The organism is Corynebacterium genitalium ATCC 33030 (assembly GCF_000143825.1).
GTDB classification, from domain to species: domain Bacteria; phylum Actinomycetota; class Actinomycetes; order Mycobacteriales; family Mycobacteriaceae; genus Corynebacterium; species Corynebacterium genitalium.
In genome coordinates this window covers 678606-1021671 of record NZ_CM000961.1, presented here as the reverse complement: position 1 = coordinate 1021671, position 343066 = coordinate 678606, and the positions used below count along the sequence as shown (strand labels likewise).

Annotated in this window: 293 protein-coding genes, 7 tRNA genes, 4 rRNA genes and 5 pseudogenes; 118 read left to right on the top strand and 191 right to left on the bottom strand. The window is 62.7% G+C overall.

Annotation, left to right across the window (positions count from 1 at the left end; translation table 11 throughout):
• Nucleotides 1-394 precede the first annotated feature (394 nt).
• From HMPREF0291_RS04785 to ramA, 3 genes are all read right to left on the bottom strand, one after another.
• A 16S ribosomal RNA gene (locus HMPREF0291_RS04785) occupies nucleotides 395-1911 on the bottom strand.
• Between the two features lie 648 nt (nucleotides 1912-2559).
• Nucleotides 2560-3816: a UDP-N-acetylglucosamine 1-carboxyvinyltransferase gene (gene murA, locus HMPREF0291_RS04780; RefSeq protein ID WP_040423512.1), complete on the bottom strand. Its 1257-nt coding sequence runs from the start codon at nucleotides 3814-3816 to the stop codon at nucleotides 2560-2562.
• A 22-nt stretch (nucleotides 3817-3838) separates the two neighbouring features.
• On the bottom strand, nucleotides 3839-4681 hold the full coding sequence (gene ramA / locus HMPREF0291_RS04775; protein ID WP_005288762.1) for an acetate metabolism transcriptional regulator RamA: 843 nt from the start codon (nucleotides 4679-4681) through the stop codon (nucleotides 3839-3841).
• Nucleotides 4682-5054: 373 nt separating this feature from the next.
• Between ramA and cysK the strand changes: the two genes are divergently transcribed.
• Both cysK and epsC read left to right on the top strand, forming a co-directional pair.
• A complete protein-coding gene (gene cysK / locus HMPREF0291_RS04770) occupies nucleotides 5055-5999 on the top strand; it encodes a cysteine synthase A (RefSeq protein ID WP_005288760.1) in 945 nt (314 codons plus the stop codon).
• Between the two features lie 108 nt (nucleotides 6000-6107).
• Nucleotides 6108-6698 (top strand): serine O-acetyltransferase EpsC, encoded by a 591-nt coding sequence (epsC, locus tag HMPREF0291_RS04765; protein WP_005288757.1) that lies wholly within the window; start codon nucleotides 6108-6110, stop codon nucleotides 6696-6698.
• Between the two features lie 156 nt (nucleotides 6699-6854).
• Here the strand turns inward: epsC and HMPREF0291_RS04760 are convergent, their stop codons facing one another.
• The 4 genes from HMPREF0291_RS04760 to HMPREF0291_RS04745 all read right to left on the bottom strand — a co-directional run bounded on the left by HMPREF0291_RS04760 (nucleotide 6855) and on the right by HMPREF0291_RS04745 (nucleotide 8396).
• Complete coding sequence (locus HMPREF0291_RS04760) at nucleotides 6855-7151, bottom strand: GNAT family N-acetyltransferase (protein ID WP_005288754.1); 297 nt, start codon at nucleotides 7149-7151, stop codon at nucleotides 6855-6857.
• Nucleotides 7152-7206: 55 nt separating this feature from the next.
• Nucleotides 7207-7279, bottom strand: a tRNA-Phe gene (locus HMPREF0291_RS04755).
• 26 nt (nucleotides 7280-7305) lie between these two features.
• A tRNA-Asp gene (locus HMPREF0291_RS04750) sits at nucleotides 7306-7379 on the bottom strand.
• A 114-nt stretch (nucleotides 7380-7493) separates the two neighbouring features.
• Nucleotides 7494-8396, bottom strand: a complete 903-nt coding sequence (locus tag HMPREF0291_RS04745) for a DMT family transporter (RefSeq protein ID WP_005288751.1) — start codon at nucleotides 8394-8396, stop codon at nucleotides 7494-7496.
• A 62-nt stretch (nucleotides 8397-8458) separates the two neighbouring features.
• On the opposite strand from HMPREF0291_RS04745, the gene HMPREF0291_RS04740 reads away from it, so the two are divergent.
• Entirely contained in the window at nucleotides 8459-9034 is a 576-nt protein-coding gene (locus HMPREF0291_RS04740) for a TetR/AcrR family transcriptional regulator (protein ID WP_040423510.1), read from the top strand.
• A gap of 139 nt (nucleotides 9035-9173) precedes the next feature.
• Here the strand turns inward: HMPREF0291_RS04740 and HMPREF0291_RS04735 are convergent.
• From HMPREF0291_RS04735 to zupT, 5 genes are all read right to left on the bottom strand, one after another.
• Nucleotides 9174-9250 (bottom strand) — tRNA-Asp (locus tag HMPREF0291_RS04735).
• 4 nt (nucleotides 9251-9254) lie between these two features.
• Nucleotides 9255-9327: transfer RNA gene (locus HMPREF0291_RS04730), tRNA-Glu, on the bottom strand.
• A 93-nt stretch (nucleotides 9328-9420) separates the two neighbouring features.
• Nucleotides 9421-10140 carry a DUF1345 domain-containing protein gene (locus tag HMPREF0291_RS04725; RefSeq protein WP_005288747.1) on the bottom strand — a complete coding sequence of 240 codons (720 nt, stop codon included), beginning with the start codon at nucleotides 10138-10140 and terminating at the stop codon, nucleotides 9421-9423.
• Entirely contained in the window at nucleotides 10141-10557 is a 417-nt protein-coding gene (locus tag HMPREF0291_RS04720; protein WP_005288744.1) for a YccF domain-containing protein, read from the bottom strand.
• Nucleotides 10558-10641: 84 nt separating this feature from the next.
• Nucleotides 10642-11418, bottom strand: a complete 777-nt coding sequence (gene zupT, locus HMPREF0291_RS04715) for a zinc transporter ZupT (protein WP_005288741.1) — start codon at nucleotides 11416-11418, stop codon at nucleotides 10642-10644.
• Between the two features lie 23 nt (nucleotides 11419-11441).
• Between zupT and HMPREF0291_RS04710 the strand changes: the two genes are divergently transcribed.
• Entirely contained in the window at nucleotides 11442-12026 is a 585-nt protein-coding gene (locus HMPREF0291_RS04710) for a CG0192 family protein (protein WP_005288738.1), read from the top strand.
• Between the two features lie 5 nt (nucleotides 12027-12031).
• On the opposite strand, the gene HMPREF0291_RS04705 is transcribed toward HMPREF0291_RS04710, so the two are convergent.
• The 9 genes and pseudogenes from HMPREF0291_RS04705 to HMPREF0291_RS04665 form a co-directional block, all read right to left on the bottom strand.
• Complete coding sequence (locus HMPREF0291_RS04705) at nucleotides 12032-13816, bottom strand: long-chain-fatty-acid--CoA ligase (RefSeq protein WP_005288735.1); 1785 nt, start codon at nucleotides 13814-13816, stop codon at nucleotides 12032-12034.
• A 49-nt stretch (nucleotides 13817-13865) separates the two neighbouring features.
• Nucleotides 13866-14400: pseudogene (locus HMPREF0291_RS11520) on the bottom strand (UbiA prenyltransferase family protein).
• Nucleotides 14400-14666, bottom strand: a complete 267-nt coding sequence (locus tag HMPREF0291_RS04695; RefSeq protein WP_005288730.1) for a lycopene cyclase domain-containing protein — start codon at nucleotides 14664-14666, stop codon at nucleotides 14400-14402. Before HMPREF0291_RS04695 ends, HMPREF0291_RS11520 begins: the two are co-directional and overlap by 1 nt.
• On the bottom strand, nucleotides 14663-14962 hold the full coding sequence (locus tag HMPREF0291_RS04690; RefSeq protein WP_005288727.1) for a lycopene cyclase domain-containing protein: 300 nt from the start codon (nucleotides 14960-14962) through the stop codon (nucleotides 14663-14665). The genes HMPREF0291_RS04695 and HMPREF0291_RS04690 overlap by 4 nt, the downstream gene beginning before the upstream one ends.
• The gene (crtI, locus tag HMPREF0291_RS04685; RefSeq protein WP_005288723.1) at nucleotides 14962-16509 is read right to left on the bottom strand and encodes a phytoene desaturase family protein; all 1548 of its coding nucleotides are present in this window, start codon (nucleotides 16507-16509) and stop codon (nucleotides 14962-14964) included. The genes HMPREF0291_RS04690 and crtI overlap by 1 nt, the downstream gene beginning before the upstream one ends.
• Nucleotides 16506-17354, bottom strand: a complete 849-nt coding sequence (locus HMPREF0291_RS04680) for a phytoene/squalene synthase family protein (RefSeq protein WP_005288721.1) — start codon at nucleotides 17352-17354, stop codon at nucleotides 16506-16508. Before HMPREF0291_RS04680 ends, crtI begins: the two co-directional genes overlap by 4 nt.
• Before the next feature lie 40 nt (nucleotides 17355-17394).
• Nucleotides 17395-18153 carry a glycosyltransferase family 2 protein gene (locus HMPREF0291_RS04675; RefSeq protein WP_040423505.1) on the bottom strand — a complete coding sequence of 253 codons (759 nt, stop codon included), beginning with the start codon at nucleotides 18151-18153 and terminating at the stop codon, nucleotides 17395-17397.
• A 90-nt stretch (nucleotides 18154-18243) separates the two neighbouring features.
• Nucleotides 18244-18316: transfer RNA gene (locus HMPREF0291_RS04670), tRNA-Lys, on the bottom strand.
• Between the two features lie 81 nt (nucleotides 18317-18397).
• The gene (locus HMPREF0291_RS04665; RefSeq protein WP_040423503.1) at nucleotides 18398-19903 is read right to left on the bottom strand and encodes an acetyl-CoA hydrolase/transferase family protein; all 1506 of its coding nucleotides are present in this window, start codon (nucleotides 19901-19903) and stop codon (nucleotides 18398-18400) included.
• A 140-nt stretch (nucleotides 19904-20043) separates the two neighbouring features.
• On the opposite strand from HMPREF0291_RS04665, the gene dusB reads away from it, so the two are divergent.
• Entirely contained in the window at nucleotides 20044-21210 is a 1167-nt protein-coding gene (dusB, locus tag HMPREF0291_RS04660; RefSeq protein WP_005288709.1) for a tRNA dihydrouridine synthase DusB, read from the top strand.
• 11 nt (nucleotides 21211-21221) lie between these two features.
• On the top strand, nucleotides 21222-21968 hold the full coding sequence (locus tag HMPREF0291_RS04655; RefSeq protein WP_005288706.1) for a phosphate signaling complex PhoU family protein: 747 nt from the start codon (nucleotides 21222-21224) through the stop codon (nucleotides 21966-21968).
• 93 nt (nucleotides 21969-22061) lie between these two features.
• On the opposite strand, the gene pstB is transcribed toward HMPREF0291_RS04655, so the two are convergent.
• From pstB to mshD, 5 genes are all read right to left on the bottom strand, one after another.
• Nucleotides 22062-22835: a phosphate ABC transporter ATP-binding protein PstB gene (gene pstB, locus HMPREF0291_RS04650; RefSeq protein ID WP_005288704.1), complete on the bottom strand. Its 774-nt coding sequence runs from the start codon at nucleotides 22833-22835 to the stop codon at nucleotides 22062-22064.
• 37 nt (nucleotides 22836-22872) lie between these two features.
• Nucleotides 22873-23946, bottom strand: a complete 1074-nt coding sequence (gene pstA / locus HMPREF0291_RS04645) for a phosphate ABC transporter permease PstA (protein WP_005288702.1) — start codon at nucleotides 23944-23946, stop codon at nucleotides 22873-22875.
• 10 nt (nucleotides 23947-23956) lie between these two features.
• A complete protein-coding gene (gene pstC / locus HMPREF0291_RS04640; protein ID WP_005288699.1) occupies nucleotides 23957-25048 on the bottom strand; it encodes a phosphate ABC transporter permease subunit PstC in 1092 nt (363 codons plus the stop codon).
• A 190-nt stretch (nucleotides 25049-25238) separates the two neighbouring features.
• Nucleotides 25239-26414 carry a phosphate ABC transporter substrate-binding protein PstS gene (gene pstS / locus HMPREF0291_RS04635; RefSeq protein ID WP_005288696.1) on the bottom strand — a complete coding sequence of 392 codons (1176 nt, stop codon included), beginning with the start codon at nucleotides 26412-26414 and terminating at the stop codon, nucleotides 25239-25241.
• 167 nt (nucleotides 26415-26581) lie between these two features.
• Nucleotides 26582-27529 carry a mycothiol synthase gene (gene mshD / locus HMPREF0291_RS04630; protein WP_005288694.1) on the bottom strand — a complete coding sequence of 316 codons (948 nt, stop codon included), beginning with the start codon at nucleotides 27527-27529 and terminating at the stop codon, nucleotides 26582-26584.
• A gap of 23 nt (nucleotides 27530-27552) precedes the next feature.
• Here mshD and HMPREF0291_RS04625 point away from each other — a divergent pair, with 23 nt between their 5' ends.
• Nucleotides 27553-28347, top strand: a complete 795-nt coding sequence (locus HMPREF0291_RS04625) for an LmeA family phospholipid-binding protein (protein WP_005288691.1) — start codon at nucleotides 27553-27555, stop codon at nucleotides 28345-28347.
• A gap of 27 nt (nucleotides 28348-28374) precedes the next feature.
• The gene (locus tag HMPREF0291_RS04620; RefSeq protein WP_005288688.1) at nucleotides 28375-29064 is read left to right on the top strand and encodes a heme-binding beta-barrel domain-containing protein; all 690 of its coding nucleotides are present in this window, start codon (nucleotides 28375-28377) and stop codon (nucleotides 29062-29064) included.
• A 21-nt stretch (nucleotides 29065-29085) separates the two neighbouring features.
• On the opposite strand, the gene HMPREF0291_RS04615 is transcribed toward HMPREF0291_RS04620, so the two are convergent.
• A complete protein-coding gene (locus tag HMPREF0291_RS04615; RefSeq protein ID WP_005288684.1) occupies nucleotides 29086-30003 on the bottom strand; it encodes an aminodeoxychorismate lyase in 918 nt (305 codons plus the stop codon).
• Nucleotides 30004-30036: 33 nt separating this feature from the next.
• On the opposite strand from HMPREF0291_RS04615, the gene ygfZ reads away from it, so the two are divergent.
• Nucleotides 30037-31227 carry a CAF17-like 4Fe-4S cluster assembly/insertion protein YgfZ gene (gene ygfZ / locus HMPREF0291_RS04610; RefSeq protein ID WP_005288682.1) on the top strand — a complete coding sequence of 397 codons (1191 nt, stop codon included), beginning with the start codon at nucleotides 30037-30039 and terminating at the stop codon, nucleotides 31225-31227.
• Between the two features lie 23 nt (nucleotides 31228-31250).
• Here ygfZ and HMPREF0291_RS04605 read toward each other — a convergent pair whose 3' ends face one another.
• The 4 genes from HMPREF0291_RS04605 to HMPREF0291_RS04590 all read right to left on the bottom strand — a co-directional run bounded on the left by HMPREF0291_RS04605 (nucleotide 31251) and on the right by HMPREF0291_RS04590 (nucleotide 34611).
• Complete coding sequence (locus HMPREF0291_RS04605; RefSeq protein ID WP_005288680.1) at nucleotides 31251-31466, bottom strand: DUF3073 domain-containing protein; 216 nt, start codon at nucleotides 31464-31466, stop codon at nucleotides 31251-31253.
• Between the two features lie 164 nt (nucleotides 31467-31630).
• The gene (gene purM, locus HMPREF0291_RS04600; RefSeq protein WP_005288678.1) at nucleotides 31631-32698 is read right to left on the bottom strand and encodes a phosphoribosylformylglycinamidine cyclo-ligase; all 1068 of its coding nucleotides are present in this window, start codon (nucleotides 32696-32698) and stop codon (nucleotides 31631-31633) included.
• A 3-nt stretch (nucleotides 32699-32701) separates the two neighbouring features.
• Nucleotides 32702-34198, bottom strand: coding sequence for an amidophosphoribosyltransferase (gene purF / locus HMPREF0291_RS04595; RefSeq protein ID WP_005288675.1), 1497 nt, complete (start codon nucleotides 34196-34198; stop codon nucleotides 32702-32704).
• A 32-nt stretch (nucleotides 34199-34230) separates the two neighbouring features.
• Nucleotides 34231-34611 (bottom strand): sterol carrier family protein, encoded by a 381-nt coding sequence (locus tag HMPREF0291_RS04590; RefSeq protein WP_040424210.1) that lies wholly within the window; start codon nucleotides 34609-34611, stop codon nucleotides 34231-34233.
• A 57-nt stretch (nucleotides 34612-34668) separates the two neighbouring features.
• Here HMPREF0291_RS04590 and HMPREF0291_RS04585 point away from each other — a divergent pair, with 57 nt between their 5' ends.
• On the top strand, nucleotides 34669-35673 hold the full coding sequence (locus HMPREF0291_RS04585; RefSeq protein ID WP_005288668.1) for an acyl-CoA thioesterase: 1005 nt from the start codon (nucleotides 34669-34671) through the stop codon (nucleotides 35671-35673).
• A 94-nt stretch (nucleotides 35674-35767) separates the two neighbouring features.
• Here HMPREF0291_RS04585 and HMPREF0291_RS04580 read toward each other — a convergent pair whose 3' ends face one another.
• The 5 genes from HMPREF0291_RS04580 to purS all read right to left on the bottom strand — a co-directional run bounded on the left by HMPREF0291_RS04580 (nucleotide 35768) and on the right by purS (nucleotide 40344).
• The gene (locus HMPREF0291_RS04580) at nucleotides 35768-36004 is read right to left on the bottom strand and encodes a hypothetical protein (protein WP_005288664.1); all 237 of its coding nucleotides are present in this window, start codon (nucleotides 36002-36004) and stop codon (nucleotides 35768-35770) included.
• Nucleotides 36001-36849, bottom strand: a complete 849-nt coding sequence (locus tag HMPREF0291_RS04575) for a RelA/SpoT domain-containing protein (protein ID WP_050748788.1) — start codon at nucleotides 36847-36849, stop codon at nucleotides 36001-36003. Before HMPREF0291_RS04575 ends, HMPREF0291_RS04580 begins: the two co-directional genes overlap by 4 nt.
• Nucleotides 36850-37082: 233 nt before the next feature.
• Complete coding sequence (purL, locus tag HMPREF0291_RS04570; RefSeq protein WP_005288658.1) at nucleotides 37083-39422, bottom strand: phosphoribosylformylglycinamidine synthase subunit PurL; 2340 nt, start codon at nucleotides 39420-39422, stop codon at nucleotides 37083-37085.
• A gap of 2 nt (nucleotides 39423-39424) precedes the next feature.
• Nucleotides 39425-40105 carry a phosphoribosylformylglycinamidine synthase subunit PurQ gene (gene purQ, locus HMPREF0291_RS04565; RefSeq protein WP_005288656.1) on the bottom strand — a complete coding sequence of 227 codons (681 nt, stop codon included), beginning with the start codon at nucleotides 40103-40105 and terminating at the stop codon, nucleotides 39425-39427.
• Nucleotides 40102-40344 carry a phosphoribosylformylglycinamidine synthase subunit PurS gene (gene purS, locus HMPREF0291_RS04560; protein ID WP_005288654.1) on the bottom strand — a complete coding sequence of 81 codons (243 nt, stop codon included), beginning with the start codon at nucleotides 40342-40344 and terminating at the stop codon, nucleotides 40102-40104. The genes purQ and purS overlap by 4 nt, the downstream gene beginning before the upstream one ends.
• Nucleotides 40345-40490: 146 nt before the next feature.
• Between purS and HMPREF0291_RS04555 the strand changes: the two genes are divergently transcribed.
• From HMPREF0291_RS04555 to HMPREF0291_RS04545, 3 genes are read left to right on the top strand one after another with little or no spacing between them, the layout of a single operon-like run.
• Nucleotides 40491-41513, top strand: coding sequence for a metal ABC transporter solute-binding protein, Zn/Mn family (locus tag HMPREF0291_RS04555; protein ID WP_005288650.1), 1023 nt, complete (start codon nucleotides 40491-40493; stop codon nucleotides 41511-41513).
• Nucleotides 41514-41523: 10 nt separating this feature from the next.
• Complete coding sequence (locus HMPREF0291_RS04550) at nucleotides 41524-42201, top strand: metal ABC transporter ATP-binding protein (RefSeq protein WP_005288646.1); 678 nt, start codon at nucleotides 41524-41526, stop codon at nucleotides 42199-42201.
• Nucleotides 42201-43034 (top strand): metal ABC transporter permease, encoded by an 834-nt coding sequence (locus HMPREF0291_RS04545; RefSeq protein WP_005288642.1) that lies wholly within the window; start codon nucleotides 42201-42203, stop codon nucleotides 43032-43034. Before HMPREF0291_RS04550 ends, HMPREF0291_RS04545 begins: the two co-directional genes overlap by 1 nt.
• Here the strand turns inward: HMPREF0291_RS04545 and HMPREF0291_RS04540 are convergent.
• From HMPREF0291_RS04540 to HMPREF0291_RS04530, 3 genes are read right to left on the bottom strand one after another with little or no spacing between them, the layout of a single operon-like run.
• On the bottom strand, nucleotides 43024-43713 hold the full coding sequence (locus HMPREF0291_RS04540; protein WP_005288640.1) for a DUF2334 domain-containing protein: 690 nt from the start codon (nucleotides 43711-43713) through the stop codon (nucleotides 43024-43026). The two genes, HMPREF0291_RS04545 and HMPREF0291_RS04540, sit on opposite strands and share 11 nt — an antisense overlap.
• Before the next feature lie 9 nt (nucleotides 43714-43722).
• Nucleotides 43723-45903 carry a S9 family peptidase gene (locus HMPREF0291_RS04535; RefSeq protein ID WP_005288638.1) on the bottom strand — a complete coding sequence of 727 codons (2181 nt, stop codon included), beginning with the start codon at nucleotides 45901-45903 and terminating at the stop codon, nucleotides 43723-43725.
• Nucleotides 45904-46776, bottom strand: a complete 873-nt coding sequence (locus tag HMPREF0291_RS04530) for a phosphoribosylaminoimidazolesuccinocarboxamide synthase (protein ID WP_005288635.1) — start codon at nucleotides 46774-46776, stop codon at nucleotides 45904-45906.
• Nucleotides 46777-46942: 166 nt separating this feature from the next.
• Here HMPREF0291_RS04530 and HMPREF0291_RS04525 point away from each other — a divergent pair, with 166 nt between their 5' ends.
• Complete coding sequence (locus HMPREF0291_RS04525; protein ID WP_005288632.1) at nucleotides 46943-47716, top strand: hypothetical protein; 774 nt, start codon at nucleotides 46943-46945, stop codon at nucleotides 47714-47716.
• A gap of 53 nt (nucleotides 47717-47769) precedes the next feature.
• On the opposite strand, the gene purB is transcribed toward HMPREF0291_RS04525, so the two are convergent.
• Together purB and purD are read right to left on the bottom strand one after the other, a co-directional pair.
• The gene (gene purB / locus HMPREF0291_RS04520) at nucleotides 47770-49209 is read right to left on the bottom strand and encodes an adenylosuccinate lyase (RefSeq protein ID WP_005288628.1); all 1440 of its coding nucleotides are present in this window, start codon (nucleotides 49207-49209) and stop codon (nucleotides 47770-47772) included.
• Nucleotides 49210-49268: 59 nt separating this feature from the next.
• Nucleotides 49269-50540, bottom strand: coding sequence for a phosphoribosylamine--glycine ligase (gene purD, locus HMPREF0291_RS04515; RefSeq protein ID WP_005288625.1), 1272 nt, complete (start codon nucleotides 50538-50540; stop codon nucleotides 49269-49271).
• A gap of 31 nt (nucleotides 50541-50571) precedes the next feature.
• On the opposite strand from purD, the gene HMPREF0291_RS04510 reads away from it, so the two are divergent.
• Nucleotides 50572-50997, top strand: a complete 426-nt coding sequence (locus tag HMPREF0291_RS04510; RefSeq protein ID WP_005288622.1) for an HIT family protein — start codon at nucleotides 50572-50574, stop codon at nucleotides 50995-50997.
• Between the two features lie 6 nt (nucleotides 50998-51003).
• Here HMPREF0291_RS04510 and HMPREF0291_RS04505 read toward each other — a convergent pair whose 3' ends face one another.
• The gene (locus HMPREF0291_RS04505; protein WP_005288620.1) at nucleotides 51004-52443 is read right to left on the bottom strand and encodes a sensor histidine kinase; all 1440 of its coding nucleotides are present in this window, start codon (nucleotides 52441-52443) and stop codon (nucleotides 51004-51006) included.
• A 38-nt stretch (nucleotides 52444-52481) separates the two neighbouring features.
• Nucleotides 52482-53201 carry a response regulator transcription factor gene (locus tag HMPREF0291_RS04500; protein WP_005288616.1) on the bottom strand — a complete coding sequence of 240 codons (720 nt, stop codon included), beginning with the start codon at nucleotides 53199-53201 and terminating at the stop codon, nucleotides 52482-52484.
• 395 nt (nucleotides 53202-53596) lie between these two features.
• Between HMPREF0291_RS04500 and HMPREF0291_RS04495 the strand changes: the two genes are divergently transcribed.
• Nucleotides 53597-54715 (top strand): HNH endonuclease signature motif containing protein, encoded by a 1119-nt coding sequence (locus HMPREF0291_RS04495; RefSeq protein ID WP_005288613.1) that lies wholly within the window; start codon nucleotides 53597-53599, stop codon nucleotides 54713-54715.
• A gap of 20 nt (nucleotides 54716-54735) precedes the next feature.
• On the opposite strand, the gene HMPREF0291_RS04490 is transcribed toward HMPREF0291_RS04495, so the two are convergent.
• Nucleotides 54736-54808 (bottom strand) — tRNA-Thr (locus HMPREF0291_RS04490).
• Nucleotides 54809-54926: 118 nt separating this feature from the next.
• On the opposite strand from HMPREF0291_RS04490, the gene thrE reads away from it, so the two are divergent.
• The 5 genes from thrE (at nucleotide 54927) to otsB (ending at nucleotide 59770) form a co-directional block, all read left to right on the top strand.
• Nucleotides 54927-56576: a threonine/serine exporter ThrE gene (gene thrE / locus HMPREF0291_RS04485; protein ID WP_232210324.1), complete on the top strand. Its 1650-nt coding sequence runs from the start codon at nucleotides 54927-54929 to the stop codon at nucleotides 56574-56576.
• Nucleotides 56577-56694: 118 nt separating this feature from the next.
• The gene (locus tag HMPREF0291_RS04480) at nucleotides 56695-57153 is read left to right on the top strand and encodes a hypothetical protein (RefSeq protein ID WP_005288605.1); all 459 of its coding nucleotides are present in this window, start codon (nucleotides 56695-56697) and stop codon (nucleotides 57151-57153) included.
• Nucleotides 57154-57168: 15 nt separating this feature from the next.
• Nucleotides 57169-58497: an alpha,alpha-trehalose-phosphate synthase (UDP-forming) gene (locus HMPREF0291_RS04475; RefSeq protein WP_005288601.1), complete on the top strand. Its 1329-nt coding sequence runs from the start codon at nucleotides 57169-57171 to the stop codon at nucleotides 58495-58497.
• Nucleotides 58494-58946 carry a hypothetical protein gene (locus tag HMPREF0291_RS04470; RefSeq protein ID WP_005288596.1) on the top strand — a complete coding sequence of 151 codons (453 nt, stop codon included), beginning with the start codon at nucleotides 58494-58496 and terminating at the stop codon, nucleotides 58944-58946. Before HMPREF0291_RS04475 ends, HMPREF0291_RS04470 begins: the two co-directional genes overlap by 4 nt.
• Complete coding sequence (gene otsB / locus HMPREF0291_RS04465) at nucleotides 58943-59770, top strand: trehalose-phosphatase (protein WP_005288593.1); 828 nt, start codon at nucleotides 58943-58945, stop codon at nucleotides 59768-59770. The genes HMPREF0291_RS04470 and otsB overlap by 4 nt, the downstream gene beginning before the upstream one ends.
• Here the strand turns inward: otsB and HMPREF0291_RS04460 are convergent.
• On the bottom strand, nucleotides 59733-60842 hold the full coding sequence (locus tag HMPREF0291_RS04460) for a LacI family DNA-binding transcriptional regulator (RefSeq protein WP_005288590.1): 1110 nt from the start codon (nucleotides 60840-60842) through the stop codon (nucleotides 59733-59735). The genes otsB and HMPREF0291_RS04460 overlap by 38 nt on opposite strands.
• 18 nt (nucleotides 60843-60860) lie before the next feature.
• Between HMPREF0291_RS04460 and HMPREF0291_RS04455 the strand changes: the two genes are divergently transcribed.
• The gene (locus HMPREF0291_RS04455) at nucleotides 60861-61733 is read left to right on the top strand and encodes a CE1 family esterase (protein WP_005288587.1); all 873 of its coding nucleotides are present in this window, start codon (nucleotides 60861-60863) and stop codon (nucleotides 61731-61733) included.
• A 12-nt stretch (nucleotides 61734-61745) separates the two neighbouring features.
• Here the strand turns inward: HMPREF0291_RS04455 and rlmB are convergent, their stop codons facing one another.
• The 5 genes from rlmB to HMPREF0291_RS04430 are packed head-to-tail and all read right to left on the bottom strand — an operon-like array spanning nucleotide 61746 to nucleotide 65992.
• Nucleotides 61746-62684 (bottom strand): 23S rRNA (guanosine(2251)-2'-O)-methyltransferase RlmB, encoded by a 939-nt coding sequence (gene rlmB / locus HMPREF0291_RS04450; RefSeq protein WP_005288584.1) that lies wholly within the window; start codon nucleotides 62682-62684, stop codon nucleotides 61746-61748.
• The gene (cysS, locus tag HMPREF0291_RS04445; RefSeq protein WP_005288581.1) at nucleotides 62677-64098 is read right to left on the bottom strand and encodes a cysteine--tRNA ligase; all 1422 of its coding nucleotides are present in this window, start codon (nucleotides 64096-64098) and stop codon (nucleotides 62677-62679) included. The genes rlmB and cysS overlap by 8 nt, the downstream gene beginning before the upstream one ends.
• 56 nt (nucleotides 64099-64154) lie before the next feature.
• A complete protein-coding gene (gene ispF / locus HMPREF0291_RS04440; RefSeq protein ID WP_005288579.1) occupies nucleotides 64155-64634 on the bottom strand; it encodes a 2-C-methyl-D-erythritol 2,4-cyclodiphosphate synthase in 480 nt (159 codons plus the stop codon).
• Nucleotides 64635-64662: 28 nt separating this feature from the next.
• On the bottom strand, nucleotides 64663-65412 hold the full coding sequence (gene ispD / locus HMPREF0291_RS04435) for a 2-C-methyl-D-erythritol 4-phosphate cytidylyltransferase (protein WP_005288576.1): 750 nt from the start codon (nucleotides 65410-65412) through the stop codon (nucleotides 64663-64665).
• Nucleotides 65399-65992 (bottom strand): CarD family transcriptional regulator, encoded by a 594-nt coding sequence (locus HMPREF0291_RS04430; protein WP_005288573.1) that lies wholly within the window; start codon nucleotides 65990-65992, stop codon nucleotides 65399-65401. The genes ispD and HMPREF0291_RS04430 overlap by 14 nt, the downstream gene beginning before the upstream one ends.
• 283 nt (nucleotides 65993-66275) lie before the next feature.
• Between HMPREF0291_RS04430 and HMPREF0291_RS04425 the strand changes: the two genes are divergently transcribed.
• Genes HMPREF0291_RS04425 through disA form a run of 3 tightly spaced genes read left to right on the top strand, consistent with a single transcriptional unit; the run spans nucleotide 66276 to nucleotide 69338 of the window.
• On the top strand, nucleotides 66276-66878 hold the full coding sequence (locus tag HMPREF0291_RS04425; RefSeq protein ID WP_005288571.1) for a hypothetical protein: 603 nt from the start codon (nucleotides 66276-66278) through the stop codon (nucleotides 66876-66878).
• Between the two features lie 7 nt (nucleotides 66879-66885).
• Nucleotides 66886-68295 (top strand): DNA repair protein RadA, encoded by a 1410-nt coding sequence (radA, locus tag HMPREF0291_RS04420; protein ID WP_005288569.1) that lies wholly within the window; start codon nucleotides 66886-66888, stop codon nucleotides 68293-68295.
• Nucleotides 68296-68297: 2 nt separating this feature from the next.
• Nucleotides 68298-69338: a DNA integrity scanning diadenylate cyclase DisA gene (disA, locus tag HMPREF0291_RS04415; RefSeq protein ID WP_040424201.1), complete on the top strand. Its 1041-nt coding sequence runs from the start codon at nucleotides 68298-68300 to the stop codon at nucleotides 69336-69338.
• A gap of 25 nt (nucleotides 69339-69363) precedes the next feature.
• On the opposite strand, the gene HMPREF0291_RS04410 is transcribed toward disA, so the two are convergent.
• A complete protein-coding gene (locus tag HMPREF0291_RS04410; RefSeq protein ID WP_232210323.1) occupies nucleotides 69364-70188 on the bottom strand; it encodes a hypothetical protein in 825 nt (274 codons plus the stop codon).
• A gap of 11 nt (nucleotides 70189-70199) precedes the next feature.
• Complete coding sequence (locus tag HMPREF0291_RS11760; RefSeq protein ID WP_040423496.1) at nucleotides 70200-70814, bottom strand: carbonic anhydrase; 615 nt, start codon at nucleotides 70812-70814, stop codon at nucleotides 70200-70202.
• A 21-nt stretch (nucleotides 70815-70835) separates the two neighbouring features.
• Here HMPREF0291_RS11760 and HMPREF0291_RS11755 point away from each other — a divergent pair, with 21 nt between their 5' ends.
• Both HMPREF0291_RS11755 and HMPREF0291_RS04395 read left to right on the top strand, forming a co-directional pair.
• Nucleotides 70836-71693, top strand: a complete 858-nt coding sequence (locus HMPREF0291_RS11755; RefSeq protein ID WP_040424198.1) for an HhH-GPD family protein — start codon at nucleotides 70836-70838, stop codon at nucleotides 71691-71693.
• Between the two features lie 49 nt (nucleotides 71694-71742).
• Complete coding sequence (locus HMPREF0291_RS04395; protein ID WP_005288556.1) at nucleotides 71743-74295, top strand: hypothetical protein; 2553 nt, start codon at nucleotides 71743-71745, stop codon at nucleotides 74293-74295.
• A gap of 7 nt (nucleotides 74296-74302) precedes the next feature.
• Here HMPREF0291_RS04395 and HMPREF0291_RS11960 read toward each other — a convergent pair whose 3' ends face one another.
• The gene (locus HMPREF0291_RS11960) at nucleotides 74303-74476 is read right to left on the bottom strand and encodes a DUF4236 domain-containing protein (RefSeq protein WP_005288553.1); all 174 of its coding nucleotides are present in this window, start codon (nucleotides 74474-74476) and stop codon (nucleotides 74303-74305) included.
• Between the two features lie 103 nt (nucleotides 74477-74579).
• Here HMPREF0291_RS11960 and HMPREF0291_RS04390 point away from each other — a divergent pair, with 103 nt between their 5' ends.
• Nucleotides 74580-75938 (top strand): lipase family protein, encoded by a 1359-nt coding sequence (locus tag HMPREF0291_RS04390; protein ID WP_005288551.1) that lies wholly within the window; start codon nucleotides 74580-74582, stop codon nucleotides 75936-75938.
• A gap of 201 nt (nucleotides 75939-76139) precedes the next feature.
• On the opposite strand, the gene HMPREF0291_RS04385 is transcribed toward HMPREF0291_RS04390, so the two are convergent.
• From HMPREF0291_RS04385 to HMPREF0291_RS04270, 23 genes are all read right to left on the bottom strand, one after another.
• The gene (locus tag HMPREF0291_RS04385) at nucleotides 76140-79043 is read right to left on the bottom strand and encodes an ATP-dependent Clp protease ATP-binding subunit (RefSeq protein WP_005288548.1); all 2904 of its coding nucleotides are present in this window, start codon (nucleotides 79041-79043) and stop codon (nucleotides 76140-76142) included.
• Between the two features lie 192 nt (nucleotides 79044-79235).
• On the bottom strand, nucleotides 79236-79712 hold the full coding sequence (locus HMPREF0291_RS11260) for a TM2 domain-containing protein (RefSeq protein ID WP_005288546.1): 477 nt from the start codon (nucleotides 79710-79712) through the stop codon (nucleotides 79236-79238).
• An 86-nt stretch (nucleotides 79713-79798) separates the two neighbouring features.
• Nucleotides 79799-80692, bottom strand: a complete 894-nt coding sequence (locus HMPREF0291_RS04375) for a hypothetical protein (protein ID WP_005288544.1) — start codon at nucleotides 80690-80692, stop codon at nucleotides 79799-79801.
• A 63-nt stretch (nucleotides 80693-80755) separates the two neighbouring features.
• Nucleotides 80756-82282 carry a lysine--tRNA ligase gene (lysS, locus tag HMPREF0291_RS04370; RefSeq protein WP_005288541.1) on the bottom strand — a complete coding sequence of 509 codons (1527 nt, stop codon included), beginning with the start codon at nucleotides 82280-82282 and terminating at the stop codon, nucleotides 80756-80758.
• A gap of 67 nt (nucleotides 82283-82349) precedes the next feature.
• Entirely contained in the window at nucleotides 82350-83369 is a 1020-nt protein-coding gene (locus HMPREF0291_RS04365) for a hypothetical protein (protein ID WP_005288538.1), read from the bottom strand.
• Between the two features lie 22 nt (nucleotides 83370-83391).
• A complete protein-coding gene (locus tag HMPREF0291_RS04360) occupies nucleotides 83392-84183 on the bottom strand; it encodes a pantoate--beta-alanine ligase (protein WP_005288534.1) in 792 nt (263 codons plus the stop codon).
• Nucleotides 84184-84217: 34 nt separating this feature from the next.
• Nucleotides 84218-84910, bottom strand: coding sequence for a Rossmann-fold NAD(P)-binding domain-containing protein (locus HMPREF0291_RS04355; RefSeq protein ID WP_005288530.1), 693 nt, complete (start codon nucleotides 84908-84910; stop codon nucleotides 84218-84220).
• Nucleotides 84910-86121, bottom strand: a complete 1212-nt coding sequence (locus HMPREF0291_RS11255) for a DUF6779 domain-containing protein (RefSeq protein WP_050748785.1) — start codon at nucleotides 86119-86121, stop codon at nucleotides 84910-84912. The genes HMPREF0291_RS04355 and HMPREF0291_RS11255 overlap by 1 nt, the downstream gene beginning before the upstream one ends.
• Before the next feature lie 10 nt (nucleotides 86122-86131).
• A complete protein-coding gene (locus tag HMPREF0291_RS04340; protein ID WP_005288526.1) occupies nucleotides 86132-86599 on the bottom strand; it encodes a DUF3180 domain-containing protein in 468 nt (155 codons plus the stop codon).
• Nucleotides 86596-87063: a 2-amino-4-hydroxy-6-hydroxymethyldihydropteridine diphosphokinase gene (gene folK / locus HMPREF0291_RS04335; protein WP_005288525.1), complete on the bottom strand. Its 468-nt coding sequence runs from the start codon at nucleotides 87061-87063 to the stop codon at nucleotides 86596-86598. The genes HMPREF0291_RS04340 and folK overlap by 4 nt, the downstream gene beginning before the upstream one ends.
• Before the next feature lie 5 nt (nucleotides 87064-87068).
• Nucleotides 87069-87509, bottom strand: a complete 441-nt coding sequence (gene folB, locus HMPREF0291_RS04330) for a dihydroneopterin aldolase (RefSeq protein ID WP_005288524.1) — start codon at nucleotides 87507-87509, stop codon at nucleotides 87069-87071.
• Entirely contained in the window at nucleotides 87502-88398 is an 897-nt protein-coding gene (gene folP, locus HMPREF0291_RS04325) for a dihydropteroate synthase (RefSeq protein WP_005288522.1), read from the bottom strand. Before folP ends, folB begins: the two co-directional genes overlap by 8 nt.
• A gap of 5 nt (nucleotides 88399-88403) precedes the next feature.
• Nucleotides 88404-89006 (bottom strand): GTP cyclohydrolase I FolE, encoded by a 603-nt coding sequence (gene folE / locus HMPREF0291_RS04320; protein WP_050748861.1) that lies wholly within the window; start codon nucleotides 89004-89006, stop codon nucleotides 88404-88406.
• Nucleotides 89007-89092: 86 nt separating this feature from the next.
• On the bottom strand, nucleotides 89093-91690 hold the full coding sequence (gene ftsH, locus HMPREF0291_RS04315; protein WP_005288518.1) for an ATP-dependent zinc metalloprotease FtsH: 2598 nt from the start codon (nucleotides 91688-91690) through the stop codon (nucleotides 89093-89095).
• A 120-nt stretch (nucleotides 91691-91810) separates the two neighbouring features.
• Nucleotides 91811-92458: a hypoxanthine phosphoribosyltransferase gene (gene hpt / locus HMPREF0291_RS04310; protein ID WP_005288515.1), complete on the bottom strand. Its 648-nt coding sequence runs from the start codon at nucleotides 92456-92458 to the stop codon at nucleotides 91811-91813.
• Between the two features lie 63 nt (nucleotides 92459-92521).
• Nucleotides 92522-93391 (bottom strand): tRNA lysidine(34) synthetase TilS, encoded by an 870-nt coding sequence (tilS, locus tag HMPREF0291_RS04305; RefSeq protein WP_005288513.1) that lies wholly within the window; start codon nucleotides 93389-93391, stop codon nucleotides 92522-92524.
• Between the two features lie 310 nt (nucleotides 93392-93701).
• Complete coding sequence (gene dacB / locus HMPREF0291_RS04300) at nucleotides 93702-94967, bottom strand: D-alanyl-D-alanine carboxypeptidase/D-alanyl-D-alanine endopeptidase (protein WP_005288511.1); 1266 nt, start codon at nucleotides 94965-94967, stop codon at nucleotides 93702-93704.
• A gap of 34 nt (nucleotides 94968-95001) precedes the next feature.
• Nucleotides 95002-96033, bottom strand: a complete 1032-nt coding sequence (locus HMPREF0291_RS11955; RefSeq protein ID WP_005288508.1) for a hypothetical protein — start codon at nucleotides 96031-96033, stop codon at nucleotides 95002-95004.
• Nucleotides 96034-96297: 264 nt separating this feature from the next.
• Nucleotides 96298-98136, bottom strand: coding sequence for a VWA domain-containing protein (locus HMPREF0291_RS04290; RefSeq protein WP_005288506.1), 1839 nt, complete (start codon nucleotides 98134-98136; stop codon nucleotides 96298-96300).
• A gap of 59 nt (nucleotides 98137-98195) precedes the next feature.
• Complete coding sequence (locus HMPREF0291_RS04285) at nucleotides 98196-99455, bottom strand: hypothetical protein (RefSeq protein ID WP_040423488.1); 1260 nt, start codon at nucleotides 99453-99455, stop codon at nucleotides 98196-98198.
• A gap of 23 nt (nucleotides 99456-99478) precedes the next feature.
• A complete protein-coding gene (locus HMPREF0291_RS04280; protein WP_005288500.1) occupies nucleotides 99479-100285 on the bottom strand; it encodes an LPXTG cell wall anchor domain-containing protein in 807 nt (268 codons plus the stop codon).
• On the bottom strand, nucleotides 100275-101201 hold the full coding sequence (locus HMPREF0291_RS04275) for a class C sortase (protein WP_005288498.1): 927 nt from the start codon (nucleotides 101199-101201) through the stop codon (nucleotides 100275-100277). Before HMPREF0291_RS04275 ends, HMPREF0291_RS04280 begins: the two co-directional genes overlap by 11 nt.
• Nucleotides 101202-101351: 150 nt before the next feature.
• Nucleotides 101352-102992, bottom strand: a complete 1641-nt coding sequence (locus tag HMPREF0291_RS04270) for a SpaH/EbpB family LPXTG-anchored major pilin (RefSeq protein WP_005288497.1) — start codon at nucleotides 102990-102992, stop codon at nucleotides 101352-101354.
• Between the two features lie 407 nt (nucleotides 102993-103399).
• Here HMPREF0291_RS04270 and HMPREF0291_RS04265 point away from each other — a divergent pair, with 407 nt between their 5' ends.
• Nucleotides 103400-103873, top strand: a complete 474-nt coding sequence (locus HMPREF0291_RS04265; RefSeq protein WP_040423486.1) for an inorganic diphosphatase — start codon at nucleotides 103400-103402, stop codon at nucleotides 103871-103873.
• Nucleotides 103874-103938: 65 nt separating this feature from the next.
• Here the strand turns inward: HMPREF0291_RS04265 and HMPREF0291_RS04260 are convergent, their stop codons facing one another.
• Nucleotides 103939-104469: a hypothetical protein gene (locus HMPREF0291_RS04260; protein WP_005288492.1), complete on the bottom strand. Its 531-nt coding sequence runs from the start codon at nucleotides 104467-104469 to the stop codon at nucleotides 103939-103941.
• A 63-nt stretch (nucleotides 104470-104532) separates the two neighbouring features.
• Nucleotides 104533-105312 carry a sortase family protein gene (locus HMPREF0291_RS04255; protein ID WP_005288490.1) on the bottom strand — a complete coding sequence of 260 codons (780 nt, stop codon included), beginning with the start codon at nucleotides 105310-105312 and terminating at the stop codon, nucleotides 104533-104535.
• A 29-nt stretch (nucleotides 105313-105341) separates the two neighbouring features.
• Here HMPREF0291_RS04255 and HMPREF0291_RS04250 point away from each other — a divergent pair, with 29 nt between their 5' ends.
• Nucleotides 105342-105632, top strand: a complete 291-nt coding sequence (locus HMPREF0291_RS04250; RefSeq protein WP_005288488.1) for a rhodanese-like domain-containing protein — start codon at nucleotides 105342-105344, stop codon at nucleotides 105630-105632.
• 170 nt (nucleotides 105633-105802) lie between these two features.
• The gene (locus tag HMPREF0291_RS04245; RefSeq protein ID WP_005288487.1) at nucleotides 105803-106279 is read left to right on the top strand and encodes a MarR family winged helix-turn-helix transcriptional regulator; all 477 of its coding nucleotides are present in this window, start codon (nucleotides 105803-105805) and stop codon (nucleotides 106277-106279) included.
• A 19-nt stretch (nucleotides 106280-106298) separates the two neighbouring features.
• Here HMPREF0291_RS04245 and HMPREF0291_RS04240 read toward each other — a convergent pair whose 3' ends face one another.
• The 5 genes from HMPREF0291_RS04240 to groL form a co-directional block, all read right to left on the bottom strand.
• On the bottom strand, nucleotides 106299-107078 hold the full coding sequence (locus HMPREF0291_RS04240) for an enoyl-CoA hydratase-related protein (protein ID WP_005288453.1): 780 nt from the start codon (nucleotides 107076-107078) through the stop codon (nucleotides 106299-106301).
• A 42-nt stretch (nucleotides 107079-107120) separates the two neighbouring features.
• A complete protein-coding gene (gene ppk2 / locus HMPREF0291_RS04235) occupies nucleotides 107121-108014 on the bottom strand; it encodes a polyphosphate kinase 2 (RefSeq protein ID WP_040424180.1) in 894 nt (297 codons plus the stop codon).
• Nucleotides 108015-108341: 327 nt separating this feature from the next.
• On the bottom strand, nucleotides 108342-108473 hold the full coding sequence (locus HMPREF0291_RS12120) for a hypothetical protein (RefSeq protein ID WP_005288450.1): 132 nt from the start codon (nucleotides 108471-108473) through the stop codon (nucleotides 108342-108344).
• 39 nt (nucleotides 108474-108512) lie between these two features.
• A complete protein-coding gene (locus tag HMPREF0291_RS04230) occupies nucleotides 108513-108707 on the bottom strand; it encodes a hypothetical protein (RefSeq protein ID WP_005288449.1) in 195 nt (64 codons plus the stop codon).
• A 528-nt stretch (nucleotides 108708-109235) separates the two neighbouring features.
• Nucleotides 109236-110870: a chaperonin GroEL gene (gene groL, locus HMPREF0291_RS04225; RefSeq protein ID WP_005288447.1), complete on the bottom strand. Its 1635-nt coding sequence runs from the start codon at nucleotides 110868-110870 to the stop codon at nucleotides 109236-109238.
• 447 nt (nucleotides 110871-111317) lie between these two features.
• On the opposite strand from groL, the gene HMPREF0291_RS04220 reads away from it, so the two are divergent.
• The 9 genes from HMPREF0291_RS04220 (at nucleotide 111318) to HMPREF0291_RS04180 (ending at nucleotide 122215) form a co-directional block, all read left to right on the top strand.
• Complete coding sequence (locus HMPREF0291_RS04220; protein ID WP_005288445.1) at nucleotides 111318-112979, top strand: DUF222 domain-containing protein; 1662 nt, start codon at nucleotides 111318-111320, stop codon at nucleotides 112977-112979.
• A 160-nt stretch (nucleotides 112980-113139) separates the two neighbouring features.
• Nucleotides 113140-114513 carry a M20/M25/M40 family metallo-hydrolase gene (locus HMPREF0291_RS04215; RefSeq protein WP_005288443.1) on the top strand — a complete coding sequence of 458 codons (1374 nt, stop codon included), beginning with the start codon at nucleotides 113140-113142 and terminating at the stop codon, nucleotides 114511-114513.
• A 363-nt stretch (nucleotides 114514-114876) separates the two neighbouring features.
• Nucleotides 114877-115398, top strand: a complete 522-nt coding sequence (locus tag HMPREF0291_RS04210; RefSeq protein WP_005288441.1) for a hypothetical protein — start codon at nucleotides 114877-114879, stop codon at nucleotides 115396-115398.
• A gap of 239 nt (nucleotides 115399-115637) precedes the next feature.
• A complete protein-coding gene (locus tag HMPREF0291_RS04205; RefSeq protein ID WP_005288435.1) occupies nucleotides 115638-118688 on the top strand; it encodes a Na+/H+ antiporter subunit A in 3051 nt (1016 codons plus the stop codon).
• Nucleotides 118689-119183 (top strand): Na(+)/H(+) antiporter subunit C, encoded by a 495-nt coding sequence (locus HMPREF0291_RS04200; RefSeq protein WP_005288433.1) that lies wholly within the window; start codon nucleotides 118689-118691, stop codon nucleotides 119181-119183.
• Complete coding sequence (locus HMPREF0291_RS04195; protein ID WP_005288430.1) at nucleotides 119173-121050, top strand: Na+/H+ antiporter subunit D; 1878 nt, start codon at nucleotides 119173-119175, stop codon at nucleotides 121048-121050. Before HMPREF0291_RS04200 ends, HMPREF0291_RS04195 begins: the two co-directional genes overlap by 11 nt.
• The gene (locus HMPREF0291_RS04190; protein ID WP_005288425.1) at nucleotides 121047-121565 is read left to right on the top strand and encodes a Na+/H+ antiporter subunit E; all 519 of its coding nucleotides are present in this window, start codon (nucleotides 121047-121049) and stop codon (nucleotides 121563-121565) included. The genes HMPREF0291_RS04195 and HMPREF0291_RS04190 overlap by 4 nt, the downstream gene beginning before the upstream one ends.
• 6 nt (nucleotides 121566-121571) lie before the next feature.
• Nucleotides 121572-121850, top strand: a complete 279-nt coding sequence (locus HMPREF0291_RS04185; protein WP_005288422.1) for a monovalent cation/H+ antiporter complex subunit F — start codon at nucleotides 121572-121574, stop codon at nucleotides 121848-121850.
• Nucleotides 121850-122215 carry a monovalent cation/H(+) antiporter subunit G gene (locus HMPREF0291_RS04180; RefSeq protein WP_005288420.1) on the top strand — a complete coding sequence of 122 codons (366 nt, stop codon included), beginning with the start codon at nucleotides 121850-121852 and terminating at the stop codon, nucleotides 122213-122215. The genes HMPREF0291_RS04185 and HMPREF0291_RS04180 overlap by 1 nt, the downstream gene beginning before the upstream one ends.
• On the opposite strand, the gene HMPREF0291_RS04175 is transcribed toward HMPREF0291_RS04180, so the two are convergent.
• The 3 genes from HMPREF0291_RS04175 to HMPREF0291_RS04165 all read right to left on the bottom strand — a co-directional run bounded on the left by HMPREF0291_RS04175 (nucleotide 122212) and on the right by HMPREF0291_RS04165 (nucleotide 125406).
• Complete coding sequence (locus tag HMPREF0291_RS04175; protein WP_040424176.1) at nucleotides 122212-123333, bottom strand: glutamate--cysteine ligase; 1122 nt, start codon at nucleotides 123331-123333, stop codon at nucleotides 122212-122214. The genes HMPREF0291_RS04180 and HMPREF0291_RS04175 overlap by 4 nt on opposite strands.
• 248 nt (nucleotides 123334-123581) lie before the next feature.
• Nucleotides 123582-124751 (bottom strand): LytR C-terminal domain-containing protein, encoded by a 1170-nt coding sequence (locus HMPREF0291_RS11250; RefSeq protein WP_005288415.1) that lies wholly within the window; start codon nucleotides 124749-124751, stop codon nucleotides 123582-123584.
• Nucleotides 124752-125178: 427 nt separating this feature from the next.
• Nucleotides 125179-125406: a DUF3263 domain-containing protein gene (locus tag HMPREF0291_RS04165; protein ID WP_005288412.1), complete on the bottom strand. Its 228-nt coding sequence runs from the start codon at nucleotides 125404-125406 to the stop codon at nucleotides 125179-125181.
• A gap of 22 nt (nucleotides 125407-125428) precedes the next feature.
• On the opposite strand from HMPREF0291_RS04165, the gene HMPREF0291_RS04160 reads away from it, so the two are divergent.
• Genes HMPREF0291_RS04160 through HMPREF0291_RS04145 form a run of 4 tightly spaced genes read left to right on the top strand, consistent with a single transcriptional unit; the run spans nucleotide 125429 to nucleotide 129477 of the window.
• On the top strand, nucleotides 125429-125998 hold the full coding sequence (locus tag HMPREF0291_RS04160; protein WP_040423483.1) for a peptide deformylase: 570 nt from the start codon (nucleotides 125429-125431) through the stop codon (nucleotides 125996-125998).
• A gap of 10 nt (nucleotides 125999-126008) precedes the next feature.
• Nucleotides 126009-127013: an N-acetylglutamate synthase, CG3035 family gene (locus HMPREF0291_RS04155; protein WP_005288406.1), complete on the top strand. Its 1005-nt coding sequence runs from the start codon at nucleotides 126009-126011 to the stop codon at nucleotides 127011-127013.
• Nucleotides 127014-127018: 5 nt separating this feature from the next.
• Nucleotides 127019-127801: an exodeoxyribonuclease III gene (locus HMPREF0291_RS04150; RefSeq protein ID WP_005288403.1), complete on the top strand. Its 783-nt coding sequence runs from the start codon at nucleotides 127019-127021 to the stop codon at nucleotides 127799-127801.
• Nucleotides 127798-129477 carry a phospholipase D-like domain-containing protein gene (locus HMPREF0291_RS04145; protein WP_005288400.1) on the top strand — a complete coding sequence of 560 codons (1680 nt, stop codon included), beginning with the start codon at nucleotides 127798-127800 and terminating at the stop codon, nucleotides 129475-129477. Before HMPREF0291_RS04150 ends, HMPREF0291_RS04145 begins: the two co-directional genes overlap by 4 nt.
• 1328 nt (nucleotides 129478-130805) lie before the next feature.
• Here HMPREF0291_RS04145 and HMPREF0291_RS04135 read toward each other — a convergent pair.
• The 3 genes from HMPREF0291_RS04135 to HMPREF0291_RS04125 are packed head-to-tail and all read right to left on the bottom strand — an operon-like array spanning nucleotide 130806 to nucleotide 133048.
• Nucleotides 130806-131564: an ABC transporter permease gene (locus HMPREF0291_RS04135; protein ID WP_005288394.1), complete on the bottom strand. Its 759-nt coding sequence runs from the start codon at nucleotides 131562-131564 to the stop codon at nucleotides 130806-130808.
• Nucleotides 131557-132591 (bottom strand): ABC transporter ATP-binding protein, encoded by a 1035-nt coding sequence (locus HMPREF0291_RS04130; protein WP_005288391.1) that lies wholly within the window; start codon nucleotides 132589-132591, stop codon nucleotides 131557-131559. Before HMPREF0291_RS04130 ends, HMPREF0291_RS04135 begins: the two co-directional genes overlap by 8 nt.
• The gene (locus HMPREF0291_RS04125; RefSeq protein ID WP_005288388.1) at nucleotides 132584-133048 is read right to left on the bottom strand and encodes an NUDIX domain-containing protein; all 465 of its coding nucleotides are present in this window, start codon (nucleotides 133046-133048) and stop codon (nucleotides 132584-132586) included. The genes HMPREF0291_RS04130 and HMPREF0291_RS04125 overlap by 8 nt, the downstream gene beginning before the upstream one ends.
• Before the next feature lie 72 nt (nucleotides 133049-133120).
• On the opposite strand from HMPREF0291_RS04125, the gene HMPREF0291_RS04120 reads away from it, so the two are divergent.
• From HMPREF0291_RS04120 to HMPREF0291_RS04110, 3 genes are read left to right on the top strand one after another with little or no spacing between them, the layout of a single operon-like run.
• Entirely contained in the window at nucleotides 133121-134650 is a 1530-nt protein-coding gene (locus HMPREF0291_RS04120) for an MCP four helix bundle domain-containing protein (RefSeq protein ID WP_005288385.1), read from the top strand.
• On the top strand, nucleotides 134650-135669 hold the full coding sequence (locus HMPREF0291_RS04115) for a glutamate ABC transporter substrate-binding protein (RefSeq protein ID WP_005288382.1): 1020 nt from the start codon (nucleotides 134650-134652) through the stop codon (nucleotides 135667-135669). Before HMPREF0291_RS04120 ends, HMPREF0291_RS04115 begins: the two co-directional genes overlap by 1 nt.
• Nucleotides 135662-138295, top strand: coding sequence for a serine/threonine protein kinase (locus HMPREF0291_RS04110; protein WP_005288379.1), 2634 nt, complete (start codon nucleotides 135662-135664; stop codon nucleotides 138293-138295). Before HMPREF0291_RS04115 ends, HMPREF0291_RS04110 begins: the two co-directional genes overlap by 8 nt.
• 6 nt (nucleotides 138296-138301) lie before the next feature.
• Here the strand turns inward: HMPREF0291_RS04110 and HMPREF0291_RS04105 are convergent, their stop codons facing one another.
• Both HMPREF0291_RS04105 and HMPREF0291_RS11245 read right to left on the bottom strand, forming a co-directional pair.
• Entirely contained in the window at nucleotides 138302-138979 is a 678-nt protein-coding gene (locus tag HMPREF0291_RS04105) for a roadblock/LC7 domain-containing protein (protein ID WP_005288378.1), read from the bottom strand.
• A complete protein-coding gene (locus tag HMPREF0291_RS11245; RefSeq protein WP_156774804.1) occupies nucleotides 138976-139584 on the bottom strand; it encodes a hypothetical protein in 609 nt (202 codons plus the stop codon). The genes HMPREF0291_RS04105 and HMPREF0291_RS11245 overlap by 4 nt, the downstream gene beginning before the upstream one ends.
• A 298-nt stretch (nucleotides 139585-139882) precedes the next feature.
• Here HMPREF0291_RS11245 and HMPREF0291_RS04095 point away from each other — a divergent pair, with 298 nt between their 5' ends.
• Nucleotides 139883-140260, top strand: coding sequence for a hypothetical protein (locus HMPREF0291_RS04095; protein ID WP_005288372.1), 378 nt, complete (start codon nucleotides 139883-139885; stop codon nucleotides 140258-140260).
• A 270-nt stretch (nucleotides 140261-140530) separates the two neighbouring features.
• Here the strand turns inward: HMPREF0291_RS04095 and HMPREF0291_RS04090 are convergent, their stop codons facing one another.
• Both HMPREF0291_RS04090 and pta read right to left on the bottom strand, forming a co-directional pair.
• Entirely contained in the window at nucleotides 140531-141730 is a 1200-nt protein-coding gene (locus HMPREF0291_RS04090; RefSeq protein ID WP_005288369.1) for an acetate kinase, read from the bottom strand.
• A gap of 3 nt (nucleotides 141731-141733) precedes the next feature.
• Complete coding sequence (pta, locus tag HMPREF0291_RS04085) at nucleotides 141734-143095, bottom strand: phosphate acetyltransferase (protein WP_005288366.1); 1362 nt, start codon at nucleotides 143093-143095, stop codon at nucleotides 141734-141736.
• Nucleotides 143096-143433: 338 nt separating this feature from the next.
• Between pta and HMPREF0291_RS04080 the strand changes: the two genes are divergently transcribed.
• The 4 genes and pseudogenes from HMPREF0291_RS04080 to HMPREF0291_RS04065 all read left to right on the top strand — a co-directional run bounded on the left by HMPREF0291_RS04080 (nucleotide 143434) and on the right by HMPREF0291_RS04065 (nucleotide 146902).
• Nucleotides 143434-144825 (top strand): FAD-dependent oxidoreductase, encoded by a 1392-nt coding sequence (locus HMPREF0291_RS04080; RefSeq protein ID WP_005288363.1) that lies wholly within the window; start codon nucleotides 143434-143436, stop codon nucleotides 144823-144825.
• Between the two features lie 110 nt (nucleotides 144826-144935).
• The gene (locus HMPREF0291_RS04075) at nucleotides 144936-145262 is read left to right on the top strand and encodes a hypothetical protein (RefSeq protein ID WP_005288359.1); all 327 of its coding nucleotides are present in this window, start codon (nucleotides 144936-144938) and stop codon (nucleotides 145260-145262) included.
• 403 nt (nucleotides 145263-145665) lie between these two features.
• Nucleotides 145666-146037 (top strand): annotated as a pseudogene (locus HMPREF0291_RS04070) (pyridine nucleotide-disulfide oxidoreductase); the annotation flags it as partial.
• A gap of 118 nt (nucleotides 146038-146155) precedes the next feature.
• On the top strand, nucleotides 146156-146902 hold the full coding sequence (locus HMPREF0291_RS04065; RefSeq protein WP_005288353.1) for a DUF3800 domain-containing protein: 747 nt from the start codon (nucleotides 146156-146158) through the stop codon (nucleotides 146900-146902).
• 196 nt (nucleotides 146903-147098) lie between these two features.
• On the opposite strand, the gene HMPREF0291_RS04060 is transcribed toward HMPREF0291_RS04065, so the two are convergent.
• The gene (locus HMPREF0291_RS04060) at nucleotides 147099-148409 is read right to left on the bottom strand and encodes a hypothetical protein (RefSeq protein ID WP_156774803.1); all 1311 of its coding nucleotides are present in this window, start codon (nucleotides 148407-148409) and stop codon (nucleotides 147099-147101) included.
• 295 nt (nucleotides 148410-148704) lie between these two features.
• A complete protein-coding gene (locus HMPREF0291_RS04055; RefSeq protein ID WP_005288349.1) occupies nucleotides 148705-150783 on the bottom strand; it encodes an Ig-like domain-containing protein in 2079 nt (692 codons plus the stop codon).
• Between the two features lie 518 nt (nucleotides 150784-151301).
• Between HMPREF0291_RS04055 and HMPREF0291_RS04050 the strand changes: the two genes are divergently transcribed.
• A complete protein-coding gene (locus HMPREF0291_RS04050; RefSeq protein ID WP_005288339.1) occupies nucleotides 151302-152582 on the top strand; it encodes a hypothetical protein in 1281 nt (426 codons plus the stop codon).
• Between the two features lie 203 nt (nucleotides 152583-152785).
• On the opposite strand, the gene HMPREF0291_RS04045 is transcribed toward HMPREF0291_RS04050, so the two are convergent.
• The 4 genes from HMPREF0291_RS04045 to HMPREF0291_RS04030 all read right to left on the bottom strand — a co-directional run bounded on the left by HMPREF0291_RS04045 (nucleotide 152786) and on the right by HMPREF0291_RS04030 (nucleotide 159968).
• On the bottom strand, nucleotides 152786-154405 hold the full coding sequence (locus HMPREF0291_RS04045; protein WP_040423478.1) for a DUF5979 domain-containing protein: 1620 nt from the start codon (nucleotides 154403-154405) through the stop codon (nucleotides 152786-152788).
• A gap of 197 nt (nucleotides 154406-154602) precedes the next feature.
• Nucleotides 154603-155373 (bottom strand): class F sortase, encoded by a 771-nt coding sequence (locus HMPREF0291_RS04040; protein WP_050748783.1) that lies wholly within the window; start codon nucleotides 155371-155373, stop codon nucleotides 154603-154605.
• A 138-nt stretch (nucleotides 155374-155511) separates the two neighbouring features.
• The gene (locus tag HMPREF0291_RS11950) at nucleotides 155512-158379 is read right to left on the bottom strand and encodes a hypothetical protein (protein WP_198002216.1); all 2868 of its coding nucleotides are present in this window, start codon (nucleotides 158377-158379) and stop codon (nucleotides 155512-155514) included.
• A gap of 299 nt (nucleotides 158380-158678) precedes the next feature.
• Complete coding sequence (locus HMPREF0291_RS04030; RefSeq protein WP_005288329.1) at nucleotides 158679-159968, bottom strand: adenylosuccinate synthase; 1290 nt, start codon at nucleotides 159966-159968, stop codon at nucleotides 158679-158681.
• 58 nt (nucleotides 159969-160026) lie between these two features.
• Between HMPREF0291_RS04030 and HMPREF0291_RS04025 the strand changes: the two genes are divergently transcribed.
• Nucleotides 160027-160860, top strand: a complete 834-nt coding sequence (locus tag HMPREF0291_RS04025) for a hypothetical protein (RefSeq protein ID WP_040424155.1) — start codon at nucleotides 160027-160029, stop codon at nucleotides 160858-160860.
• A 336-nt stretch (nucleotides 160861-161196) separates the two neighbouring features.
• Nucleotides 161197-162051: a DUF2382 domain-containing protein gene (locus HMPREF0291_RS04020; protein ID WP_005288321.1), complete on the top strand. Its 855-nt coding sequence runs from the start codon at nucleotides 161197-161199 to the stop codon at nucleotides 162049-162051.
• 307 nt (nucleotides 162052-162358) lie between these two features.
• Here HMPREF0291_RS04020 and HMPREF0291_RS04015 read toward each other — a convergent pair whose 3' ends face one another.
• The 8 genes from HMPREF0291_RS04015 to HMPREF0291_RS03980 form a co-directional block, all read right to left on the bottom strand.
• Nucleotides 162359-163696, bottom strand: a complete 1338-nt coding sequence (locus tag HMPREF0291_RS04015) for an FUSC family protein (RefSeq protein WP_005288320.1) — start codon at nucleotides 163694-163696, stop codon at nucleotides 162359-162361.
• Nucleotides 163697-163763: 67 nt separating this feature from the next.
• Complete coding sequence (gene fbaA / locus HMPREF0291_RS04010) at nucleotides 163764-164798, bottom strand: class II fructose-bisphosphate aldolase (protein ID WP_005288317.1); 1035 nt, start codon at nucleotides 164796-164798, stop codon at nucleotides 163764-163766.
• A 72-nt stretch (nucleotides 164799-164870) separates the two neighbouring features.
• Nucleotides 164871-166019, bottom strand: a complete 1149-nt coding sequence (locus HMPREF0291_RS04005) for a glycoside hydrolase family 76 protein (RefSeq protein ID WP_156774884.1) — start codon at nucleotides 166017-166019, stop codon at nucleotides 164871-164873.
• 476 nt (nucleotides 166020-166495) lie between these two features.
• A complete protein-coding gene (locus HMPREF0291_RS04000; RefSeq protein WP_005288312.1) occupies nucleotides 166496-167167 on the bottom strand; it encodes a TrmH family RNA methyltransferase in 672 nt (223 codons plus the stop codon).
• Complete coding sequence (gene pyrE / locus HMPREF0291_RS03995) at nucleotides 167160-167798, bottom strand: orotate phosphoribosyltransferase (RefSeq protein WP_005288310.1); 639 nt, start codon at nucleotides 167796-167798, stop codon at nucleotides 167160-167162. Before pyrE ends, HMPREF0291_RS04000 begins: the two co-directional genes overlap by 8 nt.
• A gap of 18 nt (nucleotides 167799-167816) precedes the next feature.
• Nucleotides 167817-169163, bottom strand: a complete 1347-nt coding sequence (locus tag HMPREF0291_RS03990; protein WP_005288307.1) for a type III secretion system chaperone family protein — start codon at nucleotides 169161-169163, stop codon at nucleotides 167817-167819.
• Between the two features lie 110 nt (nucleotides 169164-169273).
• Complete coding sequence (locus HMPREF0291_RS03985; RefSeq protein WP_005288304.1) at nucleotides 169274-170113, bottom strand: sulfurtransferase; 840 nt, start codon at nucleotides 170111-170113, stop codon at nucleotides 169274-169276.
• Nucleotides 170114-170127: 14 nt separating this feature from the next.
• Nucleotides 170128-170529, bottom strand: a complete 402-nt coding sequence (locus tag HMPREF0291_RS03980) for a DUF4265 domain-containing protein (protein WP_005288301.1) — start codon at nucleotides 170527-170529, stop codon at nucleotides 170128-170130.
• 516 nt (nucleotides 170530-171045) lie between these two features.
• Here HMPREF0291_RS03980 and HMPREF0291_RS11750 point away from each other — a divergent pair.
• Nucleotides 171046-171963, top strand: a complete 918-nt coding sequence (locus HMPREF0291_RS11750; protein ID WP_156774802.1) for a PDDEXK family nuclease — start codon at nucleotides 171046-171048, stop codon at nucleotides 171961-171963.
• Nucleotides 171964-172093: 130 nt separating this feature from the next.
• On the opposite strand, the gene clpB is transcribed toward HMPREF0291_RS11750, so the two are convergent.
• Complete coding sequence (clpB, locus tag HMPREF0291_RS03970) at nucleotides 172094-174748, bottom strand: ATP-dependent chaperone ClpB (RefSeq protein WP_005288295.1); 2655 nt, start codon at nucleotides 174746-174748, stop codon at nucleotides 172094-172096.
• A gap of 456 nt (nucleotides 174749-175204) precedes the next feature.
• Between clpB and HMPREF0291_RS11235 the strand changes: the two genes are divergently transcribed.
• The gene (locus tag HMPREF0291_RS11235; RefSeq protein WP_050748782.1) at nucleotides 175205-175693 is read left to right on the top strand and encodes a helix-turn-helix transcriptional regulator; all 489 of its coding nucleotides are present in this window, start codon (nucleotides 175205-175207) and stop codon (nucleotides 175691-175693) included.
• Here HMPREF0291_RS11235 and HMPREF0291_RS03960 read toward each other — a convergent pair.
• Nucleotides 175690-177078: a sodium/glutamate symporter gene (locus HMPREF0291_RS03960; protein WP_005288290.1), complete on the bottom strand. Its 1389-nt coding sequence runs from the start codon at nucleotides 177076-177078 to the stop codon at nucleotides 175690-175692. The genes HMPREF0291_RS11235 and HMPREF0291_RS03960 overlap by 4 nt on opposite strands.
• 73 nt (nucleotides 177079-177151) lie before the next feature.
• On the opposite strand from HMPREF0291_RS03960, the gene HMPREF0291_RS03955 reads away from it, so the two are divergent.
• Complete coding sequence (locus HMPREF0291_RS03955) at nucleotides 177152-178072, top strand: hypothetical protein (RefSeq protein WP_005288287.1); 921 nt, start codon at nucleotides 177152-177154, stop codon at nucleotides 178070-178072.
• Here the strand turns inward: HMPREF0291_RS03955 and HMPREF0291_RS03950 are convergent.
• Nucleotides 178069-178860 carry a carbon-nitrogen hydrolase family protein gene (locus HMPREF0291_RS03950; RefSeq protein WP_005288284.1) on the bottom strand — a complete coding sequence of 264 codons (792 nt, stop codon included), beginning with the start codon at nucleotides 178858-178860 and terminating at the stop codon, nucleotides 178069-178071. The two genes, HMPREF0291_RS03955 and HMPREF0291_RS03950, sit on opposite strands and share 4 nt — an antisense overlap.
• 90 nt (nucleotides 178861-178950) lie before the next feature.
• Between HMPREF0291_RS03950 and HMPREF0291_RS03945 the strand changes: the two genes are divergently transcribed.
• The 3 genes from HMPREF0291_RS03945 to HMPREF0291_RS03935 are packed head-to-tail and all read left to right on the top strand — an operon-like array spanning nucleotide 178951 to nucleotide 182168.
• A complete protein-coding gene (locus HMPREF0291_RS03945; protein ID WP_040423475.1) occupies nucleotides 178951-179181 on the top strand; it encodes a hypothetical protein in 231 nt (76 codons plus the stop codon).
• Nucleotides 179182-180369 carry an alpha/beta hydrolase gene (locus HMPREF0291_RS11230; protein WP_005288278.1) on the top strand — a complete coding sequence of 396 codons (1188 nt, stop codon included), beginning with the start codon at nucleotides 179182-179184 and terminating at the stop codon, nucleotides 180367-180369.
• Nucleotides 180370-180416: 47 nt separating this feature from the next.
• Nucleotides 180417-182168 (top strand): pyruvate dehydrogenase, encoded by a 1752-nt coding sequence (locus HMPREF0291_RS03935; protein WP_005288276.1) that lies wholly within the window; start codon nucleotides 180417-180419, stop codon nucleotides 182166-182168.
• A gap of 605 nt (nucleotides 182169-182773) precedes the next feature.
• Here the strand turns inward: HMPREF0291_RS03935 and HMPREF0291_RS03930 are convergent.
• From HMPREF0291_RS03930 to dnaK, 4 genes are all read right to left on the bottom strand, one after another.
• On the bottom strand, nucleotides 182774-183175 hold the full coding sequence (locus tag HMPREF0291_RS03930; protein WP_005288272.1) for a heat shock protein transcriptional repressor HspR: 402 nt from the start codon (nucleotides 183173-183175) through the stop codon (nucleotides 182774-182776).
• 24 nt (nucleotides 183176-183199) lie between these two features.
• On the bottom strand, nucleotides 183200-184399 hold the full coding sequence (gene dnaJ / locus HMPREF0291_RS03925; protein WP_005288270.1) for a molecular chaperone DnaJ: 1200 nt from the start codon (nucleotides 184397-184399) through the stop codon (nucleotides 183200-183202).
• A gap of 136 nt (nucleotides 184400-184535) precedes the next feature.
• Entirely contained in the window at nucleotides 184536-185276 is a 741-nt protein-coding gene (gene grpE, locus HMPREF0291_RS03920) for a nucleotide exchange factor GrpE (protein ID WP_005288267.1), read from the bottom strand.
• Nucleotides 185277-185285: 9 nt separating this feature from the next.
• A complete protein-coding gene (dnaK, locus tag HMPREF0291_RS03915; RefSeq protein WP_005288264.1) occupies nucleotides 185286-187151 on the bottom strand; it encodes a molecular chaperone DnaK in 1866 nt (621 codons plus the stop codon).
• A gap of 294 nt (nucleotides 187152-187445) precedes the next feature.
• Between dnaK and HMPREF0291_RS03910 the strand changes: the two genes are divergently transcribed.
• The 3 genes from HMPREF0291_RS03910 (at nucleotide 187446) to HMPREF0291_RS03900 (ending at nucleotide 190617) form a co-directional block, all read left to right on the top strand.
• Nucleotides 187446-188966 (top strand): AI-2E family transporter, encoded by a 1521-nt coding sequence (locus tag HMPREF0291_RS03910; protein ID WP_005288260.1) that lies wholly within the window; start codon nucleotides 187446-187448, stop codon nucleotides 188964-188966.
• 68 nt (nucleotides 188967-189034) lie between these two features.
• A complete protein-coding gene (locus HMPREF0291_RS03905; RefSeq protein ID WP_005288257.1) occupies nucleotides 189035-189559 on the top strand; it encodes a type 1 glutamine amidotransferase domain-containing protein in 525 nt (174 codons plus the stop codon).
• The gene (locus HMPREF0291_RS03900) at nucleotides 189556-190617 is read left to right on the top strand and encodes a lipoate--protein ligase family protein (RefSeq protein WP_005288254.1); all 1062 of its coding nucleotides are present in this window, start codon (nucleotides 189556-189558) and stop codon (nucleotides 190615-190617) included. The genes HMPREF0291_RS03905 and HMPREF0291_RS03900 overlap by 4 nt, the downstream gene beginning before the upstream one ends.
• A 15-nt stretch (nucleotides 190618-190632) precedes the next feature.
• Here the strand turns inward: HMPREF0291_RS03900 and HMPREF0291_RS03895 are convergent, their stop codons facing one another.
• The 3 genes from HMPREF0291_RS03895 to HMPREF0291_RS03885 form a co-directional block, all read right to left on the bottom strand.
• Entirely contained in the window at nucleotides 190633-191310 is a 678-nt protein-coding gene (locus tag HMPREF0291_RS03895) for a GOLPH3/VPS74 family protein (RefSeq protein WP_005288251.1), read from the bottom strand.
• Nucleotides 191311-191393: 83 nt separating this feature from the next.
• Nucleotides 191394-191882: a MarR family winged helix-turn-helix transcriptional regulator gene (locus HMPREF0291_RS03890; protein ID WP_005288248.1), complete on the bottom strand. Its 489-nt coding sequence runs from the start codon at nucleotides 191880-191882 to the stop codon at nucleotides 191394-191396.
• Between the two features lie 21 nt (nucleotides 191883-191903).
• Nucleotides 191904-192323 (bottom strand): SRPBCC family protein, encoded by a 420-nt coding sequence (locus HMPREF0291_RS03885; RefSeq protein ID WP_005288245.1) that lies wholly within the window; start codon nucleotides 192321-192323, stop codon nucleotides 191904-191906.
• A 174-nt stretch (nucleotides 192324-192497) separates the two neighbouring features.
• On the opposite strand from HMPREF0291_RS03885, the gene ribB reads away from it, so the two are divergent.
• The 3 genes from ribB to HMPREF0291_RS03870 are packed head-to-tail and all read left to right on the top strand — an operon-like array spanning nucleotide 192498 to nucleotide 196593.
• Complete coding sequence (ribB, locus tag HMPREF0291_RS03880) at nucleotides 192498-193250, top strand: 3,4-dihydroxy-2-butanone-4-phosphate synthase (protein WP_005288240.1); 753 nt, start codon at nucleotides 192498-192500, stop codon at nucleotides 193248-193250.
• A complete protein-coding gene (locus tag HMPREF0291_RS03875) occupies nucleotides 193247-194488 on the top strand; it encodes a lysophospholipid acyltransferase family protein (RefSeq protein ID WP_005288238.1) in 1242 nt (413 codons plus the stop codon). Before ribB ends, HMPREF0291_RS03875 begins: the two co-directional genes overlap by 4 nt.
• A gap of 2 nt (nucleotides 194489-194490) precedes the next feature.
• Nucleotides 194491-196593 (top strand): MMPL family transporter, encoded by a 2103-nt coding sequence (locus HMPREF0291_RS03870; RefSeq protein ID WP_005288235.1) that lies wholly within the window; start codon nucleotides 194491-194493, stop codon nucleotides 196591-196593.
• A gap of 111 nt (nucleotides 196594-196704) precedes the next feature.
• Here the strand turns inward: HMPREF0291_RS03870 and HMPREF0291_RS03865 are convergent, their stop codons facing one another.
• From HMPREF0291_RS03865 to HMPREF0291_RS03825, 9 genes are all read right to left on the bottom strand, one after another.
• A complete protein-coding gene (locus HMPREF0291_RS03865) occupies nucleotides 196705-197385 on the bottom strand; it encodes a GOLPH3/VPS74 family protein (protein WP_005288232.1) in 681 nt (226 codons plus the stop codon).
• A gap of 279 nt (nucleotides 197386-197664) precedes the next feature.
• Entirely contained in the window at nucleotides 197665-198120 is a 456-nt protein-coding gene (locus tag HMPREF0291_RS11500) for a GPP34 family phosphoprotein (protein ID WP_005288227.1), read from the bottom strand.
• A 235-nt stretch (nucleotides 198121-198355) separates the two neighbouring features.
• Entirely contained in the window at nucleotides 198356-199309 is a 954-nt protein-coding gene (locus tag HMPREF0291_RS03855) for a sulfite exporter TauE/SafE family protein (protein ID WP_050748860.1), read from the bottom strand.
• Between the two features lie 31 nt (nucleotides 199310-199340).
• Nucleotides 199341-200057 (bottom strand): sirohydrochlorin chelatase, encoded by a 717-nt coding sequence (locus tag HMPREF0291_RS03850; RefSeq protein WP_005288222.1) that lies wholly within the window; start codon nucleotides 200055-200057, stop codon nucleotides 199341-199343.
• 16 nt (nucleotides 200058-200073) lie between these two features.
• The gene (locus tag HMPREF0291_RS03845; protein WP_005288218.1) at nucleotides 200074-201393 is read right to left on the bottom strand and encodes a sulfate adenylyltransferase subunit 1; all 1320 of its coding nucleotides are present in this window, start codon (nucleotides 201391-201393) and stop codon (nucleotides 200074-200076) included.
• Nucleotides 201393-202295 carry a sulfate adenylyltransferase subunit CysD gene (gene cysD, locus HMPREF0291_RS03840; RefSeq protein ID WP_005288216.1) on the bottom strand — a complete coding sequence of 301 codons (903 nt, stop codon included), beginning with the start codon at nucleotides 202293-202295 and terminating at the stop codon, nucleotides 201393-201395. The genes HMPREF0291_RS03845 and cysD overlap by 1 nt, the downstream gene beginning before the upstream one ends.
• Complete coding sequence (locus HMPREF0291_RS03835) at nucleotides 202288-203064, bottom strand: phosphoadenylyl-sulfate reductase (RefSeq protein ID WP_005288215.1); 777 nt, start codon at nucleotides 203062-203064, stop codon at nucleotides 202288-202290. The genes cysD and HMPREF0291_RS03835 overlap by 8 nt, the downstream gene beginning before the upstream one ends.
• A complete protein-coding gene (locus tag HMPREF0291_RS03830) occupies nucleotides 203064-203321 on the bottom strand; it encodes a hypothetical protein (RefSeq protein WP_005288214.1) in 258 nt (85 codons plus the stop codon). Before HMPREF0291_RS03830 ends, HMPREF0291_RS03835 begins: the two co-directional genes overlap by 1 nt.
• The gene (locus HMPREF0291_RS03825; RefSeq protein WP_005288212.1) at nucleotides 203318-205000 is read right to left on the bottom strand and encodes a nitrite/sulfite reductase; all 1683 of its coding nucleotides are present in this window, start codon (nucleotides 204998-205000) and stop codon (nucleotides 203318-203320) included. The genes HMPREF0291_RS03830 and HMPREF0291_RS03825 overlap by 4 nt, the downstream gene beginning before the upstream one ends.
• 223 nt (nucleotides 205001-205223) lie before the next feature.
• On the opposite strand from HMPREF0291_RS03825, the gene HMPREF0291_RS03820 reads away from it, so the two are divergent.
• Nucleotides 205224-205883 carry a hypothetical protein gene (locus tag HMPREF0291_RS03820; RefSeq protein ID WP_005288210.1) on the top strand — a complete coding sequence of 220 codons (660 nt, stop codon included), beginning with the start codon at nucleotides 205224-205226 and terminating at the stop codon, nucleotides 205881-205883.
• 210 nt (nucleotides 205884-206093) lie between these two features.
• On the opposite strand, the gene HMPREF0291_RS11495 is transcribed toward HMPREF0291_RS03820, so the two are convergent.
• Both HMPREF0291_RS11495 and HMPREF0291_RS03810 read right to left on the bottom strand, forming a co-directional pair.
• Nucleotides 206094-206492: a type II toxin-antitoxin system VapC family toxin gene (locus tag HMPREF0291_RS11495; protein WP_005288206.1), complete on the bottom strand. Its 399-nt coding sequence runs from the start codon at nucleotides 206490-206492 to the stop codon at nucleotides 206094-206096.
• Between the two features lie 6 nt (nucleotides 206493-206498).
• A complete protein-coding gene (locus tag HMPREF0291_RS03810; RefSeq protein WP_040423470.1) occupies nucleotides 206499-206765 on the bottom strand; it encodes an antitoxin in 267 nt (88 codons plus the stop codon).
• A gap of 110 nt (nucleotides 206766-206875) precedes the next feature.
• Here HMPREF0291_RS03810 and HMPREF0291_RS03805 point away from each other — a divergent pair, with 110 nt between their 5' ends.
• The 5 genes from HMPREF0291_RS03805 to HMPREF0291_RS03785 all read left to right on the top strand — a co-directional run bounded on the left by HMPREF0291_RS03805 (nucleotide 206876) and on the right by HMPREF0291_RS03785 (nucleotide 213256).
• Entirely contained in the window at nucleotides 206876-208600 is a 1725-nt protein-coding gene (locus tag HMPREF0291_RS03805; RefSeq protein ID WP_005288200.1) for an ABC transporter ATP-binding protein, read from the top strand.
• Complete coding sequence (locus HMPREF0291_RS03800; RefSeq protein WP_005288197.1) at nucleotides 208597-210411, top strand: ABC transporter ATP-binding protein; 1815 nt, start codon at nucleotides 208597-208599, stop codon at nucleotides 210409-210411. The genes HMPREF0291_RS03805 and HMPREF0291_RS03800 overlap by 4 nt, the downstream gene beginning before the upstream one ends.
• A gap of 95 nt (nucleotides 210412-210506) precedes the next feature.
• Nucleotides 210507-211868 carry a Na/Pi symporter gene (locus HMPREF0291_RS03795; protein ID WP_005288195.1) on the top strand — a complete coding sequence of 454 codons (1362 nt, stop codon included), beginning with the start codon at nucleotides 210507-210509 and terminating at the stop codon, nucleotides 211866-211868.
• Between the two features lie 10 nt (nucleotides 211869-211878).
• Nucleotides 211879-212256, top strand: coding sequence for a hypothetical protein (locus HMPREF0291_RS03790; RefSeq protein WP_005288192.1), 378 nt, complete (start codon nucleotides 211879-211881; stop codon nucleotides 212254-212256).
• Nucleotides 212249-213256, top strand: a complete 1008-nt coding sequence (locus HMPREF0291_RS03785) for a substrate-binding domain-containing protein (RefSeq protein WP_005288189.1) — start codon at nucleotides 212249-212251, stop codon at nucleotides 213254-213256. The genes HMPREF0291_RS03790 and HMPREF0291_RS03785 overlap by 8 nt, the downstream gene beginning before the upstream one ends.
• A 127-nt stretch (nucleotides 213257-213383) precedes the next feature.
• On the opposite strand, the gene HMPREF0291_RS03780 is transcribed toward HMPREF0291_RS03785, so the two are convergent.
• Together HMPREF0291_RS03780 and HMPREF0291_RS11220 are read right to left on the bottom strand one after the other, a co-directional pair.
• Entirely contained in the window at nucleotides 213384-214316 is a 933-nt protein-coding gene (locus HMPREF0291_RS03780) for a DUF3824 domain-containing protein (protein WP_005288185.1), read from the bottom strand.
• 98 nt (nucleotides 214317-214414) lie between these two features.
• Entirely contained in the window at nucleotides 214415-215731 is a 1317-nt protein-coding gene (locus tag HMPREF0291_RS11220; protein ID WP_050748780.1) for a hypothetical protein, read from the bottom strand.
• Between the two features lie 154 nt (nucleotides 215732-215885).
• Here HMPREF0291_RS11220 and HMPREF0291_RS03770 point away from each other — a divergent pair, with 154 nt between their 5' ends.
• Nucleotides 215886-216527, top strand: a complete 642-nt coding sequence (locus tag HMPREF0291_RS03770) for a DUF1707 SHOCT-like domain-containing protein (protein WP_198002214.1) — start codon at nucleotides 215886-215888, stop codon at nucleotides 216525-216527.
• Nucleotides 216528-216559: 32 nt separating this feature from the next.
• Nucleotides 216560-217828: a pyridoxal phosphate-dependent aminotransferase gene (locus HMPREF0291_RS03765; protein ID WP_005288176.1), complete on the top strand. Its 1269-nt coding sequence runs from the start codon at nucleotides 216560-216562 to the stop codon at nucleotides 217826-217828.
• Between the two features lie 60 nt (nucleotides 217829-217888).
• On the opposite strand, the gene HMPREF0291_RS03760 is transcribed toward HMPREF0291_RS03765, so the two are convergent.
• The 3 genes from HMPREF0291_RS03760 to HMPREF0291_RS03750 form a co-directional block, all read right to left on the bottom strand.
• Nucleotides 217889-221329, bottom strand: coding sequence for a hypothetical protein (locus HMPREF0291_RS03760; protein WP_005288172.1), 3441 nt, complete (start codon nucleotides 221327-221329; stop codon nucleotides 217889-217891).
• Nucleotides 221330-221443: 114 nt separating this feature from the next.
• Nucleotides 221444-222781, bottom strand: coding sequence for a UDP-glucose dehydrogenase family protein (locus HMPREF0291_RS03755; RefSeq protein WP_040424122.1), 1338 nt, complete (start codon nucleotides 222779-222781; stop codon nucleotides 221444-221446).
• A gap of 89 nt (nucleotides 222782-222870) precedes the next feature.
• A complete protein-coding gene (locus tag HMPREF0291_RS03750; RefSeq protein WP_005288164.1) occupies nucleotides 222871-223539 on the bottom strand; it encodes a hypothetical protein in 669 nt (222 codons plus the stop codon).
• Between the two features lie 318 nt (nucleotides 223540-223857).
• On the opposite strand from HMPREF0291_RS03750, the gene HMPREF0291_RS03745 reads away from it, so the two are divergent.
• Entirely contained in the window at nucleotides 223858-225036 is a 1179-nt protein-coding gene (locus HMPREF0291_RS03745) for an IS256-like element ISCge1 family transposase (protein WP_005288160.1), read from the top strand.
• A 901-nt stretch (nucleotides 225037-225937) separates the two neighbouring features.
• Here HMPREF0291_RS03745 and dcd read toward each other — a convergent pair.
• On the bottom strand, nucleotides 225938-226501 hold the full coding sequence (gene dcd, locus HMPREF0291_RS03740; protein ID WP_005288157.1) for a dCTP deaminase: 564 nt from the start codon (nucleotides 226499-226501) through the stop codon (nucleotides 225938-225940).
• Between the two features lie 99 nt (nucleotides 226502-226600).
• On the opposite strand from dcd, the gene HMPREF0291_RS03735 reads away from it, so the two are divergent.
• A tRNA-Gly gene (locus tag HMPREF0291_RS03735) sits at nucleotides 226601-226674 on the top strand.
• Between the two features lie 210 nt (nucleotides 226675-226884).
• Nucleotides 226885-227607, top strand: a complete 723-nt coding sequence (locus HMPREF0291_RS03730; RefSeq protein ID WP_005288154.1) for an esterase/lipase family protein — start codon at nucleotides 226885-226887, stop codon at nucleotides 227605-227607.
• A gap of 6 nt (nucleotides 227608-227613) precedes the next feature.
• On the opposite strand, the gene HMPREF0291_RS03725 is transcribed toward HMPREF0291_RS03730, so the two are convergent.
• Both HMPREF0291_RS03725 and HMPREF0291_RS03720 read right to left on the bottom strand, forming a co-directional pair.
• On the bottom strand, nucleotides 227614-229233 hold the full coding sequence (locus HMPREF0291_RS03725) for a VanW family protein (RefSeq protein ID WP_040424120.1): 1620 nt from the start codon (nucleotides 229231-229233) through the stop codon (nucleotides 227614-227616).
• A 111-nt stretch (nucleotides 229234-229344) separates the two neighbouring features.
• Complete coding sequence (locus HMPREF0291_RS03720; RefSeq protein ID WP_005288149.1) at nucleotides 229345-230511, bottom strand: glycoside hydrolase family 3 N-terminal domain-containing protein; 1167 nt, start codon at nucleotides 230509-230511, stop codon at nucleotides 229345-229347.
• Nucleotides 230512-230784: 273 nt separating this feature from the next.
• On the opposite strand from HMPREF0291_RS03720, the gene HMPREF0291_RS03715 reads away from it, so the two are divergent.
• Entirely contained in the window at nucleotides 230785-230988 is a 204-nt protein-coding gene (locus HMPREF0291_RS03715; RefSeq protein ID WP_005288147.1) for a DUF2613 domain-containing protein, read from the top strand.
• Between the two features lie 8 nt (nucleotides 230989-230996).
• Nucleotides 230997-234089, top strand: a complete 3093-nt coding sequence (locus tag HMPREF0291_RS03710) for an alpha-(1->3)-arabinofuranosyltransferase domain-containing protein (RefSeq protein ID WP_005288144.1) — start codon at nucleotides 230997-230999, stop codon at nucleotides 234087-234089.
• A 181-nt stretch (nucleotides 234090-234270) separates the two neighbouring features.
• Here HMPREF0291_RS03710 and HMPREF0291_RS03705 read toward each other — a convergent pair whose 3' ends face one another.
• Entirely contained in the window at nucleotides 234271-235401 is a 1131-nt protein-coding gene (locus tag HMPREF0291_RS03705) for an acyltransferase family protein (RefSeq protein WP_005288141.1), read from the bottom strand.
• Here HMPREF0291_RS03705 and HMPREF0291_RS03700 point away from each other — a divergent pair.
• Both HMPREF0291_RS03700 and HMPREF0291_RS03695 read left to right on the top strand, forming a co-directional pair.
• Entirely contained in the window at nucleotides 235400-235975 is a 576-nt protein-coding gene (locus HMPREF0291_RS03700) for a hypothetical protein (RefSeq protein WP_005288137.1), read from the top strand. The two genes, HMPREF0291_RS03705 and HMPREF0291_RS03700, sit on opposite strands and share 2 nt — an antisense overlap.
• Entirely contained in the window at nucleotides 235959-237530 is a 1572-nt protein-coding gene (locus tag HMPREF0291_RS03695; RefSeq protein ID WP_005288134.1) for a hypothetical protein, read from the top strand. Before HMPREF0291_RS03700 ends, HMPREF0291_RS03695 begins: the two co-directional genes overlap by 17 nt.
• 153 nt (nucleotides 237531-237683) lie before the next feature.
• Here the strand turns inward: HMPREF0291_RS03695 and HMPREF0291_RS03690 are convergent, their stop codons facing one another.
• Nucleotides 237684-238769: a glycosyltransferase family 4 protein gene (locus tag HMPREF0291_RS03690; protein ID WP_005288132.1), complete on the bottom strand. Its 1086-nt coding sequence runs from the start codon at nucleotides 238767-238769 to the stop codon at nucleotides 237684-237686.
• A 34-nt stretch (nucleotides 238770-238803) separates the two neighbouring features.
• On the opposite strand from HMPREF0291_RS03690, the gene HMPREF0291_RS03685 reads away from it, so the two are divergent.
• Complete coding sequence (locus HMPREF0291_RS03685) at nucleotides 238804-239574, top strand: class I SAM-dependent methyltransferase (RefSeq protein ID WP_005288130.1); 771 nt, start codon at nucleotides 238804-238806, stop codon at nucleotides 239572-239574.
• Between the two features lie 306 nt (nucleotides 239575-239880).
• On the opposite strand, the gene HMPREF0291_RS03680 is transcribed toward HMPREF0291_RS03685, so the two are convergent.
• Nucleotides 239881-241695 carry a phosphoenolpyruvate carboxykinase (GTP) gene (locus tag HMPREF0291_RS03680; protein WP_005288128.1) on the bottom strand — a complete coding sequence of 605 codons (1815 nt, stop codon included), beginning with the start codon at nucleotides 241693-241695 and terminating at the stop codon, nucleotides 239881-239883.
• A gap of 189 nt (nucleotides 241696-241884) precedes the next feature.
• Between HMPREF0291_RS03680 and trmB the strand changes: the two genes are divergently transcribed.
• The 7 genes from trmB to HMPREF0291_RS03645 all read left to right on the top strand — a co-directional run bounded on the left by trmB (nucleotide 241885) and on the right by HMPREF0291_RS03645 (nucleotide 250114).
• The gene (trmB, locus tag HMPREF0291_RS03675; RefSeq protein ID WP_005288126.1) at nucleotides 241885-242661 is read left to right on the top strand and encodes a tRNA (guanosine(46)-N7)-methyltransferase TrmB; all 777 of its coding nucleotides are present in this window, start codon (nucleotides 241885-241887) and stop codon (nucleotides 242659-242661) included.
• Nucleotides 242654-243325 carry an NYN domain-containing protein gene (locus HMPREF0291_RS03670; RefSeq protein ID WP_005288123.1) on the top strand — a complete coding sequence of 224 codons (672 nt, stop codon included), beginning with the start codon at nucleotides 242654-242656 and terminating at the stop codon, nucleotides 243323-243325. The genes trmB and HMPREF0291_RS03670 overlap by 8 nt, the downstream gene beginning before the upstream one ends.
• An 8-nt stretch (nucleotides 243326-243333) precedes the next feature.
• On the top strand, nucleotides 243334-245610 hold the full coding sequence (locus tag HMPREF0291_RS03665; RefSeq protein ID WP_005288120.1) for an MMPL family transporter: 2277 nt from the start codon (nucleotides 243334-243336) through the stop codon (nucleotides 245608-245610).
• Complete coding sequence (locus HMPREF0291_RS03660; protein WP_005288117.1) at nucleotides 245603-246625, top strand: lysylphosphatidylglycerol synthase transmembrane domain-containing protein; 1023 nt, start codon at nucleotides 245603-245605, stop codon at nucleotides 246623-246625. Before HMPREF0291_RS03665 ends, HMPREF0291_RS03660 begins: the two co-directional genes overlap by 8 nt.
• 100 nt (nucleotides 246626-246725) lie before the next feature.
• Nucleotides 246726-248252: an FAD-binding protein gene (locus HMPREF0291_RS03655; RefSeq protein WP_050748779.1), complete on the top strand. Its 1527-nt coding sequence runs from the start codon at nucleotides 246726-246728 to the stop codon at nucleotides 248250-248252.
• A gap of 9 nt (nucleotides 248253-248261) precedes the next feature.
• Nucleotides 248262-249584 carry an SAM-dependent methyltransferase gene (locus HMPREF0291_RS03650; protein WP_005288113.1) on the top strand — a complete coding sequence of 441 codons (1323 nt, stop codon included), beginning with the start codon at nucleotides 248262-248264 and terminating at the stop codon, nucleotides 249582-249584.
• 137 nt (nucleotides 249585-249721) lie between these two features.
• Nucleotides 249722-250114, top strand: coding sequence for a DUF3054 domain-containing protein (locus HMPREF0291_RS03645; RefSeq protein WP_005288110.1), 393 nt, complete (start codon nucleotides 249722-249724; stop codon nucleotides 250112-250114).
• Nucleotides 250115-250535: 421 nt separating this feature from the next.
• Here HMPREF0291_RS03645 and HMPREF0291_RS03640 read toward each other — a convergent pair whose 3' ends face one another.
• From HMPREF0291_RS03640 to HMPREF0291_RS03585, 12 genes are all read right to left on the bottom strand, one after another.
• Entirely contained in the window at nucleotides 250536-252077 is a 1542-nt protein-coding gene (locus HMPREF0291_RS03640) for an acyl-CoA carboxylase subunit beta (protein ID WP_005288108.1), read from the bottom strand.
• Complete coding sequence (gene pks13 / locus HMPREF0291_RS03635) at nucleotides 252064-256821, bottom strand: polyketide synthase Pks13 (RefSeq protein ID WP_005288105.1); 4758 nt, start codon at nucleotides 256819-256821, stop codon at nucleotides 252064-252066. The genes HMPREF0291_RS03640 and pks13 overlap by 14 nt, the downstream gene beginning before the upstream one ends.
• Before the next feature lie 26 nt (nucleotides 256822-256847).
• Nucleotides 256848-258668 (bottom strand): FadD32-like long-chain-fatty-acid--AMP ligase, encoded by a 1821-nt coding sequence (locus HMPREF0291_RS03630; RefSeq protein WP_005288100.1) that lies wholly within the window; start codon nucleotides 258666-258668, stop codon nucleotides 256848-256850.
• Between the two features lie 8 nt (nucleotides 258669-258676).
• Nucleotides 258677-259594: a cutinase family protein gene (locus HMPREF0291_RS03625; RefSeq protein WP_005288096.1), complete on the bottom strand. Its 918-nt coding sequence runs from the start codon at nucleotides 259592-259594 to the stop codon at nucleotides 258677-258679.
• Nucleotides 259594-260067: a DUF732 domain-containing protein gene (locus HMPREF0291_RS03620; RefSeq protein ID WP_005288093.1), complete on the bottom strand. Its 474-nt coding sequence runs from the start codon at nucleotides 260065-260067 to the stop codon at nucleotides 259594-259596. The genes HMPREF0291_RS03625 and HMPREF0291_RS03620 overlap by 1 nt, the downstream gene beginning before the upstream one ends.
• Before the next feature lie 3 nt (nucleotides 260068-260070).
• Nucleotides 260071-262005: an alpha/beta hydrolase-fold protein gene (locus HMPREF0291_RS03615; protein WP_005288090.1), complete on the bottom strand. Its 1935-nt coding sequence runs from the start codon at nucleotides 262003-262005 to the stop codon at nucleotides 260071-260073.
• Nucleotides 262006-262229: 224 nt separating this feature from the next.
• Nucleotides 262230-263237: an alpha/beta hydrolase gene (locus tag HMPREF0291_RS03610; protein ID WP_005288087.1), complete on the bottom strand. Its 1008-nt coding sequence runs from the start codon at nucleotides 263235-263237 to the stop codon at nucleotides 262230-262232.
• A 71-nt stretch (nucleotides 263238-263308) separates the two neighbouring features.
• Nucleotides 263309-265123: a hypothetical protein gene (locus HMPREF0291_RS03605; RefSeq protein WP_005288084.1), complete on the bottom strand. Its 1815-nt coding sequence runs from the start codon at nucleotides 265121-265123 to the stop codon at nucleotides 263309-263311.
• A gap of 27 nt (nucleotides 265124-265150) precedes the next feature.
• A complete protein-coding gene (locus tag HMPREF0291_RS03600) occupies nucleotides 265151-266134 on the bottom strand; it encodes a decaprenyl-phosphate phosphoribosyltransferase (RefSeq protein WP_005288080.1) in 984 nt (327 codons plus the stop codon).
• Complete coding sequence (locus tag HMPREF0291_RS03595) at nucleotides 266127-266651, bottom strand: phosphatase PAP2 family protein (protein WP_005288077.1); 525 nt, start codon at nucleotides 266649-266651, stop codon at nucleotides 266127-266129. The genes HMPREF0291_RS03600 and HMPREF0291_RS03595 overlap by 8 nt, the downstream gene beginning before the upstream one ends.
• On the bottom strand, nucleotides 266641-268602 hold the full coding sequence (locus HMPREF0291_RS03590; protein ID WP_005288074.1) for a glycosyltransferase: 1962 nt from the start codon (nucleotides 268600-268602) through the stop codon (nucleotides 266641-266643). Before HMPREF0291_RS03590 ends, HMPREF0291_RS03595 begins: the two co-directional genes overlap by 11 nt.
• A gap of 557 nt (nucleotides 268603-269159) precedes the next feature.
• Entirely contained in the window at nucleotides 269160-269393 is a 234-nt protein-coding gene (locus tag HMPREF0291_RS03585) for a three-helix bundle dimerization domain-containing protein (RefSeq protein WP_005288070.1), read from the bottom strand.
• Nucleotides 269394-269794: 401 nt separating this feature from the next.
• Between HMPREF0291_RS03585 and HMPREF0291_RS03580 the strand changes: the two genes are divergently transcribed.
• Nucleotides 269795-270949 carry a glycosyltransferase family 87 protein gene (locus tag HMPREF0291_RS03580; protein WP_156774799.1) on the top strand — a complete coding sequence of 385 codons (1155 nt, stop codon included), beginning with the start codon at nucleotides 269795-269797 and terminating at the stop codon, nucleotides 270947-270949.
• Here the strand turns inward: HMPREF0291_RS03580 and HMPREF0291_RS03575 are convergent.
• Both HMPREF0291_RS03575 and HMPREF0291_RS03570 read right to left on the bottom strand, forming a co-directional pair.
• Nucleotides 270885-272492 carry a cation:proton antiporter gene (locus HMPREF0291_RS03575; protein WP_005288063.1) on the bottom strand — a complete coding sequence of 536 codons (1608 nt, stop codon included), beginning with the start codon at nucleotides 272490-272492 and terminating at the stop codon, nucleotides 270885-270887. The two genes, HMPREF0291_RS03580 and HMPREF0291_RS03575, sit on opposite strands and share 65 nt — an antisense overlap.
• A 105-nt stretch (nucleotides 272493-272597) precedes the next feature.
• A complete protein-coding gene (locus tag HMPREF0291_RS03570) occupies nucleotides 272598-272855 on the bottom strand; it encodes a hypothetical protein (RefSeq protein WP_005288061.1) in 258 nt (85 codons plus the stop codon).
• A gap of 173 nt (nucleotides 272856-273028) precedes the next feature.
• Here HMPREF0291_RS03570 and HMPREF0291_RS03565 point away from each other — a divergent pair, with 173 nt between their 5' ends.
• Nucleotides 273029-274213 (top strand): ATP-binding protein, encoded by a 1185-nt coding sequence (locus tag HMPREF0291_RS03565; protein ID WP_040423469.1) that lies wholly within the window; start codon nucleotides 273029-273031, stop codon nucleotides 274211-274213.
• A 64-nt stretch (nucleotides 274214-274277) separates the two neighbouring features.
• Here the strand turns inward: HMPREF0291_RS03565 and HMPREF0291_RS03560 are convergent.
• A pseudogene (locus HMPREF0291_RS03560) lies at nucleotides 274278-274454 on the bottom strand (UDP-galactopyranose mutase); the annotation flags it as partial.
• A 168-nt stretch (nucleotides 274455-274622) separates the two neighbouring features.
• Here HMPREF0291_RS03560 and HMPREF0291_RS03555 point away from each other — a divergent pair.
• From HMPREF0291_RS03555 to HMPREF0291_RS03525, 7 genes and pseudogenes are all read left to right on the top strand, one after another.
• A pseudogene (locus HMPREF0291_RS03555) lies at nucleotides 274623-275804 on the top strand (type I restriction-modification system subunit M); the annotation flags it as partial.
• Between the two features lie 48 nt (nucleotides 275805-275852).
• Nucleotides 275853-277232 carry an IS3 family transposase gene (locus tag HMPREF0291_RS03550; protein WP_005287188.1) on the top strand — a complete coding sequence of 460 codons (1380 nt, stop codon included), beginning with the start codon at nucleotides 275853-275855 and terminating at the stop codon, nucleotides 277230-277232.
• A 182-nt stretch (nucleotides 277233-277414) separates the two neighbouring features.
• Complete coding sequence (locus tag HMPREF0291_RS03545) at nucleotides 277415-278593, top strand: IS256-like element ISCge1 family transposase (protein ID WP_005288048.1); 1179 nt, start codon at nucleotides 277415-277417, stop codon at nucleotides 278591-278593.
• Nucleotides 278594-278638: 45 nt separating this feature from the next.
• Nucleotides 278639-279052 (top strand): annotated as a pseudogene (locus HMPREF0291_RS03540) (N-6 DNA methylase); the annotation flags it as partial.
• A complete protein-coding gene (locus HMPREF0291_RS03535) occupies nucleotides 279052-280215 on the top strand; it encodes a restriction endonuclease subunit S (RefSeq protein ID WP_083770236.1) in 1164 nt (387 codons plus the stop codon). The pseudogene HMPREF0291_RS03540 and the gene HMPREF0291_RS03535, both read left to right, overlap by 1 nt.
• Before the next feature lie 4 nt (nucleotides 280216-280219).
• The gene (locus HMPREF0291_RS03530; protein WP_005288041.1) at nucleotides 280220-283396 is read left to right on the top strand and encodes a type I restriction endonuclease subunit R; all 3177 of its coding nucleotides are present in this window, start codon (nucleotides 280220-280222) and stop codon (nucleotides 283394-283396) included.
• Nucleotides 283396-284412 carry an abortive infection family protein gene (locus HMPREF0291_RS03525; protein WP_005288037.1) on the top strand — a complete coding sequence of 339 codons (1017 nt, stop codon included), beginning with the start codon at nucleotides 283396-283398 and terminating at the stop codon, nucleotides 284410-284412. The genes HMPREF0291_RS03530 and HMPREF0291_RS03525 overlap by 1 nt, the downstream gene beginning before the upstream one ends.
• Before the next feature lie 26 nt (nucleotides 284413-284438).
• Here the strand turns inward: HMPREF0291_RS03525 and HMPREF0291_RS03520 are convergent, their stop codons facing one another.
• From HMPREF0291_RS03520 to glf, 6 genes are all read right to left on the bottom strand, one after another.
• On the bottom strand, nucleotides 284439-285659 hold the full coding sequence (locus tag HMPREF0291_RS03520; RefSeq protein ID WP_005288034.1) for an ATP-binding protein: 1221 nt from the start codon (nucleotides 285657-285659) through the stop codon (nucleotides 284439-284441).
• Nucleotides 285660-285836: 177 nt separating this feature from the next.
• Complete coding sequence (locus HMPREF0291_RS12170) at nucleotides 285837-286625, bottom strand: cation:proton antiporter domain-containing protein (RefSeq protein WP_005288030.1); 789 nt, start codon at nucleotides 286623-286625, stop codon at nucleotides 285837-285839.
• A gap of 6 nt (nucleotides 286626-286631) precedes the next feature.
• Nucleotides 286632-286805, bottom strand: coding sequence for a hypothetical protein (locus tag HMPREF0291_RS12165; protein ID WP_332247655.1), 174 nt, complete (start codon nucleotides 286803-286805; stop codon nucleotides 286632-286634).
• Nucleotides 286798-287424 (bottom strand): cation:proton antiporter domain-containing protein, encoded by a 627-nt coding sequence (locus tag HMPREF0291_RS12160; RefSeq protein ID WP_005288026.1) that lies wholly within the window; start codon nucleotides 287422-287424, stop codon nucleotides 286798-286800. Before HMPREF0291_RS12160 ends, HMPREF0291_RS12165 begins: the two co-directional genes overlap by 8 nt.
• Nucleotides 287425-287479: 55 nt before the next feature.
• The gene (locus HMPREF0291_RS03505) at nucleotides 287480-288235 is read right to left on the bottom strand and encodes a hypothetical protein (protein ID WP_232210319.1); all 756 of its coding nucleotides are present in this window, start codon (nucleotides 288233-288235) and stop codon (nucleotides 287480-287482) included.
• Between the two features lie 9 nt (nucleotides 288236-288244).
• The gene (gene glf, locus HMPREF0291_RS03500; protein WP_040423464.1) at nucleotides 288245-289435 is read right to left on the bottom strand and encodes a UDP-galactopyranose mutase; all 1191 of its coding nucleotides are present in this window, start codon (nucleotides 289433-289435) and stop codon (nucleotides 288245-288247) included.
• A 152-nt stretch (nucleotides 289436-289587) separates the two neighbouring features.
• Here glf and HMPREF0291_RS03495 point away from each other — a divergent pair, with 152 nt between their 5' ends.
• Entirely contained in the window at nucleotides 289588-291699 is a 2112-nt protein-coding gene (locus HMPREF0291_RS03495) for an N-acetylmuramoyl-L-alanine amidase (protein ID WP_005288018.1), read from the top strand.
• 3 nt (nucleotides 291700-291702) lie between these two features.
• Here HMPREF0291_RS03495 and glpK read toward each other — a convergent pair whose 3' ends face one another.
• Nucleotides 291703-293199, bottom strand: coding sequence for a glycerol kinase GlpK (gene glpK / locus HMPREF0291_RS03490; RefSeq protein WP_005288015.1), 1497 nt, complete (start codon nucleotides 293197-293199; stop codon nucleotides 291703-291705).
• Between the two features lie 234 nt (nucleotides 293200-293433).
• Between glpK and HMPREF0291_RS03485 the strand changes: the two genes are divergently transcribed.
• Nucleotides 293434-294243 carry a hypothetical protein gene (locus HMPREF0291_RS03485; protein WP_198002213.1) on the top strand — a complete coding sequence of 270 codons (810 nt, stop codon included), beginning with the start codon at nucleotides 293434-293436 and terminating at the stop codon, nucleotides 294241-294243.
• A 175-nt stretch (nucleotides 294244-294418) separates the two neighbouring features.
• Here the strand turns inward: HMPREF0291_RS03485 and HMPREF0291_RS03480 are convergent, their stop codons facing one another.
• Genes HMPREF0291_RS03480 through serS form a run of 4 tightly spaced genes read right to left on the bottom strand, consistent with a single transcriptional unit; the run spans nucleotide 294419 to nucleotide 298168 of the window.
• Nucleotides 294419-295246, bottom strand: coding sequence for an HAD family hydrolase (locus tag HMPREF0291_RS03480; RefSeq protein WP_005288009.1), 828 nt, complete (start codon nucleotides 295244-295246; stop codon nucleotides 294419-294421).
• Nucleotides 295246-296094, bottom strand: coding sequence for a lysophospholipid acyltransferase family protein (locus tag HMPREF0291_RS03475; RefSeq protein ID WP_005288007.1), 849 nt, complete (start codon nucleotides 296092-296094; stop codon nucleotides 295246-295248). The genes HMPREF0291_RS03480 and HMPREF0291_RS03475 overlap by 1 nt, the downstream gene beginning before the upstream one ends.
• Nucleotides 296091-296918: a lysophospholipid acyltransferase family protein gene (locus tag HMPREF0291_RS03470; protein ID WP_005288004.1), complete on the bottom strand. Its 828-nt coding sequence runs from the start codon at nucleotides 296916-296918 to the stop codon at nucleotides 296091-296093. The genes HMPREF0291_RS03475 and HMPREF0291_RS03470 overlap by 4 nt, the downstream gene beginning before the upstream one ends.
• Nucleotides 296915-298168: a serine--tRNA ligase gene (gene serS, locus HMPREF0291_RS03465; RefSeq protein ID WP_040423463.1), complete on the bottom strand. Its 1254-nt coding sequence runs from the start codon at nucleotides 298166-298168 to the stop codon at nucleotides 296915-296917. Before serS ends, HMPREF0291_RS03470 begins: the two co-directional genes overlap by 4 nt.
• Nucleotides 298169-298202: 34 nt before the next feature.
• Here serS and HMPREF0291_RS03460 point away from each other — a divergent pair, with 34 nt between their 5' ends.
• Nucleotides 298203-299249, top strand: coding sequence for a septum formation family protein (locus HMPREF0291_RS03460; protein WP_050748775.1), 1047 nt, complete (start codon nucleotides 298203-298205; stop codon nucleotides 299247-299249).
• Nucleotides 299249-299596 carry a metallopeptidase family protein gene (locus HMPREF0291_RS03455; RefSeq protein ID WP_005287994.1) on the top strand — a complete coding sequence of 116 codons (348 nt, stop codon included), beginning with the start codon at nucleotides 299249-299251 and terminating at the stop codon, nucleotides 299594-299596. Before HMPREF0291_RS03460 ends, HMPREF0291_RS03455 begins: the two co-directional genes overlap by 1 nt.
• Here HMPREF0291_RS03455 and HMPREF0291_RS03450 read toward each other — a convergent pair.
• Both HMPREF0291_RS03450 and pheA read right to left on the bottom strand, forming a co-directional pair.
• A complete protein-coding gene (locus HMPREF0291_RS03450) occupies nucleotides 299593-300234 on the bottom strand; it encodes a histidine phosphatase family protein (protein WP_005287992.1) in 642 nt (213 codons plus the stop codon). The two genes, HMPREF0291_RS03455 and HMPREF0291_RS03450, sit on opposite strands and share 4 nt — an antisense overlap.
• Complete coding sequence (pheA, locus tag HMPREF0291_RS03445) at nucleotides 300235-301158, bottom strand: prephenate dehydratase (RefSeq protein WP_005287988.1); 924 nt, start codon at nucleotides 301156-301158, stop codon at nucleotides 300235-300237.
• A 25-nt stretch (nucleotides 301159-301183) separates the two neighbouring features.
• Here pheA and HMPREF0291_RS03440 point away from each other — a divergent pair, with 25 nt between their 5' ends.
• Both HMPREF0291_RS03440 and HMPREF0291_RS11485 read left to right on the top strand, forming a co-directional pair.
• The gene (locus tag HMPREF0291_RS03440) at nucleotides 301184-301948 is read left to right on the top strand and encodes a CPBP family intramembrane glutamic endopeptidase (RefSeq protein ID WP_005287986.1); all 765 of its coding nucleotides are present in this window, start codon (nucleotides 301184-301186) and stop codon (nucleotides 301946-301948) included.
• A gap of 365 nt (nucleotides 301949-302313) precedes the next feature.
• Nucleotides 302314-303762 carry an LCP family protein gene (locus HMPREF0291_RS11485; protein ID WP_083770234.1) on the top strand — a complete coding sequence of 483 codons (1449 nt, stop codon included), beginning with the start codon at nucleotides 302314-302316 and terminating at the stop codon, nucleotides 303760-303762.
• A gap of 12 nt (nucleotides 303763-303774) precedes the next feature.
• On the opposite strand, the gene HMPREF0291_RS03425 is transcribed toward HMPREF0291_RS11485, so the two are convergent.
• The 4 genes from HMPREF0291_RS03425 to HMPREF0291_RS03405 form a co-directional block, all read right to left on the bottom strand.
• Nucleotides 303775-305151 (bottom strand): amino acid permease, encoded by a 1377-nt coding sequence (locus tag HMPREF0291_RS03425; RefSeq protein WP_005287978.1) that lies wholly within the window; start codon nucleotides 305149-305151, stop codon nucleotides 303775-303777.
• A gap of 128 nt (nucleotides 305152-305279) precedes the next feature.
• Complete coding sequence (locus HMPREF0291_RS11730) at nucleotides 305280-305912, bottom strand: DUF2335 domain-containing protein (protein WP_156774795.1); 633 nt, start codon at nucleotides 305910-305912, stop codon at nucleotides 305280-305282.
• Nucleotides 305913-306076: 164 nt separating this feature from the next.
• Nucleotides 306077-306991 (bottom strand): DUF5926 family protein, encoded by a 915-nt coding sequence (locus HMPREF0291_RS03410; protein ID WP_005287969.1) that lies wholly within the window; start codon nucleotides 306989-306991, stop codon nucleotides 306077-306079.
• A 14-nt stretch (nucleotides 306992-307005) separates the two neighbouring features.
• Nucleotides 307006-307770: a glycerophosphodiester phosphodiesterase family protein gene (locus HMPREF0291_RS03405; RefSeq protein WP_040423461.1), complete on the bottom strand. Its 765-nt coding sequence runs from the start codon at nucleotides 307768-307770 to the stop codon at nucleotides 307006-307008.
• 169 nt (nucleotides 307771-307939) lie between these two features.
• On the opposite strand from HMPREF0291_RS03405, the gene HMPREF0291_RS03400 reads away from it, so the two are divergent.
• Nucleotides 307940-309883, top strand: coding sequence for an alpha/beta-hydrolase family protein (locus tag HMPREF0291_RS03400; RefSeq protein ID WP_232210318.1), 1944 nt, complete (start codon nucleotides 307940-307942; stop codon nucleotides 309881-309883).
• 9 nt (nucleotides 309884-309892) lie between these two features.
• On the opposite strand, the gene msrA is transcribed toward HMPREF0291_RS03400, so the two are convergent.
• Nucleotides 309893-310534: a peptide-methionine (S)-S-oxide reductase MsrA gene (gene msrA / locus HMPREF0291_RS03395; RefSeq protein ID WP_198002212.1), complete on the bottom strand. Its 642-nt coding sequence runs from the start codon at nucleotides 310532-310534 to the stop codon at nucleotides 309893-309895.
• A 123-nt stretch (nucleotides 310535-310657) separates the two neighbouring features.
• Here msrA and HMPREF0291_RS03390 point away from each other — a divergent pair, with 123 nt between their 5' ends.
• The gene (locus HMPREF0291_RS03390) at nucleotides 310658-311260 is read left to right on the top strand and encodes a superoxide dismutase (protein WP_005287955.1); all 603 of its coding nucleotides are present in this window, start codon (nucleotides 310658-310660) and stop codon (nucleotides 311258-311260) included.
• A gap of 284 nt (nucleotides 311261-311544) precedes the next feature.
• The gene (locus HMPREF0291_RS03385) at nucleotides 311545-312768 is read left to right on the top strand and encodes an MFS transporter (RefSeq protein ID WP_005287952.1); all 1224 of its coding nucleotides are present in this window, start codon (nucleotides 311545-311547) and stop codon (nucleotides 312766-312768) included.
• Here the strand turns inward: HMPREF0291_RS03385 and HMPREF0291_RS03380 are convergent.
• Nucleotides 312725-314242: a TM0106 family RecB-like putative nuclease gene (locus HMPREF0291_RS03380; RefSeq protein ID WP_005287949.1), complete on the bottom strand. Its 1518-nt coding sequence runs from the start codon at nucleotides 314240-314242 to the stop codon at nucleotides 312725-312727. The genes HMPREF0291_RS03385 and HMPREF0291_RS03380 overlap by 44 nt on opposite strands.
• A 57-nt stretch (nucleotides 314243-314299) precedes the next feature.
• On the opposite strand from HMPREF0291_RS03380, the gene HMPREF0291_RS03375 reads away from it, so the two are divergent.
• A complete protein-coding gene (locus HMPREF0291_RS03375; RefSeq protein ID WP_040423459.1) occupies nucleotides 314300-314935 on the top strand; it encodes a DUF6474 family protein in 636 nt (211 codons plus the stop codon).
• Between the two features lie 24 nt (nucleotides 314936-314959).
• On the opposite strand, the gene HMPREF0291_RS03370 is transcribed toward HMPREF0291_RS03375, so the two are convergent.
• Together HMPREF0291_RS03370 and HMPREF0291_RS03365 are read right to left on the bottom strand one after the other, a co-directional pair.
• Nucleotides 314960-315598, bottom strand: a complete 639-nt coding sequence (locus HMPREF0291_RS03370) for a LuxR C-terminal-related transcriptional regulator (RefSeq protein ID WP_005287943.1) — start codon at nucleotides 315596-315598, stop codon at nucleotides 314960-314962.
• A complete protein-coding gene (locus tag HMPREF0291_RS03365; RefSeq protein ID WP_005287939.1) occupies nucleotides 315595-316851 on the bottom strand; it encodes a sensor histidine kinase in 1257 nt (418 codons plus the stop codon). Before HMPREF0291_RS03365 ends, HMPREF0291_RS03370 begins: the two co-directional genes overlap by 4 nt.
• A gap of 51 nt (nucleotides 316852-316902) precedes the next feature.
• Between HMPREF0291_RS03365 and HMPREF0291_RS11215 the strand changes: the two genes are divergently transcribed.
• The gene (locus tag HMPREF0291_RS11215) at nucleotides 316903-317985 is read left to right on the top strand and encodes an SGNH/GDSL hydrolase family protein (protein WP_198002211.1); all 1083 of its coding nucleotides are present in this window, start codon (nucleotides 316903-316905) and stop codon (nucleotides 317983-317985) included.
• An 80-nt stretch (nucleotides 317986-318065) separates the two neighbouring features.
• Nucleotides 318066-319235, top strand: coding sequence for a membrane protein insertase YidC (yidC, locus tag HMPREF0291_RS03355; protein ID WP_005287934.1), 1170 nt, complete (start codon nucleotides 318066-318068; stop codon nucleotides 319233-319235).
• On the opposite strand, the gene HMPREF0291_RS03350 is transcribed toward yidC, so the two are convergent.
• From HMPREF0291_RS03350 to HMPREF0291_RS11940, 4 genes are all read right to left on the bottom strand, one after another.
• Nucleotides 319174-319791, bottom strand: a complete 618-nt coding sequence (locus HMPREF0291_RS03350) for a TetR/AcrR family transcriptional regulator (protein ID WP_269493017.1) — start codon at nucleotides 319789-319791, stop codon at nucleotides 319174-319176. The two genes, yidC and HMPREF0291_RS03350, sit on opposite strands and share 62 nt — an antisense overlap.
• 119 nt (nucleotides 319792-319910) lie before the next feature.
• Nucleotides 319911-320180 (bottom strand): GlsB/YeaQ/YmgE family stress response membrane protein, encoded by a 270-nt coding sequence (locus HMPREF0291_RS03345; RefSeq protein ID WP_005287926.1) that lies wholly within the window; start codon nucleotides 320178-320180, stop codon nucleotides 319911-319913.
• Between the two features lie 128 nt (nucleotides 320181-320308).
• Nucleotides 320309-321205, bottom strand: coding sequence for a universal stress protein (locus tag HMPREF0291_RS03340; RefSeq protein ID WP_005287924.1), 897 nt, complete (start codon nucleotides 321203-321205; stop codon nucleotides 320309-320311).
• 59 nt (nucleotides 321206-321264) lie between these two features.
• The gene (locus HMPREF0291_RS11940) at nucleotides 321265-321411 is read right to left on the bottom strand and encodes a hypothetical protein (protein WP_005287921.1); all 147 of its coding nucleotides are present in this window, start codon (nucleotides 321409-321411) and stop codon (nucleotides 321265-321267) included.
• On the opposite strand from HMPREF0291_RS11940, the gene HMPREF0291_RS03335 reads away from it, so the two are divergent.
• Nucleotides 321347-322429 (top strand): pseudouridine synthase, encoded by a 1083-nt coding sequence (locus tag HMPREF0291_RS03335; RefSeq protein WP_156774877.1) that lies wholly within the window; start codon nucleotides 321347-321349, stop codon nucleotides 322427-322429. The genes HMPREF0291_RS11940 and HMPREF0291_RS03335 overlap by 65 nt on opposite strands.
• A 635-nt stretch (nucleotides 322430-323064) precedes the next feature.
• On the opposite strand, the gene rrf is transcribed toward HMPREF0291_RS03335, so the two are convergent.
• The 6 genes from rrf to HMPREF0291_RS03305 form a co-directional block, all read right to left on the bottom strand.
• A 5S ribosomal RNA gene (gene rrf / locus HMPREF0291_RS03330) occupies nucleotides 323065-323182 on the bottom strand.
• Nucleotides 323183-323353: 171 nt separating this feature from the next.
• Nucleotides 323354-326429, bottom strand: a 23S ribosomal RNA gene (locus HMPREF0291_RS03325).
• A gap of 580 nt (nucleotides 326430-327009) precedes the next feature.
• Nucleotides 327010-328526, bottom strand: a 16S ribosomal RNA gene (locus HMPREF0291_RS03320).
• Together the 16S, 23S and 5S rRNA genes form the textbook arrangement of a ribosomal RNA operon.
• Before the next feature lie 622 nt (nucleotides 328527-329148).
• Nucleotides 329149-330213 (bottom strand): hypothetical protein, encoded by a 1065-nt coding sequence (locus tag HMPREF0291_RS03315; RefSeq protein WP_040423457.1) that lies wholly within the window; start codon nucleotides 330211-330213, stop codon nucleotides 329149-329151.
• A gap of 2 nt (nucleotides 330214-330215) precedes the next feature.
• Nucleotides 330216-331040: an ATP-binding cassette domain-containing protein gene (locus HMPREF0291_RS03310; RefSeq protein WP_005287910.1), complete on the bottom strand. Its 825-nt coding sequence runs from the start codon at nucleotides 331038-331040 to the stop codon at nucleotides 330216-330218.
• Entirely contained in the window at nucleotides 331037-331411 is a 375-nt protein-coding gene (locus HMPREF0291_RS03305) for a GntR family transcriptional regulator (RefSeq protein ID WP_005287908.1), read from the bottom strand. Before HMPREF0291_RS03305 ends, HMPREF0291_RS03310 begins: the two co-directional genes overlap by 4 nt.
• Before the next feature lie 206 nt (nucleotides 331412-331617).
• Between HMPREF0291_RS03305 and HMPREF0291_RS03300 the strand changes: the two genes are divergently transcribed.
• Nucleotides 331618-332826, top strand: a complete 1209-nt coding sequence (locus tag HMPREF0291_RS03300; protein ID WP_005287905.1) for an NYN domain-containing protein — start codon at nucleotides 331618-331620, stop codon at nucleotides 332824-332826.
• A 7-nt stretch (nucleotides 332827-332833) separates the two neighbouring features.
• Here HMPREF0291_RS03300 and HMPREF0291_RS03295 read toward each other — a convergent pair whose 3' ends face one another.
• Both HMPREF0291_RS03295 and trxA read right to left on the bottom strand, forming a co-directional pair.
• The gene (locus HMPREF0291_RS03295) at nucleotides 332834-333694 is read right to left on the bottom strand and encodes a PspA/IM30 family protein (protein ID WP_005287902.1); all 861 of its coding nucleotides are present in this window, start codon (nucleotides 333692-333694) and stop codon (nucleotides 332834-332836) included.
• A 132-nt stretch (nucleotides 333695-333826) separates the two neighbouring features.
• Entirely contained in the window at nucleotides 333827-334201 is a 375-nt protein-coding gene (gene trxA, locus HMPREF0291_RS03290) for a thioredoxin (protein ID WP_005287900.1), read from the bottom strand.
• A gap of 95 nt (nucleotides 334202-334296) precedes the next feature.
• Here trxA and HMPREF0291_RS03285 point away from each other — a divergent pair, with 95 nt between their 5' ends.
• The 4 genes from HMPREF0291_RS03285 to HMPREF0291_RS03270 all read left to right on the top strand — a co-directional run bounded on the left by HMPREF0291_RS03285 (nucleotide 334297) and on the right by HMPREF0291_RS03270 (nucleotide 338658).
• On the top strand, nucleotides 334297-334500 hold the full coding sequence (locus tag HMPREF0291_RS03285; RefSeq protein WP_005287897.1) for a hypothetical protein: 204 nt from the start codon (nucleotides 334297-334299) through the stop codon (nucleotides 334498-334500).
• Nucleotides 334501-334565: 65 nt separating this feature from the next.
• Entirely contained in the window at nucleotides 334566-334763 is a 198-nt protein-coding gene (locus HMPREF0291_RS03280; RefSeq protein ID WP_005287894.1) for a heavy-metal-associated domain-containing protein, read from the top strand.
• Between the two features lie 319 nt (nucleotides 334764-335082).
• Complete coding sequence (locus HMPREF0291_RS03275) at nucleotides 335083-337293, top strand: heavy metal translocating P-type ATPase (protein ID WP_083770344.1); 2211 nt, start codon at nucleotides 335083-335085, stop codon at nucleotides 337291-337293.
• Between the two features lie 54 nt (nucleotides 337294-337347).
• Entirely contained in the window at nucleotides 337348-338658 is a 1311-nt protein-coding gene (locus HMPREF0291_RS03270; RefSeq protein ID WP_005287889.1) for an MFS transporter, read from the top strand.
• A gap of 5 nt (nucleotides 338659-338663) precedes the next feature.
• Here HMPREF0291_RS03270 and dnaB read toward each other — a convergent pair whose 3' ends face one another.
• On the bottom strand, nucleotides 338664-340136 hold the full coding sequence (dnaB, locus tag HMPREF0291_RS03265; RefSeq protein ID WP_005287885.1) for a replicative DNA helicase: 1473 nt from the start codon (nucleotides 340134-340136) through the stop codon (nucleotides 338664-338666).
• 424 nt (nucleotides 340137-340560) lie between these two features.
• Here dnaB and HMPREF0291_RS03260 point away from each other — a divergent pair, with 424 nt between their 5' ends.
• On the top strand, nucleotides 340561-341337 hold the full coding sequence (locus HMPREF0291_RS03260; protein ID WP_005287883.1) for a chymotrypsin family serine protease: 777 nt from the start codon (nucleotides 340561-340563) through the stop codon (nucleotides 341335-341337).
• Between the two features lie 129 nt (nucleotides 341338-341466).
• On the opposite strand, the gene rplI is transcribed toward HMPREF0291_RS03260, so the two are convergent.
• The 3 genes from rplI to rpsF form a co-directional block, all read right to left on the bottom strand.
• Complete coding sequence (gene rplI / locus HMPREF0291_RS03255; protein WP_005287879.1) at nucleotides 341467-341919, bottom strand: 50S ribosomal protein L9; 453 nt, start codon at nucleotides 341917-341919, stop codon at nucleotides 341467-341469.
• 42 nt (nucleotides 341920-341961) lie between these two features.
• Nucleotides 341962-342555 carry a single-stranded DNA-binding protein gene (locus HMPREF0291_RS03250; RefSeq protein ID WP_005287876.1) on the bottom strand — a complete coding sequence of 198 codons (594 nt, stop codon included), beginning with the start codon at nucleotides 342553-342555 and terminating at the stop codon, nucleotides 341962-341964.
• Between the two features lie 125 nt (nucleotides 342556-342680).
• On the bottom strand, nucleotides 342681-342971 hold the full coding sequence (rpsF, locus tag HMPREF0291_RS03245) for a 30S ribosomal protein S6 (RefSeq protein ID WP_198002210.1): 291 nt from the start codon (nucleotides 342969-342971) through the stop codon (nucleotides 342681-342683).
• Nucleotides 342972-343066 lie beyond the last annotated feature (95 nt).

Below are 343066 nucleotides of genomic sequence, written 5' to 3'. Positions count from 1 at the left end.
TTCAAAGAAGAAAGATGCTCGCGTCCACTATACAGTTCTCACACACCACACCCAGCAGACACAAACACCACCACAGTGACATTCGTATCTATCCGGGCCACAAGGACAACCACCCACACACAAGTGTGCGGGCACCATGTGCTGCCCCAGACACCCAACAGCGCACCAATGCTTCTGACAAAAACCGGTTGATTGCTCAATCATGCGACACCCACACCATGAATCATGTGCTTCTCCTGGAGGCATCCATGCCCCCCGGGTGCGTGTCCACCTGGACATTTTCACAAAAATACGGGTCTGCAGCACCACACACGGACACTCAACAGCCCAACCCCACACCCAGTACAGGTAACTACCTGACCATGCGGGGCCAATAAAAAGTAATGCTCCTTAGAAAGGAGGTGATCCAGCCGCACCTTCCGGTACGGCTACCTTGTTACGACTTCGTCCCAATCGCCGATCCCACCTTCGACAGCTCCCTAACAAGTTTGGGCCACTGGCTTCGGGTGTTACCAACTTTCATGACGTGACGGGCGGTGTGTACAAGGCCCGGGAACGTATTCACCGCAGCGTTGCTGATCTACGATTACTAGCGACTCCGACTTCATGGGGTCGAGTTGCAGACCCCAATCCGAACTAAGACCGGCTTTCAGCGATTAGCGCCTCCTCACGAAGTAGCTGCGCGTTGTACCGACCATTGTAGCATGTGTGAAGCCCTGGACATAAGGGGCATGATGATTTGACGTCATCCCCACCTTCCTCCGAGTTAACCCCGGCAGTCTCTCATGAGTCCCCAACCAAATGCTGGCAACATAAGACAAGGGTTGCGCTCGTTGCGGGACTTAACCCAACATCTCACGACACGAGCTGACGACAACCATGCACCACCTGTACACCAGCCACAAGGGAAACTACATCTCTGCAGCGATCCGGTGCATGTCAAGCCCAGGTAAGGTTCTTCGCGTTGCATCGAATTAATCCACATGCTCCGCCGCTTGTGCGGGCCCCCGTCAATTCCTTTGAGTTTTAGCCTTGCGGCCGTACTCCCCAGGCGGGGCGCTTAATGCGTTAGCTACGGCACGAACCCCGTGGAAGGGACTCACACCTAGCGCCCACCGTTTACGGCATGGACTACCAGGGTATCTAATCCTGTTCGCTACCCATGCTTTCGCTCCTCAGCGTCAGTTACTGCCCAGAGACCTGCCTTCGCCATCGGTGTTCCTCCTGATATCTGCGCATTCCACCGCTACACCAGGAATTCCAGTCTCCCCTACAGCACTCAAGTTATGCCCGTATCGCCTGCAACCCCGCAGTTAAGCTGCGGTATTACACAAACGACGCGACAAACCACCTACGAGCTCTTTACGCCCAGTAATTCCGGACAACGCTCGCACCCTACGTATTACCGCGGCTGCTGGCACGTAGTTAGCCGGTGCTTCTTATCCAGGTACCGTCACTGACGCTTCGTCCCTGGCGAAAGGAGTTTACAACCCGAAGGCCGTCATCCCCCACGCGGCGTCGCTGCATCAGGCTTGCGCCCATTGTGCAATATTCCCCACTGCTGCCTCCCGTAGGAGTCTGGGCCGTATCTCAGTCCCAATGTGGCCGTACACCCTCTCAGGCCGGCTACCCGTCGACGCCTTGGTAGGCCATTACCCCACCAACAAGCTGATAGGCCGCGAGCTCATCCCACACCGAAAAAACTTTCCACCACACCATCCAAGACGTGGTCCTATCTGGTATTAGACCCAGTTTCCCAGGCTTATCCCAAAGTGCAGGGCAGATCACCCACGTGTTACTCACCCGTTCGCCACTCGAGTACCGAAGCAAGCTTCGGCCTTTCCGTTCGACTTGCATGTGTTAAGCACGCCGCCAGCGTTCATCCTGAGCCAGGATCAAACTCTCCACAAAAACAGTTTCAACAAAACACAGTGAAACAGGCCGTGAAAAGCCCAAAACCCAACCAAAACAAAACCACCCACACACAAACACCACAAACACAAACATCCGCAGCGCCAGTGCGTGAACTGGCAATCCTAAAATTACTAGACAAACCAAAAGGTTCATCCAAAACAGCCGCCCCCACATCCGACGAGGAAGAACAGGGACGACAAAAAATATATTTCCAATCAGTCACACACGACCAACCAGCACAGTGACACCCCATCAATAGGTTCAGGCACCACCGACCAGCACACACCACACACAAAACACGTGCAGGCATCAAAAAGGTCGCACACAACCAACCAAAAAACATTGGCACACTATCGAGTTCTCACACAACACACGCACACCCAAACACACCCGAAACCAATCGGACCTGCTTGAAGTAGCTCGGACGACCCTACACACCCACCACCACACCAAGCAAATCACTTGATACCCAGTGAAAATGTTTCAGATCCCTGCCAACGATTGTTTTCCTACCGCCATCTCACCAAACCACACTGTCCGGCGGGGCGTTGTCGGTCACGCTGACTCACATAAAGCTACACACCAACCACCAACAACACAAACCCCCAGCACAAACACGGTTTTTAGGTGCCGTCGATAAGCGTTTTAAACGCTAATTCGTTGCACGTTGGCGCCGAGCGCATTGAGGCTCTCGACAAAGTAGGGGTAACCGCGGTCGATGTGCTCGACATCGTGGACGACGGTCTGCCCATCGGCGACAAGACCAGCGAGAACAAGGCCGGCGCCTGCACGGATATCGGAGGACCACACGTCGGTGGAGGAGAGTTCGTTCACGCCGCGCAGGACAACGTGGTGGCCGTCAACGGTGGCGTCAGCACCCAGGCGGAGCATTTCGTCGACAAAGCGGAAACGCGATTCGAAGACGTTCTCCGTGATCACCGATGTGCCGTCGGCGATAGCGCTCAAGCCGATAGCCATGGGTTGAAGGTCAGTAGGAAAGCCGGGGAACGGCAACGTCTGGTAGTCCACCGCCTGAGGGCGGCGATTCATCCGGATGCGGAAGCCCTGGTCGTAGGTCTCCACGTCAGCGCCTGCAGTCCGCAGCTTTGACAAAGCGAGGTGGAGGTGACGCGGGGCGATGCCGCCGACTGTCACGTCACCCTGGGTCATCGCGGCCGCGTAGGCCCAGGTGCCTGCGACAATGCGGTCACCGACGACGGTGTGCTCCGTCGGGCGAAGCGACTCCACGCCGTCGATAGTGATGGTCGACGTGCCCGCACCCTGGATCCGCGCGCCCATCTCATTGAGCATCTCGCACAGATCCACAATCTCAGGCTCGCGGGCGGCGTTGTCCAGAATCGTCTGACCTTCCGCAAGAACCGAGGCCGTGAGAATGTTCTCTGTTGCGCCCACGGACGGGAAGTCGAGGCTGATCTTCGCACCGCGCAGTTTGTCCGCGCGGGCAACCACAGCGCCGTGCTCGATGTGCGTCGTCGCACCGAGCTTCTCCAAACCCGATTGGTGCATATCCAGGGGACGTGAACCGATCGCGTCTCCACCGGGCAGCGCAACGATGGCCTCGCCGCAGCGCGCAGTGAGCGGCCCGAGCACCGCTACCGACGCACGGAACTGCCGCACCGCGTCGAAGTCAGCACGAGATGAGATGAACGCTGGCGAGTGGATGCGCACGACTGTGCCGTCAATCTCCACTTGGCAGCCCAAGCCCTCGAGAACCTTCTTCATCAACGGGACGTCGAGAATCTCGGGGCAGTTGTTCAGGGTCGTTGTTCCCTCCGCGAGAAGGGCCGCTGCCATGAGCTTGAGCACACTGTTCTTCGCGCCTTCAACTCGCACCGAGCCCTGCAGACGGGTGCCACCTTGGACCAGAAATCGCTGTTTCACGGCACCCAGGGTAATGAAAGTTTTAGGGCAGTGCGCCAATCCGGCGTGCGGCGTTCACAGCCTCGTAGCGCGTGTGGGCTCCTAACTTGCGCATCACGCTGCGGAGGTAGGACTTCACCGTCTCTGCGCCGATGCCCATTTCTTCGGCGGCCTCCACGTTCGTATGCCCCAAAGCGACGCACGACAAAACGTCCAGCTCACGAGCAGACAGCTTCGTCGCCTGTTTGACACGCACCGGGGAGACCATCTGGTCACACAGCTGCTCCAGCTCCTTGCGGACCGGACCTTCCTCCACACGGTTCGCCAGCATGCGCAGCTTGGAGTGGGTCGCACGCACCTGTTCCCACTCGGCCCCGTTCATCACGCGGCCGGTCTTAGCGGTGGCAGTTTTGCCGCCCTCGGCTCGTCGTAAAGCGGAGTTGACCGCGAGGTCTTGCTCAAGCGTGCGCGCTGTCATCGTGACTTCCTCGATGACCTTCTCCCCCAGCCGCACGGGTGAATGCACACCTACGTACAGGACGCCGCGGATTTCGCGCTGCACGATGACAGGCACAGCGACCACAGAGTGCAAGCCTTCATCCTGGATCGATACGTCGTGCTCGTGGGAGATGACGTTCGCGCGGGTGTAATCGGACACGCCCACCGCGCGACGGGTAGCCACAACACGCCCGCCGACGCCCTGGTTCGGATCCAGAACCAAGTTATGCAGCGACGTTGTGCGCAGCCCCACCCACTGGGTGATCTGCAGCCGGTTGTCTGCAAGCAGTGTGCCGTACATGGCCACCGGGATTCCGGTCGCGGTCTTAAGGGACGTCAGCGAGGCGCGGATTGCGTCCTCATCGTCCTTGACCCGGTGCGGATCCATTCGTTCTCCTTCATCAGAGCGCCCCACTGCAAGTGATTCCCCGACTCAAGGCGACATCTGGTTCGGTGTGCGGATGAGGTCCATAATAACCCGGTTATGGGGGTAACCAAATTGCGACCCCTCCCCTAAGGCACGTCGTTGACATGTGCACTGACATGTCGGAATGCCCGAATCACCGGACGAAGCTACCATCCCTCTCCCCCGAGTGGGTGCCCCCGCGCACGTCACCGCCACAAAACAGGTCGGTTCAACATAGTTATACCGAGCGGTCTAGATTTCTGCGCGAATTGATGTACGATCAGTTTTCGTGAGCGGAGCACCCGCGCTACCGCCCAAAAAAGACACATGCGACCAACGCAAGGAGCGCTACCTCATGGCGAACATTTACAACAACATCCTGGACACCATCGGCGGCACCCCGCTGGTCCAGCTCAACGGCATTACCAAGGACACCGACGCCGCTAACGCACGTGTTCTGGGCAAGCTGGAGTTCTACAACCCGGCCAACTCCGTCAAGGACCGCATCGGCCGCGCAATCATCGACGCTGCTGAGGCTTCCGGCGAACTCAAGCCGGGCGGCACCATCGTCGAGGCAACCTCCGGCAACACCGGTATCGCCCTCGCGCTTGTCGGTGCAGCTCGCGGCTACAAGGTCATCCTGACCATGCCGGAAACCATGTCCGTCGAGCGTCGCGTTGTCCTGCGCGCATACGGTGCGCAGATCGAGCTCACCCCGGGCTCCGCAGGCATGAAGGGTGCTGTCGAAAAGGCAGACGAGATTGTCGCGCAGACCGAAAACGCCATCCTTGCCCGCCAGTTCGAGAACGAAGCCAACCCGAAGGTCCACTACGAGACGACCGGACCGGAGCTGTGGAACGACACCGACGGTGAGATCGACATTCTCGTCGCAGGCGTGGGCACCGGCGGCACCATCTCCGGTGCCGGCAAGTACCTCAAGGAGAAGAACCCGGACATCAAGCTCGTCGCTGTCGAGCCGTCCGCGTCCCCGCTCCTGTCTGAGGGCACCGCTGGCCCGCACAAGATCCAGGGCATGGGCGCGAACTTCGTCCCGGGCACCCTCGACCGCGAGATCATCGACGAAGTGATCGCCATCTCCAACGAGGACGCCGTGTCCACCTCCCGCGAGCTCGCAGCCAAGGACGGTATCCTGGGCGGCATCTCCACCGGCGCCAACATCAAGGCTGCGCTTGAGGTCGCGTCCCGCCCGGAGAACGCCGGCAAGACCATCGCCACCATCGTCTGCGACTTCGGCGAGCGCTACATCTCCACCATTCTGTACGAGGACATCCGCGACTAAGCATTGCTTATCGACGGCTCACCACCCCGTCACCGCCCCCGCCTCCTGTGAATCTAAACCCGCAGGGCCGCGGGGGCGTTCCTATTCGCGCTGCTAAACTCTGGCGACATGTTCAAGGTGATCAGCGCAATCCGTGAGGACCTGGAAAACGCCCGGCAGCATGACCCCGCCGCCCGGGGTGACGTGGAGAACGCCATTGTCTACTCCGGCCTTCACGCCATCTGGTCGCACCGAATCAGCCACAAACTGTGGATGAACGGTCACAAGGGTCCCGCGCGTGTGCTGGCGCAGTTCACCCGCTTCCTCACTGGTGTAGAGATCCACCCCGGCGCCACGATCGGCCGCCGCTTCTTCATCGATCACGGAATGGGCATCGTCATTGGCGAAACCGCAGAAATCGGCGACGGGGTCATGCTCTACCACGGGGTCACCTTGGGTGGGCAGGTGCTCACGCAGACCAAGCGCCACCCCACCATCGGCGACAACGTCACCATCGGTGCGGGCGCGAAGGTACTGGGCCCGATCACGATTGGCGAGGGCTCCGCTGTCGGCGCCAACGCTGTGGTGACAAAAGACGTCCCAGCCAACTGCATCGCCATCGGCATCCCCGCCAAATTCCGCCCGCGCATGCAAGACGAGCGTAAGCACTTGGTGGACCCGGACGCCTACGTGGCGAACGACTCGAACTACGTCATCTAGGTCACGAGTGCGGTGGTACAGCCGCCGCCCTTTTGCCGAAATCTCCGGTTAGCTAGAGCCAATCGACTAGAAGGCTACATTTCTCGCCAAGAAAGAAACGTTCTAGCTAGTTGTTTCTAGCTGCTCGTGTCCACGGCGTTATGTTGGCAAGGGCAACTACGACACGAGGTCGTTGTACTCCGGATTCTTCGCAATGAAGTTTTCCACGGCAGAGCACGACGGCGCGATCTGCTTGCCAGCGCTGCGGGTGTCGTCGAGCGCCTCCTTGATCAGCTTGCCGGACAGGCCTTGCCCGCGGAAAGCCGGGTCGATGACGGTGTGGTTGAAATCCCGCACGTCACCCGTCTCGTGGTAGTTGGCAAACCCTGCCTGCTGCCCGTCGACCTCGATGACGTAACGGTGCCCAGCTTCGTTGTGCTCGACCTTGTAGTCGTTGTTCTGGTTATCGCTCATGGCACGACCCTACAGACGAAAAAATCCCTTCGCTTTCGCGGAGGGATTCATTCCGTGGCCAGAGCCAGGATCGAACTGGCGACCCCACACTTTTCAGGCGTGTGCTCTACCAACTGAGCTATCTGGCCGGAACCGCTGAAACTAAGCAGTTCAGCGACCCTGACGGGACTTGAACCCGCGACCTCCGCCGTGACAGGGCGGCGCGCTAACCAACTGCGCCACAGGGCCTTATTCTTTTGTTTTCGCACTTCCGCGGCTACTTGATTTCCGCGTCTTGCACGAGTTAATAGCTTACACAGACGCTGACTAAGCTAACAAATCGCCAGAACAACTACGATTTTCTCAAGTGTTGCTCCGCTCACGGCGTTCTCCGTTCACGGTGAGCGCTACCGCTACAATCCCGAGAACCATGCCCGCGATCTGACCGGCGTTGACCGGCTGGTGAAACATCAACCATGTCCAGAAAGAAGTAACCGGCGGGGTCACGAACAGTAACAAGCTAGTCATGGTCGACCCCATGGTCCGCAAACATGCTGTATAAGCTGCGTAGCCACCGATGCCAGAAAGAAACACGAGCCAAACCATCGCCCAGACGAAGTCAGCGTTGACATGGACACCCATGTCCCCCATCGCCAACGCGACTCCCGTGAAGATCACAGCTGCGGTAGCCGTCTGTATGGCGAGGGCCTGCACGATGCTTGCTTGAGCATCCGATGCCCGCTCAAGGAGCGCGCTCGCGGACAATCCCAACAAAGCGACGAACGGTAACAACAACCCAAACACCGACGTGGAAGAAAAATCGATTGAACCGGCAGCCAATCCGACTGCGACTAGGCCTAGCACCAGGCCAGCCGCCATCCGGAAGTTGAAAGGATCGTCCCACAGACGCGCCCCCACAGCCGCGACGAGAATCGGCTGCAAGGCACACACAAGAGAGGTAATCCCGGGATCAATAGCTAGGTCTGAAGCCCAGAAAACGGCGCCAAGAAAGATCGCGTGAGAGAGAACCCCCATTAAGATTTGATGCTTCCAAGCGGATCTCGTCAGGTCTGGCAACAGGCGAGCTTTTGCCGGACGCTGAGCGCTTCGGAGAAACAAAATGACCCCGGCGAGTAGCACAGCCGTGGCAATGTATCGCCACGCTAACAACCCGATAGGCGAGGCATTTTCACCTACCAGAAGGGAACCCACGAACCCGGAGCTCCAGCAGATGATGAATGCGATTGAAATGAGAATTGGCTTCATGAAAGATAGGTAAATATACCGGTCGGTATACTGTCAATGTACCCTCCCCGAAGGAGCGAGAATTGGTTGATCTAGCGCACCTCAGTCCATTCCCAAAACCCAGCACCACCCCGGCTGGTGAACGAATTCTGCTGGCAGCTACGGATTTGTTTTATTCACAAGGTATTGCCGCAACCGGTTTGGACCTCGTCGTGGAGAACGCTGGCGTGACAAAGCGAACGCTTTATCAGCGCTTCGGGTCCAAGGACGGGCTGGTTTGCGCGTATCTCACTGCTCGAGCGAATCAGTGGCAACAACTAGTGCTGCACAGCGTCGATGAGGCAGAGAAAGCAGGATCGGACACTGTCGAATCAGTGTTCAATCTCACCCAAGAATGGATCGCCAACAACCCTCGAGGGTGCGGGTTCGTGAACGCATGGGTCGAGCTTGGCAACGACTGCGGCGCAGAACTGAAAGCAGTGATTCAGAGCGAGAAGCGGTGGATGCGCACTCTTTTCGTCGCGTTAACTGGCGACACACAAACTGGTGAACTCGTTCATGAGTTATACGAAGGCGCGTTGGTTTGCGCGGCCATATTCGGCGACTTCGGATCGCTTGACCGTGCCAAAGCGGGGGCACAACGACTTATCACGTCGTAGAAGAAGACGCTGGTCTCCTTCTTCATGGGCCCGGTTACCCCGTGCCCTCAGGCGAGGTACTGCAGCCGTACGGCGATTCACGGAGGTTGCAGGTTAATCGTCGATAAGCAAAAAGCCCCGAGGAAACCCTCGGGGCACATGGCGACCCTGACGGGACTTGAACCCGCGACCTCCGCCGTGACAGGGCGGCGCGCTAACCAACTGCGCCACAGGGCCTTCGTACCCCCAACGGGATTCGAACCCGTGTTGCCGCCGTGAAAGGGCGGAGTCCTAGGCCACTAGACGATGGGGGCAAAGCCGTATTGACTTGTTCGCCGTCCGCTGGACAGCTTGCCTATCATAAACCGGCCCGTCAACCCCCTCCAAATGCACAGGTGGTCAGCTATTTATGCGGCGAGAGTAGCACTCAAGACGGAGACCACCATGGCGATGACCATGGTGTTGAAGGTGAAGGCAATCAAAGTGTTGTAGCGGATCTCTTTCCAGGCGTGCCTGTTTGTCGGGGTGGCGGGAACACTTGCACCCATCGTGGACACCATCACTGCCTGGTTCAGGTAGTCGCCGAAGAGCGGCTCCCCATCCAAATAGGAGAAGTCGAACATAGGCTGCTCCCCTTCCGCCCGGTACCGATAGTCGAGCTCGAGGTACTCCGCCGCGTAGGTGACGATCATGAACACCCACGACCACACCACCGCGATACCACCGACTGCCAACCAGCGCCAATCCTCCCGGAAAACATCGAAGCGGCTCATCGCGATCGCCGCGGCCATCGCCACGATCGCGCCGAGGCCGGAAAGGTTCGCGGCCCCCTTGATTCCCCACCCCTTAACCCACTTACTCTCGGCGGAGGCACGCTCGGATCGCGCATATGCCCGCAGCTCAGCCGGGTTGAGGCGCGAGAGCAGGCGCACCGTCCACCAGCCGAAGATCGTGACGTAGACGACCCAGTAAGTCAGGTAGGTGCTGATGATCACCATCTCCGAATGCTGCGCGAGCATTTCCCGCGGGAGCAGCAACCGCAGCATGATGATCGCGCCGAATGCGAGGACGGTGCTCACCGCGTACCGGGTGACCTCCGAGGCGCCACGGAAATCTTTCTCACTCATCTAGCGGGTGACTGGCACCATGGTGGATCGGTTGTCGTGGGAGCCCACGACGGTCTTGCCGAAGGGGAAGCAGGTGACCGGGATGAGCTTCAGGTTCGCCCACGCCAACGGCAACCCGATGATTGTGATCGCCTGGGCCAGAGCAGTGGCGATGTGTCCGAGTGCCAACCACAGGCCAGCAACGATGAACCAGATGACGTTGCCGATCAGACTGAAGCCCCCGCCTTGGCCGGTGTCAACAACTTCGCGGCCGAACGGCCAGAGCACGTACCCGGCGATGCGGAAGGACGCCAGACCGAACGGGATGGTCACGATGAGCAGACAGGCCAACACGCCGGCGAGAACGTAGCCAAGGAACAACCAGATACCGGCGGTGATCAGCCAAATGATGTTGAGGATCAGTCGAAGGAGAGCCATACCCGTCACTTTAGCGAGCAAAAGCGAGTTACAGGTCGTGCTTTACGGATTCGAGGTTGAGCATGACCTGCTGAGGCTTTGAAACTAGGCGAGCAAAAGCAAGCTCACTGCCATCACAGCCATGCCGGCGACAAAACCGTATATGGCGGTGTGGTGTCGGCCGGTCTCAATGGCGGTGGGCAGCAGCTTGTCGATGCTCACAAACACCATTACTCCCGCGATTGCCGCGAACACGACACCGAGCGCCTCGGGACCAATGAACGGCCGCAGAAGCAGGTAGCCCACCACCGCGCCGAGTGGCTCCGCCAGACCCGACAGTGTTGCCCACCACGCCGCGCGCCACTTAGAACCCGTCGCTTCACGCATGGGCACCGCCACCGCGATGCCTTCGGGAATGTTGTGGATCGCAATGGCCACCGCGATGGGCAGCGCGAACGCCGGATCCTGCAGCGCGACAAAGAAGGTGGCGAAGCCTTCGGGGAAGTTGTGAATGGCGATTGCCAGCGCCGTCATCACCCCCACCCGGCGCATCCGGCCGGCGGCGCGCACGTCCGGCCCCTCATGCGGGTTGATCTCTTCCGGTACGAACCGGTCAATGACAGCGATGAGCGCAATACCGGCGAAGAAAGCGACCGCGGCCCACACGTCGGGGCGGCTGCGTCCCGCCTCGCTGAGCCCGTCCACCCCTTCCGGGAGCAGTTCCACCAGGGAGACGAACACCATAACCCCGGCGGACAAACCGAGAGCTCCCGCCAAGAAGCGCTGGCTGGGAGTGTTCTTGAGGGCGACGATGAGGCCGCCGAGGCCCGTCGATAAGCCTGCGAACAAGCTGAATCCGAAAGCAACGGCGAGCTCTGCCATGCGAAAAGCCTACAGTAGGGATTATGGCTACCGCAAACATCTACAGCGACGCAGAACTCCACCCCACCAAAGACGAATTCGCCAACCAATTCTCGAGGATCACCCAGGTCGACGGCTCCTACCGCGCGTACGACCGCGACGACAAAGTCGGCATCGAGGTGCTCGTCGGCCCCGACAACGAGGGCAACCTCACGCAGTGCGGCTTCAGCTACCGCGAGGAAGACATGGCGCTTGACGACGAGCTGACGCCCCTTACCCACTCCGTCCTCGGCCGCCGCTCCGTGGCACACCTGACAGCAGACCCTGTCGCAGTGCGCGAATTCGCGCAGGTGATCCTGACCGGCGACAACGGTGCAGACTTCTCTGAGACCTCGCCGATCTTCGCCGTCCGCGGCACGGGCAGTGAGGATGTCACAGTCGATAACGTGGTCGTTGAGAACCACGACATGCTCAACTCCGTGGGCACTCTCACCGTCGACGGCGAGGAAAAGCGCTACCAGCTGCGGATCCAGCGCCTCATCCGTGAGATCCCTCAAGCCGAGGAAGGCGACCTCGCGCTCGTGCGTGACGACGGCGCGATCCTCATGAACCTCGGCATCTGGGACTAGCGCGACTATTCGCCGTCGATGCGGGCGAGTAGCGCGTCACGCACCTCGCGGCGGCGGATCTTACCTAGCTGATCTTTCGGCAGATCCTCAAAGTGGTAGAAGGTGCGCGGCACCTTGTACCGGGTGAGGTTCTCACGCGCGAATTCTTTCAGGCCGTCCGGGTCGAGCTTCGTGCCCTCCGCCAGCACCACGCACGCGACGACGTCCTCGGAACCGTCCGTGCGGGGACGACCAACCACGGTGACCTCCTCGATGTCTGGGTGCGTGCGCAACGTCTCTTCCACTTCCGCCGGGTAGACGTTGAACCCGCCGGTGATGATCAGCTCTTTGATGCGGCTGACCAGTTTGATGAAGCCGTCTTCATCCATCACGCCCATGTCGCCGGTGCGGAACCAGCCGTCGTGGAAGACTGTGGCTGACGCCTCATCGTTGTTCAGGTACCCGCCGAAGACTTGCGGCCCCTTGGCCAGGATCTCGCCGGCCTCACCGTAGGGCATTTCCTCGTCGAGGTTATCGGGGTCGGCAATGCGGATTTCCGTGTCCGGGAACGGGATGCCGATGTACCCGGGCCGGCGATCATCCGTCGGCGGGTTACCGATGAGAATCGGCGACGTCTCTGTCAGCCCGTAGCCCTCCACGAGCCGGCCGCCGGTCGCCTTCTCCCAGCCCTCGATGACCTCCGCCGGCAGCGATGACGCGCCAGAGAAGCCCGTCTGTACTGCGGACATGTCCGAGCCTTCTTCCTCAGCCGTCGACACAATGCGCTCAAATACGGTAGGCACACCCGGCACGAACGTCGGCGGGTTCTTTTTCTTCATCGCGCCCATGATCAGGTCCATCGTCGGGGCGGGCAGCAAGATCAGTTCGCTGCCGATGAGGAACGTCAGCGTCAACGAGAACGTCAGACCGTAAGCATGGAAGAACGGCAGCGTGGCCAGCATGCGCTGGCCGGGTTCCTGCAGCTCCTTGACCCACGCGCGCCCCTGGATCGGGTTGGCCAGCAAGTTGCGGTGCGTCAGCGGCGCACCCTTGGGGCTTCCGGTGGTGCCGGAGGTGTAGAGGATGAGGGCGGGGTCGTCGCTAAGCATGCGCGGCGTGTCGATCGCGCGGGGTTCGCCGAGGAACCTCTCCCACGGCAGCGTGTCATTCGTCGGCGCTGTCAGCGACGCGCGCGCTTCCTTGAGCTTTCCGACGGGCACCCGCAACGCCACCCGCTGCACCAGGGGCATCGCCTTTGTCATGTCCACGCTGACGATCGTCTCCAGCGGGGTGTCTTTCGCGAGTTTTTTCGCCGTGTCGGCGGCCTTATCCCAGACCACAGCGACCTTGGCACCGTGATCGTTGAACTGGGGGCGCAGCTCATTCGCCGTGTAGAGCGGGTTGTGCTCCACCACGACCGCGCCGAGCTTCTGTACGGCGAAAAATGCCGCGACGTGCTGTGGGCAGTTCGGCAGCATGATGGCCACGCGGTCGCCCTGGGCCACCCCGACCTTGCGCAACCCGTCGGCAGCACGGCGGACCTGCTCGTCGAGCTGAGCATAGGTCATGGACCTGCCGAAGAACCGCGTCGCCGGCTTCCGCCCGTTCACCGCGAGATTCTTGTCGTAGAGGTCCGCCAGCGTGTCGTCGCCGTAGTCCAACGTGTGGTCGGTCCACTCCGGGTAGAAGCGCAGCCACGGCTTCTCGGCGGCGCTGCGGCGACTGCCCTCGGCCTTACTGAGGCTGATTCTGGTGCTGCCGGTGCTCGTGTTGTTCCTGCTGTCTTCGCTGTTTGCGCGATCTGCGACCATAGGCGCCACCCTACGCCCCTTCGACGGCCTCATGCTGGGGCGCCGACCCTTAGGTTGAGAATCCCAGAACGTTCGAAAGCACCGAGATGGTCACGACTGCGCCAGTCACGTAATTCAGCCAGAGGAAGACCCTCCACGCACGATTCACTGCCGCCGACGTGGCGTCAGTGACGTTCCAAAACTTCAGCGTATTGGCCACGTATCCCAGGCCGAGCAGTCCCACAACCCACCCCGGGGCCGGCAGCACGAAGCACAGCCCGGCCGCCAGACCGTACAGCACGCCCGCGAACCGCGTGGTCGTCCGGGCGCCGAGCTCTGTGGCCACGGAGCCGGTGCATGGTCTTCGGCAGCACAGCGCCTTCCACACCGCCTTTGCGTGGGTTGACGATGTCAGATTCGTAGTCGAAGACATCATTCATCCCGTACATCGCGACGTTGTACGGGATGAGGAAGAAGATGAAGCCCACTACCAGCAGCGCGGAAAACTCTCCCTGCGCCAGCAGGTAAGTCAGCGCGAACGGAACGGCTGTGTTCACCCAGCTCAGCGGCCGCGACGCCGCGAGAATGCCCCGTAGCACCCGCATCAGTCACGCCCCCAAAACGCGGTGACCACCAGGGCTGTGAACAGTGGGTAGAACAGATCCTCCACCGGAATCCGCCCGATGTTCAGCCCGAGGGTGGTGGCGTGACCGAATTCGTACAGGCCTGCTGCCACCATGAGGTTGTCAAAGACGATGGTGAGCACGAACAGGATGCCGGCCACCGCGGCGGTCAACTTCCAGGGCCGCCGCCTAGCCCACAATGCCGCGGCCGCGATCAAGAACGGGGCAGAAATCAGAAGGTAGGTCACGGGCGCAGCAGTCCTGTCAGGTTCATCGTCAGGTACGTGAGAAAGAACAGGAAAATCGGTTCTTCCAGCGGCAGCTGCGGCGCAAGATCGATGCCCACCATGTAGGGCGAATCGCCGCGCACGAACGTGCCAGTGGCAATGCCGAGTCCGTCCCAGCACAGCAGCGCCGCCACACACCCCAGAGAGAGCAGCCAGGCCCGGCGCGAGTCACGGAAGAACGCAGTCTTCCAGCGGTGATCGATGATCACCATGCCTGCCAGCGAGAACAGCAGCACCCCCAGGTACGCGAACGGCATTAGAGCGCCTCCGGCAGCGGGCCTGCGCTCGTGTCGCCGCGCAGCCGCTTGATCACGTTTTCGGCGGAGATCAGGCACATGGGCACACCCACACCAGGGGTTGTCGTTCCGCCGGCGTAGTACAGGTTGTCCAGCTTGCGGCTCTTGTTGGACCCACGCAAAAACGCCGACTGCCTCAACGTGTGCGCGGGCCCGATGGATCCGCCCGACCACGCGTGGTACCGCTCAGCGAAGTCCGCCGGTCCCAGCGTTTGCTTGACGACGATTCTTCCCTCCAACCCCTCAACCCCGCACCAATCAGCAATCTGCTGGGTGGCAGCGCTAGCAATCCTTTCGACCTGCTCGCTCGCCTGCTCCCGGTACATATTCCCGTGGCCGATGGCCTCCTCCGCTGCGACGGGGACGAGCACGAAGAGGTTCTCATGCCCCGCAGGGGCCACGCCAGGATCGGTCGCACTCGGTTTGGAGACGTAGATGGACCGGGAGGCACCAAGCGACCGCTGCGGCACCGGGCCATCGAAGACCGCCGCGAAATCGTCGTCCCACTCGTGGGAGAACAGCAGGTTGTGGTGCGCAAGCTGGGGAATCTTCCCCTCCACGCCCAGCATGACCAGCACCGTGCCCAGACCTGGATCGCGCGGGGCGAAGTAGCTCTCGTCGTAGGTGCGCTTCTTCTTCGGCAGCAGGCGGGTCTCCGTGTGGTGCAGGTCCGCGCAGGAGATGACGATGTCGGCGGGGAGGGTGCGGCCGTCGATAAGCGTGATGCCTGTGGCCGTGCGCCCGGAATAGTTGATCGCTGCGACTTCGGTATTGAAGGAAAAGCGCACGCCCTGCTCTACGGCGATGTCGTAGAGCGCGTCCATCACTGCGGCGAACCCACCTAGGGGGTATTGCACGCCCTGGGTGAGGTCGGTGTGGCTCATCAAGTGGTACATCGACGGCGTGCGCGCGGGGTGCGAGGAGAGGAACACTGCCGGGTACGTGAGCATCTGGCGCAGGCGGACGTCAGCGAAACGGCTAGCCACGAAGCGGTCGATCGGCTCGGTGAGATAGCGCGCCAACTTACTGTAATGGCCGGAGATCTGCGTGAACGGCGCGATAGAGCGGAACGTCGTGTACAGGAAGTTCTCCAGCGCAAGCTCGTAGGTCTCTTCAGCAGTGTCGAGGTAGGCGCGCAGCTTTGCGCCGGCACCGGGCTCGATGGACTCGAAAAGGTCGGCGGCGTTGTCACGGCCAGAGGTGACGTCTATGGGCGCATCGCCCTCGGGAAACAGCCGGTACGCGGGGGTGAGCGGTGTCAGATCCAGCACGTCGGCGGTGCGCTTGCCGAACAACGCGAAGAAGTGGTCGAACGCGTCCGGCATGAGGTACCAGCTGGGGCCGGTGTCAAAGCGGAAACCCTCGACAGATTCCGTACCGGCCCGGCCGCCATGGGTGGGCAACTTATCCACGACCGTGGTCTCGATGCCCTCTTTGGCCAGCAGTGCGGCTGTGGCCATGCCGGCCACGCCGGCACCGATCACGATCGCTGTTTCGGGGTGGGTCACTGGGTTCTCACTTTCCTGATTGCCCGCGCCGTGAGCAGCAGCTTGCGGTGGTTAGGCACGCTGATTCTCGTCGCGGCCACCTCATGCGCCGGTGTGGCCGCGATGCGCTCGTTCAGGTCGCGGAAGAGCGCTTCGGCCGCTGCCACTCCCCGTGCCGCTGCAGGAGGCAGGAGCGGGATGGCTGTGCGGGCGCGGTCGAGTTCGCGGTTGATGCCGCTGGTGAGGGTGCGCTTTACGGCGTCGTCAAGCTCCGTGCCCAGGTACGCGCGCCCCAGACCGTCGCGGTCTTCACCGAGGTCGCGGAGGAAGTTGACCTTCTGAAACGCGGATCCTAGCGCCCGGGCGCCCTCCTCCATCGTGCGGCGGTCATCGTCCGTGGGGTCGTGGCCGTGCAGGAAGACGTCCAAGCACATCAAACCAATCACCTCGGCGGAGCCATAAATGTAGTCCCCCAAGTCTTCCTCGGAGTAATCCGATTGCGTGATATCCCTGCGCATAGAGGCAAAGAACGCCCGCACGTGATCGTCGTTAATGCCGCAGCGACGGTGCGTGTTCGCCCACGCGTGCAACACCGGGTCGGTGTGAAAACGGTGCATCGGCGCGTGCAGCACCTGCTCTTCGTAGAGATCTAGCAGGGTTTCCGGGCACTCGTTTGCCTCAGCGGCGGTGCCGTCCACGATCTCGTCCGCGATCCGCACCACGGCGTACAGGTTGCGGATGTCGCGCTTGGTGTCGGCGTCGAGCACCTGCGTGGCTAGGGAGAAGCTGGTGGAGTACTGCCCGATCACCTGCGCCGCAGCTCTATCTGCCATGCGGTCGTAGCGGGCGAGATAGGAATCTGTCACAACGGGCCTTTGCAGCAGAGCAGTAGATACTCCACCGAGCCTACAGCGCTGAACCGGCTCCCGTTCGGGCCTGAGCCAGGCGCTGCGGCAAGCGCTGCCACGGAGGGGAGGAAGAAAATCCCCGCATCATCGAATGCCAGCCGCGGCCGAACCGCCGCCGAACCTGGCACCGGCCACGCAGGGCTCGGTCGTCCATTCCCACCACAAGCTCGGGCACGAAGCGGATCGTCTCCCCCGCCCGCACCGCAAAAGAGAGCTGAATGTCGTCGTGCGATTCAGTGTCGGCAAGATCCAGCGTGCTGCCGACGGCCTGCCACCACTCGGTGCGAAACGAGCTGTTGGTCCCGAACAACGGCGGGTGGCCCAGGGCAGAACCGACCGAGAGACGGTAGATGGATAGGTAGAGGCGGGAAATGAGGTGGGGTGTGCCGTCGAAAAGCGCGGGGCCGGTGATCCCTACGGTGTGGGCAGGAGCGTGACGCCACTGCTGCTCCACCGTTTCCAGATATGTTTCCGGCAGCCACGCGTCCGCGTCGGTGCGGACGATGTAGTCGGCGCCTAACCCGCATGCCGCGTGATAACCCGCTGCCGCTGCCCATGTGATTCCACGACGCGCTTCCGTGATGACAGTCGCACCGTGCGCCGTGGCAACCTGCACTGAATCATCGTCCGACCCGTTGTCGACGACGGCCGTGAAATCCGCCGCGCGACGTTGCCGGTTGATGCTGCGCAGACAACGCTCGAGCAACTCCGCGTCATTGAGACACGGGATCACCACGGCGATTGTCGGACTAGCCACGCAGCAAGTCTAAGCCAGGGACACAAGCGCGGCCTGGTGCACGCGCAACGAAGACCCTGGCCAATCATGACCAGGGGCTTCAACGGATCGTGGGCCCTCCGGGGCTCGAACCCGGGACCTGCGGATTAAAAGTCCGTAGCTCTACCAACTGAGCTAAAGGCCCGCAGGGTCCCATGGTAAACCCTTGGGACCCCTCGCAAGTAATCGGGCCTGAAGTTCAGCCGACCGGAGTGCGGGCAGGAACTTAGTCCTGCTTCATCGTGCCGGTCTCTTCCATGCGGAGGTGGAAGTCGAAGGCGTGACGCAGGTCGTGCGGGGTGGACTGGTACTTGGACTTCGCGGCGCGCGCGACGTACTCCTCCAACAGCGGGCGGTAGGTCGGGTGGGCAATCGAAATCATCTTGGCCACGCGGTCGCGCGGAGCCAGGCCGCGCAGGTCAGCGACACCGTACTCGGTGATGAAGACCATCGCGTCGTGCTCGGTGTGGTCCACATGCGACACGAACGGCACGATGGCGGAGATGGCGCCGCTCTTCGCCTCCGACGGGGAGATGAAGGAGGATATGAATGCGTTACGGGTGAAGTCGCCGGAACCGCCCAGGGCGTTCATCAGGCGGGAGCCGTTGATGTGGGTGGAGTTGGCGTTACCGTAAATGTCCGCCTCGATCATGCCGTTGGTGGCAATCAAGCCTGTGCGGCGGATGACCTCCGGGTGGTTGGAGATGGACTGCGGGCGCAGGATGATGGACTCGCGGTAGCGGGATGCCTCGTTGTTCATCTTCTCCGCGTACTCCGGGGACAGGGAGAAGGAGGTTGCGGAAGCCACGGTCATCTTGCCGGCGTCGATCAGGTCGACCATGCCGTCCTGGATCACCTCGGTGTAGGCCTGGATGTTCTCGAACTTGGACTCCATCAGGCCCGCCATCACAGCGTTCGGGACATTGCCCACGCCGGACTGCATGACGTAGCCGTCGTAGGCGAGACGGCCAGCCTTGACCTCGTTCTCCAGGAAGTCCAGGAAGTTGCCGGCGATCTGCTCGGAGGTCTCGTCCGGCGCCTTGAAGGGTGCGTTACGGTCCGGGTCGTTGGTCTCCACCACAGCGACGACCTTCTCCGGGTCGATCTCGATGTAGGTGGTGCCGATGCGGTCGCCGGCCTTGGTGATCGGGACCGGGATGCGGTTCGGCAGCGGCGGCACGAGCCAGATGTCGTGCATGCCCTCGAGCTCCTCAGACTGCCACTCGTTGACCTCAATGATGATCTTCTTGGCAGCGTTAAGGAACTCCACGGAGTTACCCACGGAGGAAGACGGGATGATGTTGCCGCTCTCATCGATCCGCACAGCCTCAACGATGGCGACATCGAGGTCGCCGAAGAAGCCCTGCTCAACCATCATGCCGGAGTGGGACAGGTGGATGTCCTGGAACTTCATCTCACCCGAGTTGATCTTGTTACGCATCGTCGGGTCGGACTGGTACGGCATGCGGTAACGCAGCGCGTTCGCCTCAGCCAGCACGCCGTCGCACTCCGGAGCAGTGGAAGCACCAGTGAACAGATCGATGCTGAAGTCCTGGCCCTTATCATGGGCGGCCTTCGCCTTCTCCGCGATGGCGGTCGGCAGCGCCTTCGGGTAGCCCGCGCCGGTGAAGCCGGACATGCCGACCTTGTCGCCGTGCTCGACGAACTGGGCAGCCTCGTCGGCGGACATGACCTTGTCCCGCAGCTGCGCGTGCGAAATGCGGTCGCTCATCTTGTACTCCTTGTATGTCGCGTGTGCTTCTTTCACACCATTGTGACGCACCTGGCATTTTTGCGCCACTACCTAGTAAGTAACGTGGCCTGCGTCTCGACCGTGTCCGGGTTTGTGTCCGGCGTGGCCGAGCGGGAACAATGAGCGTTGTGATTACCACTGCCCCCCAACTGCGCATCGGCGGCATCGAACTCGCCTCGCCGGTCATCCTCGCTCCGATGGCCGGCGTGACGGACATGCCGTTCCGTGTGCTGTGCCGCGAGATCGAGGAAGATCTCACGGGCACGGTATCGGGACTGTACGTGTGCGAGATGATCACGGCCCGCGCGCTTGTGGAAGGCAACGAGAAGACCCTGCACATGACCACATTCGCGCCGCAGGAGACACCGCGGTCGATGCAGCTGTACACCGTCGACCCGGAATACACCTACAAGGCTGTCCGAATGATCGTCGAGGGCGACATGGCGGACCACGTGGATATGAACTTCGGCTGCCCCGTGCCCAAGGTGACCCGCCGCGGCGGCGGTTCCGCGATTCCGTACAAGCGCGGGCTGTACCGCAACATCGTCTCCGCCGCGGTCAAAGCAGCTGACGGCCGCGTTCCGGTCACCGTGAAGTTCCGCGTGGGCATTGACGACGAGCACAAGACCCACCTGGATGCCGGCCGCATCGCCGCTGAAGAAGGCGCATCGGCCGTCACACTGCACGCCCGCACGGCCGCCCAGCGTTATTCCGGCACCGCAGACTGGGACGAAATCTCCCGGCTGGTCGAGCATATGGACGGCACGGGGATCCCCGTGCTGGGCAACGGCGACATCTTCGCCTCCACCGACGCAGAAGAGATGATGGAGCGCACCGCCTGCGACGGTGTCGTCGTCGGCCGCGGCTGCCTTGGCCGGCCGTGGCTCTTCGCCCAGCTCTCCGCCCAACTGCGCGGCGAAGTGGTTCCGGCAGAACCGACGCTTGGCCAAGTCGCCCGCATCATGGCCCGCCACGGTGAGCTGCTCGCCGCCCACAACGGCGAAGAGCGTGGGTGCCGCGAGCTACGCAAGCACGTCGGCTGGTACCTGCGCGGCTTCCCCGTCGGCGGCCAATTCCGCAGCGAGCTCGCCCGTGTGTCCACGCTCGAGGAGCTCCACTCCCACCTATCCGCTATTTTCGACTCCGACGCCATGGCCGAAGCCGCCGACGAAGCCCGCGGCCGCAAAGGCTCCAGCGCGAAGGTCGTTCTGCCCGAAGGGTGGCTGGACGATCCCGAGGATGACGCGGTGCCTGTTGGGGCGGAGATTGAGAACTCGGGCGGGTAACGTCATAAAGCATGCGAACCGCCTACCGCGACCACCTCGACGCCTTCTCGCGCGACCTGCAGAGGATGAGCGACACTGTGCGCGCGATCATGAAGCATGCGTCGACCGCGGTGCTCGAGGCATCGCTTGACGACGCTGAAGCGGCCCTGACCGCGGCCGACTCCCTCAAAGAGATCCGCGACCGGTGCGAACGCCGCTCCATGCAGCTGCTCGCGCTGGAGAACCCGGTCGCCTCCGAGCTACGGCAGATCTTCACGTCAATCTACATTGTCGAAGACTTCAACCGCATGGGCGCGTTGGCCAAGCACATCGCCAATACGGCTCGGCTGCGCCACCCGGACCCGGTGGTGCCGCTTGACGGGCCGGGGGCGTCGTTACGCGAAAGCATCGTGGAGTTCGCCGGACGCACGGGCACGATGGGGGAACTGATCCACGACCAGCTCATCAGCCCCGACGCGGACCTCGCGCTGGAGATGAATGAACTTGATGACGCTGTCGATGACACCCACAAGCAACTCCTAACCACACTGACCAGCCGGGAGTGGGAAGGCCCCAACCGCCTCGCCGTCGACCTAGCGCTCATCGCGCGTTTTTACGAACGCTACGCCGATCACTGCGTCAACGTCGCCGCACGCATCGTTTTCCTCGTCACTGGCTTGACCCCGGAAAACTACATTGAAAGCAAAGACTCCGACGGCCAAGACGTGGAAATGGACGAACGTTTCCAGGAGCTCGAGCGCTACTTCGCTGAAGATTAGGCCGACGACTGTTCCGCACGCCCCGTCAACAGGGCGAAAGCCCTCCGGCCCGAAGACCGAAGGGCTTTACGTGGTATCCCGAAGAAGAGCGATTTAACCGAAGCGACCGGAGATGTAGTCTTCGGTCTCCTTGCGCTCCGGGTTCTCGAAGATGGTGGTGGTGTCGTTGAACTCCACCAGGTGGCCCGGCTTACCGGTGGCCTCGAGGGAGAAGAAGCCGGTCTTGTCGGACACGCGGGCTGCCTGCTGCATGTTGTGGGTCACGATGACGATGGTGTACTCGTCCTTCAGCTCGTGAATGAGGTCCTCAACAGCGAGGGTGGAAATCGGGTCCAGAGCGGAGCAGGGCTCGTCCATGAGGAGGACCTCAGGACGGACAGCGATCGCGCGAGCGATGCACAGACGCTGCTGCTGACCACCGGAAAGGCCGCCGCCCGGCTTGTCCAGACGGTCCTTGACCTCGTCCCAGAGGTTCGCACCGCGCAGGGACTGCTCGGTGATCTCCTTGAGCTTCTTCTTGTCCTTTTCACCCTGGAGGGTCAGGCCAGCGACGACGTTCTCCTCGATGGACATGGTCGGGAACGGGTTCGCTTTCTGGAACACCATGCCGACGGTGTTGCGCACTGCAACCGGGTCAACGTTGTCGGCGTAGATGTCGTGGCCGTCGAGGAGGACCTCGCCGTCGACGGAGGCGTTCGGGATGACCTCGTGCATGCGGTTGAGGGTGCGCAGCACGGTGGACTTGCCGCAACCAGACGGACCGATGAATGCGGTCACGGCCTGGCCGGGGATCTTCATGTTGACGCTCTGCACGGCGTGGAAGTCGCCGTAGTAAATGTCGAGATCGTTGAGCTCGAGCTTAGACATTGTGTTTTCTCCTGGAGAGTGAAAGGGGGTTAGCGGCTTACTTCTTGACCGAGTACTTGGACGCGATGAGGCGAGCAAGCAGGTTCAGGGCGACGACGATGAGGACCAGGGTGAGGGCAGCACCCCACAGGCGGTCAGTAACGGCCTGAGCCGAACCAGACTTCCACATGTCGAGCATGAACAGCGGCAGCGACGACTGCGGTCCTTCGAAGATGTTGAACGCGTTCATCACCTTCGTCGAACCCACGAGGATCAACACCGGAGCGGACTCGCCCATGACGCGGGCGACAGCCAGCATGATGCCGGTGACGATGCCGGACAGGGCCGTCGGCAAAACGATGCGGACGATCGTCTTCCATTTCGGCACGCCCAGTGCGTACGTGGCTTCTCGTAGGTCCATTGGGACGACACGGAGCATCTCCTCCGTATTTCGCACCACGATGGGGACCATCAGCAGGATCAGAGACAGGGCGACGGCGAAACCGGAGCGCTCCTGGCCGAGGATGGTGATCCACAGGGCGTAGATGAACAGGGCGGACACGATCGACGGGACACCGGAGAGGATGTCCACCATGAAGGTGGTCAGTTTGCCCAGACGGTTGCCGCCGGAGTACTCCACCAGGTAAATCGCGGTGAAGACACCGATCGGGATGGAGAACAGGGACGCGATGAGGGTTTGGACGAGGGTACCGACGATGGCGTGCGCTGCACCGCCGCCTGGGGCACGGGTACGCGCGCCACCCATGTCCTCAGTCCACCAATCGACGTCCAAGATCGGGCCAATGCCGCGGCTGACAAGGGTGAACAGCAGCCAGCCGAGCGGGATCAGTGCGAGGATCATGGCCAGCCACATCAGGCCGCCCATGAAGCCGTTGGTGAATTTACGGCCACCAGAAATGTCGGTGAACGGGTTGTCCCCGTCAGAGTTGGTGCGAGCCGGCTCGCGGGTTTCGGTGGCGGTTTCGGTTGCGGTTGCGGTTGCCGCGGCCGAACCAGCGGAGGCGCCGGTGGAGTCCTTGTCGGTCTTTACAACCTTGTCTTCCTTCACAACCTTGTCGGCCTTGTCTGCCTTGTCAGGCTGGCCAGAGTTGCCGGAATATGCAGTGCTCATGGCTACTCTCCTACTTGTTGACGATCGCGCGGGCGATCGAGTTGACGATGAAGGTCAGCAAGAACAGCACCAGGCCGGCAGCGATGTAGGCACCTGCCGAGACCTCGTTGTTGAACTCTGCGGACGCGTTTGCAATCGCGGTAGCGAAGGTGGTGCCGCCGTCAAACAGCGACCCACGAAAGGCACCACTCGGGGACACGACCATGTAGAGCGCCATGGTCTCACCGAGAGCGCGGCCCAGGCCAAGCATCGAGCCGGCGATGTAGCCAGACAGGCCGAACGGCAGCACGGTCATGCGGATGACTTCCCAGCGGGTAGCACCGAGTGCCAGAGCGGACTCGATCTGGCCGGGAGGGGTCTGCACGAAGACCTCACGCGCAGTCGCGGCGATGACCGGGAGGATCATGATCGCCAGGACGATGCCACCGGTGAGGATGTTACGGCTGGTGGCGAAGGCCGGCGAGTTACCGTCCGCAGTGAACAGGAATGTGTTCCCGAGGAAGGTGCCGTGGACCCATTCGTAGAAACCGGACAGTGCTGGGCCGAGGACCTGCGCACCCCACAGACCGTAAACGATGGACGGCACGGCGGCGAGCATGTCCACCAGCGTTGCCAGCGGGCGAACCAGCTGCTTCGGCGCGTAGTTGGACAGGAAGATGGCGATGCCCAGGGCGATCGGCATAGCGATGATCAGGGCGATGATCGAGACCATCATGGTCACAAAGAACAGGTTCGGAATACCGAACTGCATGTTCTCCAGGTTCGAGGTCTGCCAGGGACCGGTGTAGGTGAAGAAGTTCTCCTTGTTCAGGCGCAGCGGCTTGATCGCCTGCAGCACGAGGAACAGACCGACGGCCGCGATGATCACAGTGATCAGCGCCGCGGAAATGGTGGAGAGAGCTTCGAAGATGCGGTCGCCCGGGCGCTTGACGCCAGCGCCTCCGCCGGAGGTGTGGCCAGTTGCGGGGGTGTCAGAAACTGCGGGGTCCTGGCCCTTCTCGCGCGGTGTGGCCTGGGAGGAGCTGACCACCGCATCTTCGCGAGTGGCAGGTCCGGCGCCGCGGTCGTCGTGCTCAGTTGCCGGCAATTCGTTGTCAGCCATAGTGACGAATCCTTTGTGTGAAAGTTCTGAATGCGGTGCTCCGCTCATGCGGGTCCGCAGAAGAAGACATGTGGTTTCTCAGTTAGAACTCAGAAACTCGTTGCCACAAAGACATACCCCCGGCTCACTTCGGTAGCAGGGGGTATGCCGGTCGGCTAGGACCGCAGTCCTAGGCGACCATCAAAAGCGCTTAGCTGATGGCTTCGACAGACTCACGCAGCTTGTCAGCGAACTCGCCGGAAACCGGGATGAAGCCAGCGTCCTCGAGCTCTTCGTCCTGGGACTCCAGAACGACGGTCAGGAAGTCCTTGACCTGGTTGCGGGTCTTCTCGTCGTCGTACTTGGAGCAGACGATCTCGTAGGTGGTCAGGATGAGCGGGTAGGAGTCAGCCTCCTGCTGGGCGAAGAGAGCGTCAGCGTCGACGACCATGTCGTTGCCCTCGGACTTGAACTCGACCTTATCCAGAGCAGCGTTGACGGTGTCGTTGTTCAGCTCGACCGGGCCATTGCCGAAGTCGACGTTAGCAACGCCGAGCTCGAGGTCGCGGGCGTAGCCAGCCTCAACGTAGGTGATGGCACCGTTGGTGGCGTTGACCTGCTCAGCAACAGCGGTGGAGCCGTTAGCACCAGCGCCGACCTTCTGCGGGAATGCCTTGCCTTCGCCTTCCCACTTGCCGTCGGAAGCAGCAGACAGGAACTTCTGGAAGTTGTCGGAGGTACCGGACTCGTCAGAGCGGTAGATCACGGAGATCTCCTGGTCCGGCAGGTCTGCGCCATCGTTGTTCTCAGCGATCTTCGGGTCGTTCCACTTGGTGATGGTGCCGTCGAAAATCTCAACGATGTTGTCGATGGACAGGTTCAGGTCCTCAACGCCCTCAAGGTTGTAGGCGACAGCGACCGGGCCGATGACCATCGGCAGGTGCCATGCGTCGTTGCCACCGCAACGCTCCTTGGCCTGCTCAACCTCGCCCTTGTCCTCCTTCAGCGGGGAGTCAGAGCCGGCGAAAGCAGCCTGGTTGCCCACGAAGTTCTTGATGCCGCTACCGGAACCGGTTGCGTTGTACGCGAGGTTGGCGCCGTCGACAGCCTCAGCGTAGCGGGAACCGAAGTAGTCCATGGCGTTTGCCTGAGAGGTAGCACCCTCAGCAACGAGCTGGCCGGACTCGCCGGACAGGCCCTCGATTTCACCGGTGTCGGTGCTCTCGTTTGCGGAGTCGTTGGAGTTGTCGCCGTTGTCTGCGGAGTCGCCGCAAGCGACCAGGGAAACGGAGGTCAGTGCTGCAAGGCCGGCGAGAGCGGCGGTGCGCTTGATGTTACGGATCACGGGATACCTTTCCGGTGCGAATTCAGATCTTCTTCTGAGCATCGGTCCCAAGCCGCCGTGGTCACGGATGCGCGTTTTCGCGCGCCAGTCACCGTGGCTGGGTGCTCACGTATGGGAAAGCTACGGGCTGCGCGTTAACCCAACAGGTTCTAAACGGTGAACAATGCGTTAACTTTGTGGTCTCCTGTGAATTAGTGGTGCGTTCTATGTCACAAAGTGCGCTGATTTGAGTAGACAACATGGCGTTCCGCGACGCTAAACCCCATGTCTACGTACCTTTTCACCGCTGGCTCGTTGTCTGACTCCACGTACAGGATGACGCGCTGCGCACCGCCATTCACCAAGTGCTCCAGCCCGGCGCGCATCAGCGGTTCGCCTAGCCCGGTGCCACGGTAATTGCTCGCCAATCCGACAACGTAGACCTCACCGAGAGTGCGGGAATGCCGCTTCGTCCAGTGGAATCCCGCTAACGCCGGCCCGCCGGAAACATCCCACAGCAGCCGCACGCCGTTCGGGTCGAACCAGTCCGTGTCCATTCCCTCTTTCAGCCGGTTCAGATCCCAGCCGCCTTGCTCGGGGTGCCACGAAAACGCGTCGTTGTTCACAGCGAGCCATTGCTTATCGACGTCTTCGCGCCCCCACTTGCCCACCGCCTCCGCGTAACTGATGTCCTCTATATGGGAGCCACCCGCCCACGATGCGATCTCGCCCAGCAATTCATCCGTGCCCCGCGCGACGGCCGCCAGCTTCTCTCCCGCGACATCCATGACAAGCAGCTCGCGCACAACATCGAGGTCAAGAGATGCTCCGAGCGCCTGCGCTGCAGGCAGGTTTCCGTGCGCCCACAAACCAGCGTCGTCACGGCGCTGCAGCACCTCCCGCGCCAACGCTGCGCCTACTCCAGCACCGCGCCGCGGCGGGTCGACTGCCAGCTCGGCCGATCCGTCGGGGGCGAGGGCGGCGAGGCCAGCAAGGGAGCCGTCGATAAGCGCCGCGATGTGCGTGTGCTCATCGCCGTTGAGACCGCGGACGAAGGCCTCGGAGAACACCTCCACGCCATCGTGCTCAGCAGCGCGGGCGAGGATATCGCGCGCCGCCCCGGCTGTGTCAGCGTCGCGGTCGCGGAAGGAAACAGTGGTAATGGAAACGTCCGTCATGCCCCCAGGCTACGGTAAAAGGCATGGCGGACGGCACGACATTGGCGCAGTGGCAGACAACGCCGCGCACGGGGCTCAAAGCCGGCGCAGTGGTCGCTGGAGTCCTTGCGGTTGTGCTCGGAATCGGGTTCGTGACAGACGCGGCGGGCACGGCGAGCATCGAGAAGCGCTTGGCGGCGAACGCACGCGCCGCAGACGATTTGGCGGCAGACCCGGAGACGTACGTCGGCGGTTTTCCGTTCGCACAGGTCCGCTTCACCGATGAGGTGCCACGCGTGAGTTTCCAGGCGCTCGATGTGCAGGTAGACGGCATTGGCATCGCCAATTCCCGCACCGACATCTACGAGATCACGATCCCCGCAGATAAGGCCTACGCCGCTGACTTCATTGGTGCGCGCGCCAAACGCGTGGAGAACACGCTGTCGCTCGATGGCGTCGCATTCGGCCAGTTACTGGGCATGACGGACCTGGACATCGCCAACCCGTACAACATCTCCCCGACCGGCGGCAGCGAGGCCGAAGCCCAGCTCTCCGGCACCGTCCCCGGCACAGAGGAGAAAACCACCGCGGTGGTCACCCTGCGTCTGACCGGCACAACCTTCCGCATGGAGCCGAAGCAGCTTATCGACGTCCCCGACGCGCTCACCGACACCGTCACCTCCGCCTACACCCTCGAACTAGACACCCGCGACCTACCGATCGGTGCGCAGGCAGACAAAGTCGACGTCTCCGGCGGCTCCATCCGCTTTTCTGCACAACGCCGGGATGTGGAGCTGACCCAAGACATGCTCTCGCCGGTAGCCGCCACTGCCCGTTAGGTCCCGCGGTGACTACTGTGGGTAGGCATGGACAACACCGACAACTGCACGACCCCTGAGCGCAACGCCCTGGACGGCAACGAGGCAGTCAACCTCGCCGCAGAGCAGTCGAAGAACACCGCGCACCGCAACATCCCGGCGCTAGGGCTCGATGAAATCCCGCTTCCGGACGACACCGCGAACCTGCGCGAAGGCCCCAGCCTGCACGACGGCCTCCTGGCACTGCTGCCACTGGTGGGCGTCTGGCAGGGCACCGGCCAAGCCGTCGACGACAGCGCTGCTGACGGCGACGCCGCCGAATACGCCTTCGGCCAGCAACTGATCATCTCCCACGACGGTGAGAACTACCTGCGCTTCGACTCCCGCACGTGGCGCATCGATGCTGACGGCAACCCCGTCGGCGCCGATCAGCGCGAGACCGGCTTCTGGCGCATCTCCCTCGACGACGCCATCGAGGTCACCCTGACCAACTCCCGCGGCCTGGTGGAGATCATGTACGGCGAGCCCGTCAACGAGCGCGCCTGGCAGCTGCAGTCGGCCTCGACCATCGCCACGGAGACCGGCCCCGCCACCCACGGCCCCGGCAAGCGCCTGTACGGTCTCATGCCGAACAACAACTTGGGCTGGGTCGACGAGCGGGTCGCCGCCGGCTCCACCCAGGACGACATCACCTTCATCCCCTACATGTCGGGCGAGCTCAAGCGCGTGGCTGGTTAACGGTCTCGCTGTGCTCGGCCGTTAAGAAGTGGCTGGGGTTGCCAAAGCTGCGTCGATAAGCTGGCGCAGCTTTTTCTCGTCCTTCTTGGACGGTGCAGGCAGCTCCTCCCCGTCGATCGTGGTGACGCGCACCCCGCCGCGGACGGAGCTGACTAACCATACCTGGTCGGCGCCGCGCAGGTCAGCGACGGTGAGGGCTTTCTCTTTGCACTTCCAGCCGTCACGCTCGGCGAGGGTGAACACGGCCGCCTGTGTCGTGCCGGGCAGCACGTCGCCGCCCGTGACCGGCGTACGCAGCTTGCCGCCGCTGACCACCAGCACAGACGATGTCGCTCCTTCCAGTACGCGGCCGGACGCGTCGACGTAGATGACATCGTCGTATCCGTTCTGCTTCGCCCACCGCAGCGCAGCCATTGCCGCGGCGTAGTTGAGCGACTTCGCGCCGACAGTCAGCCACGGCGCGGCCTCGGCGTCGCTGCCGCTGGCTAGGGTGTAGCCGCGCTGCGCCGTCATCACGCGCACACCATTTTCGCGCTGGTCCAGCTGCTCCTGCGGAATCGGCCGGACCGTCACCCAGGCGCTGGGCACGCCCGTCGACTCACGCCCACGGGTGTACGTCCACTGGCACTTCGCCTCCACCTCCGCCGCGTCGAGTCCGGATTCGCGCACGAAGTCCCCCACTGCCTCGGCTGTCGCCTTCTCCCACGTCGCCGCTTCCGGCGCGGGCAGGCCCAGCAGCTGCGCAGAACTTTGAAAGCGTTGCACATGTGCCGCCAGATTCACCGGTTCACCGTGGCGGATTAGGATGGTCTCAAAGCAGCCATCGCCGCGCGTGACGGCAGCATCGTCCCAGTACACGTGCGGAAGGTTGGCGTTTTGGCGTCGCAGGGAACCGCCGAACGGCTCCACGAGATAGATCACTGGCTGTTGGGCGCGCATACCGGCCCATTATGCCCGCGTAGGATCGGACAGGTGAGTTACCGTTCGCCTATCCTCGCCGTGCGCGGCGCCACAGAACTACCCGACGCGTCGCTTATCGACGCCGCCGGCGTCCCCTCCCACTACAGCGACCCCCTGCGCGAACAACGCGCAGTCGAACGCGGCGGGGTGGTCATCGACCGCAGCCACCGCCACGTCATCCGCGTCGCCGGGCCTGACGCGCCGGTGTTCCTGAACAACCTGCTCTCGCAGAAGCTTGACGATGTCTCCCCCGGCTTCACCGCCGCCGCCCTCGACCTGGACATGCAAGGCCGGATCCTCCACCACGCCGATGTCACCCGCACTGAGGACGCCTTCTACCTCGATGTCCCCTCCTACGCCTTCGAGACTTTCCTCGACTTCCTGACCAAGATGATCTTCTGGTCCGACGTCACCGTCGAAGAGGCGGACCTGGCCATCCTCACCGTGCTCGGTGCCCCGTCTTCCTTCGACCCAGGCGTGCTCGCCGCGACTCCCGCGTTCGTGCGCACCGTCGACTGGCGTGGCCCGCGGCGCGTTGACATCGCCGTCCCGCGCCAGGAGTTGATGAACGCTTTCCGCGCACTTACCGGTGCCGACGGCGCGGCACTGACGCCCGCCGGCATCATGACCTTCACAGCCGAGCGCATCAAGGCCCTCGAACCAGAGCAGCGTGCAGACCTCGACGCCAAATCCATCCCGCACGAAGTGCACACGCTCATCGCCCGGGGCGGCAACCTGGGCGCCGTGCACCTAGACAAGGGCTGCTACCGCGGCCAGGAGACCGTCGCGCGTGTGGAGAACCTCGGCCGTTCCCCACGCCTTCTGGTCATGCTGCATATCGACGGTTCTGCCCCCGTCGACCCCCAGCCCGGTGACACCATCACCATGGGCGGGCGCACCGTCGGACGCCTCGGCTCCGTCGCGCACGACTGCGACTACGGTCCGATCGGCCTAGCGCTGGTGAAGCGGTCTGCTCTCAACGCCCCAGCCACGTCGGGCCCCGCCGCGGCTGTCGGTGCGCAGCTGGAAATCCTCGCGGGCACCGGCGCAGACGACGCCGACGGCACAGAAAGCGCCGCCGATCCAATCGTCATTTCCGCGTCCGTCGACCCTGACTCTCTCCCTGCGGATGAGGGCCAGCGGGCGGGGCGGGTGGCCGTCGATAAGCTGCGCGGCAACGCGAAAACGCACCCCACCACATAAAAACGGGGTGCGCTTAAGCGAGCTTATCGACGCTGCGCGTCGTCCTCCGGATCCCAGTCCGCGTACTCAGCGTACTGCGGGTCTACCTCGTAGTCGTCGGAGTCATCCTCGTCCCACTCGGAACGGGTGGGCTCGCCTGCAAGCTCACGCTGGAGCGAATCCAGATCCATGTCAGGCGTGTTGTACTTCAGCTGGCGTGCAACCTTGGTCTGCTTTGCTTTGGCGCGTCCGCGGCCCATGGCGTGACCCCCTTGAGGTGTCCTAAAGGGCGGCTCGGGAATTCGGCGGCCCTTTTCATATCTTAAAAATTTGTCCTGCAAGCCATAATAGCGTGCGAGTCAAATTAACGCGCACACAGCCGCCGCCTGCGCAAACACGGCCACACGAGCAGCGCAGGAAAATTTTAGAAAGAGTGGGATCCCACAAGCACAGCGCGTGCACCCTCGTCTGCGTCGGTGGTGCCGCGGACTTCGCCAAGCTCCCAGCATTCGACGTGGCGGGCGGTGAGCATCGCCAGCGCGCGGTCGCGGTCCTCCGGCGCAACGATGGCGACCATGCCGACACCCTTGTTGAAGGTCTTCTCCATCTCGGTGTCCGGCACCTTGCCCACAGAGCGGATCGTGCGGAAGATCTCCGGCGGGCTCCATGTCGCGCGGTGCATTTCCGCGACCTTGCCTTCGGGGATGACGCGCTCCATGTTGCCCACCAGGCCGCCGCCGGTGACGTGGCAGAACGTGCGCACCTCGCACTCGTTGGCCAACGCCAAGCAATCCAGGGCGTAGATGCGGGTCGGCTCCAGCAGCTCCTCGCCGAGGGTGTGACCCAGCTCCTCGATGTGGCCGTCCAGCGGTAGGCCGGCCTTTTCCAGCAGGACGTGGCGGGCCAGCGAGTAGCCGTTGGAGTGCAGGCCAGAGGAGGCCATGCCGATGATGACGTCCCCCTCGCGCACGCGGTCCGGCCCGAGCACCTCTTCAGCTTCCACCACGCCGACAGCGGTGGCGGACACGTCGTACTCGTTCTCCCCCATCACGCCGGGGTGCTCCGCGGTCTCCCCGCCGAGCAGGGCGCATCCGGCCTGGACGCAGCCCTCGGCAATGCCGCCGACGATATCGGCAATCTTCTCCGGCACGACCTTGCCCACCGCGATGTAGTCCTGCAGGAACAGCGGCTCCGCGCCGCAGACCACAAGATCGTCGACGCACATGGCCACCAGGTCGATGCCGATGGTGTCGTGCTTGTCCATCGCCTGGGCGACGGCGAGCTTCGTGCCCACACCGTCCGAACCAGCCGCGAGCAGCGGCTGCTTGTAGTTACCCAGCGCGAAGAGACCGGCGAAGCCTCCCAGTCCACCACGGACCTCGGGGCGGGTGGCGCGCTTGGCGTGGTCCTTGATCAGCTCGACTGCGCGGTCGCCTTCCTCAATGTTGACGCCGGCAGCGGCGTAGGAGACTTCCGACTCGGGGGTGGTCATGGCTTAAAACATCCCTTCCTGAATGCGGCGCACGGCATCCGCGTTCACGTTGTTCTCCGGCAGGCCCAGCGGGTAGTGGCCGTCGAAGCAGGCCGCACACAGGCTTGCCGCGGGCCGCTCCGTGGAGGCGATCATGTCGTCGATCGAGACGAATGCCAGTGTATCCGCACCGATGACGCGGCAAATGTTCTCGGCGACAGCGGCATCATCCCCGCCGGCGTTGTTAGCAATCAGCTCGCCCGGGCTGGCGAAGTCAATGCCGTAGAAGCACGGCCACTTCACCGGCGGCGACGCAATGCGCACATGCACCTCGGCAGCGCCCGCTTCACGCAGCATTCGGATCAGTTTGCGCTGCGTGTTACCGCGGACGATGGAGTCGTCCACGACCACAAGCGATTTGCCCTCGATGATCTCGCGCACCGGGTTGAGCTTTAACCTCAAGCCCAGCTGGCGCAGCGTGTCCGACGGCTGGATGAACGTGCGCCCTACATACGCGTTCTTCATCAGGCCCTGCGCGAACGGAATACCGGACTCTTCGGCATATCCAATTGCAGCTGGAGTGCCCGACTCCGGCACAGGCATGACGACGTCCGCATCCACCGGCGCCACATGCGACAACCTACGGCCAATCTCCAGGCGGGCCGCGTTGACTGTCTTGCCCTCGATGACCGAATCGGGGCGGGCAATGTAGACGTACTCGAATACGCAGGTCTTCGGCGCCGGGTCGGCGTAACGTTCGGTGTGGATGCCGGAGGCGTCGATCGCAATGAGCTCGCCCGGCTCGATGTCGCGCACGAAAGAAGCGCCCGTGATGTCCAGCGCGGATGTTTCAGAGGCGATGACCCAGCCCTTCTCCAACCGGCCGAGCGACAGCGGGCGCACACCGTGCGGGTCACGGGCAGCGTACAAAGTGTGGCCGTCGGTGAACACCAGACAGAAAGCGCCCTTAATCTGCGGCAACAGTTCGCGGGCGGAATCGAGCAGGGTGCGATCGCCGGTCACTCCGTCGGCAAGCAAGGCGCTGACAACAGCCGTGTCGGACGAAGACCCCTGCCCGTCGACGCCGTCGCGCGGGACGAGCTTGCGCGCAACTGCCTCATCGCGCAGTGTCGCGTAGTTCGTCAGATTGCCGTTGTGCGCCAACGACACATCCGTGCCGTTCGGCGAGGTCCGGAACATCGGCTGGACGTTCTCCCAGCTCTGCGCACCAGCTGTGGAATAGCGGGTGTGGCCGATCGCCACATCGCCCTGCAACGCGTCGAGGATCGCCTCATCGAAAACCTGGGAGACCAGCCCGCTGTCCTTGAAGACCACGATGCGCCCCTGGTCGCCCACCGCGATGCCGGCACCCTCCTGGCCGCGGTGCTGGAGGGCGAACAGGCCGAAGTACGTCAGCTTCGACACGTCCTCCCCGGGCGCCCACACCCCGAACACACCGCATTCTTCGCGTGGCTCGGGCTCGTCTGCTTCCAGATTCAGCATCGGGTTCTGCACCTGCATAACTTTAGTGGATCACCCGCGTAGAGGGGCAATCAGAACCGCACCACGGGCAGGCCAGCAGCCACATCCCCGGCGCGCGAACCGGAGGCGCTCACCCGGCCGTCAGCGACCGCTTCCGCAAACTCAGCCTGCCCCGTCGCCAGCTGCAGCCACACCTCCGGAGCCATCTCCACCACATTCGGCGGCGTCCCGCGGGTGTGCCTCGGCCCTTCCACGCACTGCACCGCCACGAACGGCGGGACCCGAAGTTCCACAGTGTGACCGGGGAGTTCGTTGGCGAGGGCGCGGGCGGTGCGTCGACAAGCATCTGCGAGCTGGGCGCGCGGAGGACGCGGCTGCGACGGATCCTCGATCCACCCGCGCACCGCCTCAACAGCCGCACGCGTCGCAACAGGATCATTCTTCGGAGCCATGGCGCCCATCCTAGGCCGACTCAGCCTGCTTACCCAGCAAGGACTAAAGTCAGAGCAATGACCGAGAAGGTAACGCCGACCAAAGACCCCTCCATCACCCTGCGCTTCATGGCCGCCCCCACCGACGTTGTGCTCGCCGGATCCCAAGGAGTCTCCGGCGGCCGCGTGCTCGAATGGATCGATAAAGCCGCCTACGCCTGCGCCGTCCAGTGGTCTGCGACCTACTGCGTCACCGCCTACGTCGGCCACATCCACTTCACCCGCCCCATCCCGTCCGGCCACATCGTCGAGGTGCGCTCCCGCATCGCCATGACTGGGCGTTCCTCCATGCACATCGTCAACGAAGTGCTCTCCGCCGACCCGCGCGAAGGCGTGTTCACCCGTGCTTGCGACTGCCTAGTCATCTTCGTGGCCAAGAACCCCGAGACCGGCAAATCCATGCCCGTGCCCGCCTTCGTGCCCACCACCGACGAGGAACGCCGCGTCCAAGAAGCCGCGAAATCCCGCATCCAGCTGCGCGACGAGATCGAAACCGAAATGCTCAAGCAGTCCTACGACGGCGACTCCGGCGCCCCGCGCATCATCCACCGCTTCATGGCAAAACCCACCGACATCAACTGGGGCGGCAAAGTCCACGGCGGCACCGCCATGGAATGGATCGACTCCGTGGGCACCTCCTGCACCATGGAATGGTCCGGCGAACGCACCTTCGCCGTTTACGCCGGCGGCATCCGCTTCTACAAACCCATTTCCATCGGTGACCTCATCGAAGTCGACGCGCGCATGACACGCACCGGCAACAAATCCATGAACGTGACCACGCACGTGCGCGCCGGCGACCCCCGCGGCGGCCGCGACAATCTGGTCACCGCCATCCATGCCACTTTCACCTACATGGCCGTCGACATCGACGGTACCCCCCTGCCCGCCCGCCAGTTCACCCCCGTCACCGACGAGGACAAGGCCCTCTGGGAGCACACGCAGATCCTGCAGGACCTGCGCCAGAAGTACGCGCCGATGCCCCTGGTCGAGCCGAACCCGGCCCGCCAGACCGTCGACTAGACGGCCTGCCCGTACGTTTCTGGCAGCAGGAAGACCGGGGCCTGAACGCTGGTTCGCAGCGCTCCAGCCCCGGCCTGTTTGATTGGTTTGGCCGTTAGGCGTTCGCGGGGACGAGATCGTGGATGATTGCATCTTCACCCATGAAGAACCGGGCGTGCGTACTGCGCAAAGTCTCAATGTTGTCCGAACGAATCACGACCAGTTCAAGATCGGGGTCAGTCCGCTCTGTTTCCAAACGGATGCACTCGCGCGATGCTTCATGAGCATCCTCATACGGGGTCAGATTGAGCCGTCCCGTTGGACGGTGGTACTCGATCAGATAGGCGATCATGAGTCATCCCCCTCCTTCATCTGTGAGGCAGGTTTCGCTTCTAAGTAGGCAATTTCGGAACTGGTTACGGCCATCAATTCTAGTATCTCTGCCGTCTCTTGGTCAGATCGCTGCAGGTTGCGCAGAACGAGAGCATCCGCGATATCTGCTTGCACACTCAGATCCCGCAGCAACATCTCGCGCCTTTCCTCGATGGACCGGATTGCTTCAGAGAAGAAACGCACCCTTTCAATGATCACGAACAATTCAGGGAAGTCACTCTCCTGAGGCTCCTCATAACGGATCGAGCGCCCGACTTTGTCTCCAAGAAACTCGTTCAGGCTGGCCCAGCGTGATTGCAATGACGTCCGGAGTTGAATCTCCACTCGGCCAGCTGGCATACGCAACCAAAGATGAATGGCGCGATACCCCTGCTGGGTATCCTGACGGTAATCACGCACATTCACAGAGGCACCCATGTCAGAGAATGCAGATTCAAAACGGCCAGCTAGATAAGTTTGCGCGGTCAAACCCGCCTCGATATCGTATCTGACACCTGCAAAATCCTGTATCGAATCAAGACTCATTCCGATACGTCCCAGCTTTGCGGTGAGCGTGTCTTTGCTCTTCGTGCGATCGCTGCCAAACACACGTGAAATTGAATGAAGATGGTCGCTATCACCATATTCTTCCTGGTAGCGAGCGATCACACGCTCACACGTTTCACGTATAAGCACGATTAGGTCCTGGTGCCAGGCCACGATCTCCGCGTACTTCTCTACATCCAGACCCTCGCCCACCATGAGCGCTTTTCCGGCTCGCTTCATATCGCCCTTCGAGAAAGGCGGCTTACTGTTCAGATCCACTTCAAGCCCCTCCTTAGCTACGTTCAAGTGGATTGGTTTTGCACTTTAAAACGTCTGACCGACACGACTTGCCCTATCGTCGAACGTGCGTTCGATTCGCACTGCGGCTAACCGCCCTGTCGCTCCTAGTCACATGCAGCCAGGACTTCCCGTTGCGTGAAAAGGAAACTCCCCGGCCACCGCTCAGACGAAGTGAGGCGGGTGCCGGGGAGTATGCGGTTAAAGCCCTGCGTTTACACCGCAGAGTTCGGGGCGTCGGCGTGCGCGAACAGGCCAGGCAGTGTCGCCGACCACGCGGCACGCAGCGCCGCGACAGATACGCTCTGACCGGCGGCTGCCGTGCCGTCGGCGAACGTGATGTCACCGGAAAGGTTCGTCGAGCCGACAATGGCCACCGGAATGCCCAGCTCGGTGGCGTCGGCGACAACGCGGTCGACGCGGTCCGGGCTGCACGCGACGAGCACGCGGGAAGCGGACTCGGAGAACAGCGCGGTGAATGCATCCTCGTGCACGCCGGACAGATCCAGCTCCGCGCCCTTCTCGGTCTCCTTGATCATCTCGAAGACAGCCTGCGCCAGCCCGCCTTCGGACAAATCGTGGGCGGCGGTGAGGCCGCGGGCGGGTGAACCGTCTGGGCGATCCGAATCTTCGGCGGCTGGGGATTCGGGCGCGAAGAATTCGGCCAGGCGCGCCTCGTTGGCCAGGTCGACCTGCGGCGGCAGGCCGCGCAGCGGCGCACCAGAGATCTCCTGCCACACGGAGCCGCCGAACTCGTCGCGGGTCTCGCCCAGCAGCACGAGAATCTCGGATTCACCGTTGTTGACCACGCGCGGGCTGACGGATGCAGCCACGTCGTCCATCACACCGAGCACGCCGACGACCGGCGTCGGCAGGATCGGGGTGTCTCCAGTCTGGTTGTAGAAGGACACGTTGCCGCCGGAGACAGGGATGCTCAGTTCGACTGCGCCGTCGGCAAGCCCGTGGACTGCCTCGCGGAACTGCCACATCACGTCGGGGTTCTCCGGCGAGCCGAAGTTGAGGCAGTTGGTCACAGCGACTGGCCGCGCGCCGGTCACGACGACATTGCGGTACGCCTCAGCCAGCGCCAGCCGCGCACCCATGTTGGGGTCGAGGTAGGTGTAGCGTCCGGATGCATCGGCGGAGACGGAGACACCGCGGCGGGTGGATTCGTCGATACGCAAAACGCCGGAGTCCGCGTGGCGCGCTTGCACCGTGTTGCCGCGCACGTAGCGGTCGTACTGCTCGGTGATCCAATCGCGCGAGCACAATGCCGGCGATGCGACCATCTTCAGCCATGCGTCCGCCAGGTCTTCCTGCTTATCGACGTCACCAGCCACCTGCACCTCATCCATCCACTCCGGACGAGCCCAGGGACGGTCATACACCGGAGCTTCGTCGGCGATCGTGGACGGCGGAGCGTCGAGAACGACCTCACCGTTGTGCTCAATGACTAGGCGGTCGCCCTCGCCGGTGACCTCACCAATCTCAGCGCAGTTGACGTCCCACTTGGCGCAGATCTCCTTGAAACGCTCGACGTTCTCCGGCGCGACGACAGCGCACATGCGCTCCTGCGACTCGGAGGCGAGGATTTCTGCGGCAGTCATGTTCTCTGCGCGCAGCGGGACAGCGTCGAGGTTGACGCGCATACCGCCGTCGCCGGCAGCAGCCAGCTCGGAGGTCGCGCAGGCTAGGCCCGCGCCGCCAAGGTCCTGGATGCCCACGACCACGTCAGCGGCGTAGAGCTCGAGGCAGCACTCGATCAACACCTTCTCCGCGAAGGGGTCACCGACCTGCACGGCGGGCAGCTTGCGCTCCGCACCATCTTCGAAGCTCTCAGAGGCGAGGACGGACACGCCGCCAATGCCGTCGAGGCCGGTGCGCGAGCCGAACAGCATGACCTTGTTGCCTTTACCGGACGCGAAGGCGAGCTTGAGGTCCTCGACCTTGAGGGTGCCCACGCACAGTGCGTTGACCAGCGGATTACCTGCGTAGGTTTCGTCGAAGCAGGTCTCACCACCGATGTTGGGCAGGCCCAGCGAGTTGCCGTAGCCGCCGATGCCGGACACCACACCCGGCAGAACTCGCTTCGTGTCTTCCGCGTCAGCCGGACCGAAGCGCAGTTGGTCCATGACCGCGATCGGGCGGGCACCCATCGCCATAATGTCGCGCACGATGCCGCCAACACCGGTCGCCGCACCCTGGTAGGGCTCCACGTAGCTGGGGTGGTTGTGGGACTCAACGCGGAAGGTCACCGCGTTGCCGTCACCAATGTCGACCACACCGGCGTTCTCACCGATGCCGGCGAGCAACTTCGCGCCCATCTCTTCGGTCATCGTCTCGCCGAAGTAGCGCAGGTGCACTTTCGACGACTTGTAGGAGCAGTGTTCCGACCACATCACGGAGTACACGGTCAGCTCCGCATCGGTGGGGCGGCGGCCGAGAATCTCGCGGATGCGAGCGTATTCGTCATCTTTCAGGCCCAGCGCGGCGTACGGTTGCTCCTGCTCAGGCGATGCCTTCGCGGCCTCGACGGTGTCATTGTGTACGGCCACAGTTACGCTCCAATCTTGGAAATCTCGTTGAGCGCCGAGCGGATCAGCCCCAGGCCATCGGTCGACGGGCCCGTGAGCGTATCGACGGCATGTTCCGGGTGCGGCATAACCCCCACCACACGACGATTCTTACTGGTGACACCCGCAATGGAATTGATCGAGCCGTTGAAGTTGTCCGTGTAGCGGAACACGACGCGACCTTCTGCCTCGAGCTCGTCAATGGTGGCCTGGTCGGCCTGGAAGCGACCCTCGCCGTGCTTCGCCGGGACAAGAATCTTGGAGCCGGAGGTGAACTCGTTCGTCCACGCGGTCTCGGTGTTGGCCACCTCGAGGTAGGTGTCCACGCAGTGGAAGTGCAGCCCCTCGTTGCGCGTCAGCGCGCCCGGCAGCAGGCCCGCTTCAGTGAGGATTTGGAAACCGTTGCAGATGCCCAGCACCGGCATGCCTTTATTCGCAGCGTCCACGACAGTACGCATCATCGGCGCCATTGCCGCGATCGCGCCCGAACGCAGGTAGTCGCCGTAGGAAAAACCGCCGGGCACGATCACCGCGTCGACACCGGTCAAGTCCTCGTCGGCGTGCCACAACGGTTTCGGTTCGGCGCCGCCGTTGCGGACGGCGCGGATCGCATCAACGTCGTCAAGCGTGCCCGGGAACGTGATCACTCCGATCGTGGCGGTCACTTGACTTCCTCCCGCACAATGAAAAAGTCCTCGATAACCGTGTTGGCTAGCAGCGTTTCCGCCACGCGCTGAAGCTCCTCGTCCGTCACGGAGTCCTCCACCTCAAGCTCGAAACGCTTGCCCTGGCGGACATCCGTAACACCATCGACGCAGATGCGCCCCAGCGCACGGTGCACCGCCTGGCCTTGCGGGTCCAGAATTTCAGCCTTGGGCATGACATTGACTACGACACGTGCCATGAGAATCCTTCGCGAGAGATCGTTTCCGAAGCTGCCAAAGAACAGCAGAAATACTCGGCCAGTATATCCGACAGGGCCCACACTCCATAGACGACAGAACACTGTTCGTATTGAAATCTGTTTTCAACAATGGTTTGATGAGTCCTATGAAACAACCGCGATTCAGCCCCCTCACACGAGCCCTCTCCGCCACCTCCGCCGCAGTCCTGGCCGGCGCCGCTCTCGTCGGCTGCTCCACCGACTCTGCCTCCGGTGGCGACGGTGTTGAAGGGGCCGGCGGGGCTGACCCGGCCAGCGTCGTGGCCACCACGAAGGTGTGGGCCGATGTCGCCTCCGCCGTCACCGGCACCGACGTCAACGCCATTATTAGCGACGCCTCCCTCGACCCCCACTACTTCGAACCCAACGCCAAAGACCTCGCCCGCCTCAAGCAGGCCGGCACCGTCGTCGCTAACGGCGGGCATTACGACGCCGCCCTCTACACCGTCGCCGAGCAAGACCGCGTCATTCACGCTGTCCCGCTGCAGAACCACGGCGCGGAAGAGGAGCACGATCACAGCCACAGCGATCACGAGCACGATCACGAGCACGATCACGACGGTCATGACCACGGCGACCACTCCACCGCCGGACTGCCCCAGGACATCGACCAGCTCGAGCACGTCTGGATGGCGCCGAGCAAGGTCAAAGACGTTGCTGCCCAGGTTGAAGAGAGGGTTGGGGGTGACGCTGGGAGCGTCGAAAAGCGAATGGGCGCGATCGAAGACCGCCTGGCCGCGTTGCCCCACGTGCACGTGGCTATGACGGAGACGATCGGCGCGCCGCTGATTTGGGGCACGGAGCTGCACGATCTCACCCCGGAGGAGTACTCGCGTGCGGCCCTCAACCACTCCGAGCCGTCAGTGTCAGCAGTGGCGGACTTCATCGAGCAGATTGAAAGCGGCGATCTTGACCTGCTCATTGTCAATCCGCAAAGCAGCAACAACGCCACCGACCGCCTGGTGAAGGCGGCGGAGGAGAACAACGTGCCCATCGTCGAAATTCGCGAGACCCCGCCGGAGGGCACGAACTTCCTCGATTATTTCGAGCAGGTCGTGGGCGACATCGCCGCGATTGCCGAGAAGGCCGAGCCGCAGCCCGAGACCGAAATCGACAGCCGCGTCGGCTAAGCTCCCCCACGTGATTGCGCAGTTCACCGGCGCCGCTGTCGCGCCATTGTGGTCGGGGGTGGACCTGACCGTCGAGCGTGGCGAATTCATCGCCGTCCTCGGCCCCAACGGCGTGGGCAAATCGACGTTGCTGCACACAATTTTGGGCACGCGCCGCCTCACCGCCGGAGAAGTCGACGTCCGCGGCCGCGTCGGGTTCATCCCGCAGCAGCAGATGTTCCCGCAGGATCTGCCGGTGCGCGGGCGCGACCTTGTTTCGCTCGCCCTCTCGCATGGGCGTCGGCCGTCGCGCAGCGCTGTCGACGAACTACTCGTCGCTGTCGGCGCTGAACGGTTCGCCGACAAGCGTGTGGGCCTGCTTTCCGGCGGGCAGCAACAACTCATCCGCCAGGCTCAAGCGTTGGCGAAACAACCCGAGCTTTTGCTTGCCGACGAGCCCCTCCTCTCCCTCGACCTCGCCCGCGAACGGCAGACTGTGGCACGGCTGAAAAACTTAGACGCTGCCGTGCTGTGCGTGACGCACTCGATCAACCCGTTCCTTGATGTGGTCGACCGCGTTCTCTACCTGGGCCCGAAAGGCCATGCCGTCGGCACTGTCGGCGAGGTCATGCGCTCCGAGGTGCTCAGCGAGCTCTACGGCACGCGTGTCGACGTCATCGAAGCGAACGGACGCATGGTGGTGCTGTAATGGACGGATTCTTTGAGATGACCCAGTACCTCCTGGGCATGGACTTCGTGCAGGCAACGCTGGCTGCGTGTGCACTGCTGGGCGTGCTTTCCGGTGTGATGGCGCCGTTGATCGTGCTGCGGCAGATGTCGTTTTCCGTGCACGCGACCTCAGAGCTGGCGCTCATGGGGGCCTCCGCGGCGCTCCTGTTCGGTCTCAACGTCGGCGTAGGCGCTGTGGCCGGAGCGGTCGTCGCGGCAATCGTGCTGGCGGCGCTCGGCTTCCGTGGACAGCAGGACTCTGCGGTCGGCGTGGTCATGAGCTTCGGCATGGGTTTGTCCGTGCTGTTCATCCACCTCTACCCCGGCAATTCCAACCGCGCGCTGTCGCTGTTGACCGGCCAGGTTGTCGGCGTGTCCGGACACAACGTCGCCCTGCTCGCGGTCACGACGGTCGCCGTTGTCGCCGCTGTGGCAGTGCTGTGGCGGCCGATGCTCTACGCCTCTGCCGATCCCATCATGGCTGCGGGATCGGGCGTGCGGGTGCGCGCCATGTCCATCACGTTCGCGGTCCTCGTCGGCATCGCCTCGGCGCAGTCGGTGCAGATCGTCGGCGCCCTGCTGGTCATGTCGCTGCTGATCACACCCGGCGCAGCAGCATCTCAGATCACAGCGAACCCGGTTCACGCGGTGGGGTGGTCGGTCCTGTTCGCCGAGGTCGCCGCCGTCGGCGGAATGATCCTGTCGCTGGCGCCGGGGGTACCGGTCAGTGTCTTTGTCGCCTTCATTTCCTTCGGGATCTACCTGGTCTGCCGCATCATCGGCGGCGTGCAGCGGCGCCGGATTAGCGCTTAGGCTTCTTCAGGTCCCGGTAGTTGACCGGCTTCAACCCTTCGTCGGCAGCCTCGACGGCAGCCTGGACGAAGTCGTTGCGCACCTTTTTGGAGTCCAAGTTGCGCCCCGAGACCGACAAGCGCACCGTGTTGCCGCGTTTCGCGCTGCGGACCGCCGCGTTGATCACGTTGCGGCGCCACCAGCCAGCTGCGCCGTAACCTTCACCCACCGACAGGTTGCGGGCGTACTCGATGTCGCCGCTGCGCAAGAAGTGAATGCCGCGCTCAGACGCGGCGAGCCGGAAGTCGAAGTGCTGCAGCGCCACGAGCGTCCCTTCCGACATCCGCCAGCGCGGCGGAGCGAAGGTGTCCAGCTCGAAACCGAGCTTCGCCATTTGCCGCGTCGCACCTTTGAGACGCAGGCGCGCTTCATGCTCCTCCAGCGCGGCGAACTCGGCGCGGCGACCCTGCACGGGCTGGTCGAAACCGTTGAGGATCAGGCCCCGCCCGGTTTCCATTTGGTCATGCAGCCACCCGCGGGTCGACTTGTCTTTCGCCAGGTGCCACTTCTTGTCGATGTGCGGCGCCACCAGCAACGACACTGGAATTTCGCGTTCATCTAAGTCGGCTACGAGCTTCTGGACGTCTTTACGCGTCTCATCAAAAATCGACGAGACAGAGACAAGCAGGTAGCCGGGCATAGGCACCAATTATTCCACAGCGCCTGCGGACGTGCCCGGCTCGACCGCGACTGCTCCGGCTGTCGCCAGTGTCCACGCGTATTCGAATGCGGTCTGCTTCCACTGCGCGTACCGGCCCGATACGCCGCCGTGCCCGGCCGCCATTTCGGTCTTCAGCAGGAACTGCCCTCCCGTGGCGGTGTCGCGCAGTTTGGCGATCCATTTCGCCGGCTCCACAAACAGCACGCGCGTGTCGTTGAGACTGGTCACCGCGAGGATGTCCGGATAGTCCTTGGCCTCGATGTTCTCGTATGGCGCATACTGCGCCATGTAGTCGTAGACCTCCGGGTCGTGGTACGGGTCGCCCCATTCTTCCCATTCCCCCACGGTTAGCGGCAGCTCCGGCATGAGGATAGAGGTGAGAGGGTCGACGAATGGCACGATCGCCTGAATGCCGGCGAACTTCTCCGGGGCAAGGTTCGCCACCGCGCCCATGAGCATGCCGCCGGCGGAGCCGCCTTCTGCGACGAGTTGATCGTAGCTGGTCACGTCCGCGTCCACGAGGGCGTCAGCGCAGGCGATGAAGTCGGTGAAGGTGTTCATTTTCTCCAGGCCTTTACCGTGGTCGTACCACAGCCGGCCCATTTCGCCGCCGCCGCGCACGTGGGCGCACACCCACACCATGCCGCGGTCGAGCAGACTCAACCGAGCGACGGAGAAGCCCGGGTCCATCGACGCTTCGTACGAGCCGTATCCATACAGCAAGCACGGCTTGTGCTTATCGACGCCCACTTCGACATCCCGCCTCCTCACCACCGACATCGGAACCTTCGTCCCGTCGCTAGCCGTGGCCCACATCCGCTCGGCGATGTAATCGGACGGGTCGTAGCCGCCTTCGACCTCCTGCTCCTTGAGCAATGTGAACTCGCCAGTGGCAACGCGGTAGTCCAACACCTGAGGCGGCTGCGTGTAGGACCCGTAGGTCACGCGCACAACCGGGGTGTCCCATTCCGGGTGGCCGCCCAGGCCAGCGGTGTAGAGCTCTTCGGAGAACTCCAACTCCTTGAACTCTCCGAAACCGCCGGTGAGGTCAGCGACGGCGAGGCGGCCGATGCCGCCGCGTCGATACGCGAGAAACATGAAGTCGCGGTAGATGTCGGTGCCTTCGATGCGGCGCTCGTCGTCATGCGCGATGAGCTCGTCGAGCTCGCGGATCGGCGGCAACCCCGCATCCACCTGCTCGGGGACGGGGCACGTGCCGACGGCGAAGTTCGGGCCGTGCGCATTATGGGTGATCACCCAATGCTCGCGCTCACTGCCTGTATCACCTGTATCAGCGAGGACGGCGAGGTCGACGAAATACTCCACGCCGGACTCGCGCGGCCACAGCAGCTCGAACTCGCCCTCGGGCTCCGACATCGGCAGCACTCGGTTCTCCGACGTCAGTGTTGAAGAAGCAATGAGGAACAGGTAGCGCTCGGAACGGTCGGCGGTGATGGCGACACCGAACTTCTCGTCATCCTCTTGGTAGACCAGCACGTCGTCGGCGGCGTCCGTGCCGCGACGGTGGCGCCAGATTTGGTGGGGGCGCCACGCGTCGTCGACACGCGTGTAGAAGAGGTAGTCCTCCCCCGCCCACGTCGCGCCGTAGAAGACGCCGGGAATGACGTCGCCGAGCAGTTCGCCCGTCTCGAGGTCTTTGATGCGCAGGTCGAAGCGCTCGTCACCAGCCGTGTCCACCGAGTACGCCAAGTAGCGGCCCGACGTAGTCACACTAGAGGCGCCCATGGAGAAAAAGTCGTGGCCCTCGGCGAGAGCGTTGCCATCGAGGATGGTCTGCTCGCCCGGCAGACCGGAGCCGTCAGCGGGAAGGGTGGGGGCGGTCCAGGGATCGGTGGAATCGTCGACACGCACGCGGCAGCTGATGCCGTAATCCTTACCTTCCTCCGTGCGGCCGTAGTACCACCAGTCGCCCTGGCGCTGCGGCACGGACATGTCGGTCTCTTTGACGCGCGACTTGATCTCGCCGTAAATCGCGTCGGTGAGCTCGGTCAGGTGCGCCGTTTGCTCCTGCGTGTACGCGTTTTCCGCCTCCAGGTACGCGATGGTCTCCGGATTGTCCTTGTCGCGCATCCATTCGTAGTCGTCGACGAAATCGCGACCGTGGAAACTGCGGGTGACGGGGTGTTTCGCTGCTTTGGGTTGCTGCATCTAGATGAACTTCTTTCCGCTCAGACGCTCGTAGGCCTCGATGTAGCGCTCGCGGGTGGCCTCCACCACCGAGCCCGGCAGCTCCGGCGGCGGTGTGCCGCTATCCGCATCCCAGCCGGACTTCTGGCTCAGCCAATTGCGCACGTACTGTTTGTCGAAGCTCGGCTGCGCCTCCCCTTCCTTATAGGAATCCGCGGGCCAGTAGCGGGAGGAGTCCGGGGTGAGAACTTCGTCGGCAAGCACCAGCGTGCCGTTGTCATCGAGCCCGAACTCAAACTTCGTGTCCGCGAGAATGATCCCGCGCGACTCCGCGTACTGCGCCGCCTTCGTGTAAATCGCCAGCGTTGTCTCGCGCAGCCGCGACGCCAAATCCTCGCCGATCTCCCGCGCCATGTAGTCGTAGCTGACGTTGACATCGTGGTCGCCCTGCTCCGCCTTCGTCGCCGGCGTGAAAATCGGCTCCGGCAATTTCGACGCCTCCACCAAGCCGTCGGGCAACTCAACGCCACACACCGAGCCCGTCGCGTCATATTCCTTCTTGCCCGAGCCAGTCAGGTACCCGCGCACCACGCATTCGAACGGCACCATGTCCAATCGCTTCACGACGAAAGCACCCCCCAGCACATCCTCCGGAATCCTCCCGTCATCCAACGGGCCGGCGAGGTGATTCGGGAACTCCGCGAGCAGGTCAAAGAAGAACGCACTGGTCAGTGTAAGGATTTTGCCCTTGTCGGGAATCTCCGGGTCGAGAGAATAATCGAAAGCTGAGATCCGGTCAGTGGCCACCATCAGCAAGGTGTCCGTGTCGATCTCGTAGATCTCGCGGACCTTGCCGGCAGACAAATGCTTGTAGTCAGAAAGCTCAGGACGCATGCTGGCGACTCTACGCCGGTTCACTTTCCCACGTCCCACCACCGGCCTTCATGGAAGGGCGTGCGTCGTGTGCACGCCCGGGAAAAACTTAGCCTCCACTATTTAAAATGAGTGGGAAAAATTCAGTTAGTCAGCGACGCAACTAAAACTGTTTATAATTACCGCCATGACCCAGATCACACACAAAACCGTTCGCCCTGCACTGCTGTCCGTCCTCACTGCCTCCGCACTGACGCTGAGCGGCTGCTCCATGATGGAGCTTCCGTTCGGCCCATCGGGCAACGAGGAGTCCACCGAAGGTGAAGACAACACCACCGACGAAGGTGCCGAAGAAGGCCCCGCCTCCGCTGAGAGCGAAGAGCCCAGCACGGAGGGGACCTCCGGATCCTCCAACTCCGAATACCCCGGCGCACCCGCCGGCTTCAGCCCCGCCAACGACGGCGACAAGGCCAAGCTGGGCGAGCCCGTCGACATCGTCCTGCCCGGCTACGAGTCCGAGACCCCGCTGTTCTTCGAGGTCACCGTCGACCCCGCTAAGGAGATGACCGTCGACGAGGTCCAGACCAACGCCGGCGGCGGCCTGACCGGCCAGGACTACACCGGCTTCAAGTGCTTCATCGCCACCATCAAGTACCTCGGCGCCGGCGAGAGCGACGCCGCCAAGGACTCCGAGATCTTCACCCCGCCGAGATTCAGCCCGACCGGCCCGCAGGGCCGCCAAGCCAACTACATCTCCGGCGACAACGAGACCCTCTGCGGTATTCACGAGTCCGACCGCATGCCCTCCAGTACCAAGGACATGCAGGAAGGCAAGGAGTACAAGCGTGCCACCATCACCTTCACCGAGTCCAGCGGCGCCGGTCTCGAAGCCACCGGCGTTGAGATGAACTTCGGCAAGTCCGACTCCACCTTCCCCAACGGCAAGGTCTACTTCGAGTAAATCCCGCCGGTGCTGCGCCGACGCAGCACCGGTCATTGCAGCACCCGCAGCTGCTACAGAATGTCCCCCGGGGCGTAACCCGCCGCCTCGGGGTATTTCTGTGCCCAGACCTGGATGCGGTCGAGCACGTTGTCCACTTGCGACTCGGCTGCGCCGATGAAGGCGTGGCGGTCAGCCAGGGCTGCTTCGAGGTCGTGGTGGGTCAGGGGGAGACGGTCGTCGCTAGCAAGCCTCTCAATGAGGTTCTGCTCCGCACCATTTTCACGCATGTCCAGCGCCATCGCGACAGCGTGCTCCTTGATCACTTCGTGCGCTGTTTCGCGGCCGATGCCAGCGCGTACTGACGCCATGAGAATCCTCGTCGTGGCCAAGAACGGCAAGTAGCGGTCAAGCTCGCGAGTGATCATCGCCGGGAAAGCGCCGAACTCCGCGAGGACGGTCAGGAAAGTCTCCATCATGCCGTCGATGGCGAAGAAAGCGTCCGGAAGCGCAACGCGGCGCACGACCGAGCAGAACACATCGCCCTCGTTCCACTGCTGGCCCGCCAAATCACCGACCATGGTGAGGTAGCCACGCAGAATTACCTGGAACCCTCCGACGCGCTCGCAGGAACGGGCGTTCATCTTGTGTGGCATGGCCGACGAACCGACCTGCCCCTCCTTGAACCCCTCAGTGACCGTCTCGTTGCCGGCCATGAGACGGATCGTCGTAGCCAGGCTGGACGGGCCGGCGCCGAGCTGCACCAGCGCAGATACCGCGTCGAAATCCAGCGAACGCGGATAGATCTGGCCCACAGAATCAAAGACGCGCTCAAAACCGAGATGCTCAGCGACGGCGCCCTCGAGCTGGTTGAGCTTCGCTTCATCCCCGCCGACGAGATCGAGCATGTCCTGCGCCGTGCCCATCGGCCCCTTGATGCCGCGCAGCGGGTATCGGCCCAACAGGTCCTCGATACGGTCTAGGGCGACGAGGATCTCGTCGGCAGCTGAAGCGAAACGCTTGCCCAACGTCGTTGCCTGCGCCGCGACGTTGTGAGACCGGCCCGCCATGACAAGCGAGCGGTACTCCGCCGCCCGGTTGCCGATCGCGTTGAGCACCGCGATCGCACGGCCGCGCACCAGCTCCAACGAGCGGTAGATCTGCAGCTGCTCAACGTTTTCCGTCAAGTCACGGCTGGTCATGCCCTTGTGGATGTGCTCGTGGCCAGCGAGAGCGTTGAACTCCTCGATGCGTGCCTTGACGTCATGGCGCGTCACGCGCTCCCGCTCCGCAATGGAGTCCAGATCGACACGGTCCACCACAGCCTCGTACGCCGCGATGGCGTCCTCCGGCACATCGATACCCAGGTCGCGCTGGGCACGCATGACCGCGATCCACAGCTGACGCTCGAGGACGATCTTGTGCTCGGCGCTCCACAGCTGCGCCATCTCCGGCGAAGCGTATCGGTTGGACAGGACGTTAGCGTTCTTCGGCTTGCTATTCGGGGTAGTCACGCCTGCCAGTTTAGACCCGGTCCGCCGCCCCACCGGCCAAAAGCAGGCGAAGCGGAGAGCTAGACCGAGATCTCGCCGTCGACCGCCTTGCGGGCAATGTCCTTCCGGTAGAAGGAACCGGGCAGCTCGATCTGCTCGATGGTGCGGTAGGCGTCTGCGGTGGCGTCGGCAAGAGTGGCGCCGGTGCCGACGACGTTGAGCACGCGACCGCCCGCAGAGACGTATCGCGCCGCAGCATCGTCGGTAGAGGTAGCGGATGCGGCGACGCCGGCGTGGAGGACGCGGGAAGGATCGTCGAGAAGCGTGGGGTCGGATGTGGTGATCGGGTCGCCCTTGCGCGGCGACTCCGGGTAGCCCTCCGCGGCCAGCACGACGGTCGCGGCGTAGCCGTCCTTCCACTTCAGCGGCGGAAGGTCGGCGAGGGTGCCGGTGGCGGTGGCGTACAGGACGTCCGCGAGCGGGGTGTCCAGCAGGGCGAGCACGGCCTGGGTCTCCGGGTCACCGAAGCGCGCGTTGAACTCCACCACCGACGGGCCGTCGGCACCCCACGCCAACCCGGCGTACAGCAGTCCCGAGTACGGGGTGCCGCGGCGCACCATCTCGCGCGCGACCGGCTCGACGACCTCAGTGACGATGCGCTGCACACCGTCCTCCGGCAGCCACGGCAACGGAGCGTACGCGCCCATGCCGCCAGTGTTGGGGCCTTCGTCGTTGTCGTAGGCACGCTTGTTGTCCTGAGCGGGCAACAAGGGGACGACAGTTTCGCCGTCGACAAGGCAAAACAGCGACACCTCCGGCCCAGACAGGAACGTCTCCAGCAGCACTGGGTTACCGTCGGCGATAACGGCCTTAGCGTGCGCGACAGCCTCGCGGACATCATCAGTGACCACGACGCCCTTGCCGCCGGCGAGCCCGTCATCCTTCACCACGAAGTTGGGGCCGAAGTTCTTCAGCTCGACCTTCACCTGGTCCGGATCGGTCACGCGCTTCGACCGCGCCGTGCGCACGCCTGCAGTCGCCATGACCTCCTTGGCGAAGACCTTCGACCCCTCCAGCCGCGCTGCCTCCTGCGACGGTCCGAACACAGGAATGCCAGCCTCCCGCAGCGCGTCCGCGACACCGGCAACGAGCGGTTGCTCAGGGCCAATGACCACCAGGTCAGCATCGATGTCGCGGGCAAGCGTGACGACGGCACTGCGATCGTCGACAAGCACCTCATGTCTCTCCGCCTGCATGCCGGGGTTGCCGGGCGCCACATGAACCTCGTGGCCAGACAGGGCATGTACAAGGGCGTGTTCGCGGCCGCCCGAGCCGATAACAAGGATGCGCATGCGCCCAATTCTATCGCTACCCTGGGCGGGTATGAGCACAGTGTTTACCAAGATCATCGACGGAGAACTGCCCGGCCGCTTTGTCTACCGCGACGACCACGTCGCCGCCTTCCTCACCATCGAGCCGGTCGCGTACGGCCACACGCTGATCGTCCCGGTGCAAGAAGTGGACAAGTGGACCGACCTCGACCGTGACACGTGGGCACACGCCAACGACATCGCCCAGGAAATCGGCCAGGCCGTGATCAACGCGTTCGGGTCCGAACGCGCCGGCTACCTCATCGCCGGTTTCGAGGTCCCGCACGCCCACATTCACGTCTTCCCCGCCAACGACATGTCCGGCTACAGCCTGCAGAACATCATGCGCGCCGACGAGACCGACGACGCGAAGATGGACGACGCCGCTGCGAAACTCCGCGAGCAGCTGGGCACAGGCGAGGACGGCCGCCGCGTCTAAACCCGTCTAGGCGTCGGTGTGCGCGCCCGCCTTTGGCAGGCTGATCGTGAACTTCGTGCCCACGCCCTGCTCCGAAGCCACACTGATCGCGCCGCCGTGCTGCTCAACGATCGATTTGGTGATCGCCAGCCCCAGCCCTGACCCGCCGCCGCTCTTGGAGCGGTTGCGGGAAGTGTCGGCGCGGTAGAAGCGCTCGAAGATGTGCGCGGCGTCCTCTTTGCTCATGCCGATGCCATCGTCAGCGACGTCGACGTACACACGGTCGAGGTAGTCGCGCACCGTCACGGTGACGTTGGCATCGTCGCCCGCGTGCTTGAACGCGTTGCTGATCAAGTTGAGCACCACTTGGTGCAAGCGGTCTGGGTCGCCTGAGACGAGCGGAATGTCGCTGGATTCGTGCGTCACGGCCAGGTTGCGGCCGCTGAACGCCGCGCGCGCAGAGTCCGCGACGGAGCAGACGAGTTCGAGCATGTCCACGTCGCGCATGTTCAGCCGCGCCCCCTCCGCGCGTGTGAGCGCGAGCAAATCCTCGACGAGCAGCTTCATGCGGCCGGACTCTTCGTCGATCTTGGACAGGACCATGTCGGCGTCATCGGTCGCCCCGGCGCGGTACAGCTCGGTGTAACCGCGCACGCTGGTCAGTGGGGTGCGCAGCTCGTGGGAGGCGTCGCCAACGAAGCGGCGCATCTGTTCCTCTTTCTGCCGCGACTCGTCGAGGGTCTCCTGCAGTTGGCTGACCATGGTGTTCATTGCGAAGCTCAGCCGGCCGTATTCAGTGTCGCGCGGCCAGGCGGGTGCGCGGCGGTTGATGTCGCCGTCGCCAATCGCGATCGCGGTATTCTCCAGCTCTTTGAGCGGCAGCAGCGCGCGGCGCACGTAAATCGTTCCTGCGGCACCCATCATCGCCAGCACAATGACGCTTATCGACGCCAAAATCACCGCCAACCCCTCCAACATCCTCCTCTCCCCATCAAGGCGTTTGGCTACCGCGGTGATCGTCCCGTCAGGCGCCTCGATCGCGATGATGCGGAACATGGGCGGGTTGGGTTCCTGCGGGCCCGACGGGTCGACAGGAAGAGCGCGCACGGTGTGCGGCATCCGGTCGCGCTCGACATTGGGCAGGTCAGGGATGCGGTCGGAAGTGTTCATCATCCTGTACCCTCCGGCGGGGCTGAAATAGATCAGCATGAACTCCGTCGGCAGATTGGATGCGGTGGTCACATCCGGGCCCATTCCGCGGCTTAGGCCCCAGCTGTCGAGGCCGCGGTACAGGTCAGTGTCGACACGCTCGTAGATCTGGTTGCGGGTCAACCCCCACACTGCGACTGACATGCCAGCGAGACCCAGACCCGAGATCACCATGAGAATGATCAGCAGGCGGGTACGCAGGCGCAGGTGAGAGACCCGGCCCGTCGCGATCCGGGTGAAAGTGGTGCTTCGCTCCAACGACTAACCCTGTGAGACCTTCCGCTAACCCCGGCCGGCTAGCTCTGCTGGCGCGGCGTGCGAAGCACGTAACCCACACCACGGACCGTGTTGATCAGCTGCGGCTCGCCCTGATCAACCTTGCGGCGCAGGTAGGAAATGTAGGACTCCACCACGTTGCCGTCGCCGCCGAAGTCGTAGTGCCACACGTTGTCCAGGATCTTCGCCTTCGACAGCACCACTTCCGCGTTGAGCATGAGGTAGCGCAGCAGGTTGAACTCCGTGGGGGACAGCTCCACGATCTCGCCGGCCTTGGTGACTTCGTGGGTGTCGTCGTTCAGCGTCAAGTCGGCGTAACGGATCGTGGAGTCCCCGGTCTCGGTCTCGGTCACGTTGCCGCGGCGCAAAATCACGCGCAGGCGAGTGATGACTTCTTCCAGCGAGAACGGCTTGGTCACATAGTCATCCGCACCGATGGTCAGGCCGTGGATGCGGTCCTCGACAGCGTCCTTCGCGGTGAGGAACAGCACAGGCGCATCGAGGCCCTCGGCACGCAGCTTGCCCAACAGCTCGAAACCATCCATGCCCGGCATCATCACGTCGAGGATGTAAGCCTCCGGCTTGAGCTCCCGCGCCATCTCGAGAGCCTGCTGGCCAGACTCGGCCGACTCGACCTCAAAACCCTGGAACTTCAGGGAAACGGTGAGCAACTCGACGATGTTCGGCTCGTCGTCGACAACGAGCACCTTGACGTTCTGCGGGGTAGGCGTATCAGCCATGGGTGGTTCCTCTCTTTCCGTTCGCGCGACAAGCACGCGCGTTTCCAGAGCAAGTAAACAACGTCTTGCTGAACGTTTGCTGTACGTCCACTGTACACCTAATCCGCATTCAGTCCGTGTTCAATCCGGGGCATGTCACCAGCGAAACCGGTTCCCTCGCGGCCAAAAGTGACCCTGGGGCCTGTGGATAGAAAAAGTTATCCACAATTTTGTTTTCGCAGCTCTGCCCCCGCCCGTCCCCTTTCGCTCTTAGTGCCCGCGTCACGCACGCTCGCCGAGCAGCGCATTGTCGCTTCAGCAGCGCCCGCGGGAGTGCCGGTTCCCTCGGAGGTGAAGATTTTTCGCGCTTTTTTAGCCCCTTTACCTGGAGTTTTGAGGGGTCTAGCGTGTTCGCCATGGGACTCGACAACCTCATCTCAGCACTGACCACCAACGCTCTTGACCACTTGAAAGACTTCGACCGCCAGAAGCTTCTCAGCGCAGGATTCTCCGAAGCAACCATCCGCAACTGGAAACGCGTCCACGAGGCGTACTACGGTCCCACCACCTCCCCCGCTAAGCAGAGAACGGCGGGGGAAGTGGCGAGGAGGCGGGGTTTGAGCGTCGATAAGCTTGCGCTCATTGAGCGCCAGATCGCGAAGATCAAAAGCCCCAAAGCACGCAACAAGCTGCGCGTGCGGCTGCTCGAATCCGCGGGCGACTACCGGGCACTCAACGCGCTGGTAAAGAAGCTCCTCCCCGGGGCCGACACGCCGCCGCAGAAGCGGATCACCATCTCCGGCTCGCGCCACGGGCGGCGCACCATGATCATCACCGCAGACGAGCACGACATCGCCGACCTCGAAGCAGCGTTGATGAACAAGGCCCTCGACGCCACACGGCCCGTCGCCGGGCAACTGCTCGAACGCTTCCTCGACCTGATACGCAACGGCGGCGGAGTCCCGTACGCCGTGCCCAGACCACTGTTGCTCATCCCGCTGCCCGAATGGACGAAGATCCTCAGCGGCCACGGCGACGACGTCACCCTCGGACTGACCAACGGCACCACCATCACCGGCGCCGAGTACCTTGCCCGCTACCACGCGAAACCTGAGTACGGTCTCGAGGCCGCCCTATTCCACCCCACGGAAGGCGCAGTGAACCTCTACCGCGACGAGCGCTTCGCCAACCAGAAACAGCGCGACCTTGCCGCCGCGACGCAGCCCGTCTGCACCAGCCCCGACTGCCGGCACGCCGCCGACCACTGCGAAATCCACCACATCACGCCGTGGAAAGACGGCGGGGAAACCAACATCGGCAACCTCGCACCGTTGTGCCGCTACCACAACCGCGTCAACGACGATGACCCGCAGCGCGCCACCCGCGGCCGCATCGAAATGCGCGGCGGCACCCCAGTATGGGTCTCCCCCAGGGGTTACGAACGCCCCAATAACCGACACCCGTACGGCGCGATGCGTTCACTGTTCGGCCCGCCCCGCGCTGGCGCGGAGACGGTGGGGGCGACGGCGGCGTAGGCGTCGATAAGCAAGAAACGAGCTGGAGACGAGACTTGAACTCGCAACCTACGGTTTACAAGACCGTTGCGCTACCGATTGCGCCACTCCAGCAACCGCACCCGCACAAAAACGGCAGGCGCTGACCCGAAATCATACAAGGGGCTGACCCCGGGGGACAAAAGACGGGTTCTTTCACACAGAAACCTGCCGCGGCAGTTAGTGTGTCGGTGTGACAACGGTGTTGAAGAACTTGCGGGAGGCGTTGCGCTCCTCCGGCCCAGTGGCGACCATTGACCAAGCCCGCACGTCGCCCCCGCCGTCGGTGCTCGCGCCCGTCGACCTGACCGACCCGGCACAGGTCGCCGCGGTGATGACCATCGGCGCGCGCGTCGGCGAGATTCTCATCGCCAACGGCACAACCAGTTCGGACGCGAAAGCGCAGATCCACGCCGTCACATCGTCGTACGGCCTGCACTACTGCCACGTGGACATCACGCTGAACACCATTACCGTCAACTCGCTGATCGGCACCGCCCGCAAGCAGCCGGTGGGCGTGTTCCGCGTCGTGTCCGACATGTCGGAGAACTACTCCAAACTCCAGGAAGTCGACCGTCTGATCCGCTCGATCCGCGCCGGTGCGACGCCGCCGGAGATGGCGGAGAAGATTCTCGACGACCTGTACAACGCCAAACCGCCCTACCCGCTGTGGGTCTCCATCGCCGGATGGTCGATTATGGGCGCGGCCATCTCGATCTTGCTCGGCGGCGACTGGTTCATGTCGGTGCTGGGTGCGTTCACCGCCGCCCTGATCACCTCGATCAACGCGTGGCTGGGGAAGAAAGAGCTGCCGTACTTCTATCATTGCGTCCTCGGCGGTTTCGTAGCCACGGTGCCCGCCACCTTGTTCTACACCCTGGCCGCCCGGGCTGGCACAACCATTGTGCCCAGCCAGGTCATCGCAACAGGCATCGTGGTCTTGCTCGCCGGTTTGACACTGGTGCAATCACTTCAAGACGGTGTCACGGGATCACCAGTGACAGCGTCGGGGCGTTTCTTCGCAGCGCTTCTCAACACCGGCGCGATCGTCGCGGGCGTAGCCATAGGCATTCAAGTCGCGGACCTATTCGGTGCCGGTTTGCCGCCGATCGAGACGCAACCGCCAACTCCGACGTACAGTTCCGCCGCCGTGCGCATCTTCGGTGGCACAGCCGCCGCCGCCGGTTTCGCGCTTGCTGTTTACGCCGAACGACGCGCCATCGTGGTCACCGCTGTGACCGCTTTCATCGGTGGCTTCGCGTACTACGCCGTGCTCATTCCCTTCGGCTCCGGCCGGTTGTTCGCCACCGCGATTTGTGCGGTCATGGTCGGCTTAGCCGGTGGTTTGCTCGCCCGCCGCTTCCTGATCGCCCCCCTGATCACCGCAGTCGCCGGCGTGACCCCGTTCCTGCCGGGTTCAGGTGTCTACCGCAGCATGTACGCACTGCTCAACGAACAAACCGTTCTTGGTTTGAATAACCTCTTCTTGGCCATCGGCACGTGTCTGGCGCTGGCCGGTGGCGTGGTCCTCGGCGAGTGGTTCGCCCGCCGCCTGCGCCGCCCGCAGCTGTTCAACCCGTACCGTGCCTTCCGCGCCGCCGGGCGCGTGACGTTCCAGCAGATTCGTCGCGCCGAGCAAGCCGCTTCTCGACGACTCAGCGAGCAGGCCGCCCGCAACCTGGCCAAGAACCAGGCCAAAAACCAAGCCAAGATTCAGGCCAAGACCCAATCAAAGAATCAGTCGAAGGGGCAAACCGAGACGCATACCGGAGTTCAGTTCAAATCTAAGTCTGAACCCAAGACGGAGCCCAAAGCGCAGCCTGACGTCCGGCCGACTGATTAGACACTAACCACCTTGGATCCAACGCCCCGGCGCAGGTCCCAGCGCCTAACGGGATAGCGTAGAATAGACAGGTCTCTACCCGCCGCAGTTGCCCGGCCAGAAACCAGGAGGTTTTCACGTGCCACCCAAGATCACCGATAGCCGCCCGAACCCGGACGCCGTCCACACGGTTGAGGAGCAAACTGCTTCTGGGGCTCGCAAGGTCGTGGCCACCTACTCGGAGAATCTTGTTGACGGCGTGACCCTGATGTGCATGCTCGGCATCGAACCCGAGGGCTTGGTGTACAAGCAGTTCGCTGAGGATTACGAGGCAGAACTGGAGCAGTCCGGTTCTGCCTCCGCGAACGACAGTGACGACGGTGACGGCACCGCAGCCAAGAAGGCAACGAAGAAGTCTGCGAAGAAAACCGCCGAGAAGGCGGCAAAGAAGTCCACCAAGAAGGCCTCGAAGAAGACCACCAAGAGGGCGACGAAGACGGCCAAGAAGACGACAAAGAAGGCCGCGAAAAAGTCTGCGAAGAAGACCACTAAGAAGGCGGCGAAGAAAACCGCAAACTCTTCCGGCAGCGACAGTTAAGGGACTGGCAGTCTCATGAGCGGCGACAACCAGTTTGTGGTGGTGGCAAACCGCCTCCCGGTCGACCGGGTGGACGGCCAGTGGGTGGCGTCGCCAGGCGGGCTCGTTGCGGCGCTCGCCCCGGTGCTCAAGCGCAACAGCGGTTGCTGGGTCGGATGGCCGGGCGAACCTGACGCCAGCTTCGAGCCGTTTGAAAATGACGGCATCACCCTCCACCCGGTCGAGTTGGACCAGGATGATTTCGAGGAGTTCTACGAGGGCTTTTCCAACTCGACGTTGTGGCCGCTGTACCACGACCTCATCGTGAAGCCGACCTACGACCGTTCGTGGTGGCAGCGCTACAAAGCCGTGAACAAGAAGTTCGCGCAAGCAGCAGCAAGCACTGCCGGCAAAGGCGCGACGGTGTGGGTGCAGGACTACCAGCTGCAGCTGGTCCCCGGGATGCTCAAAAAGCTGCGCCCAGACCTGACAATCGGATTCTTCCTGCACATCCCCTTCCCCAGCCCAGACTTGTTCCGCCAGCTGCCGTGGCGCCGCGACGTGCTCCGCGGCCTGGAGGGCGCAGACCTCATCGGGTTCCAACGCAAGCGCGACGAGATGAACTTCACGGACCTCGCCGCCCAGGACCCGCACGCCACAACGCCGCGCACCGGCACGTTTCCCATCTCGATCGAGACCGGTGACGGCGGTTTCAGCCCGGCGGATGAGAAGGATATCTCGCAGGTCCGCGGCTCCCTGGCGAACCCGCGCACGCTCATGCTCGGCGTCGACCGGCTTGATTACACCAAAGGCATCCTCCAGCGTCTCACCGCGATCGAAGAGTTGCTGCAGGAGGGCCGGCTCGATTCCATCGCAATGATTCAGGTGGCTACCCCCTCGCGCGAGCGCATCGCCAGCTACAAGACCACCCGCGCGGGTGTTGAGGAAGCAGTCGGCCGCATTAACGGCCGCTACGGCAAGCTCGGCCGCCCGGTCGTCCACTACGAGCACCACTCGGTTCCGAAGTCTCAGCTGCGCAGCTACTACTCCGCCGCCGACATCATGCTGGTGACACCGTTCAAGGACGGGATGAACCTCGTCGCGAAAGAGTACGTCGCCTGCCACCCGGACGGTTCCGGGGCGCTCGTGCTCTCGGAGTTCGCCGGAGCGGCCGTCGAGCTGGACCAGGCTCACCTGTGCAATCCGTTCGATATTGAGTCGGTGAAGGGGGCGATTGTGGAGGCCGTCGATAAGCAAGGTTCGACCGAAGCGCGCGACGCGATGCGTGCGATGAATGAGCACGTGACTACTCACGATGTCGCTGCATGGGCGGAGTCTTTCCTCGACGAGTTGGCCCGCGCATGAAGCGCGGAGCTGCTGCCATCGCCGTCGCTGCCGCCGCCGCGCTCGCCGGCTGTTCCGCACCGACCCACCCGCTGGCGGGCACGACCTGGGAGATCGTCGCCGTCTACACCGACCCCGACTTCCCGGGCGACGTGCCGCTCGACGCCGCCGGCCGCGCGGTCATCGTGTTCGGCCGCGAGTCGCTCACGGCTCGGACGGGGTGCGCGCCGCTGCAGGCGGGGGCGTCGATAAGCGATAGCGACGTGCAGCTGCGCGGCGTCACCACCGGCAAGCTCGACAGCGACTGCGCCGGCGGATCCCGCCGCCTGCACACCCAGCTTTCTGAGATCCTCGTCCCCGACGCGGAGTTCGACCTGCGGCGGTACGGTGAGGATGAAATCACCCTGACCGCCCGCCGCGGTGACGGGATCGACCTCAATCCCCCGACGATAAGGCTGGTCGCACGATGACGGACGCGTTCGACCCACGCCCCGCACTCGACTCTCTTGCGCGCACCAAGAAGCTGCTGGTCTGCGTTGATTTCGACGGCACGATCTGCGAGCTGCACACCGATGCCTACGCCGTCACGCCCAACCCGGACGCGATCGCCGCGCTGGAGGATTTGTCGCTCATGCGCGATACGACGGTCGCAGTGCTATCCGGGCGCCACCTCGATGGGCTGCGGATCGTGTGTCCGCTTGACGCGCCGGTGATTCTCGTCGGCTCACACGGTGCGGAGCCGACGGAGGGTGGGCCGCAGCTCGATGGGGCGCAACGCGCGTATCTCGATCGCGTGAGCGCGCGGCTGAACGAGATCGTCGCCGGCAGCGCCCCAGCGTTCGTGGAAAATAAGCCGTACCAGCGCGTTCTACACGTCGCGAAGCTCGCGGAATCCGATCCCGCGCGCGCCCAATCGCTTATCGACGCAGCCCTCGCCCTCTCCCCCGACACCCTCCACGGCAACGCCGGCTCGCCCGGGCACAATGTCGTCGAGTTCTCCGTCGTCGACACGACAAAGGGCACCTGGCTCGGCGCCGAGAAACAAAAACACACCGCGACCCTGTTCGCCGGTGACGACGTGACTGACGAAACCGCCCTGACCGTTCTCGACCCCGCGGCCGGCGATGTGGGGATCAAGATCGTCCGCAGTGCAGCCAGAGGTACCGCTGCAGATGCTGCAACTGGCGATAGCGCCACAGTAGATACCGCGGCGCAGTTCCGGCTCGGCGGTGTCGCCGAGATGGCCGACTACCTGGTCACTCTCGCGGCGGCGCGACGGTCCGCCCTGGGCTGAACCGGGTCGGCAGGATAACGCGCGGGATGTCCGCGTCCGGGCTCGCACTGGCCGCCCCGGATGGAGCGGCGGTGTCGTCGAGGTTGGCGTCGATAAGCTTGGCCAGCACTTTGCCCACCGTCGCCCCTTTGCGCTTGTTCGGCTGAATGACGGTGGTGAGGCCGCGCGTGAGCGCCGGCGCGACTCCGTCAAACCCCGTGACAGAGACATCCCCGGGCACGTCCCATCCTTGGGTAGCGCAATAATCCAGCACGCCCAGCGCCATGGAGTCGGTGGTGCAGAGGACCGCGGTGAGGTCGGGGGATGCGTCGAAAAGCTCGCGAGCGGCATCGACTGCAGTCGCATGGTCATTGAAATGCCTGGTCACGATCGGCACCCCGGAAATCTCTGCGCCTGCGAACACATCGAGCGCACCGAGGATGCGCTCACGCTGCACGTGCATGTCCGCCTCCGCGACGTCCGCCGCGGTGACGGCGCCTTCGCGTGACTCGTCCGAGAACAGGCGTTTCGCGGCAATGCCGATCCGCTGGTGCCCGGCCCCCACAAGCGCTTCGGCGGTCGCGCGGATCGCGGCCCGGTCGTCGATGCCGACGAACGCGTCGCCGGTGTCGTACGGCTGGTCGCACACCACCACCGGCACGCCGCGTGCACGCACGGCATCCAGGTGGGGTTCGGCAGACGGAACGGAGTAGACGACGAAGCCGTCGACAAGCGCACTGGCGACCAGCGGTGACTCGCCTCCATCCGGACCAAGCGGGATGAGCGTGAGCGCGTTGTGCGTGCCCATCGAACTCTCACCGAGCCCCGCGAGAAAGTCGATCGACGCCAGATCCTCGAACGCGAACGACATGTGCTCGGTGAGAATCACCCCGATCGCCCCGACCCGCCGCGTGCGCAACGACCGCGCCATCGGGTCCGGACCGGTGTACCCGCGCGCAGCCGCCGCAGCGAAAATGCGCTCCCGCAGCACATCTGACAACTGGTCGGGCCGGTTGTACGCGTTCGACACTGTCGTGCGCGAGACCCCCAACTCAGCAGCGATGGATGCGAGCGTGCCCTTCTTCTGCATCATGCGACTACCGTACTGTCTATGGTGAACAGGGTGATTGTGAACCGCCGTACCCTTACCAGCAACGGAACCGAGCGCCGCTACACGGAGGTGCTGCCGGACTCGCCGCGCCCCGGCGCGCCCGTGGTTCTGTTTCTGCACGGTTCGCTGCAATCCGGCAGCGTCGCGCGCAACTTCACGGGCAACACGTTCGACGAGTTCGCCGACCGCGGCTGCGTGGTGCTGTATCCCGACGGCGTGGGGCGGCACTTCAACGACCATCGCGTCGGATTCCAGGAACGCGCGCGCCGCGAGCTTGTCGACGACACCGCCTTCCTCACCACCCTGATCTCCCACTACGAAACCGACCGGGTGATCGGCTGCGGCTTTTCCAACGGCGGCCAGATGGTGCAGCGTTTCGCGCTCGAGCGCCCGGGAGTACTCAGCGGCATCGCGTGCTTCGGTTCGCCGTGGCCGGCCGCGGACAACGTTCTGCCCGAGCTGCGCCCGCTTTACGACGCCTGGTCCCCCACCCCCGTCCTCTCCATCCAAGGCACCGCCGACCCGCTCGTCCCCTACGACGGCGGCATGTCCGGGATCGGTGACACGAACCGCGGTCAGGCTCGTGCGGCGCTCGAGTCGGCACGTTTCTTCGCCACGCTCAACGGGCTGGGCGAGGATGCCGAGCCCGTCTCCGCGCAGCCCGTCAGCGGCGTGCGCGTGGACCGTTTCGGCCCCGGCGCACCCGGCTCCCCAGCGGTCGATGCTGCCAGCGGCGCGGCACCCGTCGAGCTGTGGACCATCGAAGGCATGGGCCACCTCGTCCCCAACCCGAAGCAGATGAGCGACAAGCTCGGCCCCGGCACCGACAAGGTGGTCGGCGCGGAGATCGTTGCGAACTTCTTCGGGCTGTAGCGCCAGCCCGAACTACTGCACGCGGCGCTGGCGGGCGAACTCGCTGAGCACCACGCCCGCGGCAACGGATGCGTTAAGGGATTCGACCCAGTCCGCGGTGGGGATCGACATGATGACGTCGCAGTTCTCGCGAACCAGCCGCGAGATTCCCTTGCCTTCAGAACCAACGACGATGACCACCGGGTCGGTGGCGCCGTCGAACGTGTCCAGGGTGTGCTCGCCGCCGGCGTCGAGTCCGACGACCATGTAGCCGTTGTCCTTGAACTCCTTGATGGTGCGGGTGAGGTTGGTGGCGCGGGCAACGGGGAGACGGGCGGCGGTGCCGGCGGAGGTTCGCCACGCAACGCCCGTCACCTGGGCAGAACGACGCTCCGGAATGATGACGCCGTGACCACCGAACGCCGCCGCCGAACGAATGACGGCACCCAGGTTGCGGGGGTCGGTGATGTTGTCCAGGACGACGAACATGCCGGTCTCGCCACGGTCGCGCACACCCCCGATCAGGTCGAAAACGTCGGCGTACTTGTACGGCTGGATCTTCAGGCCGATCCCCTGGTGCAAGGTGTTGCCGGTCATGTTGTCCAGGTCGCGGCGAGGCACCTCGTGGACAGGGATGCCGCGGGTGTTGGCCATCTGGACGGCCTCGCTCAGCCGGTCGTCGTGGCCGGTGCCCTGCGCGATGAGCAAAGCTTCCGACGGCACCTTCGCATGCAGGCACTCCACCACGGGGTTGCGGCCGACGACTAGGTCGGCCTCCTCGCGCTCGTGCCGTCCGGAGTCGCGGCGCTGCCGCTCCAGCTTGCGCTTGTGCGCGGCGTGATAGACGCGGTCCTCCGCTTTCGGGGTCGGGCCCTTGCCGGCGAGGCCGCGGCGGCGCTGACCACCGGACCCCTTAGTCGCGCCCTTCTTGTTCTTCTTCTGCTTGTCGGGCCGGTCGTACGGTTTAGCCATTGTTGTTCTCCTTCAGGGACCATTGTGCGCCGTCGGCGGTGTCCGTGACCTCAATGCCGGCTTCGGTGAGGCGGTCGCGCACAGCGTCGGCAGTTGCCCAGTCCTTTGCGGCACGCGCCTCAGCGCGGCGGTCCAGCTCGGCGCGCACAAGCACGTCCAGCGCCTCAGTCACTCGGGCGGTGTCGGCGGAATCAGAGCCGGCGCCGGCGCGGCCTGCCCACTCAACCGGATCAACACCCAGCACGCCTGCCATAGCGCGGACTGCTCCGGCGAGACGCGTCGCTTCGTCGGTGTCGCCGGCGGCGAGCGCCTTGTTCGCGGCGCGGACCGTGTTGTGAATCTCGGCCAAGGCGCGCGGGACGCTGAAGTCCTCGTTCATCGCGTCTGCAAAAGCGTCAGTCCACTGGCCCGGTTCAACGGGGGCGAGGGCGCTGGCCCGGGTGATAAGGTCCTCGATGCGTCGATAAGCAACTGCCGCTTCTTGCAGCGCTTCCGGCGAATATTCGAGCACGCTGCGGTAATGCGCGGAACCCAGGTAGTAGCGCAGCTCGACAGGGCGCACCGCCTCAAGCATGCGGTCGATGGACAGCACGTTGCCGAGCGACTTCGACATTTTCTCGCCGGCCATGGTGACCCAGTGGTTATGCATCCAGTAGCGGGCGAAGCCGTCGCCGGCGGCGTGCGACTGAGCCTGCTCATTCTCGTGGTGCGGGAACTTCAGGTCGAGGCCGCCGCCGTGAATGTCGAAGGACTCGCCCAGGTACCACGTCGACATCGCGGAGCACTCCAGGTGCCAGCCCGGGCGGCCGTCACCCCACGGGGTAGGCCAGCTCGGCTCACCAGGCTTCGCCGCCTTCCACAGCGCGAAGTCGTGCGCGCCTCGCTTGCCGCGGTTGTCTGTCTCGCCCTGCTCCATGTCCTCGACGCGGTTGCCGGACAGCGACCCGTAGTCGCCGCCGGCTGCGACCCACGCCGCAACGTCGAAGTAGACAGAACCGTCCGCCGCATACGCGTAGCCGTTGTCCATCAACCGCTGCATGTAGTCGACCATCTGCGTGACATGCCCCGTTGCGCGCGGCTCAACACTCGGCGGGAGCACGCCCAGCGTCTCATAGGCGCGGCTGAATTCGCGCTCGTACGTGGACACCCACTCCCACCAGGGGCGGTCGTGTTCCGCTGCCTTGGTGAGGATCTTGTCGTCGATGTCAGTGACATTGCGCACGAATGCCACATCGTTGCCGTTCGCAGCGAACCAGCGGCGCACAATGTCGAACGCGACTCCGGAACGCAGGTGCCCGATGTGCGGCGAGGACTGCGGGGTCGCGCCGCACAGGTAGATGGACACGTGTCCATCTCGGAACGGCTCGAAGGCGCGGAGCGTGCGGGTGGCGGTGTCGAAAATCTGCTGAGTCACGTACCTAGTCTGCCAGATGCGCGCTCTCAGGCCCGCTTATCGACGCCGTCGCCCCCTCAAGGCTGCTCCACCAACGCCGTCGCAATGGCCGCCCGGCCTTCGCCCGAGCCGGTGAATCCCATGTGGTCGGTCGTGGTCGCACTCACGGAGACCGGCGCACCGAGCGCCTCGGACAGGGTGCGCTCCGCCTCTTCGCGCACGGGCCCCATCTTCGGGGTCTGCGCGATCAGCTGGGCGGACACGTTGACCACGGTGTAACCGGTCGACTCCACAAGCCCACGCAGCTCGGTGAGCAGCTGCACACCCGTCACGCCCGCGTACTCGGGGCGTCCGACGCCGACGAAGCTGCCCAAGTCCCCAAGCCCCGTCGCCGACAGCACCGCGTCCACGATCGCGTGCGAGACGACGTCACCGTCGGAATGCCCTTCGCAGCCGTCAACCCCCTCGAAGTTAAGTCCCGCGATCCAGCAGGGTTTACCGGACTGGATCTGGTGGGCGTCGAAAGCTGTGCCGACACGCAAGCGCGAAGTACTCATGCGCTCCGATCCTAGCTACAGCTGGCGGTTAGCTGCCGGGGACGGTGAAGACGGTCGGCTCTGCCTCGTCCGTGATGCGCTTGGCTAGGACCAGGTCGATCGGCGTGGTGATCTTGAACGCCATCGGGTCGCCCTGCACGGTGGCGACGGGGACGCCGAACCATTCCATGAGACTCGCGTCATCCGTCGGCACAAAGCCCGTAGCACCAGCAGCGCCCTTACCGAAGTAAGCCTCGTTCGCGGCGCGCAGCGTCTCCAGGTCGAACCCTTGCGGCGTCTGCACGGCGCGCAGGCTAGAGCGGTCGGGGGTGTCCACGACGGTGCCAGCGGCGTCAACACGTTTGATGGTGTCAGCGACGGGGAGGACGGGAATCACTGCGGGCGCGCCAGCAAGGACCTCCATGGCCACGCGGGCGATCATGCCCGGCGGGGTCAGGGCGCGAGCGGCATCGTGGATGAGGACGGCGGAGGTGGCAAGCTCGTCGATAAGCGAAACTGCTTTGATGCCCTCCCACACGGAGCCTGCGCGCTCGCCGGCGCCGTGGATGAACTGGACATCGTGCCCGTGCAGCAAACGGCGCGCCAGCGGTTCCATGTCGGGGCTGACGATGACGCCAATGTGGTCGACGATTTCGGACGTCTCCATCGCTGCAACGGAGCGTTCCAGCAGCGTGCGCCCCCGCAGTGGAACGTACGCTTTCGGGATGTCGGCGCCGAGGCGCGTGCCGCGGCCGGCTGCGGCGACAAGGGCGACGACGCGGCGTTTAGTCGTCCTCATCCGGGTCGTCGAAGCTCAGGTCGTCGAGGTCGACATCATCGTCCGGGTCGATGTCGTCGCTCGGCTTAGCCACAAGCCCCTGCTCGACGTGGCGGGCGATGATCGACTGGATTTCCTTTTCCATGTCGTCGGCCTTCGCCTCATCGATCGGCTCCGCAAGCGCGAGCTCGCCGACGAGGATCTGGCGGGCCTTACCCAGCATGCGCTTCTCACCGGCGGACAGGCCACGGCCCTGGTCGCGGCGCCACAGGTCGCGCACAACCTCGGCGACCTTGTTGATGTCGCCCGATGCCAGACGCTCCTGGTTCGCCTTGTAGCGGCGGGACCAGTTGCCAGCTTCCTCAACGTCGGTCTCGCGCAGCACGGAGAAGACTTTGCGCAGGCCATCCTCGTTGACCACGTCGCGCACGCCGACCAGCTCCGCGTTCTTCACCGGGACACGCACGGACAAGTCGGACTGCAGGATGTTCAGCACGAGGAAGTCGAGGGTCTCCCCGCCCATCTCCCGCTGCTCGATGTCCGCGATCCGCGCAGCACCGTGGTGCGGGTAGACCACCACTTCTCCGACCTTGAAATCCACTGGCATCTCCTTGCAGACAGCTCGGGCACACTGACCAATAACTCCACGATTCTAACATCGCTACCCGGTCCGCGATTGCGCAGTGTGCTTGACGACGGCGCGCTGCCACCCCGGAAAGCCGGCGTGCACCGCGCGCACACCACACCCGGTTACCCCCGGTTGACCCCTGTTCTGGCGTGGGGAAGATCTCGGGGGCAGCGCAAAACTGTGAATTAGGGGCCAGGAAAGACTAAGGTAAACCGGTGATACGCCCAGAATTCCCCGTAATTCGTGATTGTTCGTAATGGAGGACATCGACGTGAAGTCCCTGAAGTCTGTCGCCCGCCGCGGCGGCGCAGTTTCTGTTGCAGCTGTTTCCGCGCTGCTGCTCGCAGCGTGCTCGGCAGGCCAGATCACCCAGACCTCTTCTCAGGTTGCGGCCGTCAACGGTGCCAGCGCCCAGACTGAGGACGGCTCCGTCACCGTCCAGGACGTCACGGTCCTCCTCGACGAGAACGGCGAAGCGGCCCTGAAGTTCACGGCGTCGAACCAGGACTACCAGATGCACGAGCACAAGCTGCAGTCCATCGAGGTCGACGGACAGTCTGTGCAGATGGATTCGACGGAGCCGATGGGCTACAACTGCAACATCGTCGGTGATTCCGCCGACGGCCTGGAGCAGATGCCGCAGTCGACCGACACCACGGCCTGCGTCGAGTACGTCGAGACCGCCCTGGACAACAAGGACTTCGCTTACGGCGGCAACATCCCGGTGACGTTCACGTTCGACTCCGGCACCATCGATATCACCGCTACCGTGGCTGCGCCGACACTCGAGTCCGGCGACTCCGTCCGCCAGCCGGAGCTGGAGGAGTCCGGCCACGGTAGTGCCAAAGAAGCACAGTAACTAGCCTTTGGCCAAGAAGCGCACCGTCTACACCTGCTCTGAGTGCGGCTATTCCTCCCCGAAGTGGCTCGGCCGCTGCCCGGAATGCGGCGCGTGGGGCACCCTCGCCGAATCAGCCGCCCCTGTTTCCGCGGCCTCCGGCGCAGGTTCGGCGCGCCCGCGAGTGTTGACGCCGTCGTCAGCGGCGCAACCCATCACCAAAGTCAACGCCACTGCGGCGCATCGCTTATCGACGGGCATCGGCGAGCTCGACCGCGTCCTCGGCCGCGGCATCGTCCCCGGATCGGTGGTCCTGCTCTCCGGCGAGCCGGGCGTGGGAAAGTCGACGCTGTTGCTGGAGGTGGCGTCGAAATGGGCTTCCGCCGGTGCCGACGGTGCCGACGGTGAACCGCGCACCGCGCTGTACGTGACCGCAGAAGAGTCCGCTTCCCAGGTCCGCGGCCGCGCTGAACGCACCGGAGCTCTGCAAGACCGCCTGTTCCTGGCGGCGGAATCGAACCTGGATGTCCTGTTCGGCCATGTCGACCAGGTCAAACCCGATCTGCTGATCGTGGACTCGGTCCAGACGATGCAGGCGCCCGGTGTGGAAGGCGTCGCTGGCGGTGTCGCTCAGTCGCGTGCGGTGACGGCAGCTCTGACGAGCCTGGCGAAGTCGACGAACCTGCCGATCCTGCTGGTCGGCCACGTCACTAAGGACGGCAACGTCGCTGGCCCGCGCGTGCTGGAGCACTTGGTCGACGTTGTCCTCAACTTCGAGGGTGACCGCCAGACGAGCCTGCGCATGCTGCGCGGGCTGAAGAACCGCTTCGGCGCGACCGATGAGGTCGGCTGCTTCGAGCAGACCGCCGACGGTATCCGCGAGGTTCCTGACCCGTCTGGATTGTTCCTCTCCCACCGCGGCCAGACCCCCGACGGTTCTGCGGTCACGGTGGCGATCGACGGCGTGCGTCCCATCCTCGCGGAGGTCCAGGCGCTCACCGTCGACCCGGTGAACAAGTCGCCACGCCGCGTGGTCACCGGCCTGGACTACAACCGCGTCCCCATGGTGCTCGCGGTCCTCCAGGCCCGCTGCGGGGAGCGCACCAATGACAAAGACGCCTACGTCGCCACGGTCGGCGGTGTCCGCATTACGGAGACGGCCACTGACCTCGCTGTCGCGCTGGCCACCTGGTCGAGTTTGCACAACACGCCGCTGCCGCCGCGCACCGTCGTCATCGGCGAGGTGGGCTTGGCCGGCGAGCTGCGCCGCGTGCCCTCCCTGGACCGTCGCCTGGCGGAGGCGTCTCGTCTCGGTTACGAGAACGCGATCGTCCCCGGCGGCTCCAAGGGTCCGGCGAACCAGCACGGGATGCGTGTGGCGGAGGTGGGGTCGCTGAAGGAGGCGATTGGTGTCGTCGATAAGCGTATGCTCGGGTGATTATGACCAGCATGCGCGAAACTCTCCTGCGTCTCGCCCCGGGCACTGAGCTGCGCGACGGACTTGAGCGCATCAAGCGCGGCCACACGGGCGCGCTCATCGTGCTTGGCGACGGCCCCGACGTCACCCCCATCTGCGACGGCGGCATCGAGTTCGACGTGCCGTTCTCTCCGACGCTGCTGCGCGAGCTGTCCAAGATGGACGGCGCGGTCCTTCTGTCCGAGGACGGCACCCGCATCACGCGGGCGAACGTGCAGCTTGTGCCGTCGCCGACGTTCCCAACATCCGAGACCGGCACGCGCCACCGCGCGGCTGAACGCACTGCGCTGCACACGGGCACGCCGGTGGTGTCGGTGTCGGCGTCGATGAATATTGTCACCGTTTACGCCGCCGGGAAACGCCACGTCATCGAGGAGCCCGGTGTGATGATGACGCGTGCGCGGCAGGCGATTGCGACAGTGGAGCAGTACCGTTCGCGCGTCGATAAGGCGAACCAGCGCCTCGCGGTGGCCGAGATGAACCGCTACGCCGCTGTCGAAGACGTGCTGCATCTGCTGCAACGCCAGCTGCTGCTGCAGCGCGCCGCCCGCGATGTCGACGACCAGATCATTGAGCTGGGCACCGACGCCCGCCAGCTGCGCCTCCAGCTCAGCGAACTGCGCGGCACAATCGACGATGACATTGAGATGCTCGTGTGCGACTACATCGTCACCGACGGCGTTCCGCACGCCGAGCTTATCGACGGCGCCTTGCGCGACCTCGAGAACCTCCCCGACTCCGACCTACTCACCTCGGCGGCGCTGGCGCGCCTGCTCGGCCTGCCCGCAACGGAAGAGAATTTGGTCGAATCGGTCACCCCGCGCGGCTACCGCGTGCTGTCGCGTATCCCGCGGGTGCAGAAGTTCCTCATTGACCACATCGTGGAAGAGTTCGGCGACCTGGACGCCATCCGCGCAGCTGAACCGGAACAGCTCGCGGTGGCGGAGCACGTCTCGCCGCTGTGGGCGCGCCACATTACGGAGGGTCTGCGCCGACTTAGCTGACTCTAGGAGGTGGCTCGTCTAGCTCCTAGTTGATGTTGAAGGTGACGCCCTCAGAGGCGTTGTCGCCGAGCGAGACCGAAGCGACGTAGGCGCCCGGCGCGACCGGCTCACGTGCCGAGCACTGGCCCGGCGAGGACCCCAGGCGCGACCAGGTTGCGCTGAAGTGGCGGGACTCACCGGCGGGGAAGGTCTGCTCACCGTTGATCACCGGGTCGTAGCAGTCGGTGTCGCCCCAGACGGGCTGGAAGCCTTCGCGGCCGATGGCGTAGACCTCGAAGCGCAGCTTATCCTCGGTGGCGTCGATATCGCAGTCGGCACCGGTGGGGTTTTTCACCTCGACGGTGATGTCCGGCTGATCCTCCGGATCCGAGCTGTCGAAGGCGGTCTTGTTCACCTTCACGGTCAGCTGCAGGTCCTCGAGCTCGCAGGTCTTCTTGGAGGCCAGGGCAGCCTCGTCGGGCTTGTCGGATTCGCTTTCGGACGGCTCCGTGGAATCTTCGTCCGTGGACTTGGTCTCGGTTTCTGTCTCTGTCTCCGTGGCGGATGCGCCCGGGTCCGGTTCGGTCGGGGTGGTCACCATTGTCTCCGGCGCGGTTGTGGTGGGCTGTTCCGGCTCGTCGGAACCGGAGCGCGCGAACGCAGTTAAACCCCACACCACCAGCGCTGCCACGGCGAGGAGGATGACCAACGCAGCGACCCTGCGGCGAACGTAGACCTCCTGCGGGAGGCGCTGCGGGGACCGCACGGGGCGAGTCTCAGTGACTCGTGCAGAGTCACGCGCGTCACCGCGCTCCGGGCGCCGCGGCTGGCGCGGGGTGTAACTGTCTCGTCGGGGCGGTTGGTGGCTCACGCCTGTAGATCTTATCGGCCGAAGTGCTCTCCGACGGGTGTGACGCGGCCATCCTCAAGCCGGTATCTCGCGGCGACAATGCCCAACGAGCCGTCAGCAATGCGATCCTCCACGTCCGGGATACGGTGCCGCAAGTGCTCGGCGGTGACCGTCGCATGGGTCTCTTCGATGACAGCGCGGTCGGCGTGCTCAAGCTTCTTGGCTTCGATGACACTCGGCGCGATCTTTTCCACGAACACGCGGGTGAGGTCGGTGGGCATCTCCCCTTCCTCGAAGGAGGTGGCGGCAGCACCGATCGCTCCGCAGCTTTCGTGGCTGAGCACGACGATCAGGGACACCCCGAGATTCTTCACCGCGAATTCCAGGGATCCGGTCACGGCGGCGTCCACGCACCCTCCGGCGGTGCGGACGACGAAGAGTTCGCCGAGGCCGGCGTCGAAAAGCATCTCGACAGGCACCCGCGAATCGGAACACGCCAGCACTGCTGCGTACGGTTCTTGGCCGGCGCGCAGTTCTTGGAGGCGGGCGCTGTTGTTGTTTGGACGCTCAGAAGTTTCAGTGGCGAAACGCTCATTTCCTTCGAGCAGGTGCTGCCAGGTCTCTCGCGGTATTTTTCGGAATGCCATGGCCACTATTATGGCACTGTGATTGATCCCGCGAAAGTGACCGAGTGGTTCCGCGCGAACGCCCGCGATCTGCCGTGGCGCGAGCCGGGCACGTCGCCGTGGGGCGTGCTGCTCAGCGAGGTCATGAGCCAGCAGACTCCCGTCGCTCGCGTCGCCCCCCAGTGGCGTGAGTGGATGCGGCGCTGGCCCACGCCCGCGGATCTCGCCGCCGCGCCCACCTCCGAGGTGCTGCGGGCGTGGGGCACGCTCGGGTATCCGCGTCGCGCGTTGCGGCTCCAGGAATGCGCCGCCTCGCTTGTCGACGTTCACAACGGGCAGGTGCCCAGCGCCGTCGATAAGCTGCTGGCGCTACCGGGGATCGGCGACTACACCGCGCGGGCGGTCGCGTGCTTCGCGTTCGGGCAGGCAGTGCCCGTGGTGGACACGAATGTGCGCCGGGTCTACGCCCGCGCCGAGCTGGGACGGCCGGTGGCGAAACCGCAGAAGGCCGAGCTGGAATGGGTCGCGGAGCTGCTCCCGGACACGGACGCGGATGTGTTCTCCGCGGGCCTGATGGAGCTCGGCGCCCTGGTCTGCACTGCGACGAACCCCGCGTGCGAGTCCTGCCCGCTTATCAGCGACTGCGCTTGGGTCGCCGCCGGCTCCCCCGCCCCCACCGAGGAGGAACTGGCGGGCAAGAAAGTGCAGAAGTTCGTCGGCACGGACCGGCAGGTACGCGGGAAAATCATGAAGGTCCTGCGCGAGGCCAATACGCCCGTCGAGCAAGGCGTGATCGACCTGGTCTGGCCAGACGCGCCGCAGCGCTCCCGCGCGCTGTTCTCGCTGCTTGAGGACGGGTTGGCCGTGCAGGATGCCAACGGCCGTTTCCGCCTGCCGTAGCCGCCTGAGCCGCCTGCCGCGTTCTCAGGAAACGTTTAGCATTGTCCGCATGGACCTCTACGAACTCAACTACAAAGCCCTAGACCTCAGCGAGAAATCTGCGGCCGGCATGCCCCATGACGAGTATCTCGCCGAGATCGATCCTCTCATCGCCCTGATGGCCCAAGATGGCACACCCGAGGGCGAGGAGCTGGCCTACCGCACCCGCCTCGATGCGATGTACGCACGGGCAGCGCACGATCCGGTCGGTTCAATAGACGAGCTCAAAGACCTGTATGCAATGCACCAACGCGAACCGGACCGCTTCCGCGCGCACCACTACGCCTCCTCCGCAACCACGGACCCTGCGCAACCTCTCAACGAAGACGGCACCCCCATGCCGAATCTGTTTCGGAGCTTTCTGGACTTCATCATCGCGCGCATTCCCGGCCGGGAGGACGGAACGGTTGAGAAGTCGGAGGAAGCACTCGCTTTCGCTGAAGAAGTCTTCGACGACCCGGACGACATCCTCAACCTGAGAATCGCCCACCACCAAAACCGCAACGAAAGCGACCGGGTTATTCCCTTGTTGGACGGGTACATTCCGGGTGCAGGGGACGTCGATAAGCTGGGGGCCGTCGAGTGGCTGCGACGCCACGACATTGCAGCCATGGCCTACCTCGAGCAAGGCATGCTGGACAAATGCGACGAGATCGTCGACATCATGGTGGACTCCGGACACGTCAGCACAAACCAGCCGGCAGCGATGATCGCCGAATCGCTGAGCCCGCTGGCCGCCCACATCGACTACGAGAAGTCTGTCCGGCGCGCGCAGATCGCTCTCCAGCTCGCCGTCGCAGACCCGGACCTGAACGAGGCGGTCATCCAAATCGCGACATTCCTGCTTCAAGGCGGCCTCGCTGACGAAGCGTTCGCGCTCGTCAGCGCCACGGAGCCGTTCATCGACGACACCGCAGGCGTCGCTGGAGCGCTGTTCATCTTCTTCCGCGCCGCCGCGGAGAACGGCCACGGCGAACGCGCCATGGTGCGCTACACCTCACCGCGGTGGCAGCGGTACGTAGGTGTTGGCCCGAACCCGACAGTGGCCGCACTCACCGATGACTTCGGCCGGGTGGCCCTGCGCGACGCCGCAGAAGGCGACGCGCGCAACGGCAACGACTTCTGGGCCCGTTACTACAACGAGCGCCACCGCGTACCCGCCCTTGACGCGGATCACTTTGAAGACACTGCTATCTCAAAGCTTGAAGACGACTCCCCGCGCGACATCTGCTTCCACCCCGTCGACGCCGATTACGACCCAGAGCTGATCACCTACGCCAAAGCCCGCATCGACGGAAGCTACGACGGATCCCAATACCCCACCCGCGCCGACGCCGACCCGCGAATGTCGGAGATCCGCAGCCGCGAGCCGCAATCCATGGACGACATCACCCAGATGTTCCGGGACATGATGGCTCTCGCGCAGGACCCCACCGTCGACCCGCAGTTGCGCAGCACCATCGAGATCAATTTCCTCTTGGAGGGGCTGTTCCCGGAGGAGTACCTCGGGGACGTCGGCAAGCACGCGCTGCCGTTCGTGGCCTCGTTCGATCCAGACACGGCTATCGAGAAAACCTGTGGCCTGCTCGCACGACTCATCGAGCTCGACGAGGAGGACTCCGGCCGTGCCCATGAGCTCCTCGATTTCGCTGTTTCACTCGCCGCCGCAGAGAAGATTTCCTACCCGCTGCTGCGCGACCTGACGTCCGGCACGATTCAAACAGGGCGCCAAATGGATGCCATCGCGATGATCGACAAGACACTGACTGAACAGCGCGTCCACCCGGACGTTATCGACGACCCGGAGGCTGCCGAAGTCATGCTGCGTCCACTCAAGGGCATTCGGCTCGGACGCCTTGGCAGTGAGCTACGCGGTGCGCAGGAAATCCTCAGCGCCGCCTTCCTCGCCGAACGCACAGGCGACATCACACAGCACGTCGTGCTCATCGGCACCGCGCTCAACCTGCTTATCGACGCCCAACTCGCCTCCGCCGCCGAAAACCTCGCCGGCACCGCCGAACATCTCCTCAACACCACCGCAGACACAGCGGAACCGTGGGCCCGGCTCGAAGCTGCGGCAGCAATGGCACGCTTCATCACACGCACCGGCGACGACTTCTTCGCCCAAGAATGGCCTGCCACCAGTCAGCGCTTCCAATCCCTCACCGAGCAGGTCTTACGCCACGACGAGGACGCCCCGCAGCTCCTGGTGAAAAACTACGATTGGATCTCCGACCTGGTCGAACTGCTCAGCAGCACCGGCCGCCATGCAGAGTCCATCGCGCTGACCACCTGGGCAATCCCCGTGCTCACGGAGGTGGGAAACCCCATGGTGTCCACACTCATTCGCGGCCGCAACGCCTTCGCGCTCGGCAGCGCCGGCCACCACGACGAAGCAGCGCTGGTCTTCGAGAACGTTTGGGAGCGCGCCCGCGACATCGACCGCTCCGACATGATGCTCTGGGTGGAACTCCACCTTGACGAGTTCAGCGACCGCACCGGCGCACCCGCCTACGGCAACCTGCTTGCCCGCCTGCGCAGCGAAGGCAGCTACGGCGGTTAAAGCCGCGTTATTTCTTCCAGCGGCCGCGGTAGGTCAGCCCGCCGGGCAGGTTGACCCAGACGCCGCCGCGCGAGTTCACGGTGACAGGTCCGAACTTCTTGGACAATGATGCGCCCGAGCCCGACGTGTTCACCCAGGTGTTCTTGTTCAGCTTCTTCTTGCCGCGGTACGTGATTCCCATGGGTCATGATCGTACGAGACGTGGCGGCCACCGCGCCCGTCAACCCGCACTCTTTCTCGATTTTCCAGCGGGCGCGTAAGGGGCCTAGCTAGGATCCTGGAGTATGACGCATATTTTCCCTCGGCTAAGTTTCAAGGCGGCGGTTGCAACTGCTGCTGCGGCGGTGGCGCTTGCGGCAACGGGTGTGCCGGCGGCGGGCGCTCATGCCGCGGTCGACCAAGCGCATCGCGGCCTGCAGCACGCGGCGACCACTCCGGCCGGCAACCCGACCAACACGTATGACCCGTTTTACGACGACCCGGTGCCCGCCGACCAGCTCGACCGGCCCGGCAAGATCCTGCGCACCCAGCCGGCACCACACCTACTGAACATTCTCGGTCCGGAGTTCCCCGGTTACGCCGAGCGGATCCTCTACACCTCCACGACTGTCGACGGCCGGATCGTGCCGGTCAGCGGCGTGGTCATCGAACCGGCTAATCCGTGGCAGGGCGGCGGCCCCACCCCGACAGTCGTGTTCGGCCCCGGCACCCGCGGCGCCGGCGACACCTGCGCGCCGAGCCGTGGGCCATGGATGCTCGGCCAAGTCGACCCCAACCTGCCGGCTGTGGCGACGAACTACGAGATCGCCCACTACCACGCCGCATCCCTGCTGGGCATGCGCGTGGTGGTCACCGACTACATCGGCCTGGGCACACCCGGCGCGCACACCTACGTCCTCCACGACGAAGAGGGCCACGCCATGCTCGATGCCGCCCGCGCCACGACCACGCCCGGGGCTCCGGTCGGGTTCTGGGGTTACTCCCAAGGCGGCGGTGCCTCGGCGGCCGCGGCGGAGATGGCCAGCACCTACGCGCCGGATCTCAACGTCAAAGGCGCCTACTCTGGCGCGCCGCCGGCGGACCTGATCGAGTCCATCCGCGGAGTCGACAACTCCTCCATCGGCGCCGTTATCGGCTACGCGTTGCATGGGTGGACGGAGAGGTATCCGGAGTTTGGGGCGGTCGTCGATAAGCATGTCAATGCGCGTGGCCGCGAGTTCATCGCCACCACCCGCGACTCGTGCATGCCGGACGGCGCGGTGCGCTGGGGCCTGCAGGATTCGCGCACGATGACCACCTCGGGGCGCAGCCTGAGCGACATTGTCACCTCGGAACCGGAGATCCGCCGCGAGCTCGAAGCGCAGAAGCTCGGCCGCCGCAAACCCGCAGCCCCGATCATGGTGTCCACACCCGGCAACGACGACCTTGTGCCCAGCAGCCAGGTAGTGCAGATGGCGCGCGACCATTGCAGCCTCGGCGCGCAGGTCACCTTGCTTGACGACGCCCTACCCCCACTCACCCCGGGCGTGAAACTCGGGGCCAACCACGCCGTAGGGATTTTCAGCCAAGCTCCCCCGTCCATGACCTGGCTCATGGACCGCTTCAACGGTCTGCCAGCCGGAACGAACTGCGGCACATTCTAGATTTCCCGGATCGTCCTGAGGGCTGGGTGAGTCCTGGCACAGCGTGCGGCCGAGGCCCAGATATAGATTGCATGTGGCCGTCGCACGGTGCCTAAAACACCAGGTCATTTTCTCTTGCCACATTAAGGATGCAATCTATATCTTGCGCGCGGCGTGAAACGGCGAAACCCGGCTCGGGCTGACGGCCCGACGGCTTAAGGGTTAGGCCTTCTCGCCGTCACCATCGGACAGATCGTCCGGGTCCGGGCCGTCAGTGTTGTCCGGGCCGTCCGTGTGGTCACCGTCATCACTGTCGCGACCGTCACGCGGGCGGTCAAGCAGGGCGGTGCCGGGGGCGCCGTCCTCACCGAAGTTGCTCTCAGAGTCAGCATCGGCGTCAGCGTCAGCCGCAGGGTCCGAGTCCGGGCCGGGCTCGTCGGTCTCATCCGGGTCAACCGGCGTGGTAGCGCGGACCTGGTAGTCCTCCTGGCCGTCCTTGGGAGCGATGTCGCGGACATCATCATCCTCCAACTCACCGAAGGTGTCCTCCGGCAGCGGCTTCGGCTTCGGGGTAAAGGTGAACTCGGCGTTCTCGTAGTCGCGCGGCGAGTCGGTCTTGCCGTCCCAGTTGGTGACACCGACCTCGATGATCTCACCGGCACCGATCTCGCCGAAGAGGATCTTCTCCGACAGGACATCCTCGATCTCGCGCTGGATGGTGCGGCGCAGCGGGCGCGCACCGAGCACGGGATCGAAACCGCGGGCTGCCAGAAGGTTCTTGGCATCTTCGGACAACTCGATACCCATGTCCTGGGTCTCGAGGTTCTTCGCCAAGCGTCCAGCGAGCAGCTCCACCATCTCGACGATCTGCTCCTGGGTGAGCTGGTGGAAGACCACGATCTCGTCGATACGGTTGAGGAACTCGGGGCGGAAGTGCTTCTTCAGCTCGTCATGAACCTTCTGCTTCATGCGCTCGTACTGGGCATCCGAGTCGGTGGTGCTGGCGCCACTGAAGCCCAGTCCGACAGCCTTGGAGATGTCAGACGTACCCAAGTTGGAGGTGAAGATCAGCACCGTGTTCTTGAAGTCCACGTTGCGGCCCTGGCCGTCGGTGACGTGGCCTTCTTCGAGCACCTGCAGGAGGGTGTTGTAAATCTCCTTGTGGGCTTTCTCGATTTCGTCGAAAAGCACGACGCTGAACGGCTTACGGCGGACCTTCTCCGTGAGCTGGCCGCCCTCTTCGTAACCGACGTATCCCGGAGGCGCACCGAACAGACGCGACGCGGTGAAGCGGTCGTGGAACTCACCCATGTCCACCTGGATCAGGGAGTCCTCGTCGCCGAAGAGAAACTCAGCGAGCGCCTTGGACAGCTCCGTCTTACCCACACCGGACGGACCGGCGAAGATGAAGGAACCGGACGGACGCTTCGGGTCCTTCAGGCCGGCACGCGTGCGGCGGATAGCGCGGGAGACTGCCTTGACGGCGTCGTCCTGGCCGATGATGCGCTGGTGCAGCTCGTCCTCCATGTGCAGGAGGCGGGAGGATTCGGACTCGGTGAGCTTGAACACGGGGATGCCGGTCCAGTTGGCCAGCACGTCCGCGATCTGCTCCTCGCCGACCTCAGCGATGTCCTCGAGCTCGCCGGCGCGCCACTGCTTTTCCTTCTCAGCACGCTCTTCACCCAGCTTGCGCTCGGTGTCGCGCAGGCCGGCAGCCTTCTCGAAGTCCTGGGCGTCGATAGCCGCTTCTTTCTCGCGGCGCACCTCGGTGATGCGGTCGTCGACATCGCGCAGACCCTTCGGGGCGGTCATGCGCTTGATGCGCATGCGTGCGCCGGCCTCGTCGAGGAGGTCGACAGCCTTGTCCGGCAGGAAACGGTCGTTGATGTAGCGGTCCGACAAGTTCGCAGCTGCGGCGAGCGCGTCGTCGGTGTAGGAGACGCGGTGGTGCGCCTCATAACGGTCACGCAGACCCTTGAGGATCTGGATGGTGTTCTCCACCGACGGCTCGTCGACCTGCACCGGCTGGAAACGACGCTCAAGGGCGGCGTCCTTCTCGATGTGCTTGCGGTACTCGTCGAGCGTCGTCGCACCGATGGTTTGCAGCTCACCGCGGGCCAGCTTCGGCTTCAGCAGCGATGCAGCATCGATGGCGCCTTCTGCAGCACCCGCGCCGACGAGGGTGTGAATCTCGTCGATGAACAGGATGATATCGCCGCGCTGGTTGATCTCCTTGAGCACCTTCTTCAGACGCTCCTCGAAGTCGCCGCGGTAGCGGGAACCAGCCACGAGGGAGCCCAAGTCGAGAGAGTAGACCTGCTTGTCCTTCAGGGTCTCCGGAACCTTGCCGTTGGCGATGTCTAGGGCGAGACCCTCCACGACAGCGGTCTTGCCCACACCCGGCTCACCGATGAGCACCGGGTTGTTCTTGGTGCGGCGCGACAGCACCTGCATGATGCGCTCAATCTCCTTGTCGCGCCCGACGACAGGATCGAGCTTGCCTTCCTTGGCAGCGGCGGTGAGGTTGCGGCCGAACTGGTCCAGCACGAGCGAGTTGGAGCGCTCGCCCTGGTTGCCTCCGCGACCGGAGCCCATGCCGCCCATGCTGCCGGAGCCAGCACCGGCGCCGGTCAGACCCGGGCCGCCCTGCTGGCCTTCGGCGATTTCAGGGTTCTGGCCCTCGCCGCCCTCATAACCAGACAGCAGCTGGATGACCTGCTGACGCACGCGCGGCAGATCCGCACCGAGCTTGATCAGCACCTGCGCGGCCACACCTTCACCCTCGCGGATGAGACCGAGGAGCAGGAACTCCGTACCGATGTACTTGTGCCCCATCTGCAGTCCCTCACGCAGGGAGAGCTCCAGTACCTTCTTGGCGCGCGGAGTGAACGGCACGTGGCCGGTGTGTGGCTGGGAGCCGCGGCCGATGATCTCTTCGACCTCACGTCGGACGTCGTCAAGGTTGATGCCCATGGATTCAAGGGCCTTGGCGGCAACGCCCTCGCCCTCTTGGATCAGGCCGAGCAGGATGTGCTCAGTACCGATGTAGTTGTGGTTCAGGTCGCGTGCTTCCTGCTGGGCCAGCACGATCACGCGCCGTGCACGGTCTGTAAACCGCTCGAACATGTGGCAACCCCTTTATGGCTAAAGACAGCTAATTTTTGTTCCACCCACCATAACGCGCAGCTGCCAAACCCCTTCCCTGCTTGAAGTCTCATTCCGCCACGGAGACACAAAAGTCCAGCTCACAGTAGTGTTCGCCAGTAGCGAACAGCCCTCGATCGCCTTTTAGCAGGGATCCAGGGCGGGTTGGTCCCCCTACTCCAAGGGCACACCGTTACCGTCGCGGTCGTAGCCCGCCGCGCCAGTGAGGACCAAGATCATTTCCACCAACGGCCAGATCGCTAACGCAATGCCCATAGGGATGGCTACGACAAGCCCGATGATCGTGATCGCGAAGAAGAACGTCGCGGCAAGAAGGACCAGTTTTGCTACTCCTCGGCCCGTCTGCCCCATGTAGAAGTTTCCGATCCCGAACTCCCCGAGAAAGAAGAACAGCAAAGCAGCGATGACCTTGTTCTTCGGCTTAGTGGGGTACGGATACGGCTGAGCCATGTACGGTGCCGGCGGATGATACGCCGGCTGGACGTAATGCTCCTGCGCATGCGGCTCGGCGAAGTACTGCGGGGAGGAACCATAACCGTAGTCCTCGTGGCCCGGGGGAGCGCCCTGCACAGGTAGACCATCACGGTCATACTGCTGGCCATAGGGGTAGCCGTTCCACATGGAGCTCATGGGGGAGAACCTTTCTTGAATCGCTAACCGTTTGAAAGTGACTACTTGCGACAATATCCCATGTCGGGAACGCCCACCGGCACGCTCTAGCAGGGATCGAGAGCAAGACGGGCTTCGTCGACCGATTGGTTGTTGCCCGAGGCGAAGTCGCCGTCGATAAGCGGGCGGACGTTACCGCCGTACCGTGACTTCGCTGAGCACGCCGCGGACTTGTCTTTCCCGAAATCCAGGTAGACGGGATAAATGTCATGGCCGTCAACCTGCTTGCGCAAGGAATCGCACTGGCCAGGCACGGTGAACTCCTTGCCCTCCTCACCGTCGGGCCCGACGAAAGCGACAGCTTCGGTCAGCCGCTGGCGAGTGTCGTCGAGCGACGGATCGTCGACGATCGAATCCAGGATCAGGATGTAGCGACCATCGCACTTCGGATAAGAGGCGTGGAAGATAGCTTCCCCGAGACCAACCGACGTGATGTACTCGGCATGGTCGGCGGGGACAGCGTCGTTATCGAACGTGGTGCCGGTGGCGCAGTTGTACATCTGGGACCGAACCTTCGGACCGATGCCCAGCCTGTCCACAGTTGACTGGTCGTAGCAACCCGACAACAACGCATTCTGAAGCTGACCGTCTTCCGGGATCACCTTCCACTTCCCGTTCTCCCAGATGATCGGGATCAGGTAGTCGCTGGACTTGTGGGCAACAAACGCAAAGTCGCCCTCGCACTCGAGGATTGTCCACCCCAGCGCGTTTCCTTCACCGAGATCTCGCTCGAGCGCGGCCTCGGTACACTCCGGTGCAGACTCTTTGGAATTCTCTTGGGTAGCGGAAATGTCTTCCTCTACCGCGGCTTCCTCAGTGGTGGAGGGTGACACGGTAGAGAATCCCGGCTCTTCCTCCCCCTCTTTGGAGCAGCCGACAACAGTGACGGCGAGCAGAAGGGCGCCGCACACGGCGGCCACGGAGCGGGTCAATGAGCGCATGGGCTCAGACTAACCCGGTTCTCCCTGCAAAGAGGTGCTTTTCGGCGCGAGCCGCGAGGTGGGTTAAGCCTCGGGGCGCACCATCGGGAACAGGACGGTCTCGCGGATGCCCAGACCGGTCAGAGCCATCAGGAGACGGTCGATGCCCATGCCGGTACCGGCGGTCGGCGGCATGCCCTGCTCCATGGCGGCGAGGAAGTCCTCGTCAAGAACCATGGCTTCGTCGTCACCGTCGGCGGCCAGGCGGGCCTGGTCCTCGAAACGCTCGCGCTGGATCACGGGGTCGACCAGCTCGGAATAGCCAGTGGCCAGCTCGAAGCCGCGGACGTAGAGGTCCCACTTCTCGGTCACGCGCGGTTTCTCGCGGTGATCGCGGGTCAGCGGGGAGGTCTCGACCGGGAAGTTGATCACAAAAGTCGGCTCATACAGCTGGTCGGAGCACAGCTCTTCCCAGATCTCCTCGACGAGCTTGCCGTGGCCCCAGCCTGCGTTCTCCGGAACCTTCAGGCCAATCGCGGCGGCGATGCCCTTGAGCTCATCGACGGTGGAGTCGATCGTCACCTCCGGCTGACCCGGGAACTTCCGCGCCAACGCCTCATTCAGCGACGGGTACATCTCCAGGACTTTCCAGTCGCCGCCGAGGTCGTAGGAGGTGCCGTCGGCAAGCGTCACCGTCGTTGAGCCGAAGACTTCCTGCGCGCAGAACTGCACGGCGCCCTTGATGGTCTCCGCGCCATCTTTGTAGGTGCCCCACGCTTGGTAGGTCTCCATCATGGTGAACTCCGGCGAGTGCGAGCTATCGACGCCCTCGTTGCGGAAGTTGCGGTTGATCTCAAAGACGCGATCAATGCCGCCGACGACGCAGCGCTTCAGGTACAGCTCCGGCGCGATGCGCAGGTACAGGTCGATGTCCAGCGCGTTGGAGTGCGTCTCAAACGGACGCGCTGCGGCACCACCGTGCAGAGTCTGCAGCATCGGGGTCTCCACCTCAACGAAGTCCAGGCCCGTGAGGTACTTACGCAGCGCAGCGATCACCTTGATGCGGGTCAGCGCGTTCTTGCGTGCATCGTCACGCATGATCAGATCGGTGTAGCGGTAACGCACGCGCTGCTCTTCATTCATGTCGGCGAAAGCGACCGGCAGCGGGCGCAGTGCCTTCGACGCCATGTGCCAGCTGCTCGCCATCACAGACAGCTCGCCGCGTTTCGACGCAATGACCCGGCCCCGCACGGAGACAATATCGCCCAGGTCGGTATCGGCCTTCCAGTTCGCCAGCGACTCCTCGCCGACCTCCGCCAAGGAGAGCATGACCTGGAGTTGGGTGCCGTCGCCTTCCTGCAACGTCGCAAAGCACAGCTTGCCCGTGTTGCGCTGGAACATGATGCGGCCTGCGACCGCAACCTCATCCTGTGTCTCCTCGCCCGGCTCCAGCGCGAGCTCCCCCTCAGCGGTGGAGTACTTCGCACGCAGATCCTTCAGCGACGTCGTGCGGTCGACAACGACCGGGTACGGCTCATGCCCCTCTGCAAGGAGCTTCTCACGCTTCGCGCGGCGGATCTGTTGCTGCTCTGAAAGGTCCTGGGTAGTCACGCTCTCCTACCGTAGTCGTTTACATGAAACTAGTAGTAGTCAGGCAACGTCCAGAATCAGCGCTCAGTCACTCGCGGGTCTTATCGCACATATTGAGGTGGAGGCGCTTGTTCTCTGCGTCCTCACCGTTGACCACGAGGAGAAACTGGCCATCCTGCCCCTGCGGCGCGAGGACATAAGCCGGCGGGCTTTGACCCGCGCGTTCGTACGAGTGCACTTCGCACTCACCCTGAGTGAGAACGACCGGATCCGCATCCGGAAGCATCCCGTCGCGAGCCTCCACCGTGCCGTAGTCCATCACGCTCACACCGAGCTGCTTGTCGGCGCAGCGGATCCGGGCGTCCTGGCCTTCCTCCGGTTCCTTGGACGTGCACCGCATCCCCAACCAGCCGCGCTGGCCGTTCTCCTCCCCGATGATGCGCGGGAACGCGTCAGCGATGACCTGGTCCTCCGGCTCCCAGGGCTCACTCTGGTTGTTCCAGAACCACCAACCGCCGGCACCCAGCGCGCCGAGCAACACGAGAGCACCCAAGAACACCGGCACTGTTTTTCCGCGCCGGGGCTTGTCAGCGCCCTGCACCTGCGGCGGGTAGTACCCCGGCGGCGGGCCCAGATACTGTGCCGGATATGACTGGACCGGGTACTGCTGCACAGGGCTGACTGCCTCAGCATTCGGGTCTGTGTCCGGGTAGTACTGCTTCGGCTTGGGCTTGACCTCCGCCTTAGGCTCCTCACCGGCTGAGGCCTGCGGCGCGTCAGGCTCCGCCGCCGGGGCCGGTACGACGGGGATGCTGGTGGTTGCAGTCTCCTCCGCCGCCTCGTCAGCCTCCGCGGGGCCGAAATCGATATCGGCCAGTTCGCGCAGAGAAGAGACGTCGATGGTCGGCGCGGTCGGGTCGTCCAGACGGGCGTCGTACAACGCTCGGCGGCGTTCGTCACCCAGGATTTTCTGGGCTACCTGCAGCTCATCACGCTGGGCGGGGCTGATGTTACTGTCCGCAAGCCGCCAGTCGATCGTCGCGGCGAGACTCGCAGCATCGCGGTCGCGGTCCAACCCAAGCGATGAATAGAAATCATGGTGGGGCATGCATTAAACATACCCCGGCGTTTTACGCGTCAAGGTTTCTAAAACCCACTCCGACCGGCACACCGACGTTGTCGATCAAGCGCACCCCGCCCACGGTCGCAGCGACGAGCAGGCGGGCATCCCCAACACTTGGCGCTGGGCCGAACGCGAGCGACCGCAGCTCCACATATTCCGGGGTCACACCGCCAGCCTCGAGCACTCCCGACACCGTCTGCAGGATCCGCTCCGGCCCGTCTTCGGCGACATGCGCACCGGCGGTCAACGCAGCGCCAATGGCAAGGGCCGCGTCCTGGGATTCCGGTGCGACATGCTCGTTACGCAGTGACATGGCGATGCCGCCGCTGGCACGAACCGTCGGCAAGCTATGCAGCTGGACCTCCATGCGCAGCGCGGTGACTGCGTGCTGGAGCGCGACGAGCTCCTCGAAATCCTTCTCCCCGACCACCACATCCGTCGCGTGCGTGGCGTTGATCGCAGCGACGGTGCGCGTGACGGCGCCAGCGATCGCGCCCGGATCCTCGAGGTGGTCCAGCTGCGGCGTGATGCGCACCGCCGGATCGAAACTGCCGTGAAAGACCACGTCCACCCCCTCACGGGCGAAGTCCGCGGGAACGTCCGCGCCGGAGTATGTGACCATGACCATGCTGCCCAGCAAGGACTTCGCGGCGCGAATCATAGAAATGTGGCCGGCGTGAATGCCCTCCCCGAGCGGGACGAGCGTGACGCGCTTGCCCGTCTTGCGGAACGCGCGGCCGTAGGTGGCCAGCTGCGCTGGATCGGTGACAACAGTGGCTGTGCCCGGCGTGAACGTCATGGGTCCCAAGCGTACGGGCCAGCGAATGCCGGGCCTACATCGGGCGTTTGCCCAGCGCCCACAACTCTTGGTCCGCGAGCTTGTTGCGCGAGGCGTAGCGGCGCTCCAACGCGGCGTACAAGGTCGCAATATCCGTGCTTTCAATCGCGCCGTAAATCGACTCGAGCTCATCGACGTCGATCGTGTCCGCCATGGGCTCATCCTCTGGGCCCCAAAACTCGACCGCGTCCGGCTCGATCGCGCGAATGGTGCGGCGCAGGATGTTGTAAGCGTCCATGTTCACCTCGTAGGACAGCGCCCGCATCCGCTCTGCGGCCTTGATCGCCGGGCGCTGGCGGTCCTCAATCAGCGTCACGTTGCCGCCGGTTTCGCTAATGAGCAGGTTGACCACGGATTCGCCGACGTCATCCGCCGCCGAAGTCACCCAATAGTTCTTCCACACCCGGTGCGCCGCCATGACAATCGCACCGTTGACCTCGAACGGGTCGAGCGCCTGCACCCCGGTCTCCACCGCGGTGTGCAGCACCATCTGGCCTTTGCGGATCCGCTGCGACATCCCCTCCGCAAGCACCGGAATGGCCCACCAGACTTGCTCGATGACGATGAGGTCGAACGGCTCCAGCGACTCCCCACCGGTAATCGGGGTGGTCCGGTGCCCGACACGAGCCAACTCATCAGCCAGGTCGGTCTTACCCATATACCCGACGTGCAGGCGTGGTGCTGGCATTACTGGCCCCTGCTGCGCGCGAGCAGCTCAGCGACGGTCAGCGATCCATCGCCGCGCTCGTCTGCGCGGCGGCGTCCGCGGGGTTCATCTCGTTCGCTGCGGGTCTCTGCGGCGGCACGCTCTTCGGCTTCTCGACGTTCACGAGCCTCCATCTCAGCCCGCTGCGCCTCCTGCGCCCGCGCCGCTTCCTCGCGCTGGCGGCGCTCCAGCTCCTCGCGGTGGCGACGCTGCTCTTCTTCCCGCTGGCGGCGCTGGGCCTCCTCGAGCTGGCGGCGCTGCTCCGCCTCGTGTTGACGCTGTGCTTCTTCGAACTGGCGGCGCTGCTCTTCTTCCCGCTGGCGCTGCTCGCGGGCGGCGCGCTCGCGGCGCTCGGCCTCAGCCTTTTCCTGCGCCTCGCGCGCAGCCTGCTCGCGGTCGATCTCTTCCTGGCGCTCGCGGATCAGGTCGGTCAGCGGGTTGCGGCCCTCAGGAGCGCGGTGCGATCCGACGCGGCCGGCGACAGCATCCGTGGACGGCGCGCCCGACAGTGAGGATGAGCCTGGGCCAGTCTGGCGCGCGGTCGCGCGCGGCGGTTCAGGTTGCTCCTGGACGCGGACCGGCTCGATGCGGGAGGTCTCGTCCTCTGCACCCGGGCCCCGCCAGCGGCGGGACGGCATTTGCTGTGCTGATTGCGGATGCTGCTGCGTCGGGCGTTGTTGTTGTGCTTGAGCCCGCGGCGGTTGCTGCTGCGCGTCGGAGCGGACAACGTGACTGGTGCGTGACTCGATCTCGCGGACCCGCCGCGCTTCGGCTTGGAGGGCCGCCGGCTCGTAACCGAATTCGCGGCCGGAGAGGTCCTCGAGCTGGGCGCGCAGGTTTGCCAACTCTTCGCGGATCTCGCGCAGGATCTCCGCATCAGCGGTGGTAGGCGGGAGGCCTTCGGCGGCACGGGCGGCTTCATTGCGGGCGTTGAGGGCATCGATTTCGGCGGCGTGCTCGCGACGCTCAGCGTCGAGAAGCGCTTGGGCGGCATCGCGGTCATGTCGCGTGCGGGTGACCAGCATGAAACCAAGAATTGCGGCCCATAGGGCGGCGAGCAGGGCGACCTGGAGCCAGACGGAAGAATCGCTGATCAGCATGATCACAGTTGCAATCAATGCCAGAGCGATCAGGAGCATCATCCACAGATTGCCCCCGTCGCGCGATCGGGTCCGTCCTGCCTGTTCAGTCATGCCCCTTACCTTAACCCGCACCTTCACCCTCATTAGGTGGCGACACTTCGCAGGAACGCTCAAGAATAACACCAGCAACGCTTAAGAAAACTGCGCCTGCGAGTCCCGCGAGCACCCCGGGCGCGTCTGCCTCTGCCGCGGCAAGCATATTTATCCGCGGCACCACCCACAATGTGAGGCCCAAAAACCAACCGCCCAGTACCGCCCCTGCCCAGGCGCCGGACTTCCCGATCACCAGGAAGTTAGCCACCATCATCGGGTTGAGTTGGGAGCGGTCCAGACCCACGCGGCCCTCATCACGCCGGCGGCGCACCATCACCGCCAGGAAGACGCAGAGCGCGCCGACCGCCCACAACGGCAACGCCCACACGATGGACACTGTCTGCCATGAGCCGTAGAAGCGACGCACCAGGATCAGCGCGGCCGCGGCGAAGAACCCCGCGGTTCCGATGAGAGCTGCGATGTCGGTGCGTTTCACGGCTCCACCTTCCGCACCTCGGCGACCTCCGCGGGGGCGAGCGCAGCCAGATGCTTATCGACGTCCCCGCCGACCTCCCTCCACGGCACCAACACAAAGGCTCTCTCGAAGGCGCGGGGATGCGGCACGGTCAGCGTCTCGGTGTCGCGGGTGATCGGTGCGCCGGTGTCGTCGAAAAGCGCAACGATGTCCACGTCCAGGGTGCGCGGGCCCCAGCGGACCTCGCGCACGCGGCCCGCTTTGCGTTCGAGGCGCTGGCAGCGGGCGAGCAGCTCTTCGGGCGACTCCTCGACCTCGACGATAAGCACTTGGTTGAGGAAGTCCTGCTGCTCCACCCCACCCCACGGCGGAGTGCGGTAGAAGCTAGAGGCCTCCACGAGTTCAGCGGCGAAGTCCTCGGCCACCTTGGCCAGGTGCGCGCGCGAATTCCCCATATTGGACCCGGTGGAAATGACAGCGCGCATCACGGTCAGGCCTCCTCGGTGCCTGCGTGTCCAGGCGCGCCGGGGGTGCTGGGGCGCACCATCGTCGGCATGGACGCGGCGGTCTTGCGGGAGCGGCGGGAGGTGACGGCGACGTCGTCAAGCGCAACGCCCACGGGCGCATGCGGCTTGTGCACAGTGACCTCGATGGCGTGGAGCTGGGTGAACTCGGCAAGCGCAGCGTCGGCGATCTCGGTGGCGACGGTCTCGATGAGCTGGCGCGCAGTACCACCCGCGATGTCCACAGCCAGTTGCGCCAGCGCGGCATAGTTCACGGTCTGCGTCAGATCATCCCCGGCTGCAGCGGCTGCGAAGTCGAGCCAGCAGGTGATGTCAACGGTGAACGGCTGGCCGAACTCCGTCTCATGCGGCAAGACACCGTGGTTCGCGTGGACCTGGATGCCGGTCAGTTGAATGCGGTCAGCCATTGCTTCCTCCTGGGGTGTTCTGCGTGCTGGCGTAGTCTGCGCCGAGACGCCATGCGGCGGCGACATCGACCGCGTCACGCGACACATCGACTTCGTGCACCCGGACGCCCCATGCGCCGAGGTGCGCGCTGATCGCCGTCACCGCGCTCGTCGCGGGATCCGCCAGGCCCGGGTGCGCTTCCAAGCCGCGGTTGGCACGGACCTCCATGAGGAAGCGCTTGCGGGAGGCGCCGACGAGGATCGGCAGGTCCCCGGCGATGAGTTCCGACAGCGCCTGGAGCAGCGCCCAGTTGTCGGCGGCGGTTTTCGCGAAGCCCAGGCCCGGGTCCAGCACGATCTGCGAGCGGTCCACACCCGCGTCGACCGCGTTGTCAGTCAGGCGCTTCAGGGTATCGCGCACGTCGGCCACCACGTCTCCGCCGTGATCAGCCGCACCGGCCGCGTTGCCGAACTCACCGCCATTCAGAGTCCGCCAGTGCATGAGGCACACCGGCAAACCGGTCTCCGCCATAACGCGGTACATATCATGGTCGGCCAAGCCACCGGAGACATCGTTGATCATGTCCACACCGGCCTCGGCTGCGGCAAGCGCCGTCGACGCGCGCATCGTGTCCACCGACGTTCGGATCCCCTCCGCGTGCAGCGCCGCGATGACCGGCTTCACGCGCTCGGCTTCGAGGTCAGCCTCCACGCGGGTGGCACCGGGACGGGTCGATTCGGCGCCGACATCGATCATGTCCGCACCCTGTGCCACCAGGTCCTTCGCATGCGCGATGGCGGCGTCGCGGTCGAGCCACTTGCCGCCGTCTGAAAAGCTGTCCTCGGTGACGTTGAGGATCCCCATGACCATCGTCCGGCCCGGGGTGGTCAGCTCCTTCACCGTGGTCATGTTTTTTACCCCCTGATCAGGCTCAACACTTCAGCCCGCGATGCGGCATTGCGCTTGAAACCGCCGCGCACAGCCGAGGTCGTCGTCGTTGCGCCCGGCTTGCGAATACCACGCATGGCCATGCACAGGTGCTCGCATTCAATCACGACAATCACAGATTGCGCCTGCAGCTTATCGACGAGTGCATCCGCAATCTGACTAGTCAACCTCTCCTGCACCTGCGGACGCTTCGCGTACATATCCGCCAGCCGCGCTAGCTTAGACAAACCGGTGACATGACCGTCACTGCCGGGGATGTAGCCGATGTGCGCCACGCCGTAGAACGGCACCAGGTGGTGCTCGCAGGTGGAGTAGATCGGCACATCACGCACCAGGACGAGCTCCTCGTGGTTCTCCGCGAACGTCTTGTCCAGGACCTCCGTCGGGTCGACGTGCAGCCCAGCAAAGACCTCTTCGTAGGCGCGGGCGACTCGGGCCGGGGTGTCCACGAGACCTTCCCGGTCCGGGTCCTCCCCCACCGCGAGCAGCAGTTCGCGCACAGCGGCTTCAGCGCGCTCGCGGTCGAACGCGGGGCGCCCGCTGCCATCCCCGGTGCCGGGCTCGACGATCGGTTCCACTTCTTCATCGCCGGCCAACAGGCCAGGATTGACGATGTCGTCGATGTTGTCGACGTTGTCTTCAGGCTTCGTCACTGTCACTCCTCCGGCTTCAGGGGTCGGGAGTTGCCCGGGTCAGCGTCTGGGCGTGGCAACTGCTGGGTCGGGTCAGAATCCTCCGACGTCGGCTCAGCCACCCCAGAAGCGTCCTGGCTCGGCGCCGATTCTTCACCCGGCGCATCCTTCTTGTCGTCCCACTGGTGGTCCGGCTGCTCATTGTCCGGGAGACGGAAACCGATCAGCTCCTGCTGTGGCGGCTGGCCCTGCGGGTGCGCGGGGTAAGCGTTCGTTCCCGGGTGCTGCGGCTGCGGCTGACCCTGCGGTGCAGGCTGCGCGGCGCCGAACTGTTCAGTCGGCTGGTTCGGCAGAGTCTGCGGCTGTGGCTGGGGTGCCGGCTGCACAGGTGGGACCGGCTGGCCGGGCTGACCAGGCTGGCCAGTGCGTCCGTCGCCGGCGTAGGACCAGTCAGCCGGGGGCTGGGGACCGTCGTAACGCGGGCGGGGTCCCTCGCCGCCGGGGTACGGTGCGGAACCGTTCGGGCCTGCACCATTCTGGCCGTCCTGGTTCTGGCCGCGACGCCAGCGGGAGGATCCACCCTGGTTGTAACGCTTGTTGTAGTCCTGGTCCAACTCAGCCTTGCGCTGCGCCTGTCGGCGTTCGCGTGCCTGCTGGGAAGCCTCGAGCAAGGAGAACTTCTTCGGCGGTTCCTCGCCGCGTTCCTTGGCCAGCTCCACCGGGGTCTTCACCGGTTCATAACCGGCCTGGCGGGTAAAGCGCGAGTCCACGATGGGCAGGTCCGCATCCTGCGGATCGATCCCGTCGAAAATGGCTTCCAAGTCGCCGCGGCGCAGGGTTTCCTTCTCCAGCAGCTTCGAGGCCAGCGTATCCAAGTAGTCGCGGTGCTCCGCGAGGATGGAGTAGGCGCGGGCGTGTGCGACGTCGATAAGCTCACGCACCTCGCGGTCAATGGACTCCGCAACCGCCGGCGAATAGTCCAGCGAGCCGCCGCCCATCGCGCGCGCGAACGGATCGCCGTCCTCGTCGCCGTACTTCACGGTGCCGAGAGTGGAGCTCATGCCGTACTCCATGACCATCGCGCGGGCGATCTTCGTGGCCTGCTCAATGTCGGCCGACGCGCCGGTAGTGGGCTCGCCGAAGACGAGCTCCTCGGCGGCACGGCCACCCATGGCGAAGACGAGGCGGGCATAAAGCTCGTCACGGTTGTACATGCCCTTGTCGTCTTCGGCGGCCGTCATGGCGTGGCCGCCGGTGCGGCCGCGGGCCAGGATGGTCACCTTGTAGACGCGCTCGATGTCCTTGAGCGCCCACGCGGCGAGCGTGTGGCCACCCTCGTGGTAGGCAGTGACCTTCTTCTCCTTCTCGGAGATGATCTTCGACGAACGGCGGGGGCCACCGACGACACGGTCGGACGCTTCCTCGAGAGCGTCGGCAGTGATCACGTTGCCGCCGATGCGGGCGGTGAGCAGAGCGGCCTCATTGAGGACGTTGGACAGGTCCGCACCGGACATGCCGGCGGTGCGCTTCGCCAGGGAACCCAAGTCGACATCGGGGCCGAGCGGCTTGTTCTTCGCGTGAACTTCGAGGATTTTCTTGCGGCCGGCTAAGTCCGGGTTGGTCACCGGGATCTGGCGGTCGAAACGGCCCGGGCGCAGCAGCGCCGGGTCGAGAATGTCGGGCCGGTTCGTCGCGGCAATGAGGATGACGCCTTCGCGGTCACCGAAGCCGTCCATCTCCACGAGCAACTGGTTGAGGGTCTGCTCACGCTCGTCGTGACCGCCGCCGGTGCCGGAGCCGCGCTGACGGCCGACGGCATCAATCTCGTCGACGAAGATGATGCACGGCGAGTTCTCGCGAGCTTGCTTGAACAGGTCGCGCACACGGGAAGCACCGACACCGACGAACATTTCCACGAAGTCCGAACCGGAGATGGAGTAGAACGGCACCCCAGCCTCACCTGCGACAGCGCGCGCCAACAGCGTCTTACCCGTGCCGGGCGGGCCGTAGAGCAGCACACCGCGCGGGATCTTCGCGCCCAGCTTCTCGTAGATCTCCGGGTCCTGGAGGAAGTCCTTGATCTCCTGTAGCTCGTCGACAGCCTCGTCCGCGCCGGCGACATCGGCGAACGTGTTCGTCGGCATGTCCTTGGTCAGCTGCTTGGCGCGCGAGCCACCGATGCCGAACATGCCGCCACCCGCCTGCATGCGGTACATGAAGAACATGATCAAGCCGAAGATGAGCAGCATCGGCAACATGAAGCCCAACATCGACAGCAGGAAGGAATCCTGCGTCACGTTGGTGGTGTAGGTCTCCGTCTCCGACTCGCGTACCGCGTTGAAAATGTCCGGAGTCGTGCGCGCCGGGTACTGCGCCTGCACAGACTCAATGCCTTCGCGCTCCTCGACGGTGATGGGTTCACGCAGATCCAGGCGAACACGCTGCTCACGGTCATCGATCTGAGCTTCTTCGACGTTATTGTCCGCCAACTGCTGCAACGCGATAGAGGTATCTACCTCGACGTAGTTGCGAGACTGATCACCGATCAAGGTGGTCAGGTACAGCAGAATCAGCAGGACGGCACCGATGATGCCGTAACGCACGACCAGTTTGTTATTCATCTAGCCCTTTTGCTTGGTGGGGAGGGGGTGAATGGTTTCTAGCTATTACACCCTACTCACGGGCTGGACATTAAATTCCCGGGCGGAACGTTCGCTCACAGCGTCGCCGTGAACGACCGGTCAGATCTCGACAGATTCCGGGCCTTCTTCACGCGCAGGAACCGGTTCTTCGCCCACATCCGAATAGACCCGCGGGTGCAACGTGCCGATGTACGGCAAATCGCGGTAGCGCTCCGCATAGTCCAAGCCGTAACCGATGACGAATTCATTGGGGATGTCGAACCCGACGTCGAAAAGCTCCACCTGCGCACTCTGCACCTCAGGCTTGCGCAGCAGCGTGACCACCCTCAAGCTCTTCGGCTGGCGGCCCTTCAAGTTCTTCATCAGCCACGACAGGGTCAGGCCGGAGTCGATGATGTCCTCCACGACCAGCACGTCGCGGCCGGAGATCTCCTTGTCCAGATCCTTCATAATGCGGACCACGCCGGAACTGGTGGTCGAATTGCCGTAGGAGGACACGGCCATGAACTCCACCTGCGCCGGAATCGACAGCGCACGGGCGAAGTCGGTGAGGAAGTAGACCGCACCTTTGAGCACGCACACGAGGATGAGGTCATCGTCGGCGTCACGGTACAGCTCCGAAACTTTGTCCGCCATTTCCTGGATGCGGTGCTGCAGCTCCTCTTCCGGGATGAGCACTGCCTCCACGTCGTTGCCGTAACGGTGGTCCGGGACGTTGAAGTCCTTCTTGTCGTGCAAGTCAGCCATGTGCGCTATTGTGCCAAAACTCTGCGCGAACGACCCACTATTAGGTGGGAGAAAGTTGGCTAACTACTCAACGTACAGCCGCCCGTTCGCCCGCCCCACCCGCGCGCCGGCGACATCGACAGGCCCTTGTCCGCGCCACTCAACGCACAGCTTATCGACGCTTCCTACCTGCCCCCCACCCAACTCAACCCCGTAAGTTCGTAACCACGCCCTGATGCGGCGCTGCCGGATCGGAGCGGGGTCGGCGGCGAGTTCAGCACAGTCGTTCGTCGGGCTGAGGTCGTACGCTTCGTCGATGAGCGCGTTGTCAGCAGCGATCCGCTCTGCCGTTTTCGCCAGCGGTGCGGCGGCGTCCCCGCCGATGAGGTCACCGAGGGCGGGGATGATGGACTTCCGGACGGCGACTCGTCGATAAGCGGTGTCGTCGTTCATCGGGTCGTGCCACGGCTGCAGGCCCAGTTCCTCGCACGCGCCGACGGTCTCCGCCCGCCTGATTTGAAGGAACGGCCGTACGAGACGGCCGCTGGCGGTTTCTGTCACCGGCGACATCCCCGCCGGGTTTCCGCGCAGAGCACCGAGGAGCAGCGTTTCGGCCTGGTCGTCGAGGGTGTGGGCAACCCATACGTCGCTGCCGTCCGCTTCTGCCTCAGCGAATAACGCCTGGTAACGAGCCTCGCGCGCAGCCGCTTCGACGCTTTCCCCCGGCGCGGTCTCCACCTCGACCCGCACAATTGTGGCCGTGACCCCGAGGGTTTCCGCCGCCGCTCGAGCCTGCTCCGCCACGCTTGCCGACCCCTCCTGCAACCCGTGATCCACCACCACCGCCCGCATGTCACAGCCTTCCGCCGCCGCAGCAGCGACCAACGCCAAGGAGTCCGGCCCGCCAGAGAGGCCGATGACGGCCGAGCGCGCAGTATCGGTGTTGGATCGCACGGCGCCGGTATGAGCTCGCACGGCGTCGGCATGAGCTCGCACAGCGCGCCGGCACGCGAGGAAGTGCGGTGAGACCCGCGGCCAAAACGGTTCAACCGGTGGCATCAGGCCGCCCCCGAACCCGATTGACTAGAAACAAACGACTGGAATGTTCCTTCTGGGCTCATATTTCCGGCATTCTAGTCACCTGTTTCTAGCTAACCGGGATTTTGAGGGGCGCGGAACGGCACGTAGCCGAAGGCCCGCCCCAGCGCGGCCCGCACCGCCGCCCCCCGCGCGCCCCGCGCCGCCCCGGCCCTGCGGCGCCCGGCTAGTACTCCCGCAGGGTGGAAGCGAACTGGTCGAGGGCGGCGCGGGCAGCCAGGACTTCGGAGTCGTTACTGATCATCGCGAAGGTGTACACGTTGCCCGCTTTGGAGGTGACGGTGCCGACCAGCGCGGACGTCCCTGTCAGCGTTCCGGTTTTGGCGTGGACCCAGCCGCGACCGGAGAGGTCGCCGTACCTGTCGATAAGCGTGCCGTCACCGCCGGCGACAGCCAAGGTGGTTAGCAGGTCGCGCAGTTCGTTGGTGGAGGTAGCGCGCACCATGACGTCGTCAAGCAAGCGCGGAGGGATGAGGTCGAAGCGCGACAGTCCCGACGAGTCCGCGAGCGTGACTCCATTGATGTTGAAGCCGTGCTCTGTGAGCGCATCGAGCGTGGCCTGCGGCGATGTACCTCCGCGTGCGCGGGCGATTTCGCGGCCGATCGCTTCCGCCATGACGTTGTCGGAGTCCTTCATCATGTCGCGCAGACGCTCGGTCAGCGGCGGCGACTCGACCGTGGCCACGACTTCGCCATCGGCTGGCGCGGGACCGAAACCGACAGTCTCCGCCCCCACGCGGTCGGCGATGCTTTGCGCGACGTCGAGCGCCGGCGTGTGCGTGCGCGGCACGTCACCAACCGGCTCACCGAGACGCCCGCCGTGCACCATGATCGGCTCCATCGGCGCGATGTAACCGCCGTCGATGTCCTCCGGGTCCCAGCCCGGCATGAACGTCTCCTCGGGCCAAATGCTCTTGTCCACGTACACGGCAGATGCGGAGCCGACCTTCGCCGCGAGTTCATCTACGTCGCTCGCCGTGAGCCACACGTCGCCGGCTGCCTTGATCGTCACGGCGTCGCCTTTGCGCAGCACCTGCGTGCTCACAGTCGCGTCAGGCTCCAGCGTGTACAGCGCAGCGGCCGCGGTGAGCAGCTTCGTCGCGCTCGCGGGCTGCAGCGGCTCGCCCGCGCGCTGCTCGAAAACGGTCTTCCCCGTCAGGCCGTCGCTGATGCGCACATGCAGCGTCCCCAGCGCAGGATTCGCGGCTTGCGCCGCGAGCTTATCGACGAGCTCCGCCCCATCAACCCCCTCCGGCGACGCCTCCTGCACCGCGAGCGGGGCAGGCTGCGTCATGCTGTAGGCCGGCGCATGGGTGAGTTCCCCCAGCTCGTGCTGAACCCACACGCCGGTGCCGACCACGCCGGCGACGGCCACCAGCGCTGCCGCGCCGACGGCCCACGGCCACTTCTTGTGCTTCTTGTCGCTGCCCATCAGAAACTGATGGTATCGCGACAGAGGCTATTTACTACTTAGAGCCCTTGTACAGGACCAGGAGGCTGCTGAGAAAGGCCCACACACGGCCCCAAGCCAGCGCGGCCTCATCCTTGCTCGCGTCACCGTTGTCCGAGCTCTTGTTCGGCTTGTCCGGGGCAGGCTTCTGCTCAGGTGCAGGCGCTGGTGCCGGCTTCTGCTCTGGAGCCGGTGCCGGCTTCTCTGCCGGAGGAGGCACAGGAGCACCCGGGTCAACCGGTACCGGTGCCGGCGCGGGCGCTTCCGGCGCCGGAGCGGGCGGTGCCGGCGGAGCGACAGGCTGCGGTGCCGGAGCTGCGGAGCTCTTCATCTCGCGGACGCTGCTCCCGAGGATCTGCGGGAAGTCGTAGTTGTAGTGATCACCGCTCACCAGCTCCAGCGTGGTGTTGTCGAAGCCGGTCCGCTTGTACTCGGTTTCAGAACGCTCCGCTGCGTGGCGGGCAGAGAAGGTGGGCTGCTCCCGCAGCCAGGTGTCGTTGTGGCCGACAACCCAATCCAGTTTCGTGCCTTCCTTACCGGGCGCCGGCGGGTTAACGGAGTAACCGCCGATGCTGCCGCCACCGATCATGGTGAAAGAGGTGTTGTCGGGCACCCAGGTGGTGTCGTCGAGCATCAGGTGACGGCCGATGAACTCGGCGCCACCGGAGTATCCGGCGACCTCGATAGCCGGGGTCTGCAGCGTGTTCAGGTACTCGCGCACGGCGTCGCACCAGGAATCGACATCGCGGGTCCGCCACCAGGAGTCCTGGTTGTTCGGCGGGAGCAGGAACAGGCTGTCGACGTTTTCGTTCTTGACTTCCTCGGTAATTTTCTGGATGAAGTGACCATCCGGCGTGGTGTAGCGACGGGTGCCGTCACCGTTCAAGAACACGAGTGTTCCCTCATTGCCGTCGGCTGTTTTAAAAACGGGGATGGTCACCCCGTTTCGTGCGGTGTAGTACTGGATGTCGTTTGCAGCAGCAGTTGGCGCTACCAGGGCCGATAGCGTGAGAGCGGTCGCAGAGATGACAGCGGTCAGACGTTTCATAGCCACGTGATTCCTTAATCCAGGGTTAGAGGACACACCTATAGTATTAACGCTTCGCAACTTTGCCATAACGAGACCATAACTTCCAGTGGATTTTCAGCGCTTTCTCCGGAAACGGGCCCCCGGCAACCACCCCCAACCCGCGTTCGGACAGTAGTAAAGGAAGAAATGACGGCCACCAGCCCGCGCAGGCTACGATGAAGACTCCCCCTTGGCGAACTGATTTCTCAGTAGTCCTGGTGCGGAGCCCTGTTCTCTGAGCTTCTACGCTGCGCTTCGTCGACGCGCCGTGAACGCTCCGGTCAGCAGGAGCACCAGCCCAAACAGCATCTGCGCGTAGACACCGTGTCCACCGGTCTTCGGAAGGGTGCCTCCCTTCGTGTTGGCGACCTTCATGGTCACCTGGACCTCGTTGCCAACCTTGGTCTGACCGAAGTGGGTCACCGGGAACGTCTCGATCTTGTCCGGGTCAGCCACTTCTCTGCCCGTGCGATCATCCTTCCCAGCAAGGAGGTAGAGCTTCGTTACCTCCTTATTTCCCTCTTTCGCCGTAGCGACGCGGAAGTACACCGGTTCGCTCAGCATGACATAACCATGGTCGGCTGGTTTCGTTTCCCGTAGCTCGTAGCGTCCGGTAGCGAGCTTGTCCCAATGGAACTCACCCTTGACGGCACCCGGAACCGTGATCGGTTTCTTTTCACCTGCGTTGTCCTTGTCCAGGCCAGTAAGTGCGAACTGGGCACCGTCAAGGCTGATGGTGTTGTCCATGGAATCAACCTTATTGAGCTTGAACTTGAACGGTTGATCGGCCGGCTTGGCTTGGTAGTACACGATGCAGTGGACTCCCGAAACTGGAACATTGGTCAGTGAGAAGTCATTCGTCAGACCATCGTCCGTCGTGTTCTTCGGGTGCTGGGCGGGGTTTCCCCCAGCGGGGAGGTTATTAACCTCCACCGGGGCACCCCTAGGGTCGAAGCACTGGGCGCGCTTACCGCCCTCAGCATCCATGCGGACCCAGCCTTCTGGAATCTTCGAGGGGTCCTCGCGGATTACGACCTTCGGATACGTAGTTTGCTTCTCAAGGGCAAACTCGGACATATAGTTGTCCCTGCGCCTGTTCCAGGCATTGGGAATCTTGTCTTCGGTCGTTACACGACCACTTGGGGGCGTCTCCTCAGAGTGGAACGACCATTGGCCAGACACCGTCTCCTCATTCGTCCCTCGAGTGTTTTCCGGCGTGGGAGGCCCATTGGGGTCCTCTCCTTCGTAGAACCGGCGCTCGACCGTGATCGCACATGTATTGAGGGAGTTGATGATTGCCTGCTGCATCACCGCGCTGCTTTCAAACTGGGCGAAGTCCGCTGCACGAAGACTGCGTTCGCGACCCTGGTATCCACTTCCGCCAGAAATTGCCTTCAAGTTCTCGTCGGAAACAGCGAGCTGATCATCTCGGCTGGTAATCACGCCCCTCCAGTTGGAAGGGATACCCACGGCCACGATGCGCGTACCCTGGGCTTTCACCATATTGGCGGCGCCGATCGCTCCCTCAACGTCGCGAAATTCGGTCGCAGACCCGTCAGCAGTTGAGAACCGCATCCTTACATCAGCGAAAGCATTGTCCTTTCGTACCGTTGGATTTCCATCAGTAATCATATAAACGACGTCGTACCGGTCGCTCGGATTCTGTTCGTTATATTGCGCTACCTGATATAGAGCTTCTTGCCAGTTAGTGGCCTGCCCCTCACGTTCGGTGGGAATAGCAAGCCCATCTACCCATTTCTTAATCGCGGCTTGACCGCTTTGCGTGCTCACACTGACCGGAGAACTGAGGTTGGATCCATTTCGTTTAGCGGGTGAGTTCTCAGCGAAGTTGAACAACCCGAGATTCGTATCAGTGCCCTGCAAACGAGAGGCCACGGAGTTAACTACCCCTTGAATGGTTCTGAGCCCGTTCGATCCCATACTTCCCGAAAGGTCAACGACAAGTGCAACGTTTAACCCGCAACGCTCAGGCATTGCGGGATTATCGCGCACCTGCTGAAAGACACCGAGTGAGCTGCGTTTGTTTGGCTTTAGCAGACTTCCCGCGTCGACCTCGTACATGAATGCCGCTGAATCGCCTAACCCTTGCCAATCTGCACCGTAGTTACCGTCATTTCTTTTTAGATTAACCCCGAGTAAAACGTAGATCCCTTTTCCAGATAAGGAGTGGCGTAAACGTAACGCATGGCATCCCCTGTAGGAGTCCAGGTATTGCCGGAGCCACCAGTTCTCAAAAGCGGTTGAACCGTGTACCCCGGAGAAGCTTTAGACATACCAATCCAGTAGTAAGGTCGAGCATCCCCACCGGTAGTAGAAATGTTGAAAACACATTCGCCGTTTGAATCAGTGGTGCACGTTGCCCACGGCTCCTTGATCGGAACGAGGGGGTCAGTACTCGTCATCTCAGAGTGAGCCTCCGAATTGCCGAACCTACCGTCGCGCGGTGCGTAAAGCTGCAGCTGCGCCCCCTCGCCGGCGGTGAAACCGTAGGTACTCGGCAGTCGTCCCGGCACCCGAGTGGCACCGTTGCCGTTCTGCTCCCAGTACGCTGCGTTTCGGCCGGAGGGTCCGTAGATCTGATCGCCACCGACCTGGACGACGACTCGCGCGTGGCCTGCCGGGACAGCCCCGTACTCCGGCGCGAGACGAGCGCCCGAATCAACAGCAAGCGCGGTGCTGTTCAGCGTGAAGGCATCGGCAGAACCTGTGTAGAGCTCCCACTTGTACCTTCCACCTGCCGGAGTTTCTTCCGGCAGGTGCACCGTCATGGAGACTGTGAACGATTCGGGTAGGTCAATCCCGTGGGTGTCGACAGTGATCAAGTCACCGGTGACATCACTGGGAATGTCGACCGCGTAGTCAATGCCGGCTTCCGCGTAAGAATCTAAGTCCGGGTACTCGAACACCTCGGCCTTGTCGTCACTGAGCGACACACCGTTCACGGTGATGTCCTCAACCCACTGAGTGGGAACATCGTATTGGTTACGGACGAAAGAAAGACTGTCCAGGGAGATTGTCTGGTCGGGGTCCTCCAGGCCGGTAACTTCAATCTCCGAGCGCAACTCGAACTTCTGGGTGCCAGCCTCACTGGCTCCGACGTGTTTGAACGTGGTGTCGGCGCTTAGGGAGGATGCGTCGTTAAGCGTGCGCGCACCTTGAACTTGAGCAATCCTCCCGTCGGCCCGCTCCTGTAACCACGGAGTGTCGAGCGGGCTAGGTGACAGCTCGGCCTCGCCCTCGGGATGTGGTTGAGCATCAGCATTCGACTCGCCGGAAACCGCGGCGGGCACGGCATCCTGCTCAACCGCCAGGTCCTGGGCTTGTACCGGGGCCAGAGGCATGACAAGGGCAGCGGTAGCGACGACAACTGACAGCTTCACCGCCGTCTTTCGGCAAAGGTTCTTCAACTGCGCTTCTTCCTCTTTGTCATGAAAACTCCGAGACCGATGAGAATCAGGCCGGCAATGATGCTGAGCACAACGTTCGCGCCGGTCGATGCTCCTACCCCTCGCGGCAGCTTAGGCCCGTCTTCAGACGGTTCCTCCGGCGGCTGTCCCGGAACTGGGCTGGTTGAAGTTGTGGGGGTCTTGCTCGGTGGCGGTGCACCTGTGGTCGTTGTGGACGGTGTCGTCGTTGTCGGAGGCACCACTGGTGGAGGAGTCGAGGTGGGCGCCGGCTTCACGACGACAATGTTCTCGTGCTCGAACTCCTCCCCCATAGCGTCGGCCACCGGGAGCACGACCCAGCGCGGCGACGAGGTGAGATAGTTGTGCTCGGTGTCCGGCCGGATCTCTTCGAGGAGGTACAGGCCGGGTTTGAGGTCCGTGAACGTCGCGACGCGATGAGCGTTCGTTTTCTCCCTCGCGACCTCGTAACGGTTGATCGCATCCCATTCTTCTTGGGAGCGGACGCGGCTGGCTTCTTTGCGCCCCTCATCCGTAGTCACATCGAAATCAGGCGCCTGGTAAAGCACGAAGGTGATGCCGGTGAGATCGCCTGGAGGGAGCGCTCCGGGGACTGGATCATCGAAGGCGTTGAACCCCTTCTTGCGCACTTCAAGCGTCATCCGTTCATCGGCGCTGACCTGCGATCCGTTCAGAGTCCGATCGTTGCCCGTCACAGGTCGAATCTGCGCCTCCGCGACCCCGCTGGACATCGCGCCCAGCACGATCATCACGGCGGCGCCGAGCGCCACCCCTCTAGACTTCATCGTCCGACTCACCTTCGACGTCAGTTTCAGCATTTGCAGCCTGCTTTTGCTTACGCAGCCACCAGATGATTCCGATCAGTGCTGCGGCCGCGATCGCGAGGATGAGCCACATCCACCACTGCATGAGCTTGGTCGACTTGTCGAACACATTCTCTTCCGACGGATCCATCGGTACTCGGTGTGCATGCACGAGCAGCCGGTGCGTGTTGACGCCGTACGGGGTACAGGTGATCAGCGTCACCAGATCCTCCCCGTCGCGCGCTTTCAAACTGTCGGTTTCGTCCGGCAGAACAACTTCGATGTCGTGGACCTCATACTTCATCGCGCGTCCGAAGGTGTTGATGTAGATCGCGTCGCCTTCCTTGACGTCGATGAGGTTGTCCCAGAGCGTCGCGTTGGTCAGGCCGGTGTGGCCCGTCAGCACGGTGTGGTTGCCTTCCCCGCCGATTGGAAGCGCGGAGCCGAAAAGGTGGCCGATGCCCTTTTGCAGCACCTCTTCAGAACTGCCGTGATACACCGGCAGGTTAGAGTCAATCGCCGGGATAGCGACCTGGGACATGGCCGGGTAACCGCTGAGTTCCTTCAGATAGTCCTGGTACTCGACGTTGTCTTTGGAAATGCGCGCGAGCCACGGGTCGAGGATTGGCCCGTCGGTGTGCGTCTCATTGTAGTAGCGGGCGGATTCGAGGGCGCGCTCCATGGCACCCGGGTCCTCCTGTTCACCGTCCTGAATGTCGCTTTGGTACTCATCGACGGCGCGCTGCTGCAGCCAGTTGTTCCATTGCGTGGCGAACACCGGGTATACAAGCACGGCAAGCCCCAGCAACATGATCAGCAGCGGCATGAGAACACGGCGTGATCCAGCCGGCTTGGCTGCGCCTTCCTGGCCCTTATCGACTGGCACCAGCGTTGACATCGACTCTCCTTGAAAAATGGGTGGGGATACTTTGTTTTCGCTTATCGACGCCTCCCCACGTGGGTGCGCCCACCCCCGCCCGACCGCTCAAAGTCCGGCGGGGGCAACAGGTTTCTCAGTGATCCCTGTTGGGGTTGAATTACCTAGCACTTAGGCAGTCTTGCGGCGTGCGGCGTAAGCACCGCCACCCAGAAGTGCCAGACCAGCCAGGATCAGGGCAATGACACCCATGCCACCGGTGCTCGGCAGCTGCGGGATGCCACGCTTGACGTTCTCAACAGTCGCCGACTTGTTGAAGACGTACGTGGTTCCGCCGTCAGTCTCACTCGTTGCGGGACCCTTAACCTCAGAAACAGCGAGTTTGAGCTCAATCGGCTGCACCAACTTGGTGTAACCGGACGGAGCCTCAGTCTCCTTCAGGCAGTAGGTGTCGGTGATGGTCTCAGTGTTGTTCTGCAGATCGGTGACGTGCAGAGAATTGATCACGAACTTGCCCTGAGCATCGGTGACCAATTCACCAGTGTTCACCTTGTTGCCGTCGTTAAGGTCAGCGGCCGAGCATGTGGCGTTCTCGCCAGAGATCTTGTGCAGCTCGAACTTGGCGCCCTCGAGCTTCTCCTGGTTCTCACCGGTCTTGACGATCTGAACTGCGCCGAAGTAGCTCTTGGTCTTGGACGGCGGAGTGTCGAACGGCTCGTCCTCGTTCTCGCTGCCACCCGTCGGCCTCGTAGTACCGCCAGTGTCGGCGCTGTTGATGACCTCGCCGTCCTTCAAGCCCTTGCCGTCTGCGTTCTGTGCCGCGGTCTTGGAGATCTTACCGCTGAGCACAACCTCAACCTTCGCGCCCGGGTTGTTCTTGATCGTAGCCAGGCCTTCTCCGGTGAAGTTGACAACGATCTTGGTGTCGGCGTCCGGAGTATTACCCTGTTCATCAGCAGCGTTGATGCGGGCCTTCTCTGCGTCAGTCATAGGCGCAGCAGCTGCGGACCAGCCGCCATTCAGCGGCGTACCGTCAACACGCACCTCGGTGACGTCGAGCGAGTCGAACTCATCGGCCTTGTGGTAGTCACGCACGCTGAAGGAGGTCACCTCACGCCCTGCCGGAGGGGTCGGTGCGGTCGCGTTAATGGTGTAGGTCACCGCGTGGTCGCCGTCAACCGGGTGCTGGTTCGCATCGACAACCGTCTTCTCGGTCTTCGTGGTGGTGTTCTTTGGGTAGGCGTGGACAGTCTTGTTCCACGTCTTATTGGTTGCATCCGGCATCGGGGCGAAAACGATGAACGGAGCCGAGTTGATGTAACCAGCCGGAGTCTTCGTCTCGGTGATCAGGTACGCACCTGCAGGAAGATTCGTGAACGTCACGTCACCGCCCTGAGTCGCCACCGGATTCAGGTAGTCACCAACAGCCTCGGTGCCGTATTTGTCCAGCTCGACACGATTCACGCCGTCCGCAGTGGTCTGCAGCTTAACAGCGTTAGCGAAGCCCTCATCAGTGGTCATGTCGATCTTGACACGCTCGATCTTGAACTCAGCACCATCAAGTGGATTGCCCGGGGCATTGGAAGCAGAACCGTCTGCATTCGGGGTACCGGTTTCGGTACCGGCACGCTTGTGGACGATGATCGTATTGTCCTTTTTGAGGACCTTCTCATTGTTATCGTTAACGGTGTACAGGTCGGAGAGCTGCTGCGCCTGCGCGACCGGCGCAAAAACTGCCCCGGCCGAGCCGGAGAATGCCAAGCCTGCCGCAAGGGCGATCGCGGCGGTCTTCTTGGTGAAGGTGTTTGCCATGTGTGTCTGCCTTTCAGAGACGTTAGTTGTGTGCCGCCCAGCAGGCTTGCCGGCGGCAGGCGGTGCCAGGAGTTTCATTGGGCTTAGTCGAGAAAAGGTCCCGGCCAGACCCAAATGTGGGATGGTTCCTAGCGCCCTTGCGGGCATGTGCTCCTGTGAAGAATACTTTTGAGAGACAATGCAGTTGACAGCTATCTCCCCGGACTCTCCGAGCAAACACACATATTAAACCCATTACTTAACGCGTCAACTTTGAAGGGTCAACTAACCCGTTTGGACGTAGTCGGGTCCCTCTTTTGGGGTTAGCCGGTGAGAGTGGCTATCAGCGACTGCACTTAACAGCCACACGAATGGGGCGCGCTACGATGGTGGACGTAAAACCGATCAAGCACCACCAAGGAGCAACCATGGCTGAAGTGACCATCGAGATCCCGAAGGGTTCCCGCAATAAGTACGAGGTCGACCACGAGACTGGCAAGGTCTTCCTTGACCGGTATCTGTTCACGTCCATGGGCTACCCGCTGGACTACGGCTTCATCGACCACACCCTGGGTGATGACGGTGACCCGTTGGATGCCCTCGTAATCACTCCGGAGCCGGTTTTCCCGGGTGTCATTGTCAAGGCTCGCCCGCTCGGCGTGTTCAAGATGACCGATGAGGCTGGCGGCGACGACAAGTTGCTCTGCGTGCTTGACGACGTCCGCTACGACAACTACCAGGACATCAACGACGTTTCCGACTTCCTGAAGGACGAGATCGAGCACTTCTTCGTCCACTACAAGGACTTGGAGCCCAACAAGGACGTCACCGGTTCCGGCTGGGGCGACAAGGCTGAGGCGGAGAAGATCCTCGAGGCAGCCATCGCCAACTACAAGGGTTAAACCTAAGGGCCTAAAGCCGAGAAGGGGCTCAGCCGCAGTGGCTGAGCCCCTCTTCTCATCAAGCGCTAGGCGCGAGCCCTACGCCCGGAGTAGAACCCGGCCGATCCCATCATCACCGCGACCAGCACAGCGACCATTGCCTGAGCGGCATCATTGGAACCGGTCTGCGCATTGACACCGCGGTCGGTGGTGGGCTTGTCATCATCGCCCACAACACGCACGCCTGCTGTTTCCGCAGCCAGCGGGTCAGCGGCCTCGCCCGGGTAATTGGGATCTTCCATTTTTTCGAAGTGTTCCTGGGCTCGCTTTGCCTGCTCAAGAACCTCGTCGGCATTAGCGTTGAGCACACGTTCAGAAGCTTTACGCTCCGCTGATGTCGGCTCTTCATTCACGCGCTTGGCATCGAGAAGGTAAGTGGACCCGTCCTTGTTCAAGTGCCACTCTTCACCGTCGAGCTCGAGTGTCAGGGGCAGAAGGCCAAGAGTATCGGTGACTGAACGGGACTCTTCGGCCACGGCACCCTGGCCGACGGCGAGTGCCAGTGCGCCTGCCACTAGAAAGGGAGCGATAGCGGAGCGGATGGTGGTGCGACGCATAGTTCCTCCAGCTTCTAATCAATTTCTCAGCTACCACATTAACCCCTAATGCCCCCGTGCGCACTATGCGCGCACATTTTCTCCGGACACAACCTCTTGAAGTTGCCACCCCACCACCGCATTACGCGTTGATTGCTGGAACGGATTGTTTGGTTGCACACAGGAGATAGTCAACAGCCGTCCTGGCATTGGCGCGTCGCCCCAGATCTCCGCAGCTTGAGACAGCCCTTCTTTCTCCGGGCTGTGGAGGTCGGTCGCCTGGTATTTCAACCATTTGTCACCCGATTCCTCGGTACGCAGATATAGCGCGTCGCCGGGAGCGACGGTGTGACGGTCGGCTCGCACGTCATAGAGTGCGTCGAAGACCGCGGGCACGCCGGCCGCCGCGTGTCCGGCGATGACCACAATGTCATCGGCGTTCGTGCCCGGCAGCGAGTAGGGTTTGTCCTCCGCAGTGAACGCACAGGCTTCGGTGAGGGATGCAGGATCGATGGCCCCATCCATGAATCGACAATCGGCTTCCTCAAAATTGGCGTTCAAACCGATGGAGGGAATGGTCATCTCAACAGGTCGCGACACCGGGATATCCTCACCCGCGACCTGGTTTTCCTGAACCACGGACGGTATTTGCGACTGCTCTTGCCACGCTTCCATCTCCCGGTCGTGCTCGCTCGGCACGCAAGCGCGGATGAACGCAACGACAAGGAAGAGGAGGATGAGCACGGCCCCCCAGCGCCGCATTTTGTACACCCACATCGGCTTCGGCGGGTACTTGCGCGGGGGTGGAGCGGGCCGCGGCTGCACCGGCTTGCGCCGGCGGTCGTCGTTACGCTGCCCAGTCATACAGGGAACTTTACATCTACACTGGGCGCATGCAGTCAGTTCAGGTCACCGATGTCCCCAACGACGCACAGCTTATCGACGTCCGCGAGCCCGACGAATTCGCCGACACCCACGCCGCCGGCGCCGTCAACCTGCCCCTGTCCAACTTCGCCGTGCTGGCGCAGCAGATCGACACGACCGAGCCCGTCTACGTAATCTGCCGGTCCGGCGGCCGTTCCGTTGAGGCGTCCCAGTACCTCGAGGAGATCTTCGGCGCGGATGTCTACAACGTCCTCGGCGGCACACAGGCATGGGTCAACGCTGGCCTGCCCACCGAGTAGCCCCTCCCATCTTCGGTTAGCTAGTTCCAGACGACTAGAACGTCGGTTTCTGTGCCGAAAAACGAACAATCTAGTCACTTGCATCTAGCTAAGCGCCGCCCCGGCGTGCAGCTCCCCGTTAGTCCCCCACTTCAACGATGGGCGTACCCCACGGATGCTAGATTGGGTACATGCCCGAATCGCTCGACCTTCCTGACGCTTTGCTGCAGTCGCCGTCTTTCCAAATCGAACGCATCCGCCGCGCGACTAAAGACACGGTGGAGACCGAGCTGACCAAGCGCGGCACGACCATGCGCGAGTTTTGGGTTCTCACCTGCACGATGACGCACGCTGCCAGCCAGACGCAGCTGTCGGAACTTCTCGCGATCGACGCTTCCGACATGGTCCGCCTGATCGATTCGTTGGAAACGCACGGTTGGGTCGCCCGCGAGCGCGACACCAAGGATCGTCGCCGGCAGATCATCATCCCCACGAAGAAGGGGCGCAAGATCCAGACCGATCTCGCATCACTCGTGGCTTCCGCGGAAGAGCGCGCGCTTGACGACGCTTCCAATAAACAGCTCAAGCACCTCCGCAAACTCACCAAAGCCATCCTCAATGGGCACGATGCTCCTGCCGCCGCTGGAGCAGGTGCCGCGACTGAATAGGCCGCTACTCAGGAAGCCGCTACTCGCCTCGGAACTCAGGGGTGCGCTTCTCGGCCACAGCCTGAGCGGCTTCGCGGATATCTGCCGAATCCCAGGGGGCTTGGCGGGCGGACTCCAACTCGTCCTCACTGAACGGCTCGCCTGACGCGTGCGCGAACTCCATCTTCACGTTGCGCACCGTCAACGGAGCTTTGGCCGCGCATAGCTCTGCAAGAGCGACGGCGAACTCGGCGGAATCATGGGCCTCGCTCCCCACGCCCGGGAGCTCAAGCCGCGGGAACATCGACGGCCGCACAGCGAAACCTGTGGCCTCCGCGTCGGCGGCGGACATACTCGCGCCGGCGAGCAGCATCGCCCGCGCCCATGATCCGCCCATCTGAAGTTCAAAGGACTTCACCAGGACGTCGTTGACGCCGATCGCCATGTCGGCCACCGGGACCATGAACCGCGCGGTCGGAGACACGACCCGCAGGTCACACACGGCGGCGAGCATCGCCCCCGCCCCGATCGCGGGGCCATTCACGTAGGCGATGACGGGAACGGGTGCGCGGCGGATCGACATGAAGAGCGACTCCATCGGGGGGTAGAACTCGCCAACATCCCCGCCGCTCAGATCCGCGCCGGAGCAGAAGGCGGAGCCGGCGCCGGTGATGAGGATGGCGCGGGCGTCGATAAGCGAATCGTTCAGCGCGCGCTCGAGTAAGGTGCAGACTTCCGTATTGAGCGCGTTGCGTTTTTCGTCGCGGTCAATGGTGAGTTGCGCGACGCGCGGTGCCGGGCGGGAGACGCTAATAGTCACACCTTGAGACTAAAGCCCCCGGCCCGTCCGCACAATGGGAAATTAGTCCCCGATCTGGTCGCGGCCGCGCTTGACGATCAACGGGTCCGGTTCGCCCACAACATCGTGATCCTTGTTCGTGTACTCAAACTTGGACAGGATGTAGCGCATCGCGTTGATGCGGGCGCGCTTCTTGTCGTTGGACTTGATGGTGATCCAGGGGGACTCGTCAGTGTCCGTGTAGCGGAACTGCTCTTCCTTGGCGCGGGTGTAATCGTCCCACTTGTCCAGGGACGCGAGGTCCATCGGCGACAGCTTCCACTGGCGCACCGGGTCGACCTGGCGGATGGCGAAGCGGGTGCGCTGCTCCTTCTTCGTCACCGAGAACCAGAACTTGGTCAGGGAGATGCCGGAGCCGAGGATCATGTTCTCCAGCATCGGCACCTCGCGCAGGAACTCGGCGTGCTGCGACTCGGTGCAGAAGCCCATGACGCGCTCAACGCCGGAGCGGTTGTACCAGGAGCGGTCGAAGAAGACGATCTCGCCGCCAGCCGGGAAGTGCTGGATGTAGCGCTGGAAGTACCAGGAGGTGGACTCGCGCGGGCTCGGCTTCTCCAGAGCCACGGTTCGCGCACCACGCGGGTTGAGGTGCTCATTGAAGCGCTTGATGGTGCCGCCCTTACCGGCTGCGTCGCGGCCCTCGAAGATGATGATGTGACGCTGGCCGGTATCCTTCGTCCAGTTCTGCCACTTCAGCAACTCAATCTGCAGAGCACGCTTGACCTTCTCGTACTCGTCCCGGCTCATGCGCTCGTCGTACGGGTAGTTCTCACGCCAGGTCTCAATCGGGGTACCGTCCGCCTTAAGGAGCACCGGGTCATCTTCGTCAGAATCGTCGACGTAGTATCCCTCGGTCTCCGTCAAGTCGATCATGGGCATGTCATCATCGTTTGCCATGCGGTCGAGTGTAGTCGCGCACGGGCAGGAGCGCTCGGCATGCATTTCGCTTATCGACGCCCCCATCTCATTCCCAGCGAACCGTGCGGAGCTGCGGAACCGAGGCGCGGATTTATTACAGCACGTTAGTTGATACCTCTATCAGTTCTGCTGCCTGGTTTGGGTGATATTGACATATCTATAAATTCGGTCGCATGAATTTGAGTTTGCTGACACATCTATTAGCCGCCATGCATGAATAGCCTGAGGAGCTGGGTGTCAAAATGCAAAAACCCTGTCGCCGAAGCGACAGGGTTAGTGAATCCCGCTCAGACGGGAAGGAAGCTACTACGGGAGCAGCTTGAGGAGCTTCTCAGCACCCTCAGCAGCGTCGACGAGCGGCTTGATGAACTTGAAGATCGGCTCCCAGATCTTGCCGAGACCCTCTGCGAACTGGGAAGAACCTGCGAAGAATTCCATTGTTTTTCTCCTGTGATGTGTTAGGGCTGGTGGGTGAAATTAGTTGTTAGAAGACAGGGAAGACAGCGGCTCGAAAGCGCCCTTCAGCTTCTCAGCGTCGTTAGCGAAGAGGTCAGCGATGTCCTGAATCGGGTTGCCGCCGAAGAAGTCGGTCAGGCCGCTGATGACCTTGTCCCAGCCCTTCCAGGTGTCCTGGAAGTTGGACAGGTGGGTGATGATTTCCTTCACGTCCATGTGAAAATCTCCTTGAGTTCACCGGCTGACGCCGGATGAGGTTTCTGGTGTTCAGACACCCCGGTCGGGCGTCACAAGAGCAATATTGCCATAGATCTCACAGCCGTCAACACATGCAATTCATTGCCATGACCAGCACACTATTCCTTAAGCTCGTCTTAAAACATTAACAGTTGGTTAAGTGATGGCGGGTATGTCAAACTACCTGCATATTTTGATCGCCAAAAGTTTACTTCTAGGCGAACAACCCCTCAGTCTGTAACGCGTTTTACCAGGCGTTCGATATGCCGAATTCAGCAGGAAAATTCTTTTCCTAATAGTTTTTCCACCCCTATTCCGGGGGTGTTTCACAGCTTTACTCCAGCCATACAGACCCACCGCCCAACGGGATCTCACAGCGCAGCGTTGCTGAATCGAGATGTAAGAAGCCTGCTGGTCGCACGCAAAATCCCCACCGTCCAGGCTTGCGCCTAGGGGTGGGGATTTTGTGGGACGGGGGAGGGCGCGTCGATAAGCGAGCAAGCTCGCTTACATCATGCCGCCCATGGCCTCTGGGTCCATTGCGGGAGCTGCGGGCTCCGGCATCTGCGCGACGACAGCCTCGGTGGTAAGGAAGAGGCCAGCGATGGACGCAGCGTTCTGCAGTGCGGAACGGGTGACCTTCGCGGGGTCGGCGATGCCGTTGGCCAGCATGTTGACGTACTCACCGGTGGCGGCGTTCAGGCCCTCACCAGCGGGGAGGTTAGCAACCTTGTCAGCGACAACGCCCGGCTCGAGACCAGCGTTGAGCGCGATCTGCTTCAACGGAGCGGAGAGGGCTTCGCGGACGATCTTGACGCCGGTAGCCTCGTCACCCTCGAGGCCGAGGTCGCCCTCGAGCTCCTTGGATGCCTGCAGCAGGGCCACGCCACCGCCAGCGACGATGCCCTCCTCGACAGCAGCCTTGGCGTTGCGGACAGCGTCCTCGATGCGCAGCTTGCGCTCCTTGAGCTCGACCTCGGTGGCAGCACCCACCTTGATCACAGCGACACCGCCGGCGAGCTTAGCCAGGCGCTCCTGGAGCTTCTCGCGGTCGTAGTCGGAGTCGGAGTTGTCGATCTCAGCGCGGATCTGCTTCACGCGGCCCTCGATCTGAGCCTGGTCGCCAGCACCCTGGACGATGGTGGTGTCGTCCTTGGTCACAACGACCTTGCGTGCCTGGCCCAGCAGGGAGATGTCAGCGGTGTCCAGCGACAGGCCAACCTCCTCGGAGATGACCTGGCCGCCAGTGAGGATGGCGATGTCCTGCAGCATTGCTTTACGACGGTCGCCGAAGCCCGGCGCCTTCACAGCCACCGACTTGAACGTGCCGCGGATCTTGTTGACCACGAGGGTGGACAGAGCCTCGCCCTCTACATCCTCGGCGATGATCAGCAGCGGCTTGCCGGACTGCATGACCTGCTCCAGAACCTGTAGCAGCTCCTTGACGTTGGAGATCTTGCCGGACACCAGGAGGATGTACGGGTCCTCCAGGACAGCCTCGCCGCGCTCCATGTCAGTGGCGAAGTAGGCGGAGATGTAGCCCTTGTCGAAGCGCATACCTTCGGTGACCTCGAGGTCCACGCCGAACGTGTTGGACTCCTCGACGGTGATGACAGACTCCTTGTTCACGGAGCCGTTGCCGACGGCGTACATCGCCTGGGCGATCTTCTTGCCGATCTCCGGGTCAGACGCGGAAATGCCGGCGGTGTTAGCGATCTCCTCCTCGGTCTCGACCTCCTTGGCGGAGTCGAGCAGGACGGTGGAGACCTTCTCGGCCGCAGCCTGGATGCCGCGCTTGATGCCCATCGGGTTGGAGCCGGCAGCGACGTTGCGCAGGCCCTCACGGACCAGTGCCTGAGCCAGCACGGTTGCGGTGGTGGTGCCGTCGCCAGCGACGTCATCAGTCTTCTTGGCGACTTCCTTGACCAGCTCAGCACCGATCTTCTCGTACGGATCCTCGAGCTCGATGTCCTTCGCAATGGTCACGCCGTCATTCGTAATCGCCGGCGCGCCCCAGGACTTCTCCAGGACAACGTTGCGGCCCTTTGGGCCCAGCGTCACCTTCACAGCGTCAGCCAGGGTGTTCAGACCCTGCTCGAGGCTGCGACGTGCTTCCTCATCGAATGCGATCATCTTTGCCATGTGAGTTTGTTGCTCCTCTTTTTAAGGTGGCTGTTTTTTGCTTTACGACGCCACTCTCACGCCTCAAAGTCCCAACCCGGCGCCCGCGACGGCACGGCTGGCGAGTGCTGCTCGGGCGCGTTGTCTTTAGCCCTCGCAGACCAGCCTCATCCCGGTCAGGATTGACGTTCTTAGCACTCACTTGGCGGGAGTGCTAAAGCCATTTTTAGCAGTCAGGGGTAGGGAGTGCAACGTCGGGGCCCGCGCGTGGAGTGCGCTTTGAGCGAACATGGGTGTCCGACTTTTTCACGTCTGCTGCCGAGCTCCGCTTGAGTTGCGCTCGGGTTGGGCCTGGCCGGGGAAATATGTTTGTGAATATTTTCGAACAGTCTTGCGCTCATGGTTTGGGGGTGGGTACAATGGTGGCATCGGTTGATACGCTGCACACAGTATCGAGGGGAGGGGACCATGACGGGGCGCATCGCACAGCTTGTGGACACTATCGGCGATGCTTTGGCGCAGCTTCGCGACGAGTTCGCCGACCCGTCTCTACTATCGCTGCATGATGTGGCCGCTGAGATGGAAAGGCTCGAGGAGCACCTTAACGCCAAAGCGCTTATCGACGCTTCATTCGCCTACCTGTGCGACCGTGACAACGCCGGACGACTCGTCGGGGCGGTCCACCCCAACGCCTACCTGACCACCCGACTAGGGCTCTCGGCCGGGGAAGCCTACGACCGGCTCGCCCGCGGACGCGACCTCTTCGCACCGCCAGTGACACCTGAACCGGCTGACACCGGTGGTGACGATGATGGTTCCGGTGGTTCAGGGTTTGAGCTCGAGTTCGGTACGGATAATGAGGAAACCGAACAGGCCCGCCGTGAGGCTGAAGAGCAAGCCCGCCGCAGCCAGGAAGAAGCACGCACCAAAGCAGCCGGGGTGTCCGCGGAGAAGCAGAACATCATCCGCCGCGAACTCGACAAGCTGCTTGCCCCCGCCCGCGGGGACCGCACCCGCATCCACGCCCAAGCCATGGATGAAGCCGCCTCCCGGGACGTAAAAGACCTCCGGATGTTCGTGCGCCGCAACGTCGACGCCGCCAACCGTAAGCACGCCCCACGAAATAACCCGAACGCAGGTTTTGCCAACCGCGCGGTCCACATCGGGCACCGCAAAGCTGACGGCACCCACGAGATCACCATCACCGCCACCGCCGGTGATACCGCACTATTCAAAGCGCACCTGGATAAAGGACTCGCCCCGCACACCAACACCGGTGATGCTCAGCGCGGTAATGATGGCACCGGCGAAACCGGTGGTGTGACGGATTACCGCACGCCACCCCAACGCCACTACGACCAATTCACCACCATCCTCAAAGCTTTCGAATCAGGCCAGCAAAAGCTCAGCGGTGGTGCGGCATCTGTCGTCATCGCCATGACAATGGACGATCTTGCCGATACTGACGGCTACGCTGCCGGCGGTGGCCTGTTTGCCACCAACACAGGTATCGACATTGATGTCATCGACATGGCCCGCCTCGGCCTGGGCACCCTGGATACCGCTGATTCAGACCAGGCGAACTTCATCCTCCAGCTCGACTCCGTCACTGCGGTGCCGCTGTCGATGGGTAAAACCCGCACTGCTTCGATCGGGCAGCGCATCGCGATGCTCGCCGTCCAAGGGGTCTGCTCCTGGACCGGATGCACCAAACCACTGACCGAATGCGAAGCCCACCACATCTTCGCCTGGATCCTGGGTGGTTTGACCACGATGGATAACCTCACCGGATTATGCCGGCAGCACCACAGATGCAACAACGACAACCGCGACGGCACCTGGGGCAAAGGACATATGGACTACGACCCCGACACCGGACAAGCCGGACTTGTCACACCCGGGGCTACACACATGCAGTTCAACACCACAGACCCCGCCCACCACTGCGCAGCCAACCGCATCCGCCGCAGAAACACCACCACCAGCATCACCACCGGCAGTGGCACCAGTGGGCCCACAACACCCACACCCAAAACCAGACCCGACCCACCCCTATTCCCACCAAACAACACACGACCCCGCACCCGAAAACAGCCCAGACCGCGAGCACATACCCATGCCCGCGAATAGAGAAGCGCTTCTCCCGATGCCACGCCCAAACCCGCATGCCCCAACGCCGCGGTCCGCGCAGACGCGCACCGTGAACACAGGCATGCCTGCACCTACTTCTCCTTCTCGACAAGCATTGCGGAAGCCGCACACCGTCGGCACCGCGAGTACGGTCGCGAACATGAACACCGACAACACCACAGCACAGCTCGTCCCCAACCGCGACAGGATCTTCAAGGACCTGTCCGGCCTCGTGTCGTTCAATTCCCCGCACTCCACACCGGAACTGGCCGACCAGCACTCCGCCGCCGCGGACTGGGTCACCGCCGCTGTGGCCGAGCATGGATTCGAGGTGGAGCGGCACCCCACCGTCGATAATGCGGACGTCATTATCGGCCGCCGCGCCGGCACCGATGGTGCGCCGACCGTGTTGCTGTACTCCCACTACGACATCGTTCCGGCCGGCGACCCCGCCGCTTGGACATCGGACCCGTTCACCCTCACTGCGCGCGACGGTCGCTGGTACGGGCGCGGCGCTTCCGACTGCAAAGGCAACATCGCCATGCACCTAGAAACTCTGCGGATGCTCGAGGCCGCCGGCGGCACCGACGCGAACCTGCTTGTCGTGGTCGAAGGCTCGGAAGAACTCGGCGGCGGTGGCCTGGAGAAGCTGATCGATGAGAAGCCGGACCTGTTCCGCGCCGACGTCATCCTGATCGCTGACTCTGGCAACGTTGCGGTCGGCACGCCCACCCTGACAACCGCCCTGCGCGGCGGCGCCCAGGTACGCGTGACCATGAAGACTTTGGAGGGCGCGATCCACTCCGGCACCTTCGGCGGGGCCGCACCCGACCCGGTGGCGGCGCTGATCCGGACGTTGGATTCGCTTCGCGACGAGCACGGCCGGACCGTCATCGACAGCCTCGACTGCACCCAGACATGGGAAGGTGAACCATACACCGCCGAGACCTTCCGCAAAGACGGCGGCGTCCTCGACGGCGTGGGCTTGATGGGCGATGCCGAGGCCGGCGAGCAGCCTTCCGACCTCGTATGGGCCCGCCCCGCCGTGAGCGTCACTGGCTTCACCTCCACCCCGGTGGACCAAGCCGTGAACGCGATCGTCCCCCAGGCGCAGGCGCAGCTCAACCTGCGCGTGCCCGCGACGATGGATCCGGCCGAGGCCGCCGAGGCCCTGAAACAACACCTGATCGACCACACTCCGTGGGGCGCGCATGTGGAGGTGGAGATCTTTGACATCAACCACGGGTTCGCCACCGACCCGGACCGCCCGGCCATTGGGCTGCTTGGCGCGTGTCTCCGCGAGGCCTACGCCGAGGACGACCCCGCCGTCGAGCTGGCCGTCGTCGCCTCCGGCGGATCGATCCCGCTCACGGCGACGTTGCAGAAGCACTTCCCCGACGCCGCCATCGCCATGTTCGGCGTGGAAGACAACGCAGCCGGCATCCACTCCGTGGACGAATCGGTGCACCCGTACGAAATCGAGCGGGTCGCCGTGGCGGAGGCACTCTTCCTCCAGCGGGTCTCACAGCTCTAACTCGCCCAAACCACGCCACCCATCCCGCAAGACGGAACATTCTCGGGCCTTTTTTGCGAGAGTTTTACCCGAAACCCGAGACCGCAGATACAGGGGCTGAGATGGGAGAACGGCGGGCGGGGGCGTCGATAAGCGAGTGGCGCGCGTATATGAATCGACGAAATGTGTTGCGCGTCACGTGAAGCTCGCTTAAAGTGACTGTCATGCAAAAGCGCATTCTTCTACTAGCGGTACTACGGGCCACGGACCCCGACGCGGAGTAACCGACTCCACGCGGCACGGGTGAGTGGTCGTTAGCCAACCAGTACAAGCGAGTCGGTACTCCTCCCCCACACAACACCGCGAAATGTAGAAGGACTCGACATGTCGAACACGACCGCCTTTGCCACCCAGACTCAGACCCAGCAGACCCGCACCGGGGAACTCGATCCGTTCCAGCTGCGCTTCGAATCCCCCCGCCGCCTCCCGCGCGAACTGCGCGAGGAAGCCATGGGCATGAGCTGGTCGCTGTTCACCGCCACCTACGCGCCGACCCCGACGCTGCGGATCTCCGACATCCACACGGATAAGGCGAACTGGTGCTACAACAGCTACTCCGCTGATGTCACCAAGACCTCCAAGACGTTCCCGCCGCAGACGACCCACCACGAGGTCACCGCCTCCGGCCCGGCCCACGCGTTCGCTGCGATGCTGGCGACCGAAGGCCGCTACATCGAGATCCTCGAATTCCACCAGATCGAGCTGTACGAGGCAACGTTCACCGCGATCAAGGTCGCCCACCAGATCAACGAGCGCAACACCGCGTGGGCCATCGGCTTCGGCCCCACCTCCGAGGCTTCCATCGCCGCCGCCATGTCTTCCGGCGCCCAGCGCATCTACGGATAACCCGCGGATCTGCGGCTAACTCCGAATCTATGGCCAACCCCGATAGCCTCTAATCCACGTCGAACCCCCGGATTACGGCCGCGGCAATAAACCGGTAAAGTAAATCCCGTTGGCCGCGCCAGCGATGACGCGCCTTTTTTGATTTGGTCTCATTATTTCCCAAGTTGAGCTGGGTGTTTCTGTCCTGTCAGCGCGCCGGAAAAACGTGCGAAAACTAGATTCGAATCTTGGGAGGCCCTGTGATCACGCTGCTCTTCGCCCTCGTCGCAGCCACCGCGGCCGCCCCGTTTTTGCTTCGCGCGTTCGGCCGCCCCGCCTTCGGCATCCTGGCCCTGGTTCCCGGGGCCGGTTTCGCGTGGATGGTGTACCAGTTCGCCGACGGCACCTTCAAAGATGGCGGCGAAATCCTGGCCAGCTATCCGTGGATGCCCGGGCTGTATCTCAACCTGGAGTTCCGGCTCGATGCCCTCGCGGGCCTGTTCTCCCTGATCATCCTCGGCGCGGGCGCCCTGGTGCTGCTGTACTGCTGGGGGTATTTCGACACGAACCCCATTCGCCTGAGCATCTTCAGCTCCCAGCTGACTATGTTCGCCATGGCGATGTACGGCTTGGTCATCTCCGACAACTTCCTGGTCATGTACATCTTCTGGGAGATCACGTCGGTACTGTCGTTCCTGCTGGTCTCCTACTACGGTGAGCGCGCGTCGTCACGCCGCGCCGCCAACCAGGCGCTACTGGTCACCACCTTCGGCGGCCTGGCCATGCTGCTGGGCATCGTCCTCTTCGGCACCCAGACCGGCATTTGGCGGCTGTCCGAAATCCCCGCCCGCACCGAGCTGGCGGACGTCCCGTGGATTTCCGCCGTCGTGGTGCTGCTGCTCCTTGGCGCCCTGACCAAGTCCGCCCAGGCCCCGTTCCACTTCTGGCTGCCCGGCGCGATGGCCGCCCCGACACCGGTCTCGGCCTACTTGCACTCCGCAGCCATGGTGAAGGCTGGCGTTTACCTCATCGCCCGCCTCGCGCCCGACTTTGCACCCATCCCGGCCTGGCACGTCGTGGTCATCCCGGCCGGCATCTTCACCATGCTCCTCGGCGGCTGGATGGCTCTGAAGCAGGTCGACCTGAAACTCATCCTCGCCTATGGCACCGTCTCGCAGCTGGGATTCATGATCGCCGTCATCGGCATCGGTTCCCCCTCCGCCACCATGGCGGGCCTGACCTTGGTGTTCAGCCACTCGCTATTCAAAGCAGCGCTGTTCATGATCGTCGGCGCCATCGACCACACCACCGGCACCCGCGACATCCGCGAACTGTCCGGCCTGGGCCGCCGCGAACCACTGGTCGCCATCCTGGCCACCATCTCCGCTGCGTCGATGGCGGGCATTCCGCCGCTGTGGGGCTTCGTCGCCAAAGAAGCCGCCCTCGAAGCGACCCTGCATGAGGAACTGCTAGTCGGCATGCCGCGCAACATGATGCTCGTGGCGTTCGTGGTCGGCTCCATCCTCACCATGGCGTACTCGCTGTACTTCCTGTGGGGCGCCTTCGCCCGCAAAAAAGAGCACGAGCTCAGCGAAGACACAGAGCTTATCGACGGCTCCACCCCCGCCGTCCGCGACCGCGACCCCATCCAATTCCTCCAGTGGTTGCCTCCTGCGGTCCTGACCGTCCTGACGGTTATCTTCGGACCGTTCCCTGGCCTGCTGTCGGACGCGTTCAACCAGCACCTCGACGTGCGCTTCCCCGGCGACCCCGGCAAAGACCTGAAGCTGTGGCACGGCATCACGGTGCCGCTCATGCTCACGATCGTCATTGTGCTGGTGGGCACCGTCATGTTCCTGCAGCGCCAGCTGGTGGCCCGCGCTCAGTTCGACCGCCCGGCGCTGGGCGATGCAGATGCTCTCTGGGACAACATGCTCAAGGCGTTGCGGCAGGCGTCGCTACGCTTGACCGCGTCGACGCAGCGTGGTTCGTTGACCATCAACCTGGCCACGATCTTCGCTGTGCTCATGGTCGTGCCCATCGGCGCGCTGATCATCGGCGGCGCCAACGACATCCGCATGATCCTGTGGGATTCTCCGTGGCAGGGCATGGCCGCGATCATCCTGATGATCTGCGCTGTCGCCGCGACCCGCGCCCGGAACCGTTTGTCCATCGTGATCTTGGTGGGCATGACGGGCTACGCCCTGGCGTTCATGTTCGCTCTGCACGGCGCGCCGGACCTGGCGCTGACGCAGGTGCTTGTGGAGACGATCGTCATGGTCGTGTTCATGCTCGTCCTGCGCAAGCTGCCCACCGACGTCGATGTCCGCAAGGACTTGGATAACCGCCTGCGGGCCTGGCTGTCGGTCGGCACCGGCCTGTCCGTGGTGGTCGTGGCCATGGTGGCCATGTCCGCCCGCACCGCCACGCCGATCTCCGAGTTCATGCCCGACCTCGCCTTTGAGATCGGCCACGGCCGCAACACCGTGAACGTGCTGCTGGTGGACCTGCGCGCCGCCGATACCCTCGGTGAGATCAGCGTCCTGGTCATCGCCGCGACCGGCGTGGCCTCCCTGATCTACCGCACCCAGTCCTTCCAGCGCAGCTCGCGCCGCCCGACGCTGAGTTCCCGGCAACCGCGCTGGCTGGCCTCCGGCGTGGACACGGAGAAGTCGCAGAACCGCTCGATCATGGTGGACGTGGTCACCCGCATCCTCTTCCCGTCGATGATCCTGCTGTCGGCGTACTTCTTCTTCTCCGGCCACAACGCGCCCGGCGGCGGCTTCGCCGGCGGCTTGGTCGCTGGCCTCGCCTTCACGCTGCGCTACCTCGCCGGCGGCCGCGAGGAACTCGAAGAGGCCCTGCCGGTCGACCCGGCAAAGATCCTGGGCACCGGCCTGCTGCTCTCCGGCGCCGCGGCGATCATCCCCATGTTCATGGGCTACCCGCCGCTGACCTCGGGTTATATTGAGCCGGAGCTGCCGCTCATCGGCCCGGTCACCATCCCCAGCGCCCTGCTTTTCGACGCCGGCGTCTACGCCATTGTCATCGGCCTGGCCATGCACATCCTGCATTCCCTGGGCGGCCAGCTCGACCTGGAAGAGGACGAGCGCAAGGAGCGCGCCCGCGACCGTGCCCGCGCCCTGCAGCGCAAGAACGAACAGCGGCGTGCTGCCCGCGAGGAAACCCTCGCCCAGCGCGAACGAGAACGGGAAGCCGAGAAACAGAAGAAAGCCGAGACATCTCGTGGGGGCGGCGAGGAGCGAAGCGAGGGCCGGCCCCACGCGTCGATAAGCGGAAAGGAGCTGTAGGTGGAAGCGAACCTATTTTTGCTCATGGCGTCTGGCGTGATGATCGCGTGCGGCGTGTACCTCATGCTGGACCGCGCGATGACGCGCATGCTGCTCGGCGTGATGCTCATCGGCAACGGCGCGAACCTGCTGCTGCTGCAATCCGGCGGGCAGGCGGGGTCGCCGCCGATCCGGGACCGCGAATCCTTCATTTTCGGCGACGTGATTGCGGATCCGTTGGCGCAGGCGATGATTCTCACCGCGATTGTGATTTCGATGGCGATGACCTCATTCATCCTCGCGCTGCTGTACAGGCAGTACCGCTACCGTACTGACGACGTGATTGAGCACGACGCCGAGGACCAGGCGATTGCGGCGCGCCCCGCGACGCCGTCTGCCGCGCCGGACGCTGACGCCTCCGATGACCCCGAAACTGGCCGCCTCTCTCGCGGCGGCGACGCCTTCGGCCCCCGCTCCTTCGAGGAACCCGTGAAGGAGGCGCAAGATGGGCGCTAACGTCGACCACACGTGGTACACGTCCTATGTGGACTGGCTGATGCCATACATGCCGTACATCATCCCGCTGCCGGTGCTCATCCCGGCGCTGGCCGCGGCGCTGATTCTCTTGGCCGGAAAGCACCGCGTGCTGCAGCGCAACATCGCGTTCTTCACGTTCCTGGTGCTCGCCGTCATCGCGGCGTCGATGATTCTGGTAGCCGACATCGAAGGCATCCAGACCGTGCAGCTAGGCGGCTGGGACGCGCCGATCGGCATCACCTTCGTCGCCGACCGTCTTTCCGGCATCATGCTGTTCGTCTCGGCGATCGTGCTGTTCTGCGTGATGTGGTTCGCCATCTCGCAAGGTATTCGTGACGGCAACGAGAACGACCCCGTGGAAGTCTTCCTGCCCATCTACATGCTGCTGTCCATGGGCGTGAACCTCTCGTTCCTGGCAGGCGACCTGTTCAACCTCTATGTCGGCTTCGAAATCTTCCTCGTCGCGTCCTACGTCCTGCTCACCATGGGCGCGTCCCCGCTGCGTGTCCGCGCCGGCATCGGTTATGTCATGGTGTCCATGGCGTCATCGATGGTCTTCTTGTTCGCGCTCGGTCTGGTCTACGCGTCCGTGGGCACGATCAACATGGCGCAAGCGGGCATGGGCCTCGAGGAGCTTAACGACGGCACCCGCGCCGCCATCTTCGCCACCCTGCTCGTCGCCTTCGGCATTAAGGCTGCGATCTTCCCCCTGGACGCCTGGCTGCCCGACTCCTACCCCACCGCCGCGTCCCTGGTCACCGCCGTCTTCGCGGGCCTTTTGACCAAGGTGGGTGTGTACTCCATCATCCGCGTGCGCGTCACCATGTTCACCGACGGGTCGTTGGACATTCTGATGATGTGGGTCGCGCTGGCCACGATGATTGTCGGTGTCATGGGTGCCCTGGCCCAGAACGACATCAAGCGTCTCCTGTCGTTCACCCTGGTCAGCCACATCGGCTACATGATTTTCGGCGTGGCCTTGGGTTCGCAGCACGGCCTCAACGGCGCGATCTTCTACGCCGTCCACCACATTCTGGTGCAGACCTCGCTGTTCCTGGTGGTCAGCCTGATCGAGCGCCAGGTCGGCTCCTCGCAGCTGCGCCGGCTCGGCTCGCTGCTGTATACCGCCCCGTTCATCGCGATTTTGTACTTCGTCCCGGCGCTCAACCTGGGTGGCATCCCGCCGTTTTCCGGTTTCTTAGGCAAAGTCATGCTGCTGCAGGCCGGTGCCGAAGACGGCACGTGGCTGTCGTGGGTGCTCATCGTCGGCGCCGTGGTGACATCGCTGCTCACCCTCTACGCCATGATGATCGTCTGGTCGAAGGCGTTCCTGCGCGACCGATCCGACGCCCCCGAAGGCAACGTCACCAGCGTGCGCGTGAGCCCGCTGGCTGACATTCACGACACCGTCGACGCCTCCGAACGCTCCGACGTCGGCCGCGTCCCGTTCGGCATGATGGCCTCCACCACCACGCTGATCGCCGCGTCCGTGGGCATCACGATCCTGGCCGGCCCAATCTCCGCCATCACCGGCCGCGCCGCCGACTCCGCGATGGACCAATCCATCTACCGCACCGCTGTGCTCGGCGACGATTGGTCGAACCCCTCGCGCACCCTCGACCAAGACAGGCTTGACGACGGCTCCGACACCATCGACCAGCGACGCCACGACATCCGCACCCCTGACGCTGGGGTCTCCACCGCACCCGTGCCCTCGTCGGCCGACACGGGCGCGCGGGCGGACAACGGCGGCACCAACCCCTCCTACGAAGAGGAGAAGGCCACCGGCGGGGTGCGCCCCGAGCGTGAAAAATCTTCCGTCGTCGGGGAGGCAGAGGACTCATGATGCAAAGATTCCGCAGCCGCTTCCGCCCCTGGTTCATCGTCTGGCTGACCCTCATGTGGATCCTGCTCATGGGTGAACTGAGCTGGGGCAACGTCTTCGCCGGCCTCGCTTTAGGCATCCTGATCACCGTGCTGCTGCCCCTGCCGCCGCTGCCCACCGGCGGCATCAGCATCGACTTCTGGGAGCTGAGCAAGTTCGGTATCCGCTGGGTCGGCCAGCTCTTCACCGCCGCCATCCAGGTGTCGTGGCTCGCCATCCGGCCCGCTGACCCGCCGAAGAGCGGCATTTTCAAGGTGCCCATGCGCTTGGGGTCCGAGCTGGAACTCTACTTCGCCACATGCGCCTACAACCTCCAACCCGGCGGCTGCGTCACCGATATCGACCTGGCCAACCGCATCTGGACCATCCACGTGCTCAACGCCGGATCCCAGCAAGCAATCGACAAGGCCCTCCATGACGTCAAGGAGCTGGAGGCCTCCATGATCGCCATCTTCGAGAAGAGAAAGGCCCACTGATCCACCATGGACGACATGATTTACAACTCCGTGCTGGCCGTCGCGGCCGCGTTCCTTGTCGCCGGGTTCTTCATCACCACCTGGCGCCTCGTGGTCGGCCCCAACTCGCTCGACCGGGTCATCGCCATGGACGGCGTTGTCGCCTCACTCCAGTGCGCGCTGGCCACCTACATCTGCTGGACCCTCGACACCACCGTGGTCAATGCGATGTTCGTCGTCGCCCTGCTAGGCTTCATCGGCTCCCTGTCGGTGGCCCGCTTCCGCAAGAGGGACGGTGCACTCTAATGACCTGGGAATTCATCTCCGACGTCCTGTCGCTCATCTTCATCAGCTTCGGCGCCCTGCAGGTCTTCTTCGCCTCCGTCGGCATCGCCCGCTTCGGCAACACCCTCGCCCGCATTCACGCTGTCACCAAACCTCAGACTGTGGGGCTGGTGCTGGTGATCATCGGCGTCATCTTCCGCCTCACCGGCTCCGACAGCTTCGGGCCCGGCCAGCGCGGCGACATCGGAATGCTCTTCCTCCTACTCCTCTTCGCCCTCATGACAAACCCGGTCACCGCGCAGCGCCTCGGCCGCGTCTCCCGACGCGAAGCCCTCTACGGCGGCGACGACCAGATCGCCGTCAACGAGAACCCCGCGAAGTACTAGCCGCGCAGCTCAGCAACCGTGGCGTCGACCACGTCGCGCCAGTCCCCCGTCCGCTCGTAGATCGCGCGCTGACGCTGATACGCCGCGCCCTGCTCGATGATCCCCGGCACCAGATTCAGCTCATCAACGCACCCCAAACGCTGCGCCACCGGCTGGAGCTCCTCGACCATGTCATACAGCTCATCGGTGACGAGGCGCTCATCCGTCGCACGACTCGTGATCACCTCGGCCTCCAGGCCATAACGAGCGCCCCTCCATTTGTTTTCTGCGACGTGCCAGGGTTGGAGGGTGGGCAGGTCGCGGCCGTCGTCAAGCATCGCGTCGTAGTGCACCACCAAACAGTGCGTGAGCGCCACAACCGCCGCGAGCTCGCGGAGGGTCGGCGATGCGTCCGAAATACGCACCTCGATGGTGCCCCACTTCGCCGCCGGGCGGACGTCGAAATGCATTGAGCCGGTGTGCGACGTGACGCCCGAGGTGGTCTGGTCGCGCATGAACTGCACCCACTCCGACCAATTTTGGAACTGGTACGGCATTCCGGCGGTGGGAAGCTGCTGGTACAGCATCGTGCGGTTCGACGCGTATCCCGTGTCCAGGCCCTCCCACGCTGGGCTCGCCGCGCTAACCGCCAGCAAATGCGGGTACTTCGTCATGATCGCGTTGATGATCGGCCACACCCGCTCCTCATGCCGAATGCCCACGTGAACGTGCGTACCCCACAGCAACATCTGCTGGCCCCAGTACTGCGTGCGGTTAACGATCTCCTGGTACGTCGGCTTATCCCCCACCGCCTGCTCGCGGAAATCCGAGAACGGGTGGCCGCCGCTCGCCCACAACTGCAAGTTCTTCTCGTCCGTGACGGCCTGAATCTTGTCCTTCGTGGCGCGGAGATACTCGATCGCCTCCGCCGTATTGCGGCACACCGGGGTGACCAGCTCGACCGTGTTCTGCAGGAACTCCTTTTCCAGGTGCACATCCGGCCAGCGATCGTTCACCGCCTGGATCACCTCCGGGCCGCGCGCCACCAAGTCGCGAGTGGCTGGGTCGATCACACCAATCTCCCACTCCACGCCCAACGACGGGCCCTCCGAGCGGTTGAAATCGCGGAACGGGTCCATAACGGAGTGGGCGGCGGGGTTGTGCGTGGGGTTCGCGTTGCTCGCGGTGTTCGCGTTGGGCTGCATTGTTTCTGAATACGTCATGCGGGGCGGTTTTACAATTTTAATATCGCCTTCTGGCGGATTTCAGCAGCATTTTCCCAGGTCGGATCTTAGCGAACTCAGTAGAAGGCGATACTAAAACGACAAAACCGGCCTTTCGTGCGGTCGGGTGCCGCCACAAGGCCGGTTTTCGTGAACTTTGTCGGCTAGAGGTTCACCGGGCCGGTCAGAACCAGCGTCAGGGAACCAGGGTTGTTCGCTTCGCTCGGCACGGTCGGGTCGTTCGCCTTAGCGACACCCCCAACGCGGTCCGCCAGCACCCGCGCCCGCTCCTCCGCACCCGGGGTCGCCGGGTCGAAGAAGACGGTGTTCTGCTCGAGGACGGCCTGCTGCTCACCAATGTTGCCGACCTCACCGACCTGCACACCCTGCCCCTTGAGCTGGTCAGACACCTCGGCTGCGAGGTTCGGGACGGTGGAGTTGTTGTAGACGTTGATCGTCTCGTTCTCAGCCGTCATCGCCTGGCCGCTGGCCGCCGGCGCAGCGCCTTCCGGAGTGCGGTTGTCGGCCTGGTTGGTCTGGGCGCTGTCGTTACTCGCGTTCTGCCGGCTGTCGTTCTGCGCAGCCGGATCCAGCTCGTTGCCGTCGTGGCCGCTCGGCACGTTCGAGCTGTTCTGGCCGTTCGCGTTCTGCACCTGCTCCGGGGTCTGCTCCTGCGCGACGTCGCCGGAATTATCCTTCTGCATCATCGCGTAGAGGCCCCACAGTCCGAGCAGCGCGGCAACGGCAATCAGGATCATCGCGAGGCCACGCTTAGGCACACTACCTGCGGCGACAGCGGAGCTACCTGCCCTTTCGCTTCTCGACGCCCGCACCGCCGGCACCATCACCGTCCGATCGTCATACGCGTCCTCGTACTGGTCGACGTACTCGTCAGCCGGGTAACCGTCTGCGTACTCTTCCTCGGGGTACTCTGCCTCGGCAAACTCGCCGTTGGAGTAATCATCGACGTAATCGCGGCCGCCGTATCCGCGGTCGCTATAAACGGTGTCGCCGTAAGCAGCGTCACGGGTGTGAAGGTCACCGCCGGTGTACGCGCTCGCTCCAGCTGCACCAACGGTGCCAGCTGCACCAGCCGCGCTTACTGCTCCAGCCGAGGCGCCGAAGTCATAATCGTCCTCGTCGCGGCGGCGGTGCCTACCGCCCGAAGATGCGCGCTCAGCCGGAGTAGCCGGCGCGTCCGGTTCTAGAGGGGTGTCGTAGTACTCCTCGTAGGCTTCGCCGAAGGAGCCGTCGGAAATTTCGTCGTACCGGTCGGAGTAAAGGTGCGACGAACGATCGAAGGTGCCAGGTTTACCAGAGTTCACATTAGTCACAGCAGTCACCCTAGTTGTCTCTTTTGTCTCGAAAGGTTTGCGACGCGCCGACTCTTTCAATGCGCTTTGCAGAAAAGTTGACAAACCCGATTTTCGCCTAGAACCGAAACAGCTGGTCAGCGAGTTTTGGTGTCATACAGGCACCTCGAGCTCGTCAACTTTTCCGCAACACACTGCCACTGAAACCCCGAACGCAGCTCAGACACAGTGTAGAACGCGTGCCCCGTAGGCGCTTGTGCAAAAGATGACGAACTCGATGTCGCTCTGGAACTATCGCCGCAGGTAAGAGCGCTTTCAGGCAGCAAACCGAAATCGGGTTTGTAGACTTTTGCAGCGCGAACTGCGAGGGCTGGCCAGGCGAGCTCGCCAGCGCGGGCCAGCCAAGACCACCACACCAGCCCGGCCTACCAACCAGGCCCGCGAACCCCTACCCTGCGTCGCGGCCGAGGGCGCGGGCGTCGCGCAGCCTCTGGAGTCTGCGGATGAGTTGGGGGTTGTGGGAGAGGGCGGTGGGGTCGTCGATAAGTGTGTTGAGCTTTTGGTAGTACCTGAACGGCGACATGCCCAGCTCAACCCGGATGGCTTCTTCGCGCGCGCCGAGGCTGCGGGGCGCGCGGTCCGCGAAGTCGAGGATGGTCAGGTCGGTGGGGTCCATGCGCGAAACTATACTGGTCGCCATGATCCGACCGATTGTCATACACGGTGACCCCGTCCTGCACACGCCGACCGAGCCTGTCACTGAGCCGGTCGCGGAGCTCAAAGAGCTCATCGCCGACATGCACGAGACGATGGACGCGGCGAACGGCGTGGGGCTGGCCGCGAATCAGATCGGCGTGAATAAGCGCTTGTTCGTGTACCACTGCCCAGATGGCGATACGATGCGCCGCGGCACGGTGATCAATCCGGTGCTGGAGACCAGCGATATCCCGAAGACGATGCCAAAGGACGACGGCGAAGACGACGAAGGTTGCCTTTCCGTCCCCGGCGAGTCCTTCCCGACGGCGCGCGCCGAGTGGGCGAAGGTCACCGGCCTCGACGAGAACGGCGACCCAGTCGAGGTCGAGGGCACCGGTTTCTTCGCGCGCTGCCTGCAGCATGAGGTCGGCCACCTGGACGGGTACGTGTACCTGGACGTTCTCACCGGCCGGTACAAGCGCGAGGCGAAGCGCGCGGTGAAGGCGAACGGGTGGACTGAGGCCGGCAACACGTGGCTGCCGGGCACCGACGAGGACCCGTTCGGGCACTAGAAGAGCACTAGTGTTCCGCGCTGAACCCCTCTCCCCGGGCGACCGGGTGGTGGTGCGCCGCCGCTTCGGCAACCACGCCACGGACGTCATCGGCCACATCGAGGCGCTCGACCCGCTGGTCATCCGCCCGCAGAAAGTCGGCGGCCTGCCGTCCGAGGCGGAAGCGCTGACCATCCCGGCCGAGGACATCCTGGTCCTCCGCCGCCTCAGCCCGCGCCGCATCCGCAATTCCGACATCCGCGCCGTCGAAACCGCGTACGCCCGCGCGTTCCCCGGCCAAGAGCGCATGCTCATCGACGGCTGGCTCACCCGCTCCGGTTCCTCCATCGCCGAACGCTCCAACTCGGCCACCCCGATCGGGCATTCGGCTGGTTTTCAACCGGTTCCGCTCGCCGAGATCACTGCGTTCTATGCCGAGCGGGGGATGCCGGTGCAGTTGTTGATTCCGGAGCGCATCGGCAAGCCGGCGGCCGACTTGGTCGCACGCGAGCAGGGTGCGGGTGGTGCGGGCTGGGAGCTCGGGCCGGAGATCATCACGATGACGCGTGAGCTCGCCGGCGAAGACGCGGAGACCGAGCCCGGCGCGCTGGCCAGCGGGTTCACCTTCCGCATCGACTCCCAGCCCTCCGACGACTGGCTGTCGATGTACCACTTCCGCGGCCAGCCGTTGCCGCCGGAAGCCCTGGCAGAGTTGCGTGACGGGATTGAGGGGGAGATGGGGTTCGGCTCCCTCCTCGACACGCAGGGCAACGTCGTCGCGGTCACCCGCGGCACGATCACCGAGTCCGATGACGGCCGCGCCTGGCTGGGGTATTCCGCAGTCGAAGTCGCGCCGGAGTACCGCAGGCGCGGGCTTGGCACACTGCTGGGTGGGCGCATGCTCGAGTGGGGTACGCGGCGCGGGGCCGACGCGGCGTACCTCCAGGTCCTGGCGACCAACGACGCAGGCATCGGCCTTTACGACAAGCTGGGCTTCACCGAGCACCACCGCCACCGCTACGCCCGGCTAGGGTAGATCGCATGCGAGTAGCTACATGGAACATCAACTCGGTACGTACCCGGATCGACCGGGCCGTCGCCTTTCTGGAGCGCAATGATGTCGACGTCCTGGCCATGCAGGAAACGAAATGCTCCGACGACAAGTTCCCCTACTCGGCGTTTGAGGCCGCGGGGTACGATGTCGCGCACGTCGGCTACCACCAGTGGAACGGTGTGGCGATCATCTCCCGCGTCGGGCTCGAGAACGTGCGCGACGGGTTCGACGGCCAGCCAGGCTTCAACAAGGAACCCGACGCCCCGCAGGACCGCGAGGCCCGCGCCGTCGCCGCGACCTGCGGCGGCGTCGAAGTGTGGAGCCTCTACGTCCCCAACGGCCGCGAGATCGGCGACCGCCACTACGACTACAAACTCGAGTTCCTCTGGCGCCTCGCCGAGCAGATCGACCCCTCCACACCCCAGGTCTTCTGCGGCGACTACAACATCGCCCCGACCGACAAAGACGTCTGGGACCGCGCCTTCTTCGAGGGAAAAACCCACGTCACCGAGCCGGAGCGCGCCGCCTTCGAAGCCCTGCTCGAGGCCGGCCTGAACCAAGCCACCCACCCCGAGCCCTACTCCTACTGGGATTACAAGGGCATGCGCTTCCAAAAAGGCGAGGGGATGCTCATTGATTTCCAGTTGTCGGGGTTGGAGGGGGCTGGATTCGTCGATACGCATGAGCGTGAGGGCAAGGGCACGAGCGACCACGCACCCGTCGTCGTGGATTACGACCTGACGCGGCTGCAGTTGGACGAGGTCCGATGAGCCTCGCCACCTGGCAACTCGTACTGATGGTGATTGACTACACCATCAAATTCGCCGTCATCGGCGTCATCCCGGAAAACCGCAAACCGTCCAGCGCGAACGCGTGGCTGCTGGTCATCCTGCTCATTCCGTTCCTCGGGCTGCCGATTTATTTCTTCCTCGGCTCGACATTTCTGTCGCGGCGGCGTCACCGCATTCAGCGGGAGGCCAACGCGATGCTTAACGACGTCCACACCTCCTTCCCCGACTACCCCTCCGCCGCATCAGTATCCGGCGAGGTGGCGACGATGGCCCACCTCAACCGGACCTTGACGGGCTTCCCAGCGCTGGACGGCCACGTCAAGCACCTCTGGTCCGACTATTCGGCGACAATGCGACGGTTGGCCTCGACGATCGACGGGGCGACCTCGCACGTGCACGTCGAGATTTATGCCATGGCCTGGGACAAGACGACCGGGCAAGTGTGGGAGGCGATGGAGCGGGCAGTCGCGCGCGGCGTGAAAGTCCGGGTTCTGTTCGACCACATCGGCTCCTGGAAGTACCCCGACTTCCGCACATTCAAACGGCGGATGACGGAGGCTGGGATCGAGTGGCACATGATGCTGCCGCTGCAGCCGCTGCGCGGCAAATTCCGCCGGCCGGACCTGCGCAACCACCGCAAACTCATGGTCATTGATGATGAGGTCGCGTTCATGGGGTCGTTCAACCTCATCGACCGGACGTACCTCATGCCCGGCCACGTCAAGCACGGCCGCCAATGGGTCGATGCGTTTGTGGAGCTCACCGGGCCGATCGTCGCCTCGCTCGAGTCCATGTTCGCCGTCGATTGGTACACCGAAGCCGGCGAGATCCTCGAGATCTCCGCCCCGCACGACCCGGACCCCGCCACCCTCGAAGACCAGAACGTCCTCCAGCTCATCCCCTCCGGCCCCGGTTACACCACCGAGCCGAACCTGCGGATGTTCAACACCTTGATCCACCACGCCCGCCACCGGCTCATTCTCTGCTCCCCCTACTTCGTGCCCGACGATTCCATGCTCGAAGCCATCACGACCGCCTGCTACCGCGGCGTGCGCGTCGACCTCCTCGTCGGCGAGAAAGCCGACCAGTTCATGGTCAACCACGCTCAATCCGCCTACTACCAGCAGCTTCTGGAAGCCGGCGTGCACATCTGGCAGTTCCCCGCCCCCTACGTGCTGCACACCAAGTTCGCCATCGCGGACCCCGTCGCGCTGACCTATCCGGACGCAGGCGAGCCAAAGCCAGGCACTGCCCGGGCGGGGGATGTTGCCAAAACCCCTACAGAATCGGCTGACCTGCCGCGCGGCGCATCGGTCGAAGCTCACGCCGCTACGAGTGGGGCCGATCATGCGGGGCATGAGGGGGGTGCTGGGTCGGAGGCGTCGACAAGCGGAAATGTGCAACGGGCGCCAGACGCCGCGCACCTGAACGAGATCGCGATCATGGGCTCGTCCAACATGGACATGCGCTCGTTCTCGCTGAACTACGAAAACAGCCTGTTCATCCTGCAAGGGCCGCTGATCACCGACCTCTGCGAGCTCGCCTCCGCGTACCTGTCCGTGTCCCGGCAGCTCACGCTCGACGAGTGGAAGAAGCGGCCGTGGTCGCGCAGGTACATCGACAACGTGATGAAGCTGACCTCGGCGCTGCAATAGACAGCTAAGCAACCTGCGCAAGAGCACGGCGCACCTCCGCGATGAAACCGGCGGGATCCTCCTCAATCTCCGATGGCTTATAGCGCAAGAACCGATAGCCGAGCCGCTCGATCCGCTTCTGGCGAGTGCGTTCACGCTCCGTTGCTGTGACCGGATCTCTTTGTACTTCACGTCGCCATCCACCTCGACAATGAGCCACTCACCGATGAGTAAATCCACGCTATAGGGGCCGAGGACCTGTGCCTGCGGAGTCAACGGGCCGATGTCCGCTTGGATGAGAAGGGCGCGGGCGAAACTCTCGCCGGCGGATTGGGAGTTGTCGATCGCATGCTCAAGACTGTCCCGCGCGATGCAGATGCCGCGGCAGGGGCTAGCATCGACAAGCTTGTCCATTAACTCGACGCTCTCGAAACCGTTTGCAAGCAGGTAGTCTGCTGCGACCAAGCCGGCCTCAAAACCCTGAGTGCACGCGATGTCGAGCCAGGTAGAAACCGGATCCAGAAGGTCGACGCCCAGAAGCGTGACAATGCCATCCGGGCTGGTCTTGACTTTCCGGAACACACTGCCACGCGGCCACTGGGTTCGCGGAGGAAGTGTCCCGCTGCGTGTGGCTAACTCAACTCGCGCTTTGTTGTTCTGCAGCAACCAGATGCCGTGGAGGGCGGCAGCGGACTCGCCAATCAAGTACGACGAGCGGGCCGACTGGCCCACAGCCAAAGCGAAAAGAATACGGCGCTGATGCTCCTTGAGGTTCACCAGTTTCTGGGTTTGAACCGCCCGGCGGCTTGCAAGGCGGTAGAGATCGCCCGAATCGAAACGAGCTTGCAGTGCGGGCGGGGTCTTGTGACCGATGGGTATGAGGAGCTGGTTGAGCATGGGCAAGTCTGCGTGCATACCGCTACGGTGCACCGAATCCAGCCGGCCGTCTATCGCGTGCTCCCCGCTCTGTGGAGAACCACTGTTTTTGATGACGTGTCACTACTGACCTGTGGATAGATTCGGGGTGGAGTTCCCAGTTGTGCGCACTGCGGTGAGCGAAGGGGTTGACAGTGGCGGGTTCTATTGGGTGCGGGCGACGTGGCGGCGGTGAGATCCCGAGGGTCTCCGACGGAATACATTTTTAGTATCGCCTTCTAGTGAATTTCTACCGCGTTTCCGCAGGTCGGATTTCTTCGAACCTGGTGAAGGGCGATACTAAAAATGTAGAAGTGGGGCTACCGGCCCGATTGAACCGGAAAACAGACGTGAGCCAGGCCCCAGGCGCCTAAAGAAAAAACCGGCCCCGTCTGGGACCGGCCTTACAAGCGCTCAGCGCTTCAGCGAGAGAACTAGGCGTCGCGCTTCTCCAGCAGGATCAGCCCGATCACGTAAAGGACAATCGCCCACACCGCGAAGAGCACGAACGACTGCCACAACGGAAGGGCACCTGCCGTGTCGAGCGGGTCCGGACCCGGGTTGTTCATGTTCGCCGTGAAGAACTGCAAGTTCATGAACGGGGCGTAAGTCTGGATGTTGCGGCCGACCCTCGGGATCATGGCCAGCGCCGGCTCCAGCACAAGCTGCCAACCAAGGTAAATGGCCAGCGCGCCAGCGGTGGCGCGGACGATCCAGCCAATGCCCTGGACGAGCATGACCGCCATGAACGTGGTCAGCGGGATGACCCACAGCGACCGGCGGACGAAGGGGTTGTCCCACCACTCAATCGGGTTGGCGGCGATGAGGTCACCGACAATGAAGCACAGCATGATCGTTACCACGGAGAAGATCGCTGCGAAAATGCCGTACACGAGCAGCTTCGCCAGGCCGACCTGCCACCGCTGCGGCGTCAGAGTGTAGTTCGTCGAGTTCACCTTGAACCGGTACTCGGTGGTGACCACCATGATGGCCTGGATCAACAGCGTCATCAGGCCGAAGGAATTGAATCCCATGATGGCAGATGCGCCGCCATATGTCGGGCTGTCGGGGTTGTCCAGACTGGCCATGAGCACAGCCCAAGCAATCGAGAACAACAGCGCCAAACCAGAGGTCCACCAGAAAGAAGCGGTGGTGCGGAGCTTTGTCCACTCCGAAAGCATGGTCTTAAGCACGGTGGGTGCCTCCTCTACGGGTACGGTCCTGCGGCTCACGCGGCGCAGGCTGCGAGGGCCGTGCAGGTGCAGCACCAGCACCAGCGCCAGCACCCTGCGGCGCGACCGCCCCGGGCGCTGCCTGGTACTCCACCGCTCCTTCGGTGCGGCGGATGTAGGCGTCCTCGAGGGAGGCGCGGCGCTCGGTGAGCTCGGTGACCATCACGCCGACGGAGAAGGCCAGCTGGCCCATCTCCTCCGACGACCGGCCGGGGATTTCCAGCACGGGGCGGCCGTCGGGGTCGGTAGTCTGCTGGAACTGGATGCCCTCGGTGCTCAGGGCGGCGGAGAACTCGGCCAGGTGCGGGGAGCGGATGACGGTGGTGACGGCGGAGTTCTCCTTGATGAAGTCGTTCACGGAGCCGGAGGCGACCAGCCGCCCCTTTCCGATCACTACGAGCCGGTCGGCGGTCTGCGCCATTTCGGCCAGCAGGTGCGAGGACACGAGCACGGTGCGCCCTTCGGCGGCGAAGCGGCGCAGCAGTTCGCGCACCCAGCGGATGCCTTCGGGGTCGAGGCCGTTGACGGGCTCGTCAAGAATGAGGTACTCGGGGTCGCCGAGCATCGCCGCCGCGATGCCGAGGCGCTGCCCCATACCCAGCGAGAACCCGCCGGCTTTCTTCCCGGCGACGCTGGTCAGACCGACGAGGTCAAGCACCTCGTCAACACGGGACGCCGGAATCCCGGACGCCTGCGCCTGCCACAGCAGCGAGTTGCGCGCCGAGCGGTTCGGGTGGATCGCCTTCGCATCCAGCAAGGCGCCGACCTTGCGCAGGGGGCCGCGGAGGGAGCGGTAGGGGGAGCCGTCGATAAGCGCGGTGCCTGACGTCGGCTCATCCAGGCCGAGGATCATCCGCATTGTGGTGGATTTACCTGCGCCGTTCGGCCCGAGGAAGCCGGTGACCACGCCCGGTTCGACTGCGAATGTGAGGTCGTCGACCGCACGGACCTGACCGTATTCTTTAGTCAGGTGAGAGACTTCAATCATGCGCTTTAGCGTGCCATAGAAGCACGCTTAACGACGACTCGAACCCCGCATGAAGCGGAAACTGACGGATTTCATTCAGCGGAACCCAACGCAACTCCATAGATTCCGCGTTGGGCTCGAGGGGAATCGGTTCGCCGGTGGTCGTGTGGGCCAGCACGGTCGTGTAGGTCCAGCCGGGGTCTTCGCCGGCGGTGACGATGGCATGCTCGACCTCGATGAGCGCGGTGTCCACGCCGCACTCCTCCACCGTTTCGCGCAGCGCTGCCTCTTCGACGGTCTCGTGGGAGTCGCGGGCGCCGCCGGGCAGGGCCCACGTACCGCCATCGGCAACCCAGTGCGCACGGTGTTGCAGCAGCACCGCGTCCCCGGCGCGGAGGAACAGGCCCGCCGCGCCGTGCTTGCCCCACACCGGCTTACCGCCGGGGCCGTCAACCCATCCGTTTCCGTCGCCTTCCATGTGGGCCAGTGTAACCAGATGCCACCAGTGTGGTTGCCGCCGTGGGGGCGTGCGGGGCGCTATTCTGGGGCAATGGCGGTACGGGAGCGTTCAGAGGAGGCAGCGGAGTTCGCTGCCGACGCTGACGTCGCGCTGCCCGATAACGCCGACAACGCCGAGAAGACCGGGAAACGGAGACTTCCCCGTTTCACTCCCCGCAAGAGCCGCAAAGCCCCGGTACTGCCGGAGCAGAACGAGGACGCCTGGCTGGACTCACTGGAGGAAGCCCCGCAGCGCACCGGGTTCAGCGGCTTCCGGGACAAGATCTACGACTCGTTCGGCGGCACCGGCCGCTGGGTCGTGGAAGCGTGGGGGTTCCTGCTCACCACGCTGGGCCGCCTGATCGCGATGATGGTGGCGCTGACTCTCCTGCTGCTAGGCACCGGTTACCTGATGAGCCAGTCGAGCGCGAACCGCGAATCGGCCCTGGATGCGATGCTCACCGCCACGGAGCCGATGAGCAATTCGGCGCACATCCTGTACACGAGCCTGAGCCAGGCGGACACGCTGGCCACCACGTCGTTTGTACAGCCCGGCTTGCAGGACGCGGAATCGCACCGCGAGTACATGGCGGCGATCGATGAGGCAGTCATCGCGGCGGACGATGTGCTGCGCGGCAGCGTGGAAACGCGTGTCGACGACAGCACCGAAGTCCAAAACCACGTCCGCGAAATCCAGCGCCTCCTGCCCCAATACACCGGCCTGATGGAGCGCGCCCAGGCGAACCAGCGCACCGGCAACCCGCTCGGCGTGGCGTACATGACGCAGGCAAGCACGATGATGCGCGAGGAGATGCTGGTCAGCGCCGAGGAGATTCTGCAGCTCACCCGCGCGCAGCTCGGCGGCGAGATGAAGCGCTTGTCCACGCTGCAGTTCGGCCCGCTGTCCGGCCTCCTCATCGCTGTGCTGGCCCTGCTGGCTGCGCAGTGGGCGCTGTGGCGGATGTTCCGCCGCCGCCTCAACCGCGGTTTCCTCGTCGCCACGGCATTCCTGCTGATTGCAGTCGTGTGGGTGGGCGTGTCCAACATCGCCGCGTGGCACGCCGGCACACGCGAGTTCGAAGCCGCAGCTGGCCCGTTCGAGCAGCTCACCGGCGCACGCATCTCCGCCCAGGAGACGCGCACGAACGAGACATTGACGCTTTTGACCCGCCGCTCATCGGAGGGTTCGCCCATGGCGGCGACCGTCGAAGAGGTCCGCGACGCGCTCGACGCGATCGAGAATGAGGATAACGCCGGCGAGGTCGACACAGCCCGCACCGCGCTGAGCGAGTGGCGCCGGGCCCACACCCGCATGATGAACGCGCTGCAGTCGGGTGATTATGAGCGGGCGGTGGACATTGCGGCGTCGACAAGCGATGAGGACAGTGCCGCGAGCGCTTTTTCGCTTCTCGACGACTCCTTGACCGACCTCATCTCCTCCTCCCGCGAAGATCTCCGCGCGGACATCAATGACGGCCTGTCTGCTTCGCGCGCCGTGGCGCCGGGTGTGATGCTGCTCGTGTTCGCGGCTGTGATCGCGATGTGGTTCGGAATCCGTCCACGGATGCAGGAGTACCTGTGATGGGCGCGCGGAAGGTCTTCAGTGTCTCGGTGCTCGCCGCGCTGGGCGCGCTCACTGCGTGCACCCCTGCTCCCCCACCGCCTCCGCTGCCGGCGCCCGACACGGTTCATGATGACGTTCCGCTGCCGCCCGGCGCGGACATCGACATCCCTGGCCTTGAGCCGGAGTCGGCGACAACGACCTTCGAGTGGGAGGGCTCGCTGCGTCCGGATGACAAGAAACCGGAGGAGCGTGTGCCGGACATCGTCAAGCGCGGCCGCCTCATCGTGGGTGTGGACCAATCGCAGTACCTGCTCAGCTTCCGCGACAACGCCACCGGTGAGTTGCGCGGCTTCGAAGTCGACTTGGCACGCGAGATCGCCCGCGACATTTTCGGCGACCCCGACAAAGTCGACTTCCGTTTCGTGGAATCCACCATGCGTACCGAAGCTCTGCAAAGCGGGCAGGTGGATGTGGTGATCCGCACGATGTCGATCACGCGCGAGCGGGCGGAGAAGGTGGATTTTTCGGTGCCGTACCTGGATTCGTCCGTACGCATGCTCGTGCCCGCGGCCTCCGGGATCGAGTCCGTGGAGGATGTCGGCGATGAGCGCGTGTGCGTTGCCGACGGTTCCAACGTGGTCGACATGGCGCGCAGCACCTTTCCCGAACAGGAGGTTCTGCGTACCCGCACGTGGACCGACTGTCTCATGGCAATGCAGCAGTTCCAGGCCGGGTTCATTCTTGGCGACGAAACCATCCTCGCCGGCGCCGCCGCCCAAGACCCGCTGACCACGGTCACCGGTGAGGCTGTGGCGGAGCAGCAGTACGCCATCGGCATCCCCAAGGGCTACGACGGGCTGACCCGCCAGGTCAATTCCACGTTAGAGCGCGTGCGTGACGACGGTACCTGGAACCGCATCTTCGACGACTGGCTCGGTCCCCACATCGCCAGCCGGTCCGCCCCCGCTCTGCAATACCGCCCGGACGAACCCACCGAGCCGGACGCACCGGCTGACACGGAGGTTGAGAATGACTGACGCACCCGAGCCGACCGAGCGCGCCGAGCACCCCGAGCCGACCGAGCGCTCCGAGCACCCCGAGCCGCTTTCCCCCGCCAAAACCCACGCGGTGAAATTCGACCCGTCCGCTGACGGCCCGGGCACAGAAGACCGCGATCCGGATGACGCCGAAAGCACCAGCGCCGTCGCCTTCGACCCCTTCGCCGACGACGATGATGCTGATGATGACGAGTGGGGAGATGACTTCGACCCCTACTCCGGCACCGGCGAGTTCGAGGGCATTCTCAAGGACTTGGACAAGCTGCGCAGCGGCGACAGCGGGGCGACCGGCCCGACCACCGGCCCCGGCACGGACCCGGCCACCGCAGCAGCTACGGCTGCCGCCTCCGGTCCGAGTTTCACCGGTTCATCCAGCACCGGCCCGGCCGGTCTCACGGATGCGCAGCTGCAGGAGCTGCAGAAGAGCACCTCGGAAAGGTCGCGCAGGCAAGCGCTGGAGACGTTCATGGAGCGCCGCGCGACAAAGCGCAAGGGCCGCACAGTGGCCGACGGCATGGTGGAGCTGCCGTGGATCCCGCCGACGGACCCGAAGGATGCGATCAAGGATCCGACGAACGCCGTGGTGAACAAGGGCATCCCGGAACCGCAGCTGCACCCCGGCGATGTCGTGGCCGGCCAGTACGAGATCCAGGGTGTGATCGCCCACGGCGGCATGGGCTGGATTTACTTGGCGCAGGACCACCACGTCGCCGGCCGCGTGGTGGTGCTCAAGGGCATGCAGGCGGAAAAGAGCGTCGACGAGACGGCTGCGGCTGCGGCGGAGCGCGAGTTCCTGGCGGACATCACGCACCCGGGGATTGTGAAGATTTTCAACTTCATCGACGATCCGCGTGTTTCCGGCGGGTTCATTGTGATGGAGTTTGTGGGTGGGCCGTCGTTACGCGAAAGGCGCAATGAGCAGCGCAATCACCTCCTCCCCATCGACCTGGCAATCGCGTACATCCTGGAGGTGCTCCCCGCGCTGGGGTACCTGCACGCGCGCGGGGTGGTGTACAACGACCTGAAGCCGGACAACATCATTGTGGCCGAGGACCAGGTGAAACTGATCGATCTGGGCGCGGTCAGCGGCATCGGCGCGTACGGCTACATCTACGGAACGAAGGGCTACCAGGCGCCGGAGGTCGCGAGCCAGGGCCCGAGCATCACCAGCGATATTTACACCATTGGCCGCACGCTCGCCGCACTCATTTTGGACCTGCCGAAGGAAAACGGCGTGCTCACGATGGAGCTGCCCACGCCCACGCAATCGCCGACGCTGCGCCGCCACATTTCGCTCTACCGACTGCTCGTGCGCTGCTGCGACCCCGACCCGGCGCAACGTTTCTCCAGCGTGGGTGAGCTTCAAGTCCAGCTCCTCGGGGTGTTGCGCGAGGTGCTCGCCGTGCGCGACGGTCTCTACTTCCCGCAGCAGCATTCGCTGTTCTCGCCGCAACGTACGACATTCGGCACCAAGCACCTGGTCTTCCGGACCGATCAGCTTATCGACGGCATCGACCGCACCGCCGAAATCACCCCGTCCGAAGTCGTATCCGCGCTGCCCACGCCCCTGATTGACCGCAGCGATGTCGGTGCGGGCATGCTCACCGGTTCCTCCTACGCCGAGCCGCAGGAAACCCTGGAGACGCTGCGCCAAGCAATGCAGACCCCGGAGTACGAGCACTCCGCCGAGATTCCCTTCGGTGTCGTCCGCGCGATGCTCGACTTGGGCCTGACCACGCAAGCGCGCCACTGGCTCTCCCAACTCAACGAGCGGCTCCGCGAAGACTGGCGTTTCCACTGGTACAGCGGCGTCACTGAACTCGTCCACGGCGACTTCGTGGCAGCGCAGCGCGATTTCGCGCAAGTCCTCGACATCGTGCCGGGCGAGGCCGCGCCCAAACTCGCGCTCGCAGCCGTCGATGAGCTGTTATTGCAGGAAGCTGGCCTGCAACAGCAGCAGCTTATCGACGCCACCTTGTCCCGCCACCTCGCCTCCATCCGATCCGACTTAGGCGAGTTGCCGGACTCCTACTTTGTCCGGCTGGAGAAGGATGGCGACATCACGCCGAACTGGTCGCACATCTCGCAAAAACCGGAGACGCTGCGACTCAATGCAATGCGCCTGTACGCCCTGGTGTGGGCGGCGAACCAGACCACTGTGTCGTCCGCGTTCGGGCTCGCGCGCCAGCTCATCTTCGAAGGCGAAGTGGAAATGGCCGTGGCTGCCCTGGATAAGGTGCCGATGTCCTCGCGCCACCACCGGATGGCCAAACTGACCACGATTTTATATCTGGTCAGCGGGGACCTGACCGAGTCGCGCATTCGCCGCGCGGCCCGGCGCTTGGAGGAGATCCCGACCAACGAACCGCGGCTGTTGCAGATCAAGATCGCTGTACTGCGCGCCGGCCTGACTTACCTGATTGAGCAGGACGTCCTCGAGGCGGCATCGCGCAACCAATTGTTCGAGTATGACTTCACCATCCACGGCCTCCGCCGCGGCCTTGCCATTACCCTGCGAGAGCAAGCCCGGCGCGCACCGTTTGCCCGCCACCGGTATGCACTGGTGGACACGGCGAACCAGGTGCGGCCGGCAACCTGGTTTTAGCCGGGGTTAAATCTCCCTCAGCCACTCACCGAGCCGCTTACCGAAGCTGCGCGCGTGGTGGGTCAGCATGCCCAGCTGGGTGTCGGTGGCGAAAATGCCCATGACCAGGTGGCCGATCGGCTCGTGCTCGATCCTCACCAGTGCCATGAGGTTGTCACCGGGGAGCTCAACGATGACGCTGGTGCTGTGCTCATCACCCAAGACCGGGTCAATGACCTTTGCGTGGGCGGCGGCCACACCGAACATCGACGAGTTGAGCGCCGTGATACGCGATGCGTCGATGCCGTCTTTCAAGCCGATGGAGCACACATGCAGGCCGTCACCGGTGCCGAGGACCACCGAGTGCACACCGGGCACCTCGTTGCGCAGATTCGACATGATCGGCAAGCACGCCTTTGCCAAGTCGCTGGTGGAAAAATCTGTGCCGCGCACGCGACGGTGGCGTCCAATCTGGGTGGACCACTCGTCGACGCCAGCCGTATCGTCGTCTGCGATTTCGGCATCTACTATGTCCGCGTCCGCTATTCGGGCATTAGCGTCCACGTTTCGGTAGAAATTCGCGTCGGGGTTCACAACGTTATTGTCGCCGGGAAAGCGGCGGTTATTCAAGTAAGGGTTCGGTTCGCTCATGGAATTCGCATCGGAGGTCAAGGGATAAGGTGCGTAGTGCTGGGTGAACGTCATGCTGTGGCTCCCACTCGGTTCAAGGCTGCGTCCACAACAGCCGCTACGTCGCCCGCCTTGCGGGGATCAGCGGACATGATCGGCACATCGGGGAAACCGAATGCCGGGATGAGGTGGCGCAACTCGGTCACCGGATCAGGCTGGCCCGGCTCTTTGAAGTTCACCGCGACGACGACGCGGTTCGTCGCCTTCATGTCGTGGATAGCCATGATCCACTCACTAACCTGGTCTTCAAGCAGGTGCTCGTAGCCGAACAGCCAGAGAACCAACCCGGCCTCCGGGTTCATCGCCGGCCCGCGGGCGGCCTGGAAGCGTTCCTGCCCAGGGGTTCCGTAGAGGCCGATGGTGCGGCCGTCGGGACGGTGCCACATTCCGAAATCGATGCCCACGGTGGTCGTCGTTTTAGTGTGCACGTAGAAGTCATCCGATGCTGCTGCGTACACCTCCGTTTGAACGGGCGCAAGCGTCGACAGAGTAGAGATCGCGGTCGTCTTTCCTACTCCCACGGGCCCTAAGAAAACGACCTCACGGTCGACATAAGATCCGACCAGGGCTTCCTTCTCCCACGGCTGCTCTACTTTGGTAGCGCGGCGCGGTCGGTTCACGTCACCAGTTTGACGCCGGTGAACGCCTGCGTACTCTTCCACGGCATTTATCTCCTTGCTTTCTCAACCTAACATTTGTTGTCGCGTCATCATAGGGGTAGCCGCTTTACCCTATTTCTTCCAAATCGCTGTGCGACACTCCCTAGATTGCCGATAATAATGTAACCTACAGAGAAGTAAAGTGACTTTTCTGCTTGATGTGGAAAACCAGGAGTTACTTTCAGTATTGGGTTTCCTCCAAGTTGAGTGCTAACTTTCTCGATTGGATTTCCCGCAAGTACAAACAGATAGGAAGAACATGTCCCACCAAGAAACTCTGAACAACTACCTCAATGAGATCGCCAGCGACCTCGGCGGCTTCATCGGCGCATCGATCGTCGACCTGGACACCGGCATGTCCCTGGCCACCAACTCCCGTTACCCGAACTTCGACCTTGACGTCGCAGCGGCCTACAACTCTGAGATGGTCAAGTCCAAGTTCAAGGCAATGGACGCTTTGAGCATCTCTCGCACTAACCTGCAGGACATGCTGCTTACCCTGAACGACCAGTTCCACCTGATCAAGATGCTGGACAACAACCTCTTCGTGTACGTGGCTGCGTTCTCGGACCAGACCAACCTCGCGCTGATGCGCAACGTGGTCAAGTCCGGCTTGAACAAGCACGGCCTCTCCTGAAGAGCTCGCACTGATAGCGGAGGAGACTCGTCCGCAGGCCAGCCTTTGTGGTCCGTGATCGCGTCTCAGCCCCCATCCATGGACTTCGCGCAACTGCGCGCCATCCAGCCCATGCCTGTGGAGGGCGACCTCCTCTTCGCCGTCAGTGCAGCTGACGCGGGGACTGATCCGCACACCTGAAGAACACCACAAAACCCACGGCTGGGAACCGTTCGCATGAACTGCCCGCCGTGGGTTTTGTCTTGCCCGGGGGCGCGGTCCCCCAGTCGTTTAAGCCCCTTGCGCGATCTGCGCGGACTTCTGGGCGATGGCCAGCTCCTCGTTGGTCGGAACCACGAGGACCTTGGTAGCGGAGTCGTCGGTGGAGATGATACGGGCGTCGCCGCGCTCAGCATTCTTCGCCTCATCTAGCTTCACGCCGAAGCCCTCGAGATTTGCCAGCGCGTCGGCACGAGCCTGAGAGTCGTTCTCGCCGACACCGGCGGTGAAGGTGATGGCGTCAACACGGCCCAGGGCGATCATGTAGGCACCGATGTAGCGGCGCAGACGGTGAATGTAGACGTCGTAAGCCAGTTTCGCCTCGGCGGAGCCTTCCTCGATCATGGTGTGCAGCTCGCGGAAGTCGTTGACACCGGCGATGCCCTTCACGCCGGAGCCGCGGTTGAGCAGGTTATCGATCTCGTCAATGCTCATGCCGGCCTGGCGGTAGAGGTGGAAGATGACACCCGGGTCGATGTCGCCGGAGCGGGTACCCATGACCAGGCCTTCGAGCGGGGTGAGGCCCATGGTGGTGTCGATCGGCTGGCCGCCACGCACAGCGGAGACGGACGCACCGTTGCCCAGGTGCAGCACGATCTGGTTAGTCTCCTCGAGGGGCTTGCCAATCAGGTCCGGGACCTGGGACGCGATGAACTCGTGGGAGGTGCCGTGGAAGCCGTAGCGGCGGATCTTCTGCTCCTTGGCCACCTCCGCGTCAATGGCGTAGGTGGCGGCGTTGGCCGGCAGGTGGTTGAAGAAGCCGGTGTCGAACACACCGATGTGCGGAATGTTCGGCAGCAGTGCGCGTGCCACCTCGATGCCGTCAATGTTGGCGGGGTTGTGCAGCGGGGCCAGTGGAATGAGGTCGCGGATCTGCTCGACCACAGTGTCGTCGATAAGCACTGGCTCGCTGAAGGTCTGACCACCGTGCACGATGCGGTGACCCACGGCGATGATCTCCACCTGGGTCGGGCCAGCGCCGTTGGCATCCAGCATGGCGATGGCCAGCTGCAAGCCGCCGCGGTGGTCACGGATCGGCATGGAGGACTCTACCGCACGACCCTCGATCTTGATCTTGATGTGGCCGCTGGGTTCACCGATCTGCTCAACCAAGCCGGAGACGAACGGGGTGTCTGCGGCGGAGGCGGTCGGGTCGACGATCTGGAATTTGATCGAGGAGGACCCGGAGTTGAGAACGAGTACGTATGCCATGAGTTAGTGTGCTCCTTGTGCCTGGATAGCGGTGATTGCGACGGTGTTGACAATGTCCGGGACGGTCGCGCCACGGGACAGGTCGTTGACCGGCTTGTTCAGGCCCTGCAGAATCGGGCCGACAGCGAGCGCGCCGGCGGTGCGCTGAGCTATCTTGTAGCCGGCGTTGCCTGCCTCGAGGTCCGGGAAGATGAACACGTTGGCTTCACCGGCGACCGGGGAATCCGGCGCCTTCTTCTTGCCCACGCCCGGGTCGCATGCGGCGTCGAACTGCAGCGGGCCGTCGATGGCCACGTCCGGAGCGAGCTCCTTCGCCTTCGCGGTGGCCTCAACAGCGCGGTCAACGTCCGGGCCGGAGCCGGAGGTGCCGGTGGAGTAGGACAGCACGGCGACCTTCGGGTCGATGCCGAACTGGGCGGCGGTCTGCGCGGAGACGGCAGCGATCTCGCCGATCTGCTCCGCGGTCGGGTTCGGGTTCACGGCGCAGTCGCCGAAGGCCCAGAGGCGGCCGCGCATGACCATGAGGAAGATCGAGGACACCACGGTCGCGCCTGGAGCGGTCTTGATGATCTGGAAGGACGGCTTAATAGTGTGCGCGGTGGTGTGCGCGGCACCGGATACCATGCCGTCTGCCAGCCCCTTGTGGACCATCATGGTGGCGAAGTAGGAGATGTCCTTCATGGTCTCGCGGGCCTCCTCGATGGAGATGCCCTTCTTCTTGCGCAGCTCGGCGAAGTCTGCGGCGAACTCTTCCAGCAGCTCGGAGTTGAGGTGGTCAATGATGTTCGCCTTGGATAGGTTCAGGCCCTTGCTGTCAGCGCGGCGGGCGATATCGTCGCTGTCACCCAGGATGGTGATGTCGGCAACGTCCTGCGCGAGGAGTTGGTCAGCGGCCTCGAGAATGCGGTCATCCTCGCCCTCCGGCAGGACGATGTGGGAGCGCTTCTCTTTGGCACGATTGAGCAGCCAGTTCTCAAACACGGCTGCGGACATGACCTGCTCGGTCTCGGTGGTCAGTGCGGTGTTGATGGCAGCAGCGTCAACATCGGCCACCACGGCGGCGACGGTGGCACCGAGCTCATCGATGCGTTTCTTCGCCAGTTCTGCGACTTCCTCGGCGGCAGCGACGACGAGCACGGGAACGCCCAGCGCGGATGCGGCGTCAGCGTCGTAGTTGTAGTCGCCGGTACCGACGATCAGGGAGTCGCCTGCGGACAGCAGGTCTGCGGACACGACGGCGGAAACATCAGCCTCGTGCTCGCTGAGACGCACGGCGGTCAGGTTGGATTCCTGAGCCAGCGCATCTACGTCGATGCCGTCGAGGGTGCGGCCTACCGTGGTGATCAAAACGGACCTGTTAGCCATGGGGATCCTTTCGCGTGGGTTGTGCACATTTGACGTGCGTTGTGAGCCGTCGCGCAGTCGTCGCCGCGCGCGACATTGGTCACCAGTGTAGCCACGGCCATGGGCGCGTGCCTGAAAAAGTCCGCAGGTGAAACGTGATTCACACTTATCGCGCAGCAGCAATTCACGTGCGCACGCCGCGAGCCCCCGCTCGTTGCTTTTCGACGTCCCATCCCCCGCACCACTCAGTACGAATGTAATAGAACGAGCGGTCTAGGTATTATTAGCCAAACCGCTACAATGGCAGGTACTAATAACTATCCATCACTATCACCCCCGAGAAGGACACAGCAGTTTCTATGAGCACTCCCCAGGATTCCCTCCGCGTCGCCGTCGTCGGCTCCGGCCCGGCCGGCATCTACGCCTCCGACCTGCTGATCAAGTCTGACCTCGCCCAGTCCGGCGTAGACGTGAAGGTAGACATCTTCGAGCGCATGCCCGCGCCCTTTGGCCTGATCCGCTACGGTGTGGCGCCGGACCACCCGCGTATCAAGGGCATTGTCAAGTCCCTGCACAACGTGATGGACAAGCCGGAGATCCGCCTGCTGGGCAACGTCGACGTGGGCACCGACATCACTGTTGAGGAGCTGCAGGAGTACTACGACGCCGTCATCTTCGCTACCGGCGCTGTCGCCGACCGCGACCTGAACATCCCGGGCGCGGAGCTTGACGGCCACCACGGCGCCGCCGAGTTCGTCGGCTTCTACGACGGTAACCCGGACTTCACCCGCGACTGGGACCTGACGGCTGAGAAGATCGCGATTGTCGGCGTAGGCAACGTGGCCCTGGATATTGCGCGCGTGCTGGCCAAGACTGCAGATGAGCTGCACGTCACCGAGATCCCGGACAATGTTTATGAGAACCTGGGCCGCTCCGCCGCGAAGGAGATTCACATCTTCGGCCGCCGCGGCCCGGCGCAGGCGAAGTTCAGCCCGCTGGAGCTCAAGGAGCTGGACCACTCCCCCACCATTGAGGTGATTGTGGACCCGGAGGACATCGACTACGACGAAGCGTCCGAGCAGGCCCGCCGCGACTCCAAGTCCGTTGACCTGATCTGCCAGACCCTTGAGGGTTACGCGATGCGCGACCCGAAGGGTGCCCCGCACAAGCTGTTCATCCACTTCTTCGAGTCCCCGGTGGAGATCACCGGTGAGGACGGAAAGGTCACCGGTTTTATCACCGAGCGTACGGAGCTTGACGGCAACGGTGGCGTGACCACCACCGGCGAGACCACCACCTGGGATGTCCAGGCGGTCTACCGCGCGGTCGGCTATCGTTCCGACGCTGTCAACGGTGTTCCCTTCGACGACTACAAGGCCGTCATCCCCAACGACGAAGGCCACGTGCTTACCGAGCCCGGCGGCGACATCGTCCCGGGCCTGTACGCCACCGGCTGGATCAAGCGCGGCCCCGTCGGGCTGATCGGCAACACCAAGTCCGACGCCAAGGACACCACCACGATGCTTATCGACGACTTCCGCAACGGCTCCCTGAAGTTGACCGACAAGCGCGACCCCCAGGACATCCTGGACCTGCTGGCCTCCAAGAACGTCAGCGCGACCACCTGGGAAGGCTGGCACAACCTCGACGCCCACGAGCGCGCCCTCGGCGAAGCCGAAGGCCGCGAGCGCAAGAAGGTCGTCGAGTGGAACGACATGGTCGCCGCCTCGCACCCGGAGTACGAGATCTAGGGGTCTGCGCCGAAACTCTCTAAGTGAGGTCACGGTAGCGTGGCCCCATTTTCGTCTGTCCAGCGCCCACCCGATCTCAGCTAAAGTCAGTGGAGACGGGGGGGTAGAACGTGGACCAAATCGATATTTGGCTGCGGGCAGGACAGCTGCTCGTAGCTTTCCTGGGCTTCTCAGGACTAATTTTGACAATTCACCAAAAGACCGTGAGCGACGCTCGCGCCGAATGGTGGAAACGCTACACGTGCGCAACCGATCTGATTCGCGAGAAAGATGACCAATCGTTCCACTTAGGCATGTTCCATCTGAACATTTTGCTCGAGAGCCCGCTGACGACGCGCACGGAGAAGAAGATCATCCAGGAGCTAGCCATTGCCGGGTCAAACAACGATAATGGGGGCACCGACAAGGAGGCCGATGATGACTTCGAAAATGACTAAAGTAGATCGGCAGCGAGAGTGGGCGAAGCTCGCGGTTAAGGCGAGTCAGCAAACCGGCGAGCCTCTTCCCAGCGATTTTTACGAGCGTACGGGATTGCAAAATCCTGATCCGAAACCGGTTCGCAAGCGCGTCTCGCGCTCGTTCGCAAATCGGTCTCGCGCACGGTGAGTACCTTTGATCAGCGCCGGGTGTACCGTTGATCGACGCTGAGTTAGTGGTTTTCTGCCAACCGCATGCTTCGACGGTCCTACGCAGAGTTTGTCTCTCGCCAGCTGCGCAAAAGACGGTTCTTACGCGGGATCGCGCAAGCAGGCAACTAAACCAATCGAGGCAGGGCTGAGGCGGTGAAGTCACTCTATCCGTCCGCGGCGACTGGGGCCAAGTGCGTTGGATTCGTAGCCCGTCATCCCCAACGACGAAGGCCACGTGCTTACCGAGCCCGGCGGCGACATCGTCCCCGGCCTCTACGCCACCGGCTGGATCAAGCGCGGCCCTATCGGGCTGATCGGCAACACCAAGTCCGACGCCAAGGACACCACCACAATGCTTATCGACGACTTCCGCAACGGCTCCCTGGAACTGACCGACAAGCGCGACCCCCAGGACATCCTGGACCTGCTGGCCTCCAAGAACGTCAACGCGACCACCTGGGAAGGCTGGCACAACCTCGACGCCCACGAACGCGCCCTCGGCGAGGCCGAAGGCCGCGGGCGCAGGAAGGTCGTCGAATGGAACGACATGGTCACCGCCTCGCACCCGGAATACGAGATCTAAGTCCCTAGTGCACTAGGATCTAAAGCAAGGTCCCGGCAACTCGCCGGGACCTTTTTCAGTAGACTTTTCTGTCCGACACGACCAGGAAAGCTAACCAGTTCGCCAGTAGCATTGCACTATGGGGAAAAACGCAGACCGCTCGGTCCGGTTGTGCTATTTGGACGAATCAGAGACTACAGATGACTCTTTCTACACTTTCGGCGCGCTGATGTGCAGCCCGGCGCAAGCCGTGAACGTTGAGGAAGAGATCAATGAGCTCGGCGACCAATTGCACAGCCGTTATTCAACCGTTCTTCCAAGTCAATCAGAATTTCACGCAGTAGAGATTTTTCACGGCAAAGGCCATTGGCGACAAATCGCCATGGCCGATCGTTTCGATCTTTTCTCCGAGATTGTTCAGGTCATCAAAAGGCAGAAGCCCATCTTTGTCACCCGCACGATTGACGAGAATCTCTACCGAGCACGGTATGGAACTAGGGCATTCCCACTTCATCAGCAGACCATGGGTTACATTCTCGACGAAGTAGAGAAACAGATGCGCAAAAACTACTCCGATGATCGCGCTCTCATTTTCGCAGACGAGCACCACTCAGCTAATGACTCTCGTGCGAGCCTACGAGCTGCGAGAGGAAAAGCACTCAAGGGTAAAATTAGTGTCGCCCTGGACCACATCTTTGATACCGCCTATTTTGGCCCATCCGACCACAGCCGCCTATTGCAAGCGGTCGACGTATGTACATATTTTTACCAAAAGGGACGGTTCTCTGCCCCCATGAACAATGCTTGGGCAAGATCTCAGGTCGAGCGCATCTGCTCAGAAGTGGACAGTCTTCTGGAATATGAATATGTGTGGCCCAAGCAGTAGTGAAGGCCCGAGTCCAAGGCTTATGGCCTGCAGGACCTTGAATAATACCCCCGAAATGGGCCGGAGCCGTCCACTTTCAGGGACGACTCCTGCATGCTCACGACGTTACACAGGACGACGCCTTTAGTCAAGACTGACACGCCGCCGGCGCTTCAACCAGTGGTAGCCGACGGTGTGCCATAGAACCCGTGTCAGACTAGAACCCGAAGAAGCCGCGGATCCCGCGCCACAGACGAGCGAGGGCACCTTCGCTGCTGCTACTGCTGCTCTTGTCAGAGCTCCGGTTCTTGCTCTTCTCCGCAGCCTTTTCTTCCTTGGACTCCTTCTCCTGCTGCTCAGGGTCGAAGAGCTCGGACTCGGGCTGAACCTCAGGAGCACCGTTCTCCGACGGAGCTTCTTCCGGGGCAGGTGCCGGCGGCACTGCGCCAGACTCAACCTCAGAGCTGTCTGCTTCAGGTGCCGGCGGGAGCGCACCGCCCTCTACCTCGGGGGCGCCTGCTTCCGGTGCGGGAGGAACGGCGCCGGATTCAACCTCAGGAGCATCCTCGGCCGGTGCCGGTGGCACTGTGCCAGCCTCGACCTCGGGTGCGTCTGCCTCGGGAGCCGGCGGGACAGCGCCCTTGTCGGTGTCGGTGGGCTGCTGAGCGGCTGCACCGATGTGCGGGGAGTAGTTGTAGTCGTGGAAGATGATCTCGTCGGCACCCGCGTTCTTGTGCTCGCTCCTGTTGGCGCCGCTGGTCCACAAGTTGATGCGCAGCTGCTGGGTGCCGGTGTCGCGGGGGACGCGGTGGGTGGAAGTGACGTCGGAAAGCACTTGGCCTTGCTTCGTCTTCGTGATCACGCGCAGGTAGTCCTTCTCCCACTCAGCAATGGTCTGCAGGGTCTGGTGACCGGCCGGGATGTCGAACTCAGCGGGCTTGATGCGGTCCGGGCGTTGAGCCGTGTCCGGGTAGTACGTCACGCCGCCGTGCGGAAGCGGGCGGTTGACCACGCCCCAGCGGCTGATCTCGATGAAGTCGATCTCAGTGGAGCCGTGGGAGTTCTTGTGCACCTCGTCGTACTTGTTCAGCTCGAGCTCCGCCATGTCATACGGGAAGATGCCCAGCACGTTGTGCGGATCCATCTCGTTGAAATCAGCGGAGTACTCAAACGTGTAGGTGCCGTAGCCGGTGGAGTCCACAGCGTTGATCTCCACACCGCCACGAATGCCCTCGTTACGAATCTTCAGGTCGCCGTTGGGCAAAGGCGTTGCGCCGTTGACCCACTTCGCGCGGTTGTCAGCGGGGTCCGCCGCCTGCGGGCCACCGAAGTTCAGCTTGCCCTCCGTCTGGCGGACGGCCCACTCGCAGCCGCTCCAGTCGAATGTGGGGAAATCATAGTCAGTGCTGAAACGCTCACCAGTGCGCTGAATGTGCACCGGCACGTCCGCCTGTGCCTGGGCGGGAATTACTGCCAGCGGCGCGACAAGCGCCGCCGCCACGGTCAGGGAAACTACCTGCTTCTTCATGTTCTCTTTCTTCACACGTCGTACCTTCGCACCCAGGAGAACTGGTTGAACTGTCCCCCTGCAGTGACCACCTTCGGGATGAAACCTTAATCCCTCTCAGGAATGGTATATGTTATTCACTGTTAGGTCCACTAAGTAGTTTGACCTTGCATAATACTACGTATTTGCAGCTAGAACGTGTATGACGTTGGCGCCGATGCTTATGCGGTGCGACACGGAACGCAGATCAAAGCATGAAAAAGCGGGCTGATGCTTGGTTGCATCAACCCGCTCTTAGTTTTCGAGCGATTAGCTCTTAGCCGATGAAGTCAGCGACGTCGTCGCCCTTCTCAGTCGCACCGGACGGCACGGACTGAATCGGCTGGCGGCCTTCACCGGGGGCACCCGGCTGGCCCGTCGTGTTCACCACGCTCGGCTCGCCCGGCTCAGGCTTTTCGCCCGGCTGGTCCGGTTCACCCGGCTTACTTGGCTCACCTGGTTTACCCGGCTCACCTGGCTTGCCCGGTTCACCCGGCTTACCCGGAACCGGCGGGTTCGGGTTAGAGGAGCCCGAGTCCTTACCAAACAGCCAGATCAAACCCGGAACAACCGGAACCAAAAGCAGGAGCCACCACAGCTTCTTCTTGTCCCCGGAGCTACCCGGGTTCTCTGGCGTTTCACCAGGGGTGGTGGTCTCAGAAGTGGTCGTCTCCGACGTGGTGGTTTCCTCAGAGGTAGTGGTCTCCTCCGAGGTAGTGGTCTCCTCCGAGGTAGTGGTCTCCTCAGAGGTAGTGGTCTCCTCCGACGTGGTGGTTTCCTCAGAGGTAGTGGTCTCCTCCGAAGTAGTGGTTTCCTCAGAGGTAGTGGTCGGCGGGCTGGTTTCCTCCGACGTAGTAGTCGGCGGGGTGGTTTCCTCCGACGTAGTAGTCGGCGGGGTGCACTGCCCAGAGTTGGTGAGCGTCACAGCAACGTTCGAGGCATTCTCGTTCTCGATAGTGATCTGCTGCTGGGAGAACGCGGGCGCCTCGAAGGTAACATCTTCGATCGCCGGCTGAACCTCGCTGAATTCGACTACGGTGCCAGCCGGCAACATGTCGTAACCGCGGATAGTGTGGCCATTCTTCACGGTGTCGGTGTAGGTGATCACCTTTCCATCGCGCTCACCACGGCGTTCGCTCTCCGGGTACTTGTTCTCCTCGAAGCCTTCCGGCAGGGTGATCTTCACGTTGACTCGGTAGCCAGCTCCCCCAAGAGCACCGCAGGCCTCTCCGCCCTCGACCTGAACCTTCTTGGTCAGTGAGAAGGAACCCGTGTTGACACCTTCGATGGTGCCGTAGCCTTCGGTGTTCCAGAAGACTTCCGCCTCAGCGCTAGTGGTGGTTTCACCGGCCGTCACCTCGACAGTGTTCGAGTAAGTGTCACCTTCCAAAGTGACCGGGTTCAAACGCTGGGTCCAGTAAGTCAGGTGAATATCCTGGCCCTCTTGCCACTCACCAGTGTGGTCTACACCAGTTTCAGGATCCTTCCCCTTGAGCGGTTTGATCGTAACCGCCAGCTCCTTGCCGTTGTTCAAGATCTCGAAACTTGGATTCAAAGGATGAGTCTGGTTCTGGAGGTTTCGTTGGGAAGCACCCCTACGTTCTTCCCCCTGAACGGGCTCGATGGCGTTGATGTGCTTGTGGTTATCACTCGTAAGCGTATCTCTGATCACGATTTGATCGGAGCCCGCGAATGAGTCATACGGGATTAGGACGTTCCAGAGGAGGTACTCGTCGCTGAGTCCTGCAATGTGAGCACTCTTTTCCAGCTGGTCGACTGGGTTATATTTGTCGATCTTGCCCTGATCCTTCACACCACCAGGCACATTCGCACTGACGGTGCGCTCCTGATTGCCATTTACCGTGAACGGGTAGCTCTCCTCCGTATTGGCCTTTTCGGCCTGGGCGCGCAGCTCGATGACGCCCTTGACGTTGTCCTTTTCCTGGAATGCATTGTTCAGCGTACAAACAAGGGTCTGGGCGCCGTTCGCCACAGAGCACGTACCACCGACGACGCCACCCTCATCTTTAAGGTCGAACTCTGTTCCCGCCTGGGGCTTGAACGTTTCCGGGAAAGCCACTTCGAATGTATCGTCCGCTTTGAATGGAGCGTTTGCAGCCCAGTTCATGGAAACTGAGACGTTATTGCCTTTTACAATGTTGGGGTTTTCGTCCCCCGGCTCAGCCTGCTTAGTGATAGTTACATCCGAGATGGTTACGTCCACCGTATCGGCGTTAGCCGTCGGCACTTGTTTCATACCGAACGCTGCTGCCATCACTACGGCGACGACTGTCACCAGAGCGATCAGCGTTCGACGCAGGCCGACTGTCATGCCGGCTGCATTCTGATTGTTCATGTTCACTCCTGCTTCCTCTAGTTAGGATTCGGCTCAATACCGAAAAGGAGTGCTCGGTACCGCCGTAAACTCGTATCCTCTGCCTCTTATGACGTTGTTTTAAGCATGTTGACAGAGACGGTTGAGATCGTAGCACTGTTGATTAATAGGTCAAGTCTTCGCCAACATTCTTTTAGCGCACCCCCTCTCCCAGCTCAGTGACCGGCGGTTACATATAACCGAGCGCCAAAGTTTCCCAAATGATGTGCAAGTTTTCCGCGCTTCGGGCCTACACTTCTACAAAGTGCGTCAGGTTCCGCCCAGGTTCACGCCATGAAAACTTCGGGACTTTCACAATCAGGAGTTGCGGGCACGATCAGTCCCTATATGATTGACGCGGTAACTACATGCCATCGGTGCATGCTTCGTACCTCCTTGAGCAAGCCTAAGTCGCTAAACCCGTCGATTGTTCCGCTCGAATATACGGGGACCAACGCGCCCCACACGATGCTCACCCTCGAGAAGAAGAAAGCCGGGTAATGAAGAAACGTGCTGTCCACCGTGCCTTCGCTGTCGCGCTCGCGGCAGCGATCACGCTTCCGCCAATGAGCTTCGCTGAACCTGACGATCCAGCGCAAAACGTTTCCCAGGAGTGCGCTCGATTCCGCACCGACTACGACTTCAATACGTTTAACTGGGCCGGTTTCGAATGGGGCGTTCGCGAACGAAACCACTACATGCCATGGGGCGGACCGCAAGCAGCCGCTCCAGGAGAAGAAATCGGCAACTGGGTTAACGGTGCCTCAGTGAATGATGCGGGGGACCTCGCCGTGCGCAACGAAGGAATCCGCGGCGGTGTGGAGCTGATGACCACCGAATCGGTGGGGTATGGAACTTACACCCTCGAATACTCTGCCGACTTCGACCACATGGACCCCAGTAGCGTGTTGGGAATCTTCCTCTACGATCTCGCTGCACAGGTCGACGACACGCACCTCACCCAAGGCGGGTTCACTGAAATCGATTTCATTGAGATCAGCCGCTGGGGCGAAGAAGACTGGCCACTGCCGCATGCTGGCGTCACCTACTATCCCGACGATCTGACCAAGGCCCCGGAACCCGGTGACGGCATGTTCATCAGTGGATTCGATATCCCCGAGGGGCCGCAGAGGTTGACCACGGTCGCCGAGTGGCGCGAAGGTTTTCTCCGCGTGACGACGACAACCTCCGACGGCACTATATTGAGCGATGTCACAGCGACGGAACGGGTGCCGATCGACAACGGCACGCAACAGCTACACATCAATCTGTGGACTTCCGCAGCCAATGAGGAACTCTATCCTCAGGCTCAACCGGATGAGGTCGTCTTCCATTCGTTTACATTCAATCCCGATGCGTCCTGCCCAGAACCATCCCCGGAATCCACCGAAGAAAGCACACCGGCAAGCCCCACTGCCACCGAGGAGAGCGCTGAGCCAACCACCAGCTCCACCGATGCTCCGACAACAGCTCCGACGCCACCCGATTCGTCGACACCATCGGAGCCCTCGACAGCTCCACCACCTTCCAGCGCAGCCACGCCTACAACGACGGATAGCTCTGGAAACGTTGAGACGGATACCGCACCGTCAAAGCTTCCGTTGCCGGTTACTTATCCAAGTGAGTCCCCGTCCGCTCCCGCGTATGGCCGGCCTAACTCTGAAGGTGCTCGGCCTTCTGGTCCCCCCACTGCCCCATCCGCAGAGGGACGGCGACCGATTCAATCAGTGCCGTCCGGCGCGACGGCGTTGACGGATCCAACGGCGCGCTTCATCGGATAAGAACAATCAAGCGGGTCGGCTGCTGAACGCAGTCCACCCGCTTCTTTACGTCCAGCTCCATGTTCATTGATTCAGTTACCAAGCCTTGAAAGAGTCAAGATCGGCCCTGAATATCCATGCAGTTCTCACCCACTTGACGGGAAATAGAAGACGAGCCGAGGGAACGCTCCCTCAGCTCGCCTTTTCTAGGTAGTGGTTAGCTCCTAGCCGATGAAATCAGCAACTCCATCGCCCTTCTCAGTCGCACCAGACGGCACCGACTGAATCGGCTGACGCCCATCGCTGGGCGCACCAGGCTTCACCGGTTGTTCGGGAGTACCAGGCTGCGCCTGCTGGGGCTTGTCACCCTCGCGCGGCGTTTCGGGCTTCGGGTTGTCACCCGGCTTGCCTGGCTGCGGGGTGTCACCCGGCTTACCCGGTTGCGGGTTGTCATCCGGCTTACCCGGCGTCGGGGTGGAAGACGTACCCGGACCCTGGTTGAACAGCCAGATCAGACCCGGAATGACCGGAACCAAAAGCAGGAGCCACCACAGGTTCTTCTTGTCATCGGAGCTTCCCGGCTCCTCCGGGGTGTCCGTGCCCGGCGTATCGGTGCCAGGAGTGTCCGTGCCCGGCGTATCGGTGCCCGGGGTATCGGTGCCCGGGGTATCGGTGCCCGGAGTGGCTCCTGACGTGATCGGGTTCGAAAGGGCGATCTCGAAGCAGTCATTGCCCTTGATCTGGATCGTGACCGTCTTACCCTTATCCTTCACAGGCTTGTCTTTGATGTGGGGGTGGCCTTCCTTCACGATGAAGACCTCCTCGCCGTAACCGAAGCCCCCGAGGTTAGGCTTCTCGCCCTCAGAGAAAGTCACCTTGGTGCCGATCGGGAGGTGCGAGAATGCGATACCCCTCTCGTCGCCGCCGACAGCTGCGTAGGATTCGAGGTCTGCGTCGACGTTGAGCTTCACCTGCGCCTTGTTGTCTCCAACGAGCTCGAACTCTTTACCCTCAAGCACAGCCTCACGGTTGGTGCCCTCCGGGAACTCGAAGGTCATGTTGACCGGGAACTGCTTCCCCTCCGCAAGCTCCTTCGCTTTAGCCTTATCCTCATCGGTCAGCTTCGAGTAGTCGATCTGCTTTTTGATGTGGAACTCGCCCGGAACCGTCTTCCTGATCGGGTTCGTCAGCGTGACCTCGAAGCAATCGTCGCCTTCGAACTCAATGGTGACGGTCTTGCCCTCATCTTTCAGAACTCTTTGATCGCCAGGGGAGACCTGCTCAGCGATGAACCTCTCCTCGTCAAAGTGGAAACCCTCAAGCTCCGGCTTGCCGGTCTCCGAGAGGGTCACCTTGGTGCCTGCCGGGATCTCCGAGAACGCAAGTCCCCTTCCATCTGGGTAGTCGTCAGTACCAACGGCGAGATCGACGGTCTTGGTGTTGTTGCCATCCAGCCCAAGCTTCGCCGGAGCGGTCTCACCCTCCGGGAACTCGAACTCCATGGTCACCTCGAAGGTGGCGTCCTTCAGCTGCGCCTCCGCATCGGGCATATCCTCGTGAGCCAGGTTCGAGTCTTCGATTTCCTTCTTAATGTGGAACTCGCCCGGTTCCCCATCAGTGTGCGCCCGCTCAGACTCGTGCTGCTCGGCACGCTCTTCAGCCTCGGATTCGGCAGTCTTGGCCTGTTCCGACTCGCCGTGAACGTGCCCATCTTCAGTCGCGTTAGCTGTGGGAACAACATTGCCCCCGAAAGCTGCAGCGACGAAGACGGCGAAAACCGTCACCAACGCGATGAGGGTTGCACGCAGGCCTTTACGGCCCACGAGACTACGCTGCGCGTCCATGAATCACTCCTTGATTAGTCGATATCTGTTTCGTCCTGATGGCGATACCGACAAGAGTGATCGGCACGTCTCGAACGTCGCTCACAGTTTTAGTTTAAATTCTTAGGTAACTGTCAGAGCACGTTGAGCATCGTACCCAGTTTTCAATTATATGTAAAGGCTGACGGAGAACTTTCTACGAAATTCCTGAGCAAGGCTTAAATTGGTTCTGCAACAACGAATACGTTGTCTGCATAACCGAGCGTTCCACCGACGAACTCACCACCGCATGTGATCAACACGAGCTTGTTCTCACCAGTCGAATCATTCACCTCTTCAGGCAGAGCCCCCTCCTTGGAGGCGCGGAAGGGGGGTTTGGTGACGCGGTAGGTGTGGGTGGTGCCGTCGATAAGCACGGAGACCTCATCGCCCGCCGCAAGCTGCGTGAAGTTGTAAGCGAAACCCTGGCCCTGCGTCTGGTGGTTGACGTGCCCGGTGATCACGGTGGACCCCTTCGACTCCGGATCGCCCGGAATCGCGGACGACGCGTACCACCCGAGACGACTGACGTCCTCCGGCGGAATGAGCGCACCCTCAGCCGTCAGGCCCACCATCTCGACCGGCGCGGTGCCGATGCTCATCTGCAACGCCATCTCATTGATGTCCTCATGGCTTTGAGGGACCGGTTTGAGCTCCTCTTCCTGCTGACCGGAATCGTCGACATAGCCGTCCTCGATAATTTCGGGCGCCGCGCTCGTCTGAGGCTGCGGTGCTTCCGACGCCTCCTCTGTGTCGTCGCTTCCTCCCCACGGGATGAAAACAATGGCGCAAATCAGGGCGACTGCGCCGATTAGCGCAGCGAGGATCAGGGGCAGCTTCTTATTCGAGCTTTCGGTCGCTTCGCTTTCCCGGGTGTCATCCGGGTACTTACCGTAGGAAGTATCTTCGGGATCCGGCAGGTTCTTGGGGTTTGGTGTCGCAGTACTCATCGCGAAATATCCTAAATCATACTTGGGCTGGAAAGCGACATCGATACCCAAGCAATTGTCATTGTCTTGGGAGGAAACTAAAAGACGGGCTAAAGGATTTCTCCCTTCAGCCCGTCTTGCACGGTGAGCGGTTAATTTTTAGCCGATGAAGTCCGGGACGTTACCGCTCTTCGCAGTCGCGCCGGACGGCACAGACTGGATGGACTGGCGGCCGCCACCCGGCTTACCGGGCTGTGCGGGTTGCCCACCAGGGGCTCGTCCAGGCTGGCCGGACTCAGCCTGCTGGGGTTTGTCACCGCGTCCACCCTTGGGTTCATCGCCTTGCTTGCCCTTGGGTTTGTCACCCTGGCCTTCCGAACCACCTGGCTCGTCCGTAGCGGGCTTATCTCCCCGGCCCGGCGCTGGCTCACCCGGGGATGGCTTGCCCGGTGCCGGGTTCGAGGAACCGCCCGGGAAGTTGTCGATCAACCACTTACCGATCGGAATGACCGGGACCAGGAGCAGCAGCCACCACGGGAAGGCAGAAGAACCTTCCTTGTTGGCGTCGTCGTTGCCGTTGGTTCCGCCGTCGTCTTCACCGTCGGTTTCTCCGTCGGTTTCGCCGTTGTTGCCGTCGCCGTCGGTTCCGTCACCGTTGCCACCGGTCTCACCGTCATCGTCACCGTCGTTGGTTCCGTCACCGTTGCCACCGGTCTCGCCGTCATCGCCACCGGGGATGGTCTGCTCATCCGTGGTGGTCGGCTCCGGCTGCTCATCCGTCGTGGTCGGCTCCGGCTCCTCATCCGTGGTGGTCGGCTCCGGCTGCTCATCCGTGGTGGTCGGCTCCAGCTGCTCATCCGTGGTGGTCGGCTCCGGCTGCTCATCCGTCGTGGTCGGCTCCGGCTGCTCATCCGTGGTGGTCGGTTCCGGCTCCTCATCCGTGGTCGTCGGCTCCGGCTGCTCACCCGTGGTGGTCGGCTCCGGCTGCTCCTCCGTCGTGGTCGGCTCCGGCTCCTCATCCGTGGTCGTCGGCTCCGGCTCCTCGTCCGTCGTCGTCGGCTCCGGCTCCTCGTCCGTCGTGGTCGGTTCCGGCTCCTCGTCCGTCGTGGTCGGCTCCGGCTGCTCATCAGTCGTGGTCGGTTCCGGCTGCTCCTCCGTCGTGGTCGGCTCCGGCTCCTCGTCCGTCGTCGTCGGTTCCGGCTGCTCATCAGTCGTGGTCGGCTCCGGCTGCTCCTCCGTCGTGGTCGGCTCCGGCTCCTCATCCGTCGTGGTCGGCTCCGGCTGCTCATCAGTCGTGGTCGGCTCCGGCTCCTCGTCCGTCGTGGTCGGCTCCGGCTGCTCATCCGTTGTCGTCGGCTCCGGCTCCTCATCCGTCGTGGTCGGCTCCGGCTCCTCGTCCGTTGTGGTCGGCTCCGGCTCCTCATCCGTCGTGGTCGGCTCCGGTTCCTCGTCCGTCGTGGTCGGTTCCGGCTGCTCATCCGTCGTGGTCGGCACCGGCTCCTCGTCCGTTGTGGTCGGCTCCGGCTCCTCGTCCGTTGTGGTCGGTTCCGGCTCCTCGTCCGTCGTGGTCGGCTCCGGCTCCTCGTCCGTTGTGGTCGGCTCCGGCTGCTCCTCCGTGGTGGTCGGCTCCGGCTGTTCCGTTGTAGGCTGCGGACAAGACTCGATCCTATTGGTCAGCTCGATAGTCGCATTCTCTGCGGCGTTCTCGATCGTCACGGTCTGGCCCGGGCTGTAATCCGGATCAGCGAATTCAACACCTGCGATGTCCGGCTTCACCTCAGTAATGGTAACTTTCGAACCCTGCGGCAGAGAGTCGTAACCGGTGAGCGTCGTACCGGGCCGAAGGGCCGCGGTATAAGAAATCTTGCCGTCGGCGGGCTGCGCCTCAGTCTGCTTGACCGTTCCCGGGAACTGGAAGTTCGGCCCGACCGAGTCCCTCACGTCGATGTCGACCTGGACCGTAAAGGGCTCCTCGATTCGTGCAATGCACTCCTGCTCACCGATCACGGTCTTCGTCAGTGCGAATGAGCCGCGCTCAACACCCGCACCCGCTGCAGCAGCAGCGGCGTCGTAGGTGTGCTCCCCAGCGTTGCGCTCCTCAGCCGCAGTCGTGGTCTCGATGCCCTGCGAGTCAGTAACAACGACGTTCGCCGAGTTTTCGAACTTATCACGGTCCTTCGGGTCACCGACGAATTCCGTCTGGTAGGTGATCTTCAGATCCCACTCTGGGTTCCAGCCACCCCTCCGAGGGGCGATGTCCGCAGCGAAACCGCGACCCCCATCCTGGGCGGTGACGTTGCTGTTCGGCCACGCCTGATTCTTGCGACTCAGATCCTCCTGGTAAACGTACACAACCCTGTTGGGGTCATCAAACCCGACGTAGGCGTGGTTTCGGCTTTGCAGCTGGTCAGTGATGCGGACAGACCTGGCCTGACCGTTCTCATCAGTGAGGTTCTCAGCGGGGATGATGATCGTCCAGTCGATGACATTGTTTACGTAATCGATGGTTCCGTACTTCGAAACGCGGTCTTCTTTGCCTTCCGGCAGCACGTACGGCACCACGCTGCCGCCAGGGATAGCAACGGAGAGCGGTTCACCGCCCGGTACGGTGTTGAACTTCCAATCCGGGCCTGGGGTCTCACCGAGCCCCACACTCAGGCCGATCGAGCCAGTCACACTATCCTGATTGATGTCCCGGTTGAAGGTGCAAACCAGGGTTCGTTCCTGCACTTCGCACGACCCAGCCTCTTGACCCGACACGCTGAACGGCAGCTTGTTAGCAGGCGGCAGGATCTCTGTCGGGAAGTCGATGGACATTGTCTGGCCCTGCTCAATGGTGCCGTTTGCCGTCCACGGGAAGCTGAGGCTCACACGGTCACGCGTATCCAACTGCTTGTCAATCGGCTGACCGTTCTGCGTCACTGTCGGCTGCCCAAAGGTCACCGGTGCCGGGTTAGCATTCTGGGCCTCCGAGCTCGGCACAAGATTGAACATGGCTCCTGTAATGAACAGAGCAAATGCCGTCACTACGGCAACCAAAGTCCTGAGCAGGCCAGCAATTTGCACGCCGCGTTGTTGATCTTTCAAGGGTCGCTCCCAATCGTGATTTGCAATTTGGCCCGAGACCCGGACATCTTCCGTGAGAATCGTTTTACTTCCTCCGGAACTCGCACCGAGCCCACATGGCCGCCTCCGCCTGTTCCAAGGCGGTATACAGCTTAGAAGTTATCACGTACAGGACATTGCCGGATAGTCCCCATGGCAATAACTTCATTGATGGAGCAAGAAAGTCGACTGGGAAGGCTCCGTCGAAAAGCGAAAAGCTTTCACCGCTCCATGATGTCGTTGCGCACGATCGTCTGGTCGCGGCCCGGACCCACACCGATGTAGGACATGGGGGCACCGGAGAGCTCCTCGAGACGCAGAACGTAATCCTGGGCGCGCTGCGGCAAATCGGAGAACTCCCTACAGCCGGTGATGTCCTCGTCCCAGGCGGGCATGGTCTCGAAGATCGGCTCCGCGTGGTGGAACTCGGACTGGGTCAACGGCATCTCGTCGTGGCGCACACCGTCGACGTCGTAGGCCACGCAGATCGGAATCTCACCGATGCCGGTGAGCACGTCCAGCTTGGTCAGGAAGTAATCGGTGAAGCCGTTGACGCGCGCGGCGTAACGGGCGATGACGGCGTCGTACCAGCCGCAGCGGCGCTTACGACCGGTGTTCACGCCGACCTCGCCGCCGACTTCCTGCAGGTAGTCGCCCCACTTGTCAAAGAGCTCCGTCGGGAACGGGCCCGCACCCACACGCGTGGTGTAGGCCTTGACAATGCCCAGCACGCCCGTGATCTGCGTCGGACCGATGCCGGAACCGACGCACGCGCCGCCCGCCGTCGGGTTCGAGCTGGTCACAAACGGGTAGGTGCCGTGGTCAACATCCAACATGGTGGCTTGGCCGCCTTCCATGAGGATGTGGTGGCCTTGGGCGAGGGCGTCGTTAAGCGTGCGCTCCGCATCGATGACCATGGGCTTGACGCGCTCGGCGTACCCCATGAAATAGTCCATGATCGCGTCGACCTCGATGGCCTTGCGGTTGTACATCTTCACCAGCATCTGGTTCTTCACGTCCAGGGCGGACTCGATCTTCTGGCGCAGGATGGACTCGTCGAACAGGTCCTGCACGCGGATGCCCACGCGCGCGACCTTATCCGCATACGTCGGACCGATGCCGCGCCCCGTCGTGCCGATCGCGCGTTTGCCCAGGAATCGCTCCTGCACGCGGTCGAGCGTCTGGTGGTACGGCGTGACCAGGTGCGCATTGGAGCTGATCCGCAGGCGCGACGCGTTGGCGCCGCGGGCCTCCAGGCCGTCGATCTCCTCGAACAGCGCCTCGAGGTTGACCACCACGCCATTGCCCAGCACAGGAGTCGCGTTTTCAGACAAGACGCCCGCCGGCAGCAGCTTGAGCTCGTACTTCTCGCCGCCGACGACCACCGTGTGACCAGCGTTGTTGCCGCCGTTGGGTTTGACCACGTAATCGACCTTGCCGCCGAGGATGTCCGTGGCCTTACCCTTGCCCTCGTCGCCCCACTGCGCGCCGACAATGATGATCGCAGCCATGATTCGCTCCTTTGCGCTGGTTCGCGTCAAATTCCAGCGTCATTGTAGCGTGATGCGCATGCAGCTCATTCATTGCGCGTGCGCGTCCGGGGTCACGGTTCCAGGCGCTTCCGCCCATTCGCTTGCCGACGTCCCCACCCGCCGCGACCTCACCTTCCTCGACTCTTTAGCCGCGTCGCTTTTGCCCGGTGGCACCGTTCCTTCCCTAACGGAGATCACGTCCTCGCCGTCGGTGCCGCACATGGGGGAGCCGGCGTTGGCCGGGCAGGCGCCGTTAGAGCGCTTACGGGTCGTGGTGTCCGGGTCTGATGCTGCCCTGGGAGCTGTACTGACGCGAATGATGCGGGCCGACTATATGTGGGCCGAGGTCGCCTACGTACCCGTTGATGTGGGGTCGCCGGCTGCGGTGCTGTGGGGGTTGTCTGAACTATCTACGTCCGATGCAGTCGCGTTGGCCGTGTCGGGCGGCGTTGCGCCGCTGCCGTGCATTCGGAATGACTCCGGTGTCGTCGTCGCCGGGTCTGCTGTTATTGGCAGCGCCGATGGAGGCCCATATATAGGTGAGGTTGTTGTCGACCAAGACGTGCTGCTGTTCAACGAGTCTGCGTCGCCGGGTGTGCCGGGCCCCTACGGGGTGCGGCTCGTGCCGACAGTTGGCGCGCCCGGCCTGGCCGCCGCCCAACTGGTGACTCCCGCGTCCGGAGTGCGGCGGCGTTTCCGGCGCGACGTGCCGCCGTCGGTTACGGATCCCTCGACCGTGTTGTCCGGGCGAGCGCTCCAGGCCGGAGGGCCGGCGATCGCTGTCACCGTCGACGGAGCGCAGGCGCCGAGGGCCGCCAACCGCGTAACGTTCTACCGGCACTTGAGGGATATTCAGGCAGTGCGGGCTTAGTTCACGGGAGGGTCCTCCGCGTAAAACGACGGCGAATTTTCCCGGGTGCCGCTTTCCGCCGATATGTGATTTATCTCACATTATCGGGTTTACAGGCGGCCTGTGACCTTTTCGTTACCTGGGCGAGACTGTCCGTTAGTTACCTGCGAGTGCACACCTGCACGTTTGCGCTGGTAACCGTTTATGGCGCGACATATTAACCATTTCTGTGACGTGCGCCCTCAATCTTTCGATTGATCTATGGGCAGTGGGGGTCCGCCGGTGCAGCCGCAGCGATCCATGGCTACGTTGGTGGTTGTTCGATTTCGACAAACCACTTAAGGAGAACACGCCAACATGGCTGACTACAACCGCATTGAAGACCTTGCAAACGCAACTGCATACGACGTTAATGGCGACAAGGTTGGTGGCGTAAAGGACGTTTACGTTAACGACACCACCGGCCAGCCGGACTTCGTCTCCGTCAACCACGGCCTGTTCGGTGGCGGCGACTCCATCGTCCCGCTGCGCGGCCACTCCCTGCAGGACGGCGAGCTGCACTTGGCCTTCGCTAAGGACCGCATCGAGGACGCCCCGGACCTGGACGAGAACGGCCACCTGACCAACGCTGACCAGGAGGCTTTCTACCGCCACTACGGCCTCGAGGGCGTTGAGGACCGTACCCAGTACGAGACCGGCGCTCCGGCTGCTGGCGCTGCTGCCGGTGCAGGCGCTGGCGCTGGTTACGGCGAGCACGCTGCTGACCGCGACCGCGCTGAGTTCGCTGACCGCGAGGGCGTTGCTGCAGACAACGACGGTTCCATCGTTCGCTCCGAGGAGCAGCTGAACGTTGACAAGGACCGCGTCGAGTCCGGCCAGGTCCGCCTGCGCAAGTACGTCGTTCACGAGACCGAGACCGTTGAGGTTCCGGTTGAGCGCGAAGAGGTCCGCGTTACCCGCGAGCCGATCTCCGAGGCAGACCGCGCTAACTACGACGGCCAGCTCGGCGAGCAGGAAGCATCCGTCACCCTGCACGAGGACCGCGTGAACGTTTCCAAGGAGTCCGTGCCGGTCGAGAAGGTCTCCCTGGACAAGGACACCGTTCGTGAGACCCACCAGGTCACCGAGGACGTCGCCAAGGAGCGCATTGAGACCGATGGCAACGTTGTCGACGAGACCGCGCGCGACATCCGCCCGGAGGACCAGCGCTAAAAACGCCGCTTAGCGCCTAGCGCTAAGTAGTCTCTCTTTCTGGAGAAAGGCCCCAGCTTCGGCTGGGGCCTTTCGCGTGCCCGGACGTTGGTGGCGCCTTGACTACAGTGCTCCCCTGTCTGCCCTGCCCCTCCCAGCCGTGCGCCCCGCTCCCCTGGCGCCCGCTCCTCCGCTTAGCCGCTGGAATACTGCTCGAGCTTATTCGCTAGATCGCATGCTTTTGACCTGCAGGTTTAGATGAGCAGTATTCCTGAAATTGCCCAGTAGTATTCCAGCCGGCGGACGAGGCCGCCCTGAGTTAGGCGGGTTAGTCCTTATCCTCCGAGTCCTCGGCACCTTCGGGATCCCCTGCATTCTCAGCTCCGGGCCTGCGCGACTCGCGCAAGTCCGGTTCATATGCCGGGGTCTCAGACGTCGGCGCCAGAACGGCGATAGCGGACTCGCGGGACCAACCGCAGATCTGCAGCATGTCAACGATCAGGGAACGGGATTGCGCCAGCACCACAGCCGCGGACAGGGCGGGCCGGGATTGTGACGAGTTACCACTGTCGCCAGGAGAAGAAGCAGCAGGCGCATGAGTCGACGAGTCCGACCGGGAGAACACGCTCTCCGGAGCCCCGCCGGGCGGCTGGGCGGACGGGTCGAGAACGTCAAGACCAGCTTCGGCAGCTAGGTCGCGCAGCCGGTTCGTCAGCGCGGGCACGCCCTGCGCCTGGGAGATCTTGGCGTTGACGTCCAGGATGGCGGCGAGGTCCAACGTGATGGCGGACAGTTGGTCGAGTATCCAGATCTGTTTCGGGGAGACAGGGTCGTTGTCCTCGGCCAGGACGAGGGCACGGCGGGCCAGCACACGCGTCGTGCGGATTGCGTTGTCGGTCGGCGTGACCATCTTCTCTAGCGCGTCGACGTACCGGCGGGAGCGCCACAGAAACGGAGATAGCCGCGCAGATTCGCGGCCGGATTTCGTGGCAGCCGTGATCGCCTCGATGTCGTTCTGGGTGCCGCGGATGGCCGACAAGGCTTCGGCTACTTGGGTGGGGTCTTGTGTGAGGAGGGCGTGGGAGACGTCGTTAAGCACACTGCTGAGCACGCGCAGAACGTTGGAGATTTCGTGGCGTGCTGTCGCGAGCGGCGCTGATGGCAGCAGCGCAATCACCGCGAGGCCGACTGCGGAACCGATGAACGCGTCAATCGTGCGGTCGATGCCGGTGACGTCCGCGTCGGGCGGCATGATTGTGGCGATGAGGATCGAGCCGATGGCCACCTGATTCGCCACCAGCACCGACTTCGAGAAGAATCCCGCGAACAGCAACGACACCCCGACCGCCAGCGCGATCTGCCAACCGCCGGTGCCCAGCGGGGCGAAGAGGAAATCACCGACAAGGACACCGAGGATGCACCCGAGGGCCATGTCGAAGGCACGGTTGATGCGCTCGCCACCCGAGATGCCCACGATGATGACCACGGAAATCGGCGCGAAGAACGGCTGCGGGTGCCCCACCCACTCATGCGCGATGAAGTACGCCAACCCGGCCGCAATGCCCACCTGGATAGCCGCCAGCAGACGCTGGCGCACACGCCGAAACCGCGCGCCGATCGAGTTCTCGACGGCCACGATGCGCTCACGGGTGGACATCTTCTCCATACAGACATGGTAAAGGCCCCAGTCAAACCGGGGCCTTCAACGGAGAAAAACGAGTGTTTAACTGGACCTACTTGGACACGGTCTTGCCCACAGACTTCAGGTTCTCGCAGGCCACGACAACACGGTCAGCCATGGACTGCTCGGCCTTCTTCATGTAGGAACGCGGGTCGTAGGCCTTCTTGTTGCCCACCTCGCCGTCGATCTTCAGCACGCCGTCGTAGTTCTCGAACATGTGGGATGCCACCGGACGGGTGAAGGCGTACTGGGTGTCGGTGTCCACGTTCATCTTCACAACACCGTAGGACAGAGCCTGCTCGATCTTCTCCGGCTCAGAACCGGAACCGCCGTGGAAAACAAAGTCGAACGGCTGGTCGCCCGCGGACAGGCCGAGCTTCTCCACAGCGGCCTGCTGGCCCATCTCCAGCACCTCCGGCTTCAACTTCACGTTGCCCGGCTTATACACGCCGTGCACGTTGCCGAAGGTCGCAGCCAGCAGGTAACGGCCGTTCTCGCCGGTGCCGATCGCGTCGATGGTCTTCTCGAAGTCCTCGCGCGTGGTGTACAGGTTCGCGCCGGCCTTCGCTTGGACGCCGTCCTCCTCGCCGCCGACAACGCCGATTTCCACCTCGAGGATGATGTTCGCCTTGCGCGCCTTCTCCAGCAGCTCCTGGGCGATCTCCAGGTTCTCGTCGATCGGGATAGCGGAGCCGTCCCACATGTGGGACTGGAACAGCGGCAGCTCGCCGGCGTCCACGCGCTCCTGCGAGATCGCGATCAGCGGACGCACGTACTCGTCCAGCACTTCCTTCTGGCAGTGGTCGGTGTGCAGCGCGACGTTGATGTCATAGTGCTCCGCGACCTCGTGCGCGAACGCAGCCAGTGCCTTCGCGCCGGCGACCTTGTTCTTCACCGACTGGCCGGAACCGAACTCCGCGCCACCAGTGGAGAACTGGATAATGCCGTCCGACTCCGCCTCCGCGAAACCGCGCAGAGCAGCGTTGATCGTCTCAGAAGACGTGCAGTTGATGGCCGGGAAGGCGAAGCCGCCCTTCTTGGCCGTATCGAGCATCTGGTTATAAACCTCAGGGGTTGCAATAGGCATGGAGAGTCCTTTTCACTCGCGTGCGTCTGACACCCCCAGTATGCCCGTGTTGCAGCCCCGGCGCAGCAGCTTTCACCTCGCCGTGAGTTTCGCCGCGGCCTCCAGAAGCATCCAGCCAGACAATTGCACCGACAGATCACGTTCAGCAATGCGCGGTGCACTCACCGCTTCGCTTATCGACGCCGGCCCCATCCCATAGTTATGCGGCAACCTCGCCCCGCGAGTCCACCGGGCCGGGAAAATCGGCAGGCCATCGACCTCGAGACGGTTCGACCACAGCGCCTCCGCACTGGCCATGACCAGCCGTTCCGCGGCCTTGGCGGTGGCGGCGTTGGCGGGGTCGTCTGGCAGGCGCAGCGCCACATCCGCGAGGTAACGGGCCAGGATACCCTTGAACAGGCCGCCATCACCGGCCGCTGCCCCATCAGGCCCGCCGTCCGCCGGGTTATCAATCACACCGGCCGGGGTTGCCGAGTGCATCCCGATCGCCTGGACCAGCGCACGAATCTGCGCAATGTACTCCATCTGCGCTTCCGGCTGGTCCTCCAGGGCCAGGGCGATCTCGAGCGCCGCGCCCAGGACCGTGCCTTGGTTGTAGGTGTAGGTGATGGAGGTGGGGCGGGGGCCGTCGACAAGCAAACGAATTCCGTCCTGAATCAACCCGCTATCCGCGTGCAGGTTGGTGAAGATCCAGTCCAGCACCTCGCGTGCCTTATCCACCCTGCCCGTGCGGGCCATCATGATCGCCGCCGGGCCGTTCGCCGGGACGTTGAAGAAGTTCTCGTCCGTGCGCCACGGCAGCACACCGGTCAACGAATCCAACCCGGCAAGAATATTGAACTCCAGGTCGACCAACTGCTTCGGGCGGCTAACCTGCTCCGAATCCGTCACTCGGTTGAGTGCCAGGGCGAGCCAGGCCTTGTCGTCGTAGTAGCGGTTCTTGCTCACGTTGCCGCGGTTGCGGATCCGGATCGCGCGCATTGTCCGCACGATCACCGCGCGGCGGGCCTTCGTCGATCGGCGCTGTTCCGCATCGATCAAACAGTCCAGATAGTGAGCCTGCCACCAGTAATGCCACGTCGCGAACGTTTTCTCCCGCGCCGTTGGCGGCCACGCCGTCACCGCCAGGTTCGTTCGGGGAAGCCCCCACAGGCGCGAAGCGTGACGATCCTGAATCGCCATCTCCGCCAAATCCGCCCTGTGCGCCCACGTCTCCGGCACGGGGCCAGCGTTCCCACTGTTCACGAATCTCCTACCTGACAGATCTCTAGTAATGCCGTTCTAATTATCGCAGCTTTCAATGCCCACGTTAGGTTTTACATTCTCCCGCAAGTATTTTCCATGAACTTATGAGATTCGCTGGGGGTGTGTCACATGCCGGCGCGTTTGGGGCGCGGTGCGCGCGTGGTGCCGGCGCGTTGCGGGCGCGTCTAGCACCGTAGGGCCCATCCCGAACTCAACCCCGCCCGCCCCATGGATCACATGCAACCCATCCACCTCTACCGTGTTGCCCGCGGGGCGTTCGAGTGACTGCGCTGCGCAAAACTTTACATGCGTTCAAACTTATGCTTACAAACATGCAGGTAGAGAATTTCTAGCGCTCTACCAATATCATCGGAATGTCAACTTTTGCACACGGGACATCCGGACCGAGCCCGGCACCAATTTCACCGGCGCTGCGGCGGCCCCGCTTGCCCTCACCACGCGTGGGAAAGGTCTGCGTGCTGACGGATCCACGTGTGCATCGCAATCCCAGCCGCAACCCCGGCATTGATCGACCGTGTCGAGCCGAACTGAGCGATCGAACACGTCATCACCGCCGCTTGCTGAGCCTCCGCGGTCACGCCGGGACCTTCCTGGCCGAACAAGAGGACGCAATCGCGGGGTAATTCGGCTGTTTCGAGGGGCACGGAGCCGGGAGTGTTATCGATCGCTACGACGGCAACGCCCCGCGCAGTAGCCCATTCCAGCAGGTCATCCACCGTCTCGTGGTGGATGATGTGCTGATAGCGGTCGGTCACCATCGCCCCACGCCGATTCCACCGCTTGCGACCGACGATGTGCACCGCCTCCGCCATGAAAGCGTTCGCCGTACGGACGACAGTGCCGATGTTCATGTCGTTCTCGAAGTTCTCGATCGCGACGTGGAACGGGTGCCGCCGCTGATCCAGATCTTCCCGGATCGCCTCGAGCGACCAGTACCGGTACGCATCGACAACGTTGCGGCGATCGCCGTCCCGGAGAAAATCTTGGTCGTAACGGGGATCGGTAGGCCACTCCCCTTCCCACGGGCCGACACCGTGGCGGCCTTCCTGCCACTCGGTGGGGCCGCGGTCATGCGGGCCGCGGTCGGACTCGGGGTTATGCAAGGTCGAGGTCTTCGAGGCCGAGGAGGTGGCGGTAGGTGAGGCCGGCGTCGTTAAGCGCTTGGGCGGCACCCGTGGCACGGTCGACGACGGTGGCGACCGCAACCACCTCGGCGCCCTCCTCGCGGCACGCCTCGACGGCGGTGAGCGGCGAGTTGCCCGTGGTCGTGGTGTCTTCAACGACCAGTACGCGCTTGCCCTCGATGGATGGGCCCTCGATACGGCGCTGCATGCCGTGCTTTTTGGTTTCCTTGCGGACGACGAACGCGTCGATACGGCGACCGGCCGCGTGCATGATCGCGGTCGCAACCGGGTCCGCGCCGAGGGTGAGCCCGCCGACGGCGTCGAAGTCGAGGTCGGAGGTCATCTCGCGGATGAGCTTGCCAATCAGCGCACTCGCCTCATGGTGCAGAGTCGCCCGGCGCAGGTCAACGTAGTAATCCGCCTCGGCGCCGGAGCTCAACGTCACCTTGCCGTGCACGACCGCGAGCTCCTTCACCAGCTCCGCAAGCCGGGCCTTGTCGCGCGGGTTAATCCCCGGGTGGGTGCCCTCCGGGTACTGCTTGCCAGTCGGGTTCGCGGGATTGAAGTCACGCGCGGGGGTCGCATAGTCAGGCTGCTGTGGAGTATTCATGCTCCCCAGGGTAGCTGTTCAGCGTTCAGACTCGCTGCCGCCGTCGCGGAAGATGGAAGGGGGTAGGGGTTTGCGGGTGACGCGGGTGCCGTCGTTAAGCATGCGCCTGCGCTCGCCCGTCGCGATGGCGTTGACCTCGTCCGATCCGACTTCGCGGTCCTCGATTGGGCCGCGCGCGCCGCCGGTGAGACGCGTGGGCATTTCGACGGGATCTTCCGGGCGCACCACTTGCGGCCGCGACGGCTCCTCGGGTTCCTGGGGTTGCGCCGCGCTGGGCATCTGCGGCTCCCCCATCTCGCGCGACGGGCTGGCCACCTCCAGCGTCGGCCAGGTTTGCGGGGGGAGGGTGCGCGCTGCGTCGGCAAGCAGCGCCAGCGGGGCGAAAACGTCGTCCCACTCAGGCTCGTCCAGCTGCGCAATCACCCACTCCGTCTCGAACCACACCGCCGTGACCTGCGCCGGAAGCATCTCGACGGCTGTCTGCACCCGAATATCAATCATCCGCTCAACCGGCCCCGCATCCGATGCCAACACCGTGAACCCTTCAAGCTCAGAGACCTTCACCAGGTCGTCGGCCGGCCCCTCAACGCCACGCCGCATATCGACGACAACATCACTCGGCATCCCCGTCCCCATCGCCACCACCGGCGTCCCGGCAATATCAGCAATGCGTGTTTCATGCCCGAAGCGCGTCCCGGTCAGCACGTCCTTGAGCACAACGCCTGACGACGCCGCCCCCCGCGTCCACTCATCCGCCAAAAACTCATCTTCCTTGGCGTAGGTGAACCCGTTCTCCTCGGCCCACTCGCGCCAGGCCTTGCGATTCTTCGGGGTCCTGGGTTTTGGCTTTTCTGGCGTGGTGGATTTTTCTTGGGCGGCGGGGGCGGTTTCGGCGGGTTCGGCGGACGCGTCGGAGTTTCCGGGCTTGCTCGCTTTGACGGCCTTTGCGGCCTTTCCCAGCTTCGGCAACTTCCAGCGTGTGGACGCCTTTTTCGACGCCGGCTCAGCCTCAGATTCGGGGGTCGGCTCCGGTTCGCGTTCCTCCTCGACCACGGGCTCAGGCTCGGGCTGCGACTGCGTTTGCTCGGCGGACTCCACAGGAGCCGGCTCCTCAATCGGCGCCGGCTCCGCCGCCGCCTCGGGCTCGGTTGGCTCCGCCGGCGGCTCCGGAACCGCGCCAGGCTCAGCGGCAACAGGCTCGGCAGCCTCGGTCGCAGCAGGTTCTGCCGAACCCGGCGCGACGCCTTTCACAGGCTGCGCCGGTTTCGCGGCCCGAGCAGCCTTCTTCGCTCCCGCATCCGCGCGCCACAAAACGCCCGCCCCGGCAAGGGCGAGCACGGACAGAGCGAATAGTGCGAGACCCATCGATAAGCACTCTAGTAGCAGGGGCCGACAGTCACCGCGCAGGCTCCGAGCAAATCAGCCCCACCGCCGACCGGCCGAGCCAGCCAGCCCAACCAGAAAAGCCGCCCGAGCTACACCTCGCGCTCAACCGGGTTGCTCGCATCCGCCGACCATTGCGACCACCCACCGATGCAGTGGGTAAGAACCGGCAGGCCAACGTGCGCCATCGCAGCGAGCAACTTCGCGGAGTGGTTGCCTGACCCGGAGTACGCAATGGCCGAGGCGGGATCCGTGTCGTGGGTGATCCCCAACTTCGCGAACTGCTCGAGGATGTGGGAGTTGTCCAGGATCTTGCCGGAATCGTCGAAAAGCGACTCGACAGGCAGGTTGCGTGCGCCCGGAATGTGCCCGGACTTCAGGTCGAGCCGCTCGCGTTGGCCGCGGAAGCGGGAGGGCTCGCGGGCGTCGATAAGCGTGCTCTTGTAGCGGCGCACATCCTCAATGTCCGCCGTCGGCAGCGACCCGGGCTTGACCTCCTGCTCCGTGTGCACAGCGACGGGGCCGGGGCCGGCGACCGTTTCGTAGCCGCGCGCGTGCCACGCGGCGAATCCACCGTCGAGGATGCGGACGTCCTCCACGCCGGCCCACCGCAGCGTCCACCACGCGCGAGCCGCGAAAATACCCTGCCCAGTGTCGTAGATGACCACGGGACGGCCGGGCTCGATCCCCCAACCGCGGAACGATTCGATGAGACGATCTAGCGTCGGCAGCGGGTTGCGGCCCACCTGCGAGCCCGGCATGCCGACGAGCTGCAAAGAAGGCTCGCAAAACAGGGCGGTTGGAATGTGTTCAGACTGAAATTTCGACCACGCATGGCCCTCACGGGCATCCCACAACGCGGCAAGAATAGTGAGCTTTTCGCCAGTTCGGATCTGTTCACGCAGGTCTTCGGAGGACACATAGACGCTCATGGCCCCCACAGTACCTACGCCAACGAGATGATGCCCTGCGCCTCCAGGCCGTCAAGCCACTCGCGGATGCCTTCCCTCGGCGCATCCACGCTTATCGACGCCCCCAACATCCCCCCAGGCCCAACCTCAACCCTGCACCCAAACGCCAGGAGAGTCTCCGCGATATCCGTCGGGCCGGGCTCCTGAATGAGAATCCGCACCGTTTCCGCGCCACCCTTGACCACCGTCTGGTTCACATGCAGCTGGCCGCCCACCCGAACGCACTCGACAATGTCACCCACAGCCAGGCTCGTGTCCAAGAAAGGTACCGACGCCACCACAAAGTGCCCGCCGCCCAAGTCGTGAGCTGCAAGTTCCTCGTTCTCGACCCCCGGCAGAGACGTCCGGGTGACGATCGTTGTCGTGCGCGGTTGCATGCCGCTACCTTACCGCCCCACCCGGCCGCCGCCAGCCCCGCCGCCTCGCCCGGCTACTGGTGCGTGCTGCTCCGTGCCCGGCTGCTGGTGCCCGGCCGCCGGTGCGCCCGCTGCGTGCTGCCGCCGCGCCACCCAATCCGCGATTAGCTAGTTCTAGACGACTAGACCGTCCGATTTTTGGCCGATAAACCAACGAACTAGCTGTTTGGAACTAGCTAATCGCCCAACAGGGGTTGGGGGCGGGTGGACGGGGCGCGGACCTTCGGGCCTATGGACCCCGGGCCCGGGACCCAAGGTCGCGCAGGCCACCCCACCGCCTCACCGGGCCCCAGCAACTCCGGAAGTTTCTTCGGCGCCGACGGAACCGGCCGGGTACTGGCAAACCCGCAGGTGATCGAACCGAACGGCTCAAAATCTCAACCTTGCCGGATCAGCCGCCTGTGGATTACTGCCCGATTTCCACAGCCTGAAAGGACCTTACGTGCGCTGCCTCGCGTGGTCGGGAAGGCTGGACGCATGATCTCGGGGGATGAACTGGTCAATCTGCGGTGCCACAAAGCGGGCAGCCCAGTGTGGGCAGAAATCGAAACCGGTCGCATGGTCAAACTGGCACCGACACAAGCTGTCCGGAGCGACTACTTCCGGTCGCTTGCTCCGCATGAGAGGGCTCGACTGGTTGCCATCGCCACTGGTCGCGGTGTTCCGAAATCCATTGCAATCGGCCGCACCGCTGCACGGATTCATGGCATGTGGGTGGTTACGCGATCGAAAGAAACCGCCGAACTGACCCGCGGCGCTCACCCCTGCACGACCATGCCAGAGGGTCAACGTTGTCGGCGCATGAAGCTGCGCCCTGAAGAGATCACGCTTATCGACGGCGCCCGCACCCTCACCCCATTCCGCACCGCCGCCGACATTGCCGCTACGTATGGGCTGGTGGAAGGCCTGGTGGCTATGTCTTGGTTGAAGTACAGCGGGTGGGGAATTGGGAGGCTGCGTCGAGAAGCGGAAAGGCTTGGGCCGGTTAAAGGGATCGCGACAATTCGACAGTGCATCGAGCTGAGCAGTCCGCGCGCGCTGTCTCCGTTTGAGCCGTATGCGCAGGGGCTGTTCGTCGAAGCCGGAATTGAAGGCATCCGGATGCACCCGCGGCTGCCTCTTCCCGGTGGGCGGTACATCGAGCCCGACCTGATGATCGGTGACCACGTGGCCGTGGAAATCGACGGGGATGCGAAGTACGACGGCGTCACCTACGGATCCCTCGACGACATCAGCCGCGGCGAACTGAAACGGCAGAAACTGCTGATCAACATGGGCCTGGAAGTTGTGCGGTTTTCGCCGCGGGAGCTGTTAACGAACCCCGAGTACTGCATCGAGACCTTGCGCGGCGCGATCGAGCGGGCCAGCCGCCGCCCAAGCCAACCCGGCAAATAGCTAGAACCAGACAGCTAGATTGCCCGGTTCTCGGCCCGAAACGGAGCTTTCTAGTCGTCTGGTTCTAGTCAATCGGAATGGTGGGGGGCGCGGTGGGGTCGAGGTGGGGACTGTCGGGCCTGCCGCAGCGCTAGTTGGCGTCTGCGGCGTCGGTGTCGGTGTCGGCGCCGGCGTGCGCGGCTCCGGCGCCAGCACCCTCACCAGCGTCAGCGGCCTCGCCGGCACCGCCAACTGCGGCACCGCGGGTGACGGCCAGCGTGTCCGCGTCCGGGCCGACCTCAACGAGCACGGCATCACCGTCGCGGATCTCTCCGGCCAGTACCTCGCGGGCCAGCTTGTCGCCGATCTCCTTCTGGATCAGGCGGCGTAATGGGCGGGCGCCGTAGGCGGGGTCGTAGCCGCGGTCGGCGAGCCAGCGCTTGGCGGCGTCGGTGACGTCCAACGCCAACCGGCGTTCAGCGAGCCGGTCAGCCAACCCGCGCAGCTGGATGTCCACGATGCCGACCAGCTGGTCCTGCGTCAGCGGATCGAACACGACCACGTCGTCGAGGCGGTTGATGAACTCCGGCTTGAACGCCCGCTTCACAGCCTCCATGATCTCGTCCCGCAAACCGCCGGCACCCAGGTTGGAGGTGAGGATGATGACGGTGTTGCGGAAGTCGACGGTGCGGCCTTGGCCGTCGGTAAGCCTGCCTTCGTCGAGGACCTGCAGGAGGACGTCGAAGACGTCCGGGTGGGCTTTCTCGACTTCGTCGAAAAGCACGAGCGAGTACGGGCGACGGCGCACGGCTTCAGTGAGCTGGCCGCCGGCGTCGAAGCCGACGTATCCCGGAGGCGCACCGACGAGGCGCGCGACGGAGTGCTTCTCGCCGTATTCGGACATGTCGATGCGGATCATGGCGGATTCGTCGTCGAAGAGGAACTCCGCGAGCGACTTGGCCAGCTCCGTCTTACCCACACCCGTCGGGCCGAGGAAGAGGAAGGAACCGATTGGGCGGTTCGGGTCGGCGATCCCGGCGCGCGAACGGCGCACAGCATCCGACACCGCGTTGACCGCCTCGTGCTGCCCGACGACGCGCCCGCCGAGCACGCTTTCCATGTGCAGCAGCTTCTCGGTCTCGCCTTCCATCATCTTGCCGGCGGGAATGCCCGTCCAGCTGGACACAACGTCCGCGATGACATCCGGCGTGACCTCTTCCGCGAGCATAGTTTTTTCGCTTGCCGACGCCTCCGCCGCCTCAACCTGCGCCTCCAACTCCGGGATACGACCGTAACGCAGCTCCGACACCTTGGCGAAGTCACCGTCACGTTCAGCGATCTCGGACTGGTTGCGCAGATCTTCCAGCTCTTCCTTGGCGTGCTGGACTTTGTCGATTTCGGACTTCTCGTTCTCCCAGCGGGCTTTCATCTCGCCGAGTTTCTCGCGCTGGTCGGCGAGTTCCTGACGCAGGGCGTCGAGACGCTCGCGCGAAGCTGCGTCGGACTCCTTTTCCAGTGCGATCTCCTCAATCTCGAGACGGCGGACGACGCGCTCAAGCTCATCGATCTCCTGCGGGGAGGAGTCGATCTCCATGCGCAGGCGGGAGCCGGCCTCGTCGACCAGGTCGATAGCCTTGTCCGGAAGGAAGCGGTTGGTGATGTAGCGGTCAGACAGGCTTGCCGCCGCGACGAGCGCCGAGTCCTGGATGCGGACACCGTGATGCACCTCGTAGCGGTCCTTCAGGCCGCGGAGGATACCGATGGTGTCTTCCACACTCGGCTCGCCGACGTACACCTGCTGGAAGCGGCGCTCCAGGGCGGCGTCTTTTTCGATGTACTTGCGGTACTCGTCAAGGGTGGTCGCACCGACCAGGCGCAGCTCGCCGCGGGCCAGCATCGGCTTGATCATGTTGCCGGCATCCATCGAGCCCTCACCGGTCGCGCCAGCGCCGACGATGGTGTGCAGCTCGTCGATGAAGGTGATGATCTCACCGTCGGAGGACTTGATCTCATCCAGCACGGCCTTGAGGCGTTCCTCGAACTCGCCGCGGAACTTCGCGCCCGCGACCATCGAACCCAAGTCCAAGCTGATCAGCGTCTTGCCCTTCAGAGATTCCGGCACGTCGCCCGCGACGATGCGGCGGGCCAGGCCCTCCACGATCGCGGTCTTACCCACGCCCGGCTCACCAATCAGCACCGGATTGTTCTTCGTCCGGCGGCTTAGCACCTGGACGACGCGGCGGATCTCGCTATCGCGCCCGATGACCGGGTCGATCTTGCCCTCCCGGGCGCGTGCCGTCAGGTCGGTCGAATACTTCTCCAGCGCCTGGAACTGGCCTTCCGGGTCCTGCGTGGTCACCTTCTGGTGCCCGCGTACCGACGGAAACGCCCCCTTAATGGTCTCGTACGTCGCACCCCGCTTCTTCAGCAGGTCAGCGGCATCGTCCGAACCGCGGGCGATGCCGGCGAGGAGGACTTCTGTGGAGACGTATTCGTCGCCAAGCTCGCTGGCGAGTTCCTGCGCCGTGTTCAGCGCGTTAAGGCCGTCGCGGTTGAAGTTCGGGTTGGCCATGTTCTGGCCTTCCGCCTTCGGGTAGCCGTCCACGATGGCGGCGGCCTCTTTCACCACGGTCTGCGGGTCAACACCGGTTGCCTTCAGCACCGGCGCGGCGATGCCCTCCTCCTGGGAGAGGATGGCCTGCAGCAAGTGCGCTGGACGGATATCCGGGTTGCCGTTGGCCGAGGCCGTCTGCAGCGCCTGCTGGAGAGCTTCCTGTGTCTTTGTAGTGGGGTTGAATGAGCTCACGAGGGGCTCCTTTCTGAATGCTTTTGTTCTAAATGCCTAACTCCACGCTAGGTGGTCGCTCACTTCAACGCCCGTAAGGTTGAGTCTGTTCCACTCAAGGCTAGAAAGCTTGACGACGCCCCGCCCCCTCTGGCCCTTTCCGCCTACATGCGGACATGTGCGCTCCTGCCGATGCGGGCATCAGTATCCTAATTGCGACCGTTTTCCGGGTTCTAGCAGCAGTTTCGTACGAGCGAGAACTAGGGCTTTTATGCCCTGGTTCTAGCAGCACCAAAATCGCTGCTCAAGACATAAAAACGCCAACGATGCGGTCAGTCATGCCCACAACCGCTGGCGAGCACATGTCCACCAAACTAACCTAACGGCAGATTCATCGCGGCAACCACGGTCGTGGGGCTGTGTGGATCGTGGGGGACAAGAAGAGATCGTGGGAGACAAAAGAGGGGGAAACAGGCCATGACAAACAAGGCCGAACCGAAGGACGTTGGATCGATCTTTGAAGGTCGCCCGAAGTGCCCACCGTTTCTACGAGGCGCGATGTTGCTCGCGCTTTTGCAAACCGGGCAGACATTCACAGGTAGCGAGCTTGCGGAGCGGATCGGTGTCAACGATCGCACGCTGCGCAGGTACATTGGAGAACTCGGCGCGTTGGGATTCGAGGTCGAGGGCCGCCCCGGATTCTACGGCGGGTACCAGCTCAAGAGCGTCGATGCTATCCCTCCCCTCATCTTCAGCGAGGATGAAATGGAAACGATCCTGGCAGGTCTTGCCTACATCAGGTACCCGGAGGACGAATATGCCGAACGGGCTAATGACCTCGAAGAGCGCATCAGGAAGCTTCTCCCCGAAGCGTTCCTCGAGTCGCTGCGGATGCCCCTCCTCAAGAAGTACGGGGAGGGTTATCAGATGAGGGTGGAGGCGAAAGCGTCGAAAAGCGGGGGCTAGATCGCGTTCTTGATCCGTGTGCTTCCTGAACCGCCGGACCCCGCGCCCGATTGACCGTCGGCGTATTTCTTCGCGGGGGCCCATTTGAGAACAAAACTCATGACCAGAATGCCCGCCGCGATCGCGGTGGAAATCCACCCGAATCCGCCGGTGAAGGAGGCGATGACGGCAATCGGCGCGAGAATGGTCATGCCGATCTCGAAGGGGGCGAAGCCGACGTAGGCCACGCCGTATTCGTTCAGGGTGCCGGATTTGAGCTTCGGGTCGGCCATCTTGAGCAGCGCGATACCGGTGGCCACAGCGGCGGTTGCCCAGCCCCAGCCGAAGAGCCCGCGCTCGATCCAGTGTTCACCGAAGTAGAGCGGCGCCATGACCAGCAGGTAGAACAGGCAGAACACCACGCCGAGAACGAACAGCAGCACGAGCGCCTGCCAGTAGTCCGCCAGCGCGGCGGGAACGATGGAGGCGATACCGAACGCGATCATGTAGTCGGTCGCAGCACCGGAGATGGCACTAACGGTGTCTTTGTCCAGGTAGTTCGGGCGGCGCACCAGGCGCAGGCCAAGGCGGCCCAGCAAGCCGATGACGAACGACAGGGCGTACAAGGGAATGGAGACGTTGGGCCATTGGGCCTTGATTGCGTCGTTAAGCACATAGGCAATGAGCACGGTGAAAACGATGAAGCCGGCGTGCAACGCGAGCGGCTCGATCGACGACGGGTTGGTCGTGGCTTTACCGATGGATGGGCGCTCATCTTCGTTCTCGATGTAGCCGGATCGGAGGTCTTCCGGCAGTTCGCCCTGCAGCTCGGTCGTCTTGCTGGCGCGAATGCCCCAGTTGGCCACGATGACACCGCCGACGATGGCGACAAGCGTGCCCACGGTCGCGGCAGTGAAACCGAGCGAGGATGCGCCTTCCACACCGATGTCCTCCAGCGAGGACCCCACGGCCGCGGCGGTACCGAAGCCACCGACGAAACCGACCGGCAGCATCATGCCGAACCAGTCTTCGGTGCCGAACACGGGCTTGAACAGGTAGAGGCCGAGCAGCACGAACAGGCCCCACTGGAACACGAACATCGTGGTGGAAAACGCCCACATGTTGCGCGCACCCTTAGCCACGGAGCCGCCGAGATCCATCGAGTACGCCATCGACGCGAACACGACGGCGATGAGGATAGTGGTGTAGGTGCCGACGTTCTCTGAGAAGTTGATCCACCCGAGCACCTCGGGCCCGAGCACCAGGCCGAGCAGACCGGCTGTGATCGGGGCCGGCAGCAGCAGCTGCTGGAGCATGCGGATTCGCTGGCGCAGAACGTTGCCGACGATAAGGAGGAGGGATATCCATCCGACGTCAAGCAGCATGTCGTAGGGAGTGAATTCCATGTGCCGGACCCTTCACGAATTGTGCTATGCCGGTTAGCTTAGCGTGCAGCCCGGACATACTAGTGTTTGTTGCATGGCCGAGCTTGATCACATGGCACGGGAAGAGCTGGACGCGCAGCTCACGCAGGTGCCTGAAGCACGCACGCTTATCGACGTTTTATTCACCCCCTCCCCCACACCCTCCGTCGAAGACACTGCCTTGGACCGGCGGCGCCTCGGTGTTACCCCGGAGGATTACGAGGCATTGGCCGACGAGATGGAGCAAGCCCTCTCCCGCGCGCTGGCGCTGGCAGGGCAGCTGCCGGGACGGTTGACGGAGGCCGACGAGCGTGAGCTGCTCGACCGCGCCCGCGGCAGGTTGATCGGTATGGCGGCGGTTGCCCGCCGGGCGGACGTGGACGGCATTCCGCCGGCGACAGCCGCGGAGGTCACGGGCGTGTTGCCCCTATTCATCCCGCCGGAGATCAACGGCTCGGGCATGCCGGGCTGCGCTGTCTATCTTGAGGCTCCTGCCCCGGTCGATTACCTTTCCGGCCAGTCGCTGCCGGTCCTGCGGCCGAACGCCGGCCCAGCGGTGAGCGGGGCAGCTGATGCCCTTGAGCAGCAGTGGGAGGAACTCGTTCCCGCCGTTCCTCCGAACGATTACGGTCAGCTCGTCTTCTTCCTACTTCCGAATCTCCGGGACGGCGGCCAAGCTGGCCCGATTCGCGTGCCGGGCATCGGCGAGTACTGGACTTTCGGCGAGCCGCGCGGCGACGCCATTGACCTCACCCTGCCCGCCGGCGCGCTGGGCGTGACCTTCACCGTCGACGGCACGGGCGAGAGGTTGCCGGGGGCGCGTGCGGCGGTGTTTGAGCTGGTGGGGAGGATGGCTGAGGACGTCGAAAAGCAGCAGATGAGTGTCAATCTGCTTGTCGACGCCATCGGTGCCAACGAGCCCGGCATCCGCTCCCTCGCAGAAAAGACGGACTGGCTCAGCCTGACACTGTTTTAAAGGAGCGGCAGCGCTTCCTGCTGCTTGGCGGCCTCGTCGGGGTCGATGTCGACGACGATGACCTCGGGCTCGTATCCGCCCTCCGCAAGGATGCGGCCGTCGGGTGCGACCGCCATCGAGTGCCCCACGCCGGTCGGCCCGGAATTTTTTCCTGCTTCGGCGGAACCACCCGGCCGGGCCTGGTCTGGGGCCATGATGAATACCCCTGCATCCAGTGCACGGGCCCGGGAAAGAATGTTCCACTGCTCGACCTTATTTTCGCCGTCGGCCCAGCTGGTGGGCACGACGATGACCTTGGCGCCTTCGCGGGCGAGCTGCTTGAACTGCTCGGGGTAGCGGATGTCGAAGCAAATGGCCACGCCCACCGTCACGCCCTCATGGGTGAAGGTGTGCAGGTCGGTGCCGGGGCGGACAGTTTTGGACTCTTGGTACCGCGCGGTGTCGAAGGTGTGGATCTTGTCGTACCCCTCATGCAGCCCGTTTCCGGTAATCAACGCGGTGTTGTAGACGCGGTTGATCTCGCCCTGGCTGTCGGCGGGGCGGAACATGCCGGCGACGATGGTGACGCCGAGCTCGCGGGCAAGCTCGCGCAACCCCGTCGCAAACGGCCCGTCAAGCTCCTCGGCCTGCGTGTCCAGGCGGCCTGAGTCGAACGCCTGCGAAGTCGCCTCCGGGCAGACGATGAGGGTGGCACCTTTGTCCGCCGCTTCGCGGATCTTTTCGGACGCCAACCGGAGGTTGTCCGCCTTGTCGTCGGAAGTGGTGATTTGCACGAGTCCGATACGCATGCGCCCCAGCGTATGTGCAATTCTCGCCGAATTCCACAGGCAAAATCGGGCCTTGTTGCACCTCGATTCTGGATGGTTTTGGCTAGGGCCATGAGCTACATCGAAACGCCACGTAACCTCCCCTACCTGTCCGAATGGTCCGCACCCACGATGGACGGACTGGCCACTCCCAGCCTCACCGCGACCGCACTCGCCCGCGCGCATGACTCCCTCCAGGCCGCGCTGCGCCGCCGCGACGAGGCCCTCCACGCCCACGACGGCGAACTGCACAGCTTCGTCGCCGACGCCGTCCACGTCGACGACACGGTCTTCGGAGGATAAATGCTGGTCACATCAGAACTCACCGCCGCCGCGTCCAGCTTGCGGTCCGCGCGCACGAGCGCCCTATCGCGTATCGACGACACCTCCCACCACCTCACCTCCCTCTCCTCCACCGGCTTCGCCGGACCGGCCGCCGACGCCGGCCTGGGCCGCCTGGCTGATCTCGGGCGCGCCTTCGATGGGCCCGCCGAGCAGATGAATACTGTGGCCGGGATCTTGGAGGATGCCGCCACAGCGCAGGCCGCCCTCGACCTCGCGAACGAGGCCCTGCGGACAGCGATCGTTCCGCCTCCCGCCATGGCGGCCCACCGCGCCGCCGTCGTTAGCCTCGCCCTGGCCGCCCGGATGCTCGACCAGGCCTGCGCCTCCGCGATCTCCGGGGCGTGTCTCTTAGAGCACGAAGCTGACCTGGACCGTCTGGCTTTCCATCCCGGGGAGTCGCTGAACGATATCAGCGCGCGGAACATGGGCACCGCCCCCGCATCCGTCCGGGAAGCAATCGAGGATGCGGACGGCCTTCTCCTTGAAGCAGGCCCCGGCGGGTACACCGTCATGGTCGGGCCGCGGAGCGATGTTGGCGACGGCGGCGCGGGGGACCTCATTGACCCCAGCTCCGTGACCACCATGGTCTCGGGCGTGTCCTCCGGAACCCCGGAGAAGCTTCCCCGCGCTCTCGAGGAAGCCCAGAACGTGGCCGACGCGACCGGCGGCGCCGTCATCGTCTGGCAGGGGTACGCCCCGCCGCCGGACGTTCCCTCCGGAATTGACCCGTCAGCCGCGCGCGCCGGAGCCGACGACCTGGCCATGTTCCAGATGGCTATCGACGAACGCTTCCCCGACGCCCACAAGATCGTCATCGGCCACAGCTACGGATCAGTCGTGGCCACCCGCGCCGCAATGGACCACGGGCTGTTCGCCGATGACCTGGTCCTCGCCGGTTCGCCCGGAGTCCCGGCGCGCAACGCCAACGAACTGACGCTTGTGGGCGATGATCCGCAGGTCACAGTTGTGGACTCCCCCACCGATCCGATCCGGGCTCTCCGCGGGCCGTTCAGCGCCGTGCACGGCTACAACCCCGCGAGCCCCATCTTTGGTGCCGACCAACTGAACGGGGTGCGCGGTTCCCATACCGATTACTTCACGGACGCGGAGATGCTGGAGGGGCTGGGGCGGATGGCGCGTCGATAAGCGAAAAAGCGTACGGTGGTGGTGCTACAAAATGAAAGGAATTTTTTATGGCTAAAGATTTCGCGCACCAGATCGTGGAAACGCTAGAAAAGAACGGCGTTAAGCGCATTTACGGCATTGTCGGCGACTCGCTCAACCCCGTCTCGGACGCGGTCGCGGAGAGCAACATCGAGTGGATTCACGTCCGCAACGAGGAAGCTGCCGCATTCGCAGCCGGCGCTGAGTCCTCCGTGACCGGCGAGCTCGCTGTATGTGCCGCCTCCTGCGGCCCGGGCAACACTCACCTTATCCAGGGCCTTTATGACTCTCACCGCAACGGCAACAAGGTGCTCGCCATTGCGTCCCACATCCCCAGCCAGGAGATCGGCTCCAAATTCTTCCAGGAAACCCACCCGGAGAAGATCTTCCAGGAGTGCTCCGGCTACTGCGAGATGGCTAACTCCGCCGCCCAGGGCGCGCGCATCCTGCACCACGCGATCCAGTCCACGATGGCGGGCAACGGCGTATCCGTCTTCGTCATGCCCGGCGACATCGCTAGCCAGGACGCAGCCGACGTGCCGCTGCTCGAATCCACCATCGCACGCGGCACCGACAAGCGCGTTTTCCCGGACTCCGGCGAAGCTGCAGCGCTGGTCCAAGCTATTAACGACGCAGACACCGTGACCCTCTTCTGCGGCGTCGGCGTCAAAAACGCCCGCGAAGAAGTCCTCCAGCTCGCCGAGAAGGTCAAGGCTCCCATCGGCCACTCCTTCGGCGGCAAGATGCACATCCAGTACGACAACCCGTTCGACGTAGGCATGAACGGCCTGCTCGGCTACGGCGCGTGCTACGACGCATCCCACGAAGCCGACCTGCTCATCCTGGTGGGCACCGACTTCCCCTACAACGACTGGCTACCCACCGGCAACGTGGCCCAGATCGACATCAAGGCCGAGAACATGGGCCGCCGCACCAAGGTGCAGTACCCCGTTGTCGGCGACGTCAAGAGCGTCATCGAGAACATCCTCCCCCACATCGAGGAGAAGAAGGACCGCACGTTCCTGGACAAGATGCTCAAGGAGCACGCGCGCCTGCTCGAGAACGTGATCGACAACTACGGCCCGAACGACAAGGCCACCCCGATCCACCCCGAGTACGCCGCCAACCTCATCGACGAACTTGCCGACGAAGACGCCCTCTTCACCGTCGACACCGGCATGTGCAACGTCTGGGCCGCCCGCTACATCACCCCGAACGGCAAGAAGGATGAGCTCGCATCCTTCCGCCACGGCACCATGGCCAATGCTGTGCCGCAAGCCATCGGCGCTCAGGCCGCCGACCGTGACCGCCAGGTGATCACCTTCTCCGGTGACGGCGGCGTCTCGATGCTGCTGTCCGAGCTCATCACCGTCAAACAGCACGAGCTGCCGGTCAAGATGATGGTGTTCAACAACTCGTCCCTGGGCATGGTCAAGCTCGAGATGATGGTCGCCGGCCTGAAGGAATTCCAGACCGACCACGACGGCGTCAACTACGCCGACATCGCCTCCGCCGTGGGCATCACCTCCTTCCGCGTAGAAAAGCCGCAGGACCTGGAGAAGACCCTGAAGAAGGCCCTCGCCCACGACGGCCCGGTGCTGGTCGACATCGTCACCGACCCCGACGCCCTGTCCCTGCCGCCCAACTTCGACTGGGCCATGATCAAGGGCTTCACCGAGTCCGCAGTCAAGACCGTTCTCGACGGTGGCATCGGCAACATGGTCGAGCTCGCACGCTCTAACCTCCGCAACATCAAGGGTGCGGCAGCGATCGAGTTCTAGCTTGGTGAGCTAGTTCTCGGAGAGGGTCAGCCTTGTGGCTGGCCCTCTTTTTGGGTTCTGAGGCGGCCCCGCGCGAGTGCCTAGGGTGCGCGTGCGGCGTGCGCCAATTGCGGTGCGCGTGTGGGTTTAGTGCGCCCCTTGGGGTTCACGTGCGGAAAAGTTGACAAACTCGATTTCGATTTACAGACCTCTGGCTCGCCCACCTGCACAAACACAATTTTAGTGAACCCGGCACGTAAACTATTGCGCACGCCGGGCAGCGTGGCCCGGGCTAGGTCCGAGCTAGGTCCAAGTTGGGCACGGGCTAGGCCCGATCGAGCGATCGCACGGGGCCTTGTGCAAAAGATGACAAACTCGAATTCGATTTACCCCCCGAAAAGCTCTCTAACTGCACAGACAGCTCTAGACAGGAATCGGGTTTGTTATCTTTTGCACAACCGCGACCCAAGCGGCCCTCAATCGAACCCAAGACGAACCCGAGACAAGACCGCAAAAGGCCCCCGCATCCCACAATTGCGGGCACAGGGGCCAATGGGGACCGCTGGGACTGCTGAGGGGGCAAAGTCCCCCAGCCGCAACCCCAGCGCCAGCCCCAGTCCCGACCGCTATTGCTGCTGCTGGGTGGACGAGGTCCGACTCCGGCGAGTGTTTCGCGACCACGCCACCACCGCCGTGGAGCGGGGCACGTGGACGAGTTCGCCGCCGCGCCGCTTTTCGCGCTTCTCCTGTGCGAGGAGCTGTTTGAGTTCGGTGTTTTCGTCCTCGAGCTCGTCGATACGCTCGCTGAGGCTGATGATGGTCTTGATGCCTGCGAGGTTCACCCCCTCTTCCTGCGACAGGCGCTGGATGGTCCGTAGCCGGTTGATGTCGCGTTCGGAGTAGCGGCGCCCGCCGCCGGAGGTGCGCATCGGGGTGACCAGGCCCATCCTGTCGTAGGTGCGCAGGGTTTGGGCGTGCATTCCGGTCAGTTCGGCGGCGACGGAGATGACGTAGTATTCCTCATCCATTGGCACTGTGCGTCACCTCCTTTCCTAAACGGCTCCGGCCCAGCCCGCGCGGGGGTTGAAGCCGGAGTCCTTTTCGGCCTGGGCGTAGGCGCGCAGGGCGCTGGAGGCGGTGGCGTCGAGGTTCTTCGGCACGGTGACTTCGACGGTGACCATGAGGTCGCCAGCGTTGCCAGATTTCTTGGGCACGCCGCGGCCTTTCACACGCAGCGTGCGGCCGTTGGGTGTGCCGGCCGGCACTTTGACCTTGACGGGGTTGTCCAGGGTGGGCACGGTGACGGTGCCGCCGAGGGCTAGCTCGCAGAAGCTGACGGGCACGGTGACTGCGAGGTCGTCGCCGTTACGGGTGAACACTTTGTCGGGTCGGACGGTGACGTAGACGAAGAGGTCGCCGGCCGGGGTTCCGTTCGGTCCTGCCTCGCCCTGGCCGGCCAGGCGGACCTTTTGGCCGTCGATCACGCCGGCGGGGATCCGCACGGTGATTGACCTAGTCCGGTGGGTCGTGCCGGTGCCGCCGCATGTCGGGCACGGGTCCTCGACGGTCTGGCCGGTGCCGCCGCAACGGGTGCAGGGCCGGGACATCCCGAACGCGCCCTTCTGCTCGCTGACAAACCCGGTGCCGGAGCAGTCCGGGCATGTTGAGGTTTTGCCGGTCTTCGACCCTGAGCCGTGGCAGTCGGTGCACGGCGCTTCACCGGTCAGCTCGACGGGGATGGTGGTGCCTTTGACGGCTTCGCGGAAGTCGAGTTCTATTTGCGTTTCGACGTCGGCCCCCCGCGTCGGCCGAGCACCCCTGCCAGTGCCGCCGCCGCGGTTAAAGAGGCCACCGAAGAGGTCACCAAGACCGCCTTCCGCAGAAAATCCTCCGCCTTGTCCAAACGCTTCTCCGAATCCGTAGTCGGTGGTGGTGAAGTCTTGTTCCGTGCTGCGAAACCCGCCCGGGAAACCCGAGCCTCCTTTCCCTCCGAAGCGCATGAAGCCTCCGGAGTCCATCATCTTCTTGAATTCGTCGTACTCTTTGCGCTTTGCTTCGTCGCCGATGACGTCGTAGGCTTCAGCGACTCGCTTGAACTTGTCCTCGGCCGCCTTGTTGCCGGGGTTGGAGTCCGGGTGGTATTCCCGGGCGAGTTTGCGGTAGGCCTTTTTAATGTCGGCCGCGGAGGCGGACTTGCTCAGCCCCAGGTCGCCGTAATAGTCCTTGTTGGCCCATTCTTGCTGCATAGCCATGTGCACCCCCTCCTTTCGTCTCAGAGGTTTACTTTCTAAGTGTAGTTTCGCTCAATAAATTCGTTACTAAATAAAGAAGCGGCCAGGGGGAAAGCTTTCTGCTTATCTGCGCTTCCCCTCCGGCCGCATCACCCAACTATTCCGTCGGGCCGTCCGTGCCAGGCGAACCAGCCGGACCGGCCTCATCCGCGGAGCCAGCCGAATCAGGGCCAGCCCCATCAGCCGGGTCAGCGATGATGACCATCGCGTTGCGGATCAGCTTGTCGCCGATCTTGTAGCCCTTGCGCAGCACCGTCCCGATGACCTTGGCGTCACCGGTAGACAGATCCTGCACAGCTTCGTGGATCTCCGGGTCGAAGGCATCACCCTCGGTACCGAACCCCTGCACGCTCTGGTTGTCCAGTACGCCGCGGAGGTTGTCGCTGAACGCCTTCAGGGGTCCTTCGGCCAGGTCGCCGTGCTGTTTTGCGAGCTCGAGATCGTCGATAAGCGGAAGCAGCTGCGCGACGACCTTGGCTTTGGCGGTGTCAGCGATTTGTGCGCGCTCGCGGTCGGTGCGGCGGCGGTAGTTGGCGTACTCGGCGCTCACGCGCTGGAGGTCCTCCGTGCGCTCGGCGAGCTGGAGCTCCAAGTCGCTGACGGTGCCGTCGCCGTCGACGTCGCGGTTGACCTCACGGTCAATGCCTTCACCTTCGGCGAATGCCTCGTCGATTTCCTTGTCTACCGCCGGGTCGGCGAGGGGGTCCTCGGAATCCAGGGCCTCAGCCTCAGCCGCTTCTTCAGCCAAGGTTTCGGTCTGGTCCGGGGAGATGTACTCCTCGTCGGTCGCTTCGGGCGCACCCGGGTTGTCGGGCATCTGCTCGTGCGGGTTCGTCATGGTTGCTCCTTAGTTGTTCCGGGAGTCGTCAGCGTTGTCGGTGTTGTCAGCGTCGTCCTCTTCGACAACCTCAGCGTCGACAACGTTGTCGTCAGCCTCCGGCGCAGCGCCTGCCTGGGTAGCACCGGCGTTAGCGTCAGCCTCGTAGATGGCCTTGCCCATCTCCTGGGACTCGGTGGACAGCTTCTCCACGGCTGTCTTGATGGCGTCGATGTCCTCGCCCTTGAGCGCTTCGTCGACCTCATCGGCAGCTGCGGTGACCTTGGTGCGGATGTCCTCGGAGATCTTGTCGGAGTTCTCGTCCAGGAACTTGCGGGTCTGGTAGGCCATGGACTCCGCGTTGTTGCGGGTCTCCTGCTCCTCGCGGCGAGCCTTGTCCTCGTCAGCGTGAGCCTCCGCGTCCTTGATCATCCGGTCGATCTCGTCCTGGGACAGGCCGGAGCCTTCCTGGATCTTGATCGTGTTCTCCTTGCCGGTGCCCTTGTCCTTGGCGGACACGGAGACGATGCCGTTGGCGTCGATGTCGAAGGTGACCTCGATCTGCGGAACACCGCGCGGTGCCGGAGCGATGCCGCCGAGCTCGAAGGAGCCGAGCAGCTTGTTGGCCGACGCCATCTCGCGCTCACCCTGGAAGACCTGAATCTGCACCGACGGCTGGTTGTCTTCAGCGGTGGTGAAGGTCTCGGACTTCTTGTGAGGGATGGTGGTGTTGCGCTCGATCAGCTTGGTCATCACGCCGCCCTTGGTCTCAATGCCGAGGGAGAGCGGGGTGACGTCGAGAAGCAGCACGTCCTTGACGTCGCCGCGCAAGACACCAGCCTGCAGGGCAGCGCCGAGGGCCACGACCTCGTCCGGGTTGACGGACTTGTTCGGCACGTTGCCGGTGAGCTCCTCAACCAGGGCGGACACAGCCGGCATACGGGTGGAACCACCGACGAGGACGACCTGGTCGATGTCGCCGACGGACATGGAAGCGTCCTTGATCACCTGGTTGAACGGCTCCTTGGTGCGGTCAAGCAGGTCAGAGGTGATCTTTTGGAACTCGGTGCGGGTGAGATTCTCATCCAGGAACAGCGGGTTCTTGTCAGCGTCAACCGTGATGTACGGCAGGTTGATGGATGCCTGTTGAGCGGACGACAGCTCAATCTTCGCCTTCTCAGCAGCCTCGCGCAGACGCTGCAGAGCCATCTTGTCCTTGGTCAGGTCGATGCTGTGCTGAGCCTTGAACTTCTCCACGAGCCAATCGACGATGCGCTGATCCCAGTCATCACCACCGAGCTCGTTGTCGCCGGCGGTAGCCAGCACCTCGACGACACCGTCGCCGATCTCCAGCAGGGAGACGTCGAAGGTACCGCCACCCAGGTCGAACACGAGGATGGTCTGCTCGGTGTCAGCCTTCTCCAGGCCGTAAGCGAGAGCAGCCGCGGTCGGCTCGTTGACGATGCGCAGCACGTTCAGGCCTGCGATCTGGCCGGCCTCCTTGGTGGCCTGGCGCTGTGCGTCCTCGAAGTAGGCCGGAACGGTAATGACGGCATCAGTGACCTCGTCACCCAGGTATGCCTCCGCATCACGCTTGAGCTTCATCAGCGTGCGGGCGGAGATTTCCTGCGGGGTGTACTTCTTATCGTCGATGTCAACGTTCCAGTCGTTGTCGCCCATGTGGCGCTTCACCGAGCGGATGGTGCGGTCAACGTTGGTCACGGCCTGGTTCTTTGCGGACTGGCCGACGAGAATCTCGCCGTTCTTCGCAAAAGCGACGACCGACGGAGTGGTGCGCGACCCCTCAGCGTTCGCGATAACGACGGGCTCGCCGCCCTCAAGAACGGAAACGACCGAGTTCGTCGTACCGAGGTCAATACCTACTGCGCGTCCCATTGTGTGATGTCCTCCTGTGTCAAGGTGCGTTTATCAGTGTTTCTCTGTGAGTTGATTGCTCGTCGCTCAACTTCTGCGGGCCACTGTACCACTCGAGCGTGACACCGCTGCGAAGAGTTGAGCTTGACTCACTCAATCTCCACAACCTGCAGCCACACAAAGTTGTTCCCGGTTCGCTCAACTTTCTTCGTTCCCGCTGATCACGCGCGCTTGTCGACGCCACCTCCCCCACACCCGGTGAACGCTGGTGCATCATGACTGTCGCCGAACCGTTACGGAATGCGCCCACATTCGATGTGGACAAAATCGCCCACTCTGGCAGAATGCACAGGCGTGAATAATTCGAACAAGGACGGCACCACCGGCAAGAACACCGGTGGGGATTTCGCCGACACCCTCCTCGACTCGCTTGAGGAGCCGAAGACCCTCCCCACTCCCGCCGACGCGGCACTGGAGATGTCCCACGAACCGATCGACCGCGGCCAGGTCATCGCCAGCGACGGCAAGTCGGCGGCGGCGTGGGCGCTGCGTTTCATTGTCGTCGTCATTGCGACGGCATTCCTGTTCAAGATCATCGGCTTCGTGTGGGTCGGCGTACTGCCGCTGTTGCTCGCGCTGATCTTCTGCACGGTGTTGTGGCCGCCTGTCCGCTGGCTGCGCAACCACAAGGTGCCCGGCGCGCTGGCCGTCTTCATCGTTCTGCTCGCTTTCTTCGGCGCGATCGGCGGCCTGTTCGCCGCAATGGCCCCGACGATCAAGACGCAGTCGGTGGAGCTCTACCACCAGGCCGAAGAGGGTGTCCAGCGCATCCTGGACTGGGTGGAAACCTCCGCCCCGTTCGACGTGGACACCAGCCAGATTGAGCAGGCCATCAGCCAGGCGGGCGACTTCGTCCGCGGCCAAGCCTCCAACATCGCGTCCGGGGTGGTCACGGGTGTGGGCGCGGTTGCTTCCATCGGTACGACGTTGGCACTGATGCTGGTGCTCACCTTCTTCTTCCTTAAGGACGGTGACCGCTTCCTGCCGTGGCTGCGCAAGTACACCGGCGTGAAGGCTGGCTGGCACCTGACTGAGGTGCTCATGCGCTCCTGGAACACCCTGTCCGGCTTCATCCGCACCCAGGCAATCGTGTCCCTGGTGGACGCTATTTTCATCGGCCTGGGCCTGGTCCTGCTGGGCGTTCCGCTGGCGCCGGTGCTGGCTGTGATCACCTTCTTCGGTGGCTTCATCCCGATCATCGGTGCGTTCACTGCCGGTGCCCTAGCGGTCGTTGTTGCCCTGGTCTCCGGCGGCGTGACTAAGGCGCTTCTCGTGCTTGCGCTGGTCATCCTGGTCCAGCAGCTGGAGGGCAACGTGCTCCAGCCGGTGCTGCAGTCCCAGGCGATGGGCCTGCACGCGGCGATTGTTCTCTTGGCTGTCGCCGTCGGCGGTACGGTCTTCGGCATCATCGGCGCATTCTTGGCTGTCCCGGTGGCTGCTGTCGTGGCCGTCTGGTTCCGCTACTGGGCTGAGATGGTGTCGCTCCGCAGCGGAGAGATCACAGCCGATGACATACAGATAGCCACCCAGCAATCCCAAACGCTGGATTCCCGCGAAGCCTACCTGGCTGTGCGCGACCGCATGCGCTCCCTCGGTCGCCGCAAGGGCCAGACCCAGCTCGACGAGGAAGCGGGCAAGCTCGGCTCCACCAAGGTCCCGCACGATACGATGAAGACCTACGACGAGGAGACGCCGGGCGAATCCCGCGCCCTGTCCAAGGAAGCCGTCTCGTCCGACAAGGGGCGCAAGCGCGACCTCGATAGCGACGACGTTTAAACTGCTTATCCGCGCTTCCCCTGAAAGGCCAGCCCCCGGGCTGGCCTTTTTCTATACCCTGGATTGGCATGAGCACTCTGGAGAACAAGACCATTGCCATCCTTTCCACCAACAACTTTGAAGACTCTGAGCTGACCAGCCCGCGCGATGCCGTGCACGAGGCAGGCGCGGCCACCGTAGTCGTGTCCACCGAGTCCGGCTCCATCGAGGGCAAGAACGGCACCGAGGTCTCTGTCGACCTGACTACCTCCGAGGCCAACGCAGCCGATTACGACGCACTGCTGCTGCCGGGTGGCACCTCCAACGCTGACCAGATCCGCACGGACGAGGCTGCTGTGAAGCTCGTCCGCGAGTTCACCCAGGCCGGCAAGCCCGTCGGCGTGATCTGCCACGGCGGCTGGATCCTCACCGACGCAGAAGCTGTCTCCGGTGTGCGCATGACCTCTTACCCTTCCCTCAAGACCGACCTGTCGAACGCTGGGGCGACGTGGGTTGATGAAGAGGTAGTCGTCGATAAGCGCATCGTCTCTTCGCGCACCCCCGATGACCTCCCTGCTTTCAACAAGGCCATCATCGAGGAGTTCGCTAAGTGACCTCCCACCACTTTGAGGTGAAGGTCGCCGGAGGCAAGCTCGTCGTCGCGGACGTCCAAGAAGACGGCACGACGATCACGGATGCGCGCATCTCCGGCGATTTCTTCCTCGAGCCGGAGGAGGCGTACGACGCGATCAACCGCGCCCTCGTCGGCGCATCAGTCACCGAGACCGCCGACGATCTGTGCAAACGCCTTGACACAGAGCTTTCTCGCTTCGATGACCTCGCGCTCCACGGTTTTTCCACGAAGGATGTGGCCATCGTCACTCGGCGCGCGGTCCTCGACGCCAAAGACCTCACCGACTACGAGTGGACGGTCATCCACTCCCCCGTTTTGCCCACCCCAATCAACGTGGCGCTGGACCAGTACCTGCTCGAAGAGGTCGCTGCTGGGCGCAAGGGCCCGATCCTGCGTTTTTGGGAATGGGAGGACAAGGCTGTTGTCTTCGGTTCCTACCAGTCCTTCCAGAACGAGTTGGATCCAGAGGGCATTGAGAAGCACGGCATCGTGCCTGTGCGCCGCATCTCCGGCGGCGGGGCGATGTTCATGGAGGGCGGCAACTGCGTCACCTACTCCATGTACCTGCCCGACGACATCGTGCGCGGCCTGTCCTACGTGGACAGCTACCAGTACCTCGATGCATGGGTCCTGGCCGGGCTGCAGTCGCTCGGCGTGAACGCTTGGTACGTGCCGATCAACGACATCACCTCCGACGGCGGCAAGATCGGCGGTGCTGCGCAAAAGCGCATCCCTGGCGCGATCCTGCACCACACGACGATGTCTTACGACATCAACGCCGACAAGATGATGGATGTCCTGCGCGTGGGCAAGGTGAAACTGTCGTCTAAGGGCGTGCAGTCCGCCGCCAAGCGTGTTGACCCGCTGCGCCGCCAGACAGGTGTCCCGCGCCAGGAAGTCATCCAGGCGCTCATGGACACGTTCATAGCGCGCTACCCCGCAGAGGTCGGCGCGCTTAGCGACGATGATTTGGCCGCAGCCCAGCACCTCGTGGACACCAAGTTCAGCACCGAGGAGTGGACGCACCGCGTCCCGTAGCTGGCGCTACTACGGTTAGCTAGATGCCGCCGCTTCTTCCACAGCGGCGGCGCTGGCGACCGATAGCAGCACCGTGTTGATTCCGTCGACATTCTCGAAGGTGCCTGCGTCCAGCACCTGTCGATCGATCTGCTTCACCCGCATACGCAGGTCATTGAATGGAATGCCCTCGATTTCGCCGAGGAACTGGCGGCGCAGCTCGCCGGTGTTCTTCAGCAGAAGAATGACCATTGCTTCCTCCGGGCGCGGCTCCTCCTTGCCCAGGAAGATGTCGCGGTAGCGCTGGCGCATGGCCTTCTCGATGGTCTCATCCTTTTCCGGGAAGCGCTGCCAGTGCAGGCCCAAGAATCCCGCGCGCTCCTCGTCGAGCACACCCTCTTCAATGAGTCGCTGGGCAATGGCTTCCTTCTTGGCGAACTTCCGGGAATTGAGCAGCGAGTACACGCTCGGGTGCCCCTTCTTCTCCACACGGGCCACACCGTGAGCGAGGGCGGGGTGACCTTCGGAGCGGGCAACGGCGCCGTTGACAAGCGAGACGCTCGGGCTCTTACCGGCATGCACATCGACCAGCCCGGTTGCGACCAGATCGCACAGCAACGCGCCGTTCAACGCCACGCGCTGGTGGCTCACCCCCACCTCGACGTGGGCGGATTTGTCCGAGAGCAGCAGGAAGAGGGCTTCGCTGACGAGCATGGTGGAAAGTCCTTCTATGGTCGATATATAACTCGCCCCAGTCTATCCGGCAATCGGTAAACAACAAGCCGCATTCCCTCGCATCACGGGTGATAGAGGTGCGGAAAACGTCGCTGCAGAGCCCCCTTGAGCTCTGGATCCGACACAAGTGCAACAAGTTCCTCGATCACCGATCCCCCGTGAGCCTCTGACACTGCTCGCAGTTCGGCCGCTAACTGGGATTCGAACTCGACTTTCTTCTCTTTGATCTGAGTGAGAAGCTCACGCCCTTTGGGTGAGAGAGCATGAAGCGTCAGACGCTTGTCCTCGGTCGACTGTGCTGAGACAGATATTCCTTTCCTAACAAGCGCGTCGAGCAAACGGCTAGGGCTACCGGATTCACAGACAAGATACTGGCCAACTTCTTTCGTGCTAATTGGGCCATGAACGCCTAGCACTTCCACGACCTCCGCCTGGGAGTGAGTCAAACCCACCTCAGAGAAGAGCCGATTGAGCCGTCGGCTCCCCTGGCGCTGGAGCGCGAGAATGAGATAACGGAATTCCTCAGGATGAGTGAATAGCTCTAACGGCATGTCATTCCTTCCCTCGTGTTGTCAGCTTTCAGTCTCGAGGAAACGCGCCAATCGCGCTAACCGCTTACCGGGCACCAACGCCGCCTCTCGCTGCCCAATCACGGCCGACAGAGTCCCGGCTTGCCTAATCCGATGAGTAACCCGTGTCGTTCCATCCAACTGGGATTCAAGCAGAAAAGACGAATGTTCGCGCAGACCCGGAATATCAATTTCAAAGTCGACAACGTGGCCCGTTGAAGTCTCAGACGCGGCGGCCACGATCGTACCGTTCAATACTTTTTGCACCGTGAGCGCGTGCGAACCGTCGGCACGAGGCGGGCTCACGAAGCTGAAAGCAGGATTCCACGAGGGCAGGCGTTCCAAGTCTGTCACGACCCCAAGAATGGCGCGCTCACCGGCATGAATCGTCACGGCGGCACTATTTTCGGTTTTAAATGACATGTCACCGACATTATCCAAGACACGTGCTTTGGTCAAGTAAATTTATTTCCCCCTGCCTGGTCGACTTCCACTTCAAATAAATTCCCAGTTCAGAGAAGTTGATCTACGTTTTCCCGTCTGGTTACATTCCGTGTTGCAACATGCATGTTGCCACATCTAAGACTGGAAAGGAACATGATGCTCCAAACACACGAAGAACAGGCATCCGTCAACAAGACTGACGAGCGCCTTTTCGCAGAAACCGAACTCAGCCCGATTGAGAAAATCGTTTCCGACGTCGCGGCGGGCAAGATGGTGGTCCTTGTCGACGACGAAGACCGCGAGAACGAAGGCGATCTGATCATGGCCGCTGAAGCTGCTACTCCAGAGGCCATCAACTTCATGATTACGCAGGGCAGAGGATTGCTGTGCGTGCCGATGCCTGCAAACCATGCACAACGGTTGAATCTGCACCCCATGGTGAAAACCAACGAGGACGATTTCGGCACGGCATTCTCTGTCTCTTGCGATGCGACCGGTGACTACGGGGTCACTACAGGTATTTCAGCCTCTGATAGAGCGCGAACGGTCCAGCTCCTGGCTAACGGGGGTAACGAGAATGACTTTCACCGTCCAGGGCACATCTTCCCCCTCATCGCTCGCGAAGGCGGGGTTCTCACCCGAGTCGGCCACACAGAGGCCGGAAGCGATCTGGCCGCAATGGCTGGCTTCTCTCCAGTTGGCGTCATCATCGAAATCATCGGTGATGACGGTGAAATGCTTCGACTCCCTCAACTCGTCCCGTGGTGCAAAGAGCGCGGGATCTCCATCTCGACCATCGAGCGCATGCGCGACTACCGGAACGAACAAGTACGCGCAGGAGTCCGAATTGACCAGAAACCCGACGGAACTCCCATCGCCGAGACGCTGAAAGGCGACGCACAGTGAAGAACTACAATTCAAGCTTTCTTGGTCAAACTGTCCGCCGAGTTTCTACGCCGCGAATCCACGACTTCGTCCTGAACCACGTCGGCTTCATCGAGGGTTTGGAAAATATTCCACGCACCGGACCGGTCATTTTTGTAGCCAATCACTCCAGTTACATGGACCACTTCGTTACGAAGACCCTGGCAAACTCAGTTCGCGGAGGCGAGGAGTGGTTCCCCACCAAAGCCGAGGCATTCGAATCGTTTCTTTCGCGTGTTTGGCACGAGTCGATGAACTGTTATCCAGTCGACCGTGACGCACCAGGAGAAGAAGTATTTCGTCGCGCACAAGACGTTCTCGAGGACGGCGGCACTCTCGTGCTCTATCCAGAAGGCACACGCAACGTGGGCGAAGGACTCCTGCCCTTCAAATCCGGCGCGTTTCGCATGGCATTAGCGAACAACACACCCGTCGTACCCATCGGAATGACCGGACTTGCAGAGGTTCTACCAAAAGGCGCTACTGTACCGCGGCGCCGTCTCTTCTCCGTTTCCATCGGCGAGCCGTTGGTCCAGCCAGAGGTGGGTGATGAGCGAGAAAACGCCCGTCAAATGCGCGACCAAGCGTTTGAAATCGTCGCTGAGCTAAAGGATCGAAGCAAGAATCCGAATGGAGCCGATCGTGGTGCCGCGGTGAGCCGCATGGTGGAACTGGCGCAAACTATAGTGCGGGAGAACCTCACTCCCCAGGGAACCCTTCCTCCGGCGGTAGTTCGGCGGGTCGAATTGCTGTTGCGCATCGCGCGTAAAACATCCCGCCGCGACCTCAGTCTCCCCGTTCAGCAGACCCGGTTATCCGGTTTCAAGGCCCTCAACTCACACACATCGGCAGGCACTGCAGCACGCGCCGCGATCGTTAACCAGCGGGCTCTTCTACTTTCAGACCTAGACGGATCTGATGATTTTTCTGCTTACCTCGCTGGAAGAAGCGCCTTAACACTGCCACGTTGGCTCGGTGGTGGAGCGAATTTAGCGCGCTCTCAGTTCCAACGGGCGGTGTCCCGCGGAGGAAAGATGACCTCTCAATCGTACGTGGGGCTCGCAGAGTCGTTCCTCAAAATTGGAGACATTGACGCCGCAATAGAGGCTTACCGCCAAGCAGAGGACAGCATCCCCGCCGATGATCCGCGTGGCGATCTCCGTCGAGAAAAGATCGCGTCTGCGGTTGCGTCGGCCAAGTCAGCATCGGAAAGAAACTAAATATGCCCATAAGCCTCGTAAAAAAGTACTCAAAGCTCATTCTCGTAGTGTGGTTGCTCCTTTCCGCGCTCGGGGTAGTTGGAGCACTCCAGCTCAACGGCGCCGTGAAAGCCGGAGGCTTCAACGACGAGAACGGGACGTCCTTTGTCGGCCAAGAGGTGAACGAGCATGCCTTCGGCGATCCCGCGAATCAACTCACTGTCGTCCTGAACTCCGACAGCAGCATCTCTTCAGAAGTGCTAGACAACGTCTCGACGGGTATAGAAACTCTGCCGAACATCGACTCAGTCATCGATGGGCGTGCGCTCGCCTCATTGTCTTCTGATTCAGGGAAGACCCAAATCCTCCAAGTCGGCGTAGCGGCTGATAATACGACGACTCAAAACATGATCCCTGACCTCCGTGACAGAGTCGAGACAGCAGTGGAAGGAGAAGATGTCACGAGCCATGTGACTGGAGCCCCCGCTTTGGACTACGACTTGAACATTCAGTCCCAGCAAGATGCCTTGCGAGCGGAGATCATCGCCTTCCCACTTCTCATTTTGGTTCTGCTGCTCATCTACAGAGCTGTCGGTCCTACGCTGGTGACACTCCTGGTTGCAGGCGCTTGCCTTATTGGAACGCAAGGCATCGGAACCCTGCTAGCTTCGTTCCTCGATGTTTCCAACATGTACATCACCGCAGCCTCCCTTATCGGCTTGGCCGTTTCGGTGGACTACTGCTTGTTCTTGATCGCTCGATACAAGGAGTTTCTTATCGCGGGACATCCGCCTGAGGACGCTCTGCGGCGAGCAACCAACACCGCAGGGCATTCCATCCGCTTTGGCGGCTTGAGCGTCATCGCCGCTCTATGTGCTCTGTTCATCGCTCGGAATATGGTTTTCAGCTCGATTGCCATGGCTGGCATCGTGGTCACGTCCATCGCGCTTTTGGCGTTGGCAACTCTTGTGCCAGCTGCAATTATGCTGCTGGGAGACCGATTCTTCTTCGGCAAACTCCCTGGATACGAGAAAACAATGCGAGCTCCGGAAGATAAGGAGAAACGCACTTCGAGCCTCCCGCTCAAATCGCCCTTGCTTGCAGTCGTGTTGATCGCCGTGCCATTGCTCATCGCCGCTACCCCTCTGGCGAGCATCAAACTCCAGGTTCCCGTAGCAAGCTCGTCCATTCTCCCAGCAGGAATGGACTCACGCGAGGGGATCGAAATCATTGAATCTGAGCTCAACGCCCGCGAGCTGTTTCCCACTATGGTTACGTTCGCCGGGACGGAGGGCCAGTCAGCCCAAGAACTCGATGCAGAAGTCGAGGAATTCCTCGCGGACATCGAAGAGGTTCGACACGTCGATCAGGTATTCGCGTCGGGAACACCTGCAGAGCAGTATTCCCCCTACCCATTGAGCGCCGAGAAAGAGGGACGCGCCTATAAGAGGGTCGTCATTACGTCTACGGACTTACCGGATTCCGACGCCGCCCACGAGATGGTTGCGGATATCAAGAAAGCGGCAGACGAGTACCCCGACACCTTCGTCTCAGGCGCCACAGCGCAGGGCGACGACTTTGATCGACTGGTCCAAAAGTCCATTCCCTGGATCGTGGGTTTCGTCCTCTTGATTTCGCTGCTTCTCCTTGGATGGGCTTTCCGGTCGTGGCGACTAGCCACACTCGCGGTCGTGCTCAACGGTCTCGTTGTCTCCGCAGCGATGGGTTGCCTATCCCTGCTGTGGAAAGCCGTAACTGGTGAAGCGATCAACAGTGTGACGCCGATCGTCGTGTTCGCGATCGTATTTGGCCTGAGTATGGATTACATGGTGTTGATGGCTTCACGAATGAAAGAGCAGTTCGCTTCCGGCTCAACCCATCGCGATGCCATTGCGGAGGGAGTTGCGCACACATCCCGTCTCATCATCTCCGCCGCGATCATCATGATTGGAGTTTTCCTCTCATTCATGGTGGCTGAAATCAGCATCATTCAAGAGCTGGGCCTTGGGCTGGCGATGGCCGTCGCTTTGGACGCACTCATCGTTCGACCCATCCTCCTGCCGGCAACGCTCGCTTTGCTAGGTGAGAAGGTATGGGGCAAAACCCAATCAACGAGCTCTAACTAGACGCTTAGTTCGCGCAGTGCAGTGAGTAAGCGATTGGACGCAGACAAGACTCCTGTGCGGACTTGCTGGCGCTGGACCGAACACTCCCTTGGTGTCCGGTCAGCCCCTGCGCTACCTCCTGGCCTGGTTAGCCATCATCACTGTCGTGTTGACCGTGACCGATGTTTCAGCACTGTTCGCTGCCTTGATCACCAGCTCAAGATCCGGGTCCGTCACCAAGGCCGCCACATCTCTGACTGCCTGCTTCACTTCGCCGCGGCCCATTCCGCGTAGCTCTTCCTTGAGGAGGGCGCGGACGGCATCGTAGGCGTCGAGAAGCGCTACGAGCATCGATTCTTGCAATGTCGGGTTTGCTTGGCCGCGGAGAATCTGCTCAAGTCGGCCGCGGAGCTGCAGCTCCACCGACTCATCGCGAGTAGGAAATTGATTTCGGGAGAGGAAACTGAAAACCCCGTCTGTTTCCTCGAGGACACCCTGCGCGACGAGCCCCTGTGCGACATCTTTCCGCTTCGCGAACCAGTCATCCGCGATGATGTCGTAAGTAGACCTGTTGTTTCGCTTCTCAATCATCTCTACGCCGTGTCGCAGCACAGGATGCTCGACCTGCGCCGACGGAACAGCAGCTGTGAGCTTCGGGGCGCGGATTGTTCGGTCAGTGATCGTGACTAGTTTCCAACCAACCAGATCGGCCATGAGTCCGCTGCGGAGGAGCATGTCGTTCCACAGCATTGAGGTTTCGTGTTTACCTTTGTCGTTCGTGGAGAGAAGTAGTATTTGCTCCGAAATCAACATGCCCTCAGTATATGGACACTCGGAGCTGGCCCGCCCGGAAAAATGTCCCCTGCATCATCGCAGTTTCCTGCGTGTTAGCTCCGAACCAGCGGAGCACGGTCGTGTGGTCAGAGCTACTGTCCCCTGGGCTCGGCAGGAATAGATTTTCAGTATCGCCTTTCAGTGAACCGATGCGACGTTTTCCCAGGCGGGATTTCACCGGAGGCGTCAGAAGGCGATAGTAAAAATGTAGTGAGCGCGGTGCCTTGCCCGAAAAAACACCAACACACCCAGTCCGACTTAGGGGGTGAACACGGTCATCGTCGCGCCGACCGCAGCCATTTCCACGCACTTCTTCGCAGCTTTGAGCGTCTGAGCGATCTCGGGGGATGTGACGGAGGCGGATGCGTTTTCAATCGCTTGCTTGCGTTCTGTGCGCCTCATCCCGCGCAGCTCCTCTTTGAGGAGCGGGCGGATGGCGTCGTAGATATTGAGGAGCATGATGAGCGTCGCATCCTGCTCCGTCGGCTGCGCCTGACCACGAAGGATCTGCTCCAGGCGGCCGCGGAGCTGCAGTTCCGGCATCCCATCGCGGGTCGGGAACTGGTTCCGGGAGAAAAGACGGAAGCCTCCGCCGGACTCCTCCAGAACCCCCTCGGCGACCAGTCGTTGGGCGACATCCTGGCGCTTGCCAAACCATTCGGACCACAGGACGTCCGTAAGTCGTTTTGCCCGACCGTTTCTCCAGGGCTTCAACGGCAGTACGGAGGACAGGATCCTCCACTTGGGCCGCAGGCACGCTCGGAGCGACGATCGGGTCTCGGAGCTTGCGCTCTGTGATGGTTGCAAGGCCGCGGCTCATCAAGTCCGCAAGCAAACCGCTGCGCAGCAGCATGTCGTTCCACAGGAAAGCCGACTCGTGCTTGCCTTCGTCGTTGGTGGCCAGGAGGAGGACGCTCTCCGAGATCAGCATGCCTCAAATGTAGATATTTTACCGGACGTGCGAGTCTGCCGGAGTCTCTGTCGCCTCGGCCGAACCCGACTCAGCGCCGATGGCTGCTTCCTTCTCGTTCGCCGCGCGCCAGTTCGCTCGGTGGCGCCGCCATCCACGGATCGACAGTGCCACGCCGACAACCAGCACGACCACCCGCACCACGATCAGCACGGTCGCCCCGACACCAAGGGCCTTGAGCACGACGGGCAGGTTGAGCATGACGATCAAGGTGCCCACGATGCCGCCGAGCAGGATCGGGTTGAGCCTGGTCACCAGCCATGCGGCCAGCGGCGCGGCGATCACGCCGCCGAGCAGCAGCGCACCGACCGCGGAGAGGTGGGTGACCAGGTCGTCCCACATTCCCAGCACGAAGCCGGCGGTCGCGGCCGCGGTGACGAAGAACTCCGCGGTGTTGACGGTACCGACAATGCGGCGCGGCTCGGAGCGGCCAGCCGACAGCAGCGTCGAGGTGGTGACGGGACCCCAGCCGCCGCCACCAGTGGCGTCGACAAATCCGCCGAACAAACCCAGGAACCCAAGGAAGGGTTTCGAGTGCGGGGTCTCTACGACCTGCCGGCGAATGAGCCCGCGGGAGAATCGATAGACCAGGTTGATGCCGATCGCCGCGAGAATAAGCGACATGATCGGCTTCGCGGACTCCGTCGACAGGTTGGACAGCACAGTCGCACCGACGAACGCTCCGACAGAGCCAGGAATGCCGATCGCGGCGACAACGCGCCAGTCGACGTTGCCGAATTTCCAGTGGCTGATGCCGGACACGAGCGTTGTACCCAGCTCAGCTGTGTGCACCACCGCGGAGGCCTGCGCGGGTCCCAGGCCTGCGAGCATGACAAGGATCGTCGTCGATGTGACGCCGAAGCCCATGCCCAGGCCGCCGTCCACAAGTTGGCCGGCTAAGCCGGCGATGGCGATGAGTATGAGCGTGATCATGCGGTTCATGGTGGCTGTCCTTTGGTGAGAATTACGCCGTGGCCGAAGCGGCCAGGGCGTCTGTGTGCGCGAGTGCGCGGCGGTAGCGCGAAGCTACGACGTGTGCGAGGTCCGCACCCAACGGCGCGGAGACGGAACCGGGCCACATTCGAAACGCCCGGTCCAGGAGCAACCCTTCAGTGACAAAGAGCGGGAGCAAATGCTTATCGACGCTTGCCAGCTCCCCCACATCCCCCTTCCCATGGCCCGTCGCGGGAACGGTCGTGACAGGAATGCCGACGAGCTTTTCGACGTCTCGCCCCAGCTCCACCGTCTTCCCGGCCGCCTCCGTGTTGGAAGTGCCGACCGGGTAGAGGATGATCTCCTGGATTGACAGGCCAGACGCCGCGATATCGCTCACGGCTCGCGCGGCGAGGATGGCGGCCACATCACGGCCTTGGCCCAGCCCGTCGGCGGGGATGAGCTCCAGTCCGGTCGCTGCGCGGGCTTCCGCGATCGCTTGCGGAACGTCGTGGGTGGCGTGGAAGGCGGTGGTGAACAGGGTCGGTACGACAACGGCGCGGGTGTGGCCAGCGTCGACAAGCTGCTGGGCGGCGGCGGTGAGGTCGGGGGTGTCGAACTCGAGGTGCGCATCCACACCGACCACGCCCAGCTGAGCTGCGGCGGCAGCGGTCAGCGTGGCCACACCGGGGCGCGCGCCGGGGTGGCGCGATCCGTGCGACAGCGTGATCAGGGCGGGTGCGTTCATGATGACCTCAGCTCTCCTACCGCAGCCGCGTTCCCACGAGACCAGCTGCCAGCGTGTTACCGGACGCCTGATCAATGAGCAGGAAGTTGCCCACGGCACCGCGCGCCGCGTACTCCTCCACCGGCAGCTCCTGCGCCGTCTGGACGGTCACGTGCGCGATGTCGTTCAGGCCGAAGGACTCTGGCGCGGTGTCATCCGAGTTGGACGAAGCCGTGCCGTCGATGTCGATGACGCGGTCGACGCTGCCAACACGGGCACGGACCAGCGAGGTGCCATAGCGCAGCTTCACAGCCTGCCCAGCCGCGACGTCCTTCTCGGTCAGACCGACGACGGTGCCGTGGAACTCGCGGACGAGCTCCGGGAATGGCGCGGAGGCCAGCAGGTCGCCGCGGGTGAGGTCGATGTCGTCGGCAAGGCGCAGGGCGACCGCATCTCCAGCGTCAGCGGACTGCGCGCCGTCGAGGCCATCCGCCGTGTCGATGTGCGTCACTGTCGTGGTGCGGCCATTCGGCGCGACGACCTCATCGCCGACCTTCACGGAGCCGGAGTTCACAGTGCCGGCGTAGGCACGGTAGTCGGTCTCGTGCTCACGCAGGACGTACTGGATGTTGAACCGGAACGCCAGGTCCAGCGCGCGGCCGGAGTTGACCGGGATGGTCTCCAGCAGCTCGAGCACGGTCGGGCCCTCGTACCAGGATGTCTCGGTGGAGCGCTCGGCAACATTGGCGCCGAACTTCGCGGAGATCGGCACGGCGTGCGGCTCCTCGATGCCCAGGGCAGCACAGCGGGACTCGAACTCGCCCTTGATCTCCTCGAAGACGTTCTGCGAGTAGTCCACCAGGTCGATCTTGTTCACGGCCAGGATGACTGTCTTCACACCGAGCAGGCTCGCCACGGTGAGGTGGCGGATGGTTTGCGGTTTGATGCCGTTTCGGGCGTCGACAAGCAAAACGACGACCTGGGACGTGGACATGCCCGTGACGGTGTTGCGCGTGTACTGCTCATGCCCCGGGGTGTCCGCGAGGATGAAGGTGCGCTGGTCGGTGGCGAAGTACCGGTAGGCGACGTCGATGGTGATGCCTTGTTCGCGCTCGGCGCGAAGGCCGTCGACAAGCAAGGAGAGGTCGAGGCCCTCGAAGCCGCGGTCGGCGGAGGTGCGTTCGACGCTGGCGAGCTGATCCGCGAGCACCGACTTCGTGTCGTGCAGGAGGCGGCCGACGAAGGTGGATTTGCCGTCGTCAACGGAGCCGGCCGTGCAGAGCCTCAGCGTCGCTCGTTGCGCTAACGCTTCACTCGCCGACGCATTCGGCTCTGCAGAATTTCCAAAAGGACTCATCAGAAGTAGCCCTCCTTCTTGCGGTCTTCCATGGCGGATTCGGACAGGCGGTCGTCGGCGCGCGTGGCGCCGCGCTCGGTCAGGGTGGAAGCGGCGAGCTCGACGAGCACCTCATCGATGGTTGTCGCGGTCGAGTCGACCGCACCGGTGCAGCTCATGTCACCGACGGTGCGGTAGCGCACGCGGCGGGTCTCCACGGTCTCATCCTCGCGCGGGCCGCCCCACTCGCCGGCGGTGAGCCACATGCCGTCGCGGTTGAACACCTCGCGGTCGTGGGCGAAGTAAATGGCCGGCAGCTCAATGTCGCGGGCGCCGATGTACTCCCACACGTCCGCTTCCGTCCAGTTGGAGATGGGGAAGACGCGGATGTTCTCGCCCGGAAGCTTCTCGCCGTTGTAGAGACTCCACAGCTCAGGGCGCTGACGGCGCGGATCCCAGCCGCCGAAAGAGTCGCGGACGGAGAAGACGCGCTCCTTGGCGCGGGCGCGCTCCTCGTCGCGGCGGGCGCCGCCGAGAACGGCGTCGTAACCGACCTCAGCGATGGTCTCCACGAGGGGCACGGTTTGCAGCGGGTTGCGGGTGCCGTCGGGACGCTCGACCAGGTCGCCGCGGTCAATCCAATCCTGCACGTGCGCCACGCGCAGGCGGGCACCGGTTTCCTCGACGAGGCGGTCGCGGAACTCGATCACTTCCGGGAAGTTGTGGCCGGTGTCCACGTGCAGCAACTCGATCGGCATTGCGGCGGGCGCAAACGCGCGGCGCGCCAGCTCGAAGACGACACAGGAGTCCTTGCCGCCCGAGAACAGCAGGCCGATCTTGTCGAATTGCCCTGCCACCTCACGCAGGATGTGAATCGACTCGTTCTCCAGATCCCGCAGGTGCGGGGAGAGTTCGTTAGCCATGCAGACCACACTCCGTCTTGCTCGAAAAGGCCCAGCGACCAGCGCGGGGATCTTCGCCCTCAGCGACCGGCAGGGTGCAGGTCGCACAGCCGATGGAGGGGTAGCCCTGCTTGGTCAGCGGGTGGATGATCAAATTCTTGTCCTCTATGTATGCGTCGGTCTCGTCCAGCGACCACGTGATGATCGGGCTGATCTTCAACCGGCCCGTGGCATCCAAACTCAAAGCGGGGGCTTCGGCGCGGGTGGGGCCGTCGTCACGCCGCAGGCCCGTGACCCAGCCGACATAGGGCGAGAGGTTCACCGCGAGCGGCTCCACCTTGCGCATACGGCAGCACGCGGTCGGGTTGCGGCGGTAGAGTGCCTTGCCGTATACGCGGTCCTGCTCCTCACGGCTCAGGATCGCCTTCGCGCGGACGAGGCGCTGCGCCGGATAACGCTCTTCGACCTGGTCCGCGACATCAAGCGTCTCGTCGAAGTGGTACTCCGTATCCAGGAAGAGGAAGTCCGCCTCCGGCAGGTAGTCTTTCGCCAGCTCCGCGAGAACGGTGTTCTCCATGCTCAGCGTCACCACGAGGTTGCCTGGGGCATACTCATGGGCCCACTCGAGGATCTCTTTCGCGGAGGCGTTGTAGAGTTTGTCGGCCCATTCGTCGACAAGCTTCGCGTTTGCTTCGGCGATCTCTGGGGTCAGCGGCGCTGTTTCTTTGGGGCCCTCGGGGCTCACTTCGGGGTCGCGCACATCACCCGCGGACCTGTTTAGAAAGTCCACTATTTCTCCTTCCTCAACACCGCGTCGTGGCCGTGACGGGCCAGCGATTCCTGCAGTGCTTGCTCCGTTGACTTGGCCTTCTGCGGAGCCACGTCCGGGTCATCTTGCCCGTGGAACAACACCTCGAAGATACGCAGGCACTCGGTGCATTTCCATGCAAAATCCGATTGTTCATCAGGAAATAACCCTTCGCCCGCGCAGTAGGGGCAATACGCGGGGTGGTTGCGGTTCGGGTTCGGCTTGCGGCGGAAGCTCATCGCAGGTCATCCTCGTCGGCGCGCGCGACCCAGTCGCGGAAGAGCTCGCCGTCGTTTCGCTTTTCGACGAAATTACCCGCCACCCTCGTCACATAATCCCCAAGCTCAGTCGAAAGGACTTTGTGGCCGCGGAGCTTCCGGCCGAAGTTGGCGCCGTCGCCGATGGCGCCTCCCAGATGCACTTGGAAGCCCTCGACCTTGTTGCCGTTGCCGTCGTCGACCATCTGGCCCTTCAGGCCGATGTCCGCGATGTGCGTGCGGGCGCAGGCGTTCGGGCAGCCGTTCAGGGCGATCGTGATGGGAGAGTCGAAGTCCTTGAGGCGTTCCTCGAGTTCGTCGACAAGCTCAATGCCGCGGGCCTTTGTGGTCACGTGGGCGAGCTTGCAGTATTCCAAGCCGGTGCAGGTGAGCATGCCGCGGCGGAATTCGCTGGGGGCGGAGTAGAGGCCCATTTCAGTCAGGTCTGCCGCAAGCGCCCGGACCTGCTCCGGGTCGACGTCGAGGAACAGAATTTCCTTGAACGGGGTGAAGCGCAGACGACTCAGGCCGTAAGACTCGGCCAGGTCAGCGATGGCGATGAGCTGCTCGCCGGTGAGGTGGCCCATCGTCGGCTTCACGCCCAGGTAGACATTGCCGTCTTTCTGCTCGTGGATGCCAATGTGGTCGCGGTCGATCAGGTTGGTCGGGGCGTGCGGGCCGTCGGGAAGCTTGTAGCCCAGGTACTCGTCCTCGAGGACCTGGCGGAACTTATCGATGCCCCACTGCGCCACCAAGAACTTGATGCGTGCCCGGGCGCGGAGGCGGCGGTAGCCGTAGTCGCGGAACAGGCGGACCACGCCAGCCCACACCTCCGGCACCTCCTCCAGGGTGACAAAGGCGCCGAGGGACTGGGCGAGCATCGGGTTCGTCGCCAAGCCTCCGCCGACAAAGCACTCGAAGCCCGGACCCAACTCGGGGTGGTTGACCCCGATGAACGCGATGTCGTTGATCTCGTGCACGACATCCTGGCGGGCGTTGCCGGAAATCGCGGTCTTGAACTTGCGCGGCAGGTTCTGGAATTCCTCGCGCAGGACGTACTCGTTCTTGATCTTCTCGATCGCCGGTGTGGCGTCGATAATCTCATCCTTCGCGATGCCCGCCACCGGCGAACCCATGATCACGCGCGGCACATCGCCGCAGGCGTCCCAGGTGTTCAGGCCGACCGACTCGAGCTTGTCCCACATCGCCGGCGCGTCTTCGACGCGCAGCCAGTGGAGCTGAATGTTCTGGCGGTCCGTCAGGTCGGCTGTGGAGCGGCAGTAGTCGCGGCTGATCTCGCCGACGGCGCGGGCCTGCTCAGTGGAGCACTGTCCGCCGTCGAAACGCACGCGCGCCATGAAGAACTCGTCCTGCAGCTCGAGGTTGTCCTTGCCGGTGTGCTCGCCGCCCAAGTTCTGCTTGCGCTGCGTGTACATGCCCAGCCACTTGAAGCGCGGGTACAGATCTTCTTCCGGGATCGACTTGAAGCCCTGCTTAGAGTAGATGTCGATGACGCGCTGCTTGACCGCCAGCACGGGCTCGACCTGTTTGAGCTCCTCATCGTGGTTGAGGGGCGCCTGGCCGTCGATCTTCCACTGGCCTTCCGGCTTTGGCTTACGCGCCGGGCGGGGCCGTGCTTCTGCGCTTGTGGTGGTGGTCATGCCGCCTCCTTCTGTGTACCGCTCTGTCTATAGCGTTGCGCGGTGCGGTTTGTTGATCAGCACGCTACACAGCCAGCCCGCATAAGGTCACTCCCCTGCAAGGTTTCGGCTCGCTGGTCTGCACGTTCATATGAATGTAAATCTCGCTTGAGCCTTGACTGCGTACTAATCGTTGCTAAGTTTTTAGACCAAGCGGTCTACCTAGCTACAGAAGGAGCCTCACATGACCAACCGCGTTTCCCGCGTCGCCGTCATTGGAGCCGGCCCCACCGGCATCCACGCATCGGACCTCCTCATCTGCATGCCCGGCCGCAGCTACTTCGTCGACCTTTTCGACGCCTCCCCCGCCCCCACATCCCTCATCCGCTTCGGCTCATCGCACCGCAGCGCCCGCTCGCTTATCGACGTCCCCCGCCTCAGACTCTTCGGCAACCTCACCATCGGAACTGACGTGACCGTCGGCGAACTGACCCACTACTACGACACGATTGTCGTGGCGTCTGATTCTGACGCCGGGGCCGGTGACACCGCCGGGTCCGTCGTGGTCATCGGCACATCTCCTGGCGCGGCCGAGGTTTACGACGCGCTCTCCGCGTCCGCCGCCGATGCCGGTCTTTCGGGCGCCGGCCTCGCCGATGCCGCGATTGCCCTCAGCCGCACCCCCGTCGTCGCTTCACCGCAGGTGGCTGACCAGCCCGGGGCGATCGTCGCCCTTCTCGAGTCCCGCAGCCTCCCCTTCACCACGTGGGAAGGCTGGCACCGGCCGGCTTGGGCGGACGTTTCCGCGGTGTCAGCATCCGGCCCGTCTGCGCCTGGCGTCGTCACGGTGGCTCAGTGGACGACCCTGCTGTCTGCAGCGAATGCAGTTCCAGCGACACCCTAGCCCCGCAAAACCCCAGGGACTCCGCGATGCGGAGTCCGCTCCATCGGACCCGACCCGACCCCCGGAATACTGCTCGACCTTATAAGCCAGATCGCACGTTTCTGACCAGTACTTTTACGTGAGCAGTATTCCGGAAATGCCCGAGCAGTATTCCAGCCCGGCGCCACCTCACCGGGCTGCCGCAAAACCGCAGGGACTCCGCAGTGCGGGCTATCGCCAGTTCTCAACCTCAAGCGATGGCACTCGGGAGAATTCATCGTCGTTGGCCGTCACGAGGACCACATCCTCGCGCAATGCCTGAGCCGCGATCCATAAGTCATTGGGGCCGATAACTCGTCCTTGACTTTGCAGGGCCGCTCGAATTTCCGCGTAGATCTCTGCAGTTCGTTCATCCACACCGATCCTCGGCCAGCCCGCCAAGAACGTGTCGATGGATTGTCGCGCTCGAATAGGGTCCATCGACCGTAAAGCACCTGCATACAGTTCTCCGAGAACCACTGTGGAGACGCCTACTTGATCTCGTGTGCAGCTCGAGGCACGGTCCAGCACGTGCGGATAACTGCCCCGTTCAAGATCAATCCAGACGTTCGTGTCGAACAGATACCGCATGGTCTATCAGGACCTGTCGTCGAAGTCAGGTGAGGGTTCGAGTGGAAGGTCTTCGACTTCTTCGAGAAGTCCCCCTTCGATACCTTCTGCGGCTTGGTAGGCGCGCAGCCGGTTGAGCGCGTCACCGATTGTCTCTTCGACGGGACGGAGGAGCAGACCCTCGGGGACGTGCTCGACGGTCACTCGTTCGACGACGAGTCGGTGGGTCACCGGAATGCGGACAGCCTGACTGTTTCCGGATTTGAACACGGTGGTTTCAACGGGCTTCGTCACAACTTCCTCCTTTGGCACTATCAACACCGTCACTACGGATATAACTCCAAGTATATACGGCCGAATGGCGACACTATGCTCCAGAAACGGCACAGGCCTATGATTGCCCCGTGAACCTCCCCCATCTGATCCGCCTCATCGGCAGCGTGTTCCGCACAGACCGCCGCTTCGCCGCCGCCATCGCGGGCGTGCTGGTACTCCAGCTCGTGTCGGTGCTGGCTACGTTGTGGTTGCCGTCGCTGAATGCGGACATCATCGACAAGGGTCTCGCCCGTGGCGACATACCTTATATATGGCGCACTGGCGGGATCATGCTCATCGCCGCCCTGGTGCAGATTGTCACGGCGGTGGGGGTGATGTGGTTGGCGGCGTGGGCGTCGACAAGCGTGGCGCGTGAGCTGCGCAAGGACGTGTTCGCGCACGTCAACCGCTTTGACGCTGAGGATATGGCGGAGTTTCCGCCGGCGACGCTGATCACGCGCGGGACGAACGACGTCTACCAGATTCAGGTCGCGATGCAGCTCACACTGGGCATGCTCGCGACCGCGCCGATCATGGCGATCGGCGGTGTGGTCATGGCGTTGCGGCAGGACGCTGGCTTGTCATGGCTGGTCGCGGTCGCAGTGGCGATTCTCGCGGTGGTGGTCACGGCAGTCGTTGCGCTGCTGTTGCCGCTGTTCACGCAGATGCAAGAGCGCCTCGATGCCGTCAACGCTGTCCTGCGCGAGCAGATCAGCGGCATTCGTGTGGTGCGCGCGTTCGGCCGCGAAGACTTTGAAACGCAACGCTTCGCCGAGGCCAACGCGGACATCACGCGGGTGAGCCTGAACGTCGGGCGTGTGTTCGTGACCCTGTTTCCTGTGGTCATGCTGATCCTCAACGCCGCGATCGCCGCGTTGATGTGGTTCGGCGGTCAACGCATCGACGCAGGCCTGATGCAGATCGGTTCGTTGACGGCATTCATGCAGTACATGCTGCAGATTCTCATTGCGGTGGTCATGGGCGCGGCGATGATCATTCCGCTGCCCCGCGCGTTCGTGTGCGCACGCCGTGTTGCGGAAGTCTTGGCGCACTCGCCCTCGCTTATCGACGCCCCAACCACCCCGACCACTGACCCCACCGTCACATTCGACCGCGTCACCTACTGCTACCCCGGCGCGGATGCCCCGGTCCTGGAGGGCGTCTCTTTCGAGGCCCGCCCAGGCACGACGACGGCCGTGATCGGGTCGACTGGAGCGGGAAAGACGACGCTGCTGTCCCTGATCCCACGGCTGCGCGCACCCAGCTCCGGCGTGGTGTCGCTTGGCGGCGTGCCCACCACGGAGCTGAGCCGCGAATACCTGACCAGCACCGTGTCGATGGTTCCGCAGAAGCCGTACCTGTTTTCCGGCATGGTGGCGACGAACCTGCGTTTCGGCAACCCGGACGCCACTGATGAGGAACTGTGGGCGGCGTTGCGCGTCGCTCAGGCGGACTTCGTCGAGGACTTGGGCATGCCGATCTCCCAAGGCGGCACGAATGTCTCGGGCGGGCAGCGCCAGCGTCTGTGCATCGCGCGCATGTTCGTAGCAAATCCGAAGGTGCTGCTTTTCGACGACTCTTTCTCCGCCCTTGACCCCATCACCGAATCCAACCTGCAGGCGGCCATGGCCGAATACACGGCCGGTGCGGTGACCATTCTCGTGGCGCAGAAGGTCAGCTCGATTGTCGACGCCGACCAGATCCTGGTCATGGAAGCCGGCCGGATTGTGGACCGCGGTACCCACGAATCCCTGCTGGCCAACTCACCGACGTACCAAGAGATCGTTGCGTCCCAGGAAGGAGTGGACGCATGAGTGCCAAGACAGACTTGACCGACGAAGAGTTCCTGGAGTTGGAGGAAAAGACCGGGGAGGCGGGACGCAGACAAGCAAAAGCGTTCTGGCCCTTTGCCTGGCGGATGCTGAAGCTCATGGGGCCGCTCAAGCTGGCGTTCGGTGCCGGCGTGGTGCTCAATGTGGTCTCGGTGCTGCTCATGGTGGCCGGGCCGGCGGTGCTGGGCATAGCCATCGACGTGATCGCGCGCGGCGACATGGAGCGGCTGAGCGACGTTGTGATGTGGCTGCTGGTCATCTACACCGGCGCATCGTTCGCGGACTGGGCCTCAGGCGCGGTGATCAACCGGGCCGTCATGCGGGCGGTGTACGACCTGCGCGCGTCGATCGAGGCGAAAGTTCATGACCTGCCGTTGAGCTACTTCGACACCCGGCAGCGCGGCGACCTGCTGTCGCGCACGACGAACGACGTGGACAACGTGCAGCAAGCCCTGCAACAGGCGATGGGGCACTTGATTCACTCGGCGATCATGCTCACCGGCATCGTGGTGATGATGTTCTCCATCTCCTGGGAGCTCGCCCTCGTCGCTCTCATCGCTGTGCCGCTGTCAGGACTGGTCATCGCCGTGCTGGGAACGCGCTCGCAAAAGCAGTTCAGTCAGCAATGGCGCTCTACCGGCGCGCTGAACGGTCACGTCGAGGAAGCGTTCACCGGCCACGAGGTCGCGCTCATCTTCGGTCGCACCGACGAGATGGAGAATGAATTCGATCGCCGCAACGCCGAGCTGTTCGGCTCCGCGTTCAAGGCGCAGTTCCTCTCGGGCACGATCTTCCCGACCATGCAGTTCATCACCTACCTGTCGTATGTGGTCATCGCGGTCGTCGGTGCTCTGCGCGTGGCTGGCGGGCACATCACGCTGGGCTCGGCGGTGGCGTTCATCCAGTATTCGCGCCAGCTCAACCAGCCGCTCGGTGAGCTCGGCGGGATGTTGCAAATGCTGCAGTCCGGTGTCGCATCGGCCGAGCGCATCTTCGAGTTCCTCGACGCGCCCGCGCAGAGCACCGACGCCAACGGCATCCTTGCCACACCCGCGCGCGGACTCGTCGAATTCGACGACGTTTCCTTCAGCTACTCCCCCGACACGCCACTTATCGAAGACCTGACCCTGCGCGTCGAACCGGGGCAGACCGCCGCGATCGTCGGCCCCACGGGCGCCGGAAAAACGACACTGGTCAACCTGCTCATGCGGTTCTACGACATCGATAGGGGTGAGATCCGGCTCGATGGCGTCGATACGCGAAGCGTCCCTCGTGCGGCCTTGCGCGGCGAGATCGGCATGGTGCTGCAGGACGCTGTGCTGTTCAAAGGCACCATCATGGAGAACATTCGCTACGGGCATCTTGACGCCACCGACGAGGAGGTCATCGCCGCCGCGCGCGCCACGTACGTCGACCGCTTCGTGCGCACGCTTGCCGACGGCTACGACACGGTCGTCGACCTGGATTCCGGCGCCATCTCTGCCGGTGAGCGACAGTTGATCACTATTGCTCGAGCGTTTCTTGCTCAGCCGTCGGTGCTCATCCTCGATGAAGCAACGTCGTCCGTGGACACCCGCACCGAGGTTCTCGTGCAGGAAGCGATGGGGTCGTTGCGCTCTGGGCGCACCGCGTTCGTTATTGCTCACCGCTTATCGACGATCCGCGACGCCGACACCATCCTGGTCATGGAGGCCGGCCGCATCGTCGAACAGGGCTCCCACGACGAGCTGATGGCGCGCCGCGGGGTGTACTGGCGTATGCAGCAACCAGACGGAGCTGCGGGCGACTTCTAGTTCAACAAGCGTTCATCTTCTGTTACTCGCCTGTCCAGTTCCTTAGATTAGCCTGACGAGCGCCCATATTCGCCCCTAATTAGAAGTGAGCGCTAATGAGTAAAAAGGGACTCCCCCGCGATCCAGCTGGTGAGCACGATCTGCCCGACGAGGCAGACGTGCGCGTCATCGACCGGAACGTGAAAGATTCTGAGCCGGTCGATGTCGACGGCAAGAACACCACGACCACTGATTCCTCCGATACCGACTCCTCCGATATCGATGACGACATCGAAGACAAGGCCGAGGAAAACGACCCGCTCGGTTTCCTCCCGTTTGAAGGCACCGCAAAGCAGGTAGCTAACTGGGTCGCCGTCTTCCTCGGCATCTGGCTGCTCCTCAACGGCGTCGGCATGATCGGTGACGGCTTCAAGATGGTCGCCGGCGACCAGGCTAAAGAGCTGTTCTCCTTCGCTGAGAACCCGTTCGTGGGTCTGGCCATCGGTATCGTCTCCACGGCGATCATCCAGTCTTCCTCTACCACCACTTCCATCGTGGTGGGCATGATCGCCGGTGGTCTGCCGCTGAACATCGCCATCCCGATGCTCTTCGGTGCCAACATGGGTACCTCGGTCACCTCGACCCTGGTCGCCCTGGGTCTGGCCGGTAACAAGAAGCAGTTCAAGAACGGTTTCTCCATGGCGACCGTGCACGACTTCTTCAACCTGATCGCCATCGGCGTCTTCTTCCCGCTGGAGATCCTCACCGGATTCTTAGGCAAGACCGCAACTGCCATCGCACCGTCGTTGGCCGGTGGCGGCGACAGCATCATCTCGAAGGGCTTCGAGGCCTTCGGTGACTTCATTGACATGATCACAGAGCCGCTCGTTGAGCTGGTCAGCAGCCTCGTCGAGCCACTCGGTGACATGTGGGGCGGCATTATTCTCGCCCTGATCGGTGTCGCTCTGATTCTGGTGTCCATCCAGTTCATCGGTAAGGTCCTCAACGCTCTGCTGGTGGGCAAGGCCCAGGACATCCTCTACGCCGCACTGGGTAAGAACGCTTTCATCGGTGCGCTCTCCGGCGCCCTGATCACCGCGCTGGTTCAGTCTTCCTCCACCACCACCGCCCTGACGGTTCCACTGGCTGCGTCCGGCAAGTTCGAAGTGCGCACCCTGTTCCCGTTCGTGGTCGGTGCGAACATCGGTACGACCTTCACCGGCCTCATCGCTGCGTTCTCCGCATCCGGTGCAGAAGCAGAGGCAGCAATGTCCGGTGCGCTGGTGCACATGCTGTTCAACCTCTTCTCCGCGATTCTCATCTTGAGTATCCCGTTCCTGCGCAACATCCCCCCGCGCTGCTCGGACTGGCTCGCTGGCCTGGCCGAGAAGAACAAGCTCTACGTCTTCATCTACATCGGTGGCGTGTTCTTCGCTATCCCGCTGCTAGCCGTCTTCATTTCCAACACTTTGATGTAAGGAGTCTTCAATGACTAACCCGAACGAGACCCCCGACCTGTCCCCGATGGCTCAGGAGCTCATCCAGAACGAGGCTCCGGATGAGGCACTGCAAGCCCTGCTCGAGGAGCTCGAAGAGACCGCAGAAGAGCTGCGCGTCGAGCTCAACGCCCGCGGCCGCAACGCGGACCGTCTAGCCGCTGACCAGGAGGGTGAGGCTGCTGCTGCAACCGGAGAGGGCACCCGCAAGCACAAGAAGATCAACCCGAACGTCACGCCTGAACAGCAGGCTGAGCTCGACGAGAACTTCGCCAAGTACTGGAGCAACTCCCAGGGTTCCTGGAAGAACCTCTTCCGCCTGCTGCGCGAGTTCCGTGCTGAGATGCAGGAGGGCAAGACCAATGGCTAAAGCCCGCAAGTCCATCACCGCAGCCATCCTGGCGGGCATGACCGTCCTCGCAGTCGGCTGCTCCTCTGACAGCGGCTCGAACGGCAGCTCCGGCAACAGCAACTCTGGCGGCGACAACGGCAGCGAGACCAACGCTGCCGCTGGGGGCCCGATCAAGACCACCGGTTCCGCCACCATCGAGCCGATCACCTCCTACATGGCGAACCGCTACGACTTCGATGTCGACGTAGAGGCCATTGGTTCGACCGACGGTTTCGAGAAGTTCTGCAACGGCGAAGCTGACATCAACGACGCCTCCACGCCTATCCCGGGTGACGGCGCAGAGGTCGACTTCCAGAAGCAGTGCGCCGACAACGACGTCGAGTACATTGAGCTGCCGATCGGTCTGGACGCCATCACCATCGTCAAACACCGCGACAACGACTTCGCGACCGACCTGACCGTCGAGCAGCTGCACGACATTTGGTCGAAGGAGTCCGAGGTGTCCAAGTGGTCCGACATCGACCCGTCCTGGCCGGACGAGGAGATCAAGCTCTACGGCCGCCCGGAGGGTTCCGGTACCCTCGGCGTGTTCGAGGACCTGGTCCTGGACGGTGACGAGATCCGCGACGACTACGAGTCCACCGACGACATCGATGAGCTGACCCAGTGGGTTGCTGATGACCCGAACGCTCTGTCCTTCATGGGCATCGGTAACTACCTCTCCGCTGAGGAAGATGCCCAGCGCATGATCGACAACGTGAAGGTCGGCGGTGTCGAACCGACCGCTGAGGAAACGAAGGACGGCAACTACCCGCTGTCCCGTCCGCTGTTCATCTACGTGAGCAAGAAGTCGGCCGAGCGCGAGGACGTGGACAAGTTCGTCACCACCTACCTCGAGCACGCTGAGGCTGTCATGCCACGCGTGTACTTCTACCAGCTCCCGGAAGAGGACTACGAAGGCGCCCAGAAGCGCTACGCTGACCGCAAGACCGGCGCAGACGAGCGCTGGCAAGCATAAACCCGGACTAGCTGGCAAGCAGCCCGGCCCGGCCGCAACTAAGAGGGTTTGACTCCGATTCTGAATCGGGGGTCAGACCCTCTTAGTCATTCTTCACAGTCGAAGCAGTTGGGAGCTGCAGTTTCTGTTACCAGCCGGGTGTGCCCGGACCCTGGTACGGCGGCTGCTGGTACGGCTGGCCCGGGTAGGGCTGGCTAGGATACGGCTGGCTCGGGTAAGGCGCCGGATACGGGGAATCAGGGTATGCAGACGGGTACGGGTGGGCCGGATAAGCCGGGTAGGAACCAGCCGGGTACATGGGATCGCCGTAGGGCGGCTGCATCCCGCGCGCGACGCCGTACGTGGGGACGTAAGGGTAGTCGGAGCGGATCAGCTGGTAAATGCGGGCAAATGCCAAAGACTCGGCCGGGTAGGTGACAAACAGCGACAGGTTGAGCGTGAACAAGGAAAGCACCGAGTTGATGATGCGCAGCAGAGTGATCGACCCCAGAACCGTCCAGTAGCACCCTTTGAGGTCCTTGAAGACCCGGCCAAAGGCCTCGAATGGGTTCGCTGCCCTATCGATGACGTACACCGGCACCAGAACGACCACCGGGTACACCAGGAACGCGAGCACTACAGCAGCAATGCCGAGGAGAACGGTGAAGGCCGGGTGGACGTCGAAAAGCAGGGCCGCTCCGGCGATAGGCAGACCGACAACGATCACCCCGAAACAGGCGGTCAAGAAGTACGCCACCACCGCCCCGATGATCGGCAAACCAGTGAATGCGTTGGACCAGCGGGCTCCTTCGCCGGCGACATCGCGGAGAGCAACGCGGGTGCGTGCGACCTGCCACCACAACCAGATGAAGCCGAGAACAGCGACGAAAACGAGCGCCTTAATGAGGTCTTCGTTGGTCACGATCTCCTCGTCGGAGAGAACCCCCGTGACCCCACCCATGATCAACGTGGCGATGACAATAGCCGTGAAGATGAGGTTGATCCCGGCGTAGACGAGAAAATTGTCGAATACCCGCTTGAACCCGAACCCGATCGGCTCGGTGACTGTCACCGTGGTCATCTTGGCTCCTTCATACCTGCTGCTAAGAGATGAAAAGCGTGCCGCCCAGCACCATTGTTAGATGCAGGCGGCACGCTGAGGGTTACACCGGGTGAGCTTTAGTACATGCTCATGTAGCCGTTGGGGGACTCAGGGTGCTGCGGGCCAGCCTGGTTGGGCTGGTCGCGGTGTGCGCTGATCCAGCGGTAGATGAAGACGTAGGCGAGGGCCTGGAGCGCTGGAAGAGCGAACATGCCGAACCCGATCGTTACGATTGCGAATGCACTGCAAGCGATGCTGATGAGGAAGAGTGAAACCACGATCAGCAGGAAATGGGGCTTAGCATCCTGCCACGCCATCTTGAAGGCACCGACGGCGTTGGTGCGGCCGTCGTACACGTAGAACGGCGCCAGGTTGAGAACTGGAGCAGCGGCGATCATTGCTGCGATCATGAGCAGGAAGACGATGATGCCCAGCGCGACGTGTACCTCAGATAAGAAGATCATGAGCAGCGCGAAGACGACATAGATCACAAACACAGCCAATCCGAGAAGGACGTGGACCAAGATGACCTGGCCCCATCGGATGTTCTTGAACAGGTTGCCCCAGCTCGGTTCTTCACCGCGGCTGTCGCGCAATGCAGTGTTGTACAGCACGATGTACATCACGAACATGATGGCTATCATGACCAGGTACCCGGCGATGATCCCGAAGGGATGCTCCTCCGCCAGGTTGTAGTTCGGGCTGCCAGCATTGGGGTCGTTGGTCGCCGCCGCGATCACCGGAACAATGATGAGGAGCAGCGCAACGATCGAGGCGATCATCATCAGCACCGTGAAGCCGATGTATACGTGCCAGTTCTTGCTGAACAGGCGCTTGAACGCGAACGGAATAGACTCGACGATCGGCAGCGAGCCGCCGGTGGGCTGCAGCGGGCGGCCCGACTCGGAAGCGTTCGGGTCATTCTCCGGGTGCTGGAAACCCGGCCCCGGAGCATAGGCCTGACCGTAGGAGTTCTGTCCGTAACCGTCCTGACCCGGTGTCTGCCCGTAGGCGCCGTAGCCGGAGCCAGACTGGTCGTAGCCCGAGCCGGACTGACCGTAGCCGTTCTGGCCAGACTGACCGTAGGTGGAGTCACCGTAGCCGGAGTTCGAGGTGGAACCGAACTGGTCGGAGCCGGACTGACCGTAAGCGCTGGAGCCACCCTGGCCATAGGAGCCCTCTCCGTAGGCGCTAGAGCCGCCCTGGCCATAGCTGCTCTGGCCATAGGAGCTGGAGCCGGACTGGCCGTAGCCTCCCTGCCCGTAGGAGGTGGAACCGGTCGAGTCAGCGGGGTTCTGGTTGTTGGAATTGCTGCTGTTGTTTCCGTAGCCGCCGCCGAAAGGATTGTTGTCCTGACCGCCGAACGGGTTATTTGGATCATTGGGGTTGGTCATAAGGGCTATCATATTGTGTTGGCGAAAATATGCGAGTTCAAGCGAAGCATTGTTCAGCCATTATTCAGATTGCACCAAGGGGGTAGACAGCGCTTAACGTGCCCCGTTGCATGAACACGCCGCCGCGAGATGAACCGGGTTTAAGATGGATGGCGTGAGTAATCAGCCGTACCCTAAGCCCCCGGCCCGCGACCTTCGCCTGTCTGACGCGGAGCGTGCGGACGCGTTGGCCCAGCTGACCTACGCGTACGGCGAGGGCCGCTTGGATCCGGAGGAGTACGACAAGCGGTGCGATGCCGCTACCCAGGCCGCCACCCACCGTGACCTGGAACCGCTGTTCCGGGACCTCCCCACGCAGCAGCAGTCTCAGGAGATAGAGGCATACCAGCAGTACCAGCCGGCGCACGGCCAGGAACTCGACGTCTATACCCGCCACGAGATTGCGACTGCCCGCAAGAGTGGCCAGAACATCCGCCTCGGCATGTTCGGCCTGGGCACGCTGCTGTCGCTCAGCGGCGGCATCGTGCTGGCGGAAACTGTCGCACCGTTATGGGCGATGATGCCAGTCTTCATTGTTCCGACGCTGTTCATCCTCCTCTACATCATGAAGGTCGGCCCGGATAGCTGGTACACCCCAAGTCCGGCACAGCTTGAGCGCAAGCGACTCAGGGATATGAGGACGGCCCGCCGGCTGGAGGAGGAACGTCGTAAAGCTTTGCGTGCAGCGCAGCGCGACCAGCTCACTGGCGACGTGATGGGCTACGCGCAAGACACGATTAACCGCTTCAAGCGGTGAAAACCGCGGCGAATTCTCAATAGAATGGCCCCATGAGCGACGACACCAATGAGAACCCCCAGCGCAAGCCTTTGAAGAAACACCGCCATTTTGATCAGGCGGACAAGCTCAAGAACGTGGCCTATGACCTGCGTGGACCGGTCGCGGCGACGGCGGAGGAAATGGAGCGCGACGGCCACAACATCCTCAAGCTGAACACGGGCAACCCCGGCATCTTCGGTTTCGATGCTCCCGATGTGATCATGCGCGACATCATCGCCAACTTGCCGCACTCGCAGGCGTACTCGACGTCGAAGGGCATTATTCCGGCGCGGCGAGCCGTCGTCACGCGCTACGAGGAGATCGACGGTTTCCCAGAATTCGATATTGACGACGTGTACTTGGGCAACGGGGTCAGCGAGCTGATCAACATGGTCACGCAGGCATTGCTTAACGACGGAGACGAGGTCCTCATCCCGTCTCCCGATTACCCGCTGTGGACAGCGGCGACGTCGTTAAGCGGCGGCACTCCCGTGCACTACATCTGCGACGAGGAAGACGACTGGAACCCCTCGCTCGAGGACATTCGCTCCAAGGTGAACGACCGCACCAAGGCGATCGTGGTGATCAACCCGAACAACCCCACGGGTGCTGTGTACTCGCGCGAGATCCTCGAGGGCATCGCGGATATCGCCCGCGAGCACGAGCTCATGGTGCTTGCCGACGAGATCTACGACCGCGTCCTGTACGACGGCGCCAAGCACATTTCCATGGCGGAGGTCGCCCCTGACCTGCTCACCTGCACCTTCAATGGCCTGTCGAAGGCGTACCGGGTGTGCGGTTACCGCGCCGGCTGGATGATGATTACCGGCCCGAAGCGCCGCGCCACCGGATTCGTCGAGGGCCTGGATCTGCTCGCCGGCACGCGCCTGTGCTCCAACGTGCCAGGCCAGCACGCGATCCAGGTCGCGCTCGGCGGCCGGCAGTCCATTTTCAGTCTCACCGGTGAAGGCGGCCGACTCAAGGAACAGCGCGACATCACCATCAAGAAGCTGCGGGAAATCCCCGGCGTCTCTGTCGTCGAACCGAAGGGTGCGCTCTACGCCTTCCCGAAGATCGACACCGAGATGTACCACATCTACGACGACGAACGCTTCATGCTCGACCTGCTCAAGAGCGAAAAGATCCTCATGGTCGGCGGCTCCGGCTTCAACTACCCCAAACCGGACCACTTCCGCGTGGTCACGCTGCCGTGGGCGTCCCAGCTGGAGAACGCCATAGAACGGCTGGGCAACTTCCTCAGCGACTACCACCAGCACTAAGGAGCGTGGGGGCTAGGGGGCACCGATAAGCGACAACGTTTATTGCCCGCCCCCTGACCTTTATTGGCGCGTGAGACTCTTCTTGATCTGCTCCGGGTACAAGGTGATCGTCGGCATACCCAGCAAACCAAGGCCCGCAGCCAGCAGACCGAACGGCAGCAACCACAGTAGAGCATCGCGCGAGTTCCCCGACGGTTTCGGCTCAGTCGGCTTGTTCGGCGTGCCCGTATTGCTCGGCTCTTCCGGCTCCTCCGTTTTCGGGTAGGAAGCCTGGATAGTGAACTTGTGCTCAGAACCGTCTTTACGCTTGTAGGCGAGTTCAGCCCGGGAGATCCTACCGCCGAAGTTCGGATTCGGGAAGAAAGTGATCTCACCCGTAGCGCTGTCAATAATCCAGCGACCCTGGCCCGGAACTTTCATTTCACGCATGTCCGGGGTGATCTCCGGCTGGAGGTCGACACCGCCAACACCGGTGAACTTCAGGGAGCCTGTTTCCATCTCCGGCACGTCCACCTGCACAGAGAACGGGTTGTCCGTCGGTGCAGTGACCTTGATAACGGAATCGCTGATCTCGAGGCTGTTGCCGTCCAAGGTCGTAGTGATCGGAGCCGGCGTCAGCGTGGTAGTGACGGGATCCGGAGTCGCCGTTGCCGGTTCAGGCGTGACCGTGACGGTGGGAGAAACACGCGGCGTCACAGTCACGGTGACCGGGTTCGGGGTCACCGTCACCGGCGGCACTGCCACAGTGACGGGCGTGCCGCTGACCGTCGTGACCACGTCCGGCACCGTCGCGGTGATGGCCTCCGGAGTGGCAGTGACCGCCGTCGGTTCACCCGTGACGTTCACCGTTGTGGTGATCGGGGCAGGCGTCACCGTGACCGGGCTGGGCGAAATGGTCTCCGTCATCGGCGCGGGGAACTGCGTAATCGTTGCCTGCGGCGGGGTCGTCGTGACCGTGACCTGGTACGTCGACTTCGACGTCACGGTCGTGGTGACGGTCTTTTCAACCGTTGTCGGAACACCGCCCACGGTGGTGGGGACCGCAGTAGTCACAGTGGTCGGAACTTCGGTGGTGACCGTCTCCGTCACCGGCGGCAACGTCGTCGTGTTCGTCGCCGTAGTCTGGCCCGTCACCGACACCTGGTAGGTGGTGGATTCCTTCGCGCCGGTCTTCGTCATTGCTTCCACAGTGACGGTACCGGGGGTTCCGCGGTAGTTGTCGGCAGGCTCGAACGTGACCACGCCGGTGGTCGGGACGATAGTGTAGGTGCCCTCGTTCCTCGTCAGAACGTTGTCCGCAGCATCCGCAAGCGAGTACGCGATAGTCCAGTCGCTCGGGAAGGACGGGAACATCTCCTTGCCCGACTTCGACTTCTGCGGCTGGTTTGCATCGCCAGTGCTTGTCGACGGCGACGTCTTCACAGCCTTGTACTCACCCAGCACCGTGCCCGGCTCCGAGCGCACACCCTCAGCGTTGGCCACGGTGTAATCGACCGGGTCCGGGGTGCCGTAGAAACCGTCGACAGGCGTGAACGTGAAAACGCCCTCACGGTCAACGGACCAGGCACCCTGGTTGGGGATAGTCTTCGTTTTGCCGCTGCTGTCCGCGTCAGCACCGTCGATCTGAACGGAGCCCGGGACCATACCCCTGCCGTACTTCGGAGCCGCAGTGAGCTTCTCCCCCACCTCGCCGGTGGCGGACACAGGCCGCAGGATCATGTTCGTCGTCGACACAATCGGCCGGTAGTGACCGTCCGCAGGGCGGGGCTGGCCATTCGCAGTCTTCAGATTCGTGATGCGCACGCCGACAGCCGGAGCAGCGCCCGTGAAGGACGGTTCCGGAGTGAATGTGACCTCACCGGTGTTCTTGTTGATGCTGTACCGGCCGACATTCGCAATCTGCAGCGAAGTATCTTGCGTGACCAGCTCACCATCAGGGGTGACCAGGCCGTACGTGAACTCGCCGTACCACGACCTCGGGTAACCCGGGAACATCTTCTGGGCGGTCAGGCCCCAGTCGCCCTTACCGTTGTCCGTGGACTTCTGAGCTTTGCCCTGCTCCTCGATCGTCGTCGCCAGCGTTCCGTCCTGCACGTCGTACCGCACGGAAAGGGTAGCCCTGCCCGCGGGAACACCGTGCTCGTTCTTCGCGGTGTACTGGATCGGCGTGGGGTTGCCCACGAAACCGAGCTCAGGGGTGAAGGTCACCGAGCCGTTGCGGTTGACCTTCCACGTGCCCTCGCCGTCGACCGTCAGCTCGCGCCCGGCGTCCTGACCAGTGGCATTGATCAAGGCCACTGAGGATTTATCGATCGCCGCCTGCCCGCTGGACTGCGCGAAATCAGGATTCAGCGTGACGTCGCGTCCGGCCAGTTCATTCGCTTCCGCGTTGTTCAGGCCGACCGTCGGCTTGACGACGTTCGGCGTGTAAAGGGTGGTGACCTCCGCATACGAAGCATTATTCGGGTTGATTGTGTGCGCCGGCCGAGTCTGCCCGTACGCCATGACGCGGCGGTTCTTCCCGATCGTATTCGTGGTCATGTTGCTGACGACGACGCGCACCGGTGCCGCCGACTTCTGCGTGATGTTCGCATCCTTGACCTCGGCATCCGAGAAGAAGATCGGGCTCGGCGTGAAGGAGACCTCACCAGTGTCCGGATTGATCGAGTACTTACCTTCGCTGGTGTTCAGCTCGGTGGTGACGTGGCCGAGGTAATTGGTGGCAGCGTCAGTCTTGTAGTCGAGAGCGCCGTCGACCTTGCCTGCGACTGCGTCCTGCCTATCCACCTGGAAGGCGTACTTCGGTGTGAACCCGGACCAGCCCATGCCGTCCTTCACACCGTTGAAGCCAGCAGATGCCTGGGCAGTCTGCGTGGCACCGAAGGCGCCCGTGGATGTCAGATCCGTCGTGCCTTTGCCCGGCAGGTCAACGGTGGCGTAGTGGTACTCCTTTTTGAGCTTCGATTTAAAGGGATCGATCTGGATCGGCAGCGGCGGGGCGTAACCGATGTACCCCGGAGCGGGAGTCCAGTTGACGGAGAACACTTCATTGAATTCGGAGGTGTATGACCACTCGCCCAGCGGAGTTGCAAGCCTGTTGGAACCCTTGAACGGCACCGGGCGATCGAGACCAGAGAAGACGTTCTTGTAGTCCGTCTTATCTTGCTTGCTCCAGATGGTCAGCGGTACTGAGCTACCCCAGTTGCCGTACTTGCCTGTCTTAGCCTTTTCCTTCGAAATTGCATCGAGGCTTAAAAACATTCCGCTGAACTGATTTTCATTCTTTACCGCACCCCACGGCACGTTTTGCGGAGCTTGGTCGTTGTAATGCTGGCCGTTTACGGTCTGGGGTTCCGCCGAAGCAGCAGGAAGCGCGCCCCAATCGGGGGCAACTACCCGGACAGTGGACAATCCAATAATGGCGACCGTGGCGGCACTGACGGCGCGCTTGGTAACGGAAATGCGCAGGCCAGAGGGCTGCACAGAGCTAAGGGGGGTCATTGGGAGGATTCGCCTAACGTTTCTGTACTGATTAACCAACGAAAGACTACCTGCAACACAGAATGTTGTAAACAATCCTGAATAAAAATGCTTCCCCCCTCGAACGGACCTCCGTTAGAGGGTGCGGCCGAGCGCCCAGAGCTGCCAGCCTACGGCCTGCCAGGCGTCGACGGGGAGGACGTTGCGCCCGTCGATAAGCCGCTTTTCCGCAACGAGCTCACCGGCGTGAGCTGGGTCGAGCTCCTTGAAGTCCTGCCATTCGGTGGCGAGGATGACCAGCTCAGCGCCGGTGAGGGCATCATCAAGCGACGCGGCGTAATCGAGCGTCGGGAAGACCTTGCGCGCGTTGTCCATGGCCTGCGGGTCGTAGACGCGCACGGCGGCACCGGAGAGATTGAGCTGGCCGGCGACGGCAAGGGCCGGCGAGTCGCGGACATCGTCGGAGTTCGGCTTGAACGCCGCGCCGAGGACCGTGATCCGCTTGCCGATCAGTGAGCCGAGAATCTCCCGCGACAGATCGATCACGCGCTCGCGGCGGCGCATATTGATCGCGTCGACCTCGCGCAGGAACGTCAGTGCCTGATCGGCGCCGACCTCCCCGGCGCGAGCCATGAAGGCGCGAATGTCCTTCGGCAGGCAGCCGCCGCCGAAGCCCAGGCCGGCACCGAGGAACTTACGGCCAATGCGGTCGTCGTGACCAATGGCGTCGGCAAGCTGCGTGACATCCGCGCCGACATTCTCGCAGACCTCTGACACGGCGTTGATGAAGCTGATCTTCGTGGCCAGGAACGCGTTCGCTGAGACTTTCACCAGCTCAGCGGTCTGCAGATCCGTGACGATGAACGGGGTGTCGTTGTTCAGCGGCTCCGCGTACACCTCGCGGGCGACAGCTTCTGCCGTCGATGTTCCTTCGTTTTGGGTGTTCACACCCAAAACGATGCGGTCCGGGGTGATCGTGTCCTGCACGGCGTAGCCCTCACGGAGGAACTCCGGGTTCCACGCGATCTCCACGCTGGCGCCCTTGCCCGCCTGCTCGGCGAGCCTGTCCGCACGCTCCTGCAGTGCCGCCGCCGTGCCGACGGGAACGGTCGACTTGCCCAGGATCACGTGGTCACCCTCAAGGTGCGGCACGAGACTATCGACGGCAGCCTCCACATAGGTCGTATCCGCCGCATAGGACCCGCGCTGCTGCGGAGTGCCCACTCCGATGAAGTGGACGTTGGCGAACTGAGCGGCTTCTTCGTAGTCCGTGGTAAAGCTCAGACGCCCATTGGAAATGTTGCGCTCCAGCACCTCCGGAAGCCCCGGCTCGAAGAACGGCACCCTGCCATTCTTCAGAGCGTCGATCTTCGCCTGGTCAACATCAATCCCCAGCACCTCGTGCCCCAGCTCCGCCATGCAGGCGGCGTGAGTTGCTCCGAGGTAACCAGTGCCAATAACAGTCATGCGCATGGGGGCCATTATGCCCACTCAGCACGCATGTAAAAGGCTTTCACGGTTAAGCCTTGTCTAATAAGTAATGAACAAAGCGACCCAGAGGCTTAGTTGACGCTTTCGTCCTCGTTCTCGTACGAGCGCGGCTCCTGACGCTGTGCCGGCTCAATGCCGTCGTTCCAGGATGCGTTCTCGTTGTAGCCCTCCGCCTTATCGACGGTACGGACAGCCGGGTTCGTACCGTCCTCGTTCACCGTGTCCGGGTGGGTGAAGTCCTTCTCTTCGCCGTTGTCGCGGGTCTCGCTGTTGTTGTCGCGGCGGCGCTCCTGGCACTGCTGGCACGCGCAGTCGCCGTGGTCCGGAACACCACCCTCATTGCGGTGCGCGCCCTCATTGCGGTGCGCGCCCTGCTCACCGGCGTGGCCATGGCAGTGGCACTCACCGGGAGGGCAGTCGCAGGTCTTGTGGTGGCCGCAAGTGCAGCCTTCACCGTGGTTACCGCAGGTGCAGCCCTGGCCATCCGCGTGAACGTCCTTCACGCCCAGGTCAACCGGCTCGGACTTGACCACGCGGCCGTCGTCAAGCGTGCGCTCGTCGCGCAGGTGCGTGTCCACGCTGCCGTCGCGCCGCACACCGTGCTCCTCAGTGGAGGTGTCACGTGCAGAGTCGTGCAGGTCCTCGTTGCGGCGATCAGTGTCGGCGTAGCTACGGTCCGGTGCGTTATCTGCGTTGTCAATGTCACCGGTGCGGTTCTCGGAATCGAATGGGCTGGTCATGATGTCACTCCTAAATGTTGGTTCATCCGGTTTCCCCTAGCGAAAATGTTTTTCGTTGGTGAAAACCTCTTGAAAACCACGGTAGTGACAGATTGACCTCCGCGCTGTGACGGAGGCCCGCTGTGACCAAATTGTGAGGTTATGCGAACCCCTAGGGGGTTAAACGACAAAAAGTGTGTCCGGAATCGCCGGTTTCCGGGGCTTAACCACGAGGTTTCAGGAAAATATATGCTTCTGGGGCATATATCTGGCTTCCTGACGGCAAATCCACGGAGGGGCTAGCGCTGTGTGCTATGTACGCCGTGGTGTGGTGGCGCAATGCCAAAGAACCAACCACGCTGCTACTGCGGCGGCGAGATGAAACGCAACGGCACCACCAGCAAAGGCACCACCAGATGGCGGTGCAAACAATGCGGCGCATCCAGCGTGAAGCACCGCGGCGACATCACCAATGCAGCGGTGTTTACCGCCTTCATTGATCATCTCACCACCGGCACCAGTCTCGATGCTGTTGCCCACCGCGTGGGATGTTCGCCCCGTACGCTGCAACGCCGGTTCGAACCGTTCTGGCTCATTGATGTGCCCGACCCCACCAATGCACATTGTGGAAGAGTTTACGACCAGGTGTTTTTAGACGGCACCTACACCGCCGGCGGCTGTTTGATCGTCGCTGCCACCATCGATCACGTCATTGCCTGGCACTGGTGCAAACACGAAACCACCCGCGACTACCAGCGACTGCTCGAACGCATCGAAGCGCCACTGATCGCTGTGATCGACGGCGGCCAAGGAGCCTTTAGCGCGATTAGAAAGTGCTGGCCGACCACGAAAATTCAACGCTGCCTCGTCCACGCCCAACGCGTCGTGCGACGCTACACCACCTCACGCCCGCGCACAGATGCTGGGCGCACCATCTACCAACTTGCGCTGAAACTGACTCGGATCACCACCTTGGATGGAGCAGCAAAATGGGGCGCGCAACTGCACGAATTCTCTACGATCTACCAAGCCTGGATGGACGAGAAAACCACGGTCAAAGACCCCAAAACCGGTACGTGGACTCGCGTGTGGACACACCACAACGTGCGCAAGGCCTACAACAGTCTCAACCACCTCTGGCGGTCCGACCTGCTGTTTGTCTACCTCAAGCCCCCAGAAACAGTCCTTGATCCTGACCGGATCAAATCCACCACAAACAGTCTGGAAGGCGGTATCAACGCCCAGCTCAAACTGCTCGCCAGGACACACCGCGGCAGATCAGGTGAACGACAACGCCGAATGCTGGATTGGTGGCTCTACCTGAAAACGGAACTGCCTGACGATCCCGTACGAATCGCCAGGCAGTCCAACTGGGGCCAGGACCAACTCGCCAAAGTAACAACCCTGACCCACAACGAGAACCAAGCCGACCACCAAACAGGACGACCAGCCCTCTACGACAACGCTATCGACACCAACTACAACCACTCAATCGGCATCCAAAAAGGCCAGATCTAACCCCCACGACACGCCGAGCCAGACACACATTTTGTCGTTTAACCCCCCCTAGGCGCCAAACATCAAACAAGCGGCCCCAGAAGAGACCGCTTGTTTGAAATCCTATACGGGTGATTCCCGCGCTGTACTGTGGATTATAACGGTTGATCGGGCGGCACTGCAAGGGGGGGGACGTTGAAGAAACGCATAGCGGATGACGTAATAAGCCGGATCCCGGCACCCAGGTTCGCAACCTATTTGGCAGAGACCGACTCTGGGCAAGGACCAAACCCCTACACAGCCTTGGATCTCTACTTATGGAACATCGAAGCGGCGGCTGCAGTTACCAGCACGACATCGATTGTGGAAGTAGCCCTACGCGACTGCATCGACCAGCAGCTGAGGATATGGAACCAGGAAAAAATCGGCACCAAGGATTGGATTACAAAGCCAGCGGTTCCGTTATCGCACATCGTCAGGAGCACTCCACCACGCTCATGGCGCCCTACTACCAAGCGGCCCCTGTATAAATACTGGTGGGAAACCAAAGCACGTGAAAGGTGCACTAAAGATAACCCCAACCACGATGACCTAGTCGCGGCTCTATCATTCGGCACCTGGTTGCAGCTCATCCCGAAACCGCCCTCCTTAAACGGCCAGCGTTCGGGCCCTCGCGTCGACCTTTGGGAGGACGCTCTCAGCCAAGGCTTCAAAGCGTCGGCTTACCAGGCCTACACATGGGCTGAAACCTTGAGGCAAGCACGAAACCGGGCCTCGCACCTTGAACCGCTCCTCAATCTGCAGCAGCTGCGTCACTGGCACCGAGTTTCAAGCCGGCTTCTCAATAGCCTTTGGCCCGAGGCACACGTGCTAGTTAGCGGCCCAGCCCGTATACCTCGGGTAATCCAGCGCTATCCCTTGGTCACCGGAAGTTGAGGTACGCCTTCGACGGCGTCGGCCCCCGCTGGCCTTGGTACTTCGACCCGAGCTTCGACGAACCGTAAGGCGTTTCGGCCGCTGACGACATCTTGAACAGCGCGAGCTGCCCCACCTTCATGCCCGGCCACAATGTGATCGGCAGGTTGGCCACATTCGACAGTTCCAAGGTGATGTGGCCGGAAAAACCCGGATCAATGAAGCCTGCGGTGGAGTGGGTAAGCAGGCCCAGCCGGCCCAGGGAGCTTTTGCCCTCGAGGCGGCCGGCGAGGTCGTCGGGAAGCGAGAAGGTCTCCAGCGTCGCCGCGAGCACGAACTCGCCCGGGTGCAGCACGAACGGCTCGCCCTCTTCCACCTCGACCATGGTGGTCAGATCCGGCATCTCCTGTTTCGGGTCGATGTGCGTGTACCTCGAGTTGTTGAACACGCGGAACAGGTTGTCCATGCGCACGTCGATACTGCTGGGCTGGATGTTCGCCTCATCGAAGGGGTCGATACCCAGGCGGCCGTCGCTGATGGCTGTCGTGATGTCGCGGTCTGAAAGAAGCACGGCTTCATTCTAGATGCGGGCGTTTTCCGTAGGGCACGGTGGCGGTGCTACGATTGAGCCTGCTTCACATCAGGCACCATTTAACCTGGTAGAAAGCATGCCGGCGTAGTTTAGTGGTAGAACATCAGCTTCCCAAGCTGAGAGTGCGAGTTCGATTCTCGTCGCCGGCTCCACTCTCGGCCCAGGCACACGCCTGGGCCTTTCGTCGTTCTGGCGCCCGCCGCCGCACCGCGGCCGGAATACTACTGGCAAACATTAGCGCTTTTGCATGTTTCTGACCAGCACGAATCTGCGAGCAGTATTCCAGAAAAAGCCGAGCAGTATTCCGGCACCACCGAGCCGGGGTCCACCCTCCCTCCACGTGCGGTATTTAAACTAGGGGCGTGCTCTTCAACGACCCCAGCTTCGACGCCCAGCACGCGACACCTGTCCTCTACGTGCACGGCATCAACAGCCGCACCATTGCTTTTCGACGAAACGCCCGCCTGATCTCCTCCCACGGCCACTGGGTCTGGGGGTACGACTACGGCAGGATGCTCATCCCCGGTCTCGCCGGGACTGGGCGGATCGAGGACATGGTCGACGAGCTGGGCGAGAACGTCGACCACGTACTGAGTGAAACCGGAGCATCGAAGGTGAATGTAGTGGCCCACTCCCAGGGCGGGCTGCTGACCAAACTGTTCATCGCTGCCGGCGGGGCCGAACGAGTCGAGCGCGTCGTGGCCATGGGCGCCAACTTCCACGGCACCGACCTGCGCGGATACGCCGCGCGCATCAACCCCATCACGGGCCGCAACCCGAAGTTCTGGGAACGCATGGCCAGCCCCAGCGCAGTACAGCAACTCGCGGGCTCGGAATGGTCGCACGAACTCGCCACTGTGCCCGATACCAATCCGCGCGTGATGTACACCTCGCTGTACTCCCGGCGCGACCACGTGGTCACGCCTGTGGAGACCTCCATCCTCACGCCTATCGACGGCGCCGACGTGGTCAACCTGGAAATCCCCGGCGCCCCGCTGCATCCCCTCATGCCGCGCGACAGGGAAACGGCCGAGCTGACCTTGTGGGGTTTAGAGCGCGAGCCGGGTGAGACTGCGCCCAGTTAACCGGCTCTAGTCGCAGCGCACGATCGGCTGCGGGTCGTAGACAGTCGTTGTGGTTTCGCGGGAGATTTCGGACCCGCCAAGGTCGCGGACGATGCGGGTGTCGGACGTCGTAAAGCCTGGGGCTCCACCCGACGGGATGCAGCCGTCGCCTGACAACGACTGCGTTTGCGGGGATGTCTGCGCCCAGCGGCCGCCGTTGACGGACTCGACCTCGCGCGACTTCACGCCCATCATCTTCACCGTGATCTGCCCGCCACCGAACTCCGTGGCAATCTTCACCGGGTGCGGAGTGTCATTCTTGAACACCAGGTCAATCGCGCCCTCGTAGACGGTGGCCTCGCGGCCGGGCGGGTAACGGGAAATGTAGTAAGAGTGCGGCGTGTGCGCCACGTCCGTCATGCCAGCGAAGTAGCTCGCGTTGTACAAGGTCGTGGCGAACTGGGAGATGCCGCCGCCGACCGCGCGCCCGGCGCGACCCTCGATGATGATGCCGGACTCAACATAGCCCTGCGCCGTACCGCGCGGGCCGGTGAAGCCGTTGAGGGAGAACTCCTGGCCCGGGCTGACAATCACGCCGTTGACCTGTTGCGCAACGATCTTGATGTTGTGCCCCGACGCCGACTCAAACCCGCCGGTGGTGAACGAGCCGACCTCCTCGTTGAAAGTGGCCTTCTCCGCATCCTCCGTCTTGAAGGTGGCGGGGACAGCCTCGTATTTGGCCTCCCACTCACGCGGTTCGTCACCGATCACGCGTTTGTCGAAGTCCTTCATCGTCTCGTCCCACTTGATCTCGTTGCCGTCCTTGGACGGAGTGACCTCGCCGGAGGCGCTGATCGTGGCGTTTTCCATCTTGGTCACAGTGTCCTTGAGCTGCTCGGCGAAGATCTCCTGTGCTTTGGCGCCGTGGACCTCAGGGATGATCTTCTTCGCCTCGGGGTCGTTGCGGAACGTGACCACTTCACCCATCCGGTCTTTCTCGATCACCGCGTTGGTGTCCTGCTCCCCCTTGAGCGTCAGCGGGCCTTTCAGGGCTTTGTCGGCGGGGCCGTCGACGATCTGCTTGATCACATCGTCGTTAATCGCAGGCTGCGTCACCTGCGGCTCGACCTCGACACCGTCCGGGTTGAGCCACGTCAGCGACATCGCGCGCTCGAGCTCCTCACGGTTGACGTCCTGGCCATCCTTCGGGTCGGTCACCTTGACTTCGCCGCCCTCGAGGGCCACCGCACCGTCCTCCGGTTTCACGGTCAGATCGCCAGCCACGCGCTCAGCGGAACCGACCAGCTTGTCGTGGTCGATCGTGGAGACAATGTCCACCTCTTTATTGCGGAAAAACCCAGCCAGGCGGGAGACCGGGTTGAGGGACTCCACGCCGGCGTCATCCACCGTGCGCTGCCAGTCACCGCTCAGCCCCGCCTGTTCGGGGACGAACTCGGTGCTCTGCTCACCGGCGACAGCTTTAACAGGCTGGGAACTGACGCCGCCAAGCTCGTCTTCGAGTTTGCTGACGGCCGCAGCCGGCTCCATGCCGCCGATCTCCACACCGCCGACAGTCGTGCCGCGCGGGACATGCCCCCGGTTGAACGCCACGTCTGCCAGGTACAGACCCAACAGCAGCACGAGCATGCCGACGAGGAATCCGGCCACAATCCGGCCGGTCCGCGAACCGCTACGTTGCCCGTTTCCAGCTGCGTTTATAGAACTCACCCACATAAGGTTAGTGGACTGCCGAGCAACTCACAGGTTGGCATCAATAAATTGCTGCTGGACACGCGCAGCAGCAGCGTTGATCCGCTCCTCCGGAATCTCGCCGCGCTCGACCGCACCGACCGTCGCATCGATCGCCGGACCCAGATCGCTTCCCGACGACCACAGCGCCTGATCCGCCCCAGCCGCAATCGCGCGGCGCACCGCCTCCGGTGTGGGCATGAGATCCGTGATGGCGCGCATGCCGGAAAGATCATCGGTCACCGCGACACCCGCAAAAGGCTTCCCACCTGGATAGTTGCCCTCCCGGAGCATGCGGTACGCAGCCGGGTTCAACGACGACGGCGTGTTCGGTTCACCAACCCCCGGGACCACCATGTGCCCCACCATGACAGACCCCGTAGGAAACTGCGGCAACACCGTCCCGTACGGGACCAGGTCTGAGGCGTTCAGCTCCTCGATCGGCGGCGTGACCGCCAAAGTGAGGTGGGTGTCGCCTGAGGCACGGCCGTGGCCGGGGAAATGCTTGAAGGTCGGGGTGACTCCGGCGTCGACAAGCCCCTGCGAAAAAAGGGTCGCGACTTCTGACACACGCTCCGGTGTCTGACCGAACGCGCGGTCGCCGACGATGTCCAGGTCCGTGACGTCCAAGTCCAGCAGCGGCGCGTAATCGACATTGATGCCGTGCTTGCGCAGCGTGACCCCGATGTCGTAACCGGTGCCGCGGATGACTTCCGGCGGTTGATTGGCCAAGTCGCGCGGCGCGGGGAAGGAACCGAGCACGTCCGAGTGGCGCTGCACCCGGCCGCCCTCAAAGTCGATGGCCACCGTGAAAGGGCGGTCGAACTCCTCGCGCAGCGCATTGATGTTGCGGCCCGGCTCCGTGAGCAGCTTCGGGTCGGCCCAGCTGGGAATGATCAGACCGCCAGCTCCCTGCTCTAGCGCGGCGCGGGCCTGGTCATAATCCGCCGCACCGACCACCATCAGCGAGGCCACCCGCATGCGCAGGTCCTCCGGCACGCGCTCTTCCGCCGCGGTCTTCTCCGGCACAGGTGTCACGGTGACCACGTTCGTTTCCGTTGCGGTGACCTGGACTTGCTCGGACTGAGCCTCCTCGTTGCTGGGCTGACCTCCCGGAACGCATGCGGCGCACGTCAACGCGACAGCTGCGATGGCCGCTGCTGGTCGTACGTGCACAGGTCGCTCCTTGGGTTGGTCCGGACGGGGCCGGTTGATTGCCGAGACAATCTTAGCCCCTGACCCTTGGAGACAAAACTGCGGAAAACTTTACATGCGAACCCGCTTATTGGTCCGTCCATGCAGGTCAAAAAGTGGGGCCTTTCCATCAAACGGCGGCGGACGTCAACTTTTCCGCAGCGGGCCTGCACAGACACCTGCCGGACCCCAGAGAAGACCCCAGCCGCACTTGCACAACGGCTCTGGCCTCGCACACCTGCCGTGGTAGGGTCTATGACCATGACGAACCGATTCGCTTCCTGGCCCCGCCGCTCCATCGGCCCGGTTTTGGCCAGCACTGTCACTGGCGTTGTGCTGGGGATTGTGGGCGTGATCGGCATCGCTAGCTTCTCCGGCCAGAACCAGGTCCCGGCGGGCAATGCCGTTCCCGCTGACCAGGCAGTCCTCGGCGGGCCGGAGTACGGGTCCCGACAGTAGAGGGCGCCATGCGCACGCTGCGCATTCCCCGCCGCGGTACCAGCGGCACTGCCGGCCCCCACGCTAGCCGCACCAGCCCACATCCCCTCGCCGAAATCAGCCCTGACGCCCGCACGCACATCATTGGCTGGATCGTCCTGGCTCTCATTTCTTTCCTCCAACCCCCAGGCCGCACCGCCGCCGACACGAAGTTCGACTTGTCGGCGGACCCGGCCGGTTTCCTCTCCCAGGCCACACAGGCCTACACCGACACGTTCACACTGGGCCAGATCCAGAACCAGGCCTACGGTTACCTCTTCCCCCACGGCTTATTCTTCCTGCTCACGGAACCCTTGCCGGATTGGGTGGCGCAGCGGTTGTGGTGGACGGTTGTCATGGGGGTCGCGTTTTCGGGGATGTACCGGTTGAGCGAGTCGTCGATAAGCGCGGCGCTGTACGCACTGAGCCCACGGATTCTGACCACCTTGACCGCGATCTCGTCGGAGGCGTGGCCCGTTGCGCTGGTGCCGTGGACGCTGGTGCCGCTGATGCAGCGCAAGCCGAACGTCGCGGCGGCGGTCATCCCCGTCGCGCTGATGGGCGCGGTGAACGCGACCGCGACGATGATGGCGTGTTTGCCCGCGTTCGTGCTGCTCATCTGGCTGCGCGCGTGGCCTGCGCTGGCGAAATGGCTCGTCGGTGTCGCGGCGGTCAGTGCGTGGTGGATCGGGCCGCTGCTGGTGCTCGGCCGTTATTCGCCGCCGTTCACGGACTTCATCGAGTCCTCATTCGTGACCACGCGCTGGCTCAACCTCGCCGAATTGCTGCGCGGCACAACGTCGTGGTCGCCGTTCGTGGACACCGAGCGCGTCGCGGGGCATCTGCTGGTCACCGAACCTGTGTTTGTGCTGGCCACGCTCGCGATCGCCGCGCTGGGCATCGCCGGGCTCGCGCTCGAAGGCCGCGGCTACCCCATCGTGTTGCTGTGCCTCGGCGTTGCGCTCATGGGCACGCATGCCAGCATCTGGCTTTCGCTTCTCGACGCCCCCCTCGCCCCCTTCCGCAACCTGCACAAACTCGATCCACTGGTCAGGCTGCCCATCTGCCTCGGCGTGGGGTACGCGGTAGCGCGGATGAAACCGCGCGGGCCGGGGGTTGTGGCCGTCGTGCTCGTTGCCGTGATCGCGGTCGCGCCGGCGTGGACGCTGCGGCTGCTGCCGGAAGGCACGTGGACGGAGGTCTCCGAGGACTGGCAGACCGCCGCTGCATTCCTCAATGAGGAGGCCGCCGGAACCCGCACCCTCGTCGTGCCGGCGACATCCTTCGCGCGGCAGACCTGGGGCTGGACGCGTGATGAGCCGATCCAGGCCCTCACCGATGTCCCCTTCGCCGTCCGCGATGCCATCCCGCTTGTGGACCCAGAGGCCATCCGCGGCCTCGACGGCCAGGTCGCCGCGCTCGACCCAGAGGCGCTGCGTTCGATCGGTGTTGGAGCCGTCGTGGTGCGCGGGGATCTCGCTGCCGACCCCGAGCTGCCTGAGCTCGCTGAAGGCTTCGGAGAGCCCAAGGTCTTCGGTGACCTCTCGGTCTACCTGTTCGACCGCGAGCGCAGCATGATGATCGGCGCTGACCCCGCGGCGGTCGCCGGCGGGGGCGAAGTCCTGCCGCTGCTCGACCGCGAATTCGGCTACTCCCCGCGCACCCTCACCGCCTCGCCTGCCGACGCCGACATCATCACCGACACCCCTGCCCTGGTGAAACGCAATTACGGCACGCTCAAGGGTCCAACAACGGCGCACCTGCCCTACGGCACCATCGAGGACGACATCTGGGAGGGCGGCGACGTGCACAACCGTCTCCCCGACTACCCCTCTGAGGGTCGTCTTGTGGGGGTGAGTGAGGAGGGGATTGGTCGGGCGTCGTCAAGCGCCGCGGACGTCGACGCATTCGGCGGCGCGAAACCATCCAAGTCCTTGAACAGCGCGTTCGACGGCATTGAGGACACCGCGTGGCACCCCGCGCCGGGTGACCGCGACCCGTGGATCGAGGCCGTGGCCGACGGTGAGCCCGGCGCGTTCACGATCACCGCGACCGACGACACGACCGTGCACTGGTCCGGCACCCTTGACAGCGGCACCCTCGAGCTACGCGCCGACGAGCCTGAAGCGGTCGATATCAAGGGCGACTCGGTCACCATCGAGCTCACCGAACCCGTCGGTATCAGCGAACTCGAGTTCGGCGTGCGCCGCATCGTCACTGTCGACGGCATCGCCGACACCTACTTCTTCCAGCGACTTTTCCCCGCAACCGAGCTTCTGCACCGCTCCTTCGAGACAGAGGCAGGCACATTCGAGCTGTCCACCCGCGCGCTTATCGACGGCACACCCCGCCCCCCAGGCCCCGTCACCCTCAGCGCTGGCCGCCACACCATTGTGACCAAATCCGAGACCGTGGCCTTGACGCGCGCGGGTGCTGAATCCGGCGCTGCTGCTTCGCCGTGGGAGCCCTTCGACGGCACCGTCACTGCTTCCGGTCCTGCTTCCGATCGGGATCGGATCATCATGACCGCCCGCGCCTACAACTCCGGGCTGCGCGGTTTCATCGGCGACGTCCCCCTCGAGCCGACGCGCATCGATTCCGGCATGCAAGCTTTCACCGTCCCCGCCGGCCTGGCCGGCGAGTTCAGCATGTCCTTCGCCGGGTCTCGATTCTTCTATTTCAGCCTTGTTTTCGGCGGGGCGCTCAGCTTGCTCGGAGTTGCCGCCTGCCTGTGGATCGACTCGCGCCGGCCGCGCTCGGCTGCGGCACCTTTCGCGGCTAATGTTGCCGCCGCCCCCGCCGCGTGGGCCTCCCAGGTAGTGACCGCGCTGGCCACGCTCGCCGCGACCACCCTCGTCGGTGGCTGGTACGGGGTCGGCGCATGGTTGGTCACCCTGCTCATCCGCCGTTTCACCTTGATTCCCGGGTGGGCGCTCGCAGCCGGCGCTGTGGGATTCATGGGTCTCTGGCTCGCCCGCGCTCCCTGGCCTGCCGCCAACTACGCGGGTGACTCGGTGCTGGTGACGATAGCCGGGTGCGTCGCCATCGCCAGCCTTGCCGGCGCGTGGTGGCGGCGGAAGTAGTCTGCAAAACCCCCGGGGACTCCGCAATGCGGAGTGGCCGCAGACCCCGCGAACGAGCACCCACCCAATCCCCGGAATACTGCTCGGCCTTTTCCGGAATACTGCTCACATAAACGCGCTGGTCAAAAACATGCGTTTGAGTGCATACGGCCGAGCAGTATTCTGCGGGGCTCTGGGGTTGCTACTGCCGGCGGCCGCGCCCAGTCCGCCTAGCCCGCCTGCCCTGACCCGCCGCTTGAGTCGGTGGGCGGCCGAGGATGAGGCGCATGGCGGGGGCTTCGACAAGCACGTAGCTGATGTACGCCACTGCCACAGACACGACAACGGTGAATGCCAGCACTGTGGCGAAGTCCAGAACACTGCCGCTGAACAAGTCCACCCCCAGCACTGGAAATGCCATCTCCAGCACGGCGACATGCCAGAGGAAGATCCCATAGGACCACTTCCCCAGCGCGCCCATCACGGGCCCGGCCAAGAACGGCGGCTTGGAGTGCCGGCCGGCCCCGGTCGACGGCGCCAGCGCGAACGGCACGACGAACAGTGCGGCGAAGACCGTCCCCAGGATGATCCGCACGTTGAACTCGGCCGGCGTGGGGTGCTCCAACCCCGGCGGGCCGAGATGGCCAGACACCCAAGCGACCACGAGGGCCACGACCGGAAAAACCCAGCGGAAGCTGGTGAATCGGGTTAGCGGTTGTGCCGCGGATAAGCGCTCGAACTCTGCGCACAGCAGGCCGACCGCAAACCATGGTGCGTAGGAGGGGGGCCAGATTTGGAGGTTGACGGGAGCGTCGATAAGCGTGATCAGCCACGGCCAACTCAAACCGAACACGACGACCGCGAGCAGCAGGATCCCGCGGGCGCGGGGCCCCAGCACGAGGTAAAGCGGCAAGACCAGGTAAAACGCCACTTCAACGCAGAGGCTCCACAGCTGAGTGAGTCCCGGAACAAGCCCCTCGGGCACGTAGATCTGCAGCATGAACACCTGCGCCACCGCCTGCAACGGCGACAACCCGGTCAGGGAGGGCAGCGCCGCCATGACGATGCAGACGCACGCGAGGTAACCGGGAGCGATGCGGGCGAAGCGCCGTCGATAATAGCCCCGCCGCCGCGGGCCACGCGCGAGCAGGAACGCGGACAGCGCGAAGAACACAGCGACGAAATAATCGAAACGCTCCAGCAACCGCGACCCCAACCCGGTCTGAAACGAAACGTGCGTGACCACAATCCCGAGGGCGGCGACCGCGCGCAGGCCCTCGAGCTCCGGCAGCTTGCTAGTGTTCGTAATACCGAAATTGTAGAGGAGTCCCATGAAACGTCTGTGGTGGTGCTTGGCGGTGTTCGTCATCGCGCTCGCGCTGGGCAACTTAGTGGCGCCGCCGGTGATCGGCGCGATGAAGCTGATCGACAACGGGACCTACACGCTGAGCTGGGACGATGGTTCGACAGAGACGTTCGAGGTGTCCGGCCCGCGCAAGTCAGCGCGCATCACCGGCGACGGCATCGACGCGGAAATCTCGCGCGACTCCGGCGAAACCAACCGCGGTCAGGTCATTTTCTTCCCGTGGGAACCCGACCGCCGCAGCTACGACATTTACGACGGCACACGCGTCGACTACGTCGGCCCCGGCACCGTCGACGGCATACGCACGCTGCGCTTCAGCGGCGACGGGCGCACGTACGAAATTGAGCGCCGCACGGGCACGCTTATCGACGCCACCAACGGCCCCGCCCGCCTCTCCCCCGATACCCGCAATGAGAAGGTGGCCGAAGCGCAATCCAAGGTGCGGGTGCTGTGGTGGCTGCAGCTGCTAGCCGTGGTCGCCCGGCTCGTGGCGTTGGCGGCGGCTGTGACCGGGGCGGTGTTCCTTGTCCGGCGGGGATAACGGTGCACGCTTCCCCGTCGCGCGGGTACTGCTTGTCGCCTGGGGCGTGTTCCTCGTCGGGTCGCTGACCTGGCCTTTCCTGCTCGTTTTCGGCGGGGGTTCCTTGGCCCTGCGCGACATGATGGTGCTGCCGCGGCCCTACCTGACCCACGCGTCGCTGGGGTTTGGAGACCTGCCGGGGCGCAACGCGCCGCAGGACGCGGTCCTCGCCGTGGTGGGAGCGGTCGTGCCGGCGACATGGTTCGTGGCGCTGTTCATGGTGGCTGCGGCTGGTGCGGCGGCGTGGGTTGGCGCACGTTCAGGCCGCGGCTTGTGGTCCTCGGCCGCCGCTATGACGATCGCTGTGTGGAACCCCTTCGTCGTGGAGCGTCTTCTGCAGGGCCAATGGTCACTCGCTGCGGCGGCGTGGCTTCTGCCAGCCGTGGCGTTGTGTCGAGGGCCGGGGCAGATTCTGGCGATGTGGGGTGCCTCTCTCACCCCGACGGGTGGGTTATTCGCGCTGCTCACGGGGCTCGCTGTGAACCGGCGATGGCATGTAGCTGTCGCCGTGGTGGGCTGCCTGCCATGGGTGGTGCCGAGCGTGCTGAGCCTCGGATCCGGGACCACCACCGCGACCGCTGCCTCCGCAGCCGCCTTCGCGCCCCGTGCAGAGACCTACGCGGGCACCCTCGGTTCCCTCATGGGGCTCGGCGGCATCTGGAACGGTGACGCGGCCCCCGCTTCCCGGCAGGTCGGGTTTGCGCTGGTAGGAGTTCTGCTGTTCGCGCTGCTCTGCGTGGCCGCCCGGCGAGTGCCGCGCCCGCTTCTCATCCTGGCCGGCATTGGATTCGCTGTCTCTCTGGTGTCGTGGCTGTTCCCCGGCGCGATGGGGTGGCTCGTGTCCACGATTCCGGGCGGCGGACTGCTCCGCGATGCCCAAAAGTTCACTGCCCTCGCCCTCCCCGCCTTCATCGTGGCGGCGGCCTCGCTGCGTGTGGTCGACCCGCGCCTTCCCGCCGTCGCTCTTGTGCTCGCCCTGCTCCAGGTCCCCGACGCGCCACGGGCGGTGGCGCTCCTCGCGCCAGTAGAGGTCGCCGTTCCCGAGATTGATCACCGTGGCCGGGACGTCTTCTTTGTCGACCGGCCAACACTCCTGACGAGGTCCGACGGCATCCCGGTCATCGACCCCGCCACGAAGGCTATGAACGTGGTCGAATCGGGATCCCTCGTCGTCGACGGCACCGAAACCGACATCCCCTCCCCCCGCTGGCGCACCGCAAACGAGATCTTCGCAGGTGCAGAGGCCGGCGAGTACGACCCCGCCACGGCCCGCTACTACTCCGACCCCGAAGTCGGCCTGGTCGTTCGCCCCGACGCGAACGGGTTCACTGTCGAAGACGCCGGTCTTCCGGCCCGCAAACGCAATGGGCTTGGTCTCGGCTTGCTGGCGCTCTGGTTCGCAGTGCCGCTCCTCGGAATCGCCGCCCGCGGCACTTCTCCCCGGGATGCTTTTGCTCGGCGCAGGCGACTGCCCGAGGCAGATTCACGCCACTCAACCCCCGGAATAGATTTTTAGTATCGCCTTCTGACGTCTCGGGTGAAATCCCACCTGGGAAAACGCCGCAGGCGAAGCCTAGAAGGCGATACTAAAAATGTATCGGCCGGCTCAAACCCTCTCAAGCCCCAGTCCACCCCAGCCGATCACATCCGACAGCAGCCGCTCGCCGCTCTACCGCCCCCGGGCACCGCCCCCAACGACCCTCTCCAGCAGCGCAGCGAACTTCCGGCCGGTCTCCTGCCAGGAGAACTGCGCTGCGAAGGTACGGGCACCCGAACCCAGCGCTTCCCGCCGATCCGAGTCGGCCAGCAGGCCACGCACCACCGTGTGAAACTCCTGCTCAGTGGACACGAGCACACCGGTCTCGCCGTCCACAATGGAATCGCACAGGCCACCGGCGGAGCGGTACCCGACGGTCGGCACGCCGTGCTGGGCGGCCTCGGTCACGGCGAGCCCCCACCCTTCCTTGCGCGACGGCATCAGGTGCAGCGATGCCCGGGCGAGGACGGCGTGCTTGTAGGTGTCGTTGACGTGGCCGTGGAAGACGACGCGGTCGCCAAGTTCGGCGGCGTAAGCTCGCAGCTCGTCTTCCCACCAGCCGGAACCGATGATGTCGAGTGTCACCCCGTCGACCCACCGCACAGCATCGATGGCCTGCTCGATCCTCTTGTGCGGCACCAGCCGCGACAACACCACCACCCGCAAACCGGAACCGCCAAGAACAGGAAGGTCATCAGGCACGGGGTCGACACCGTTCTCGATGATCGCAATGTCATCCTGGCGCACCCCCAACGCCACCAGGTCCGCCCGCGACGCCTCCGACACCGTCACATACTGCGCACCCCGGTACACCCGCGGCGCCAAACGCGACTCCAGGAACCACCCCAGCCGGCCAATCACAGGTCCGGCCACCGGCCACTGCTCCTCGTGGCAGTGGTGCGTGAGCAGGACGACCGGCCGGTGGGTGAATAGCCGCGCGAAGAAGGGGATCCCGTTTTGCGTATCCACAATCACGTCAGGCCGCTGCCGCCAGATCGCGAGCGGGGCCAGCAGGTAAACGGAGTATTTGCCGCCGAGGCGCTGGAAGAGGATGCCGTCGCGAAGCGAACGTCGTGAAGCGTCTGTGTGCGACGCCGTGCGATACACCACCTCGTGCCCCTGTTCAGCCAGGTAGGCGCCGACGCGTTCGAGGTAGCGTTCGCTGCCGCCGCCTTGGGGGTGGGTGGTGTCGCGCCAGCAGAGCAGGAGGATCTTCATTCCCGTCCACCTTACCGTGGCTAGAGTGGCGGGAATGAAGGCACCGCGCACACGCAGACTGGCCACGCTTCGGCGCTCTTTCGGGCTGTTGCGGTCATTTCGCCACGAGCAGTCACGTCCCGACATCTTTTACGGGGGGCTTGCGCGCGATACCCGCCTGCTTATCGACGCCCTCTCCCACGACCTCACCAACCGCCCCCTCCACGGCCAATCCGTGCTGGATGTCGGCGGCGGCCCCGGCTACTTCGCCACCGAGTTCGAGCAGGCCGGAGCGTGGTATGTCGGCCTTGAGCCGAGCGTGTCCGAGATGTCAGCGGCCGGGCTGACCGGCCACGGCGCCGTACGTGGCGACGGCACCGCCCTCCCCTTCCACGATGGGTCCTTCGACATCGTGTACTCGTCCAACGTCGTGGAGCACATCCCCGACCCGGACGCGATGTGCGACGAGATGCTGCGCGTGACCAAGCCGGGCGGGCTGACCATCATCAGTTACACGGTGTGGCTGGGCCCCTTCGGCGGCCACGAAACCGGCCTGTGGCAGCACTACGTCGGCGGGGAGTTCGCCCGCCGCCGCTACGAGAAGAAACACGGCCATCCCCCAAAGAACGTCTGGGGCACTTCGCTTTTCGACGTCCCCACCACCTGGGGCCTCACCTGGTCCCACCAGAAAACCGAAGCCGGCGTCGCCGACCTACTACTCGCGTTTCCCCGCTACCACCCGAGCTGGGCCTGGTGGGTGACAAAGGTGCCCGGCCTGCGCGAGTTCGCAGTCTCCAACCTGGTACTGGTCCTCCAACCGCGGTAGCCTGGCGCGTCCGGCGCACGGCCCCCGCCGCGCGAGCCCCCGCTGCAAAAGATGACAAACTCGATTTCGATTTACTCACCGAAATCGCCCTGACCTGCACGGATGTTTCTAGGCAGGATTGGTGTTTGTCAACGTGTGCAGGACTCGCCCCCGAGAACGCGGAAAAGTTGACAATCCTGACCCCGCCCAAAAGACGGAAACCGCTGTGACCAGCGGTTGCCGTTCTAGAGCGAAATCGAGTTTGTCAACTTTTCCGCAGTGGCCGATCATTCCGGGCCTAAATCAGGCCCGGGCTCGCGCCGACCCCTAGATCTTGGACTTGGACTTCTCCAGCTCCTCGAAGATCTCCTGCGGGACGCGGTCACCCAGGGTCTTGAGGTATTCCTCACCCTCGGCGAATTCGGTCTCGAAGTCGGACGGGGTGACGGCGAGGGCCTCGCGGACATCCTCGATGTCGGTGTCGAGGCCGGTGAGGTCGAGGTCCTCGGCACGAGCGACCAGGCCGGCGGGGGTCTCGTCGGCGTCGACGCGGCCTTCGATACGGTCGACAACCCACTTCAGGACGCGGGAGTTCTCGCCGAAGCCCGGCCAGAGGAAGCGGCCGTCGTCACCGCGGCGGAACCAGTTGACCAGGAAGATGGACGGCATGCGGTCGCCGCCCTCGGCGCCGCGGTCGATCCAGTTCTGCATGTAGTCGCCGACGTTGTAGCCGATGAACGGGAGCATGGCGAAGGGGTCGTGGCGCAGGGAGCCGACCTTGGCCTCCAGGGACGCGGCGGTCTGGCCGGACGCCAGCAGGGCACCGATCTGGGTGCCGTGGTTCCAGTCGCGGGCCTGGGTGACCAGCGGAATGGTGTCCGGGCGGCGACCACCGAAGAGGATCGCGTCGACCTTCACGCCCTCCCAGTCGTCGAACTCCGGGGCAGCGGCCGGGCACTGGGAGATCGGCACGCAGTAGCGGGAGTTCGGGTGGGCGGCCGGGGTGGTGGACTCCGGGGTCCAGTCGTTACCTTGCCAGTCGATGGCGTGGGCCGGAGCCTCGCCGTCCATGCCCTCCCACCAGACGTCGCCGTCGTCGGTCAGGGCGACGTTGGTGAACAGGGTGTTGCCCGGCTCCATGCTGCGCATGGCGATCGGGTTGGACTCGTAGTTGGTGCCCGGGGCGACACCGAAGAAGCCGTTTTCGGGGTTGACGGCGTAGAGGCCGTCGTCGCGAAGCTTGAGCCATGCGATGTCGTCGCCCACGACCTGCGCGGACCAGCCCTCGATGGTCGGGGTGATCATAGCCAGGTTGGTCTTGCCGCACGCGGACGGGAATGCCGCGGTGATGTGGTAGTTCTTGCCCTCCGGGTCGGTGAGCTTGAGGATGAGCATGTGCTCAGCCATCCAGCCCTCTTCACGCGCCATGACGGACGCGATGCGCAGGGCGTAGCACTTCTTCGCCAGGATGGCGTTGCCACCGTAACCGGAACCGTAGGACCAGATCTCCTTGGTCTCCGGGAACTGGGAGATGTACTTGGTGTCGTTGCACGGCCATGCGACGTCTTCCTCGCCCGGCTCGAGCGGAGCGCCGACGGAGTGCAGGCAGTGGACGAAGTCGCCGTCCGGGCCGATCTTGTCCAGGGCTTCCTGGCCCATGCGGGTCATGATGCGCATGGACATGACCACGTACTCGGAGTCGGTCAGCTGCACGCCCAGCTTCGGGTCCGGATCGGAAATCGGGCCCATGCAGAACGGCACGACGTACATGGTGCGGCCCTTCATGGAGCCGCGGAAGTGCTCGGTCATCTCGGCCTTGAGCTCGTCCGGAGCGACCCAGTTGTTGGTCGGGCCGGCACCGTCCTCGGTCGGCGTGGAGATGAAGGTGCGGGATTCCACGCGCGCCACGTCGGACGGGTGGGAGCGGGCGAGGAAGCTGTTCGGGCGCTTCTCTTCGTCGAGCTTGATCAGGGTGCCCTTTTCCACGAGCTCAGCGGCGAGGCGGTCCCACTCTTCCCGGGAGCCGTCCGCGAAAACCACGTTGTCCGGCTGGAACAGGTCTACTGCCTCGTTGATCCACGCAATCAGCTGCTCGTTCTCGGTGGGGGCCTGACCCTCAAGGCCCTTCACTGCGGTAGCCATGTACTCTCCTCACACTCGGCGGTTACTGTTCTCGGCGTTACAAAATGAACTTTTTGTTAACCCCAGCGTATCCGACGATCGTAGGATTGCGCTGGCAGTTGCGAACCTCGCATTTAAGCGCGTTGTTGGCACAGATTACACACCCCCGAAATAAGGTGGCGCCTAAATTTCGGGCTTTCACCAGCCATAGTGGACAATGTCAGCGTGACTGAATCTATTGGTGAACTTCCGCACGGCCGCCCTCCGCAGACTGAATTTGATACGGGGCTGGATTATCCGCGCCTCGGGTCGGTGACGTTCCGCCGAGGCACGCTCACTGAGAATCAGCAAGCGCTTTTCGACGAATGGTGGCCGCGGCTCGGCGTTGTTCTCGAAAACACCGAAGACGAGCAGCACATCGATTACGACGAGTGGTTCGGCCGCGCTGGGCACCCGACGGTGGTGGAGATTGGGTCGGGGACGGGGACGTCGACAAGCGCGATGGCGCCGCTGGAAGCCGACACGAACGTGATCGCCGTCGAATTGTATAAGCCGGGGTTGGCGAAGCTGCTGGGGTCGGTGGTGCGCGGCGGGATTGAGAATATACGCATGGTGCGCGGCGATGGCGTGGAGGTGCTGGCGCGGATGATCGCGCCGGAGTCGCTCGACGGCGTGCGCATTTTCTTCCCGGATCCGTGGCCGAAGGCGCGCCACCACAAGCGGCGCATTATTCAGTCGGGGACGCTCAATCTCATTGCCACACGGCTCAAGCCGGGCGGTGTGCTGCACGTCGCGACCGATCATGCGGACTACGCAGAATGGATTGATGAGCTGGTCAATGTAGAGCCAATGCTCGAATACAAGGGGTGGCCGTGGGAGAATGCACCCATATTGACGAACCGTCAAGTAATTACGAAGTTCGAAGGCAAAGGCCTGGATAAAGAACACGTTATTCGCGAATACCTCTGGGAAAAGAAAAATGAATGACCTTCACAACATGACCCACCCCTACGCGCCCGGCGCAGAGGCGGGTCCGGACAGCCTGCTGCTGGTGTGGGACGCCCCCAACCTGGACATGGGCCTGGGTGCGATTCTGGGCGGGCGGCCCACGTCCTCGCACCGCCCGCGTTTCGACGCAATCGGCCGCTGGCTGGTCCACCAAGCCGAAGATCTTTCTGCCCGCACGGGCCGGCGCATCGAGCCGGAAGCCACCGTGTTCACCAACGTCTCCCCCGGCTCGGCCGACGTGGTCCGCCCGTGGGTCGAGGCGCTGCGCAATGTCGGTTTCGCGGTCTTTGCCAAGCCGAAGGCTGACGACGACTCCGACGTCGACGGCGAAATGATCGAGCACATCGAGCGCCGCCGCGCAGAAGGAGTACTGCAAGGCGTGGTCGTTGCGTCCGCCGACGGCCAGAACTTCCACGAGCTTCTCGACGAGCTTTCCGCCGACGGCCTGCCCGCCACCGTCCTAGGTTTCCACGAACACGCCAGCTGGGCAGTCACCTCCCCTGCCATCACGTTCGTAGACTTAGAGGACATTCCTGGCGTGTTCCGCGAGCCGTTGCCGCGCGTCAACCTTGACCAGCTGCCGGAGGACGGCGCCTGGCTGCAGCCTTTCCGCCCGCTTTCCGCTCTGCTCAACAAAGGTTAGGAGGCTTCTTGTTCTACACGTGGGGCCGCATCGCCTACCGGCACCGGAGGATCATCCCTGTCGTAGTCATCGCCATCATCCTGCTCATGCAGGTGTTGTGGGGCTCGAAGCTGGGCGACCGCCTGTCGCAGGAGGGGTGGGAGGACCCGCACGCGGACTCCACCACCGCGGCTGTGATCGAGGAAGAGACCTTCGGCCGCGATAACGCCGGCGATGTGATCCTGCTGGTCACGGCAGAGCAAGGCGTGGCCTCCCCGGCCGTGTTCGACTCCGCCAAGACGCAGATTGACGCGCTGAAGAACCGCCCGGAAGTCGACCACATGGCCAGCTACTTCGACGCGAAGAACCCGCAGCTGGCTAACGCGACCGGCACGAAGGCCTTCACCGCAATCGGCCTGGCCGGCGACGGTGAGCAAACCTTGAAGGACTACCGCGCGCTCGAGGAGCAGCTCGAAGCGATCGAGGTCCCCGGCGCGACCGTCCAGGTCGCCGGCGCCACCGCTGTAGCCGATGCCCTTGACCAAGGCATGGCCGACGACATCGCCCGGGCCGAGCGCATCGGCCTCATCTTCGTGGCCGTCATCCTGCTGTTCGTTTTCGGCGGTGTCGTGGCGGCCGGCATGCCGCTGGTGGTGGGCATCTTGTCCATCATCGGCTCGATGTCGATCTTGTCTATTCTGGCGCAGTTCCAACAGGTGAATGTCTTCTCCCAGTCCGTCATCACCCTGCTGGGCTTGGGCCTGGCCATCGACTACGGCCTGTTCATGGTCTCGCGCTTCCGCGAGGAGCTCGACCGGCGCGGCAACACGCCTGCCGATATAGAAGATGCCGTCGCGGAGACAACCACCACGGCGGGCAAGACTGTGTTTTTCTCGGCGCTCATGGTGGGCGTGGCTCTATCCGGCTTGCTCATGTTCCCGCAGGCCTTCCTCAAATCGGTCGCGTACGGCGCGATCTGCGCGGTGGTGCTCGCCGCCGTGATTTCGGTGACGGTGTTGCCGGCGCTGTTCGGGATGCTGGGACGCGGCATCGATAAGTGGTCGGTCCGCCGCGCATCCCGCACGGCCCGCAGGCTTGAAGACACCATCTGGTACAAGATCCCCGCCTGGGCAATGCGCCACTCTAAGGCTGTCATCGTTGCCGTCACGGGCGGATTGCTGCTGCTCACCCTCCCGATCGTGGGCATCACCTTCGGCGGCATCAACGAGAGCTACCTCCCGCCCAGCAACGAGGTCCGCCAGGCCCAGGACGAATTCAACGAGGACTTCCCCGCCTTCCGCACCGACCCCGTCAAGCTGGTGGTCACGGGTGCGTCGAACGAGCAGCTTGTCAACGTCGTCATGCAAACCCGCGGTGTCACCGGCCTGGCGTCCCCACTCGCACCGTCCAAGCCGACGCAGGACGGCACGACGGTCCTGTCGGGCACGCTGGCGGACCGCAACGGCGGCCAAGACGTCGTCGATCAGCTGCGTGACATCGAAGCGCCGGAAGGCGTGGACCTCTACGTCTCCGGCACGCCGGCGATGGAGGTCGAGTCCATCGAGGCACTCCTGAACCGCCTGCCGTGGATGGCGCTGTACATGGTCGCGGCCACGTTCCTGCTCATGGCGGTGCTGTTCGGCTCGATGATTCTGCCGATCAAGGCCGTGATCATGAACGTCCTGGGCATTGGCGCGACCCTGGGCTTCCTCACCCTCGTCTTCGTCGACGGCGTCGGCTCGGGCCTGCTCGGATTCACGCCCGGGCCGCTGATGAGCCCGGTGCTCGTCCTCATCATCGCGATTCTGTACGGGTTGTCCACCGACTACGAGGTGTTCCTGGTGTCGCGGATGGTGGAGGCGCGGCACAAGGGGGCGTCGACAAGCGATGCCGTGAAATATGGAACTGCGCACACAGGCTCCATCATTACCGCCGCGGCGCTGATCATGATTGTTGTGGCTGCGGCGTTCGCGCTGAGCGAGATCGTGATGATGAAGTACATCTCCTACGGCATGATCATTTCGCTGGCGCTCGACGCGACGCTGATCCGCTTGCTGCTTGTGCCTGCGGTGATGCACGAGCTGCGCGAGGACAACTGGTGGGCGCCGCGCTGGGTGAAGAAGGTCTACGAGTCCTTCGGCGAGGGTTCAGATCCCACCCCGACCGCGCACACGCACCCGTACACGGGTGACATTCCCGTCAGCGGAACCGTCGCCGCGAACCGTCACGTGCGCTCCGGTGTCACCGTCGACCAGGACGCGGACCTCATCCCCTTCGACGAGCTGATGCGGCGGTTGAATGGATAAGCGGTGGATCGGATGGATTGCGCCAGTCGTCGTGCTGGCGGTCCTTCTGTTCGCCTTCCGCAACGAGCTGGACTTCCTCGGCGACGCGTTCACCGCGCTGCGCCACGCCAACCCCGCCCCCATCTGCGCGGCGGTGGTCACCTCGTTGCTCGCGATCGTGGCCATGGCCGCCGTCATGCGCATTTTGCTTATCGACGATGGCGTCCGCTCCACCCTCCCCAACTGCACCGCCATCACCCTGGCCAGCAACGCCTGGTCCACCTCCATTCCCGGCGGGCCCGCACTGTCCGCATGGCTGACCTACCGGGTGCATAGGTCCTGGGGAGCTTCGACCGGACGGTGCGGATGGTTCTTCGTCATCTCCGGGGCACTGTCCACCGTGTGGATGGTGGTCATCGGCATCGCCGCCGTGATCTTCCTCGGCGCGCGATTGTCGGTGTGGGCGCTTGTCGGCTCGCTCGTGGTGGCGCTAGTGGCCATTGGTCTGGTGTTCTGGGCGGCGTTCAACCCGGGTGTGCTGACCCGGTGGGCGCGGGTCCTTCCGCCGACTGTTGAATTGCGGGTTCTGACCGTGATCAACCAGCTCTCCGCGATCCGCATGACGGTGCCCGAGTTCGTCGCCGCCACGACGTTCTCTCTGCTCAACCAGCTTTTCGACGTAGCCACCCTCTACTTCTCCGTCTGGGCCGTCACCGCCGCCAGCGGTTTGTCCGCCCCCGGTTTCACCACCGGCCCGGATGAGACCACGATCCAAGGCGTCGCCCTGGCGTTCATCATGACCAAGCTCGCCGGCGCCGCCCAGATCACCCCCGGCGGCGTGGGCACGGTCGAACCCGTCGCCACGGCGTCACTGGTCGCTTCCGGCCTGACCCTCGTCCATGCCACCGCAGCGACGCTGGTCTACCGGATCATTTCCTTCGCCTTCATCACGCTTATCGGCTGGGTAATTTACCTGCTGGTCTATGCCGGAAAAGGCTTCATGCTCGGCAGGCCGCAGGCGAACGGGCCCGATTGAGGCGTCGCGGTACTCCCGCTCCCGTCGTGAGCACCCTGTGGTTCCCAAGCCCCTCGTGCTTGCTGCGCACGACGTAAGGAAAGGGTCTACAGTGGCAACTATGAGTGCTACTCCGGGCTTGCTCAATCTAGCGGGGGTAATCACAAATGCCGCCGCAAACATAGCGACGAGAATTGCCGGCGCCCCACGCATGGACGGACGGCGCGTTCAGCCGGTGGGGTGGAATGCGCATCAAGGAAGCGTCGATACGCTCACGAGCAGCTTCGATGCCGTGCCCGGCGGGCAGCGTGTGCGCTTAGCCAAGCGCACGTCGAATCTCTTTCGTTCGCGCGCTGGCGGCGGGACCGGTCTCGACGTCAGCGGCCTCGGGGGTGTCATCGAGGTTGACCCCGTCGCAAAAACTGCCGATGTGCAAGGAATGTGCACCTACGAGGACCTCGTCGACGCAACACTGCCGTTCGGGCTGGCACCGCTTGTCGTGCCGCAGTTGAAGACCATTACCCTCGGGGGCGCGGTGTCTGGAATGGGCGTGGAATCAACTAGTTTCCGCAACGGTCTGCCGCACGAGTCCGTCCTGGAAATGGACGTCATCACCGGGACCGGAGAGCTCCTCACGTGCTCGCGCGAACGCAACGTCGAATTGTTCCGTGCCTTCCCGAATTCCTACGGGTCTCTCGGTTACGCCGTGCGGCTGAAGATCGAACTGGAGGAGGTTGCCCCGTTCATTGAGCTAAAGCATGTTCGCTACAGCGACCTAGACACGTTCCAGGCGGCGCTGGCGCAGCTGGCCACGTCGGGGGAGTGGGGAGGCCGCGACCTGCACGGTCTCGATGCCGTTGCTTTCTCCCCCGAAGAGCAGTACCTGGTACTGGCGTTTCAGGTTGACACCGCTGCCGGCACCTCCGATTACACCCGGCAAGGGATCTACTACCGCTCGATCCAACACCCGGAAGGCACGAAACACGACTACCTGACCATCCGCGATTACATCTGGCGTTGGGACACCGACTGGTTCTGGTGCTCCCGAGCATTCGGTGCCCAACATCCGCAGGTACGCGCGGTGTGGCCGCGGGAGCTACGGCGCAGCTCCTTCTACTGGAAACTGGTGGGCGCGGACAAGAAATACGACCTCGAATACCGGTTCCTGAAGAAGCCGAAAGGTCTGCCCCGCACTGAACGAGTAGTCCAAGACATCGAGGTCACAGATGACCACGTCGCCGAGTTCCTCTCCTGGTTCTTCAGCGCCAGCGATATCGAACCGGTGTGGCTATGCCCGATCCGCCTCCGCGCAGGCGTGGAGGAACTCTCCGGGGTCGGATTCAGCGAATCCGAACCGTGGCCGCTGTACCCGCTCAAACCGGGAACCACATGGGTCAACGTCGGGTTCTGGTCAGGCGTGCCCGCCGACCACGTGTCTGACAAACAGGAACCGGGTGCCTTTAACAAGATCATTGAAGCGAAAGTCACAGAGCTGGGCGGGCACAAATCACTGTATTCGGAGGCGTTCTACAGCCGCTCCCAGTTCAAGAACCTCTATGGCGGTGATCTGCCGGAGCAGATGAAGCAGCGCTACGACCCAGAGCTGAGGTTCCCGGGCCTGTACGAAAAGACAATTGACAACGCATAGGAGGACACCATGATCACTGACAATCTGCACAGCTCTTTCACCCCCATGACCGTCGCAGAGATCGTGGACACCCTCTTCCCCACCGGCAACCCCTTCCGCTGGGAAGCTTTCGACGGATCGGCCACCGGCCCCGAAAACGCCGATCACACTGTGTGCGTGAGCAGCCCCGAGGGGTTGTCCTATATTGCCACCGCCCCGGGCGACTTAGGTCTAGCACGGGCGTGGGTGACCGGTGGACTCACCGTCGAAGGCGAGCACCTCGCGCACCCCTACGGCATTTTCGATGACCTGCGCACCCTGTACGACACTTTCGAGCGCCCCGATGTCGCCACCGGCCTGCGCATCGCACGCTCGCTGCGCTCCATGGGTGCGATTCAGATTCAGCCAATCCCCGAAGCTGAGCAGGCGTCATGGCTCGAGCGCCGCGTGCGCCAAGGGTTATCCCGCCACTCGAAAGAACGCGACGCGGATGTTATCTCCTCCCACTACGACGTCGGCAACGAGTTCTACGAACTCTTCCTCGGCGATTCCATGGCCTACACTTGCGCCTACTATCCGACGCCTGATGCGAGCCTGGATGATGCGCAGGAGAACAAATTCCGCCTCGTGTTTGAAAAACTGCACCTCTCACCGGGCGACCGCCACCTCGACATCGGCTGCGGCTGGGGTAGCATGGTGCGCTATGCTGCCCGCCGCGGCGTGAAATCACTCGGAGTAACCCTGTCCAAAGAACAGGCCGAGTGGGCACAGGCCACGATTGAGGAGGAGGGCCTCGCCGACCTCGCGGAGGTCCGCTACCTCGACTACCGCGACGTCGACGAGACCGATTTCGACGCGATCTCATCGATCGGCCTGCTCGAGCACATCGGCGTGGACAATTACCCCTCCTACTTCGAGTTCCTTTCAGGCAAGCTTCGAGACGGTGGCGTCCTAGTCAACCACTGCATCACCTACCCCGACAACCACAAGACAAAGAGCGGCGAGTTCATGGACCGCTACATCTTCCCCGACGGTGAGCTCACTGGCTCCGGCACCGTGGTCAAGAACATGCAGGATCACGGATTCGAGGTCTTCCACGAAGAGAACATCCGCCTCGACTACATGCGCACCCTCCGCGATTGGTGCGAGAACCTCAAGGCCAACTGGGATCAGGCCGTCGAGCTCGTCGGGGAAAACACCGCCAAACTCTGGGGAATGTACATGGCCGGTTCTGAATGGGGCTTCGAACATGATGTCGTCGAGCTGCACCAAATCGTGGGCATCAAACTAGCCCACGACGGCTCACGCGCCGGCACACCCGAACGCCGCTGGTGGAACGACTCCGTCTTTTAACCCGCCCGCCGCATCAGGCAAGCAGCCTAGCTCCCCCCACATGTTTCGAACCGTTTGCATCGAGCAACACTGTTCAGGCCCATATTTGCCAGGCACGCAAACCGAATGCATGCTTTCAGGGGGCTAGAGTCGAGAACATGAAGATCACTAAGCCGACCGCCGTCGCCCTGGATTTCCTCGCTATCGCCATCTTCGCTCTGCTCGCCCGGTTGGCCCACCAGTCAGACGACATGCCGTTCAACTTTGCCGGCTGGGCCTCCACTGTGTGGCCTTTCGCTATCGGAGTCGCCCTAGGCTGGGTCATCGTGGAGTTTGGCCTGCGCACAACCGAACCGTCCGCAGACACTGGGACTACCAAAGCCACCGGCCACGGCCCTTTGATCTGGTTGGTCACCGTCGTCACCGGACTGGCTATCTGGGGTATCCGGAACCAGGCACTGCCGCACTGGTCTTTCGTCATCGTGGCGTGCGTGATGTCGGCGCTACTGATGTTGGGGTGGCGCGGCATCTCTGGCGTGCTCGCCCGATAGTAAGAGCGAACTAGTCGGCGACCTACGGAGAGTCACCGACTTTTCTTTTACATCCAATCTGCCTCGGATCTGACGCTGAATCGAGGCACAACAACGGCCCACGAACCCTATCCGTCATCCCCCCAGTGACCTCACCGCTTTCGACAAAGGGAAACCCCGCCGGTCAACGCCTTGCTGCGAACCGACGGGGATATGGGAAACAGGCGGGGATTTACAACCCGATGTCGAACTTGCCCTGCTGGACGTTGCGGACAATCCAGTTCAAGTAGTTGGCAATTTCAGCGACGATGTCGATTGCGCTGCTCAGCATGGAAAAACCTCCTGAAAGAGTTTGGGTAAAAGCATTACTCAATCTGTATCTCCGAGCGTGACCAAAACGTTACAGTTTCGGCGAAAAAGGGAAAAGACGCAGCGCAGCGATCTACAGCGGCCGGATTGCGTGCTTCTTCGGCAGGTCGTTTTCGTACTTGGTGGACAGCTGGCGCAGGGCGCGGCGCAACGTCAGACGGGTCTCAGACGGCTGGATCATCGCGTCGAGGTAACCACGCTCGGTCGCGACGTACGGGGAGGTCATGTTCTCCTCGTAGAAGTCCATGAAGACCTTCTTCATGTAAGCACGCTGGTTCTCGTCGTCAATCGCGGCGAGCTGCTTGCCTTGAATCATCACGGCCGCAGCGGCCGAGCCCATGACGGCGATCTGCGCAGTCGGCCACGCGAAGTTCAAGTCACCCGTGAGGTTCTTCGACCCCATCACGGCATACGCACCGCCGTAGGCCTTGCGGACGATCAGGGAGATCTTCGGCACGGTCGCCTCCACAACGGAGAACGCGAGCTTCGCGCCACGGTGGATCAAGCCGACCTTCTCCTGATCCACACCGGGCAGGTAGCCAGGAGTGTCCACGACGAAGACGAGCGGGATGTTGTAAGCGTCGCAGGTCTGGATGAACCGAGCACCCTTGTCAGCGGCATCGGCATCAATGCAGCCGGCGAAGTGCATCGGGTTGTTGGCTACGAAGCCGACAGGCCTGCCGTCGATACGCCCAATGGCGCAGATCAAGTTGGGGGCGTAGTTCTCTTGGATCTCCAGGATCTCTTCGTCGTCACCAAGCTGGACCAGCAGGTCCATCATGTCGTAGCCGGCGTTGGTGTCGTCGGGCATGAAGTCGTCGAGTGCGGAGTCGTCAAGGTCCTCGTCCGCTGGGGCCCAGACAACGGGCGGCTCGTCGAACGTGCTTGTCGGCAGGTGGCCAAGCAAGTCGCGGACGAACTCGAAAGCCTCATCCTCGCTGGTCACCGTCACGGTGACGTTACCGTTCTGCTCCTGCTGGACGGCACCGCCGAGCTCAGCAGAGGAAATCGCCTCGCCCGTGACCTCCTTGATCACAGCCGGGCCGGTGACGTACATCTCGGCCTGGCCCTCAACGGCGACAATGAAGTCCGTGGTCACCGGCGCATAGACAGCACCGCCGGCGGACTTACCCAGCATGATGGAGATCTGCGGCGAGCGGCCCGACAGCGGCAGCTGGCGCCGCGCGATCTCGGAGTACATCGCCAGCGACGTCACTGCATCCTGAATGCGCGCGCCGCCCGAGTCCTGGATACCAATGACTGGGCAACCGATCTTGATGGCGAACTCCATGACGTCGACAACCTTGCGGCCGAACGTCACGCCGACCGACCCGCCGTAGACAGTCTTGTCGTGGGCGTAAATGGCCACCGGTCGGCCGTCGATCCGCCCGTACCCCGTCACAACGCCGTCAGAATAGACCGCGTCCTTATCGCCGGGGGTGCGGGCCAGGGCGCCGGTTTCCACGAAGGACCCGTCGTCCAGAAGCGCCTGGATGCGCTGGCGCGGGGTGGTTTGGCCAGCGTCATCACGCTTCTTGCGCGCACGCTCGGAGCCGGGGTCCTGCGCACGCTCGAGGCGTTCGCGCAGTTCAGCGAGTTTTTCAGCGGTTGTCATCTATCCACTCCTGCATATGCTTGCCGACGATCCCCACCGCCGGCTCATCCACCACCGCCAAGTGATCACCCGGCAGCTGAACGATGGTCAAGTCGTCCACGATAGCGGCCCAGCCACCATCCGGATCAATCTCCGCGTAGGCCGGCTCCAGCATGATCGCGCCCTCATGCATGCCCTCAGAACGGAACAGCAGGACGGGAACGTCGACATCCTTCCAGCGCTGCATGTCCACCTTCGCAAGAATCTGGTTGTCCACGAAGGAGGCACGCTGATGCTCAAGCACACCCGCCGCCAGGCCGTGCTGGGAGGCGTCGGTCGAGGCCAAGAACTCGCCGAGCATGTTCAACAGCGCATCCTCACCAGCGGTGTCGAGCAGCTCGTACGGCACCTCGAAGTCCAGCCCGTAGGTGTCCTTCGCGAACTCCGCGTAGCGGTCCCAGCGGGCACGCACATTCTCCGGCGTGTCCGGCGTCGGGTTCGACGGCTGGGTGGTGTCCAGCAGCGCGATGTACTTGACCTTTACATCGGAGCCACGCAGCTGGTGGGCGATCTCGTACGCCAGCGCGCCACCGAAGGACCAGCCGCTGAGCACAATCGGCAGGCCTGCAGACAACTCACGGATGTCCTCGATGTAGGCGGCAGCGCGCTCCTCGAGCGAGCCTTCGAGTCGTTCCAGCCCGTAGACCGGCACGTTGTCCGCTAAACGACGCGTCAACGGCTGGTACACCGCATTCGACCCACCAGCCGGGTGGAAGACGAAGACGGAGGGGGTAGTGTCGTCGGTACGCTCGCGCAACACGCGGACGTTGCCCTCGACGGGGGTCTCCAAGCCCTCGCGGACGATATTGGCCAACGGCTCGAGAGTCTCAGCTTCCTTGACCTGCTCGGCGGTGACCTCGATGCCGGAACGATCACTCAGGTGAGTGGCGATATCTGCCGCCTGCTCGTCCGTGATCGGATCCAACTCACTGGTCACACCCGCGGCAGCCGCGCCGGCGTACTTGGCCCACGCGCCGAAGACCATGCGCTCGGACGCGTCACGCGGGGCCACGCCGACACCCTTCGCCTTCGCGGCGGCCTGGCCCGGATCGCGGTTCGGGTCATTCTCCGCCATTGGCTGCGGTTCTTCGGGGCGGCCTTCGACCGCGTCTTCGACCATCGTGATCACGTCGGCAACGGAGGCGTCGCGAAGCGCCTGAAGCTGCAGCGGCGGGATCTGAAAGTCATTCTCCACGCGGTTCTTGATGCGCATGCCCATCAGCGAATCAAGGCCCAGGTCAATGAGCGGGAGCTCGACCGGGAGATCGTCGACGTCGTAACCCATGGACTCGGAGACGATAGAGCGCAAGCGCTGCTCAACCGTCTCAGTGGCCGGGTCCCAGCGCACGGCGTCGATCTCGGAATCAGCCTTCGCACCGGCGATCATCTTCTCGCGGGCGGCGGCCATCTCGGGGGCCTCCGGGGCGTTGGTCACGCCCGGCAGGCTCGTCTCCGCGAGGTTGAGCGTGGACGCGAATCCTTCCGCGACCAGCACTGCCCCGTTGTAGACATGCACGGTGAGACCACCGAGAGAACGGCGGACCATTGTGGTCAGCTCGCCCGAAGCCGGTAGCGGCGCGCGCTCCTCTGCAGCAACGACGCGGGCCTCCGGGTCCACGTCAGCTGCGGCGATCTCCACCAACTGCATCGAGGAGAAGATCTGGTCGGCTGGGGTGGCGTAGGCGTAGGTGGCGTCGGGAAGCGACACGCGCGCACCCAGCGGACCGGAACCGGAACTGGACGGCCGTGCGTCAGTCCACAGCTCGTTGCGGTGGAACGGGGTGTGCGGAAGGTCTGCGCGCGGACCTTCGCCCGCAAGCGCGGCGAAATCGACCGGCATGCCGTTCACGTAAAGTTTCGCGGCCAGGTCCAGCAGCGTCGCAACCTCGTTCTCCTTGCGCTTGAGGGAGAACAGCAGTTGCGCATCGGGCTTGCCCACGGAAAACGCCGTGTTCATCATGCCCATGATGGCCACCGGGTTCGGGGAAATCTCCACCAGCGTCGTGTGGCCGGCGGCGAACGCGGCCTCGGTGGCGTCCTGGAACATGACCGGCTGGCGCGTCATGCGGACCCAGTAGTCGACGTCGTGAATCGTCTCGCCCGCGTGGTGCGTGCCATCGACGGAGCCGAAGTGCGTGATGCGCAGCGGACGCGGCTGGGTGCCGGCGATTTCCGCGGCGAGCTCACCCAGGATCGGGTCGAGCATGCTCGTGTGGCCCGCACCGCGCACCTGCAGCTTGCGGGCGAACTTCGACTCTTCCTCCAGCGCTGCGACCAGGTAGTCGACGGCCTTTCCGGGGCCACCGACCGTCGTCATGCCCGGCCCTGCGTACACAGCAGGCTCCACGCCCTGAGCTTCCGGGTGCTTATCGACGAATTCCGTCAACTGCTCCCGGCTCAACTCCACCACCGCCATGGCACCCTCACCGTCCGTGCCGGCAACCTGCTGCTCGCCTTCACCCATGAGGCGGGCGCGGGCGCAGGCAATGACGATGGCGTCCTCGGCGGACAGACCGCCAGCGGCGTATGCCGCGGCCATCTCACCCATGGACATGCCCATCGTGGCGGCCGGGGTGATGCCGTAGCTGGCTAGCAGATCCGTCAGCGCGATCTGGATGGCGGTGATGGTGACCTGGCCGGTCTCTGTGTCATATGTCTGCTCATCGTCCATGATGAGGTCCACCATGGACCAGCCGGATTCAAAGCCGACGACCTTGTCCAGCTCCTCGATGCGCTGGCGGAAGAAGACCGAGTGCTCCATAAGCGGCTTAGCCATCTTGCGGTGCTGCGAACCGAAACCGGAGTACACGAACACGGGGCCGCTAGTCTGCGGGGCAACCGCAGAGGCAATGCCCGGCGCGTTCTTGCCTTCAGCAACCGCACTGAGCCGTTTGACTGCTTCCTCGACGGAGCTCGCTGTGACGACGGCGCGGGAGCGGCCGTGGTTGCGCCCACCCAGTGTGCGCTGAACGGCGCGCAGATCCGTTTTCGAACTCAGCGTCTCGGCGATCGTCGCAGCCATGTCGCGGCGGCGCGACGGCAACAACCCGGAGACAGGGAGCAGGACCAGGTTGGGGTTCTCTGGGTCGACCAAACCGCCCGCGGCCGGGGCTTCGGAAGAGTCTGCCGACGTCGGGTAGTCAGCCGGGTCGAAGTCCGTGACCACGACGTGCGCGTTCGTACCGCCGAAGCCGAAGCCGGACACACCGGCAACGCGGCGGCCGGAGTACTGCGGCCACTCGCGGGGGTCCTCAACGACCTCGACGCGCGTGGCGTCGAAGTCGATGTACTGGTTGCCCTCGGTGAAGTTCGCAGACGGTGGAACAGTGTCGTGACTCAGGGCCTCGAGCACCTTGATCATCGCCACCACACCAGCAGCTGATTCCGTGTGGCCGATGTTGGACTTGGCGGAGCCAAGCAGAATCGGCTCCGCGAGCGGGCGGTTCGCACCGAGCACCTCGCCCAGAGCGGACGCCTCGATCGGGTCGCCGAGCGCCGTACCCGTGCCGTGGGCTTCAACAAGGTCGACGGTGCCCGGATCGACACCGGCGTCGGCATACGCGCGCAGCAGTACATCCACCTGCGCTTCCGGGTTCGGGGCGGTCAGGCCGTTAGAGTGGCCGTCGGAGTTCGTGGCGGAGCCCTTGATCACGGCGAGGATCTCATCACCGTCGGCGATCGCGTCCTCGACGCGCTTGAGCACGATGAAGCCGGCTGCTTCAGCGCGGACGAAACCGTCGGCGTCGTCAGAGAACGCCGCGATACGCCCGGACGGGCTAATCACTCCTAGCTCAGCGAACGCAGTGGAGATGAACGGGGAGGCGAGAATGTTCACGCCGCCGGCCAGGGCGAGGTTCGTGTCCCCGTCGCGCAGCGCGCGCACAGCGTGGTGCACTGCCACAAGTGACGATGAGCAAGCCGTGTCCACATTCATGGACGGGCCGCGGAAATCGAACGCGTACGAAATGCGGTTCGGGATGATGGAGCTGGCCGTGCCGGTGAGCGCGTACGGGTGCGCTGCTGCTGGGTCAGAAGACACGAGCATGCCGTAGTCGTTTGAGGACGAGCCGACAAAGACACCGACGGGCGTACCGCGCAGCTCATTGGCTGGCTGGTGAGCATCCTCGAGAGCCTCCCACGCCAGCTCCAGCATGATGCGCTGCTGCGGATCCATGTTGGTCGCCTCCAGCGGCGACAGCCCGAAGAACTCGTTGTCGAAGCTGCGGATGTCATCCAGGTAGCCGCCCTGGACGTTCTGCTCGCGCATCTTCGAGCTCATCACCGGGTCGGCGGAGTACTCAGACCAGCGGCCCGCCGGCAGGTCGCCGGTCACGCACTGGCCCGCAACCAACAGGTCCCAGAATTTATCCACGTCCGACGCACCGGGGAAACGCCCCGCCCGGCCGATGATGGCGACATCGCCAGAACCGGTCCCGGCACGGCGGGTGGCCGGCGCGGATGTCGTCGACAAGCGTGCTTTCGGCGCGAGCAAACCTTGCGCCAACGCTTCCACCGTCGGGTACTGGTACGCGATGGCGGGGTCGAGCTTGGTGTCCAGGAGCCGCTCGAGCTCGCCGGAGAGGATGACCGCGTCGCGCGAGGACAACCCGAGGTTCTCCAGGGGCAGGGTCGGGTCGACGTCCTCAGCTCCCGTCGCGCCAGCAATCCACTGCTGCAGCCACGCTACGAGTTCACTCTCCGTCATGGGCACCTTTCTGTTGTCGGACACGTCTACTTATCGTCGGCCGCGATGAATTTGTTGCGGTTCACCTGTCGCGCAATCTTTCCAGAGCTAGACCGGGTGATGTCATTCGGTGCGTAGAAGCGGATGACCTCGGGGCTAATGCCGTGGGTGTGGGAGATCGCGCCGCGGATCGCGTCCTCGGCAATCGGGTCGGCAGCAGCGTCTGCGCCCTCGGCACGCTCGACGAGCACGACGAGCTTTTCGACGTCCTCACCCGGCACCGCGAACGCCGCCACCGAATCCGCACGGACGTGGTCGGAAGCTTCCATGACGGTCGCCTCGATGTCCTGCGGGTAGTGGTTGCGGCCGGCGATGACAACGAGGTCCTTCACGCGGCCGGTGATGTAGAGGTGGCCCTTGTAGAAAGTAACCAGGTCACCGGTGGCCAGCCAACCCTCGGACGGAGCGTCCTCGGCGACGGTGGAGCCTTCTGCCAGACGTTCGCCGAGAGTGTTGCCGAAGGTTTGCTGGGTTTCTTCCTCGCGGCGTTCGTAGCCCACGGCCACATTGTCGCCGTGGATCCACAGCTCGCCGACGGTGCCCTCTGGCACCTCATTACGGGTCGACGGGTCCACGACCGCGTAGTGCATGTCCGGCACCGGCTGGCCGTTGGAGGCGAACGGAATGCCGTTCTCGGCCTCGACGGCGGTGCCTTCACCGATCTTCTCACGATCGAAGAGCACGAAGTGCGGGCGCTCCTCCGTCTGCGGGGTGGAGACGATGAGTGTCGCCTCTGCCAGACCGTAGGACGGGCGCAGCACCTTCGGGTCCAGGTTGGACGGCGTGAACGCCTCGACGAATGTCTCCACGGCCGCCTTGGTCACGGGCTCAGAGCCGACGATGATGCCGTCGACATTGGAGAAGTCGTAGTCGCCCGGGTTCTCCGGCGCTGCGTAGCGGGCGGCCAGGTCGAGGGCGAAGTTCGGCACGACGGTGTAGGTGAACTGCTCCTCGTCGCCCTCACGGTAGGTGAGCTGATCAGTCCACCGCTTCGGTTGCTGAATGAAGTCTTTCGGGCCCATGAGCTCGAACTCGATGCCCATGATTGCCACGAAGATGGTGAGGATGATGCCCATGTCGTGGTGCAGCGGAAGCCACGTCGACAAGCGCAGCGGCATCTTCAGCTCCACTGCGTCATAGATCTGCAGGACGTTGGTGAGGATCGCGCGGTTGGTCAGCACCACACCGGCCGGCAGACGCGTCGAACCGGAGGTGTACTGGAGGAACGCGACCTGGTCGACGGGGTCGATGCCCTCGGGTTCGTCCGGGGTGACCCAGGACTCGGCCAGGGAATCCGGTAGGGAGTCCACCACCATGATGCGGGGGCGCTGCGGCTTCGGGGTCTCCGCGAAGAACTCGCGCACGGCCTTCGCGCCGAGGTTGTTGGTCAGCACGGTCTTCGCGCCGCAGTCCGCCAGCACAGCGGTGAGCTGCTCGCCGTGGCCCGGCTCATTCGGGTCATACAGCGGCACCGGCACCTGGCCGGCGTAGACGGCACCCATGAAACCGAAGAGGTACTCCGGCGAGTTGTTCGCCATGATGGCCACACGGTCACCGGGCTGGCCGGTCTGCTGCAAGCGCGCACCGACAGCCTTGATGCGGGTGATCACATCCTCACGGGTGTAATCGACGGCCACACCTTCGCGGTCTTCCGAGTAGTCCCAGTAGCGCAGCTGGTGCAGGTCGCCCGTGCCCATTTCTGCGCTGCCTTGGTAGAGCATCTCGCACAACTGGAACAGGGACAGTTCCGGCGGCAGGTCGATCTTGTCGTCGTCGTAGAACTGGTAGAGCAGTTGCTCGAGGTCCATGGCTCTCCTTACATATTGTCAATACTCTCGCGAATCCACTCTACGGTCCATTGACTGGTCGTGGTGCCGGGAATCACATCGGGATTGGACGCATACATCGCGTGCACGCCGTTAGCTTCGGCGAGTTCGCGGGCGCGTCCCAGCGCATCGCCCACATTCGGCGGGGCGTCGCAGATCGAGTCATCCGGCGCGCAAATCTCAATCGCCCGGTCATTAACGGCGCCGAAACCGCCATCGCGCACCCCACGCATCGTCGCGCCCGGCACGACTGCCTGGACCACGGAGTTGAGCGGGTGCAGCGCGATCTCCGCGCCGATGCCGTTCAGCGGTACGCCGGGGTTGATGCCCACCGCGTTTTCGCGGCGGCCGTCGGCAATCATCACCGCGCCGCGCAACCGCTCCGGCGGGATGACGCCGCGGTGGTTGCCGATGTCGCTGGCAATATCGCCGACAATCACCGCGCCCTGGGAGAACCCGGCGAGAATGAACTGCGTCGACGGGCACGTATCCGCCACGAACTTCAGCTCCGCATTGAGCCGCTCGGTGCCCTCATTGCGCGAGTCGTCGTAGCTCATCTCCTTGCGCGACTGGATCGACTTGAACTGCGCGGTGTACGGCAGCGTCCACACACGCACGTGGTTGATGTCGTATTGCTCCTGCAGCGGCTTCGAGATCGAGAGCATGAAGCTCATCGGGTTCGCCGTCGGGTTGAACGGGTCATCGCTTTTCGACGACTCCCACGTCCCCGGCGCCGAAATCACCTCCACCGCAGGACACCAACCAGGCTCCTCAGCCGACGGCGGCGCGGGATCCTTACCCGGTTCAAGGGGGCCCTCACCGGGTCCAAACCATTGCGCAGCCCCCACCGCAATGACGGCGAGGACTGCGATGACGGCAATCACCGTCAATACGTTGCGTGCTTTCATTAGCTGCAAATGTGGTCGTTGGCGGAGGCGTCAATAAGCTCTGCGACTTTATCGGCGTCGAGCTTCGTCTGTTCCTGCTCAACCAGCTGACCTGCGACAGCGTCACGCGTGATCATGCTGCCGTCGCAGATGGTGCGAGCAGTGGAGACGAGCTGTTCTTCATTACCGTCGACGTTGACGCCGCCTTCGCGCAGCGCCTCGAGGTACGCCTCCTCCTCTGCCGGGCGCATCGGCTCGTCCGCGGGGGCCTCGACCTCGCTGGCCGCACCCTCATTGTCCAGTGCCGGATCAGCTTCGTCCGACTGTTCCGAAGAGGTCTCAGTCGTTTTCGCCGTGTCCGTCGTTGTTTCCGTTGCGGTTGTGGACGGTGCTGACTGAGTCGCAGTGACGTCGTCGCTGTCCACTGTCGTGCCGCCGCACGCGGCGAGCGTGAGCCCTGCCGCAGCGAGGACAGCCGGTAGGAGTTTCTTCATGGTTTACTTCCGTTCGCGCACCTTGCCGAAGACCTGCTCGACCGTGCCATTCTCAAAGGTGATGGTCAGTCCACCGGTGGGGATCTTCTTCATGTCGGAGGCGGGCCAGCCGAGCTCACCCTGCTCCCAGCCCTTCTTGCCCCAGTGGTCGAAGATTTCGCCGTAGTAGATCACATGGGCGCCGGTCTTCGGGGACCAGTAGATGTTGCCCTTCTCGAATTCCTGGAAGAAGCCGCCGTTGATCTTGCGCTCATTCGACTTCGGGAAGCCCAGGTCGGAGCGGGCAGCACCCATCTCGCCGTACTTCGCGCCGATAGCGCCGAAGACCTGGTAGTGGCCCTTGTTGTCCGGGTTGCGGGTCAGGTAGCCCTTCTCGAACTTCTGCACGTACCCGCCGCCGACAGCCTGTGCCTCCTCGACCGGGTAGCCGAGGTGGCCGCGCTCGTAGCCGGACTTGCCCCACTCGGCGAACATGTCGCCCGGGATGGCCTGCGCGCCAGTCTGCGGGGTCCAGTAGATGGAGCCGCGTTCGAAGTGGACGAAGCGGCCCTTGCCGTCCGGCGTCTTCAGCTCGCCAGTCTTCGGGAAGCCGAGCCAACCTGCCGGACCCGACAGACCGTTGTACTTAGCCAGGATCGAGCCGAAGAGCACCTGCGCGCCGGTCTCCGGGGACCAGAACGCAGAGCCGTTGCGGAATTCCTGGGCCTTGCCCTTGCCCCCGGCGACGTCGTATTCGTTGTTCACGCAGGAACCCACCGCTCCGTTCTTGGTCGCTTCACCGATGGCGCCGACCGCGTTGCACTCTGCCCCGCGGTCGGCCTCGGGGACGTTCAGCGCGTTCGCCATGAACGGCCATGCCTGTGTCATCTCGTACTGCCAGTACTCCCAGGAGTGGACACCGGACGGGCGGTAGCGTGTAATGATCGGCACGTTCGCCTTCTTCGCGTAACGCTCGAAGGTCTGGGTAGACATGCGCGAGATGACCTCCAGGCCCACACCCGCTGGGACAGCCGGGCCCTTTGCCACCGAGTCCGGCTGGCCGTAGTCATCCTGGCCAGAACCAGCGGAGACGTAAACGGTCTTGCCGCGTAGGTTCTCAATGCCCAGCTTCGGGTCGTGGTCGATCCAGTCCTGGGAACCGATCGGGCCCCACATGGCCTCAGAGTTGTAGCCACCAGCATCCATCTGCGAGGCCTTGATGGCCGTCGGCATACCGGTCGTGGTGGTGTCCAGGTAGCCGGAGAAGGAGCCGACGAAGTTGAACAGGTGCGGGTTACGCTCCGCCAGGTTCATCGCGGCGGTACCGCCCATGGACAGGCCGACGACAGCGCGGGAACCGTTGGAGCGGAACTCGTTATCCAACACCGGCACGAGCTCCTTGGTCAGGAACGTCTCCCACTTGTAGTGCTTGCCGTTGTCCGCCTTCTGCCAGTCGGAGTAGAAGGAGGACTCGCCGCCCACCGGCAGCACCACGTTGACGTTCTTGTCGGCGTAGAACTGCTCGATGTTCGTCTCAATGGTCCAGCCGGACTCATCCTCGCGTGCACGCAGACCATCAAGTGCCCACACCTCCGGGAACTTCGCCTGGGGGTTGGAGTGCCAGTCGCGGGCGAGCAGGATCTGCACCTGGATCGGCTTATCCGGCATCGCGGCGGACTTGATGTACACAGCCACGCGGCGCTGGGTGAGCCACTCGATGCGGTCCACGGACACACCCTCCGGCAGGCCTTCAACCTGCGGGTTGTTGTCCACCTCAATGGGGGTGCGCGGCGGCGGATCGGACGGACGGATGCCGTCGGAAATGCCGCGGCCCGACGACATGGCAGAAGACAGGTCGGAGGCGTTCTGCGCTTCGGCAGGAACGACGGCGATTCCGGCAGCGATGACGGTTGGTGCAGCGATGGCCGCCAGGAGCTGGCCCTTAGAAAGCTTGCGCATGTGGTTGAACCCTTAAAATCTCGGATGACGAAAAGACCGGTTCAGCTCACCACCCCAGGAGTTTCCCCTCTCCCAGGCCGGGCCTCGGTTTCTGTGGCAAAGTTTAAGTTTAACTTGAGACTTTAGGTCAGTGACACGCCGAGTGTCCACGACCTAATCGTGATGCTACAACAAAGCCCCTGGGCGAGGATTTTCCCAGGGGCCATGTTGTGCCGGTGCCGTGATTACCAGGCGTTCATGTGGTTCAGCACACGGCCCTTGGTCTTGTACAGCTGGCTACCGAACTGGTCCCAGTTGTGCAGACCGTTCGGCGGGTAATCCGAGGTGACGTTCAGGCCCTCGGCTCGAGCCTTCGCTTCCCACACGCGGGTGGTCACCATCGCACCGAACTCCAGGCCGGCACCCGCCAGCTTCTGGTCATTCGGGTACTTCGCGTCCTGCGGTCCCGGGATGCCCGGTCCGGCGGAGATGTAGATGTCCTTGCCGCGCAGACCGTTCATGTTCAAGAACGGGTCGTTGGCGAAGCGCTCCGGGTTGACCATGGAGCCGTGCATAGCGTTGAGGTTGTACCCGCCAGCGTCGAGCAGCGCCACACGCAGCATGGTCTGCATGCCCGGCAGCGTCGTGGTCAGGTAGCCGGAGAAGGACAGGACCTGGCGGAACTGCTGCGGGTTCTTCGCCGCAAGGTTCATCGCCGCGGTGCCACCCATGGACAGGCCGATGACGGAGTTGTTCGTCGGGGAGACACCGAAGTGGCGCTGCAGGTAGCCCGGCAGCTCACGGGTCAGGAAGGTCTCCCACTTGTAGGGCTTGCCGCCCCCGTACTTCGGGTCGTGCTGCCAGTCAGCGTAGAAGGAGCCTTCGCCGCCGATCGGCATGACCAGGGTGATGTTGGCGTTCTCGTAGACGGCCGCAGCGTTGACGTCGTGCACCCAAGCGTTCGTCTGCTCGGTGGCGCGCAGGCCGTCGAGCAGGTACAGGCCAGCGTTGCCGCCGCGGGCAGCCGGGCGGATCTGCACCGGGATGTTACGGCCCATGGCCGGGGAGTACACGTCGCAGCGCTGCACCCAGTACTTCACCGGGTCCCACGTGCAGTGGCCGGTTGCGTCGGGGCGCAGCCAACCGCGCGGGTTCGCGTCAGCCTCGGGGGTGGCAACGAGCAGCATCATCGCGGCAGCGAATGCCGTGACAAGCGCCACCACAGCGCGGCGCACGGAAAGAGTCGCGTTCATCGGTTCACCAATCACTAGAAAAAATCAGGATGACTCAATTGAGTTCATCGTTCATCGTGATCGATATGTTATCAACCGGTTACTTTCTGTTCCAGCCGTGCCGTTGGCCAGAAGATCCGCGGCCCCTGCAAACCCACGTCCTCACCTGCGGCGATGCGGTCCAGAGTTTCCTGATCCAGGTACACCTTCGGGTCATCGCTCACTTCCAGAGTGCGTCCGTTTCTTAAAGAATACGCCATATTCTTCAAAAAACGCTTTGGACTCATCGGTTCACGCGACGTCGCCAAGAGTTCATTGAGCTCAGGCGTCCGCAGCGCAGCTCGTGCCTGCATCACCGTTTGCTTATCGACGTAATCCGGCATCCCTTCTTCCCCCACAGCCGAATCCGCCAGCTGCCAGTGAAGAGGCAGGTTCTTGTCATGTCCGATGCGTCCGTCCGGGTCGCGCGGCTGGCGGGCGCCCAGCGGGGTGGCCAGGCCGACCGAGTCGAGCACACGCACGTCGAGCGGGGCATTCGCCGATATCATGCCCAGGTTGATCAGGTACGCCGTGGTCGGGATGTCCTGCAGGTCAGTGTCCGCTGTCGTGCGGGCGCGCGGCACCCACGTGTAGTGGCGGGAGTTGTCGTCGAAGCGGATGATGGTCAGCGCACCGGAGTTTTGCCGCCGCGACTCTTCCAGGCCTTCCGGCCAGCCGTTGAGCAAGTCCGCGACGAGGAAGTCCTCCGCATACCGCGGCGGATCACCGGATTCACGCATCATTGCGGCCGTCCAGAACTCGCGCTCGTCCACGACGACGAGGTTTTCCGGGCTCTCCACGAAAACTTCGAAGCCGAGGTCATGGCCGCGGTAGACGACAATGCCCGCCCAAACCACCAGGGCACCCAGCCCGATTCCACTGACCAAGGTGGCAGGCACTGCCATGACGGGCAGCAGCAACGCGAACAGGGGCAACAACACCATGCGCCCGTGCATGAAGTCGCCGCCGACGCGCATGACGTACAGCATGTGCAACAGCCCGCACACGAGAACAAGCCCGACTACGACGACCTCGCGCGACTGCAACCGCAGGCCGAACCACACGCCGAGCGCCACCGCACCGATCAGCGGCAGCCACAGCGCATATGGCTGCACCGTGTCCCACACGTACGCAGCACCGCTCCCCCACGCTGAGTCCGACGCTGACTTCGCCACCGCGGTATGCGGAGTGAGCAGACCGTAATAGCCCATGCGGAAGATCTGGTACGCAGCGGGCACCGGAAGGGCTGCCGCGAGAATGCCGCCAATGCGCCGCCAATCCCGCCAGGAGAAGAACAACAGCACCAGTCCGGTCAATCCGCCGTAGAGCGCGAGCTCCGGCCTGACCAACCACGACAGTCCTGCCCAGAAGGCCAGCCAGTACACCACACGGGTGTCAGGCTGTTTCGCCCATCCAACGAGCAGCGCCCACCACACGCCGATCCACGCCAGGGACAACCCCCACTCCAAACCGGAGGTGGCAAAGTCTCGGGCCGGGGGCAACGCCAGGTAGATAATGATGCCGAACGGCAGCACTGTGTGCCCCCACAATCGGCCCGATGCCCACGTCGCACTCGCAGCGGCGGTCACGGTGAAGATGAGGGCCAACCACATCGAGACGTCTTCGAGCCGCACGCCAGGGATCCAGCCGAAGGCGGCGATGAGGTACTGCCACAGTGTTGACGTGTTGGCCTCCACGCGTTCCCCGACGTTGAACACCGGTCCGTTGCCCGCCAGGATGTTGCGGACTGTGCGCAGGACGATCAGCCCGTCGTCGCTCATCCAGCGGCGGGTCCATCCGCCCCAGAATGCGAAAACGCCCGCTATCGCTGCGGAGATGAGCAGGGAGAGGCGGGCGCGATCATGCATGGCAGTGATCTTATCCTGCGGGTGGGGCTACGAGAACGCAGGCACGATATAGACCGCCATGGCGATTGTCAGGATCCACAGCACCCCCAGCGCCTGGAGGACGCGGTCCTCCAGCACGATCTCATCAGGTGCACCGCCGTTGCCGCTGTCCACTTCCGCGGCGTAGCGCAGGATCGCGATGATGAACGGCACCATCGAGATCTGGTACCACAGGCCCTGCTCCGGCGGGACACCGTTGGAAAGAGTGAAGCCCCACAGGGCGTAGGACATGACCACCGCAGTGGCGGACAGCGTCCACACAAAGCGCAGGTACGTCTGGGTGTAGCCCTGCAGAGACTTGCGGATCTTGGCTCCCGTCTGCTCCGCAAGCAGAAGCTCCGCGTAGCGCTTACCGGACGCCATGAACAGCGAACCGAAGGCGGCGACCAGCAGGAACCACTGCGACAGGTCGATGCCAGCAGCCACACCTCCGGCCATGGCACGCAGCATGAATCCGGAGGACACCAGCGCGATGTCGATCACCGGGATGTGCTTCCATCCGAAGCAGTAGCCGAGCTGCAGCGCAATGTACACGCCGACCACAGCTGCCAGCGCAATGCCGTCGGTGGCCAGGAAGGACAGGCCAACGGCCAGCGCAATGAGCACGACTGACATGCCGTACGCGAGGCCGATCGGCAGCATGCCCGAGGCGATCGGGCGGTAGCGCTTCGTGGGGTGCTCGCGGTCAGACTCGACATCGCGGGCGTCGTTGACCAAGTAGATGGAGGATGCCGCGAAGCAGAACGTGATGAAGGCCAGCAGAATGTCGATGGCCGTCCGCGAGGTGAAAGAGTCCAGCCCCGCCGCCAGCGGCGCCGCCACGACCAGGACGTTCTTGACCCACTGCTTTGGACGTAGACCTTTGATCATCGCGTCCGGGAGGTTCTTCGGCGGATTCTTCTTCCGGTTGTAGTCCACGCCCTCGGTGTGGGGCTCGGACTTCAGGAACGGCTCATCAACTGGCTCAGTCACGGGTGTTCCTCTCAATGTTGATCGCGGCGCGGGCCACCCCGGTACCCAGCAAGGCACCCACCAGGGTGTCCGTGGGGTAATGCACCCCCAGAACCATGCGGGAGGCCATCATAACGGGAATTCCGGCGTACAGAAGGTTTGAGCCTGTGATGTCTGCCAAGTGCACCATCGCAGCGCTTGTCGACGTCGCATGCGACGACGGGAAGCTCAACTTCGATGGCGTACCCACACCGATCTTGACCCGCGGATCGTGCGGACGTCGGCGGCGCACGATGCGCTTGAGGATGACCGAAGTCGCGTGCGCGGTGAACGCGCCGACCCCCATCGCGATCCACTGGCGGGATTTCTCGTGATCCGCCACGGCACCGACGGCCGCGACGCTCATCCAGCCCAAAGCGTGCTCGCCGAACAAGCTCAACCCACGGGCGACCGGAAGGACACCGGGGGCGTCGTAAAGCGCGTTTTGAAGCTCGCGGAGGATGTCTACTTCCGTCGAGTTCAACGAGTTATTGCTCATCGAAGATCTTCTTCCAGTTCTCGTGGCTGGTCAGGTCAGGTTTCGCCGCGCGGTAGGCGCGGGTCAGCTCCGGCCAACGCTCATCAATCTCCTCACGGAGCTCGCGTTGCTGGTCAACGAGATCGTCCGCGAGCTTCTTATCGCGCTTGCGGAAGGCCACACCAGTGCCACCCGCGGTAGACACAGTGGCCGAGTCCACGCGGGACAGCGTGTACCAGCGGGCCTCCTCGGCCGTGAGGTTGAGCTGCGGGGCTTCCCAATGCGCGCGATCCTCCGGCTTGCGCATGTGCAGCAGGCTCTTGACCGCCCACGGAATCTTCTTCACCTTGGCCAGGCGGCCGCCGATCTTGTTCGTCGGCACACCCGGCGCACCCGTCGGCCCCGGCAGATCCGATGCGGACTCAATGACCTGCGCGTCAGAGTAGTCCTTGCGGATCGACTGGATGCGCGGCAGCGAGGACTCGAGAATCTCGAAGAGCTGGTCCGGGCCCTTGAGGAAGTCCTTCATCGCCTCGTTCTGGATCGCAATGGTCGAGTACTCCATGCACATGTAGTGCTTGAACGTGGACTTCGCCATGGACTTGAGCACCCCATCCGGCTCACCCTCGTGGTACAACGCGGCGACGATCAGGCGGTTGCGCAGGTGGAAGTACGCCTGCCAGTCGATCGCGTCATCCTTGTCAGCCCACGCCATGTGCCAGATGGCGGCGCCGGGCCAGGTGACCGTGGGAAAGCCTGCGCGGCCAGCGCGCAGCGAGTACTCCGTGTCATCCCACTTGATGAACAGCGGCAGCGGCAAGCCCATCTGCTCAGCCACTACGCGGGGGAACAGGCACATCCACCAGCCGTTGAACTCGACGTCGATACGCCTGTGCAGCGGCCGTGACGTCGTCTTCCTCGGGTCGAGGTCCTCTTCCTCCGTGCCGACGTACCCCAGCGGGTACTTCGCAAAGTCGTGGTCGTACACCGCGTGCTCCGCCGCACCCCACATGAAGTCCGCGCGGTTGACGCGCTCGCCGGAGGTGCGCAGCTGACTGCGGTCCTGCAGGTTGAGCATCTGACCACCGACGAGAATCGGGCTCTTCGCGTACCGCGCCGCCTGCACCGCGCGCAGGATCGAGTCCGGCTCAATCGCAATGTCGTCGTCCATGTACAGGATGAACGGCGCGTCAGTCTGGTTGAGCGCCTCATACATAATGCGCGAGTAGCCGCCCGACCCACCAAGGTTGCCCTGCGGGAAGATCTTCAACCGGCCCTGCAGGTTCTGTTCCGCTTGGGCGAAGTCCGGCTCATCCGCCGGGTGCTGGTTGCCCTGGTCCGGCATGAGCACATCCGTGATCGCACCGAGCACCAGCGGATCCTCCGCGAGCGCGTGCAGTGCATTGACGGCGTCGCGGGGGCGGTTGAACGTCGGGATGCCCACCGCCACCTTCTTCTCGGACGGGGCGATGGTGGTGCCGTCGGGAAGCGTCTGCTCCTGCGGTTCGCAAGGCGCGCACCAACCCGCGTTGCTTATCGACGCCTCCGACTCCGCATTCACGTCAAACCACAACCATCCGCCATCTTCAAAGTTGGCGAGCTTCAGCGGGATCTCAACGCGCTCGTCCTGCGCCTCAACATTCACCACCGAAATGCGCGTGCCATCGTGCTTGGAGCGGTACACGGAAATCGTCGCCGCGCCTTCCACATCCATGGCCAGGACGACCTCGCTGAGCTGCGACCAGCGGCGCCAGTAACTCGCCGGGAACGCATTGAAGTACGTCTGGAACGAGACCTCCGCCCCCTCCGGCACAGCGACCCTGCTGCGATCCGGCCAGCTCACACGCTGCGTGTTGTGATCCGACTCAATCAGGTAGAGCATCCGCACATCATGCGGCTCACCCTTCCGCGGCAACAGGATGCGCTGCAGCACATCCACAGCTTTGACGGATTTATCCTCGGGGTTTTCCACGGGACTCGCTTTCGTCTAGTTCACTAGTCGGCCTATCGACACCAGCGTAATAGTTCTGCCCGGTCGACTCCTCCCTTGGCGCGCGGTTGGCTGGGGGATTCCGTAAGGAATCTCAGCTTGAGGTGAGCTTCGCGCATAGCCGGTTCCAAGAACCCCAGGGGCGCTGCAGCGTGGACTTCCTCCGCAAAACCCCAGGGACTCCGCAATGCGGAGTGCAATCCGTCAGGCCCCGGAATACTGCTCGACCACATAAACCAAACCGCACGTTTTTGACCTGCATGTTTACTTGAGCAGTATTCCGGAAAGCAGCGAGCAGTATTCTGGCCCCACTTGGCGTCACCGGACCCCGCAAAACCCAAGGGAGTTCGCAGCGCAGACTGGTCATGAGGATCCAGCGGGGGCCGCGTAGGGGCCAGGAACGCCCCCCACCCAGTGCGGTCCACCCAAAACTGGCAAGACACCTTCCAGGAGGTGGAGCCGACCCCCGCCTAGAAATGCCGAATAGCCCCGCCGAAGCGGGGCTATTCGGTGCCAACTCTTCGTTAGCTAGAGGGGGGTTATGCAGCAAGCGCGGCGTCCGCGTACATAGCGGCGTCGAGGGTGCCGTCAGCGATTTTGGTGAGCTCCGCGATAGCGGCGCGCTCTGCGCGAACCGGGATCCACTTGGTCACCGTTGCACGGTCCATGTGCTCAGCCAGTGCCATTGCGAAGACTGCGTCGATGACGTCGGCGTCGACGGCACCGCCGAAGCGGGCGTGCAGGTCCTGGGAAATGTTCTTGATTGCGATCATGGCATCCTCCTTTCAAGTTTTTGCGATTGCCATGAAGTTGAATGTGTTCTGCCCGTGGAGGGGGACCTCCTCGGGCGAGGTTCAAAGTGAACTTCTCGTTCCCTCTGCGTTAACCTGCCGTTAACTTTAGCAGATAGTTGGTCGGAGTCAAGCTTTGGTTCATATCAACCTATTCTTACGCCGTTTACCAGCATAAAAGGCGCGACACGCCGACGCGCATTGTTGCCCCATCAACCTTGTTCACCATGGGTTAACTTTGACGCGACCCAACAATCCAGTTTGTTAACCTGGCATTCGCATTTCAGGTCCCCGGCCCGGCGCAGTTGCCGTGTTAGTCTCCTTTTGTGTCGACAACGACCAGAAACCGCCTGGCCATAGCCCTGGAAGGCCCTCGTTGGGCCGTGCTTCTGTATGCAACCATGCTGTTCGCGCTCCTCCATGCGGCCGTGACCGTCCCCTTCCAAAATCCCGGCACTGACTTCACACCGGTGTGGACTGCAGCACGCAAGTATCTTGCTGGGCAGACGGTGTTCGACTCGGACTACACGATCGACATGCCGCACTACCTGTACACGCCCGCCGGGACGGTGGTGATCGCCCCGATCGGCGTCTTCAGCGATGAGTCCACTGGCCGGTTAGTCATGCTGGCCCTTGGCGCACTGTGCATCATCGCGGCGCTGGCGTTAGCAACGTGGATGGTGGCCAAACGCCACTTCCATTACGTCTTCCCACTCATAGTCACGGTCGTGTTCTTCACCCCGGAACCGGTTCGCGCGACGTTATCCCTGACAAACATCAATGGGTTCTTGCTACTGCTCATGGTGGTGTTCGTCTGGTGCTCGTTGCGCCTGCGCGGGGCCAACTGGAAAGAGCATTTCACCCGCCCGGAAGCGTACGTGGCGGGCATCGTCGCAGGCTTGGCGATCTCTGTGAAACCGCAGTTCGGCGTGCTCATGATCATCTCGGTTCTGCTGTTCCAAGCAGCGGTGGTCGTTGTCGCCGCGGTCACCTGCGCGGTCCTGTTCGCTATTGGCTGGTTCACCATTGCACAGCCAGAGCTGTTTTTCACCAACCTGGTGCCTTATCTATCGGAGCCCCGCCCCCGCTTCAACGGCTCCGTCGCTGGCCTGGGCATCATGTTCGGCTGGCCGGAGTGGGTAGTCACGCTGCTGACACTGTTAGTTGTTGCGGCCACGCTCGCAGCCGTCGTAAAGCTCTGGCGCTGGCGAGATGTCGACGAGGTCATGTGGGCCTTCGTCACGCTTGGTGTCTGCTTCGCTGGCGGCTTCATGGCCAGCGGCTTACTGCAGACCTACTACGCGATTTGGCTATTGCCGATGGTTCTCACCGTGGTCAGACCGCAATCCCCCATGCATTGGCCGGCGATGTGGCTGCTCATGTTGGTCATCTTCGCCAATCCGACGTGGCCATTCGACAGCCTGATCCTGCACTCGCTGCCGCCGCTGATGTTTCTGGCGGTCCCCTTCGTCGTCACGGCGTGGGCTTTTGCCACGCGACCATCTGCCCCGGAGATGCTAGAGCGTCACGTTCGCTAGCGATCACGAGCCGGTCGATCTCATCGAGCACCGCGTCGACGTCGGCGGGGTTATAGCGCCGCTCGCCGCGCGCTTTCTGCAGCTCTTCAGTCGCAGCTTGCAGGGCGATGCGTTGCAAATCAGCTGCGGCTTTCCGCGCGCGAGCAAATGCTTGACGACGTTCCTTCGCCCCCTCCGGATCCACCTGCCTCCTTTCGGCGAACTCGCCCAGCCACACCTGGACCATCTCATAAGACTCCGGCGCGAGCTCCGGGCCATGCTCCTGGATTGCCCGCCGTGCAGCCAAGTAGGCGCGTTGGTTGAGTTCGGCGTTGACCCGGTCGCCCTTCGCGTCGGGACCATTCTCGAGGTCCATTTGGCGCACCAGCCACGGCAGGAGCAGACCCGGGATGACCATGGTGAAGGTCAGCACGCTTAGGGCAATGACAGAGAGCTCGTGGTGGTACTTGGTCGTGCCAGCGGGGATGGACAGCACGAGCGCCAAGGTGACCAGGCCGCGCATGCCGGCCCACGTCATGAGCAGCACTTCCTGCATGCGCAACGGTGCCACGTCAGTCCGGTTCATCCGCTTCTTGAACTGGTACAGCACCCACATGCAGGCGAAACGCACCACGAAGGCAACGATGGAGAGAACGAGTCCGATGCCGACGGCTTGCCACACCATTGTTCCAGCGTCGTCAATCGCGTCGCGCACGCTCATCCCGATGAGACCGAACGCGAGGCCGGTGAACAGCAACTCGATGGTCTCCCAGAAGGCGTTGCCGGAGAGGCGATCCTCGGCGGTGAACGACGCACGCGAGCTCATTTCCACTGCCGCGATCACGATGGCGATGACACCCGATGCCTGAATTTCTTCCGCCGCGATGAAGATCGCGAACGGCAAGACCCAGGTAAACGCCCTTCGTATCAAGGAGTCGTGGACGGTGTTGACGAACAGCGCCGCCAAACGGCCGGCGATCAGGCCAACGACCACAGCCACGACAGCAGAGTAGAGGAACTTGAGCGCGCCCTCACTGAAATCCACGTCCCCACCAGCGACGAGCGCGGTGAGCGCGACATTGAACGCGACGATGGAGGCAGCGTCATTGAACAGGCCCTCAGTTTCCAACGTGCCGGTGATGCGTTTGGGGATGCCCGCCGAACCCGCCACCGCGTCGACAGCCACCGGGTCCGGCGGGGCGATCGCCGCAGCCAGCACCATTGCCGCAGCGAGGCCGATGCCCGGCATGAGCCACATCGCCGTGGCCGTCAATGCCGCGATGGTGAGAAAGACCAACATCACCGACATCACAAGCACCACATGCACTTGTGCGCGGATCATGCCCCAGCTCGTCCGGCGAGCAAGCGACCAGAGCAGCGGTGGAATGAAGATCGGCAGAATGAGGTGCGTGTCCAAGCTGATCGTCTCAATGCCGGGAATGAACAGCAACGGAGCGACCACGACGGTCAGCAACGCAGACCACGGAAGGCCGGTGCGTTCACCGATCGCGGCGACGAGGGCGGTGGCGAGAAGGAGGCCGATGATTGCGAGGAGGATGGTCACGCGATCATGGTAGCGGAGGGAGTGGACACTTCAGGTTCCCGCTGGTCACAGAACCCACTTGGCATTCTGAAACGGTTTCACTTTGCATTGCGAAATTTTGGACAGTCACACCTCGTCGAAGAACTCGACGGTTGTTCCGCCGATGACCTTCGACGGCACACCGATCTTCCCCTGCTCAACAATTTCTTTGTACCCCGCCAGCGAGTCGCGGTATTCGAGGAAGGTCTTGAGATTGCGGATGTCAGTGATGTCGAGAAGCACGGCGTCGCCGAACCGATCGTGGTCAGACTTGAACTGTTCGATGACGCCTGCACAGTGGGGGCACTGGTGGTGGACGAAAATCTCCTCGGTATGTGGTTGCATGCGCCCGACGATAGTCCTCGGAGTTGTCGAAAACGCGAGAACAACTTCGATTGCAACCAGAGAGCTCTAAGCCTCCCAGGAAGCACCGCAAGTAGGCTCGCACAAACTTCCCCCACAAAGATCGGAAAAGTAGTAGAAATAGTAAAGATAGTAAGGAGTTGTAAAAAGAGGCCATGACAACCGCTGAACCCCGCCCCCGTAATCCATTCACCGCAACGGTAGGCAAGACCCCTCCAGTTCTTGCAGGCCGTGAAGGCTACTTGCGCGATTTCGACGCGGCACTCTACGACGGCCCAGGAAGCCATGAACGCATTTCGATTGTTACCGGGCCAAGAGGCATAGGCAAGACGGTTCTTCTGAACGAGTTCGAAAACATCGCAAAATCGCATGCCTGGCATGTCATTTCGGAAACGACGACGAAGGGCTTCAACGAGCGCATCAGGGATAAAGCGTTCCGTCTATTAGAAGACATCTCGAACGCACCACAGCGACAGATAAGCGGTATCACTGGCCCCTTCAACCTCGGCATGACCACGGAATCTGTGGACGCATTTTCTCCCGAGCCGACCCTCCGTTCCGTGTTGGAGGAGTTGCTCGACCAACAACGGGAGATAGACATGCGGCTAGGTCAAGTACCGGTAGGTGTGTTGATCACGCTGGACGAGTTGCACTACGCCCATATGGACGAGGTAATCGAGTTCGGGACGACGATTCAGCACCTCGTCCGGGAGGACCGAGAGATCGCAGTGGCGATGGCTGGTATCCCTGGCGCAGTAAAACCCCTTCTGGCAGCTGACGAGGGACGTAATCCAGTCACGTTCCTGCGCCGCGCCAATCGGATCGAGACGGGTATGGTCGCACTCTCCGACGTTCAGGTAGCACTCCAGAGAACATCTGCAATCGCCGGAGTTGATTGGACTCAGGAAGCAGTTGAGACTGCCGCGAGCGCAACTGGCGGCTACCCATTCATGATTCAACTCGTCGGGCAGCACGCGTTCCGGAACCAAACCGGAAACATGATAGATGAAACAGCTGTCAATCGAGGCATCGCTGACGCGCGACGAAAACTGGGACAACTGGTTCACGAGCCGTCTCTTGCTGATCTCTCGGAGGTGGATCGCACTTTCCTTACCGCTATGTCCGTCGATGACAACCCCTCCCGGATGTCCGACATCGCAGCAAGAATGGGTGTCGACGCACAGTATGCCGGAAACTACCGCAAACGACTTATCGATGCGGAGATGATTCGGGCAACATCACACGGGTTCGTCGACTACGAGCTGCCCTACATGCGTGAATATCTTCGCTCCCACCAAGCATCCGAAGCACTGGAACAGTTTGCGATCTGGCCCGAGTAACCGAACCACTACTGTCTGAGAGTTCCCAAGTTCGGCGCTGGGTCGGCCGAATTGCTGACGGCCGCTAGTGCCCGCGCGGCTGGTCGATCGCCTTGCCGTCCTCGAAGTAGGGGCGGACGTGGTTGTCAAAGACGGACAGGGCCGCTCCGATCGCCATGTGCATGTCCAGGTACTGGTAGGTGCCTAGGCGTCCGCCGAAGAGGACCTTGTTGTCGCGGGATTCGGCGGCGGCGAGACGTCGAGTGAAGCTGAACCTCACTTCGGATTGCTTAACCTCTACCTCGAGCCTCGATGCCCTCGAAACTTCACGGGTTGCCCGAATCTGCTGCACATTATCTTGAGCGCGAAAGCGAACACGCTGGCGGCACCTTTTGCGGCCCCGACTTCCTTGCAAAGTAGGCTCGCAGGTATGACCCCCACCCCCATCAAGGATTTCCAGGACACACTGTGGAAAGCTGCCGACAAACTGCGCGGCTCCATGGACGCCTCTCAGTACAAGGACATCGTTCTTGGCCTCGTTTTCCTCAAGTACGTCACCGATGCCTTCGATGCGCGTCGCCAGGAGCTTCGAGCCGAACTCGAAGAGGAAGGCGCTACCGAGGAGGAGACCCTCGAGGAGCTGGAGGACCGTGACGCCTATTTGGAAAAGAACGTGTTCTGGGTCGCACCAAAAGCCCGCTGGGATTATCTGCAGCGCCACTCCAAAGGCAAGACCAGCGATGCTGGCGGCGAGTTCAAGGCGATCGGCAAGCTTATCGACGAAGCCGCAGAAACCCTCATGGCCGACAACCCCTCCCTTGAGGGCACGCTGCCGCACAACTACAATAGCGAAAGTGTGGACCAGCGTCGCCTCGGCGAGCTCGTCGACCTCTTCAGTACCACCCGCTTCACCGCCGAAGGCCCGGAGCGTGCTCGCGACCTCCTCGGCGAAGTGTACGAGTACTTCCTTGCCCGTTTTGCCTCCGCTGAAGGCAAGCGCGGTGGAGAGTTCTACACCCCGCGCCCGGTGGTTCGCACGCTCGTGGAAATCCTCGAACCGACCGAGGGTCGCGTCTACGACCCCTGCTGTGGTTCCGGCGGCATGTTCGTCCAGGCGGAGAAATTCCTAGAAGCGCATGACAGGGACCCGTCGGCAATCGCGATCTATGGCCAGGAGCTCAACGAGCGCACGTGGCGCATGGCACGCATGAACCTCGCCATCCACGCGCTGAGCGCCAAAGGTCTCGGCGAGCGCTGGGGCGACACCTTCGCCCGCGACATCCACCCCGGCGTGGAGATGGATTACGTGCTAGCCAACCCGCCGTTCAACATCAAGGACTGGGTCCGCAACACCGACGACACGCGCTGGATGTACGGTGTGCCGCCAGAAAAGAACGCGAACTTCGGCTGGATGCAGCACATCATCTCCAAACTCAGCCCCCAGGGCGAAGCGGGCGTGGTGATGGCCAACGGCACCATGACCTCGAACACCTCGGGTGAGGGCGAGATCCGCAAGAACATGCTCGAAGACGACATTGTCTCCTGCGTGATCACCCTGCCCGCTCAGCTTTTCCGGGCTACAGGCATTCCGGTATGCGTCTGGTTCTTTGCGGGTTAAACGACAAAAGGGGATGCGGACGGAATCTTGGAGGATTCCATCATGAACCGCTCATACACCAAGGAGCAGCGACGCAGAGCTCTGCAGGTTTACAAGCGCACTCAATCGGTGACCAAGACCGTCCGTGAACTTGGTTATCCAGGGCGATGGACGCTGTACAAATGGTTGCGTGAACCCGCCAAACCTGGTCGACCCCGCAAACAGTCAAAAACATTGACCCGCTACCCGTTTGAGGTCAAGCTTCGTGCTGTTGAGCTCTTCAACGCTGGTTGGAGGCCAGCTGACATCGCTGTGGAATGCGAGCTGCGCTCAAAGATGAGTGTCTATTCTTGGGCACAACGCCACCGTGAAGAGGGAAAATGGGGTTTGATGTCGAAAAGAGAACGCAAAGAGCACACTCGCATGCCCACCCGAGCAGCATTCGAGAAATCATTAGCCGATGATCCTGCAGAACTGAAAAAGCAAATGGCTCAACTGCTCGTTGACAAGGCTGTTTTGGAAAAGGAGCTGGAACTTGTAAAAAAAGACGTCAGCGTCATCCCGGGTCAGCTCAGCAATAAGCACAAGGCTGAAGTGGTTGACGCGTTACGCGGCGAGTTTCCGTTATCTATGCTGCTTGCTGCTATTGATCTTGCGGCATCAAGCTTCTACTACCAACTCCAACAGCGATTTGCTCCGGATAAGCACGCGCGTATCCGCGAATTGCTTCATGAGATTAGTTCTGAGTCGAATAACACCTACGGCTATCGCCGACTTTGGTGGGAACTGCGCCATCGCGGGATCGTTATCAGTGAGAAGGTCGTCCGCCGTCTCATGCACGAAGAGGGAATTCGTCCCTGGTTCCCGAAACGAAAGTGGCGTTACTCCAGCTATCAAGGGGAAATTTCTCCCGCACCACCTAACCTGGTGAACCGCAATTTTCATGCTGAGCATCCAAATCGGTTGTGGCTGACTGACATCAGTGTTTTCGCTACTAACCAAGGTCGCGTGTACCTGTCTGCCATCATCGACTGTTTTGACGGGAAGGTCGTGGCAGCAAAAACAAGTGTTCATCCCACCATGGAGTTAGCAGAAGAAACTTTGTACGCAGCAATCGCAACCGAAAAGCCGGCAATGGATGGCTCCTTGGTGATTCACTCAGACCGCGGAGCACATTATCGAGGCAGCAGCTGGCGAAGTATGACCGAGAAGTTCGGAATACTTCGCTCGATGTCGAAGAAAGGTTGTAGCCCCGACAATGCAGCATGCGAGGGGTTCTTCGGCCGAATGAAAAACGAAATGTACTACGGCAGAACCTGGCAGAACCCCCAAGAGCTCAAAGAAGCAATCGCGACATACATTGAGTTCTACAACGATCACCGAATCAAGATCAGCCTCGATGGTTTGAGCATTGCCGAATACCGAAAAGTCAATGTAGCGTGAGATTGAAACTGTCCAAAAAACGTCCGCATCCTCAAAAGTGTGTCCGGAATCGCCGGTTTCCGGGGCTTAACCACGAGGTTTCAGGAAAATATATGCTTCTGGGGCATATATCTGGCTTCCTGACGGCAAATCCACGGAGGGGCTAGCGCTGTGTGCTATGTACGCCGTGGTGTGGTGGCGCAATGCCAAAGAACCAACCACGCTGCTACTGCGGCGGCGAGATGAAACGCAACGGCACCACCAGCAAAGGCACCACCAGATGGCGGTGCAAACAATGCGGCGCATCCAGCGTGAAGCACCGCGGCGACATCACCAATGCAGCGGTGTTTACCGCCTTCATTGATCATCTCACCACCGGCACCAGTCTCGATGCTGTTGCCCACCGCGTGGGATGTTCGCCCCGTACGCTGCAACGCCGGTTCGAACCGTTCTGGCTCATTGATGTGCCCGACCCCACCAATGCACATTGTGGAAGAGTTTACGACCAGGTGTTTTTAGACGGCACCTACACCGCCGGCGGCTGTTTGATCGTCGCTGCCACCATCGATCACGTCATTGCCTGGCACTGGTGCAAACACGAAACCACCCGCGACTACCAGCGACTGCTCGAACGCATCGAAGCGCCACTGATCGCTGTGATCGACGGCGGCCAAGGAGCCTTTAGCGCGATTAGAAAGTGCTGGCCGACCACGAAAATTCAACGCTGCCTCGTCCACGCCCAACGCGTCGTGCGACGCTACACCACCTCACGCCCGCGCACAGATGCTGGGCGCACCATCTACCAACTTGCGCTGAAACTGACTCGGATCACCACCTTGGATGGAGCAGCAAAATGGGGCGCGCAACTGCACGAATTCTCTACGATCTACCAAGCCTGGATGGACGAGAAAACCACGGTCAAAGACCCCAAAACCGGTACGTGGACTCGCGTGTGGACACACCACAACGTGCGCAAGGCCTACAACAGTCTCAACCACCTCTGGCGGTCCGACCTGCTGTTTGTCTACCTCAAGCCCCCAGAAACAGTCCTTGATCCTGACCGGATCAAATCCACCACAAACAGTCTGGAAGGCGGTATCAACGCCCAGCTCAAACTGCTCGCCAGGACACACCGCGGCAGATCAGGTGAACGACAACGCCGAATGCTGGATTGGTGGCTCTACCTGAAAACGGAACTGCCTGGCGATCCCGTACGAATCGCCAGGCAGTCCAACTGGGGCCAGGACCAACTCGCCAAAGTAACAACCCTGGCCCACAACGAGAACCAAGCCGACCACCAAACAGGACGACCAGCCCTCTACGACAACGCTATCGACACCAACTACAACCACTCAATCGGCATCCAAAAAGGCCAGATCTAACCCCCACGACACGCCGAGCCAGACACACATTTTGTCGTTTAACCCTTCTTTGCCAAGGACAAGAGCGCAGGGGTGAAGGGCTCCACCGATCGTCGCAGCCAGTTCTTGCTTATCGACGCCCGCTCGCTCGGCCACATGGTCGACCGCAAAGAGCGAACGTTCTCCGACGAGGATATCCAGAAAATCGCGAACACGTTCCGCACCTGGAGGGGACGTTCGTCAGCCGAAGGCAAATACGAAGACGTCCCCGGGTTCTGCAAGTCGGTTTCGCTTGAAGAGATCCGCGAGGCGAACTATGCGCTTACCCCGGGCCGTTACGTCGGCTTCGCCGAGACCGAGGAGGACGACGAGCCGATCGACGAGAAGATCGCGCGGCTCACTGCTGAACTCACTGCAGCGCTGGATGAGTCGGCCCGCCTCGATGCCGTCGTCCGCGAGCAGCTGGGGAGGTTGGGGTGATGAAAATACTAACAATTGGGAACGCGTTTGAAGTCAATCCGCGTGTATCGATTAAACGGGGCACCGAAGTTCCGTTTATCTCTATGGATCGCCTCAAACCGGGACATCGAGATGTGACAGCTACAGAAACACGAGCGTTCTCAAGCGGTTCGAAGTTCGAAGCCGGGGACACGCTCATGGCACGAATTACCCCTTGCCTGGAGAACAGAAAAATCGCTCGATATCTCCCAGAAAATGCAGCTGAGAAGGCCGCGGGCTCGACAGAATTCATTGTCTTGCGAGGTAAGCCCGGAGTGACCATCACAGATTTCGCGTATTACTTCGCGACGACCCCGGATATCCATGACCTTTCCGTGTCGTTGATGACCGGAACGTCTGGACGCCAGCGTGTAGATATCGATGCTTTATGCGCTACGCAGGTCACGATCCCTGATCTCAGGACTCAACACTCCATTGTCTCCATTCTAGGATCCCTCGACGACAAGATAGCGGCGAATACCAGGGTAATTAACTCCTCTATCACCTTGGCCGAAAGCCTTGTGGACAGAGGAATCCGGTCGACCAGAGTCCGACTAGGTGACGTAGCACGGATAACCATGGGTACGTCTCCGAAAGGCGAGTATCTCAAAGAAGAAGTCGGTGGTCTGCCTTTTTATCAAGGTGTGCGAGACTTTGATGATCTAACACCTCAGAAACGAGTTTTCACCGAGAACCCAGTACGAGAAGCGGAAGCGGGAGACATCTTATTCGCGGTTCGTGCACCTGTAGGAGAGGTGAACATCGCTTCCGAACCCACCGCAATCGGGCGCGGCTTGGCGGCAATACGTGGCCTAAATAACCACGTCGCACTATTTTATCTACTCAGATCCCACCCTAAGATCTGGAACACTCACCAAGACAATGGGACTGTCTTCGCTTCAATCAACAAGACTGACCTTTCTAATGCGCTCATCCCAGAAATCGAGATGGACCAATCCCAGTATGATCTTCTTGCCAAGTTGCACAACCAGTCTCTGGTTCTTACAAGCCAAAACTTTATCCTCGCTAAAACCCGCGATGAGCTGCTTCCACTGCTCATGAGTGGAAAGATCACTGTGAGGGAAGCGAAACAGGAAACCGCCGCTGCTGGCGTGAATATTGCAGGTGAGGAGCACGAGGCATAGCACCATGGTCTACAGCGAGGCAGCATTCGAATTCGACGCGCTCGACTTGCTTGGCGAGCTCGAGTGGAAGCCAGTCAACGGCAAAGAACTCGCTCCCGGCAGCGGTGAGCGTGAAAATTGGCGTGACATCGTGCTTCGCGGTCGTCTCCTCAACGCTCTGCGCAACCTCAACCCCGACGTACCGGACGAGTATTTGCAGCAGGCGATGGCTGAAATGGTTACTGCGCAATCGCAAAGCGCTATCGCTGAGAACCGCCGTCTGCACGAGATCTTGGTCGAGGGGTACCGCGGCATCGAGTACTACGACCCCAACGGGAAGCGCCAGAACCCGACCATCACCTTCTTCTCCCGCGACCCGTCAAAGAACGACTACATCGTGGCGAACCAGATCACCATCCGGAATCTGGATAAGGAGAGACGGTTTGACGTTGTGCTGTATGTCAACGGGATGCCGCTAGCGATCATCGAATTGAAGCAATCCGGTTCCACGGCCACCGTCGAGAACGCGTTCAACCAGCTGCGCACCTACGTTGAAGAGCTCCCGATGGCGTTCCGCTTCGCCAACATTGTGGTCGCATCCGACGGCATTGATGCCATCTACGGCACGCCATTCACCCCGCGCGAGCACATGAGCACATGGCGTGTCGACGACGACGGGGAACCATTTGAACAAGGCCCCCTCGTCGTCGTTGACGGCGAGCAGATGACCGAATTCGACATGCTCATGTGGGGCCTGTTCAACGTAGAGCGTTTCGGCCAGATCTTCGTGGATTTCACGGCGTTCGATGAAATCGACGGGGAACTGCGTATGCGTGTGGCTAAACCACACCAATACTTCGCCGTGACCAAGGCTGCTGGCAGAACCATCCAGGCTGCCCGCAGCGATAAAAAGGCGGGCGTAGTGTGGCACACCACGGGTTCAGGCAAGTCCATGGAAATGGAGATGTACACCGCGAAGATCATGCGCGATGCACGCCTGGATTCGCCGACCGTTGTTGTGCTGAATGACCGCAACGAGCTGGACAAGCAGCTCTTTGACACGTTCTCGATCTCTACCCTGCTGCCCGAGGACCCTATTCACATCTCCAGCAGAGAAGACCTGCGCGAGCAGCTGAGTCAGCGCCAATCCGGCGGAATCTACTTCGCCACATTGCAGAAGTTCGGACTCCAGGGCGCGAAGGAGGAACGCGAGCTGGAACACCCTGTGCTCTCAGAACGCCACAACATCGTGGTGATCTCGGACGAGGCGCACCGCTCCCACTACGGGTTCGGTGACACGAACGCGGACGGCTATGCGCACCACCTCCGCACCGCGCTGCCGAACGCCACCATGATCGCGTTCACCGGTACCCCGATTGATGAGTGGGACCGAAACACCCGCGACGTCTTCGGCGGAGAGATCGACGTGTACGACATGAACCGCGCTGTCGCGGACGGTGCCGTGGTTCCGGTCTACTTCGAGCCGCGGTTGATCCCGCTCGAACGCATCCAAGGGGTCACAGATGACGACATCGACGAAGCGGCTGCGGAGATTCTCGCGGACATCGACGACGATGATCGAGAGAAAGCGCAGCGCTCCGTCGCGGTGCTGAATACTGTCTACGGTTCTGACCAGCGTCTAAGCACTCTTGCGCAGGATTTCGTGCGCCACTGGGAGGACCGCCGAGAGAACATGCGTCAATTCATCGGCGGGCCCGGTAAGGCAATGATCGTGGTGCAAACCCGAGATATCGCGGCCAACCTGTACGAGCGAATTATCGAGCTGCGCCCAGCCTGGCACGACGATGACGACCTCAAGGGCAAGCTCAAGGTCATTTACTCTGGTGCCGCCTCGGACCCATCACACCTACAAAAGCACATCCGCAATCAGAGCCGTATGGATGCGGTCAAGGACCGAATGAAAGATGCCGACGACGAACTCGAGATCGTGATCGTCCAAGGGATGATGCTCACTGGCTTCGATGCTCCCCCTCTGCACACGCTCTACCTGGACCGCCCTCTCAAGAGTGCGTTGTTGATGCAGACGCTTGCCCGCGTGAATCGCAAGTTCAGACAGAAAGAAAGCGGCTTGCTCGTCGCCTATGCGCCGCTCGTCGACAATCTCCAGGCAGCCATTGCCGAATTCACTAAGAGCTCGTCCGAAGAGGATGAAAAGGTGATCGGTCAGGACATTGAGGAAGCTGTGTCGATCGTTCGCAGCTTCGTCGACAAGCTGAACGCTCTCGCTGGCAAAGAATGGCGCGAGCTCGAAGCCGCTGGCCAGCAGCGCAAAGCCCGCCTGCAGTTGTTGGCAAAGCTGCGCAACCCGCAGACGGTGGATGAGAACGGGCGCTACCCGTTAGCCAAAGAGTTCAACGCGACTGCGGGCAAGCTTGCCAGGGCATGGGCGCTGGCATCAGGTAGCCCGTCCGCCACTGACGTGCGCAGTGACGTCCGCTTCTACTCAGACGTGCGCAACCAGCTGATCAAGATGGAGGCAGCAGATCGTCGTGCAAATGGGGAGCCGCTGAGCGACGAGATCCTCACTCTACTGAGTCAACTCGTTGTCGATTCCACCGCATCGTCGGAGGTCATCGACGTTTACGGTGAGATCGGCCGAAAGCTACCCAACTTGCAGGACCTGAACATCGAGGCGCTCAATCTCAAGTCCAGGGACGAATCTGAGACTGCATTGCTTATCGATGCCCTCCGGCGCGCCCTCCTCCAAGAATCCCGCAACGCCACCGGCAACAACGAGGCGAGAGCAAAGCAGTTCTCCGAGCGCATCCGCGAGCTGATGAACCGCTACACCAACCAGCAACTCACCTCGGCAGAAGTGATCGCCGAACTTATCGAGCTGTCCAAGGAGATCGTCGCAGAGAGCAATCGCGGTGAACAATTCAGCCCTCCGCTGAGTAATGACGAGCTCGCGTTCTACGACGTGATGGCCACCGACGGATCTACCGGCGAAGTACTCGAAGACGACGTTCTAGCGCAGATCGCCCGTGATCTAGTGTCTACGCTTCGGCGCGACGCTAAGACGGACTGGACGGTACGCGACGACGTCCGCGCGAAGTTGCGCCGCTCCATCAAAACCCTCTTGCGCAAGCACAAGTACCCGCCGGAACAGCGCAACGAAGCCGTCGTGCTCGTGCTCGAGCAAATGGAGCGTTTCGCACCACGGTGGTCGGAGGCGGCGTGATGACAACAATGCTGCTCAAATATCGCGAAGTCGATTTCGAACGCCCTCACCATTTCGACGATAGCAATTGGGATGCACTGCTTTTGGAGCAGCAACGGTTCGATAGGGCCGTTCTAGCGGAGGATTTAGGTGATGTGGTCGGATCCTTAAAGACGATTATTGAAAGCATCTCGAAAACCGTTCTGGAACTAGGAGGGGAATCTCCGAACAACAAAACGAAATTTCCTGTCGTTTTTCAATCAGCCCACGCCAAACTGCTCGATCAATCGATTGAAGGGCACAACCTTGAGGGCCCCTCTAGAAATGTCCTTGAGCAGACAAGGAAGATGATTCTTTCCCTAGACGAGATACGAAACCAATCGGGCTCTGGGCACGGCCGAACTTTCTCGCCCGACATTAAGCCCGACACAGTTGAGGTTCTTTCCGCAATTGCCTTTTCGTGGATCCACTGGGCGCTTCCGCGTATCGACAATTTCGCAGAAGGTCGGCCTGATGTTCTAATCAGGGATTTGATAGTAATAAACAACACTTTCACACGTGGGCGGCTGGTGAATCGGCTGTTGGACGCTAACCTCGAAAAGCTCGAGCCAAAGCAGCAGAGAGAGATTGGACTCGCAGTTGCAAGACGCGGCATGCAGGGAACATTCGTCGTTTGGGAAGATGGAGTCGAAGATTGTGCGAGATCCGACTCAATCAAGGATTGGCCCGTCGGTTATCGCGAAGGTGTCTTTCAAGGTCTCTACATCGACAAAATCGGCAATTTCCATGCGAATTCATCTTCGATTCTGATCAGCCTGCGGGTCATCGATCCCATCCCAGACATTGAGGACCTCGTGAAAGAAACAAATGAAGTGTGCAAAGCATCAGTACCCCTTCACCCCGAACGGGCATGGGACGACCTAGTCACGAAACAACGTCTGGATGCAGCCTTCCAACAGCAGATTGGACATCGAAGCGCTGAGGACGCTGAACAGCTGTGGCAACTCAAGGCCACACTAGGGTTACCTCCCTTCTAAGGAGAGGTGCGCCGCGCGCACCTCTCCTACGGACCCAGAGCCCCGATTGGAATCACTGCGACACCGTCGTTCCGGCGGAGTGCGGGTCCTCCCGAGGTGATCACCACCAAGGCTGGGTCGTCATCAAGGTGCCCTGCGAACCGCTTGAGTGTGTCGGCCGCATGCTCGATCACCTCTGGGGTGTAGCCCAGTTTCACTTCGACTAGCACGTCCCGGCCGCCGACGTTCGCGACCGCGTCGACCTCCAGCTTCGTGTTAAGCCGGGCGTGGTAAACCGTTCTGCCCGTGAGCGCACGTAGTTCGTGCACAACGAGGGACTCAAAAAGTTGGCCGAAGTAAGCCGGATCCCGAAGTAGATGCTCCGGCCCTCGATCCAGCGCTGCCATAGCAAAAGAAGGGTCTGCGAGATGGCGCTTCGGCGCTTTCCTCAACGTCGCTTTGGAGCGCAGGTGCGTGAACCAAGCAGGCTGATCCACAGAGACAAAGATGTTCGCAAGGGCATCGAGATAGTCCCGTGTTGTTTCCCGTGAGGTATCAGAATCTGTGGCGATGGTTTGTAGCTCCAGCTCGGTGCCCACACCACGAGCTAACGAACGGATCATTCGTAGCACTCGCTCTGAATCACGATTCACACCGCCAACTGTGCGGATGTCCACGTTTGCAACGGTTTGCACGTAGTCCCGGACGTTCTCCAAGGCATCTTCAGTCGGTAGACCAACGTTGTAAGGAAGGCCGCCCCGGCACGCACGTTCCGCCAATTGCGGCAGTGTCAAGGCCGGTGTCGAAAACGGCAACGGGTCACCTGCAACCGCCGTAGCGAGTGAAACCGACCCATCCGATTCCCCGGTTTCAAAAAGCGTCATAGTCGACATCGTCATTCGGGCGAACCGGCCCGCACCCGAGTGGCTCGTCGCATCCGCCCCGGGGGCCGTGGAACCGGTGAGGATGAACTGCCCTTTCGCCTGTCGCTCATCAATAACGTGCCGCGCAAAATCCCACAGTCTCGGCTGCAACTGCCATTCGTCGATGAGTCGCGGTGTGGCGCCTTCAAACAGCAGCAGCGGATCGTTATCCATAGCGAGGGTGACGCCCGGATCCGTTTCAACGTTGAGAAAACTCGCGGCTTGTTGTTTCGCGGTCTCCGTCTTCCCGCAGCCTTTCGGCCCCTGGATGAGCACGCCACCCTGCCTGCGGAGCGATCGCTCCAATTCAGCATCCGCCAGTCGTGGAATATACCCGTTCACCATACGGCAGTATAGTACCAGCTAAAGGAGCTTCCTTGACGTTTTGAAAGCGATCTGCTTGGCATTCTGAAAACAGATTGCTTGGCGTTTTGAAAGCGATCTGCTTGGCGTTCTGAAAGCGTTCTGCTTGGCATTTTGAGAACGGGGTGGGCCGGGAGCTCGTCGATAAGCAAAAGCCCCTTACTTCGGCTCCCACAAGCTGCTCGGGCCGATGAGAGCCTTGCGGTTGCGCGCGAGAATGAGGCGGTCCAAGTCAGCGAGCACCGCGTCGACATCGGACGGGTTGTACCGGCGCTCGCGCCGCGCCCGCTGCAGCTCGCAGCCGGCGGCACGCAACGCCACATCTTGCATCTGCACCGCACCAGCGCGGGCGCGCAGAAACGCCTCCTTGCGTTCCTCGGAGCCTTCCGGATCCTGCAAGCGCTTCTCCGCAATCGAGTCCAGCCACTCCTGCACCATCTTGTACGCCTCAGGCTGGTACTCCTCAGCGTGCTCGCGCACCGCCTTACGCGCAGCCGCGTACGCCCGTTGGTTCAGCTCCTCAAGCGCCTTGTCGGCGCCAGGCCCGCTTTGCAGGTCAAGCTCGTCCACGAGCCAAGGGAGCAACAACCCCAGCACCACCATCGTGCAAGTGAGCACAGTCAGCGCGATGACCGACAGTTCCTGATGGTAGCTCGTCGCCGACGCCGGGATTGCCAGCACCAGCGCCGGCGTGACCAGCCCGCGCATGCCTGCCCACGCCATGAGCAGGACCTCCTGCAGCCGCAGCGGAGAGACGTTCGTTCGGTGCTTTTTCTCGTTGAGTTTGTACAGCACCCACATCCACACGAAGCGCACCGCAAACGCGACGACGGACAGGACAACGCCCACCTGTACCGCCTGCCAGATGTGCGTGCCCGCGGTGTCCAGCGCGTCACGCACGCTCATGCCGATCAGGCCGAACGCCACGCCGGTAAACAGTAGCTCCACCGTCTCCTAGAAGGAGTGGCCGGTCAGTCGGTCTTCTGCGGTCATGGCGGAACGCGAGGACATCTCCACCACGGCGATGACGATTGCGATGACGCCGGGGGCTTCGATGGCCTCGCAGCCTGCGTAGATGGCGAACGGGAGCACCCAGGTAAACGCCGTGCGGATCACGGAATCAGGCACAGAGTTGGCGACGACAGCGGCCAGCCTGCCCACAACCAGGCCGATCAGCACCGCGGCGATGGCGGCGTAGAGGAACTGCAACACCCTTGCCAGAGTCGACCTCGCCGTGCGCGACCGCGGCTGCCATCGCGACGTTGAAGGTCACGATGGAGGCGGCGTCGTTGAACACCCCCTCCGTCTGCAGCGTGCCGGTGATGCGCTTTGGGATACCGGCCGGGCCCGCCACCGCATCCACGGCCACCGGGTCCGGCGGGGCAATCGCGGCGGCGAGCACCATCGCGGTGGCCAGGCTCAGCCCCGGCAGCATCCACATCGCTGCAGCGGTCAGCGCGGCGATGGTGAGGAACACCAGGATGATCGACATGGTCAGCACCACGTTGAGCTGGGAGCCGATCTGCCCCCAGCTCGTGCACCGGGCCAGCGGCCACAGCAGCGGCGGCAGGAAAATCGGCAAGATCAAGTGCGGATCGATGGACACCGTGTCGATGCCGGGGATGAAGATCACCGGCGCGACCACCACGGTCAGACGCGCCGGCCACGGCAGGCCGGTGCGCTCACCGATCGCGGCGACGAGGACGGTGGCGAGCAGTAGTCCGATGATTGCGATAAAGGTTCCCACGGAGGGGCATCCTACGACGCTCGAGCAAAGCCGGTAGCTAGATGGGCATACCTCTCTAAAATTTGCTGCCGTCGCCTGTCCCGCGCTTGCGAACAGGTTCCAATTCAAGGTGCTGAAGTTGTAATGAAGCTGCGAGATTGGCCAGACTGTCGTCAGTGAGCAGATCGGGCTGGCGAACAAGCAATCCGGTGAGCTGCTCCATTTCGTGTTCCGGGATAGATGCAAGCTGCGCGCGGACCTCGTCCAGATCTGTAGCCCCCACGATTTCCGCACCGGTAACCAAACGCATCTGTTCTTCTGCGAAGGCTCGCGCAGCCGCCGCGGCAATCATTCGAGCCTGCGCTTCCGCACTCGACATCTTCGCTCGTGAAGTCCCCTCGTCCTTCTGAGCGAGATCGGAGGACTGGGCTTCTTCCACACGATCTTGATTCTCGCTCGTGGTAGGCCTACTTCGCGCACGAAGAGATCGCCTCTTGACGCGCCGGAACGACCCTGCCCCCTTGTCCCACCACGCTTTGACGCGGGGGGCCGCTAATTCAGCGCCCTTTACTACAAGAGCAGCCAGAGCCCAGGCGATAGCCTCCCTCATCTCATCATCGAGGAGTTCCTCCCGCCTGGCGTCACTAGTGACGTATACGGTTTCATGGATAACTTCCGGTTTGAGCTCTGACTCTTCCATTGGCACGAACCGGGCATTGCCCTTGAGCTTTCCGTCGGCATCAAAAAGAGTTTGGTGCCAACCTCCCTCCTTTTTGTTGCCCGGGTGAAGCTCAGGATCGTCCCATTCGTAGTAACCGGGTTGTCTCGGCAAAATATCCCCCTAGTGCCCGCGCGGCTGGTCGATCGCCTTCCCGTTCTCGAAGTACGGGCGAACGTGGTTGTCAAAGACGGACAGGGCCGCTCCGATCGCCATGTGCATGTCCAGGTACTGGTAGGTGCCTAGGCGGCCACCGAAGAGGACCTTGTTGTCGCGGGATTCGGCGGCAGCGAGACGTCGATAAGCTTCGAGCTTGGCGCGGTCATCGGGCGTGTTGATCGGGTAGTACACCTCGTCGTCGTCCTCTGCGAAGCGGGAGTACTCCTTCACAATCACCGTCCGGTCCTCCGGGTAGGAGGACCGCTCCGGGTGGAAGTGGCGGAACTCGTGGATGCGGGTGTAGGGGACATCGGCGTCGTTGTAGTTCATCACCGGGGTGCCCTGGAAGTCGCCCGTTTCCAGCACTTCCTGCTCGAAGTCGAGGGTGCGCCAGCCGAGACGGCCTTCGGCGTAGTCGAAGTAGCGGTCCAGCGGGCCGGTGTAGACAACCGGGGCATCCGGCGATTCAGCGCGGACTTTCTCGCGGACATCGAACCAGTCGGTGTTCAACTGCACATCGATGAGTTCGGACGACGCCATGTTTTCGAGCCAGGCGGCGTAGCCGTCGACAGGCAGGCCCTCGTACTTGTCGTTGAAGTAGCGGTTGTTGAAGGTGTAGCGCACGGGTAGGCGGGAGATGATCTCCGGCGGCAAATCGGTGGGGTCGGTTTGCCACTGTTTGGCGGTGTAGTGCTTGACAAAGGCGTCGTAAAGCGGCTTGCCGATGAGCGCAATACCGCGCTCCTCCAGATTCGTGGCAGCGGCGGGGTCGAAGCCTTCGCGCTGTTCCTCAATGAGCTCGCGCGCCTCATCCGGCGAGTAGTAGCGCCCGAAGAACTGATTGATCAGGCCCAGGCCCATGGGGAACTGGTACGCGGTTCCGTCGTGCATGGCGAAGACGCGGTGCTGGTAGTCCGTGAAGTCCGTGAAACGGTTGACGTACTCCCACACGCGGTCGTTCGAGGTGTGGAACAAGTGGGCACCGTATTTGTGCACCTCAATGCCGGTTTCCGGTTCCGGCTCGCTGTAGGCGTTGCCGCCGATATGTTCACGTTTTTCGACGACTAACACACGCTTTCCCAGCTCAGACGCTGCCTGTTCGGCGATAGTGAGGCCGAAGAATCCGGATCCGACGACGATGAGGTCATAAGTCATGCGTTCCAGCGTAGTGGGGCCGGAGCGCCACGGCAGGGACAGACGCGACACGCCGAAGATTCACAATGTCACCAGTTGTCACACGAGCCACTTAAACTTTGTTGTGATCTAGATTAGTCACAGCTGTCACAATTAACTCAGGAGCGATCACCGTGAAAGCACGTACACGTTTGAACCCGTCTTCCCGCAGGAAGACGCCGGTCATCGCCGCCGTCACCTCCGTAGCCCTTGTTGCCGCTGGTGTTTACGGCGGGAACGAGATTCTCAAGACCCAGGATGCCGCCGGTGCACAGATCGAGGTGACCACCTCGCAGGCATCGCTTTCCGACGCTGAGAATGTCGTCGTCGACGACCCAGCCGTCGCAACGCAGGGCGCAGAAGGCGACGCCGCCCGCACAGTCAAGGAGTTCACCCGCGACGAGGAGTTCTCCGTGTTCGGCCTACAGTGGGAAGGCGACCGCGACATTGTCGCCTTCGTCCGCGCCGAGCGTGCCGACGGCTCCTGGTCCGAGTGGTACCCGATGGACCTGCTGTCCACCCCCGAGGACGCCACCCACCAGGGCACCGAGCCGATCTACGTCGAGCCGACCAAGAAGGTGCAGGTCTCCACGGCCAACGTGGACCTCATCGAGAACGGCGACCTGAACATTGGCGGAACCGAAGTCACCGACCAGGACGACATTCCTGACGTTCCGCTTCCGGACGATGCGCTTCCCGACTCTGACCCGGTCGACCTCCCCGACGTGCCCGACGCCGACTCCCCCGCTGTCATGGGCGACGCACCGGCGCTGCCGACCAACTACGGTGACATCGCACCGGTGGCGGACATCGAGGAGCTCAGCGAAGAAGGCGCCGAAGAGCACGGCGATGAAGACCCCGCCGAGGCTCCGGCCGAGGCTGCTCCGGTGACCACCGCCAGCGACCTCGAGGCCGTCTTCATCGACGGCGGCGAGGGCACTGTCGATGGTGCGATCGCCCCGGCCCAGTACAACAGTAACGGTATGCCCAAGGTGATCACCCGCGCCTCCTGGGGTGCGAAGAACGCCACCGGCACGAGCTACACCGAGCCGACCAAGGCCGTCACGGTGCACCACACTGCTGGCTCCAACAACTACACCGCAGCTCAGGCACCGGGCATCATGCGCTCGATGCAGGCCTACCACCAGGGCCTGGGCTGGCAGGATCTGGGCTACAACGCCGTGGTGGACAAGTACGGCAACATCTACGAGGGCCGCGCAGGCGGCCTGGACCGCGGCCCGCAGGGCGCGCACGTCGGCGGCTTCAACTCCAACACCTGGGGTGTGTCCATGATGGGCGACTACTCCAAGACAGCCCCGACCCCGCAAGGGCTCAAGGCCATGGGCGACATCATCGGTTGGAAGGCCGCAAGCTCGAACTTCGACCCGACCGGCACCGTCTACCTGCGCTCCGACTACTCCTTCCGCGGCACTAAGTTCCCGAAGGGCTCCGGCGCGAACTTCCCGGCCATCAACGCCCACCGCGACTTCCACTACAACGACTGCCCGGGCGACATGCTCTACTCCCAGCTGGGTACTGTCCGCAGCCACGCGAAGACCAAGTACAACGAGATCAAGGGCGGCGGTGCAGCACCGGCACCGAAGCCCGCTCCGAAGCCGAGCAACGGCAACAACGGAAACAACGGCAACTCCGGCACGGTGAAGGACTCGAACGGCACGGAGACCAACATCAACAACGCGGCGAACCTGTCCAGCGACATCTCCTTCGAGGAGATCCTCAGTGGTGACCCGGCAGCAATCGCTGCTGCCGTGGGCTCTGTCGCCGGTGCTGTGCTCCTCTTCATCGCAGGCAAAGACCTGATTCCGGAGGAAGTCTCGAACGTGGCCAACATTGAGGTCCTGCCGGGCATGACGCTGTCCAGCCTGCGCCCGCACATCGGCAAGATCGTCGAGATGTCCGGCAGCGAGGATATTCAGGACACCTGGCGCAAGGTCGATCCGATCCTCGGCCAGCTCGACGGAGTGGTCAAGGGTGTCGGCGGCGACGAGTACGCCTTCTTCGAAAACGGCGTCGAGGCGCTCTCCTCCGACGGCAGCAGCGTGGTCATGCCCGAGAAGATCGCCGACGCCTGGCTCAAGCAGGGCATGGACCTCGGCCCGCTGGGCAAGCCCGTCAAGAGCGACGAAGCAGCCTCCGGCGGTGACGTCCGCGTCGACTTCGAACGCGGCAAGATCACCTACAACGTGCAGACCAACAAGCTGGACGTCACTATCGACGAGCGCTAACCGCTAAGGCGCCAAGTCCAGGGAGCGGGAAACCGCTTCCTCCCATTGCGAAACGAGCCGGTCCCGGTCGGGGCCGGCCATTTCGTTTTCCCAGGTGGTGTCCCCGCCGAGGCTCAAGGGGTCGTCGATAAGCCCAGCGCCAAAACCCGCGGCACTGGCCGCGCCCATGACTGTCGTCTCCATGTTGTCTGGGCGGACCACGGTGGAATTGAGCATGTCGGCTTGCATTTGCATGAGCAGGTCGTTGGCGGTCATGCCGCCGTCGACACGCAATGCGTCGATGCTGATGCCGGAGTCTTTCTCCATCGCGTTGACCACCTCGAGCGTTTGCAGGCAGGTCGCGTCGAGGGCGGCACGCGCGATGTGGCGGCGGTCGATGTAGCGGGTGATGCCGGTGATCACGCCGCGCGCGTCCGGGCGCCACCGCGGGGCGAACAGGCCGGAAAACGCCGGAACGATCACCACGCCCGCGGAATCGTCGACCTGGCTGGCAAGCGTCTCCGACTCGGCGGCGGAAGACAGGATGCCCATCTGGTCGCGCAGCCACTGGATCAGTGAGCCGCCAACCGCAACTGACCCCTCCAGCGCATAGACCGGCTTCTTGCCGTCCTGCTGGTAGGCGACGGTGGTGAGCAGGCCGTGATCCGAAAACTGCGGCTCCTCACCGGTGTTGAGCAGCATGAACAGGCCGGTACCGTAGGTCATCTTCGCGTCGCCCTGCTCGAGACAGCCCTGGCCGAACAACGCGGCCTGCTGGTCGCCGAGCACACCCGTGATCGGCACGTCGCGGCTGCCCTTGCGTCGGCGCATGGTGCCGAAAGAACCGAAGCTCGGCCTGATCTCCGGCAGGATCTTGCGCGGGACACCGATCTCTTCACAGAGCGAGTCGTCCCAGTCGAGGGTCTCCAGATCCATGAGCAGCGTGCGCGATGCATTCGTCACATCGGTCACATGCTGGGCACCGCCACGGCCGAAGACCGAGCGCTTCCCGCGCGCGCCGCCGGTGAGATTCCAAATCAGCCACGTATCGACGGTTCCCGCCAGCAACTCCCCCTTCTCCGCCCGCTCCCGAGCACCCTCGACGTTATCCAGGATCCACGCCCACTTCGGACCCGCCGGGTACGAGTTGGCCAACAGGCCCGTCTTCCGCAGGTAGCGGTCCTTCTCTCCCTCCCCGACACGCTCGGTACGGGTATCTTGCCAGACAATCGCGTTGTAGACGGGCCTGCCTGTGGCTTTGTCCCAGACCACGGCTGTTTCCCGCTGGTTCGTCAGGCCGACGGCGCTGATGTCTTCGAGCTCCAAGTCAGCGTCGACAAGCGCCTCGGACAGCGCGCGACGAGTATTGCGCCAAATCTCCCGCGGATCGTGCTCCACCCAGCCCTCACGCGGCATGATCTGCTCATGCTCGAACTGCGCCGTCCCCGCCACCTCACCATCGGTGGTGGTGATGTAGCAGCGTGTCGACGTCGTCCCCTGGTCGATGGCAGCGATGTACATGGGGGCTATTAAACCTTATGGGGTTGGGGGTCGCGCCGGTGCCTAGCGGCGCCGGAATACTGCTGGCGGTTTTCCGGAATACTGCTCATGCGAAGCTGCAGGTCAAAAGGATGCGTTCTTGCTTATAACCTCGAGCAGTATTCTAAGGCCTGAATGCTCACTGCAGTGCGCACGGTGATGCTGCGCTGCCAGGTCCAGCTGGTTCATGATGGACACAGGAAACCCGGGGGGATCATGGACAAGCAGGCAGAACTCGAACTGATACTGGAATCAATCCGGCACTGTAGGTCAGCGGTAGTCACAGGTCCTGCGGCTGCGCGCCTTATGGGTGTGAACACTCTGACTTGGGTGAGGAAGACAGATGTCCTCCTCCGCAATGGTGCGAAACCCCGGGCCAAAATGAAAGGGCAGCTTGTGTACCGCAGTGCCATCCTCAAGCCCCACGAGATCCGGGAGATCAACGGGGTTGCAGTAGTGAGGCCAGTGAGAATGCTCCTCGATACACTGCGCTACCACGGACGTCTCGAATGCCTCGTAGCCTTGGAATCTTTGCGGAACAAGTGGCCTGACAGGTTCACACAGGCCCTTCTTCTGGAGTCGTGTGAAACTCTTCCCCGCGCAAAGGGGGCCAAGGACCTGCGTGAACTCATTGAATATTCCGCCGACACCAGCGAAAGTCCCCTTGAAACCGTCGCGCGCGATCGGTTGCTGCAGCTTCCCGAAGTGGTCACGCTCGAACCTCAGGCAGAGATCGCCTACCGAGGCGATTATGGGGAACTATGCCTCTCACGGGTGGACTTCTTAATCAACGGATTCCTCGTCGCAGAGGTGGACGGGGCAGCAAAATACTCCGGCATATACGGGGATCCACGAAAGGTGATTACCCGGGAGAAGACGCGAGAGAACGGCATTCAAGCCGAGGGCTTCCCGATCGTGCGGGGAGATTGGACATCAGTCATGGAAGGCATCTTCGCCAACCGAGTTGCGCAGATCGTGCGCGCGGAAGAGAACAGGAAGTACTCCATCTACCGGAGAGGTGCCTAGCGACGCTGGAATACTACTGGGCAGTTTCCGGAATACTGCTCGTAGAAAACACCAGGTCAAAAGCGTGCAAAAAAGCTTATATGCTCGAGTAGTATTCCAGGCCAGCAAGGCAGGGCCCAGCAAGGCAAGCGCCAGCGAGCGGGCGGGCAGGTCGGGCTGGCCGGACTCCAGCGAGCTAGAACCACCGCTCCAGCACCCGGGCCACCCCGAAGTCATCGTTCGAGGTGGTAACAAAGTCAGCGGCATCGTGAACGATCGGGGCCGCATCCGCCATGGCCACTCCCATGCCGGCCCAGGCGAGCATCTCAATGTCGTTGGGCATATCGCCGAAAGTGAGCACCTGCTTCTGGTGCACGCCATAGTGGGCGGCCAGGGTGGACACGCCGGTGGCTTTATTGATGCCGGGGGCGGAAATCTCGATCAAGCCATCGTTCATGGAGTAGGTGACGTGGGTGTCGGCCGGGTCGATGAGCGGAGCGACAACGTCGAAAAGCTCGGCGGAATTCATGTCGGCGCGCCGGACAAGGATCTTCGCGGCGGGCACCGAGGTCAGCTCGTCAACGTCGACCACGCCGTACCCGATGTCCCACAGGTCTGGGCTGTACCCGGGGGTGATCAGGAAGCATTCGTCCTCGGGGTCGAAGGCGGAAGATCCGACACGCTCGACGCCGAAACCGTACTCAGAGGGCGAAGCCGGCCCGAAGACCTCCTGCACCGCGGCGGCAATGTCGCGCAGGGTGTCGGGCTGCAGTTCGTGGCGCGCCAGGACTTCATCGCGGGCAGGGTCGTACAGCACGGCACCGTTGGCGCACACGCTCAACGGGGTGAACGGCAGCTGGTCGAGGACGGGGGTGAGCCAGCGGTGGGGGCGGCCCGTCGCTAAGCACACGTGCGTTCCGCTGCGCACTGCGCGCGCCAGCTTGTCCCGCAGGCGGGGACTGACGCGACCGTTGCTGTCCAACAGTGTGCCGTCAATGTCGCTGACGATGAGCCGTGGTGCCACTACTTCTTGCCCTTCTTCCTGGCGCGCTCGGCCTTCTCCCGCTCCTTGATCACGCGGGCCTCCTCGAGCGTCGGCGCCGAGCCGCCCATGGAGGCCGGCATCCAGTCCAGGCCCGGCGGGAAGGGGCCGAAACGGTCGTTGTACTGGGCGCGGGAGACGTCGAGAAGCTCCTGCATTGCGTCTTTGAGCCGCTGCGTGACCTCCTCTGCCGTGCCATCAGTGGAGATAGCGGGGCCAATGTTGATGACAATCGGGTAGTGGTTTCGGCCCAGGCTGGGTTTGCGGCCCTTTGTCCAAAAGCGCTGCGTGCCCCAAGCGGCGACGGGGATGAGCGGCGCGTCGGACTGCTGCGCAATGCGGGCGGCACCGGTCTTGAAGTCCGACAGTTCGAAGGACGGAGAGAGCGTACCGTCAGGGAAAATGCCCACGACCTCTCCGTCTTCCAGGCGTTCAACGGCGGTGATGATGCTGTCCGCACCGAGGGACCGGTCGACTTCGATGTGGCGCACAGAGCGGCAGACCGGGCCGAGCAACCAGTGGTCGAACAGCTCTTTCTTCGCCATGTAGCGCGTCGGGCGGCGGCCGCGGAGCATGCCCGGCAAAGCGCCGGCGATGAAGTCGTAGTAGCCGATGTGGTTCGTCGCAACGAGAGCCGGCCCCTCAACCGGAACGTTCTCCAGGCCATGCACGAAGATCTTCACTCCCTTCGCACGAAGCAGAGGGATCATCGTGTTCCTGATCGCCTGATACATCCGCTCGCGCTTCCAACCTGGCTGGATGGGCACCACCGGAACGTCAGCGGGGATGTAGAAAATCCCGTTCTCTACGCGGTAATCAGGCTCGTTCACTTCTTCGCCTCCCGTGCAGCTTTCTTGGCGGCCCGCTCGCGCTCCAGGATCTGGTTCGCCTCCTCCAGCGTCGGGGCACTGCCGCCGAGGGAGGCCGGCATCCAGTCCAGACCGTCCTTGAACGGCCCGTACTTCTCGGCGTACTTTTCCCGCAGTTCTTCGAGCTGCGCCTGCATTGCGTCCTTGACCCGGCGCGTGTCTTCTTCCGCGTTGCCGGTCGCCCAGATCGGCTCGCCGTAGGAGACGAACACCGGTGTCTTGGAGCGGCCAAGGTTCTTCTTCAGGTCCTTGGTCAGGATGCGCTGCGAGCCCCAAATCACTGTCGGGATCATGGGCACACCAGCTTCGTGCGCGATGCGCGCGGCACCCGTCTTGAACTCGGCGAGTTCAAACGACCGAGAGATCGTCGACTCTGGGAAGATGCCCACGAGCCCGCCGTCAGCCAGCCACTGTGTGGCCTCGCTAATCGACGCCGCACCCGCCGCACGGTCCACCGGCACATGCTTCATCCCGCGCATCAAGGACCCGACGATGCGCATGTCGAAGACCTCTTTCTTCGCCATGAACCGCACCAGCCGCTTGCCCTGCAAGTGTGGGCCGATGCCGGCGATGATGAAGTCGTAGAACCCGGTGTGGTTGATCACGTACAGGGCTCCGGACTCGGTCGGGTTGTTCTCCGCGCCGAAGATGGTGAAGCGCAGCCCTTGGGCGCGCATGATCCCTTTGAAACCGGAGATGATCGCCTGATAAAACCGCTCGCGGGATTCTTTCGGGTGCGGGGCGGGTGGGGTGAAATCGCTGCTTGCGACGTCGAAAAGCGTCATGGCGTGAGCACCTCTTTCCCGACCCACGGACGCAACGCCTCCGGCACGACAACCGATCCGTCTGCCTGCTGATTGTTCTCCAGGATGGCTACGAGCCAGCGCGTGGTGGCCAGCGTGCCGTTGAGCGTCGCCGCGGTCTGGGTCTTGCCGCTCTCATCGCGGTAGCGCGTGTTCAGGCGGCGGCCCTGGAAGGTGGTGCAATTCGACGTCGACGTCAGCTCGCGGTAGGTGTCCTGCGACGGCACCCACGCCTCCGTGTCGAACTTGCGGGCGGCCGATGAACCGAGGTCGCCAGCTGCAACGTCGATAATGCGGTACGGCACCTCGACCGCCGCAAGCATTTCGCGCTCGAGTCCCAGCAGCTTCTGGTGCATCTCCTCGGCGTCCTCGGGCTTGCAGTAAACGAACATCTCCAGTTTGTCGAACTGGTGCACGCGCAAAATGCCCTTGGTGTCCTTGCCGTAGGAGCCCGCTTCACGACGGAAACAGCTCGACCACCCCGCGTACAGCAACGGCCCATCCGACAGATCGATGATCTCGTCGCGGTGGTAGCCGGCCAGAGCGACCTCAGAGGTGCCCACGAGGTAGAGGTCATCGCGCTCGAGGTAATAAATCTCCTCGTCGTGGGCATCGAGGAAGCCGGTGCCCGCCATGATCTCCGGGCGGACCAGTACCGGCGGCACCATGACCTTGAATCCGGCCTCGCGCGCTTTCTGCGCAGCCAGCATGAGCATGCCGAGTTGCATCCACGCACCATCGCCGACCAAGTAGTAGAAGCGGGCGCCGCCGACTTTCGTGCCGCGCTTCATGTCGATGATCCCCAGGGCTTCGCCCAAATCCAGGTGGTCCTGCACCTCAAAGTCGAACTCCGGCAGCTCGCCGACGTGCTCGAGCACCTCGAAGTCCTCTTCGCCGCCCGCGGGAGCGCCCTCAATGACGTTGGAGATGGCGTATTGCAGCTTGACGACGTTCTCCTCCGCCCTCTTCTGCGCCTCCTCGGCCTCCTTGACCTTCGTCTTTAGCTCGTTGGAGCCCTCCAGCAACGCGGGCCGTTCCTCCGGCGAAGCCTGGCCGATCTTCTTGCCAAAGGCTTTCTGCTCCGCCCGCAAGGAATCCGCCGTAGCGATCGCTCCGCGACGCTCCTCATCCGCCGCCAAGAGAGCGTCTACCAGCCCCGGATCCTCACCGCGGGCGTGCTGGGAGGCACGGACGACATCGGGATTTTCACGCAGAAACTTCAGATCAATCACGGTTATAACACTACCGTCAGGCATGATAGTGGGTATGGCTGCACGAAAATCCGCTTTGACCCCGGCCGCGTTGCGCACCATTTTGGTGGCCACGCTCGCGGGCTCGCTAGGCATGGGCACCTACGCCGCCGCGACCGGATTCGATGTTGCGGCAGGCAACGGCAACAGCAACGGCACCTCCCAGACATCGTCCACGTCGAGGAAGGGCGATGACACCGAAGCCTTCACCGCCGCCGACCAAGGCACCTGCCTGACGTGGGAGTCCCAAGAGGACGGCTCCATCTCCGGTTTCACCGAAACGCCCTGCGACAATGAGCATCGCTTCGAGGTCACTGCCCGCGAAGACCTGAACACCTACCCCACGCAGGAATTCGGCCCGGACGCGCCACCGCCGAACCCGACCAGGCAGGCGCAGCTGCGTGAGGAGCTGTGCCAGACAGCATCCATCCGCTACCTCAACGGCCGCTACGATCCGTCGGGCCGCTACTCCATCGCCCCGATTCTTCCGCCCGTCGAGGCGTGGGAGCGCGGCGACCGCACCATGCTGTGCGGGCTGCAGGAAACGGATAGCCAAGGCACCCCGATCCTCACCGTCGGCCACGCCGCCGAGCAGGACCAGGCCCGTGTCGCAGAGCCCGGCACTTGTGTGATCACTGATGACGCCAACACGCTGCGGACCGTCGATTGTGCCGACCCGCACCACATTGAAATCACCGAGAAGGTCGACCTGGCCCCCGTCTTCCAGGACCGCACCCCGTCTACCGAGGACCAGAACAAGTACTTGGGCGACGTGTGCGCCAAGGCCGCAGAGAACTACCTTGGCGGGGAGGAGAACCTGTACCAGTCCACCCTGCAGGTGTACTGGGGAACTTCCAACAGCCAGGCATGGGACGGCGGCAGCCGCTCCGTCAACTGCGGACTGATCTCCGCCAAGGACGACCGCTTCGCCGAGATCACCGGCTCCGCCAAGGACGGCCGCGACGCGCTGAAGGTTGACGGCGAGACACCGAAGCCCCCGCCGGAGCGCCGCCCGCTGCGCGAGGAATCCGAAAGCCCCAGCTCGACCGAAGACACCCCGTAATGGAGCCGGTCAGCGACGAGGTGTTCGAGGGCCTCATTAATGACGCCCTCGACCAGATCCCCGAGGACTTCGCCCGCAACATGACCAACATGGTCATCCTGGCCAGGCCCTATAACGAGGACAACCCGAGTCTGCTCGGCCTCTTTGAGGGCGTGCCGCTGCCGAAGCAGCACGCCAACCACAGCGGCTTCCTGCCGGATGCAGTGTTCATCTACAAGGATGCTCTCGAAGCGATCTGTTCTGACCTCGACGAGCTACGCCACGAGGTGAAAGTCACGGTGTTCCACGAGGTCGGCCACTACTTCGGCCTCGAGGAGCACGAGCTGCACCACCTCGGCTGGGGCTAGGCGCCGGGAAGGTCGTAGTCAGCCCACTTCACCATGCCCCACTGGCCGAAATCAGCCACGGGATCCCCGGTCGGCCCGGCACACGGATCAAGCACGACGAACTGACAGTTCGGCAGGTAGGACCGTTCGGCATACGTCGGATCGACCTCGCAGGCGTTGGCGGTGAACGCACGGATGGCGCCGCCGTGGGAGACGGCAACCGTCGTCACGCCTTGGGCTGTTTGCTCCGCGAACGGCAGCAACGCGCCCTTGTAGCGGGCGAGGAAGATCTCCAGCGAGTCGCCGTCCTGGATCCCCGAGGCCAGGTCGCGGCGGTAAAAACCGCGAAACGCCTTCAGATACGCGTCGTGCGCTTCCCAGGAATAGTGCATCTCCCATTTCCCGGCGTGGACTTCCTGCAGCCCCTCGACGGCGGGAATGTCGCCGAAACGCTCCCCGAACGCGATGGCCGCAGTCTGTCGGGCGCGGGTCGCCTGGGACGAAATCACCTGGTCAACATCGTATTCAGCCAGAATGCGCTCCCCCGTCTCGCGCGCCTGCTCTTGGCCCAGCTCCGTCAGCTCCGCCCCCGGCAGAAGCGTGTCCAGCTTGTGGTCGACATTGGACGTGGTCTGCCCGTGACGCAGAAGAATCAGCATTTAGTTCCCTTCGCTCGCAGCACGGACCCAGTCCTCGGCCTCGCGCAGGCGAGCCGGGGCCTCGATCGTGTCCACAACCGCTTCTTGCTTATCGACGAAGCGCGGCCACGACCCCAAAAACGCTATCTTCGACGCCCGCAGCCACAAGGACCGCAGCGCCTCCGCCACCTGCACATCATCAATGTGGCCGACGAAGTCCACGTAGAAGCTATAGGTGTTGGCTTCCTCGCGCGTCGGGCGCGACTCGATGCGGCTCAGGTCCACCCCGCGGTAGGCGAATTCCTGCAACGCTCCGACGAGCGTGCCGGGTTCGTTGGGCAGCTGGAAGACGACGGAGGTGCGGTCATCGCCGGTCCGCGGCGTCGGCACGCCCCGCGGCCCGGCCAGCACGAACCGTGTCCGCGCACCGCGCATGTCCGCGATGTCTTCGGCGACCACCTCCAGGCCGAACAGGTCCGCTGCTCTCTTCGGCGCCGCCGCGACATCCGCCTGCCCTTCGGCCACAGCTTGCGCTGCTGCCGCGTTCGAGCTCGCGGCCACGAACTCCACGTCGGGCAGGTTCTCTCCGAGCCAGGAACGGACTTGGCGGTGGGCGACAGGATGCGTCGAAAAGCGGGCGGCATCTGAGAGCTCGAAGCCCGGCCGCGTCATGATGGCGAAGCTGATCGGCAACTCCACCTCGCGGTACACCATCACCCCCGGCGCCTCCACGAACGCATCAGACGTGCTGGTCACAGCACCATCGACCGAGTTCTCGATGGCCACCACCGCGTACTGGGCCCGCCCGTCGCGCACCGCACCCAGCGCCTCCGACGGCGAATCCACGGGCAGCGGCTCCACGTCGCCGATGTGCTCGGCCAGACGCCACAGCGCCTCCTCGGTGAACGTGCCCGCAGGACCCAGATACGCGACGGTTGCAGTCATAGTTCCCCAGCCTACAGTTGCTCTCATGCACGCCCGGCTCAAACTTGAGATCCTCATCGTCCTCGCCGTCACCTTCGGCATGTCCGGGCTCAAGGCAGCCATGAAGCTTATCGCCGCCTGGCTCTCCCCCACCCCCCTCAACCAAAAACAGGTCGTCCTCAACGACTCCGTCTCCCGGCTGGACTGGCTCGACGTGGGCCTCCAGTTCGCATCCGCTGGGACCCTCATCGCGTGGGGGTTGCTCGCGCTGTATTTGTTGGCGGTGGTGCCGGCTGGTTCGGGTTCTGCGGTCGGGTCGGGTGCTGGTTCGGGTTTTGATGTCGGTTTTGCATGGCGGTGGCCCGGGTGGCGCGACTGGGCATGGGGCGCGGGGTTAGCCGCACTCATTGGCCTACCTGGCCTGGCTCTTTACGTGGGTGCCTTGCACTTCGGATTTTCGGCGGAGGTCGTCCCCGCCACCGACTCATCTAAGTTGCCCCTGCTGTTGGCCTGGTCTTTCGCCAACGCCTTTGGTGAAGAGATCGTGGTGGTGATGTGGTTTGTCTCCCGGCTGCGCCAGCTCGGCGTGCCCGTGTGGGGTGCCATCGCCGGGTCCGCTGTCCTTCGCGGCTCCTACCACCTCTACCAGGGATTTTCCGCCGGCTTGGGCAATGTGGTCATGGGCGTGGTTTTCGCCTGGTTCTACGCGCGCACCGGAAAAGTCTGGCCACTGATCCTCGCCCACTTCCTTATCGACGCCGTCGCCTACATCGGCTACCTTTTCCTCGACCTCTCTTGGCTCGGGTTATAGCAGGGACTCCGCAGCGTAGACAGGGCGAGCTACAAAACCCCAGGGACTCCGCAGGATTTGCGGGGGCCCGGTGACGACAGGTTGGGGGCCGGAATACTGCTCGCTGTTTTCCGGAATACTGCTCAAGTAAACGTGCAGGTCAAAAGCATGCTATTTGGTTTATGTGGTCGAGCAGTATTCCGGAACTCGACGGATTGCACTCCGCAAGGTGGACGGCCTCGGTTGTAAAACTGCAGGGACTCCGCAATGCGGAGTGAACAATCACAAAACCACAGGGAGTCCGCAGCGTGGACTCTTCTAAAACTTCCCAATGTAACTGGTGTGAATTGCTGGGACATGTGATGTGAGCGTTTAGGATAGTCACCATGTCGACAACGCCGCCGAGACCTCCACACTCCAACGATCCCCGGGACAACCCCGGGGACTTCGTTGTGGGTCGGGACGGCAAACCGCTGATCGACCGATACGGCCGTCCGATCCGCAAGCGTGCAACAAGTCAGAACCCCAGTAGCCAACCCAACCAGACCCAGTGGGGTGTCGGCCGTGGCGACGAAGAGCCCGTGCGCAGGGCGGCTCGCGAGCGGCAGCCAGCCTCGCCCGAGCGACCAGACCGAGCAGAGCGGCCACGTCAATCAGAGCGACCAGTCCGAACAGCCCAACCAGCCCAGTCGGACCGGCCCCGCCAGTACCTGCCGAATGAGACGGGGTATCAGCCTCGGCAGACTCCGCACCATTCGCCGCAATCGGCAGAAAGAGCAGCAGACCGTCCGAACCGCCCTGCAAGGAACGCGCAGCGTTACCGCGATGACCTACCGGGCGATCTGAACCAGCCGCGGCAGCGGCCGGGCCAAAGACCAGCGCAACGACGTGACCAACCGTACGAGCCTCCCCGCCAGCGCCGGCGCCCGCGGTTGCGCATGCCCCGGCTCCGGGGCTGCATCCCGACGGCACTGACGCTGCTACTGGTTCTCATTGTGGCAGGCACCCTGTTCGTGGATACGCGCCTGACCCGCGTGGATGCCTTCCCGGACAACCAGGTGGCCAACACAGCAGGCACGAACTGGCTGATTGTGGGTTCGGACTCCCGCCAGGGTTTGAGCGACGAAGACATTGAGCGCCTGGGAACCGGCGGCGATATTGGTCAGGGCCGCACGGACACGATCATGCTCATGCACTTGCCGGCCACGGGAAAGCCGACGCTCGTGTCGCTACCCCGAGATTCTTACGTGAATATTCCTGGCTACGGCATGGATAAGATCAATTCGGCGTTCGCGTTCGGTGGCCCGAAGCTACTCACGGAGACAGTGGAGCAGGCCACGGGCCTGCGCATCGACCACTACGCGGAAATCGGCATGGGCGGTCTCGCGGGGCTGACCGACGCAGTGGGCGGCGTGGAGCTATGCCCGTCCGAACCGATACAGGACCCGTTAGCGAACCTGGACGTGCAGGCAGGCTGCCAGAAGATGGATGGGCCGACCTCGCTGGGTTACGTCCGCACGCGCGCGACGGCGATGGGCGATCTGGACCGTGTCCAGCGCCAGCGCGAGTTCATGAGTGCACTGATGAAGCGCGTGGTCTCACCGGGCGTGCTGCTCAACCCGTTCCGTTTGGTGCCGATGGCGTTGCGCGGAACGGACCTGCTCATCGTCGGCGAGGGCGATCACGTGTGGCACCTCGCGCGCATGGCGCTGGGGCTGCGCTCGGGCGTGGAAACGGAGACCGTCCCGATCGGGCAGTTCGCCGATTCCGAGGTGGGCAGCGTGCTCATCTGGGACGAGGTGGGTGCGCAAGAGCTCTTCGCTAAGTTGCGCTAGAAAGCATGCGCTTTACGACGCCCGCTGCTCCAGCTCCTCCGGTGTCGCCCCGGGCGTGTGATCGTTCACGCCGGGGAGATTGTGCCGGCCGGTGAGGTAGTACAGGGCGACAACGATGACGCTGAACGCGATGCCGACCCAGAAGGCCGGCCTGAACTCGGGGAGCCAGAGCATGATGCCGAAGGTGAACAGGATGAACGCCACGGCGAAGTACTGGCCGTAGGGGAATAGCGGTGTCTTGTAGGTCAGGGCGGCGGCTTCTTCGGGGGTCATGTGACGTCTCGAAGCGAGGTGCGCCAACAGGATCATCAACCACACGAAGATGGTGGCGAAGGTGGCCAAGGACGCGATGAGCTCGAAGACGCTCTCCGGAATGCGGGCGTTGGCCACGACGCCGACGACCATGACGATGAGAAGAATGATCGTGGTCATGACGGGCACGCCGCGGACGGTCTTCGCCATGATCGACGGCGCGAACTTCTGCTTGGCCAGGCCGGTGAGCACGCGGCCGGCACCGAAGATATCGGCGTTGATGGCCGACAGGGCGGCGGTGATGACCACGATGTTGAGCAGGCTGGCCGCCCAGTTCACACCGAGAACGGAGAAGATCTGGACGAAGGGGGACTCCTCGCCGGTGATGGTCCGCCACGGGTTGATCATCAAGATGACCAGGATGGACAGCACGTAGAAGATGAGGATGCGCACCGGCACGGCGTTAACGGCCTGCGGGATCGCCTTCTTCGGTTCGGCCGCCTCGGTGCCGGCGACACCGATGATCTCGGTTCCGCCGAAGGCGAAGAGCACCAGGATGAAGGAGGCGACCATGCCTTCAACACCGTTGGGGAAGAAACCGCCGTCGTTGACTAGGTTGGCCGGGCCGGTGGCGGCGTCGGAAAGCCCGAAGGTGAGCACGGCCGCGCCAGCGACGATCATGGCGAAGACCGCGCCGACCTTGATGATGGTGAACCAGAATTCCAGCTCGCCGAATGCTTTCGCGCTGGCGAGGTTGGCGGCCCCGACGATGAGCAGCGCGGTGACGATCCACACCCAGCGGGAGACATCCGGGAACCAGAAGCTCATGTAGACACTGATGGCAGTCAGGTCCGCCAGCGCCACAATGACCATTTCGAAGGCGAACATCCAGCCGGTCAGGTAGCCTGCGACGCCGCCTAAGTGCGCACGCGTGTACTCGGCGAAAGAGCCGGTGACGGGGTGGCGCACGGCCATCTCGCCCAGGGCGCGGAGCATGAAGTACACCACGGCACCGCCGAGCAGATAGACCAGCAGCACAGACGGGCCGGCCGCTTGGATGGCACCGAATGAACCGTAGAACAGGCCGGTGCCGATAGCCGAGCCCAGGGCGATGAAGTTGAGGTGGCGCGTGTTCAAGCCCTTCGGCTTGGTCCTAGATGTAAGGGCTTGCGCAGACGAGGGGGAAGACACAGGTTCAGACACACGCTGAGCTTAAGCCCGCCCCCGGTCGGGGGAGAAAACGCTCCCTAAAAAGGGTTTAGAGCCTAGCCTTCCGACTCTTGCGGTGAATCCGCCGGAACGATAGGAGGTTCTTTCTTATGAGCAGCAAACATGAGAAACACTGGGGTGAAAGCGACTATCGCCATAAAGACCGCTGGGACCGGCTTATCGAACCAAGCCAGGAGGAAAGCTCCAACACCGATGAGGATCGTTAGGGCAGTGTATATCCCCTGCTGCCGATTAGAACGCTGGGTGTTTCCGTCGATCGATCTTGCCACCGCACGCTGAATCTCCGCGTTTGATTCCACTTGCACGCGTTGAATCGCAACACCCTCCTCTGCCATGCGGAGAATGCGATCGGCCGACCCAGGTAGAACTTCGTCGTATCCACGAAAAGCAGCGACCGGAGGGAGGGGGCCCGAATGCTCAACTACAGCAGAGAAACTGGGGTTTTCGTAGCCAGAAGGTCCGGAAACTATCTCGCCTTCTACCGCTTCGTCTGGGACTGGTGCCGCTTCATGGCCCTCTTCATCGACGTCCCGGTCTGCTTCCATGCCTCGCGCACGACTTCCCCTGATGCGGGGGCTTCGATCAGGTAGATTTCCTCTCCGGTGTTCGTTCTCGCGATCACCTTCCGCCCCGACTTCGGACTCAGGTAATTGGTTGTCATCTTCCATCACTCCTCCCGCTTCGAATCGTTTAACGCTATATAAGCACTACATTTTAGATTGAAATCTGCCGTACCGCTGGTTTCTACCTGCAGGGGCAACGAACTCTCGCTGCCCCTGCAATCTATTGAACGGATTAGGTGCCTACTTATGCCCGTCTGTTCGGACAGGGTCTAGATAGTCACCTGGCGGGACTTGATGTTCTCCAGCTGCTTGCGCTCGTCGGCGGTGAGCTGGGCGGAATTGGTGTACTCCTTCTCAATCGCCGCATTCACTGCCGCCAATGCCTCACCGTAGGAGTCAGCGGCAACGGACGGGTCCAGGTCGAACACCGGCACGAGCAGGCCGTGGGTGCGGAAAGTTCCGGCGAACTTGGTGCCCTCGCCCAGGTTCAGCTCGCCGCGGGCGGCGATGCGGGCCAGGGCGTTGAGCATGGCGCGCTCGTCATCTTCCGGGCGGACCCAGCGGATGTGGGCCTTGCCACCGCCGGGGTTGACCCACCAGACCGAACCCGGAACGTCGGCAGCGACCTTGGTGGACGGCATGATCGCGTCGTTTGCCCGCTGCAGTGCCTGCTGGATCTGCATGTTCATGCCGGCGCCGGAGGGGAACCACCAGTTGAAGTCGGAGTGCTCGGTGATGTCGAGGTCAGTAGAAGCGTCGATAAGCGAAGTCAGCTCCGGCTGCGAACCGTCTGCTGCCGTGGAACCGAGCGTCTCACCCGGCTGCGCGTTGACTACCCAGTTCAGAGCGTACGCGAGGTCACGGGCGGGGTTGCCGGAGTGGGACTGGACCTGGAGAGCGACGAGACGCTCAGCGCCCTCATCCTCGGAGCGGACCAACGCGGCGCCAGCGCCCGGCAGCACAGTGGCCAGCGTGACCGGAGTACCGTTCACATCCAGTTTCGCGGTGGCGGCGGGCACGAACTCCTGCAGTGCGACCAGATCGGTCTCAGCGGCGAAGTCCTTGTACGGGCGGGGGTCACCTGCCAGGGCTTCGCGCTCGGCGGCGCGGGCAGCGAGCTTGGCTTGACGGCGGCTCATGCCCTCCGGCAGGTCTTGGTCCTTCTTGCGGTTCTTCTTGGCCATGCGGCTTAGTCTAACTACCCGACGGCTGCCGGCGTGACCGGGTTGCGCTTGAACGTGTCCACGGCGAGCTGCGGCAAGTCGGTAGCGAAGACGTCCACACCGTTCTCACGGCACCACAGCATTTCCTTCGGCAGGTTCACCGTCCAGGTGTAGGTGCGTAAGCCCCGGAAACCGAGCAGCTCCGGCTTGCCCTGCAGGTGGGCCAGGGCCGGGCCGACACCGTAGGGGCGAGAAAACATGGTGTTGTTCTTGTTCCACTTCCGCTCGAACAGGCGGAACAGGTAGAAGGTCTCCAGGTCCGGCACGGCCTGGGCGAAGTAGCGCATCGCCGCGTGAGAGAAAGAGATGAGGTGGATCCGCGGGTCTTCCTTCATCCCGCGGTGCCACAGGGTGCGCACGGTTTGCTCGTCTACCTCGGGGCCGTAGCGGGTGGGGTGCTTTGTCTCGATGTAGAAATGCTTATCGGGATAGTCGGCGAGGAGGTCAAGAAGCTCGTCGAGAAGCAAAATTTGCTGCGGGTCTTCTTTGGTGCCGAAGTTGAACTGGCGCAGCTCATCGAAGTCCATTTTGGCCACGCGCCCCGCGCCGGTGGAGGTGCGGTTGATGAAGTTGTCGTGGTGGACAACCAGTTTGCCGTCGCGGGTGAGGCGCACGTCGGCTTCGATGCCGTGCACCCCGTCGAGCTTGAGTGCTTCTTCGAACGCCCGGAGCGTGGATTCGGGGTAGAGCCCGCTCATGCCGCGGTGGGCGACAATCTTCGGGTCTTTATTAACGGGCATTAGAGCTGTGTCAGTGACGGTGGTCAAAAGGGTCTCCCAGCGAACGCAACGTATACCACTGGAAGACAATAGGCCTCCGCGCGCTGTGGGCGAACCCCCAGACGGTTGATTACCGCAAAGATTACTGAGAGTTCACCTCGAGTTAGTATCTTTTGTCACAATGGACCGCATGATGGTTGAGCCACTCAAGGATTCTCTCGGGTCCTTCCGCGACCGCCTCACGTCGACGGTGAAGGAGCTGTGGCCGCGCCGCAACCACGCGGTGCGTGTCCCGATTTATGCAGTTCAGATCCTCGCGGACCTCACTCCGGTGGTCCGCATGGCGGGTCTGCGCCGCCTGCCGGACAACTTCGCCACGGGCATCATCGGGGCCGAAGCCGCGACGTGGTTGGCCATCTCCCCATCTCTTTTGCCTCACCCATGGTGGGTGACCGCAGCTAATGTTGCGGGCTGTCAGGCAGCCGGGCACACGGTCGGTGTCGGGCTGGCGAATTTCGTGGCCAACGCCAGCGAGTCGGTCGGCTGGCAGGCTCCGCGCCGCTTCCGCCAGCGCACCGCGGTGCCAGTGCAGCTGGTCATGGGCGCGGCAACGGTCATCGCGTACGCGACCGCTGCTTATCGACGTCCCGAGCACGAAAGCCTCGTAGAAAACGAGACCAAGCTTGGACCGTTGCAGACCTTGGCTGGCATTGGTGTCGGCTCCATCGGTTATGGCGTGCTGTTGCTGATTGGTGAAGGCATCCAGGTCACCGTGGATCGGCTGAACAAGGAATTCGGCCGTGTTCTGCCGTCCGCGGCATCCTGGCCGCTGGCGATCACTGCCCTGGGTGCGGCCGGCTTGCTGCTCACCGACAAGGTGGTCGTCCGGGCTGTGCTGAGCAAGGCCTACCAGAACGCCGACGAGCTCAACCGCGAATTCCTCCCCGGCGCGACCAAGCCGCGGGAGAAGGAACGCTCCGGCTCCCCGGCATCTCTTGAACGTTGGAAGTACCTGGGCCGCCAAGGCCGCGCCGTCGTTGCGGGCGGGCCGCGCTCGGCTGATCTGAAGAAGGTGCTCGGAGGCGAGGTGAAGGAACCGATCCGCATCTTCATCGGTTTGAAGGACCGCTCGCCGGAGGAGCAAGCCAAGATGGTGCTGCGCGAGATGGACCGCACTGATGCGTGGTCGCGGAAGTCCATCGCTGTGATGTCCTCGGCCGGCACGGGCTGGATCAATGACTTCCACACCTCCGGGTTCGAGTTCTTGAACCGCGGTGACAGCGCCATCGTGGCGATTCAGTACTCGTTCATGCCGTCGGCCTACTCCTACGCCTCTGACCGCGAGGTGCCGGTGCGCAGCGCGAAGATTCTCATTGGCGCGGTGAAGGAGCGTATCGACGCCATGCCGGAAGACGAGCGGCCGAAGCTCTACCTCGGCGGCGAATCGCTCGGCGCCTACGGGCTTGCCGACGCTTTTGAGAACCTCGAGGAGTTCCGTGCCAATGTCGACGGTGGGGTGTTCACCGGTGCGCCTGGCTTCACCAAGACCCACGCTCAGCTGACCCAGAACCGCGACGAAGGTTCCCCGCAGCGCGTGCCGGTTGTCGACGGTGGCCGCAGCGTGCGCTTCACTGCCCACCCTGATCACCTGGAGAAGACGTTCGACGGTTCCGAGTACGACAACGAGTGGGAGTTCCCCCGCGCCGTCTTCGCCCAGCACGCGTCCGACCCGATCGTCTGGTGGGACCTGACCCTGCTGTTCAGGGCGCCGGATTGGCTGAAGGAGCCCGGCTCCCGCGGTGAGCGCGCACCGGAGGCGATGCATGTGGACACTTTGCAGAACATGCGCTGGGTGCCATTCATCACCTGGTGGCAGATCGGCGTGGACCAGTTGACCTCCCAGGATCCGCCCGGCGGACACGGCCACCAGTACCACGATGAGACCGTGGCGTACTGGAACGCTGTCTTGGATGCCGGCTTCTCCGACGAGGAGCTGGCGGCGATCTCCGAGTGGATCCACAAGGACTCCACCCGCATCCGCGCCACCTCTGCCTCTGCGGCAAAGGAGAGCGCCCGACAGGCTGCCGAGTCGGCGCGGCAGGCGTTCACGGATGTCTCTGGCGCGCCGAGCTAAAGGCGCTAACTAGATTCCGCAGGCCACGCCCGTGGAGTGGTGCGGGCAGTAGCCGTTCGGAACTTTGTGCAGGTACTGCTGGTGCTCGTCTTCGGCGAGGTAATAGTCCTGCCCGGCCGCGACCTCGGTAGTGATGGCGCCGAAGCCGGCCTGCTCGAGCTGTTTGCCGTATTCGGTCACCCATTGGCGGATCTGCTCCGCCTCTTCTTCAGTATCGGTGTAGAACGCAGAGCGGTATTGGGTGCCCACGTCATTTCCCTGGCGGTAGCCCTGCGTCGGGTCATGCGCCTCGAGCGCCATTCTGACCAGTTCCTTCAGGCTGATCTGCTCCGGGTCGTAGACCACCTCGACCAGCTCGACGTGGTTGGTGGCCCCACTGCACACCTCGCGGTAGGTCGGGTTCGGGGTCACGCCGCCGCCGTAGCCGACGGACGTGGACTCCACACCGGGGGTCTCCCAGTACATTTTCTCTGCACCCCAGAAGCAGCCGATGCCGATGAGCAGGCGTTTCTGTCCCTCACGCCACGGGCCGGTGATCGGCGTGCCCAGCACTGCGTGCGGGCGCGGGTTGTTCAGGACCGGGTCCGGGCGGCCGGGCAGAGTGCGGTCCGGGTCGGTGAGTTCAGGGGCGCGTCCGAAGAAGAATGCCATGCCTTCCATAACGGCCGTGTGCCGCGGAAGATTCCCGCCCGAATTGGCCCAGACCCCCACCCTGGCAAATTTCCCTATCATGGGCCACGTAAGCCAATCACCCATACGAAAGGTCTTAGAACAATGGCTGTTTACACTCTTCCTGATCTGCCGTACGCATACGACGCTCTGGAGCCGCACATCTCCGCTGAGATTATGGAGCTGCACCACGACAAGCACCACGCGAACTACGTCGCTGGCGCTAACGCTGCCCTGGAGGCTCTCGAGGAGGAGCGCAACGGCGAGGCTAACCCGGACAAGCTGCGCGCCCTGTCCAAGAACCTGGCGTTCAACCTGGGTGGCCACACGAACCACACCATCTTCTGGCAGAACATGTCCCCGAACGGTGGCGGCGAGCCGACCGGCGAGATCGCTGAGGCCATCAACCGCGACTTCAACTCCTTCGAGGCTTTCCAGAAGCAGTTCGAGGGCGTTGCAACCTCCATCCACGGCTCCGGCTGGGCGGTGCTGGGCTACGACCACATCGCTGGTCGCCTGATCATCCAGCAGCTGACCGACCAGCAGGGCAACATCTCCGTTGACTTCACCCCGCTGCTCATGCTGGACATGTGGGAGCACGCGTTCTACCTGCAGTACAAGAACGTCAAGGCTGACTACGCCAAGGCATTCTGGAACGTTGTCAACTGGGAGGACGTCGCCGAGCGTTACGCTAAGGCCTCCGCCTAACCATCGCTTGACTGCTTGAAGCGCGAAAGTCGCTTCAAGCTGAAAGGGACCGCCACTACCCAGAAAGTGGCGGTCCCTTCACGCATTCCCGGGGCTGGAGGTGCCTGGGTGCGTAACCTGATTTTCGCAACGAGATCGGCGGAGTTCCGAACTCGCCTTTCACTATAAGTAAGGCTGACCTAAACAAGCAAGGTTTATGCAACATTAAATGCGCTTAATTGCTTATCGACGCCCTGACCTGCCCGGATTAGACCCCTCGGGCGAAGAGTAGTTGGATAGGAGCTATGGCACCCGACAGACAAGCAGGCATACGCAAAGGCACACCGGAGTACCGGCGCGCCTCGTTCGCGCTGCTGTTCGCGGGACTCGCCATCTTCAACTCGCTCTACGCCACGCAGGCTCTGCTGCCCACCTTGACTGACGAGCTCGGCATGACCGAGGGCCAAGCAGCTCTGACGGTCTCGGCAACAACCGGCGGACTGGCGCTCTGCGTCGTGCCAGCGTCGATCCTTTCGGAACGGTTCGGCCGCGACAGGGTGCTCATCATTTCAGCGTTGCTCGCCACCACGCTCGGGCTTGCTTTGCCATTGGCGCAAACAGGCGGGCAGCTCATCGCGATGCGCTTTATCCAGGGTTGCCTCATCGCCGGCACCCCGGCAGTGGCGATGACGTGGATCTCGGAGGAAATCGCTGCCGAGGACTCCGCCGGAGCGATGGGGCTGTACGTGGCAGGCAACTCGATCGGCGGGCTGATCGGTCGCCTTGTTCCCGCGTTCACCTTAGAGGTCGCAGGCTGGCGCACCGCCCTGTTCGCCGGGGCGGTCACGGCTCTGACGTTCGCGTGCATCATGTGGGCACTGCTGCCTAACCAGAAGCAGTTCGAGCCGAAACCGCTGCACTTCTCCAGCGAGGCGACAGCTATCGCCCGCCACCTCACCGACTGGCGCCTCGTGGCCCTCTACGCCTGCGCGTTTTTGGGCATGGGCATGTTCGTCTCCGTCTACAACATGTTCGGCTTCCGGGCGATCGAGCACTTCGGGCTCCCGCCGGCGCTGGCAGGGCTTGTCTACGTGATGTATTTGTCGGGCACATGGTCGTCGGCACGCGCGGGCAACTACGTGCAGCGCGCCGGGCGCGGCCGGGTCATGGTGATCACGGCGGTGCTCATGCTCATCGGCGCGCTCATCCTCATCAGCCCGAACCTGTGGGTCACGCTCGTCGGGTTGCTGCTGTTTACGGCCAGCTTCTTCGCCATGCACTCGGTGGCGTCCGGCTGGGTGGGCCAAGTGGCAACTCGCGACAGGGCGGAAGCCTCGAGCGGGTACGTGTTCTTCTACTACGTCGGATCGTCGGCACTCGGCGCGTTGACGGGCTGGCTCTTCCAGTACCTCGACTGGCCGAGCTTCATCGGGGTCGTCGCTGGATTCCTCGTGGCGCTCACGGCGATCGCAGTGTGGCTCGCGCTCACAGTGAAGAAAGGCGCGGCACCCCGGGCGCACCAGCCATAAGCATCCGTCGCACGGCGGCAGTGGCACGGCAATCGTCCTCGTTATAGCGCTCCAGCGCCGCCCGCGCGGACATGTCCCCGGTGCGCGCTTCACGGCGCAGCGCCACTGACTCTTCCCCGTCCACATCGCCGGCCCATTCGTACCCGGCAATGGGCGCGACCACTTTCAGCCCTAGCCCGTCCGTGCCCACCAGCAAGCGGCGCACCCACGTGAACACGTCGACCCACTCGTCGGAAGCAATGAAGTCGCGGACTTCGTTTTCGCTTATCGACGCAAACCGCCGCGCCGACCCCATCAACCAGTGGTTCTCCCCACCCGCCGCGTAGCAATACGCCCGGAATGCCTTTCCCTCGGCGTGAGCAGCAGCGCGCAGGCCCATGAGCCAGTTCCAGAACGCCGCGAAGTTCTCCTCCTCGGCCACGGAATCCGGGCCGACCTCTTCCCACGTAGAGAAGGCGCGGTACGTCTGACCGTCGAACGCGCCCCACAGATAGGCACCCTGGTCGAGGTAGGCCTCCATGTCGATGTCCACTTCAACATCAGCCCGCAGTTCTGCAGGCGGGGCGAAGTCGTCGCGGGCGAGAACTGGGATCCCGGCGCGCCACGCGCGGGCGATCTGGGAGGACTCGCCAAGATCAGCATCCATAACGGCCTGGACTGTCTCCAAGCCCTTAAGACGCAGCGGTTCGGCGCGCTGACCGGGAAAGACGAGCGAGATATCGTCCATTGCGAGCAACTCCGGCTCGCACAGTTCCCAGAACCGGCAGGTCGCGCACTGTTTCAGGCGCACCGGGCGGTCGGGCGTGGGCAAAGCAAGAGCGGTGCGGAGCGCCTCCTCATAGCGGGTCACGTCAGTGAGGTAGGCCCGTTCGCGGTCCTGGCCGACGGCGGCGGCCTGCCCGCTGGCGTATCCGAGGTCGTCAAGCAGTATGTGCGCGAGCGCAGCGCGGTACCCGTCGATAGTGTGGTGCCGCAGCTTGGCACGGACCTCAAGGGGCTTACCCAGGCCCAACCGGCGCGTGGGGATGAACCGCAGCGTCGCCGATGGGCGCGACCGGGCGACGCGGTGGTTGGAAATCACCACGGGCAGGTAGGTCCCATCTTCAAGACGGGCGAGGATGTCGATCTCCGCCACCACCGGCACCCCGTCGATCGTCCCGGTCAAAGCGCCGTTCGTGATCAAGGTGGCGCCTTTGGCCAGCGCTGCGCGGGTGTGACCTTCTGCCGCGAAAACATCTGCGGCGGGATCGATGTCGATGCGCGAGAAGGGTTTACGGCGGCCATCCCCCATGGCTCTTCGGACAGGCAAGAGGGTGAATGCGGCGGCGCGTCCGGCGTCGATAAGCGGCTGGCGGCGCTCCGCCTCAGGCAGCGGCGGAATCTCGGGGTGGGCGATGCGCTGGCGCAGGCGGTAACGGCAACCGACAAGGTCACTCGCCCGCACCAAAGACGTTTCCTCGCTCACGGAAACCAAGCCTAACGGCCAGAGATGGGTAAAGTTGAACCGGACAAGTTATTTAAGGAGATACTCATGGGACTGTTCGAAACCATCCGCAAATCCCGCGCGAAGACCAAGGCTGAAATCAAGGCCGCTGAGGCGAAGGCGCGCCAGCTGGCTAAGGAAGAAGCCAAAAACGACAAGCAGATGGCCAAGCTGCTGGACAAGGCTGAAAAGCGCCTGCTGAAAGAGGAGAAGCAGGGCCTGAAGCGCAAGCGCAAGCACGAGCAGAATCTGGCCAAGAAGGAACTGCAAAAGATCCAGGAGTCCGGCCTGACCAAGAAGAAGGCCAAGCAGTGGGTCGGCGCCTCGCGCATCCTGGTGCCCATCCTCATCCCGCTCGCTTACCGCGCACTGACCACCTACCAGCAGAACAAGGTCAACGACCGCGCACGTGCCGCCGGCCTGACCGCCAACGAGATGGCGCGTTTTTCCACCCAGGGCGCTGAGCTCAAGGGCCGCGTGCAGGCGATCCGTTCGCAGGCGCAGAATAACGACGCGCTCAAGGACGACTTCCGCCGCGATGTCGAGGTGCGTTGCGACGAGATCGAGGCCGCCGTCAACAATGTCGAGCAGATGAACGACGCGCAGCGACGCCTGGCTCACGAGACGATCGACCGCGACATCAACAAACTGACCGCGGAGATCCAGGAAAAGACCCTCCGCTAATCCCTGCTGTAACGAGCTTGCGAGTTACAGCACTCCCTGTTCACGCGCCGATGCCACTGCTGACGTGCGTGAACGCACGCCCAGCTTGTCGTAGATATGGACGAGGTGGGACTTCACGGTCGCCTCTGACAGCATGAGGCGTTGGCCGATCTCGCGGTTCGAGGAGCCCCCGGCGACAAGCTGAAGCACCTCGAGCTCACGCGGGGTGAGCGAGGAGCGCGGGGTGCGGTCGCGGGTTTGCAGGCGGTCGCGCACCATCGGGGACATGGCCTGGTCGCCCTTGGCGGTGGAGCGCACAGCGGCCAGGAGTTCCGCGGGCGGGGCATCTTTGAGCAGGTAGCCGACAGCACCGGCTTCAATCGCGCCGAGAATGTCCACGTCGGTGTCGTAGTTGGTCACCACGAGCACCTTCGGCGGATTCTCCATGGAGGCGCGGATCTCGCGGGTGGCTTCCGCGCCCGTGGTCACCCGTGCCCCCTGCGCGCCCGCGCCGAAGCGCAGGTCCATGAGGATGACATCGATTCCACCTGCCTGAGCTGTGGCGATAGCTCCTTCAGCAGTCGCCACCTCCCCCACGACGATGATGTCGTCAGCCTCTTCCAGGATGGCGCGCAGGCCAAGGCGGACGATCTCGTGGTCGTCGGCAAGCAAGACACGAATCATTCTTCCTCCTCAATCTTTCGATTGATAGTATCACCGTCTGGCACCACGATCGACAATGCCGTGGAGCCTGACGGCGCGGACTCGATGATGAGCTCTCCGCCCAACTCCCGGGCACGGGTGCGCATTGCGTCGAGCCCGAGGTGGCCGAGCCCGCTGGGACGCTCCGGCAACGCATCCACATCGAACCCCTGACCATTATCGACGACGTCTAGCCGCACCTCATCCGGTGCGAACGTCAGCGTCACCCGCGCCATCGATGCGCCCGAATGCTTGACGACGTTACCCACCGCCCCCTGCGCAATCCGCAACAGTCCCGCCTCCACGCGCATCGGCAGCTGACGCGGCTGACCGTCCACGTCGACGGTGATGTCCATCTCCCCGGCCTGCGCGAACGATCCCGCGATCCGTTCCAGTGCCTCCGGAAGCGAGGTCTCCGACAGCGGCGCCGGCGTGAGCGCCGCGATCATCGCGCGTGTTTCCGCCAGGTTGTCCGAGGCAGAATGTCGAGCCACTTCGATGCGGCGCAGCGGGCTGGCGAGTGCCTCGCGCTCGAGCCCGCTACTCATCAGATCGCGTTCAGCGGCGTGCAGCAGCATCTGGATGCTCGACAGCGACTGCGCCACCGTGTCATGAATCTCGTGCGCGAGACGCTGGCGCTCCTGAACCACGCCCGCCTCGCGCTCTTTGAGTGCGAGCGCTTCTTGCGTATCGACGAGTTCTTGGATGAGCGCCTCCCTTTCCGCACTCACCCGGGCAATGACCTTGAACGCGTACGTGATCATGATGACCACCAGCGCCGAGACGGTGGGACCCATCACCCCGCCGAGGGTGAGCCCATCCGGGATTTGCACGAGAATGGAGATCGCTAGCACCCCGACGACGCCGACCACGCCGTACCAGCCATTGAACGCGCGCATGAACAGGAAGAACAGGATGAACACCCAGTAGACGGCCACCGGGGTCAAGAACATCGCCGCGACCCACACGGCCGTCAGCGCGAGCATCCACAGCACCCGCGCGATGGCGTTCCAGCGGCGCATCTGCAACGCGCCGAACGAGTAGATCCCGCCGAAGGTGATGATGAGCAGAACCAGGGTCACCGCCTGGCTGATGTGCATGCGGAACACCCCGCCCAGGGAGACCAGTAGTAATGCCACTGTCAGCGCGGCGATGCCCGTGTCCAGGGCGCGGTTGTCCGGCAGCCCGGCGACCCGGTCGGGCCGACCGCTTTCCGCAGATACCGTGGAGACCATGCGCAAGAGCGTACCCCGAGCTTCCACGTTTCTAGCCTTAGAATGATGCACATGACATCCCGTCGCGTGCTGGCCGCCATTCTCGCCGTGATTCCCCTTCTTCTTGCAGGCTGCTCCGAGTCCGGCGACGCCGCGTCTGAGCGCGTCACGGTCGAGGTGCCCACCACCGTGACCGTCACTGCCGACCCGACAGACCTTCCGTCTTCCTTCATCCACTACGTGGCCCTGGGCGACTCGTATGCTGCGATGGGGTCCGCCTCCGGGCCATTCGTCGGCCCCGCCTTCTGCGCCCGCAGCGAAGACAACTACCCGCATGAGCTGGCGAAACTCTACAGCGGCATCAACGCCAAGCGCGGTTTCACCGATGCGACCTGCCAAGGCTCCACCACCGAGCACATCCTGTCCGACCGCGACATCACCGGCGCAGACATCCCCGCCCCCGTCCTCGACGCAGAGGTCAAAGACACCGCAACGGGTTCGGCGACGGTGACGGTGAGTCCGTCGACAAGCACTGCGACGTCAACAAGCACAACCGCAACGAGTTCTCCCACCACGACCGAGGATGCTGGCGCAAGCACCATCACCGCCCAGATCGAAGCCCTCGAACCGGATACGGACCTAATCACGCTGTCGATCGGCGGCAACGACATTCACTTCGGGCCGTGGAGCCGCTGCATCACAGGCATGGTCGAGGACCGCGGCGAGGCCGACTGCGACGAGGGGCTTTACGACGACACCGCCCGCGCCCTCGTCGACCTGCCGAAACGCCTCGACGCGATCTACGCACGTATCAACGAGAAGGCCCCGAACGCGACGATCATCACCACCGGTTACATGCCGCTGCTGTCCATGGAGGACGATTGCGAGCGCACGACGGATCTGCCCAGCGGGACGTTGAACTGGGCCGCCGGTTTGACCGTGACCATGAACGCGATGGTGCGCGATGCCGCAGTCCGCAATGGTGCACTGTTTGTCATGCCGCCGAACGCGGATTTCCACTCCGTCTGCGCGCCGGCCAGCGAGCGCTGGACCGACCTGACCGGTGAGGAAACCGACTCGTTCGCCGTGCACCCGACACCGACCGGGCAGCAACAAATGGCCGAAGCGATCGCGGATGTCTTGGCGAAACTGTAGTTCACCAATGCACCGAAGTTTTAGGAGCCGTCGTGGGCATGGCCTAAAATCAACCCTCGGTACGTAGAGGAGAGTGAGGCATGCTCGAAGCGTTCGTCTACCCGGTGTCCGCAGTGATGAAGCTGTGGCACTGGTTGCTGGCGGATGTGTTCAACGTGGCTCCCGACACAGCGTGGGTGCTGTCAATCTGCCTTCTCGTGCTCACCGTGCGCGGTCTGCTGGTCCCGTCCTATTGGTCGACGTTCAGATCCAGCCGCAAGATGCTCATGATGCGGCCTGAGCAAATCGCGCTCGAGGAACGCTACGGCGCCTCCCTGGAGCCGGACGACATCACAGCGCACGAGAAGGCGCTGAAGGAACTGAACAAGGAGTACGGGTACAACCCGCTGTCCGGCTGCATCCCGCCGCTGGTGCAGCTGCCGTTCATTTTGGGCCTGTACCGCCTACTCATCTGGATGTCCGTCCCCGAGAACGGCCGCACGGGCAGCGACATCGGCCTGCTCAACCCTGATGACATTGCCGGCTTCCTCGAAGCGTCCTTCCTTGGCGTGCCGCTGCCGGCGTACGTGTCCATGAGCCAGGAGCAGTTCGCGGCGCTGGGCACTACCGGCGACGACGTGCGCGCAGTGGCCATTCCGCTGCTCATCTTCGCGATCATCTTCACCACCTTCAACATGTTCGTCTCCCAGCTGCGCAGCCGCGTGCACATGGACTGGAACGAACGCATGGCCGTACGCATCTACGACTTGATGTGGTGGCTCATGCTGCTGATACCCGTCATGCTCGGTTTCGTGGGCATGACCGGTCTGATCCCCATTGCGTTGTTGATGTACTGGTTCATCAGCAACCTGTGGACCCTGTGCCAGACAGCGATCATGTGGTACCTGCTTACCCGCAAGTACCCGCTCGAGCCGCACCACCTTGAACACGTCGAGGAAGCTCGCACCGACGCGCAGAATAAGGAGGCAAAGCGCTCCCGCCGCAGCCGCAACCTGCAGGCACTCGCCCACCCGTCGACGCTCCCGGAGGTCCGCCGCACCATCAAGGCAGAAAAGCAGGCGGAGAAGCAGGCACTCAAGGACAAAAAAGCGGAAAAGAAGAGCCTCAAGAAAGAAAAGAGCAAAGTCCGCTCCGACATGCGCAAAGCAGAGATGGAGGAACGGAAGAAAGCACGCGAAGAGGCGAAGGCTAAATCGAATAGTCAGCCGGAGGCGCCGACAGCATCTGACGCGCCAGATCCCGACCAGTAATCAGCGGCGCTACAGTGCGGCTCACGCGCGCACCCGTCATCCCGCCGTCAAGGAAGATGAGCAGCTGGTTCGCCTGCGTTTCCGAGGGGTAACCGTTCTTCCGGTTGAGCAATTCCGTCATTGTGGAGTGCATCCAGCGGCGGTGCTCTAGGCACGCGGCGACAATGTCGCGTTCTGACTCTGTCTCCGGGCGCGGGTATTCGGCAGCGGCGTTGAGAAACGGTGAGCCGCGGAAATCCTTCTCCGGCTCCTCCTCGATCGCCATGTCGAAGAAAGCGAGGATTTTCTCGTCGGCATCGATCATCATCGAAGTGCGCTCGACCCAGCGATCACGGAACTGTGAATCAAGGCGTTCAATGTACGCGATGACCAGGTTATCTTTCGACCCCAGCAGTGAGTACAGCGATGCCTTCGCCACATCCGCCTCACGCAGGATGCGGTCGATGCCGATGACGCGGATGCCCTCTTCAGTGAACAATTTTGTGGCGGCATCGAGCAGGCGCTGACGGGGACTGGGCCTGTTGCGGCGACGCGATGCCGGCTGTTTCTTGCTCACCTGTCTCAATATAGACAAACCGGTACGTCCATTCAAAGGTTTGGTGGCAGGATTTGGTGATTCAGGCACGAAAAAGCTCCCGCCCAACCGGGCGGGAGCACATTCTTTCTTACGGGTGATTAGCGGCGGCGACCCATGATCATGTTCACGATCCACAGGACGATAACCGCACCAATGATGCAGGTGAACATGGAGAAGATCCAGTTACCGCCGGCAACATCAACGCCGAACAGCGACAGAACCCAACCACCAACGAGACCACCGACCACACCGGCAGCGATGTTGGCGAAGATGCCCATGGAAGCGTCACGCTTCATGATCATGGATGCGATCCAACCAGCAATACCACCGATAACGATCCAACCGAGAAAACCGAGTGTAGGTGTCATGAAAAATTCCTCTCTAACAAATTCCTAAACTTTCCACTTCCTATTATGCCCAAAGAAACCGAACCGTGGGCAACAGAAGGCCCACGGTTCCATAACGGTTCGGCTGGCATTGCAACCTTTTTGCCTGTTTACTTTGGTAGTTTCTCCGGGCGCACAACCATCATCGGGCAGGGCGCGGCCTGCAGCAACGCCCGTGAGGTGGAGCCGAGCAGCATGCCCTTGAAGCCGCCGCGGCCGTGGGAACCGGTGATGAGCAGCTGGGCGCCCTGCGCCTGCTCCACCAAAGCGCGCACCGGCCGGTCGCGGGTGACCACCTTGCGCACCGTGACATTGGGGAACTCAGCAGAGAAGGAGGACAGCGCGTCCTCGAGCTTCTTCGCCCGCTGCTGATCCACCTGTTGTAGTTGATCCTCGGTGACGATAGCGCCGGCGGCTGGGGAGGAATTATCCATGTAGGTATGCACGGCGACGAGCTCGGCACCGCGGGCCTGCGCCTCCTCGAAGGCGACCTGAGTAGCCTTAACGGAGACCTCGGAGCCGTCGACACCGACGACAACCGGGCCGTACTTGGTATCTTCCGTCACCGCGTTGTCATCGCGCACGACCACGACCGGGCACGAAGCGTGAGACACGACTGCGGCGGAGACTGAACCCAGCACCATGCCGGAAAGTCCGCCCAAACCGCGGGAACCCATGACGATCATCGTGGATTCCTTCGACAGATCTAGCAGCATGTCGATCGGGGATCCCTCCGCGACCGTGTGCCCGATCTTGATGTCGGGAGCGACCTCGAGAGCGATGTCGCGGGCATCTGCGATCTTGCGCAGGCATTCGTTCTGCAGATCGTCGTACAGCTCCTGCGGAGGCACCATGCCTTCGGCGTAGAGGAACTGCGGCATGGTGTACGAGGACGCGAGACGCAGCGGAACGCCGCGCTTGTTAGCGGTGTTGGCCGCCCAACGGACGGCATTGTTCGACGGTTCGCCACCATCAACGGCGACGACAACCATATTTTCACGGCTCATGAGGGTGCCTTTCCTCGTTCTTATCTGACACCCCCATCATACCGCCGCGGGGGGTCGGTCTACTTGGGGATTTCGATCGGACGGGCCGGTTCCGCGTTAGCCGGGAAGAGGATGGTGTAGATCGTCCACAGGACGTCCTTGATCGTCTTGCCGATACCTTCACTGAAGAAAGCCGTCAGTTGGCCCAGAATTGCATCAATATTCATGGGGAATAAGTTAGTACATGTGACAGAAGTTGGGAAGAGGAACCGTAAACCTTTACCTCCGCGCGATGGCCTCGGCGCGACGCGAGCCCGCGTTCCGGACGGTGAGCCGTGGGTCGCCCGGGACTTCATTTGGCATCTCGTGTCCACACAGCGCCACCGCCACCCGCTTGACGACGAGTCCGCCGTGACATCCCGCTTCACCGCGGGCGAGGTCGTGCTTATCGACGGCACCCCCCTCACCCCCGGTGACCTAGTACGGCCAGGAACGGACGTCTTCTTCTACCGGCGCCCAGCTCCGGAGCCGCGCGTGCCGTTCGAAGTAACTGTCGTCTACGAAGACGACGCCATCATGGTGGTGAACAAGCCGCCGTTCCTGGCCACCATGCCCAGGGCATCACACATTACCGAAAGCGCGACGGTGCGTTTACGCCGTTCGACGGGAAACGAAGAACTCACGCCGGCGCACCGCCTCGACCGAATGACCTCCGGCCTTCTCTTATTCACCAAGAAGGCCTCCGTGCGGGGCGCTTACCAGCAACTCTTCGCGTCGCGGGCGGTCGCCAAACTTTATGAGGCTGTGGCCGATGACATCGGCCCGTCGCTGCCCGCACGTCCATCAGCGAATTCGCCATTGGTATGGGAGCACCACATTGTGAAGCGAGAAGGTGAGCTGGCGTCGTCCATCACCGTAGATGCCATCCCGAACTCACTCACATACGTCACAGACATCACACCGTTGCAAGGAGGTGCTGCCCGATATCTCTTACAGCCGGTAACAGGCCGCACCCATCAGCTCCGAGTGCAGATGCACGCTGCCGGCGCTCCTATTCACGGGGATCCTGTCTATCCGGAGCTACTTCCAGCGTCTGCTGAAGATTTCACGAACCCAATGCTCCTGACGGCCGTCGGGCTCGCTTTCACCGATCCCCTAACCGGGGTGAAGCGAACCTTCAGTGCCCCAGGGTTCTCGGGACAAGCGATTCCGGGGCTGAAGCAGAAGGGACGTGCAAACAAATAGTGCACCTTGAAACCTCAGCGTTTGAAGCTGACCGTTTAAGGGCGGTGGGCAAGCGACGATCAAGGCTGTCGCAACACACTCCGCGTTCCTACGACCCGATGTCCAATTAGTGCGAGCTAGCTTCCGTTACCGGCTGCAGCACCCTTGTTGTTCCATCTGTCCAACTGAGCGAAGTTGCCTAGAACAACGAGTAGCAGCCCAAACATACCCAGAACTGAGGCCAATCTGCCAATGGTGTTTGGGTTACCGGACGACAGGTCGTTGGTGATTCAGCGTGTGCCTTCGGCCCATGCGGAGGACTCTTCGGCCCGTGTGCGTGTGTTATTTGCGGTAGTGTTTGTTTGCGCTGCTACTACGGTGTCGGGTTGTGCCGGGGTGGTGTGTGCGTGTGCTGGGAGTGCGGCTCCGGTGGTGAGAATAGCTGCCATCCCGGTAGCTGCGAGTGTGGTGCGGCCCATGATGTTCCCCCTTTTTTTTCACGGTTATGTGGTTCTATCTGTGAAGTCTTCGGGGGAGGAGGAATCGTTACAACCAGCGTGGGTTTAGGCAGACGCGTTTAACCCCCGGGGTGGCGCTGTGTGGCGCCGTTCCTCGGGGGTTGTTTGTGTCTGTATTGAGTTGTTTTTGTTGTTGTTGGTCGGCGGTAACTTACTCTCCCACACCCTCCCGGGTGCAGTACCATCAGCGCGGGTGGGCTTAGCTTCCGGGTTCGGAATGGGACCGGGCGTTTCCCCACCGCTATCAACCACCGACACACCTAATAGGGCTTGTGTGTCATGGTGACCACCACACTTCTGCGTGTGTGGTGTGGTCGGTTGTTTAGTTATCTGTATCTGTGGCACATGTGTGTGTGGTGTGTCAGATACTGCATAGTGGACGCGAACAGTGTGCAATTGTTGGTGTTGTTTGTTTGTGCACGGTGTTTTTGTTTTGTTGTTGGTGTATTAGTACCAGTCACCTTCGCACATTACGGTGCTTCCAGATCTGGCCTATCAACCCCATCGTCTGTGGGGAACCTCGAATGAAACCTCATCTTGAAACAGGCTTCCCGCTTAGATGCTTTCAGCGGTTATCCCTTCCGTACGTAGCCAACCAGCGATGCTCCTGGCGGAACAACTGGCACACCAGAGGTACGTCCGTCCCGGTCCTCTCGTACTGGGGACAGCCTTTCTCAAGTTTCAACGCGCGCGGCGGATAGAGACCGAACTGTCTCACGACGTTCTGAACCCAGCTCGCGTGCCGCTTTAATGGGCGAACAGCCCAACCCTTGGGACCTACTCCAGCCCCAGGATGCGACGAGCCGACATCGAGGTGCCAAACCATCCCGTCGATATGGACTCTTGGGGAAGATCAGCCTGTTATCCCCGGGGTACCTTTTATCCGTTGAGCGACACCACATCCACAAGTAGGTGCCGGATCACTAGTCCCGACTTTCGTCCCTGCTCGACATGTTCGTCTCGCAGTCAAGCTCCCTTGTGCACTTACACTCTTGCACCTGATTGCCAACCAGGCTGAGGGAACCTTTGGGCGCCTCCGTTACTCTTTGGGAGGCAACCGCCCCAGTTAAACTACCCACCAGGCACTGTCCCCAACCCAGATCATGGGCCAAGGTTAAGACATCCACTACGGTCAGAGTGGTATTTCACGTAACGACTCCACACCCACTAGCGTGAACGCTTCAAAGTCTCCCACCTATGCTACACAAACCGCAGTAAACACCAATACCAAGCTATAGTGAAGGTCCCGGGGTCTTTTCGTCCTGCCGCGCGTAACGAGCATCTTTACTCGTAGTGCAATTTCACCGGGCCTGTGGTTGAGACAGCAGGGAAGTCGTTACGCCATTCGTGCAGGTCGGAACTTACCCGACAAGGAATTTCGCTACCTTAGGATGGTTATAGTTACCACCGCCGTTTACTGGGGCTTAAATTCTCCGCTTCGACCACAAAGGGTCTAACAGGTCCTCTTAACCTTCCAGCACCGGGCAGGCGTCAGTCCGTATACATCAACTTGACCGTCTTCGCACGGACCTGTGTTTTTGATAAACAGTCGCTTCCCTCTCTTCTCTGCGACCACAACCAGCTCACACACGCATGGTGCGCTCACCAGTCATGGCCCCCCTTCTCCCGAAGTTACGGGGGCAATTTGCCGAGTTCCTTAACCACAGTTCACCCGACCGCCTGAGTATTTTCTACCTGACTACCTGTGTCGGTTTCGGGTACGGGCCGTACACACACATCGCTAGAGGCTTTTCTCGACAGCATAGGATCACCACCATCACCCACATATGGGCTACGCATCACGCCTCACACAAACAGGACCGCATTTGACTAGTCCATGTGCCACACGCTTGCACCACAATCCACTTAAGTGGCGTAGCTACCTGACTGCGTCACCCCATCACTGAACTACAACGGATCAGGCCCCACGCATCACACCCACCCGCAAACCAAAGGAATGCATGGCGGGTGGTCAGGGTGGTTAGTATCACCGCTTCGCACTTGGGCGCGTATGCACGGGTACGGGAATATCAACCCGTTGACCATCGACTACGCCTGTCGGCCTCGCCTTAGGACCCGACTCACCCTGGGAAGACGAACTTGACCCAGGAACCCTTAGTCATCCGGCGGATACGATTCTCACGCATCATTCGTTACTCATGCCTGCATTCTCACTCGCACACAGTCCACGCCCCCTTCCGGTAACGCTTCACCCCATGCACGACGCTCCCCTACCCATATAAAAATATGCCGCGGCTTCGGCGGTGTACTTGAGCCCCACTGAATTGTCGGCGCGCAACCACTCGACCAGTGAGCTATTACGCACTCTTTCAAGGGTGGCTGCTTCTAAGCCAACCTCCTGGCTGTCTTCGCGATTACACATCCTTTTCCACTTAGCACACCCTTAGGGGCCTTAACCGGCGATCTGGGCTGTTTCCCTCTCGACTATGAAGCTTATCCCCCACAGTCTCACTGCCGCGCACCAATGTAAACCGGCATTCGGAGTTTGGCTGACATTGCTAAGATGATAGTCCCGCTCAACCAACCAGTAGCTCTACCTCCGGCACACCTACGCGACGCTGCACCTAAATGCATTTCGGGGAGAACCAGCTATCACGGAGTTTGATTGGCCTTTCACCCCTACCCACAACTCATCCCCGCAGTTTTCAACCTACGTGGGTTCGCGCCTCCACAACCTCTTACAGCTGCTTCACACTGGCCATGGGTAGATCACCCCGCTTCGGGTCCAGGACATGCCACTTACAACACACAATTAGCATTCGCTTTCGCTACGACTACCCCAAACGGGTTAACCTCGCGACATGCCGCTGACTCGCAGGCTCATTCTTCAAAAGGCACGCCATCACACACACAGAAGGTGCTCTGACGGATTGTAAGCGCACAGTTTCAGGAACTCTTTCACTCCCCTCCCGGGGTACTTTTCACCATTCCCTCACGGTACTATCCACTATCGGTCACACTAGGTATTTAGGCTTACCGGGTGGTCCCGGCAGATTCACAGCAGATTCCACGAGCCCGCTGCTACTCGGGGCAAACACGACACACAACCAGCACACGCCTTCACGTACAGGACTCTCACCTCCTCCGGCAGACCATCCCAGGCCACTTCCGCTAACACGCACTAGAAATGCAACGACTGACAGACCGTTGACCATCGCACCCCACAACACCGCACACGCAACCCCTGCCAGGTATCACACGCACACGGTTTAGCCTCATCCGCGTTCGCTCGCCGCTACTAACAGAATCATTATTATTTTCTTCTCCCACCGGTACTGAGATGTTTCACTTCCCGGTATCACCCCCGCACAACTATGAATTCATCATACGGTGACCACACACAACCGTGGCCGGGTTTCCCCATTCGGACATCCTCGGATCAACGCTTCGTTGACAACTCCCCGAGGCATAACGCAGCCTCACACGTCCTTCATCGGCCCAGCATGCCAAGGCATCCACCATGCGCCCTTAAGCAACAAACACAAACACACACCCACACCAACCACAACAAAAAGCCGTAATCAGCGCTCTAAGCGTGTGCCCGGATACACAAACACATACTCACAATCACAAAAATACTCACACCAAACCAGAACAAGAACAATCATCCTCGCCCCAACTCGATGAGAAATACACTTCTCTTCAAAGAAGAAAGATGCTCGCGTCCACTATACAGTTCTCACACACCACACCCAGCAGACACAAACACCACCACAGTGACATTCGTATCTATCCGGGCCACAAGGACAACCACCCACACACCACGCAACCCACAAACGAGTCACACCACAGTGTGCGGGCACCATGTGCTGCCCCAGACACCCAACAGCGCACCAATGCTTCTGACAAAAACCGGTTGATTGCTCAATCATGCGACACCCACACACATCCCTGCGTGCTTCTCTTGGAGGCATCCATGCCCCCCGGGTGCGTGTCCACCTGGAAATTTTCCACAACATACGGGTCTGCAGCACCACACACGGATACTCAACAGCCCAACCCCACACCCAGTACAGGTAACTACCTGACCATGCGGGGCCAATAAAAAGTAATGCTCCTTAGAAAGGAGGTGATCCAGCCGCACCTTCCGGTACGGCTACCTTGTTACGACTTCGTCCCAATCGCCGATCCCACCTTCGACAGCTCCCTAACAAGTTTGGGCCACTGGCTTCGGGTGTTACCAACTTTCATGACGTGACGGGCGGTGTGTACAAGGCCCGGGAACGTATTCACCGCAGCGTTGCTGATCTACGATTACTAGCGACTCCGACTTCATGGGGTCGAGTTGCAGACCCCAATCCGAACTAAGGCCGGCTTTAGAGCGATTAGCGCCTCCTCACGAAGTAGCTGCGCGTTGTACCGACCATTGTAGCATGTGTGAAGCCCTGGACATAAGGGGCATGATGATTTGACGTCATCCCCACCTTCCTCCGAGTTAACCCCGGCAGTCTCTCATGAGTCCCCAACCAAATGCTGGCAACATAAGACAAGGGTTGCGCTCGTTGCGGGACTTAACCCAACATCTCACGACACGAGCTGACGACAACCATGCACCACCTGTACACCAGCCACAAGGGAAGCTACATCTCTGCAGCGATCCGGTGTATGTCAAGCCCAGGTAAGGTTCTTCGCGTTGCATCGAATTAATCCACATGCTCCGCCGCTTGTGCGGGCCCCCGTCAATTCCTTTGAGTTTTAGCCTTGCGGCCGTACTCCCCAGGCGGGGCGCTTAATGCGTTAGCTACGGCACGAACCCCGTGGAAGGGACTCACACCTAGCGCCCACCGTTTACGGCATGGACTACCAGGGTATCTAATCCTGTTCGCTACCCATGCTTTCGCTCCTCAGCGTCAGTTACTGCCCAGAGACCTGCCTTCGCCATCGGTGTTCCTCCTGATATCTGCGCATTCCACCGCTACACCAGGAATTCCAGTCTCCCCTACAGCACTCAAGTTATGCCCGTATCGCCTGCAACCCCGCAGTTAAGCTGCGGTATTACACGAACGACGCGACAAACCACCTACGAGCTCTTTACGCCCAGTAATTCCGGACAACGCTCGCACCCTACGTATTACCGCGGCTGCTGGCACGTAGTTAGCCGGTGCTTCTTATCCAGGTACCGTCACTGACGCTTCGTCCCTGGCGAAAGGAGTTTACAACCCGAAGGCCGTCATCCCCACGCGGCGTCGCTGCATCAGGCTTGCGCCCATTGTGCAATATTCCCCACTGCTGCCTCCCGTAGGAGTCTGGGCCGTATCTCAGTCCCAATGTGGCCGTACACCCTCTCAGGCCGGCTACCCGTCGACGCCTTGGTAGGCCATTACCCCACCAACAAGCTGATAGGCCGCGAGCTCATCCCACACCGAAAAAACTTTCCACCACACCATCCAAGACGTGGTCCTATCTGGTATTAGACCCAGTTTCCCAGGCTTATCCCAAAGTGCAGGGCAGATCACCCACGTGTTACTCACCCGTTCGCCACTCGAGCACCGAAGCAAGCTTCGGCCTTTCCGTTCGACTTGCATGTGTTAAGCACGCCGCCAGCGTTCATCCTGAGCCAGGATCAAACTCTCCACAAAAACAGTTTCAACAAAACACAGTGAAACAGGCCGTGAAAAGCCCAAAACCCAACCAAAACAAAACCACCCACACACAAAGCGCATCAGCACAAAAAACCATGCACCAGTGCGTGAACTGGCAATCCTAAAATTACTAGACAAACCAAAAGGTTCATCCACATGTTGCCCCTCATCCCTGACGGGGAAAAAGAAGAAGCAACAAAAAATATTTCCAATCAGTCACACACGACCAACCAGCACAGTGACACCCCATCAATAGGTTCAAGCACCACCGACCAGCACACACCACACACAAAACACGTGCAGGCATCAAAAAGGTCGCACACAACCAACCAAAAAACATTGGCACACTATCGAGTTCTCACACAACACACGCACACCCAAACACAACCCACAACCAGGGCCATGCTCGAAGTAGCTTGGACGACCCTACACACCCACCACCACACCAAGCAAATCACTCAGTACACAGTGAAAATGTTTCAGATCCCTGCCAACGATTGTTTTCCTACCGCCATCTCACCAAACCACACTGTCCGGCGGGGCGTTGTCGGTCACGCTGACTCACATAAAGCTACACACCAACCACCAACAACACAAACCCCCAGCACAAACACGGTTTCTAGCCATCCCCACCAACGCTGGACATGCTGCGAATGTTGTCGTGGGTGAGGTTGATCTTCCCTGCGACGTAGAGCGCGATGAACACGCAGCCTACGAGCGCGACAGCACTGGAAACCATAAGCAGTCCAAGTGGGACTCGCCCCGCAGTTTCCTCGAATCGCAGGAGGTCACGCACGCCGAACCAGAGTAAGAATCCTGCCGCCGGAAAGAGTGCCTTGGCTTTGGAGACGGTGCCTGCGGCGAATACTCCGGCCGCCACAACTGTCACTGCCACCAGGATGAACACCTCCGGTTGAACATCGACGTGGTCAATCGGCAATAGAATGCTTCCGGCGCTTGCAATCACGCCGAGAATTGCTCCCGCACCCACACTGACTGCCAGCACGTGCACTGCCCACGCCTTTCGGGTGAATCCGTACGAATGCGCGACCAGTGGGCTCAGACCACTCGTCACTGTCTCGGTGCCCAGCCACATGAAGAAGAACAGCACGGGCAAAGCTGCGAGGATGGAAGAAAACGTATCGTTTTCGATGAAACCGGCAAGATAGATTGCCAGTGAGAGCCCGGCACCGGCAATGGCGGCACCCAACAGCGTCGGCCACCACATGGCTTGGACCAGCAGCGGACCAGACGGCCGGATATGCGTGGACTCCACCTCACCGTAACGCGCCTGATCACCGACAGCATCGTGGGTGGCTACGAACAACACTCCGCAGGTGGCTGCGATGAGCGCACCGGTTACCCCCTTCATGCCGGGCACAAAGAGAAGGTAGATCAATGCTGCGGCAATAACGACCGGCGCCGTCACCATGAGTAGCTGGCTGCGCGCTCTAGCCGCATTCATCCCCAACGCCCGGAAGATGTTCTTTTCTGGGTATAGGCCGTCCAGCAGGGTCAACGAGCCGATGAGACTACCTGCCACCACTGCCGTCCAGCTGCCCACCCAGGCTCCACCGATGAGAAAGATGAGCGCGATGGGCAGGAGCAGCAGGCGCCACCGTGACCCCGCCTTGAACTGGTGCCAGAAGAATGGGGCATCCAGGGCCGTCATCGTTACAGACATGGTTAGCTCACCTCCAGGAGAGACTCGATAACGTCGCCGAGGTCGGCAGGCGCGGTGCGCGCCGAAAGGCCTGTGGCGCTTGTGGCGGGGAGGAGGGCGCGGGACCCGGCATCGGTGCGTCGATAAGCAAGCGCGTGCTCGGGCTCGTCAAAGGAGCCGGTCGCCACGACGTAATCGTCGGCCTCCTCTGCGAGAATGTGCGCGGCGATGCGGCCGTCGCGGCCGAGAATGATCGCGGAATCGAGGAGCTTGGCGGCGTCCTCAATGTGGTGTGTTGCCATGATGAACGTTCGGCCATTCCCGGAAAGCTCCAGCAAATGGCAGTAGAAGACGTCGGTGTTGTGGATGTCGAGGCCGACGTAGGGTTCGTCGAGAAGCGTGAGCTCTGCGCCCGACGCGAGACCGACGATGTTGCCGACCATTGCTCGCTGACCACGCGACAGCTGGCTGTACGCCGTCGTCATTGCGTCATCGAGAGCGAAATCAGCCACAAGATCGTCGGCGATTCCGCGATCCCACCCCGGGTACCGCAACTGCGCGCCGGTGAGGATGTCACGGACGGACCATGCGCCCGGGTAGGCGACATCGACACCGGTCAGGGAGACGCGGTCCATGACGGTCGCGTTGTCGAACGGTTTCTGGTTGAAGACATCGAGCTCGCCATCAGAGGGCTTGAGCTGGCCGGCGATGAGCGAGAGCAGAGTGGACTTGCCCACGCCATTGCGGCCGAGCAGGCCGTGGATGCCGCCGGATTCTATCGCGAGGTCGAGCCGGTCCAGTACCGTCTCCCCGCCGAAGGTTTTTGTCAGTTCCTGTGCGATTATCACTTGTACATTCCTCTACTTTCTGCAACGCGGTCAATGAGGTTGTGGAGAGTGGGTAGGTCGTGGCCGAGGCGAAGTGCTTCGTCGATAAGCGGGGCAATGTACGCGCCCGCAAACTCCGCTTGGCGCTGCGCGAGGATGCGTTCGCGCGCGTCGGGCGTGACAAACATGCCGATCCCGCGTCGTTTTTCCAGCACCCCGCCATCCACAAGGAGCGTGAGCCCTTTGCGCGCGGTCGCGGGGTTGATCTCATGGAACGCCGCCAGCTCGTTGGTGCTCGGTGCGCGGGCCCCGGCCTCTAGGTGGCCATCCACTATCTGGTCTTGAATAAGGCGTGCGATCTGCATGAACAGCGGCTCTGTGTCGTTGCCCATCGCGACCTCCGGTTCGTCGGTTAGTTAGTGGTGTAATCAACCGTACAACTATGGGGACAAAATGGCAACGGCTCCCACCAAGCAATTCCTGAATTCACAGATTCGTGCAGGTAGACGGCGCGCGTCTGACAAGCTCATCCAAGTTAAGGCAGACTGGATACCGACAAAAGTTATTAGCTACATGAATAGATACGGATTTAGGAGCCATGCTTGAGCGCACAGTCGTTTTCGTTGATACGTCATATTTACTTGCGAGTTTCTACAACTCGTGGGAAACAGGCGCGAGATCACAATTAGAAATTGACCTCCCCGAGGTCGTTGCCAACCTCGGGACCATGATTACCCAGCAACTACACCAACCCATCCACCGCCAGTTCTGGTACGACGGCATCCCAGACTCTGGCCCCCACCGCTACCAGCGCGCTCTACGCACGTGCGACGGCGTGCAGTTGCGCACCGGCCAACTCATCGAATGGGGCGAGCGGCGCACCCAAAAAGGCGTGGACACCCGCCTTGTCGCCGACATCGTGGCCAACGCCATGCGCGGCCAGTACAGCGACTTCGTGCTGGTCAGCGGCGATGCCGACATGATCCCCGGCGTCGAGGAAGCTACCAACGCAGGCGTCCGCATGCACCTCTACGGCTTTGGCTGGGACTCTATGTCCTCAGCTCTGCGCCACGCGTGCGACTCCACCACCATCCTCGATCCGCGCGAGGATTTCGCCGAAGCAATGCAGCTCCAGGTGCTCGAGGGCCCGCTTCCACCGACCATTCGCGAGCGCCCGCTTGTCGACGCGATCGACGAGACCGACACCCAAGACGGCATGTGCGGCGTTCCCCGCCCCGACGGCGAACAGCCTCTTTCTTCCCACGTCGCGCAGGCGGAGGCGGATGCCGCCGCTGAGGAACTCGCGCAGCAAAAGGTGGAGCAGGCAGACCACGCCGAACCTGAACAGAAGCCCGAGCAGGGCCGTGACAGGCAGGGCGCTGCCCACGAGTCAACAGACCACGTGGCACCCAAGCCCCGCCCCACACCTGGCCCGCCATCGCCGGCCCAACTAGCAGCCAGCTCGCCGAAACCCTCGATGATGGCGCCGCGCCGGAAACTGCGCTCCCGCTACGTTCCGCTGCCGGAAGAAGTATGGACCTCCTCCGGGTTCCAAACCCCGTTCGATGTGGGCCAGCAGTACGCAACGTGGTGGTTCGACAATGCCGCCTCTTCCGAGCAGCGCGACAAAGCGCACATTCTCTCGGGAGGCGGCCTTCCCCCCGAAATCGACAGGCCGCTGCTGCAGTTCGCCTGCGAAACCCTTCATGAGTACACGCTCAGCGAGAGCCAGCGCGTCAACCTGCGAGACGGCTTCCACTCCGGGATCCGCGGAGTGCTGATCAACATCCGCCGGACCCAGAGCTAAGCACTCACTAGCGGTTGTCGGCCTCTTCCGCGTTGAGCGGAGCTTGTGGGGCTTCATCGTCGAAACGCTCGAGGGCCTCTTCGTGTTGCTCCGCATCATCGCTTGCAGCAGCCTGGGCCGACCCCTGGGTCAGCTCGCCAGCGGACTCTGCCTGCATCGACGCGCGGATCTCCGCAAGCTTGGATGATGCAGCGACATCGGTCTGGCCGGACTCGATCTCAGCCATCGCGGCACTCGCACCAGATTCAGCCAGTTCCTGCTGGCCGAGTGCCGTAGCGTAGCGCTTCTCAATCTTCTCGCGCACCCCATCCAACGTGGGTACGTTGTCGTTCTGGCTGAACTGCCCCATGGTGTCCATCGTCTGGGCAGTGTGCTCCTGCATCTTGGCCTGGTCGACCTGCTGACGCAGGCGGTTGACCTCATTCATCTGCTCTTGCAGGCGGGCCTCGGACTGCTTCTGCTGCTGCTCGGCCTGCGCGGCGGCTTGCTCTGCGGCGCCGTACTGCGTGGTCAGACCCTCGAGCTCCTGCTCCGTAGCCACCAGCTGAGCTGCGAGCGTCTCTGCGGTTGTGTTGAACTGTTGGGCCTTGGCGGTGTCACCCTCAGCGGTTGCCTGGTCCGCCATCTGCAATGCAGTCTTGGTCTTGTCCTGCAAAGACGCCTGCTGTTCGCGGACACGACCCAGCTTGATCTCCAACTGCTTCTTCTGGCCAATGATCTCCGCGGCCTGCTGCGTGATCGCGCGGTGCTGCTCTCTAGCGGCGTTCGCAGCCTGTTCGATCTGGACCTTCGGGTCGGCGTTCTCATCGATCGCCGTGTCGAAGGATTGCATCAGGTAGTTCCAGCCCTTGCTGAACGGGTTAGCCATGGTGATTCCTTAGATTTTCGTCGGGAAAGTGTGCCCCGAGTCTACGCGAACGGTTCCCGGCTCACCCGGGCACGAAAAACCGCCCGGCCGTCTGCGGCGCGGGCGGTGTGACGGGAAGCCGTCGAAAAGCGACTAGCCCTCAGTCTTTTCGTTCTGCTCTGCGATGTCAGCGCGGACCTGCTCCATGTCAACGTCGCGCACAGCCTGGATGAACTCCTCCAGCCCAGCCGGCGGCATAGCGCCGGAGGTCTGCCCCAGCAAGATGCCCTCGCGGAACGCGAAGAGCGTCGGAATCGCCTGGATCTGCAGCGCAGAGGAAAGACCCTGGTTAGCCTCGGTGTCCAGCTTGGCAAAGGTCACGTCCTCGTGCTTCTCAGACGCAGCCTCGAAAGTCGGGGCGAACGCCTTGCACGGGCCACACCAGTCAGCCCACGCATCAACGATCACAATGTCGTTGTTCTCGACGGTCTCGGTGAACGTGTCCTCGGTTACATTGATGGTGCTCATTTTTATTCTCCTGAGTCTGCTCTAGTAACGTCTGTCGATGAGTACAACCTTATCAAGGGCGCGGACATTCCCCGCGAGCGAGAAAAGGAGCAAGCGTGACCAAGAACTACCGGTTCGAGGGCCCGACAGACACCAATTCCGTGGATACTCTGCAAGCTGAAGTGAGCCAGGTGCTGGGCACCCAAGGCGTCGACATCAATGCAGAAACGAAGGTCATGCGGGTCACAGGCGAAGGCTTCACCGACGAGCAGATCGAGTACGCCGTCGAGTACGCAGGCTTTTCGCTTATCGACGCTTAATGCCAACCGTCCTACCATGGGAACCGTAACAACAACCGAGTTCCTTTTGGAAGGTGACTACTCCCATGGCACAGACATTCACCGTAGAAGGCATGACCTGCGAACACTGCGAAATGAGCGTGTCCGAAGAGGTCAGCGACGTCTCCGGCGTGACCAGCGCAACCGCCGACCACAAAGCTGGCACCGTGACCGTTGAGGGCGAAGGCTTCGACCGCGACGCCGTCGCCGCCGCTGTTGCCGAGGCTGGTTACAAGCTGGTCTAGAGGCCCCCGCGGTATCCCTTGCGGAAAAGTTGACAAACTCGACACTGGTTTAACCGGCGAAAACTCGCCAACCTGCACGTTCAGGTCTAGAGCGAAATCGGGTTTGTCAACTTTTCTGCATTTGGACCGCTCTGGTGAGGTGCACCACGTTGCGCGCCTCTCGGAATATCTTCCCTTACCTCGCCGTTCCATAGGGTGAGAAAGGTTCAAGCCGCGCTACCCGGGAGGAGATACATCTACAGTGAGCGCCCCCGCACCCGCCCCCACACCACAGACAAGCACCAACTATTTGGAGCACCTCGAACTGGGTGTGACCGGGATGACCTGCACCTCGTGCTCCAACCGCATCCAACGCAAGCTGAACAAGCTTGACGGGGTGGAAGCCAACGTCAACTACTCCACTGAGACGGCGACGGTCGACTACGATCCGTCCAAAACTGACCGCGAGCAGCTCATCCAGGTTGTCAAAGACGCCGGGTACGACGCATTCGCGCTCGGCGGCGGCAGCGGCGATACCGCGGGCTCCGAAGGTACAGCCGACGGCGACGCTTCCGACACCGACCGCATTGAAGCCGCCCGCGAAGCTGAAGCAAGCGACCTCAAGTGGAAAGTCATCTGGACAGCGATTCTCGCCGTGCCGGTGACGGTAATCTCGATGGTCCCGGCCCTCCAGTTCACGAACTGGCAGTGGCTCGTTTTCACGCTCACCACCTTGATCTACATCAATGGCGGCGCGCCGTTCCACAAGGCGACAATCGCGAACCTGCGCCACGGTGCCGTCACCATGGACACCCTGATCACCCTGGGCACGACGGCAGCGTACCTGTGGTCAGTGTGGGCGCTGTTCATCGGCAACGCCGGCGAACCCGGAATGACGATGGACATGAGCCTCTCCCCCGGTGCGAACGCTGGTCATGCGATGGATGAGATCTACCTGGAAACCATCGCCGTGGTGATCACGTTCTTACTGCTGGGAAGGTGGTTCGAAACCAAGGCGAAGGGACGCAGCTCTGAAGCTCTGCGTGACCTCGCGACAATGGGCGCCAAAGACGCCGCTGTTATCCGTGACGGCCAAGAGATCCGCGTACCCACCTCCGAGATCGCTGTCGGTGACCGTTTCGTGGTCCGCCCCGGTGAGAAGATCGCCACGGACGGCACCGTGATCGACGGCGTATCCGCCGTGGATAACTCGATGATCACCGGTGAGTCCGTGCCTGTCGACGTCGCTCCCGGCGACACCGTCACGGGCGCCACGGTCAACCAGACTGGCCGCCTCATCGTCGAGGCCACGCGGGTGGGTTCCGAAACCACCCTGTCGCGGATGAGCGAACTGGTGCGGCAGGCGCAGGCGGGGCAAGCGCCCGTCGAAAAGCTTGTGGACCGTATTTCCCGCATTTTCGTCCCGACCGTCATCGTGGTTGCGCTGATCACGCTGGCCGTGCACATGGCGATCGGCCACGACGCGCCGGCGGCATTCTCCGCCGCAGTCGCCGTGCTCATCATCGCGTGCCCGTGCGCGCTCGGCCTGGCTACGCCCACGGCGATCCTCGTCGGCACCGGACGCGGCGCACAAATGGGTCTGCTGATCAAGGGCCCGGAAATCCTCGAGTCGACCCAGCGCGTGGACACGATTGTGCTGGACAAGACCGGCACCGTCACCACCGGTGAAATGGCGGTCGACGCCGTCGCGCCTGAATCCGGTTTCACCGAAGAGCAGGTCCTGTCGCTCGCCGCCGCTGTCGAGGCCGGCTCCGAGCACCCCATTGCACGCGCCATCGTCGCCGCCGCAGACGGCGACATCCCCGAGGCGACAGATTTCAGCAACGAGGCCGGCCAGGGCGTCCGCGCGCTTATCGACGGCACCTCCGTCACCGTCGGCCGCGGCCGCGGACCCGAGGCGGAAGCCTTCGAGGCTGACGGCGCCACGGCTGTCACCGTGACCGTGGACGGCTCCCCCGCCGGCACGATCGCTGTGCGCGACACCGTCAAAGACACCTCTGCACAAGCCCTTGAGGACTTGCGCGAGCTGGGGCTCACCCCGCACCTGCTCACCGGTGACAACGAAGGGGCTGCCCGCGCGGCAGCTACTGCGGTCGGCATCGATGCGGATAATGTCACGGCGGGGGTGCTGCCGGAGGACAAGGTGCGTGTCGTCGAAAAGCTGCAGGCAGAGAGCAACACTGTCGCGATGGTCGGCGACGGCGTGAACGATGCCGCTGCCTTGGCCACCGCGGACCTTGGCCTGGCCATGGGGTCGGGCACGGACGTGGCCATTGAGGCCGCCGACATCACCCTCATGGGCAGCGACCTGCGCTCTGCGGCAGACGCGATTCGCCTGTCGCGGCGCACCCTGAGCATCATCAAGGGTAACCTGTTCTGGGCATTCGCCTACAACGTGCTGCTCATCCCGGTGGCGGCCATCGGCCTGCTCAACCCCATGTTCGCCGGCATCGCCATGGCGTTCAGCTCAGTGTTCGTGGTGAGCAACTCGCTACGGCTCAACCGGTTCACTTCGGTCAGCGAGCGCTAGAATCGTGAATTTAAAGTAGTTGACCTGCCCGGGCAGGAGCTATGCTCACTGCCCATGGACAATACTCTGACCCGCAACGAGCGTCTCGACCGTCTCCCGGTCACTTCCCAGCACCGTCGGCTGCTCGTCGGCTCGGGCTTGGGCTGGGCGCTCGACGCGATGGATGTCGGCCTTGTGTCGTTCATCATCGCCGCGCTCGCCGTGCACTGGGACCTGGATAAGGGCACGACGTCATGGATCGCGTCGATTGGTTTCATCGGAATGGCCATCGGGGCATCCCTAGGCGGGCTGCTCGCGGACAAGATCGGGCGCAGGCAGGTCTTCGCGGCCACTTTGCTGGTCTACGGCTTAGCGACGGGTGCCTCCGCCCTCGCCTGGTCTGTCGGCTCCCTCATGGTCTTCCGGTTCCTCGTCGGCCTCGGCCTGGGTGCGGAGCTACCCGTGGCGTCCACCTTGGTCAGCGAGTTCGCGCCCCGTAAAAGCCGCGGACGAATGGTCGTATTGCTCGAAGCGTTTTGGGCCGTGGGGTGGATCATGGCGGCCGTGATCGGAACCTTCGTAGTCAGCCAGGGTGACACCGGGTGGCGCTGGGGATTCGCCCTCGGATCTGTACCCGCACTCTATGCCATCTACGTGCGCATGGGCTTGCCCGAGTCAGTGCGGTTCCTTGAATCGAAAGGCCGCCACGATGAAGCCGAGGAGATCGTGCGGACCTTTGAGGCCGCCGCCGACACCTCTGAGATCGACCACTCCCCGCCCGGCGACTCAGAGCCGGAGGTCAGCGGCGGGATATGGGGGCCAGCGATGCGCAAGCGCACTGCCGCGTTCTGGCTCGTGTGGTTCGGGGTGTCGCTGTCGTACTACGGCGCGTTCATCTGGATTCCGTCGCTGCTGGTGGACCAAGGTTTCACCCTGGTGCGGTCGTTCACGTTCACCCTCATCATCACTATCGCGCAGCTTCCCGGTTATGCCGCGGCCGCGTGGCTTATTGAAGTCTGGGGACGCCGCATCACTCTATCGGTCTTCCTCGCCGGGTCTGCTGACGCCGCCGTTTTGTATGGTTTGGCAGGGGCTCCGTTGCAGATCATCGCCGCCGGCTGCTTACTGTCCTTTTTCAACCTGGGTGCGTGGGGTGCCCTCTACGCGATCGGCCCGGAGCTCTACCCAACCTCGATCCGCGCTACGGGCACAGGTGCCGGGGCGTCGTTCGGGCGAATCGGGTCGATCATCGCGCCTCTCATTGTGCCTCCGGTGCTCAGCTTCGGCGGGCCCACGGCTGTGTTCGGGGTGTTCGCAGCCGCCTTCGCCGTGGCGTGCATCGCTGCGCTCACCCTGCCCGAACAGCGCGGGAAAGTGCTGTCTTAACCGGCTTAACCCCGCGCCATGTTCACGAAGCGCGAGTAGTGCAACTGGTGCGCCACCGCGATCGTGTCGATCGGGCCACCACGGTGCTTGGCGATGATGATGTCCGCCTCACCCGCACGCTCGTTGTCGCGGTCCTGGGAGTCCGGACGGTACAGCAGCATGACAATGTCCGCGTCCTGCTCCAATGAACCCGATTCACGCAGGTCCGCCAACTGCGGACGCTTGTCCGTGCGTGACTCCGGGCCACGGTTGAGCTGGGAGATGGCGATAACGGGCACTTCTAGCTCCTTGGCCAGCAACTTCAGCTGGCGGGAGAACTCGGAGACCTCTTGCTGGCGGGATTCGACCTTGCGGCCGGAACTCATCAGCTGCATATAGTCCAGCACCACGAGGTCTAGGCCGTGCTGCTGCTTGAGGCGGCGGGCCTTAGAGCGGATCTCCATCATCGTCAGGTTCGGAGAATCATCGACGAAAATTGGGGCCTGCTGGATCTCGCGGAGGCGTTTGGTGAGCTTCTCCCAGTCAGACTCCTCCATCTGGCCCGAACGCATCGCGGAGAGCTTGATCTCGGTCTCCGCAGACAGCAGGCGCATCACAATCTCGGAGGCGCTCATCTCCAGCGAGAAGATCACCGAGGTCAGGTCGTTGTGGATCGAGCAGGACCGCACGAAATCCAGGGCGAGGGTCGACTTACCCACACCAGGACGGGCCGCGATAATGATCATCTGACCGGCATGGAGGCCATTTGTCAGCCGGTCGAGATCGAGGAAGCCCGTCGGCACGCCGGCAGCGAGGCCGCCGTCTTTTTCATAAGCAGCAAGCTCGTCGACAGTAGGCTTGAGCAGCTCAGCGAGTGCCTGGTAGTCCTCCCCCGTCTTGGTCTGCGCGACGGCGAAGATCTCCTGTTGCGCGCGATCCACCAGAGCCTCGATCTCCATGCCCTCGCCGCCGTCGTAGCCGAGCTGGGCAACACGTGTTCCCGCGTCCACAAGCTGGCGCAACGTGGACTTCTCGGCAACTATGTCTGCGTAGTAGCGCGCGTTGGCAGAGGTGGGAACCTCGGAGATCAAGGTGTGCAGGTACGGCGCTCCCCCAGCACGCTCGAGCTGTCCCATCCGGTCAAGACGGCCGGAGACAATGAGGACGTCAATCTGCGAGCCTTGGGAGTACAGGTCCAGAATCGCCTGATAAATCAGTTGGTGGGCCGGGAAGTAGAAGTCCTCCTCCCGCAGCTCCTCAATCACATCGGTGACGGTATTGGGGCTGAGCAGCATCGCACCAATCACACCCTGCTCGGCTTTCCGGTCATGCGGGGGCTGGCGGTACTCGCTCAAGTCCTCGCGCTCAGACGTGAAGCCGCGGCCGTTGCGACGGTTGCTCCTGTACCCGCCGCCGTCCTCCGGCTCAGGCGGCGGAGGAACAAGGTCCTCAAACCGGTCGTCGAAGCTGTCCCCTCCAGCGACATTGCCTGCAGTCATCGTGAACTCCCTCCAGTCATCGAAGTGATGCTACCCCGCCGGGGCACGAGCGGACCACTCTTGTGGACTCATCACGCTGGAGTTATCCACAGGTCCTTGTGGAATAAGCCCGTTATTCCCTGATTCGTGACCCACATGCCTCCCACGGCTGTGGAATCTCTGTGGAATATTCAGTTACTTTTTCACAGATTCGCCCATCGTGACTGCTTAACCCCGATACATTCCGCGTCATGCGTCTTCCACGAACAGTGAATAACTCGACCACCAGCACATTTGACAAGGTAACCAAAGTGCTATAAACCGCTCTCCTCCGCGTAAATTTCTCTCATTGGACTGGACTTTTCCACTAGTTATCCACAGGCAGTGTGGACACCAGATTGTTATGCGGCGCTTGATTGCTGGAACCACCTGCTATTGTGCTGCTATGACCTCCCGTTTTTCCCGTTTCCGCCGCGCGGTAATCTCCGCGATGGCCACAGTGGTCGCCGTTGCGTGCGGCGTTGCCCCCGCCTCCGCAGCACCGGTTTATGCCGGCGATAAGATCGAGATCCATTACAGTAACGGGGCTAAAGCACTGTGCTCCCTCAACTCCGTGGCGCACCGGGACGGCGCGAAGTACGGGATCACGGCCGGGCATTGCCTCATGCCCATCGATGGTGGCCGTCCTATCCGTGTCTACTCATCCGACGGCGCAGTCATTGCCTCCAACATGGCGGATTCCGGGTATGTCTTCGATCAGGGCGGCCTGAACGTCGGGTTGAAGGGCTTCACATCCGACTCGTTCCGTGACTACAGCTGGTTCCGCCTCGACCCGCACGTTACTGATGCCGGCAAGACGCGCGGTGGGAACCTCACGTTGGGGCTCGACTCTGGCATGGACCACAACCTCACACAGTTCGCTCGGTCCATTAACCCGGATCGCGCCATCGGTGGACGCCTTCCGGTCAGCGCCGTGGCACCGGGCCAGATTGTCTGCAAGGATGGCGCGCGCTCTAGCAGGACCTGCGGTCCTGTGGTGTCCACCAACGTTCACACTGGTGAGATCGTGGCTCTCCTGCTGAACTTCACGGGCGATTCCGGTGCCCCGGTGTGGATCACCGGCCGCGACGGCCGCGCCTACATTGTGGGAGTCATCTCCGGCGGTGTTGGGCCGTTTGAGCTGATTGACGCCTCGCTGCCACTCCCAGCCGGGCTGCGCTAACCCGCGCACAAACAGGAACAAAGCAAGAAGAAGAAGGGCGCGGGCCCCACTCCTCACAAGCGGGGCCCGCGCCCTTCGTGCTGTTGTCGTTGGATTGCTTGTTATAGAGCAATCGCCGTTAGGCGTGTGTTACGCGCCCACGACCTCGAAGTTCACCTTGCCCTCCACGTCATCGTGGAGCTTGACCTTGACCTGGTAGCCGCCGGTGCTGGTGACCAGACCCTTCGGCATGTCAACGCGGCGCTTGTCCAGCGCCGGGCCGCCTGCAGCCTCAACGGCATCGACGATGTCGGCCGGCTTGACCGAACCGAAGAGCTTGCCGTTCTCAGCGGTGCGCACCTTCACGGTGACGCCCTGCAGCTGGTCGAGCTGGTCACGCAGCTCCTTAGCGTGGTCCAGGTCGCGCACGGAACGCTGCTCCTGTGCGCGCTTGATGTCCTCAATCTGCTTCTCAGCGCCGCGGGAGGCCGGGATGGCCAGGCCGCGCGGAAGCAGAAGGTTACGTCCGTAGCCGTCCTTGACCTCGACAATATCGCCGGGCTCACCAAGGTTCTCAACGGCAGCGGTGAGGATCAGCTTCATAATCCTTACCTTTCGTTTGAAAGTTGATGTTTGTCGATTGCTTTAGAACGGGGGCTCATCGTCCATGCCGCCGAAACCGCCGGCGGGGGGAGCAGAATTCCACGGATCATTCGCGGGCTGGTTGTTGGACTGGCTGTTCTGGCCACCCTGGTTGCCCTGGGAGTTACCAAAGCCACCGGTGTTCTGGGCGTTCTGGCCGCCCTGGGAGTTACCAAAGCTGCCGCCCTGGTTGCCGCCGAAGCCGCCGCCACCCTGGTTCCCGCCCTCACGCGGGTTACGGTTGACGCTGGCGCTGGCGTAGCGCAGGGACGGGCCGACTTCGTCGACCTCGACCTCGAACACGGTGCGGTTTTCACCTTCGCGGTTCTGGTAAGAACGCTGCTTGAGGCGGCCGTTGACGATCACGCGCATGCCCTTTGTCAGGGACTCAGCGACGTTCTCGGCGACGCTCCGCCACACGTTGCAGGTGAGGAACAAAGCTTCGCCGTCTTCCCACTGGTTCGTGTCCCTGTTGTAGGTACGCGGAGTGGATGCAATGCGGAAGTTGGCTACTGCCAAGCCCTGCGGGGTGAACCGCAGTTCAGGGTCCGCAACCAAGTTGCCAACGACGGTGATAGGAGTGTCGCCTTGTGCCATGTTCTTTCGTCCTTACCTTGAAACCTTGAATGAATGAGCGGGAATGGGTTGTCCTTGCACGAACCAGTCTATAGTCCGCCCCGGACACAAACCCTGAGCTGGGATTACCCGTTCACGTTCGGCGCTTACTTGCTATCGGTGCGCAGAACCTTGGTTCGCATAATGGTGTCGTTCAGGTTCAGACGGCGGTCGAGCTCCTGGACGGTCTCGGCTGCGCAGTCGAGGTTGACTACGACGTAGACGCCTTCTTCCTTCTTGTCGATGGGGTATGCAAGACGGCGCTTGCCCCATACATCGACGTTTTCCACCTTGCCGTTATCCTGGCGGACAATATCGAGGAACTTGTCCAGGGACGGGGCAACGGTGCGCTCATCCTGACTCGGGTCGAGAATGATCATTACTTCGTAGTGACGCACGGACCTCATCACCTCCTATGGTCGTTTCTATGGTTTCGGCCACCGTCCTTTAACGGTGGCAGGAGGGTCGTTGCGTCAAGCAACCTCACCAGCGT

Coding starts and splice junctions, on each gene's coding strand:
- HMPREF0291_RS03945 (WP_040423475.1), top strand. CDS start 178,951: ATGAGCTACATCGAAACGCCACGTAACCTCCCCTACCTGTCCGAATGG.
- HMPREF0291_RS04535 (WP_005288638.1), bottom strand. CDS start 45,903: ATGCAGCAACCCAAAGCAGCGAAACACCCCGTCACCCGCAGTTTCCAC.
- HMPREF0291_RS04525 (WP_005288632.1), top strand. CDS start 46,943: ATGACCCAGATCACACACAAAACCGTTCGCCCTGCACTGCTGTCCGTC.
- HMPREF0291_RS03545 (WP_005288048.1), top strand. CDS start 277,415: ATGCCAAAGAACCAACCACGCTGCTACTGCGGCGGCGAGATGAAACGC.
- HMPREF0291_RS03780 (WP_005288185.1), bottom strand. CDS start 214,316: ATGACCACGGTGACAGTCACCGAGCCGATCGGGTTCGGGTTCAAGCGG.
- HMPREF0291_RS03345 (WP_005287926.1), bottom strand. CDS start 320,180: ATGACACCTACACTCGGTTTTCTCGGTTGGATCGTTATCGGTGGTATT.
- HMPREF0291_RS04105 (WP_005288378.1), bottom strand. CDS start 138,979: ATGACGTTCACCCAGCACTACGCACCTTATCCCTTGACCTCCGATGCG.
- HMPREF0291_RS03405 (WP_040423461.1), bottom strand. CDS start 307,770: ATGCCCGTTAATAAAGACCCGAAGATTGTCGCCCACCGCGGCATGAGC.
- HMPREF0291_RS03980 (WP_005288301.1), bottom strand. CDS start 170,529: ATGCAACCGCGCACGACAACGATCGTCACCCGGACGTCTCTGCCGGGG.
- HMPREF0291_RS03710 (WP_005288144.1), top strand. CDS start 230,997: ATGCGCACGCTGCGCATTCCCCGCCGCGGTACCAGCGGCACTGCCGGC.
- HMPREF0291_RS03460 (WP_050748775.1), top strand. CDS start 298,203: ATGGCTGCACGAAAATCCGCTTTGACCCCGGCCGCGTTGCGCACCATT.
- HMPREF0291_RS04055 (WP_005288349.1), bottom strand. CDS start 150,783: ATGAACAATCAGAATGCAGCCGGCATGACAGTCGGCCTGCGTCGAACG.
- HMPREF0291_RS03305 (WP_005287908.1), bottom strand. CDS start 331,411: ATGGGCAACGACACAGAGCCGCTGTTCATGCAGATCGCACGCCTTATT.
- HMPREF0291_RS03570 (WP_005288061.1), bottom strand. CDS start 272,855: ATGCAACCACATACCGAGGAGATTTTCGTCCACCACCAGTGCCCCCAC.
- HMPREF0291_RS03855 (WP_050748860.1), bottom strand. CDS start 199,309: ATGATCACGCTCATACTCATCGCCATCGCCGGCTTAGCCGGCCAACTT.
- HMPREF0291_RS03280 (WP_005287894.1), top strand. CDS start 334,566: ATGGCACAGACATTCACCGTAGAAGGCATGACCTGCGAACACTGCGAA.
- HMPREF0291_RS03400 (WP_232210318.1), top strand. CDS start 307,940: ATGATGGTTGAGCCACTCAAGGATTCTCTCGGGTCCTTCCGCGACCGC.
- HMPREF0291_RS04665 (WP_040423503.1), bottom strand. CDS start 19,903: ATGAGCGACCGCATTTCGCACGCGCAGCTGCGGGACAAGGTCATGTCC.
- HMPREF0291_RS04360 (WP_005288534.1), bottom strand. CDS start 84,183: ATGACGTTCACGCCGGGCACAGCCACTGTTGTCACCGATCCAGCGCAG.
- HMPREF0291_RS04245 (WP_005288487.1), top strand. CDS start 105,803: ATGCCCGAATCGCTCGACCTTCCTGACGCTTTGCTGCAGTCGCCGTCT.
- trxA (WP_005287900.1), bottom strand. CDS start 334,201: ATGAGCACCATCAATGTAACCGAGGACACGTTCACCGAGACCGTCGAG.
- HMPREF0291_RS03890 (WP_005288248.1), bottom strand. CDS start 191,882: ATGCCGTTAGAGCTATTCACTCATCCTGAGGAATTCCGTTATCTCATT.
- HMPREF0291_RS03595 (WP_005288077.1), bottom strand. CDS start 266,651: ATGAGCAATAACTCGTTGAACTCGACGGAAGTAGACATCCTCCGCGAG.
- HMPREF0291_RS11235 (WP_050748782.1), top strand. CDS start 175,205: ATGACAAACAAGGCCGAACCGAAGGACGTTGGATCGATCTTTGAAGGT.
- HMPREF0291_RS04210 (WP_005288441.1), top strand. CDS start 114,877: ATGTCGAACACGACCGCCTTTGCCACCCAGACTCAGACCCAGCAGACC.
- pstB (WP_005288704.1), bottom strand. CDS start 22,835: ATGTCTAAGCTCGAGCTCAACGATCTCGACATTTACTACGGCGACTTC.
- HMPREF0291_RS04190 (WP_005288425.1), top strand. CDS start 121,047: ATGATGCAAAGATTCCGCAGCCGCTTCCGCCCCTGGTTCATCGTCTGG.
- HMPREF0291_RS04475 (WP_005288601.1), top strand. CDS start 57,169: ATGAGCGGCGACAACCAGTTTGTGGTGGTGGCAAACCGCCTCCCGGTC.
- HMPREF0291_RS03830 (WP_005288214.1), bottom strand. CDS start 203,321: ATGAGCTTCCGCCGCAAGCCGAACCCGAACCGCAACCACCCCGCGTAT.
- HMPREF0291_RS03640 (WP_005288108.1), bottom strand. CDS start 252,077: ATGACAACCGCTGAAAAACTCGCTGAACTGCGCGAACGCCTCGAGCGT.
- HMPREF0291_RS04705 (WP_005288735.1), bottom strand. CDS start 13,816: ATGGTCGCAGATCGCGCAAACAGCGAAGACAGCAGGAACAACACGAGC.
- HMPREF0291_RS03620 (WP_005288093.1), bottom strand. CDS start 260,067: ATGAAGAAACTCCTACCGGCTGTCCTCGCTGCGGCAGGGCTCACGCTC.
- HMPREF0291_RS04395 (WP_005288556.1), top strand. CDS start 71,743: ATGGACCTCTACGAACTCAACTACAAAGCCCTAGACCTCAGCGAGAAA.
- HMPREF0291_RS03700 (WP_005288137.1), top strand. CDS start 235,400: ATGAAACGTCTGTGGTGGTGCTTGGCGGTGTTCGTCATCGCGCTCGCG.
- HMPREF0291_RS03785 (WP_005288189.1), top strand. CDS start 212,249: ATGGCTAAAGCCCGCAAGTCCATCACCGCAGCCATCCTGGCGGGCATG.
- grpE (WP_005288267.1), bottom strand. CDS start 185,276: ATGACGAACCCGCACGAGCAGATGCCCGACAACCCGGGTGCGCCCGAA.
- HMPREF0291_RS04220 (WP_005288445.1), top strand. CDS start 111,318: ATGACGGGGCGCATCGCACAGCTTGTGGACACTATCGGCGATGCTTTG.
- fbaA (WP_005288317.1), bottom strand. CDS start 164,798: ATGCCTATTGCAACCCCTGAGGTTTATAACCAGATGCTCGATACGGCC.
- HMPREF0291_RS03275 (WP_083770344.1), top strand. CDS start 335,083: ATGACCTGCACCTCGTGCTCCAACCGCATCCAACGCAAGCTGAACAAG.
- HMPREF0291_RS04530 (WP_005288635.1), bottom strand. CDS start 46,776: ATGCGTCCTGAGCTTTCTGACTACAAGCATTTGTCTGCCGGCAAGGTC.
- HMPREF0291_RS04145 (WP_005288400.1), top strand. CDS start 127,798: ATGAGCCTCGCCACCTGGCAACTCGTACTGATGGTGATTGACTACACC.
- HMPREF0291_RS03650 (WP_005288113.1), top strand. CDS start 248,262: ATGATCACTGACAATCTGCACAGCTCTTTCACCCCCATGACCGTCGCA.
- HMPREF0291_RS04115 (WP_005288382.1), top strand. CDS start 134,650: ATGGGCGCGCGGAAGGTCTTCAGTGTCTCGGTGCTCGCCGCGCTGGGC.
- HMPREF0291_RS04260 (WP_005288492.1), bottom strand. CDS start 104,469: ATGCGTCGCACCACCATCCGCTCCGCTATCGCTCCCTTTCTAGTGGCA.
- HMPREF0291_RS04120 (WP_005288385.1), top strand. CDS start 133,121: ATGGCGGTACGGGAGCGTTCAGAGGAGGCAGCGGAGTTCGCTGCCGAC.
- HMPREF0291_RS03455 (WP_005287994.1), top strand. CDS start 299,249: ATGGAGCCGGTCAGCGACGAGGTGTTCGAGGGCCTCATTAATGACGCC.
- HMPREF0291_RS03365 (WP_005287939.1), bottom strand. CDS start 316,851: ATGGTCTCCACGGTATCTGCGGAAAGCGGTCGGCCCGACCGGGTCGCC.
- HMPREF0291_RS04690 (WP_005288727.1), bottom strand. CDS start 14,962: ATGCCGTTCGCGTACCTGGGGGTGCTGCTGTTCTCGCTGGCAGGCATG.
- HMPREF0291_RS04230 (WP_005288449.1), bottom strand. CDS start 108,707: ATGGACGTGAAGGAAATCATCACCCACCTGTCCAACTTCCAGGACACC.
- HMPREF0291_RS04425 (WP_005288571.1), top strand. CDS start 66,276: ATGGAGGACATCGACGTGAAGTCCCTGAAGTCTGTCGCCCGCCGCGGC.
- yidC (WP_005287934.1), top strand. CDS start 318,066: ATGCTCGAAGCGTTCGTCTACCCGGTGTCCGCAGTGATGAAGCTGTGG.
- HMPREF0291_RS04710 (WP_005288738.1), top strand. CDS start 11,442: ATGGCTACCGCAAACATCTACAGCGACGCAGAACTCCACCCCACCAAA.
- HMPREF0291_RS03630 (WP_005288100.1), bottom strand. CDS start 258,668: ATGGACCTCGAGCAACTGCTCTACCAGTTCTACGACGACGACAAGATC.
- glpK (WP_005288015.1), bottom strand. CDS start 293,199: ATGTACATCGCTGCCATCGACCAGGGGACGACGTCGACACGCTGCTAC.
- pks13 (WP_005288105.1), bottom strand. CDS start 256,821: ATGACGGAGAGTGAACTCGTAGCGTGGCTGCAGCAGTGGATTGCTGGC.
- HMPREF0291_RS04355 (WP_005288530.1), bottom strand. CDS start 84,910: ATGCCAGCACCACGCCTGCACGTCGGGTATATGGGTAAGACCGACCTG.
- HMPREF0291_RS03660 (WP_005288117.1), top strand. CDS start 245,603: ATGGATAAGCGGTGGATCGGATGGATTGCGCCAGTCGTCGTGCTGGCG.
- HMPREF0291_RS03300 (WP_005287905.1), top strand. CDS start 331,618: ATGCTTGAGCGCACAGTCGTTTTCGTTGATACGTCATATTTACTTGCG.
- HMPREF0291_RS03390 (WP_005287955.1), top strand. CDS start 310,658: ATGGCTGTTTACACTCTTCCTGATCTGCCGTACGCATACGACGCTCTG.
- HMPREF0291_RS04160 (WP_040423483.1), top strand. CDS start 125,429: ATGATCCGACCGATTGTCATACACGGTGACCCCGTCCTGCACACGCCG.
- HMPREF0291_RS11260 (WP_005288546.1), bottom strand. CDS start 79,712: ATGAGCTCCATGTGGAACGGCTACCCCTATGGCCAGCAGTATGACCGT.
- HMPREF0291_RS04495 (WP_005288613.1), top strand. CDS start 53,597: ATGGGACTCGACAACCTCATCTCAGCACTGACCACCAACGCTCTTGAC.
- HMPREF0291_RS11955 (WP_005288508.1), bottom strand. CDS start 96,033: ATGAAACGTCTGACCGCTGTCATCTCTGCGACCGCTCTCACGCTATCG.
- rplI (WP_005287879.1), bottom strand. CDS start 341,919: ATGAAGCTGATCCTCACCGCTGCCGTTGAGAACCTTGGTGAGCCCGGC.
- HMPREF0291_RS04090 (WP_005288369.1), bottom strand. CDS start 141,730: ATGGCATACGTACTCGTTCTCAACTCCGGGTCCTCCTCGATCAAATTC.
- HMPREF0291_RS03530 (WP_005288041.1), top strand. CDS start 280,220: ATGGTCTACAGCGAGGCAGCATTCGAATTCGACGCGCTCGACTTGCTT.
- HMPREF0291_RS04275 (WP_005288498.1), bottom strand. CDS start 101,201: ATGTCAACGCTGGTGCCAGTCGATAAGGGCCAGGAAGGCGCAGCCAAG.
- HMPREF0291_RS03295 (WP_005287902.1), bottom strand. CDS start 333,694: ATGGCTAACCCGTTCAGCAAGGGCTGGAACTACCTGATGCAATCCTTC.
- HMPREF0291_RS03750 (WP_005288164.1), bottom strand. CDS start 223,539: ATGACCAGCCCATTCGATTCCGAGAACCGCACCGGTGACATTGACAAC.
- HMPREF0291_RS03645 (WP_005288110.1), top strand. CDS start 249,722: ATGAAGATCACTAAGCCGACCGCCGTCGCCCTGGATTTCCTCGCTATC.
- HMPREF0291_RS04180 (WP_005288420.1), top strand. CDS start 121,850: ATGACCTGGGAATTCATCTCCGACGTCCTGTCGCTCATCTTCATCAGC.
- HMPREF0291_RS04585 (WP_005288668.1), top strand. CDS start 34,669: ATGACCGAGAAGGTAACGCCGACCAAAGACCCCTCCATCACCCTGCGC.
- HMPREF0291_RS04125 (WP_005288388.1), bottom strand. CDS start 133,048: ATGGAAGGCGACGGAAACGGATGGGTTGACGGCCCCGGCGGTAAGCCG.
- HMPREF0291_RS04540 (WP_005288640.1), bottom strand. CDS start 43,713: ATGCCCGGCTACCTGCTTGTCTCTGTCTCGTCGATTTTTGATGAGACG.
- otsB (WP_005288593.1), top strand. CDS start 58,943: ATGACGGACGCGTTCGACCCACGCCCCGCACTCGACTCTCTTGCGCGC.
- HMPREF0291_RS03375 (WP_040423459.1), top strand. CDS start 314,300: ATGGGACTGTTCGAAACCATCCGCAAATCCCGCGCGAAGACCAAGGCT.
- HMPREF0291_RS11255 (WP_050748785.1), bottom strand. CDS start 86,121: ATGACTGAACAGGCAGGACGGACCCGATCGCGCGACGGGGGCAATCTG.
- HMPREF0291_RS03690 (WP_005288132.1), bottom strand. CDS start 238,769: ATGAAGATCCTCCTGCTCTGCTGGCGCGACACCACCCACCCCCAAGGC.
- HMPREF0291_RS03565 (WP_040423469.1), top strand. CDS start 273,029: ATGACAACCGCTGAACCCCGCCCCCGTAATCCATTCACCGCAACGGTA.
- HMPREF0291_RS03990 (WP_005288307.1), bottom strand. CDS start 169,163: ATGGGTCTCGCACTATTCGCTCTGTCCGTGCTCGCCCTTGCCGGGGCG.
- HMPREF0291_RS11960 (WP_005288553.1), bottom strand. CDS start 74,476: ATGGGAATCACGTACCGCGGCAAGAAGAAGCTGAACAAGAACACCTGG.
- HMPREF0291_RS03685 (WP_005288130.1), top strand. CDS start 238,804: ATGAAGGCACCGCGCACACGCAGACTGGCCACGCTTCGGCGCTCTTTC.
- HMPREF0291_RS04725 (WP_005288747.1), bottom strand. CDS start 10,140: ATGAGTGAGAAAGATTTCCGTGGCGCCTCGGAGGTCACCCGGTACGCG.
- HMPREF0291_RS04215 (WP_005288443.1), top strand. CDS start 113,140: ATGAACACCGACAACACCACAGCACAGCTCGTCCCCAACCGCGACAGG.
- pheA (WP_005287988.1), bottom strand. CDS start 301,158: ATGACTGCAACCGTCGCGTATCTGGGTCCTGCGGGCACGTTCACCGAG.
- HMPREF0291_RS04030 (WP_005288329.1), bottom strand. CDS start 159,968: ATGGCTGCGATCATCATTGTCGGCGCGCAGTGGGGCGACGAGGGCAAG.
- folP (WP_005288522.1), bottom strand. CDS start 88,398: ATGACCACGGTGAAGGAGCTGACCACCCCGGGCCGGACGATGGTCATG.
- HMPREF0291_RS04065 (WP_005288353.1), top strand. CDS start 146,156: ATGGGGAAAAACGCAGACCGCTCGGTCCGGTTGTGCTATTTGGACGAA.
- HMPREF0291_RS03795 (WP_005288195.1), top strand. CDS start 210,507: ATGAGTAAAAAGGGACTCCCCCGCGATCCAGCTGGTGAGCACGATCTG.
- HMPREF0291_RS03950 (WP_005288284.1), bottom strand. CDS start 178,860: ATGCGTATCGGACTCGTGCAAATCACCACTTCCGACGACAAGGCGGAC.
- HMPREF0291_RS04605 (WP_005288680.1), bottom strand. CDS start 31,466: ATGGGCCGCGGACGCGCCAAAGCAAAGCAGACCAAGGTTGCACGCCAG.
- HMPREF0291_RS03485 (WP_198002213.1), top strand. CDS start 293,434: ATGGACAAGCAGGCAGAACTCGAACTGATACTGGAATCAATCCGGCAC.
- dnaB (WP_005287885.1), bottom strand. CDS start 340,136: ATGACTGCAGGCAATGTCGCTGGAGGGGACAGCTTCGACGACCGGTTT.
- HMPREF0291_RS04250 (WP_005288488.1), top strand. CDS start 105,342: ATGCAGTCAGTTCAGGTCACCGATGTCCCCAACGACGCACAGCTTATC.
- pstC (WP_005288699.1), bottom strand. CDS start 25,048: ATGGCTGACAACGAATTGCCGGCAACTGAGCACGACGACCGCGGCGCC.
- HMPREF0291_RS04015 (WP_005288320.1), bottom strand. CDS start 163,696: ATGGAGAAGATGTCCACCCGTGAGCGCATCGTGGCCGTCGAGAACTCG.
- HMPREF0291_RS03985 (WP_005288304.1), bottom strand. CDS start 170,113: ATGAGCGTCTATGTGTCCTCCGAAGACCTGCGTGAACAGATCCGAACT.
- folB (WP_005288524.1), bottom strand. CDS start 87,509: ATGGCTGACCGCATTCAACTGACCGGCATCCAGGTCCACGCGAACCAC.
- HMPREF0291_RS04020 (WP_005288321.1), top strand. CDS start 161,197: ATGGCTGACTACAACCGCATTGAAGACCTTGCAAACGCAACTGCATAC.
- HMPREF0291_RS04655 (WP_005288706.1), top strand. CDS start 21,222: ATGCGAACCGCCTACCGCGACCACCTCGACGCCTTCTCGCGCGACCTG.
- dusB (WP_005288709.1), top strand. CDS start 20,044: ATGAGCGTTGTGATTACCACTGCCCCCCAACTGCGCATCGGCGGCATC.
- epsC (WP_005288757.1), top strand. CDS start 6,108: ATGTTCAAGGTGATCAGCGCAATCCGTGAGGACCTGGAAAACGCCCGG.
- mshD (WP_005288694.1), bottom strand. CDS start 27,529: ATGACGGACGTTTCCATTACCACTGTTTCCTTCCGCGACCGCGACGCT.
- HMPREF0291_RS04590 (WP_040424210.1), bottom strand. CDS start 34,611: ATGGCTCCGAAGAATGATCCTGTTGCGACGCGTGCGGCTGTTGAGGCG.
- HMPREF0291_RS03470 (WP_005288004.1), bottom strand. CDS start 296,918: ATGACGCTTTTCGACGTCGCAAGCAGCGATTTCACCCCACCCGCCCCG.
- cysD (WP_005288216.1), bottom strand. CDS start 202,295: ATGGCTAACGAACTCTCCCCGCACCTGCGGGATCTGGAGAACGAGTCG.
- HMPREF0291_RS03905 (WP_005288257.1), top strand. CDS start 189,035: ATGAGCACTCTGGAGAACAAGACCATTGCCATCCTTTCCACCAACAAC.
- dnaK (WP_005288264.1), bottom strand. CDS start 187,151: ATGGGACGCGCAGTAGGTATTGACCTCGGTACGACGAACTCGGTCGTT.
- HMPREF0291_RS04045 (WP_040423478.1), bottom strand. CDS start 154,405: ATGGACGCGCAGCGTAGTCTCGTGGGCCGTAAAGGCCTGCGTGCAACC.
- HMPREF0291_RS11940 (WP_005287921.1), bottom strand. CDS start 321,411: ATGAATATTGATGCAATTCTGGGCCAACTGACGGCTTTCTTCAGTGAA.
- HMPREF0291_RS04110 (WP_005288379.1), top strand. CDS start 135,662: ATGACTGACGCACCCGAGCCGACCGAGCGCGCCGAGCACCCCGAGCCG.
- HMPREF0291_RS04175 (WP_040424176.1), bottom strand. CDS start 123,333: ATGGACCCGTTCCGCGATTTCAACCGCTCGGAGGGCCCGTCGTTGGGC.
- HMPREF0291_RS04760 (WP_005288754.1), bottom strand. CDS start 7,151: ATGAGCGATAACCAGAACAACGACTACAAGGTCGAGCACAACGAAGCT.
- HMPREF0291_RS11730 (WP_156774795.1), bottom strand. CDS start 305,912: ATGGAAGATGACAACCAATTACCTGAGTCCGAAGTCGGGGCGGAAGGT.
- HMPREF0291_RS03765 (WP_005288176.1), top strand. CDS start 216,560: ATGAGCGACGACACCAATGAGAACCCCCAGCGCAAGCCTTTGAAGAAA.
- HMPREF0291_RS03550 (WP_005287188.1), top strand. CDS start 275,853: ATGAACCGCTCATACACCAAGGAGCAGCGACGCAGAGCTCTGCAGGTT.
- HMPREF0291_RS04025 (WP_040424155.1), top strand. CDS start 160,027: ATGCAGCTCATTCATTGCGCGTGCGCGTCCGGGGTCACGGTTCCAGGC.
- ppk2 (WP_040424180.1), bottom strand. CDS start 108,014: ATGGCAAACGATGATGACATGCCCATGATCGACTTGACGGAGACCGAG.
- HMPREF0291_RS03930 (WP_005288272.1), bottom strand. CDS start 183,175: ATGGATGAGGAATACTACGTCATCTCCGTCGCCGCCGAACTGACCGGA.
- HMPREF0291_RS03315 (WP_040423457.1), bottom strand. CDS start 330,213: ATGTCTGTAACGATGACGGCCCTGGATGCCCCATTCTTCTGGCACCAG.
- HMPREF0291_RS04040 (WP_050748783.1), bottom strand. CDS start 155,373: ATGAGTACTGCGACACCAAACCCCAAGAACCTGCCGGATCCCGAAGAT.
- cysK (WP_005288760.1), top strand. CDS start 5,055: ATGGCGAACATTTACAACAACATCCTGGACACCATCGGCGGCACCCCG.
- HMPREF0291_RS03800 (WP_005288197.1), top strand. CDS start 208,597: ATGAGTGCCAAGACAGACTTGACCGACGAAGAGTTCCTGGAGTTGGAG.
- HMPREF0291_RS03270 (WP_005287889.1), top strand. CDS start 337,348: ATGGACAATACTCTGACCCGCAACGAGCGTCTCGACCGTCTCCCGGTC.
- rlmB (WP_005288584.1), bottom strand. CDS start 62,684: ATGGCTAAACCGTACGACCGGCCCGACAAGCAGAAGAAGAACAAGAAG.
- HMPREF0291_RS03960 (WP_005288290.1), bottom strand. CDS start 177,078: ATGGAATTCACTCCCTACGACATGCTGCTTGACGTCGGATGGATATCC.
- HMPREF0291_RS04195 (WP_005288430.1), top strand. CDS start 119,173: ATGGGCGCTAACGTCGACCACACGTGGTACACGTCCTATGTGGACTGG.
- HMPREF0291_RS04365 (WP_005288538.1), bottom strand. CDS start 83,369: ATGCCCCACCATGATTTCTATTCATCGCTTGGGTTGGACCGCGACCGC.
- HMPREF0291_RS03655 (WP_050748779.1), top strand. CDS start 246,726: ATGAGTGCTACTCCGGGCTTGCTCAATCTAGCGGGGGTAATCACAAAT.
- HMPREF0291_RS04130 (WP_005288391.1), bottom strand. CDS start 132,591: ATGATTGAAGTCTCTCACCTGACTAAAGAATACGGTCAGGTCCGTGCG.
- HMPREF0291_RS04545 (WP_005288642.1), top strand. CDS start 42,201: ATGGACGGATTCTTTGAGATGACCCAGTACCTCCTGGGCATGGACTTC.
- HMPREF0291_RS03715 (WP_005288147.1), top strand. CDS start 230,785: ATGACCATGACGAACCGATTCGCTTCCTGGCCCCGCCGCTCCATCGGC.
- HMPREF0291_RS03820 (WP_005288210.1), top strand. CDS start 205,224: ATGACCAACCGCGTTTCCCGCGTCGCCGTCATTGGAGCCGGCCCCACC.
- zupT (WP_005288741.1), bottom strand. CDS start 11,418: ATGGCAGAGCTCGCCGTTGCTTTCGGATTCAGCTTGTTCGCAGGCTTA.
- HMPREF0291_RS04620 (WP_005288688.1), top strand. CDS start 28,375: ATGGACAACACCGACAACTGCACGACCCCTGAGCGCAACGCCCTGGAC.
- HMPREF0291_RS04270 (WP_005288497.1), bottom strand. CDS start 102,992: ATGGCAAACACCTTCACCAAGAAGACCGCCGCGATCGCCCTTGCGGCA.
- HMPREF0291_RS03825 (WP_005288212.1), bottom strand. CDS start 205,000: ATGACCACCACCACAAGCGCAGAAGCACGGCCCCGCCCGGCGCGTAAG.
- HMPREF0291_RS03385 (WP_005287952.1), top strand. CDS start 311,545: ATGGCACCCGACAGACAAGCAGGCATACGCAAAGGCACACCGGAGTAC.
- HMPREF0291_RS03585 (WP_005288070.1), bottom strand. CDS start 269,393: ATGATCGCAATCAAGAACATTTCCCAGGACCTGCACGCCCGCTTCGGC.
- HMPREF0291_RS03370 (WP_005287943.1), bottom strand. CDS start 315,598: ATGATTCGTGTCTTGCTTGCCGACGACCACGAGATCGTCCGCCTTGGC.
- HMPREF0291_RS04165 (WP_005288412.1), bottom strand. CDS start 125,406: ATGGACCCCACCGACCTGACCATCCTCGACTTCGCGGACCGCGCGCCC.
- purM (WP_005288678.1), bottom strand. CDS start 32,698: ATGACCACCCCCGAGTCGGAAGTCTCCTACGCCGCTGCCGGCGTCAAC.
- HMPREF0291_RS03910 (WP_005288260.1), top strand. CDS start 187,446: ATGTGGACAAAATCGCCCACTCTGGCAGAATGCACAGGCGTGAATAAT.
- HMPREF0291_RS03535 (WP_083770236.1), top strand. CDS start 279,052: ATGAAAATACTAACAATTGGGAACGCGTTTGAAGTCAATCCGCGTGTA.
- HMPREF0291_RS11750 (WP_156774802.1), top strand. CDS start 171,046: ATGATCTCGGGGGATGAACTGGTCAATCTGCGGTGCCACAAAGCGGGC.
- HMPREF0291_RS04470 (WP_005288596.1), top strand. CDS start 58,494: ATGAAGCGCGGAGCTGCTGCCATCGCCGTCGCTGCCGCCGCCGCGCTC.
- HMPREF0291_RS04255 (WP_005288490.1), bottom strand. CDS start 105,312: ATGACTGGGCAGCGTAACGACGACCGCCGGCGCAAGCCGGTGCAGCCG.
- pstS (WP_005288696.1), bottom strand. CDS start 26,414: ATGCTCAGAAGAAGATCTGAATTCGCACCGGAAAGGTATCCCGTGATC.
- dacB (WP_005288511.1), bottom strand. CDS start 94,967: ATGGGCAGCGACAAGAAGCACAAGAAGTGGCCGTGGGCCGTCGGCGCG.
- pyrE (WP_005288310.1), bottom strand. CDS start 167,798: ATGAATACTCCACAGCAGCCTGACTATGCGACCCCCGCGCGTGACTTC.
- HMPREF0291_RS03745 (WP_005288160.1), top strand. CDS start 223,858: ATGCCAAAGAACCAACCACGCTGCTACTGCGGCGGCGAGATGAAACGC.
- HMPREF0291_RS04555 (WP_005288650.1), top strand. CDS start 40,491: ATGAAACAACCGCGATTCAGCCCCCTCACACGAGCCCTCTCCGCCACC.
- HMPREF0291_RS03865 (WP_005288232.1), bottom strand. CDS start 197,385: ATGTTGATTTCGGAGCAAATACTACTTCTCTCCACGAACGACAAAGGT.
- HMPREF0291_RS03760 (WP_005288172.1), bottom strand. CDS start 221,329: ATGACCCCCCTTAGCTCTGTGCAGCCCTCTGGCCTGCGCATTTCCGTT.
- HMPREF0291_RS04095 (WP_005288372.1), top strand. CDS start 139,883: ATGTCCCACCAAGAAACTCTGAACAACTACCTCAATGAGATCGCCAGC.
- HMPREF0291_RS11220 (WP_050748780.1), bottom strand. CDS start 215,731: ATGACCAACCCCAATGATCCAAATAACCCGTTCGGCGGTCAGGACAAC.
- HMPREF0291_RS03625 (WP_005288096.1), bottom strand. CDS start 259,594: ATGAAAGCACGCAACGTATTGACGGTGATTGCCGTCATCGCAGTCCTC.
- HMPREF0291_RS04060 (WP_156774803.1), bottom strand. CDS start 148,409: ATGAAGAAGCAGGTAGTTTCCCTGACCGTGGCGGCGGCGCTTGTCGCG.
- HMPREF0291_RS04280 (WP_005288500.1), bottom strand. CDS start 100,285: ATGAAGTCTAGAGGGGTGGCGCTCGGCGCCGCCGTGATGATCGTGCTG.
- HMPREF0291_RS03870 (WP_005288235.1), top strand. CDS start 194,491: ATGCCCATAAGCCTCGTAAAAAAGTACTCAAAGCTCATTCTCGTAGTG.
- HMPREF0291_RS03450 (WP_005287992.1), bottom strand. CDS start 300,234: ATGCTGATTCTTCTGCGTCACGGGCAGACCACGTCCAATGTCGACCAC.
- HMPREF0291_RS04375 (WP_005288544.1), bottom strand. CDS start 80,692: ATGCGCTCATTGACCCGCTCCGTGGCCGCCGTGTGCGGCGCCCTTCTG.
- HMPREF0291_RS04500 (WP_005288616.1), bottom strand. CDS start 53,201: ATGGCTGATACGCCTACCCCGCAGAACGTCAAGGTGCTCGTTGTCGAC.
- HMPREF0291_RS04265 (WP_040423486.1), top strand. CDS start 103,400: ATGGCTGAAGTGACCATCGAGATCCCGAAGGGTTCCCGCAATAAGTAC.
- HMPREF0291_RS03250 (WP_005287876.1), bottom strand. CDS start 342,555: ATGGCACAAGGCGACACTCCTATCACCGTCGTTGGCAACTTGGTTGCG.
- HMPREF0291_RS03605 (WP_005288084.1), bottom strand. CDS start 265,123: ATGCATGATCGCGCCCGCCTCTCCCTGCTCATCTCCGCAGCGATAGCG.
- HMPREF0291_RS04615 (WP_005288684.1), bottom strand. CDS start 30,003: ATGCGCGCCCAACAGCCAGTGATCTATCTCGTGGAGCCGTTCGGCGGT.
- HMPREF0291_RS04050 (WP_005288339.1), top strand. CDS start 151,302: ATGAAGAAACGTGCTGTCCACCGTGCCTTCGCTGTCGCGCTCGCGGCA.
- msrA (WP_198002212.1), bottom strand. CDS start 310,534: ATGGCATTCTTCTTCGGACGCGCCCCTGAACTCACCGACCCGGACCGC.
- HMPREF0291_RS03725 (WP_040424120.1), bottom strand. CDS start 229,233: ATGCTCGTGCTGCTGTTGGGTCTGTACCTGGCAGACGTGGCGTTCAAC.
- HMPREF0291_RS03935 (WP_005288276.1), top strand. CDS start 180,417: ATGGCTAAAGATTTCGCGCACCAGATCGTGGAAACGCTAGAAAAGAAC.
- ispD (WP_005288576.1), bottom strand. CDS start 65,412: ATGAGGACGACTAAACGCCGCGTCGTCGCCCTTGTCGCCGCAGCCGGC.
- HMPREF0291_RS03525 (WP_005288037.1), top strand. CDS start 283,396: ATGACAACAATGCTGCTCAAATATCGCGAAGTCGATTTCGAACGCCCT.
- HMPREF0291_RS04385 (WP_005288548.1), bottom strand. CDS start 79,043: ATGTTCGAGCGGTTTACAGACCGTGCACGGCGCGTGATCGTGCTGGCC.
- HMPREF0291_RS11230 (WP_005288278.1), top strand. CDS start 179,182: ATGCTGGTCACATCAGAACTCACCGCCGCCGCGTCCAGCTTGCGGTCC.
- HMPREF0291_RS04460 (WP_005288590.1), bottom strand. CDS start 60,842: ATGATGCAGAAGAAGGGCACGCTCGCATCCATCGCTGCTGAGTTGGGG.
- HMPREF0291_RS04510 (WP_005288622.1), top strand. CDS start 50,572: ATGAGCACAGTGTTTACCAAGATCATCGACGGAGAACTGCCCGGCCGC.
- HMPREF0291_RS03520 (WP_005288034.1), bottom strand. CDS start 285,659: ATGGTGAACGGGTATATTCCACGACTGGCGGATGCTGAATTGGAGCGA.
- HMPREF0291_RS03440 (WP_005287986.1), top strand. CDS start 301,184: ATGCACGCCCGGCTCAAACTTGAGATCCTCATCGTCCTCGCCGTCACC.
- HMPREF0291_RS04290 (WP_005288506.1), bottom strand. CDS start 98,136: ATGTACGAGGTCGACGCGGGAAGTCTGCTAAAGCCAAACAAACGCAGC.
- HMPREF0291_RS04455 (WP_005288587.1), top strand. CDS start 60,861: ATGGTGAACAGGGTGATTGTGAACCGCCGTACCCTTACCAGCAACGGA.
- HMPREF0291_RS03850 (WP_005288222.1), bottom strand. CDS start 200,057: ATGAACGCACCCGCCCTGATCACGCTGTCGCACGGATCGCGCCACCCC.
- folK (WP_005288525.1), bottom strand. CDS start 87,063: ATGCGCGCTGTCATTTCCACCGGGTCCAATATGGGGAATTCGCGCGCG.
- hpt (WP_005288515.1), bottom strand. CDS start 92,458: ATGGCTGACTTGCACGACAAGAAGGACTTCAACGTCCCGGACCACCGT.
- ribB (WP_005288240.1), top strand. CDS start 192,498: ATGATGCTCCAAACACACGAAGAACAGGCATCCGTCAACAAGACTGAC.
- HMPREF0291_RS11495 (WP_005288206.1), bottom strand. CDS start 206,492: ATGCGGTATCTGTTCGACACGAACGTCTGGATTGATCTTGAACGGGGC.
- HMPREF0291_RS03845 (WP_005288218.1), bottom strand. CDS start 201,393: ATGAGTCCTTTTGGAAATTCTGCAGAGCCGAATGCGTCGGCGAGTGAA.
- HMPREF0291_RS03680 (WP_005288128.1), bottom strand. CDS start 241,695: ATGGCTACCGCAGTGAAGGGCCTTGAGGGTCAGGCCCCCACCGAGAAC.
- HMPREF0291_RS04625 (WP_005288691.1), top strand. CDS start 27,553: ATGGCGGACGGCACGACATTGGCGCAGTGGCAGACAACGCCGCGCACG.
- ramA (WP_005288762.1), bottom strand. CDS start 4,681: ATGGATCCGCACCGGGTCAAGGACGATGAGGACGCAATCCGCGCCTCG.
- ftsH (WP_005288518.1), bottom strand. CDS start 91,690: ATGAATAACAAACTGGTCGTGCGTTACGGCATCATCGGTGCCGTCCTG.
- HMPREF0291_RS11215 (WP_198002211.1), top strand. CDS start 316,903: ATGACATCCCGTCGCGTGCTGGCCGCCATTCTCGCCGTGATTCCCCTT.
- ispF (WP_005288579.1), bottom strand. CDS start 64,634: ATGAGTACTTCGCGCTTGCGTGTCGGCACAGCTTTCGACGCCCACCAG.
- HMPREF0291_RS03955 (WP_005288287.1), top strand. CDS start 177,152: ATGGCCGAGCTTGATCACATGGCACGGGAAGAGCTGGACGCGCAGCTC.
- HMPREF0291_RS11485 (WP_083770234.1), top strand. CDS start 302,314: ATGTCGACAACGCCGCCGAGACCTCCACACTCCAACGATCCCCGGGAC.
- HMPREF0291_RS04150 (WP_005288403.1), top strand. CDS start 127,019: ATGCGAGTAGCTACATGGAACATCAACTCGGTACGTACCCGGATCGAC.
- HMPREF0291_RS03885 (WP_005288245.1), bottom strand. CDS start 192,323: ATGTCATTTAAAACCGAAAATAGTGCCGCCGTGACGATTCATGCCGGT.
- HMPREF0291_RS03755 (WP_040424122.1), bottom strand. CDS start 222,781: ATGCGCATGACTGTTATTGGCACTGGTTACCTCGGAGCAACTCACGCC.
- HMPREF0291_RS03410 (WP_005287969.1), bottom strand. CDS start 306,991: ATGGCCAAGAAGAACCGCAAGAAGGACCAAGACCTGCCGGAGGGCATG.
- purF (WP_005288675.1), bottom strand. CDS start 34,198: ATGCAGGTGCAGAACCCGATGCTGAATCTGGAAGCAGACGAGCCCGAG.
- HMPREF0291_RS03615 (WP_005288090.1), bottom strand. CDS start 262,005: ATGCGCAAGCTTTCTAAGGGCCAGCTCCTGGCGGCCATCGCTGCACCA.
- HMPREF0291_RS04720 (WP_005288744.1), bottom strand. CDS start 10,557: ATGGCTCTCCTTCGACTGATCCTCAACATCATTTGGCTGATCACCGCC.
- HMPREF0291_RS04185 (WP_005288422.1), top strand. CDS start 121,572: ATGGACGACATGATTTACAACTCCGTGCTGGCCGTCGCGGCCGCGTTC.
- HMPREF0291_RS03670 (WP_005288123.1), top strand. CDS start 242,654: ATGAATGACCTTCACAACATGACCCACCCCTACGCGCCCGGCGCAGAG.
- dnaJ (WP_005288270.1), bottom strand. CDS start 184,399: ATGGCTATGCAGCAAGAATGGGCCAACAAGGACTATTACGGCGACCTG.
- HMPREF0291_RS03705 (WP_005288141.1), bottom strand. CDS start 235,401: ATGGGACTCCTCTACAATTTCGGTATTACGAACACTAGCAAGCTGCCG.
- HMPREF0291_RS03610 (WP_005288087.1), bottom strand. CDS start 263,237: ATGAACGCGACTCTTTCCGTGCGCCGCGCTGTGGTGGCGCTTGTCACG.
- HMPREF0291_RS03895 (WP_005288251.1), bottom strand. CDS start 191,310: ATGCTCGTCAGCGAAGCCCTCTTCCTGCTGCTCTCGGACAAATCCGCC.
- HMPREF0291_RS04390 (WP_005288551.1), top strand. CDS start 74,580: ATGACGCATATTTTCCCTCGGCTAAGTTTCAAGGCGGCGGTTGCAACT.
- purD (WP_005288625.1), bottom strand. CDS start 50,540: ATGCGCATCCTTGTTATCGGCTCGGGCGGCCGCGAACACGCCCTTGTA.
- HMPREF0291_RS11760 (WP_040423496.1), bottom strand. CDS start 70,814: ATGGCATTCCGAAAAATACCGCGAGAGACCTGGCAGCACCTGCTCGAA.
- HMPREF0291_RS04080 (WP_005288363.1), top strand. CDS start 143,434: ATGAGCACTCCCCAGGATTCCCTCCGCGTCGCCGTCGTCGGCTCCGGC.
- HMPREF0291_RS03260 (WP_005287883.1), top strand. CDS start 340,561: ATGACCTCCCGTTTTTCCCGTTTCCGCCGCGCGGTAATCTCCGCGATG.
- HMPREF0291_RS12120 (WP_005288450.1), bottom strand. CDS start 108,473: ATGGAATTCTTCGCAGGTTCTTCCCAGTTCGCAGAGGGTCTCGGCAAG.
- glf (WP_040423464.1), bottom strand. CDS start 289,435: ATGACTTATGACCTCATCGTCGTCGGATCCGGATTCTTCGGCCTCACT.
- HMPREF0291_RS04580 (WP_005288664.1), bottom strand. CDS start 36,004: ATGATCGCCTATCTGATCGAGTACCACCGTCCAACGGGACGGCTCAAT.
- purS (WP_005288654.1), bottom strand. CDS start 40,344: ATGGCACGTGTCGTAGTCAATGTCATGCCCAAGGCTGAAATTCTGGAC.
- HMPREF0291_RS03790 (WP_005288192.1), top strand. CDS start 211,879: ATGACTAACCCGAACGAGACCCCCGACCTGTCCCCGATGGCTCAGGAG.
- disA (WP_040424201.1), top strand. CDS start 68,298: ATGACCAGCATGCGCGAAACTCTCCTGCGTCTCGCCCCGGGCACTGAG.
- HMPREF0291_RS04745 (WP_005288751.1), bottom strand. CDS start 8,396: ATGAAGCCAATTCTCATTTCAATCGCATTCATCATCTGCTGGAGCTCC.
- pta (WP_005288366.1), bottom strand. CDS start 143,095: ATGGCTAACAGGTCCGTTTTGATCACCACGGTAGGCCGCACCCTCGAC.
- HMPREF0291_RS03340 (WP_005287924.1), bottom strand. CDS start 321,205: ATGAGCCGTGAAAATATGGTTGTCGTCGCCGTTGATGGTGGCGAACCG.
- pstA (WP_005288702.1), bottom strand. CDS start 23,946: ATGAGCACTGCATATTCCGGCAACTCTGGCCAGCCTGACAAGGCAGAC.
- groL (WP_005288447.1), bottom strand. CDS start 110,870: ATGGCAAAGATGATCGCATTCGATGAGGAAGCACGTCGCAGCCTCGAG.